The sequence below is a fragment of the Filimonas lacunae genome, from assembly GCF_002355595.1.
In the GTDB taxonomy this organism is placed as follows: domain Bacteria; phylum Bacteroidota; class Bacteroidia; order Chitinophagales; family Chitinophagaceae; genus Filimonas; species Filimonas lacunae.
This window is the reverse complement of record NZ_AP017422.1, coordinates 6,343,863-6,805,235: the sequence shown is the minus strand read 5'-3', so window position 1 is coordinate 6,805,235 and position 461,373 is coordinate 6,343,863. Positions and strand designations below refer to the sequence as shown.

General features: G+C 43.8%; 381 protein-coding genes, 1 tRNA gene, 1 pseudogene and 2 riboswitches (2 of these 385 running past the window's edge). Of the genes and pseudogenes, 219 read left to right on the top strand and 164 right to left on the bottom strand.

Going from position 1 to position 461,373, the window contains the following annotated elements:
• Nucleotides 1-25, top strand: partial view of a CvfB family protein gene (locus tag FLA_RS26810; RefSeq protein ID WP_076376135.1) — the end only. The gene continues 806 nt to the left of window position 1, outside the view; the window shows 25 of its 831 coding nt (coding positions 807-831); its start codon lies off the left edge, out of view; it ends in the stop codon at nucleotides 23-25.
• 37 nt (nucleotides 26-62) lie between these two features.
• A complete protein-coding gene (locus FLA_RS26805; protein ID WP_076376133.1) occupies nucleotides 63-1,079 on the top strand; it encodes an isoaspartyl peptidase/L-asparaginase family protein in 1,017 nt (338 codons plus the stop codon).
• Between the two features lie 90 nt (nucleotides 1,080-1,169).
• On the opposite strand, the gene FLA_RS26800 is transcribed toward FLA_RS26805, so the two are convergent.
• Nucleotides 1,170-2,504, bottom strand: coding sequence for a TldD/PmbA family protein (locus FLA_RS26800; RefSeq protein ID WP_076376131.1), 1,335 nt, complete (start codon nucleotides 2,502-2,504; stop codon nucleotides 1,170-1,172).
• Nucleotides 2,505-2,506: 2 nt separating this feature from the next.
• The gene (locus FLA_RS26795; protein WP_076376129.1) at nucleotides 2,507-4,141 is read right to left on the bottom strand and encodes a TldD/PmbA family protein; all 1,635 of its coding nucleotides are present in this window, start codon (nucleotides 4,139-4,141) and stop codon (nucleotides 2,507-2,509) included.
• A 323-nt stretch (nucleotides 4,142-4,464) separates the two neighbouring features.
• Here FLA_RS26795 and FLA_RS26790 point away from each other — a divergent pair, with 323 nt between their 5' ends.
• A complete protein-coding gene (locus FLA_RS26790) occupies nucleotides 4,465-5,307 on the top strand; it encodes an alpha/beta fold hydrolase (RefSeq protein WP_076376127.1) in 843 nt (280 codons plus the stop codon).
• A gap of 89 nt (nucleotides 5,308-5,396) precedes the next feature.
• On the opposite strand, the gene FLA_RS26785 is transcribed toward FLA_RS26790, so the two are convergent.
• The 7 genes from FLA_RS26785 to FLA_RS26755 form a co-directional block, all read right to left on the bottom strand.
• Nucleotides 5,397-6,731: a TldD/PmbA family protein gene (locus FLA_RS26785; protein WP_076377356.1), complete on the bottom strand. Its 1,335-nt coding sequence runs from the start codon at nucleotides 6,729-6,731 to the stop codon at nucleotides 5,397-5,399.
• A gap of 10 nt (nucleotides 6,732-6,741) precedes the next feature.
• Nucleotides 6,742-8,379, bottom strand: a complete 1,638-nt coding sequence (locus tag FLA_RS26780; RefSeq protein ID WP_076376125.1) for a TldD/PmbA family protein — start codon at nucleotides 8,377-8,379, stop codon at nucleotides 6,742-6,744.
• A gap of 81 nt (nucleotides 8,380-8,460) precedes the next feature.
• On the bottom strand, nucleotides 8,461-10,254 hold the full coding sequence (locus FLA_RS26775) for a hypothetical protein (RefSeq protein ID WP_076376123.1): 1,794 nt from the start codon (nucleotides 10,252-10,254) through the stop codon (nucleotides 8,461-8,463).
• Nucleotides 10,251-12,428, bottom strand: a complete 2,178-nt coding sequence (locus tag FLA_RS26770; protein WP_076376120.1) for a DUF4175 family protein — start codon at nucleotides 12,426-12,428, stop codon at nucleotides 10,251-10,253. The genes FLA_RS26775 and FLA_RS26770 overlap by 4 nt, the downstream gene beginning before the upstream one ends.
• On the bottom strand, nucleotides 12,418-13,899 hold the full coding sequence (locus FLA_RS26765) for a BatA domain-containing protein (protein ID WP_076376118.1): 1,482 nt from the start codon (nucleotides 13,897-13,899) through the stop codon (nucleotides 12,418-12,420). Before FLA_RS26765 ends, FLA_RS26770 begins: the two co-directional genes overlap by 11 nt.
• A 3-nt stretch (nucleotides 13,900-13,902) precedes the next feature.
• Complete coding sequence (locus FLA_RS26760) at nucleotides 13,903-14,790, bottom strand: DUF58 domain-containing protein (protein WP_076376116.1); 888 nt, start codon at nucleotides 14,788-14,790, stop codon at nucleotides 13,903-13,905.
• Between the two features lie 23 nt (nucleotides 14,791-14,813).
• Nucleotides 14,814-15,812, bottom strand: coding sequence for an AAA family ATPase (locus FLA_RS26755; RefSeq protein ID WP_076376113.1), 999 nt, complete (start codon nucleotides 15,810-15,812; stop codon nucleotides 14,814-14,816).
• Between the two features lie 155 nt (nucleotides 15,813-15,967).
• On the opposite strand from FLA_RS26755, the gene FLA_RS26750 reads away from it, so the two are divergent.
• A complete protein-coding gene (locus tag FLA_RS26750) occupies nucleotides 15,968-16,588 on the top strand; it encodes a DUF4159 domain-containing protein (protein WP_076376111.1) in 621 nt (206 codons plus the stop codon).
• A 59-nt stretch (nucleotides 16,589-16,647) separates the two neighbouring features.
• Here the strand turns inward: FLA_RS26750 and FLA_RS26745 are convergent, their stop codons facing one another.
• Nucleotides 16,648-16,941: a hypothetical protein gene (locus FLA_RS26745; protein ID WP_144263967.1), complete on the bottom strand. Its 294-nt coding sequence runs from the start codon at nucleotides 16,939-16,941 to the stop codon at nucleotides 16,648-16,650.
• A gap of 81 nt (nucleotides 16,942-17,022) precedes the next feature.
• On the opposite strand from FLA_RS26745, the gene rpoN reads away from it, so the two are divergent.
• A complete protein-coding gene (rpoN, locus tag FLA_RS26740) occupies nucleotides 17,023-18,507 on the top strand; it encodes an RNA polymerase factor sigma-54 (protein WP_076376107.1) in 1,485 nt (494 codons plus the stop codon).
• Nucleotides 18,508-18,513: 6 nt separating this feature from the next.
• A complete protein-coding gene (locus tag FLA_RS26735; RefSeq protein ID WP_144263966.1) occupies nucleotides 18,514-19,197 on the top strand; it encodes a hypothetical protein in 684 nt (227 codons plus the stop codon).
• A 351-nt stretch (nucleotides 19,198-19,548) separates the two neighbouring features.
• Here FLA_RS26735 and FLA_RS26730 read toward each other — a convergent pair whose 3' ends face one another.
• Complete coding sequence (locus FLA_RS26730; RefSeq protein ID WP_076376103.1) at nucleotides 19,549-20,373, bottom strand: murein L,D-transpeptidase catalytic domain family protein; 825 nt, start codon at nucleotides 20,371-20,373, stop codon at nucleotides 19,549-19,551.
• Between the two features lie 193 nt (nucleotides 20,374-20,566).
• A riboswitch (cobalamin riboswitch) is annotated at nucleotides 20,567-20,783 on the top strand.
• A 187-nt stretch (nucleotides 20,784-20,970) separates the two neighbouring features.
• Between FLA_RS26730 and FLA_RS26725 the strand changes: the two genes are divergently transcribed.
• Genes FLA_RS26725 through FLA_RS26710 form a run of 4 tightly spaced genes read left to right on the top strand, consistent with a single transcriptional unit; the run spans nucleotide 20,971 to nucleotide 26,117 of the window.
• A complete protein-coding gene (locus FLA_RS26725) occupies nucleotides 20,971-22,977 on the top strand; it encodes a TonB-dependent receptor (RefSeq protein WP_076376101.1) in 2,007 nt (668 codons plus the stop codon).
• Nucleotides 22,978-22,998: 21 nt separating this feature from the next.
• Complete coding sequence (locus FLA_RS26720; protein ID WP_096511329.1) at nucleotides 22,999-24,129, top strand: YncE family protein; 1,131 nt, start codon at nucleotides 22,999-23,001, stop codon at nucleotides 24,127-24,129.
• A 20-nt stretch (nucleotides 24,130-24,149) separates the two neighbouring features.
• Nucleotides 24,150-25,214 carry a YncE family protein gene (locus FLA_RS26715; protein WP_096511327.1) on the top strand — a complete coding sequence of 355 codons (1,065 nt, stop codon included), beginning with the start codon at nucleotides 24,150-24,152 and terminating at the stop codon, nucleotides 25,212-25,214.
• 18 nt (nucleotides 25,215-25,232) lie between these two features.
• The gene (locus FLA_RS26710) at nucleotides 25,233-26,117 is read left to right on the top strand and encodes a hypothetical protein (RefSeq protein ID WP_076376095.1); all 885 of its coding nucleotides are present in this window, start codon (nucleotides 25,233-25,235) and stop codon (nucleotides 26,115-26,117) included.
• A gap of 67 nt (nucleotides 26,118-26,184) precedes the next feature.
• Here FLA_RS26710 and FLA_RS26705 read toward each other — a convergent pair whose 3' ends face one another.
• Nucleotides 26,185-26,430, bottom strand: coding sequence for a DUF3820 family protein (locus tag FLA_RS26705; RefSeq protein ID WP_231940336.1), 246 nt, complete (start codon nucleotides 26,428-26,430; stop codon nucleotides 26,185-26,187).
• Between the two features lie 504 nt (nucleotides 26,431-26,934).
• Entirely contained in the window at nucleotides 26,935-27,819 is an 885-nt protein-coding gene (locus FLA_RS26700; protein WP_076376093.1) for an AraC family transcriptional regulator, read from the bottom strand.
• Nucleotides 27,820-28,052: 233 nt separating this feature from the next.
• Between FLA_RS26700 and FLA_RS26695 the strand changes: the two genes are divergently transcribed.
• The 14 genes from FLA_RS26695 to FLA_RS26630 all read left to right on the top strand — a co-directional run bounded on the left by FLA_RS26695 (nucleotide 28,053) and on the right by FLA_RS26630 (nucleotide 52,278).
• Entirely contained in the window at nucleotides 28,053-31,253 is a 3,201-nt protein-coding gene (locus FLA_RS26695) for a SusC/RagA family TonB-linked outer membrane protein (protein WP_076376092.1), read from the top strand.
• Between the two features lie 18 nt (nucleotides 31,254-31,271).
• Nucleotides 31,272-32,858 carry a RagB/SusD family nutrient uptake outer membrane protein gene (locus tag FLA_RS26690; RefSeq protein ID WP_076376090.1) on the top strand — a complete coding sequence of 529 codons (1,587 nt, stop codon included), beginning with the start codon at nucleotides 31,272-31,274 and terminating at the stop codon, nucleotides 32,856-32,858.
• 18 nt (nucleotides 32,859-32,876) lie between these two features.
• Entirely contained in the window at nucleotides 32,877-33,950 is a 1,074-nt protein-coding gene (locus FLA_RS26685; protein WP_076376088.1) for an IPT/TIG domain-containing protein, read from the top strand.
• 21 nt (nucleotides 33,951-33,971) lie between these two features.
• On the top strand, nucleotides 33,972-36,323 hold the full coding sequence (locus FLA_RS31760; protein WP_076376086.1) for a glycosyl hydrolase: 2,352 nt from the start codon (nucleotides 33,972-33,974) through the stop codon (nucleotides 36,321-36,323).
• 33 nt (nucleotides 36,324-36,356) lie between these two features.
• A complete protein-coding gene (locus FLA_RS26675; RefSeq protein ID WP_076376084.1) occupies nucleotides 36,357-38,186 on the top strand; it encodes a sodium:solute symporter family protein in 1,830 nt (609 codons plus the stop codon).
• 36 nt (nucleotides 38,187-38,222) lie between these two features.
• Complete coding sequence (locus tag FLA_RS26670; RefSeq protein ID WP_076376082.1) at nucleotides 38,223-39,419, top strand: glycoside hydrolase family 130 protein; 1,197 nt, start codon at nucleotides 38,223-38,225, stop codon at nucleotides 39,417-39,419.
• On the top strand, nucleotides 39,416-40,636 hold the full coding sequence (locus FLA_RS26665; protein ID WP_076376080.1) for an AGE family epimerase/isomerase: 1,221 nt from the start codon (nucleotides 39,416-39,418) through the stop codon (nucleotides 40,634-40,636). The genes FLA_RS26670 and FLA_RS26665 overlap by 4 nt, the downstream gene beginning before the upstream one ends.
• A 16-nt stretch (nucleotides 40,637-40,652) precedes the next feature.
• Nucleotides 40,653-42,899 carry a beta-glucosidase BglX gene (gene bglX / locus FLA_RS26660; RefSeq protein WP_076376078.1) on the top strand — a complete coding sequence of 749 codons (2,247 nt, stop codon included), beginning with the start codon at nucleotides 40,653-40,655 and terminating at the stop codon, nucleotides 42,897-42,899.
• A 19-nt stretch (nucleotides 42,900-42,918) separates the two neighbouring features.
• Nucleotides 42,919-44,148, top strand: a complete 1,230-nt coding sequence (locus FLA_RS26655; protein WP_076376076.1) for a glycoside hydrolase family 27 protein — start codon at nucleotides 42,919-42,921, stop codon at nucleotides 44,146-44,148.
• 137 nt (nucleotides 44,149-44,285) lie between these two features.
• Entirely contained in the window at nucleotides 44,286-45,188 is a 903-nt protein-coding gene (locus FLA_RS26650) for a magnesium transporter CorA family protein (protein WP_076376074.1), read from the top strand.
• Between the two features lie 121 nt (nucleotides 45,189-45,309).
• Nucleotides 45,310-46,719, top strand: a complete 1,410-nt coding sequence (locus tag FLA_RS26645) for a DUF3375 domain-containing protein (protein ID WP_231940335.1) — start codon at nucleotides 45,310-45,312, stop codon at nucleotides 46,717-46,719.
• 6 nt (nucleotides 46,720-46,725) lie between these two features.
• Nucleotides 46,726-47,328, top strand: a complete 603-nt coding sequence (locus FLA_RS26640) for a DUF4194 domain-containing protein (RefSeq protein ID WP_076376070.1) — start codon at nucleotides 46,726-46,728, stop codon at nucleotides 47,326-47,328.
• A complete protein-coding gene (locus FLA_RS26635) occupies nucleotides 47,294-50,686 on the top strand; it encodes an ATP-binding protein (protein ID WP_076376068.1) in 3,393 nt (1,130 codons plus the stop codon). Before FLA_RS26640 ends, FLA_RS26635 begins: the two co-directional genes overlap by 35 nt.
• Before the next feature lie 362 nt (nucleotides 50,687-51,048).
• Nucleotides 51,049-52,278, top strand: coding sequence for a hypothetical protein (locus FLA_RS26630; RefSeq protein WP_076376066.1), 1,230 nt, complete (start codon nucleotides 51,049-51,051; stop codon nucleotides 52,276-52,278).
• A gap of 71 nt (nucleotides 52,279-52,349) precedes the next feature.
• Here FLA_RS26630 and FLA_RS26625 read toward each other — a convergent pair whose 3' ends face one another.
• A complete protein-coding gene (locus tag FLA_RS26625; RefSeq protein ID WP_076376064.1) occupies nucleotides 52,350-52,976 on the bottom strand; it encodes a hypothetical protein in 627 nt (208 codons plus the stop codon).
• A 905-nt stretch (nucleotides 52,977-53,881) separates the two neighbouring features.
• On the opposite strand from FLA_RS26625, the gene FLA_RS26620 reads away from it, so the two are divergent.
• Together FLA_RS26620 and FLA_RS26615 are read left to right on the top strand one after the other, a co-directional pair.
• Nucleotides 53,882-54,349: a TspO/MBR family protein gene (locus FLA_RS26620; RefSeq protein ID WP_076376062.1), complete on the top strand. Its 468-nt coding sequence runs from the start codon at nucleotides 53,882-53,884 to the stop codon at nucleotides 54,347-54,349.
• Between the two features lie 79 nt (nucleotides 54,350-54,428).
• The gene (locus tag FLA_RS26615; protein WP_076376060.1) at nucleotides 54,429-56,477 is read left to right on the top strand and encodes a DUF3857 domain-containing transglutaminase family protein; all 2,049 of its coding nucleotides are present in this window, start codon (nucleotides 54,429-54,431) and stop codon (nucleotides 56,475-56,477) included.
• 7 nt (nucleotides 56,478-56,484) lie between these two features.
• Here FLA_RS26615 and FLA_RS26610 read toward each other — a convergent pair whose 3' ends face one another.
• Nucleotides 56,485-57,219, bottom strand: a complete 735-nt coding sequence (locus FLA_RS26610) for a YqjF family protein (RefSeq protein WP_076376058.1) — start codon at nucleotides 57,217-57,219, stop codon at nucleotides 56,485-56,487.
• 212 nt (nucleotides 57,220-57,431) lie between these two features.
• Here FLA_RS26610 and FLA_RS26605 point away from each other — a divergent pair, with 212 nt between their 5' ends.
• A complete protein-coding gene (locus FLA_RS26605; protein WP_084206035.1) occupies nucleotides 57,432-61,562 on the top strand; it encodes a hybrid sensor histidine kinase/response regulator transcription factor in 4,131 nt (1,376 codons plus the stop codon).
• 7 nt (nucleotides 61,563-61,569) lie between these two features.
• Here the strand turns inward: FLA_RS26605 and FLA_RS26600 are convergent, their stop codons facing one another.
• Nucleotides 61,570-61,965: a helix-turn-helix domain-containing protein gene (locus FLA_RS26600; protein WP_076376056.1), complete on the bottom strand. Its 396-nt coding sequence runs from the start codon at nucleotides 61,963-61,965 to the stop codon at nucleotides 61,570-61,572.
• Between the two features lie 195 nt (nucleotides 61,966-62,160).
• Here FLA_RS26600 and FLA_RS26595 point away from each other — a divergent pair, with 195 nt between their 5' ends.
• From FLA_RS26595 to FLA_RS26555, 9 genes are all read left to right on the top strand, one after another.
• A complete protein-coding gene (locus FLA_RS26595; RefSeq protein ID WP_076376054.1) occupies nucleotides 62,161-62,994 on the top strand; it encodes an XRE family transcriptional regulator in 834 nt (277 codons plus the stop codon).
• Between the two features lie 105 nt (nucleotides 62,995-63,099).
• Complete coding sequence (locus FLA_RS26590; protein WP_076376052.1) at nucleotides 63,100-66,306, top strand: SusC/RagA family TonB-linked outer membrane protein; 3,207 nt, start codon at nucleotides 63,100-63,102, stop codon at nucleotides 66,304-66,306.
• 37 nt (nucleotides 66,307-66,343) lie between these two features.
• Nucleotides 66,344-68,251 (top strand): RagB/SusD family nutrient uptake outer membrane protein, encoded by a 1,908-nt coding sequence (locus FLA_RS26585; protein WP_076376050.1) that lies wholly within the window; start codon nucleotides 66,344-66,346, stop codon nucleotides 68,249-68,251.
• Between the two features lie 26 nt (nucleotides 68,252-68,277).
• Nucleotides 68,278-69,498 carry a DUF5000 domain-containing lipoprotein gene (locus FLA_RS26580; protein ID WP_076376048.1) on the top strand — a complete coding sequence of 407 codons (1,221 nt, stop codon included), beginning with the start codon at nucleotides 68,278-68,280 and terminating at the stop codon, nucleotides 69,496-69,498.
• A gap of 34 nt (nucleotides 69,499-69,532) precedes the next feature.
• Nucleotides 69,533-70,750, top strand: coding sequence for a DUF4998 domain-containing protein (locus FLA_RS26575; protein ID WP_076376046.1), 1,218 nt, complete (start codon nucleotides 69,533-69,535; stop codon nucleotides 70,748-70,750).
• 107 nt (nucleotides 70,751-70,857) lie between these two features.
• Entirely contained in the window at nucleotides 70,858-72,438 is a 1,581-nt protein-coding gene (locus FLA_RS26570) for a right-handed parallel beta-helix repeat-containing protein (RefSeq protein WP_076376044.1), read from the top strand.
• Between the two features lie 9 nt (nucleotides 72,439-72,447).
• Nucleotides 72,448-73,647, top strand: coding sequence for a glycoside hydrolase family 88 protein (locus FLA_RS26565; RefSeq protein WP_076376042.1), 1,200 nt, complete (start codon nucleotides 72,448-72,450; stop codon nucleotides 73,645-73,647).
• Nucleotides 73,644-74,960: a BNR repeat-containing protein gene (locus FLA_RS26560; RefSeq protein WP_076376040.1), complete on the top strand. Its 1,317-nt coding sequence runs from the start codon at nucleotides 73,644-73,646 to the stop codon at nucleotides 74,958-74,960. Before FLA_RS26565 ends, FLA_RS26560 begins: the two co-directional genes overlap by 4 nt.
• 39 nt (nucleotides 74,961-74,999) lie before the next feature.
• Nucleotides 75,000-76,511, top strand: coding sequence for a family 43 glycosylhydrolase (locus FLA_RS26555; RefSeq protein ID WP_076376038.1), 1,512 nt, complete (start codon nucleotides 75,000-75,002; stop codon nucleotides 76,509-76,511).
• On the opposite strand, the gene FLA_RS26550 is transcribed toward FLA_RS26555, so the two are convergent.
• The 4 genes from FLA_RS26550 to FLA_RS26535 form a co-directional block, all read right to left on the bottom strand.
• Complete coding sequence (locus FLA_RS26550) at nucleotides 76,508-77,623, bottom strand: PAS domain-containing protein (RefSeq protein WP_076376037.1); 1,116 nt, start codon at nucleotides 77,621-77,623, stop codon at nucleotides 76,508-76,510. The two genes, FLA_RS26555 and FLA_RS26550, sit on opposite strands and share 4 nt — an antisense overlap.
• 123 nt (nucleotides 77,624-77,746) lie before the next feature.
• Complete coding sequence (locus FLA_RS26545) at nucleotides 77,747-77,947, bottom strand: hypothetical protein (RefSeq protein WP_076376035.1); 201 nt, start codon at nucleotides 77,945-77,947, stop codon at nucleotides 77,747-77,749.
• Between the two features lie 47 nt (nucleotides 77,948-77,994).
• Nucleotides 77,995-78,762, bottom strand: a complete 768-nt coding sequence (locus tag FLA_RS26540) for a TIGR03915 family putative DNA repair protein (protein ID WP_076376033.1) — start codon at nucleotides 78,760-78,762, stop codon at nucleotides 77,995-77,997.
• A 3-nt stretch (nucleotides 78,763-78,765) separates the two neighbouring features.
• Nucleotides 78,766-80,025, bottom strand: a complete 1,260-nt coding sequence (locus tag FLA_RS26535; protein ID WP_076376031.1) for a putative DNA modification/repair radical SAM protein — start codon at nucleotides 80,023-80,025, stop codon at nucleotides 78,766-78,768.
• A 59-nt stretch (nucleotides 80,026-80,084) separates the two neighbouring features.
• On the opposite strand from FLA_RS26535, the gene FLA_RS26530 reads away from it, so the two are divergent.
• Together FLA_RS26530 and FLA_RS26525 are read left to right on the top strand one after the other, a co-directional pair.
• Nucleotides 80,085-80,699 (top strand): hypothetical protein, encoded by a 615-nt coding sequence (locus FLA_RS26530; protein WP_144263965.1) that lies wholly within the window; start codon nucleotides 80,085-80,087, stop codon nucleotides 80,697-80,699.
• 65 nt (nucleotides 80,700-80,764) lie between these two features.
• Nucleotides 80,765-81,151, top strand: coding sequence for an acyl-CoA thioesterase (locus FLA_RS26525; RefSeq protein ID WP_076376027.1), 387 nt, complete (start codon nucleotides 80,765-80,767; stop codon nucleotides 81,149-81,151).
• Nucleotides 81,152-81,170: 19 nt separating this feature from the next.
• Here FLA_RS26525 and FLA_RS26520 read toward each other — a convergent pair whose 3' ends face one another.
• A complete protein-coding gene (locus tag FLA_RS26520; protein WP_197705833.1) occupies nucleotides 81,171-81,833 on the bottom strand; it encodes an HD domain-containing protein in 663 nt (220 codons plus the stop codon).
• A gap of 101 nt (nucleotides 81,834-81,934) precedes the next feature.
• Between FLA_RS26520 and FLA_RS26515 the strand changes: the two genes are divergently transcribed.
• Nucleotides 81,935-82,411 (top strand): DUF695 domain-containing protein, encoded by a 477-nt coding sequence (locus tag FLA_RS26515; RefSeq protein WP_076376025.1) that lies wholly within the window; start codon nucleotides 81,935-81,937, stop codon nucleotides 82,409-82,411.
• An 86-nt stretch (nucleotides 82,412-82,497) separates the two neighbouring features.
• Here the strand turns inward: FLA_RS26515 and FLA_RS26510 are convergent, their stop codons facing one another.
• Nucleotides 82,498-84,372, bottom strand: a complete 1,875-nt coding sequence (locus FLA_RS26510; protein ID WP_076376023.1) for a M1 family metallopeptidase — start codon at nucleotides 84,370-84,372, stop codon at nucleotides 82,498-82,500.
• 113 nt (nucleotides 84,373-84,485) lie between these two features.
• Between FLA_RS26510 and FLA_RS26505 the strand changes: the two genes are divergently transcribed.
• The 15 genes from FLA_RS26505 (at nucleotide 84,486) to FLA_RS26435 (ending at nucleotide 99,062) form a co-directional block, all read left to right on the top strand.
• The gene (locus tag FLA_RS26505; protein ID WP_076376021.1) at nucleotides 84,486-84,686 is read left to right on the top strand and encodes a hypothetical protein; all 201 of its coding nucleotides are present in this window, start codon (nucleotides 84,486-84,488) and stop codon (nucleotides 84,684-84,686) included.
• Between the two features lie 181 nt (nucleotides 84,687-84,867).
• Nucleotides 84,868-85,593: an acyl-CoA desaturase gene (locus FLA_RS26500; RefSeq protein ID WP_076376019.1), complete on the top strand. Its 726-nt coding sequence runs from the start codon at nucleotides 84,868-84,870 to the stop codon at nucleotides 85,591-85,593.
• Between the two features lie 3 nt (nucleotides 85,594-85,596).
• Complete coding sequence (locus FLA_RS26495) at nucleotides 85,597-85,929, top strand: DUF1475 family protein (RefSeq protein ID WP_076376017.1); 333 nt, start codon at nucleotides 85,597-85,599, stop codon at nucleotides 85,927-85,929.
• A gap of 3 nt (nucleotides 85,930-85,932) precedes the next feature.
• Nucleotides 85,933-86,721, top strand: coding sequence for a DUF1295 domain-containing protein (locus FLA_RS26490; RefSeq protein ID WP_076376015.1), 789 nt, complete (start codon nucleotides 85,933-85,935; stop codon nucleotides 86,719-86,721).
• Between the two features lie 42 nt (nucleotides 86,722-86,763).
• A complete protein-coding gene (locus tag FLA_RS26485; protein ID WP_076376013.1) occupies nucleotides 86,764-87,792 on the top strand; it encodes an SAM-dependent methyltransferase in 1,029 nt (342 codons plus the stop codon).
• A gap of 3 nt (nucleotides 87,793-87,795) precedes the next feature.
• A complete protein-coding gene (locus FLA_RS26480) occupies nucleotides 87,796-88,926 on the top strand; it encodes an alpha/beta hydrolase (protein ID WP_076376011.1) in 1,131 nt (376 codons plus the stop codon).
• A gap of 10 nt (nucleotides 88,927-88,936) precedes the next feature.
• Entirely contained in the window at nucleotides 88,937-90,190 is a 1,254-nt protein-coding gene (locus tag FLA_RS26475) for an NAD(P)/FAD-dependent oxidoreductase (RefSeq protein WP_076376009.1), read from the top strand.
• Nucleotides 90,183-90,980 (top strand): DUF1365 domain-containing protein, encoded by a 798-nt coding sequence (locus FLA_RS26470; protein WP_076376007.1) that lies wholly within the window; start codon nucleotides 90,183-90,185, stop codon nucleotides 90,978-90,980. Before FLA_RS26475 ends, FLA_RS26470 begins: the two co-directional genes overlap by 8 nt.
• A 106-nt stretch (nucleotides 90,981-91,086) precedes the next feature.
• Nucleotides 91,087-92,253: an SAM-dependent methyltransferase gene (locus tag FLA_RS26465; protein ID WP_197705832.1), complete on the top strand. Its 1,167-nt coding sequence runs from the start codon at nucleotides 91,087-91,089 to the stop codon at nucleotides 92,251-92,253.
• 298 nt (nucleotides 92,254-92,551) lie between these two features.
• A complete protein-coding gene (locus tag FLA_RS26460) occupies nucleotides 92,552-92,794 on the top strand; it encodes a hypothetical protein (protein ID WP_076376003.1) in 243 nt (80 codons plus the stop codon).
• A 94-nt stretch (nucleotides 92,795-92,888) separates the two neighbouring features.
• Nucleotides 92,889-94,037 carry an HlyD family secretion protein gene (locus FLA_RS26455; RefSeq protein ID WP_159445061.1) on the top strand — a complete coding sequence of 383 codons (1,149 nt, stop codon included), beginning with the start codon at nucleotides 92,889-92,891 and terminating at the stop codon, nucleotides 94,035-94,037.
• Nucleotides 94,034-96,250 (top strand): peptidase domain-containing ABC transporter, encoded by a 2,217-nt coding sequence (locus FLA_RS26450; protein WP_076375999.1) that lies wholly within the window; start codon nucleotides 94,034-94,036, stop codon nucleotides 96,248-96,250. The genes FLA_RS26455 and FLA_RS26450 overlap by 4 nt, the downstream gene beginning before the upstream one ends.
• A gap of 11 nt (nucleotides 96,251-96,261) precedes the next feature.
• Entirely contained in the window at nucleotides 96,262-96,636 is a 375-nt protein-coding gene (locus FLA_RS26445; RefSeq protein WP_076375997.1) for an SRPBCC domain-containing protein, read from the top strand.
• 125 nt (nucleotides 96,637-96,761) lie between these two features.
• Nucleotides 96,762-97,820 carry a fatty acid desaturase gene (locus tag FLA_RS26440; protein ID WP_076375995.1) on the top strand — a complete coding sequence of 353 codons (1,059 nt, stop codon included), beginning with the start codon at nucleotides 96,762-96,764 and terminating at the stop codon, nucleotides 97,818-97,820.
• Between the two features lie 273 nt (nucleotides 97,821-98,093).
• Nucleotides 98,094-99,062 carry a FecR family protein gene (locus FLA_RS26435; protein ID WP_144263964.1) on the top strand — a complete coding sequence of 323 codons (969 nt, stop codon included), beginning with the start codon at nucleotides 98,094-98,096 and terminating at the stop codon, nucleotides 99,060-99,062.
• 11 nt (nucleotides 99,063-99,073) lie between these two features.
• Here FLA_RS26435 and FLA_RS26430 read toward each other — a convergent pair whose 3' ends face one another.
• Entirely contained in the window at nucleotides 99,074-99,430 is a 357-nt protein-coding gene (locus FLA_RS26430) for a DUF779 domain-containing protein (RefSeq protein WP_076375991.1), read from the bottom strand.
• Between the two features lie 98 nt (nucleotides 99,431-99,528).
• On the bottom strand, nucleotides 99,529-101,061 hold the full coding sequence (locus FLA_RS26425; RefSeq protein ID WP_076375989.1) for an aldehyde dehydrogenase family protein: 1,533 nt from the start codon (nucleotides 101,059-101,061) through the stop codon (nucleotides 99,529-99,531).
• A 158-nt stretch (nucleotides 101,062-101,219) separates the two neighbouring features.
• Here FLA_RS26425 and FLA_RS26420 point away from each other — a divergent pair, with 158 nt between their 5' ends.
• From FLA_RS26420 to FLA_RS26410, 3 genes are all read left to right on the top strand, one after another.
• Nucleotides 101,220-102,143 (top strand): AraC family transcriptional regulator, encoded by a 924-nt coding sequence (locus FLA_RS26420; RefSeq protein WP_076377348.1) that lies wholly within the window; start codon nucleotides 101,220-101,222, stop codon nucleotides 102,141-102,143.
• Nucleotides 102,144-102,265: 122 nt separating this feature from the next.
• Entirely contained in the window at nucleotides 102,266-102,481 is a 216-nt protein-coding gene (locus tag FLA_RS26415; RefSeq protein ID WP_076375987.1) for a hypothetical protein, read from the top strand.
• Between the two features lie 221 nt (nucleotides 102,482-102,702).
• Entirely contained in the window at nucleotides 102,703-103,317 is a 615-nt protein-coding gene (locus FLA_RS26410) for a TlpA family protein disulfide reductase (protein ID WP_084206032.1), read from the top strand.
• A 98-nt stretch (nucleotides 103,318-103,415) separates the two neighbouring features.
• On the opposite strand, the gene FLA_RS26405 is transcribed toward FLA_RS26410, so the two are convergent.
• The 5 genes from FLA_RS26405 to FLA_RS26385 all read right to left on the bottom strand — a co-directional run bounded on the left by FLA_RS26405 (nucleotide 103,416) and on the right by FLA_RS26385 (nucleotide 108,206).
• Entirely contained in the window at nucleotides 103,416-104,543 is a 1,128-nt protein-coding gene (locus tag FLA_RS26405; protein WP_076375985.1) for a hypothetical protein, read from the bottom strand.
• Nucleotides 104,544-104,663: 120 nt separating this feature from the next.
• Entirely contained in the window at nucleotides 104,664-104,981 is a 318-nt protein-coding gene (locus FLA_RS26400) for a hypothetical protein (protein ID WP_076375983.1), read from the bottom strand.
• Nucleotides 104,982-105,083: 102 nt separating this feature from the next.
• Nucleotides 105,084-105,461, bottom strand: coding sequence for a hypothetical protein (locus FLA_RS26395; RefSeq protein ID WP_076375981.1), 378 nt, complete (start codon nucleotides 105,459-105,461; stop codon nucleotides 105,084-105,086).
• Nucleotides 105,462-105,509: 48 nt separating this feature from the next.
• The gene (locus tag FLA_RS26390) at nucleotides 105,510-106,367 is read right to left on the bottom strand and encodes a DMT family transporter (RefSeq protein ID WP_076375979.1); all 858 of its coding nucleotides are present in this window, start codon (nucleotides 106,365-106,367) and stop codon (nucleotides 105,510-105,512) included.
• 489 nt (nucleotides 106,368-106,856) lie between these two features.
• Nucleotides 106,857-108,206, bottom strand: coding sequence for a deoxyguanosinetriphosphate triphosphohydrolase (locus tag FLA_RS26385; RefSeq protein WP_076375977.1), 1,350 nt, complete (start codon nucleotides 108,204-108,206; stop codon nucleotides 106,857-106,859).
• Between the two features lie 129 nt (nucleotides 108,207-108,335).
• On the opposite strand from FLA_RS26385, the gene FLA_RS26380 reads away from it, so the two are divergent.
• Together FLA_RS26380 and FLA_RS26375 are read left to right on the top strand one after the other, a co-directional pair.
• A complete protein-coding gene (locus tag FLA_RS26380; RefSeq protein ID WP_076375975.1) occupies nucleotides 108,336-108,599 on the top strand; it encodes an RNA polymerase sigma factor in 264 nt (87 codons plus the stop codon).
• A gap of 32 nt (nucleotides 108,600-108,631) precedes the next feature.
• Nucleotides 108,632-110,977, top strand: coding sequence for a glycoside hydrolase family 127 protein (locus FLA_RS26375; RefSeq protein ID WP_076375973.1), 2,346 nt, complete (start codon nucleotides 108,632-108,634; stop codon nucleotides 110,975-110,977).
• Between the two features lie 80 nt (nucleotides 110,978-111,057).
• On the opposite strand, the gene FLA_RS26370 is transcribed toward FLA_RS26375, so the two are convergent.
• Nucleotides 111,058-111,969 (bottom strand): NAD(P)/FAD-dependent oxidoreductase, encoded by a 912-nt coding sequence (locus tag FLA_RS26370; protein WP_076375971.1) that lies wholly within the window; start codon nucleotides 111,967-111,969, stop codon nucleotides 111,058-111,060.
• A gap of 131 nt (nucleotides 111,970-112,100) precedes the next feature.
• On the opposite strand from FLA_RS26370, the gene FLA_RS26365 reads away from it, so the two are divergent.
• From FLA_RS26365 to FLA_RS26330, 8 genes are all read left to right on the top strand, one after another.
• Nucleotides 112,101-112,457, top strand: a complete 357-nt coding sequence (locus FLA_RS26365) for a winged helix-turn-helix transcriptional regulator (RefSeq protein ID WP_076375969.1) — start codon at nucleotides 112,101-112,103, stop codon at nucleotides 112,455-112,457.
• A gap of 112 nt (nucleotides 112,458-112,569) precedes the next feature.
• Nucleotides 112,570-112,643: transfer RNA gene (locus FLA_RS26360), tRNA-Ile, on the top strand.
• A 117-nt stretch (nucleotides 112,644-112,760) separates the two neighbouring features.
• A complete protein-coding gene (locus FLA_RS26355) occupies nucleotides 112,761-113,351 on the top strand; it encodes an RNA polymerase sigma factor (RefSeq protein WP_197705831.1) in 591 nt (196 codons plus the stop codon).
• Between the two features lie 67 nt (nucleotides 113,352-113,418).
• Nucleotides 113,419-114,603, top strand: coding sequence for a FecR family protein (locus FLA_RS26350; protein ID WP_076375965.1), 1,185 nt, complete (start codon nucleotides 113,419-113,421; stop codon nucleotides 114,601-114,603).
• A gap of 238 nt (nucleotides 114,604-114,841) precedes the next feature.
• Nucleotides 114,842-118,084, top strand: a complete 3,243-nt coding sequence (locus FLA_RS26345; protein ID WP_197705830.1) for a TonB-dependent receptor — start codon at nucleotides 114,842-114,844, stop codon at nucleotides 118,082-118,084.
• Between the two features lie 30 nt (nucleotides 118,085-118,114).
• The gene (locus tag FLA_RS26340; protein ID WP_076375961.1) at nucleotides 118,115-119,566 is read left to right on the top strand and encodes a RagB/SusD family nutrient uptake outer membrane protein; all 1,452 of its coding nucleotides are present in this window, start codon (nucleotides 118,115-118,117) and stop codon (nucleotides 119,564-119,566) included.
• Nucleotides 119,566-121,563 carry an FAD-dependent oxidoreductase gene (locus FLA_RS26335; protein WP_076375959.1) on the top strand — a complete coding sequence of 666 codons (1,998 nt, stop codon included), beginning with the start codon at nucleotides 119,566-119,568 and terminating at the stop codon, nucleotides 121,561-121,563. Before FLA_RS26340 ends, FLA_RS26335 begins: the two co-directional genes overlap by 1 nt.
• Before the next feature lie 216 nt (nucleotides 121,564-121,779).
• Complete coding sequence (locus tag FLA_RS26330; protein ID WP_076375957.1) at nucleotides 121,780-122,490, top strand: RibD family protein; 711 nt, start codon at nucleotides 121,780-121,782, stop codon at nucleotides 122,488-122,490.
• Between the two features lie 69 nt (nucleotides 122,491-122,559).
• On the opposite strand, the gene FLA_RS26325 is transcribed toward FLA_RS26330, so the two are convergent.
• The 22 genes from FLA_RS26325 to FLA_RS26220 all read right to left on the bottom strand — a co-directional run bounded on the left by FLA_RS26325 (nucleotide 122,560) and on the right by FLA_RS26220 (nucleotide 140,764).
• Nucleotides 122,560-123,855 (bottom strand): leucine-rich repeat domain-containing protein, encoded by a 1,296-nt coding sequence (locus tag FLA_RS26325; protein WP_076375955.1) that lies wholly within the window; start codon nucleotides 123,853-123,855, stop codon nucleotides 122,560-122,562.
• Between the two features lie 3 nt (nucleotides 123,856-123,858).
• Nucleotides 123,859-125,094, bottom strand: a complete 1,236-nt coding sequence (locus FLA_RS26320; protein WP_076375953.1) for a leucine-rich repeat domain-containing protein — start codon at nucleotides 125,092-125,094, stop codon at nucleotides 123,859-123,861.
• A gap of 45 nt (nucleotides 125,095-125,139) precedes the next feature.
• The gene (locus FLA_RS26315; RefSeq protein ID WP_076375951.1) at nucleotides 125,140-126,486 is read right to left on the bottom strand and encodes a leucine-rich repeat domain-containing protein; all 1,347 of its coding nucleotides are present in this window, start codon (nucleotides 126,484-126,486) and stop codon (nucleotides 125,140-125,142) included.
• 37 nt (nucleotides 126,487-126,523) lie between these two features.
• Complete coding sequence (locus FLA_RS26310) at nucleotides 126,524-128,314, bottom strand: hypothetical protein (protein ID WP_076375949.1); 1,791 nt, start codon at nucleotides 128,312-128,314, stop codon at nucleotides 126,524-126,526.
• 72 nt (nucleotides 128,315-128,386) lie between these two features.
• Nucleotides 128,387-129,547, bottom strand: a complete 1,161-nt coding sequence (locus FLA_RS26305) for a hypothetical protein (RefSeq protein ID WP_076375947.1) — start codon at nucleotides 129,545-129,547, stop codon at nucleotides 128,387-128,389.
• 2 nt (nucleotides 129,548-129,549) lie between these two features.
• On the bottom strand, nucleotides 129,550-130,626 hold the full coding sequence (locus FLA_RS26300) for a phage baseplate protein (RefSeq protein ID WP_076375945.1): 1,077 nt from the start codon (nucleotides 130,624-130,626) through the stop codon (nucleotides 129,550-129,552).
• Nucleotides 130,627-130,630: 4 nt separating this feature from the next.
• Nucleotides 130,631-131,137 (bottom strand): hypothetical protein, encoded by a 507-nt coding sequence (locus FLA_RS26295; RefSeq protein ID WP_096511325.1) that lies wholly within the window; start codon nucleotides 131,135-131,137, stop codon nucleotides 130,631-130,633.
• Entirely contained in the window at nucleotides 131,106-131,975 is an 870-nt protein-coding gene (locus tag FLA_RS26290; RefSeq protein ID WP_076375941.1) for a hypothetical protein, read from the bottom strand. The genes FLA_RS26295 and FLA_RS26290 overlap by 32 nt, the downstream gene beginning before the upstream one ends.
• A gap of 2 nt (nucleotides 131,976-131,977) precedes the next feature.
• Nucleotides 131,978-132,268 (bottom strand): hypothetical protein, encoded by a 291-nt coding sequence (locus FLA_RS26285; RefSeq protein WP_076375939.1) that lies wholly within the window; start codon nucleotides 132,266-132,268, stop codon nucleotides 131,978-131,980.
• Nucleotides 132,265-132,555 (bottom strand): hypothetical protein, encoded by a 291-nt coding sequence (locus FLA_RS26280; protein ID WP_076375937.1) that lies wholly within the window; start codon nucleotides 132,553-132,555, stop codon nucleotides 132,265-132,267. Before FLA_RS26280 ends, FLA_RS26285 begins: the two co-directional genes overlap by 4 nt.
• A complete protein-coding gene (locus tag FLA_RS26275; protein WP_076375935.1) occupies nucleotides 132,555-132,785 on the bottom strand; it encodes a hypothetical protein in 231 nt (76 codons plus the stop codon). Before FLA_RS26275 ends, FLA_RS26280 begins: the two co-directional genes overlap by 1 nt.
• Nucleotides 132,785-133,264 carry a hypothetical protein gene (locus tag FLA_RS26270; RefSeq protein WP_144263963.1) on the bottom strand — a complete coding sequence of 160 codons (480 nt, stop codon included), beginning with the start codon at nucleotides 133,262-133,264 and terminating at the stop codon, nucleotides 132,785-132,787. The genes FLA_RS26275 and FLA_RS26270 overlap by 1 nt, the downstream gene beginning before the upstream one ends.
• Nucleotides 133,265-133,266: 2 nt before the next feature.
• Entirely contained in the window at nucleotides 133,267-134,256 is a 990-nt protein-coding gene (locus FLA_RS26265; protein ID WP_076375931.1) for a hypothetical protein, read from the bottom strand.
• A gap of 1 nt (nucleotide 134,257) precedes the next feature.
• Nucleotides 134,258-134,872, bottom strand: coding sequence for a DUF6046 domain-containing protein (locus FLA_RS26260; RefSeq protein WP_076375929.1), 615 nt, complete (start codon nucleotides 134,870-134,872; stop codon nucleotides 134,258-134,260).
• A 1-nt stretch (nucleotide 134,873) separates the two neighbouring features.
• Complete coding sequence (locus tag FLA_RS26255) at nucleotides 134,874-136,682, bottom strand: hypothetical protein (RefSeq protein ID WP_144263962.1); 1,809 nt, start codon at nucleotides 136,680-136,682, stop codon at nucleotides 134,874-134,876.
• A gap of 220 nt (nucleotides 136,683-136,902) precedes the next feature.
• Complete coding sequence (locus FLA_RS26250) at nucleotides 136,903-137,322, bottom strand: hypothetical protein (protein ID WP_076375925.1); 420 nt, start codon at nucleotides 137,320-137,322, stop codon at nucleotides 136,903-136,905.
• Between the two features lie 36 nt (nucleotides 137,323-137,358).
• A complete protein-coding gene (locus FLA_RS26245; RefSeq protein ID WP_076375923.1) occupies nucleotides 137,359-137,790 on the bottom strand; it encodes a hypothetical protein in 432 nt (143 codons plus the stop codon).
• Nucleotides 137,791-137,825: 35 nt separating this feature from the next.
• The gene (locus FLA_RS26240; RefSeq protein WP_076375921.1) at nucleotides 137,826-138,965 is read right to left on the bottom strand and encodes a DUF2586 family protein; all 1,140 of its coding nucleotides are present in this window, start codon (nucleotides 138,963-138,965) and stop codon (nucleotides 137,826-137,828) included.
• A gap of 30 nt (nucleotides 138,966-138,995) precedes the next feature.
• A complete protein-coding gene (locus FLA_RS26235; RefSeq protein WP_144263961.1) occupies nucleotides 138,996-139,550 on the bottom strand; it encodes a hypothetical protein in 555 nt (184 codons plus the stop codon).
• Nucleotides 139,448-139,876, bottom strand: coding sequence for a hypothetical protein (locus FLA_RS26230; RefSeq protein ID WP_084206029.1), 429 nt, complete (start codon nucleotides 139,874-139,876; stop codon nucleotides 139,448-139,450). The genes FLA_RS26235 and FLA_RS26230 overlap by 103 nt, the downstream gene beginning before the upstream one ends.
• Nucleotides 139,863-140,453 (bottom strand): hypothetical protein, encoded by a 591-nt coding sequence (locus FLA_RS26225; protein WP_076375919.1) that lies wholly within the window; start codon nucleotides 140,451-140,453, stop codon nucleotides 139,863-139,865. Before FLA_RS26225 ends, FLA_RS26230 begins: the two co-directional genes overlap by 14 nt.
• The gene (locus FLA_RS26220; RefSeq protein WP_076375917.1) at nucleotides 140,450-140,764 is read right to left on the bottom strand and encodes a hypothetical protein; all 315 of its coding nucleotides are present in this window, start codon (nucleotides 140,762-140,764) and stop codon (nucleotides 140,450-140,452) included. The genes FLA_RS26225 and FLA_RS26220 overlap by 4 nt, the downstream gene beginning before the upstream one ends.
• A 223-nt stretch (nucleotides 140,765-140,987) precedes the next feature.
• Between FLA_RS26220 and FLA_RS26215 the strand changes: the two genes are divergently transcribed.
• Nucleotides 140,988-141,485 (top strand): hypothetical protein, encoded by a 498-nt coding sequence (locus tag FLA_RS26215; protein ID WP_076375915.1) that lies wholly within the window; start codon nucleotides 140,988-140,990, stop codon nucleotides 141,483-141,485.
• On the opposite strand, the gene FLA_RS26210 is transcribed toward FLA_RS26215, so the two are convergent.
• The 3 genes from FLA_RS26210 to FLA_RS26200 all read right to left on the bottom strand — a co-directional run bounded on the left by FLA_RS26210 (nucleotide 141,486) and on the right by FLA_RS26200 (nucleotide 142,618).
• Nucleotides 141,486-141,818, bottom strand: a complete 333-nt coding sequence (locus FLA_RS26210) for a hypothetical protein (RefSeq protein WP_076375913.1) — start codon at nucleotides 141,816-141,818, stop codon at nucleotides 141,486-141,488.
• 97 nt (nucleotides 141,819-141,915) lie between these two features.
• The gene (locus tag FLA_RS26205; RefSeq protein ID WP_144263960.1) at nucleotides 141,916-142,233 is read right to left on the bottom strand and encodes a hypothetical protein; all 318 of its coding nucleotides are present in this window, start codon (nucleotides 142,231-142,233) and stop codon (nucleotides 141,916-141,918) included.
• Complete coding sequence (locus FLA_RS26200; protein ID WP_084206028.1) at nucleotides 142,226-142,618, bottom strand: helix-turn-helix domain-containing protein; 393 nt, start codon at nucleotides 142,616-142,618, stop codon at nucleotides 142,226-142,228. The genes FLA_RS26205 and FLA_RS26200 overlap by 8 nt, the downstream gene beginning before the upstream one ends.
• A gap of 236 nt (nucleotides 142,619-142,854) precedes the next feature.
• Here FLA_RS26200 and FLA_RS32100 point away from each other — a divergent pair.
• The 3 genes and pseudogenes from FLA_RS32100 to FLA_RS26190 all read left to right on the top strand — a co-directional run.
• Nucleotides 142,855-142,992 (top strand): annotated as a pseudogene (locus tag FLA_RS32100) (helix-turn-helix domain-containing protein); the annotation flags it as partial.
• A 21-nt stretch (nucleotides 142,993-143,013) separates the two neighbouring features.
• Entirely contained in the window at nucleotides 143,014-143,691 is a 678-nt protein-coding gene (locus FLA_RS26195) for a S24 family peptidase (RefSeq protein WP_231940334.1), read from the top strand.
• 14 nt (nucleotides 143,692-143,705) lie between these two features.
• A complete protein-coding gene (locus tag FLA_RS26190) occupies nucleotides 143,706-144,326 on the top strand; it encodes an HAD family hydrolase (RefSeq protein ID WP_076375905.1) in 621 nt (206 codons plus the stop codon).
• Between the two features lie 3 nt (nucleotides 144,327-144,329).
• On the opposite strand, the gene FLA_RS26185 is transcribed toward FLA_RS26190, so the two are convergent.
• The gene (locus tag FLA_RS26185) at nucleotides 144,330-144,581 is read right to left on the bottom strand and encodes a DUF4834 family protein (protein WP_159445059.1); all 252 of its coding nucleotides are present in this window, start codon (nucleotides 144,579-144,581) and stop codon (nucleotides 144,330-144,332) included.
• A gap of 203 nt (nucleotides 144,582-144,784) precedes the next feature.
• Here FLA_RS26185 and rimP point away from each other — a divergent pair, with 203 nt between their 5' ends.
• The 10 genes from rimP (at nucleotide 144,785) to FLA_RS26135 (ending at nucleotide 156,655) form a co-directional block, all read left to right on the top strand.
• Nucleotides 144,785-145,255, top strand: a complete 471-nt coding sequence (gene rimP / locus FLA_RS26180) for a ribosome assembly cofactor RimP (protein ID WP_076375901.1) — start codon at nucleotides 144,785-144,787, stop codon at nucleotides 145,253-145,255.
• Nucleotides 145,256-145,304: 49 nt separating this feature from the next.
• Nucleotides 145,305-146,552, top strand: a complete 1,248-nt coding sequence (gene nusA, locus FLA_RS26175; RefSeq protein WP_076375899.1) for a transcription termination factor NusA — start codon at nucleotides 145,305-145,307, stop codon at nucleotides 146,550-146,552.
• Nucleotides 146,553-146,613: 61 nt separating this feature from the next.
• Complete coding sequence (gene infB, locus FLA_RS26170; RefSeq protein ID WP_076375897.1) at nucleotides 146,614-149,976, top strand: translation initiation factor IF-2; 3,363 nt, start codon at nucleotides 146,614-146,616, stop codon at nucleotides 149,974-149,976.
• Nucleotides 149,977-150,121: 145 nt separating this feature from the next.
• Nucleotides 150,122-151,501 (top strand): peptidylprolyl isomerase, encoded by a 1,380-nt coding sequence (locus FLA_RS26165; RefSeq protein WP_076375895.1) that lies wholly within the window; start codon nucleotides 150,122-150,124, stop codon nucleotides 151,499-151,501.
• Between the two features lie 168 nt (nucleotides 151,502-151,669).
• Entirely contained in the window at nucleotides 151,670-152,074 is a 405-nt protein-coding gene (locus FLA_RS26160) for a MarR family winged helix-turn-helix transcriptional regulator (protein ID WP_084206027.1), read from the top strand.
• Between the two features lie 235 nt (nucleotides 152,075-152,309).
• Nucleotides 152,310-152,837, top strand: coding sequence for a YceI family protein (locus tag FLA_RS26155; protein WP_076375891.1), 528 nt, complete (start codon nucleotides 152,310-152,312; stop codon nucleotides 152,835-152,837).
• A 49-nt stretch (nucleotides 152,838-152,886) separates the two neighbouring features.
• Nucleotides 152,887-153,555 (top strand): YceI family protein, encoded by a 669-nt coding sequence (locus FLA_RS26150; RefSeq protein WP_076375889.1) that lies wholly within the window; start codon nucleotides 152,887-152,889, stop codon nucleotides 153,553-153,555.
• A gap of 109 nt (nucleotides 153,556-153,664) precedes the next feature.
• On the top strand, nucleotides 153,665-154,228 hold the full coding sequence (locus FLA_RS26145; RefSeq protein ID WP_076375887.1) for an NADPH-dependent FMN reductase: 564 nt from the start codon (nucleotides 153,665-153,667) through the stop codon (nucleotides 154,226-154,228).
• Between the two features lie 177 nt (nucleotides 154,229-154,405).
• Nucleotides 154,406-156,133, top strand: a complete 1,728-nt coding sequence (locus FLA_RS26140) for an amidophosphoribosyltransferase (protein ID WP_231940333.1) — start codon at nucleotides 154,406-154,408, stop codon at nucleotides 156,131-156,133.
• A 27-nt stretch (nucleotides 156,134-156,160) separates the two neighbouring features.
• Entirely contained in the window at nucleotides 156,161-156,655 is a 495-nt protein-coding gene (locus tag FLA_RS26135) for a SixA phosphatase family protein (protein ID WP_076375883.1), read from the top strand.
• Here the strand turns inward: FLA_RS26135 and FLA_RS26130 are convergent.
• Nucleotides 156,639-157,730 (bottom strand): glycosyltransferase, encoded by a 1,092-nt coding sequence (locus FLA_RS26130; RefSeq protein WP_076375881.1) that lies wholly within the window; start codon nucleotides 157,728-157,730, stop codon nucleotides 156,639-156,641. The two genes, FLA_RS26135 and FLA_RS26130, sit on opposite strands and share 17 nt — an antisense overlap.
• A 232-nt stretch (nucleotides 157,731-157,962) precedes the next feature.
• Between FLA_RS26130 and FLA_RS26125 the strand changes: the two genes are divergently transcribed.
• The gene (locus FLA_RS26125) at nucleotides 157,963-158,214 is read left to right on the top strand and encodes a hypothetical protein (RefSeq protein ID WP_076375879.1); all 252 of its coding nucleotides are present in this window, start codon (nucleotides 157,963-157,965) and stop codon (nucleotides 158,212-158,214) included.
• 16 nt (nucleotides 158,215-158,230) lie between these two features.
• On the opposite strand, the gene FLA_RS26120 is transcribed toward FLA_RS26125, so the two are convergent.
• Entirely contained in the window at nucleotides 158,231-159,490 is a 1,260-nt protein-coding gene (locus FLA_RS26120) for a pyridoxal phosphate-dependent aminotransferase (RefSeq protein WP_076375877.1), read from the bottom strand.
• A gap of 377 nt (nucleotides 159,491-159,867) precedes the next feature.
• Here FLA_RS26120 and FLA_RS26115 point away from each other — a divergent pair, with 377 nt between their 5' ends.
• Nucleotides 159,868-160,596: a sensor histidine kinase gene (locus FLA_RS26115; RefSeq protein WP_076375875.1), complete on the top strand. Its 729-nt coding sequence runs from the start codon at nucleotides 159,868-159,870 to the stop codon at nucleotides 160,594-160,596.
• Between the two features lie 15 nt (nucleotides 160,597-160,611).
• Nucleotides 160,612-161,250, top strand: coding sequence for a response regulator transcription factor (locus FLA_RS26110; RefSeq protein ID WP_076375873.1), 639 nt, complete (start codon nucleotides 160,612-160,614; stop codon nucleotides 161,248-161,250).
• A 1-nt stretch (nucleotide 161,251) separates the two neighbouring features.
• Here the strand turns inward: FLA_RS26110 and FLA_RS26105 are convergent, their stop codons facing one another.
• Complete coding sequence (locus FLA_RS26105) at nucleotides 161,252-161,641, bottom strand: response regulator (RefSeq protein WP_076375871.1); 390 nt, start codon at nucleotides 161,639-161,641, stop codon at nucleotides 161,252-161,254.
• Nucleotides 161,642-161,849: 208 nt separating this feature from the next.
• Here FLA_RS26105 and FLA_RS26100 point away from each other — a divergent pair, with 208 nt between their 5' ends.
• From FLA_RS26100 to FLA_RS26045, 12 genes are all read left to right on the top strand, one after another.
• Entirely contained in the window at nucleotides 161,850-162,590 is a 741-nt protein-coding gene (locus tag FLA_RS26100) for an outer membrane beta-barrel protein (RefSeq protein ID WP_076375869.1), read from the top strand.
• A gap of 126 nt (nucleotides 162,591-162,716) precedes the next feature.
• Complete coding sequence (gene hflX, locus FLA_RS26095; protein WP_076375867.1) at nucleotides 162,717-163,907, top strand: GTPase HflX; 1,191 nt, start codon at nucleotides 162,717-162,719, stop codon at nucleotides 163,905-163,907.
• Nucleotides 163,908-163,916: 9 nt separating this feature from the next.
• Nucleotides 163,917-164,273: a Rieske (2Fe-2S) protein gene (locus tag FLA_RS26090; protein ID WP_076375865.1), complete on the top strand. Its 357-nt coding sequence runs from the start codon at nucleotides 163,917-163,919 to the stop codon at nucleotides 164,271-164,273.
• 82 nt (nucleotides 164,274-164,355) lie between these two features.
• Nucleotides 164,356-165,018, top strand: a complete 663-nt coding sequence (locus tag FLA_RS26085; RefSeq protein WP_144263959.1) for a porin family protein — start codon at nucleotides 164,356-164,358, stop codon at nucleotides 165,016-165,018.
• Nucleotides 165,019-165,192: 174 nt separating this feature from the next.
• On the top strand, nucleotides 165,193-166,143 hold the full coding sequence (paaA, locus tag FLA_RS26080; protein WP_076375861.1) for a 1,2-phenylacetyl-CoA epoxidase subunit PaaA: 951 nt from the start codon (nucleotides 165,193-165,195) through the stop codon (nucleotides 166,141-166,143).
• A 16-nt stretch (nucleotides 166,144-166,159) separates the two neighbouring features.
• On the top strand, nucleotides 166,160-166,465 hold the full coding sequence (gene paaB / locus FLA_RS26075; RefSeq protein WP_449528469.1) for a 1,2-phenylacetyl-CoA epoxidase subunit PaaB: 306 nt from the start codon (nucleotides 166,160-166,162) through the stop codon (nucleotides 166,463-166,465).
• A gap of 39 nt (nucleotides 166,466-166,504) precedes the next feature.
• Nucleotides 166,505-167,305 carry a 1,2-phenylacetyl-CoA epoxidase subunit PaaC gene (paaC, locus tag FLA_RS26070; RefSeq protein ID WP_076375859.1) on the top strand — a complete coding sequence of 267 codons (801 nt, stop codon included), beginning with the start codon at nucleotides 166,505-166,507 and terminating at the stop codon, nucleotides 167,303-167,305.
• On the top strand, nucleotides 167,299-167,829 hold the full coding sequence (gene paaD, locus FLA_RS26065; RefSeq protein WP_231940332.1) for a 1,2-phenylacetyl-CoA epoxidase subunit PaaD: 531 nt from the start codon (nucleotides 167,299-167,301) through the stop codon (nucleotides 167,827-167,829). Before paaC ends, paaD begins: the two co-directional genes overlap by 7 nt.
• A 45-nt stretch (nucleotides 167,830-167,874) precedes the next feature.
• Complete coding sequence (locus FLA_RS26060; protein WP_076375857.1) at nucleotides 167,875-168,654, top strand: enoyl-CoA hydratase-related protein; 780 nt, start codon at nucleotides 167,875-167,877, stop codon at nucleotides 168,652-168,654.
• A gap of 16 nt (nucleotides 168,655-168,670) precedes the next feature.
• Complete coding sequence (locus FLA_RS26055; RefSeq protein WP_076375855.1) at nucleotides 168,671-169,273, top strand: acyltransferase; 603 nt, start codon at nucleotides 168,671-168,673, stop codon at nucleotides 169,271-169,273.
• An 18-nt stretch (nucleotides 169,274-169,291) separates the two neighbouring features.
• Nucleotides 169,292-170,284, top strand: a complete 993-nt coding sequence (obgE, locus tag FLA_RS26050; protein ID WP_076375853.1) for a GTPase ObgE — start codon at nucleotides 169,292-169,294, stop codon at nucleotides 170,282-170,284.
• Nucleotides 170,285-170,566: 282 nt separating this feature from the next.
• A complete protein-coding gene (locus FLA_RS26045; RefSeq protein WP_096511313.1) occupies nucleotides 170,567-171,007 on the top strand; it encodes a hypothetical protein in 441 nt (146 codons plus the stop codon).
• Between the two features lie 64 nt (nucleotides 171,008-171,071).
• On the opposite strand, the gene FLA_RS26040 is transcribed toward FLA_RS26045, so the two are convergent.
• Nucleotides 171,072-171,665, bottom strand: coding sequence for a DNA-3-methyladenine glycosylase family protein (locus FLA_RS26040; protein WP_076375849.1), 594 nt, complete (start codon nucleotides 171,663-171,665; stop codon nucleotides 171,072-171,074).
• Between the two features lie 32 nt (nucleotides 171,666-171,697).
• On the opposite strand from FLA_RS26040, the gene mnmD reads away from it, so the two are divergent.
• A complete protein-coding gene (mnmD, locus tag FLA_RS26035; protein ID WP_076375847.1) occupies nucleotides 171,698-172,375 on the top strand; it encodes a tRNA (5-methylaminomethyl-2-thiouridine)(34)-methyltransferase MnmD in 678 nt (225 codons plus the stop codon).
• Here the strand turns inward: mnmD and FLA_RS26030 are convergent.
• The 4 genes from FLA_RS26030 to FLA_RS26015 all read right to left on the bottom strand — a co-directional run bounded on the left by FLA_RS26030 (nucleotide 172,370) and on the right by FLA_RS26015 (nucleotide 175,682).
• The gene (locus FLA_RS26030; RefSeq protein WP_076375845.1) at nucleotides 172,370-173,713 is read right to left on the bottom strand and encodes an MATE family efflux transporter; all 1,344 of its coding nucleotides are present in this window, start codon (nucleotides 173,711-173,713) and stop codon (nucleotides 172,370-172,372) included. The two genes, mnmD and FLA_RS26030, sit on opposite strands and share 6 nt — an antisense overlap.
• Before the next feature lie 72 nt (nucleotides 173,714-173,785).
• A complete protein-coding gene (locus FLA_RS26025; protein WP_076377338.1) occupies nucleotides 173,786-174,271 on the bottom strand; it encodes a hypothetical protein in 486 nt (161 codons plus the stop codon).
• Between the two features lie 105 nt (nucleotides 174,272-174,376).
• Nucleotides 174,377-175,018: a hypothetical protein gene (locus tag FLA_RS26020; protein WP_076375843.1), complete on the bottom strand. Its 642-nt coding sequence runs from the start codon at nucleotides 175,016-175,018 to the stop codon at nucleotides 174,377-174,379.
• 49 nt (nucleotides 175,019-175,067) lie between these two features.
• Nucleotides 175,068-175,682: a phosphatase PAP2 family protein gene (locus tag FLA_RS26015; protein ID WP_076375841.1), complete on the bottom strand. Its 615-nt coding sequence runs from the start codon at nucleotides 175,680-175,682 to the stop codon at nucleotides 175,068-175,070.
• A 318-nt stretch (nucleotides 175,683-176,000) separates the two neighbouring features.
• On the opposite strand from FLA_RS26015, the gene FLA_RS26010 reads away from it, so the two are divergent.
• Nucleotides 176,001-176,873, top strand: a complete 873-nt coding sequence (locus FLA_RS26010; RefSeq protein ID WP_076375839.1) for a phosphatase PAP2 family protein — start codon at nucleotides 176,001-176,003, stop codon at nucleotides 176,871-176,873.
• Nucleotides 176,874-177,048: 175 nt separating this feature from the next.
• On the opposite strand, the gene FLA_RS26005 is transcribed toward FLA_RS26010, so the two are convergent.
• Nucleotides 177,049-177,801: a DUF4261 domain-containing protein gene (locus FLA_RS26005; RefSeq protein ID WP_076375837.1), complete on the bottom strand. Its 753-nt coding sequence runs from the start codon at nucleotides 177,799-177,801 to the stop codon at nucleotides 177,049-177,051.
• Nucleotide 177,802: 1 nt separating this feature from the next.
• A complete protein-coding gene (locus tag FLA_RS26000; protein WP_076375835.1) occupies nucleotides 177,803-178,288 on the bottom strand; it encodes a DUF4240 domain-containing protein in 486 nt (161 codons plus the stop codon).
• Nucleotides 178,289-178,445: 157 nt separating this feature from the next.
• On the opposite strand from FLA_RS26000, the gene FLA_RS25995 reads away from it, so the two are divergent.
• From FLA_RS25995 to FLA_RS25965, 7 genes are all read left to right on the top strand, one after another.
• Nucleotides 178,446-179,129 (top strand): class I SAM-dependent methyltransferase, encoded by a 684-nt coding sequence (locus tag FLA_RS25995; protein ID WP_076375833.1) that lies wholly within the window; start codon nucleotides 178,446-178,448, stop codon nucleotides 179,127-179,129.
• A 101-nt stretch (nucleotides 179,130-179,230) separates the two neighbouring features.
• Complete coding sequence (locus FLA_RS25990; protein WP_076375831.1) at nucleotides 179,231-181,447, top strand: alpha-N-acetylglucosaminidase; 2,217 nt, start codon at nucleotides 179,231-179,233, stop codon at nucleotides 181,445-181,447.
• 10 nt (nucleotides 181,448-181,457) lie between these two features.
• Complete coding sequence (locus FLA_RS25985) at nucleotides 181,458-182,609, top strand: acyltransferase family protein (protein WP_076375829.1); 1,152 nt, start codon at nucleotides 181,458-181,460, stop codon at nucleotides 182,607-182,609.
• Nucleotides 182,610-183,708: 1,099 nt separating this feature from the next.
• Entirely contained in the window at nucleotides 183,709-184,812 is a 1,104-nt protein-coding gene (locus FLA_RS25980) for a slipin family protein (protein WP_076375827.1), read from the top strand.
• A 153-nt stretch (nucleotides 184,813-184,965) separates the two neighbouring features.
• A complete protein-coding gene (locus tag FLA_RS25975; protein ID WP_076375825.1) occupies nucleotides 184,966-186,045 on the top strand; it encodes an AAA family ATPase in 1,080 nt (359 codons plus the stop codon).
• 116 nt (nucleotides 186,046-186,161) lie between these two features.
• A complete protein-coding gene (locus tag FLA_RS25970) occupies nucleotides 186,162-186,827 on the top strand; it encodes a hypothetical protein (protein ID WP_076375823.1) in 666 nt (221 codons plus the stop codon).
• Between the two features lie 73 nt (nucleotides 186,828-186,900).
• Complete coding sequence (locus FLA_RS25965) at nucleotides 186,901-188,352, top strand: RtcB family protein (RefSeq protein ID WP_076375821.1); 1,452 nt, start codon at nucleotides 186,901-186,903, stop codon at nucleotides 188,350-188,352.
• 83 nt (nucleotides 188,353-188,435) lie between these two features.
• On the opposite strand, the gene FLA_RS25960 is transcribed toward FLA_RS25965, so the two are convergent.
• Nucleotides 188,436-189,215, bottom strand: coding sequence for a glycoside hydrolase family 25 protein (locus tag FLA_RS25960; protein WP_076375819.1), 780 nt, complete (start codon nucleotides 189,213-189,215; stop codon nucleotides 188,436-188,438).
• A 17-nt stretch (nucleotides 189,216-189,232) separates the two neighbouring features.
• Here FLA_RS25960 and FLA_RS25955 point away from each other — a divergent pair, with 17 nt between their 5' ends.
• From FLA_RS25955 to purH, 6 genes are all read left to right on the top strand, one after another.
• A complete protein-coding gene (locus tag FLA_RS25955) occupies nucleotides 189,233-190,264 on the top strand; it encodes a radical SAM/SPASM domain-containing protein (protein ID WP_076375817.1) in 1,032 nt (343 codons plus the stop codon).
• Between the two features lie 50 nt (nucleotides 190,265-190,314).
• Nucleotides 190,315-190,776 carry a MarR family winged helix-turn-helix transcriptional regulator gene (locus FLA_RS25950; protein WP_076375815.1) on the top strand — a complete coding sequence of 154 codons (462 nt, stop codon included), beginning with the start codon at nucleotides 190,315-190,317 and terminating at the stop codon, nucleotides 190,774-190,776.
• Between the two features lie 26 nt (nucleotides 190,777-190,802).
• Nucleotides 190,803-192,362: a glycoside hydrolase family 10 protein gene (locus FLA_RS25945; RefSeq protein WP_076375813.1), complete on the top strand. Its 1,560-nt coding sequence runs from the start codon at nucleotides 190,803-190,805 to the stop codon at nucleotides 192,360-192,362.
• A 48-nt stretch (nucleotides 192,363-192,410) separates the two neighbouring features.
• A complete protein-coding gene (locus tag FLA_RS25940) occupies nucleotides 192,411-193,628 on the top strand; it encodes a DegT/DnrJ/EryC1/StrS family aminotransferase (RefSeq protein WP_076375811.1) in 1,218 nt (405 codons plus the stop codon).
• 183 nt (nucleotides 193,629-193,811) lie between these two features.
• On the top strand, nucleotides 193,812-195,896 hold the full coding sequence (locus FLA_RS25935; protein ID WP_076375809.1) for a ComEC/Rec2 family competence protein: 2,085 nt from the start codon (nucleotides 193,812-193,814) through the stop codon (nucleotides 195,894-195,896).
• 12 nt (nucleotides 195,897-195,908) lie between these two features.
• The gene (gene purH / locus FLA_RS25930; RefSeq protein ID WP_076375807.1) at nucleotides 195,909-197,432 is read left to right on the top strand and encodes a bifunctional phosphoribosylaminoimidazolecarboxamide formyltransferase/IMP cyclohydrolase; all 1,524 of its coding nucleotides are present in this window, start codon (nucleotides 195,909-195,911) and stop codon (nucleotides 197,430-197,432) included.
• Between the two features lie 189 nt (nucleotides 197,433-197,621).
• On the opposite strand, the gene FLA_RS31280 is transcribed toward purH, so the two are convergent.
• The 10 genes from FLA_RS31280 to mutY form a co-directional block, all read right to left on the bottom strand.
• Nucleotides 197,622-197,813, bottom strand: coding sequence for a hypothetical protein (locus FLA_RS31280; protein WP_076375805.1), 192 nt, complete (start codon nucleotides 197,811-197,813; stop codon nucleotides 197,622-197,624).
• 78 nt (nucleotides 197,814-197,891) lie between these two features.
• Nucleotides 197,892-198,377 carry a DUF6934 family protein gene (locus tag FLA_RS25925; protein ID WP_076375803.1) on the bottom strand — a complete coding sequence of 162 codons (486 nt, stop codon included), beginning with the start codon at nucleotides 198,375-198,377 and terminating at the stop codon, nucleotides 197,892-197,894.
• 338 nt (nucleotides 198,378-198,715) lie between these two features.
• Nucleotides 198,716-198,964, bottom strand: coding sequence for a helix-turn-helix transcriptional regulator (locus FLA_RS25920; protein ID WP_076375801.1), 249 nt, complete (start codon nucleotides 198,962-198,964; stop codon nucleotides 198,716-198,718).
• 34 nt (nucleotides 198,965-198,998) lie between these two features.
• A complete protein-coding gene (locus FLA_RS25915) occupies nucleotides 198,999-199,310 on the bottom strand; it encodes a hypothetical protein (protein ID WP_096511306.1) in 312 nt (103 codons plus the stop codon).
• Nucleotides 199,311-200,261: 951 nt separating this feature from the next.
• Nucleotides 200,262-201,638, bottom strand: coding sequence for a LutB/LldF family L-lactate oxidation iron-sulfur protein (locus FLA_RS25905; RefSeq protein WP_076375795.1), 1,377 nt, complete (start codon nucleotides 201,636-201,638; stop codon nucleotides 200,262-200,264).
• Between the two features lie 46 nt (nucleotides 201,639-201,684).
• A complete protein-coding gene (locus FLA_RS25900) occupies nucleotides 201,685-202,275 on the bottom strand; it encodes a DUF3109 family protein (RefSeq protein WP_076375793.1) in 591 nt (196 codons plus the stop codon).
• Nucleotides 202,276-202,289: 14 nt separating this feature from the next.
• Nucleotides 202,290-202,871 carry a gliding motility lipoprotein GldD gene (gene gldD / locus FLA_RS25895; protein ID WP_076375791.1) on the bottom strand — a complete coding sequence of 194 codons (582 nt, stop codon included), beginning with the start codon at nucleotides 202,869-202,871 and terminating at the stop codon, nucleotides 202,290-202,292.
• 64 nt (nucleotides 202,872-202,935) lie between these two features.
• Nucleotides 202,936-204,279 (bottom strand): gliding motility-associated protein GldE, encoded by a 1,344-nt coding sequence (gene gldE / locus FLA_RS25890; protein WP_084206025.1) that lies wholly within the window; start codon nucleotides 204,277-204,279, stop codon nucleotides 202,936-202,938.
• A gap of 28 nt (nucleotides 204,280-204,307) precedes the next feature.
• On the bottom strand, nucleotides 204,308-204,754 hold the full coding sequence (locus FLA_RS25885) for a single-stranded DNA-binding protein (protein WP_076375789.1): 447 nt from the start codon (nucleotides 204,752-204,754) through the stop codon (nucleotides 204,308-204,310).
• A 107-nt stretch (nucleotides 204,755-204,861) separates the two neighbouring features.
• Complete coding sequence (mutY, locus tag FLA_RS25880; RefSeq protein ID WP_231940331.1) at nucleotides 204,862-205,941, bottom strand: A/G-specific adenine glycosylase; 1,080 nt, start codon at nucleotides 205,939-205,941, stop codon at nucleotides 204,862-204,864.
• A 120-nt stretch (nucleotides 205,942-206,061) separates the two neighbouring features.
• Here mutY and FLA_RS25875 point away from each other — a divergent pair, with 120 nt between their 5' ends.
• From FLA_RS25875 to FLA_RS25860, 3 genes are all read left to right on the top strand, one after another.
• A complete protein-coding gene (locus tag FLA_RS25875; protein ID WP_076375787.1) occupies nucleotides 206,062-206,352 on the top strand; it encodes an HU family DNA-binding protein in 291 nt (96 codons plus the stop codon).
• Nucleotides 206,353-206,362: 10 nt separating this feature from the next.
• Complete coding sequence (locus FLA_RS25870; RefSeq protein ID WP_076375785.1) at nucleotides 206,363-207,217, top strand: tetratricopeptide repeat protein; 855 nt, start codon at nucleotides 206,363-206,365, stop codon at nucleotides 207,215-207,217.
• 350 nt (nucleotides 207,218-207,567) lie between these two features.
• Nucleotides 207,568-209,118 (top strand): Rne/Rng family ribonuclease, encoded by a 1,551-nt coding sequence (locus FLA_RS25860; RefSeq protein WP_076375783.1) that lies wholly within the window; start codon nucleotides 207,568-207,570, stop codon nucleotides 209,116-209,118.
• A gap of 68 nt (nucleotides 209,119-209,186) precedes the next feature.
• Here FLA_RS25860 and paaE read toward each other — a convergent pair whose 3' ends face one another.
• From paaE to FLA_RS25840, 4 genes are all read right to left on the bottom strand, one after another.
• Nucleotides 209,187-210,263, bottom strand: coding sequence for a 1,2-phenylacetyl-CoA epoxidase subunit PaaE (paaE, locus tag FLA_RS25855; protein WP_076375781.1), 1,077 nt, complete (start codon nucleotides 210,261-210,263; stop codon nucleotides 209,187-209,189).
• Between the two features lie 61 nt (nucleotides 210,264-210,324).
• Nucleotides 210,325-210,915 carry a TetR/AcrR family transcriptional regulator gene (locus tag FLA_RS25850; RefSeq protein ID WP_076375779.1) on the bottom strand — a complete coding sequence of 197 codons (591 nt, stop codon included), beginning with the start codon at nucleotides 210,913-210,915 and terminating at the stop codon, nucleotides 210,325-210,327.
• Nucleotides 210,916-210,971: 56 nt separating this feature from the next.
• Nucleotides 210,972-211,592, bottom strand: coding sequence for a response regulator (locus tag FLA_RS25845; RefSeq protein ID WP_076375777.1), 621 nt, complete (start codon nucleotides 211,590-211,592; stop codon nucleotides 210,972-210,974).
• Nucleotides 211,592-213,622 (bottom strand): tetratricopeptide repeat-containing sensor histidine kinase, encoded by a 2,031-nt coding sequence (locus FLA_RS25840; RefSeq protein WP_076375775.1) that lies wholly within the window; start codon nucleotides 213,620-213,622, stop codon nucleotides 211,592-211,594. The genes FLA_RS25845 and FLA_RS25840 overlap by 1 nt, the downstream gene beginning before the upstream one ends.
• A gap of 224 nt (nucleotides 213,623-213,846) precedes the next feature.
• Here FLA_RS25840 and FLA_RS25835 point away from each other — a divergent pair, with 224 nt between their 5' ends.
• The 9 genes from FLA_RS25835 (at nucleotide 213,847) to FLA_RS25795 (ending at nucleotide 235,381) form a co-directional block, all read left to right on the top strand.
• Entirely contained in the window at nucleotides 213,847-222,831 is an 8,985-nt protein-coding gene (locus tag FLA_RS25835) for a T9SS type B sorting domain-containing protein (RefSeq protein ID WP_076375773.1), read from the top strand.
• 23 nt (nucleotides 222,832-222,854) lie between these two features.
• The gene (locus tag FLA_RS25830; protein ID WP_076375771.1) at nucleotides 222,855-226,460 is read left to right on the top strand and encodes a gliding motility-associated C-terminal domain-containing protein; all 3,606 of its coding nucleotides are present in this window, start codon (nucleotides 222,855-222,857) and stop codon (nucleotides 226,458-226,460) included.
• A gap of 45 nt (nucleotides 226,461-226,505) precedes the next feature.
• The gene (locus FLA_RS25825) at nucleotides 226,506-227,507 is read left to right on the top strand and encodes a PorP/SprF family type IX secretion system membrane protein (protein WP_076375769.1); all 1,002 of its coding nucleotides are present in this window, start codon (nucleotides 226,506-226,508) and stop codon (nucleotides 227,505-227,507) included.
• 39 nt (nucleotides 227,508-227,546) lie between these two features.
• Nucleotides 227,547-229,373, top strand: coding sequence for an OmpA family protein (locus FLA_RS25820; protein ID WP_084206023.1), 1,827 nt, complete (start codon nucleotides 227,547-227,549; stop codon nucleotides 229,371-229,373).
• Between the two features lie 44 nt (nucleotides 229,374-229,417).
• Complete coding sequence (locus FLA_RS25815; protein ID WP_076377330.1) at nucleotides 229,418-230,437, top strand: PorP/SprF family type IX secretion system membrane protein; 1,020 nt, start codon at nucleotides 229,418-229,420, stop codon at nucleotides 230,435-230,437.
• Nucleotides 230,438-230,621: 184 nt separating this feature from the next.
• Nucleotides 230,622-231,548, top strand: a complete 927-nt coding sequence (locus FLA_RS25810) for a PfkB family carbohydrate kinase (protein WP_076375767.1) — start codon at nucleotides 230,622-230,624, stop codon at nucleotides 231,546-231,548.
• A 103-nt stretch (nucleotides 231,549-231,651) separates the two neighbouring features.
• On the top strand, nucleotides 231,652-233,688 hold the full coding sequence (locus tag FLA_RS25805; RefSeq protein ID WP_096511300.1) for a M13 family metallopeptidase: 2,037 nt from the start codon (nucleotides 231,652-231,654) through the stop codon (nucleotides 233,686-233,688).
• A 268-nt stretch (nucleotides 233,689-233,956) separates the two neighbouring features.
• Entirely contained in the window at nucleotides 233,957-234,946 is a 990-nt protein-coding gene (locus tag FLA_RS25800) for an aspartate-semialdehyde dehydrogenase (RefSeq protein ID WP_076375765.1), read from the top strand.
• 90 nt (nucleotides 234,947-235,036) lie between these two features.
• On the top strand, nucleotides 235,037-235,381 hold the full coding sequence (locus tag FLA_RS25795) for an MmcQ/YjbR family DNA-binding protein (RefSeq protein ID WP_076375763.1): 345 nt from the start codon (nucleotides 235,037-235,039) through the stop codon (nucleotides 235,379-235,381).
• An 8-nt stretch (nucleotides 235,382-235,389) separates the two neighbouring features.
• On the opposite strand, the gene FLA_RS25790 is transcribed toward FLA_RS25795, so the two are convergent.
• The 4 genes from FLA_RS25790 to FLA_RS25775 are packed head-to-tail and all read right to left on the bottom strand — an operon-like array spanning nucleotide 235,390 to nucleotide 238,764.
• Entirely contained in the window at nucleotides 235,390-236,058 is a 669-nt protein-coding gene (locus FLA_RS25790) for a DUF2461 domain-containing protein (protein ID WP_076375761.1), read from the bottom strand.
• Between the two features lie 25 nt (nucleotides 236,059-236,083).
• Nucleotides 236,084-236,989 carry a gliding motility-associated ABC transporter ATP-binding subunit GldA gene (gldA, locus tag FLA_RS25785; protein ID WP_076375759.1) on the bottom strand — a complete coding sequence of 302 codons (906 nt, stop codon included), beginning with the start codon at nucleotides 236,987-236,989 and terminating at the stop codon, nucleotides 236,084-236,086.
• Nucleotides 236,990-237,006: 17 nt separating this feature from the next.
• Nucleotides 237,007-237,222 carry a DUF6814 family protein gene (locus FLA_RS25780; RefSeq protein ID WP_076375758.1) on the bottom strand — a complete coding sequence of 72 codons (216 nt, stop codon included), beginning with the start codon at nucleotides 237,220-237,222 and terminating at the stop codon, nucleotides 237,007-237,009.
• Nucleotides 237,223-237,243: 21 nt separating this feature from the next.
• Complete coding sequence (locus tag FLA_RS25775; protein WP_076375756.1) at nucleotides 237,244-238,764, bottom strand: MFS transporter; 1,521 nt, start codon at nucleotides 238,762-238,764, stop codon at nucleotides 237,244-237,246.
• 127 nt (nucleotides 238,765-238,891) lie between these two features.
• On the opposite strand from FLA_RS25775, the gene acs reads away from it, so the two are divergent.
• Nucleotides 238,892-240,856: an acetate--CoA ligase gene (gene acs, locus FLA_RS25770; protein ID WP_076375754.1), complete on the top strand. Its 1,965-nt coding sequence runs from the start codon at nucleotides 238,892-238,894 to the stop codon at nucleotides 240,854-240,856.
• A gap of 153 nt (nucleotides 240,857-241,009) precedes the next feature.
• Here the strand turns inward: acs and FLA_RS25765 are convergent, their stop codons facing one another.
• Both FLA_RS25765 and FLA_RS25755 read right to left on the bottom strand, forming a co-directional pair.
• Nucleotides 241,010-241,360, bottom strand: a complete 351-nt coding sequence (locus FLA_RS25765; protein WP_076375752.1) for a hypothetical protein — start codon at nucleotides 241,358-241,360, stop codon at nucleotides 241,010-241,012.
• Nucleotides 241,361-242,878: 1,518 nt separating this feature from the next.
• Nucleotides 242,879-244,171, bottom strand: coding sequence for a hypothetical protein (locus FLA_RS25755; RefSeq protein ID WP_076375749.1), 1,293 nt, complete (start codon nucleotides 244,169-244,171; stop codon nucleotides 242,879-242,881).
• Between the two features lie 209 nt (nucleotides 244,172-244,380).
• Between FLA_RS25755 and FLA_RS25750 the strand changes: the two genes are divergently transcribed.
• A complete protein-coding gene (locus FLA_RS25750; protein WP_076375747.1) occupies nucleotides 244,381-244,920 on the top strand; it encodes a DUF6886 family protein in 540 nt (179 codons plus the stop codon).
• Nucleotides 244,921-245,247: 327 nt separating this feature from the next.
• Entirely contained in the window at nucleotides 245,248-246,213 is a 966-nt protein-coding gene (locus FLA_RS25745; RefSeq protein ID WP_197705829.1) for an SPFH domain-containing protein, read from the top strand.
• Nucleotides 246,214-246,292: 79 nt separating this feature from the next.
• Here FLA_RS25745 and FLA_RS25740 read toward each other — a convergent pair whose 3' ends face one another.
• The 7 genes from FLA_RS25740 to FLA_RS25710 all read right to left on the bottom strand — a co-directional run bounded on the left by FLA_RS25740 (nucleotide 246,293) and on the right by FLA_RS25710 (nucleotide 256,924).
• Complete coding sequence (locus FLA_RS25740; protein WP_076375745.1) at nucleotides 246,293-247,681, bottom strand: TlpA family protein disulfide reductase; 1,389 nt, start codon at nucleotides 247,679-247,681, stop codon at nucleotides 246,293-246,295.
• 32 nt (nucleotides 247,682-247,713) lie between these two features.
• On the bottom strand, nucleotides 247,714-249,231 hold the full coding sequence (locus FLA_RS25735; RefSeq protein ID WP_076375743.1) for a PKD-like family lipoprotein: 1,518 nt from the start codon (nucleotides 249,229-249,231) through the stop codon (nucleotides 247,714-247,716).
• A 23-nt stretch (nucleotides 249,232-249,254) separates the two neighbouring features.
• A complete protein-coding gene (locus FLA_RS25730) occupies nucleotides 249,255-249,989 on the bottom strand; it encodes a DUF4843 domain-containing protein (protein ID WP_076375741.1) in 735 nt (244 codons plus the stop codon).
• A gap of 17 nt (nucleotides 249,990-250,006) precedes the next feature.
• On the bottom strand, nucleotides 250,007-251,440 hold the full coding sequence (locus FLA_RS25725; protein ID WP_084206022.1) for a RagB/SusD family nutrient uptake outer membrane protein: 1,434 nt from the start codon (nucleotides 251,438-251,440) through the stop codon (nucleotides 250,007-250,009).
• A gap of 19 nt (nucleotides 251,441-251,459) precedes the next feature.
• Nucleotides 251,460-254,798, bottom strand: coding sequence for a SusC/RagA family TonB-linked outer membrane protein (locus tag FLA_RS25720; RefSeq protein ID WP_076375737.1), 3,339 nt, complete (start codon nucleotides 254,796-254,798; stop codon nucleotides 251,460-251,462).
• Nucleotides 254,799-255,046: 248 nt separating this feature from the next.
• Nucleotides 255,047-256,240, bottom strand: a complete 1,194-nt coding sequence (locus FLA_RS25715; RefSeq protein ID WP_076375735.1) for a FecR family protein — start codon at nucleotides 256,238-256,240, stop codon at nucleotides 255,047-255,049.
• 84 nt (nucleotides 256,241-256,324) lie between these two features.
• On the bottom strand, nucleotides 256,325-256,924 hold the full coding sequence (locus FLA_RS25710) for an RNA polymerase sigma factor (protein ID WP_076375733.1): 600 nt from the start codon (nucleotides 256,922-256,924) through the stop codon (nucleotides 256,325-256,327).
• 116 nt (nucleotides 256,925-257,040) lie between these two features.
• Between FLA_RS25710 and FLA_RS25705 the strand changes: the two genes are divergently transcribed.
• The 8 genes from FLA_RS25705 (at nucleotide 257,041) to FLA_RS25670 (ending at nucleotide 268,486) form a co-directional block, all read left to right on the top strand.
• Nucleotides 257,041-257,613, top strand: a complete 573-nt coding sequence (locus FLA_RS25705; protein WP_076375731.1) for a TetR/AcrR family transcriptional regulator — start codon at nucleotides 257,041-257,043, stop codon at nucleotides 257,611-257,613.
• 38 nt (nucleotides 257,614-257,651) lie between these two features.
• Nucleotides 257,652-258,293, top strand: a complete 642-nt coding sequence (locus tag FLA_RS25700) for a TetR/AcrR family transcriptional regulator (protein WP_076375729.1) — start codon at nucleotides 257,652-257,654, stop codon at nucleotides 258,291-258,293.
• A complete protein-coding gene (locus FLA_RS25695) occupies nucleotides 258,286-259,632 on the top strand; it encodes a TolC family protein (protein WP_084206019.1) in 1,347 nt (448 codons plus the stop codon). The genes FLA_RS25700 and FLA_RS25695 overlap by 8 nt, the downstream gene beginning before the upstream one ends.
• 28 nt (nucleotides 259,633-259,660) lie before the next feature.
• Nucleotides 259,661-260,764 carry an HlyD family secretion protein gene (locus FLA_RS25690; RefSeq protein WP_076375728.1) on the top strand — a complete coding sequence of 368 codons (1,104 nt, stop codon included), beginning with the start codon at nucleotides 259,661-259,663 and terminating at the stop codon, nucleotides 260,762-260,764.
• Between the two features lie 21 nt (nucleotides 260,765-260,785).
• Nucleotides 260,786-262,369 (top strand): DHA2 family efflux MFS transporter permease subunit, encoded by a 1,584-nt coding sequence (locus FLA_RS25685; RefSeq protein ID WP_076375726.1) that lies wholly within the window; start codon nucleotides 260,786-260,788, stop codon nucleotides 262,367-262,369.
• A 12-nt stretch (nucleotides 262,370-262,381) separates the two neighbouring features.
• Nucleotides 262,382-263,200 carry a universal stress protein gene (locus FLA_RS25680; RefSeq protein ID WP_159445058.1) on the top strand — a complete coding sequence of 273 codons (819 nt, stop codon included), beginning with the start codon at nucleotides 262,382-262,384 and terminating at the stop codon, nucleotides 263,198-263,200.
• A gap of 494 nt (nucleotides 263,201-263,694) precedes the next feature.
• The gene (locus FLA_RS25675; protein WP_231940329.1) at nucleotides 263,695-266,922 is read left to right on the top strand and encodes a SusC/RagA family TonB-linked outer membrane protein; all 3,228 of its coding nucleotides are present in this window, start codon (nucleotides 263,695-263,697) and stop codon (nucleotides 266,920-266,922) included.
• 22 nt (nucleotides 266,923-266,944) lie between these two features.
• Entirely contained in the window at nucleotides 266,945-268,486 is a 1,542-nt protein-coding gene (locus FLA_RS25670) for a RagB/SusD family nutrient uptake outer membrane protein (RefSeq protein WP_076375722.1), read from the top strand.
• 62 nt (nucleotides 268,487-268,548) lie between these two features.
• Here the strand turns inward: FLA_RS25670 and FLA_RS25665 are convergent, their stop codons facing one another.
• From FLA_RS25665 to FLA_RS25650, 4 genes are all read right to left on the bottom strand, one after another.
• A complete protein-coding gene (locus FLA_RS25665; RefSeq protein ID WP_076375720.1) occupies nucleotides 268,549-270,078 on the bottom strand; it encodes a peptide MFS transporter in 1,530 nt (509 codons plus the stop codon).
• 9 nt (nucleotides 270,079-270,087) lie between these two features.
• On the bottom strand, nucleotides 270,088-270,981 hold the full coding sequence (locus FLA_RS25660; protein WP_076375718.1) for a glycoside hydrolase: 894 nt from the start codon (nucleotides 270,979-270,981) through the stop codon (nucleotides 270,088-270,090).
• A gap of 146 nt (nucleotides 270,982-271,127) precedes the next feature.
• The gene (locus FLA_RS25655; RefSeq protein ID WP_231940328.1) at nucleotides 271,128-273,140 is read right to left on the bottom strand and encodes an OPT family oligopeptide transporter; all 2,013 of its coding nucleotides are present in this window, start codon (nucleotides 273,138-273,140) and stop codon (nucleotides 271,128-271,130) included.
• 132 nt (nucleotides 273,141-273,272) lie between these two features.
• Nucleotides 273,273-274,961, bottom strand: coding sequence for a peptide MFS transporter (locus FLA_RS25650; protein WP_076375714.1), 1,689 nt, complete (start codon nucleotides 274,959-274,961; stop codon nucleotides 273,273-273,275).
• Nucleotides 274,962-275,045: 84 nt separating this feature from the next.
• Here FLA_RS25650 and FLA_RS31275 point away from each other — a divergent pair, with 84 nt between their 5' ends.
• The 9 genes from FLA_RS31275 (at nucleotide 275,046) to FLA_RS25610 (ending at nucleotide 284,687) form a co-directional block, all read left to right on the top strand.
• Entirely contained in the window at nucleotides 275,046-275,225 is a 180-nt protein-coding gene (locus FLA_RS31275) for a hypothetical protein (RefSeq protein WP_144263958.1), read from the top strand.
• Nucleotides 275,226-275,255: 30 nt separating this feature from the next.
• Complete coding sequence (purD, locus tag FLA_RS25645) at nucleotides 275,256-276,536, top strand: phosphoribosylamine--glycine ligase (RefSeq protein ID WP_076375712.1); 1,281 nt, start codon at nucleotides 275,256-275,258, stop codon at nucleotides 276,534-276,536.
• Nucleotides 276,537-276,627: 91 nt separating this feature from the next.
• Complete coding sequence (locus FLA_RS25640) at nucleotides 276,628-277,902, top strand: hypothetical protein (protein ID WP_144263957.1); 1,275 nt, start codon at nucleotides 276,628-276,630, stop codon at nucleotides 277,900-277,902.
• A 68-nt stretch (nucleotides 277,903-277,970) separates the two neighbouring features.
• Nucleotides 277,971-278,996, top strand: coding sequence for a rod shape-determining protein (locus FLA_RS25635; RefSeq protein ID WP_076375708.1), 1,026 nt, complete (start codon nucleotides 277,971-277,973; stop codon nucleotides 278,994-278,996).
• 13 nt (nucleotides 278,997-279,009) lie between these two features.
• Nucleotides 279,010-279,855 (top strand): rod shape-determining protein MreC, encoded by an 846-nt coding sequence (gene mreC / locus FLA_RS25630; RefSeq protein WP_076375706.1) that lies wholly within the window; start codon nucleotides 279,010-279,012, stop codon nucleotides 279,853-279,855.
• A 5-nt stretch (nucleotides 279,856-279,860) separates the two neighbouring features.
• On the top strand, nucleotides 279,861-280,394 hold the full coding sequence (locus FLA_RS25625; protein WP_076375704.1) for a rod shape-determining protein MreD: 534 nt from the start codon (nucleotides 279,861-279,863) through the stop codon (nucleotides 280,392-280,394).
• A 72-nt stretch (nucleotides 280,395-280,466) separates the two neighbouring features.
• Entirely contained in the window at nucleotides 280,467-282,536 is a 2,070-nt protein-coding gene (gene mrdA / locus FLA_RS25620) for a penicillin-binding protein 2 (protein WP_076375702.1), read from the top strand.
• Nucleotides 282,537-283,883, top strand: coding sequence for a rod shape-determining protein RodA (gene rodA / locus FLA_RS25615; protein ID WP_076375700.1), 1,347 nt, complete (start codon nucleotides 282,537-282,539; stop codon nucleotides 283,881-283,883).
• A gap of 48 nt (nucleotides 283,884-283,931) precedes the next feature.
• A complete protein-coding gene (locus tag FLA_RS25610) occupies nucleotides 283,932-284,687 on the top strand; it encodes an MBL fold metallo-hydrolase (RefSeq protein ID WP_076375698.1) in 756 nt (251 codons plus the stop codon).
• A 57-nt stretch (nucleotides 284,688-284,744) separates the two neighbouring features.
• Here the strand turns inward: FLA_RS25610 and FLA_RS25605 are convergent, their stop codons facing one another.
• From FLA_RS25605 to FLA_RS25575, 7 genes are all read right to left on the bottom strand, one after another.
• Nucleotides 284,745-285,149, bottom strand: coding sequence for a hypothetical protein (locus tag FLA_RS25605; protein ID WP_076375696.1), 405 nt, complete (start codon nucleotides 285,147-285,149; stop codon nucleotides 284,745-284,747).
• A 13-nt stretch (nucleotides 285,150-285,162) separates the two neighbouring features.
• Nucleotides 285,163-285,906 (bottom strand): hypothetical protein, encoded by a 744-nt coding sequence (locus tag FLA_RS25600; protein ID WP_076375694.1) that lies wholly within the window; start codon nucleotides 285,904-285,906, stop codon nucleotides 285,163-285,165.
• A gap of 33 nt (nucleotides 285,907-285,939) precedes the next feature.
• Nucleotides 285,940-286,485, bottom strand: a complete 546-nt coding sequence (locus tag FLA_RS25595; RefSeq protein ID WP_076375692.1) for an RNA polymerase sigma factor — start codon at nucleotides 286,483-286,485, stop codon at nucleotides 285,940-285,942.
• 92 nt (nucleotides 286,486-286,577) lie between these two features.
• Nucleotides 286,578-287,537, bottom strand: coding sequence for a transketolase family protein (locus FLA_RS25590; RefSeq protein WP_076375690.1), 960 nt, complete (start codon nucleotides 287,535-287,537; stop codon nucleotides 286,578-286,580).
• Between the two features lie 41 nt (nucleotides 287,538-287,578).
• Nucleotides 287,579-288,634, bottom strand: coding sequence for a UDP-glucose 4-epimerase GalE (gene galE, locus FLA_RS25585; RefSeq protein WP_076375688.1), 1,056 nt, complete (start codon nucleotides 288,632-288,634; stop codon nucleotides 287,579-287,581).
• A gap of 41 nt (nucleotides 288,635-288,675) precedes the next feature.
• Nucleotides 288,676-289,689, bottom strand: coding sequence for an inorganic phosphate transporter (locus FLA_RS25580; protein WP_076375686.1), 1,014 nt, complete (start codon nucleotides 289,687-289,689; stop codon nucleotides 288,676-288,678).
• A gap of 24 nt (nucleotides 289,690-289,713) precedes the next feature.
• Entirely contained in the window at nucleotides 289,714-290,361 is a 648-nt protein-coding gene (locus tag FLA_RS25575; RefSeq protein WP_076375684.1) for a DUF47 domain-containing protein, read from the bottom strand.
• A gap of 348 nt (nucleotides 290,362-290,709) precedes the next feature.
• Between FLA_RS25575 and FLA_RS25570 the strand changes: the two genes are divergently transcribed.
• The 3 genes from FLA_RS25570 to FLA_RS25560 all read left to right on the top strand — a co-directional run bounded on the left by FLA_RS25570 (nucleotide 290,710) and on the right by FLA_RS25560 (nucleotide 298,409).
• Nucleotides 290,710-293,499: a TonB-dependent receptor gene (locus FLA_RS25570; protein ID WP_076375682.1), complete on the top strand. Its 2,790-nt coding sequence runs from the start codon at nucleotides 290,710-290,712 to the stop codon at nucleotides 293,497-293,499.
• A gap of 91 nt (nucleotides 293,500-293,590) precedes the next feature.
• Nucleotides 293,591-294,976 carry a hypothetical protein gene (locus FLA_RS25565; RefSeq protein WP_076375680.1) on the top strand — a complete coding sequence of 462 codons (1,386 nt, stop codon included), beginning with the start codon at nucleotides 293,591-293,593 and terminating at the stop codon, nucleotides 294,974-294,976.
• 181 nt (nucleotides 294,977-295,157) lie between these two features.
• Nucleotides 295,158-298,409 carry a TonB-dependent receptor gene (locus FLA_RS25560; protein WP_076375678.1) on the top strand — a complete coding sequence of 1,084 codons (3,252 nt, stop codon included), beginning with the start codon at nucleotides 295,158-295,160 and terminating at the stop codon, nucleotides 298,407-298,409.
• A 285-nt stretch (nucleotides 298,410-298,694) separates the two neighbouring features.
• Here the strand turns inward: FLA_RS25560 and FLA_RS25555 are convergent, their stop codons facing one another.
• From FLA_RS25555 to FLA_RS25545, 3 genes are all read right to left on the bottom strand, one after another.
• Nucleotides 298,695-299,555, bottom strand: coding sequence for a hypothetical protein (locus tag FLA_RS25555; RefSeq protein WP_076375676.1), 861 nt, complete (start codon nucleotides 299,553-299,555; stop codon nucleotides 298,695-298,697).
• 57 nt (nucleotides 299,556-299,612) lie between these two features.
• Nucleotides 299,613-300,662, bottom strand: coding sequence for a sensor histidine kinase (locus FLA_RS25550; protein WP_076375674.1), 1,050 nt, complete (start codon nucleotides 300,660-300,662; stop codon nucleotides 299,613-299,615).
• A gap of 77 nt (nucleotides 300,663-300,739) precedes the next feature.
• Nucleotides 300,740-301,417, bottom strand: a complete 678-nt coding sequence (locus tag FLA_RS25545) for a response regulator transcription factor (protein WP_076377320.1) — start codon at nucleotides 301,415-301,417, stop codon at nucleotides 300,740-300,742.
• A gap of 154 nt (nucleotides 301,418-301,571) precedes the next feature.
• Between FLA_RS25545 and FLA_RS25540 the strand changes: the two genes are divergently transcribed.
• The gene (locus tag FLA_RS25540; RefSeq protein WP_076375672.1) at nucleotides 301,572-303,755 is read left to right on the top strand and encodes a hypothetical protein; all 2,184 of its coding nucleotides are present in this window, start codon (nucleotides 301,572-301,574) and stop codon (nucleotides 303,753-303,755) included.
• A 67-nt stretch (nucleotides 303,756-303,822) separates the two neighbouring features.
• On the opposite strand, the gene FLA_RS25535 is transcribed toward FLA_RS25540, so the two are convergent.
• Nucleotides 303,823-304,461, bottom strand: a complete 639-nt coding sequence (locus tag FLA_RS25535) for an MBL fold metallo-hydrolase (RefSeq protein ID WP_076375670.1) — start codon at nucleotides 304,459-304,461, stop codon at nucleotides 303,823-303,825.
• Between the two features lie 63 nt (nucleotides 304,462-304,524).
• Between FLA_RS25535 and FLA_RS25530 the strand changes: the two genes are divergently transcribed.
• From FLA_RS25530 to FLA_RS25515, 4 genes are all read left to right on the top strand, one after another.
• On the top strand, nucleotides 304,525-307,968 hold the full coding sequence (locus FLA_RS25530) for a TolB-like translocation protein (RefSeq protein WP_076375668.1): 3,444 nt from the start codon (nucleotides 304,525-304,527) through the stop codon (nucleotides 307,966-307,968).
• A 92-nt stretch (nucleotides 307,969-308,060) separates the two neighbouring features.
• On the top strand, nucleotides 308,061-310,394 hold the full coding sequence (locus FLA_RS25525; protein WP_076375666.1) for an efflux RND transporter permease subunit: 2,334 nt from the start codon (nucleotides 308,061-308,063) through the stop codon (nucleotides 310,392-310,394).
• 623 nt (nucleotides 310,395-311,017) lie between these two features.
• Complete coding sequence (locus FLA_RS25520; RefSeq protein WP_076375664.1) at nucleotides 311,018-314,176, top strand: SusC/RagA family TonB-linked outer membrane protein; 3,159 nt, start codon at nucleotides 311,018-311,020, stop codon at nucleotides 314,174-314,176.
• Nucleotides 314,177-314,200: 24 nt separating this feature from the next.
• Nucleotides 314,201-315,784, top strand: coding sequence for a RagB/SusD family nutrient uptake outer membrane protein (locus tag FLA_RS25515; RefSeq protein ID WP_076375662.1), 1,584 nt, complete (start codon nucleotides 314,201-314,203; stop codon nucleotides 315,782-315,784).
• 91 nt (nucleotides 315,785-315,875) lie between these two features.
• Here FLA_RS25515 and FLA_RS25510 read toward each other — a convergent pair whose 3' ends face one another.
• From FLA_RS25510 to alaS, 4 genes are all read right to left on the bottom strand, one after another.
• Entirely contained in the window at nucleotides 315,876-317,021 is a 1,146-nt protein-coding gene (locus tag FLA_RS25510) for a peroxiredoxin family protein (RefSeq protein WP_084206017.1), read from the bottom strand.
• A gap of 19 nt (nucleotides 317,022-317,040) precedes the next feature.
• Complete coding sequence (gatB, locus tag FLA_RS25505) at nucleotides 317,041-318,489, bottom strand: Asp-tRNA(Asn)/Glu-tRNA(Gln) amidotransferase subunit GatB (protein WP_076375658.1); 1,449 nt, start codon at nucleotides 318,487-318,489, stop codon at nucleotides 317,041-317,043.
• 115 nt (nucleotides 318,490-318,604) lie between these two features.
• The gene (locus tag FLA_RS31755) at nucleotides 318,605-319,702 is read right to left on the bottom strand and encodes a PDZ domain-containing protein (protein WP_076375656.1); all 1,098 of its coding nucleotides are present in this window, start codon (nucleotides 319,700-319,702) and stop codon (nucleotides 318,605-318,607) included.
• Between the two features lie 276 nt (nucleotides 319,703-319,978).
• Nucleotides 319,979-322,603, bottom strand: a complete 2,625-nt coding sequence (gene alaS, locus FLA_RS25495; RefSeq protein WP_076375654.1) for an alanine--tRNA ligase — start codon at nucleotides 322,601-322,603, stop codon at nucleotides 319,979-319,981.
• Nucleotides 322,604-322,709: 106 nt separating this feature from the next.
• Between alaS and FLA_RS25490 the strand changes: the two genes are divergently transcribed.
• From FLA_RS25490 to FLA_RS25475, 4 genes are all read left to right on the top strand, one after another.
• Entirely contained in the window at nucleotides 322,710-323,681 is a 972-nt protein-coding gene (locus FLA_RS25490; protein ID WP_076375652.1) for a peptidoglycan DD-metalloendopeptidase family protein, read from the top strand.
• A gap of 44 nt (nucleotides 323,682-323,725) precedes the next feature.
• On the top strand, nucleotides 323,726-324,436 hold the full coding sequence (locus FLA_RS25485) for a Crp/Fnr family transcriptional regulator (protein ID WP_076375650.1): 711 nt from the start codon (nucleotides 323,726-323,728) through the stop codon (nucleotides 324,434-324,436).
• Nucleotides 324,437-324,522: 86 nt separating this feature from the next.
• Nucleotides 324,523-325,056 (top strand): hemerythrin domain-containing protein, encoded by a 534-nt coding sequence (locus tag FLA_RS25480; RefSeq protein ID WP_076375648.1) that lies wholly within the window; start codon nucleotides 324,523-324,525, stop codon nucleotides 325,054-325,056.
• A 2-nt stretch (nucleotides 325,057-325,058) separates the two neighbouring features.
• On the top strand, nucleotides 325,059-327,473 hold the full coding sequence (locus FLA_RS25475; protein WP_076375646.1) for a heavy metal translocating P-type ATPase: 2,415 nt from the start codon (nucleotides 325,059-325,061) through the stop codon (nucleotides 327,471-327,473).
• Between the two features lie 112 nt (nucleotides 327,474-327,585).
• On the opposite strand, the gene FLA_RS25470 is transcribed toward FLA_RS25475, so the two are convergent.
• Nucleotides 327,586-328,605: an outer membrane beta-barrel protein gene (locus tag FLA_RS25470; protein WP_076375644.1), complete on the bottom strand. Its 1,020-nt coding sequence runs from the start codon at nucleotides 328,603-328,605 to the stop codon at nucleotides 327,586-327,588.
• 157 nt (nucleotides 328,606-328,762) lie between these two features.
• Between FLA_RS25470 and ccoS the strand changes: the two genes are divergently transcribed.
• The 8 genes from ccoS (at nucleotide 328,763) to FLA_RS25430 (ending at nucleotide 335,877) form a co-directional block, all read left to right on the top strand.
• Nucleotides 328,763-328,927: a cbb3-type cytochrome oxidase assembly protein CcoS gene (ccoS, locus tag FLA_RS25465; RefSeq protein ID WP_076375642.1), complete on the top strand. Its 165-nt coding sequence runs from the start codon at nucleotides 328,763-328,765 to the stop codon at nucleotides 328,925-328,927.
• A 12-nt stretch (nucleotides 328,928-328,939) separates the two neighbouring features.
• Complete coding sequence (gene ccoN, locus FLA_RS25460) at nucleotides 328,940-331,072, top strand: cytochrome-c oxidase, cbb3-type subunit I (RefSeq protein WP_076375640.1); 2,133 nt, start codon at nucleotides 328,940-328,942, stop codon at nucleotides 331,070-331,072.
• 18 nt (nucleotides 331,073-331,090) lie between these two features.
• A complete protein-coding gene (locus FLA_RS25455) occupies nucleotides 331,091-331,249 on the top strand; it encodes a cytochrome C oxidase Cbb3 (RefSeq protein WP_076375638.1) in 159 nt (52 codons plus the stop codon).
• 12 nt (nucleotides 331,250-331,261) lie between these two features.
• Entirely contained in the window at nucleotides 331,262-332,437 is a 1,176-nt protein-coding gene (locus FLA_RS25450; RefSeq protein WP_159445057.1) for a cbb3-type cytochrome c oxidase N-terminal domain-containing protein, read from the top strand.
• Between the two features lie 17 nt (nucleotides 332,438-332,454).
• Nucleotides 332,455-333,861 (top strand): cytochrome c oxidase accessory protein CcoG, encoded by a 1,407-nt coding sequence (gene ccoG, locus FLA_RS25445; RefSeq protein ID WP_076375636.1) that lies wholly within the window; start codon nucleotides 332,455-332,457, stop codon nucleotides 333,859-333,861.
• Between the two features lie 21 nt (nucleotides 333,862-333,882).
• On the top strand, nucleotides 333,883-334,317 hold the full coding sequence (locus tag FLA_RS25440) for a FixH family protein (RefSeq protein ID WP_076375634.1): 435 nt from the start codon (nucleotides 333,883-333,885) through the stop codon (nucleotides 334,315-334,317).
• Nucleotides 334,317-335,027, top strand: a complete 711-nt coding sequence (locus FLA_RS25435) for a sulfite exporter TauE/SafE family protein (protein WP_076375632.1) — start codon at nucleotides 334,317-334,319, stop codon at nucleotides 335,025-335,027. Before FLA_RS25440 ends, FLA_RS25435 begins: the two co-directional genes overlap by 1 nt.
• Before the next feature lie 88 nt (nucleotides 335,028-335,115).
• Nucleotides 335,116-335,877, top strand: a complete 762-nt coding sequence (locus FLA_RS25430) for a tyrosine-protein phosphatase (protein WP_076375630.1) — start codon at nucleotides 335,116-335,118, stop codon at nucleotides 335,875-335,877.
• 248 nt (nucleotides 335,878-336,125) lie between these two features.
• Here FLA_RS25430 and FLA_RS25425 read toward each other — a convergent pair whose 3' ends face one another.
• From FLA_RS25425 to FLA_RS25405, 5 genes are read right to left on the bottom strand one after another with little or no spacing between them, the layout of a single operon-like run.
• Nucleotides 336,126-336,524 carry a VanZ family protein gene (locus tag FLA_RS25425; RefSeq protein ID WP_076375628.1) on the bottom strand — a complete coding sequence of 133 codons (399 nt, stop codon included), beginning with the start codon at nucleotides 336,522-336,524 and terminating at the stop codon, nucleotides 336,126-336,128.
• A gap of 54 nt (nucleotides 336,525-336,578) precedes the next feature.
• Nucleotides 336,579-337,406, bottom strand: a complete 828-nt coding sequence (locus FLA_RS25420; RefSeq protein ID WP_076375627.1) for an anti-sigma factor — start codon at nucleotides 337,404-337,406, stop codon at nucleotides 336,579-336,581.
• Complete coding sequence (locus tag FLA_RS25415) at nucleotides 337,406-337,951, bottom strand: RNA polymerase sigma factor (protein ID WP_076375625.1); 546 nt, start codon at nucleotides 337,949-337,951, stop codon at nucleotides 337,406-337,408. Before FLA_RS25415 ends, FLA_RS25420 begins: the two co-directional genes overlap by 1 nt.
• Before the next feature lie 32 nt (nucleotides 337,952-337,983).
• Nucleotides 337,984-338,364: a glycine cleavage system protein GcvH gene (gene gcvH, locus FLA_RS25410; protein WP_076375623.1), complete on the bottom strand. Its 381-nt coding sequence runs from the start codon at nucleotides 338,362-338,364 to the stop codon at nucleotides 337,984-337,986.
• A gap of 59 nt (nucleotides 338,365-338,423) precedes the next feature.
• A complete protein-coding gene (locus FLA_RS25405; RefSeq protein WP_076375621.1) occupies nucleotides 338,424-338,771 on the bottom strand; it encodes a hypothetical protein in 348 nt (115 codons plus the stop codon).
• 51 nt (nucleotides 338,772-338,822) lie between these two features.
• Here FLA_RS25405 and serS point away from each other — a divergent pair, with 51 nt between their 5' ends.
• Nucleotides 338,823-340,094, top strand: coding sequence for a serine--tRNA ligase (serS, locus tag FLA_RS25400; protein WP_076375619.1), 1,272 nt, complete (start codon nucleotides 338,823-338,825; stop codon nucleotides 340,092-340,094).
• 68 nt (nucleotides 340,095-340,162) lie between these two features.
• Here serS and FLA_RS25395 read toward each other — a convergent pair whose 3' ends face one another.
• From FLA_RS25395 to FLA_RS25375, 5 genes are all read right to left on the bottom strand, one after another.
• Nucleotides 340,163-340,687 (bottom strand): L,D-transpeptidase family protein, encoded by a 525-nt coding sequence (locus FLA_RS25395; protein WP_076375617.1) that lies wholly within the window; start codon nucleotides 340,685-340,687, stop codon nucleotides 340,163-340,165.
• 140 nt (nucleotides 340,688-340,827) lie between these two features.
• The gene (locus FLA_RS25390; RefSeq protein ID WP_084206013.1) at nucleotides 340,828-341,745 is read right to left on the bottom strand and encodes an outer membrane beta-barrel protein; all 918 of its coding nucleotides are present in this window, start codon (nucleotides 341,743-341,745) and stop codon (nucleotides 340,828-340,830) included.
• Between the two features lie 22 nt (nucleotides 341,746-341,767).
• Nucleotides 341,768-342,841 carry an anti-sigma factor family protein gene (locus tag FLA_RS25385; protein ID WP_076375613.1) on the bottom strand — a complete coding sequence of 358 codons (1,074 nt, stop codon included), beginning with the start codon at nucleotides 342,839-342,841 and terminating at the stop codon, nucleotides 341,768-341,770.
• A gap of 1 nt (nucleotide 342,842) precedes the next feature.
• Complete coding sequence (locus FLA_RS25380; protein WP_076375611.1) at nucleotides 342,843-343,328, bottom strand: RNA polymerase sigma factor; 486 nt, start codon at nucleotides 343,326-343,328, stop codon at nucleotides 342,843-342,845.
• 117 nt (nucleotides 343,329-343,445) lie between these two features.
• Entirely contained in the window at nucleotides 343,446-343,670 is a 225-nt protein-coding gene (locus FLA_RS25375; protein WP_144263954.1) for a hypothetical protein, read from the bottom strand.
• Nucleotides 343,671-343,829: 159 nt separating this feature from the next.
• Here FLA_RS25375 and kbl point away from each other — a divergent pair, with 159 nt between their 5' ends.
• From kbl to FLA_RS25355, 4 genes are all read left to right on the top strand, one after another.
• Complete coding sequence (gene kbl / locus FLA_RS25370; protein WP_076375607.1) at nucleotides 343,830-345,017, top strand: glycine C-acetyltransferase; 1,188 nt, start codon at nucleotides 343,830-343,832, stop codon at nucleotides 345,015-345,017.
• 166 nt (nucleotides 345,018-345,183) lie between these two features.
• A complete protein-coding gene (locus FLA_RS25365) occupies nucleotides 345,184-346,032 on the top strand; it encodes a penicillin-binding transpeptidase domain-containing protein (RefSeq protein WP_076377316.1) in 849 nt (282 codons plus the stop codon).
• Nucleotides 346,033-346,116: 84 nt separating this feature from the next.
• On the top strand, nucleotides 346,117-347,040 hold the full coding sequence (locus FLA_RS25360; protein ID WP_159445056.1) for a VWA domain-containing protein: 924 nt from the start codon (nucleotides 346,117-346,119) through the stop codon (nucleotides 347,038-347,040).
• 3 nt (nucleotides 347,041-347,043) lie between these two features.
• Nucleotides 347,044-347,694: a tetratricopeptide repeat protein gene (locus tag FLA_RS25355; protein ID WP_076375603.1), complete on the top strand. Its 651-nt coding sequence runs from the start codon at nucleotides 347,044-347,046 to the stop codon at nucleotides 347,692-347,694.
• Here the strand turns inward: FLA_RS25355 and FLA_RS25350 are convergent, their stop codons facing one another.
• Nucleotides 347,695-347,979 carry a hypothetical protein gene (locus tag FLA_RS25350; RefSeq protein WP_076375601.1) on the bottom strand — a complete coding sequence of 95 codons (285 nt, stop codon included), beginning with the start codon at nucleotides 347,977-347,979 and terminating at the stop codon, nucleotides 347,695-347,697. It lies immediately after the preceding gene.
• Nucleotides 347,980-348,240: 261 nt separating this feature from the next.
• Between FLA_RS25350 and ispG the strand changes: the two genes are divergently transcribed.
• Nucleotides 348,241-350,286, top strand: a complete 2,046-nt coding sequence (ispG, locus tag FLA_RS25345; protein ID WP_076375599.1) for a (E)-4-hydroxy-3-methylbut-2-enyl-diphosphate synthase — start codon at nucleotides 348,241-348,243, stop codon at nucleotides 350,284-350,286.
• Between the two features lie 51 nt (nucleotides 350,287-350,337).
• Nucleotides 350,338-351,951, top strand: coding sequence for an L-aspartate oxidase (gene nadB / locus FLA_RS25340; RefSeq protein WP_076375597.1), 1,614 nt, complete (start codon nucleotides 350,338-350,340; stop codon nucleotides 351,949-351,951).
• A gap of 75 nt (nucleotides 351,952-352,026) precedes the next feature.
• Here nadB and FLA_RS25335 read toward each other — a convergent pair whose 3' ends face one another.
• From FLA_RS25335 to FLA_RS25320, 4 genes are all read right to left on the bottom strand, one after another.
• A complete protein-coding gene (locus FLA_RS25335; protein WP_076375595.1) occupies nucleotides 352,027-353,439 on the bottom strand; it encodes an MBL fold metallo-hydrolase in 1,413 nt (470 codons plus the stop codon).
• Between the two features lie 131 nt (nucleotides 353,440-353,570).
• A complete protein-coding gene (locus FLA_RS25330) occupies nucleotides 353,571-353,900 on the bottom strand; it encodes an ArsR/SmtB family transcription factor (protein WP_076375593.1) in 330 nt (109 codons plus the stop codon).
• 98 nt (nucleotides 353,901-353,998) lie between these two features.
• Nucleotides 353,999-354,691, bottom strand: a complete 693-nt coding sequence (gene tsaB, locus FLA_RS25325) for a tRNA (adenosine(37)-N6)-threonylcarbamoyltransferase complex dimerization subunit type 1 TsaB (protein WP_076375591.1) — start codon at nucleotides 354,689-354,691, stop codon at nucleotides 353,999-354,001.
• A gap of 122 nt (nucleotides 354,692-354,813) precedes the next feature.
• Complete coding sequence (locus FLA_RS25320; RefSeq protein ID WP_096511297.1) at nucleotides 354,814-355,425, bottom strand: 3-hydroxyacyl-CoA dehydrogenase family protein; 612 nt, start codon at nucleotides 355,423-355,425, stop codon at nucleotides 354,814-354,816.
• Between the two features lie 101 nt (nucleotides 355,426-355,526).
• Between FLA_RS25320 and FLA_RS25315 the strand changes: the two genes are divergently transcribed.
• Nucleotides 355,527-355,913, top strand: a complete 387-nt coding sequence (locus FLA_RS25315) for a RidA family protein (protein ID WP_076375587.1) — start codon at nucleotides 355,527-355,529, stop codon at nucleotides 355,911-355,913.
• Nucleotides 355,914-356,015: 102 nt separating this feature from the next.
• Here the strand turns inward: FLA_RS25315 and galK are convergent, their stop codons facing one another.
• Entirely contained in the window at nucleotides 356,016-357,170 is a 1,155-nt protein-coding gene (galK, locus tag FLA_RS25310) for a galactokinase (protein WP_076375585.1), read from the bottom strand.
• Between the two features lie 3 nt (nucleotides 357,171-357,173).
• Nucleotides 357,174-358,121, bottom strand: coding sequence for an aldose 1-epimerase (locus FLA_RS25305; protein ID WP_076377314.1), 948 nt, complete (start codon nucleotides 358,119-358,121; stop codon nucleotides 357,174-357,176).
• 120 nt (nucleotides 358,122-358,241) lie between these two features.
• Between FLA_RS25305 and FLA_RS25300 the strand changes: the two genes are divergently transcribed.
• Nucleotides 358,242-361,649, top strand: a complete 3,408-nt coding sequence (locus tag FLA_RS25300; protein ID WP_076375583.1) for a methylmalonyl-CoA mutase family protein — start codon at nucleotides 358,242-358,244, stop codon at nucleotides 361,647-361,649.
• 56 nt (nucleotides 361,650-361,705) lie between these two features.
• Here FLA_RS25300 and FLA_RS25295 read toward each other — a convergent pair whose 3' ends face one another.
• From FLA_RS25295 to FLA_RS25280, 4 genes are all read right to left on the bottom strand, one after another.
• Nucleotides 361,706-362,260: a type 1 glutamine amidotransferase domain-containing protein gene (locus FLA_RS25295; RefSeq protein WP_076375581.1), complete on the bottom strand. Its 555-nt coding sequence runs from the start codon at nucleotides 362,258-362,260 to the stop codon at nucleotides 361,706-361,708.
• Between the two features lie 126 nt (nucleotides 362,261-362,386).
• Nucleotides 362,387-363,115, bottom strand: a complete 729-nt coding sequence (locus FLA_RS25290) for an endonuclease (protein WP_076375579.1) — start codon at nucleotides 363,113-363,115, stop codon at nucleotides 362,387-362,389.
• A gap of 41 nt (nucleotides 363,116-363,156) precedes the next feature.
• The gene (locus FLA_RS25285; protein WP_076375577.1) at nucleotides 363,157-365,814 is read right to left on the bottom strand and encodes an MGH1-like glycoside hydrolase domain-containing protein; all 2,658 of its coding nucleotides are present in this window, start codon (nucleotides 365,812-365,814) and stop codon (nucleotides 363,157-363,159) included.
• A 61-nt stretch (nucleotides 365,815-365,875) separates the two neighbouring features.
• Nucleotides 365,876-366,724 carry a hypothetical protein gene (locus FLA_RS25280; protein WP_096511295.1) on the bottom strand — a complete coding sequence of 283 codons (849 nt, stop codon included), beginning with the start codon at nucleotides 366,722-366,724 and terminating at the stop codon, nucleotides 365,876-365,878.
• 320 nt (nucleotides 366,725-367,044) lie between these two features.
• On the opposite strand from FLA_RS25280, the gene FLA_RS25275 reads away from it, so the two are divergent.
• Together FLA_RS25275 and FLA_RS25270 are read left to right on the top strand one after the other, a co-directional pair.
• Nucleotides 367,045-369,507 carry an outer membrane beta-barrel protein gene (locus FLA_RS25275; RefSeq protein ID WP_076375573.1) on the top strand — a complete coding sequence of 821 codons (2,463 nt, stop codon included), beginning with the start codon at nucleotides 367,045-367,047 and terminating at the stop codon, nucleotides 369,505-369,507.
• 89 nt (nucleotides 369,508-369,596) lie between these two features.
• Entirely contained in the window at nucleotides 369,597-369,911 is a 315-nt protein-coding gene (locus tag FLA_RS25270; protein WP_076375571.1) for a hypothetical protein, read from the top strand.
• Nucleotides 369,912-370,019: 108 nt separating this feature from the next.
• Here FLA_RS25270 and FLA_RS25265 read toward each other — a convergent pair whose 3' ends face one another.
• Genes FLA_RS25265 through FLA_RS25255 form a run of 3 tightly spaced genes read right to left on the bottom strand, consistent with a single transcriptional unit; the run spans nucleotide 370,020 to nucleotide 372,334 of the window.
• Nucleotides 370,020-370,712, bottom strand: coding sequence for an SIP domain-containing protein (locus FLA_RS25265; protein WP_076375569.1), 693 nt, complete (start codon nucleotides 370,710-370,712; stop codon nucleotides 370,020-370,022).
• 60 nt (nucleotides 370,713-370,772) lie between these two features.
• A complete protein-coding gene (locus FLA_RS25260) occupies nucleotides 370,773-371,618 on the bottom strand; it encodes an AraC family transcriptional regulator (protein ID WP_076375567.1) in 846 nt (281 codons plus the stop codon).
• Nucleotides 371,618-372,334: a hypothetical protein gene (locus FLA_RS25255; protein ID WP_076375565.1), complete on the bottom strand. Its 717-nt coding sequence runs from the start codon at nucleotides 372,332-372,334 to the stop codon at nucleotides 371,618-371,620. Before FLA_RS25255 ends, FLA_RS25260 begins: the two co-directional genes overlap by 1 nt.
• A gap of 57 nt (nucleotides 372,335-372,391) precedes the next feature.
• Between FLA_RS25255 and FLA_RS25250 the strand changes: the two genes are divergently transcribed.
• Entirely contained in the window at nucleotides 372,392-372,595 is a 204-nt protein-coding gene (locus tag FLA_RS25250; protein ID WP_076375563.1) for a hypothetical protein, read from the top strand.
• A 64-nt stretch (nucleotides 372,596-372,659) separates the two neighbouring features.
• On the opposite strand, the gene trxA is transcribed toward FLA_RS25250, so the two are convergent.
• The 3 genes from trxA to FLA_RS25235 all read right to left on the bottom strand — a co-directional run bounded on the left by trxA (nucleotide 372,660) and on the right by FLA_RS25235 (nucleotide 376,254).
• On the bottom strand, nucleotides 372,660-372,977 hold the full coding sequence (gene trxA / locus FLA_RS25245) for a thioredoxin (RefSeq protein ID WP_076375561.1): 318 nt from the start codon (nucleotides 372,975-372,977) through the stop codon (nucleotides 372,660-372,662).
• 91 nt (nucleotides 372,978-373,068) lie between these two features.
• Nucleotides 373,069-373,608 carry a GNAT family N-acetyltransferase gene (locus FLA_RS25240; protein WP_076375559.1) on the bottom strand — a complete coding sequence of 180 codons (540 nt, stop codon included), beginning with the start codon at nucleotides 373,606-373,608 and terminating at the stop codon, nucleotides 373,069-373,071.
• Nucleotides 373,609-373,638: 30 nt separating this feature from the next.
• Nucleotides 373,639-376,254 (bottom strand): PKD domain-containing protein, encoded by a 2,616-nt coding sequence (locus FLA_RS25235; protein ID WP_076375557.1) that lies wholly within the window; start codon nucleotides 376,252-376,254, stop codon nucleotides 373,639-373,641.
• Nucleotides 376,255-376,454: 200 nt separating this feature from the next.
• Between FLA_RS25235 and FLA_RS31750 the strand changes: the two genes are divergently transcribed.
• Nucleotides 376,455-377,297: a hypothetical protein gene (locus tag FLA_RS31750; RefSeq protein WP_076375555.1), complete on the top strand. Its 843-nt coding sequence runs from the start codon at nucleotides 376,455-376,457 to the stop codon at nucleotides 377,295-377,297.
• On the opposite strand, the gene FLA_RS25225 is transcribed toward FLA_RS31750, so the two are convergent.
• From FLA_RS25225 to thiS, 7 genes are read right to left on the bottom strand one after another with little or no spacing between them, the layout of a single operon-like run.
• A complete protein-coding gene (locus FLA_RS25225; RefSeq protein ID WP_076375553.1) occupies nucleotides 377,294-378,022 on the bottom strand; it encodes a HesA/MoeB/ThiF family protein in 729 nt (242 codons plus the stop codon). The two genes, FLA_RS31750 and FLA_RS25225, sit on opposite strands and share 4 nt — an antisense overlap.
• Before the next feature lie 9 nt (nucleotides 378,023-378,031).
• Complete coding sequence (thiH, locus tag FLA_RS25220; RefSeq protein WP_076375551.1) at nucleotides 378,032-379,144, bottom strand: 2-iminoacetate synthase ThiH; 1,113 nt, start codon at nucleotides 379,142-379,144, stop codon at nucleotides 378,032-378,034.
• Nucleotides 379,137-379,904 carry a thiazole synthase gene (locus tag FLA_RS25215; protein ID WP_076375549.1) on the bottom strand — a complete coding sequence of 256 codons (768 nt, stop codon included), beginning with the start codon at nucleotides 379,902-379,904 and terminating at the stop codon, nucleotides 379,137-379,139. Before FLA_RS25215 ends, thiH begins: the two co-directional genes overlap by 8 nt.
• 6 nt (nucleotides 379,905-379,910) lie before the next feature.
• Nucleotides 379,911-380,570: a thiamine phosphate synthase gene (locus FLA_RS25210; RefSeq protein ID WP_076375547.1), complete on the bottom strand. Its 660-nt coding sequence runs from the start codon at nucleotides 380,568-380,570 to the stop codon at nucleotides 379,911-379,913.
• A complete protein-coding gene (locus tag FLA_RS25205; protein WP_076375545.1) occupies nucleotides 380,567-381,172 on the bottom strand; it encodes a thiamine phosphate synthase in 606 nt (201 codons plus the stop codon). Before FLA_RS25205 ends, FLA_RS25210 begins: the two co-directional genes overlap by 4 nt.
• Complete coding sequence (gene thiC, locus FLA_RS25200) at nucleotides 381,172-383,016, bottom strand: phosphomethylpyrimidine synthase ThiC (protein WP_076375543.1); 1,845 nt, start codon at nucleotides 383,014-383,016, stop codon at nucleotides 381,172-381,174. The genes FLA_RS25205 and thiC overlap by 1 nt, the downstream gene beginning before the upstream one ends.
• Nucleotides 383,017-383,035: 19 nt before the next feature.
• Nucleotides 383,036-383,245 carry a sulfur carrier protein ThiS gene (thiS, locus tag FLA_RS25195; protein WP_076375541.1) on the bottom strand — a complete coding sequence of 70 codons (210 nt, stop codon included), beginning with the start codon at nucleotides 383,243-383,245 and terminating at the stop codon, nucleotides 383,036-383,038.
• Between the two features lie 43 nt (nucleotides 383,246-383,288).
• Nucleotides 383,289-383,378, bottom strand: a riboswitch (TPP riboswitch).
• Nucleotides 383,379-383,479: 101 nt separating this feature from the next.
• Between thiS and FLA_RS25190 the strand changes: the two genes are divergently transcribed.
• From FLA_RS25190 to FLA_RS25140, 10 genes are all read left to right on the top strand, one after another.
• On the top strand, nucleotides 383,480-384,085 hold the full coding sequence (locus FLA_RS25190) for a 2'-5' RNA ligase family protein (protein WP_076375539.1): 606 nt from the start codon (nucleotides 383,480-383,482) through the stop codon (nucleotides 384,083-384,085).
• 17 nt (nucleotides 384,086-384,102) lie between these two features.
• Complete coding sequence (locus tag FLA_RS25185; RefSeq protein ID WP_231940327.1) at nucleotides 384,103-385,218, top strand: PA0069 family radical SAM protein; 1,116 nt, start codon at nucleotides 384,103-384,105, stop codon at nucleotides 385,216-385,218.
• 49 nt (nucleotides 385,219-385,267) lie between these two features.
• On the top strand, nucleotides 385,268-387,703 hold the full coding sequence (pheT, locus tag FLA_RS25180) for a phenylalanine--tRNA ligase subunit beta (protein ID WP_076375537.1): 2,436 nt from the start codon (nucleotides 385,268-385,270) through the stop codon (nucleotides 387,701-387,703).
• A 10-nt stretch (nucleotides 387,704-387,713) separates the two neighbouring features.
• Nucleotides 387,714-388,001, top strand: a complete 288-nt coding sequence (locus FLA_RS25175) for a hypothetical protein (protein ID WP_076375535.1) — start codon at nucleotides 387,714-387,716, stop codon at nucleotides 387,999-388,001.
• A 12-nt stretch (nucleotides 388,002-388,013) separates the two neighbouring features.
• On the top strand, nucleotides 388,014-388,316 hold the full coding sequence (locus tag FLA_RS25170) for a cell division protein ZapA (RefSeq protein ID WP_076375533.1): 303 nt from the start codon (nucleotides 388,014-388,016) through the stop codon (nucleotides 388,314-388,316).
• A gap of 1,112 nt (nucleotides 388,317-389,428) precedes the next feature.
• A complete protein-coding gene (gene rny, locus FLA_RS25160; RefSeq protein ID WP_076375529.1) occupies nucleotides 389,429-390,988 on the top strand; it encodes a ribonuclease Y in 1,560 nt (519 codons plus the stop codon).
• Nucleotides 390,989-391,103: 115 nt separating this feature from the next.
• Nucleotides 391,104-391,454 carry a 50S ribosomal protein L19 gene (gene rplS / locus FLA_RS25155; RefSeq protein ID WP_076375527.1) on the top strand — a complete coding sequence of 117 codons (351 nt, stop codon included), beginning with the start codon at nucleotides 391,104-391,106 and terminating at the stop codon, nucleotides 391,452-391,454.
• A gap of 118 nt (nucleotides 391,455-391,572) precedes the next feature.
• Nucleotides 391,573-391,782, top strand: a complete 210-nt coding sequence (locus FLA_RS25150; protein ID WP_076375525.1) for a Sec-independent protein translocase subunit TatA/TatB — start codon at nucleotides 391,573-391,575, stop codon at nucleotides 391,780-391,782.
• Between the two features lie 31 nt (nucleotides 391,783-391,813).
• A complete protein-coding gene (gene gatA, locus FLA_RS25145) occupies nucleotides 391,814-393,256 on the top strand; it encodes an Asp-tRNA(Asn)/Glu-tRNA(Gln) amidotransferase subunit GatA (RefSeq protein ID WP_076375523.1) in 1,443 nt (480 codons plus the stop codon).
• A 177-nt stretch (nucleotides 393,257-393,433) separates the two neighbouring features.
• A complete protein-coding gene (locus FLA_RS25140; RefSeq protein ID WP_076375521.1) occupies nucleotides 393,434-394,453 on the top strand; it encodes a lytic transglycosylase domain-containing protein in 1,020 nt (339 codons plus the stop codon).
• Here FLA_RS25140 and FLA_RS25135 read toward each other — a convergent pair whose 3' ends face one another.
• From FLA_RS25135 to FLA_RS25120, 4 genes are all read right to left on the bottom strand, one after another.
• Nucleotides 394,454-395,686 (bottom strand): anthranilate synthase component I family protein, encoded by a 1,233-nt coding sequence (locus tag FLA_RS25135; RefSeq protein ID WP_076375519.1) that lies wholly within the window; start codon nucleotides 395,684-395,686, stop codon nucleotides 394,454-394,456. It abuts the gene before it with no gap.
• Between the two features lie 58 nt (nucleotides 395,687-395,744).
• Nucleotides 395,745-396,218: a hypothetical protein gene (locus tag FLA_RS31570; RefSeq protein ID WP_076375517.1), complete on the bottom strand. Its 474-nt coding sequence runs from the start codon at nucleotides 396,216-396,218 to the stop codon at nucleotides 395,745-395,747.
• A gap of 86 nt (nucleotides 396,219-396,304) precedes the next feature.
• Nucleotides 396,305-397,567 carry an adenylosuccinate synthase gene (locus FLA_RS25125; RefSeq protein ID WP_076375515.1) on the bottom strand — a complete coding sequence of 421 codons (1,263 nt, stop codon included), beginning with the start codon at nucleotides 397,565-397,567 and terminating at the stop codon, nucleotides 396,305-396,307.
• Between the two features lie 46 nt (nucleotides 397,568-397,613).
• Complete coding sequence (locus tag FLA_RS25120; RefSeq protein WP_076375513.1) at nucleotides 397,614-399,875, bottom strand: RelA/SpoT family protein; 2,262 nt, start codon at nucleotides 399,873-399,875, stop codon at nucleotides 397,614-397,616.
• Between the two features lie 36 nt (nucleotides 399,876-399,911).
• Here FLA_RS25120 and FLA_RS25115 point away from each other — a divergent pair, with 36 nt between their 5' ends.
• The 10 genes from FLA_RS25115 to FLA_RS25070 all read left to right on the top strand — a co-directional run bounded on the left by FLA_RS25115 (nucleotide 399,912) and on the right by FLA_RS25070 (nucleotide 410,202).
• A complete protein-coding gene (locus tag FLA_RS25115) occupies nucleotides 399,912-401,726 on the top strand; it encodes an ABC transporter ATP-binding protein (protein WP_076375511.1) in 1,815 nt (604 codons plus the stop codon).
• A 112-nt stretch (nucleotides 401,727-401,838) separates the two neighbouring features.
• Nucleotides 401,839-402,963, top strand: coding sequence for a F0F1 ATP synthase subunit A (gene atpB, locus FLA_RS25110; RefSeq protein WP_170022693.1), 1,125 nt, complete (start codon nucleotides 401,839-401,841; stop codon nucleotides 402,961-402,963).
• 41 nt (nucleotides 402,964-403,004) lie between these two features.
• On the top strand, nucleotides 403,005-403,250 hold the full coding sequence (gene atpE, locus FLA_RS25105; RefSeq protein ID WP_076375507.1) for an ATP synthase F0 subunit C: 246 nt from the start codon (nucleotides 403,005-403,007) through the stop codon (nucleotides 403,248-403,250).
• A gap of 113 nt (nucleotides 403,251-403,363) precedes the next feature.
• Nucleotides 403,364-403,858: a F0F1 ATP synthase subunit B gene (gene atpF / locus FLA_RS25100; protein WP_076375505.1), complete on the top strand. Its 495-nt coding sequence runs from the start codon at nucleotides 403,364-403,366 to the stop codon at nucleotides 403,856-403,858.
• Between the two features lie 15 nt (nucleotides 403,859-403,873).
• The gene (atpH, locus tag FLA_RS25095) at nucleotides 403,874-404,437 is read left to right on the top strand and encodes an ATP synthase F1 subunit delta (protein ID WP_076375503.1); all 564 of its coding nucleotides are present in this window, start codon (nucleotides 403,874-403,876) and stop codon (nucleotides 404,435-404,437) included.
• Nucleotides 404,438-404,463: 26 nt separating this feature from the next.
• Entirely contained in the window at nucleotides 404,464-406,041 is a 1,578-nt protein-coding gene (gene atpA / locus FLA_RS25090; protein ID WP_076375501.1) for a F0F1 ATP synthase subunit alpha, read from the top strand.
• Nucleotides 406,042-406,218: 177 nt separating this feature from the next.
• On the top strand, nucleotides 406,219-408,444 hold the full coding sequence (locus FLA_RS25085; RefSeq protein WP_076375499.1) for a TonB-dependent receptor: 2,226 nt from the start codon (nucleotides 406,219-406,221) through the stop codon (nucleotides 408,442-408,444).
• Between the two features lie 33 nt (nucleotides 408,445-408,477).
• Complete coding sequence (locus tag FLA_RS25080; protein ID WP_076375497.1) at nucleotides 408,478-409,104, top strand: tetratricopeptide repeat protein; 627 nt, start codon at nucleotides 408,478-408,480, stop codon at nucleotides 409,102-409,104.
• A 116-nt stretch (nucleotides 409,105-409,220) separates the two neighbouring features.
• On the top strand, nucleotides 409,221-409,904 hold the full coding sequence (locus tag FLA_RS25075) for a hypothetical protein (RefSeq protein WP_076375495.1): 684 nt from the start codon (nucleotides 409,221-409,223) through the stop codon (nucleotides 409,902-409,904).
• The gene (locus FLA_RS25070; RefSeq protein ID WP_076375493.1) at nucleotides 409,897-410,202 is read left to right on the top strand and encodes a winged helix-turn-helix domain-containing protein; all 306 of its coding nucleotides are present in this window, start codon (nucleotides 409,897-409,899) and stop codon (nucleotides 410,200-410,202) included. Before FLA_RS25075 ends, FLA_RS25070 begins: the two co-directional genes overlap by 8 nt.
• Here FLA_RS25070 and FLA_RS25065 read toward each other — a convergent pair.
• Together FLA_RS25065 and pdxA are read right to left on the bottom strand one after the other, a co-directional pair.
• Nucleotides 410,189-411,058 carry an aldose 1-epimerase family protein gene (locus FLA_RS25065; RefSeq protein ID WP_076375491.1) on the bottom strand — a complete coding sequence of 290 codons (870 nt, stop codon included), beginning with the start codon at nucleotides 411,056-411,058 and terminating at the stop codon, nucleotides 410,189-410,191. The two genes, FLA_RS25070 and FLA_RS25065, sit on opposite strands and share 14 nt — an antisense overlap.
• Nucleotides 411,059-411,064: 6 nt before the next feature.
• Complete coding sequence (gene pdxA, locus FLA_RS25060) at nucleotides 411,065-412,162, bottom strand: 4-hydroxythreonine-4-phosphate dehydrogenase PdxA (protein WP_076375489.1); 1,098 nt, start codon at nucleotides 412,160-412,162, stop codon at nucleotides 411,065-411,067.
• An 80-nt stretch (nucleotides 412,163-412,242) separates the two neighbouring features.
• Between pdxA and rsmA the strand changes: the two genes are divergently transcribed.
• The 4 genes from rsmA to FLA_RS25040 all read left to right on the top strand — a co-directional run bounded on the left by rsmA (nucleotide 412,243) and on the right by FLA_RS25040 (nucleotide 415,061).
• Nucleotides 412,243-412,998 (top strand): 16S rRNA (adenine(1518)-N(6)/adenine(1519)-N(6))-dimethyltransferase RsmA, encoded by a 756-nt coding sequence (rsmA, locus tag FLA_RS25055; protein WP_076375487.1) that lies wholly within the window; start codon nucleotides 412,243-412,245, stop codon nucleotides 412,996-412,998.
• Nucleotides 412,999-413,022: 24 nt separating this feature from the next.
• Nucleotides 413,023-413,952, top strand: a complete 930-nt coding sequence (locus FLA_RS25050; protein WP_076375485.1) for an NAD(P)-dependent oxidoreductase — start codon at nucleotides 413,023-413,025, stop codon at nucleotides 413,950-413,952.
• Between the two features lie 119 nt (nucleotides 413,953-414,071).
• The gene (gene greA, locus FLA_RS25045) at nucleotides 414,072-414,545 is read left to right on the top strand and encodes a transcription elongation factor GreA (RefSeq protein WP_076375483.1); all 474 of its coding nucleotides are present in this window, start codon (nucleotides 414,072-414,074) and stop codon (nucleotides 414,543-414,545) included.
• Between the two features lie 126 nt (nucleotides 414,546-414,671).
• A complete protein-coding gene (locus FLA_RS25040; RefSeq protein WP_076375481.1) occupies nucleotides 414,672-415,061 on the top strand; it encodes an HIT family protein in 390 nt (129 codons plus the stop codon).
• Here the strand turns inward: FLA_RS25040 and ruvC are convergent.
• Nucleotides 415,048-415,617, bottom strand: coding sequence for a crossover junction endodeoxyribonuclease RuvC (gene ruvC, locus FLA_RS25035; RefSeq protein ID WP_076375479.1), 570 nt, complete (start codon nucleotides 415,615-415,617; stop codon nucleotides 415,048-415,050). The two genes, FLA_RS25040 and ruvC, sit on opposite strands and share 14 nt — an antisense overlap.
• Nucleotides 415,618-415,762: 145 nt before the next feature.
• Here ruvC and FLA_RS25030 point away from each other — a divergent pair, with 145 nt between their 5' ends.
• A complete protein-coding gene (locus FLA_RS25030; RefSeq protein WP_096511293.1) occupies nucleotides 415,763-416,677 on the top strand; it encodes a lysylphosphatidylglycerol synthase domain-containing protein in 915 nt (304 codons plus the stop codon).
• A 32-nt stretch (nucleotides 416,678-416,709) separates the two neighbouring features.
• A complete protein-coding gene (locus FLA_RS25025) occupies nucleotides 416,710-417,468 on the top strand; it encodes a DUF3108 domain-containing protein (protein ID WP_076375477.1) in 759 nt (252 codons plus the stop codon).
• On the opposite strand, the gene FLA_RS25020 is transcribed toward FLA_RS25025, so the two are convergent.
• The 6 genes from FLA_RS25020 to FLA_RS24995 all read right to left on the bottom strand — a co-directional run bounded on the left by FLA_RS25020 (nucleotide 417,469) and on the right by FLA_RS24995 (nucleotide 423,006).
• The gene (locus tag FLA_RS25020; protein ID WP_076375475.1) at nucleotides 417,469-418,329 is read right to left on the bottom strand and encodes an MBL fold metallo-hydrolase; all 861 of its coding nucleotides are present in this window, start codon (nucleotides 418,327-418,329) and stop codon (nucleotides 417,469-417,471) included.
• A gap of 3 nt (nucleotides 418,330-418,332) precedes the next feature.
• Complete coding sequence (locus FLA_RS25015; RefSeq protein ID WP_076375473.1) at nucleotides 418,333-419,697, bottom strand: MFS transporter; 1,365 nt, start codon at nucleotides 419,695-419,697, stop codon at nucleotides 418,333-418,335.
• Between the two features lie 62 nt (nucleotides 419,698-419,759).
• The gene (locus tag FLA_RS25010) at nucleotides 419,760-420,554 is read right to left on the bottom strand and encodes an undecaprenyl-diphosphate phosphatase (protein WP_076375471.1); all 795 of its coding nucleotides are present in this window, start codon (nucleotides 420,552-420,554) and stop codon (nucleotides 419,760-419,762) included.
• A 92-nt stretch (nucleotides 420,555-420,646) separates the two neighbouring features.
• Nucleotides 420,647-420,898 (bottom strand): DUF3098 domain-containing protein, encoded by a 252-nt coding sequence (locus tag FLA_RS25005; protein ID WP_076375469.1) that lies wholly within the window; start codon nucleotides 420,896-420,898, stop codon nucleotides 420,647-420,649.
• A 44-nt stretch (nucleotides 420,899-420,942) separates the two neighbouring features.
• A complete protein-coding gene (locus tag FLA_RS25000) occupies nucleotides 420,943-421,977 on the bottom strand; it encodes a hypothetical protein (RefSeq protein ID WP_076375467.1) in 1,035 nt (344 codons plus the stop codon).
• A 153-nt stretch (nucleotides 421,978-422,130) separates the two neighbouring features.
• Nucleotides 422,131-423,006 carry a cell division protein FtsX gene (locus FLA_RS24995; protein WP_076375465.1) on the bottom strand — a complete coding sequence of 292 codons (876 nt, stop codon included), beginning with the start codon at nucleotides 423,004-423,006 and terminating at the stop codon, nucleotides 422,131-422,133.
• A 154-nt stretch (nucleotides 423,007-423,160) separates the two neighbouring features.
• Between FLA_RS24995 and leuS the strand changes: the two genes are divergently transcribed.
• On the top strand, nucleotides 423,161-425,941 hold the full coding sequence (gene leuS, locus FLA_RS24990; protein WP_076375463.1) for a leucine--tRNA ligase: 2,781 nt from the start codon (nucleotides 423,161-423,163) through the stop codon (nucleotides 425,939-425,941).
• Between the two features lie 63 nt (nucleotides 425,942-426,004).
• Here leuS and FLA_RS24985 read toward each other — a convergent pair whose 3' ends face one another.
• On the bottom strand, nucleotides 426,005-426,565 hold the full coding sequence (locus FLA_RS24985) for an acyltransferase (protein WP_084206007.1): 561 nt from the start codon (nucleotides 426,563-426,565) through the stop codon (nucleotides 426,005-426,007).
• Nucleotides 426,566-426,898: 333 nt separating this feature from the next.
• Nucleotides 426,899-430,120, bottom strand: coding sequence for a S41 family peptidase (locus FLA_RS24980; RefSeq protein WP_231940326.1), 3,222 nt, complete (start codon nucleotides 430,118-430,120; stop codon nucleotides 426,899-426,901).
• Between the two features lie 132 nt (nucleotides 430,121-430,252).
• Between FLA_RS24980 and FLA_RS24975 the strand changes: the two genes are divergently transcribed.
• On the top strand, nucleotides 430,253-430,948 hold the full coding sequence (locus tag FLA_RS24975; protein ID WP_076375461.1) for a peptidoglycan DD-metalloendopeptidase family protein: 696 nt from the start codon (nucleotides 430,253-430,255) through the stop codon (nucleotides 430,946-430,948).
• Here FLA_RS24975 and FLA_RS24970 read toward each other — a convergent pair.
• Nucleotides 430,943-431,839, bottom strand: a complete 897-nt coding sequence (locus tag FLA_RS24970; protein WP_144263953.1) for a helix-turn-helix domain-containing protein — start codon at nucleotides 431,837-431,839, stop codon at nucleotides 430,943-430,945. The genes FLA_RS24975 and FLA_RS24970 overlap by 6 nt on opposite strands.
• A 663-nt stretch (nucleotides 431,840-432,502) precedes the next feature.
• On the opposite strand from FLA_RS24970, the gene FLA_RS24965 reads away from it, so the two are divergent.
• The 15 genes from FLA_RS24965 to FLA_RS24895 form a co-directional block, all read left to right on the top strand.
• Nucleotides 432,503-433,315 carry a polysaccharide biosynthesis/export family protein gene (locus tag FLA_RS24965; protein WP_076375457.1) on the top strand — a complete coding sequence of 271 codons (813 nt, stop codon included), beginning with the start codon at nucleotides 432,503-432,505 and terminating at the stop codon, nucleotides 433,313-433,315.
• Nucleotides 433,316-433,326: 11 nt separating this feature from the next.
• A complete protein-coding gene (locus FLA_RS24960; protein ID WP_076375455.1) occupies nucleotides 433,327-435,720 on the top strand; it encodes a GumC family protein in 2,394 nt (797 codons plus the stop codon).
• Nucleotides 435,721-435,726: 6 nt separating this feature from the next.
• Nucleotides 435,727-437,049 carry a lipopolysaccharide biosynthesis protein gene (locus FLA_RS24955; RefSeq protein ID WP_076375453.1) on the top strand — a complete coding sequence of 441 codons (1,323 nt, stop codon included), beginning with the start codon at nucleotides 435,727-435,729 and terminating at the stop codon, nucleotides 437,047-437,049.
• A complete protein-coding gene (locus FLA_RS24950) occupies nucleotides 437,046-438,254 on the top strand; it encodes a VpsF family polysaccharide biosynthesis protein (protein ID WP_076375451.1) in 1,209 nt (402 codons plus the stop codon). The genes FLA_RS24955 and FLA_RS24950 overlap by 4 nt, the downstream gene beginning before the upstream one ends.
• 31 nt (nucleotides 438,255-438,285) lie before the next feature.
• Entirely contained in the window at nucleotides 438,286-439,356 is a 1,071-nt protein-coding gene (locus FLA_RS24945) for a glycosyltransferase (protein ID WP_159445055.1), read from the top strand.
• A gap of 21 nt (nucleotides 439,357-439,377) precedes the next feature.
• Entirely contained in the window at nucleotides 439,378-440,484 is a 1,107-nt protein-coding gene (locus FLA_RS24940) for a glycosyltransferase family 4 protein (protein WP_076375447.1), read from the top strand.
• A gap of 28 nt (nucleotides 440,485-440,512) precedes the next feature.
• A complete protein-coding gene (locus FLA_RS24935; protein WP_076375445.1) occupies nucleotides 440,513-440,959 on the top strand; it encodes a glycosyltransferase family protein in 447 nt (148 codons plus the stop codon).
• A complete protein-coding gene (locus tag FLA_RS24930; protein ID WP_076375443.1) occupies nucleotides 440,956-441,438 on the top strand; it encodes a glycosyltransferase in 483 nt (160 codons plus the stop codon). The genes FLA_RS24935 and FLA_RS24930 overlap by 4 nt, the downstream gene beginning before the upstream one ends.
• 28 nt (nucleotides 441,439-441,466) lie before the next feature.
• Nucleotides 441,467-442,879, top strand: coding sequence for an exopolysaccharide biosynthesis polyprenyl glycosylphosphotransferase (locus FLA_RS24925; RefSeq protein ID WP_076375441.1), 1,413 nt, complete (start codon nucleotides 441,467-441,469; stop codon nucleotides 442,877-442,879).
• Nucleotides 442,863-444,353 (top strand): capsule assembly Wzi family protein, encoded by a 1,491-nt coding sequence (locus FLA_RS24920; RefSeq protein ID WP_076375439.1) that lies wholly within the window; start codon nucleotides 442,863-442,865, stop codon nucleotides 444,351-444,353. Before FLA_RS24925 ends, FLA_RS24920 begins: the two co-directional genes overlap by 17 nt.
• Before the next feature lie 37 nt (nucleotides 444,354-444,390).
• Complete coding sequence (locus tag FLA_RS24915) at nucleotides 444,391-445,122, top strand: hypothetical protein (RefSeq protein ID WP_084206004.1); 732 nt, start codon at nucleotides 444,391-444,393, stop codon at nucleotides 445,120-445,122.
• A 30-nt stretch (nucleotides 445,123-445,152) separates the two neighbouring features.
• Complete coding sequence (locus FLA_RS24910; protein ID WP_076375437.1) at nucleotides 445,153-446,829, top strand: hypothetical protein; 1,677 nt, start codon at nucleotides 445,153-445,155, stop codon at nucleotides 446,827-446,829.
• Nucleotides 446,830-447,124: 295 nt separating this feature from the next.
• The gene (locus tag FLA_RS24905; protein WP_076375435.1) at nucleotides 447,125-454,588 is read left to right on the top strand and encodes a T9SS type B sorting domain-containing protein; all 7,464 of its coding nucleotides are present in this window, start codon (nucleotides 447,125-447,127) and stop codon (nucleotides 454,586-454,588) included.
• A gap of 66 nt (nucleotides 454,589-454,654) precedes the next feature.
• On the top strand, nucleotides 454,655-458,737 hold the full coding sequence (locus FLA_RS24900) for a PKD domain-containing protein (RefSeq protein ID WP_159445054.1): 4,083 nt from the start codon (nucleotides 454,655-454,657) through the stop codon (nucleotides 458,735-458,737).
• Between the two features lie 25 nt (nucleotides 458,738-458,762).
• On the top strand, nucleotides 458,763-461,373 hold the 5' portion of the coding sequence (locus FLA_RS24895; protein ID WP_076375431.1) for a T9SS type B sorting domain-containing protein. 200 nt of this gene lie beyond the right edge of the window; only the first 2,611 of its 2,811 coding nucleotides appear in the window; its start codon is at nucleotides 458,763-458,765; its stop codon lies off the right edge, out of view.

Sequence of the window (461,373 nt, the reverse complement as noted above, 5' to 3'; positions counted from 1 at the left end):
AACCGGCATTAAGTTAGAAGAATAGTTCCATATCCATACTCATATAAATTCCAAAACTACACATGTTACATCGAAGGCATTTTTTGAAGATGGGAACACTGGGTGTTTCTTCTCTTCCTTTTTTATCGATGGCATCCCGTAAACAACCTGCGGGAAATAAGCCTATTGTTATATCCACCTGGAATGAGGGCATTGCAGCCAATAAGGCGGCGTGGGAAATTTTAGGAAAAGGTGGCCGTGCTTTGGATGCGGTAGAAGCCGGCGTAAGAGTAACAGAAGATTCCATCAACTGCTGCGTAGGCTTGGGGGCTAATCCCGACCGTGATGGCCATGTAACACTGGATGCTTCTATTATGGATGAACACGGCAACTGTGGCAGTGTGGCTTTCCTGGAAAGAATAAAACATCCTATTTCTGTAGCCAGAAGGGTGATGGAAAAAACGCCGCACGTAATGCTGGTAGGAGAAGGCGCACAGCGCTTTGCTGTTGCGGAAGGTTTTCCGTTGGAAGCCGATAAGCTTTCTGCCGATGCAGAAGCTTCTTACAAAGAATGGTTGAAAAAATCAGAATACAAGCCTGTTGTCAATATTGAAAATACTGGCCACGGTCCTTTTGCTCCTGCACGTTTAAGCAATGGCGATTTAAACCACGATACCATTGGCATGGTGGCTTTGGATGCTGCAGGCAATTTTGGGGGTAGCTGTACCACCAGTGGTATGGGCTTTAAAATGCGTGGTCGCCTGGGCGATTCGCCTATTATTGGTGCTGGCTTGTTTGTAGATAATGAAGTAGGGGCTGCTACCTCTTCCGGTTTGGGCGAAGAAGTGATTAAGGTGTGTGGCACACACCTGGTGGTAGAACTGATGCGCCAGGGCTATAGTCCCGAAAAAGCCTGTAAGCTAGCTGTAGAGCGTATTGTAAAAAGAAATAAAGGCAATGTAAAGGATATACAGGTAGGCTTTCTTGCTATTAATAAAGCAGGCGAATATGGTGCATTTGCTATTCAAAAAGGCTTTACCTATGCGGTATGCACTGGTGAGAATAAAAACGAAATGGTGGCATCCAAATACTTTATATAACCGGGATAAGATGTAATAGTAAAACAGGGTGTATCACTGATCTGATACACCCTGTTTTGTATAAGGAACTTTGTTGTAAAAGCATTCTGCCTATACGGCGTCTGATAAAGAGGTGAATGTAAAATCTCTCACTTTCATCGGTGGTATTAATGCCTGTATGCCCGATTCGCCGCTAACCGTACGCTCAGGCTTGCCTAGTTCTTCCAGGTTGTTGAGCATAATGATAGGGCTTTCGTTGAAGCGGAAGTTTTTAATCGGGTATTTGATCTGGCCGTTTTCTATGTAAAAAGTCCCGTCACGTGTAAGGCCGGTGTAGAGTAATGTTTGTGGATCTACCTCGCGTATGTACCACAAACGGGTAACCAGTATGCCTTTCTCGGTGCCTTTAATCAGGTCTTCCAGAGAAGCGCTGCCGCCTTCTACAATAATGCTGTCCGGAAACGGTACTGATTTGGCATTTTTTTCCTTGGCCCAGTAACGGCTGTAATACAGGTTTTTGATAGCCCCGTTCTCTATCCATTTTATTTTTTCCTGTGGGCGTCCATCACCACTCCATGTGCTGGTAGGCATATCGGGGTTTAATGGATCGGAGTAAATGTTTACGCGTTCATCAACCAGCTTTTCTCCCAATTTGGTTTTGCCGCCTGCTTTGCTTAAAAAGCTGCGGCCTTCATCGGCGCTGCGCGCGTCCATGTTAAAGAATATATTTTCCAGTAACACAATGGCGGCGGCTGGTTCCAGTATCACGGTATACTTGCCGGGTTCCAGTGCTTTGGCGCTGGACGAGTTGGCTGCTTTTTGTGCGGCTATGCGGGTGGCGGCTGCTACATCCAGCTTATTGATATCGTTATATCCTTTAGAGGCATAACCCGAACCTTTACCATCCTGTGTGCGCAGGGTTACGTTAAAGCTAACATCGGTGCCGGTGTTGTAGGCAAACAGGCCGTTGCTGTTCATCATAGCCGAAAAGCGGGTGGCGTTTTCCCAGAAGCCGGCTGCTACCAGGTTGTTTTGTGTGGCCACCTCCAGGCTTTTGGCTACGGCATCTGCACGTAGTTTGGGGTTAATGGCGGCTGTTGCTGGCACATACATTTTCGATTCCTGGTATTGCTGCGGCCCCAGGTTGGGCATGAATTCGGGATTTTCAGGCGCCAGGTGGGCCAGTTCTTCTGAACGGCGAACGGCTTTTTCCAGCGATGCGTCATCAAATTCATTAATAGTGGCAGTACCCACTTTTTTGCCATAGGACGATTGTACCACCAGGCCGGTAGTGCTGATGCCACCGCTGGTAGATACGGCGTTACGTGCGTAGCGTATGTTGCCGCCATCCGACCCATACAGGTTCACTTCTATGGCATCTGCTTTGGAAAAGGCAATCACTTTTTTCAGTAATGCCTGTGCTTCTTCTTTGCTAAGTATAGGCATAATTATATTTTTCTGGCTGTGTTAATTACGTTTACTCCATTAAAGCGTGCTGTGGACGATCCGTGCGATACAGCACTAGATTGGCTGGGCTGACCTTTACCATCAAAGAAAGAACCGCCAAGGCGGTAATCTTCTTTCCCTGCTATAGCGCTGCACGAATTCCAGAACTCCTGTGTATTGCTTTGGTAGGCCACATCTTTTAGCATGCCCGCAATTTTGCCGTTCTTAATTTCAAAATACAGTTGGCCGCTGAACTGGAAATTATAACGCTGCTGATCGATAGAGTAAGAGCTGTCTCCTATAATATAAATACCTTTTTCTACATTTTTAATAAGGTCGGCAGGCGACTGGCTGGTGGCGCCTGGCTGTAGCGATACGTTGGGCATACGTTGAAACTGTACACTACTCCAGTTATCGGCATAGCAACAACCTTGTGAAGCCGGCAGGCCCAGTATATGCGCCTGGTCGCGTATGGCCTGGTAACTGGTGAGTATGCCATCTTTTATTAAAGGCCATTCTTTGGTTGCAACACCTTCATCATCATAGCCTACAGCGCCTAACGAGCCGGGCTGTTTTTTGTCGGCCATGATGTTTACCAGTTTGCTGCCAAAGTTGAAGTTTTTGCTTTGCCATTTATCCAGCGTTAAAAAGCTGGTGCCGGCAAAGTTGGCTTCGTAGCCCAGCACACGATCCAGCTCGGTAGGGTGGCCTACCGATTCATGTATGGTAAGCCACAGGTGCGATGGGTCTAATATTAAATCATACTTACCCGCTTCAACCGATTTGGCTTTCATTTTTTGTATCACTTCCGATGCGCCGTTACGTGCATCTTCCAGCATATCGTAGCGTTGCTTATATAAAGTGGTAACGCCTTTTATTTTGTCCGACTCCCGTGGCAACAGGTATTCATAGCCCATGCCCATAGGTGCGCTTAACGCGTTACGGGTTTCAAACTTGCCGGTAGTATCGTCTATTTTGGTAATGGTAAACGTAGGCCATATGCGATGAATGTCCTGGTCGATGTAAGAGCCGTCTGTTGAAGCAAAGTACTTTTGTTCGTTCACCAGGAAGAGGATAGAGTTTACATAATTAGCTCCTCCTTTCATAGCGGCATCGTTCACAGATAACAGCAAATCTACCTTGTCTTTAATAGGCACCTCAAAGGCGTTCTTTTCAATAGGGGCTTTCCAGCTTACTTCGCCATAGCCTTTTTGCGGGGCCAGTATTACCGGTTCTTTTAACAGTCGCGAATTTTCTTTGGCAATCTCCACAGCCAGTTGCGCTGCCTTGGCAATGCTGTCTGTATCCAGTTTATCGGTAGCGGCAAAACCCCAGCTGCCATTGGCAATAACACGTATACCAATGCCGTACGATTCGGTATTGGTAATGTTCTGTACTTTGTTTTCCCGTGTTACTACAAACTGGTTTAAATAGCGGCCAATGCGCACATCGGCATAGGTGGCGCCCTTGCTTCTGGCCTGGTTGAGTACCACATCGGCCATTTGTTTTTTAATGGCTACATCAACAGTGGTCCACGGGCTATCCAGCGGAACATCTTTGCCAAAAGAAGGAATACCCGGCAATAACGTTGCGCCCAGTCCCATACCTGTCATGTACAAAAAGTCTCTTCTTTTCACGATAGTTCTGGTGTTTGAGGTGATGAATAGAGGAAGAAATAACGATAGGGAATTTACCTTTTTCTACTTACCGGGTGTGTGCATTTAGGATGAACGGTTAAACAAAAGGAAGAAGATTGGGAAGTGTGCTGTCAGGTCAGTTAACAGTGCAGGCTGCTGACATCCATTAATACTTACATAAGAATAATAGATATATACATGAACTACATGCATGCGCGATGGTGTGGTCACAGGCGCTTTTGCTAGTTTTAGATACCTGTTCAAAACAGGGAGCACTGCTGCTTTCTGATTCAGGATTGTATTTGTAACTAATTGATAAGTATATGGAAATCTCCGCCTTAACAGCTGAAACTCAATTTGCCCCCATCAATGGTAACCAGATCGCTTATCGTGTTTTGGGGCAGGGGCCTTACCTGCTTATGTATAACCGTTTCAGAGGGGTGCTGGACACCTGGGACCCCTTGTTTATTGATACACTGGCCGGGAGCAATACGGTTGTTCTTTTTGATTATCCGGGCATTGGCGACTCTGCCGGTATGCTTCCTGAGGATATGACGGTGGTAGCCAACACCGGGGTGTCACTAATGAGCCATCTGGGTGTAAACACATTCAGTGTGGCGGGTTGGTCGTATGGAGGTTTGGCGGCACAGGCTGCGTTGTTTTTGCACCCGCAGCAAATAATCAAAGCAGTGCTGATTGGCACCAACCCTGTGGGCCAGAATGAAATTCCGCTGGACACTACTTTCCTGGAATATGCTTTTAAACCGGTGAACACGCTGGAAGATGAGTATGTATTATTCTTTGAACCTGCGCAGGGAAAAAGCCTGGCCGCAGCAAACGCTTCCCATGAAAGAATAGCGCAAAGGTTGGTTCGTGGTAAAATACCTGTAGGCATGGAAACATATCAATACTATTCAAAAGGTGCTGCCATGATGCGGGAAGATAAAGCAGGCTTTCGCGCGCAGTATGCTTCGCTGCAGGCCCCTGTGCTGGTTATTTCCGGCGATCATGATATCAGTTTTCCGGTTGAAAACTGGTTCTCGTTGTTACGCACTGCACCTTCTATACAGCATATTATTGTACACGGGTCAGGTCACGGACCACAGCACCAGGAACCGGAATTGATAGCAGGCTATATGAATCTGTTCCTGAACAGACCTGCATAAGTATACGGCTTTAGATTGGGAGGGGATATCTGGCAAGGGGTATAAAAACGGGGGAAGCATCTCTTTGATGGAGATGCTTCCCTGTTTATTTAAATAGCGTCTGATAAGGAGGTAAAGGTGAAGTCCCTGATTTTCATGGGTGGTATCAGATAGCTGCGATACGATTCTATGCTGATAGTTCTTTCCGGTTTGCCCAATGCTTCTACGTTGTTCAGCATGATAACCGGGCTTTCGTTAAAGCGCATGTTTTTAATGGGAAACTGAATTTTACCATTTTCAATATAGAACGTTCCGTCACGTGTAAGGCCGGTAAGTAATAACGATTGCGGGTCCACCATACGTATATACCACAGGCGCGATACCAGTATGCCTTTTTCTGTATTCTTAATCAGTTCATCCAGCGAAGCGGTGCCGCCGGTCATAATCATATTAGAAGGAAAAGGCACAGGCTGCACTTTTTTCTGTTGTGCCCAGTAACGGTTGTAAGCCAGGTTTTTTACCACGCCGTTCTCTATCCAGTTTATACGTTGCAATGGCTGGCCATCGCGACTCCAGGTTGCGGAAGGCAACTCGGGGTTAAACGGATCGGAGTAGAGGTTTACCTTTTCATCCATCAGTTGTTCACCCAGGCGGTTGCCGCCACCGGGCTTGCTCATAAAGCTGCGGCCTTCATCGGCGTTGCGTGCATCCAATCCACGAAACATGTTTTCCAGCATATAAGCGGCGGCTACGGGCTCCAGTATAACGGTGTATTTGCCGGGCTCAATGGCTTTGGCGTTTACCGAGCCGTTGGCTTTGGAAGCGGATATTTTAGTAGCACTATAAGTATCTAGCTTGCTGATGTCGTTAAAGCCACGGGCTGCATAGCCCGAGCCGGTACCTGCTTCGTTGCGGGTGGTGATGGTGAATACTACATCTGTGTCTTTATTGTAAGCAAACAAGCCTTTTGAGTTCATCAGTGCGTAGCAGCTGGTGGTATTTTCTATATAACCGGCGGCCTGCAGGTTGGCTTCTTTTGACACCTGTATGCTTTTGGCTACTGCTTCGGCGCGTGTGTCGGGAGTGATGGCGGCGGTAGCCGGAATGTAGTTAATGCTTTCCTGGTAAGTTTGCGGGCCCAGCAGTGGCACGTATTCCGGGTTTTCGGGAGCCAGCTGTGCCAGTTCTTCGGCACGCTTTACAACGCGTTGTAAAGCGGTATCTGAAAATTCGTTAATAGTGGCGGTGCCTGTTTTTTTACCAAAAGTGGCGCTTACCGATAAGGTAAGATTGCTGATGTCGCCGGCGGTAGAAACGGCGTTGCGGGCATAGCGGATGTTGCCGCCTTCCGAGCCGTTCAGGCTTGCTTCGCATTCGTCTGCTTTAGAATAGCTCAGCACTTTTTTTAACAGCGCCTGTGCTTGTTCTTTAGTAAGTATTGCCATGATAATGTTGTCAGATTTTTCTTGCGGTGTTAATAACATTTACTCCATTAAAACGTGTGGTGGCGCTGCCATGCGAAACGGCATTCGATTGCGAAGGTTGTCCCTTGCCATCGTTGAAAGCGCCGCCCAGGCGGTAGTCGCTGGCATCGGCAATTGCACTGCACGAGTTCCAGAACTCCTGTGTGTTGGCCTGGTAGGCCACGTCGTTTAACATGCCTACTATCTGCCCGTTTTTAATTTCGTAAAAGGTTTGTCCGCCAAACTGGAAATTATAACGTTGCTGGTCAATAGAAAAAGAACCGTCACCAATAATGTAAATGCCTTTTTCTACATTTTTAATCATATCGCTTACACTTAACGGCGTTTGGCCGGGGCGAAGCGATACGTTAGGCATACGTTGAAACTGCACATCGGCCCAGGTTTGTGCATAGCAGCAACCCTGTGATTCTTTTAAGCCAATAATGTGTGCCTGGTCGCGTATGGCCTGGTAGTTTACCAGCGTGCCGTTTTTAATTAAATCCCATTCTTTGCATTTCACCCCTTCATCATCATAGCCTACAGCACCTAGCGAGCCGGGTTGCAATTTGTCGGCAACAATATTTACCAGGTTGCTGCCAAACTTGAAATTGCCCGAGCGCCATTTGTCCAATGTGAGAAAGCTGGTGCCGGCATAGTTGGCTTCGTACCCTAACACGCGGTCCAGCTCTGTAGGGTGTGCTACCGATTCGTGAATGGTTAACCATAAATGCGAGGGGTCCAGTACCAGATCGTATTTGCCCGGTTCTACAGTTTTGGATTTTAGCTTCTGGTCCACATCGGCTGTGGCATTTTTTATATCATCCAGTATATCATACCGGCCTTTATAGCGGGTAACAATACCGGGTATATGTGTGTCGGCTAAAGGCGTCAGATATTCGTAGCCCATGCCGGTGGGGGCACTTAACGATTTGCGCGTTTGAAACTTATTAGAAGCGCGGTCTATTTTAGTAACGGTAAAGGTGGGGAAGATGCGATGTACATCCTGGTCTATGTAAGATCCATCCGTAGAAGCAAAATACTTTTGTTCGTTTACAGCCAGTATAGCGGAGTTTACAAAGTTGGCGCCGCCCTGCATGGCAATGCTGTTTACTTTCAACAGCAAGTCTACCTTGTCTTTTACAGGCACCTCAAAAGCATTTTTCTCAATAGGCGTTTTCCAGTTTACTTCGCCATAGCCTTTTTGCGGGGCCAGTTGCACCGGCTCAGTAATGATTTTAGCGTTGGCTTTGGCAACAGCCACTGCTTTTTCTGCTGTTCGGGCTATGTCTTCTTTGCTGAAGCTGTTGGTGGCTGCAAAGCCCCAGCTGCCATTGGCAATAACACGAATGCCTACGCCCATCGATTCGGTGTTGGCAATGCCCTGCACTTTGTTTTCCCGTGTGGTAACAAACTGATTCAGGTAACGGCCAATGCGAATATCGGCATACGTAGCGCCTTTGGATGTAGCAGCTTGTAAGGCTACATCGGCCAGCAGCTTTTTTGTGCTTACATCAAGGCCTTCATACAAAGCTTCTTCTGCACTGATGGGGTTGCCGAGTAACATAGATTTGGGCAGTAGCAATGCCCCCAAACCCATAGCGGAAAGTTGGAGAAAGTCTTTTCGTTTCAAGGTTCTACCTCCTTGTTAGTTTTTGGTGAATAATATCACACCGCTCTCATGTGTGTTGTGTAGTTAGCAATCTACGCAATTTTATAACTGGCTTTTGCTGCGGTCACCGTTTTTTTCGGCTTGTATACCGTGTTTACTTTCCCACCATAAAAAGCCCAGGCATAGTATTAATACCAACCAGGCATATAATGGTGAAACGGTGATAATACTTGCCTGTATAATGCCGGTATTGTTGGCCTGGGCCAGCGTTTTAGCAAACTGCTGTGTGTCATGTATACGCCGGGTTGCCTGTATTCCCTGCCATTGCAGGGCATCGTAGGCATACCACCACCAGGTATTGCCGGTAGTGGTTACGCCTGCCTGCCAACCGGCGTGGGTGGGCCAATAACGCCCCTGCCATTGAAAAGGCAGTAAAGCATCTTGTTTCATCGATACAAAACTTTCATTGATCTGTCCTTTGGGCAGGGAGGTGTCGGTGGTAATAAGTTGTATGTCAATTGGTTCGTTTACAATAGGGATGTCGGTTTGGGTTTGCCACTGTTCGCCCGCCAATGAGGGGCATACTGCCTGTTGCAGCAACGTAGTCCATAAAGCAGCATAAGCCTCTTTGTTACCAGCCAGTTGCAGGCTGTAGCTGTTGGTGAAGGTATGTGCTACCAGGTGCCCCATGCCATATAATGCTGTTGCTGCCAGCAGGTGCTGTTGTGCATCGCGGATAACAGGCTGTATGGTGGTATGTGGCTGAATATATAATAATGGCGCAGGCGGAAAAGTGGTTACATGACTGTTGCCGGGAATATTTACGGATGTAGCCTGTAATGCGGTAGAAGGCATGGTGGCGCGTAGGCCGCTGTTGTTGTAAAGGCCGGGCAACCGCATGCTGTCGGCCGTTAACACAATGCCCATGCCTTTGGTGGCCACCTGTTCACGAATGGCGGCCTGTTCGCTGCTGCTCAGCGTGTTAAGTGTGGTGGCATCGCATAGCAATACGGCAAACTGCGCTAACAGGGAAGCGTTTAACTGATCCAGGTTGCTCTTTTGCCGGTTGGCATAGAAATACTGGAATTTATTTTTGCTGATAGTGGTGCGGGCTGCTACTGCATAGCCGTTATTGGATAACCAATCTATCAAAAACCTGTTTTCAAAGCCCGGTGAAGATGCCAGCACCAGCACACCAAAACTGGCAGGCACTGTGGTTTCTACAGGTACTGCATTGCGGCTGAGGGTGTCATCGCCTGCTACTTCATATAAAGTATAAACGGCCCTGCCGCTGTGTAGGGGGATAGTTGTTAAAGTAAAGGAATGCTGACTGTTGGCAGCAAGTGTGCAGCTATCCAGTAAAGTATGCTCGCCGTACAATTGCAGTTGAACAGGCTGCTTGTTGTTATTAATATAGTTACCCTGTACCTGTAAAGGTTGCCCTTGCATTAACGGCGATGGCCAGTGAACTGCGGTGATGCCTGAGGGGGCGGTAGTGTGCAATTGCAACTGTGCGGGAGCGGGTAGTTGCTGCCATTGTGCGCTACTAAGCCCGTAACCTGCCACATGCACTAATGGTGGTTGTGTAAAGGATTGTGCGCTATAACTTTCCAGGGTATATACAGGAAGCGGTGCAGCAGCTTGCCGTTGTAATGCCTGAACGCTATCCTTGTTATAACCGGCAGTTAACAATATCACTTCGTGATGGGGCTGATAGTGTTTACTGGTAAATGAAAGGGGAATAGCTAATAAGGCTATTGCTATAACACTCAGCAGGGTAGCCAGCAACCGTGCTGCTAACCACATTCTGGCAGGTCGCCGGTATTCTTTCCACAACAGCCACACAGCCAGCAGCAGGGATATGCTTATCACTATACTATTCCAGTTTGCTGTCATGGACGTTGTTGGGTTTTCAGCTGTTGAAAATATTGTTGCGACAGGCCAGGTATACCATTGGTAGCCGGGGCAGAAGGCATGGCGCCGGGCGCAGGCAATAGTTTGCGTATTGCTTTTTCGGTAGTAGCAATATCAGCCGATGATACTTTCTGTTGCTGGCGAAGCGCTTTTACTATACGCTGTGTTGCTTCGTATGCTGTTAAATAAGCGGAAGGTTGTGCAGATGCGGCGGCTCCTAAGTGTTGCGTGGCTTGTTGTATTATTTCTATGCCACTGCCCGAAAGTGTGCCCTGTGCTTTCAGTTGCTCCAATGTGCCAATAGCGCTGCGTAGCAAATTATTTTTATCAGCCGGTTCACTGGCTTGTTTTTGGGTAGAGGGGGAACCAATCTTATCCAGCTCGCCGGTAAGCCGTTTCTCCGGTTTCAGTGGTGGAATTTTAGCGCTGGTTTTACCTACATAAGAGCGTGATTTCTGTTGCAGGTCTTTTAGTAAACGCAGGGCTTTGTATTCAAATGGAAGCGCTTCCTGTGGCAAATGCGTGCGCAGTTTTAATTCTGCATTCCACATTTCTGCCAGCACTGCTTTCAGTTGCTTTTTGGTTTCAGGATCAAAGAAGGTAGCGTCTTCGGCTATATCATGTTTGTGCGAAAAGGCATCTATTATTTTGTCGGCGTTATTAAAGTCTTTGGCATCGTTACCGGCTTCGTGGTGGTGGTCGTTGTCGTGATGTTCGTCGCCATCTTCTATCCGGTCGTCACCAATATGTGTTTCCGATTCTTCGCCTAAAAACTTACCATAACGCAGGCGTAACAATTTTTGATCCACGCCAAGGTCTTCACTTTTTTTAGTAAAGTCCTGTTGTGAAATGGCTTGCTGCGAGCGTAACAATAATTCTGTTTCAATAATAATTTGCCGCTGGCTTCTAAAGTATTCCGGTTTTACGGCTACACTGCTTACCATTCCGTCAAGATTCATTAGTTGGGCGGTATCAGGCAGGGTGATGATATACATGTCTGAGCGGCTTTCCTGCTGATGGGTGTCGGTGGCCTTGATATAAAAATACAATTCATCTCCGGGTACCATTTGCATCGCATGCAGGTCGATGGTTTGTTGCAGCTGATAGCCGGTGTCTTTGGTGGTAAAGTCGTTGTGAAAGCTCAGCTGGTGTTCTTTAAACTTCACTGCTTCGCCGTTGCCACTGGCAATGGTGGCTACAATGGTACTGTTTTGAATGCCGTAGTCGTCTGATACATGAACCTGCACGGGTACCTGTTGTGGCATACCAAAGTCGATAACCGTATGCAGGGCGGGTGATTGCATGGTGATCACCGGTGCTTTATCCTTGATCGTTTCTATTTTATAGTATTCCGATAAATGCTCATCCAGCTGCACCTGGTAAAAGCCGGCTTTGCGAATGGTGGTGCTGGCCTGCCATTGTTGCCTGCTGCTGTCGATAGGGTCCAGTGATAAAGTGGTGGAATCGTTAAATAACAACTGTAGCCGTTTTACCGGCAGGCTGGTATGCACATGCCAGGTAAGGTAGGCGCCCTCTTCTACCTGCACGTTTAACTGTGCCTGTGAGCGGATGATCTTTTGTGTGTATTCGGGTGGTTCAATTTGTATAATGGCTTTATCTATACCTGGTAATAGCTTTTCTGTTGGTGGGGCAGGGGTGGGGTGTACGGTGATAGCTGGTTTTGGCAGGGGCTGCGGATGTTTTCCCGCCCATACCAGCACTGCCAGGCTGAGTATGGCCAGGCCGGTAAGATAGGCTACTGCCTTTTTCAGCAGTAATGCTAATGGAGAAACCGGCTTTTGTTGCAACAGTACCTGTTGTATGCGTTGCCATTGCAATTGTTCCAGTGTGTGTAATGTGCCGGTTGGTTTTACTAGCAGGTGCGCACTTTCTTCCAGTGCAGGCAGGTGCCGGTTGAGGTATTGAATTACATCGGACTGTTGTAAACGCCATTGCGGATATACCAGCAGCGACAATAACAGGCAGGCTATAAATAAAGGAATGAACCACCACCAGCTTGCCTGGAAAAGCACATGCAGCAAAGTGCCTGTTAATAAGGCGCCGCCTGTTGCCAGCATACAGTTATGCAACCACGCCTGTTGTTTCCACCGGCGTTGCCATTTTTGTATACGTATAGCAGGAGTATCAGGCTGCATGTGGTTGTCCTCCTTTTTTAATGGCATGTGTAAAAAAACGTTCCAATGCAAACACCGCTACTGCCAGTAACCAGCAGGCAGGCGTTAATGGCGTGTTTTCCTGCGCGCTGCCTGCAAGGGTGGATGTACCGGTTTGCAGGGATGGTTGCAATTGGATAGTATCCATGCTTCTGTTATCCCTCTGCAAATGAATGTCCACAGTTGCCGGATGTAACACCTGCAATAGCATTTGTGGAAAACTGCTGCTCCAGGTAAGATTGTTCCAGGCCGGGTTAAAGCGGCTGGCAAAACGATATACCTGTGGGGCATTGCTGGCACTATATAATAAGGGCTCACCAAATCCATCGCGCCACAGGGTTCGCAAACCGGGTGAGGTGGCTACCTGGGTGCGTTGTTGTAAAAATAGAGGTTCTGTAATGTGGCCGGTGAGAATAGCGCTATGGGTAGCTACTGTTTTGCCGGTGTCGTATTGCAGCACATAATCAGCCTGGTATGTGGCAGGCACCTGTTGTGCAGATAGCCATATCAGCCATTGAAGTTTGACAGGTGCGGGTGCATTGTTTTGTAAGGTAACCACCTGCATGTTCAGGTGCGTATAGTTGCGAATGGCTGTTAAGGCTGCCTGCATATAAGGAGCATCCTCACTGGCCAGCACACCTATGAGCATAACGCTGGTGTCTACGTTTACAGGTGGCTGTGGTGGTAAGGCTACCTGCCATTGTCCGTTGTGCTGCCCTAAAGAAATGCTGTCGTGCTGTGTAGAATCGGGGGCTATTTCCCGGTAAGTATAAGTAGTGCCATTACTGTGTGTGTGCGCCAACTGGAGGTATATTTTTTTATCGGCAGTAAGCCAGGCTTTATCAATAAAAGAATTTACGTTGTCTGTTGGTGTATAGGTTTGCCAGTGTATGGGGCGGTGCGTAACGGCACGGTTGCCATAAAAATGACGAAGGCGGTTATTGGTAAATAAATATAAATCAATGTTGGCCGGGGCTTGCTGCTGCAATGCCGGTAGTAAACTCCAGTAGGATACAGGTGTGTTGTGGGTGCTGGTATCGTTACGCAAGCGGCTGGTATCTGTTTTTTCAAAACCGGGTTGCAGGTAATGCAGCTGGTAACCTGCCCGCAGTAAAGAATCAATAGCGGGCTGGCAATAGGTGTACGTGTTGAGGCCATCTGCTTTGTCTACCAATATCCATCCGGGGGTGCGGCTGGTAGCAGATGCTTTAGGTTGCCACACGGGTTGTGCCAGCAATAATGCCAGTAACAACAGTAGCAGGCAACGTAGCAATAATAGCAGCAACTGTGTCAGTTTCAGGTTAATGGCGGGTTGCGGCGCTTGCTGTTGCAGAAACAACAGGCTACCTACCGGTAATATTTTGCCTTGCCGGGTATTCCACAAATGCAGTACGATGGGTATTATTATCGCAGTGCCTGCCAGTAGCCATATGGGATGTAACAGTTGCAGCAAGGTTTATAGAATGCTTTTTTTGCGTTGTTGTAAAAAGTCGTTTAATGCTTTGTCTATCGGTTCGTTCATGGTCATCATCCGGTACGAGATATTTTTCTCCAGCAATTGCTTGCGTTGTGTCTGTAGCCAGGCTTGTAGCTTTTGCTGGTATTCCTGCCGGTACTGCGGGCTGCTGATGGGTATGGTTTGCTGTGTTTCCAGGTCCTGCAGTGTGGTGTAGCCTGCATAATCCATGTCCAGCTCATTGCGCGCCATCAAATGCAATACAATCACCTCGTGGCGGAAAGCGGCCAGCGCTTCCAGTAAAGGGGATATTTCGTTCTTTGGCTGGTACAAGTCAGATATAAAAATCAACAGCTCTTTTTGCTGGCTGTTGGTGAATATGTTATTGTAAGCTATGGGTGTGGTAAAGTGTCCTTCGGGCTGCAATTGTTCCAGCTGATAAAAAAAGCGGTTCATATGCTGCGGGTCTTTACGTGAGGGCAGCATATATAATTGCTGGTTTTGAAAAGCATATAAACCAATGGCATCGCCCTGTAAAGCAGCCAGCCATCCCAGCGATGCAGCCAGGTAGCGGGCATAATCCATTTTGCTGAAAGCGCCGTCTTTATGGGCCATAGATCCGCTGGCGTCTATTAAAAAGCGAACAGATATGCTGGTTTCGGTTTCCGATTCGCGAATGTAGTAACGGTCGCTGCGGGCATACATTTTCCAGTCCAGCCATCGCAGATCATCGCCGGGCTGGTAGCTGCGGTATTGGCTAAACTCCAGGCCGGGACCTTTTACATTGCTTTTGTTCAGCCCCGACATAAAACCATCAATGGTGGTTTTAGCGGCCAGGGGTAAATCTTTAATAGCCATTAATACGGCTGGATCTAACAGGCGCGACATATACTACTATTTAACTCCGTGAATTAAATAACACCTTTGGTGCGGGTAATTGTTTGCAGCAGTTCGCGGGTAACATCATCCGTGCTAATGCGCTCGGCTTCTGCTTTAAAATTCAGCAACACGCGGTGGCGCAGTACGGGGTAGGCCATCGCCTGTATATCTTCCATAGTAACGGCATACCGGCCTTTGTACAGCGCACGTGCTTTGGCGGTTAAAATCAATGCCTGCCCGGCGCGCGGGCCTGCCCCCCACCGAACCCATTCTTTTACATAGGCTACCGTGGTGGTGTCGGGGCGTGTGGCGCGTATCAGTTCCGATACCAATAAAATCAATTCATCGTTAATGGCCACATCTCTTACCAGTGATTGCAGCTGCCGGATATCTTCTCCGTTCACTACCGGATTTACCACTGCTTTTTTACTGCCGGTGGTACTGCGTAATATGTTGGCTTCTTCTTCGGCGGTGGGGTATCCTATTTTAATATATAATAGAAAACGGTCCAGCTGTGCTTCCGGTAAAGGGTAGGTGCCAGCCTGCTCAATAGGGTTTTGTGTAGCCAGTATAAAAAAGGGTCTGTCTAACGGATAGGTTTGCCCGCCATAGGTAATTTCAAATTCCTGCATGGCTTCCAGCAGGGCCGATTGCGTTTTGGGCGGAGTACGGTTTATTTCATCGGCCAGCACAATGTTCGAAAACAGGGGACCTTTGTTAAACTTGAAAAAGCGTTTGCCGGTGGCGTGGTCTTCTTCCAGTATTTCTGTTCCAATAATATCCGTGGGCATCAGGTCGGGCGTAAATTGTATACGCCGGAAAGGAAGGTGCAGCGCCTGCGACAGCGTGCGTACCATCAGGGTTTTGGCCAGCCCCGGCACTCCTTCCAGCAGACAGTGACCGCCAGCCAGTAAGGCTACCAGTATTTCATCGAGTATGATGTCCTGGCCTACAATTACTTTTTGAATTTCTTTTTTCAGCCCAGATAGCTTCTCCTGCAATTGCGTTACGGTAGTTGCTGTTATTTCCAATGCCTGTAGTTTTAGTTTCTCTATGAATATGCGGGAAAGCAATCGAAGTTGACCGGTAAAATTTCTTTTCCGGAAGAGGAAATTATACCTTTAAAATTATCAATGTTAGAAAATTACACCAGCGGCATTAGAAAATCGGTAATCTGCAATATATCATGAGAGCGGCTAAATTTACTTTCACCCGGTTACGGTACAGGTCTGGCGATTGGGATACCGATCAGCGTATGCCCGCCAACCTGCTCAATTCGCTGATAGAGTACACCACTATTCCCGTTGAGTTACAGGAGAAGGTGATAGACCTTTCTTCCAACGATTTGTTCGATGCACCTTTTTGTTACCTGAGCGGTCATAAGCTGGTGCAGTTTGATGCACAGGAAAGCGCTAATTTTAAAAAGTATGTGCAAAACGGCGGCTTTGTGTTTGTAGATGACTGCAATCATGATATTGACGGCCTGTTTGCCAAATCGTTTGAAGCGCAGATGACTGCTTTGTTTGGCAGCAGCGCTTTAAAAAAGATCCCCAACACGCACGAGCTGTACCATTCTTTTTTCTCTTTTGAAAAAGGCCCGCCCAATACTTTGTTTGAGCTCAATGGCTGGGGCGACGACCTGGTACACGATTACCTGAAAGCCATTATGGTAAATGGCCGCATAGGGGTGCTGTACAGCAATAAGGATTATGGTTGCGAGTGGGATTACGATTTTCGCAACAAACGTTTCCTGGCAGAAGACAATACCAAATTCGGGGTCAATATTATAGTATACGCTATGTCTTAACGCATGCAGGCATGGGCCACCCGCCGTTCTTTAAGCGAAGGGGTAACCCTTCCGGCACCTTAATGTTTTCCTTCCAGTTTGTTTACATAATCCACCGATCCCAGGCGAAAACGGAAGGGGATGCCAGACAGCTTTTCCATCTTTAATTCCTTATCGCAGAAAAAAGGAAGATGGGTGCTGTAAAAATTGGCCGGAAGATTGTAATTGGTAAACGGAGAAAATGGACGAAAGGATACTGCGGGCGATAAAATAACCCTGCCAGGCACTTTTGAGGTGGAATCGGAGGGTGTTTGCGCTGTAACTGTCTTGTTACCCACCAGGGCTATCATCAGTAATATGAGAGTTTTCGTCATCCGATTGGCTTATAGTATGTAAATTTACCGCGAAACAATAACTTTTGTACGGACGATTTCCTAGAGGAATATTGAAAACGAATGTCACTTAGTCAATCTTTACAACAGAAATTACTTCAGAAGCTATCTCCACAGCAAATTCAGTTAATGAAGCTGCTGCAGGTACCTACTGCCAACCTCGAAGAACGCATTAAAGAAGAGCTGGAAGAGAACCCTGCCCTGGAGGTAACCGAAGAAAGTCATGACGACAACTTCGAAGAACAACAGGACGAGTTTGAAAGCGGTGAGGATGAATATGAGATGGATGGCAGCGAGGACGAGTACGAGAATATAGATATCAGCGAATATGTATCGGATGGCGATGACGACGTGGCTGATTACAAGCTGCGCGACGACAACTATCCGGATTCTGATGAGAAAAAAACACTGCCTTTTAAAATAGAGAGCAGTTTTCACGATGTGCTGCTGGATCAGCTGGGCATGTTATCGCTGGACGAAAAGAGTTTTAAAATAGCCGAGCAGGTGGTAGGTAGTCTGGATGACGATGGCTACCTGCGCCGCGAAATCTCTTCTATTGTAGACGATCTGGCTTTTCGCCAGAATGTGGACGCCTCAGATGAGGAAATTGAGGAAATAATTCACCAGATTCAACAATTTGACCCTCCGGGTGTTTGTGCCAGGGATTTAAGGGAATGTTTATTGTTGCAACTGCGCAGACAATTGGTGGCCGGTAAAGATGTGAACCTGGCTATTCAGGTACTGGACAAGTACTTTGAAGAATTTACTAAAAAGCACTACGAAAAAATACAGCGCGGCCTGAACCTCAACGACGATCAGTTGCGCGAAGTTATCAACGCCATTATTAAATTAAACCCCAAGCCAGGTGGCAACGTGGGTGAAATTAATAAGGCCGAAAGCTATGTTGTTCCCGACTTTTTTATACTCAATTCAGGTGGAAAGCTGGAATTGACCCTCAACGCCAAAAACGCGCCTGACCTGCGCATCAGCGAAGGTTATCGGGATATGTTGAAGGAATACGATAAAGGAGCTAAAAAAGACAAGCGCCAGAAAGAAGCGGTAATGTTCATTAAGCAGAAAATAGATTCTGCCAAATGGTTCATTGATATGATTAAGCAAAGGCAACACACCCTGCTTAGCACAATGGACGCCATTATGAACTACCAGCGCGAGTTTTTCCTTACAGGTGATGAAACTTCGCTGCGTCCCATGATTCTGAAAGACATTGCCGAGGTAACCGGTTTGGATATTTCTACCGTTAGCCGGGTGGCCAACAGCAAGTTTGTGCAAACCGAGTTTGGTACCTACCGTCTTAAATTCTTCTTTAGCGAATCGTTAAGTACCGAAAGCGGTGAAGAAGTAAGCACCCGTGAGGTAAAGAAAATTCTGAGCGACTTAATTGAAGGCGAAGAAAAGCGTAAGCCGTTGAGCGACGAACGCCTGACCGAATTACTACAGGAAAAAGGATACAATATTGCCCGCCGCACAGTTGCCAAATACCGGGAGCAGCTGAACATACCCGTGGCCAGGCTACGTAAAGAGCTTTAATATTATATGGAACCATTGACGATGAGTGTTGAGAATGAATCGGAAGCGCCTTATGTAGCCCCGAAACCCGTGAAATGGGTAGCTACTTTATTAAGTTATGTAGCGCATCCCCTTTTTTTGCCAACTTTCTTTTATTACTGGCTGATACAGCGTTTTCCGGTTGAATTTCCGGGACTGGAAGGTAAAATGTTGCAACTGAGGTTGATAGGGGTATTTGTAACCACTGCTTTTTTACCAGGTATAGCGGTGTTTCTAATGTGGAGATTGAAATTCATTTCCGGCATCAGGCTTAAAACCCAGAAAGACCGCATTGTTCCCTATATCATTATCATGATCTTTTACTGGTGGATGTGGTACCTGAGTAAAAACTTTAAAGATCAGCCTGCTGTTTTAAAGTTCTTCTTCCTGGGTATCTTTTTAACTACCGTAGGTGGACTTTCCTTTAACAACTTTGAAAAAATAAGCATGCATGCTATGGGAGTAGCTGGTGTGCTTACCGGTGTGTTACTCACCTGTTTCTACTACAAAACCCACCTGGGCGCAGATGTGTCGATTGTGATGATTGTGGCTGGTGCTGTTTGTTCTGCACGTTTAATACTTAATGATCATTCTACCCGCGAAGTGTATTTAGGCTTTTTTGTTGGCGCAGCCTGCCAACTGATAGGCTATTTTGTTTCGTTTTTGTGGTAGGTGCTGATAAGCAATAAATTAAAAAGCCGGTTGTTTTTAGCAGCCGGCTTTTTAATTTATTAACACATCCATTTAGAGAGGCAGGATATGGCAGTTAAATCATATGTTTTAATGCTGTAATAAGTAGGGTGAAAATGTGTTTTTTGCTATGGCGGTTAGTAAAGTATTCTATTTTACGGGTATAGGGTGAGATAAGGGTGAGTTCAGTGCGGGTATAGGCAAACTACACTTGTTGTTTTTTGCTTATGTAAAACGAACTGGTTTTGGTTTTTGCTAAAAAATGCAGGATTTCTATGGCAAAAAATAAGGCCAACCCTAAGGTTGGCCTGTGAATTATGAAACTGGTTATAATTAGCTTTTTGCTGCTACTGTGGTTACGGGAGCTGCTGGTGCGTTTTCAGCCAGGGCAGGCTGTAAAGCTGGCCAGCTGAAATCGGCGTTCAATACCTGAGAACTGTGATGATACCAGCTGTCTGTGTGATAAATATAGAAACAGCTGCCATCTTTAATAGCATTGATAATATCCTTGTGTTCTGCATAAGGAACCGCCGGGCAACCGTAGCTTCTGCCCATTGCCTGACCTTCATCTGCCCTGTTGGAGTTTACATACCAACTGCCGTGCATTACTACATCACGCATACGCACATTGTTGTTAATGCCTTTTTCAATACCATCCAGACGCATGCTAAAACCTGCTTTACCACTGTAAGTTTCGCCGGTTACCATAAAGCCCAACGAGCTTTTGTGCGAGCTGTTCAGGTTAGAAAAGGTGGTGGCAAACTCGCTACCTGAATTTTTACCATGCGAAACATAAGTATTAAACAGCACTTCTCCTGTTTTCAGGTTTAATACATACAATCTTTTGTGGGTGCTGCTCTGGCTTAAATCACAAATGGTTAATAATTCTGGTTTCTTCAGCATGTTTTTGTTTAACATGAACTGATAGCCTTTGTAAGCTTCAAAAAATGCGTCGTGTGAAAGACCCAGTGAATCCAGGTGTAAACCGCTGTAAATAGAGTCTGCCATTCTCTGGCCTTGCGCGCTGGCGGTTTTATCGCCCAGCAGGGAAGCAAATTTCTTTTTGTCGTCTGTAAACCTCTCTTTACTGGTGTAGCTAAACGCAATAGATGTAAAAGCACTAAAACATACCGCTGCAATAATCATTACTCTTTTCATCAAAGCTCACTTTTTTGATTGGGGGTTATTAATTGGTGATACCGTGACTATAATGTCGATTCTGGTAAATTTATTGCCTAATTGCGACTTATTTAAGCTTTTGAAGGTTATTTTATAGTTTTTTTTAAAGGTAAACACTGCCCAAACGTTAACATTTAGTTGATTTTCACCTGTATTCGCTTTGTTAAAATATTACCTTTGCTCCGCATCAGGTTACATTTCTTCCTGTTCGGAAGGTATGTATTAAAAGGGAATCCGGTGTAAATCCGGAACTGTCCCGCAGCTGTAAGTTTCCAGGCAACTCATTATTGCCGCTGTTTATTCCACAATACCACTGTAGCCACTAAGGCTATGGGAAGGTGATACAACAGCAAACAAGTCAGAAGACCTGCCCGTTGCAGATAGATATTCATCGCTTTCGGGGATTGAAGCTGGATAGAAAGGTCAAAAAGCAATTTTTTATTTTTTATTCCTGTTAGCTGTTGCTGCTGCAACGGTAAACCGTATTCCGTTTTTCCGAAAGGAACGATACAAGCATGAACTATCATTTACCTATACGGCCTGATATTTTGCTGTCGTGCCTGTAGTAAAATAATTATGAAAAGAATAGTACCTGTTAAGTGGCTTTTACTCAGCGCGGGCATGCTTCCATTCCGAAGCCTGTTGGCGCAGCAGGTAATGCATGCAAAAGATACACTGGCCGAGGTGCGGGTAAATGCTATTCGCAAACTGCCCACTACTTCACTCACGCCTGCACAAACCCTGTCGGGCGAAACCCTGCAACGGCTCAATAGTTTATCTGTGGCAGACGCTGTTCGCTTTTTCTCGGGTATACAGTTAAAAGACTATGGCGGTGTGGGGGGGCTTAAAACCATCAACGTGCGCAGCATGGGTAGTAACCATACGGGTGTTTTTTACGATGGGGTTCAGTTAGGCAATGCTCAGAACGGCCAGATAGACCTTGGACGTTTTTCGCTGGATAATATAGAAGAGATTTCGCTGTATAGCGGACAAAAAGATGCGGTGTTTCAGCCAGCTAAGGCATTTGCATCGGGCAATGCTATTTACCTGCAATCGCGTAAACCGGTATTTGCCGCCAACGAAACCATACATCTGAGCGCGAAATATAAAACCGGTTCGTTTGGCCTGGTAAATCCTTCGGTGTTATGGCAACAAAAGCTTTCTCATCGCACCAGTGCTTCTTTTAGTGGTGAGTGGACCAATGCCAATGGGCGCTATCCGTTCCGGTATGCGATGGAAGGGGGATATGATACCACCGCCACCCGCTACAATGCCGATGTAAACTCCTGGCGTTTGGAAGCGGGGTTGGATGGCACGGGTAAAGACAGCAGCGAATGGAAAGTAAAAGCCTATTATTATACCTCGGCACGCGGCCTTCCCGGGGCAGTAGTAGCCAATAAGTTTGAACACGGGCAGCGCCTGTGGGATAAAAGCTTTTTTGCACAAGGTTCGTGGAAAAAGAATATCACCGGCAAATACAGCCTGATGCTGAATGCCAAATATGCTTATGACTACACCCATTACAACGACCAGGAAATTGTAACCACCAGCGGTTACCTGAATAATTACTACCGGCAAAATGAATTCTATTTTTCTGCTGCCAATCACTATCAATTAACCTCCTTCTGGGATGTGGCTTTATCCGGCGACTTTCAGCGGAATAGCATGAATGCTAACCTGTATAATTTCGCTTATCCTACACGTTATACCACATTGGCTTCCTTAGCCAGCCAATTGCATTTTGCACGAATAGACATACAAGGCAGCGCACTGGCTACGTTTGTAAATGAAAATGTGCGTACGGGCGTACCTGCGGGCAACAGGCAGGAGTTAACGCCGGCTGTCTCTGCTTCGTGGCAGCCATTTGCTTCTCCTGCGTTTCATGTGCGGGCGTTTTATAAAAACATCTTTCGCATGCCCACTTTTAACGATCTCTATTATACCGAAGTGGGTAACACCAGCTTAAAGCCGGAGTTTGCCAAACAATACAACCTGGGCATTACCTACGCAAAATACCTGGCCGCTAACAAACTATTATTGACTACACAGGTGGATGCTTATTACAACCGGGTGAAAGATAAAATTATTGCCAGCCCCAGCGGAAGGCTGTTTCGCTGGACTATCATGAACCTGGATAAGGTACAGATTAAGGGGCTGGATGTAAGTATGCAGGGCGTATATAAACCTGCGCAGCATTGGGAGCTCACTACCCGTGCCAGCTATACCTGGCAACAGGCTCAGGATGTAAGCGACCCTGCCGATCCTTACTATAAAAATCAGATCATCTATACACCTGAGAACAGTGGTTCTGCCATAGCTGGCATTACTTATAAAACCTGGATGCTCAACTATAGCTTTTTATACACAGGTGGGCGGTATTTCCAAAAAGAGAATACTGCTGCCAACTACCTGCAACCCTGGTATACACATGATGTATCAGCAGGCAAAAGCTTCCGGTATAAAAAGTATACAGGTAGGCTGATGCTGGAAGTAAACAATGTATGTAACCAGTATTATGATGTAGTTAGAAACTTCCCTATGCCGGGACGTTTTTATCGCATCTCTTTGAGTGTGCATTATTAATGATAACAACACATGAAGCGAATGAAACAGATAGCCCCGAAACTGATGGCAGCCATTGTGCTGCTGGCAACGGCTTGTCGTAAAGACACGCCCGTGGCTACACAGGAAGAGATAAGTGTGCAATCGCCGGATGTAGCAACAGGCAATGGCTTTTACCTGTTGAATGAAGGTGACATGGGTTTGAACAAAGCATCGCTGGACAGGTTTAATTATAACACCGGCGTTTACTATCGCAATATTTACCCGCAAATAAACCCCACTGCCACCAAAGAGCTGGGGGATGTGGGAAATGATATACAGGTATATGGCGGCAAACTATACGCCGTTATTAACCTCAGCGATAAGGTGGAAGTGATGGATGTAACCACGGCCAAACGTGTGGGAGTAATTGCCATACAAAACTGTCGGTATATCACCTTTTACAATGGCAAGGCGTATGTAAGCTCTTATGCCAGCACGGCAGGCAATGCTAATGCAGGTGCAGGTTTTGTGGCTGAAATTGACACCGCTACTTTGCAAATAACCCGCCAAGTGAATGTGGGCCGCCAGCCAGAAGAAATGGCGGTGGTGAACGGTAAATTATATGTAGCCAATTCCGGTGGCTACACGCCTGCTAATTACGATCGTACCGTGTCGGTAGTAGACCTCGCCAGCTTTACCGAAACCAAACGCATTGATGTGGCTATTAACCTGCATCGTTTAAAAGCGGATAGGCATGGCGATATCTATGTTACCTCACGTGGCAGTTATTACGGTGTATCGTCCAGGCTGTTTGTAGTGAACACACAAACCGATGCCGTAAAAGATTCTTTTGCCCTGGGCGCCAGTAATCTTTGTATACAAGGCGATTCGGCTTATGTGTTAAGTACAGAATGGAATGCCAACACAAATTCCAACACCATCAGCTATGCGTTGGTGAATGTGCAAACAGAAACCATTATAAGCAAAAGCTTTATTACGGATGGAACGGCAGCGTCTATTAAAGTGCCTTATGGCATTGCGGTAAACCCTGTTAACCGCGACATATTTGTAACAGATGCCAAAGATTATGTAAGCTCGGGCACTTTGTATTGTTTTGATAAAACGGGTAAAAAGAAATGGTCGGTAACGGCCGGAGACATACCCGCACATATAGCCTTTATAACCAAATAGAAAAAGTAAAAAAAGCAAAAATGAAAAAGCTACTTTTCGCAGTACCCATGTTAGCTGCTGTGTTCTTCTCTTGTTCTAAAAAAGATGATGCTGCACCAGCCGTTAGTGGTGTATATGTGTTAACAGAAGGGAACTTTTCTGAAACAGATAGCAGTGCTATCGCCTTTTATAATGCAAGCACGCAAACCGTTGACTGGAACTATTATAAAACAGTAAACGGCACCAAACTGGGTAACGGCGCTAATGATTTAAAACAGTATGGCGGTAAAATGTATTGCACCGTAAGCGGTAAAGACACTGCTACTTTAAGCGATTCTTATGTGCTGGTAATAGATGTGGCAACCTGCAAACTGTTATCTAAAATATCTTTCGCTTCTGGTACCAGGGCTTATCAGCCCCGTTTTGTAGCATTCAATGGCAACAAAGCTTATGTTTCCTGCTATAATGGTATGGTTTGCCGTATAGATACTTCTTCTTTACAAATAGATGCTACTGTGCAAACAGATGGTGTACTGGAAGGTATTGCTGCATCCGGCAACAAGCTGTATGTTGCTAATTCAGATAACTATACACTGCCTTCTACCAATAATTCTTCTGTTTCGGTAATTGACATTGCCACCTTTAAAAAAACAGGTCAAATCAGTGTAGGTTTTAGTCCTATTAAAGTTGCAGCAGGCAGCGGATTTGTGTTTGTGGCTTCAGCCGGTAATTATGATGATATCGCAGCTTCTGTATCTGTTATCAGTAGCGCTACTGATGTGGTGGCAAAAACTATAGATGCCAATATCAGCTGGTTTACAGCAGGTGCGGATGCTGTATATGCAACAGGCTATGATGGCACTGGTTCGTTCATAAAAAGCTACAATGTAACAACTGGCGAAGGCACCAGCTTTATTACTGATGGCACTACCCCTAGCAACATTTATGCTGCTACTGTAAATCCATCCAATGGAGATGTATATGTTGCCAATGCTGGTTACGCTGCCGGTAAAGATCTGGTATATGTATTCTCCTCTGCAGGTAAACTGAAGTTTCAGTTTGCTACCAGCAAAGCACCACAAAACTGTGTGTTTTTAAATTTATAAGCATATAAATAAAGCATCATGAATTGGGGCTTACCAAAAAAGATATACCTGCTGGCTGTGTGCGCAGGCGTTGTAGCGGTTTCTTGTAAAAAAGATAAGGATGAAACAGTGGGGCGCAGTCGTTATATCAGTAAAGTATATGCTTACGTGCCTGCACCGGGGCAGCTTATCAACGACAGCACCTGGGGCATTGATAAAGCTCCTGCTACTTTAATTGGTGGTATCAGCGGTACAGTGTCATTAGGCGCTTATGGCGGGTATATTGTATTTGGCTTTGATCATGCGGTGCAAAATAGTGATGGTGCTGACATTGCCATTTATGGCAATCCATTGCCGCCACCTGCTACAGAATGGTCCGAGCCGGGTATTGTAATGGTAAGTCGCGATGTAAATAGTAACGGTTTGCCCGACGACGAGTGGTACGAACTGGCAGGCAGTGAATATACCAGTGATGCTACTATTAAACATTATACCATCACCTATTACAACCCGAAAAAGCGGGCAAACGTATTGTGGCGCGATAGCCGGGGCAAAACTGATTCGGTACTGGTGAATATCTATCATTCACAGGCCAACTATTATCCGCTGTTTATAACAGGTCAGGATTCGGTGAGCTTTACGGGCACGTTGTTAAGAAATACACTTGTCAACACTTCCGGGTCGTATACGAACCTTTCCTTTACCAGGGGCTATGCAGATAGCTGGAGTTCGGGTGATAACTATACCACTAATAAGTACAATAGCTTTGATATTTCGCAGGCAGTGAACGGCAATGGTGCCAGTGTAAGCCTTACGCAAATTGATTTTGTAAAGGTGTATACCGGGCAAAACGGTGCAGGTAATGCTGTTGTAGGCGAAGTATCCACTGAAATTTTGGGCGCTGCTGACTTACATATCCAGTAGAACGCGGTTCTACACGAGAAAACACCCTTTTTACAAAAATGGCCTGCAACTGCAGGCCGTTTTTATTTTAATATCTTCTTTTCAGCGGCTTTAGTAAGTCTTCCAGCCCGTTGGTTTTTATCTCAAACAGGGTAGCCAGTTGCATGCCTAGCTTTCCTTTGGGAAAGCCGCCGTTGCGTTTCATCCATTCCAGGTATGAGACAGGAATATTGCAAAGCACGGTGTCTTTATACTTGCCAAATGGCATTTTAGCTTCTACCAGGTCCTGTAATATTTGTGGGTTAAGGCCTGGCAACTCTTCTTCCTGCATCATAAATTTCTCTTTTTACCTGTGCTAAGCTGCCAAAATTAGCAGTATTTCTTTATTTGCCAGAAGGATGCCTGGTATATACCTCGCCTGCAGCTAATAAAATGATAGGAAAAGAAATCTTTTGATGATTAAAAAAGGCAAATGGGAAAGGTAAATAGCTTAGTCAGGAAGGTATTAACAGTGTAAACATAAGTTCCTATAAAAAAAATAGGCCTGAGCCTTAGACAAGGCAGGCCGTTGCTAACCTATGAAAAACACCATCTTAAATACGATATATAGAATGATCTATGTTATTTCTAATGTTGATGATGTAAAGTTAACACGACTTTACATTCAACACAATTAAAATGGGCTTTAAAATCAAAAAAAGTGAGAAAAAAAAGTCCCAGGTGTGTAAATCTTTGAATTTTAACAATTATACGTATAATTTTATTTATTACTAAGTTATTGGCTTACAATCAAAAACCTACACGTAAGGCTTCCTATTCATAATTTAAAAGTGCAACATTAAATAAAAGTGCGTGTGCCGGAAGAAGCATAAGCCTGCCGGAATTCTTTAGGTGTACAATCTTTCTTCTTTTTAAATATCCGGTTAAAGTTGCTGATGTTGTTAAAGCCACATTTGTAAGCCACTTCATTCACGCTTTGTGTGGTATCAATCAACATACGCGATGCATGGCCCAGCCTTACCTCGTTTAAGGTATCTACAAAGGTTTTGCCGGTGCGGGCTTTAAAAAAACGGCTAAAGGCCACTTCCGTCATAGCCGAAATTTTGGCAGCTTCACCCAGGGTAACGTTTTTGTCAAAATTGTTATTGAGGTAGTGCATTACCTTCTCTACCCGCCGGCTATTGTAGGTATAGCTTTCCATATTGCGAAAAGTAACATCACTGAGGGTGCGTATATTCCGGGAAGCAGATAAGTCGTGCAGAATAGACATCAGCTCCAGCACAGAATCAAACCCATGTTTTTGTGGAAGTTCTTTCAGGCGTGGCATAATGGCCTGGATGGTATCGCGCGAAAACAACACCCCTTTTACCGAACGTTCCAGCATGGTGCGTATAAAGCTCATCTGGTTGCGGTGCAAAAACTTTTCATCAAACAAATCGCGGTGAAACTGAATGGTAATTTCCTTAATGCAGGGCGAGGTGCATTTATGTGTAAACCAACCGTGTTGCAGGTTAGGGCCCACCAGCACCAGCTCCAGGTCGCTAATCTCTTCCATATGATCGCCAATAACACGTTTGGCGTCTTTCGCATTTTCAATAAAATTGAGTTCAAACTCCTCATGATAGTGGAGCGGGAAGTCAAATTCCGTTTTCTCACGCGAAAAAACCGTGAAACAATCGTTAGGCGTAAGTGGGGTAATTTCTCTTAACAGCTTGTTTTTCATGCCTGCTTATTATAAAATGGCTTGCAATAGTGTTATAAAGTTATAACAAGCGGTAAATAAAGTATCAATATTTTTTACAAAGTGAATGGTGGTGGTGGTGGTTTTCTGCGCTTAAAAAGGGTGTTTTAGAGCAAACTGTGATAAGAGGGAACTAAAAAATATAAAAAACGGATAAAAAAGTATTATCAATGAGATGGTAATGTGTCTACTTTTGGTGAAACGAAATTGCCAATATGAGAAAAGAAATCAGGTGCAAACTGCTTACGCTTTTTTTGTGCGTAACCTGTGTCGTTCAAGCCTCCTATGCACAGGAAAAAATCATTACCGGAACTGTTAAGGATGAAAAAGGCACGCCGTTACCTACGGCTACCATCAACGTACCCGGCCGCAAATCAGTGATTTCGGATGAGAATGGTATTTTCCGCATTGCGGTTCCCGATACATCCAAAGTACTGATAGTTACTTATGTAGGGTTAAAACCTGTAGAGGTGCAGATAAAGGGGCAGTCTGTGTTGTCCATTGTGCTCACCGGGGCCGAAGTAAAACTGGAAGATGTGGTAGTAATCGGGTATGGTACGGCTAAACGAACCAACGTTACTTCTTCTATCTCTTCTGTATCAGAAAAAGATATTAAAAACCTGCCGGTAGCGGGTGTTGATCAGGCCATACAGGGTAAAGTGGCAGGTGTAACGGTGTCATCCAACTCCGGGCAGCCGGGTGGTGGTGTATCGGTGCGCGTGCGTGGTATTACCAGTGTAAATGGTAACGATCCGTTGTATGTAATTGATGGGGTGAATTTTATTGGAGGAACCAGTAGCAGCACGGCCCAGGATGTGTTGGGCGGAAGTGCCGGCCAAACGGGACAAAGTGTGCTGGCTACTTTAAACCCTGCCGATATTGAGAAGATAGACATTTTGAAAGATGCTTCGGCACAGGCTATTTATGGCTCGCTGGGCGCGAATGGGGTAGTGCAGATTACTACCAAGAAAGGAAAGGCAGGTGAAAGTAAAGTGGCTTTTAATAGTTACTATGGTACAGCCGATTTGCCTAAAAAATTGCCCGTGATGAATTTGCGTCAGTACGCCATGTATCAAAACTCCCTGGTGCCTGAATTAAGGGCTGCCGGTGAAACGCTGGCCGATACTGCCGCTGAGTTTAAAAATGTGAATGTATTGGGTAATGGTACTGACTGGCAGGATGCTATTTTTCAAAGAGGTATTACACAAAACCACCAGCTGGCCATTTCAGGTGGTCAGAATAAAACCACGTACTATTTCTCCGGCAACTATTTTGAGCAAACGGGCATCTTAATAGGTACTGATTTTAAAAGATATGCGTTGCGCATGAGTGTAGACCAGCAGGTGAAAAGCTGGTTAAAAGCGGGTATCAGCGCTAACCTTTCGCGCAGTAACCAGCGGGTAGGCTTATCAGATGCTTTTGATGCAGTTACCAGCGTGGTATTATACAATAGCCCTGCATCGGTTATTTTATCTCCCGATGGGCAATGGGCGGGCCAGGTAAGGGTTGCCGGCAATCCTATCGGTACTGATAACAACCCGGTAGCTATGGCGCTGCTGCGTAATGTAAGGCAGATAGAAACCAAAGCTTTTGGTGCGCTGTATGCAGATATGAATATTATGAAGGGGCTTACTTTCCGTACGGAGGTGGACTATAATTTCTCCTTAGCGGAAGGCAAAGCATTTCAGCCTTTGCTATATAATATACAAAAGCAAAACGATGGAAGTTATGACAGCACCCGGATTATTGGACCTTCCAAATTAAGTGAGAACAGGAATAACAGTCTTTACTGGACCCTGAAAACTTACTTCAATTATAACAATGGATTTGGCAAGCATTGGATCTCTGCTACATTAGGGCACGAAGCACAAAGCTCGCACTACAATTATATAGGTGCTTACCGTCAAAACCTGCAGCAGAATCTGCCCTCCCTGGCAGTGGGTGCCCAGGGTAACAACTCCGGTGAAAGCATTAGTGCCGGTGAAGGCGACTGGCGCATGGAAAGTTATTTTGCCAGGGCAAGTTATACGTATGATAACAGGTACTCTGTCAGTGCTACTATCAGGCGCGATGGTTCTTCGGCATTTGGTCCGGAAAACCGTATTGGTTATTTCCCATCTGTATCTGCTGCGTGGACGGTAACCAATGAATCTTTTGCCAATGATATTAAAGGATTGAATTCTTTAAAAATACGTGCCGGGTATGGTGTGGTAGGTAATCAAAACGTAGCTGCCAATCAGTACCAAACCAATATTGATCTAAGCCGTACCAGTCCTTTTGGTGCAGCAGGCTTCCCGCGTAACATAGGCAACCCTAAGCTGGGCTGGGAATCTGTAAAAACCTATAACGCAGGTGTGGATGCCTCCCTGTTTAATAAAAAGCTGGATGTAACAGTAGATGTATATAAAAAGATCACTACTAAAATGTTACTGGCTACGCAACTGGCCGATTTCTCCGGCCTGGGCGAGCAAACTAATTCTGATAACTGGGATGATATATGGACGCCATTGGCCAACAGCGGCAAAATGACCAACACAGGTATTGATGTGGCCTTCACCACTTATAACATCACCAATAAAGATTTTAACTGGAAAACCACCTTAACCTTCAGCCATTATAAAAACATCCTGAACGAACTCAATACAAAAGATGCGAAGCTGAGTGGTCTGTTGCGTGTGGATTATTCCGGTAAAGACCCTGTTATTACCGTGAGCCAGCAAAACCGCCCGGTAGGGGAGTTTTATGGTTATGTAACAGATGGCCTGTTTAAGTCGGATGCTGAGTTGAACAATGGCATGAACTGGGGTCTGGCGATTGGACCACAGCAGTTATGGCTGGGCGATCAGCGTTATAAAGATCTGGATGGCGATAAGGCTATTACCGATAAAGATGTACAACCTATTGGCAACCCTAACCCTAAGTTTACCGGTGGGCTTAACAACACATTCCAGTACAAGCAATTCGATTTGTCTGTTTTCCTGTATGGCAGCTACGGTGCAAAAATCTATAATGCCACCCGCATGGTTACCGAAAGGTTGAGTAATGAGTGGAATAACCAGTTAACTACTGTGTTTGACAGGTATACGCCTGCCAACACCAGCAGCAACATGCCACGCTTCAACAAATGGAACAACTACAATGTAAGGGTATCTGACAGGTATATAGAAAATGGCAGCTACTTACGTATTCAAACTGTTGCGTTTGGTTATAACCTGCCAGCCGATCTGCTGAAAAAAGCAAAAATTTCTTCTGCAAGGCTGTATGTAAGTGCACAAAACCTGTACACGTTTACCGGTTACTCTGGTTACAATCCCGATATGGGTTCGTTTAACGGCAATGTGCTGTTAACCAACATTGATCAGGGCCGCTATCCTGTTCCGCGTACAGTAACCATAGGAGCCAACATTGAGTTTTAACGATTAAATGCCAAAACAATGAAGAAGTTAACATATATATACAGTTGCCTGGTGTTGGTGGTGATAGCCGGTGCTTCCTGCAAAAAAAGTTTTTTAGACACCACCACTACTACCAGTGTAACGGTAGATAACTATTATAATAATGCATCAGAAGTAAACGGCGCCACCGGTGTTTTGTATAATGCGGTATGGGGGCGTTGGTTTGATAAAGCGTTTATATCGGTAGGGGATATTATGGCCGGCACGGCACTTACCCGTGGCGATGATAACTATAAAACGTTTTACAACTTTAATATATTAAGTACCGATGGCCCGGTAGGCGCCACCTGGAGAAGTTGCTACAAGGCAGCTGGTAGTGCCGCCGTGTTAATCAATGTGTTTGAGCAAAAAATAGCGAAGGTGGGCAGTCAGCCCTACCTGGTGCAAGGCATTGCAGAAGCACGTTTTATCAGGGGCTTTGCTTATTTCTATATCGCACGTGCTTTTGGTGATGCACCTATTGTAAGTGATCCCGTAGCGTTAACCGAGCCTGGTAAATACCTGGTGCCCCGTTACTTTCAAAAGGATGTATTGAGGTTTGCCCTGGAAGATTTAAAGTATGCCGAAGCTAATTTGCCGGAAGTGGCGGATAAAGGTCGCGTAACAAGTATTTCTGCTAAAGGCATGATGGCTAAGGTGTATTTGTATAGTAAAGACTATACCAATGCCAAGGCAAAAGCCAAAGAGGTGATTGACTATTCCACGGCGCATTCCGATAAAGTAGGGCTGTATGACGATTACGGTAAAATGTTCACCTCTGCATCTGCCAACAACAATAAAGAATCTTTATTCTCTTTACAGTGGCTGGCTTCTATGGGTTATAACGGTGGCAACCTGTACCAGGAGTATGTAGCGCCACAGGCGTTGTTAAAGCCAGGCCCCACCAATGCGGATGGTTATTCTGCAGTAAGGCCTTCCCTCGATTTATTAAACCCTGCTACCGGCTATGCCACCAACGATAAACGTCGTGGCTGGAGCGTTATGCAACAAGGCTTTCACCGGGACGACTGGAAGAACGAGAAATTCCCTAACGGCTTTACCTACGATACCACCGGTAAAGTGGATGATCTTACCCATGTGTTTAACGATACCCGTTCTAATATTCTGAAATATGTAATTGGTCCCGCAGGTGGCTCTGAGCCGGTAACCGGCCTGTTCACCAGCATGGGCACTTATATCCTGCGTTATGCCGATGTGCTGTTGATTTATGCAGAAGCTTCTTTGCAAAGCGGAAGCATAGATGTAATGGCACTGAACGCTTTTAATGCAGTACATACACGTGCAGGCATGGCGGCAGTTAGCACCTTTACCAACGACGATATTTTACACGAACGCAAGGTAGAGTTTGCGTTTGAGGGTGATTATTATTTTGATATTCAGCGCCAGGGCTTTGATAAAGCCAAGCAGATCATTGCTGCGCAGGAAAGAGGTAACCTCAATTACGATGGATCGGTGAATTCATTGAAAGTGGTGCTTTCTTCTGCTTCGCAATTGTTTTTGCCGGTGCCCCAGGCCGAAACCATCGAAAACCCGGCCTTGCTGGGTGAGGTTGTATCTTATTATTAATCCTTTCAAACTTATTATATGAAATCGCTTATCACTATACGTAACATCGCCGGCGGGGCATTAATGGCCTGCCTGGTGCTGGGTTCCTGTAAAAAAGACAAGGATTACAGGTTAACCAGTGCGTCTGCAAATCCTGCTCCCGGCACTATCGATCCCGGTGAAGCGCCTGCCAATGCCATGATCACCTTAACCGGTAGTGGCCTGGGCGATATCCGTACTATTGTGTTCGACAGCGGACAGGTAAATGCAGAGTTAAACCCTGCATTCAATACAGATAATGCTGTTCTTTTCCGCGTACCGCTCGATGCTTACCCGGCATCGCAAAACATTGTGTTCACCAACGGCCTGGGCAAACAGTTTAGTGTGCCCTTTAAAGTGCTGGGTTTTGCGGTAATATCTGATGTAAGCAATTACAACTTTGTGGCCGGAGATGTCATTACTCTAACCGGTAAAAACCTGGCAGATGTAACGGAGGTAACATTGGTAGAAGATGCCACTGCAACAGTTACCATTGTATCTAAAACAGCTACCACGTTAACTATTAAAATGCCCGCTACTACTAAAACCCGTTCTGCTTTATATATCACTAACGGTGCGGGTACTATTACTACTACGCAGGAGTTTGTGAATATGGCATATGTCTTTGTCATTTTTGCAGAAGGGTATGGTGATGATGTTCAAAACGGTAGCTGGGGGCCGGCTGGTATTTCTACTACTGTTGCCAAATCGGGTACCATGAGTTTTCAGGCAGGTTATAACAAAGGCAACTGGAGTGCAGATGGTTTTGCCAGCTGGACAAAGGGCATTGCCTACAATGCAGATTATAAATATTTATCTTTTTGGGTAAAAGGCGGGTCAGAAGATCTTACCTTTTATATCACCGGCGATAAGCGTGCAGGTGGTTATGGTAACGCTGATGTATCGGCCCCCATACTGGTACCTGCCAAGGTGTGGACATATTTTAAAATATCTCTCACCTCGCTGGATCTCTGGAATAAAGGCACACCGTTTAACCAGCTGGGCTGGTGGGTAAAGGGGCCGGATAGCCAGGATGAAACCCTGTACTTTGACGATGTTATTTTGGTAAAATAAAGCACCTGAGCAGTATACCCCATGAGAAAATTGATTGTAATAATGTTAGCTGTTTGTTTATCAAAAGGCGTGGCGGCTGCGCCACTGCCTTTTGTAAAGCAGCAGGGCGGTAAGTTTACACTCCATGGTAAGCCTTATTATTATATAGGTGCTAACTATTGGTACGGTGGTTACCTGGGTTTGCTGAAAGATAAAAAGCATGGTATCGAACGCTTGCGTAAAGAACTGGACTTTTTACAGCAAAAAGGGGTAACCAATCTTCGTTTGCTGGCTGGTGCCGAAGGGGAGGGCCAGGTAAATGGTGTACAACGTGTATCGCCGCCACTGCAACCACAACAAGGGGTTTTTAGCGAAGAAGCCATGCGGGGGCTGGACATAGTGCTGGCCGAAATGGGCAAAAGAAATATGAAGGCGGTGCTTTTTCTCAGTAACAACTGGGAGTGGAGCGGCGGCTTTTTGCAATACCTGCAATGGAACCGTATTATTGACGATGCCACTTTTAGAAAGAAGATGAGCTGGGATGAACTGCGTGACGAAACAGCCCGTTTTTATTCCTGCGATGCCTGCAAAGCGGCTTACCTGAAGCAGGTAGGTTACGTACTTGCCCGTGTAAACTCCGTTACTAAACGTGCTTATACCAACGATGCGGCTATTATGGCCTGGGAGCTGGCCAACGAGCCGCGCCCTATGCGCCCGGCGGCGGCCAGCGCTTACCAGCAATGGATCAGCGCTACAGCAGCTTTTATCCGGTCAAAAGATCAAAACCATCTTATCACATTAGGGCATGAAGGAGAAATGGGTACAGAAGATATGAACCTGTACAAAGCTATTCATACGGATAAGAATGTGGATTATCTCACCATCCATATCTGGCCTAAAAACTGGGGCTGGTTGCACGAAGCCACGTTAGAAGCAGATATGCCCGCGGTAGAAACCAGGGCAATTGCTTATATACAGAAGCACCTGGAAGTTGCCCGTCAGTTACAAAAGCCGTTGGTGGTAGAAGAGTTTGGTATTCCACGCAATGGTCATTCCTTTAGCCTGCAGGCTTCTACTTCTTTACGCGATCATTACTTCTACAATATATTCTCACTCTGGCAACAGCAGGCACAAACACAAGGCTATTTAGCAGGTGTTAATTTCTGGGCATTCAGCGGAACAGCCCGTCCCATACCGGGGCAGGTGTACTGGAAAAACGGAGATGACTTTTCCGGCGATCCACCCATGGAAGAGCAGGGGCTGAACGGTGTGTTTGATGGCGATAGCAGCACCTGGAAAGTGATCACTGCCTTTACGCTGGGTAAGGGAACAAAGCAATTGCCGGTAGATGTGCAGGCTACTTCTAAAACCGTGAACTTATACAACAACCTGCACCGTCTGCTGGCTAAAGGCACCATGATCGGCCACCAGGACGATCTGGCCTATGGCGTAGGCTGGAAATATGTAGCGGGTAAAAGCGATGTAAAAGAACTCACCGGCGATTACCCTGCGTTGTATGGCTGGGAGCTGGGTAATATAGAACACGATCTGCCTGCTAATATCGACGGCGTGCCTTTTGATAAAATGCGTGCATATATACAGCAGGGGTACCAGCGTGGCGGTGTTATTACCATCAGCTGGCATGCCGATAACCCGGTGAACGGCGCATCGGCTTGGGATACCACAGCAGGCTCGGTGGCACAGATCTTACCCGGTGGCGCTAAGCATGCATTGTTCAATACCTGGTTAGATAAAGTGGCGGCTTTTCTGGGTTCTTTAAAAGGCGCTAATGGCGAGCCTGTTCCTGTGTTGTTTCGTCCTTTTCACGAGCTGGAAGGCAACTGGTTCTGGTGGGGTAAGCCTTATTGCACCGCGGATGAGTTAAAAGCCATCTGGCGTTATACCGTACAATATATGCGGGATGTAAAAGGCCTGCACAACTTATTGTATGTATTTAACAGCAACGACTTTACCAGCGAAGCGGGCTTTTTAGAAAGATATCCCGGCGACGCCTATGCCGATGTGTTAAGCTTTGACAGCTACCAGTATGCCGATCCGCGTACAGATAGCAGCTTTTTTAAACAACAACAATTGCGTTTTGGCATTATAGATAAACTGTCTAAAGAAAGAGGTAAAATACCCGCTTTTGCCGAAACAGGTTATGAAGCTATTCCTTACGACAAATGGTTTACCGAAACGGTGTGGAAGGCCAGGGAAGGCTATGCACTGAGCTATATTATGTTCTGGCGCAATCATGGCCAGCAACCCAACGGCAAATGGCATTATTATGTACCCCGTAAGCAGGATGCTTCGGCCGCAGATTTTATTAAAATGTATGGCTATAGCAATTCCCTGTTTGAGAAGGATGTGGCCAAAGAAAAGTTATACCAGTAAATAAACCCGGCTTCAACAGAAATACAACAGAACATGAAATTGCACTTATTGGACATAGCTATCATACTGGGTTATTTAATAACCATGATAGTGATTGGCTGGGCATTGAGAAAAAGAGCAAGGGAAAGTAACGAAAGTTACCTGCTGGGCGGTAAGTCGTTGCCCTGGTATATGCTGGGGTTGAGCGATGCCAGTGATATGTTTGATATCAGCGGCACCATGTGGATGGTGGCTTTGTGCTTTGTATATGGTATGAAAAGTATCTGGATTCCCTGGCTGTGGCCGGTGTTTAACCAGGTGTTTATGATGATGTTTTTAAGCAAATGGCTGCGTCGCTCTAATGCCAACACCGGTGCCGAATGGCTGGCCACCCGCTTTGGCCGGGTGGGTAAAGGCATTAAAAGCTCGCATGCGATTGTAGTGGCTTTTGCCTTGTTAAGCTGCTTCGGCTTCCTGGCCTATGGCTTTGTGGGCCTGGGTAAGTTTATTGAAATATTTGTTCCGTGGAGTGAGGTACAGCCTTATGTGCCTTTTACCATCCCGCCCGAATACGTACCGCATTTCTATGGCATTGTGTTTACCTTATTTGCCATGTTCTATTCCATATTAGGGGGCATGCACAGCATTGTGTTAGGCGATGTAATCAAGTATGTGATTATGACAGTGGCTTGTATTTCCATAGCCATTATTGCCATGCTGCACCTGCACAAGGCTAATGCACCGCTGGCGGTGCCAGAGGGCTGGAACAGTCCTTTCTTTAACTGGCACCTGAATCTCGACTGGAGTAAGATTGTGCCCGATGCCAGTAAGAAAATTGAAGAAGATGGTTTTGGCGTGTTTGGTTTCTTTTTTATGATGATGTTGTTTAAAGGTGTTTTCGCCAGCCTGGCAGGGCCTGCACCTAACTACGATATGCAAAAGGTGTTAAGCACCCGGTCGCCCAGGGAAGCCAGTAAAATGACGGGCTTTGTGTCTATCATCCTGCTGCCTATCCGCTACGCTATGGTAATAGGCTTAACCGTGCTGGCTTTGTTATACTATAACCAGCTGGATGTAAAAACAGCCACCGGCACCGACTTTGAACGCATATTACCGGCTGCTATCAACAGCTTTTTACCGGTAGGTATTATGGGGTTGGTGTTAACCGGTTTGCTGGGTGCTTTTATGGGCACCTTCTCCGGCACTTTAAATGCAGCGCAGGCCTACATTGTCAATGATATTTATCTCAAGTATGTAAACCCGAATGCATCCACTAAAAAAGTGATCAGGCTCAACTACCTGGTAGGTATTGTGGTAGTGGCTATTGGTGTGGTGCTGGGCTTTTTTGCCAAAGATGTAAACAGTGTGTTACAGTGGATAGTAGGCGCTTTATATGGCGGCTACATTGCGGCCAACGTATTAAAATGGTACTGGTGGCGCTTTAACGCCAGTGGCTTTTTCTGGGGCATGATGTGTGGCATTGCCGCCGCGCTGGTGTTTCCTTTTGTGTTTACCGGGTTGGCTTTGTATTACTGGCCACTGCTGTTTGTAATATCACTGGCCGGCGCAATCGTAGGCACTTATATGGCTCCCCCTGCAGAAGAAGCTACTTTAAAATCATTCTATAAAACTGTAAAACCCTGGGGTTTCTGGAAACCCGTGCATGCGCTGGTAGTAGCCGAAAACCCCGGCTTCCAGCCTAACAGGCGCTTTAAACTGGACATGTTTAATGTAGTGCTGGGTATTATAGCACAATGTTGTTTAACCATACTGCCAATGTATGTGGTGTTGTGGTTGCAACTGCCGTTGCTGATAACCGTAGTTATTCTTGTAATCATCATTCTTATTTTAAAACGAACCTGGTGGAATAAACTGGAAGATTAACCACTACATACATTAATATAACAAAGCAGATAGTATATGAATTTTGAAAAAAGATTAGCGGCGCTTCAGCAGGCTTATACCGAGCTGGTAAACAAACCCAACAGTCGGGAAGCGATAGGTAATGGCATATACGACAGATATGAACATCCCGTGTTAACAGCGCAGCATGCGCCTGTTTTCTGGAAATATGATTTAAATCCCCAAACCAACCCTTACCTGTTAGAAAGGTTTGGTATTAATGGCGCTTTTAACGCAGGAGCCATTAAGCTGAATAACAAATACCTGATGGTGGCCAGGGTAGAAGGCGTGGATCGTAAATCGTTTTTTGCAGTAGCAGAAAGCGATAATGGTATAGATGGTTTCCGTTTCTGGGATCGCCCGATTGTGATGCCCGAAACCTCCGATCCCGATACCAATGTGTATGATATGCGTGTGGTGCAGCACGAAGATGGCTGGATATATGGAGTGTTCTGTACCGAGCGTCGCGATAAAACTGCGCCGGCTACTGATTTATCTGCCGCTACTGCACAGTGCGGTATTGCCCGCACCAGGGATTTGAAAACCTGGGAGCGCCTGCCCGATTTAAAAACACCTTCGCCACAACAACGCAACGTGGTGTTGCATCCGGAATTTGTAAATGGTAAGTATGCCTTTTATACCCGTCCGCAGGATGGATTTATCAACACCGGCAGCGGTGGTGGCATAGGCTTTGGCCTGGCCGATGATATTACCAACGCGGTAGTAAAGGAAGAAATAGTGATAGATGGCAGGGCTTATCACACAGTGTATGAAGCCAAAAACGGCTTAGGGCCTGCACCTATTAAAACCGATAAAGGTTGGTTGCACCTGGCACATGGCGTGCGCAACTGCGCTGCAGGGTTACGTTATGTATTGTACCTGTTTATGACCAGCCTGGACGATATCACCAAAGTTACTCATAAGCCTGCAGGCCATTTTATGGCACCGGAAGGGATAGAAAGAGTGGGGGATGTTTCCAACGTATTGTTCAGCAATGGCTGGATAGCCGATGAAGATGGCAAAGTATTTATCTACTACGCTTCTTCCGATACCCGCATGCACGTAGCTACTTCCACCATTGATAAACTGGTAGATTATGTGATCCATACCAAGGAAGATGGTTTACGTTCGGCCACATCCGTGCAAACGTTGAATAACTTAATACATCAGAACGCTCCCTACATCCACCAGTTAAAAGAAGCCAGCGCAGTATGAGGCAATTGTTAACAGCCTACCGGCAACAAATGCAGCATGAGCTGACGAATATACTTTCTTATTGGATCAACCATACACAGGACATTGTGTATGGTGGGTTCTACGGAAAAATTGATAATGCCAATTATCAGCATATACACGCCCCTAAAGGGGTAGTATTAAATGCCCGTATCCTCTGGACCTTTTCCGAAGCGTATCATACCACTGGTTACGAGTCGTACCTGGAAATGGCCGACCGTGCTTATCAATACCTGTTGCATCATTTTTTTGATAAAGAATATGGTGGTGTATACTGGAGTGTTGATTATAAGGGCGCGCCGCTGGATACTAAAAAGCAGGTATATGCCCAGGCCTTTGTGGTGTATGGAATAAGCGCCTATTACCAATGCCGGCCCGATAAAGCCGTGCAGGAACAAGCCATTGCTTTGTATAAAGCTATTGTACAATTTAGTTACGATACGGTATATGGAGGATATATTGAAGCGCTTACCCGTGAATGGAATCCGATAGCTGATTTACGCCTGAGCGAAAAAGATGCAAACGAGCGTAAATCCATGAATACCAATCTGCATGTGCTGGAAGCGTTCACCACGCTGTACCGAATTTGGCAGAATGATGTATTAAAGCAGCGTATTGCCGAATTAATCCGTATTTTTTTGCAGTATATTACTGCGGAAGACTACCATTTATTGTTGTTTTTTAACGACGAATGGCAACCCAAATCAGAAATTGTTTCCTATGGTCATGATATAGAAGCGGCCTGGTTAATACTGGAAGCGGCGGAAGTCATTGGCGATAACGCGTTGCTGGAAGAAGTGAAAGCCTGGTCGGTAAGCATTACCGATGCTGCTGCGGAAGGACTGGATGAAGATGGTGGATTGTGGTATGAATATGATAAAGCTACTAACCACTGGATGCACGAAAAACACTGGTGGCCGCAGGCCGAAGCCATGGTAGGCTTTTTCAATGCCTGGCAGCTTACCGGCAATGCTAAATACCTGGAGCAATCTGTACAAACCTGGGAGTTTACCCGTAATCATATCTTAGATAAAGAAGGGGGCGAGTGGTTTTGGGGGGTGAAAGAAGATTACAGTATCATGAATGGGGAAGATAAAGCAGGTTTCTGGAAATGTCCTTATCACAATGGCCGGGCCTGTATAGAGCTGATCCGGCGTATCAACGAAAGCTTATCGCATAATAGTACATTGGAGAACTAACTATAAAAACGGCTATATGAAAAAAACAGCATTATTTATCCTGGCTACTGCTATGGCAGGGCTGGGTATGGCACAAACCAAAGAGCCGCTTCCGGCCTATAAAAATAAAAACCTTCCTGTAGCTACCCGTGTAGCAGATTTGCTCAAACGCATGACCGTTACCGAAAAAGCAGGTCAGCTGAACCAGTTGAATGGCGGCGCATTTACAGGCCCTGCTTTAAACGATGCTGGTCAGCAGGCCAAAATGCAGATGGTGCGTGAAGGCAAAGTGGGGTCTATGTTAAACGTAATAGGTTCTGCCGAAACCAAAGCTGTGCAAACCATTGCTGTAGAACAAAGCAGGCTGGGTATTCCCCTGTTGTTTGGTTATGATGTGATACATGGCTATAAAACAATTTTCCCGATACCATTGGCCGAAGCCTGTAGCTGGAACCTGAACCAGATAACCGCCAACGCAGGCGTGGCCGCTAAAGAAGCTTCTTCCGCAGGTATTACCTGGACGTTTGCACCTATGTGCGATATCAGCAACGATCCACGCTGGGGCCGTGTAATGGAAGGCATAGGGGAAGATCCCTGGTATGGGAGCTTAGTATCTGCCGCCCGGGTAAAAGGGTTACAGGCAGGTTTGGATAACGAGCATATATTGGCCTGTGTTAAGCACTTTGCCGGTTATGGCGTGGTAGAATCGGGCCGTGAGTATAACTACACCGATGTAAGCCGTGTGGCTTTATGGAACAAATACCTTCCACCTTATAAAGCCGCAGTAGATGCGGGGGCCGCCAGTGTAATGAACGGCTTTAATATTTTTGAAAACGTGCCGGTAAGCGCCAGCAAATACCTGGTAACCGATGTGCTGAAAAAACAATGGGGTTTTAAAGGTTTCCTGGTAAGTGACTGGGCATCGTTTGGCGAAATGATCACCTGGGGATATGCTGAGAATGAAGAAGACGCTGCCTTAAAAGCATTTAAAGCAGGTAGCATGATTGACATGGAATCGAAAGTCACCTTTGCCCATATCCCCGAACTGGTAAAGCAAGGCAAGATTACCGAAAGGGAACTGGACGAAACCGTTGCCCGCATTTTAAGTATCAAGTTTACCCTGGGCCTGTTCGATACGCCGTATAAATACAATATAGATGGCCGTGAACAATCTACTTTATTCACCACAGCACACAGACAGGAAGCGCTACGTGCAGCCGAAGGCAGCATTGTATTGCTTAAGAACAATAACCAGGCGCTGCCGCTGCAAACCAGCAGCAAAATAGCCCTGGTAGGTTTATACGCCAGCAGCAAAGAGGATATGTTTGACTTCTGGATTGCACAAGGTGATTACAAACAGGCAGTATCCTTACGCGAAGGTTTGGAAAAAGCATGGGGTGCGGATAAAGTAAGCTATGCCGCAGGCTACCAGGCCGATGGTAGTGCCAATGAAGCACTGGTGAATGAAGCAGTAACCAATGCACAGGCTGCTGATGTAGTAGTGGTAAACATTGGCCTGAGTGGTAAAATGGCCGGTGAAGACCGTTCCCTGGCCGCGCCTGAAATCCCCGCCAATCAAATTGCTTTATTGAAAGCCTTAAAAGCCACCGGTAAAAAAGTAGTTGCAGTTGTATCCTCCGGCCGGCCACTGGTATTAACCGCCACAGAAGGTTTGGTAGATGCCATTGTGTATAGCTGGATATTAGGCACAGAAAGCGGTAATGCCATTGCACATGTGTTATCAGGTGCTTATAACCCCACCGCCAAAACGGTGATGAGCTTTCCTTATGCCATAGGCCAGATACCGGTATATTACAATCATTACAACACCGGCCGTCCTAAAGAAACAGACGGCATGGGCAACTGGTATAGCCGTTACCGCGATATCCCCCGCGAGCCATTATATCCTTTCGGATATGGTTTAAGCTACACCAGCTATACTTATTCCAACCTGCAGCTAAGCAAAACTACCAAGCAAAAAGGCGCTTCTATACAGGCTACTATTACCGTAGCCAACACCGGCAACTACGATGGCGAAGAAGTGGTGCAATTATACCTGCGCGATCATGCCGCTTCGCTTATCCGCCCGGTACAGGAGCTAAAAGGCTTCCAGAAAATAGCCTTGAAAAAAGGCGAAAGCAAACAGATAACGTTCACTATTACAGATGACCTGCTCCACTTTTACGATGCCACTGGCGCACCAGTGCTGGAAAAAGGCAAGTTCTCTGTAATGGTAGGTGGCAACTCCAAAGACGTGCAGGAAGCCACATTTGAATTACAATAACGCTATAGTACCAACAATAATGAAAAAACTGATTTCTTCACTGGCGGCCATCACGCTGGCAGTGACTGTTTTTGCACAGGGCAACAACTATGTACAAAATTATACCAAGTATCCTGGCCTGGCCGCTACCCCGCCTATGGGCTGGAACAGTTGGAACAAATTTGCCTGTAACGTAAGCGAAGCGCTGATTAAACAAATGGCCGATGCCATGGTTACCACAGGTATGCGCGACGCTGGCTACACTTACATCAATATCGACGACTGCTGGCATGGCGATAGGGATAGCCTGGGTTTTATTCATCCCGATACCAAACGTTTTCCTTCCGGCATGAAAGCCTTAGCCGATTACATCCATTCCAAAGGTCTGAAGCTGGGCATCTACTCCGATGCCGGTTCCCAAACCTGCGGTGGCCGGCCGGGTAGCCGTGGTTACGAGTTCCAGGATGCATTGACGTATGCTTCGTGGGGCGTAGATTATTTAAAATACGACTGGTGCAATACCGAAGGCTTAAAAGCAGAAGGCGCTTATAAAACCATCACTGCGGCCCTGCGCAAAGCAGGCCGCCCGATTGTTTTAAGCATCTGCGAATGGGGCAACGATACTCCGTGGGCCTGGGGCCAGAACGTAGGCCACCTGTGGCGCACCACCGGTGATATTTACAATTGCTTTGATTGCATAGAAGACCACGGCACCTGGAAATCGTTTGGCGTAATGGCCATTCTCGACAAACAGGAAGGCTTACGCAAGTACGCCGGCCCGGGCCATTGGAACGATCCCGATATGCTGGAAGTAGGCAATGGTATGCCCGCAAACGAAGACCGCGCACATTTCTCCATGTGGTGTATGCTGGCCGCCCCGCTGATTTCCGGCAACGATTTAAAAAACATGACCCCACAAACACTGGCTATCCTTACCAACAAACAGGCACTGGCTATCAACCAGGACACACTAGGCATACAAGGTTTTAAACACACCGCTAAAGACAGCGTGGATACCTGGTACAAACCATTGGCAGATGGTGCTTGGGCGGTTTGTTTTTTGAACAGAAGCAGCAAGCCGGTTGCGTTGAATCACAACTGGACCATTGTTACCGATACTTTATCACACAGGGACTTCAACCCCACCCAAGAGAAATATTCCGTACAAAACGTATGGGAAAACAAGAAGGCCACTACCACCAACACGCCATTACAGGCCGTAGTGCCAGCGCATGATGTGCTGATGCTGCGGTTGGTGAAAATGAAGTAGTGTTACTATAACTGTTTACAGCCCTTCGGCACTACAGCAACCCTGCTGATAGGTCCGGGGGCTTTTTATTTCCGGAAGGTGTATGCTACCAATTGGCACAGCAGTTGAATTACCTACCGGGTACAGCAACAACTTCTATGATACAAAAACTGGCCGAAAAAAACGGTTTGCCCTTTGAATGGATTAATATTAACGGGGCGGATGAGTCTGAAATTATGCGTGTGGCCAAAGAATACGGTCTGCATGAAGCTTCGATAAAGGATTCTCTGGAAAATGACCACCTGCCTAAATACGAGCGTTTGCAGGAATACACATTTGTAATATTACGGGTATACGATCCGCAAGACAGTAAAGTAGCCGATACGGTAAAAGAACTGACCAATAAAATAGCCATTTTTATGGCTGATTCCCATATTATTACCATTCACAAAAATCCGTGGAAAGAAATTGAAAACATCAGTAATGGTGTGGTAAAAGAAGGGGTTTGTAAAAAAACGGAACATGTGCTGATAGAACTGATAAAAGCAGGCCTGAAGTCGTTTAACCAGCCGGCCGGGGAGCTGACCGATGAAATTGAGTTTTACGAAAAACAGGTGTTTCTGAAAAACCGCAAAGCTCCTATTTTAAAAGGGCTGTATTACCTGAAACGGAAGGCGGATGTTTTTCGCCGCCTGATGACCATGAGTTTTGATATGGTAGATAAAATAGATCCACCCAACCATTCCAATGTATACACCCGCGATTTACGCGATCTGCATATTAAGCAGCAGGCTATTTTCGATTCCCTCACCGAAAACACCAACCACCTGCTGAACATTTATTTCAATATTTCCTCCCAAAAAACGAACGAAACTATCCGTATTCTCACCATTTTCTCGGTGTTTTTCATGCCGCTCACCTTTATTGTGGGTATTTATGGCATGAATTTCAAGCATATGCCCGAATTGGATTGGGCCTGGGGCTATCCTGGTTCGCTGGTGCTGATGGGGGTTATTACGCTGTGTATTTATATCTGGTTCCGGCGTAGAAAGTGGTTATAATTGCAGTGGAAAAGGCAAATACATTACCTTCATTCCCCTTTTTCCGTAGCTTGTAATACTTATGCCAGGTTCAGATATCGCATTTATTATCGAAAATTCTCCTGCAGTGCAAATGCTGCGCATGCGAAATGCGCATTGGGTACTGCCTTTTTTGTACGAGGTGTTTAAAGAAGCCAATATCTTCTCTATCCAGGAGCCGCAACTGGTGAGTCTGCTGGTGGATACGCTGGCTACGCATGCCGATGGTACGGAGGTGATGGAGGAAGCGCGGATTGAATTTGGCGAAGATGAAGAAAGCCGCGCCCGTAAATATCTGCTCAACTGGGTGCAAAAGAGACTGTTACAGGATCTGCCCGGGCCCGAAGGCGAAGTCATTTACCAACTGAGCGCCCATACCGAAAAGCTGTTCCAATGGCTGCAAAGTTTACAAAAGCGCCAGTTTGTGGGCACCGAAAGCCGGTTTAAAATGCTGTTTTCTTCCCTGCGCGATATGGTGGAAAAAACAGAAGACGACCGCGTAGTGCGTTTGGAAGAACTGAAAAACAGACGGGCCGAAATTGACAAAGAGATCAAAGCCCTGGAAATGGGGGCGCCGGTAGAGGTATACAGCAACGCCCAGGTACAGGAAAGATTGGAGCTGTTCACCCGTTTGTGCTATGAACTCATCAGTGATTTCCGTGAGGTGGAAGACAACTTCAAACAAATACACCGCAACATCGTAGAGCAGCACACCCGTGCAGAATTGAATAAGGGCGCTATTATCGGCTATGCTTTTGAATCGTACGATTCACTGCGTAACAGTGACCAGGGCAAAAGCTTCTATGCGTTTTACGACTTCCTGATATCCCGTGCCGGTCAGGACGACTGGCGTAGTCTTACCGACGAGCTGATGCAGTTGCTGAGCGAGCGGGAGATAAACGCCGATCACGATTTTCTGCAAAACATTAAATCGCTGTTATTACAACAGGGCCGTGCGGTATATGATGCCAACGACCGGATGGCGGAGAAACTAAGCCGTATCATCACCGAAAAAGAAATTGCTTACCACCGCCGCCTGCGTCAGCAGATCAGTAACATTAAAGAACTGGTGTTTGAGCTAATGGATGACGAAGAGCCGGTGCAGGCAGGTATTATGCTGGATCAGCCGGTGGAAATAAAACTGGCTATGGATCGCAAGCTCACCACCGAACAAAAGAAAGTGGCAGGTACCTTGAAGCAGCCTTTGGCCAGCGAGGAAAAAATTGGCGACATGGAGCGTTTCAACCGCTTACTCAATACCAGCTTTATTGATAAGAAAAAGCTGTGGGGCCATGTGGAAACCATTTTGAAAAAGCGGGACACTGCCACCTTGAAAGAGATTATCGAAACCACAGGGCTGGAAAACGGGGTAGCGGAAATTGTAGCCTATTACAGCTTCTTACGCGATAAAGGCAGCCGCGTACAGATTATGAAAAATATTACCGAACATATACCAGTAAATGAACAGCAAACCAAGTTTATAGAGGTGCCTTACCTGTTGTTCAGCAAATAATAACGAATGAATATTCCTGATAAAATATTACCCTACACACCGGTATTCATTAAGCTATTAAAGGGGCCGGTGGAGTATGTGGAAAAATCGGCCTGGGAAAGACTGTTACAATACAAAACAGAACTTACCCGCTTTGTGCAGCAGCTGGGTTTAACCCTGGTGCTGGATGAAGATGATGGCTATGCCTACCTGCGTCATACCAGCTCGGAGGAAGATGAGGCTACGGTGAGCTGGATGCAGCGCCGTCCGCTTACTTACGATGAAAGCGTGCTGCTGGTATTGCTGCGCGATATGATGGCTGAGTTTGAAGTAGGAGAAGTAACCAACCGCGAGCTGATTAAAAAGCGCCGGGAGATAAAAGAATATGGGGAGTTGTTCTTTAAAGAAAACGCCAGCCGTGTAAAGTTTGTGAAAGAACTGGACAGGTTGATTGATCGTGCCGAGGAAAACGGATTCCTGGACAGGATAGAGAACAACGATATTGCGGATGAACAGAAATTCCGCATTAAAAAGATTATCAAAGCCAGGGTGGATGGCGAAATATTAGATCAGTTTAAGCAACAATTGAGCGAACATGCAGCTAAACGTATTCAGCACCGACAGTCATAAATCCGGTTTCCGCCTTCAGTACATGGAAGTGTTTAACTGGGGCACTTTCGATGGGGTGATACATAGCATCCGTCCGGGTGGCGAAACTTCTTTGCTTACAGGATCCAACGGTAGCGGTAAAACCACGTTTGTGGATGCGCTGCTTACCCTCATTGTTCCGGAAAAAAAATACCGTTTTTATAACCAGTCGTCCGGTAGTGAAAAAAAAGGCGACCGTACCGAAGAAACCTATGTATTAGGTGGCTATGGTACCATCAACAGCGAAAGTACCAACACTACCAAAACCTTATACCTGCGCGAAAGCAAGGAAGAAGCGTATAGCATACTACTGGCACATTTTGCCAACGAAGCGCAGCAACTGGTAACCCTGTTCCAGGTGCGTTATTTCAGCAACGGCGATATGAAGCGCATGTTTGGTGTGGCGCATAAAGCGTTAAGCATTGAAGGCGATTTCAAACCTTTTGATCTGGCAGGCGATTGGAAACGCCGTATAGATAAACAATACAACAAAGGCACACGCCGCCAGGTGGAATGGTTTTCCGCAGCCAGCGGTTATGCACAGCGTTTAACAGAAGTGCTGGGTATGCAAAGTTTGCAGGCCCTGAGCCTGTTTAACCAAACCGTGGGTATTAAAGTATTGGGCAACCTGGATGAGTTTATCCGGATGCACATGCTGGAACCGCGTAATATGGAAGAGCAGTTTCTCGATCTGAAAAAGCACCTGGGCACCTTGCTGGAAGCGCAACGCAATATTGAAAAAGTAGAAGAGCAGATAAAACTGTTGCAACCGCTGGGACAGCTATACACCAGCCACCAGCAAAACCAGCAGCAGCTACAGCATTTAAAGCAACAGGCCGAAACCGCTACTATCTGGAACCGCTATACCAAACATCATTTGTTGCAGGAAGTGGTGCTGCAATCACAAACCACTTTGTCCGAGCTACAGCAACGACTGGAAGGCGCTAAAAAAGAAGTGGATGATCTGATTGAAGAAGAGCGCGTAACCCGCAACCAGATTGATCAGAACAAAGCCGGTCAGCGTTTACAACAGCTGGAGAAAGACCTGGAGGATACGCGGGATAAATTAAAACATGCCGAAACATCTTTAACACAGTTCAGCGATTGGTGCGATACGCTGCATATTGCAGAAACCAATATTGCAGATGAAGCCAGTTACAAACGCGTAAAAACAGAAGCACATAAAGCCAGCCTGCGTATTGAACGCGAAACCCGTTTAAACGAAGATGACGAGTTTGACAGCCGTAGTGCTTCTACCAAGGGCACACAGGAAAAAGAACAGATAGAGTCTGAACTGAACGTGTTGCTGCATAGCAGGAACAACATACCGGGTAACCTGATACAGACCCGTAGGGATTTGTGCGATGCCCTGAAAATAGATACTACCGAACTGCCTTTTGCGGGTGAGCTGATGCAGGTAAAATCGGATGAACTGGCCTGGCAGCCTGCACTGGAAAAGCTGTTACACGGCTTTGCCCTGCGTATGCTGGTGCCTGCCAAACACTATAAAAAAGTAAACAAGTATGTGAACAATACCAACCTGCGGGGCAGGCTGGTGTACTATCACGTAAATGATACCGCCTTACAGCAGCATGCCGATAGCGGAACGGTGTATTACAAACTGGACTTCCACCCCGATCATCCTTTATCTCCCTGGGTAGAACAACAGGTGGTGCAACAGTTCGCTTACAGCTGCCTGGATGATGAAAAAACGCTGGACCGTTACGACAGGGCCATTACGTTATACGGCCTGATTAAAAACCGCGACCGTCACGAAAAAGACGATCGTGCGCATCGCAACGATGCCGGTGGTTATGTAATGGGTTGGAACAACGAACGCAAAAAAGAAACGCTGATTAAAAAGCGTAACCAGCTGGCCGATACTATTGCGCTGGCAGAAGAAACCCTGCAACGTTGTAAACGCAAAAAGGATAAGCTGAACAAAGAGGCGCTGGCCTTAAGCCGTATTCAGCAACACAGCGGTTTTTCTGAAATAGATGTGGCTGCTTTGCAACGCAACATCCGCACGATAGAAGAGCAGATGAAATCACTGAGCCAGAGCAATAACCAGTTAAAGGAATTAACCAAACAACTGGACGAGTTGCAGCAGAAACGTGCGGGACTGGAAATGCAGCGCGAAGAATTGCTGGGCGAACGGGCAACGGTGCAAAACAGCATCACCCGCATGCAGGAAGAGCAGGAGGGCCTGCGCATGATATTGCAGTTTATTAATGAAGAAGATAAAGACAAACTGCTACAGTTTCAGCAGCACTATGCCGAGCAGATAGGTGTGCCTACGCTCACTACTATTGAGCAGGTATCTACTGCCCTGCGCCAGCAGATAGAGGGGGGTGTGGAAAGGTTGCAGGATGCTGTGTACCGCGAAGAAACGCTGCTGAACAAAAGCATTAACCGTATTAAAAACCCTTCCACCGAGCTACAACAACGTTTCCCGGATTGGAATGGCGATGTGCAACGTTTGCCCGACGATGCGGCTTATACCAACGAATATGTAGAGTGGTTGGATAAGCTGGAATCGGAAAACCTGCCGCGCTTCAAAAAAGATTTCGAGCGCTACCTGCACGAAACCATGGTATATAAAATGGGCGAGCTAAGCGAAGAGCTGGAAAACTGGGAGCGCAGTATTAACAACAGCGTCATTAAACTCAATCAAAGCCTGGGGGGCATCAACTTTAACCGCCTGCCCGATACCTATATACAGTTAGGCAAACGCTCTGTTACCGACACGGCCGTAAAAGAATTCCGTAACAAGTTGCTGGAAGCCTTGCCACAATCGGCCAATTGGCAGCAGAACAGTTTTGAAGATAAGGCCTGGCATTTCCGCAGCAAAGTGCAGCCGTTAATAGCCAGCCTGGACGAAAGCGAAACCTATCGCGCCCGTGTATTGGATGTGCGCAACTGGTTTGAATTCTGGGCCGATGAAAAGTATCGCAACACGGATGAACTCAAGAAAACCTATCGCCAGATGGGCCAGTTATCCGGTGGTGAAAAAGCGCAGTTAACCTACACCATTTTGTGTAGTGCTATTGCTTACCAGTTTGGTATTACCCGCGAAGGCAGCAACAGCAAAAGCCTGCGGTTTATCGCAGTAGATGAAAGCTTCAGTAACCAGGATGAAGAAAAAGCCACTTACCTGATGGAGCTGTGTAAGCAGCTGCACCTGCAGTTGCTGGTAGTAACACCAAGTGATAAGATACAGATAGTACAGGAGTTCATTGCCCACGTACACCTTGCCCAGCGCATTAACAACCGTCATAGCGAGATGTATAATATGACGTTGAAAGAGCTGAAGGAAAAGATGGAAGAGGTAGCTGAATAATATACCTATACATTGTAAGCACAAAGGGCCGCTGACAGCGGCCCTTTGTGCTTGGTGCAAACTGTTGCATAAATATAGTAACAGCTTGACTGCTTATTCTTTTATGAGCAGTCAAATAAACGAATGTATGAGCTGCTGTAGAAGCTTGTCTAAGTTTGATTATTAATACTTCTTTTTTGTTATTTTATTGCTATGTGCACCTTCTGTAAAAAACATCACTGCAACACCCGATGAAATCTCTGAATGTAAATGCCATGGCTAATCTGTGCAGCTTTGATTGTTAGAGACGATAAAGACAATGTCTGAATTACTTAACAGGATATAAAAAGTTCTTAAACCATAATTTCTATAATAACTATACAATGAAAACTAAAACGCTTTACTTTTTGCTCATAGCCGTGCTTTTGGTTACTACTTCTTATGCCCAAATTCAAAAAAAGCAAGGTCTGGTGGTGCTGAACAATGGCGATACCCTGTATGGGTGGATCAACTACAAAGCCTGGCGGAAAAATCCGAAATCATTCACTTTTTATAGCGATTCTGCTACAGGAAAGTCAGTGACATATACTGTCAACGATGTGCATTACCTGGAGATTACCGGTTTTGATATTTACAAAAAGGCGATTGTCACCAAAGACTTACGTCCTGTGGATATGAATAGCTTATTGCCGATAGAGCAGGAAGCGATACAAAAAGACACGGTATTGCTAAGAGCCTTACTGTTGGGTAAGAAGCTGAATTTGTATGAATTGAATGAGGATAAATTACATCTTTATACCGAAGCCGATCCGGATGTGTTTACACTGCTGGAATATAAAATGGGATTGAACAGTAATGGACAGGTGGTTACATTGCCCATTTATAAAGATCAGTTAAATGGATTGGCTACCCGCTTTGCATCGGAAGGGGCAAAAGAGATGATTGAATCAACGGAGTATGCGGAACGTGATATTAAAAAAGTGATAGCCACTATTAACAATGATCAGTTGCAGTATGCTTATAAACGTCCCCGGGGAAGGCTGTTTAGCTTTTTCATAGGTGGGGGATTGGCGAGTGGTAAAATAAATATGGCGGGCAAGATGAGTAATGTGCAGTTAAGTCGCAATACCACAGGAACGGTAGAAGCGGGTGTGAATATCTATGCGGTGAGAAGCTTGCAGGATCTGGTGTTCAGGTTTGATGTGTCGTATTTGCCTTACAATTATACCAGCACCATGAGTGATGCAGCTGATTACTTTAAATACGACTACTATCTAAAGGGAAGCGATACCCGTTTGTCGTTATCGCTGTTGTACAACGTTTTCCGTAGAGAAAAATGTAAAATATATGCAGGAATAGGAGGCGCTTATAATTTGATCTCTTTAAAAAAGAATGAAATGCATCAAAGAGCTACCGGTTTAGAAACAACAGTGATCAACGACTATTTTAAGGTAGGTAGTAACTGGACTTCCTGTCATTTTAGGGTAGGCGTATTGCTGATGAAGCGGTTTGAACTATACGTGAACTCTGTTTTTACAGGTGTGTATGCAGAGGGGAACGAGTATAGCATGTCGCCCCGGTATAGCAGTGCTAATTTCTGTATCCATTTATAAAGCTTGTTGTTTTTTTATGCCGAAAAAGGGCCCGCCTTTTCAGGCAGGCCCATCGTTTCAGGTGAATATGCTTAGCTTCCAACAACTGTGTATACGCCAACGCTATCCTGTCCTATTTCTACTCCATTATCCCAGAAGCGTGCTTTGTATTCGCGCACTTCTGTGCTTTGGCCGGGCTGAACAGGTGAGTAATCGTTGTAAGGAGATTTGGTTGCACCGCCAATTAACTTTTTCCAATCTTCGCTGCCTTTTACCCGGGAGTAAATAGATATGCCTGGCTGATTTTGTTTTACAAAAGCAACTTCTATATAATCAGGGTAACGCGTTAGCTTTATAGTAGGTGTTAATGTCCTTTTTTCAGTGCTGGTGCTGCTGCCCACAATGCCCAGTTCCTGGCCCAGGTTTTCTGTATAGCCGGGGGCTCTTTTTATATTTGCGGCTATAGAGGTAATTACCTTCAATTGATTTTTCTTAGCCAGGTCTTTAGCTGAAATAGCTTCTTTTTGCTCCTGCTTTTTAGTCTTTACTTTTTGTAAAGAGCTGGATAACTCGCTGGAAGCCGTTTCCAGTTCTGTGATCTGGGTAGCCGACAAACCTACTATGGAGCCTAACACCACAATTTTTTCGTGAAAGGTGTTGGTCCACTGCTGTAATTCGGCATCGTTCGAGGGTAAGTAATGTTTATAGTTACTATTCATGTTTATTTTATTTAGCTGTTAAAAAAATAGTTGGGTCAGGGAGAAAAAAATGCGGCTGAATATTTTTTACCTGCGCCTGCTGAAAGCATTTATGTCTCTGAATATTTTTTACTTGCGCCGCAAAAAATAAAACTTGCGGCTGAGTAAAATTTATTGGTGGCGAAGTGAATAAAAATCTGCGCGCTACACTTCTTCTCCGTGTCTCAAGGAAAAAAAATGAGCACTGATTTTTTCTTATATCGGCACCAATAAATTTTATCTGTGCCTGAATTCTTTTCCAGAAGAAGAAGTGACGCAAAAGGGAGCTCCTATTTTGCTTCACTTCGCCGCATATAAAAAATATTCAGAGACATAAATTTTTCCACCAGAGACAAGTGGAAAAAATTCAGCCGCAATTTTTAAAAATTCAGAGAAGAAATATTTTCCAACAGTCCGCTATTTTCCTTGCGCAATAACCAGTAGAAAAGGAAGCGTGCTGTGTGGGCGAACGGCCGTTCTGTATTTTCTCTCGTCTGAATGCAAAGCTGCAACATGCGTCGTTCATTTTTTCACCATAACTTATGCATAACCAGGCTCAAATGCAGTTTGGACGCGGAAAAAAACTTTTAAAAAAGGTGCTTAAACAAATGTGTGAAACATTGATGTGTTGTAGTGTGCTGACTATTATAGAATTATATATGCGTGACTCCGTTATTTATGATACTCGCATAGGATATGTAAAATGAGCATTCATAAACGATTGAAAATGAAATAGCAGTAACGGATGTTGTGAGAATGTATTGAAAAATTATATTTGTATTGTGTTCCCTTGCGCAACTATTCTGCTCCTCACGCGTTAAAAAATACGCAGTGCGGCAAAAGAAATTACAACAACTGCAGTTGCAGTTTAAAAAATAAACAGCCTTATGAAAGCAAACAGGAAATTAGTATTGTCTATTCTGTTGCCTATACTGGTAGGTTCTTTAGCCAGCATTCCTACCAGTAGAAATGTGCGCAACTGGTATGTAACCATTAACAAACCCGGCTTTAACCCGCCCAACTGGCTGTTTGCGCCGGTATGGACAACCTTATATGTGATCATGGGCATAAGCCTGTATTGTATCTGGAAGCTACCTGCCAGTGTTACCCGCAACAATGCGTTGAAGTTGTTTATGGCGCAACTGGCCCTCAACTTTTTATGGTCGTTCCTCTTTTTCGAGTTTCATCTGATAGCCTGGGCATTGGTGGATATTATTTTGCTGCTGCTATTCATCATTTTGTGCATAGCGGGTTTTAGCCGTATCAGCAGGGTGTCGGCCTGGTTGCTGGTGCCTTACCTGGCATGGGTAAGTTTTGCTACTGCTTTAAACTATACTATTTACAAACTGAATTAACCCCGCTGGCCACCTATATTTCCCGGCAGGTGGCGCATAAATATGTAATTTTAAAGTCTCATTCAACCACTGGATCTTTATGAACTACTTTAGGCACGCCCTGCTCACGGCTGCAATGATAGTTGGGCTTTTTCATGCTACTACGCTTACGGCACAAAACAAAAAACCGGTTATTGCCAAAACGCCTGGCTGGGTAACGGTGCATGCTATTGATGATGCCAACACTTCTATGGACGAGGAAGCGGAAGATGGTTATATGGATGAAGCGTATGAAAAGCAGGTGTCCATTGCCGAAAAATGTACCTATTATAAAATCCGTTTAAAAATATTGAACGCCGCAGGCGTACAAAGTGCTTCGCAGGTAAAGGTGGAGTACGATCCGGCTTACGAAACGGTGCAGTTTCATTCCATTGACGTGATCAGGAAAGGGCAGGTGATGAACCAGCTGCAGGCCGATAAAATAAAGGTGATTCATGAAGAAACAGAGTTGAAGTCCTTTGTTTACAACGGCACTTTGCAGGCGGTTCGTATATTGGAAAATACGCAACCGGGAGATGTGATTGAATACAGTTACTCTGTTAAAGGCTGGAACCCGGTATTTGAGGGTAAGTACAGCGATTTTTTTGAAATCACGCCGGGTTACCCCCTGTATCATTTTTATGCCAGGCTATTGGTGCCTGCCGGCAAAGAGGTGTCCATCGCCAACCACAACAGTACGCTGCAACCGGTAATCACCAAACAGGCGCAGCAAACCATATATGAATGGAAGCAGGAACTGGTACCAGGGGTGAAGTGGGAAAGCTATTTACCCACCTGGTATAATCCCCTGTCGGGCATTAACGTAACAGAGTGTAAAAGCTGGAAGGAGGTAAGTCAATGGGCTATCACCCTGTTCCCGCAAAACGTACCGCTTTCTACCGGCTTGCAACAGAAAATAAAAGAAATTACCCAGGCCAACACCACGCCCGAAAAACAGGTATTGGCGGCGTTGCAATTTGTGCAGGACGATATACGGTATATGGGCATTGAAATGGGCGAGTGCTCGTTTCGTCCGGCAACGCCCGGTAAAGTGTTTGAGCAGCGTTTTGGCGATTGTAAAGAGAAGTCGTACCTGCTGTGCCAGATGCTAAAGGCCATGGGCGTGGAAGCGCATATTGTATTGATTAACACCAGCGCCAAGGCCAGATTACGTGACAAGCTACCTTCGGCACAGGCTTTTGATCATGCCACGGTAAGGGTTACCCTCAATAACAAACATTATTATTTCGATCCAACTATCTCTTATCAACGGGGCAGTATTGACAATATCGACTATCCCGATTATCAGTGTGGCCTGGTGTTAACAGACACCACTACGGGGCTTACCACTATTACCTATCACCCTACGGGCATGGTTAAAATACGGGATATCATTAGAATAACCCGGCATTTGGCGGAGGTGTCTATGGAGGTGGTTACGGTGTATTCCGGAGGCTATGCCGATGATGTGCGTAGCAAGTTTATGAGTAAAAGCATGCGTGAAATGAAGGATGATTATAAAGACTTCTATCATCGCTTCTACGATAAAATTGAAATAGATAGCCTTAAGCACACCGATAACCCGGTAACGGGCGAAATATCGGTATGGGAATATTACCGCATCAATGATTTCTGGGAAGGGAAAGGCGCCGAAACCAAGGGTATTGAACCGTTTGTGCTCAGTGGTGTGGTGAGGCGGTCGGATGAACAGAATAGAAAAATGCCGATGCGGCTTGTTTTCCCGGCAAAATTTGAAGAAACCATTGAAGTGTTTATGCCGGGTGGGTTTAAATCGTATGATACCTACAAAGAAGTAAAATCAGATGCGTTTTTGTTTACCAAAAAGGAGTTCAATTACGCAGGGCTCAACGCCGCTACTACCTATACATACCAAAACTTTAGCGACTATATTGCTCCTGAAAAGGCTACAGAATATATGGCTAACATAGAAAAAGTGGAAGATGCGTTGGGCATTGTGGTGTGGGACGATCATGTGTCCAGCATTCAATCCGCTAATAAAAGTGCTTCTACCAACATCATTTCCATTATAGGTTCTATTGTGCTGGTAGTGCTGATTTTTGCCGGTATGGCCTGGTGGATGAAAAAGTAAGGGCGTATTACGCCAGCTCTTTATTCCAGGCTACCACTTTTACGCCGGGTGAATAATGAATCAATGCAGGCGGGGTATCAGGCGTAACAGACAGGTGTCCGGCCTTATATTGCAGGGATAAATCTTTCAGCGTAATGTGGTGCAATGGCCAGGGTGCATGATGCACATGGTATCGGTATAGTAGGCCATCCAGGGTAATGTATACACAATACCGTTCGGTTAAAAACAAATCCAGTGCGGTTTTGGCAGTGTTTGCCTTCTCAACGGAAAACGCCACGTTCAGGCGAAATTGCTTGTTAGCATTGTTAGCATAGTACTGATGCTCATTCCCGCCCACAGCCCGCACAATATGTGCCTTTTCGTAAGGCATGCCCGACAGCTTGCGCGATAAAAAGGCCGAAACTGCTTTCTGTGCTTCTATGCTAAAGAAAAACACACCCGGCTGCCCATCTTTAGTTACATAAGTGCGCACGTTTATTTCATGAAAATCGGAAACGGGTTTAAAAGAAGGCAGAAACTTAGGTCGTATCTTCTGCATGGTAAACGGCACTATCGACAGCCATGCTTTTCCTTCAAACGTATCCAATGTGGTGCCGGCCGGAATAAAAGGTTCCAGTGCGGCGGCATCTGCTTCCCAATGTAAAAACAATAAACTGTTCCATTCCTGGTAATACCGCCATTGCTTTTCGGGTAAAGGCCAGGGGCGGTGTGCCGTGTCTTTTAATAAATTATGTATGGGCATAACAGGGGATAGGTAGAATACAAAATTAGCGATTGGCAGGAAAACTGCTTATATATGTTAAAATAATGCTAATGAAATTCGTTATATAGATTAAATTTGATAAGAACGATTTAAACAGATTGCTGTTTTGCATTGCCATATGTATTGTTTTGTTTGGACAATAAGGGCTACTGTATGCCCATCAGAAACAGCTGCTTAAACTATTGTGAGAAATGACGCCAAATGCTACTATTTGCCGGCTGCATATGCGTGCAGCTGCGCTATGCCTATGTTGCGTGTTGCTAACGCTGCTACCCTCCATTGCCCAGCAGGTGAAAGTGGAATACCTGGGCATTGAGCAGGGGCTAAGCAACAATGCCGTTACCTGCATTCAGCAGGATAGTAAAGGCTTTATGTGGTTTGGCACCTACGACGGGTTAAACCGTTACGATGGCTATCATTTTAAAACCTTTCGCAACAAACTCAACGATACTGCTACCTTAATAGACAATCGCATTGTGGCTATCGGGGAAGATGCACACAATAACATATGGGTAGGCACTAAAAAAGGGTTAAGCATTTACTGCAATATCCGTGAAGCCTTTTTTCCGGCCTATGTGTGGCACGAGGGCAAAAAACAAAAGATAACCCAGCCGGTAAACGATATTAAAAAAGCGACCAACCACAACATGTTTGTGGCGGCGGCAGGCATTGGACTGCTGCAATACAAAGCCGGCGATACTGCACCGGCACACACCATTCCTTTACACATTGCTTCGCAACGCATACTTAACTATCATGCACAGGCTATCAGCTTTGATGCCAGGGGCCAGCTATGGGTGTTTGTGCAGGGATATGGTTTGTGTAAGTATGCCCGGGAAGCCGATGAAATACAACTGGTAAACAGCCGGATATATACCGGCAACTGCCTGCTGGCGGGTAATGAAGACACGGTATGGCTGGGTTCGGAAATTGGGTTGGTGATGTATAATGTACGGCTGAATACGGTGCAGGTGTTTGACGAGGGTAAAAAGGGACTTAGCGCCCGCAAGGTGGTGGGCCTGTGCCTGGATAAACAACAACAGCTATGGATTGCTACAGACGGCGGCGGTGTAAACATACTGCACATTCCCACAGGCACCTTTAGCTGGATGCTGCCGGGGCAGGATAAAAACACCATAACCAGTGCCGCTATTTATGCTATATATGAGGATAAGGAAAGCCGTAAGTGGATTGGCACCTTACGCGGCGGGATCAATGTGATTGACAAACAAAAGAACCGCTTTGTTACCATCAGTCGCGACCCGCTACAAACCAACAGCCTGGTAAATGATTTTATATTATCGTTTTGCGAGGATGAAAAAAACAATATCTGGATAGGTACCGATGGTGGAGGGGTGAGTTGCTGGAACCGGCATACCCAGCAATATACTTCCTTTAAACATGAGGCAGATAATACCACCTCGTTAAGTAATAATTACGCCACCAGCATTGTAAAGGATTATCGCAACGATATCTGGATTGCTACCTATGGAGCAGGCATTAATAAATACGATGCTGCCACAAAGTCGTTTAAACGGTATGCCTGCTATAACGCACAGTATCATTATGAAGATTGGTATGTGTGGAAGCTGTATGAAGACAAGCGGCATCAACTATGGGCGGGCACCTGTGCATCGGGGAGGTTATATCGCTATAACCGTGAAGCCGACAGGTTTGAGGTGTTTGACGATCAGTTGGCAGATGTGATTACACTGGCAGAAGATAACCTGGGTAATTTATGGGCGGGTACTTTTAACAAGCTGATACGCATAGATGCCCATAAAAAACAACATCGTGTGTATGAGATCAATTTCCCGGTTCGTTTTTTTCACCAGGATAAGGCCGGACGCTATTGGGTGGGTACAGAAGGGGGCGGTGTGTTGCAACTAAACCCTGCCACCGGGCAATGGACGGTGTTGTCGGAAACAGAGGGGCTGGCCAGCAACTCGGCTTTAAACATGCTGGAGGATAGTAAAGGGAATTTGTGGATCAGTACTTTCAATGGGCTTTCGTGCCTGCAGCCGGCTACAGGCAGGTTTACTAACTTCTACGGTTCGGATGGTTTACAAACCAACCAGTTTAACTATAATGCGGCACTGGCTTTGCAAAGCGGCGCGTTTTTGTTTGGGGGTATTAAAGGGTTTAACCTGTTTTATCCGGATAGTGTGCAAAGTACCTGCGCTATGCCCGACCTGCTGTTAACCGGTATGCACATTAACAACCAGCCTGCAGCCAATAACAAAACTTACTTTACCGGTAGCACTTCTATTTATGATGTCACCAACATACGCCTGCCGTATGATAAAGCGGTGTTGTCGGTTGATTTTGCGGCACTGGAATATTCGGCACCGGATAAAATTACCTACGCCTATTACCTGGAAGGATGGGATAAAGACTGGAGTTATGGTAAGCTGAAAACAGCCAACTATTCCCGCCTGCACGAGGGCAAGTATACCCTGCATATTAAATGCACCAATGCCGAGGGGGTATGGAGCAGCAAAGAGCGCTTAATTGCCATTACCGTGTTGCCCCCCTGGTACCGCAGCTGGTGGGCATGGGTGCTGTATGGCGCAGTGGCTTTTGCAGCGATACGCATGTACCTGTTATACCAGAAAAAGCAGGCCAGGCTTACCTATGAGGTAGAGCTGGCACACCTGGAGGTGGAAAAAGAAAAAGAACTGAACGAAAAAAAGCTTTCTTTCTTTACCAATATCTCGCACGAATTCCGTTCACCATTAACCTTGATCATTAACCCGGTAAAAGAGCTGTTGTGCAATACCAGCAAAGAGGCAGATGCCGAAAACCTGCGGGTGGTGCATAGAAACGCCAGGCGGTTGCTAAGCCTGGTAGACCAGTTATTGCTTTTTAGAAAAGCAGATAGTCAGGCCGATCAGTTGCATGTGGCGCCGCTTAACTTTTACGAGTTGTGTTACGAGGTGTACCTGTGTTTTATTCAACAGGCTAAAAACAGGCAGATTGAATATGAGTTTTCGTGTGATAATGCTTTGCTGGAAATATATGCGGACAGGGAAAAAATGGAAATAGCCTTGTTTAACCTGGTGGCCAATGCGTTGAAGTTTACACCCGATGGAGGTAAGGTGTTGTTGCATGTAACAGAAGCAGCACAGCAGGTACAGGTGCTGGTAACGGATACGGGATGTGGTATTTCGGCCGAAGCAGGCCGCCATGTATTTGATAAATTTTACCAGGATAAACGTAGTGGTAAAGCAGCTTTGTCGGGTTTTGGCATTGGCTTATACCTGGTAAAGCATTTTGTAGAACATCATGCAGGCAACATCAGCTATCGTAATAACACAGAGGGCGGCGCCACCTTTTGTGTGCAGTTGCTAAAAGGGAAGGCGCATTTTAAAGCCGAAGATATTATTGCACAAGATGTGGCCCCGGCGGCAGGGCTACAGGAATGGATGCAGGAAGAAGAAATGGTGGTAGCAGAAGAGACAGCACTGAACGAGCCGGCAGAAGCCCTGGTGTCAGATGCCCCGTTAATGCTGGTGATAGATGATAACCAGGAGGTGCGGCAGTATATAGGTAAGCTGTTTAAAAAACGCTTTCATTTGCACGAAGCGGAGAATGCCGAGCAAGGTTTGCAACTGGTAAAACAGTTAATGCCGGATATTATTATCAGTGATGTGGTAATGCCAGGAATCAGTGGCATTGAGCTATGCAACCAGTTAAAAGCCGATAAGGCGTTCAGCCATATTCCATTGGTGTTGCTCACGGCCAGCACATCGGCATCGGTGAAGTTGAAAGGCGTGGCCTGCGGCGCAGATGATTATATCACTAAGCCTTTTGAAAAGGAATTATTGGAAGCCAGGGTAGAAGCATTGTTGAAAAGCAGGAACAACCTGCAACAGTATTTCTTTAACGAAATAACCTTACAGCCTCACAACTTAAAAATATCAGGAGAGTACAAAGACTTTTTAGACAGGTGTATTGCTATTGTAGAACAGCACATCGATAATGAAGAGTTTAGTATTAAAACCCTGTCTACTGCCATTGGCATGAGCCATAGCAACCTGTATAAAAAAGTGAAAGCTATTTCGGGGCAAACCGTTAACGGATTTATACGGTACATCCGGCTCAGAAGGGCTGCCGAGCTGTTTATTAACAGCTCGTGCAACGTAAATGAAGCTGCTATCATGGTGGGAATTAACGATAGCAAATATTTCAGGGAGCAATTTTATAAACTGTTTGGAAGCAACCCTTCTGATTATATCCGGAAGTACCGTAAATCGTTTCAAAAAACATATAGGTTAGATGGGCATGTGGTGCGCATGCCCGCAACGGCCATAAAAAACTAAAAACTGGTTAGCAAACAGCAGCATATCTTTTGTTAGCGTGTGCTTCCATGCTGTTGTTGAGTATTTGAAAATAGTGATATACTCTTTTTACTTTTTCTATTGTGATGTCATCAGCGGTATCCAGGTAGTCGCTTATTTTTTTAGCGCCACGGATAGCGGTAGCATGATCTGTGTTGATAAACTCACCAATGGTTGTCCATTTTTCTTCTGTTAAATGGCTGGCGAAATAGCAGAACACTTGTCGTATCGAAACTATCCATCTTACACTTTTTCCTTCTGTAATTATGTCCTCCGAAACGTGAAAGGCTTTACAGGTTTGTTGTAAGATTTCATGTAAGGTGTAAACGCCTTTGTGTTCATAAAACCAGTCGTGAATACCAGGAATTGGGTTTACTCTTTTCATATATATTGGATCTTTCTTTTGCCTTGCTAATCTTAATTGTCCAAGGTTGTGACACAAAATTGGTCAAAATGTCATTTTGTTGGACTTTTGGCTGCATCTTTGTGTTCCTTTTCCGATTGCTTAGCAAAGATATGACTAAATAATTGGCTTTGCTAATTTAATTAGTCCAAATTTTAAATTTTTTTATTTTTGTGTATGAACCATTTTGCATCCAACATTCAGTTTCTCAGAAAATTCAAAGGCCTGAAACAGGCCGAAATGCTGGATGCGCTTGGCATTAAGCGCACCACCTGGAACAATTATGAGATGGGGGTGTCGCAACCCAATATTGATCAAATAGTTAGCATTGCCAGCTTTTTTGGCGTTTCGCTCAATATGTTGCTGGTGCATAACCTGGCCGATGATGTACATCTTTTAAAAGAACAAGCCACAACGCCCGCCATTGGCAACCCCGCCAATACCCTGTTGCGTATGCCGCAGGTAGTAACGGTGGATAATTCGGGGAATGAAAACATGGTAATGGTGCCGGGAAGGGCCCGGGCGGGTTACCTGAATGGGTATGACGATCCTTCTTATGTTGCCTCCCTGCCCAATTACCGTTTACCGGGTTTTGCCACCGGCACTTACCGCATGTTTGAGGTATCAGGTTTAAGCATGCATCCCACCTTTGATGATAACGACGTACTGATCACCCAGTTTGTAGAAAACCTCAACGATATACGCGACGACAGGGTGTATGTGATAGTAACCCGCCAGGATGGGGTGGTGGTAAAAAGAGTATTGAACCGGATTACCCGTGATAATAAACTGATTTTAAAATCGGATAACTACCGCCATCGCGAAGAGTTTCCACCTATTGTAGTACATCCCGAAGATGTGCTGGAGGTGTGGTACGGTATTGCTTTTATGAGCCGGCAGATGCGTGCCCCGGCCGAAATTTTTACCCGCGTGGCAGATACGGAAGCGCGTATTTACATGCTGGAAGAGACCTTGAAGAAGATGTTGCAACGCATACCCGACGCCCGGTAAACAAACCGGATTTACCCCTGTTGAAAGCTGAATTTAGCCCCGTGGGCAGTGAGCATTTATTTTTTGCTTTATGCAGATTATTTGTTCATATAAAACGGGTTAACTATGACCAGCAACTGCTTTTGGGAAAAACGGATACGTTTTATCCTGTTGTTTTGTTTGATAGTGGGTTATGGAGCGTTACCTGCCGGCGCCCAGGATAACCGGCTATTGATTACAGGAACCGTAAGTTCCGATTCTGCACTGTTAGAAGGAGCCATTGTAAGGGCCAAATCTGCTCCTAAAATCATTGCCCGCACCAACGAAAAAGGTTTTTACTCCATCAGGGCAGCTGCCGGCGATACGCTGGTGTTTTCATTTGTAGGGTATAAGCCATACGAAGTGGCCATACAAAGCCGCACACTGATAGAGGTAAAGCTAACCCTGGAAGACAATGGTTTAAATGATGTAGCAGTAGTGGGCTATGGCACTCAGCGTAAAATAAGCATGGTAAGCTCGGTTACCACCATCAACCCCAAAGAGCTGAAAGGGCCAACAGGCAACCTTACTACCATGCTGGCCGGTAGAATAGCGGGTTTGATTGCTTACCAGCAAAGTGGAGAGCCGGGGGCCGACAATGCTTCGTTTTTTATCAGGGGCCTGGGCTCGTTTGGTTCGGGCAAGGTAGATCCGCTGATTCTGATAGATGGCGTAGAATCGAGCAGTACCGACCTGGCGCGTTTGCAGCCGGATGATATTGCTTCTTTTTCGGTGTTGAAAGATGCTACCGCTGCCGCCGTGTATGGGGCAAGGGGCGCGAATGGAGTGGTGCTGGTGATTACCAAAAGAGGTGAATCGGGTAAAACCAAATTCGGTTTCCGGGCCGAAAATTCTATTTCTACCAACACCCGCAACTTCGGTTTCTCCGATAACATCACTTACATGAAGCTGGCCAATGAGGCGGTGCTTACCAGAACACCGGAGCAACTATTGCCTTATTCGCAGAATAAAATAGACCATACCGAAGCGGGCGATAATCCGCTGTTATATCCCAGTAACAACTGGATTCAACAACTGATAAAAGACTATACCGCCAACCAGCGGTTTAATCTCAACGTTTCGGGTGGTGCGCCTAATGCGCAATATTATCTTTCCGGCACCTATAATGTGGATAACGGACTTTTAAAAGGCAATGAGCTGAACAGCTTCAGCAATAACATTAAGCTGCGTAACTATGCCATCAGAAGCAACGTTAACTTTAAGTTTACCAAAACTACCGAAGCTATCATCCGGCTTTATGGCCAGTTTGATGATTACAGCGGCCCGGTAGGTGGTTATGATGATAATGGCAATCGTATCAATGGTGGCCAGGTGGCTTTTCGCAGGGCTATATGGTCGAACCCGGTAATGTTCCCGGCGGTATATCCTGCTTCGTATATGCCTTTGGCCAAACACCCTTTGTTTGGCAATGCCTTAATACCGGGTACCAAAAGTTTGTATATCAACCCCTATGCTTCCACTATTTCGGGCTACCAGCAGTATAAAAGCAGTACCATGCTGGCGCAGGTAGAGTTAAAGCAGGATTTAAGCGTTATTGCCCAGGGGTTGAACATACGTGGTATGGCGTATACCAACCGCTATTCTTACTTCGATCTGGCGCGGCAATACAATCCGTTTTTCTATTCACCCAGTACCATTGATGGTAAGGGCATAGAAAAGCTGATTCCGTTAAACGATGGTTCCAGCACTTCTATAGGCGCTGTAGGCACCGAATACCTGAGCTATAACGAAGGCAATAAAGTATTGAACACTACCTTTTATGCCGAGGGGGCCATTAACTATAGCCGCCTGTTTAACAGCGTACATGCTGTGTCGGGTATGGTAATAGGCATTATGCGCAGTTATCAGACTGCGAATGCCGGCGACTTGCAGGCTTCCCTGCCGGGTCGTAACATGGGAGTATCGGGCCGTTTTACCTATGGATATGATAATCGTTATATGATGGAATTTAATTTCGGTTATAATGGGTCGGAACGTTTTTCGGCCAATAACCGTTTTGGACTGTTCCCCTCTGTAGGAGTGGGTTACAATATTTCCAGCGAACGCTTTTTTGAGCCACTTACCCCTGTAGTGTCGAGGTTAAAACTAAGGGCTACTTACGGCCTGGTGGGGAACGACCAGATTGGCGCAAGCTCGGACAGGTTCTTTTACATGAGCAATGTAAACATGAACAACAGCGGGTATGGCGCTCAGTTTGGGCAGGATTACCTGTATGGCCGTCCTGGTGTGAGCATTTCCCGTTATGCCAATGACCAGATTACCTGGGAGCTGAGCAAGCAAATAAACCTTGGTGCCGATATTACCCTGTTGCGTTCGCTGAACATTGTGATAGATGCTTACCGTCAAAACCGCAGCAATATTCTGATGCCACGTTCCTATGTACCTACCACTATGGGGCTGGAGGCGGGAGTGTCGGCGAATATTGGAAAGGTGGAAAGCAAGGGGGTAGATATTTCGGCCGACTTCAATAAAGAGCTGGGTAATAAATGGTGGATACAAACCCGGGCCAACTTTACCTATGCCTCTAATAAAATGACGGTGTACGACGAGCCGGTATGGGGCGATAACCTGTCGTATTTATACCGTGCCGGGCATAGTATCAAACAAACCTTTGGCTACCTGGCCGAGCGTTTATTTAACGATGATGCCGAAGCGGCCAACTCGCCTTTGCAAAGCTTTAGCAGTGTGCAAAAGGTGATGGGGGGCGATTTGAAGTATCATGATATGGATAAAGATGGCCGCATTACCAGCAATGATGTAATACCGCTGGGTTATCCTACTACGCCTGAAATAGTATATGGCTTTGGGTTTTCGGTAGGGCATGGGGCTTTGGATATCAGCGCTTTTTTCCAGGGATCGGCCCGTTCTTCTTTCTTTATCAATCCTGAAAACATTTCTCCTTTTGTAATTAATGGCGGCGCGCAAAATGGCTTGCTGGATGTGCTGGCTAAAAACCACTGGAGTGAAGACAATCGCAATAGCTATGCGTTGTGGCCAAGGCTCAGTAATTTTTTTGTAGCTAATAACAATCAAACTTCCAGCTGGTGGCTGCGTAATGGTAAGTTTTTACGCCTGAAAACAGTGGAAGTTGGTTTTAATGTGCCGCAGCACGTGTTGCGTAAATGGGGCATTGGCGCTACCCGCATTTATGCCAATGGCAGCAACCTGTATACGTTTTCTTCCTTTAAATTATGGGATGTGGAAATGGGGGGTAATGGCCTGGGGTATCCTTTGCAGCGTGTGTTTAACATTGGTGTAAACATGGCATTATAGCACCACTTCCCCTTGTTTATCTATAAATAGAATTGTTATGAAACATAAAATAATTGCTATAACCACTTTGCTGTTGCTGGTGCAGGTATTTTTTTCCTCCTGTAAAAAATACCTGAATGTGGTGCCTGATAATGTAGCCACTATTGATAACGCTTTTGCTTTGCGCATTGAAGCAGAAAAGTATTTGTTTACCTGTTATTCGTACCTGCCACAAGATGGCACGGCCACGGGTAATATTGGTTTTACCGGCGGTGATGAAATATGGTTGCCCAAAACACAGCTGGGTACTATCAGTGGCGCTACTTCGTGGTATATAGCGTTGGGTAACCAGAACGTAAACAACCCCTGGCAAAATCAATGGGATAATATTCCCAAGGCTATTCGTGTATGTAATACATTCCTGGAGAATGTTACAGACCTGAGTAAGGTACCTGATCTTACCCTGGATGAAAGAATGCGCTGGATAGGGGAGGTGCAATTTTTAAAGGCTTATTATCATTACGTGTTATTGCGCATGTATGGCCCTATACCTGTTACCGATAAAAATATCCCGGTATATGCTTCGCCTGATGAAGTAAAGGTAAGCCGTGTGCCTTTTGATTCGTGTGTAACCTATATCAGTAATCTGCTGGACAGTGCCGCCGTAAAGCTACCGGATATGATTACCGAAACCGCTAATGAATTAGGCCGTGTTACCAAACCTATTGCTTTATCTGTGAAAGCTAAACTGCTGGTAATGGCTGCCAGCCCTTTGTTTAATGGTAATGCCGATTATGCCGGATTTAAAAATAAAGATGGAGCCAGCATGTTTTCTGCCACCTACAGTGCTGCTAAATGGCAGCTGGCAGCCAGTGCCTGTAAGGCAGCAGTAGATGCTTGTGAAGGTGTAGGGATGAAGTTGTATGAGTTTCCGGGGGCAGCTATGACATTATCGGATACCACTAAGCGGCAAATGAGCATACGTAATGCTATTACCGAAAGATGGAACAGCGAAAGGGTATGGGGCTTAAGCAATAGCCTGGCCTGGGAATTACAGGCTATTTGCATGGGTGTGCTAGTGTCGGGCGGCAATTCCAAGTTGTCGTACGGGCAGTTTGCGGCTCCTTTAAAAATGGCGCAGCTGTTTTATACTAAAAACGGAGTGCCTATTAATGAGGATAAAACGCTGGACTTTAGCAATCTGTCACAGTTGCGCATAGGCACACACGACGAGCGGTTTTATATAGGAGAAAATTATACTACTGCCCGTCTGAACTTTGACAGGGAGCCACGTTTTTATGCCGACCTGGGTTTTGATGGTGGTGTATGGTATATGTATAATAGTCCTACCGGCACCGATGAAGGCACTTATGTAATGCAGGCCAAGTTTACGCAGTTTGGTAATAATGGTACCGAAGGTTTTTATAACGAAACGGGTTACTTTATTAAGAAGCTGGTAGACTGGAATTTTTCTGCTACCAATTCAGCCTCTTCTGTCCGGTTTTATGAATGGCCCGAGGTGCGGCTGGCCGATCTGTACCTGCTGTATGCAGAAGCATTGAACGAAGCCAACGGCGCGCCGGTAGCCGAAGAGTTCACTTACCTGAATAAGATACGTGCCCGTGCGGGTATTCCTGCTATTGAAGAAGCATGGACCAACTTCTCTAACAACCCCACCAAATTCACCACTAAAGAGGGCATGCGGGCTATTATTAAACAAGAGCGTGGTATAGAGCTGGCTTTTGAAGGCAGCCGCTTCTGGGATTTACGTCGCTGGAAAGATGCGGTGCAACTGTTAAACCAGCCTATTACCGGGTGGAGTATTTATCAAAGCACTGCGCTTTCGTATTACCAGCCGCGTGCTGTTTACCAGCAACAGTTTGTGGCGCCACGCGATTATCTGTGGCCCATCAAACAGTACAACTTTACCGTAAATCCCAACCTGGTGCAAAACCCGGGCTGGTAATGTGCATTCATTTAAAACGAGGTTACATGAAAAAGGTATTATTCTTATCCACTTATATATACATACTACTGGCTTGCGCAGTAACGGCCTGTAAGGAAGATGTACAAAAGCCGCTCAACAGCAGCAGCGGTACGCCGGGCAAAGTGAGCAACATTGGTATTGTAAACGAGAATGGGCAGGCTACGCTTACCTATACTTTGCCTGGCAATCCCGACCTGGCTTATGTGAAAGCCGTATATGATTTGCGCTCGGGGGTAAAAAGGGAAGTAAAAGCTTCGCAGTATACCAACACCCTGGTGGTGGATGGCTTTGGCGATACGTTGCCACACGTGATTACATTGTATGCAGTGAATAAATCTGAGGTAGCATCAGAGCCGGTAGCCATTACGGTGAAGCCGTTGGAAAACCCGATATGGGCGGTGTACCGCAATTTAAAAGTGCTGGCCGATTTTGCCGGCGTGCGGATTATTTCTAAAAACCCGGTGCGCGCCAATGTGTCTATTATAGCTATGGTAGATACTACGTATGAGTATGTGTTACTGAGAGGTATTTATACTTCTACCGATTCTATTAACCAGCCTATCCGGGGTTTAAGTATTAAAGCCACCAAGCTGGCGGTGTTTGTGCGCGACCGTTTTTTAAACAGCACTGATACGTTGTTTACTACACTCACGCCCTTGTATGAAGCGGCTTTGCCTAAAAGCAATTATAAAACCATGACACCGGTAATATGGCCGGGCGATGCACCCATGACCAATTCGTCGTCAGGTACTGCCGGGGTAGGCATTCCTAAAATATGGGATGGAGATATCATTAACTGGCCCAGTTGTTTGGCTGGTACGCCTACCAACCTGGCCCCGCAAAGTTTTACGTTCGACCTGGGGCAGCTGGCGCAACTCAGCCGCATTGTGATATGGGATTACCCCGAATATCTGAACAACGGCCGTATTTATTACTACCGGGGGTGTATGAAGCGTTTTGAGGTATGGGGCTCGGCCAATCCTGCTACGGATGGCAGCTGGGATAGCTGGACTTTGCTGGGCGAGTTTACCGAGGTAAAACCTTCGGGCAGCGCCTATGGCATACAAACCACAGAAGATTACGATATGGCTTATGCAGGCTTTAGCTGGGACTTTCGCATTGATGTGCCTAAAATGCGCTACCTGCGTGTGCGGTGTAAAGAAAACTGGGTAGGCACCACGTTTCCCATGATATCGGAAGTGCAGGTGTATGGCGATGCCCGTTAATAACTGCCTATTTGTTGATGCTAAAAACAGTAAGATGAAAAAGAATTATTCTACCGGGATATACCTGCTGCTGCTGGCCTTTGTGTGCCTGCAGTTAGCAGCCTGTTCTAAAATGGATGAATACCGCAAGTATGCCGAAGGCGGGGAAATAGCCTATGCGGGAAAATTAGATTCCTTAAAAATATACTCCGGCCGTAACCGGGTGCTGGTAAAGGGCTTGTTTATAGCCGATCCGAATATTGTGTCGTGTAAAATATACTGGGATAGCCGTAAAGATTCGGTGCTGGTGCCGGTGGCCAGAACCCATGGGGTAGATACCTTATCGCAGTTGATTGAAAACCTGGAAGAAGGCGTGCATAGTTTTGAAGTAGTTACCTACGATACCTTTCAGCGTAAATCGGTAATAGTGAATGGTACGGGTACGGCGTATGGCGAGCGTTACCAGGCGTTTTTAATTAACCGGCCTGTTAACAACAGCGAGCTGGATGGGAGTGCCAAAACTTCTGTCTCATGGGGCGGTATGGATTTAACCAGCGGGGTGTTTGCCAGCGATGTCACCTTCACCGATACTTTTGGCGTGCTGCAAACCGTTCGGGTGCCTATTGCTATTGTTGATACGGTGTTAAAGCCTTATAAGTATGGCACCACCTTTACCTACCGCACACTGTTTTTACCCGATAGCTTAAGCATTGATACTTTTTACACCGGCTATCAAACGGTGAATGTGTTAATGAATGTAACCAAACAATACCTGGCCAATACGGGCGGCCCGTTCAACTATTCTTCGTGGGATGCCAAGCGCTGGGGCATACTGGCCAACTGGACCACCAACAGCCCGGTGAAAAATGCATCGGGGTATGGAGGTTACGAGCTGCGGTCGAATGTGGGCGTGTTGTCGTTTGAAGCAGGCTGGGGCTTGCCCAATGTAACGGAAGGAAAAATATACCAGACGGTAACCCTGCCCCCAGGTAAATATGTATTTGAGGCGGTAGTGGATGCCTGTAGCAGTTCGGGCGCCATGTATGTGGTTGCGGCCCTGGGCACTGCCTTACCTGATATCACTACTTTCACCGCCAGCCCGCCACTGGGCAATATTGCCTTTGTTACACCCGGTACCAAGCAGGTGTCTTTCACCCTGCCGGATGAGCAGGTGGTGACATTGGGCCTGGCGGCCACACTCGCCGGCAATAGCTCTACCGGGCAGTACTGTAAGGTGACTGCTGTGCGGTTGAAGTTTTTGAAACTGGAATAATAAGCCCCTCTTTTTTGTTGATTTGCCCCCTTTACACGCGGTGAAATAGCAGTTGCTTTACGCCACTGGTAAAGGGGGCTCTATTGTATTACCTAAACGATGAGCAGATGAACCAGGCGACTAATAGCATAGTGGCTGCCTTTGTATGTGCCTGTGCCTGCTTTGGGCATATAGGGCATGCAACAGCCCAAACGGGAATAACGTATTATGTAGATGCGGCAGCTGGCAACGATGCCTGTAAGGGCACGGATAAAAAGCAGGCCTGGAAAACCCTGAACAGGGTAAATGCCCACCGGTTTGCAGCAGGAGATAGCCTGTTGTTGAAAGCTGGTGAGGTGTTTGAAGGCTGTTTGCAGCCGAAGCGGAGCGATAAAGTGGCCAACGGGTTGCCGGGAGTAATTACCATAGCCAGTTATGGTCCGGGAGCAAAGCCAGAGATAAGGGCAGCTGGTAAAAGTGTAGCGGCCATTCATTTGTATAACACACAGGGTTGGCAGGTGATGAATCTGGCGGTTTCCAATACCGGAACAGAACGGGCGCCAGGCCGTTGTGGTGTGTGGGTAGAATTAAATAACTATGGTGTAGCCCGCCATATACGCCTGCAACAACTGGAGGTGAAAGAGGTAAACGGCAGCCTGGTAAAAAACAAAGGTGGCGGGGCAGGGATTATAGTGAGTAATACAGGTAAGCAAACGCCTTCGTGGTATGAAGATGTATGGATTGAGCATTGCGTTATCAGCAACTGTGCCCGCAACGGCATACTGATCAATGGTAACTGGGAGCGGCATGCGTGGCTGCCCAATAAGCAGGTGGTGATACGGGGTAATGTGATAGAGGGGGTACCAGGCGATGGCATTGTACCCACCGGATGCGATAGTGCCCTGGTGGAATATAACCGCATGAAAAACTGCCCGCGTTTGCTGCCCGATGGCGAAGCAGCGGCGGGTATATGGCCCTGGAGTTGCGATAACACGGTGATACAGTATAACGAAGTAAGCGACCATAAAGCGCCCTGGGACGGGCAGGGATTTGATGCAGACTGGAATTGTAACAACACGGTGATACAATACAACTATAGCCATGATAATGAAGGGGGCTTTTTGCTGATATGTGATGATGGCGGGGTAAAGCACCCGGTGAGTGCAGGCAATACCGGAACAGTGGTGCGTTATAACATCAGCATTAATGATGGGTTCAGAAGCACGGGCAGGCATGCCGGTTTTTCGCCGCTGATACATGTGCCGGGGCCGGTAAAAAATGCGCGCATTTACAATAACCTGGTGGTGCGTAAACAGCGGGCTGGCAGTAAACTGGATAGCAACTTTATTGCTTTTGATAACTGGGGTGGTTTTGCGGCCGATGTGTTGCTGGCAAATAATATGTTTTGTTTACAGGAAGGCACGGGGGTGAAATATGGCAATAGTTCTTTAATTCGATTTTGTAATAATATGTATTACGGTTTATTTCCTATTTTGCCGGAAGATAGTTTTGCCATTATCCAGCCGCCTGCTTTTGTTACGGAAGATGTTTTTGCAGGTAACCAACCTGCTGCTTTCCGGCTAAAAGATACTGCATCCTGCGCAGGACATGGCATACCTATCGGGAACAAACCATTGAAAGATTATTTTGGAAATTGGATTGGCATTGGCGAAAAGCCTTCAGTGGGTATACAGCAATGCAATCGTTAAACCAATACTATGCGAAAGATCAGTTTGCTTGCAGCAGGGTTACTAAGTATGATGAGCTGGGGAAGTAATGCCGGCATGGCTCAGAAAGTAAAGAAAGACAAAGCGTTGTTACAGCAGATAGACAAAAACCTGTCTAATGGAGTAGCACAATACCGGGTGCTAAAGCAAAACACTCCGGCAGGCCGCTTTCCTAAAACCTGGCATAGCAATAAACAAAGTGCCGAAACCTCTACCAGTGAATGGTGGTGCAGTGGTTTTTATCCCGGCACTTTATTGTACCTGTATAAAGCTACCGGCGACACCGCTTCTTACAATGAAGCATTGCTTCGTTTACAGTCACTGGAAAAAGAACAGTACAACACTACTACGCACGACCTGGGTTTTATGATGTTTTGCAGTTTTGGTAATGCCAACTATGTACAGCCCCGGGAAAAATATAAACAGATACTCATCAACAGCGCCAAATCGCTGGCCAGCCGTTTTAACCCGGTTACGGGTTGTATTAAATCGTGGGACTCAAAGCCGGGCGACTTCCTGGTGATCATTGATAACATGATGAACCTGGAATTGCTGTTTTGGGCCACGCATGTAACAGGCGATTCTTCTTTTTACCAGATAGCGGTAACGCATGCCAACACTACTATGAAAAACCATTTTCGCCACGATTACAGCTCGTACCATGTAGTTAACTACAATGCAGAAACCGGTGCGGTAAAGGAAAAGAAAACAGCACAGGGGAATGCGGATTCTTCGGCCTGGGCCCGCGGACAGGCCTGGGGTTTATATGGCTATACGGTAATGTATCGCGAAACACACGATCGTAAATACCTGGACCAGGCCAATCATATTGCTTCTTTTATACTGAACCATCCGAATATGCCCGCCGATAAAATTCCTTACTGGGATTTTAATGCACCTGGCATTCCCTATGCCTTGCGTGATGCTTCTGCCGCCAGCGTGATGGCTTCGGCATTTTTAGAATTAAGCAAGTACGTGCCGGCCAAAACAGGCAGCGGATATGTACATACAGCGGAAACCATGTTGCGCGGCTTGTCTTCTTCGCATTACCAGGCTACCGGTGGCGCTAATGGTGGATATATGATTCAGCATTGTGTAGGGCATATGCCTAACAAAACCGAGATAGATGTGCCACTTACTTATGCCGATTATTATTTTGTAGAAGCCATGTTACGTTATAAAGCATTATGAGAAAGCGAGGAATAGGCTTGCTGTGTGCAGCCACGCTGTGTTATGGCATAGGTGCTATAGCCCAGCAAAAAGCGCAATTGATACCAGTGGCCGATGGATGGGCTGCCAACTCGGTGAATGCGGTGATTTTTAGAAAGAATGCCTTAACTACTTATAAGGATACGCAGTTTATTGCTTTTTATAATGTGAATAAACAGGTGGTGCTGGGTAAAAGAAAGCTGGGGAAAAGCCAATGGATATTACATACCACCGCTTTTACCGGTAATGCCAGTGATGCACATAATGCCATTAGCATTATGACCGATGGTAAGGGGTATTTGCACCTGTCGTGGGATCATCATAACAATGTGTTACACTATACGCGTAGTGTTGCGCCTGGTGCTTTGCAAATGGAAGCGCCTATGGTTATGACAGGTAAGCACGAACAAAAAGTAGCGTACCCTGAGTTTTATAAGTTACCCGGCGGCAACCTGCTTTTTTTATACCGCGATGGCGCATCAGGCAATGGTAACCTGGTAGTGAATACATATGATATAGCTACCCGCCAGTGGGTGCAGTTACAGGATAACCTGATAGATGGGGAAGGCAAAAGAAATGCCTACTGCCAAACAACGGTAGATGCAAAGGGCGCTATACATATTTCGTGGGTATGGCGAGAATCGCCGGATGTGGCCACTAATCACGATATGTGTTATGCCCGCAGCACAGATGGGGGTATCACCTGGGAAAAAACAACGGGTGAAAAATATACACTGCCCATTACTGCTGCTACCGCAGAATATGCCTGCCGCATTCCGCAGCAAAGCGAGCTGATTAATCAAACTGCCATGTATGCCGATGAAAAGGGCAACCCTTATATTGCCACTTACTGGAAGCCAGCAGGCACGCAGGTGCCACAGTTTCAGCTGGTGTATTATCACCAGGGTCAATGGCACAGCAGTATCATTACCCGCCGCATTACCTCTTTTAGTTTAAGTGGCACGGGCACCAAAAAAATACCGGTGTCGCGTCCGCAGGTAGTGGTCAATAATAAAGGCAAACAGGTAAGCGCCTGTGTGATATTCCGTGATGCGGAAAGGGGAAGTAAAATTTCGGTAGCTACCTGTAAAAACATAGCCCGTTCGCAGTGGGAGATAAAAGATATTTACGAAGCATCGGTAGACCAATGGGAGCCTTTGTATGATACAGATGTGTGGCACACCAAAGGGTTACTGCATTTGTTTGTGCAACAGGTGGCGCAGGGAGATGGAGAGAAAACCGAAAATGTGCCGCCCAGACCGGTAAGCGTGCTGGAGTGGAAACCTGTTTTTTAGTGTTTATTATTACATTTACCTTCCATTTAATACTGAACAATGAACCCCTTATCCCGTGTTGTAACCGCTGCATTGCTGGCTGGTGTAAGTATGATACCTGCCGGGGCGCAACAACGAACCTCCGCAACAAAAGCCTATAACCCGCTGGTGCCAGATAATATTGCCGACCCTTCGCTGGTAATGTTTAAAGATACTTTTTACCTGTATGCCACTACCGATGTGGATGCCGGCCTGGCTAAAGGCGGCACGCCGGTAGTGTGGAAGTCAACCGATTTTATTCACTGGCATTTTGATGGCCCTTTAACCCTGCCAGGGTTGGATTGGGATAAGCCTTATGCTTTCACCGATGCCAAAGGAAAGGAAAAAACAGGCTATTTCCGTTATTGGGCGCCTGGGAAAGCCGTGTATAAAAACGGGAAGTATTACCTGTTTCCTACCATTGTTACACCCGATGATAAGGTGGGTACTTATACAGTGGTGGCAGATAATCCTGCTGGTCCGTTTGCTTTTACCAATGGCACAGGTATTTATTTTAACCAGCCCGATAAAGCTGCTGAGCAAACGAAGCCGGTAGCAGATGATATAGATGGTGAGCCTTTTGTAGAGGAGGATGGCAAAGCCTATCTCTATTGGCGCAGGCGTTTTGCATCGGCCTTGCAGGATGATTTGCTTACCAGGCAGGGGGATGTGGTAAGTATCCCAACTAAGCTGCAAGGCTACTCCGAGGGGCCGGGCCTGTTTAAAAGAAAAGGCATTTACTATTACTTCTACACTTTATCGGGCCACGCCAGTTATTGCAATGGGTATATGATCAGTCGTAAAAGTCCGTTAAGCGCTTTTGAAGTGCCGGCAGGTAAAAACATCTTTATCCGCTCTGATACTGCCACCGGCATCTGGGGGCCGGGGCATGGCAACGTGTTTCAGTTTCCGGGCACGGATGAGTTTATTTTCCTGTACCTGGAATATGGCGAAGGGGGTACTACCCGCCAGGTGTTTGCCAACCGCATGCAGTTTAATGCAGATGGTACTATAAAGCCTATGCAGGTAGATGGCAAGGGAGTGTGGTGGAGCAGATATAAGGTGAGACCGCGGTTGAATAAAGCGGCCAAAGCGGTGATCACCGCATCGGGCTATAGAAAAGAAAAAGTAGTGACCACTAAAATAGAAGCTGATCCGGAAGGAGGCGAAGGTGCTTTTAAAGGTGTAAAGGAAATCAGCCGAACTTTTACCTATACACCTGCTAATGCGGCGGATGGCAGTAACGGAACACGCTGGTGGGCAGATACTGCCGATAAAGCGCCCTGGATTCAGTTTGATTTAGGTAAAACGCAAACGGTTAATTCCTGCGAAATGTATTTTGTATTTCCTACCTATGGCAATAGCTGGATAATGGAGAAATCGGTGGATGGCATTCACTGGACCGTGTGTGGTACACAGCCAGAGCAGAAAGTGTGCAGCCCGCATGTGGTGAATGCTATTGGCAAGGCGCGTTATATACGTATTAAAATAACCGGTGGCGCTGCTGGCTTATGGGAGTGTAATATCTATTAAGCATTGCTTTTCCTGTTAAGGGTTACAATGCGGCGGATGTTTTCATCCATTTGAATAGCGGCTTTTTCCAACAGTAATAAATATTCGGTACTGGCCTGGTAGTTATCTTCTTTGATCAGGCTAAGAATGCCCAGTATAGACGTAAGCGGGCCACGAACCTGATGCGACTGTATCTGGGCAATTTCTTTCAGCTTTTCGTTTTGCACCAGTAGCTTTTGTTCGTTCTGTTTGCGGCTGGTAATGTCTGTGGCGTTAAAAGCCACGCCTACAATATCTCCTTTGCTGCTGCGTACAGGAGAGTACACCACATCCCACCAGGTTTCTACTCCGCCATCGTAATTCAATTGCCTTTCGCCATATACTCTTTCGCCACTGAGTGCTCTGTTAAAGCTGTTGATAAGGCTGCTGATAGAAGAGGGAGGGGAGTAGTGAATAATGTTTTCGCCTTGTTGCAAACCTTTGCCTATGGCAAATTTTACAAATTCGTTGGCGGCTGCATTGAACGCCAGTATTTCCATCTGCGTATTTACCAGTATCTGAAAGGTGGGCGAGTTGTCCAGTACAGAGCGAAGGGAAAAAGCAGCTTCGGCCATTTCTTCTTTACATCCTATGATATATTGTAAGTGAATAGCATTGTTCATAATCTCCATTGCCTGACGGGCAATGGCTTGCAGGCTTACTACTTCTTGTGGTGTTAATTGCCGCGTGGTGGTATCCATAATGCAAAGACTGCCTATAATATAGCCTTCTGCGGTGGTAAGCGGTATGCCGGCATAAAAAGGTAAGGGGGCATAGGTTTGTGTAAAGGGGTGATGGGGTGGCAATCCTTTATTACTGATAAGTATTGTTTGCTGTTGTATTATTTGCACACAAGGCGAAAGCTCTTTGGCAATAGTTGTGAGGATGCAACCTTGTGAAGCAATCAGGTATTGTTGCGCATCATCGATGATGGAAAGGAATACCACAGGGGCACCTGTGATAGAAGCAGCTAACACCACCATTTCCTGTAACTCGTTTTGCCAGTTGTGTTTTCCGTGGCGATATATTTTTACCGCCTGAAGGCGTAATTGTTCCTCTCTTTCGGCTGTGTTTGCTGAAAGCTTTTCTGCCATGTGCCTGTAGAATTAAAGCCGCAAAATAACTACTTCAAGCGGAAGGGGTGATTCTCTTAAACTTATTTTAAGGATTCTGCCTTTATTATAATCCATCTTAAATTATGGCCTAACTACTGTTTGCTAATTCATAGGAGCGCGTTTACGTGCAATAGTGTCTGTCATAACCTTGTTTCTGTTGATGGTATCTCCCTGGCCTATAGTGTCTTGCTGTATGGTATGATCGCCTGGAGGAAGAGAATCGGATGGTACCTGGTTGCTATTATTATTGCCACAGCTGGTAGTAAATGCTACAACCAGCAACAGGACTGCTATCTGTTTCATAATGGTAAGTTTTATTCTATACCAGGTTCAATTATCCTGCCAGTTCGTTACCGGGCAGGTTGTTTTTCGGGCAGGTATTTCCAGTAACGCAGGGGCATGTGCCTGATATGCAGGGCGGTATTTTTTCGGGCAGCAATATTTACATGCGCAAAGTATTGTTGCCATAAATGCTGGTACTGTTCTTCTTTTTCATCGTAAGCGGCAGCAATATTCCTGCCTTGTTGCAGGGAGGTGTTAAAATCCATTTCAATGGCGGTTACAGTGGTTAAATCGTAGTAGATGCCATATTTTCTGCGGGCATCGTAGATCATCCATTGCTGATCGGCATATCTTTTTTCAAAATGCTCGCTTATCAGGGGAAGTACATTAAAGTCGGGTTCTACTACGGCGTAGTATAGCTGGTCTTTAGTAAGGTGAAAGCGCACAAAAGCTTCCATACGGTGCTTTTCGCGGTGCACCTTTTGTGCAGTCTGATGCACGGCCAGCACAGCCGGATGACTAAAGTTTTTTTCTACTGCGGCCTGTTGGGCAAAAGCATATTGCATATACGTAAGCAGGATTTGAGGCATGGTATCCTGTTCTGATAAAAACGCTTTATACAGTTGCTGCCGGGCTTCGGGGGAGATATAGCGCAATAAGCCGTTCCATACGCGTTGTGCCTGGGCGGTGTGGGTAATCACTTCCTGCCGGTTCCCAAACAGGGGCAAGGGCTGTTGTGGGGTAACTAGTTGTACCTGTTGCAGTTTGTATTCAAACACGGTAAATACTGCTGATAACAATCCCTGAAAGCTGCCGTCAAATACGAGTGTGTGCATAGTTTAAAAGAGGGTAAGCTGTGGTGAAAAATTGGGTTGGTACTTGCTATGCTGCATGGCCAGTATCTGCTGTTTTATTTGCAGGGGGGTGTAGTCTTTTACCAGGGTGCCGGGACCTTTACAGGTGATAAAGTATTTAGCCCTGTTATAAGCAATGCCTATTTTTTGCAAATGATCGTGGGTAAGCAGGTTAAAACGCCGGGCTGCAACTATTTTGTGCGCCGAGCCTACGCCAATGCCAGGCACACGCATGATCAGTTCTACATCAGCTTTATTAACGTCTAAAGGAAATACATGCAGGTTGCGTAATGCCCAGCTTAGTTTGGGGTCTATATCCATATCCAGGTGCGGATGATCGGGGGCTACCAGTTCGCCGGCTGCAAAGCCGTAAAACCGCATTAGCCAATCTGCCTGGTACAGGCGGTTTTCGCGTATCATAGGCACGGGTGTGCCAATAGCCGGCAGGCGGTTATCGTTGCTGATAGGCACATAGCCGGAGTAGTATACCCGCTTTAACTGCATCTTTTTATAGAAATAGTTGGCCATCAGCAGCACCTGCATATCGTTTTCGGGCGTGGCCCCAATTACCATCTGGGTGCTTTGGCCGGCAGGGGCAAACAGGGGCAGGTGCCGGCTGGTTTTCTTTTCTTCCTGGTGTTGCAGAATCTGGGTTTTCAGATAGTGCATAGGTTGCAACATGTCCTGCCTGTTTTTTTCAGGGGCCAGCAATTGCAGGCTTTGTTCCGTAGGCATTTCTACGTTCACGCTTAGCCTGTCCGCATACAGCCCGGCCTGCCTCATCAGTTCATTGCTGGCGCCCGGAATGGCTTTCAGGTGAATGTAGCCGTGAAAGTTGTGTTCGGTGCGTAGTTTTTTAGCAATCAGTACCAGTCTTTCCATGGTATAGTCGGCATTTTTAAAGATGCCGGAGCTTAAAAACAGCCCTTCGATATAGTTGCGCCGGTAAAAATTAATGGTAAGCTCTACCACTTCGTCTACGGTAAAAGCGGCTCTTTTTACGTCGTTGCTACTGCGGCTTACGCAGTAGGCGCAATTAAAAATACAGTAATTGGTCAATAGTATTTTTAACAGCGAAACGCAGCGCCCGTCTTCGGTGTAGGCATGGCAAATGCCCATGCCGCCGGCCGCATTGCCCAGCCCTTTGTTCACATTTTCGCGTTTGCTTCCGCTGGAAGAACAGCTCACATCATACTTGGCAGCATCGGCCAATATGCTCAATTTTTCACTGATCCGGTCGTTCATATGCTAAAAATACTAAAAAGTGTAGCATTTGGATTGCTTATCTTTGCTACATGTTAGAAATGCCTGTTACCATTCGGGTGCCATTGCCGGAAGAAATGGCACATCGTGTTGATATAGAGGAGCTGTTAGCCAGGCGCAAACTGGCCCCTATAGAAGAAGGTTTTGTGTACACTGCCAATGAAACGCAGCAATTGCCCTTTACATTTTATGCTGCTATTAATGTCAATAATTCCCGTTTATGGGAAGTGTTTACTGCCTTATCGCAATTGTTTCCGGATGAGGAGTTGAGTTGTGTATATGGATTGTATGAAGAAGAACCGGTTACTACAGATTATTTTCCCAAACAGCAGGTAATGGCACAGCTGCAGAAATATGCTACAGAGCTGGCAAAAGATGCGATGCTGGAGTTTGGCCTGTTGCTGCATACCAAAGCGCAGTTGGTAGAATTGTTTGTTACAGAGAGTAAGTATATCAAGTTTTGGGGAAGTGATAAGGCGGCTTTTGTGCAGCTGATGCTGGACTTAGGTATTCCACAAAAAACAAAGCTGGCCTTTATTGATGAGTATCCTAAAATAACAGAGCCTTTGCGCAGGTTTGTGCCCAATGCGCAGCTGCCACAAACAGTGGTGTATGGGTTAGACAGGGCTTTTGGTGTAGACAGAAGTGCTTTATAACTATATCAGCAGTTGCTTGTAACTTTTGCTATACATTTATAGCCTGAAAATCCAAATCCGGCATAATGACATTAGACGAAAGATTGCAGCATTCTGAGACGCGTATATTTAAAGCAGTATTCCCTGGCACTACCAATCACTACGATACTTTATTTGGTGGTACGGCTATGATGTTGATGGACGAAGTGGCTTTTATTACTGCTACGCGTTTTAGCCGCAAAAGAATGGTGACTATCTCCAGCGACCGTATCAACTTTACCAAACCTATTCCGGCAGGTACTATTATAGAGCTGGTAGGAAAGGTTACAGATGTTGGCAACACCAGCATGAAAGTATCCGTGGAAATTTACATTGAAGAGATGTATTCTTTTGAAAGAGAGAAAGCCATTACCGGTACGTTTACGTTTGTAGCTATTGATGAGCATAAGCATCCCGTTAAAGTATTAGAATAAACAGCGTGCAGGGGCTTGTTTATACCCCTGTTGTTTCCTGTACTAACTGTTGCATAAACTGTGTAAGCACTGCTGCCAGTTGTGTGGCCAGTTGTTTGCCGGTAGCCGTATTCATTTTGCCGGGCAATTGTAGCAACTTTACCTGGAAATGGTCCAGCGCATAGGTGGTATCATTTAAAGGCCTGTGCTGTGCCAGTGGATCGGTGGGGTGAAACATTTGTGTGTGCAGCATCCCTGCGGTGTAAAAAGTGCGTGCAATGCCTATGGCACCCAGTGCTTCCATACGGTCGGCATCCTGCAAAATGGCTGCTTCGTAGGTTTCGGTGGCAATAGCTGCGGAGAAACTATGTGCATGTATGGCATGTTTCACACCAGCTATTTTATCGGCAGGATAATGGGCAAAGTGGTGTGTTAACAACTGTTCGGTTTTTTCGGCGCTTAGCAAAGAAGCTTTGTTACGATCAGGGCTGTTTTTAGGTACAGAAACCAGGTCGTGAAAATAACTCGCTGTTAATAATATCAGGGCATCTGCCTTATGGCCTTCTGCTTCATTAATAGTGCAGCAAGTGTTCCACACGCGTGTAAAGTGGCTGATGTTGTGAGACGCATCGTTGGTGGGGGCGTGCTGTGTAAGATATTGTATAAACAAAGCTTCCCATTGTTGAAGTGATATAGAAGACATAGTGCTATATAAATTAATCGTTACAAAAGTGATTAGTTTTTTTATTTCGCAAAGAAGTATTTACCTTGAATCAGCGAATAGAAATCAACCCTCCTTTCGATATGTCATTTTTTAAGAAATTGTTTGATGCACAAGAGCCTCCTGCTCCTATTGAACCTATTTTTCCTGGTGAAGACTTTGTGGAACTGGAATGTGAAACAGTTGACGGTCCTGCTGCTGCGTTTATTAACAAGGCTTACAATGGATATCCTAACAAGAGGTTATATGGTTACCAGGTGTTAGTAGAACTGGAAGCTATTTATACCGATGACGAAGGATATGCTACCGAAAATGACACGGTAAGATTAAATCGTGTAGAGCAGGATGTGATAGACTTTTTAAAGAGCAAACAGGTGGTGCACCTGGTGGGCCGTGTAAACAGGAAAAACTTTCGCGATTTACTCATTTATATTGATGAGCCCAGGCTGGAACAGGAAGAGGTGAACCAGTTTTGTGATGAAGTGATGAAGGAGAGAGGGATTAACTTTGCTATTGAAGAAGATGAGGAGTGGAATGCGGTAGGTGGTTTTTTAAATTAACAACTAACAACTTTTTTATACAACAAGGCCGGCCTTATGTAATAGGGCTGGCCTTTTTATGGGGGGTATAAGGTATAGTAACTCCCTTATTTAACCGGGTAGTTGTTGTTTTGTGGTGTAGCATCCATAAACAGCTTGCCATCCAGCTGAACCTGTTTTATTTTATCAGTAGCGGGAATGGTAATTTGTATTTGTGGCTGGTTGCTTTTCCAAACAGCTGGTGTTTGATGCAGACGCAGGGGCTGTGCATTTTTATAGGTAACCACTACATCAAAAGGAATGGGAAATCCACCTTTGTTTTGAATAGTAAGTACCGCTGAATCGCCCTTTTTTTCCACGTTTTGCAATACGAGGTCGATATAATTATTGCTGAAGAACCAGCTGTTCCAAAACCAATCCAGGTTTTGCCCACAGGCATCATTGATGGAGTAAAAGAAATCCCACGGAATAGGGTGTTTGCCATTCCAGCGGCTCATATAGCTGTGCAGGGCCTTTTTAAACGCGGCATCGCCCAGCATATCTTTTAAAGCCAGGTAGGCCAGGGAAGGCTTGCCGTAGGCATTGTTGCCATAGCCCACGCCACTGAGTTGTGACGACATGGATATGATAGGTTGATCTTCTTCGGTAGAAGGATCGTTGATATACCGTACCACACGAAACTGCTTATAAAACTCGTCTGCTTTTTCCTGGCCTTTTTCGGCAATGCCAATCAGGTATTCAAAGGTGGTAGCCCAGCCTTCATCCATAAAAGCATAGCGTGTTTCGTTAATGCCCATATAGAAAGGAAAATACGTGTGTGCAATTTCATGGTCCTGCACCAGTTGCGAAAAACCCACATCATCCGTAGTAGCATCATTCACCATCATAGGATATTCCATATCGGCGTAGCCCTGAAAAGCGGTCATTTTAGAAAAAGGATACGGAACGCCCGGCCATTGATGCGAAAACCAGTTAAGGGCGTAGCGGCCATTGGCTACCGAATAACGGAAGTCTTTGGCAGTATCGTTATAAGCGGCCTGTACGCTGGATCGGCGTTTAGTGCTACTGTCTACTACTACGCTGGAGGCATCCCATACATAATGATCGCTTACGCCATAGGTAACATCTGCAATATGGCTGGCTTTCATTTTCCAGGTATTCCAGTCGTTTTGTTGCGTAACACGATGCTGTTGCATATCCTGGAAGGTGGCCATATGGGTTATTTCATCTGACAGATACGAAGCGGCCAGTTTTTTAGCTACTTCGGGTTGCAGCACTTCTCCGGGGTTTACCAGGTCGCCGGTGCCCCATACCACAAAATTCTTAGGGGCTTTGATAGAGACTTCGTAGTCGTTGAAGTCGCTGTAAAACTCTACGCGATCGGTATGCTCAATTCTGTCCCAGCCATTATAATCGTCGTAAACGGAAATACGGGGATAAAAATACGCAAGATAGAAGGTTGTGCTGTCAATCATCCCCTCCCGGCCACTTTCTACCGACATATCATAATGCCAGGCAATGTGCAGGCGGGCTGTTTCTTTAGGATATAATGCTTTGGCCAGCGATACATTGGCCACGGTGCCTACATCGTTGTTAAAATTGATGGCCCTGTTGCCTACGTAAAAGGTGTCGATGATAACGCCTTTGCTTAGAAAATCATGGCTGATATAGCCTGAACGTGGCGACTGCGGCTTGTGCAGGTTGCAAATTAGCCGGATGGCCAGTGAGTACAGTGTGTCGGGACTATTGTTGATGTAGTCGATGTTTTCACTGCCGTATATCGTTTTATTGGGTGGGTTAACGGTAAGGGATATATCGTACTTCCCTTTGTTTTGCCAGTATTTTTTGCCGGGTGCGCCGTTAGCTGCACGCGTGCCGGCATTATATGCATTTTGAATATTGCGGGGCTTATATAGTTCCTGTGCCTGAACTGTTGCCGTAAGTAAGCCGGCTGCCAGGCAGCCACTGAGTAATTTCAACATAACTAAAGCAGTAATTTAAAATGTGCCTTTAAAAATAAGTAAACCGCGTAAAACGGTTTTTCTTTTTGGCATAACTCTTGAATTTACATAGGTATAACCAAAAATATTTTTTTATGAAAAACATTTTAATTGCCGCAGGAATAGCGGGCGCTGCCGCCGCTGGTGTATTGTTGTATATGAGGAACCGCAATAAAACTTCTCAAACATTACATGATGTAGCTGATGCAGCCGGAGATGCCCATGAAGGCGTAAGAAGGTTCTTCAGAAAATCCAATAAAGAGGCTAAAAGAGAGGTTAACCACGCAATGGCTTAAGCTACTTTTTTCAAGCGTTTACAATTTAGTGAATGGGTGGTTTCTTCAGGAACCGCCCTTTTTCGCATTATATATATGTTAAAAAAATAGATGCCAGTATAGCGGCTGGCAAAGATTATCTTCGCGGGCCCTCTTTGCTGTGGCGTGGAGTATTTATGTAATTAAAAAGATTTGTGATTTTATGGCTATTCTCATTTTTTTTCTGGCACATTGGTTCTTATCCCTTTTCTGTCAAACCTTCTTCCTTCATCGATATGCATCGCACAAGATGTTCTCCATGAACAAGTTCTGGGAGCGTTTTTTCTATGGCTTTACCATTTTTACCCAAGGGGCTTCTTTCTTAAACCCAAGAGCCTATGCCATTATGCACAGGATGCACCATGCGTATAGCGACACCGAAAAAGACCCGCATTCTCCCCATTTTTTTAAAGATGTGTGGGAAATGACCATGAAAACCAAAGACATTTATCTGAATTACGCTAAACACAAAGTAGAACCGGATAAAGCTTTTCGTGGCAATTACCCCGAGTGGCCTTTGCTGGATAAAATAACCAACTACTGGAGCGTGCGTATTATGTTTGGCCTGGGCTATGTAGCCTTTTATTGCTTTTTTGCTACCCAGTGGTGGATGTTTTTATTATTACCAATCCACTTTTTCATGGGCCCCGTACATGGAGCTATTGTAAACTGGTGCGGTCATAAGTATGGTTATTCCAGTTTCGACAACCAGGATCATAGTAAAAACACGATACCGGTAGATATCTTTCTGATGGGTGAACTGATGCAGAATAACCACCATAAAAGCCCCAACAGTTTAAATTTTGCCAAAAAATGGTTTGAGTTTGATCCTACCTATCCGGTAATTGTGTTATTAGACCGGATGCGGATTATCCAGATAAAAAGATAAAGTATGATAACTTCTCTCAAATTGCTTTTCAGTGCCGTTTTGTTATTTATGTGTTACCAGGTTATTGACACTTCGCTGAAAAGTAATTTGTTTGAGGAATGGAACTACCTGGCAGGCATTCCCTGGATGCGCGCCACCCTTTGGGATTTTTACGCAAACGTGCTGGTGCTAAGTACCTGGGTTTGTTATAAAGAAACCTCCCTGTTACAAAAGATTTTCTGGATTGTATTATTTGCGGTTTTAGGCAGTATTGGAACCTGTGCCTACGTGTTGGTGCAACTGTTTAAATTAAAAGCAGGTGAGCCTGTTAAAAATATCTTCGCCGCTAATAACTAACCTATGCATTCCTTTTACTTTCCTGCTCTTATTTCCCTGGCAACTGTTTGCTGTGTAATGTTATGTGTATGGATATGGGCAACCCGTATATCCAATGCCGGTATAGTGGATGTGTTCTGGGCTTTTAACTTTACCATTATAGGTGTATTAATCTGGTGGCTGGCCCCTGGCGATGGGGTGCGTAAACTATGGGTGAGTGGCCTGGCCTGTTTATGGAGCCTGCGTTTAACCTGGCATTTAGGCAAGCGGGTTTTATGGCACCTGGGCGAAGAAGAGGGACGTTATAAACAGTTACGCTACGAATGGCGGAACCAGTTACTGCTGAAATTCTTCCTGTTTTTTCAGGCGCAGGCAGTAAGTAATATCTGGTTGGCAATTCCCTGGTTTATTATGGCAGCGAATGTGAAAGCCGGCATGTTTTTTACCGAATATGCAGGAGCGGCTATCTGGCTGCTGGCAATTGTGGGCGAAACGGTGGCTGATGCACAGCTGGCAGCTTTTAAAAAGAACCCGGCCAATAAAGGTAAAGTATGTAACAAAGGACTTTGGAATTACTCCCGTCATCCTAATTACTTTTTTCAGTTATTGATATGGATAGGAGTGTTTGTAATGGCTATAGGCAGCCCTTATGGATGGTTGGCTTTTATCAGTCCTGTATCTATCGGTTATCTCTTGTTTAAAGTAACCGGTATTCCTCTTACCGAAGAACAAAACCTCCGAAGCAAAGGCGATGCTTATCGTCAATATCAGCAAACTACCAGCGTATTTATTCCCTGGCGCAAGAAAAACTAACCTTCTCCTGTTCACGTATATGCTATACCTGAACCAGGAATTATGTGGTATAACTCATTACTTGAAAAAGATTATTTCCCTGACTCCCTTATCCGCACTGGCATACGCCGATTATTGAAACAGCGTTTACAGAATGAAAACAAAGGATGCACTGAGGTACAGCAACAGCATTTGCTACAGTTGATACAGGAGTTGAAAGACTCGCCTATTGCAGTGAATACAACAGATGCCAATGAGCAGCATTATGAAGTGCCTACGCGTTTTTATCAATATTGCCTGGGGCCACATTTAAAGTACAGCAGCGGGTATTGGAAAGAAGGTGTAACAGATATTCATACTTCAGAAAAAGACATGTTGCTGTTAACCTGCGATCGTGCGCAACTGCAGAACGGACAAGAGGTGCTGGAGCTGGGCTGTGGCTGGGGATCGTTGTCGTTGTTTATGGCTGTACGTTATCCGCAAAGCAGCTTTACGGTAGTGTCTAATTCGCGTACTCAGAAAATGCATATAGATGAGCAGGCGCGTTTACAAGGTATTACCAACCTTACAGTAGTTACGGCAGACATGAACCTGTTTACTACCGAACAGCGGTTTGATCGGGTGGTATCGGTGGAAATGTTTGAACACATGCGTAACTATGAAATGCTGATGCAGAAGGTGGCTTCATTTCTAAAGCCGGAAGGCAAGTTGTTTGTGCACATTTTTACGCATAAAAGTTATGCCTACAAGTTTGAGGTAATGGATGAGAGCGACTGGATGAGCAAGTATTTTTTTACCGGTGGCATTATGCCCAGTGATCACCTGCTTTTATATTTCAATCAACATGTATCTATCCAGGACCACTGGCATGTAAGCGGTTTGCATTATAGTAAAACGGCAGAAGCCTGGTTGCAAAATATGGACAGGCATAAAGCGGACATCATGCCGCTTTTTAAAGAAACCTACGGTAAAAAGAATGCGGTAAAGTGGTGGGTGTATTGGCGCATTTTTTTTATGAGCTGCTCGGAATTATGGAAATACAACAACGGGCAGGAGTGGATGGTGAGTCATTACCTGTTTCAAAAAAAATAAACTATGCTGCGAATGCTGATTGCAGTAGTGCTATTGTTGTTGTCGCTGCTGGTAGTAGTGAAGGCGCCCACTCACTTTTTATGGCAGCTATCGGTGGTGGTTACCTGTTATCCCTATGTTTTTATGTTGTTGAGCGCTGTTGTAGCTACCTGGGCATTTACCGGAGGAAAATGCCACCTGGTGGCTTTATGCATGAATGGTATGGCTTTTTGCCTGTATGCTTTGCCCATAGCAAACGCCTGTTATGCAGGAAAGGGGATTGCTGATGCGCTAACTGCTGTTTTTCCGGATAAGCAGCTGAATGCAACAAAAGCACAGCCTTTTAGTGGCATCCGTATGTTTACGGGGTTAAGCATTACCCCGGTATCTGCCAGTACCATTGTTTATGCCAATGCCGGTGATAAGGTGCTTACGTTTGATTATTATCCTTCTTATACAAAAGAGCCTTCTCCCGTAGTGATTGTGATTCATGGTGGTTCGTGGGAAAGCGGTGATAGCAAACAGTTGCCCGCGCTAAACAGCTTCCTGGCAAACAGGGGCTATAATGTAGCAGCTATCAATTACCGGCTGGCACCGCAATACCAGTTTCCGGCACCTGTAGAAGATACCAGGAAGGTAATAGCCTATATAAAAAAGCAGGCAGCAGTTTTACATGCCGATACCAATAATATAGTGCTGCTGGGACGTTCGGCCGGCGGGCAGGTGGCGCTGGTGGCTGCTTACAGTTTGCCTGACAACAGCATTAAGGGGGTGGTAGATTTATATGCACCAGCTGATATGGTTTGGGGTGGGCGGGTGAAAGTGAGTGATTGGGTATTAAATACTAATAGCATTTACAAAGGATATTTTGGCGGGGTGTATACACAGGTGCCGGAGGTGTTTAAAAAAGCATCGGCCTGTGAATATGTGAACAGGAAGTCGCCCCCTACTTTATTAATACATGGTGATATAGATCCGCTGGTGTCTTCTGTGCATAGTGTGCATTTATCCAACAGGCTTACCGCTTGTGGTGTACGTAATTATTTCTTACGAATGCCTTATGCCACGCATGGGTGCGATTATAATATCAACAGTCCGGCAGGGCAATTAACTGCTTATGCGGTAGAACATTTTATTCACTCAGTAACCCAATAACCCCATTGGAATGGAAAAGTTAGCTATTATAGGAACAGGTATTGCAGGCATGGGATGTGCACATCACCTGCAACACAAATACGATATTACCCTGTTTGAGCAGAATGATTATGTGGGTGGGCACACAAATACTATTTCGGTAGAAGAGAATGGCAGGCCTGTTTATATAGACACGGGTTTTATGGTATTTAATTATGCCACCTATCCGCACCTTTGTGGTTTGTTTGAAGATATTCAGGCGCCTGTAAAAAAAACAGACATGTCTTTCAGTGTACAACATGTGCCTACCAGACTGGAATATTGTGGTTCGGGACTGAATGGTTTGTTTGCCCAACGCAGGAACCTGGTAAATGGTTCTTTTATAAAAATGCTCTGGCAAATAACCCGGTTTAATAAAGAGGCGATAGGCATACTGGATAACCCTGCCTATGAACAGTATTCACTGAAGGATTTTATAGAAGAACGCGGGTATGGAAAAGACATGTTGTGGAAGTACCTGGTACCTATGAGTTCGGCTGTGTGGAGTACGCCTATGGAGCTGATGCTGGATTTTCCGGCGCACACGCTGATTCGGTTTTTTAAAAACCACGGATTCTTAGGTTTACATACACAACACCAGTGGTATACTTTACACAATGGAAGCCAGGCTTACCGGAAACTGTTAATAGAGCCATTCCGGCATCGTATTCAACTGAACAATGCGGTGATAAATGTAAAACGGATGCAGGGCAAGGCCCTGGTGCAAACGGCCAATGGCCTCACCAGCACCTTTGATAAGGTTATATTTGCCTGTCATGCCGATCAGGCCCTTCGCCTGCTGGATAATCCTACCCCGCGCGAGCAATATCTGCTTAGCCGCTTTCAATACCAGTATAATAAGGCTACTGTGCATACTGATGAAAGCATTATGCCTTTGAACAGGCGTGTGTGGAGCAGTTGGAATTACCGGGTAGAAGAGCGGGATGGCAAACAGGTGCCTACCACTATTTACTGGATGAATCGTTTGCAGCAGGTGTCGGATACCCGTAATTATTTTGTATCCATTAATGCTTTGCCAGGTAGTATTGATGCCGGCAAAATTATCCGGGAAATAGATTATGAACATCCGTTGTTTGATGTGCCTGCTGTGATGGCGCAAAAGGAATTGCCGGGACTTAATGCAGATGGACCTTTATATTATTGTGGCAGTTATTTCCGCTATGGGTTTCATGAAGATGCTTATGCCAGTGCAGTATCACTCAGCAAACTGTTGAAGCATGAATAGCTGTTTGTATACTGCTTCGGTAATGCATCACCGGTTGCAACCTCAAAAGCACTGGTTCAGTTATAACGTGTATATGTTTTATATCGATCTGGATGAGTTGCCTGAGCTGTGCCGTAAATATTGGATGATAAGCCACAACCGGTTTAATTTTTTCAGTTTTCGCGAAAAAGAACATTTGCAATTGCCGGCCGATAAACCCGATACTACCCGTACTACCCGCGAACATATTACTGCATGGCTGCATGAAAACGGAATGGAACTGGGGGAGGGAAAGATTATGTTGCTTACCAACCTGAATGTATTGGGTTACAATTTTAATCCTGTTTCTTTTTACTACTGTTTTGACAGTAGTGGTATGCCTTTATGTTGTGTGGCGGAGGTGAGCAATACATTCCGGGAAATGAAACCTTATTTGCTGGGTCCAGATCAATTGGATAAAGGGGTGTTTACTTTGCGCACTGCCAAATATTTCTACGTATCGCCTTTTATAGATCATGATGTTGATTTTCATTTTCAACTGCGTATACCCGGCCGTAAGCTGGAGATTTCCATAGATGACTATAAAAACGGGCAGCGTTTTTTTATCACTCAACTTATGGGGGATAAAGTGCCGCTGGGCAACCGTGTGTTGTTATGGTATACCATCCGTTTTCCTTTTATTACGGGGAAAGTGATGCTGCTGATACTTTGGAATGCTTTATTGCTATGGCGTAAAAAAATACCCTGGCATTCCAAGGCCGCAAACCAGCATTTACAGAAAAACGTATATAAAAAACATATACCCCGATAAACAATTTCATCATCAGCATCTTATCAGTATGTCGTCTACAGCGTTGGCCAGTATCCTGACCCAGAGAAGTTTTTACGAAAAAATATTGCTTTCCTTATTAGCAAAAATGAATAAAGGCCGGTTGTATATCACCATGCCTTCCGGCGAAACTATTACACTGGGTAATGGAGAAGGAGGGGTAACTGCCAGTATTTCCATTGTGCATAAGAATTTTTTTAAGCGTTGCGTATTGTATGGTGATATTGGTTTTGGTGAAGCATACGAAGTGGGGGAGTGGAATACCGATAATATCACCCATGTATTGCAATGGTTTTTACTGAACATTGATCATGCACCTTCTGTATCGGGTAGTCATGTAAAGTCGGTGTTATTGAATGGGTTGAAAATATGGAACCGCCTGTTGCATAGCAGGCGGGGCAATAGCATTATTGGATCAAAAAAGAATATTGCAGCACATTACGATTTAAATAATGATTTTTTTGCTTTGTTCCTGGATAAAACGATGACTTATTCTTCTGCTTACTTTTATAAGGAGGGAATGAGCCTGGAAGAAGGGCAATATGCCAAATACGATCGTTTGTGCAGGCAATTACATTTGCAACCTGCCGATCATGTATTGGAAATAGGCAGCGGCTGGGGTGGTAATGCTATTTATATCGCAAAACATTACGGGTGCCGTGTAACTACTGTTACTATTTCGGAAGAGCAGCATCGTTATGCGGTGGAAAAGATAAAAGAAGCAGGCCTGGAAGATAGGATAGAGGTACTGTTGCAGGATTACAGATATATAAAAGGCAGTTTTGATAAGATAGTGTCTATTGAAATGATAGAAGCTGTAGGAGCAGAATACCTGGAAGAATATTGCAAAACCTGTTATGCCTTATTAAAACGTAATGGCATACTGGCTATTCAGGCTATTACCTGTCCTGATTCGCGTTTTGATCAGTTGCGCAATGGGGTAGACTGGATACAGAAGCATATTTTCCCCGGATCTTTATTGCCTTCTATAGGAGCTATTAATAAGGCTATGAACAATACAGGTGATTTAACATTAGTAGATGTGAAAGATATGGGATTGGATTATGCTGCAACATTGGCCATATGGTGCGATCGTTTTAATAAGCAGTTGCAGCAGGTAAGGCTATTAGGATTTAGTGATTCATTCGTAAGAAAATGGAATTATTATTTTTCATATTGCGAAGCAGCTTTCGCTATGCGTAATATAAATGTTATGCAATTAGTATATGTGCGCCCTAATACACTGACACGTTAAAAAAATATTTTATATCAGTGACAAACTGACTCATATGGCGTGCATTTATGATGCATGCCATTTTTTTAATGTTTTTGTTGCTTTACGTAAACGAAATGCTTTTGGATTGGTTTTTAAAATAAAAACCATTAGGCTTTGATTTGGTAAAATGTTTGTCGAACTTGGCCGTGTAATTACAAAAAGCATTAATGCATTTAAGATCCAGCTTGTCCTTTATTGAAGAACCAGGAGGTGTATGCCGAAAAGCCTTACAAATAAAAGAGTAGGCGCTATTCTATTTCTTTAATACCTGGTAATTATGAAAATGCAAGAACTGACTTTTGATGAAATGGTAAACACAAATGGTGGCGCTGGTTTAAGCGGCCTGTTGAACCTGAACATTAAACTTACTACTACCTCAAACGGCAACACACAGTCAACCGAAATCAATGCTGGTTTAGGTACTGTTGTGGATGCGTTAAGCGATCTTGGCTTAGGTAGCCTGAACTTAGGCAACCTGTTAAGCGGCCTGAACCTGGGCGGTTTGCTGGGTGGCCTGTAAGCCATAGGCATTGGCATAAAAAGGATGATCTTGAAGGTCATCCTTTTTTGTTCATTTCTTCTCTCCCTTATTCGCTTACTTCTACACGATGCCTGTGCAAACGAAAATATTTCCCGCAGGGGTTATCGAAAACAGTGTTGAAAAACACTTTCACGATTATCACCCCCAAACCAAAGCTATTTACCTGGTTGTATTAGCTGCTATACTCATCGCATTTGTTTCTTTATTCTTTATTAAAGTAGATATCTCTGTAAGAAGCGCCGGTGCTTTTCGTTCGGTAACGGAGCGAACAGAGATCCGTGCTTCGGTCAGTGGTGTGGTAGAATCGGTATCCGTGGCCGAAAATGCACCGGTTAGTGCCGGGCAGCCCTTGTTTAAAGTAGATGCCCGGCAGGTGAATGAAAAAAGTGCCCTGGAAAATAATCATTATGCCGAATTGCAGGCCCAGTTACACGACTTGGAGATTATTACCGGCAGTTCGGAAGCGCCTTTGCAAACACGCGTATACCGTCAGCAATACAGCCTTTATCAGCAGCGTATTACAGATGCTCGTGTAAAACTCAATACTGCCAGCAGAACCTATAACCGCTATTCCTCTTTATACAAAGGTAATGTGGTAAGCTCGGCAGAGTTTGAAAAATATGAATATGAAAAAAATGCAGCCGAAGGCGAGCTGTCGCTTATAAAGCAACAACAGTTTAGTCAATGGCATGGCGATATGATGCAGTTGCGCCTGCAACTGCAGGAGTTGCAGGCGAGCCGGCAGGTAACTGCGCAGGAGAAGGGGCTATACACAGTGAATGCGCCCGTGAGTGGCTATGTGCAGCAATTGAAGGGCATACAAAAAGGAAGCTTTGTGTCGGCCGGAGAGTTGTTGGGTGAGATAACGCCTGATAACGGATTGATTGCCGAAGCGTATGTAAGCACCACCGATATTGGGTTGTTGAAAAAGGGTACGCCGGTGCGTATGCAGGTAGATGCTTTTGATTACAATAGCTGGGGCATGCTTACCGGTACGGTGCAGTCCGTTTCGGAAGATGTGTTTACGGCCGAAGGGCAGCCACCTTATTTTAAAGTGCGTTGCGTTATAGGCAATAGTGCCCTGCAGTTGCGCAATGGCTACAAGGCGCAGATAAAAAAGGGCATGACTATGCATGCCCGATTTTTAATTACCAGCCGTACGCTGTATCAGCTGTTGTACGATAAAATTGATGATTGGTTAAACCCTAATAATGCCGCATGAAACGTGCCCTCAAAAAAACAATAGTAAAGCAACGGGATATTACAGATTGTGGTGCTGCTTGCCTGGCATCTGTCGCTACCTGGTATGGACTGAAGATGCCTGTGGCCAGAATAAGGCAGTATGCTTCTACCGATCAGAAAGGAACCAATGTGCTAGGATTGATGGAAGCCGCTTCCCGTTTAGGTTTTTCGGCCAAGGCGGTGAAGGCTGATATGGAAAACCTGCAGCAATTGCCGTTGCCTGTGATAGCACATGTGGTAGTGCACGAGCGCATTAGCCATTATGTGGTAGTATATGCCGTTTCCCCAAAAGGCGTTACCGTAATGGACCCTTTTGAGGGCAGGCTGGAGGTGTGGGAGACAGACGCTTTTCAAAAAAAATGGACCGGCGTGCTGGTGTTGCTGGCACCAGGGGCGGCGTTTGAAAAAGGTGACAATAAAGTGTCGGTATTCAGTCGCTTTTTATATCTGATGCAGCCGCACCGTGCGGTGATGATGCAGGTGTTGCTGGGGGCGGTAGTGTATACCTTGCTGGGTTTATCTACCGCTATCTTTTTGCAGAAGATTGTAGATAATGTAATGCCTGATGGCAATAGAAAATTGCTGAACCTGATGGGAATGGTGATGGTGGTGATTTTGTTACTGCAATTTTTTATCAATCATGTAAAAACCATTTTAACGGTAAAAACGGGGCAGCAAATAGATGCCCGTTTAATACTGGGATATTATAAACATCTGTTACGCTTGCCCCAACAGTTTTTTGATACCATGCGGGTGGGTGAAATTATTTCCCGCATGAATGATGCTGTTAAAATTCGTGTGTTTATCAACGATGTGCTCATTAGCATAGCGGTGAATATTTTCATCCTTTTCTTTTCGTTTGGTTTGATGTTCACCTCTTACTGGAAGCTGGCGATGTTAATGCTGGGCATAGTGCCTTTATATGCCTTAGTGTATTACTATGCCAATAAAGCCAATAAGCATACACAGCGAAAGCTGATGGAGAACAGCGCTGAGTTGGAAGCGCAATTGGTGGAGTCGGTGAACGCAGCAGGCACCATTAAACGTTTTGGGCTGGAAGAGTATGCCAATATGAAAACGGAAGACCGTTTTATTAAAATGCTGCGTACTGTGTTTAAAAGTGCCACTAATGGTTTGTGGACGGGTAACGTAAGCCAGTTTATCAACTCGTTGTTTACCGTGTTATTGTTGTGGGTAGGCACTTCCTTTGTATTGAGCAATAGCATTACACCGGGGGAACTACTATCGTTTTATGCCATCATCGGTTATTTTACTTCGCCGGTGGTGTCGTTAATAGGCATGAATAAAACCATGCAGGATGCTTTTATTGCGGCAGACCGCTTGTTTGAGATTATGGACCTGGAAAAGGAGTCGGAAGGGCAAACCATTACGTTAACCAGGGAAATGGTGGGGGATATTGTGTTTAAGGATGTACACTTCCGGTATGGATCGCGCGTAAACGTTTTTGATGGTCTGCAACTTACTATACCTAAAGGGAAGGTAACGGCAGTAATAGGGGAGAGTGGATCGGGTAAAACCACGTTGCTTTCTTTGCTGCAACATATGTATCCGTTGCAGTCGGGACATATTTACATAGGCGACACGGATATCCGTTACATTAGCCCGGGTAGCCTGCGAAGCATTGTGTCGGTAGTGCCACAGAAAATAGATTTGTTTGCCGGTAATGTGATTGAAAACATTGCGGTGGGTGAATATGAGCCAGACCTGCCCCGGTTGTTAACCGTGTGTAAGGCGGTAGGTATATTGGAAATGATTGAGCGGTTACCGAATGGGCTGGGTACTTACCTTGGCGAAAACGGGGCCAGCTTATCGGGCGGGCAGCGGCAAAGGCTGGCTATTGCCCGGGCGCTGTATCGTAACCCGGAAATATTAATACTGGACGAAGCTACTTCTGCACTGGATTCGCAATCGGAGCTGCATATTCAACAGTGTATACGGCAATTGGGCACTGCGGGCAAAACGGTGATACTGATAGCGCACCGGTTAAGCTCGGTGGTGCAGGCAGATAATATACTGGTAATGCATGAGGGCAAAATAATAGAGCAGGGCAGCCATGGAACACTACTACATCCAGGCACTGTTTACTATACCATGTGGGAACAGCAGTTTCCTATGATAGCGCAAATAAGGCAGCAACGTCTCTCTAAAATAGATTTATCTTCGCCGCAATAGCCTTTATTCGTATGAAAGATTTTAAAAAATACTATATCCTGCCGGCAGAACCGGAAGAAGTTTATGTGGCTTTAACCAATCCTGCAACCATACAGTTATGGACGGGCGAGCCAGCGGTAATGAGCACAGAGCCTGATTCGGAGTTTGCGTTGTGGGATGAAAGTATTGTGGGCAAAAACCTGGAATTTGAAGAAGGAAAGAAGATTGTGCAGCAGTGGTATTTTGACCAGGAAGAGCCTTCCATTGTGACTATTAAATTGCATCCGCATAAGCAAGGCACTTCGGTGGAAGTGCGCCATTCTAATATTCCCGACAGCGAATATGATGATATTGTAGAAGGTTGGGACGATGCCTACTTCCGTTCCCTGGTGGAGTTTTATATCTAAACGGGTTGGGGGGATGCCGTTGGCGAAACATTAGCACTTTAGTTGTATAAAAATACCCTATCTTGTATGGGTGTAGCAGTACACTGAATTTATAACCAATATTCATCATCCCCCAACAGTTCCCCATGGCCTTCTTAGATCATGTGCTGGAAAGTCCTTCCTATGGCTGGAAGGATGCCTCCGGTGCGCTCATTACTCCCACTAACAAGCAATTGCTGTCAGAATTTTTTTCAAGATTGAATATCTTTAAAAATAAAAAAAACTGGCTTTCGTTTTTTAGCTGGATGAAAGTGGCGGCGCTGCTGCCCTTTTTTGTATTATTTATCTGTTACCATTTCTCATGGCCTTTCTTTATCGCAGGCTTCCTGTACAGTATGGTATTAATGGGCACACACGGTACTATCTGGCATCACCGGTATTGTACCCACCAGGCCTACACTTTTAGAAATAATTTCTGGCGTTTTATTACACGCAATCTTTCTCTTAAAATTATCCCGGAAGAGATTTATGTGATATCGCATCATGTGCATCATGCCAAGTCAGATCAGCCAGGCGATCCCTATAATGCTACGGGCGGTTTTTTGTATTGTTTCCTGGCAGACGTTAATCATCAGCCTATATCCAGAGCGTTAGATGAAACCGACTACGATCGTGTGGTGCGATTGATGGAACATACAGGTGTAAAAAGCAATAGCTATAAAAGATATGTGAAATGGGGTTCCATTGCCTGTCCTTTGCAAAGTATTATGCACTGGCTATTGAATTGGGGCTTCTGGTATACTACTTTTTATTTCATAGGTGGACACGGGCTTGCCTGTGCTTTGTTTGGCGGCGCCTTTTTTTGGGCAGTAGGTGTAAGAACCTTTAACTATGAAGGCCATGCTAAAGGAGATAAAGAAAAACAAAAAGACGGAACTGATTTTAACCGCGAAGACAATTCCATCAACCAGCTTTGGCCGGGCTATGTTGCCGGCGAGTGGCATAATAATCACCATTTGTTTCCTTCCAGTGCGCGCTCCGGTTTCCTGCCCTACCAGCTGGATCTGGCCTGGTGCTATATCCGTACCTTAAAAAGCATAGGAGCGGTTACCAGTTATAAAGACTCTAAAAAGCAATTTCTGGAAAGGCATCATGAGCCGTTTATGGCTCAGAAAAATAAAATTGATGAGAATAGTCTGGTATAAAATATTTGAACAATAAGCAAACAGGCCTGTACCATGTACAGGCCTGTTTTATTTTTATGCAGACTGCATTAGTCCATATAGGCCAGCTCCCACGGCTTCGGCTGCGGAAATGTTCAGTGCGCCTATTAATAGAAGCTATTTTACATATTATAGTATTATTAAATTAGAACTGTTCTTTTTGTTTTGCCAGCGATTAAATGTGGCTATTCATCTATATGTTACCTGGCCAGCTTTTCTGTGTAGTTTAAATGTGTTATTTTTAGAATATCAGCATTGACCTATACTTATTCACATATCAACCATCTTGTTCTTACGCGGATTGGAGAAGGAGACGAAACTGCTTTAAAGGTTTTGTATTACCAGTATTGTTACCAATTGTATCATATTTCCTATAGCATAGTTCGGAGTGAAAGCAGGTCGCGTCAAGCCTTACAGGCTATCTTCCTGGATATCTGGCGCGACAGGGATGCGCTGGAAGGAGTTTTTAATGTGCCGGCTTACCTGCATGTGTTGCTGTGTAAACATCTGTTGGATGGAGGTACTACAGGGGAAGAGGTGGCTTTGCTGGAAGCAAGAATTGTGGAGAATGAGGAAGAGCTGCCGGCAGAGAAAAGTATGTTAACGCTAAGCCCGCAGGAGGCTGATGTGTTGTATGCAAAAATTACGTCGCGTTTACACGGGCAACAGCGGTCGTTGCAATGGAAGTATATGCTGGTGGCTGTAGTGGTTACGGGTATAATAGGCGCTGGGGCGTTCTGGTTTAATGGTTATTATAATGCGTTTCATACCTATGCCACCAAAGCGGGTGAGCACAGAACATTTATTTTGCCAGATGGTTCCAAAGTGCGTTTATATGGAAAAAGCATGCTAAGGCTTGCGGGTGGTTATGGCGATAAAAGGCGGGAAATGGAGTTAAAAGGGGCAGGCGTTTTTGAGGTGAAGCACGATAGCGCACGGTCGTTTATTGTGCATACAGTGGCCATGGAAATAAATGACGCGGATTCTACTTTTCAGATACGAAGCTATCCGGAAGAGTTGGCAGATATTACTGCTAACATATCGGGTAAAGCCAGGGTTACTTTAAAAAGAAGGAATAAGAGTAGAGCTATTTACCACCTCGAAGCCATGCAAAAGCTGGTAGTAATGAAACAACCCGCCGAAGAGGATAGCGAAACTGTAGACCCCCGGGTTGAATTGCTGGATAGTTGCCACGACACTACGGTATATGACAACCTGCATTAGCGCACTATTATTTATATAGCCAGTTGTTGAATCTCTTCTTCGGTAAACACACGCGAACGAATATGAAAACGCACACCTAACGGTATTTCCAAAGAAAAACTGCTACCACGGCCATTGATAACATCCAATGTAAGTTGGGTATGTTTCCAGTATTCAAATTGATCGCGGCTCATGTAAAACGGGCAACCGGCAATAGTGCCAAGGCATATATCGCTGGCGCCTGTTTTAAATTCTCCTTCCGGAAAGCACATCGGTTGCGATCCATCGCAGCAGCCGCCGCTTTGATGAAACATCAGCGGTCCATGTTGTTTTCTTAGCTTTTCAATCAAGTCAATGGCGGCGTCGGTGGCTGTAATTCTTTCTACCATATTAACGGTGTTGGTGTGTATAAATTGCAAACACCGGAGGCTTTACAGCCCCACGGTGTTGCCCTCTTCACTCTTGCTTACTCACTTCGTGTATCCCCCTAAAAGAATCCCAATTTGTCTTTGCTGTAACTAATGAGCATGTTTTTGGTCTGGCGGTAATGGTTCAGCATCATTTTGTGTGTTTCGCGGCCGAATCCTGATTTTTTATAGCCGCCAAATGGTGCGTGTGCGGGGTAAGCATGGTAACAGTTTACCCACACACGTCCGGCCTGAATGGCGCGTGGCACCTGGTATAACTCATGTGCATCACGTGTCCACACGCCCGCTCCCAGGCCATATAAAGTATCGTTGGCAATTTGAATGGCTTCTTCGGTAGAAGAGAAAGTGGTAACGCATACTACCGGGCCGAATATCTCTTCCTGGAAGATGCGCATTTTATTGCTGCCTTTAAAAATGGTAGGCTGGATATAGTAGCCGTGCTCCAGTCCGCTGTTTTGATGAAAAGCTTCGCCGCCACACAGCACCTGTGCCCCTTCCTGTTTGCCAATATCGAGGTAGCTGAGTATTTTCTGGTATTGATCTTCACTGGCCTGCGCGCCCATCATTACAGTGGCATCCAACGGATTGCCCATTTTAATAGCCTTGGTGCGTTGTATCACGCGGCTCATAAACTTATCATATATTTTTTCGTGCACCAGTATGCGGCTGGGGCAGGTACACACTTCGCCCTGGTTCAAGGCAAAAAGCACTGCGCCCTCTACTGCTTTATCAAAGAAGGCATCATCTGCATCGCCCACGCTTTCAAAAAAGATGTTGGGACTTTTGCCACCTAATTCCATGGTTAACGGAATGAGGTTTTCAGATGCGTATTGCATAATCAAGCGGCCGGTAGTGGTTTCGCCGGTAAAGGCCACTTTTTGAATGCGGGGCGAGCTGGCCAATGGTTTGCCTGCTTCTACGCCAAAGCCGGTAACAATATTCAAAACCCCCTTAGGTAAAATGTCGCCGATCAGCTCCATCAGGCACATAATGCTGGTAGGTGTTTGTTCTGCGGGTTTCACTACCACGCAACAGCCGGCAGCCAGTGCCGGGGCTATCTTCCAGGCAGCCATTAAAAGGGGAAAGTTCCAGGGAATGATTTGGCCTACTACGCCAATGGGCTCGTGCAGGTTAATGCTTACGGTGCTTTCGTCGTGTTCGCTGATGGTGCCTTCTTCGCTACGCAATACGCCGGCAAAATACCGGAAATGATCTACAGCCAATGGCAGATCGGCTGCGCGGGTTTCGCGGATGGCTTTGCCATTATCGATGGTTTCTACCGTAGCCAGGTATTCCAGGTTGTCTTCTATTACCTGGGCTATTTTTAATAACAGGTTGCTGCGATAGGCAGCGCCTGATTTGCCCCAGGTGGCAAAAGCTTCGTGTGCGGCAGTAATGGCTTTGTCAATATCCTGGGCATTGCCACGGGCAGCCCTGGTAAACACTTTGCCATCAATAGGGGAGATATTGTCGAAATATTCACCGCTGGCAGGGGCAACCCATTCTCCGCCAATGAAATGATCATATTTGTCTTTAAAACGGGGGCGTGATGCTACGTTTGCCTGAGGGGCAGTAGCGGTGGAAGTACTCATGATGGAAGCAATTTTTAATCGTTAAACAATACCGCTAAGGTTGGGTATTCTAGGGGCAAAGGCAGGGACTTTAGTACTTATTTATAGCACAATCGTACCATTTTTATTGGGCCCGGCTTAAAAATGAGGTAAATTGTAAGACTTAAATGATTGCGGCCATGCAGGTAAAAAATTATTTGCAGCGAATTCAATTAACGCCAGGTTCCCAGTTGCAGACATTGGTGGAAAACCGGCGTGTATTTAACCTGAACACCTGTGAACTGAATGTGTTTGAGAGCTATCAGCAAGCCTATCATATCCCGCTTACATTCAATGATTTTGTGATCACCAGCATGGTAAGGGGTAAAAAGATTATGCATTTAATGGATAAGCCCGCTTTTGATTACCTGCCCGGTGAAACAGTGATTGTGCCCGCCGGGGAAACCATGGTGATTGATTTTCCGGAAGCGGCTTCGGAAAATCCTACCCAATGTATAGCACTGGCTATAGATGCCACCTATATTAACAGTACGCTTGATTATCTGAATGAATATTACGGGGCAGGCAACGAGCAGCATCAATGGCAGCTGCATTGTAACCAATATCATTTTGAAAACGACACAGATGTTACTTCTCTCATTAATAAACTGATAGGGGTGTGCAGCAGCAGTAATGCCAGCAGGGATATTTATGCCGACCTGCATTTGAAAGAATTGTTGATACGATTAATTCAGAGCCAGCATTTGCAACAGGTAGATACAGCCAAAAGTGTGCACCAGAATAAAAGCCGGTTGCACTATGTGTTGCATTACATACACGAGCATTTGACTGAAAAAATAGCCATTGATGCTTTGAGCCGCAAGGCGTATGTAAGCCGGAATATTTTTTATAAATGGTTTAAAGAGCAGTTTGGCATTACGCCACTGGATTATATTAACCGCGAAAGGGTAAAGCTGGCTAAGCAACTACTGGTGCAGCAGCAGAATAGTGTGCAGGCGGTGAGTAATATGTGTGGGTTTAGCGATGTGAATTATTTTATCAGGGTATTTAAGAAAACAGAAGGCACCACCCCCAAGGCTTACCAAAGCTGCTATCTCTTTTAATACCTTTTTTTGGGGTGTACAGGCAGGCAGGGCTTAAAAATGCAGGTTATCAACGGAAACATTTGTGTTCTCTGTGAAAGGTGTTTAAATTGCAGCAGATTTCATTATAACTGATTCCAGATATGACCATTGAGCAATTTAAAACGTTGACCCTCGAACAAAAATTAGTGGAAATTAAGTATCATGGCGAATTGCTGGGCAGTTGGGAACGTCCAAGCGAGGAAGCAGGCAAAAAGCAACCAGGCGATATTTTTCAACTGGGTGAGTTTTGGGTTTTTCTGAGTGATGATGAAAAAACAGTTATCCCAACCAGGAGAAACGTACTGGCAGGTTCTTAATTGGCCGGTATCCCCCTTCTGTGATACACACCACCTGATTGACGCAGCACCTGTAACAGGTGCTTTACTGCTTGCGGGATATCCTTCCCCAGGTGAAACCCGGCCATACAGTATAACAAGCCGGTGAAGTATAGACAATTGCTAACCCTCTCCTTTCCCCGCATGAATTAGCAATCATTTATATTGGCTATTCTGTAATTTAGTCAGACAGTAAAAATTATATGGCACAACCAACAGTGAGCCCCAAGGGCAAAAAAAGTGTTTTATCTACTATTCTTTCCTGGACAATTCCGGCGCTGGCGCTGGTTATTGCTTTTAATACAGAAGCCAAGGCCTGGGCTATCCGTGGCTTAATGGAAGTGGGCTTTTTTCAGTTGCACATGTCGGCCGATACAGCGGTGGCTGCTTTGCCGGAAGCTACAGCTGCAGAGGATGTGGTGTTTAGAGATGGATCGGGAAATAGTGTTTCCTTGTCTTCTTTAAAGGGTAAGGTAGTGTTTATTAATTTCTGGGCTACCTGGTGTCCTCCCTGCCGTGCAGAAATGCCTTCTATCAACACTTTGTACAATAAGTTTAAAGATAGCAGCAACATGGTGTTTATTATGGTGGATGTAGACGGAAAGTATGAACAAAGCAACCGTTTTGTAAAACAGAACAACTACAACTTTCCGCTGTATGTGCCTGCGAGTGCTATTCCTTCATCCTTTTTAGGCAATGCCATTCCTACAACGGTGGTGCTGAATAAAAAAGGCAAAATTGCTATGCGCCATGAAGGTGGGGCAGATTATGGCAGCGCTAAATCGGAGAAATTTATACAGTCATTATTGAACGATTAAAGGGTAAGCCAATGATGGCGGCTTTGCAACAGTTTTTCGGTAATGCAAGGATATTAAAAAGCCCCGCAGTTTTGCTGCGGGGCTTTTAGTTTATAGTGCTAGTCTTTTTCGTATAAACGGTAAGTTTTATCCAGTGTTGCGCCAATGTCAATAATGGCTTTGTTCATCATAACGTTGTCTTCCAGTATCCAGGAAGCTTCTACTTCACCAATATGCGGGTGTTTGATAAAGTATTCAATAAAGGCCATGTAAAAGAATATTTCAATGCCCAGTTTGCGATAACCTTCTACCACACCCAATAATGGAATACGCAGGCTTTTTACCTTTTTTATCCCGGTAAGCAGTTTTACAATGCCAAACGGAAACAGACGGCCACGATTTATTCTAATGAGAATTTCGTTGATATTGGGAATGGCAGCGCCAAAACCTACCATTTTACCTTCGTGTTCTGCTACCAGGCACAACTCGGGGTTCATGATCATTTTCAGGTCTTTGGCCATATAATCAAACTCTTTATCGCTCATGGGAGCAAAACCAAGGTTTTTGTCCCAGGCCGAGTTGTATACTTCTCTGATGTTAGGAACTTCGTCTTTGAAATTTTTCATTACCACCGGGCGAATGGTGATACCCTTCTTTTTCAGCTTTTCGGCCATATATACCTGTAAACGGCGCAAACGGGTGTCGTCGAAGTTTTCGCGGGTATATAAATAAGCCAGTACATCTATTTGCTTGCGGAAGCCATAGGCTTGCAGCAGCTTATCGTAGTAGGGCGCGTTATACGTCATTAACACTTTGGGCGCGCTATGAAAACCATCTACCAGCACACCACAGGTTTCGTTGGTAGATGGGTTAACCGGTCCTTTTATTTTACCGGTAACACCTTTGTTGCGTAACCATTGTTCTGCACTGCTGAACAGGCTTTTGGCTGTTTCCACATCATCAATACAATCAAAGAAGCCAAAGAAGCCTTCGTTTACGTTGTTGTAATGATTGTGGTTTTTATTTAAAATGGCAGCAATGCGCCCGGTTACCTGGTTGTTGTCGTATGCCAGGAACAGCTGAATTTCGGCATGTTCATAAAAAGGATGTTTCTTAGGGCTCAATAAATCGCGCTGTGCAATAAACAGCTCCGGTACGTATTTGGGATCATTACGATACAGATCGTGCGGAAAATCGATAAATGTGCCTAGCTGCCTGGGCGTTTGCACCAGTTCAATCCTTTTCATGTCTATAGTTTAGTTTTTGGAAGGGGTATGAAAAATTTCGTTCGCTAAATTATGCAAAGCGGAATACATTCACACATCTAATATGATAACAAATCAGCGAATTACTGTTCTTACCCGTTGTTAGCGGGGCTGCAGGATAAACTGGTAAGGTTCTCTGAGCCCTCCACCTGTCATGATAATATCTGCTTTTTTAATGCCTTCCAGGGAGATTTCGGTGGTGATGCCGGCCAGTATTTCAGGCGTTAATTCCTGTCCTTCAGTAATGCCTTTTATCACCCCCATGCAAAGCGTGCTTACTACATTGGTGGGATATAGAAAGGTATGCGAATAAGCAGGACTGGAAAGCACTTTCCAGGCTATGTGCGTGTTTTTAGGAAAGAGTACTACTGTATAGGTGGCGTCGTAAGATTGATTCTTCAGGGTAATTTCAATGCCCATGTGTAATTGTCGTTATAAAAGGTCAGGCATAAGCCTGCCTGGATGTAAAAAATAGCGCTTGCCATATGGAAAGTGCTGTGTGCTGCTGAATGGGAGAGTAAATTAGGCGAGTGCAGCAGCCGGAGGCGCGCGAAGCGATTGGGTGAGTAAAGATGTTAAGGTTACATGGATAACAGGAATTGTTACCGTAGTAGTACGAATATAAACGGGTAAAGGTGTAGAGATGCTGTAAGAAACGGCAAGGGTGTTTTCGGGATGAAACTTTTTGTTCACCAGCACATTCAGCTTTTCGTGATCGGGCGATTGACCGGCTTTTACATGCGAAATTCCGTGTGGCTTATGTAAAGCGTGTGTGCGGTCAGGTCTTATAAAACACGATTGTATAGCGCTGGTGTTACAATATACCTGCACCATAAAGAACGCCAGGTAGCCTGCAATAAGCAGGCTGCGGGACAGGTTTATGTGTGCTTTCTTGTACATCGTATCGGTTAAAATCTGGACAAATGTAATATAAATGAAATAAGTAGCTTAGCCGATAGCCAGCAAGGCAATACCACCAAGTATTACCAGTGAGCCCAGCAGGCGTTTGGTGCTGTCTTTTTCTTTCAAAACATTCATGCCAAAGAACACCCCAAAAACAATGCTCAACTCGCGGGCGGGAGCAACATAAGTTACAGGAGTGGTTTTGAGGGCAAGCAGCACCAACCAGTAGGCCAGTGGTTGAAATACGGCTACCGCAATGGCCTGCTTCCAGTTATTTTTAGCGGTTGCTATTACTGCCTGGTGTTGTTTAATGGGAATGTGTATAAGCAAAAGCATGGGCAACACCACAGAAGCAAACGTGATAAACACACCGGAAACATGGTAGTCTACTACGGCAGTTTTATCCCATAAAGTATAAGAGGCAATGAATACACCTGTGAGTGTGCCGTATAACAGCCCTTTGGAAACGGCAGTGCCCCGTTTAAACGAAATGCCCGTCATAATAATTACCCCGGCAATAATCAGTGCCACACCGGCCAGTGCCAGTACGCCCGGATGTTCATGAAAAATTAATATGGCACCGCTTACAGAAAACAGCGGACCAGCGCCACGTGCTATAGGGTATACGATAGACAAATCGGCATTGCGGTAACCTGCCTGTAGCACCACAAAGTACAGTAAGTGTAACAGGCCGCTGACCACGGCAAACAGTATAATGCTATAAGTATAAGCTACAGGTTCTTTGGTGAGCTGGTAACTTACAAAAGGCAGATAAATGACAGCAGAAAAGAAACAAACCAGCCAGAAAAAAGGCAACCGGCCATTTACCTGTTTGGTGATTAAATTCCAGATAGCATGAAATAAAGCGGCGGCAATAATTAAGCATAAAGACCAAAGTGTCATTGCGTAGTGGTATTGGAGGTGGAGTGGTGAAAGGGTTTGTGCAGTAAATATAAATCAAAACAGCCCCGGAAAAACGAGGCTGTTTTAACTACTTTAGACAAAGTAGTACTGCTAACCTATGAAAAACATATCTTAATTAAAGTGATGGACCCCGTTTTATTGTATAGTATATGCCTGATCATAGGTGACGACACTGCATGTACTCCTTTTTTATGTACGACGAAAAAGGAGAGATGGATTTGATTGGCAAGGGTTTAGAGGTGGGCGCGCTGAAAAAAATATTTTTTAATTGTCTTAAAATTATTTTGTTTCAAATAATGTGTTATTTTAGTGTCATCAAATAAGGAAATAGTTATTTGATACGCTTCTGAAAAGAAGCCACAAATTCGAAGGTGTATCACCAAAAAATGGTGTTTTTCATAGGTTAGCAACGGCCTGCCTTGTCTAAGGCTCAGGCCTATTTTTTTGCCCCTACTTCAACAATACTGTTTAGCTTAACGCCGGGAAAGAAATTCCTTTTATTTTACTGTACATTTCTACTGCATACAAATCGGTCATGCCCGATACAAAATCCAGCACGGATTGTATTTTGGAATAGAGATCGTCGTTGTCCGTTAAAAACTGGGAAGGAATAAGGTGTACCAGTTTTTTATAATAGTGTGTGTTGTTATTAATCAAGGCGGGAACAAATTCTTCCAGCAAGCCAGCCATTACTTTATAGCCAGCCACTTCTTTTTGAATAACAGAGGAATAGTTATAGATCTTTTCTCTGGATACTTTCTCAATGGCCTTCCAGGCATCGCTTACCGGAGCGTCCAGTGCATCGGTAAGGCTTTTATCAAAGCTGCCGTTTAAAATAGCTTCCTGTTCATTAATGAAAACATCTACACATTGCAGTATCAGCTTATTAATGGCTTTGGCGCGCAGCAAGCTTATTTTGGCATCTTCATCGCTGAAGTCGTCGGCCAGGCGGCCTGGCAATCTTTCATCATTGCACACGGCCAGTAGCAGGTCCCGCACCTGGTCAAAGCTGAGAATTTTCAGGCGGTGTGCATCTTCCAGGTCAATAATATTATAACAGATATCGTCGGCGGCTTCTACCAGGTACACCAGCGGATGGCGCTTGTAAATCAATGGCTCGTCCAGCACTTTTTCCATTTGCAACTCTTCTGCAATGTTTTTAAAGGTGGTTTGTTCTGACTGGAAAAACCCATATTTTTTTCGATAAATAATACCTTTCTGATGTCCTGCAGGCGAAGCGCAGGGGTATTTTACAATAGCGGCCAGGGTGGAATAGGTTAATGCAAAAGCGCCGTTGCCTTTTCCTTTAAAGGAATGTGTAAGCATACGCAGTGCGTTGGCATTGCCTTCGAAAGAGGTAAAATCTTTCCAGTGCTGATCGTTATTCAGTTGTGATTGGTATCCTTTTCCGTCACCATCTGTAAAATAGCGGGAGATGGCGGCTTCACCAGAATGGCCAAAGGCCGGATTGCCCAAATCGTGTGCCAGCGAAGCGGATGCTACAATATTGCCTACTTCACTTAATAAAGGCACCTCGTTAAACAGATCGGGATTTTGCTTTTTAATGCGGTTGAAAAATATATTGCCCATAGAACGCGCCACACTAGCCACTTCCAGGCTGTGTGTGAGCCGGTTATGTACAAATACGCTACCCGGTAATGGAAATACCTGTGTTTTGTTTTGTAGTCTTCTGAACGGAGAAGAAAAAATAAGGCGGTCGTAATCCCGCTGAAACTGCGAGCGGGCTTCGTCCTGATCCCTGGCTATATATTCCTCCTGCCCCCATCTTCTGGCTGATAGTAAGTATTTCCAATCCATAAACAACAGATAATCCGCAAATAAAAAGAGAAAAATCGGGTCAAATGTAGTTTTAATTGAGCGAAAGTAAGTTTCAAGGGATATTTTGCATTACCAAACACTGCGGACAACACAGGTTTAATTGCCATTATGCAGGACGAGCTTGACTATAAACAACTGTATACGCTGCACTACCGGAAACTGTTTAATTACGGCAAAAAGTTTACCACCAACATTGCCCTGATAGAAGACAGTATCCAGGATGTGTTTTTAGATTACTGGAAGCGTAGTGCGCAGATGGAACAGCCACAGGCATTAACTCCTTATTTTTTCTCTGCTTTCCGGGCGTTATATCCCATTCTGCAGGCAGAGATAAATAAAAATGGTAATCTTATACAGAATACAGGATATTAGCACCTGTTATCATTAAAAGGACAGACTATCATATGAAATTCGGCTTTATTCTCATAGGCTTATTAGCCTGTAAGCAAGTGGCTGCGCAGCAGCAGCCACTTGCTGCTTTTCCGTTGCAGCGTGTACGATTGCTGGACGGACCTTTTAAAAAAGCACAGGATGCAGATATGCAGTACATGCTTTCTTTAAACCCTGATCGTTTATTGGCTCCCTATCTGCGTGAAGCGGGCTTAACGCCCAAAGCAGAATCGTATGGCAACTGGGAAAACACCGGGCTGGATGGGCATATTGGCGGACATTATCTTTCTGCCTTATCTAACATGTTTGCTGCTACCGGAAAGCCTGAAATAAAACAGCGGCTGGACTATATGATTAACCAGCTGGCGCTTTGCCAGCAGGCGAATGGTGATGGTTATATAGCAGGTATACCTGGTGGTAAGGCCATGTGGCAGGATGTGGCAGCCGGTAAAATTAAAGCGGGCAGTTTTTCGCTTAATGATAAGTGGGTGCCATGGTATAATATCCATAAGCTATATGCAGGCTTGTATGATGCTTATGTGATAGCAGGTAATGAGCAGGCAAAGGGTATGCTGCTACAATTGTGCAACTGGTGTGTAAACCTTACTGCTCATTTGAGTGACGATCAGGTGCAGCAAATGCTCAGGAGTGAGCATGGCGGTATGAATGAGGTGTTTGCCAATGTAGCTGCGCTTACAGGAGATAACAAATACCTGGTAATGGCGCGACGCTTTTCGGATAAACGCATATTAGCGCCTTTGTTGCAGCAGAAAGATTCGTTAACAGGCATACATGCCAATACGCAAATTCCCAAAGTGATTGGTTACAAAGCCGTAGCTGAGGTAGCAGAAGATAGCACCTGGGCGAATGCTGCCAATTTCTTCTGGCAAACGGTTGTGCATAACAGAACGGTATCTATAGGTGGCAACAGCGTGCGGGAGCATTTTCATCCGGCCAACGATTTCAGTTCTATGATAGAATCAAGAGAAGGGCCGGAAACCTGTAACTCGTATAACATGCTAAAGCTTACGCGGCGTTTGTTTCTTTCACAGCCTGCGGTAGCGTATATGGATTATTACGAGCGTACTTTATACAATCACATTCTTGCTTCTGAAAATCCGAATGGTGGCTTTGTATATTTTACGCCTATGCGTCCCAATCACTACCGTGTGTATTCCAAACCACAGGAAGGTTTTTGGTGTTGCGTAGGATCAGGGTTAGAAAATCATGGCAAGTATGGGGAATTGATATATGCACATACTGCTAACGATTTGTATGTAAACCTGTTTATGGCTTCTACACTGGATTGGAAAGAGAAAGGCGTAACTGTGATGCAGCAAACCCGTTTTCCTCTGGAAGAAGCTACCAATTTAAAGTTGACTGTGGCTAAGCCGGCATCCTTTGCCGTGTATCTCCGTTCTCCTTCGTGGGTAACCAAGGGGCAATTGCAGGTGCTGGTGAATCAAAAGCCAGTGGAAGCAGTAGCAGATAATAATGGCTATATCGCTGTTCGTAAAACCTGGCAAACGGGCGATGTAATTACAGTACGACTGCCCATGCACACTATCACAGAGTTTTTGCCAGACAGTTCTAACTGGGTATCGTTTGTGCATGGTCCGATTGTGCTTTCAGCGGCCACCGACACCACCGGTTTGCAAGGCCTGTTTGCAGATGGAAGCCGTATGGGGCATGTAGCAGGTGGGCCATTGCGGCCACTGGATGATGCGCCTATGGTAGTTGCTGCAAAGGATCAGCTGGATATGGCGTTGGTGCCAGGGAAGCAGCCGCTTACTTATACTGCGCCTGCTATCTTTTATCAGCCTGCTGCTAAGAAGTTGGTGTTACAGCCTTTTTATACCATTCACAACAGCCGGTATGTGATCTATTTTCCTTACACACAACCTGCTTTACTGGATTCGATAAGGAAGGTGATGCAGGAAAAAGAGCAAGCGAAACTATCGTTGGATGCTATTACAGCAGACCTGGTCAACTGTGGCGAACAACAGCCGGAGAATGATCATGGTTTTGCTGGTGAAAACACCGACAATGGTTTGTTTAAAGAACAGCATTACCGCAATGCGAAAGGATGGTTTTCGTATAACTTGCGTAACGTTGGAGGTAAGGCTACTAAGCTGCGCGTGACCTACTATGGTAAGGATAAGAACCGCAGCTTTAGCATCTATGTAAATGGGCGGTTATTGTCAAATGTAAAGCCTGATGGGAATGGTGGGGATAGGTTTATAGCAGTAGATTACCCTTTGCCTGCAGAAGCGACAAACGCTGCAATGCTTACTGTGAAATTTGCAGCAGAGCCTGGTAGTGCTACAGTTAACATATTTGAAGTGCGGTTGCTGAAATAGGGGGCGCACATTTTATAAAAAGAAATCTCGGCAGGTGATAGCGATACCGCTTAGTCTTGCCGGGATTTTTTATGATGTGGTTATTGAAAAGCTTCGCTCACCAGTTCTTTATTAATAAAGGCGCCGGCGCTCATGCCCGAAGCCACTGCTACGCTTACGGAACGCATCATAGAGGTGCAGTCGCCGGCAGCGTACACGCCTGGTATCGTGGTTTTATAAAAGCCATCCACTACCAGTAAGTTGTTTGTGGAAATTTCGCAACCCAGCTGTGCAGGTATGCTGCAATGTTGTTCAAAATTGGGTTTCAGGTACAGCGCTTTTACTGCAACCTGGGTCTCGTCTTCCAGTACTATAGTGTGCAAATAGCCCTGCTGGTGCAATACTCCTTTGATATTCCTGGTTTCTATAGTGATATTCTTTTGTTGGAGTTGTTGCAATTGCTCTGCTGTAAGCTCGGGTTGCCCGTTGGTAAAAAGGGTAAGCTGGTTGGTGAGGTTATTGATTAATTGTGCAAAATGGAACGCCAACTCTCCATTGGCAATAATGCCTGTTGGCTGTTGGCGTACTTCGTAGCCGTGGCAATAGGGACAATGTATCACTGAAATGCCCCAGCTTTCAGCTATACCAGGAATAGCGGGCAGGTTATCCTTTATGCCGGAAGCAAACAATAGCTTGCGGCTGTGAAATGTTTCGCCTGCTTCGGTGGTAACCGAAAATCCGTTTTCTATAGCTCCACCGGTAATGGCTTTGCCTTGCAGCAGTTGCACGGTTGGATATTGCAAGGTTTGCTCCCGCGCCAAAGCGGCCAGCTTTGCCGGCACCGCACCATCATGCGTAAGAAAATTGTGCGAGTGAGGCGTTTGCCGGTTGCAGGGGAGAGCGCTGTCGATAATCAATGTTTTACGTAATGAGCGTCCTAACGTCATGCCTGCCTGCAGACCAGCAAAGCTTCCTCCTATGATAATTACATCGTATGTTTCTTTTGCAACCATAGTTCAGTTTTTGTGATTTCAAAGGTAAATAGGGTACCTTTACAAGGTATGCCACTTCCTTACTGGAAAGCGCTTCCCTACAAGGAAGGGCTGCGGCAGCGATAAGTGGTAACAACTAAAAACGGCAGCACATGATTTGCAAAGAAGCACAACCGGCAGAGTGTCGCGGCCGCCTGAGAGCCATCCAGGACACCATGGATATATTAAGCGGCAAATGGAAAATGACCATCATTGCCTGCCTGGGCTTTCAGAAAAAGCGGTTTATGGATCTACAGCGCGAAGTAGAAGGCATAGGCCCTAAAATGCTGGCGAAAGAACTACAGGAGCTGGAGATAAATGGCCTGGTACAACGCACTGTTAGCTGCACAAAGCCTTTAACGGTAGAATACCATATTACCGAATACGGCCAAACACTGCGCCCGGTAATACACGAAATGGCGGTATGGGGCAAGCAACATCGCCACCGGATTATGCATACAACCAGCTAATTCTCAAACGTGTGAATATTTTTTGAATAAATGTTTGTCTTTTCAAACCAGTTCTCTATTTTTGCACTCCTCTCGTCAATGGGAGGAAGCCAGCAGATTAAAATGTTGGTAAGGGCCTATAGCTCAGTTGGTTAGAGCACCTGACTCATAATCAGGGGGTCCCAGGATCATGCCCTGGTGGGCCCACCCCGAAAAGCCGCTACATTGTAGCGGCTTTTTTATTTGCCTTACATCGTGCAAATAAGGACTGATCAATGTGATTTTAACTTATGAATATTTATATTGCAATAACGATTAATAGGTTTGCCATTGCTTTCATCTGTTCCGTATAGTGAAAAAGAGTTGCTTTTACGCGTTTCCAATGGAGACGAGGCCGCCTTTCGCCAGTTATTTTATCAATTTCATCACCGGCTGGGTATTTTTATTTATCAGGTTACTGCTTCTCATGAATTGGCTGAGGAAATAGTGCAGGACGTATTTTTAAAGATTTGGACAGAGCGGAAACAACTGACCACTGTACATAACTTCAATGCCTGGTTATATATACTTTCTAAAAATCAGGCGTTAAATGCCCTTCGTAAAATTGTGAATGAGCGCCGCCACCAGCAACGTTGGAGCCAGGAGCAGCGGGAAACAGAGTGGACAGAAGATGGTAGCTTTACCGATGCTGCCATTGACCTGTTAGATAAAGCGGTTCAACAATTGCCACCACAGCAACAAAAGGTATTTATTCTCAGCCGTTATCAGCGTCTTACTTACCAGGATATTGCTCAACAGCTCAATCTTTCCCGAGAAACCGTGAAGTATTACCTGCGATTAGCCATGCAATCTATTGCTCAATACATGACCAACCATACTTACCTGCTCTGGCTGGTGTTGCTTGGAGGACTATAATTTTTTTCCTTTCATTACCCCCTTTTATCTCTATGTATGTGTCTTACTACTACATAGTATCATTGGTATGGAAAATAACCAACCTGCTTTACAGCAATTATTACAAAAATTGCGCAACAATACTGCTTCTGCCGAGGAGCTGGCTTTGCTGCAACAGTGGCTGGGCCGTGAAGCAATAGAAGATGAACTGAAACAGTTGTGGGATTTTGTTCCTCAGCAGCAGCCCTTTTTCAGCGAAGTTGCCAGTGAGCGTATGCTTGGCCACATACTGGAAAATGAGCCTGCTGCCATCATGCCTGCACGCCGCCGCTCCCGAGGATACCGTGTTATAGCTGTTGCGGCAGCTGTTGTGGTGATAGCTACAGGATGGTGGTTGGTTTCGCTTAAACAAGATAAACCTGTTTCTTCCGCGCCGGTAGCAAGCACTCCCGTAACATCTGCAGTTATACCGCCGGGTGGTAATAAAGCTACACTTACCCTGGCCGATGGCAATACCATTATATTAGACAGCAGTAACTACAAAACCTTATCGCACTACGGTGCCGTTACGGTAGTGCAGCAAGCTGGAGCACTGGCTTATCAAAATCACCAACGGGGGGCAGATAGTGTTCTTGAGGCTTACAATACCCTGTCAACTCCACGTGCAGGGCAATATAAACTGGTATTGGCCGATGGAAGTAAAGTGTGGTTGAATGCAGCTTCTACCCTTCGCTATCCTATTACTTTTACCGGTGCTGAAAGAAAGGTGATATTAACAGGAGAAGCTTATTTTGAAATAGCTCCCAATGCCAGGCAGCCTTTTGTGGTAGCTACCGAAAATACACAGGTGCGGGTGTTGGGTACGGCTTTTAATGTAATGGCTTATACTGATGAAAAAAACATACAAACCACGCTGGTAAGCGGTAAAGTGGAAGTGCAAACAGATAATAAGCCCGCCCGTATGTTAGAGCCCGGTCAACAGGCACAGGTAATAAGGGCCAGTAATACTATAGAAGTACATTCAGCAGATATGGAAGAAGCGCTGGCCTGGAAAAACGGGTTGTTTTACTTTAATAATGCCGACATCAGGTATGTATTACGGCAAGTGGCGCGCTGGTATGATATAGATGTAGAATATGCCGGAACACTACCCGACAGGCGTTTTGGCGGTAAAATAGCACGCAACAGCAGTCTTAATGATATTATCCGAATACTTGAACTGAGTCATATACATTGTAAAACAGAAAATCACAAACTGATAGTAATGCCATAATAATGGTACACGCAGGGTAACACATAAAAAACCGGAAGCGCTTGCAACACCTCCGGTACATGTTTGGGTTACCTGCAATCATTCCGATTGACTTGCCTTACCCGGCGTAGCCTGCCAGGATAGGCTTTTATTCACCCGACGGCATAAGCAAGCCCGTGGAAAGGATACTTATTGCCGTGCTAAACAGATCAAATATATGCTATTTCATGCACGTCCATTTTTGCAAACTATTCTGGCTATGAAACTAACTATTGCTTTTCTCTTTTTTGCGGCTCTCCAATCCCAGGCAAGAGGCTTTAGTCAAAACATCACCTTAACGGAGAAGAATGCGCCTTTAATAAAAGTATTTCGCGCCATTGAAAAACAAACGGGGTTGGTGTTTTTCTTTGATGAAGCACAGCTTGCCCAGGCGCACCCTGTTACCATTGCCGTTACCAATGTGTCTGTCCGGCAAGCATTGGAAGCGTGCTTGCTCAATCAGCCGTTAACCTACACGCTCGTGGGAGAAAATATTGTTATCAGTACTAAAAGTTCCTTAGTATTTGCATCAAAGCCTCCGGCACCAGATATTAAAGGAAGGGTTACCGATGAACAGGGCAATGCATTGTCGGGTGCTTCGGTGCAGGTAAAAAACAGTGGCAATGGTACACAAACGGATGCGGAAGGTCGTTTTTCTTTACAGGCTGCGGCAGGCGCTATACTGGTTGTTTCGTACGTAGGTTATACTTCACGCGAGGTAAATCTGAAAGGTTATTCCGGCCTGCTGGTGGTGGCTTTGCAGCCTTTGCGCGATACTGCCGCAGATATTGTGGTGATTGCATATGGCGCCGTTCGTAAAAAGGATCTTACCGGTGCTGTTGCACAAATTAAAAGTGAAGACCTTACCTCTTACCCCGCAACCAATATGATACAAAGCATGCAGGGGCGTGCTGCAGGTGTGCAGGTAAAGCAGAACAATGGCGCACCCGGCGCTGCTATCAGTGTACGTATCAGGGGCACTAACTCCATATTGGGCGGTAATGAGCCTTTATATGTGATAGACGGGTTTCCCTATTCAGGCAACCCTACCTTTTTACAGAATGCAGATATAGCTTCTGTTGAAATATTAAAAGACGCCTCATCCACGGCTATTTATGGCTCGCGCGGAGCCAATGGAGTAGTGATTATTACTACCAAAAGCGGGAAACGCAGCGGTAAAAACAGTGTGGAAGCAGAGGCTGGTTTTACATTGCAGCAGGTGAACAAGAAAATGAAGTTGCTTACCCCAGGCCAGTATGCACAATTATATAATGAACAAGCGGTAAACGATGGTGTAGCTCCCTACTTTACGCAACAACAGGTTGATTCATTGTATAAAACACCTGATACAGACTGGCAAAACCTGGTGATGCATCGTGCGCCTCTTTGGTTTACCAGCGTTACGGTAAATGGAGGTAACGAAAAAACACGCTTTTCCTTATCTAATGGTATTTTTCGCCAGCAGGGTATTATTCACAATAGTGATTATAACCGCTATTCCCTGCGTTTTAATATTAACCATGATATCAGTAAGGTATTCAATATCGCTTATAATGCCACCCTTACACGTATTACCAGTAATCGAAAAAATGCTGACAGGGGTAACCGGGGCAGTGATATCTATTCTGGTATGTTAGTAGCGCCTCCTACTTTGTCGCCCTACCTGGCAGATGGTACTTATCGCCGGTTAACTACTGCTTACCCCTTTATATCTAATGCACTGGCCAATCCTGTATTGCTGATGAACGAGACGTCGGACTATATTAAGGCCGATCGCGTTTTTACTAATGCAGCCTTGCTGATCAAACCTGTGAGGGATTTATCTATTCGTATATCCGGTGGTCTGGAAAACTCGAATGACCGTACCGATCAGTATAGCACTATACAGCCAATCAACAGCTCGGTGGGTAATGCCAATGTAATTACCAATCAATTGACCAGCTTCTTAAATGAGAACGTGGTTAACTATAATAAAACGCTGAAAAAGCACCGTATAGATGCTACTGCCGGGTTTACTTACCAGGATTATGTGTCCACCTCGCTCAGTGGTAGTGGCAGCGGCTTTTTAAGTGATGTGATTGGTACGGGAAATCTGGGGGCGGCTGCTACGCCGGGAATTCCTGCTTCCGGTTACAGCAAATGGGTATTGCTGTCTATGCTGGGAAGAATTAATTATAACTATAGCGATAAATACCTGTTAACAGTGAGTTTCAGAAGGGATGGCTCTTCCCGGTATGCTACCAACAACCAATGGAGCAACTTTCCTTCTGCTGCTATTGCCTGGCATTTGTCTAACGAAAACTTCTTTCCACGTAATAGTGTGCTGAACGATGTTAAATTGCGCAGCAGCTATGGTGTGTCGGGTAGCGCTGCTATCAGTCCTTATCAAACACTCAATCAGCTCTCTGCCAGCTATACCACTTTTGGTGATGCCATTTATAGCGCCCTGGCACCCGGAACTACTTTGCCCGGTAACTTAAAATGGGAAACCACCCACCAGTTAGATGCAGGTATTGATGCTACGTTGTTAAATAATCGCCTCCATGTTACCGCCGATTTCTATGTAAAGAAAACGAAAAACCTGTTGAATCGTGTACAGCTGCCAGCATCTATGGGCTATACCAATACCCTGCAAAATGTAGGCGAAATACAGAACAAAGGAATTGAACTTGGATTGGATGCTACGGTGCTACAACGTGCAGTTAACTGGACGGTATCGGCCAATATCTCTTTTAACCGCAATAAGGTGTTGAAATTGTATGAAGGGCAGGATATTTATGGCCAAAGCATTTACACCGGCTCTTTAAACGATTTTGTTAACCTGCTCCGCGAAGGGCAGCCATTGGGTGTTTTTTACGGATATGAAGAAAAGGGATATACTGCTACAGGCAATATAGAATATGTAGATCGTACAGGGGAAGGAGCTATTAGTAATGCAGACAAAACCTATATTGGCAACCCAAACCCTGATTTCATTTATGGGTTTAACTCTGTTACTACCTGGAAGGGATTGTCTTTAACAGTATTTATACAAGGTTCACAGGGCAACGATATTTTTAATCTGAATAAGGCCAGCACACTGGATATGGGTATGGGTTTAAACCAGCCGCAGGACTTGTTCTACAATCATTGGGCCAGCGATAAAACCAATGCCGCTTATCCTAAGATATCGCGCAATATCAACGGTAACATGAGCAACCGTTTTGTGGAAGATGGCAGTTACCTGCGCTTGAAGAATATTCAGCTCGCTTATAACCTGCCATTGAAAAAAACAAACAATAACGGGTTTAAAAGTGCGCAGGTGTATATCAGCGGGCAAAACCTGATAACAATTACCGGTTACAGCTGGTATGATCCTGATATTAATGCTTACGGTGGCAGCAATGCCGTTGAACAGGGGATTGATTATTATACCTATCCTACCAGCAAATCGGTTACCCTGGGTATCCGTTGCGGATTTTAACACTATTGTTGACTGAATGAATTGCCTGATATGAAGTATCCATTTTTATTGATAGCCTTTGCATCTGTACTTTCTGTTTCCTGTAATAAAATGCTGGAAGAGAAGCCCAAATCTATTGCCGTTGAGAATTTCTATAATACTGTAGCGGAAGTAGAAACGGGTGTGAACGCGGCTTATGTACCGGTGCGCAATGTGAATATGTTTGGCGCATTGTATCCTATACAGCTGGAAACCTATACTGAATACATGTATGGCCGCGGCAGCCATGCCGCCCTGAACGATTACCAGGGGCTGGATAATACCAATATTACCCGTACCGAGAACATATGGCAATACTTTTATGAAGCCATACGCAATGCCAACCTGGTTATAGGTCGCGCTCCGCATGGAAATGCTATTAGTGAGGCCTATATTAAGAAGTATGTAGGAGAGGCGCGCTTTATAAGAGCCCTCTGGTATTTTCACCTGGTACGTAACTGGGCAGGGGTGCCACTACGTACTGAAAATAATATGGATTCGATTCATGTACGCCGTAGCAGTGAAGCAGAGGTGTACCAGTTAATTGTAAATGACCTGCTATATGCAGAAACCAACCTGCCGGATGTGCCCAGGTTGTCTGGTGCGCCTTCTACCTGGAGTGCTAAAACTTTGCTGACAGATGTGTATATGAACCTGAAAGAGTATACTAAAGCGCGTGACAAAGCACTGGAAGTAATCAACTCCAATAAATATTCTCTGGTGAATGTTACAGTTGCCAACGATTTTGAAAAACTGTTTGGGGCAGATATTTCTTCCTCTACCGAAGAGATCTTTTATCTCAAGTTTGCTCGCACGCCCAGCAGCCAGATATTTCTTTACCCGCAATACATTCATTATCCTAATTCCGGTTATTACCCGCCCGGTGGCTTTTATACCATTTACAGCGATTCGGTTCAAAACCTTTTTCTGAAAAACTGGGACAAAAACGACTTGCGTTACCGGTTTAACTGGTATGCACAAACCTTTGGATTGGGAAACACTACGGTGTTGAATAAAAAGTATGTTGACAAAAATGCGGTTACAGGCGGAGGCAATGATTTTCCTATGTACCGTTATGCGGATCTATTATTGTGGTATGCAGAAGCGGAGGCCAGGGTTAACAACAGTGCTGATGCCGCTGCCCTGGAAAGCCTGAACAAAGTGCACCGCCGTGCCTATGGTAAGAACCCGGCGGTGGGGGATGCTACAACAGACTTTACCTTATTGTCCTTTGGCTCGTTAACTGATTTTATTAGCCGGATTGCGTTAGAGCGTGGCTATGAAAATGTATCGGAAGGCAAACACTGGCACGATTTAAAAAGGTTGGATTTAGTGCAAAGTACTATCCTGGCTTATAAAGGAAAGACTGTGGCCGTAAAACACCTGCTATGGCCTATTCCTAAAACAGAATACAACTATAACAAAGCCATTGACCCGGTTAAAGACCAAAATCCTGGATACTAATGAAGAAAATATTATTACGCCTGGTATTGTGGGGCACGCTGTACAGTTTACCTGTATTATTGAGAGCACAGTCTGTTACCAAAGTGGATGTTTGTGTATATGGGGGAACATCGGCTGGCATTATTGCTGCTTATACGGCAAAACAGTTACATAAAAGTGTATTGTTGATAGAGCCCGGCGCCCATCTGGGTGGACTTACTACAGGAGGCTTAGGCTATACCGATATTGGTAACAAGTATGCCATTACGGGGCTGGCGCTTGATTTTTACAGGCGTATCGGCAACCATTATGGTAAGTTTGAGCAATGGATATTTGAACCCCATGTAGCCAGCGAAGTGTTTCAACAATACCTGCGGCATGGCAAGGTGACTGTATGGAAGCGGCACCAATTAAAACAGGTACATAAAAAAGGAACGGTGATCAGTGATATTGAACTGGCTACCGCTAATGGAACGCGGCATGTAAGTGCTGCTGTATTTATCGATTGTTCTTATGAAGGTGATCTTATGGCAAGCGCCGGGGTATCGTACACGGTAGGTCGTGAAGCCAACAGTGTTTACAACGAAACCTATAATGGTGTGCAATTACGGGAACATCACCAGTTCCCGGATGGCATAGATCCTTATGTAGTGCCTGGTGAGCCGAATAGCGGTTTGCTATGGGGCATTACTAAGGATACGTTGCAGCCCCGGGGTAGTGGTGATAGCCGGGTGCAGGCTTATAACTTTCGTATCTGCCTTACCAGCAATTCAGCTAACCGTATTGCTATTACACGCCCGGCCGATTACGACTCCAATCGTTACCAGCTGCTATTACGCTTGCTGGAAAAGTACCCTGCCAAAGACCTGCGTGCGTTTCTTAAACTTGACCTCATGCCCAATCATAAAACCGACATCAACAACAACGGTGCTTTTTCTACGGACATGATTGGAATTAACTATGCCTATCCTGAGGCGTTGGACAAGGAGCGGCAGCAACTGGTGCAGGCACATGAAAACTATACCAAGGGGCTATTATATTTTATTGGGCATGATAGCCGCATGCCTGCGCATCTGCGTGCGCAAATGCTGAAATGGGGGTATCCTAAAGATGAATATGTGAACAACCACCATTGGTCGCCTCAGCTGTATATACGCGAAGCGCGCCGTATGAAAGGAGTGTATGTAATGACGCAGGCCAATTGTGAAGGACGTGAGGTGGTTACGGATGGAGTGGGCATGGCAGCCTATACTATGGATTCGCACAATGCTCAGCGACTGGTGGTAAATGGTATGGTAAAAAACGAGGGTAACGTGGAAATAGGCGGCTTTGGGCCTTATCCGGTATCGTATCGTTCCATAATACCACAGGCCGCAGAATGTTCCAACCTGCTGGTGCCCGTATGTTTGTCTGCCAGCCATATTGCCTATGGAAGCATTCGTATGGAGCCCGTGTTTATGGCATTAAGCCAGGCAGCTGCCACCGCAGCGGTGCTGGCTGTGCAGCAGCATACAACAGTGCAAGAGGTGAATGTGTCCCGGTTACAATCACTGTTAAAAACCAATCCGCTGGCAGATGGGAGTAGTCCTGAATTATTGATAGACAATGAAGATGCCGCGCATATAACATTGCATGGCGAGTGGAAAAGGGTTACTGAAGGTGCTTACGGGCCTTCCCTGCTGGTGCATGCGGGCAACAGTAGCGGTAGTGTGCAGTTCAGCGGTAGTGTTTCCAAAACCGGTAAATATCACATCTATACGTTTTTGCCAAAGTTAGAACAGGTAGCCCCCACTGTTAATGTGCAGTTGAGATATGGTGGCCAGGTAAAAAACACCAGCATATCTCCGGCAAGCATTCAGATACAGGGACAAACCTCCGGCGAATGGGTAAGCCTTGATGTTTGTTACCTACAGGCCGGCAAGCCCTTTTCTGCCACTATTTATGGTAACACAAGCCAAGGGACTACTGCCGCTGATGCTATATTGCTTGTGCCGGAAAGGCAACTTACTGAAAAGTGAAGAAAAGTATTGAAATTCTAATGCCCAATAAAAGCAGTTACATTTTGTAGCTGCTTTTTATTTGTTTAACACCACATACCGCAGATAAAAAATTTATTCATGAAGTTTATTCGTAAATAATTATTGAATTTGCAACTGTTCCTAATCGGGTAGGCTACGTAGCGCCCTGCGTATAAAGGCATTATATTATGTTAAACGAAAGTAAACGATAGAACTATGAGTAAACGTCCTTATGTCATTTGCCTGATGATGACATCTTTAGATGGTAAGATCCTTGGTGAGAAATGGGGGAAAGATGACCGCGTGCAGCTGTTGACAAAAAGCTTTGAGGAGGCGCATGATGCTATTGGTATGAAGGCCTGGATAGTAGGAAGGGCCACTATGGAAAAAGATTTTACCAAATTTGCCAGACCGGTGTACAAGGAGGGCGCATTGCAGATAAACCGAGCTGACTTTATAGCTACCCGGGAAGCGAAATCTTTTGCGATCGCCATTGATGGCAATGCTAAACTGGGCTGGGAAAGTAGCATTATGTTAGGTGATCATGTGATTTCAATTTTGACAGAAGCGGTAGAGGATAGTTACCTGGCGCATTTGCAGGAAGTAGGAGTGTCGTACATTTTTGCAGGCGCCACAACGGTAAACCTTCAGATGGCGTTGGAAAAGCTGAAAACATTATTTGGAATAGAAACGTTGATGCTCGAAGGCGGCGGACGTATTAACGGTAGCTTTTTAAATGAAGGGCTGATTGATGAATTTAATCAATTGCTATTACCACTTGCAGATGGACGTGTTGAAACATCCAGTGTTTTTGAGATAGCGGAAAAAGATAGAAAGCTGGATGCAACATTGTTTAAGTTGGAAAGTATGAAGCAGATAGAAAATGATGTCATCTGGTTAAAGTATAAAACAATTGAGCGGGTGTAAATGTAAAAAGCGTCTGAATGTTATTTCAGACGCTTTTTTGTTATAAGCTACGTTTTAACCTGGTTGGTTTTATTGGGTTCTATAGCTCCAGGTGTGTCCGTAATTTTTTTCCAGTACATACAATCTTTCCAGCGAGGAGGTGGGTGTACCATTGTTGCTCCCTTGTACAAAACCGGTGGATGCCTGGTAGGTTCCTTCCGGAATTTGAACAGAGTTAGGATTATTTACTACATCCAGTGCGCGTAAATCAAACTTCATTCCTCTGAATGGTACTGTGTTGCTGTCGGTTAAAGACACATTATTCACTACATATTCATACCAGCTTTGAATGAGCTCGTCCACTGTACCGGCCGTGCGTGTTAAAGGAAATACACCATTGTAATTGAGTGTTTTTAGTTTGGTTAGATTTCCTATATAGGAGGGCAGGGTGGTGGGAAATGCAGTACATCCATTCAGGATAAGTGTAGCCAGGTTAGGCAGATTGGATAAATCTGTTGCCCAAGCTTTAAGATTTGCGCAATAGGTAATACCCAGGCTGATAACGGTGGGAGACAGGTCATTCAATCTATCTGGCAATTTTGTCCATTGTGTGGCATTGCAGTTAAAGCTGGCTAATTTGCTGAGTGTAGTCCATTCCATGGGAAATGGACCTTCTCCAAAGCCATTGTCATCGCCACTGATCATACCAGCATTAAAGCCAAAGGTAATGAGGTTGGGCATGCTGGTGCCATTGATGGCAGTGAGATTGCTTGCTCCAAATGTTTTGCCGGTAAACCCCGGGCCACCTATGGCCAGGTTTGTTAACTGTGGGTTTAGCATTTGTGGTTGCATATATCCATAGTAACGGCTGGTGGGTTCGAAGCTAATACCTCCCAGCTGTAACGTTCTTAGTTTGGGTAAGGTAAACAATGCCTGATCAAGCTCGGAAATATGCTGGTAAATGGTGCCTGATGCTAATCCGTTAATAGCAGAAAAGCCGGCGAGATTTCTCATTAACCTGAATGGAACGCCCAATACCTGCGTTTTTGAAAACTGCTGCCCGCTAAGGCCAAGTGATGTAATGGCGTTCCAGTCAGAGCAGGTGATGGTGATGATACGGTCTGTTTTATTACCATCTGCAAAAGTTTTTCCTCCAAAACGTCCGATAGTAGCATCGATAGAAGTGTTTCCTACGGGGTATAGGTAGATAGCATTGCTAACAGAGTTATAGGTGATGGGAACCGTGCCGTCATTGTGGTAAACAGTTATTGTAAATGCTTTTGAAGCTATGAGCGAAATCGTTCCGGTCGGGAAGGCTGTTCCTGTAACAATAAAGCTGATATTACCTCCATGTTGCAGGCATCTGTTTTTATACTGTAGAATCATAAGTTAAGCTGTTCTGTATGTCCACTTATGGCCATATTGGGTTTCTAAAACATAAATCATTTCCAGGGCGGAACCAGGTGTGCCATTGTTGCTTCCCTGTACATAGCCTGTCGGAGCCTGGTAGGTGCCTGTTATGATATGCCCGGAAGCTGATACGTTATCTGATGCATTATTCCCGATAACTATGGTCATGCCCCTGAAGGGGAGGGTATTGGCTCCGGTTAGGGCTGTATTCGTTGTTACAAAGCTATAGAACGAGCTAATAAAAGCTTCTGCATTGGTGGTGTTACCAAAACTGCCTGCAAAGTGAAGGTTTTTTAATTTAGTTAAGCTGGCAAAGTAGCCTGGCACCACGGGCTGTAGCAAAGGGCAGGAGGCCAGTGATAAGGTGTTTAAATTAATAAGTGCTCCCAGATTACCCCATGTGGCCAATGGATTAATGGAGATGGTTAAACTTATAAGTGATGTGATACTATTGATGACCGCAGGCGGTGCTGTAAAGGAGTTACTGTTTAAGTTTAAGGTGGTAAGTACTTTTAAATCAGAAAAGTTTTCAGGTAAGGCTCCATCTGTTCCATTGACGTCTGTAAAATTGTTGCCATCTAAAGCGAGTGTAACCAAGGTAGAACCTAGGTTGGGCGCTATTTGATCAAGATTAGATTGAGAAAAGCTTTTTCCTCCCAGCTGGCTTGCATAGCCTAGTGTGGTATACTTTTTTCCTGTAAGCATATCTGTGGGAATACTGCCATAATAACGTGTGCCTTGTTGAAATGCGTTTCTAAGTGAGAGGAAGGTGATATTATTAAGCTTCAGGTAATTTTCATCAATACCGGTAAGCTGTAGGTTTACCAGTGCCAAAGTGCCCAGATTTGTCAACTGCGCAAACCTGACAGGTAGCGATTGCTGCATGGTAAGCATGTTGCTGTCAATGCTTATGCTGATGAGCTTCTCTGGTTCAGGAAGCTTTATTTTTATTTGTCTGATGGTAGATGCGTCTCCTTGTGTATAGGTGTATTTAGGAAAGCTGGCGGTTATGTCTGAATTTGTACCAGCATCGAGTTGTACCCTGTTAGCAGTTCCTGTAGGATATGTAATCAAAGAGCCGTCTCCATAATTTACAATAACAGAAGAGGGGCTGTTGAATATAAATCTTATCTGACCTGAAGTGGCGCCCGCAGGTCCGGGAAACTGCATTCCTTTATGCAGGAAGTTCCATGTATTGCTATAACTGAAAATCATTGTATCTTTTTTGTCGTAGTGAATGGTATTAATAACCCGGAAATATTAAGCTGGATAAGCAATAGTGTGATCGTACTGATTTTTCAAAACATAGATCATTTCAGCCGGCGAAGCCGGTGTGCCGTTGCTGATACCAGGCATAAAGCCGGCAGGCGCCTGTTCTGTTCCACTGACTAGTTGCATACTGACGATAGTACCATCGGCGTTCCTGGTGGAAATAGTCATGCTCCGGAATGGGCTGGCTGATGTGCCTGTAATCGGAGCATTAGCAACAACCAGCTGGTATAGATTGGTGTAAAAATTGTTTTGCCAATTGGTGTCAGTAGTGTTGCCATTGGCGCCTACGGATGTTAATCTTAGCCGCTTTAATTTTGTAAGTGCCGACATCCAGGAGGGCAGTGAACTGGTGAATTGTCCATTACCCGTAAAATTAATCTCAACAAGATTTACCAGGTTGCTTAAGTCTGTCCAGTCTTTTACGAAAGCAGAATATAAAAAATTAAGTGTTTGCAGGGTAACCGGTAGATAATTGAGTTTTTCCGGCATCCTGGTAAACAGCCCAAGGTTTAATGAAAAAGCTTTAAGATTGGGAAACGTATTCCATACATCAGGATAAGCTCCTTCCCCTGACTCACTATCATCATACCCCGCCAGGTAAGAATACTCTATAGTTAGTGATTGCAATTGCGGAAGGGTAATGGGGTTCACTGCCAGGAAGTTGGTAGAAGCAAAGGCTTTGTTTTTACTTGTTGCTGTATTACCTGTGCCTACACCTGTCCATGTAAGTGTTGTTAAACGGGCATTTAAAATATCATTTTGAATATTGCCATAAAACCTGCTGTCTGTAGTAAAGTACTGACCTGCTATAGAAAGGCTGGTAAAAGAAGGTAAGGATAATACGCCCGTGTCAAATTCTGTGATCTGTGCATAAATACCCGATTGCGCCATGTGCAGGTTTTTCAACCTGTACATGGCATTAAATGGGATATTCAGCTTTTGAGGCTTGGATAAAAAGAGACCCGTAATGGAAATGCCGGAAATAGCTGCCCAGTTAGAACAACTGATTCTTACAATCCGGTCTGTTTTATTGCCTGTGCTCCATACCGGGCATTGATACATGCCGGCATCGGGGTTGATGTTCACATTGCCTGTATTATACAATCTTAACGTTGTTCCTATGGAAGGATAAGTCAGCTTATCTGTTCCATCGCCCGGGTCTATGGTAATGCTAAAAGGCAGGCCGGTAGTTCCTGTAAGTTGGATAGAGCCGCCTGTTAAAGATGTTCCACTGACTATAAATATCATATCGCCTCCAAAGCGAAGTGTTTTATGGTTAAACTGTAGTATCATAGGTGGTGAAGTATTATTGCTTTGCTTTTTTAACTCATTCACTTTGACTATTATCTATCCCAGTGTTTGTTATAAGGGATTAAACGGTCTTATGAGTCAATGCAAACGTTTTTGCAACTATTTCGTTGGCAGAAGCGTTACCCGCCTGCATGGTGGTTGTTATGTTATTGGATACTGTAAAGTTTACGCCTGTTATGTCTATAGCACTTGCGTTTACTATACTTCTGGGGTTCCCACCTCCATCATCAGTTTCCACAACATAGTTATAGGAGACCCTTATTGCTGACTGCCCGCTCCTTATTATTTTCCCTTTTATCAGAACATTGCTTTTGGGCATTAAAGAATTAATGATTGAAGCAGTTGCAACTACATTGTTGCCCCAGTAAAGTTTTATCGTTTTATCGTAATATGAGTTGGAAAGTGCTGATAAAAATTCAAATTCAATGGATTGTCCATTAGCCGAAAGTGTATTTGCAGGTAATATATAACTATACGCTTGGGTTTCGTTGGTAGAGGAAGTGGCTACATCAGTGTAGGCAATATATAATGTAGAATCAGATGCCTTCCCAACTTTGAAGCAAGTGTTGTCGTCGGTAGCAAAGAAGAGATCCGAGTTGTTCTTGTACCACTGTCCCTGGAAAAGGGTTTTATTGTTGAGAGGCGTAACATTAGCTGTGTAATTGTTTGCTACATTATAAGTGGCCGCTGTAATGGCACCTGTAATATCCGTATCAGTAACAAAACCTTCTGCTATTTCTTGTGTGGCAGAAAGATCGCCTAATGCATTGGTTTGTACCAGGCGTGGGTTAGCGCCTACAAACAGGTAGTTGTCGGCACTGGACAACACGTCCACTGTTTGCGTACCCTTTTGCATACGTAACCTGTTGTTGGTGCTTTCGAGCCATATATCTCCGTTTTCCAGTGTGGCAGGTGTTGCGCTTTGAGGAGCATGACGTATAACGGCAGCTGTTACTTTGCTGCTAAAAATCTGGGCTTGTGTTTTTACCCATGTCCACCAGCTGGTGATGCGTGATGGAGTAGCAAATTTGGTATTGTCTGTACCGGTTTGCATTTCAGTGGTGGTGGGTATATTGGATTGCAGGTTCGTAACCTGGCCCTGAAGTTTTCCTGTAGCTGATAACACAGTATCTGCTGCGGTAACGGCAGTGCTGGCTGAAGTAAAGCCTGTTAAGACTGTGCCACGTATAGTGGTGGCAATATTGTTTACAAAGTTTACTATTTTTCCAAACCCGGATAATATCGAATCGCTGGCTGTTGGAGTACCTGTTGTAGCGGTGAGGCCTGTAAGAGGGGTTGCAACAGCGCGTGCCTGAGTAAAATACAGGTTGGAGCTACCTTCTATTACTGCGTCGGAACTGCCTGGGGAAGGTGAAATTTCTATATACGCGCTTCCTGACCAGCGGTAGGTTTTGTTGGAATCAAGGGCTACGTATATTTTCCCTGTTTCGCCAGGTGTGGGCATTGCTGCCAGATTGGCTTTTTCTATTACATCATCAACGTAGCTGGGTAAAATAGTGGCGGGTATTAAACCACTGCCATCAAGCCCTGCGTAGCCATTGGGCGAATTTTTATTCACTGTTTTTTCAACAGCTGACAGGTCTATATCGTCACCCACCTTTTGCCAGCTGGCCGCATTGCTTAAATCGTTTTCGTTGATGCAACGATATAAGCCGCGCTTGCTGACGTCTGTATCCCAAACAGAAACGAGGTGGCCATTATAAATAAAATTTGCGGAAGTGAATGCCAGAAGGTCTGCATAAGTAGGGCAAAAAGTGCGCGCATCCAGCGCGCCCTTTTTTGCTACTTCCAGGTTTCCACTAAATGAAAAAGATCCTTTTTCTCTTGCCATAGAGCAATAGTATTTTAGTGCGCCTTTAAGTGCGCTGTTTAATTGAATGTGTATGCCTGTATAAAAACGGGGTTAGCTTGTTAAGATGAGCTTTACTTTTAAAGAACCACGGTCAGAAGTCTGATTGGTGTATTTTTTATAGGCTATGCCATCTATGGTAACATCGGTTATTGCAAAGTCGCTTACTTTATTAGTACTGTCGTAAGCATTGGAAACGGTGTTAAAATATTGAATGCTCTGTAGTGGCCGGCTGGTGACCCAAACAGTGGGAATCCAGATGGATTGCTTATTACCAGTGCTTTCTGCAATGAGGTTAACTTCAATATTGTTTCCGGTTAGCATGGAAACCAGTGCTTGTTCTGTAGCTGTGGTTATAGCGGTAGTGGTGGCCAATATGGGATATACCCCTTCAAAGGATGTACTTACTACCGGCGATTTTGCTGCAGGAAGAGCTGTGTTGTAGTTGTTCCCATCGCTATCAAGGGGTTGCGGCCCTGCTGCATAGTTTACCTGCGCTTTAAATATATTCACCCCTTGTATAACCGCGTGTGCATTTACTGTATAGGTTTTTCCTGCTTGTGGCTGATTGGCATAGCTAGAGTTGTCGGCCTTGATGAAAGTATAATCAATAGCTGCGCCTGCACGGTTACCCTGTAAAGTACTATTCCAGCCGTTTTGGATGCTGCCCTGGTTAAAGTTAAAGGTGAGTGTTACATTAAGTGAAGCGCCAATTTTACGTAAGCTGCCAGCATCGTTCCCTAACGAGAAGGAAGGTTCGGTGATGGTAGGGTAATAGGTAGTGGTAAGCATTGACTCAATGATATCTATCAGGGATCTGCCTTTTTCAATAAGCGTGCCTGACGGAATGCCGCCTACGGTGACGTTGGTGGTGAATGCATCTGTAACAGAAACAGAAGCTGACAGGTCGGGCAGGTAAGCTGTAGGTATCTTTCCATTTTCAACAGGGGCGATGGTTGTACCTCTTGCTGCTGCTATTGCCGATAAAATATCGGCAGGGCTGGCTTTGCCCTGTACCATGCTTAAGAGTTGTTCATAAGCATTGGCAGGAGGCATGGAAGAAATAACGCTGTAAAGCTCTGCAGTTAAATCACTGACAGCTATTTTGCTGCTTACATGCCTGTAGCTTTCCATGAAATCATAAAATGCCTGTTGATTAGGCTTGTCGCCATTTTTAAACAGGGCTTTCAGTTGATCTATTGTTTTTGTTGCCATTGTTATGCTATTCTTTTTACGTAAACAACTACTGTATAAGGTTGCACGTTATTGTGTGCGGCTCCTCCACCTGCTTCTCTCATGGTGCTGGAGTTAGTGGTTTCGCCTGGCTGTGCGCCGATTACGCTGTCGCCATCCTTGCCTCCTTTGGGTAAGTACTTAAGATCGTGGTTATGCTTCGGCATTTCGGCAATGGAGAGTGTATGTGTTTTTTCACCACCCCTTGTTCCCGCTACTGTATACGCGTAATCTGTAATGTTATCTACAGATTTGCCATCGTACCATAACCCCAGTGGCACCCTGCCTTGCATGCTTTCCATTAACTGGAATCCTTTCATTTCCCATTTTCCTATTCCGGCAGCATCAAAGCGGTCAGACCTGGTTTCATACATTTCTATTTTACCCACTTTGGTAAGCGCCCGGTTCAACACATCTGTATAGCGCTGGCTGGTGTATGGGTCAAAAGTGATGTAAGTGCCGGAGATGGGCAAGGTGTTACTATAGTTGCCGTCTTCTTTAAGATATACAGGGCTGGCACCGGTATAAGCAGGTGTTTGCACCAGTTTGCCGCTGAACATACAATAACCACTGCTTACAGACAATATGGACGCATTCACACTGGCTGCGCAACCACTGAGAATAACTTCATTCTCCAGCACTAATGCCTTTTGTATCGTTTTTACATTGAATGCGAAATCTTTAAGGTTTTCGCCAAAAGGAAGTCTTACAAAATCACTAAAGGCAACGTTGCCCGAGCTGATGGTAGATAAGCGTGCTTTTTTTACTGTATATACCGGCTTTTGTTCTCCATCTTCAAATTGCTCGGTGGCTGTGGTAGTTTCAATGGTAATGTAATCAGCTTTTAAGCCTGATGCAAAGGGAATTACTTCTCCGTTGATAACTATCCAGCCTTCACTTACACTGCCATTTTGTTCAGTGCAACCACTCAGAATAAGTTTGTTGCCTAAAATGCCGGCTATGGCATCGGACACATCACTGTAAGCTTTTTGCATATAGGCAAGTGTGTCCTGGTATAGATGTAAGCCACCGGCCTGCGTAAAATCTATTGTTCTGTTCATTGTTTTAATATGTTTGTACTTTAAAAGTCCGGCATTGTACTATATAGCTATTTACAAATGCGGTTAATTCGCTTAAATCGTATTGCAACGAAGCCGGTATCTTAATAATGAAATCTGCTGTAAACTGTCCTGTTTCCGATTTGGTATAAAGGATTTTACCTGTTCCTGGCCTGGCATTCAATACCATGGGTTTGTTTTCCGGTAGCAGAAACAAAGGCTGAGGATCAAACTGTCTTGAACGAACTATTTGTATACGTCTTCCGGTATAGTCAAAGCGGTCATTTAATGCTGCTTGCAGAAAACAAACCTGGTAGTTGATTTTCAGCCGGTAGTCTATATTTTTTTTGTACGTGATAAACCGTGTGTGTAAATCGTTTATAGGAGATACCAGCGCATAAAGCAAGGCTAACAGCTTTTTCTTTCTAAGCGTAACAGGCGTTAGCCAGTTAACCAGCTTTTTCCATTCTACGTTGTAAATGTTATTGTATTGCACTTTGTGGAACGTATTCAATGATTAAATCGGTTTCGTCTGCAAATCTGAGCCATCCCGCGTCTGGCTCATATAACTGGCTGATAGTGGTGAATGGAAAATTGCCATAGCTGGCAGAGCATTCAAGTACTTCAGGTATTACAATGCCTTCAATTTTTTGTAGATAATCAACATGATACGTTAAGGCATAAATGCCACTAAACTGCATCCCATCTACAAGAAATTGTTTAATTGCAGTACGAACAACATCGCTACCCTGCCCATCCAGCCTGTTTCCGTTGCTATCCAGTATCAATGGGTTGTAATGGATGCGCCACTTCATTTTTATTTTATCAGGTGCTTCACTGGTTACCGCCAGATTATCGCCTGCAGCTTCAATACGGCTAAAGTACTCGTTGATAGCAGCTATCTGTACATCAGACAGTTGTTGTAAGTCCTGCCCATCGTATCCTGCCATCTTTAATTTGAGGATAATTCTGCCGTAAGCGTTTGTTTGTCGTACAACTGCAGCGTATTTCACAATCTGGCTTGCAGTTATTTGTTCATCGGTATAACCTGTGTTGTTAAACTCATCAGAATCACTAAACAATGGAAATCCGTATTGAAAGGAAAGAGCTTTGTTGGCATACCATTCTTTGCTGGGTGGTTTCAGGGCTTTAATATCAGCTTCTACATTAGTTCGATGGAGGTCGAAAATCGATTCCAGTGACCATGTACAAACCGCTACCACGAAAATAAAAAGTCTTTGCAGGTTTACTTTGCTCCATGTGTCGGGTGTTACACTGTAACCGACAGAAGCCATTTCTGTAACATAAACATTGGTAATGTATGCTTGTATTTCGCTTATTGTTCTTGCCATATTTAATTTACTTTAAAATCTAAACCAATAGTCCAATAGCTGATCCCCTCCAGGATATCTTCCTGAACCGCCTCAATAGCGCTTGCCGGACGAATAGATTTGTTTTCGAACACGCTGGCAATACTTGCTTTGGCACTGTCAATGTCAGGCACCTCTATAAACTGGTCTTCCTGTAAATCATCTGTAATGCTTAGATGATTGAGTAACGCTATGTCTATAATGCGGGCAACGTCTCCGTTTACCTGGATAGCTAAATCGGCTAGTGTTTGCCCCGCTAATACTTCAACTCTCATGGATAGGTTGCATTTACTTTTAATTGATTGTTCTCAATAGCCACTTCAGAAACCTTCATTCCGTCTGAGCTAAATTGAAGTCTGACTTCCCTTAATAAGGCTGTAGGGTTTTCATCTTCCAGGTAGCTGGCCACACCAACCCCACAGGTAGGATTTTCTTTAAAGCTGCCCTTGGTGCAGACTAATAATAGGCGTTGATGCTGCGTATCGCTATTGCCAATTATCCAGTCGCCGGTATTTTCATTGATAAGAAGGTCATTGGTGTCATTTAATAAAAGGTCTGTCATTATTGTATTTTTCCGGTGATTGAATTGCCCGTAACGGGATAGGGGCCTGCTATGAGACCTAACCCTGGAACATTTAATGCTGCATTGGCCTGTATGTGTGCTACGACTTCGGATGCAATTCCATTCCAGAAGTCTTTTCTGGCCTGCTCTATATCGTCAATATTTACATTATTAAACTCACTGGCCTTATTGTAAAGCTGTTGTCCTAAAAGGGTGGCATTTAGTGGCATTATTGTAAAATTTTTTTTGCTTTGCTTAATGCTTCTTGTAGCTTAGGGTAATCAGGATTTTGACCCTGTAGTACCACTATCTTCATACAGGCTTGCACTAGTAGTTCTATTACCTGTAACAAGGTATCTGAGTCGTGTTGAATAAGCAGGCCTTTTGTGCTCTGCTCCATCACACCAGCTCCTGTTTTTATCCGCCATTTGTCAGCTTCTCCTGATGCAATCAACATCCATTCGTTATCGCTTTCGATACGAACAGCCAATGCCCAGGTGCCTATTTTGGGGAAAATGGTGATGGCTTCTTTACTGTCAATTACAGGACGAAGTCTTACCTGCGTTATCTTCAGGCCATCCTCGTCTTCCAGTGTACAGGTGAAGTCGCTTTCATCAATCTCTTTTACAGTTGCCAGCATAGTTGGCTGTGGGCCAACTTTTGCTGACAATGCAAGTAGAGAGGATCTTATTTCTTCATGTATGCGCATGACTAAATTTTTATTCCTATACCAATATGTTGTCTGCCGCCTGAAGCGTCAAATGATCCTTCAATGCTTTCTATAACATAATTGCCGGCCCGCTCTATGTAACGGGGGTCGCTTATGGCAGATACAGTATTCAGATCACACGCCGGTTCCAGGAACCCGGTTATTTTACCTCCATATCCCTTTTGGTTTTCCTGCAATTGCCTGTCGTCTCTCAATTTTTGTAAAAAAGAGGAGTCTAGGTCTATGCCTTGTATGGTCAGTACTTTTTTATTACCTGTGCCGGTGTCTGTCCATTCTTTTTTTACACCATCAGGTTGGCGGGCTTTCAGGCTGATGTTTACTTGCGTGTCTGTTTTGTCGGAGTTAAATGTCAGTTGATTATCTTTTATTACGTTCCAGCCAAGCTTATGCTTAACTGTTGTGGATCGCTTCATATCAACATAACGTAATCCAACATACAGCTCATCAAAATTGAAATAAACAGTAAGAAGCATATTCGTTTTAAGCCATTCCAACACCTGTACTCCGGATTTATTAGCTAATTCAGCTTTGCTTACAGGTATGTCCGGTACAAGTGGGCTTAGTTTAATAGAAGTATCTGCTACAAGGTCCTGGAGGATTTTTTTTACAGTTGTTTTTACATAGTTGTGTTTCATTATTTTTTTATCCATCTGTAATAAAAAACTGTAACCCTCACATTCTATTTCAAGCGGAACGGAGAAATTTATTTGTTTAATAAATCCTTTAAAGCGGACTTTATCAAGTCCATTATAGCCACAGGAAATAGTTACCGGCATTCCACTTTTAAGTACCTGGTTGGTACTCATTTCCGGAATCTCGTATTGATCGCCTGTTTTTACCAGGCGGCACAATGCCGGTAATTTTATTTTGGCGCTATCGGCATAGTTGTCCATGCTTCTGCTCCAGGTGGCAGAGGTGCACTTAAAAGGTTTGAAACCTCCTATAGTGATGCTGTTTGTCATTAAAAACATATCAATTGCTTGTTTCCAACGTGAATACTGTGTCGCTTTCAAGTTCCATTGTAAAAGGCCGAACGTGATTTCTGCCTCCCTGCACTTCAGGTAGTTCAAAGCTTTCAATAACAACTCTGTCATTGTCGCCAATAAAAATATTGGTCAGGGCATTACTCATGTTTACGGCCCTGTTAAGCTCAAACAATCTTTTTAACTCGGTGAGTTCGTTATAAGGCCATACGCGTTTTTTGTCAATAACAAATCCTTTAAGGCTGATGGCGTAGTCTTCCGTACTGTATTGTTCTTTAATTGTACCTCGGCGTTCAGCAAGTGGTGTTTTAACAATTGTTTTTTTGCATTTAATTTTTACCACTGTGTATGGCAGTAATAAGGTGCCCTTATCACCCATATCTGATGGCAAGCTCCAAAATTTGGTAGGAAGCCAAATTTCAACACCTTCATATTGCAGCCTTAGTTCTGCACCTGAAGCATCCCGTGCGGGTTTTTGATTCATTTCATTTAGCCACAACTGGCTTTCATTAGTTATGTCTGGCGTCCATCTTTTTACAATTTCAGGTTTGGTGCCAAAGGTTTGCTTATACAGTTTTTCTAAGTCGTATATTAATGAACTCATACTATTGCATTTTAGCCCCACTGTTAAGAATGCGCAGATATAGTTGTGCCATACGGTCTTCCAGCTGATTCAAGCCTTCGTTTAATGCTGCCACATGTATCTCTATCTTATCAGTGAATTTTACTCCGTTAATATTAATAACCCTAGGGCCTCCACTGGTAACATCCTGTCCTATGCCTTCTTTGGTATTTTTGAAATCGACCGTTTTACCCGTAGTGGATAGTCCGCCTACTTTAGGTTGTTCGGCTGGCAGAGTTGCTGACTTTGGTTTAAATAATGCTTCCCGATTTTTAGGGAGCTTTGTTATACCCTCAGCCAGGTTATTGACGAGAAGAGTGTGTTTGCCTAAATTTTTAAGATCTTCTTCTTTTTTCTTGTTTTTTAATGTCTCAATTTCAGCAGATGCCTTTGTTTTTATTTCTGCACGTAATACCGTAGATGCCTTGTCAAACTCACCCTGTTTAATGAATTCCCAGGCCTTTTTAATATTTTCTCCCACCTGCTTAAGCCATTGAATCCAGCTTTCTACTTTTAATTTCGCCAACTGGATAGAATAGGCAACTGACTCATATAACTCTTTAAAAAATAAGATGATCAGCCCACCCACTGCCTTTATAATTTGCCAAAGCGCTTTCATCGCATCACTCCATCCCTGGTATTTGTCCATAAGTAGGCGAATAGCTATAATGGCTCCTATTATTGCAGCAATAACAAATACAATAGGATTCATTGCTGTAACCATGTTAAATGCTTGTTCTGCTATCGTTGCTGCCTGAGTTACGACAGCGTATGTTGCCCAAACCCCGACTAGACCAAGAACTATTTCTTTATGATCCATCAAAAAGTTGCCGAGTCTGGTTAGAATATCTATTATGGGCATTAGTGCTTCTCCCGCTTTAATTTGTAGCATTTCAAAGCGGTTTTGCAATGCCAATAGTTTCCCTTGTGGCGTTTCAGCTGCCTCTGAAAGTCCCAGAAAGTAATCCCCGCCTTTATTAGTGGATCTTTGCAAGGCCTGGCTTACCATATCTGAACCAATAGTTCCATCCTTCAGATGTTTCATTACATCTTCCGGTAGCATGTTTTTACTTTTGCTTATCTCTTTAATAGGATTAAATCCGGCATCTTTAAATTTCTTCATGCTCGATTCGGTAAGCCTTCCGCTTTCCTGCACTTCTGCGAATGCTTCTGAAAGTCCCTTTAATTGTTCTTTATTCCCACCGCTTATATCGCCAAATACTTTTAGTGCAGGCAGTATTTTATCTACTGATACTCCATAATCAAGCATGGCTTTTGCATTTGAGTAGACTTCGGAGCCCATCATTGGATTTTCTGACATCGTCTGTAAGCCCTGACTTAATATTCCTCCTTTGTCAGCGTCTTTTGTCATAGATAGTACTCCTTGCTTGGCGGAATCAAAATCCATTGCTTTTACAATAGATTCTTTTCCTATGTCATAAAACTTGGAAACCGTTTTAGATGTCAGGTCTTCAAGTGCTTTCGCGCCTTCTGACTTTTCCTTTTTTTCAGCCGCCGGGGGAGCTGGTATAGCTGCTATTGCCTGTGCTGCCCTTTGTGCAGATTGTTGAATCTGGTTTAGCTGGTTGCTGGTTCTTGAAAGGTTGTTTCCTCCAAACGCCCGTCTTATTCCTTCCTCAACATCGGGTAGGCGCTTTGTCAACTTCTCAACATTATCAATTACGGCTTCTATCTTTTTATTAACCTTAACTAAGTAATTTTGGATTTGGTCAAAGGACTTTTTAGCATTCTGAGCAAGTGTCGCCAGGCCGCTGCTTGCCAGGTCTCTCATTGTAACGTACAGTTGAATTACACTGCTGCTCATTTCAAAAAAGTTTCAAGTGAATTATTAAGACTGTTATCTGCTTCCATCTTTCTTATTGTTTTTATGTGTGCTACTTTCAGCACGAGGGCGTCGTCTGTTAAGCGCGATGCATCCTGCCCTGTGTAATACTCAACAAGAGTTTCTAAAAAGCCGAACAAGTCCTGTTCGGCCTTTACCGATGCATCGCTTATCTTTTTAGCAGTATCGCCTTTTTGCCTTCAATTAGTTTGTTGAGGCTGTTTGCTGCAGGTATGAAATACTCATCGTCATCCAGTATCTCTTTATCTCCATCAATCCAGCATTCGCGCATACATGCTTCCAGGAATAGGTATAAACCCTCATCACTTATTTTGGTGCTGGCAAATGATAAAATATGCCTGTCTATAGGCTTTAATACAGCTAGTTTATCTATTTTTTCTTCTTCATTCAATACAGGGAGAAAAAACAAGCCTTTGTAGGTATTACTCCACTTTTTTACAGTGTCTTCGCCATAACGTTCGTTAGCAATCTGGCTACATTGCTCTCGCAAGGAACTGTCTTTTTCTTTGCGTTCGCGTTCTTTAATATCTTTCAAAGAAGCTCCTTTATAGTTGTCTGTTCGTATCATTATTGCTTTATTGATTTTTTTAGAGATTTGGAATGGCTATTTGTAAATCATGTTCATGGAAATAAATGGAAGTGTTACTTCAGTCATTTTTGCATTCTTTTCCATGGCAAATGGCATTTCTGTAAATGCTACCTGTGGCACAGTGATTGTTTTGGCGGTATCGCTTTCTGTTTTTTTGTATACGCAGGTAATTAAAATAAGTGTATGTGGCACGTGCAAAATGCTCTCGTAGCCGGCAAACTGTGCGGCATCATTCAGCATATCTACCTCGTACTTTAACAGCTTAATATTGCCTGTGTATGACTCGTCGCCCATTTGAATGTCGATTGGCTTGCTGCCTGCACCACGTAGATATTCTTTTTCAATTGCTGCTTTAAATTCAAAGCCTGTAATGCCAACTAAGGTTCTTTTTAAAATTGTAATGCTGGTTTGAGACCAGGCACACTCACTGGTTGAAAATGCTCCCATTGTTAATGTTTAAATGTTTTCGCTTTTTGGTTTGTTTATGCAGTAGTTAAACCAAGGTCTATTTCAATGAAGCTGGTATAGCCTTTAGGTATAATGCGTAGTTTAATAAAAATTTTACTGGTGTTTACGATGTCCTGCGCAGGACTGATAACAACCTGTACCTTACTGATCTGCTCTCCCATATTTGAATTAATCTGCTGCTCAATTAATCCAGACAGGTAGGTAATATCTGCGTCAGAAACTTTCCCTTCTGTAGTTACATTTATCTCGCTTTCTATTTGCTCAACATAAGTAGCAGCGGCTACAACAGCAGCTTTATCCAAGATACGGCCATAAGCCAGTAAGCGATAATCGTCGTTGCTTGCCATACGGTCGATACCGAAATAAATACCTGCTTTTTGCGGATGCTTCATAAAGCTGATAAAGCCTTTACCGTGCAGGTTTTCCAGGTTTACCACCTCTTTAATAGGTTTAGAGCCAACATAAGCAGTAGTAATGCTTAATGGGCCATTGGCGACTTTGCCAATTTTAATATGTGCAGGATACTTCACTGCACGACCCAGTGCCAGGCCTACAGAGGCTGAACCGTTTGACTGGCTACCTCCTAATACTACACCGGCAAAACCATTGCTGGCGGTATCGGGTGTGAATACATCCGCGCTGTCTTCTTTGGCTACGCGGCCTTCTACTAACACACGCAGTGGGCTTAACTCGCTTAATCGTGCCTGTGCAAAGGTTTTGGCTTTGGTTACAGCAGCTTCTACATCCGCATCTAAGAATTTTTCACCAGCATTGTAGCCAGAGGGTGGTGTACGGAAAACGCCTAGCAGACGAATTTTGCCATCAGCAGCAGCAATTAATTTTTTAGCACCGGCTGCATTGGTGTCGTCCAGGATGCTGGCCATTGTTTGTGTAGCTGCTACGCCCATTACGTGTAATTCCTGGTTACCGCCTACTTCACCGTAAAATTCCTGTAAGTGTCTGTACATTACTGGTTCAGCTGCTTCGGTGAAGCCCTTGCTTTCGGCATCTGCCAGGTTATATACTTCTACCGGAGCACCTTGCAGTGCTACCGTATTTACGGTTCCAGCTAAACCCGCTATTCCATCTACTGCGGAAACATCACTGAGCAGATTACCATTGGAATAGGTAACCACTACTTTAGGATAAGACATGTGTTTTTTGTTTAATGATTGATTTTGTTTTTATAATACCCAACGACTGATTGAGTGTGTGGCATTGATTTGCCGGACGCGCCTGTATACACCATCGCCGTTTCTGCTGCCACCATCATTGGTATTTCCTTCTACCGAATGATAAGTGCCCATGGCTTTATTGGCCCAGCCATCGAAAAAGCCGGTATGTCCAATGCGGCCAAGGCTTTTGTAGTAAAGGCAGAATACATCGGCAGGCAGTGGTGTGGTAAGCCATTTGGATTGATAAAACACGAGCGACTCTTTTCTCTGGCAACTTGCTGCCATCCCGTTTATTGTTTTCGCATTGGTTTCACCTCCTTTTAGCAGGCTCCACTTTACAAATGCGGCGCACCAGGCATATCCTTTATCCAGCCCCACTGCCTGTAAATACCGTTCTACCTGTAGCCCATCGTTATGGCCTGTTTTTTCGCGAACACCTATCTGGCTGCTATAGATAGCGGTTATGGTGCTACGCTTGCTGCTGACAGTAGTTTGAGAAAAACCACTAAGGCTGCTGAGAATAAGAAGGCCACCCATACAGAAGCCAGTAATAATTTTTGCCATGGTTGTAAGGTTTTAAAATCTTCAAAAGAAAACAGCCGGTACTCCTTTGCGCCCTCCCACGATCCGGGTACTTTGTATCTTTTGCCCCACACATAGTGGTGTATCTTCTGCAGATTAAACCACAAACCCAGTCTGGCTACGGCAAACAAGCCTGCCATAATGCCTGCAGTGGCCAGCAGTGCCTGCATCCAGTTGATGGCATAATATTCCATAGCTACTCCATTAATAGATGCCGGGCCAAGATTCAACAGCCAGTAGCATACAAAGGCGATAGCCACACTCCACATCCAATCGTGCAGGAGTAACAGTCGTTTAATTTTCTTCATTCGTTTTGTTTTTATATAGTAGGCATTCTTTCTTTAGCCAGCGATAAAGCAGGTAAAGGCAGGCAAGCAGTAGCAGAAGTCCAATGAATGCAAATGGGTTAGTTTTACTCACTGAGATTTTGCTGCTTTCTTTACGGGTTACATGGGTGCTATCCATTAGCTTTCTGCTATTGCTGTCTGTTCCGGAAGAAGTGATCTTCCTGCTTTCCTCTTTGTATATATCAACAGTTACCTGTTCTGTCTTCTTCACTGCAGCCAGCGTGCCTTTGCCGGTTTTAGGGTTGAACTTTGCTTTTACATGTAAGGTGCCCGTTTCTATCTCGGTTTCTACATCGCTGGTGTCGGCAGGATTGAAAAGAAAGTTGGTTTTAATGCTGTCTGGCTGTGTGTATACGATGCCCTGACTTTTGGTGACCGAATGTGCCTCGCTTAATAAAGACGTTATTGATTTACTGATTTGTTCACTTTTGCTAAGGCCTGCACTATCGGTACGTATATTGTTTTTTGATACATTTCTGGAAGTGTGGCATGAGAATGCGGGCAGCACTGCCAGTGCTATCATTGCTTTTATTTTCATACTACTTTTTTTTCTATAGCTGCTCTTAATTTAATTACCTGTGTTTCCAAGGTGGTGTTTTCAGAACGTAGACGTTCTATTTCAGTGCTGAGCAGCACACAGCGTTCTGTTAGTTGTTTTATTTGCTTTTCCAGATCGGCAGAGAAAGAACGCCAAAGATTTACAGTTTTTTCTATGTTTTCCAGCCTTATTTTTTCAGTGTCAGCTTCCAGTTTTTGGGTTTCTGCTTTTAGTTTGTTTCGATATAAAACACGGGCCAGTAAGGAGGTGAGTATTGCGGTAAGAAGCGATACCCAGATGGTAATATTCATGGTGTCTTTTTGTTTTAGATTAGCTGCTGTTGTCTTTAATAACCGGCAACACTGTAAAATTGCATTATTCTGAAAGCCTTTCCAAACGTGCATTTCATGGTGGTTAAAGATGTGTTCCATGGTAATAAAGGGTGTGCTCCATGATGGTTTTTGTATTGTGGGCAAGGTGATAATAGATGGACATTTGTGAAGCAGCAACACTAAAAAACTGCATTATATTTTTATGGCAATTACTAATTTTTATGGATCATTATTAATGGCGTTACAAAGCCGTATTGAAGAGAAGCTTCCTGAGGTAAATTATATTCAACAGGAGATGGGGCAGCTGGATAATATCGCTACCAGCGGGGTGTTGTTTCCCTGTGTGTTAATTGACTTGCCTGGTGGGACATTTACGCAGGAGAGTGCATTAGCAGAGAATGGAGATATTACTATTCAGCTTAAACTGGTAGTAGATGTGAATGGTGTTGCAGATGCTAATGCTGCGCGCATGACGGAAGCAACGCTGGCTTGTTATGAACTGGAGAACAGGTTGTATACAGCCATAAAAGGCTGGCAACCAGAAGATGGAATTTGCCAGCCTTTGAACCGCGTTAGTGATGCGGGGGAAGTGAGAGGGGATGGGTTGAAAGTGCGGAAGCTTACTTTTAGTACTTCTTTTGAAGATAGTAGTGCTGCTATAGTGTACTTGAAACAATCTCCTGCACTGGAGCTGGTATAATTACCAGACCATATGCGGATACTTTTCTTTCAGGCTTTTAACTGATGGTTGTTCTTTTTTAATAAGCATCAATTCATCAGTTTTAGCCTGAATAATTTTTTGAATCATAACAGCGCTCAGGTGAAATTCTTTCACTAGTTCTGATACCGAATCGGGATACAGCTTGCGTTCTACTTTGCTTTTATAGTAGAAGCGATACAACAGGTTAGTGTTCCTTGTTTGAATGAGCGCAGGGTTACGTCCTTTTCGTTCTGATGTACCGGTTGCTGATGGTTCTGATTCTTCTGCTAAAAGAGAATGAAGTACTGAAATGCCGCGGTGACGTGTTTGCATAGTTTATTTTTTAAGCAATGGTTAATGATGGCGAAAAGAGATACCTGTTCATACAGATGACGGCATGAACAGGTATAGGTTAGCAACCTGGTAGCTGTTATGCTGGCTGCAATTGAAGTTTGTTACAGATGCCTTGCACCAGGTTACCCTGATAACTGCTTTTGTCTGTAAAGCCATTAAACTGCAAATCCAATGCAACAGCCCAGCAGGGTTTTAAGGAAAGCTGGTATTTGTTTTGTCTTCTGTAAGCTTTTAATGCGAAGTGCATATTCATTTCTTCTAACACTGCCAGTAACAATAAATCTTCTTTAGATAACAGGTTATTATTTCTTTGTTCCTGCATATATGCTGCTGTTTCATCTAATGCTTCACTTAATGCCAGCATTTCACTGACACTTAGAGTAAGTTTATACATATTGCCCATACTTATGCTCTTTTAACATGTATTGATAAACGGTGGCCACCTTGTCAACAATGCGCTCGTCTTTTACAGAGAGCTTGTTTTGAATATTCCTTTCAGCAGTGATTACACTAGAGTGCAGGCGCCCTATTTTAGTTCCTATTTCATTATAGCTGGCCTGGGTAAGGTAACGGGCAAAAAAGCAGTATATCTGCCTTGCGTCAGTGATCCACTGCGGTTTCTCTTTAGCCCGTAAATAACGCATTTCTACTTTCAATGCTGAGCTTACCAGGGCCATTACGTGGGAAGGAGCGTAGGCACCTTTGTTTTCTGTTAGCCACATGTCAAAGCCAGGTATGGCAGTTGGCATGTCGGGTGTACTTGTCCGGATGCTTGTCATAACGTACAGTTCTTTATTTCTTTTAATAGATCTGATACTATTGAATGCGATTGGTTAGCGGCAGCTCCTGAGAGGACATGCATGGAGGATATGCATGTCCAATTATTTAAGACAATTGTCTTTGATTTTTGGATTTATGAGAGTGGGAGCTTTATCTTTATCACTGGTTTCAATAGAATACGAATTTAGTACAAGAAAATGAGATTGTCCAAATAAATTGGCTTTATTTACACACAATGGAACACATGTTATATCTAAAGCAAAACCTAAAATGGTTAAGAGAGCAAAAAGGGCTTATACAGCAATCAATTGCAGATATATTAGGTATTAAGAAAAATACATATGCGAATTATGAAACTGGCTATTCCAGTCCTGATTTTTTAACTTTAAAAGGCATGTCAGACTTTTTTCAGGTATCTGCTGATGAATTATTGTACAAGCAATTAGGGGTTGTTGAATCCAAGAAAGCGGGAGTGAAACCTTTAAGGGCTTCCATAGAGGAAGAGAAAAGCTTTTACCGCATGCCGCAGGTAATTACGGTAGATAGTGCTGGTAATGAAAACGTTATGATGGTTCCTGTAAAAGCAAGGGCCGGATACCTGAATGGATACGAAGATCCTGAATATATCTCCACATTGCCTACCTACCGCTTACCAGGGCTTGCCAATGGCACTTACCGGATGTTTGAGGTAGAGGGCGTATCTATGTATCCTACGTTTGATGATAAAGACATATTGATAGCCCAGTTTGTGGATGACCTCAGTGCAATAAGAGATGATCGCATTTATGTAGTAGTTACGGTAAATGATGGCGTGGTGGTAAAAAGGGTGTTGAACCGTATTTTAAAAGACAACAGGCTCATTCTGAAATCGGACAACTACAAACACCGGGAAGAGTATCCACCTATTATCATTGATCCGCAGGATGTACTGGAAATGTGGTATGGCGTGGCTTTTATGAGTCGCCAGATGCGTGCACCGGCAGAGTTATATACCCGTGTTTCTGATACGGAGGCCAGGCTTACCTTACTGGAATCTGAATTAAAAAAGCTGGGTACGAAATTGTTGGGCTAACCTTATCTTAGCTTATGCAACAACCTGTACAGAATATTATTTTTGATTTAGGCGGTGTGTTTTTGAACATTGATTATGGAGCTACCCGCCAGGCTTTTATTGATTTAGGTATTGACAATTTTGATGATTTATATAGTCAAAGCCATTCGAATCATTTGTTTGAAAATCTGGAAACCGGAAAGGTTACGCCTGCCCGGTTTTATGATGAGTTTCGATTGCAGACGGGCAAGGCATTTACAGATGAGCAGATAAAAAATGCCTGGAATGCCATGTTACTGGATTTTCCTGCTGAGAGGCTGGAATGGCTGGAGAAAGTGAAAAATAAGTACCGGATTTACCTGTTTTCCAATACCAATCAGATACACCACGAGGCTTTTTGCGCCACTTTTAGTGCTGAACACAACGGCAAAAACTTTGATGATTATTTTATCAAAGCTTATTACTCGCATACGCTGGGCTTGCGTAAGCCTTATGCAGCTTCTTTTCTGGAGTTGTGTAAAGCGGAAAACCTGGATCCCGCTTACACACTTTTTATAGATGATACCAGCAAAAATATTCAAGGTGCACAGGAAGCGGGGTTACAAACGGTGTACCTGCAAGCTCCTGCTACTGTGTTAGATCTTGGTTTGCTGTAACCCTTATTTAACCTCTTCAAAGTCGAGATAGTCATCTTTGGAAGGCTTGCGCTGTTCTTCAACAGGGCGCTGTTGGCTGGTAGGCTGCGGCTGGGTAGTGGTTTGCTGCTGCTTAAATTGTTGTTGCTGCATTTCCTGCATCTGGCGCATCTGGTTTTTTACCTGCGAGGCGGCGCGGGAAACGGGTACAATTAAATCAAACACCAGTTTGTATAATAGATAGAGGACGAATGCTATAAAAATGTAACGTATCATAAGTGGTAAAGGTAACGCCCAACTTTTTTCGGGCTTAATAAATGCCTGTTTTTTTTGCATTTACTTAACCAAAAAAGGCCGGGAATAAGGCAGAAAAGAAGAAAAGTTTGGATTCCTGTGCTTATTTATTGTACCTTTGCCCACGGAAACAAAGAAACTACGGAAGGGAACGAAAACGTTCCCTTCTCTTTTTTATAACAGGTATGACAACGGAAGAGCAGATACAAAAGATAGAAGCACTGGTTCAGCAGATTCTGGAAAACGAACCGGAATTTTTCCTGGTGCAGGTAAAAATTAAGCCTACTAATAATATCAAAGTATTTATTGATGGTGATAATGGTGTTACCATTGAGAAATGTATACGCGTAAACAGGCAATTGTACAAATTGCTGGAAGAAGCCGCTTATTACCCGGAAGGTGATTTTTCTTTGGAAGTTTCCAGCCCTGGTGTGGATGAGCCTTTAAAGTTACAAAGACAGTATTCCCGCAATATTGACAGGTTTGTAGAAGTTGTTTTTACAGACGGTACCATTAAGGAGGGAAAGCTGTTACAGGTAGCTGATAGTGATATTATTATAGAAGAGACCACTGGCAAAGGCAAAAAAGCCGTTATACAGCAGCTGGTTATCCCTTTTACCAATATTAAAACAACAACTGTTCAAATTAAATTCTAAAAAGCTACGTGGTGTTGAAAGGCATTGCGTAACCGAAAATTGAAATTATATGGCAAGTATCAACCTGATTGAAGCATTCCAGGACTTTAAAGATGCTGAAAATATAGACCGCCCAACCATGATGAAAGTGGTGGAGGATGTATTTAAAACATTGCTTCGCAAAAAATTCGGAGATGATAATAACTTTGATGTTATTGTAAACGCCGAAAAAGGTGACCTTGAGATTATTCGCCGCAGGATGATTGTAGAAGATGGTGAGGTTATGGATCCGCTGGCTGAAATTGCCTATAGTGATGCTGTGAAATTAGAGCCTGACTTTGAAGTGGGCGAAGAATTATATGAAGAAGTGGATATGCTGGATTTTGGAAGGCGCGCTATTCTGGCCGCTAAACAAACACTGGCCAGCCGTATCAGCGATTTAAAGAAAAACGTTCTTGTTAAAAAATATAGCGATCGTATTGGTGACATTATCAGCGCAGAAGTTTACCAGGTTTGGAAAAAAGAAGTGCTGTTACTGGATGAAGAAGGAAGTGAGCTGATTCTGCCTAAAAGCGAGCAAATTCCGCAGGATTACTTCAAAAAAGGAGAGAACATCCGCGCAGTAGTTCGCAGGGTGGACATGAAAAATAATACGCCTGTAATCATTCTTAGTCGTACCAGTCCGGAATTTCTGGCTAAATTGCTGGAAATTGAGGTTCCGGAGATCTTTGATGGCTTAATTACCATTCGCAAAATTGTTCGTGAACCAGGTGAAAGAGCTAAAGTGGCTGTAGAAAGTTTTGACGACCGTATTGATCCTGTAGGCGCCTGTGTGGGTATGAAAGGTAGCCGTATTCATGGTATTGTGCGTGAATTGAAGAATGAGAACATTGATGTGATTAACTTTACCTCCAATACGCAGTTATTAATTCAACGTTCTTTAACTCCGGCTAAGATCAGCTACATGGAGTTGGACAATGATAAAAGACATGCGGAAGTGTATTTGAAAGCCGATCAAGTTTCCTTAGCCATTGGCCGTAGAGGGGTGAACATTAAATTGGCCTGTGAATTGACAGGTTATGAACTGGATGTTTATCGCGATAATGAAGGCGAGGTAGAAGAGTTTGATATTGACATGGATGAATTTACTGATGAAATTGAACCATGGATTATTGAAGCGCTGAAAAAAGTAGGTTGCGATACTGCCCGCAGTGTATTAAATTTAACTGTAGAAGAGCTGGAACGCAGAACTGATTTGGAAAAAGAAACTATTATAGATGTGAGAAGGATATTGAAGGAAGAGTTTGAGAAAGAATAAGTAATGTCAAAAAAATTCTCCAATACTGCAAGGTTGCAAAGGTTGGAGAAGTGAAATTAATATGTCAGAATTGAAATTACCAAGGTTGTTGGCTGCCGCCAAGGAATTCAACATAGGCCAGGATACGCTGGTTGAATTCCTTGTTGGCAAAGGATTTATGAGGGATGATCTGAAAGCTACTGCTAAGCTGTCAGAGCCCATGTATCATGCTTTGCAGCGCGAGTTTCAGAGTGATAAGGTAGCAAAGAACAAAGCTGACCAGATTGAAATTCCGAAGGGAATGCAGGCAGAGAAGAAGAAGAAGGAAGAAGAGGAAGCAGCTGCTGCGGCAGCGGCGGCAGCAAAAAAAGCTGTTGCACCGAAAGAAGAGCCTAAGGTAGAAAAGCCACCAGTAGTGGAGGCTGAGCCGGTAAAAGAACCGGAAAAACCAAAAGAAGAACCCAAGCCGGTAGAAGTACAACCGGTAGTGGTGGCGAAAGAAGAACCTAAGGTGGTGGCAGAAGCTCCCCCGGTTCAACCAATAGCAGAAGAAAAACCACAACCGCAAGCGCCTGCAACCGAGCAGGAAGTAACCAAAGTACCTGTAACAGGTATTGGCGGGCCTAAAATCATCAATAAAATAGATTTGTCAGCCATTGACTCTTCTACGAGGCCTAAAAAAGTGGTTCCTTCCAATAATACGAACCAGAATAAGCCTAAAACAGAAGCGCCGGTACAGCAGCAGCCTAAAGCAGCTGATCAGCCACCGGTAGCAGAGAAAAAGGAAATTCCACAACAACAGCCTAAGCAGGAAATAGCAGAACCTGTGAAGGAAGAACCGAAACCGCAGCCACAACCTGTTGTGGCAAAAGAGCCGGAGCCGGTGAAAGAAAAAGAACAAAAAACTCCTGTAGCAGAGCAGCAGCCGGCCCAAGTAGCCCCTGAAGAAAGGCAGCAGGAACCAGCAGCAACTGATAACGGAGCCCCTGTGATAGAAAATATTAAGGCCGATAAGATTGAAGGGCCTAAAATTCTGGGTAAAATTAATTTACCGGTAGATAGCGATACAAGGCCAAAATCTGGTCCTCGTGATGAAAAAAGGAAACGCAAACGTATTCCTTTAGACAAAAACACTCCAGGCGGCCAACAAGGCGGTCAAGGTGGTAACCAGGGCCAGGGTGGCGGTCAGGGCGGTCAACGTCCTCCATACCAGGGACAAGGTGGTGGTCAGGGCGGTCAGCGTCCTCCATACCAGGGTCAAGGTGGTGGTCAGGGCGGTCAGCGTCCTCCATACCAGGGTCAAGGTGGTGGTCAGGGTGGTCAACGTCCTCCATACCAGGGTCAAGGTGGTGGTCAGGGTGGTCAACGTCCTCCATATCAGGGACAGGGCGGCAATCGTCCTCCGCATCAAGGTGGTCAGGGTAATAACCGTGGCGGCCAGGGTGGACCAAACAGAGGTGGTAATAACCGTGGACCTCATAATAGTAACACTGGTACTGGTGGCGGATTCCGCAGAGAAGACAAAGAAATCGATCAAAAAGAGATACAGGAAAAGATCAGGCAAACGCAAGCGAAACTGGCTGGAGCTGGTGGCCGTGGTAAAAGCCTTAAAGCTAAATACCGTCGTGCTAAACGCGAAGAAGCTGCCGAGTCTATGGGAGATGGCGTACAAGACAACAAACTGCAGGTAACTGAGTTTGTTACTGTAAGCGAACTGGCTAGCCTGATGGATGTGAACTTTACTGAGGTAATCAGTAAGTGTATGGGCCTTGGCATCATGGTGTCGATTAACCAACGTTTGGATGCGGAAGTAATTGAACTGGTTGCCAGCGAATTTGGTTTTGAAGTAGAATTCATTGGAATTGACGATGTGGAAGAGGAAGATGAAGAAGATGTAGTAATTGATGGCGAAAATGCGGTGACCCGTGCACCAATTGTAACCATCATGGGTCACGTTGACCACGGTAAAACATCTTTGCTTGACTATATCCGTAGCGCAAATGTGGTTGCCGGTGAGGCAGGTGGTATTACCCAGCACATTGGTGCTTACCAGGTAACTACTGCAACTGGCAAGAAGATCACCTTTCTGGATACTCCAGGTCACGAAGCGTTTACTGCGATGCGTGCCCGGGGTGCCAAAGCGGCCGATGTGGCGGTTATTGTGGTGGCTGCGGATGATGCAGTGATGCCTCAGACCAAAGAAGCCATCTCGCACGCACAGGCGGCACAACTGCCAATGGTGTTTGCAATCAACAAAATTGATAAAGACGGCGCCAATCCTAAGAAGATATACGAGCAGTTATCGCAAATGAATATCCTGGTAGAAGAGTGGGGCGGTAAGTTCCAAAGCCAGGAGTTGTCTGCGAAAAAAGGTTTGAACGTAGATCTGTTATTGGAAAAACTATTATTAGAAGCAGAATTACTGGATTTGAAGGCTAATCCTGAAAAAGAAGCCAGCGGTACTGTAATTGAAGCTTCTCTGGATAAAGGACGTGGTTATGTAGCTACCATCCTGGTGCAGAACGGTACATTACGCCAGGGCGATCTGGTAGTATCTGGTCAGCATTTTGGACGTGTAAAAGCCATGTTCAACGAACGTAACCAGCGTGTGCAGGAAGTTCCGCCAAGTTCACCGGTAGTAATACTGGGCTTAAACGGAGCTCCACAGGCAGGTGAGAAGTTTAAAGTATACGCTGATGAAGCAGAAGCTAAAGAAGTGGCTACTAAACGTGCTCAGATTTTACGTGAACAAGGTTTACGTGCCCGTAAACATATCACCCTGGATGAAATTGGTCGTCGTTTGGCACTCGGAAACTTCAAAGAACTGAACATCATTATCAAAGGTGACGTGGATGGTTCTGTAGAAGCGTTAAGCGATTCATTGCAGAAATTAAGTACGCAGGAAATTGCGGTGCGCGTGGTGCATAAAGCGGTTGGTCAGATCTCGGAAAGTGATGTGTTGTTAGCAACAGCTTCTGATGCGGTGATTGTAGGCTTTAACGTTCGTCCTTCTATGCAGGCTAACAGGCTGGCAGAAACAGAAGGTGTACAGATTAAAACATATTCTATCATCTATAACGCCATTGAAGAAATCAAGAGCGCGATGGAAGGTATGTTGGAGCCGAAAATTCAGGAGAAAATTGTGGCCAACGTAGAAGTACGTGAGGTATACAAATTTGACAAAGCAACAGTAGCGGGTTGTTATGTATTGGATGGCAAAATTGCCAGGAACAATAAAATACGTATCATCCGTGACGGTATTGTGGAATTCCCGAGAGGTGAAGGTGGACATGCCGAGCTGGGCAGCCTGAAACGTTTCAAAGATGACGTGAAAGAAGTGGCTACTGGTTACGAATGTGGTTTAACCATTAAAAACTTTGCTGATTTGAAAGTGGGCGATATCGTCGAAGCTTTCGAAGAAGAAGAAGTAAAACGTACCTTGTAGTACCTGATTTAGAACTGATACAAAATCCCGGTGTGTAATACATCGGGATTTTTTTGTTAAAACCCTTTCACATCGCACTTCTGATAGGGGGAATAGCTATTTTTGAAGGCATTAACAGGTGATACCAAACCTGGCGTTTAAGTTTATGAAAAAAGTATTCCTTTGTTCTCTGCTGGTGCTGGGCGTTTTTCAGCTGGCGCAGGCTCAGCCTAAAAAATTTCTGATAGATAATATCGCTGCTCAGGTGGGTGATAAAATCATATTGAGATCTGATATTTTTAATGCTATTGCCGATTATAAAAGGCAGGGCGGTCCGGTAGTGCCTACCCAGTGTGAAATTCTGGAATCGGAACTGGTGCGTAAAGCGTTGGTGTTGCAGGCACAGCGTGATTCATTGGTGGTTACTGATGAAGAAATTGAAGCTTTACTGGATAACCAGGTGCGTGGTTTTATCAACATGTACGGTTCGCAGCAAATTCTGGAAGAAATTGCCGGTAAAACTGTTTACCAGATTAAGGATGATTTCCGTCCTATTTTCCGCGAACGTAAGCTGGCCGATCAGATGCGTGGTAAAATACTGGATGGTATCAGGGTTACTCCGGTGGAAGTAAAAGCCTACTACGATAAGATACCTAAAGACAGTCTTGCTTTTTATGAAAGTGAGCTGGAAATTAATCAGGTAATTGTTTTTCCAAAGCCTAACAGGGATGTAGAAGAATATGTGACCAACCAGCTGAACGATTGGAAGAAGCAGGTAGAGGGTGGTACCAAAAGCTTTGAGTCGCTGGCTAAATTATATTCTCAGGATCCAGGCGTAAAAGAGAATGCTGGTTTATACAACCTGAACCGTAACGATAAGGGTATGTGGGATCCTACTTTCCTTTCTACGGCTTTCCGTTTAAAAGAAGGTCAGATTTCTAACGTTTTCCGTTCTAAGTTTGGTTTGCACATTCTGCAACTGGTAAGCCGTTCGGGTGATGATGCTGTGGTAAGACATATTCTGCGTATACCTAATGTAACGGAAGACGAAATCAAAGAAGCAAAAGCCAAACTGGATAGTATTCGTGTTAAAGTAATGGGTAATCAGCTTTCTTTTGGTGAAGCGGTGAATAAATACAGTGATGATGAAAACAGTAAGTTCAACGGTGGCGCTATTATGAACAAACAGGATGGTAGCAACTATCTTACTATTGATGTGCTGGATAAAGACATGGTAGCTTTATTGAAAGGCATGAAGGTAGGAGATGTTTCTGCTGCACAATCTTTCACAGATGAAAGAGGTCGTGCTGCTGTTCGTATCATATTCCTGAAATCACGTACCGAACCACACCGTGAAAATCTGAAAGATGACTATGACCGTGTAGCTAAAAGAGTGATAGAAGAAAAGAAAGAGTTGGTGATGCGTAAGTGGTTTACAGATCATATTCCCAGCTATTACATCCGTATAGACAAAGATTTTGCAGATTGTAGCAACCTGGATCAATGGCGTCATACCATTTCCATTGAAGGTTCAGCTGCTAATTAGTGTTGATAATTAAATGGTTAAGCATAGAACAGGAAGGCAATCCACTCACGGATTGCCTTCTTTTTTGTTAAAAGAAGAAAATTATTTGCATTAATAGATGTATGTACATACATTTGTATTGTGAAAATCGAAAAGGCGATACAAACACAAGGGTTTAAAAACCAAAGAATGAAAGCAGCAATCAACATTATGTATACTGCTTATCATGTAAAGTGTTCTGTAAGCGATGCATTAAAAGCATATGGCCTTACGCCGGAGCAGTATAATGTGTTACGGATACTGAAAGGCAAATATCCCGATCAGATGTGTGTGAGAGATATTGCCGGACGCATGATTGAACGCAGTTCTAACGTACCGAGGATTATTGACCGGTTAGAATTAAAAAAACTGGTAATCAGAAGCACATCGGCAGAAGATAAAAGAGAAACAGTTATTACGCTTACACAAACAGGCATTGATATGCTGGAATCGGTAAACGAAATAATGGAAGAAACCAACAACAATGTGTGCCATTTGAATGATGATGAGTTGCTGTTGTTGAATGATTTATTAGACAGGTACCGGGAAGCTTGATTTTTTTGATCTAATACGTGTATATACACGTAATGAGAGCGAGGGGAGATGGAAGAGGGATGATTTTAATGGAACACAATTGAACAAGAGGGGCGCTTTAGGCGTATACGAAACGGATAAACTGGCAATGTAAACGAATAAAAACAGACTGATAGTTACTGGCAAATGCCTAAAGCAAACCCCAAAAAAGAGCGCATAAAACAATTAAAATAATAACCAATTAAAAAATTCAACAATGGCAACTTACAAAATTGACGCAGCACACTCAGACATTACTTTTAAAGTAAAACACCTGATGATTAGCACCGTAACTGGTAGCTTTGGAAAATTTGATGCTACTTTGGTGGCTGATAATGATGATTTTACTGATGCTAAAATTTCATTTGAAGCTGACGTGGACAGCATTAACACCAATAACGAACAGCGTGACGGGCATTTGAAAAGTGAAGATTTTTTCGCTGCTGGCCAATATCCAAAAATCACTTTCGTTTCTACCAATGTAGTTAAAAAAGGCGACGGTGATTACGCTGTAACCGGTGATTTTACTGTACGTGGTGTAACGAAGTCTATTACCCTGGATGTAGAACATGCTGGCACAGTAGTTGACCCTTATGGTCAAACCAAAGCAGGTTTTGAAGCTACTGGTAAAATTAACAGGAAAGACTTTGGTTTAAACTGGAGCGCTGTTACAGAAGCAGGTGGTATTGTAGTAAGTGATGAAGTGAAACTGCACCTGAACGTTCAATTGATTAAACAAGCTTAGTTCTGATTTAACATAAACACACAAAACAATCACCAAAAAACAAGATTTTATGCTTAAACAAGCACTTTCTCTGGCTGTTATTGGAGCTGTATTTCTGGCTTCCTGTAATGATGCTCCTAAAACCGATGCAGCAGCTACCGGCGAAAAGCAAGAAGCCGCAGCTACTACTGGTAACTCTTTCAACATCGATCCTACTGCTACCACTCTGGAATGGCATACTGCGCACAAAGGTGGAGTAGATCCTCATACTGGTTCTTTGGCTATCACCAGCGGAACACTGGCAGTAGACAATGGTGCCCTTACTGGCGGTTCTTTTGTAGTAAGTACTGCTTCTATCCAGGATAAAGACCTTACCGATACCGCTAAGCGCGCTATGCTGGAAGGTCACCTGAAAAGCCCTGACTTTTTCGATGTAGCTAAATATCCAACTGCTAAATTCGAAATCACCAAAGTAGAAGCTTATGACAGCACTAAAGGTGCCAGCTTATTACCAGGCGCTACTCATTTCATCAGTGGTAACCTTACTCTGAAAGACAGTACTAAAAATGTTACTTTCCCTGCGAAAGTTACCATCACTGCTGAAACTGTAGAAGCTCAGGCAAATTTTAACATTGACCGTACTTTATGGGGTATGAACTATAAAGGACCTAACAATCCTCAGGATTGGATGATTCAAAAAGAAGTAAACCTGAAGTTAGACCTGAAGGCAAAAAAATAAGGGGTTATTATATTGATAATCACAAAGTAATAGAAGAAACGCACCCCTCATTGGTGCGTTTCTTCCATTTTCGACAACAGGTAAGCATAAATCTGTATTAAGTTGCAGTATGAATATTGAAATAATTGCAGGCAGTCCCAGACAGGGAAGTGTTACTTACCGGGTAGCCCTGTTTTTACAACACCTGTTACAACATACTACCAACTATAACGTACAGATTATAGATGTAAGGGAATGGGAATTTCCATTGATGCAGCAGGAAGTATTTTCTGCATCCGATCAGGGACCAGCAGCATTACAACCATTGATTAAAAGAGTGTTTGCTGCCAATGCATTCATTATTATTACACCTGAATACAATGGCAGTTATACACCTGCAGTAAAAGTGCTTTTTGATCATTTTCCCAAGCAGCATCACAAGGCATTTGGTATTGTGACGGCTTCCACCGGAACGTTGGGAGGTATCAGGGCCAGTCAGCAGTTACAGCTATTAATCAATGCTTTATTTGGAATTGGTTCTCCTTATATGTTGGTGACACCTTTTGTCGATAAAAAATTTGATGAAACAGGCACTTTAACCGATGCCGCTTTTCAAAAAAGTGTAGATGTGTTTGTGAAAGAGTTTCTTTGGCTGGCAGAAAGCTTAACACCTTTGTTGCAAATCAAAGAATAATTCGTGTTACTTAAACAATAACAATCGTACCTTTGCGGCTTCTTTTCAAGATCTACCATGAGCGACGAAATAAAACATGAATGTGGCCTTGCTTACATTCGCCTCAGAAAACCGTTCTCCTATTATTTAGAGAAGTATGGAACAGTAATGTACGGACTAAACAAACTGTACCTGCTCATGGAAAAACAGCACAACCGCGGTCAGGATGGCGCCGGTATCGCTGCTGTTAAACTCAACGTGGAAAACGGTTCTCCCTTTTTGCATCGTATGCGTAGCAACGCTCAGCAACCTATTGCTGACCTGTTTTTTAAAGTAGGACAAGAAGTAGCAGAGCTGGAAAAATATCAGCCTGATATTAAGAAGCATCCTGCTTTAATGAAAGGTCATTTGCCTTTTATGGGTGAGTTGCTATTAGGTCATTTACGTTATGGCACACAGGGTAAAAACAACGTAGAATTTTGTCATCCTTTTATCAAGCGCAATGTTACCCCGGCTCAAAACCTGGCGCTGGCGGGCAACTTTAACCTGGTAAATACAGAGGAATTATTTGATCTTATTAATATAGACCCGGGAGAGTTTCAGAAACAGAGCGATCTGGCGGCTATGATGGAAGTGGTGCATCATTTTCTGGCTAAAGAAGATGAGAAATCACCCAACAACCCCGATGTGTCTGCTGTGCTTAAAAAAGCCACTCCATTATTTGATGGTGGTTATACCGTGGGTGGTTTACTGGGTAATGGACATAGTTTTGTACTGCGCGATGCGCATGGCATTCGTCCGGCTTATTATTATGCCAACGATGAGGTGGTGGTGGCTGCCAGCGAAAGAGCGGCTATCAGAACAGCCTTTAACGTAGGAGAAAATGAAGTGCTGGAATTAATGCCTGGTAATGCTGTTATTGTTGATAACGATGGCAATTATCGTATAGAGCAAGTGCAGGAGGCTAAAGAAAGAAGGGCTTGTAGTTTTGAACGTATTTACTTTAGCCGTGGTAGCGATGAAAAAATTTACCGGGAGCGTATTGCTTTAGGTTATCACCTGAGCCACCGTGTACTGGAAAACATCGACCACGATTTAAAACATACTATCTTCTCTTATATTCCCAATACAGCAGAGGTTGCATTTTATGGCCTGGTAAAAGGTATGGAAGATTACCTGAACCAGATTAAAATACAACGTATTATGAGCTGGGGTGAAGACTTCTCGGAAGAGAAATTACAGGAGATGATTACCCGTAAAATTCGCCAGGAGAAAATTGCCATTAAAGACGTGAAGCTGCGCACCTTTATTACAGAAGATGCCAGCCGTAACGAGATGGTACAGCACGTATATGATATTACTTATGGTACTGTTCAAAAAGGTTTGGACACGCTGGTAGTAATTGATGATTCTATTGTACGTGGTACTACTTTAAAGGAAAGTATCATTCGCATGTTATCCCGCTTGCAGCCTAAGAAGATCATTGTAGTCTCTTCTGCGCCACAGATCCGTTATCCGGATTGTTACGGTATTGACATGAGTAAGATTGGTGATTTTATCGCGTTCCGTGCTGCTATTGAATTGTTGAAGGAAAGAGGTCAGGAAAGTGTGTTAAATGACATTTACGAAGAATGTAAAGAGTTACAGCGTACCAATCAGCTGCATACAGAGAATCTGGTGAAGAAGGTGTATAACTCTTTTACTCCGGATGAAATATCTGCAAAAATTGCACAGTTGATTACGCCAAGTGATCTTTCATTACCTGTAGAAGTTATCTACCAAACTATTGAAGATTTGCATGATAGCTGTCCTACCAACACTGGTGACTGGTATTTTACCGGTAATTATCCAACACCAGGAGGTAACAGGGTAGTGAATAAAGCATTTATCAACTACATGGATGGGAAGAACGTAAGGGGATACTAAAAAATCTCTTAGTATATTTATTCTCATATGAAAACGCTGATCCTCGTAAGACATGCAAAAAGCAGCTGGCACAATCTGGAGCAAACTGATTTTGACCGGCCTTTAAATGATCGCGGACGGAAAAATGCCCCGGTAATGGCTCAAAGGCTATTAAACAGGGTGCCCTATATAGATGCGTTTGTATCAAGTTCTGCACGCAGGGCTATTACTACCGCAGGTTATTTTGCAGAAGCGTATGGTATAAAAGAAGCCGATATTTATCAGGTTCAGGCCTTATACCATGCGCCTGCTGCAACCTTTTATAAAACCATAGCTGAATTACAAGACAGCTGGAACTCGGTTATTATCTTCTCTCACAATCCGGGTATCACAGACTTTATTAACACACTTACCCAGGTACATTTAGACAATATGCCTACTTGTGGCGTATTTGCTATTTCGGTAGCTATTACCAGCTGGAGTGAATTTGCAGATGCTGACAAGCATTTCCTGTTTTTTGATTATCCTAAGCTGGATGTTTAATGTTGGAAATGGCTTCTTCCAATTGATGATTGGGTATTACCGGTAATTGGTAGGTAAAAGAGAGGGCCTGGTTGAAATGATACAACAGGTCGTCTTGCTGGTTACAGCAATAGCTCCAATGTTGTTGTTGTAAGCGGGTGGCCAGATATTCCTGTTCCGTTTGTCCGGGTGTAGGTATCAGCACTGCTTTCTTTTGCAGTGACAACAGCTCCATAACAGTAGTATATCCCGAACGGCTTACAATGTATTCGCTTTCAGCTATTACCTGTTGCATTTGCGTGGAAGCGAGATGATTTACCACGGTACAATTGGCGGGTGCAGTTGGCAAATCTGTAGTACCCGGTTTTGCTCTTAGTAGTAAGACGGGGGCTTTTAACTGATCGACTAAGGATAGCAGTTTAGTTTCCAGTAAACTGCGTTGTGGTTCTGGTCCTGAAAGAATGAACAGCCATTTGTATTTATAAGGAAGAGAAGTAGTTACGGGAGTAAATCGTGATAGGGGGCCGATATACCGGGTAGGTATGGCAGGTAATTGGCGTGGGTGTGATAAGCTGCCTGCAATATTGGCCTGTTGGTGGGCCATATCGGGTATCCAGCAGGCATTATAACGTTGAATATGACGGTAATTGATCCATCGTAGTAAGTGGCGCACCCATGCAAAAGGGGCCTGGATACTTAGCTGATGGGTGATAAAAATGCTGGTAACGCGTTTATGCCAGAAACCAAAACGGTTATCTGAAATAACCAGTTGAATGTCATATTCCTTCACCTGTTTTTGCAGCCATATATGCTCGTAACGAATGGTGCGGATAATTTTAGGGAGCTGTTGTAAAATTTTTAGCGCCAACCAACGTTTATGTTGTGTATACTGGATGCGGTAGCCACGTAAAGGGAGAATGGTAATACCAGGAAATTCCTGTTGCAGCAAATGTACCTGTGCGCCTTCGGCAGCTACAAAAACTTGGTAACCACACTGTTGTAATTGATGTATAACAGGTATGCAGCGGGTAGTGTGGCCAAGGCCCCAATCGAGGGGAGCAACCAGGGCTACGGATATATTAGAAATTTTTGTCAAAATGAGTTTACTACCTGTTTTGTACTTAATTTACCGTAATTTAGAAACACACATAATTATATGGGGCGTAAGATAAACCAAACTATTTTTTTATTGTTATTAATAAGTGTGCTGATGGCATCGTGCGGGATTTTTGGCAACTCCTATAAGAGCAAGTGTGGTTGTCCTCCTCGCAGAGGCATTGTTGGTTAATTTAAAATGTCCAATATAGTGTAAAACCAGGGTGTGAGATATGTTTAGTCAGAATAGAGATTTACTGGTACTTACAAGGAGAGATGAATCCGATCCTGAGGCGCTTGAACAAGAGGTAGAATCGCTGAATGAATTGCTGTATCATGTAGAAAACATGAATGTCTTTTGTGCCGTTAACGAAGTAATCGACATTAACAGGCACAAAGTCATCGTAAAACCTGCCGCAATTTGTAAGGTGCTTCAGGCAAGAAAGGATGTGAAACCCTTTGTATTTATCAATAATAAAAATTAATCCGTAACTACCACTTCTATTGAAGTGCTGCCAGCGCAGCTTCCAAACCTGCCAGCATGGCTGTAATTTCTTCCTTCTTACAGGTGCCAACACTCAAACGGTACCAGGGTGATTGTTTATCAGCTCCAAAAGCATAGAAAGGCACCACTGCCAGTTTTGCTTTGCCTAATATATAGCTGGTAACGGCATTCTGATCTTCCAATACGGTACCATCTTCTGTTTTCTTACCAGCCAGGTTTAATTGAATAGTAAGATAGATTGCTGCTTGTGGGGCAACAGCGTCTACCGCATAACCTTTCTGTTTCAATGCAATAAAGCCATTATAAATGCCGGTAAGTCTTTCTTCCAGTTCCTGCTTATAATGCGCCAGGTATTTTTCGATGGCTGGCTTTTGCTGTAAGTATAACGCTGCTGCTTTTTGTTCTGCCATAGGGCTCCAGGCTCCCAGATGACTTAGCAGGGCTTTCATTTTATTAATTACATGCACGGGACCTAATGCCCAACCTACACGTACGCCTGTTGCTGCAAAAGCTTTAGACATACCATCCACAAAAATGGTATAAGGCTTCATTGCAGGGTTTACTGAAATAGGATTGGCGTGTTGCGTGTTACCGTAGGTGAGTGTCCAGTACATTTGATCGTACATCACATACAGTTTCTTTTCATCTTCACCACGACTGGCGTTTTCGGCTAATACCAGGTCACATATTTTTTTCAGTTCCGCTTCTGGCAAGGTGGTGCCAGTAGGGTTTTGTGGGGTACACAAACAAATAAGTGCTGCGCCTTTAATGTGTGGGGCAATGTCAGCTGCCAGTGGCATGAAATTATTTTCGGGGGTTGCTTCTATTACGCAATGCTGCGCATTGGTTAAGTGCGTATAGTGGTTATTGTTCCAGGAAGGAACTGCATAAATCACTTTATCGCCAGCGTCTACTATCGTTTTGAAAATGGTATAGATCAATGGACGGCCGCCGGCTGCAATTAATACTTCGTTAGGAGCATATTCTATGCCCTCCCAATCTTTTATAAAAGAAGCAACGGCAGAACGCAGTTCGCCTAACCCATCACCCGGAGGATAATTGGTGTAGCCTTTCTGGTAGCTTTCAATAATAAGTTGTTCCAGTTCTTTAGGAATAGGAAAAATAGCGGGGTCGAAGTCGCCAATGGTATAATTGTAAATCTTTTCACCCTGTCTGATGCGGTCGTTAATTTCATTTCCCAAACGCACTATTTCAGAACCTATTAAAGTCTCGGCAAGCGTACTAAGTTTACTCATACGGTAAAGTTAGGGATAGAGGGGGAAGCTATAGCCATTTTTTTCAAAACGGGTGCGTGAAAAATCACAGTAACAGCTGGGGGAAACTGCTCGCATGCTTACGCATACTACTGTTTCTTTGTCCGGAATTCTGATTGAGAAAACTATAAGCAGGAAAACCCAAATGAATACTATTGCATCATGAAATTGTTGTTTTACAGCGATACGTATATGCCGTTGCTAACCGCAATAGTACACCTATGCTTACAGAAGAAGGTCGGTAAAGAAGAGCGGCTGCTCTTTTTTTATATACAATACCCAACGCTTTAAGCTATATACCCGTTATAGCTTAAAGCTGTATCAATAATCTGTATCATTTTATTATAGCCGCCGCTACAATGCTTCTATTCTTTACCATATTCTTTTACCTGCTTATTGTGCAACTGCTTAAGCGAAGAGCCATGCACCAGGCCGACCTGCATCATATGCAAAGTCAGTATGAGCATATATTATTACAATCCCAACTGGAAATACAGGAGCAAACCTTTCGTAACATCAGCCAGGAAATACACGATAATATAGGGCAGGTGTTAAGCCTGGTCAAGCTTAACCTTAATACCATTCATGAGGGCAACCTGCAGGAGAAATTAAGTATGACAGACGAGCTGGTGGGAAAAGCCATTTCCGATCTGCGGGATTTAAGCAAAAGTTTGAATGGCGAGAAAATCGCTGACATTGGATTAAAGGCGGCGATTGCTCATGAGTTGTATATGATTGAAAAAGCGGCGTCGATACATACCACTCTCACGGGTGGGGATATTGATTGCCTGTTACATGAAGAACAGGTAATTATTGTATTCAGAATGGTGCAGGAATTATTCAATAATATCTTAAAACATGCTCAGGCTGGCCTGATAACAGTACATTTGCACACGGCAGAAAATGCGGTCGTGCTGTCTGTGAAAGATGATGGGGTGGGATTTGATAAGGACAACATGGATGATTCCAAAACAGGAATCGGCCTTAAAAATCTGCAACAACGTGCCAGGCTGGTGAATGCACAAATGACTATTGATACAGCACCGGGCCAGGGCACAGAAGTAGCCATTACTTTACAACCCTTATAAGAATACACACACGGTATGATTAAAATAGCTTTGGTAGACGACCATGCTTTATTGAGAAGCGGTTTGTCGGCTGTTATAACCAGTTTTGGCCATTACCAGGTAATTTTTGAAGCTGATAACGGAAAACACTTTATTCAGCAACTCCAAACCAACACCGATCCGGACGTGGTGCTATTAGATATTAATATGCCCGAAATGGATGGTTTTGAAACGGCCAAATGGATCAAAGAAAACCGCCCCGAGATTAAGATACTGGTACTTTCCATGTTAGATAATGATGCTTCTATCATACGCATGTTGCGTAACGGAGCCCGTGGTTATATGCTGAAAGACAGCAAACCCGAGGTGTTGCGCTCCTCGTTACACAGCATTGTGCACAAAGGTTATTGTACCAACGAGCTGGTATCGGGCAAAATGGTGCACTTTATTAATAAAGGCGTAGATGCAAGGGAAGTACACGATCTGAACGAAAAGGAAGTACAGTTTCTCCGGCTTTGTTGCTCGGAGAAGTCGTATAAAGAAATGGCCAGTGACATGAACATTGCGCCCCGTACCGTAGAAAGTTTGCGTAGCAGCTTATTTGATAAGCTGGACACCACCTCACGTGTTGGGCTGGTGTTGTATGCTATCAGAAACGGGTTGTTTAAAATTTAGTTCAGGAAGCGGTTTTATTGTTTTTACGCGGACTTATTAATAATAGTCGCTTTACCCGCAGTAACAATTCGGGGGCGTTGAATGGTTTGGATATAAAATCATCGGCGCCCAGGCGAAAAGCTTCCATTACAGTGGCTTCTTCATCTATGCCGGAAAGCACGATAATAGGAATTTCCATACGACCAGAAGAACGGGTAATACCTATTAGTTCCAGCCCTGAAGTGTAGGGCATCATGATGTCAGTTAATATTAAATCAGGCGGGCTTTTCTGCAATGATATCAATGCATCACGACCGTCACGTGCAGTGATTACCTCATAACCGCCCGATTTCAAGCATTCTTCCAGCGTTTGTAAAATAAACGGCTCATCTTCTACAATTAATATTTTCATAGCTTAGATTCAAAAAAAGCTTTGGTTTTGGGGATATTAGGGCAAATCCTCTTTAATGGTTTTGAAATTAGGATACTTTTTTTAAACCGGGAAATCAGAATCTAAGGGATAGCGGTTTATTTTTTTACCCTGATTATTCAATTTGGCTAATTTTTAACCTGATATGTGAATCCATTTCTGTTATTTTTGCCCGGTTAACAAAAACTGCATGATGAAAAGAGTATTTGCAGCTTGTATTGCACTGGCTGCTATAGGTTCGCTAAAGGCACAGGATTCTAGTAAGACTGTGAAAAAGTCTGGAATGTTTGACTTAAGTAATCGTGCAAACGATCATTTGATGATTCAGTATGGGGTGTCAGGATGGTCTGCCGTGCCTGATAGTGCCAAACCGGGAGGTTTTTCAAGGCACTTTAACATCTATTTCATGCTGGACAAGCCTTTTAAAAGTAACCCTAACTATAGTTTAGGGATAGGTGCGGGTATTGGAAGTGACAACATCTTCTTTAAAGACAAGTATGTGAACCTGAAAGCAACAAGTTCTACTTTGCCTTTTACAGATGTGTCTTCTGCTTCTACCAACCACTATAAGAAGTTTAAGCTTACCTCTATCTATTTTGATGTGCCTGTAGAGATCAGGTATTCTCAAAATCCTGAAACCGGTAAAGGCTTCAAATTTGCAGCAGGCTTAAAGCTGGGCTTATTATTAAAAGCTTATACCAAGGGTAAAAATGCGATTAACAGCGCTGGAAGTAGCATTTACAGCGGTTCTTATATCATGAAGGAAAGTGATAAGCATTTTATTAACAGTACACGTTTGGCGGCAACTGGTCGTATTGGTTTAGGCCATATTTCCTTGTCAGGAGCTTATTCCATTACCTCTTTCCTGAAATCAGGTGCAGGTCCGGAAATTCGTCCTTACCAGATTGGTCTTACATTTAGCGGTTTATAGTTAAAACACATTACTTTATATAAATGGTTGACAAATTGAACTGGAAATATCTTCCTTTTCAGCTTGTCAACCATTTTTTATTGGCATAGAACTCCTTCAACTAAATTTGCATAAAATAGTAGTCATTTGATAGAGAAGCAACAGACAATTAAAAGTGAAGAAAAGGCGGTGCTGGTAGGTCTTGTTCAAAAAGACCAAACCAACGAGCAGGTGGAAGAATACCTTGACGAACTGGCATTTCTGGCAGAAACAGCAGGCGCTACTGCTGTTAAAAAATTCACTCAAAAATTACCTCACCCGGATAGCCGCACCTTTATTGGAAAGGGCAAACTGGAACAGATAAAGCAATATATACAGGGCAAGGAAATTGACCTGATTATTTTCGACGATGAGTTAACCGGTTCGCAAATCATCAACATTGAGAAAGAACTGGGTACCAAAACCATTGACCGAAGCGATTTGATACTGGACATTTTTGCCCGCCGAGCCCGCACAGCACCTGCGAAAGTGCAGGTAGAGTTAGCGCAATATCAATACCTGTTACCACGCCTGAAAGGGATGTGGAAACACCTGGAACGCCAGGGTGGTGGTATTGGTACCAGGGGCCCCGGTGAAACAGAAATTGAAACGGACCGTCGTATTGTAAAAGATAAAATTTCTTTACTGCGCAAGCGTTTGAGTGAATTTGACAAGCAGGCGTTTACACAGCGTAAAGAGCGGGGCGAGTTTATACGTGTTTCCCTGGTGGGGTATACCAATGTGGGCAAAAGCACGATTATGAACCTGCTGAGTAAAAGTGAGGTGTTTGCAGAGAATAAACTGTTTGCCACGTTAGATACTACTACCCGCAAAGTGGTGTTTGAAAACACGCCTTTCCTGCTGAGTGATACCGTAGGGTTTATCAGAAAATTACCACACCACCTGGTAGAGAGTTTTAAAAGCACACTGGATGAAGTGCGTGAAGCCGATATACTACTACATGTGGTGGATATATCACACGCGCAGCATGAGGAGCATATTGGTGTGGTAAATAAAACGCTACAGGAATTAAAAGCCTTCGAAAAACCTATTCTTACCATTTTTAACAAAATGGATTTATATGAAGAGAAGAACTTTGATTCGTGGCTGGAAGCAGATGTAAAGCAGGAGATATTGAGAGAGCTGCGTGAGAAATGGGAGCATATCACCGACAACAACTGCATTTTTGTATCGGCATTGGAAAGAATCAACATTGACAACCTGCGTGATTTTATATTAACACGGGTACGTGATATGTATAAAATCAGATACCCATACAAAACAGCTCACTTCTATTAATCGGCTGCTATGGCAAAAAAAATTACCTGGCATAAACTGGCTGATGCAGCAACAGAGCTGCCCTGGCAGTCTAACAACATGCTGATAACAGAAGCCGGAGGTAAGAAAATTACATTAGGCCGCACAGCAGATAACATATTTGCCTTTGCACATAAATGTCCGCATGCCAGTGGCATTATGGCCGATGGCTTTATGGATGCTGTAGGAAATGTGGTGTGTCCATTGCATCGTTATAAGTTTAATATGCAAAACGGGCGTAATGTAACCGGAGAAGGGTATTATTTAAAAACATATGTTGTAGAGCAACGGCAGGATGGCATTTTTGTAGGGATAGAAGAGAGCGGTTTATTTAGTTGGTTATCCTAAAGAGCAACTGCTTATGTTTGCAGACATAAAAACAGGGCTTGTCTATAATAACAATATCCTGCTTTAGCTATCAATTATCATTGTGTATATTCATCAACCTTTAAAATATCGTTTCATGAAAAGGGCGTTTTTATTGCTTGTTATAATGGCTTTCGCTGCTGCGGGTGTACAAGCCCAGCAAAAGCAGAAAGAAAAAATCAAGCGTGTTTACTACGGTTTAAAAGCGGGTATGAACTTTTCTAATATTTCAGGAGAGGGTATTAAAAGTTCTTTACAACAAGGGGTTGATTTCGGTGCTTTTGCAGAAGTAAAACTGAGTAAAAGGTTCGATTTTGTTCCGGAATTATATTATTCTCTTCATAATTTAAAGCGCACAGACGATTTTCAAACTCGTTACTTCGAGGATGGAGTTGCTTTGTCCAGCTCAGATGAGAAAATAAAGCTGCATTATTTAAGTGTGCCTTTGTTGTTCAGATTCCATGCAACCAGCGTTATTGCGGTAGATGCTGGTCCACAATACAACCTGTTGGTTTATGAAGACGATAACCTGTTAAAAGATAGCAAGCCTTCATTTAAAAAATCTGAATTTGCGGTTGCGGGTGGTATAACCTTAACACTAGACAAGTTTAGAATTTTTGGTCGTTACACTTATGGAGTATCTAATGTTTTAGATATCCCCACTACTAAAGGCTACAAATGGAATTCTAACCAGGCGCAAATTGGTATTGCACTGGTTATTAACTAGATCATAAGAATTTATTCATAGAAAAAGGGAATGCGCGTGAGCGCATTCCCTTTTTCTATGCCTGATAATCAGATACATATGTTATGGAATAGGAAACACAGGTTTAGGGATATTTTAAACTAACATTAGTTAGCTGCCGCCAAAAAAACTTATATTTACACAAAATGATTGCGGATGGCTGACGTACAAAATGAAAACATTTTCCAGGACAAGATTGATCAGGAAATAAAAATCGAACCGAAGGACTGGATGCCTGATGCTTACCGGCAAACTTTAATACGCCAGATAAGCCAGCATGCACATAGTGAAATAATAGGTATGTTGCCTGAGGGTAACTGGATAACACGTGCGCCTTCATTAAAACGTAAAGCTATTCTACTGGCCAAAGTACAGGATGAAGCCGGCCACGGTTTATACCTGTATTCTGCGGCCGAAACGTTGGGCATTAGCCGCGATCAGATGTACCAGCAACTTCATAGTGGAAAGGCTAAATACTCTTCTATATTCAATTACCCCACACTTACTTGGGCCGATATAGGCGCTGTAGGCTGGCTGGTAGATGGCGCCGCCATCATGAACCAGGTGCCGCTGTGCCGTAATAGTTATGGCCCTTATGCACGTGCTATGGTAAGGGTATGTAAGGAAGAAAGCTTTCATCAACGCCAAGGTTTTGAACTATTGCTGATACTTTCCCAGGGCACACCTGAACAACGCCGTATGGCGCAGGAATCAATTAATCGCTGGTGGTGGCCAAGTGTGATGATGTTTGGTCCTAACGATGATGCTTCGCCACATACTGCTCAAAGCATGAAATGGAAGATCAAACGTTTTACTAACGACGAACTGCGTCAGAAGTTTGTAGATGTTTGTGCCGAGCAGGTAAAAATATTAGGTTTTACGTTGCCCGATCCGGATTTGAAATGGAATGAAGAGCGACAGCACTATGATTTTGGTGCTATTGACTGGACAGAGTTCAACAATGTTATCCGTGGCAATGGCCCTTGTAATAAACAAAGATTAGATGCCCGTAAAAATGCATGGGACAATGGAGCCTGGGTACGCGAAGCGGCCACTGCTTATGCCGAAAAACGTAAAAAACGCCAGGCAGCAGTAGAAGCTGCTTAACATAAAGAATACATATATGATGATTGCGAATAGTGACAATGAAAAAAGCTGGCCTTTGTGGGAGGTGTTTATCCGGAGTAAACAGGGGCTGGATCATAAGCATGCAGGAAGCTTACATGCAGCTGATGCACAAATGGCCATTGAAAACGCCCGCGATGTATATACCCGCCGTATGGAAGGGGTAAGTATTTGGGTGGTGGAAAGCAGGCATATACATGCCAGTAATCCGGATGAAGCGGGTAGCTTTTATGATCCTGCTAATGATAAAGCATACAGGCATCCCACCTTTTACAATTTGCCGGACGAACTTACCCATATGTAAACTACTATAGACATTGCTTGCTTAAACACAAACAGGGGAATGATTGCTCAATTAAATAACCAATACTTTACTACACTTTCACAACCGTTAGTGCAATACCTGCTACACCTTGCTGATACTACATTGATACTGGGGCATCGTAATAGCGAATGGTGCGGCCATGGGCCTATACTGGAACAGGATATTGCTATTTCCAATATAGCGCTTGACCTGATAGGACAGGCGCGTATGTTTTATCAGTATGCTGCTGAGAAAGCGCAACAGCCTGGCGCTACAGATATTACGGAAGACTCGTTGGCTTATTTGCGCGACGGTATTGATTTTAAAAACCTGCTACTGGCCGAGCAACAGAATGGCGATTGGGCCATTACTATACTGCGCCAGTTTTTGTATAGCAGCTGGCAATACCTGGTGTATGAACAAATGCAACAGGGTACTGATGTGCAAATGGCTGCTATTGCCGAAAAAGCTATTAAAGAAACTACCTATCATATTAAGTGGAGTGGTGAGTGGGTGATAAGGTTGGGAGATGGCACGGAAGAAAGCCACAAACGCATGCTACATGCCATTGAAGTATTATGGCCTTTTACAGGTGAAATGTTTACGCCGGTTGATTTTGAAAAAGAAGGTATACAGCAAGGCTGGGCGGTAGATGTGGCGTCTTTACAACAGCCCTGGTTACAGCGCATACAACAGGCTTTTGACGAAGCAGGTTTATCTGTTCCGCAAAGCCAATGGCAGCAAACAGGCGGTAAAAAAGGAGTACATACCGAGTTGCTGGGCTTTCTGCTGGCCGAAATGCAACACTTACAACGTGCTTATCCGGGAAGCGAATGGTAAACAACGTAACAGGCATGACAACCATCAGCACCATAGAAGAACAAAAGGTATGGAAGCTACTGGAGTCCGTTTACGATCCGGAAGTACCTGTTTTAACCGTGCTGGATCTGGGTATTATCCGTAAGCTGGCAGTGGTGGAGGGGCGTGTGTTTATTACTATTACCCCTACTTACAGCGGTTGCCCGGCTATGGATGTCATCAGCATGCAGATACGTATGGCATTGTGGCAAAATGGTTTTCAGGAAGTAGAAATTCATACCGAATTATCACCTGCATGGACTACCGACTGGATGACAGAAGCGGGGAGAAAAAAGCTACAGGCTTATGGTATAGCGCCACCACAGTACCGCAAAAATAAATTCCATACACCCTCTTTTTTTGAAGAAGAAGATACGCCAGTTTGTTGCCCCAGGTGCCAAAGTACTAACACTCAGCTGGTCAGCCAGTTTGGCTCAACCGCCTGCAAAGCATTATATCAATGTTTGGACTGCCATGAACCATTTGACTATTTCAAGTGTCATTAAAAAGGAAATCTCACGAATATCTATCACCTTTATAACGAGTGTATTTTGACTGCAAAACCTATTCTTTTCCACGTGACTAATAGCGTGGCTATCATCACACTAAACCGGCCGGATAAGCTCAATGCCTTCAACCGCGAAATGGCCTTACTGTTACAAACCTACCTGGATGACTGTGCTGATAAAGCCATCCGCTGTGTGTACATCACCGGAGCGGGAAAAGGTTTTTCGGCAGGGCAGGACCTGGTGGAAGTAACAGAACCTGATGGGCCGGGGATGGCTCGAATATTGAGCGAACATTACAATCCCATCATTACCCGCATTCGCAACCTGCCTAAGCCGGTTATTGCGGCGGTAAATGGAGTGGCAGCAGGGGCGGGGGCCAATATTGCATTAGCTTGTGATATAGTGGTAGCAACTGCTTCGGCGTCTTTTATACAGGCCTTTTCTAAAATTGGTCTGATCCCTGATAGCGGTGGCACCTATTTTTTACCACGTTTAATTGGGCATCAGAAAGCCAGTGCATTAATGATGCTGGGTGATAAAGTATCAGCCACGGAAGCAGAACGTTTAGGGATGATTTATAAGGTGATACCAGACGAATCTTTTGAAGCTGAAACATTGCAAATGGCTCACAAGCTGGCACAAATGGCCACACTGGGGCTGGCTTATACGAAACTTGCCCTAATAGCTTCTGCTGAAAATTCATTAGAAGCACAACTGGAAAAAGAAGACGAACTGCAACAAAAAGCGGCAGCTTCCAACGATTTTGCAGAAGGCGTACAGGCATTTTTAGAAAAAAGAGCCGCTATATTCCAAGGCCACTAAAAACAAAAAGTACAGCATGATCTATTCATTCAAAGGCTTTATACCCGTAGTGGATAAAACTGCTTTTATACATCCACAGGCAGCCGTAACCGGTAATGTAACCATCGGCAAAAATGTATATATAGGTCCCGGAGCCGCACTGCGTGGCGATTGGGGAGCCATTATTATTGAAGACGGCTGCAATGTGCAGGAGAACTGTACCATACACATGTTTCCCGGCACTACTGTTTTGCTGAAAGAAGCGGCCCATATAGGGCATGGTGCGGTGATTCACGGAGCTACCATTGGCAGAAATTGCCTGGTAGGCATGAACAGTGTTATTATGGATGAAGTGCTGCTGGGCGATGAATGTATTGTGGGTGCTTTAAGCTTTATAAAAGCTGCGGAGCAATACCCGGAAAGATGCCTGATAGCTGGCAATCCGGCTAAAAAAATTAAAGAAGTGAGCGACGAAATGATAGCCTGGAAAACCCGTGGCACACAGCTGTACCAATCGTTACCGGGCGATATGTTGCAATACTGGCAACCTTGCGAACCGCTGCGTCAACCTGATAGCAACAGGCCTGCGCAGGAGGTTTTATACGAAACATGGCACCAGTTAAGTGAGCAAGTCCGCTGATTAACCGATATTTGCGCGATGGAGAGGACGAATTTCATTGATTATATTAGAATTTTCGCTCGCAGTGGGCATGGTGGTGCTGGTAGCAGGCACTTTATGCGCAACAAATTAACCGCACTGGGTGGCCCGGATGGTGGCGATGGCGGTCGTGGCGGGCACATTATTTTGCGTGGTAACGCCCAGTTGTGGACGCTGTTGCACCTACGTTACTATAAAAACGTACTGGCCGAAAACGGCGAAGGTGGCAGTAAAAACAACTGTACCGGTCGCGATGGTGAAGATATTATCATTGAAGTTCCTCTGGGAACCATCACGCGTGATGAAGAAACCGGTGAGGTGGAAGCTGAAATACTGGAGGATGGGCAGGAAGTTGTATGGATGCCCGGCGGCCGTGGTGGCTTAGGTAACTCCAATTTTGCCACCCCTACTAACCAGGCACCTGATCACGCTCAACCCGGCGAAGAAGGGGTTGAAGGCTGGAAAACACTGGAATTGAAGGTGTTAGCCGATGTAGGGCTAGTTGGTTTCCCTAATGCAGGAAAATCTACTTTATTATCTTCTATCACTGCAGCACGCCCTAAGGTGGCTGATTACGCTTTTACCACACTTACTCCTCAGTTGGGAATGGTAGAATACCGCGATGGTAAATCGTTTTGTATAGCCGATTTGCCGGGTATCATTGAAGGCGCAGCAGAAGGCAAAGGGTTAGGACACAGGTTTTTACGTCATATTGAACGTAACTCGGCCTTATTATTCCTGATACCAGCAGATAGTGCTGATCACAAGAAGGAATTTGACATTCTGCTTAGTGAGCTGGAACAATACAACCCGGAATTACTGCAAAAAGACTTCCTCATAGCTATCAGTAAAAGCGATATGCTGGATGATGAGTTGAAGGAAGCCATAGCAGCAGAACTTCCTGCAGATGTGCCGCATTTATTTATTTCTTCTGTTACCAACCAGGGATTAGTTATCCTGAAAGATGAACTCTGGAAAATATTAAATAAATAACAATGTTTCTGATTTGTGACATGTTACACTAAAAAACGAATAGCGAACGATCGTTTGTTTATTAAATTAGTGTAATGTGTCATAAGTCGGAGAATATTTTTTACTTTTGTCCTATCAAATAAGTCAACTGGTATAATTACTAATTACCGGTAAAAAGAAATCTCTTTGCTAACTTATTCCTCATTGCTTGTTACGGATTGCAGTAACGCTTGATTTGCCCCGATATAGTTTTCGATGATTGTGTTTGCCGTTATATTCTATAAACCGACAAATTTTTTCGTGATGAAGAAACAATCTATGAACGGGGGATTTAAAATAATAGTAACAGTGGTGATAGCGGCAATAGCAATGTTCTTTGCCACCCCTGCAACAACAAAAGCCAATACTGTTACCGATTCTTTAGCAATAGCTTCAGATAATAAACCTTCACAAGTGCAATACCTGGGCACTACTGCCGATGGTTTGTGGTTTGATATAAAATATGCCAATCCAAAAGGAGAGAAGTTTACGCTTATGATTAAAAATGCGGATGGCGAATTGCTGTTTCATGGTAGTTTTTCCGGCGCTAACTTTTCTAAAAAGATTAAGATCGTAAATGAAGGACCTAACTCATTAACTCCTACATTTATCATCAAGACTGCCGATAACAAAAAGATCGCGCAATCTATCCAGGTAAACAGTACCTCCCGTAGTGTGGAAGATGTGATAGTAACCAGGTCGTAATAAGTCTGATATTATTCTGCTATAGAACAGGTCCCGTAGCCATAGTGTTGCGGGACTTTTTATTTTATTCCTCTTTCCATTGCCATAGGTGTTTACAGGCATAGGTGCGATAGGGGCTCCATTTCTCTGCTAAGGCAATCATCTTCTTTTTGAATGCTTTTTTATCTGTAGTGTCCAGCTTATATATTTTAATCATGGCCTGCTGAATGCCAAAGTCGTCTACCGAAAAAACATCTTCGCGGCCAAGGGTAAACATCAGCAACATTTCTACTGTCCAGCGGCCAACACCTTTAATCCGGGTAAGCAGTTCAATAATGCTTTCGTCATCCATCTTGGCCAGCATCTTATCTGTAATCTTATGTTCAGTACAAAAGGCGGCTACATTGTGTACATATTGGGCTTTGGCATTGCTAAGCCCTACACTGCGTAAAGCTTCAAAAGGGGTGTCGGTTACCTGCTGGGCGGTAGGTTCTTTGCCACCATACAAATCCAAAAAACGGAGAAATATCACCCGGGCTACTTTGGTGTTTAATTGCTGGCTCATAATACTGGCCATCAGGCGTAAAGGAATATTCTTATGTGTGCTTAATGGCTCCAGTGGCTCCACCAGTATGCGCGACAGCTTTTTGTCTTTTTGCAGGTGTAACAGATACTCCATATGCTAAATATAATCTTTTTAACTTTGTGTGAATGGGAAAGGAATTACTTCTTACAGCAGATGGTTCGTACACGATAGAAATACCTGAACTAAAGGTAACTTATCACAGCAGGCATGGAGCAATACAAGAAAGTATGCATGTTTTTATACGGGCAGGGTTAATGGCTGTACCGCCTGTTAGCACTATAAGGATACTGGAAATGGGGTTTGGCACCGGGTTAAATGCGTTGCTGGCTTTGCAGTATGCTATACAGCAACAACAACCCATTTATTATCAAACGTTAGAACTGCACCCTCTTACCGAAGCAGAAGCGGCTCACCTGAATTATGTGCAACAGTTGTCTGCGACAGAAGCGGATTATGCGCCATTGTTTACCAGCTTACATAGTTGTGCATGGGATACAGATGTGGTTATACATCCACTGTTTACATTACATAAAACCAAGGTTTCTTTACATGAGCTGCCTGCTACTGTGCAAAATTTTCATGTGCTTTTTTATGATGCTTTTGCTCCGGCAGCACAACCTGAGTTGTGGACGGCAGACACGTTTAAAAAGGTGTATCATACACTGCAGCCAGGTGGAAAAATGGTAACCTATTGCAGTAAAAGTATTGTAAGGCGTGCCATGCAGGAAGCGGGCTTTACAATAGAGAAAATTCAGGGCCCCTGGGGCAAGCGCGAAATGCTACGGGCAACAAGGCCATTATAAATGGCCTGTGCTGTTGCGTTTGATAATGCTGAAAAAGCGTTTGTTTAATAATAAAGAGGAAAAGGTAAGGCCGCTGACAAAGCCAATCCACATACCGGCAGCTCCCAGTTTAAAGGTAAAAGCCATCAGGCAGCCGATGGGGATGCCCAATACCCAGTAAGCCAGTGCTACGTATAAAGTGGGCGTGCGCACATCTTTAATGCCACGGCAAAGGCCTACGCCTATGGCCTGTGTAGCGTCTGATATCTGGAACACTGCAGCATACAACATTAAAGTGCTGGTGAGTGCCACAACGGTTGTGTCGGTGTTAAAAGCCAGTGGTAACAGATTGCGCATACAAACAAAAAACACCGCGCAAAGAATACCATAACAAACACCACTTAACAAAGTACTCTTACCTATTAAGGTGATCTCTTTCCAGTTACTACGTCCCCAGGCGTTGCTGATGCGAATGCTGCCACCTTGTGCCAGTCCCATGGATACCATAAATGTAAATGCAGCACAGCTCAAGGCAATATGATGCGCGGCCTGTTGTACTGCTCCTAATGTGCCTATAATAATACCGGAAATGGCAAACGCGCCGGATTCCATACCTGCCTGCAGGCTGCTGGGAATGCCTATGTGCAGTAGTTCGTTCACCGTGTTACGGTTTAGCTTCCACTGGTTTTTACGAACGGCAATATATCTTTTAAACAAAGGATGTAGCAGCACAATCACTACCAATGCAATCAATATTACAATACGGGTGATTAAGGTGCCAAAGCCGGCTCCTATCAATTCCATACGTGGAAAGCCCCAGTTACCATATACCAGCAGCCAGTTAATAAAAATGTTCAATGGTAAAGCCAGTAACGAAAGTACCATAGCGGTACGTGTAAGTTCCAGGCCATCTGTAAACTGCTTTACGGCCATAAACATGAGCATAGGCACGGTACTCCAGCCCATTACTTGAAGGTAAGGTACTGCCAGCGTAGCCACAGCTGCATCCTGCCCAAGGTGAAACAGTATGTTTTTACCCAGCTGCAAGCCTATTGCTATTACAATAGCAGCAATGGTGCAAATCCAGAAACCGTTAAACAGATAGTGAGAAACCTTTTGCGCATCCCGGCGGCCGTGCGCCATAGATACTGTTTGTGATACCGACATGGTAAGTCCGATGCCTAACACAAAAGGAATGTTCATCACACTAATTACCAGCGATGAGGCGGCAAGGTGGTTATAGCTGATAGCGCCCACCATGGCATTGTCAATAAGTCCCAGTGCAATCTGCGTAAGTTCTCCAAAAATGATTGGTCCCGATAATCTCCACGTCTTGTATGCTTCACTTCGTATGGCCATATGGTGGCAAAAATAAAAAAAACGCTCCCGCTTTCGTGGGAACGTTCTTTTTAACTTTTTGCGAACGGTTGCTTACAGTTTAAAGCCATAGGCTAACCTGAGAGCTACTTGTTTGGTATAATCATATTTTGTAAATTCTTCATACTTCACACTAATGTCCCAGCCACTGCCAAAAGCAAAACCTAAAGCAGGTGACCATACAAAAGAAGTGCCTAAGCCTTTGGTAGTACCAAAGCCGGCACCAGCTTCTGCATTAAAGTAGAAGTTTTTGGTTGGAAACACTTTAAAACCCGCTTTCACAGGAACAAAGCCCAGGCTTGATACACCATCTTTTTTGAAGAAGTGTGTGTAGCCAGTGGTAAAAATGGCAGATACACTATTGCCTAATCCTTTTTGAAAACGTAAATCGCCACCCAGTACAAATGGGTTGGGATCTTTAGTGCCCATACCGCCGGCAACACCAATACCCAGGCGCCACGGGTACTTTTGAGCACTGGCCGAAATGGCTAAAAAGCAAATAATAACTAACGCATACAGAGGTTTCATCGATCTTTTCATGGCTTGTTGTTTATGATTGCTCATGCTTTATCATAAATAATGCCAATAGAAGTAACTATGCTGATAACCAGCATTTTGTCAATAGTGTGTCAAAGGGGGATATCGTTATTGCAGGAAACCGAAGTCCACTACGCGTCTCAGGTATTTATTATCCTGTATCACCCAGGTTACTTCGTAGCTGCCACCTGCTTCGCGTTTCAACAGGTATATATACAGCTTCTTTTTGTCGGCTGATTGATATACGCCACCAGATGCACTTACAACACCACTATGAGAGTAGGTAAATTCAGGATTGTAAATGTCGGCATAAGCTGCTGGAGGAATGACAATGGTATCTTTACCAACAGTTACAGTTACTGTTGCAATGGTGTTTTTAGGAACATTGCCATAATTGCCATAATAACCCTTGTTGTCAATTTTTACCAGGTATTTCTCTACAAAATTGAGCTTATGTTTAGAGGGATCAAATTTGCCGGTAGTGATGTTAACGTTAATGCTGTTGCCCGCAAAGCTGATGTGTGACGCATCGTAGCTGGCTACAGGAATGCTCGGTAAGGGATCTTTGCCTACACCTAGGTCAACGCCGGCCATAGTAAAAGTAGAAAGGTCGGACTGTATTTCTTTCTCCTGCATTTTTTCTACCGCTTCACGTTTGCTTCTGAAATCGGGATAATCCTGTGCCTGCGCATTCAAAGCAAAACATTGTGTTGCCAGCAAAACAGACAGAGAAAAAACAGTACGTAACATGCCTTAAGGTTTAATGATTGTAATAGAAAACTAAAGATAGCTTTTACCCTTAAAACGCTGGTGCGGGCTTCAAGGTTTGTTTAGCGGGGAATAGTTTTTTATTCAGCCAATGTGTGGCAAACGCAGTGCCTGTGCCTACAATGGCGCCGCAAAGTACATCGGAAGGGTAGTGCGCACCTAAGTACATGCGTGAATATCCTACGCTACCCGCCCACACAAAGGCAGGAACGGTGATATACCATTTCTTAAATTCCAGTGATACACTGGTGGCTGTAGAAAACGCCAGGGAAGTGTGGCCGGATGGAAAGCTTTTTACATCATTTCCGGGAGCGTAGGCTTTTACCAGCTCGGGATAAGTATAGGAAGGCCTGTTTCGCCTGGCTGCCCTTTTCAGTAATTCCGTTACAACAGAAGACATCACCACGGTTTCTGCAATTCTTAAACCTTTATTACGTAATTCCAGGTCGCCCGAAAATTGTCCTGCCATAGTGAGGCCAATAGGAATGCCTACTCCAAAAGCATAGGCGGAAGAACTGATTTTAGTGACAACAGGACTGTAATTGCCGCTTGCATTGATCCTTTTTAAAATGTCAATGTCCATGTTTTGAGCATGTGCCTGCCCGGCCGTCCATAGTAAAATAGATAGTGGTATGTATTTCAGCATTGGGGATATATTACAGATAGATAAAACGTACGATTTGGTCTATTCTTTTGCAAGAGTACTTATAAAACGATTAAAACGTGGTTATAGCATTGTTAACGGATTTGGATGAGGGGTGATGAATAATTCTTGTCTAATTTATGCTTTTATTGCCTTATTTGGCTACAAAACCCCGGTTTAAGGGGGCTGAAAGGGGCTTTTGCCCGTGACTGGTTTAAAACGTAGCCTTTTTGCAGTAAGTTTGTGCGCTTATAATCATTACATTATGTGTCACCAGGTGTCTGGCATTATATACCCTTTAAAATCATGTTAACAATGCTTATGAAGAAGTTCTCAGCACTTATTTTACTGCTAAGTGCAGTTACCTATACTGCATCGGCACAGGTTGATACTCTGAAACAATCAACTGGTAAGTCTCCTTCTGCTACAAGAGAGCAGATCTATAACATAAATCCCTGGTGGGAATTGCCGTCTGCCGGTGCAGCTGTGCTTTTATCCAGTAAAGGGTTTAGGAAGTTGGAGAAAGTGTCCAGCATGACAGAAGCGGAAATTCTGAAGCTGAACCCAATGGATGTAAATGGTTTTGACAGACCGGTAATCTATCACGATCCTGCTAAATATGTCAGTGCGCAATCTAAGTCTGATCTGTTTTTAAACATATCCATTTTTACGCCAGCATTGTTGGCGCTGGATAAAACGGTTCGAAAAGATTGGGTAGAGCTTCTCTCTATGTATCTGGCTTCTCACGCGGTAGATAACGCATTGTATTTCGCAGGTGCCTTCTCGGTAAGAAGGCCGCGCCCGTTCTTATACAATCCTGATGTGCCTATGGCTGAAAAAATAGGTGATAACAAAAGCAACTCTTTCTTTAGCGGTCACACAGGTTTCGCCACTACCTCTACTTTCTTCCTGGTAAAAGTGTTTACCGATTATCATCATATCAAAGGCTGGAAGAGAATAGGCTTATACGGCCTGGCTTCTATTCCTCCGGGATTGGTGGCCTTTTACAGAATGCAATCCGGCCGTCATTTCAGAACCGATGTGTTACTGGGCTATATTGCGGGTGCTACTTCCGGTATATTGGTGCCAGAACTGCATAGGATCAATAAAAAAGGAAAAGGGGTAGCATTCTCACCTTACTTCGCTCCCGGGCCAGGAAATGCAACGGGTTTGACTATGACTATGAAATTATAAAGAATAAGCACCTCTTTACAGAAGTGTAGTTGTTCCGATAAATATGCAAAAGGCCGTATCATAAAAATGTGATACGGCCTTTTGTTTTACAGTGTTCTTGAGTAAAGAGCTACCTGTATATTTCATTAATAGTGGCTACTGTTAGTGCCAGCCTTTGGTATATTGTGCTGTAAGGCTAAAGTGTGTCGTCTTCTTCTGGTGCCAGTACCAGGTGAAACATGCCATAAGGATTATAAAACAAATCATCCTCCGGGTAAAAGGTGCAAGGCTCTTCCTGTATCTGGTAAACGGGCATGTCAGGTGCGGTGCTGAATGTTTGTCCGCTTTTAATTTCGGGCTTTTCAATTACCTGGTACACGCTAAAAATGTCTACCAGCTCAGCGGTTTCCATAAAATCTTCGCCACCGTCGGCAATGGCATCCCGTAAGCCGAGGTTGTGCATGCCACAGGAGTAAATGCTGTTGTTGGCTCCTTTCACCAGTAATACAAAGGCTTCGTAAAAGCGGTGGTCATGATCCATGTTTACCAGCTCTTCCCATTGTGCATGCGTAAAGGCTTTGCCTGAGCTTTCTACTTTAATGCCCAGCCCGCCGGCTTTTAAAATGGCCAGCCCTGCTCTCATTATGCTATTGGCAAATGCATTGTTTCCGCCTGGGCCGCTTACATACACCACGGTTTTGTGGGTTTTAATGGCTTCCATTTCTTCCGCTTCAAAGCGTTGCATGCCGGCAGTAACAAAGGCATGGTGCATATGGTGGTCGTGTTCGCGCGCTTCCATCATAAAGCTTTCATCCTGCTTGGGGCAAAACAATACGCCGCCGGCAAACAGGTATTCGCCGTTATTAGCATCAATAACGCTGCTTAGCACTTCCTCCCGGCTGCTCCAGGTGCCGGGTATACATAATACAATGGTGTTTTCTTGTTCCATACTACCAGCCTCCGTTGGGGTTAGACCCGGTTTCTATGTTGTGCAACAGGTTCCGTGTACACTCTTCTTCAAATTTTTCCTCGTAAATGTCATATGCAGCAAAACCGAATATCTCAGCTTCTGCATCCATCGTTGCTTTAGACGGGTCTTTATCTACCATATTATAATACTGCTGCCCCATACCTACGATAAAGCAACGGGCATATAAAAAGCCATCGTCCGATCCATCTGTATACTCATGAATTTCTTTACGGTCAATATGGTGCAGTTTTTCTTCCAGTATCTGAACATACTTTTGAAAAGGCTCTTTCTCCAGTGTATACAGGATAGTACAATAGTTGTCGGTAATAATGTCGTTCAGGGCCAGGTTCAGCTCTTCAATTTGTGAAGGATGGTTGTTCACCAGTGTTTCTAAACGTAAAGAGTTTAATTCAGGTGATGCAGCCCATGCAGTCTCTATAATTTCCCAAAATTTTTGTTCGTTCATTGTCTATAGGTTTGTCAGTTCTAAAATTACCAGGGTTGAAAGTTAACCCCTAATAACAAAAAACAGGTGGTATAAGTGCTTTTAAATTTTGTATAATTCAGGAATGCTGCTACTATTCTCACTGCTATGCCCCGGCCATAATAACTACATTTGTTGTATGACAGATATATTAGGACAGGCATTACAGGATTATTACCATCGGCAACAAATTGGGAAGCTGTGGATTCGTAATAAATATGGTCCTAAAGAAGAAATGCCGGTAGAGGTATATTTCAGGGGTGAAGACAGTATGCCCGAGTTAGAACTGGCTGCGCTGGAGCTTTGCCGTGGCAAGGTGCTGGACATAGGCGCTGGAGCGGGCAGTCACGCGTTGTACCTGCAAAAGAAAGGGCTGGATGTGGTGGCATTGGATATTTCTGCCGGAGCTGCTGAGGTAATGCGTGCGCGGGGTGTGCAACAGGTGTTGCAACAGGATGTGTTTACGCTGGAATCGGCTAACTATGATACTTTGTTATTGCTGATGAATGGCATTGGCCTGGCGGGTACCATAGATGGCTTACGCCGTTTTTTACAACATGCTAAAAAGCTTATAGCACCAGGTGGTCAATTATTGTTCGATTCTTCCGATATTGCTTATCTGTATGAAGGGGATATACCTGCTTCGCCATATTATGGAGAAATAGCATATCAATACGAATACCTGAAAGAAAAAACTGACTGGTTTACCTGGTTGTATATAGATAGGGATTTGCTGGAGAAAACAGGAACAGAAGAAGGCTGGAAAGTAGAATTGTTGTTTGAAGACGATTACGACCAGTATATTGCCCGGTTAACATTGTAGCCACAGGCTTAGTTATACTATTTATCAAAAGCGCTTTTTCACCAAATCCTTGGTGGCAATGCGCTTTTTTCGATATTACACAATAGAAACACGATCGCTAAATGAACAAGAAAAGAATCCTTACGGCCTTATCCCTTGTGTGGGTATTAGGCTTGCCCCTAAGGCTTTCCGCACAACATGCCAATGAAGTAACTGGTTTAATCAAACGAATTTTACCCAAACAGGCTGCTTCTTTTATTGTAGAGCCACTACCTGACGTTGCCGAGAAAGATGCTTTTGAAATAGAGAGCAGGCAGGGCAAAATTGTATTACGTGGTAACAATGGAGTATCGCAAGCTTCTGCCTTGTATTATTATCTTACAGAATATTGCCATTGCCAGATTACCTGGAACGGCACGCAGCTAAAGCTACCCACCACTTTACCTGCTATACAGGGTGTGGTGCATCGTACCACGCCTTACGAATACCGGTATTACCTCAACTATTGCACTTTTAATTATAGTATGAGCTGGTGGGACTGGAGCCGTTGGGAAAAAGAAATTGACTGGATGGCATTACACGGCATTAATACACCGCTGGCTATTACCGGTGAAGAATATGTATGGTATGAAGTGTATAAAGAAATGGGTTTTACTGATGAAGACTTGTCGGCCTTCTTCTGCGGCCCTGCTTATTTTGCCTGGTTTTGGATGGGCAACCTGGATGGCTGGGGTGGGCCGTTACCATTATCATGGATGACCAGTCATCGCGATTTACAAAAGAAAATACTACAACGTGAAAGGGCATTAGGAATGAAACCGGTGCTGGCTTCTTTTACCGGTCACGTGCCTGCTTCTTTTCAAAAATATTTCCCCAAGGCAAAGCTGAAAAAAACAAACTGGACAAATGGCTTCGCTGATACCTGGATATTGGATAGTGAAGATCCCATGTTTGCCAAAATAGGTAAAAAGTTTCTGGAAGCACAAACGCGTTTATATGGAACCGATCACTTGTATTCCTCCGATACTTTCAACGAAAACGAACCGCCCACAGACGATACGGCTTACCTGGCTACTTTGTCGGCCCGCATATACGAATCTATGCGTCAGGCTGATACTGCTGCTACCTGGGTGATGCAAGGATGGCTGTTCTATAGCGATCGTAAATTCTGGAAAGCGCCGCAGATAAAAGCGCTGCTGGATGCGGTGCCGGATAATCATATGCTGTTACTGGATCTGGCAACAGAAATAGAGCCGGTTTGGAAACGTACAGAATCGTTCTATGGCAAGCCCTGGATATGGAACATGCTGCACAATTTTGGAGGTAACGTGAGTCTCTTTGGCCGTATTGAAACGGTGGCCCAGCAACCTGCCCTGGCGTTGCAGGATGGTAAGCATGGCAAGTTGCAAGGCATTGGTCTTACCATGGAAGCCATTGAACAAACGCCTGTATTGTATGAGTTGATGACGCAACATATCTGGCAGGACTCGGTGATAGATGTAAACAATTGGCTCAATAAATACATTCGAAACCGTTATGGCAGTTTAAATGCGAATGCGGTAGCTGCATGGCAGGTGATGAAAACCACGGTATACAATGGCCAAAACATTCGCGATGGTGCAGAATCTATTATCACAGGCCGCCCTACATTCGACTCTGCTACTAAATGGACAAAAACGCGTCTCAACTATAAAGGAGAAGACCTGCTTCCTGCATGGGATAGTATGATAGCAGCTATATCGCAATGTGCCGGCAGTGACGGCTTTCAGTACGACCTGGTTGATCTTACCCGCCAGGTGCTGGCTAACTATGCACAGCCATTGCAGCACCAGTGGGTTACTGCGTGGAAGGCAAAAGATAAGGCGGCATTTAAAAAATACAGCACCGCTTTTCTGCAATTGATCAGTGATATAGACACGCTGCTGGCTACCCGCAAAGATTTTTTGTTAGGCAAATGGATAGCGGATGCCCGGGCTTGCGGAACTACTGCACAGGAAAAAGCTTTATACGAGCATAATGCCCGCGATTTAATTACGTTGTGGGGAGATGCCAATAGTCCTTTACATGAATATTCCTGTCGTCAGTGGAGTGGGTTACTTAACGATTTTTACAAGCCGCGCTGGCAGCAATACTTTGCATTGCTGGATAGCGCCTTGCAAAAGGGCGACACGGTAAACCAGGAAGCTTTTGAGCAGCGGATACAACAGTGGGAGTGGAAATGGGTGAACACACAGAAAAGCTTTCCTGTAACCACTAAAGGGCAGAGTGTTGCACAGGCCCAAAGGTTATACAATAAATACCGTAAGGTGTTAAAAGAGGTATACATGTCATCACTTTAACTGCTTACACATGTCAAATACAAATACCCCCCATCAGCCCGCCCGGCTTCTTTCACTGGATGCCTTGCGGGGCTTTGATATGTTCTGGATCATCAGCGGTGAGCATATTGTTCATGCGCTTGCAAAAACAACTAAGCATCCATTCTGGCTGTGGCTATCCAGTCAGTTGCATCATGTGGTTTGGAACGGCTTTACGTTTTATGATATGATCTTTCCTTTATTCCTGTTTATTGCAGGAGTATCTATGCCTTATTCCATGCAGTCTAAAATGGCCAAGGCCGGAGTTGCTTCCGCTGCTGAACTGCCTTTTGCTGTTAAAAAGAAGCTGGTGCTGTCTATGTTGCGGCGTACCTGTATACTGGTGGTGCTGGGTATGGTAGTGAACGGGCTGCTAAAGTTTGATGGTTACGAAAACACGCGCTTTGCCAGTGTGCTGGGGCGTATAGGTATCGCGTGGTTCTTTGCGGCCCTTATCTATCTTAATACCAGCTTTCGGGCACAGATAATTTGGTTTGCAGGCTTGTTGCTGGGTTACTGGGCTGCTATGATGTGGATACCGGTTCCGGGCTTTGGGGCAGGCGTGTTAACCATGGAAGGTTCTTTTGAATCGTATGTGGATAGGTTGTTGTTGCCGGGCAAACTGCACGATGGCATACACGATCCGGAAGGTGTGTTGTCTACCATTCCTGCTATAGGCACTGCGTTGTTAGGTATGTTCACTGGCCGGCTGCTACAGCTGCAAAAGATACCTGCCATGCAAAAAGTGTTTTACCTGTTAGGGGCAGCCCTGGTGTTGTTGCTGGCAGGCTGGTGTTGGGGGCTGGTGTTTCCTATTAACAAAAGGTTATGGACAAGCTCTTTTGTATTGTACACCGGTGGCTGGAGTGTGTTGTTCTTATCTGTTTTTTACCTGGTAATAGATGTATGGGGTTTTACTAAATGGGCTTTCCCTTTTGTGTTGATAGGAACTAACTCTATTATTATATATCTCTGTGCCGAAGGGTTGGTAAATTTTCATACCACGGCCGACTTCCTTTTTGAAGGCCTTATTAATTATACACCCGATGCATGGCAGCCGGTTTATACTGCCCTATCGGTAACTGTTGTGCAGTTATTGCTATTGTATTTCTTATACCGCAATAAAATATTTTTAAAAGTGTAAATGATAATTAGCTGAGATAAATCGCAACAATGAATTAAAAATATTTTTAACAAATTGTTTTGGCATTTGAAAAAATAGTCACAGCTTTGCATCAACAAAAAAGAATAAAAGTGTTACGCATAAAACTACATATCATCAAAACAAATAGCTTCCGTCCTGTGGGATCGGCTGTTTGCGGGGCATGTAGCGCGTTTAATTAGGTTAATAAAAACTGATTATACAAGAAGCCCCGCAAACAATGCGGGGTTTTTTATTGCTATCATTTGTTGCAGATACAAAACATATTATCCGCTAAAGCTCAAAGCAAACACAGTGTTGAATGGCAATTCAACAGCGCTGTGTTACAGGCGATGTATTGCTTTGGAACATCCATACTACCGCGGTGTAAACCGTTTTATCATTAGTGATTATTGATAAAAATGTTGCACCCGGTTAGTCAAAAGCTTACCGGGTTTTTTATTGTTAAGCAATGCTATTATATCATTACTCAGCAAACGTGCTGCTGAGTAAAAAAGCTTTCTCATGCAGAAAGAAAAACAGGCATTCCTGTTACTGGTAAAACTATGCCCGGGTTTCAACTATAGCCCGGCAGTGCATGGGTAGTAACCACATGTATGCTGTTACAGTAATGGATTGCCTGACACTCAACGCTGGTGTGCGTTTTAGAGGTTCGATTCCTCTCATGAACTGGCTGTTCGTGGAGCTCATATTGGAAAGAGCAAGTGTGTATCGTTAAGATTGAAAACCTTAACAACCCCATCACTGAAAACGATGGCTCATTCTAATTCAGTTGTAAAATGCTGAACAATGCGCAGTGGCATCACTGCGAAAAAAAGATGCAAATAAAGCCAGGGTTGTTATACCCACAGCCGGCAATCTTTGGGGGAAGGGCGTTGGTCTGAGGTGGAATAACACTTTGCATGTATTGTAACAGGTAAGACGATCGCTGGATAGTGCAATGTATAGGATGCTGTCTTGCAAAAGACTGCTATCATGCAGGAATTATACAGTATAACCTTGCAAATACAATACATCCGTATTGTTCAACCGGGTAAACGGCTCTGGCTTTTATTAAATGAATCTTTAAAAAACAACTTATATGAAAAGGGTAAAAATCGAAGCCCTGGAAGTAGCACTGGTATTCAGGAATGGAGTTTACCAGAAAATGTTAACCGAGGGCACTTATTGGATTACATGGTCACAGACCATAAAAATGTATGATATCACAAAGCCGTTTTATCCGTCATGCGAATTAAACGTGCTTCTGCAGGATAATATATTAAAAGAAGCATTGCAGGTAGTAGAAGTGAAAAGTACTGAATTGGTACTGCGCTACGAGAACGGATTACTAAAAGAAGTGCTTACCGCAGGCCGTTACACTTATTGGAAAAACAGCCCGATAGTGTACGACTTTGTTAAAGCAGATATCAGTAAGCCGGAAATCACCGAGCCTATTGGCGAGGATGCTTTTACCAGCGCTTTACTGGCTCCTTTCATCAAAAACGTGCTAGTAGAAAGCTACGAAAAGGCGCTTTTGTTTGTAAACGAGCAGTATATACAACAGCTGGCAAGTGGTGTGTATTACTGGTGGAAAGGGTTTAAGCCTATTCAGGTAAAAAAGGTGGATACCAGGCAGCAACAACTGGAAATAAACGGCCAGGAAATTTTAACCCGTGATAAAGCAGCGCTGCGTGTCAATGCCCATGCCACCTACCTGGTAAATAACGTAGAAACTGCGTTGCTGCATAACAAAGATTATGAGCGCCAGTTATACCTGGCCTTTCAATTGGCATTGCGTGAATACATCGGAACCCTTTCTCTGGACGAGTTACTGGAAAGAAAGGATATGATGAGTGCTACTGTTATAAAGGCCGTTGCTGCAACTACCGATACGCTGGGTGTAACTGTAACCAGTTTTGGTATGCGGGATGTGATATTGCCGGGCGATGTAAGGGATATTATGAACCAGGTGCTGGTTGCTGAGAAAAAGGCACAAGCCAACACTATTATGCGGCGCGAAGAAACTGCCAGCACCCGTAGCTTACTGAATACTGCAAAGCTGATGGAAGAAAACGGGATGCTGTTTAAGTTAAAAGAAATGGAGTACGTAGAAAAGATTGCAGATAAAATTAACACTATCAGCCTTAGCGGCAACGGTGTGTTAATTGATCAGCTGCGCCAGATTTTTGTGACCCAAAAATAGACCCTTAAAACAAACAGGCTATTTCTATAGCCTGTTTCAAAACAACTTGTTTTAAAAATAAAAACTACCACTATGCGTGCTTTGGTAATGAAATAGCGAAGGATAGACATACAATAGAAAATCTATCCATTATTCTGTTTCAATAAATATTATATGAACAATTTATACGAAGGCGAAAATATTAATATAGACAAGCTTTTTGATAACTACTTCCTGGAGGTAAACACACTGTACTGGTTTTGCTTTAAGCAATTACCCAGTGTAGACTGTATTAACAGTGTAAATGGAGAAAAGCTATACGATGCCTTTTGCGAAAAATTTAAAGACCTCATAAGATCTACACATAAATACAGATGGTACAAGCCTAAACGTAAAGCGTTTGAATTTGATAAAACGGTGGTAATACTCGCCAACAATTGTATCATAGAATTTGAAGAAAGCTATTGTGAAATTTTACACAATGGCACTCAAAGTGAATTTGTGATGCAGGTGGCAGCTTTATCTCATCAGTTTAAAGAACGCGAAAAACGCGAGCCGCTGGAAATTAACCTCATTGTAACAGGCAATTCCGGTTTAAGCTTACAGTCGATGGAGATAAAGCGTACAAAACTGAATATTGATCTTTTCTATGAAGACGATTTTAAACAGGTAGATGAGTTAATCCGTACCCGTTTAAACAAAAAGAACGATAAAGGAATTGTACTGCTGCATGGTTTGCCGGGTACCGGTAAAACCACCTATCTCCGTTATCTCATCTGTAAATTAAAGAAGCGTGTACTGTTTCTGTCGCCCAATGTGGCAGGTAATTTAATGAACCCCGAATTTATCGATCTGCTCATTAAAAATCCTAATACGGTAGTGGTGATTGAAGATGCCGAAAACATCATCATGGACAGAAGAAGTAACAGCAGTTCGGCCGTTTCTAACCTATTAAACATTTCCGATGGGCTACTGGCCGATTTTCTGAACGTGCAATTGATATGCACATTCAATAGCGCCTTAACCCTGGTAGATAGTGCCTTGCTCAGAAAAGGAAGGCTGATTGCGCGATACGAATTTGGCAAACTAAGTACAGCTAAAGCCCAGCAGTTAAGTAATCATCTGGGTTTTAACAAGGTAATAGACCAGCCTATGACCCTCGCCGAAATCAGCAACCAGAACGAGGTAGAATTCGACAACAAGCAGGTGCAGGTAATTGGTTTTAGAAACCATACTTCCCAACAATCTGCTTAATACATTTTTCACCATTCTAAAACATTGCAAAATGAAAGTCTATAACATATTCCTCCTAATGGCACAAAACACACTACGGGATAGTGTATTGATGAAACGGTATCAAAAGGTGAAACATGCACAACGAATTTTTGCAGGCTATAGATCTGCAATGTTTTAGAATGCGTACTGAACGTCAAAAGAATCGCATTAAGCGAAAAGATTTTGAAAAGAAACTATTGGCGTTGAGGAGGGCAGAAGATGCTTTGTATGAACAGCAAAATAACCTGGGATGGATGGAACTACGTCCACCGGTAATGCGTGGGTACAAAAGGTCTTTTGTATTAAGGGAAGATGTGGCAAGAAGTAAAGATGCTGCGTTTTATGAACGTATACTTCAAATGGTGAATACTACTGTATATCACCATGACAAAAGCTTCTTTCAAAAAAAGAAAAAGAAAGGACGCTATAAATGGGGGCCGGTAGAACAGCATGTTCATTCGCTTTCAGAACATGATATTAAAAGATGGAAGCTTACTCCAAAAGAGAGGAACCAGTTTTACCAGGCACAGGTAGTAGACAGGAATGGCACTTTTCAATATTATAAGTATGTACTGAAAGAAAAGTGGCGTTTTGTTTTACGTATACGTCCTCATATGATTACCCGAACGCGCATCAGGGACGAAGTGATAGAGCAGCGGTTGCAGGAGATTGATGAAATATTTACGCAAAGAAACTGGGATAAGAAGCTCATGAAAATTCAATATGGTTGCAACACAAGACGTTGCATCTATGATTTTTAACAGATTACGTATAAAAAAATACCTCTTCTCCAAATGCTGGAACAACTGAAAGAAGAGGAATACTAGTGGTACAATGGCAAGGTTAAATTTAAAAGCAAAGGAGATACGGGCATTAGGCTACGAAGAAGGCCCGGTGGTAAGTATCGCCATGCAGGTAATGGAAAAGCATTACAAACATTATACTAAAGAAGCGGCACTGGATATATTAAAAAACATTCTTTCAGCTCCCAACACATTTGCTAATAATGATGTGTTGTGTAAAATAGCAAATGAGCTGATGGAAGAGGTGCCGGAAGAAAAATCACAAATAGAGCTGCCTGAAAATGGGCTGCACTATAATGTGTTTGGCGCTGATTTTATAGAAGAAGCTGCTATCCGGCAAATGAATGGCGCGGCCCGGCTGCCTGTAACGGTAGCGGGGGCTTTAATGCCCGATGCACATGCGGGGTATGGCTTACCTATTGGCGGAGTGCTGGCAACAGACAATGCGGTTATTCCCTATGCGGTAGGCGTGGATATTGGCTGCCGCATGTGTTTAAGCATTTACGATATTGATGTGAGAGACTTAACCAGGAAAGAACCCTTTCTGGTGCAGGCCTTGCGAAAAAGCACTTTGTTTGGTACCGGTCGTGAATTTGAACAGGGTACTGAGCATGAAGTGCTGGATAGTCCTTTGTTTAACGATCTGCATATATTAACGCAATTGCAGGCGAAAGCAGCCAGGCAGTTAGGTAGCTCTGGTTCTGGTAATCACTTTGTTGAATTTGGCGAAGTGGTGATTGAAGAAGCCGATGCCGTACTACAGGTGCCGGCAGGTAAATACCTGGGCATACTATCTCACTCAGGTTCCCGTGGTTTGGGAGCAACCGTTGCTAACCATTATACACAAGTAGCCAGGCAAAAACGGCTACTGCCTTCCGCAGCACAAAATCTTTCGTGGTTATCGTTGGATGAACAGGAAGGGATAGAATACTGGCTGGCTATGAACCTGGCGGGTGATTATGCCAAGGCCTGCCACGATGTTATACACCAAAAACTATCAAAACAACTTGGACGAAAGCCGTTGCGTATTGTTGAAAACCACCACAATTTTGCCTGGAAAGAGATACATGAAGGGCGGGAAGTAATAGTGCACCGTAAAGGGGCTACACCAGCTGGTAAAGATGTGCTGGGTATTATTCCCGGTTCTATGACTGCACCAGGCTACATTGTAAAAGGCAAGGGTGAACCTGCTTCTATAGCATCTGCATCGCATGGTGCGGGACGCAAATTCAGCCGCTCGCATGCTGCCACTTCCACCACACATAGCGCCTTGCAGGCCGAGTTGCGAAAGCATCATGTAACCCTGCTGAGCGGCGGATTGGATGAAGCGCCTTTTGCTTATAAGGATATTGACGCAGTGATGGCTGCACAAAAACAGTTAGTAAATACCATTGGCAAGTTCTATCCACGCATTGTAAAAATGGACGGAGCGGGAGCTGCTAATTGGAAGCCTACCCGGAAAACACCAGAAGAAGGGGAGTAACTACCTCATCAGTAACAAGAGCAATTAGCCACATCGGGCTGGTTGCTCTTTTACATTCAGGGCATAGAAGCGTGCCTGTATGCTTAATCTACCAGTAGCTTTCTAAAATCAGTAGAATCTCCATTAAACACATTGAAGTCTACACGGGTGCGAATGCCGTTCACCAGCCCTGTTTCGTTGTGTTGCCAGAAAAGCCAGTCGCGGGCAATACGTGGGCGTTGAGGTTGCATATAATGGGCTACCCATAATGGGTAATCGTCAAATTCCTTCCCCATATAATTCTGGTAAAAATTCACATAGGTATATATAATAGGGGTTACGCCATAAGCGTCTTCCACCATTTTCAGCCATATTTTCGCTTCGCGCCGCATCACTTCTGCCTTTACGCCATATAGCTGCTCAATATCCAGTACAGGAGGTAAGTCGCCAGGCAGCAGTTTTACCGTGCTGATAAAATGTTCGGCCTGGCCTTTCCCGCTTTTGGTGGGCAGAAAAAAGTGATAAGCGCCCCGGGGCATACGCGCTTCACGTGCGTTTTGCCAGTTGCGGTTAAACTGGCGGTCGGTGTTCCACAAACCTTCTGTGGCTTTAATAAAGGCAAATCCCACGCGAACATCCCGCACGCGCATCTGCTTCACATCGTGCCATTTAATATTGCCCTGGTATTTACTTACGTCAATACCATGCATATCATACCCTTTAGGAATGTCAATCCCAAAATTGGCATAATGTTCGAATCCTTGTTCGCTGGTCCATAAATCAATTAACCACCAGGCAATGCAGGATAGGGTTGCGGCAGCCAAAAAAGCAGTTATAAAGCGTCCTCCTTTGCGTGATTTTTCCGGGGTCTTGTTTTTTGCCATATTTTTACAAACATATCATGCCTTACTTTAATTTCAACGATAGCGTTAACCTTCTAACTAAACTTACGCCCAGGCGCCTATGGAATGCCGCAAAGGTGTTTAGCAGTTACCAAGTAAGTAAACTAACTGGTAAGCCGGTTCAGTGGGGCTATCCCGTATCCATTTCTTTCGAGCCAACTACTTCCTGCAACCTGCGTTGCCCGGAGTGTCCCAGCGGACTGCGTGAATTTACGCGTCCTACCGGCATGTTAAAAAAAGACTTTTTCAGGGAAACTATTGACGATGTGTATAAAGAATTGCTATACCTGATCTTCTACTTTCAGGGCGAGCCGTTCTTAAACCCCGATTTCCTGGAAATGGTAAAATATGCCCATGATAAAGGGATTTATACCGCCACTTCCACGAATGCACACTATCTTAACGACGAAAAAGCGCGGAAAACGGTAGAAAGCGGGCTGGACAGGTTAATTATTTCCATCGACGGAACTACGCAGGATGTGTATCAGTCGTACCGGGTAGGTGGCAAGCTGGAAAAAGTACTGGAAGGTGCCCGTAATATTGTGAAGTGGAAAAAAGAACTCAACAGCAAAACGCCTTTTGTGTTTTTCCAGTTCCTGGTGGTAAAGCCTAACGAGCATCAGGTAGAAGATGTGAAAAAGCTGGCCAGGGAAATAGGAGTAGACCAGGTACGTTTTAAAACGGCACAGGTGTACGACTACGAAAACGACCCCAATCAGTTAATACCCTCACTAGATAAATACAGCCGGTATAAGAAAGATAAAGACGGCAACATGACTATCAAAAGCGGCCTTAGCAACCATTGTTGGAAGCTTTGGCATGCCAACGTGATTACATGGGATGGTTTGGTTGTTCCCTGTTGTTTTGATAAAGATGCCATGCATCAGCTGGGCAATATCAAAATGCAGTCTTTTAAGCAAGTGTGGAACAACGATAACTATCGCCAGTTCAGGAAAGAGTTGATGACCAGCAGAAAAAATATAGATATCTGCGCCAACTGCAGCGAAGGGCTTAAAGTGTGGGAGGAATAAAGCAACTAACTTTATTATATTGTTCGTTTAAAACCGAAACAGTACCTTTTATGAACATAAACAGTGCCATTCAGCAACCCCGCTTTCGAAATGAGTACCAAAGAGTAATGGTAAACATTCTCTACTCTTCGGGATGGATAACGGATAACCAGAAAAAATTTCTGGAGCCGGAAGATATTACCCCGCAGCAATATAACATTCTGCGGATATTACGTGGTAGTCCCAAGCCGTTAAGCACGCTGCAGATAAGAGAGCGCATGCTGGACAAAATGAGTGATACCAGCCGTATTGTAGACAGGTTACTGGCCAAGGGGCTGGTAAGTAAAAGTAAGTGTACTACCGACAAGCGTCTGGTAGATATTCTTATCAATGAAAAAGGCTTGGAGTTACTGGAGCGACTCGATTCCAGGAATCACGAGCTGGATCATATGGTAGCATCCTCGCTTTCCGAAGAAGAGGCCATGGAACTTAACACCTTATTAGATAAAATGCGTTCCGGAGTTAGCGTTTAGCCCCTCATTCCGGCTATCTTCGCCGTATGAAGTGTAAGTGTCTTTTCGCATGTTTGTTGCTAGCCATTTGCCAGGTTTCCGGTGTAGCACAATATTCTCCCAAATACGAGTTCAGAGGTGTATGGATTGCCACTGTTGAAAATATTGATTGGCCCAGTAGAAAAGGCCTGTCGGTAGAACAACAAAAGGCAGAGTTTATACGCATTTTAGATTTGCATCAGCGTAATGGAATGAACGCGATTGTTATGCAGGTTCGTCCCGCCGCTGATGCATTTTATCCTTCCGATTACGAGCCCTGGAGCGAATACCTTAGCGGCCATCAGGGGCAGGCGCCTTCGCCTTTTTACGATCCACTGGCTTTTATGATTGAAGAAACCCACCAGCGTGGCATGGAGTTTCATGCCTGGTTAAACCCCTACAGGGCGGTGTTTCATTTGGGTAAATCATCGGTAGCCCCCGATCATATCACCCGCCAGCATCCCGACTGGTTTATCAACTACGGTACTGTAAAATACTTCGACCCCGGACGCCCGGAAGTAATTGATCACGTAGAAAAAATTGTACGTGACCTGGTGGAGCGTTACGAGGTAGATGGCGTGCATATGGATGATTATTTTTATCCTTATCCTATCGATGGCAAAGAGTTTCCCGATAATGCTTCTTATAAAAAAAATAACCCTGCCGGCTTAAATAAAGCAGATTGGCGCAGAAGCAATTGTGATAGCATTATTGTGCGTTTGCACCGGACTATCCAGGAGGTGAACCCCGAAATAAAATTCGGCATCAGTCCCTTTGGTGTATGGCGGAATAAAAGCAAAGACCCCGAAGGCAGCGATACCCGCGCGGGCCTGAGTAACTACGACGAGCTGTATGCAGATATATTATTATGGCTGAAAAAAGGCTGGATCGATTATGTTACCCCGCAGCTTTACTGGGAAATTGATCATAAATTATGCGATTACGAAACCCTGCTCGATTGGTGGAGCCAGCATACCTATGGCCGTCACCTGTATATCGGGCATGGTATTTACCGGGCCGGCACCAATGCCGCATGGCGTGATAAACACCAGATTCCCGACCAGATAGACCTGCTGCGTCAATATGATAATGTACAGGGCAGTATCTTCTTTAGCAGCAAAACTTTTGAAAGTAATGCCAATGGGTGGAACGACAGTTTACGCACCCGGTATTACCGTTTCCCGGCTATTATTCCTCCTATGAAATGGTTAGACAGCATTCCGCCGGGCAGAGTGGATATTGTCAACTACCGGGAAAGTGAGCCTAAGTTTGCCAATAACCCCTTTATCCAGATTGATGCACAACTGTCTGATACTTCGGAATCTATCAAAAGCCTTGTGGTGTATTTCAGTAATACGCCCGAGGTATTGGGTAAGCAACCCCGTATGATGGTGAATAACATCAAATTTGACAAAACCAGTTTTAACATTTTTGCAAACGACATCCCTTACGACTGGAAAAACTGCTACATCGCTATATCCTGCATCGACTGGAACAATAACGAAAGCGCTTTAAGCAACATGGTACAGGTGATAAAAACCAACAAGGGGTGGGTAATTCCTAAATAATAATACCTTTGTTTCCCTGAAATTTTAAAATTTTTCAACTTATATACTATGCCTGGATACGAATTATTTGGCGCAGAAGAAAGAAAAGAAGTAAATGATGTACTGGAAACCGGTATCATCATGCGTTACGGCTTCGATGGTCCCCGCAAAGGCCATTGGAAAGCAAAAGAGCTGGAAGCCGCTATCTGCGAAACTTTTGGTAGTAAATATGCGCAGCTTACCTCCAGCGGCACCACTGCATTAAGCACTGCAATGGCTACCCTGGGCATTGGCTATGGCGATGAAATTATCATGCCTTCTTTCACTTTTGTGGCCAGTTTTGAGGCGGTATTAAGTGTAGGTGCGGTACCTGTGCTGGTAGACATTGACGAATCACTTACCCTTAATCCGGAAGCAGTTCGCAAAGCCATTACCCCAAAAACCAAGTGCGTAATGCCCGTGCATATGTGCGGCAGCATGGCCTGGATAGACGAATTAAAACAAATATGCGACGAGCATAAACTGATATTGCTGGAAGATGCCTGCCAAAGCATTGGCGCTACCTACAAAGGTAAATCGGTAGGTACCATTGGCCACGCCGGTACCTTCTCATTCGATTTTGTAAAAACCATTACCTGCGGTGAAGGTGGTGTTATTATGACCAACAGTGAAGATCTGTACACCAAGTGTGACGGCTACACCGATCATGGTCACGATCACCTGGGTGTAGATCGTGGTGCTGACCTGCATCCTTTTATCGGTTATAACTATCGCATCAGCGAACTACATGCTGCGGTAGGTTTGGCCCAGATAAGGAAAGTAGGCAGCTTTCTGGAAACGCAGAAAAAGAACTACAAGCTGTTAAGAAGCTATCTGGAAACTGTGCCTGAAATCACTTACCGTGTTATTCCTGATCCTGCTGGCGACAGTTGTGGACAACTCAGCTGGTTTCTGCCTACAGAAGATATTGCAAGGGCAGTAGTAGCTGAAATGAAAGCGCAGGGCATTTTACCTGGCAACTTCTATTGGTTTGATAACAACTGGCATTATGTGCGCAAATGGGATCACCTGAAACAAGTGAAATCATTACAATCATTGAGCCCGCTGCAAACAGCCGCTTTGCAGAAACTGCAAACACAGGATTTTTCTGCCAGCGATGCTATTATCAGCCGTTGCATTTCTACCAGCATCAGCCTGGTATGGACAGAAGAGCAGATTAAAGAAAAAGGTGAGAAGATGGTAGCTGCTATTCAAAAAGTATTGAAAGCGCAACAGGTTTCTGCCTAATATTATATTTCAACAGAAGAAAGGGCTGTATCATCAATTTGATACGGCCCTTTTTTATTTACCTGACCTGTCGCTTGTTCCAGTATAGATATATGTTTTTCGCTTTTGCATAAAAAAATGATCTCCCTGTAAACACTTCCGTACATCTGCTGTTGCTTATAGCAACCAATTGCAAGCTGCTGTATGAATGATGTTCTGGTGGAATTACGTAAAATTCCTTTTGGCCGTATTCTCCTGGCCTTTATGGCTGGTATTGTTTTTCAATTTTATATCAAGGCTTCTTTGTTGGTGCTATTGCCGGTGGCGGCAGTGGTTGCGATATGCCTGGTGGTTTGTTTGCTACTGCCTGCGCAATATCGTTATGCTATAAGGTGGCTGCAGGGAGGAGGAATATTGCTGGCTATTGCTATCGCTGGGTGTGTGGTAGTATGGGGCCAAAACATACAGCAACAGCGCAACTGGTTTGGGGTGCGGTATCAGCCCGGGGCTTTGTTGCTGGCTATGGTGAACGAACCGCCTGTAAGCAAACCTAATTCCCTCAAAGCGGTTGCGGTGGTGAATAGCATTGCTAGTGATAGCGTTTGGCAACCGGCTACGGGCAAAATAATACTATATTTTAAAAAGGATAGCACTGCTACGGTACCGGCCTATGGCACTATCATACTGATACATAAAACCCTGCAACCTATTATGGGCATGGGCAATCCCGGAGGCTTCAATTATGCACGTTATTGTAGCATGCAGCAGTTGTATCACCAGGTGTACCTGCAGCCTGAGGATTATACTGTCATTAGCAACATGGGTGGAAGCAGGTGGTGGAAGTGGTTGTATACATTGCGAACATCAGCTTTGGCCATTATCCATCGTTATATTCCAGATACCCAGGTGGCGGGCATTGCCGCAGCTTTATTGATGGGTTATCGCGATGAACTGGATAAGGGCCTGATGCAGGCTTACGCCGACACGGGCGTGGTGCATATTATTGCTATCAGTGGCATGCACCTGGCTATGATTTATGGCATGTTGGTAATGGTGCTGGCAAAAGCTGGTAATAATGGTTATCTGCGTTGGGCAAAGCCGTTGCTGGCATTAAGTGTACTCTGGTTGTTCACCTTGCTTTCAGGAGCGGCTCCTTCTATTGTGCGCAGTGCAATTATGTTCACCTGTATTATCCTGGGCGAAGCCATTGGCAAAAAGCACCGAAATATCAACAACCTGGCGGCGTCGGCTTTTTGCTTGCTGGTATATGATCCATTGTATTTATGGGATGCAGGCTTCCAGTTGTCTTATGCTGCGGTAGCGGGTATTATGTTGTTTTACAGGCCGCTGTATCATTACATCCAAACACAAAACCGGTTACTGGATTATATCTGGCAGCTTACAGCCGTTACCTTATCGGCCCAGGTATTCACTTTGCCGGTTATCCTGTACTACTTCCATCAGTTTCCGGTATACTTTGTTATTACTAATATGATAGTCGTTCCATTATCGGGCATCATCTTATATGCCGAAATCTTTTTAATTATTACAGCGTGGTGTACACCGCTGGCAACACTTTGTGGCGCATTTATTACTACCTGTATGATTGCAATGAATGCTTTTATACAACACATGCAACAGTTGCCTTGTGCATTGATCAGTAGCATTGCTTTTACAGGATGGCAGGCGGCCTTGCTGGTGGGCATTATCGTATGTGCAAGTTTCGGCTGCTGGCAAAGAAGTGCCAGGGCGTGGCTGGCGGCGGCAGTATTGTCTTCCATCATGGCTTTGATATACGCAATAGATATTATACATACCAGGCAGCAGCAAAAACTGGTGGTGTACAATATTCCGCATATGAGTGCTGTAGAGCTGGTTTGTGGTAACACAGGCTACTGGGCGGGCGATAGCACTTTGCATACAAACTCTGCTGTGTGCAATCAGTATATAAAACCAACGCATATGTTGTGGCATGTTCAGCAAAACTGCCAGGTGGCCGCGTTACAGCCGGTTGCCTTGTTCACTTATGCCGGTAAAAAAATAGCCCTGGCCAACCATAAGATTACCGCACCTGCCGGTAACAGCCCGGTGAATGTGGATATTTTGATAATTGGCGGAACGGCGGGATACGATGTAAAGCAACTGGCAGCTATTTTTCGTGCGAAACAGGTGGTATTTGACAGTAGTAACCCCGTGTGGAAAATAGAAAAATGGAAAAAAGATTGCGACAGCCTACATTTGCGCTTTCATTCCGTGCCCCGCGACGGGGCCTTTGTAATGGAACTTTAAACACATCGTATCATGCAAAAGAAGATCCAGTCTGCTTTAATCTCTGTTTTTTATAAGGATGGCCTTGAGCCGGTAGTAAAAGAGTTACACCGTTTGGGCATTACCATTTACACCACTGGCGGAACTCAGAAATTTATTGAAGACCTCGGAATTCCCTGTGTGGCTGTTGAAAGCCTTACCACGTATCCCTCTATCCTGGGCGGAAGGGTAAAAACCCTGCACCCGGCTGTGTTTGGTGGTATCCTGGGCCGTAGGTATGAAGAGCAGGATCTGGCTGAAATGAAGCAGTATAACATTCCTGAAATTGACCTGGTAATTGTTGACCTGTATCCTTTCGAAGAAACCCTGCGCAATACCAGCGAAGAGAAACTGATCATTGAAAAAATTGATATAGGCGGTCCGTCTATGATTCGCGCTGCTGCCAAAAACTTTAAAGACCTGGTGGTAATTGCGGCTAAAGACGACTACGCTTCCCTGGAAGAGAAGCTGAGAACACAGGAAGGCACTACTACCATCGAACAGCGTAAGGCATTTGCGGCCAAAGCGTTTGAAGTAGTAATGAACTACGATATTGCTATCAGCAACTACTTTAACCCAGGCGCTACGGTTCACTCTAACAGCGCTAATAATGGCAAGCAAGTACTGCGTTATGGCGAAAACCCACACCAGCAGGCTACTTTCTATGGCGATCTTTCTCAACTGTTTGCTCAACTGAACGGTAAAGAATTATCCTATAACAACCTGGTAGATGTAGATGCTGCCGTGCAGCTGATTGGTGAATTTCCGGGTTCAGAAACCGTGTTTGCTATTATCAAGCACACCAACGTTTGTGGTGTTTCGTCACGCAAAACAGTAAAAGAAGCCTGGGATGCTGCCCATGCTGGTGATACTGAAAGCGCTTTCGGCGGTGTACTGGTTACTAACGGTACTGTTGACAAAGCTACAGCTGACGCTATCAACGAAATTTTCTTTGAAGTATTAATCGCTCCTGCTTTTACAGAAGACGCACTGGCTGTGTTAAAAAGCAAGAAGAACAGAATTTTGCTGGAGCTGAAACAAAACGATAAGGCAAAAGCCAAAACCCAGCACAAAACGTTATTAAACGGCGTGCTGGCCCAGGATAACGACGAAGGCAACTACACCGAGTGGAAAGAAGTAGGTGGCCGTAGCACTAGCGAAGCTGAAAAGCAAGATCTGGAATTTGCCAACCTGATTTGTAAGCACCTGAAAAGCAATGCCATTGCCCTGGTGAAAAACAAGCAACTGGTTGGTAAAGGTTGTGGTCAAACCAGCCGTATCGACTCCCTGCGTCAGGCTATTGAAAAATCTAAACAGTTTCAGTTCGATTTAAATGGCGCTGTATTAGCATCAGACGCATTCTTTCCATTCAACGATTGCGTACAAATAGCACACGAAGCAGGCATTGCAGCCTTCATTCAACCAGGCGGTTCTATCCGTGATAAGGATAGCATTGAGTATACTGTAACCAATAACCTGGCTATGGTAATCACTGGTATGAGACACTTTAAGCACTAATCAGTTTTTATAAGATTCTTGTAGAATAAACGACGAACAAACCGGCGTACTCATGATAAATGGGACGCCGGTTTTGTTAGTAGGTAAATCATTTTCAATGTAATGGGCTTCTACAGTTTCTTTGTTAAGCTCAATAAAAAAGGCGCTCCAATCATTGAAGCGCCTTCTGGTATTATCGATATAAGTTTATTAAGATTTACTTTTGCTAATTGCTTTCACTTCTGACATGAAAGTGTCTGCATCCTTTTTAGAGCGAATTGATATAGATAACGCATCATTTGTAGAGATGGTTACATTAGAAGTGACTGCCGCGCTAAAAGCTTTTGATTGGGCGGATTGTCTCTTAATTTCGTCTATCTTTTTCTGAATTTTGGAATTCATACCTAAATGTACTTATTTTTTAGGTTCTAGCATATAGTATCTGTATAGATCATGCCTTGATCGTTGATAATCAAATAATTATGGTCTTTGCTTAAAATAGGGAGTACCATCTGAATTGCGTTCAATGTCCTCTTCGTTTCGCAATAGTTTCACATACCAGTCCACTCCAATTGTGGTAAAGAACTCATCCATTGTTTTCCGATTAGTTGTAAACATACTATGGTAAAGAGTTGCCCTAAGGTCATCTGAGCCATCCAGGCCGATAAGCATTTCAGGGTATTCTGTTAAGAATGTTAAAGCAAACAAGATGGCTGTAGAGAATACGTAGTCTGGGTTTCTGTGTTTCAACCTTATCATATCATCCACTTGAATCTCACCAATTGGTGGCCCCATTGCCAGATTGTAGACTTTAGGTAATAAAGGTTCAGGATGCGGTGTGATGGCTATACGTATTAATGTTTCATGACCGTTTTTTTGAGGTGAATAGAATTCTCCAATGCTGCTATTAGTATGAAGTCTAACATTTGTCAGCTTATAGGTTTTGTCAAAGTCAATTGCAATCATTGTCTAAGGTTTCAAGTGTTAAACGATCGACTTTAGAATGGCTTGCAATGAATGCTTTGTTTTGAAAACGTTGTCAAAGATGCTCATAATCTTATTTTTTGATTTAAAGAATTATGGCTTCTCATAGAGTAGGATTTTGCAGGTATGTTCTGCGAGATGCGAAGAACGGGAAAAATTATTAATAAGGTTGATATACAGTAATACTATATGCAATTGCATATAGTATTACTGTAGTCATTAGTTTTATATACGAAAGCATATAATTTGTGATAATATAGTGACTCTATTAAAGTGTGTTGTACGAGGGAAGGAAGGCTGACTTTAGCCCATTTCACTTATTAACAAGCCATTTTTAACTTAGCGGGCTCAGCAAATTGTAATGCTTCATCTTCGCTGTAAAAATGGAAGAGGTTTACATTCAGCAATAATGACAAATGCATTAAGTCATCAACCGGTAGTTTCTTCTTGTCATAAATCTTATAAACATACGACTCACATTTTCCAATGGCAGCGGAGACCTGCTCCACACTCAACTTTTTTTCTTTCACATATCCCTTTACAGTTTTACCCATGTGTACAATCATCATTAATGTTTTAAACGATAATAAGTAAATGTATTTCTTAGCAGGCCCGTAATACAGGCATTGTAACCTGTGCAGATTCTGGCTTTTTATGGAGTATATATAAACCTTCTAACACCGCTTTCATATGCTTAGAGAAGAAATATACCTGAGCAGGTTTTTCTTCTACTACTTTGTCCCGCTCACATGCCATTAAGCTGCGTCCATACAGGTTTTCCAGCATCAAAATGGCTTCGTCTATGTCATAAAGAGAAAACAATGCTTCAAATACATCCGCAGGAGTTTGAAAGCCTAACTCCTCCATGATTACTGGTTTGAAACTTCCTTCATTTGATGTGATTTTTTCTTCCATAAGGTATGATTTAGAAAAATAATGTTAGACGTATAAAGTAAAGAAAGAAGGAAGATATTGTCGTCCTACCTGTAGGACATTAGAGAAATTCTTTTTCAACTGTAGGAATGATTCCTATAGTTGAAAAGTACTTCGTCATAGAAGCGGGGGCGGTGCTGTTCAGTAAACTGTACTTTGGCTTTATTCCATGTTAAGATGGTGTTGCTAGGTTTGAAGATGGTGTTTATTTACGCTCGGACTATAAAGGCTAATCGTAGGCTGTTACAGGTTTACCCTCAAACGCCGATAGTGAGTTCCTTGAGGGGATACCTTTTGCCTAATGTTGCATAAGTCTGCCTTCTGCTGCTATAGGTTTATACCTGGAAGGTGCCGGTGAGTGTTTCGCTGGCGTCCTTTCTCTTCCAGTCGTTACCGGCGAATACTTAGCTTGTATAAGTTTGGTCCAAGGCAGTATCGGCGCGTCTTTGGCTGGTACAGGTTTATGCCAGGGTGGCACCAGCGAAGTACTGGCTGGTACCAGATTGCTTTGGAGGGGGATCAGCGCGTCTTCGGCTGGTGCAGGTTTACTCCTGAGGGGTACCAGCGAATTGCAGGCTGATACCAGATTTCTTTGTAGGGGCAGCAGGATGTCCTGGGCTGATGGAGGTTTACTCCTCAGTGGTACCAGAAAAGTTCAGGCTGATACCAGATTTCTTTGGAGGGGTAGCAGGATATTCTGGACTGATGGAGGGTTACTCCTGAATGGTACCAGAAAAGTTTGGGCTGGTACCAGATTTCTTTAGAGGGGTGGCAGGATATGTTGGACTTATGGAGGTTTTCTCCTGGGCAGCATCAGAAAAGTTTCAAATAACAGCAGGTTTTGCTCAGGTAGTACCATAACATCTTCCGCTGATGATATAAACTTGTAAGCCCTGCTATGTTTGGGGATATTAACTTGTTACAGGGAGCCCGCTACTTTCCCTGCTTCTCCTTCCACATTTCGTTAAATGTTTTGGGGCTAAAATCAAGATTGCTGCGGTGTTGTGTCCAGCCTTTGAATATTTTGTTAACCACCTTGTTTTTGATGTTACCGTTGGCCATATTCATCATGCTACGGTGCAGGCTGGCGTGGCGCCACATTTTCCAGGCTACGCGTTCGGCCAGGGTGGTTTGGCCTTGCTCTACTGCTTCGTGGCGGTTTTCCAGTAGCAGTTCGTGCAGGTTAATGCGAACGGGGCATACTTCGGTGCAGTTGCCACAAAGGCTGCTGGCGTAGCTCAGGTGTTTATAATCATCCATACCACGCAGGTGTGGCGTAATTACCTTACCTATAGGGCCGCTGTAAGTGGTTTCGTAACTGTGGCCGCCAATGTTTTTATATACCGGGCAGGCATTTAAACAAGCGCCACAACGAATGCAGTATAAGGCTTCGCGGGTGGCGGGATTTTGTAACAGGTTGGTACGGCCGTTGTCCAGCAGTATCACATACATTTCCTCCGGGCCGTCTGATTCACCGGGCTGGCGGGGGCCGCTTACAATAGTGTTGTAGGCGGTTACCTTTTGGCCGGTGCCGTAAGTGGAAAGGAGGGGCCAGAACAGGGCTAAGTCCTGCAAAGAAGGAATTACCTTTTCAATGCCCACTATCACAATATGTGTTTTGGGCCAGGAGCAGCTTAAACGGGCGTTGCCTTCATTTTCTGTAATGGCAATAGCGCCAGTGTCGGCTATAATAAAATTAGCGCCTGTAACGCCTACTTCTGCTTCAATGTATTTCTCCCGCAATTTCTGGCGGGCAATCAGTGTCAATTGTTCGGGGCTAAGTCCGGGTGGAGTGCCTAGTTTTTCGGCAAACAGCTTGGCTACATCTTCCTTGCTTTTGTGCATGGCGGGTGTAACAATATGGTAAGGCGGTTCGCCATCCAGTTGCTGAATATATTCCCCCAGGTCAGTTTCAATGCTTTCAATGCCTTGCTGCTCCAGAAAATGGTTCAGATGAATTTCTTCTGTAACCATGCTTTTGCTTTTCACCACGGTGCGGCATTGTTTGGCGGTGCAAATACGGCCTATTTCATATAAGGCTTCGGCTGCATCTTCGGCCCATAGCACTTTAGCGCCGCGTGCAGTGATGTTACGTTCAAAAGATTCCAGCTGTTGGTCCAGTGTTTCAATAGCGCGCCATTTCAGGTTTTTAGCATGCTCGCGGGCCATCATCATATCGGCAAATTGCGTTTTGCCCTGCGGCACCGCAGCGTTATACCGGCCAATATTGAAATTGATTTTACGTCGATGCTCAATGTCGGCGGCACGTATAGTGCTTTTGGCTATAAAACTGGCAGCTGTTTCTTTCATCTCTTTACGTTGTAACATCACCTTAACCACTCAAAATGAGGGCCGGTTATCCTTTCTGCTCTTTTAAATGTTGTGCAGTGGCATCCAGTGTTGCATAAAACTCTTCTCCGTAGTGGCGGATAATAGCGTCTTTCAAAAACACGTAGGCGGGTACTTTTAATTTTTTACCCAGTTTGCAGGCGGCGCTACATAAGTCTTCCCGTGGCTCGTAGTTCAGGTATTCCATAGAAGGATCTACCTCGCTCTGGCTCATTTTGATAGGAAACATATGACAGCTGATGGGCTTTTTCCAGGGCAGTTTGCCATCCAGATAGGCCTGTTCAATGCCGCATTTAATTACATTTTGCGCGTCGCGAAAAGCGTAGGTACAAATCTGGCCTTCAATGGTAGGAGTTACCCAGCCAAAATGACGATCGTATACATATCTGCCTTGTTTTTCATTCTCCCGGATACCTTGCGGGGTCATGTAAGGCTTAATTACTTCGTAATAGTTGTTCAGATGATCCAGTTCCTGCTTTAACAGGGGAGCGCCCGCGTCGCCGTCCTCGCAGCAGCCACCTTTACATTTGGTAAGGTCGCACACAAATTGCTCTTCCACTACCTCATCGCTGATGAGAACATTATCTATCGCTATCATGCTGCAAAGGTAATTTATTTCCAGCGGAAGGTGTTGATCATGTGGCGCATGTCCTCTACCAGAAAATTATTCACCGGCAGCAGGGAGTCCTGGTTAGGCGTAGCGTCGAAATACAGCGCTCCGCGCAGGAAGTTTTTAGTAGAATCGGTTAAGAAAAACTGTGATGCCGTGGCCACGTCGCCCCCCACTTTAAAAAACACGCCATGCACATTGTTGGGAGTGATCATCAATGAGTCGTCCATCGAAACGGCTTTTACGGTGTGTTTGCCTGTCATGTTAAAGGCATCGGCAATCAGTTTGTCCAGTTTATAGTTGCCAATGATCTTATAGCTTACATACAGTTTGCCGTGAAACTGGGGGAAATCGATATTCACCCACCATGGGTTTTCCGGGTCGGCACCAAAAAAAGAGGTGTCTTTGGAAATGGTGGCGTATACGGGGTACTCGAATGAGTAAGGATAACCAGGTTCGTCAAAAGTTTTATAGGCTTTGGCCGGGAAAGGAATTTTAAAATAGCCTTTGGGCTTGGGGGTGAAGGTAGAATTACAGCTAACCAGCGCAAAAACGATTACAAAAAAGGCTAAAAGTGGTTTCATGCTGTAAAACTAAGGGTAGCGCAAGAAACCACAAGCGCGGATTTAAGAAATGAAATGCAGGGGATTATGCCTTTGTCTGGTACGACACTTTAATTTTCTGCAACCTGTTTTTCTCCAGTTCAATTACCGTAAAATCAAAGTCGCCCACATGCACTACCTGGTCTTTTTTAGGTATTTCTCCTGCCAGTTCCAGCACCAGGCCAGCCAGTGAATCACTATCGCCTTTTACCTGGTCAAAGGTAGAGGAGCTTATATTCATAGCCTTACACACATCGTAAATGATGGTTTTGCCGTCGAAGATAAAAGTGTGGTCGTCAATCTTAGTGTAGGTTGCCTCTTCTTCTTCATCAAACTCATCTCTGATATCGCCAATTACCTCTTCCAGTATGTCTTCCAGTGTAACAATACCACTGGTGCCACCAAATTCATCCACTACCACTGCTATGTGAATGCGCTTGGATTGAAATTCTTTCAGCAGATCTTCAATCAGCTTTTGTTCATGCACAAACAAAGGTGGACGCATCAGGAAGTGCCAGTCGAAATCGGCTTCACTGTTCAGGTAAGGAAGCAGGTCTTTGGTGTTGATGATGCCGGTAACTTCATCCAGGTTTTCTTTATACACGGGTAAGCGGCTGTAGTGCAGGTCTTCTACGGTGGTAACCAGCTGGGCAAAAGAAGTGTTTTGCTCAATGCCGTTTACATCTACCCGGGTTTTCATAATCTGTTTAACGGTAATACTGCCAAACTTGGCTATGCCTTTTAAAATGCTTTTTTCTTTTTCTGAGGTTTCGGCAGTAGCGCTTTTATCAATGGCTTCGTCTATCTCTTCCAGTGACAGTTCATTTTTACCACCTCCCAGCTTACCGTCTGTAATATCCAGGTAGCGGATAGCTATTTTGGATAACCAGTTTATTACATAGCCGGTGCTTTCTACCAGAAAACCTACGTCTTTGGCAAAGCGGATATTGTTTTGCGTGGCCATTACCTTAGGCATCACCTCGCAAAAAAGTAGCAGTAAAATGGTGAGGGAGATAATTTTAATCAACCAGCGTACCCAGGTAAGGGAAGGATCCAGTACCACCAGGTCGTCTAGCACAATATTGGCAATAATGATGATAGCTATATTGGCAATACAGTTGGCGATAATTAAGGATGCCAGTAACAGTCTGGGATTTTCCAGCAGGTCTACTATTCTTTTATAAGCGGGCTGCTGCTTGGTTTTAAGCAGGTTAATGTCTTTGCTGGTAAGCGAAAAAAAAGCCACTTCAGCGCCTGAAATGGCAAACGAAAACCCTAATAGCAACACAAGCAGTATTACCAAAACGGTAGTCGCCTGTGTGTCTATGTGGGCAGCAGCAATCCATGCGGTACGAAAAAATAAAGGAATAGTCAGCGGAAAAGCCACCATGTGTATGTTTTAGAACGTACAAAGATATTTAAAATGGCAATCCCTCCGCAGGGTCAGTTCCTAATGCAGAAGGTGGAATGTCTTCATTGCTAAAGCCTTCTATATGATCTGCAGGTCCTGTAGATGGATAGGAGCCATGATCGCTGCGTTTGTCCAGCATAATCAGGTTATCACCCACTATTTCGGTAGCGAATTTTTTATTGTTCTCTTTGTCTTCCCAGCTTCTGGTGCGTAAACGACCCTCAACATATATCAGGCTGCCTTTGTGCAGGTATTTCTGCGCCAGCTCGGCTAAACCACGCCATAATACTACTGTATGCCATTCCGTTTGTGAAATAAGTTTGCCTGCCCTGTCTTTATAGGTTTCAGTAGTGGCCAGCGGAAACTTTGCAACGGCTATATTTCCTTCCAGGTATTGTACATCCGGATCTTTACCCAGGTTCCCTATCAGCATTACTCTGTTAACTCCTCTCATACAATTGAGTTTATTAATCGCCTGTTATTGTAATATGTTGGTGTTCTAAAAATTAATTCTTTTTGAAAAATAAGAAAAAACTATGAAAAATTCCATGCCAGATTCATTTAAAACAAAAGACTATCCCTTTTTTTAGGGTCTAGCCATAAATTGATTAAACGGGGAAACGCAAGTTGATCTATTTCTTTGGTACTTAACCAGTCATATTCTGTTAAGCTGGGGGGAATATGGGGCAGTTGCACTTCAATAAACTGTGCTTTTATGGTTTGATGCGTAAGCTGTTGCGATAAAACGCCACTGATAGAAATTACTTCTGCTTTTTTTACATCTAACTGGTTCCAGCACCACTGTGTTACCAGGTCGCGCGTCCAGGTAGTTTTTTCGGTAGCTTCTACCAGGTAAAACTCATGCAGGTTTTCCCAAATGTCGCGGCTGCTTCTTTTATGTACAAGCGTTTTGCCTTCGGCCTGCAGTTTAAACCAGGTAAGCCAGCGTGTTTTCTTTTGCAATACTTTATTCTTTACAGGCAGCATGCTTACACGTCCGTGCTGCCGCGCTTCACAAAGCTTTTGTAAAGGGCATACGGCGCAGGCGGGGGCCATAGGTTTGCATATAGTAGCGCCAAAATCCATAATAGCCTGGTTAAAAGCACCGGGCTGTTTTTTATCCAGCACTTCATTTGCCAGATCGGTAAATAATTGCTTGCCTTCTGTGCTATCTGTAGGAGTGTCTATATTAAACACGCGCGATAACACCCTGAACACATTGCCATCTACCACCGCATAAGGCTCATTGTACGCAAAAGAAGCAATGGCGGCGGCAGTATAAGGGCCAACTCCTTTGAGGGCTACAATGTCCGCGTATGTGTCCGGAAACCTCCCTTTTAGCTCGTTAGTAACAAACCGGGCAGTAAATAATAAATTTTTACAGCGGTTGTAATAACCCAGCCCTTCCCATAATTTAAACACATTTTCGTCTTTATCGGCGGCGAGGTGTTGTATAGTGGGATATTTGTGTGTGAAGTTTTCGTAATATGTACGCCCCTGTTCTACGCGTGTTTGTTGCAAAATGACCTCGCTTAGCCATATCTTATAAGGATCTTTTTCCCCTTTCCATGGCATCTCCCTGTTATTCTGCGTGTTATGCCACTCCATCAAAGCAGCAGTGATTTTTTTCTTAAGCATCATAAATAATCCAAATATTTGCCATTCAACCTTCAACATCTTTTAAAAAATCTGCATTTTTCTTTCCATATCTGCGTTTTTGGTCTTATTTTAGATTCAACTAAACAGAATAAAAAAACCAAAATGAGAAAGTCCGACCTGATCAACAATATCTCAGAAAAAACGGGCATCCCTAAGGTAGATGTTTTAGTAACCTTGGAAACCATGCTCAAAGAAATTAAAGAAAACCTTTCCAAAGGTGAAAACATTTACATCAGAGGCTTTGGCAGCTTCATCACTAAAAAAAGAGCGGCTAAAATAGGCCGTAATATTAAAAAGAATGTAGCTGTTGAAATTCCCGAGCATTTTATCCCTGCATTTAAGCCTTCTAAAGAATTCGTTAACGAAGTAAAGCAAATGCGCAAGGAAGAGTAACTTCGTGCGGATGAAAAAGCAGCATTTATTTATTGCAGGTGGAGCGCTTGTCCTTTTTGTTCTCGTATTTTTTTTCGCGGGAACCACAGAACCTAAAAAATCCGTTACCAATACTAACAGCGAAGCCGGGGAAAGCCCGGCTAGTGGTGTTTTAACCACCGAAGCCTTGCTTGATCAGGCTAAGAAAGCATTGAATTCTACACAGTTACAATATGTTACCCAGCTGGAAAACAGCGTGGTAAGGGGGGATGTAAAAATCCAGCAACAGACAGCCTACAGGCAGCTGGCCCATTTCTGGGGCGACAGCGTTCATGTACATGCCTTAGGTCTTTATTATCATGCCGAAGCAGCTAAATTGGAGAATTCCGAAAAAAGCATCACCTTTGCAGCCCATTTGTTGTTGGATGAGTTAATGGCAGAAGACGAGAACCCGCGTATTCAGCAATGGTTGGGATTACAGGCTAAAGAGTTGTTTGAAAAAGCGCTGGTAATGAATCCGGCTAACGATTCTTCTACAGTAGGCTTAGGCGCATGCTACATGTTTGGAAATGTTTCAGATAACCCGATGGAGGGAATTCTGAAAGTGAGGAAAGTAGCAGAAGACCATCCCGACAACCTGTACGCTCAAATGATATTAGGATTAGGCGGCGCTAAAAGCGGCCAGTTTGACAAAGCCATTGAGCGTTTTTCGATTATAGTAAAAAAGCAGCCTGATAACCTGGAAGCTATGTTTCACCTGGCTGAAGCATACGAAAGGAAAGGAGACAAGGTAAATGCGGTGAAATGGTATACAACCATTCAGGAGCAGATACCGGTTCCGGAGGCTAAAAAAGAAATAGCAGAGCGTATTAAATCGCTCCAATAATTGTTCATTTGAATTTTGTATAACTAAAAACTTATTTGAGTATGCCTTGTGGTAAAAAGAGAAAACGTCATAAGATAGCGACACACAAACGCAAGAAAAGACTGAGAAAAAACCGTCATAAGAAGAAGAAATAGTTTTTTTCTTACTGTCATACGATTAATGCCGGGCAGCGCAAGCGCTCCGGCATTAATACCTTGTACCAGACAGCTACTCCTTGACTTCCGCCTCGCAACTTTACCTTTCCTTATCAGACCAAAAGTGGCTGGATTTTGTGGATTTTTGTTGGCTGATTATTTTGCTGCATACCGGCGAACGGTAGTGCATTGGAAACAATTTAAAGTTGCTATGTTGTGAATAAAGAACTTATTATTAATGTAGGCTCAACAGGGGTCGAAATTGCCCTGCTTGAAGATAAAAAGCTGGTTGAGCTACATAACGAAAAAGCCGATGCTAGTTTTGCGGTGGGCGACCTTTACCTGGGTAAAGTAAAAAAACTGATCCCAGGGTTAAACGCAGCCTTTGTAGATGTAGGATTTGAAAAAGATGCATTTCTGCACTACACCGATCTTAGCCCGTACGCGCGCTCCATCCTCAAATTCACCCAAGCCGCCATGGCCGTGAAAGATGCAGAGTCGCTTGACTTCTCCCGGTTTCAGATAGAACCTGAAATCATTAAAACAGGTAAAATAAACGAGGTACTTAGCGGCAAGCCCAATATTCTGGTTCAGATATTGAAAGAACCTATTGCTGCCAAAGGTCCACGCTTAAGTTGCGAACTTTCGCTGCCTGGTCGATTCGTGGTGGTTACTCCTTTTAATGACATTGTTGCCGTATCAAAAAAAATTCATTCTTCCGACGAGCGTAAGCGCCTGCATAAGATTGTAGAAGCCATAAAGCCTAAAAACTTTGGCGTTATTGTGCGTACAGCTGCGGAAGGAAAAAACACAGCGGAGTTACACGAAGATTTATTAGACCTGGTTGAAAGCTGGAAAACCATTCAAAATAACCTGATAGGCGCTACTGCACCTGCCAAGATTATGAGTGAGCAGGATAAAACCACCAGCATTCTGCGCGACTTATTAAATGCTGATTTTAACCGTGTGGTAATTAATGATAAAAACATCTATAACGATACCCGTAGTTACATTCAAAAAGTAGCTGCTGATAAAACGGATATAGTAGTTTATCATAACAACGGATCGCCCATTTTCGATACCTATGGTATTACGAAGCAGGTGAAATCGTCGTTTGGTAAAACGGTTAACTTACCTAGTGGTGCTTATCTCATTATTGAGCATACCGAGGCGCTGCATGTAATTGACGTAAACAGCGGTTACAAAAGTGTAAGTAACAACCAGGAAGAGAACGCGCTGGAAACCAACATGGAAGCTGCGGAAGAAATTGCCCGCCAGTTACGCCTGCGTGATATTGGTGGCATTATCGTGGTAGACTTCATTGACATGAAGTTGCCTGATAACAAGAAAAAACTCCAGGAAGCGATGGAAGGTTTTATGAAAGCCGACCGCGCTAAACATGCCGTACTTCCTATTTCCAAGTTTGGCCTGATGCAAATTACGCGTCAGCGCATGCGCCCAGAGGTTAGCATCAACACCACCGAAACCTGCCCTTGCTGTAACGGCACCGGCAAAGTATCTCCTACCTTATTACTGGAGGATGATATTGAAAAAAGATTACATTACCTGGTTACACACCAGCACAAGAACCTTACATTGGTGGTGCATCCTATCCTATACTCTCACCTTACCAAAGGATTATTTACCTCTATCCGCAGAAAGTGGCGTAAAAAATACAAAACACCGATCACTATTAAGCCTTCAACAGATTACTACCTCACCGAGTATCATTTCTTTGATGCCAACGAAGAGGAAATCAAATTATAAAAAGAAAGGGCCTTTAGTTATAACTAAAGGCCCTTTCTTTTGTCCCTGTTTAGGGCTATGAGAAGTAATTAATTCACATCAAAATCCACCACTACACGCTCGCTCTTCGGATGCGACTGGCAGGTTAGGATATAGCCTTGCGCTACTTCCTCTGCTTCCAGTGCATAGTTCACTTCCATGTCTACTTCACCCTCTACCAGTTTGGCGCGGCAGGTGCAGCAAACGCCGCCTTTGCAGCTGTAGGGCAGGTCGGCGCCGTGATGCAGGGCTGCGTCTAATATGTTGTCACTGTTATAGGAAAGATCGAAGTCGAAGCTGCGGCCATCCAGTTTTACGGTAACGCGGCTGGCGGGTTCGTTGTTGTCGGCAGATGCTTTGGCCTGGGCATTGCGTTTTTGGGCATTGCCGGCGGTAAACAGTTCCAGGTGAATGTGATGGCTGTCAACGTCTTTCTGTAGCAGGAATTCTTTTACGCACAAGGTCATTTCTTCGGGGCCGCAAATGAAGTATTCATCGGCCTGTGTGCTCACCATGCGGGTAAACAGTTCGTCGCATTTAATGGCATCTATGCGGCCGGTGTTGATGGTGGCATCGGTTATTTCGCGACTGAGAATGTGAATGAGACGAAAACGGCTGATATACTTATTCTTCAGTGCTTCCAGTTCTTCCCTGAATACAATGGAGTGCCGGTTGCGGTTGCCATATACTAAGGTGCATTCGCTATCGGGCTCGCTATGTAAAATGGTTTTAAGAATGGAAATAACCGGGGTAATGCCACTGCCAGCGGCTACCAACACATATCGCTTTTTGTGGGTGGCATTTACTTCGGTGTAAAACCGGCCCATAGGCGGCATTACATCCAGTACATCGCCCGGCTTTAATTGGTCGTTGGCATAGGCCGAAAACAGGCCGCCCGGGGTTTTCTTTACAGCAATGCGCCATTCCTTTTCGTAAGGGGCACTGCACAGGCTATAGCTGCGCCTTAATTCTTCATTATGCAAATAACTGCGAAGGGTAATGTATTGTCCTTGTTTGTATTGAAATGCTGAATGTAGTGGTTCAGGCACATCAAAGGCAATGGATACGCAATCGGAAGTTTCTTTGCGAATATCTTTTATGCGAAGTTTCTCAAAGTGTACAGACATGTGGCAAGGTAAATTCAAAAGTTAGAAGTCATTAGCAAGCAATAGCAAGAGGCCGGCAAACTTATTTTTTCAGCCCTTCTATCAGCAACGTAACCATATTCTCTTCCAGGGCTTCTGCGCTTATTTTTTCGCGCGAGCGATGCCACGAGTCTATACCGCTCACCGCGTGCAGCATAATTAATACGGCAGTAGGAGCGTCTATTTGTTTAAACTCGTTTTGATCAATGCCCTTTTCAATAATGGCTGCAAAACGCTTGCGGTAATTGCGGCGCTGGTTTTTATAATTAGAAAGATAAGGCTCTGCCAGGTGACGCCATTCGCGGTCACTTACATATACCTCTTCATAATTGTCAACCATCTGGTGAATGTGAAAACGAAGCAATCTTTCTACCTTTTCATGGGCAGTAGCAGTTGAAGTTTCTACCTGGCCCATATGCTCCCAATATAAATTGGCAATGTTAAAGCATACATCGTGCAGCAACTCGGTTTTGGAGCGAATGTGGTTATATAAGCTTGCAGCTTCTACACCCACTTTTACGGCCAGGTCGCGCATGCTGGCTGCCTTATAGCCTTTCTCCCTAAACAGGCTGGCTGCGGCTTTGGTAATCACTTCCCTGCGCGTTACATCTTTGTCAGTCTTGATACGTGCCATCGAACAAAATAAGCTTGATAGTAAAAACGGAATATACAACTTATTGGTGGTTTTAATTACACCAAACCTTGTTCTATAGCCGCTTTTACTAAGCCTGCCGTGTTTTTTACACCCAGCTTTTGTAACAGGTGATTGCGATGATTTTCTACAGTGTGAGGGCTAATATGCAGCTTTGCTGCTATTTCGGGATTGGTATACTCTTCGGTAATCAATTGTAAAATTTCCTTTTCCCGGCGGGTGATGAGCTTTTCGCTGGCCGAAAATGTCATTTTGTTGATCAATTGCTTCTTAAGCTCTTCATAAATGAACTGCTCGCCGGAGTTTACTGTATATATCGCTTTTAATAATATGTCTGGTTCTACGTCTTTCAACAGGTAGCCCATGCATCCCTGTTTCAACATTTTCTTTACCTGCACCAGCACATCTACATTGGTAAGCGCAATGATTTTTATGGCCGGATATTTTTTAGAAATGATCCCGGCCAGCTCAATTCCGTTCTTACCAGGCATCTGAATATCCAATAGCAGCACATCAGGTTGCTCCAGTTTTAAAGCGTCTATCAGTAGATCGCCATTCTTATAACTACCTGTTAATGTGATGTCGTTAGTGGAAGCCAGAATTTTCTGAACGCCGTTTAAAACAATGAAATGGTCGTCGGCAATTGCTACTTTAATCATTACGAAGCCTGGTTTTGCTGCTCCAAACTTACTTCAATATAAATACTTGTACCACTATCGGGTAAGTTTTGTATTTCCAGCCTTCCGTTTAAAGCTTTTATGCGGTCGGCAATACTTTTTAAACCCATGCCTTTGGCGGTTTCCATAATATCAGATGGCATGCCTATACCGTTATCTTCTACGGTTACATCAAAAATGGTATCGCTAAAGCCCATTTGTACTAAAGCTTCTGTGGCTTTGGAGTGTTTTAGAATATTGTGTACCAGCTCTTGTATGGTTCTGTAAATAGTAAGCTCAAACTGTGGGTTAAAGGAGCGCACTGTGCCCGAGGTTTGAAAAAAGATGCGGGTAGGGCTGTTACTGGCCACCTTACTGCAAAAGTATTCCACAGCTACTACCAGGCCTTCCTGCAACAGAATTTCCGGCATCATGTTGTGGGCCGTTTTGCGCAACTCGCTGGAAGCTTCTTCCAGCAAATGCAGGCCATCCTGGTAATCCTTTTCGTTTTCGAGGTGATGTGTTTTCTTAATCATCTCAAAGTTCATACGCGCACCCGCCATCAGGCCACCAATGCCATCGTGCAGCTCACGGGCAATGCGCGAGCGTTCGCGCTCTTCGCCTTCAATGGTAGCATTTAGTTGTGCAATTTCTATTTGCTGCTGAAAGCTGTTTATTTTTTCCTGTTGCAGGTGTTGCTTCTGGCGGTTGTTTCTTTGCCATAACACAAACAGGGCGGCAATGGCCAGGGTAAGCACAGAAATGCCCGCAATCCATATATTACGCTGGCGCACACTGTTTTCGGCTTGTGTAGTGGCCAGCTTTTGCTGGGCCAGTGCTTTATCTTTTTCGCTGATGCGGTATTTAATTTGCAGCCTGTTTACCATATCCACCTTATCGCTTTTCATCAGGCTGTCTTTCAGGCGTATATAAGTGTTTTTGTATTCCAGTGCTTTTGCCAGGTTGCCCATGCCTGCATAGGCATCGGCAGCGGTGCCACAGGCTTCAATCATTTCACGGCCCTGGAAATCGGCAGGGTCGTACATGGTCCATACATTCTCAAAAGTAGCTACGCTGCGGCCAAAGTCTTTTTGCATAAAGTAAGCTTTGGACAATGCTAAGTAACCCAGGGCCAGGTAACGTACATTACTGGCCAGTGCTTCTTTCAGCGCCAGTTCTTTATGAATGTATTCCAGTGCTTTGGCTGGCTGGTTCAGGTACATGTAGCATTCGGCAATGTTCAGGTACGTGGCAGCATCCCAGGTGGCGTTGTTTAATTTATGTTTTACACGCAGCCGCATGTATTCCTGCTGGCAATACAAGGAAGAATCGTAATTGCCTATGCTGTAATAATAAGCCCCTTGCAGGGCGTAGGTAACAAAATTGAGATCGGAAATACTGTCGCGGGTACCTTCATCGGCTATCCGCGCTTTATTAATAAAATACTGGGTTGGTTCAATATACCCACCGTTAATGTCCCAGTTGGTGTTCAACCAGAAGAAGGCCAGCTGGGTGTATAAGGATAAAGCGAAGTACGATTTGGCCGGAATTTTACCATCCTCTATTACATCGTTCATCAGGTAGAAATAGCGGGCCGATGAATCTATTAAGCCTTTGGTTTCGTACGCCTTGGCCAGTATGTTGTAAAGCCGGTACAGTACATTATTAAAGTTGGGCGAGTTTCGGGCATAGTATTCTACCATAGCCATATTGCCGTACTTAATAGACAGGTCGGTGCTGCTGCCAAAGTGAAAAGCAGCCAGCTCGGTAAGCGAACCGATAATGCCTTTGCTGTAATTGGCAGTATAGCTTTTTATCATAGCCTGGTTCAGATAGTAATAACTACTGTCCGGATGGGTATCCAAAAAGTCTTTCGATTTTTTGAGATAGCTTTTAATCAGGTTGGTATCGGTTCGTTCTGTAGGGTTAACAATAAAATCCTGTGCATATACTACAGAACCCGATAGCAGCAAAAGCATGCCTATCCAGCTTTTGGCTGCCCATAGCCAAGGTTTTGTACAAATCCACTTCATATGCCACATTTTTATATATCCGTTTTCTCAGCGGCATTTTTCATAATTGGGGAGGTAGCAGGCACTAAAATAGGGGTTTACATTCATTTTTTTATTTGAATGTTTCCAATTACAACTTCGTCAGATACACTGGATAATTTTACCACTGGTGTAAAATCTGTTGCAACCCATGAAATAGCCACCAACACTTCTTTTGGCAATTACCAACACTAACTGGGAATATTATGCAGAATTGTAAGAACGTTATTTATGTTACTTTTTTAACATTTTTACTGTTACTCTCTATCAAACCTGTTCAGGCACAGGTGGATACTAAAATAGGAACGGGCACAACTTCTAACTCCGACTGGGAGTATCCCACCCCTTTTGCAGACGCCTCGCATTCTACCAGAACACAATTCCTGTACCGTGCATCGGAAATGACGGCAGCAGGTATGACTGCAGGAACCATTAATGCAATTAAGTTTACCGTGCTGGATCTGGGTATGTATTACGATGCTGCGCTTTCTGCGGAAGAGAATATGACCATTAAAATTGGCGCCACCACGGCCAGCTCATTAAGCACTACCGGTTGGGCAACAGCCAGTAATGTTATTTACACTTCTGCCAGTTATATGCCTGTATTAGGTGTAAACTCCTTTACATTAAGCTCTCCGTTTTTCTGGAACGGGGCCGACAATATTATCATCGAAGTCTGTAACGATCAGTCTGAGTCTATGTTAACCAGCGCCAACAGGCTGGTAGAATGGACAACGGGTTTAACCTTTAACGGTTCAAGAACCTATGGTGAAGACTTTAATGGCCCTCAATGTGGCATTCCTGCTACGGATGAAAGAGGCACACAAACCAGCAGGCCCAATGTTATTTTTAACTGGTCAGCCGCGCCGCCTTGTTCCAGCGCCAGCCTGGTTGCCGGAACAGCAGCTACCGATATTGCCAGCCTGTGCTCTGGCGAAACCTTCCATGTAAATTTACCTGGCGCTTCTACCGCTACGGGTTTAACCTATCAGTGGCAATCATCACCCAACAATACCAGCTTTAGCGATATCAGCGGGGCTACCTCTGCCACACAAACATTAACTCAAACAGCCAGCAACTGGTATCGTGCGGTGGTTACCTGTGCCAATGGAGGCACTGCCACATCTGCACCCGTGCAGGTGATTGTACCCGGTGCGTTCTCCGGCACTTATACCATCAATAATAAAATTCCTGCCAGCACTACCAACTTCCGTTCTTTTACCGATGCATATAACGCTATTCGTTGCGGAATTGGCGGGCCAGTGGTGTTTAATGTAGATGCAGGCAGCAATCCTTATAACGAACAATTGATTTTTAAAAATATCACCGGTATGTCAGCAACCAACACGGTTACCTTTAACGGTAATGGTGTAGCGCTTACCTATGCCGCCAGCCAAAATGCTGATCGTGCGGTGATTAAACTGGACGGTGCAGATTATTTTACGTTCAATAATATTAACATCGTTGCTACCGGAAGCAGTTACAGCTACGGTGTGCTGTTAACCAACGATGCCGATTTTAACGTGATTAATGGTTGTAATATTACGGTGAATACTACTTCCGGCAGCAATAGCCATATTGGTATCTCTGTAAGTTCATCCGCTACCAACCCCACTGCTTCAGGTGATGCGTTTTGTGATAATAATACTTTTTCTAACAATACTATTACCGGTGGTTACTACGGTATTGCCCTGTCTGGCAGTTATGATAATGCCAATGGCAACAACTCTATTAAGGGTAATATCATTAAAGACTTTTATACAGCTGCTATTTATGTATCCTATTCTTTCAACTCTTTAATAGAAGGTAATACCATCACCCGTGATGCAAGGCTTACCAGTAGCTACTGGTCGGGCATCAGTGGTATTTATATTACCAATCTGAACACCAAAATGGTGATCAGCAAAAACAAGATCAGCCATTTCTTTGACGGAGGTAGTCCGGATGTTACTTTTTATGGTATCAACTTAACTACGGCTAACGCCATAGGTTCATTAGAAAACATCATAAGCAATAACCTTATTTACAATGTAAATGGTGGTGGTAGCCTGTATGGTATTTACAACCTGAATTCGCAAAGCGTATTTTTTTACCACAATACTATTTCTTTAGATGGCGATGGCTCGGCTGTTGCCAGCACCAACCCCATCATTGGTTATTACCAGGAAGGGGCCAGCGGTGTTAAATTCAATAACAATATTATTTCTATTACCCGCACAGGGATTATGCCTAAAACGGCTATCTCTTTTGTGGATGGTTCTGCCAACAGCGGCGACCACAACGTATATTATGTTACCCGCAGCGAAACCAACCAGGTAGGTATGGTGAACGGGCAACGTAAATTATTTGTATCTGATTTTGCAGCAGCTGCCGGGCAGGATGCGCATTCGCTTTCGGCAGATCCTTTGTTTGTAAATGCAGCGGCTGGCAATTTAACGCCTGCCAATTCTTCTATCGATAACATAGGTACCAATGTGGCTATTACCACAGATATTAATAATGTAAACCGTAATGCAGCAACCCCCGATGCAGGTGCGCTGGAATTTACTACAGCGGGCTGTGCCGCTGCTACAGCAGGCACAGCAACACCTTCTACTAACGGCATTTGTCAGGATACCAAACTGTATATTGATTTAACCGGCAACTCTTCCGGCTATGGTCAAACCTACCAGTGGCAATACAGTGCTACCGAAACCGGCACTTACACCAACCTGGGTAGTGCGTTGCCTACTCCTACACTTGATCTTACTACAACAGGAGTGTTGCAGTATTACCGTGTAGTGGTAACCTGCGGTGCGGCAACTTCTGTTTCCAATGCCGTGCCTATCAGCGTTTCTCCTTTCCTGCCAGCAGGTACCTATACTATTAATAAAGCGCTTCCTACGGGCAGTGGCAACTACCACAGTTTCAATGATGCCTATACTGCTTTAAGCTGTGGTATCGCAGGCCCTATTGTGTTTGAAGTTGCGCCTAACAGCGGCGATTACCAGGAGCAATTGCTAATGAGTGGTCCTGTAAAAGGCGCTACTGCTATTAATACCGTTACTTTTAAAGGAAATGGCAATACCATTAAATATAGCAGTTCGGTTTCGGAAGAACGTGCAGTTATTAAACTGCGTAATATCAAGCATATCATTTTTGATAGCCTGGTAGTAAATGCCATCGGCTCCGGAACTTATGGCTATGGCGTACAGCTGATTAATAATGCCGATAGCAATATTATTCGTAGGAGTACCATCATTACAGATACTACCAAAACATCCACCTCTTATGTGGGTATTGTGTTAAGTGCAATGGATGATGATCCGTTGGCTGAGTATGATGTAGATGGTCATAGCGCCCGTAGCCACGACAACCTGTTTGAAAAGAACACTATTATGGGTGGCTATTATGGTATAACTGTAGTAGGGGCACCTTATTACGATCCGGTGTATCGCAACCGTATATTAAATAACAAGATCCTTAACTTCTATAGCACAGGTATATACTGTGATGCGGTAATTTCTTTTACCATCGAGGGTAATACTATTTCACGCCCTACCCGTAACACGGTAACCAGCTTTACTGGTATCAGAATGGCAAATACGGTAGGTGATGTCCATATCAACGCTAATACCATTACAAATCCATTTGGGGGTAATCCTGCATCCACCAGCACTTTTTACGGTTTCTACCTCGATTATGTGAGCGAGCAGGATGATACCTACACTAACTGGATCACCAATAACATTATTTACAATGTGAATGGTGAAGGGCCGCAGTACGGTTTGTATTATAACTGGGGCAGGTTTGTGAGAATTTATCACAACACCTTCTCTTTAGATAACCGTGCTTCTAACAGCAGTTCTGTTACCTGTGGCATATACACCGTTAACACCGGTGAAGTGTATTTCCGCAACAACATTGTGAACATTGTAAGGGGCGGCGCAGGTAGCAAGTATGCTGAATACATTGCATCCTCAGAAGAAGCGCCTTTACGTGCCGACAAAAACAACTTATATGTCAGCAGTGATGGCGGCAATAACTATATCGGGTATTTTTCTGGCGCAAGGGCTACGTTGGCTGAATGGAGGGATATTGCTAAAAACGATTACGCTTCTACCACGTTAAATCCTGTTTTCACCAATGCAGCAGCGGGTGATTTAACGCCTACCATTGCTCCCTTAGATAACACGGGCACTCCATTAAGTGTTGTCAACGATATCTTAGGCACCACCCGTAGTACTACTACGCCGGATGTGGGCGCTTATGAATTTACAGTGCCTGGTTGTGCGGATGTGATTACTGCGGGAACAGCAGATGCCACTCCACGCACCGGTATTTGTATGGGTACTAAAATTAAATTTACCCTTACTGGTAACACCGTAAACGGTAACCAGCGATATGTATGGCAGGAAGCTACTACCGAAACCGGCACCTATACCAATATGGGTGATACCAGCTTTGTGCCTGAGCTTACTATACCTGTGTATAAAAGCAACTATTACCGTTGTGTAATTATATGTGGTAGCAAAACGGCTACTTCTACTTCGGTTAAAATTGATTTGAACGCTGCATTCCCGGCTGGCGTGTATTCTATTGCCAATACGGGCACAGCAGATTTCTCTTCTTTTGCCAGTGCAGTTTCTGCTATGAGCTGTGGCATTACGGGTGCAGTTACATTTAATGTGGCACCTGGCACCTACAACGAAAAAGTTACGTTTAAAGCTATTCCGGGTGCTTCAGATGTTAGCCGTGTTACTTTCCAGGCTGCTAATGGCGATGCTACTTCGGTAAAAGTTTCTGCACCGGGCACTTCCGATAGCAACTATGTGGTATTATTTGATACTGCCAGCTTTATTACCTTCAAAACCATGTCGGTAATAAACACCGGTACCAGCTTTATAAAAGTAATAGAGCTGAAAGGTGCGGCATCATCTGACAGTATTGCCAATTGCATTGTTACCGGGGTGGCTACTACCAACACTGCCGAAGCAGGATCGGTAATATACAGCAATAGCTTCACGGGTAAAAAACTGACGCTGGCAGGTAATACTATTATTAATGGTGCACGTGGCATTCATATAGCGGGCACTACATCCAAACGTGGAGTAAATGTTACTATCGCAGGCAATACCGTACAAAGCTTTTACCAATATGGTATTTATACCAATTATAGCGATACCATTAGCGTATCAGATAACATAGTGCCACTTGCTATTCCATTCTCACCGGCAGCGAATACTGCTTTCTATGGCATCTATACTTCCAACAGTGCGGCTTACCAGTTAAGTAAAAACCGGGTTACCATCACTTCTACTGCAACAACAAGCAGTGTGGCATATGGTATTTACACTACTGTTTGTACTGCCAATACCGCAGAGCCGGGTAAAATAGAAGGTAACCTGGTAAATGCAGTGGGTGGTAATACCGCTTCTTTATACGGTATTTACAATGCCACTACTACTTACCTGCAGTTTAAAAACAACGTTATCAGCATTAAAACAGCGGCTGCCAACTCCTATGGCTGGTATATTACCACCAGTGCCGCTGCCAGGGCTTATAACAACTCTATACAAAGCACGGCCACATCGGCTACCAACAACTTTGCTGCGTATATTAACAATACTACCAGCAGCTACCAGGCTTACCTGCGTAATAATATATTCACGCATGCAGGCGGTGGCAGGGCGCTGCGTATTGGCAATGCCGGTTACACCAACAGCGATTATAACATGCTGTATAGCTCAGGTACTGTGCTGGCGCAGGTAGGTTCTACCACTTATAACAGCCTCAGTGCATGGCAAACAGCTACTGATATTGACAGAAATTCTATTGTATATGCACCTGCCTTTACCAGCGATGCTACATTAAGCCCTAACATTAGTGCGCCGGGCGTATGGGCTATGCATGGTCGTGGGGTGCAGATAGAGAATAACAATTATGACTTTAATGGCAATGTGCGCCCGGTAACATTAAAAGAGGGTGTGCCTGACCTGGGTGCGTATGAATTTTTACCTACTTCATTGCCACCGGCAGCCGTGGCTACACCAGCCGTGCCTGCTGCTAACACCCAACAGGTGTTTACATTTGGTACCGATGTAGTATCCATTATTAACTGGGGTGCTACTGTACCGGCGGGTGCTGTAACGTTAAGACGTTATTCCGGCATTCAGCCTACAGGCTTACCAATCGGTACCGACTTCATGTATTTTTATGTAGATGCAGATGTGCCTGCTGCGGGAGCGTATAGCTATTCTATTAAGCAACCTTATTTTGCTTCGTGGAGAGGTTATATTGATAACGAATCAAGAATCCGGTTTGGTAAAACAGATGCAGCCAATGTATGGAGTGTGGAAGCCAACAGCAGCGTGGATATTGACGCGAATGTTATTTCGGCAGATAATCTTTCCTTCCTGGATAAATATTCTGGTTTAACCAATGCTTCTATTAAGAGCCCTTATGCAGATGTAGACAGTGTAAGAACAGATAGCTCTAACATGGGTACGCGTTTTTGGGTACCTTATGCACTGGGTGCTGAAATAGACTCCTTAAACGTGTATGTAGGTGGTGCCGATACAGACGCTGACATTGTAGTTAAAATCAATGGCACTACCTGGATACGTAATTACCATGTACCTGCCCATACGTTTGTGCTTACCGATGCCATTCCCAACTCCGGCAACAGCAGCGCGCTGCTTACAGGCGAAGGCTGGTCTGACAGGGGCATCAGTATTGAAAGTAATGTAGCGGTTGCAGCTTATGCTTATGCCAGAGGTCAGGGCATGGGGGCCAGCATGTTGATGCCGGCGGGTATTTACGGATACGAATATTATCCTACTATTTATAAGCAAAATATTATTGGCGGAGATCATACCTGGATATCGGTAATTGCCGATTACGATAACACCACAGTGGAAATTACCCCATCGGTGCCTACTTATGCAGGCCGTAAAGCGGGTGTGCCATTTGCGGTTACTTTGCAAAGAGGAGAAATATATACCTTATGGGGTGCAGCCAAGTCAGCCTTTGAAGGATTTGATTTATCCGGTACTAAAATCAGGGCTATTACTAATACGGATGGCAGCTGTGCGCCGGTAGCGGTATTCTCCGGTGCGTACGATGGGTTTGTGAATGTGTGTAATCCGGATAGCTACTTTACACCACCGTTCAGCGATTATATGTGGGTGCAAAATACGCCGGTACAGGCCTGGGGAACCAGCTACCTTACTGCGCCATTGCCCAGCAGGGATGATATTGCGGTAGGGCTGCCTACGGTGTACCGTATTGCGGTAAAAGATGCAACTACTATTGTGAAGGTGAATGGTGTGGTACAAAGCACGCTGGAAAATGGTTACTATACCCATGTAAGCAGTACCGCTGATTATATAGAAGCCAGCCAGCCAGTGATGGTTACACAAATGATGGCTTCTGATAACTATGAGTGTAATATTCAGTCAACCATGCCGGATATGACCGTGCTGGTACCACTGAATCAAGGCATTCGCAAGGCGGAGTTTGTAAGAATGAAAGGCAACAATAATATTGCTGACAACTACTTAAACGTAATTGTGCCTACGGAAGGTGTAAGCAGCCTGTTTATTGATGGCAGCAACACGTTCGATCTCACTTATCCGCATCCTAACAAGCCCGGATATACGGTAGTTGTAAAAAGATGGGTGGGAGCTGATGCTGTAGATAGTATCAGAAGCACTTATCCTGTACAGGCCATGTTATTGGGCAGATCTATTTACGGTGGCGCTTATTCTTATACGGTGGGTGCAGTCATCAACAATCTGCAAACCATGCCAGGCATTACCAACGTGTACGATTCCAGTGGTAATTACAGTGCCTATACTTGTGTAGGAACGCCGTTCCACATAAGCATACGCTTGGCCGTGAAGCCTGATGTACTTACCTGGAAATTAAGTGAGATCACTAATATTACACCGGCAGCAGATGTGGTGCAATACGGCCCGGTAGAAGACTCTACCACCGTAATAGATGGTAAAACCTACTATGCATACTCTTTACCTGGTGAATATGTATTCTCTCAAACCGGCGTATACAAAATACCGGTATCGTTTGAACACAGCAGCATTGGCAGCTGTAACCACACGGCGCAAACCAAATTGCCTGTTACTGTAAAAGGTAAGCCACAGGTAAGTTTCACGGTGAATTACACCGGTTGTCAAAGCGATATTGCTTACTTCCATCCAACGGCATCTAACGAAAGTAATTCTCCGGTGAAATACTGGAAATGGAATATCAACGATACGGTGCTGACAGAGCAGGAGCCTGCTTACCAGTTAATAAACAACACTATTACAGCAGATACTACCTACGCAGTGAAACTGCTGGCTATTTCGGAAGATGGTTGTGTGGCAGATGCTGCTAACAATGTAACCGTAAAACCAGAAGTGCAGTTAGCGGTGGATAATGATTCTGTGGCAACCTGTAGCAACAGCACTGTTTCATTTGCTGTAACAGCGCCGGCTACCGGAGTTACCTACAATTGGTATGCTGCCGAAACGGGTGGTGCGCCTGTACATACCGGTGCTACCTACAGCTTTGCAGCTCCGGCCACTAACACCTATATCTATCTCGAAGCGGTGAATACCAATGGTTGTACAACTGCTCCAAGATTACGTTTGGTGGTGACCAGCTTTGCAACGCTTGCTATACCAGTAGTAATAGTGGATTCGGCTGGTGTGAATGTAGTAAGGTTTGCATGGGCGTCTGTTACCGATGCTATAGGATATGAAGTGTCTATAGATGGTGGAGCTACCTGGACTACGCCTTCATCCGGAAGCACTGGTTTAACGCATACAGTGGCTGGCTTACTGCCAGGAAAAGAAGTGACCATACTGGTAAGAGCCATAGCGGCATTACCATGCCGTAACGCCACTTCAACAGCTGTAACGGGCGCCACTATCATGGATCAGATATTCGCCGCAACCGGCTTTACACCGAATGGCGACGGATTAAACGATGTATTTATTATTCGTGGTGGTGTTATCAGCTCTATGCACCTGGCCATATTTAACCAGTGGGGCGAAAAGATTTTTGAAACCAACAATAAAGAAGAAGGATGGAAAGGCGACTATAAAGGACAAATTCAGCCATCGGGTGTTTATATGTACGTTGCCAACATAGTATTAGTGGATGGCAGCAGTATCACTAAAAAAGGCTCGGTGAACCTGGTAAGGTAGCACCGGCAAACAGTAAGTGAATTATGAAGAGAAAGCTGTGTATAGTATTGTTGTTTGTACTAAGTTTTGGAAGTAGCCTGTCGCAGAACTTTACTAATAAGGGTAGAGATTTCTGGACAGGCTACGGCCTTCACTACTTTATGGAGTTGGGCCAGGATAACAGCCAGGAAATGGTGTTGTATTTTAGTGCAGAGGAAAATGCCAACGTAATAGTAACCACAAAAGGGCGTGACGGCATTTCTGTATCCAAATCTTACTATGTAGCTGCTAACACAGTAATTGCTTCTGATCCCATGCCTAAAACCGGGAATGGGGAATGCAGGCTGTACGATTTACCGGTTTCTTATGGCGGGCAGGGTACAGATGGCCTGTTCAATAAATCTATTCATATTACCAGCGATGTCCCTATTGTGGCCTATGCCCATATCAGCGGGGCGGCATCATCAGGTGCTACCATGTTAATGCCTGTTGAATCGTGGGGATATACTTATTTATCGGTAAACAGTCAGCAGATATTACAGGGCATTGCCAGTGGAACCGGTTGTTTCTCCTGGTTGTTTATTGTTGCCGATCATGACAAAACAGTAGTAGAAATAACTCCTTCCGTTCCGTTAAGAGGTGGAAAAGCAGCAGGCGCTTCTTTTACCGCCGTATTAAATAAAGGGCAGATTTACCAGGTGGTAGGTGCTGCTAAAAACAGCACCAGCGGTTACGACTTAACCGGAACCAAGGTGAGATCTATTGCCAATAACGATAATGAATGTTTTCCTATAGGCGTTTTTGCCGGAAGCAGTTTAACTTCTATTAGTTGTAACGGTACGGCGGGTACCGGCGATAACCTTATTCAGCAAATTTTTCCCATCCAGGCCTGGGGTAAGCGTTATCTCACTGCTCCTTTTTCAGCAAGCGGCAATGCGGCAACACTCAATCCGTCTATTTTCCGGGTAGCGGTAAAAGACCCCACCACGGTGGTAAAGAAGAATGGTGTTGTTTTAACCGGGTTAATCAATAACTTTTATTACGAATTCAATAGTTCATCAGCAGATTATATTGAATCAGACAAACCTGTGCTGGTAACACAATACATGCCTTCGGCCGGTTCTACGGTTGGCAATGTAGGATGTGGTTATACAGGGTTGGGCGATCCGGAAATGGTGTATATCAGCCCGATAGAACAGGCTATTAACCACGTTGGTTTTTACCGTAACACAGAAGCGGTGGTAACGGTGAATTACTTAACATTGGTGATTCCTACTGCCGGGGTTTCTTCCCTTACTATTGATGGCAGTAAAAGCTTCTCCTATACTTATCCGCATCCTAATCTGGCAGGCTATACGGTGGTGGTGCAGCGCTGGGATGCGGCAAAAGCCCAGTGTATTGTACAAAGCGATTCTAACTTCACAGCTGTTACTTACGGGTTAGGTAGCTATGATAGCTATGCTTATAATGCCGGCACTAAAATTAATAACCTCAGTGGTATATTAGGAATACACAATACCGAAGCGGATGCCGATGTGGTAAATACATTTACCTGTAAGGGCACACCTATGAAACTATCTGTGTTAATGGCTTACCAACCCACTAAAATGGTTTGGCACCTGAGCGAGATAGCAGATATGACGCCTAATACGGATGTTACGGATAATGCCCCGGTGCCTGCTGCTACCCAGGTGGTGAATGGTTTAACCTATTACCGCTATGAGTTACCAGGCAATTATGCTATTAACGCGGTAGGTACATTCCGTTTTACCATTAGTGCCACGCATCCGAGTATTGATAACTGTAATAATACCGAGCATTTGCTGATGGATATAGTGGTAAAAGATGCTTTTTCTACTAAGTTTACGTACACCCATAGTGGATGTGTGGCAGACCCTGTAACGTTTAACTGGACAACAGGAACAACAGGGGCCTATGAAATTAAAAAGTGGGACTGGACATTTGCAGATAACAGCACAGCTACCGGGCAAAGCACTACTAAAACATTTACACAAACAGGAACAGAGAATGTGAAGCTGCGTATAGTGTCTAAAGAAGGATGTGTAAGTGATACGGTACAGCAGGTGGTTATTAAAAATGGCCCTGCTATTGGCCTGGATGTGCTGCCTTCTATGGTTTGTGATGGCACTAAAGTTACCTTAACGGCCACCACACCACCGGGATCGTCTTACACTATTAAAGAATGGTATTGGGATTTGGGGAATGGTACACGGCAAACCACCAGTACCGGCTCTATCAATAATGTTATTTATGCGGCATCAGCCACGCCTTACGAAGCCAAAGTGGTGGCTAAAGTATCTGCCGCTTGTGTAAGCGATACAGCACGCCAAAGCATTACGGTGTATCCGGGTGCTAAAGCAGCTTTTACCGTAACGCCGGATGTGTGTTTGGGTAGTGATGTTACTATCAGGGATGCCAGTGTGCCTGATGGTGCCGCTATTACCAGCTGGCAATGGAATTTCAAAGATGGCACTACGGCTACCTATGCCAATGGCAATGCGTTTGCTAAAAACTATACAGCAGCCAACACGTATAATATTGAGTTGGTTGTTACGGATGCCCGTGGTTGCACCAGCGATACTACAGTGGCTACTAACATACACAGCATACCGCAGGCTACTTTTACTTTACCTGCGCGTGTTTGTATGCCAGGTGCTGCGCTTATTACCAACACTACTGTTTCGGCTAATACATTAACGTATCAGTGGAATATGGGCGACGGCAGTGCGTTGCTTACCACCCGCGACGCTTCGCATGCTTATGCAGTAGCGGGCGACTATACTATTCAATTGCAGGTGCAGGATAATTTTGGCTGTGGCAGCTCGGTTAGTAAAGTGCTTGCTTCCAATCTGTTTGGCAGCAAACCTGTTGCAGCCTTTACGGTGGCTCCGGAAGCGGTGTGCCAGGGTAAAGACCAAACCTTTACCGATAACAGCACGGCCACCAATGGTACCAGCATTAATAAATGGCAATGGAGCTTTGGCGATAACACTACTGCCACCCAGCGCAACCCGGTGAAAAAGTATGCCGCCGCCAATACCTACAGCGTGCAGCTAACGGTAACGGATGCGGCAGGATGTGCATCGGATACTTATTCGCAGCCGGTTACCGTATACGTGCAACCGGTTATTACCACAGAAGGCAGGGTAGCGGTACAAAAGAACAAACCCGTGCAGTTAAAGGCTACAGCCAATACTTCAACAGGGATAAGTTTTGCGTGGACGCCGGCCGCAGAGTTGAACAATGCCAACACGCTTACGCCTACCTATTCAGCAGCGCACGACCAGGTGTTTCTGATAACGGCTACTGGTAACACCGGCAATTGCCAGGCTTCTGCATCGCTGGAGGTGAAAGTGCTGGTAATTATAGCCCCGCCTAATGTGTTTACACCTAATGGCGATGGCATCAATGATAAATGGATAATAGAAGGTTTATCGGATTATATTACCAGCAAAGTGCAGGTGACCAACCGCTATGGACAAACGGTGTATACTTCAACAGGGTATAGCAGGCCGTGGGATGGCACCATGAATGGACAGCCATTACCGGCCGGAACCTACTATTATATTATTACTGATAAAACGAGTGAATGGCAACGGATAACCGGATCGGTTACCCTTATCAGATAGCCTGCGGAGCTATCTGTTATTATCAAAACTTAAAGCTTATAAGAAATGAAAACAGGTATCAGGATTTTATTAATCATTGTTACATCCGGAATGATGGTGGTGAAAGCCGCTGCGCAGGTTGATCCGCATTTTACCCAATACTATGTGCATCCTGCATGGCTTAACCCTGCGCTTACAGGCATGTTTGAGGGTGAGTATCGTGCTTCGGCTATTTACCGCAACCAGTGGAGTAATTTATCCAACCCGTTTTCAACGATAGGGGCTTCTGTAGAAGTGCCCACCAATAAAAACCTGAATGTGGGCGTAAGCTTAATTAATCAGCGTGCCGGCGATGGCGGGTATACTTATACCACAGGCTATGGTAATGTGTCGTATACCGGTTTACGCTTTGGCAAAGGCAACTTTCAGCGTATTGCTATAGGATTACAGGCAGGGTTTATTCAGCGCAAGTTTAACCCTTCCAAAATGATATTCGACGATCAGTGGAACCCCGCTACCGGCGGTTTAAAACCTACACAGGAAGCAATATCCAACCCATCGGCTACCGCGTTTGATGCTGGTGCAGGCGTATTGTATTTTGATGCAACACCTGGCAAAAGGGCGAATGTTTTTGCCGGCTTTTCGGCATCGCATATTAACCAGCCTGAAAACAGGTTTGGAGGGGTAAGCAACGAGAAAATGAAAATCCGCTACACAGTACATGGTGGCGTTAAACTGGTGGCATCTGAAGTGCTTACTATTACTCCGCATATTTTATACCTGCGCCAGAACAATGCAGAGGAGAAAATGGCAGGTGCTTATGCACAGCTGAAAGCTACCACAACAACCGATTTACTGCTGGGCGTTAACTACCGGGTAAAAGATGCATTTGGTTTTCAGGCAGGCTTTAACTACAATAACATGGTGTTTAGTGCCAGCTATGATGTGAATGTATCTGACCTGGGTAAAATGGCACGCGGCGCTAATAGTTTTGAAATAGGGCTTACGTTCACTGGTATTAAGAAAACGAAAACCCCGGAAGTGGAATTTGTGTGTCCCCGTTTATAACCCCTTCATTTGTTATTTGCTAAAATCAGAACCTCGATCATGAAACTAACTGTATATAAAAAAAGATTAATTACGCTGGCGCTGGCTGGTGGGTTAATGCTGGTGGTGTGTGCTGTTCAGGCGCAATTAAGCTATGATTACCTGAAAGCAGCAGATAGTTATTTTAAGAAAGCAGATTATTCCTCTGCTTTTGCCTATTACGAAAAGTTTTTACAGGCAAAAGGCGGTGCAGGCGATGAGCATGACCCTTATGCTATTACCAGCGCCAAAAAGAAGGCAGCCGTTAGCAGTAAGCAGCAGGCGGTGTACCAGCTGGCAGAGAGCTACCGTTTGTTAACCGTGTACGACAAAGCAGCGCCGCTGTATCAGCAAATAACAGCAGAGCATGCCGCAGAATTTCCGCTGGCTTATTATCACTATGCTACCTGCCTGCGTGCCCTGGCGCGTTACAGTGAAGCAGAAAAGGCTATCAACAGCTTTATAGGTTCTTATAAAGAGAACGACAGCTATAGTGCTAATGCACAACGCGAATTGCTGAACCTGCGTTTTATTCAGCAACAATTGCAAAAGGGGGATAGCGCACAATACGCTATCAGCAAAATAAGCAAAGGCAAGGAAGGGGCCAGCTATGCACCCGTGTGGGCAGGTGATAATACTTTATTATTCACCGCTACCTGGACAGAAGGCGGTAAAGGTCACACCAATCATTTATTCAAAGCCACTTACAATAACGGAGAGTTAAGCAATGTTAGCCGGGCGGGATTGCCTGCTTCAGACCTGCACGAAGGGGCGGCCGTGTTGAGTGCCGACGGCAATACCATGTACCTTACCCGATGGCAGGTAAAGGGAGGAAAGAAGAGTGCCGCTATATATGTGAGCAGGAAAACGAACAATGGAACCCATACAGAATGGCAGGCTCCGGTGGCATTGAGCGAGGTGGTAAATACTACCGGCTATAACTCACAGCAGCCATTTTTAATGCCGGGTGGCAAACAGCTGCTGTATGTAAGTGATAAGCCAGGTGGACAGGGAGGACTGGATATTTGGGTGGCAGAGTTAAATTCTGATGGAAACCCAGTGAAAACCACTAATCCGGGTATGGGTATAAATACTCAATTTAATGAGCAGGCTCCCTATTATCATGCAGCTTCCCGTACATTAGTGTTTGCATCGGAAGGACGTGTGGGAATGGGTGGATATGATCTTTTTTATAGTAAAGGAACAGTGGGCAACTGGGATGCGCCGGAGAACTTTGGTTACCCGGTAAACTCGGTAAAAGATGATATTTATTTTGCCAGCCGTGGCAGTAGTGATAATATATTAGAGCAGGTAGTATTAAGTAGCGATAGAAGCGCTGTATGTTGCCTGGAACTATTACAACTGCAAAAACAACAACCGGTAGTAGCAAAAGTTACGCCGCCGGTGCCTGATAGCGCAGTTGTTACCAAAACTGAACCGGAGAAACCTGTTGTAAAAGAACCGCTTACAAAAGAACCTGTTGAAACAGTCACTGTTTTAGGAAATGTATTTTTTGAATTAAACAAAGCAACTGTTACCCGTCAATCGTATCCGCAATTAGATAGCCTGGCCATTCAGTTACAGGCCCGTGCTAACACAATAGTGGAAATTAGCGGTCACACAGATGATACAGGTTCCGACGAGCTTAACCAGCAGTTGAGTGAAGAAAGGGCAGCCAATGTGGTGGCCTACCTGGTAAGCAAGGGCGTAAGCAAAAGTCGTTTAACTGCAAAAGGTTATGGAGCCACCAAGCCGGTAGCGCCTAACAAAAATGCCGATGGAACAGATAATCCGGCGGGAAGGGAAAAGAACAGGAGAACAGAAATGCGTATAATTACGATACAGTAAAAAAATTGTCTATGTGATAATACCTGTTTAAATTGTGTATGCTTATGAGGAAGAAAATTGCATTTTGTGTGGGCACAATTGTGATGTGCCTGTGTGTGAAGGCGCAACAAAAGCCTCACTACACCCAGTATATACTTAACCAGTATATATTGAACCCCGCTTTAACAGGTATTGAAAACTACACAGACATTAAACTGAGCCATCGTCGTCAGTGGGCGGGCCTGAAAGATGCGCCTGTTACTACCTATTTTACTATCCAGGGGCCTTTAAATAAAAAGGATTACCGCACCACTGCCACTTCGTTCCAGGTAGACGGTACCAACCCGCGTGGTAACGATTACTGGCAGGATTATGAAGCCGCAGCACCGCACCACGGATTGGGCATGCAGGTGATCAATGACCAGACTGGTCCTTTACGCAATTTTTCTGCTTATGCTACTTACGCCTATCACATGGGCATTGGGGCGCGTACCAGCCTGGCAATGGGCGTTGGCGCGGGCTTTTTTAACATCGGTTTAAATGCCGATAAACTCAATTTTGGCAATACGCAGGTAGATCCTGCGGTATACAATAGCGGTACCATCAATGTAATCAAGCCCGATTTTATGGCAGGTATATACCTGTATGGTGCGGATTATTTTGTTGGTGCTTCGGTACAGCAGTTAATGGGGCAAAGTGTTTATTTCTCCAATAACAAAATAGGCGAAGGCAGTAAGCTAACGCCACACATTTTTGGTACAGCAGGTTACCGCTTCCTGGTGGGCGAAGATTTTAACCTGATTCCTTCGGTAATGGTAAAGTTTGTAGATCCATTACCGGTTCAGTTCGATTTGAATGCGAAGCTGCAATACCACGATTTTTTGTGGGTAGGTGCAGGCTATCGTAAAAATGATGGCTGGAACGCTATGGCAGGGGTGAACATCAGCAATGCATTTAATATCAGCTATTCTTACGACTATACCACTTCAGCATTGAATACAGTAAGCAGTGGATCGCACGAAATTGTACTGGGTGTGATACTGGGCAATAAGTATGGCGACTGGTGCCCTAAAAACATTTGGTAAAGAGTTCTATTCAACCTGGAGCCTTTAGAATTTAGCAGCTCAAAATTTTAGTTTTTTCTCATGTGTATTCTGGCCTGTTTCTACAGGCCGGATATGACACAGAGGAGGCCTATAGCAAAAGATTTGCTTTTATTCTGGCTGAAATATAATAGGTTTGCCCCCGGTAATAAAACCGGAGAAAAATATGTCTTTAATTGTAGTGGGAACTATGGCGTTCGATGATATAGAAACGCCCTTTGGAAAATCAGATAAAATTATTGGAGGATCAGCTACTTACGTTGCTTACGCAGCCAGCAACTTTGTACAGCCTATATACCAGGTTTCTATTGTAGGAAACGATTTTCCGCAAGCAGAAATGGATTCGCTTAAAAAGCGTGGTGTGGCACTGGAAGGTGTAGAAGTGGTGCCTGATAAAAAGTCTTTTTTCTGGAGCGGCCGTTACCATATGGATATGAACACCCGCGACTCACTGGTTACAGACCTGAACGTTCTGGCCGACTTTAATCCTATTATTCCTGAGAGCTACCAGAATGCTGAGTTTCTGATGCTGGGCAACCTGATGCCTAAGCTGCAGAAGTCGGTGATACAGCAGATGAAAAAACGTCCCAAGCTGATAGTACTGGATACTATGAACTTTTGGATGGACACTGCTATGGATGATTTGAAAGAGGTGTTAGGCATGGTGGATGTGTTGTTGATCAATGATAGCGAAGCACGCCAGTTATCTAATGAATTTTCATTAGTGAAAGCGGCGGCTAAAATACAGGCAATGGGCCCTCGTTACCTGATTATTAAAAAGGGGGAACATGGGGCGTTGCTATTCCACGAAAACAGCGTGTTTGTTGCACCTGCTTTACCACTGGAAGAAGTGTTTGACCCAACCGGAGCTGGTGATACGTTTGCCGGTGGTTTCATTGGCCATATTGCCAAAACCAAAGATGTATCGTTTGAAAACATGAAAACAGCTATTATAGTAGGTAGCGCCATGGCCAGCTTCTGTGTTGAAAAGTTTGGCACCCAGCGTTTAACCGAAATCAGCAAAGAAGATATTGATGCGCGCCTGGATGCTTTTGTGCAACTGGTGAATTTTGATATTGACCTGGTTGGATAATATCTGTATAGGTATTTATAACTAATAATTTTAATGATTAAATAAAAAAGACTTCCTGCATAGGAAGTTTTTTTATTTTTCCAAATAGTCTTAAAAATTGATAATGATGAAAAAATACATTTATGCATTATCTGCGGCGGGCCTGCTGGCAGCAGGATTAACCGCCTGTAGTAATGATAAAGGCAAAACGGAGCAACATTTTTTAGAAGTAGCTAATATAGATTCATCTGTACGCCCTGCTGATAACTTCTTTTTATATGTAAACGGCAGCTGGATAAAGAAGGCTGAAATACCGGCCACGGAAACGGGCGTAGGTTCTTTTACCGACCTGGATAAAAGCACCCGTGAGCATGTGAAGTCTATACTGGAAGAAGCCGCAAAAGGCACTTATGCCAAAGGTAGTGTAGAGCAACTGGTGGGCGACTTTTATGCCGCCGGTATGGATTCGGCCACTATTGAAAAAAGAGGATACGAGCCCGTGAAGCCCTTGTTACAACAAGTGGACAAATTAACAGATGCCGCTTCTATCATGGCTTTTGAAGCCAGTATGGAAAAAGATGGCTTCGGTTCTTTTTTACCTGCTTATGTAGGTCCTGATGAAAAGAATAGTAGTGTAAATACCATTGCCTTTTTTCAGGGTGGTTTAGGTTTGCCAGACAGGGATTATTATTTCAAACAAGATCCTGCTACCTTGAAAGTAGTAGCTGCTTATAAAAAACTGATCACCGATCTGTTTCAATTAACAGGAGTAGATTCTGTAACCGCTGCTAAAAACACAGAAACGGTATATGGTATTGAAAAGCAACTGGCAGCAGTGCATCGCACCAATGTGGAGTTAAGAGATCCACAAAGCAATTACCACCGTTTTGCTGTTGCACAATTGCAGGAGCAACAACCGGTTATTGGCTGGAAAAACTACTTAGGCCAACTGGGCATTAAAGCCGATTCGGTGAACGTGGGTCAGCCTGCTTATTATACCCTGGTGAACAGCCTGTTAAAAACAGTACCTGTTGAGCAATGGAAAGTATATCTTACTGCACACCTGTTACAATCTACTGCCGGTGCATTAAGCACTCCTTTTGTAAATGCTTCTTTTGCTTATACACAGGCATTAACCGGTGCTAAAAAAATAAAGCCACGTTGGGAAAGAATGTACCGCTCGGTAGATGGTAGCCTGGGCGAAGCTTTAGGCCAGTTATATGTAAAGAAATACTTTACAGAAGACGCTAAAAAGCGTATGCTGGAACTGGTGAACAACCTGGAAAAATCGTTCGACAACCGCATTGCACACCTGGACTGGATGAGCGACAGCACCAAGCAGGTAGCCAAAGACAAGCTGCATGGGTTTTTAAAGAAAATTGGTTTTCCTGATAAATGGAAAGACTATAGCAAAGTGGATGTAAGCAAAGACAAATACTTTGAAAACCTGGTGGCAGCAGCACGCAACGAGCATAACTTCCAGGTGGGTCAGGTGGGTAAGCCGGTAGATAAAACTTTATGGCAAATGACACCTCCTACTATCAATGCTTACTATAACCCTACTATCAACGAAATCGTATTTCCTGCCGGTATTCTGCAGTTTCCTTTCTTCGATCCTAATGCCGATGATGCTATCAACTATGGTGGCATAGGCATGGTAATAGGTCATGAAATGACACATGGCTTTGACGATCAGGGTTCGCAGTATGATAAAGATGGCAATATGAAAGACTGGTGGAATACCCAGGACAAACAAAAGTTCCAGGAAAAAGTGAAGCAGGTGATCAACCAGTATAACGGCTTTACGGTGCTGGACAGCGTGCATGTAAACGGTGCATTAACCACTGGCGAAAACATGGCTGACATTGGCGGTATTGCTATTGCATGGGATGCATTTAAAATGACGAAGCAAGGCCAGGATACTACTAAGATCGATGGCTTTACGCCTGCTCAACGCTTCTTTATGTCGTTTGCCCAAATCTGGCGCAGCAAGTATAAAGATGAAACAGTGTTACAGCGTATTAACACCGATCCGCATTCACCTGCTATGTGGCGTGTGCTGGGGCCGTTAATGAACTTTACGCCTTTCTATGAAACTTATAACGTAAAAGAGGGCGACAAAATGTACAAGCCGGAAAGTGAAAGAATTAAAATCTGGTAGCGCGTTTTTTGACTTTTTTTGAAAAAAAACTTGTGATTTTTGAATTTTCACTACTTTCGCTTCGTAATGATGCAAACAACGAAACAGATTAAACGTAACAAGAAACATTTTTCCAGCGGGGAAGGTGCCTAAACGTTTTGTGTGTATCGACAACATAACTGACAGCCTTCTCCGCACGGGGAAGGCTGTTTTTTTTACATCATATCATATTGAATAACCATTATTAACAACAAAAAGCCTCCTTGAAAGGAGGTTTCAGGAGGGTAACATGAAAGTAGCTGTAGTAGGCGCCACCGGTTTAGTAGGCACCAAAATGTTGCAGGTTTTAGCAGAACGTAATTTCCCGGTAACCGAACTGGTTCCAGTAGCCTCAGAAAGATCTGTAGGTAAAGAAGTTGAGTTTAAAGGAGTTAAGTACAAAATCGTAAGCATGGCCGACGGCATCGCCGCTAAGCCTGATGTAGCTATCTTTTCAGCAGGTGGCAGCACTTCCCTGGAGTGGGCTCCTAAATTTGCCGAAGCGGGTGTTACCGTTATCGATAACTCTTCTGCCTGGCGTATGGACCCTACCAAAAAACTGGTAGTGCCTGAAGTAAATGCCGATGCATTAACTGCCGAAGATAAAATCATTGCTAACCCTAACTGCAGCACTATTCAAATGGTGGTGGCCCTGAATCCGCTGCACAAAAAATATAACATCAAACGAGTGGTGGTAAGCACTTACCAGAGTGTAACCGGTACCGGTAAAAAAGCGGTAGACCAGCTGTTTAACGAAAGAAAAGGCGCCGAAACTGAAATGGCGTATAAATATCAGATTGACCTGAACGTAATTCCTCAGATTGATGTGTTCCTGGATAACGGTTACACCAAAGAGGAAATGAAAATGGTAAAAGAAACCAACAAAATTTTACGTGACGATTCTATCCGTGTAACGGCTACTACCGTTCGTATTCCTGTAGTAGGTGGCCATAGCGAAAGCGTAAACGTAGAGTTTAGCAACGACTTTGACCTGGAAGAAGTAAAAGAGATTTTACGCAATGCACCAGGTGTAGTATTGCAGGATGATACTACCAACCAGGTATACCCAATGCCACTGTGGGCGCACGAAAAAGATGAAGTGTTTGTAGGTCGTTTACGTCGTGATGAGTCGCAGCCTAACACCTTAAACATGTGGATTGTGAGCGATAACCTGCGTAAAGGTGCCGCTACCAATGCCGTGCAAATTGCAGAATACCTGCAGGGTAAAGGATTACTCTAGTTTTTATATAACAAAGCCATTAAGCAACAGCATTGCTTAATGGCTTTTGTCTTCGTTTGCTTCCCTTCCTGAACTATAAACAGCCATGTTATGAACATTGAACACCTGCGTAATTATGCGTTATCATTGCCGGATGTATCGGAAGAGTTTCCTTTTGGCAATGAAACACTGGTGTATAAAGTGAAGGGAAAAATATTTATGCTTTGCGGAATGGATAGTGAGCCTTTACAGTTTAATGTAAAGTGCGATCCTGATAAGGCATTGGAGCTGCGGGAGCAATACCCGGCCATCATACCGGGCTATCATATGAATAAGAAACACTGGAACACCGTTATTATAGATGGCAGCCTTTCCTTTGCGCTGGTAAAAGAAATGATCAGCGATTCGTACCAGCTGGTGTGGAAAAGCCTGCCTAAAAAACTGCGGGAAGGGTAGGTGTAAGGCTACTCCACCGAGCGGTTGATAAAATCCAGTAACGGCTGTATGGTTTCAAAAGCTTCTAATACTTTCTTTGGAAAGCCTTTGGATAAAAGGTCTTCGTCGTTTACAGGACAGCTGGCAATAAAGCTTTTAAATTTCAGGTATTCTATAGCCGGGTTATCTAATTCATAACCTTTGGGCGGACGGCTTAACTTTAAATCGTCTGCGTTTTCCAGTCCGTTATATACTTTAATAAACTTCTTGCTTTTTACTATGCCTTCAAACTCTTCCAGGCAATAGTCAATTTCCTGTCTTACCTTTTTTAAAGCATCCGGTTCGGGCATCCATAAGCCACCACCAATAAAACTGTTTCCTCCGGGTTCTACATGAATGTAATAACCAGCGTATACACTCTTTTTGCCGTCGCGTTTAAAGCTGGCACCAAAGTTTGATTTATAGGGCGCTTTGTCTTTACTAAAACGTACATCGCGGTTAATGCGAAAAACGCATTGCTTCGCTTCCAGCTCGGCTATGGTAGCATCTTTTTTACCGTGCTGTTCAATAATCTCTTTTACCAGTGCGGCAAAATCTCCTTTGGCTGCGTCATACTCTTTCCTATGTCCGTCAAACCACTCTTTCGCATTGTTCTTTTTCAGTCCTTTCAAAAACTGAAGCGTACTTGCCTGTAACATATAAACGGATTAAACGTGTTGCTAACTATTTGTCGCCTGTTAAGCTGCGAAACAACTCTTCCAGGTTGCCGCCTTCATTTTGTAACTGGGTAATATTCAGGTTTTCTTTCAGGGCCAGCTCCATCAGTTGCTTGCGGGCGGCATTGTTGTCGCTGGTTTGTAACTGCCAGGTGTGCGTGTTAATTTTATTCACGTTGTTCACAGCTGGTAATCTGCGCAGCCATTCATCTTCCAGGGCTTCTTCAAAAGAAACCTTTATAGCGTTGTTGTCGCCTTTTTGCAGGTCGGCCAGCGGGCTGTCGGCTACCAGTTGTCCTTTGTTAATAATGATAACACGACTACAAATAGCCTGCACCTCCTGTAAAATATGGGAAGAAAAGAGTACGGTTTTATGAATACCCTGCTCTTTGATTACGTTGCGTATTTCTACTATCTGGTTGGGATCTAAACCGCTGGTGGGTTCGTCCAGTATCAGCACCTCGGGGTCGTGTACCAGGGCAGCGGCCAGGCCTACACGTTGCTTGTAACCCTTAGACAGCTGCACTATTCTTTTTTTGCTTTCGAGGGTAAGCCCGGTAAGCGCAATCACTTCTTCTACCCGTTTTTTAGCATCGGGTACCTGGTGCACACCTGCCACAAAAGCCAGGTATTCGCGAATGTACATATCTGTATACAGTGCATTGGATTCGGGCAGGTAACCTATTTTACGCTTAATATTAATAGGGTTGTCCTTTACCACAATACCATTAACGGTTACATTGCCGCCATCGGGCTGCAGGTAGCCGGTAATCATTTTCATGGTAGTGCTTTTGCCTGCGCCATTGGGGCCTAAAAAGCCTACTATTTCACCTTTGCCCAGGGTAAACGAAATGTTGTTTACCGCTTTCTGTTCACCATATAATTTGGTCAGTTGTGTAACCGCTATTGACATGGTTCAAAGATAAGGCATCAGCTATCATATTCGCCTTTCAATGCATAGTACCCGAATATCATTAGCCCAACGGCTATAGGAGTAAAAATGGTGATGATAATGATCCAGGGCAGGTATACGTCCTGCACGGGGTTGGCGGCAATTTTGCGCCAGGCTTCCCATATGAGTAAAAAAATAGCCAGGGGACCGGCCAGCAGCCAGAAAATTCCTAAAATGCGTTTAACAAGATTCATATAGCAATGTTGTAGTGGTGGTTAATGCTTTTGGTGTTTAGTGCTTACATATAATGCGCCTATGATAAAACAGGCGGCGGCTATGCCAATAGGATACCATAAGCCGGCCAGCACATCGCCGGAAGGATTGGCGGGTGTTTTAGAATATTCATACATCAACGTGCCTATAAAAGGAACCAGTCCGCCAAACACTCCATTACCTATATGATAAGGCAGGCTCATGCTGGTATAACGTATATGTGTAGGAAACAGCTCTACCAGAAAGGCTGCTATTGGGCCATACACCATGGTAACAAACAGCACCAGCACAAAAATAAAACCTACCACGCGCGAGCCGTACATATGCCCCAGTAACATTGATTTTTTCACCTGTGGAATGGCCTTGTCACGCGAAGTGCCGGCGGCAAAAGTTTTCTTCTGCGTTTCGGTAAGCACACTGCCGTCGGTATAGGTATGCATGGTGCTTACTATTACAGCGCTATCGCCGGTGGACGCATCTATATGGGCAGTGGTTTGCGAAAGACGTTTACCGGCGATTTCTGTTTTATGGCTGGCATCGGCATAGCTATACAGGCTGGCAAAAATGGGGCGATAGCAGATCAACGCTATCAGCATACCTGCCAGCATAATCGTTTTGCGTCCTATTTTATCGCTCAATGCACCAAATACTACAAAAAATGGGGTGGCCAGCAACAGGGCTATGCCCATCCAGGTATTTACTTGGGTGGCATCGAGGTTACAGGTTTTGAGTAAAAAGGTTTGTGCATAAAACTGGCCGGTATACCATACTACACCCTGTCCCATAGTGGCGCCAAACAATGCCAGCAACACCATTTTCAGGTTGGCTTTATGGCCAAAGCTTTCTTTGAGGGGATTAGCAGATACTTTACCCTCGGCTTTCAGCTTTTCAAATAACGGCGATTCCTGCATTTTCAGACGTATAATAATAGACACGCCTACCAATGCTATGCTCAGTAAAAATGGAATACGCCAGCCCCAGTTATAAAAATCGTCTTTGCTTAATAATGTCTGACAGCCAAGTATTACCAGTAGCGATACAAACAGGCCAAGGGTTGCAGTGGTTTGTATCCAGCTGGTAAAATAGCCGCGCCTGTTTTCTGGTGCATGTTCTGCCACATAGGTAGCAGCGCCGCCATACTCGCCGCCCAGTGCCAGGCCTTGCAGTAAGCGTAGTAATAATATCACTACGGGTGCGGCCTTAAAGGTGGCGTACCCGGGAATAAGGCCTATGCAAAAAGTGCTGCCTCCCATAATTACCAAAGTAACCAGGAAGGTGTATTTACGCCCAACCAGGTCGCCCAGACGGCCAAACACCAATGCACCAAATGGCCGCACAATAAAACCGGCGGCAAAGGTGGCCAGGGTGCTTAAAAAGGCGGCAGTAGGATTACCAGAGGGAAAAAACTTTTCAGAAATAATAGTAGCCAGGCTACCAAAAATGTAGAAGTCGTACCATTCAATAAGAGTACCCAGCGAGGATGCCCCAATCACGCTGTAAAGGTTCTGGTTGCTTTTTTTCATAATCAATTGGCAAGAGTTAGGAAAGGAAGATAAAGAAAATATTCATAAAATGCTCCTCATTTAAGGGGAATAGGCGGTGCGAATGAGAGTATGCAGTAAATTTAAACCCTACAAAAGATAGATAGCTATGTCATACCCGTATCAGATTCGGTCAATGGAGGAATACGAGGATACCTACCAACAGAGTGTTAAGAACCCTGAAAACTTTTGGGCCAATATAGCCAGTAACTTCCACTGGCGTCGTCGTTGGGATAAAGTGCTGGAATGGAACTTTACCGAGCCTAGTGTAAAGTGGTTTAGCGGTGGCAAACTCAATATCACCGAAAACTGTATAGACAGGCACCTGGAAAAGCTGGGCAACCGCCCTGCTATTATCTGGGAGCCCAATGATCCTGATGAGTATCACCGTATTATCACCTATAAAGATCTATACCTAAAGGTGTGTCAGGTGGCCAATGTACTTAAGAACAATGGTGTTAAAAAAGGTGATCGTGTTTGTATCTATATGGGCATGATACCCGAGCTGGCCATCTCTGTGCTGGCCTGCGCGCGTATTGGCGCTGTTCACTCCGTAATATTTGGTGGCTTCTCTGCACAAAGCATTGCCGACCGTTTACAGGATGCCAAGGCGGAATATATTATTACCAGCGATGGCGCTTTTCGTGGTCAGAAAGATATTCCGCTGAAAAGTGTAATTGATGATGCACTGGTAGCCTGTCCGTTTGTGAAAAAAGTGATCGTATGCACCCGCACCCGCACAGCTATATCTATGATCAAAGGCCGTGACGTGTGGTGGGAAGATGAGATCAAGAAAATTGAAACCCTGGGTATGACGGATTGCCCTGCAGAAGAAATGGATGCAGAAGATCCGTTGTTTATATTATATACTTCCGGCAGCACCGGTAAGCCTAAAGGGGTTGTACATAGCTGTGCAGGTTATATGATCTATACCAACTACAGTTTTATCAACGTGTTTCAATATAAGCCGGGTGACATTTTCTTCTGTACGGCAGATATTGGCTGGATCACCGGCCATAGCTATATCGTATACGGTCCTTTAAGTGCAGGTGGCACCACGCTGATGTTTGAAGGCGTGCCTACCTGGCCCGATGCCGGCAGGTTATGGGATGTGGTAGACAAATACCGCGTAAACATCCTATATACTGCGCCTACCGCTATCAGAAGCCTGATGGGGTACGGCTTAGGCCCTTTACAAAACAAAAACCTTTCTTCCTTAAAAGTACTGGGTTCGGTTGGCGAGCCTATTAACGAAGAAGCCTGGCATTGGCTGGATGAACATGTAGGCAAAAACAAATGTCCTATTGTAGATACCTGGTGGCAAACAGAAACAGGTGGTATTCTTATTTCCAACCTGGCAGGTATTACCCCACATAAACCGGCACACGCTACCTTGCCTTTACCGGGTGTACAGGTGTTGCTGGTAGATGAGCAGGGTAAAACAGTACCTAACAGCGATAGTGCCGCAGACGGCGTTTACAATGCTGCACCACAGGGGGATGGTTTACAAAGCAGTGGCAACCTGTGTATCAAGTTTCCATGGCCTTCTATCATACGTACCACCTACGGGGATCATGAGCGTTGCCGCACTACTTATTTTGCCAGTTACAAAAACCTGTATTTTACAGGGGATGGCGCACTGCGTGATGCCAACGGTAATTACCGCATCACCGGCAGGGTTGATGATGTATTAAATGTAAGTGGTCACCGCATTGGTACTGCTGAGGTGGAGAATGCTATAAACATGCACACCGATGTGGTAGAAAGTGCTGTGGTTGGTTTTCCGCACGATATTAAAGGACAGGGCATTTACGCTTATGTGGTATATAGTGGACGTAACCCCGACCAGGTGTTAACCCGTAAGGATATTATTGCCACCGTTAGCCGTATTATTGGTCCTATTGCCAAGCCCGATAAAATACAGTTTGTGAGCAGCTTACCTAAAACACGAAGTGGTAAAATTATGCGTCGTATTCTGCGGAAGATTGCGGAAGGCGAAATGGATAACCTGGGCGATACCAGCACATTACTGGATCCGGGCGTAGTGGATGAGATAAAGCACGGCAAATTATAATGTCGCTATCATAAAAAAGGGCTGATCGGTTTTACTGATCAGCCCTTTTTCTTTTCCTGTTGTTCAGGATAGCTATAAAACAACAAGGTCCACCATAGTGGACCTTGTTGTTAATTTTCAATGTATATACCCCGGATTTGTGGAATGTAATGGTTAGGCAACGGCACGAAAATCGGTGTTTTTGTTTCCACGAATAGCAGGCATGTATTCAGTTTTTGTATCCAGCTTGTCGGCTTTTAACAGGAAGGCGTCTATAGTATTTAATACAGAGCGTTTCACTGATTTAAAGCTTACGGGTGTGCTTTCAGACTCTTGATAATCTTTTTGCAGGTGATAAAAAGTAACCTGTATATGGTGTCTTAACACGGGATTAGATACCTGTTGGTAGTGGCGTGATAAGATGGTCATCATCTCCAGCAGATGCAGTCGTAAGGTTAATACATCTGTTGTGTTGCGGAAATGCATCGCTTTTATCCTGGCTGTTACTTCAAGTATATTTTCCATGTTCTTTTAATTAGTTTGTTTTTAAATAAAGGCCGGATCGGTATTTCTTTTTTTTATCACGATCCGGCCTCGTGTGTGTTTTTGTTCGGTTACAGTGTTTTTCACAGGTTCTGGTGCTTCGTTCATCTTGTCGTTAAAGGCTCATCTTTTGTTCATCTCCTTTTCATAGGTTTTTCGTTTTCATAGGACACGTTTCATAGGTTCTTGTGTTCTTCATAGTTCCTGGTGTTTTTCATAAGGCTTACAGTTTTCATAGGTTGTGTTTTCATAGTAAAACGGTGTTCTTCATAGGTCTTTGTTTTTCATAGCAACGGGTTTTTCATAGTGTTTTCAGCTTTTTCTTAGGTTAACCATCTGCCAGAGTAATATTCTATAACCTTGCCATTTTTTGGAAGTGAAAAAGTAAAAAGTGCTGAAACGCTTTGCTGCATTGCGTTTCAGTGTTTTTAAATTTTTTCTGGCAAAAAGCCAATCGTTAAAAAAGTGTTGCAATAATTCCGCAACAACATTCATTTTTTTCTTGGACGTCATCAAAAAAACGAGTCGAACTAATTGATATACAGTTAGTTCTCACTTTTTAATTCTGCCTTGCCATGATAATTTTAAGAATAAGTTGACTTTTACAACGCTAAAAGGCGCTGTATATTTGTATTGTAATTGAAAGCAACGCTACTGAAACGGTAGAAATCAATTACCACAAATTAGATTTTAGTAAGAATTTTCATATGGCAAGCAATCGTTAGAGGTCATCTGTTTCTACAGAAGACCCTTTTTTTTATATGCCTGTTTGGGTTTCTCAGCCTCGTCTCTCTTCGCTTGATTGTTTAAAAACAGTACATTATTTTTTCGCGCAGCAACTTATAATTCTCGTCAGAAGACTTATAAATTCCGTCCGGAAGTCTTAAAAAATGGCCAGAAGGTTGCCTGAGCACTTTTTAAGATCTTAAATTATAACCAGAAGGTTGTTTGCTCCCGTGCCAGAGTCCAAAATTTCCGTCAGAAGGTTGCCTGACCAAAATTTAAGATCTCAAATTTTCGCCCGAAGGTTGCTAATTCTCATGCGGGAGTCTTAAAATTACGCCAGAAGGTTGTCTGAGCACTTTTTGAGATCTCAAATTATGGCCAGAAGACTTGTAATTTTCGTCAGTAAGTTGGTAAATGCCGTCATAAAGCTTAATGATGAAGTCTGTTAGCGTGGCCGGCAACATTTAAAACTTCATAGAGTGCGTTCTAAACTTTCGTCAGAGAACAAAGTGCACTATAGAAAGTACGGGGAGCTCTCCATGCGAATTTACAAATTTCAGGAACAGCGGCCGGTACTTGTGTAGAGCGTCCTATAAAACATTCCTTCCATCCGAAAGAGCATTAGTACACTTAAAAAGAAATACGTTTTTTTACTAAAAACGTTTCAAAAGGACATCTGAGTAAAAGCAGACTATGCGCTAACAAAATAATAAATGATAAAAACAGACTCTGAAGCCTGTTTTTATCATTACTACTTATTAACCCCTGATATATTTATCTGAATTCTGTTCGCCCAAAGTTCCATTGTCTTTGACTGGTTGGCGTGCCATCCGAATAAGAGTATTCTGCAACAGCCAAACACGACCAGGTCAGATTCACATTTGTTTTATTCGACGATATTGAGTACGAATTACCTGGATTCTGAATAGCCGCAATTCTTATGCATTCCCTGCTGTAATAATCTACATAAGAGACAGATGCCGGCGTGGCAGCTACAGGATACATCGTTACACTTTGTATTTGTGAATTGGACGCATCTCTGGTTATTTTTGCATAGCAGCTATAATGAATTCGCTCATACCCATTTACAGCTACAGAAAAATCTCTTTGATCATACATAACTTCGTCATATTCATACATTACATCTTCCGTAACCAATGTTTGTACAGGAGGTTCAGGAGGAGCAATACATCTATTATTAACTACGAAATTCACAAAGTACAGTTCTGCTATCTGACACCATAACCCATTACCCAGGGTCAATTTAAAATTGTCCATAAGGGTTGTGCTTATCCCATTAAGCTGATTGGTATTAAGGCCTATTAAAGAGGTTACAGGTCCGGTAATAATCATCCCGGCACCTAATTGCATGTACACTGTTATAGAGGTTCCAGAGTTATTGGTTAACGTTAATCGCATCTGCTCAGTCCAGTAATTATTAAATCCATCTGCAACAACTGCTACGTCATACGAACATTGACCAGGAACTAATTTTATGTAATAGGTGTAATCAACTGCTACTGTACAAGTTTCATCCCGGCTGGCTGATTTCTGCTGTGTTTTATTGGCAACGATTTGAGGAACAGGTAATGGTTGCAGTATCCGTGCAGCTGACAAATCTGTATGATTAAACTGTTTGGAGATGCTGAAATAAGACTTTGATTTACTGGTATCATTTCTAACAAAAGCTGCATTTGTAAAGCTCTGATCCGGATTACGCGAAGCTACCAGCAAAACAGAAGAAGTATCTGACCCTATACGTACCTGAAATACGTAAGTAGTAACAGAGTCGGAAAGCGTTTTACCTACCAGAAATTGATCCCAGTTAATAAGCACACCAGCTGGTACACTATCCGAAAAATGACTGACACTGTTCAATGCTTCTAAATCATTCACCATTTTTTCAACGGAAGCATTGTTACCATTGTAAGAGGTTAACTGATTAACCCTGTTAGCAATATTGTTCTCCTGCTTTTTACAGGCAGTAGTAAGAATTGCGAAAAAGAAGGCAGTTAAGATAAAAGGCAGTAGCTGGGGGGGGCTGGTCATTTTGTTTTTGTTTATCATTTTGCTTAAGGTTTGAACAACTTATCAGGAAAAAGTATGGTGGGTGGTAGTTTATCAGGTTGTCTCATACAGTTACCTGATTAAAGACGAACAAAGAGATGAAACAGGGGGGCGGATAGTAATTTTGTAGCTGGAAATAAGCCTGAATTTCCTCTTTACCTTTATAACAGCCATGATTCTGTTTATAAAAACCTGCTAAATAATACAGTATGTTATTTTTCCATCACGATGCACTTTTTCACATCAGCCAGGAGCCCGCCATTCAACAATTTATTCCCAGGCCTTCGCCTTCTCACTTTGAAGGCTTACAGACTGATGTGGTATTTGCTATTACACAGCAGTTATTACATAATTACCTGTTGCCACGCGATTGTCCGCGTGTAACCTGGTATGCAGTTGACAGCACTACGGCAGCCGATAAGGCCCGTTTTTTAACTGGTAATACAGCATACGTAGTAGCAATAGAACAGGGCTGGCTGCCATTGATTAAAGCAACTACTTTGTATTGTTACCAGCTACCTGCGCAATCTTTCAGGGTGCTGGATGCAGGTGCAGGTTATTATGTTAGTGAAGAGCCAGTGATTCCTGTAAGTGTAACGGTTATGGACGATGTGCTGGGTGCATTGCAGAACAGGAACATTGAATTGCGCATTTTGCCGGAGCTATGGGAGCTGGCAGATGCGGTGGCGGCTTCTACCATGCAATATTCGATAATACGGATGCGTAATGCTACACCACGAAAACAATAAACCGATGCGGTTACCATTCAACAAACGTTGTAACCACTCATCGTAACAAGCTATACCGCTTATCTGTCCTTATGTATCTTTACATCCTCAATCAAACAGGAGACTATCTCCACGAAAAATGAACTTCTCTATTACGCGTTTAGCGTTACATGCCAATTGAAGGCATATTCCCGTAAGCAGTAACTGCTTTCTTATCAAAACCTTGATACAGTTCAGGCGTTAGTGTATTAGCACTATCAGTTGCACAGGTATGGTTCCTGTCATCTGTGTGCCTTTACGTGTAACCGTTTCGCTTTCTCTTATCATCAAACTATAATTAATTGTAACATGAAAAAAGCATTACTCTTTGTATTGGTATTTGCTATTGTAAATATTGCACTGCTGTATATCCATTTATGGTTATTCAGAACAAGACTGCCGGCATTATGCCTTATCAGCATTGTTGCGCACCTGCTATTACTTATTCTTTTCCCTTATCATAAACTTAAAAAACAACAAAAAATGAACACAACAACCAACCTGTTGCTGGCGGGGCTGCTGGTAACTTTTTACAGCTGTAACCCTGTAAAACCTAACTACGAAGGCGTTTTAATGAAAAACTATGGCCGTAATGGCGAAGAAGACTTTTCGGCAGTAGTGGGTGCACAGGGAATTTTAGGGCCTGGTACCGAATTATACCAGGTGCCTATGTTTGAACAGAAGGCTGATCCTCCGGAAGTAGTGATCACCGCAAAGGATGCCGGTGTGTTTACAGTAGATCCCTCCCTTACTTACCAGGCCATCCGTGGCAAAGGAGTAGATATCATCTTCAACTTTAAACACGTAGGTATTAAAAATGAAGATCAGATCATGGACAATATTGAAGGTGCTGTGTTAAACAACCTGGTCACCAATGCTTATCGAGAGGAGGCCCGCGGCTTTACCACCGATAGCCTGATGAACAATTTGAACAACTTTGAAACGGCAGTAGAAAACCGTTTGAAAGCGGAGTTTGAAAAGAAAGGGTTTACGCTGTTATCTCTTACCAGCGGCTTAAAACCACCAGCGTCGATGGCAGAAGCTATTGAGCGTCGTAACAACACCCGCCAGGAAGCGGAGCGTGCCAGAAATGAACTGCAGATAGCGCAGATTGCACTGGAAAAAGCAAAACTGGAAGCAGAAGCCAACCGGGTGCGTGCTGCCGGATTAGACAGTAAAATTTTGCAGCAGCAATGGATTGAAGCTATTAGAAACACTACCAATAAAGTAATTATTACAGATGGCAGAACGCCTGTGATATTGGGGCAGCAATAATCCGAAAACGTTTGGTTAATAAAAAGCCCTCTAAAGCAAAATACTTTAGAGGGCTTTTATGGTTAAATGAAAATGGGGGTTAGCTTCCTTGAAGCGTTTGTTCAATTAACTTTTTCAATTCCGGTTCTGAAGGGCGGGGCCCATCGATGGTAACAATTTTGCCTTGCTGGTCAAATACCATAAAGCGTGGAATAGTATTGATGCTATAAAATTTACTGATATCGCTCCAGCCTTTGGCAAACAACTGAACTCCGCCTAAAGCATGCTCTTTTACAAACTGCTGCCATTTGCCAAAATCTTTTTCTTCATCCACAGATACACCCAGGAACACTACATTGGCGTTGCCGGCATATTCTTCTTCCAGCTTTTGTAAATGTGGCAGCTCTTTTTTGCAGGGCCCACACCAGGTAGCCCAAACATCTACCACTACCACCTTGCCTTTTAAATCTTTAAACGACACTTGCTTACCCGTAATATCAGGGTAAGTGAAGTTAAATCCTTCAGCGCCTTTACGCATGGTGTTCAGGCTTTTCATGGCAGTAAAGTAACGCTGATTGGCTAAAGGGGTAAGCAGGTATTGCTGGTAAGGGTGTATGGTTTCTGTTAACTCTTCGTACGACTTAAACATCTTTAAAGTGTTGGCCAGGTATACACCTTTTAAAGTGTCGTTATCAATTTCGCGAAGATTACGTGTTACTATCTGGGCCGGCGTCATTCTTTTAGCTGCTGTGTCGCGTGGCAGCACATGTATAAAATAGAAAGAACAGTAAAGGGATAGCCAGTCTGCTGCTTCCCCTATCTGTAATATAGAGGAGCTGTTAAACTTGTTGGGCGCTGCTATGGTGTTGTAAAAAGAAGGCCATTGTGCGCGGGTTGGATGCACGCTGTGAGGAAGTGACACAAAAATAGCTGCCCAGCGTTGCATATCCATAGCAATGGTTTGCTTCATCAGCTGATTAAATTTGCTGTTAGGTGTAATCAGCTTTTTAGCAAAAGCATCAGACTGCCCTGCTAGTGTGGTTAAAGCAGGAAAGAAGGAATAGTAGGTAGTGCTATCGCCCAGGCGCGCGGCGCGTTCTACTGTATTGCTCATAGCAGCCCATTGCTGTATAAGCTTGTTCTCGGCCGAGCCATTCACCACCTTGTAGCTACCATCTTCTTCCAGGATTACCGATAGCTGGTCATTCGCTTTTAAATAAAGGCGGGTATAGTTTCTTTTCAACGTATCGCCCAGGTAGTAAAAGCCTTCTTTACAATTGGTAACCACAAAGCCAAAGCCGCCGGTACTGTCAAGGTTGGTAGTAGCGTAATGGAATTTCTCCCCTTCCTGTACATACATTAAAGTTACGGGGCGCTTTTTCTCTTTGTTTACAATGCCTTTTATGAGTGTTGTATTGTTTTGTTGCGCACAAACCAGGCCCCACCCGGATATGGTGAGGCAGGCTGTTAGTAAGAAATGCTTTTTCAAAATATATGGTTTATAAAGATGTGCTAATGATGTTAACGTTCGCGATAGCCTACACTTACAATTTTTCCCAGGCCGGTATAAGATTCATACAGCTGTAAAGCCCCATTTACCTGTGGTACGGCATATAACTCCATTGTGCCGTTACTGCCTTCAGGTTTGGTTTTACTATAACTGCCAACAATAAGCTTGTTGGCTAAAAGAGGGGCGGTGGTTCCTAAGCTGTATTTGGAGGATACAAAACGATGAAATTTCAGCAGTGAAACCTGGTCACCTCCTTTATCCAGCATTAAAATGCTTTGTTGAAGCCCCATATCATATTCATATACTTTGCCGCCAACGCTATAAAACAAGTAACCCAAATTGGGGCTTACTGCAAACTGTTCGGCTTTATCAAAGTCGGTGCCGGTTACCTCAGCATAATAAGTTTGCTGTAACGATTTGTCGGTAAACGTAAAGCGTGCCAGGTACGATTTGCCGGTCTGGTCATCTTTCAGCACAGAAAACACTTCACCGCCACCGTAGGGAGTAAAGGTCATGTAACGCATGCTTTTACGGGGGGTGAAGCTAAACAGCGAGCTGTCGGCAGTAATAGGAATGCAACTGGTGCTACTGACTACATGCTTTACAAAGCGCTGATGATCCTGATCGTACAGGATAGCGCCATTGATATTCTGGCCAGGGGCAATAAAAGGAGCCGGGGTAAACGTTCCATTTTCTCCGGATATCTGGTTAATAGGCAGGCCAAAGTAAATATTAAAAGAATAGTAGTAGTAATAGAAGTTTTTATTGGCCAGCATATACTGGGTTTGACTGGTGCTGCCCAGGCTGATAAAGTCGGCCGTAAAATTGTCAGGCACTGTACTCAGCATTTCATACTTGATATTCAGGTTGCTGCTCCATTTAAAATAGTTCTGATCTACACGGTTAGTGCCTGTTTGTGTGCAAATGTAAATACCGGTAGTAGTGGGCGAATAAGGGCTATAAGTGACACTATAAGGCTTGCCCTGTGGCGGTAGTCCCGAACCTACGGTATCCAGTACGTTTACAATAGTTCGGTACTTGCCATCTTTATAAGAAAGCATGTCCAGCCGGCTGCTGTCGTTCACATTACATAGTATCAGCCAGCCTTCGTATACGGTGGTAGATACAACGAGATAAAAGGTTTGCTGCCACTGAATGCCGGTTGATTTTTCTGTAATGCGGTAGTATACCGTGTACCTGGTAGGTGCAAGCGTAATTTTAGTGTTTAAGTCGCGCGTGGTAGCTAGTAATGTTTTTTGACTGGCTTTAAGGGCGCCGGGGTTAATGGCAATCCACTCATAACTGTATTTAGTGCTGTCGTAAGTGTTGTTTACGCTGTCTTTCGAAAGCAGCAGGGTAGGAGTCAGGGTAAACGGCTGCCCATAGTCAACCGTGTAAGACGAGTCTATGCCCGAAATGGTAACTGTATTAACAGGCACATAGTTATAATTGCCCTTATCCTTGTAGCAGCCTGTAACAAATGTTAACAAGCCGGTAGCTATTAAAAAGTAAAGAATGTATATACGCATTTGTATAAATTTAAAATGATTGCCTATTGCACTGCTGTGCCCATTATCATTACCGAACCATCATCTTCATATACCGGTGCTCCTGCCGCCTTTTTGTCGTTTAGATACAGCTGGGTGTACTTGCCCCAGTAGTTGAGATTGGCAATGCTGGTGTTACTGTTAATAGTCATTATATCCAGGTCAAGTATCTCAGCCATCAGGTATATTTTTTTCCGGGTAAAGGTGCCAAGGTATACGTCCAGCCAGTTTTTAGGGCGGGCAAGAATGTCGTTGATCGTCATTTTTATCACGTTATACCTATAGGTAGCAGAATACTGCATATAGGTGCTGAAATAGTCGTTAGGCACCAGCTGCAGAAACAGGGTATAATTGGTCTGTTGCATATCGGGCGTGCGGTGTGCTACTATGCGCAGGGTGTCTGCTACCTTGCCGGCAAGTATGGCAAAGGTGTCGGGCAATGCATCGTAATGCAGGCCCGCGATAGCAGTGGTGCTATCGGCCAGCACATTCACTTTATACCCGCGATTAACAGCGGCAGTATTGCCCAGTACCTTTACTATCAGTTTAACAGTACTATCCAGGTAAGAGGGTTGATTATACCCAAAGCTGATATTCAGCGTGTCGGCCTTGGTGGTGATGTTATTGGAAAAATAAACGTTGTCTTTACCTGAATAAATGGGGGTGTCGTTCTTTTTACAGGAAGTGTCGGCAGCCAGCAGTGCTGTTAACAGGCTTAAAAAAATAAATGACTTTCTCATAACAATAACGTTGGCTATTAATGAAAATTAGTTTCAGAGCTTGGTTTTACTGCCGTATATTTAGCATTGGTCATAGTAATGCTGGCGGTAGAAGTGCCATTAGGGATAGTAGACCTGTTAATGCGTTTATAGTAGAAAAACAACTGCCCTTCGCCAATAAACTCTTTCTGATATTCCTTCGTAAGCTCTGTGCGCAATGTAACGGTATTGGCCAGGTTAACCAGGTTGCGGTTATACCTTACTGTGTTTAAATAGTTAATAGCAGTGGTGGCATCTGTAGCACATTCCGCGGCTATATAGTACATCTCGCTTATGCGTATCATAGGCATCATATACCTGAAACGCATCGTGTCTTTTACTACATCGGCATATTTATAAAAGGTGCGGTAGCTTTTGCTGCCCACAGAAGGGTAAAACCACAGATAAGTATAACGAAAGTCGTTGCTGTTATCTTCAAATGTAGTTTTCAGGCGGGCATCTGTAGGGGCCAGTATATTGGCGTCTGTTAACGAAGGGGCATAGTAAGTATTGTAGTTGCTATACATGTTTACCGATTGCAAAGCAAAAAGCAGTTCGGAAGAGAATATTCTGTCCGGGTTGTCTTTGTCGTTGGTAAGTGCGGTAGTGGTTATCCATGGAAACTTAGCCTGTGCATTGGTAATTACCTCATTAGCGGCATCATAGGCTCCGGTTTTATTACCTCTGTACATATACGTTCTTGCCTGCAATGCTTTTACTGCATAGTAATTCATACGGTAGTTGCGGTTTTGAAAAAACGGATCGCTGTTGGCAGCGGGGTTGCCACCTTTGCCCCATACTATAACCGGATCGTTTTTTAACAACCTGGCAGCTTCGGCAAGATCAGCTTCAATGCTGTCCATTACTTTGTTGGCAGGGAGATAAGGGTTGAAGTTGGTGCTTATGTTGCGATAGTAGGGAATAGATAAAGCAGTAGAATCGGCCGATGCATATACAGGGCCAAAAAGGCGAAGCATATCCAGGTGCAGGTAGGCCCTTAAGCCATAAGCTTCGCCACGCAAAACAGAATCCTGTTCGGCAGTAAGTACGTGATTGACGGTAATGCCGTTCAGGAAATTGTTAACGCCGGCAATAGCGGCAAAAGCCTTTGTCCAGATAGCTTCCGTAAATATTACCGACTTCTCATCTACATAGGTATAAGTGGTAATAGGCCCTAATGTATGACTGGAAGCAATGATGTTATATTGCTGCGCCAGTATTTCCGGAAAAACCATGGTCATGTAAGCACCATACAACTTATTGTCTCCCATTTGCAGGTATATAGCGTTTAACGCCTGTTGAGTGCCGGTGGTGGAGGTAAAAATCTGATCTTGTGTAAACTGGTCTTCCGGCTGAACAGACAACCATTTTTTGCAGGAAGAAAACATGCCTGTAATAAAAAGCAGGACTATGAATAGGAATAATCGTTTCATGACTTGTTATTAGCAGTGATTAAAATGTTGCGCTTATTTTGAACGATACAGAACGCGCAAATGGATAGTCGGTGCCACGCTCTCGTTTTACAGTGGAAATGCGGAAAAAGTCATTACTGTAAGCCCCTATGCGGAAGCTTTCCATACCCATTGACTTCAGTAGCTTTTTATTGTAAAAGTTATAGCTGATGTTTACCGATTCGCCCGATAAATAGTTTTCACGTTCTACAAAGCGTGAGGAAACAGGCGTAGTGCTTTCGTTCTGGGCACTGATAAGGTGAATGGCCTTAAAGCGGCTTACCTCTCCTGCTTTCTTCCACCTGTCGTAAAGCGCGCGTTTGTCCTGGTTGTTGGCAATGGATTTATAAGTAATGTTCTCCACCTTGTTGTAAAGGGCATCGTTATAAATATCAGCACCCCAGCTATAGCGGATAGCAATGCTGGCCGAAAAGCCGCCTATGTTCAGTTGTGAGCTGATAACGCCCTGCATGGTAGGTTGTGTGTTGCCTACACGTACAATATCGTTGGTGGAATAATCATAAGTGTACTGCCCGTTCTTTTTTAAAAACACTTCTTTCCCGCTGCCTGGGTCAATGCCCAGCGAACGTACCGCCCATAGGTCGGTAGGGCTATAACCATCTGTATAGCGTAGCATAGAACTGTCTAACTGGTTTTGTTTATTTAACTGATCCAGCTTACCGTTAAAATGTTCGTATTTGCTGGTTACCAGGCCTGCTGTAATACCAATGTTCCAGGTGGTTACCTTGTTCAGGTTATTGAGAATGGTATAGCGCATGCCCAGGTCAAAACCTTTGCTGTTAATGCTGCCGGCATTCATTGGGTAGTTGGTTAAGCCGGTAGAAGAGGGGAGGTCTATCACTACCACCAGTGGATTGGTAATTTTGCGGTACAGGTTACCTGTAACCGATAAACGGTTTTTAAACAATACCAGGTCGGTTCCCAGGTTGGTAGTGGTGGTTAACTGCCATTTGATATTAGGATTGCCTAAAGTGGTAAGGTCTGTACCCTGGCCAAACAGGTTGATATTGTTGTTGTAGGCATAGGTTGAGGTAGACGACAGGGACGAGAAGTTTTGATTGCCGGAAGTACCGCGGTTTAAGCGAACACGGAATGTTTGCAGCCACCTGCTGCCTCTGAACCATTTTTCGTTATGCAGGTTCCATCCTATACCTGTGCTCCAGAAAGGAGAATATTTGCGGTTAGAGCCAAAGGTGGTTGAGCCATCTTCCCGAAAGGTAGCGTCGAGCATGTAGCGCCTGTTGTAAATGTAGTTAAGACTGGCAACTACGTTATTTCTCCTGTATTTTGAATTGTAGGAGGTGGGTTTGCCGGAAGTAGGATAGCCATAAGAGAAGGAAGGATTACCTACGCTACCAGAAGGAAAGCCTACGGCAGTAAAGCCCAGCACTCCGTTTTTAGTTTCCTCCAGTTCGGCACGTACGTTGGCGGTTACCTGGTGCAGGTTGGCAAATATTTTACCATAGCTAAGGCTTACAAAGCTTTGATAGTTGAAATAGTTTGCTCTGCTGTTAATGTAACTGCCTTTTTTATTATAGGCACTATCATCGTACAAAGCATTGTCAGGCGAGGTAAACTTTATGGCAGTGGTGGTGCTTTGGTTTATAGACATGCTACCCTGTACCTGTAAGGCAGGTGTGATATTATATGTGAGCTGGAAGTTGTTGGTAAAGCCCAGCGCTTTGGTATTGTTAATGCCTGGGAGGGATGCAGCATATAACGGGTTGGTAATATAAATGGCCCGATCGTAATAGTTAATGCTTTCTTCTAAGTATTTGCCCACCTGGCCGTTGCTATCCAGCTTAGGAAAATAGGTAGGGGCATTTACAAAGTTGGAAAAGCTGCCGTAATTAGATTCGTTAGCGGTATAACCATTCAGGTAAAACTTATTGGCCAGGCTATATTTGTTGGTCCGGTACGAGAAATCCAGGTTGCCGCTATACGTTTTACGGTCCGAGCCTTTCATCACCCCATTTACTTCTTTATAGTTGCCACCCAATCCAAAGCGGATAGCATCGTCGCCGCCTTCTGCATATACAGAATGGCCCTGTGTAAAACCTGTTTGTACAGGTTCGTTGAGCCAGTAGGTGTTCACACCGCTGGTTACTGCCTGTAAGTGCTTACTATAAAGCTGGTCAAGTTTGTATTGGGAGGTATAGGAAGAGCTGTCGTAGTAGGTATAGCGACCGGCCAGTTTTTCAAATTGCAACTCTTCTGTCGAGTTCATCATATTGTAGCCGCTTAAATCCGGCGCCTGTATGTTAAAGTCACCGCTGTAGCTTACACGCATTCTGCCTGCACGGGGTTTGCGCGTTTCAATAACCACCACACCGTTAGACGCTTTGGCACCATAAAGGGCGGTGGATGCTGCGTCTTTTAACAGGGTAACAGAAGCTACCCGGTTAATATCCAGGTTGTTTACAATGGTTAGGGTGGTGATAAAGCCATCCAGTATAAATAACGGTTCATTAGGGTCCGATCCAAACTGATCGGTAGTGCTGCCGGTTACAATACCGCTCTGCCCTCTTATTTGTATGCTGGGCAAAGAGTTTGGGTTTGATCCCGACAGGTTGTTATCCATCATTATAAACGATGGGTCGAGGGTTTTAAGGCTGGTAAGAATGTTCTGGTTGCTTACCGATTGCAGCTGGTTATTATTAAAAGTAGATACAGCTCCCGTAAAGCTTTCTTTTTTGCGGGTAAAAACACCCGTAGAAACCGTTACAAAACTGTCCAGCATACCTGGATTGATATGCAGCTGTATAGAGAGTGCTGCTTGCGAAGGATCTTTAACAGTGACGCCGTAGCTGTTAAAGCCAACATAGCTGAAAGTAATGGTTGCCGGAAGCGATGCTACTGTTAGTTTAAATCTGCCCTCCTTGTCAGTAAAAGTGCCGGAACCCTTTTTATCCAGGTACATAACAGTTACACCTGCAATGGGTTTGCCTTTTTCGTCGGTTACTACACCGGTGATGTCAACAGGTGGCGGAGGGGCAGCCTGTAAAACGGGAGGCTTTTCGGCTGCTGTCTTTTGTGTGATAAAAATGGTTTTGCCTTTCATCTGAAACTGTAACGGTTGGTTTTTCAGACTTTCGGTAAGGGCTTCCCGGAGGGGGGTGTTTTTAAAGTCAACACTCACCTGTGTATTCAGTTTCACATCGTTATCGTTGTAAAAGAATACATAGCCGGTTTGTTGTTTCAGCACAGAAAACACCTTTTCCAGCGAAACCTTACGTGCAGAATAATTGACTGTCTGGCCAATGCCTCTTGCGTTTACCTGAACAAGAGCTGCCAGCAACAGCAGCGTGGTTAATCTCATGAAATGCCAAGTTTGGGAACGGGTAAGCACAGCAGGAAGCCTTCGCCTACCACAAATAGTTAATTGCATACTTTTGTATGAATTTGGGTTAAACGATAAAAAACGTAGAGCGTTAGAAAATTGAATAACTCACATGCTTTGGCCGGTGGTGTTGCGAGCACTGCCGGCTTTTTGTTTTGTAGAGTGTACGTGCAGTATTGTTTTGGATTACATACGGTTGTTTTTAGTAGTTGAGATAATCAGGTTTATTATGGTATAATAAGAAGCTTGTTGCCTGCTTCCATTTTATAGTGAATATGTGTGCTGGCTAATCCGTTCAGCACTTCCTGCAAAGGCAGGTTCTTTTCTATTTCGCCGGTGAACAACTGGTTGTCGAAATTTCCCTGTATTTCTATGTCTACATTATACCAGCGTGCCAGCTGACGCATAATAGCAGGAATGCTGGCATGGGAAAAACTGAAATAACCATTTTTCCAGGCAATGGCATTGTCGGGCGCGGCTACTTCTTTTATGCTGATGTTGCTGGCTTTTACCTGGCTTTGCTGACCAGAGGTAAGCACCACGCCAGGTGTGCCGTTGGGCAATACTTTTACGCTGCCTTCGAGCAGGGTGGTGCTGGTGGCGTTTTCATCTTCATACGCATTTACATTAAACCGGGTGCCCAGTACCTGCACCTTCTGGTTGTGTGTAGTTACAATAAAAGGCTGTGCCTTGTGGCTGGCAATTTCAAAATAAGCTTCGCCGGTTACTTCTACGTTACGGATGCTATCGTTGAACACAGTAGGGTAGCGTAGAGAGGATGCGGCATTCAGCCATACACGGCTGCCATCGGGCAAAGTAACCTGAAACTGGCCGCCCCGGGGTGTGCGCAGGGTGTTAAAGGCTACAGCTGTATTGTTGTTGGCGCTTGCTTTGTTGTAAGTGAGCACTCCGTCGCTTTGCTTGGTAATGTTAGCGCCATTCTGTTGGGCCAGTGCGCCGGCGCGGGCGCTGTCTAAATCAATTGTGCTGCCGTCGGCTAGTGTAAGGGTGGCTTTGTTGCCACCGGGCATTACCTGGAATGTTTGAGCAGTAGTATTTTCGGGAGTGGGTTTATGGGTGGTGGGATATAGCAGGAAAATAGTAACGGATATGCCAGCGATAATGGCCGCTGCTGCAGCATACCTGGTTAGCTGTATCATCCATGCGCGTTTGCGGGAAGCAGGAGGCGCGGTGGCAGCTATATCGATTTCGGACAAAAGTGCCTGTAAAACTGCCTGTTCCGCTTCAGTACTCATATGGTATCTGCTACTGGATTGCTGTAGCCTGTTGGCGATTTGTTGCTTTATAAAATCGTCGGCACTATCATCAGACAGTAGTTGCATCAACCGGATGGTTTCTGCAGCAGTGAGCTGTCCGTTCGTATGTTTCTCCAATAATATAATCAGGTCCTTATTTTCCATAATCTGTTAGTTTGAATAGGGGAAGGGTGTCTGTAGTAAAGACAGTTACGGAAAAGGGCAGACCTATTGCGGGAGGAAATTTTTTTAATGAGGTATCAAAACCGTCAGGGAAAGGGGAGTAAGGTAGAGGGGCATGTACTGTTGCATATACAAACGTATAGTTTGCAAAGCCTGGTACATTTGATTTTTTACAGTATGACGGGATATGCCGAGTTGTTGGGCTATTTGTTCGTAGCTCAACTCTTCATTTTTGGCCAGCAGGTAAATTTTTTTACGTTCTGCCGGCAGGGTGTTGATAGCAGCTTCCAGCAATTGCTGGTATTGTTTTTCCCTTACCCGGTAATCGGTGTCGTTAGAAAATGTGTTGGATTGTTGATAGTGCTGGTGTAAAACGGTAACAGTAAGCGCGTTGTGTTTCAGTTGGTTGAAAATGTAATTGCGGGCTACAATAAACAGGTAGTCCTGCAGTTTTTCCACCTCAGCCAGTTGTTCCCGCTTCTGCCATATTTTTAAAAATACCTCCTGAACTGCTTCCTGCGCCTGGTTTTCATTTTGCAAATAGGCCATTGCAGCATCATACACTCCTGCACTATAATGTGTAAAAATAAGCGTAAATGCCTCGGAACTGCCATTAGCCAGTGCCTGTAGTAAGGCCGGTTCGTTATGTAATTTCTCTGTGCGCAATGATAGTTTGGGGTAACCCGGGGGCAAAAGTAGTGCAATTGAATGGTAGGTTAATTTTTCGACCGGCACCTAAATTTCTTTTGTTTGTTGAATATATATTCATTTAACTTTGCTTCGTGAAACCAAAAGACGATAGCAAGATTGAAGAAATATTCGAAGCCACCCTTCAGTTAGTGAAGGAGCATGGCCTTTCGGGTATTACGGTGAACATGATAGCTAAAAAGGCTGGTTTTGCTACAGGAACGGTATACACCTACTTTGAAAACAAAGAGCAGTTGATTCTCAAATTGTTCGACAGGTGTTTTTCCAATTATGCACGGGATTATTTTGCCGGGTTCGACCCCACTGCACCTTTTAAAGTAGCCTTTCATACCATCTGGGTAAACATGATCAGGCACAGTATGGACAGGTTTAGCGAGTTGGTGTTCATTGAACAGTGCTTTCACTCTCCTTATATTTCGGAAGAATCGAGAGCTACTTATAAAGAGGTGTTTTTGCCCTGGAAAGAGATGATTGAAAAGGGAAAAAGGGAGGGGCTGGTAAAGCAATTAGACGTGATGTGGCTGATGTTGTATGTGCGCGGTACTATCCGGGAAATTGTGAAGTATGTGCAGTATAACCAGTTACAAATTACACCGGAATTTATAGAACAGATGTTCAATATGTGCTGGGATGGAATTAAGGACTAACTATTTTTTTGCCTTTTGAGTGAATAATTATTCATTTTATGGAGACTGACAGTAAGGTTTTTAGTAAAAAACAGCTGGCTATTTTGCAAGTGGCCGAATCTCTTTTTATTGAAAAAGGATACAACCAGGTTTCTATTAAAGAGATAGCTACTGGTGCCGGAATTAACAGTGCCCAGGTGTTTTACTACTTTATTACGAAGGAAAATCTGCTGGAGCAGATGCTGGAATGGCGCATTCACCAACTGCTGGAAAAAATTGATGCGGTGGTAAGTGATAAGGCGCTGCCTATTCAAACAAGGCTGGTTTTGCTGATAGAGCAGTATGTGGAGTTGGGCTTTGCGAATCCATTGGTGCTGGCACAGTTGTTTTACGAGAATGCCATAAGTGAACATGCCGGTACCCGGGAATTACTGAGCAACTTTAAAGAACGCAACAGCATTATTATAGCAGGCGTAATACAGGCGGGGCAGGAGCAGGGAGTGGTGAAAAAAACGGCAAGCGTTGAACTCATTACCGGGCTTATTGTAGGCACCATTACGTATATGGTAATAAACAGGGACGACTACAGGGAGATTATGCAGCAACGGCAGCTGGACGAAGAAGCAGGCCGGGAAGAATTAAAGCGAATACTTGCCGGTTATTTAAAAGGGATACTACAATCAATATTGATATATGAGTAAAAGCAGAACGTATGGTATGGCAGCGCTATGGATAAGCCTGGCCTTGTTGTGCGGTATAAGCACACAAGCGCAGACTTCTACTCCACTGGCGTTGAACCAGGCTATAGAATTAAGCTTGCAAAACAGTAAGCAGCTTAAAATTAGTAAGGCAAAAATTGAACAGGCAACAGCCCAGTTGAAACAGGCGCTGGACAACCGTTTACCGGATGCAAAGGTGAGTGGCTCTTATTTGCTGCTAACGCACCCTACTATTGATTTAAAAACGGGTAGTAGTGACAGTGCCGGAAGCAGCAGCTCCTTTCCCAAACCTTCCCAGGCCATGTATGGTATGGCCACTGTAAGCATGCCTTTGTATGCAGGCTTAAAAGTGCGCTATGGCATTGAATCGGCCAGGTATTTACAAAAAGCAGCCGAGTCAGATGCGGAATATGACAAGGAAGCTATTGTGGTAAATGCTATCAGCGCTTACAGCAACCTGTACAAATCGCAAAAGGCGGTTGAGCTGGTAAAAGAAAACCTGAATCAGTCGCAACAGCGCGATAATGATTTTTCCAACCTGGAAAAAAATGGTTTACTGGCACGTAACGATATGTTGAAGGCGCAGTTGCAAACTTCACAAATTGAAATGACGCTGGTAGATGCTGAGAACAACCTGAAACTGGCTATGGTAAGCTTAAACCTGATGATGGGCCAGCCGGAGCAGAATACGATTGTGGCTGACAGCAGCTACTTCGATACCAACTATACGCTGGGTTCTATAGAAGAGTACGAGCAACAGGCAGCGGCTAACAGAAGAGATATCACTGCTTTAGACCTGCGCAGGAAAGCTTCTGAAAGTGCTGTAAAAGCAGCCAAAGGAGATTATTATCCTACTATTGGTTTAACCGGTGGTTATGTGGCGGCTTATATACCTAACCTGCTTACCGCTACTAACATTGTAAACGTAGGCGTGGGTGTATCGTATAACATTGGGTCGTTGTGGAAAAACAAAGGCAAAGTAGCTGAAGCAGAAGCGCAATCCAAAGAAATAGTAGCCCGTCAGGATCAACTGACCGATAATATTCATCTGGATATTAACCGTGCTTATCAAAACTATCTTTCTAATAAAAAGAAAATAGAGGTAGAAGAAAAGTCAGTGATCAATGCTACTGAAAACTACCGCATCACTAAAAACAAGCACGATAACAACCTGGTTACAACTACCGAACTGCTGGATGCTAACGTGGCTTTACTGCAAAGCAAAATAAACCTGCAGGAAGCCAAAGCTGAATTAGTAGTATCGTACAACACCCTGCTGGAAAAAGTAGGTGTACTGGCAAATAGTCAACAGAAAAAATAATTATAACCCCACGGAAAAAAACATAATTATGTCAACCGGAGCAGAAAATAATGCGGCAGGCACGCAAAAAAAGAATAAAACCTTCCTCATCATCCTGATAGTGGCAGTGATTGCCGGTGGCTGGTTTGGTATAAGCAAATACATACACGGTCAGCATCACGAAGAAACAGATGATGCACAGGTAGAAGCCAATATCAGTCCTGTTATCCCGCGTGTATCGGGCTATGTGGTTTCAATAAGAGTAAAAGATAACCAGCGTGTAAAGAAGGGTGATACCTTGTTTATACTGGACGATCGCGATTTTAAATTACGTGTGGAAGCGGCAGAAGCAGCATTAGCTACCGCTGAAAGCAACGTGGCTGCAGCGCAGGCCAATGCAGGTGCAGCACATGCTAACATTGCGCCTTCTGAGGCGAATGTATCAACTGCTGATGCGCAGATTGAAACTGCTAAAATTAACCTATGGCGTGCAAATGAAGACTTTAAGCGTTACGAAAACCTGATTAAAGATCATTCTATCACACAGCAACAATACGAGCAGGCTTTAGCGGCTAAGCAAACTGCCGAAAAGCAATTACAGGTATTACAACAACAAAAAGCACAGGCTTCTACACAGGTTAGCGCTATTGGTCGCCAGAGCAATGCTACTGCTTCACAGATTGGTGTAGCAGCTGCTACGGTGAAGCAAAGAAAGGTAGATGTGGATGATGCGAAGCTGAACCTGAGCTATACGGTTGTGATTGCTCCTGAAGATGGAATGGTATCTAAAGTAAATGTGCAGAACGGACAGTTTGTGCAGGCGGGTGCGGCTTTATTCAGTATTGTATTAAACAATGAAACCTGGATAGTAGCCAACTTTAAAGAAACACAATACGGCAGGATAAGAGAAGGACAGAAAGTAATGTTGGAAATAGATGCTTTCCCGGGCCATGAGTTTGAAGGTGTGGTAAGTTCTGCATCACCTGCTACCGGCGCACGTTTCGCTTTATTACCTCCGGATAATGCCAGCGGTAACTTCGTAAAAGTAGTACAGCGTTTGCCTGTGAAAATTGAATTCACCAATGCACAGGATACACTGGTGAAAAGGCTGAAGGCAGGTATGAATGCCGATGTGGATGTGCACCTGGATTAGGATACCTAATTACAAAAAATTATGTTAGAACAAAATTCGCTGGTAGAGTATGGAGCCAGGCGCGTGATTATTACTATCACGGCTGTGTTTTGTGCGCTGCTGGAAATAATAGATACCACCATTGTTAACGTGGCCCTCAACGATATGAAGGGAAGCCTGGGGGCTACCCTTAACGAAGTGAGTTGGGTGGTTACTGCCTATGCCATTGCCAACGTAATTATTGTACCTATGACCAGCTGGTTATCGCAACAGTTTGGCCGTACCAATTACTTTGCTGCATCAGTGATACTGTTTACCGTGAGTTCGTTTTTGTGCGGTAATTCCAGTACTATGTCAGAGCTGATCATCTTCCGCTTTTTACAGGGCTTAGGTGGTGGTGCGTTGCTGGTAACTTCTCAAACTATTATAACAGAGATATACCCGGTAGAAAAGCGTCCGATGGCGCAGGCCATTTATACGTTGGGTATTATCGTGGGGCCTACATTAGGCCCGCCATTAGGTGGTTATATTATTGACCACTATTCGTGGCCGCTTATATTTTATATCAACATACCGGTAGGTATTATTGCTACCCTGTTAACGCTGATGTATGTAAAAAGTCCTAAGTATGCCGAGAAGCGCAAAGCAAGTGAGGTAGATTGGTTGGGAATAGGGTTGCTGATGGCTACGGTAGGTTCGTTACAGTACGTATTGGAAAAGGGACAGGAAGAAGATTGGTTTAGCAACACGGGTATAGTAGTGTTAACAGTTACAGCCATTTTAGGCGGGTTTTTCTTTATCTGGCGCGAGCTGGTATTTAAATATCCTGTAGTAGAATTACGGGTATTAAAGAATACCAATCTGCGGATAGGGGTAATACTCTCCTTTATCATGGGCTTTGGTTTGTATGGCTCTACATTCGTAGTTCCTTTGTACACACAGTCGATACTGGGGTGGACGGCGTTTCAGTCCGGTATGCTAATGGTGCCCAGTACGTTAGTAGTCGCCTTTATGATGCCTATCGTAGGGCAGATGATTCAGAAAGGGGTATCGCAAAAGGGATTGATTGCATTGGGCTTGTTCATCTTTTTCCTGTATTGTTTCTTCACCCATGGTATTATGACGCCGGCCACCGGTGGTGATAATTTCTTTTGGGTGCTGATGCTAAGAGGATTGGGTCTGGGTTTTTTGGCGGTACCTGTATCTGTAATGTCACTTTCTACATTAAAAGGGCAGCAGATAGGACAGGGTGCTGCTTTCTCCGGCATGATGCGTCAGTTAGGCGGATCGTTTGGTGTGGCTATGATATCTACCTATATCTCCCGGCAGAACATGAAGCACCGGAGCGACCTGGTAAGTAAGTTAAATATTTACGATCCCAATGTACAAAACAGGTTACAGGCATTAAAGGCTGGTATGATAGCTAAAGGCAAAGCACCTAACATCGCTGAAAAAACGGCGCTGCAAATGATAGATGGTTCTATTAGTGTACAAAGTACCATCCTGTCTTACATGGATGTGTTCATTGGAATTGGTATTATGTTCCTGATAACAGTTCCGTTAGTCATCATATTTGTAAAGAGATCTAAAAACAAAGTGAGCCTGGCAGATGCCGGCGGACATTAAAAGTAAATGGCTATGTCAACCATTATAGTGGTAACTAACTTTTCAGCCTCTTCGCAAAACGCCCTGGACTACGTATGTGCCTATAAGCACAAACAACCCGCCCGTATTATCCTGTTGCGCGTGCTGTCGTTCTCTGCCGGTTTTGCCGGTGATGGCGTAAGCATGGCTGCTATCAGCGATGTAACAGTTATGGATGAAGGGCTGCTGGAAGCAGAGAAACAACGCATACTGTCTATTTATCCGGATGCGCACCTGGAAACACGCCTGGTAACAGGGCAGTTTATAGAAGCATTGCAGGATGAAGTGGATGAAGAAGGCGCCAACCTGGTAGCCATGGGCACAGAAGGCGATTATAATGATGTAATGTCGTGGGACAATCATATCCTGGATGCGTTCATTGACTTATCGGTACCTGTGTTGATGGTTCCGGCTACATTACGTTTCTCGGCTATCAAACAAATAGCATTTGCCTGCAACTACAAGCGGGAAGATTTATACGGTCCTGTGCAAACGCTGCGTCGCTTACTTACCTATACCCAGGCCCGTTTGCATTTTGTGCATGTAGGCGCCACTTTAACCGAAGAGGAGTTAATGTGGAAAGGTAAATGGCAGAAAGAACTGGCTGGTATGAATGTGGTGTTTGAAGAGCTGGAAGCCAAACATGTAGTAGCCGAACTGGATAGCTTTAGTAACAACAATGCTATTGATTTGCTGGCCATACGTCCGCATCGTGCGGGCATTTGGGATAGCATTTTCAGTAAAAGCAATACAAGAGACATTTCGCATTTAAACAGTATAGCTGTGCTGGCCCTTAGAGGTGGTGGAATATAACAGACAGGCAATAAGAATCACTGGAAAGTAGCACACGCCAGGGCAGCTGTAAAGGCTGCCCTGGTTTTTTATTTAATATGTATGTGCGTGTACTGCTACTTTTTAAGTAACATTTAATCGTGCCCGGCTGCTATACGGACCACAAAAGAAACACACCCAGCTGCCAGGCATATCATCCATACAATGCTTAGCCCACCTACACTTGGAAGTATTTCATTTCCCGGAGAAGCTACCGTAAAAAGTATGATAATAACGGTGTATAAGGCGCTTCCTCTCATATTTTCTGTTTTAAATACTGCTTAAAAAACTGTTCCCTTGATCCTATGTATAAGGGAGAGCCGTTAGTTTTATAGCGTAAAAGCGTCAGTTAATCAATGTGTTTGACTTGTTTGGTCGGTTTTGACAAGGAGATAACAATCTCGTACAGGACAGTTCAGGACACTCGCGAATTCTTTGACGTATATCTTAGCTTTTTCTAAACAATTATTTGCTATATGAACCAACTGCATGGTTTAAAAGGCTGCATCCTTGCAGGGATGTTCCTTTGTCTGATCCAATTCCTGCCTGGAGGCTTTACACAAGCCCAGGATTCCACCTCTCAAAAGAAAGTGATAACGGTTACCGGAAAGGTAAATGACGAAACTGGTAAACCTTTGCCTGGTATATCTATCCAGGTGAAAGACGGTTCGTCTGTTGGGGTAACAAAAGAGGATGGTAGCTTTCGCGTATCTGTTGCGGCTGATGCAACGCTGGTGTTTTCCTATGTTGGTTACAACAACCTGGAGCAGCCGGTAGAAGGAAAAACCAATTTGACTGTAACGCTTCAAACTGCTGTAAAAGCATTGAATGATGTGATTGTGGTGGGGTACGGTTCACAAAAGAAAAAGGATTTAACCGGTGCGGTAGCCACATTTGATACCAAAACCCTGGAAGAAAAGCCTATTGCCCGTATTGATCAGGCTATGATTGGCCAGATGGCGGGCGTACAGGTGAAACAGCAAACGGGTATGCCTGGTGCAGGTTTAAGCATCCAGGTGCGTGGTGCAGGTTCGGTAAGTGCGGGCAACGAGCCTTTATATGTAATTGACGGTTTTCCGTTGGATGTGGCCAGTCAGAACTCTGCTGGTGGCTTTACCGGTAACCCGTTAAACAACCTTAACCCCAGCGATATCGAAAGCATTCAGGTATTGAAAGATGCGGCTGCGGGTGCTATTTATGGTTCAAGGGCTGCCAATGGTGTGGTTATTATCACTACCAAAAAAGGTAAAATAGGTAAAAGCAGGTTATCTGTAAATGCTTATACCGGTATGAGCCAGGTGGCCAAGAAACTGGATGTGTTAAGTGCACAGGAGTGGATTGATCAGGATACTGAACTTACTAACTACAAATGGGTAAGATCTGGTACGGGACGTACTGCCGATCAAACCAATGCAGAGAGAAGAGCAATATTAGGGTTAGCGGCTAACGCTTATAACCCGCTATATATGACAGATGACAGGTGGACACAGCCCGGGCATCCTGGTCTTACTTATGTAGACTGGCAGAAAGAAGCTTTTCGTAAAGCATTATTTCAGAATTACGAAGTTTCAGGAAGCGGTGGTAACGAATATGCACGCTATTTTGTTTCTGGTAACTTCTTAAACCAGGATGGTACTTTAATAAATTCTGGCTACAAAAACTATTCAACCAGGGCTAACGTAGAAATTACTGCCAGCAAAAAGCTTAAACTGGGGATTAACCTGGCTCCTTCTTATTCTGAAACAAAAAGTCCTGGTGCAGAAGGTAAAGATAACCAACTGATGAAGCTGTATAACATGACGCCAATTGTTGAAGATACAGCCGGATTGTTAACAGGTGCAGGTAAAAATAACGTGTATACGTTTGCTACCTCCAGCGTAAGCCCGGTAGCTTATTTACAAAACACTACCAATCTTACCAAAACCACCCGTATCTTATTCAGCATCTATGGTGAGTATCAGATTATGAATGGTCTGGCATTCAAAACCACTTTCAACTACGATGATAACAACATGAACAGGAAAACATACACTCCTGATTATGTTGCCGGTAACATCACTAACTATTTAACATCCCCTGGCAAATCTTCTTCTGCGGGATATAATGGCTTTAAAAAGCAAAATATTGTTAGTGAAAACACACTTACCTATAATACTTCTTTTGCCGATAAGCATAATTTGAATGTTATCGGAGGTATGTCTTATGGATATGTGCACTACGAATCATTTACTTTAAGTTCTTCCGGCGGTTTAAATAATAATATTGTCCAAACCCTCAATAACGCCGCTACTGTTACAGGTAATACTTCTGAGTCAAACAGTGCAATGGTGTCTTATTATTCAAGGGTACAATATAACTACGATGGTAAATATCTGGTTTCAGCTACTGTTCGTAAAGATGCCTCTTCCCGTTTTGGTAGTGACAGCCGTTGGGGTACTTTCCCTTCTGCCTCTATCGGTTGGCGTATTTCGCAGGAATCATTTATGAAAAATGTGAATTTTGTAAACGATTTAAAACTGCGGGCAAGCTGGGGTAAATCTGGTAACAATAACATTGGCGACTACTCAGCAGTTCCTACTTTAAGCAGTACATATTATAGCTTTGGTGGCACAGTGGCTCCTGGTCAGGCTCCTGCAAGTATTCCTAACCCTGCCCTGGCATGGGAAACTTCTAATACCTACGACTTAGGTGTGGATGCGGCTTTATTGAACAACCGCATTAACATTACTGTTGATGCTTACCTGAAAAAGAATACTAATTTATTGTTGAACGTTCCGGTTCCTGGTGCAAGTGGTTTTACTTCTTTGTTACGTAATATCGGTGCGGTAGAAAATAAAGGTCTGGAGATTGGTATTAACACGAATAATCTGAAAAATACATCTGTTGTTCAGTGGACTACTCAAGCCAACATAGCATTTAACACCAACCATATTACAGCTTTAGGTCCTGATGGTGCAGCTATCAACGTCTCTTCCGGTTATAGCGGTAACCCTCCTTTCCTGTTGAAAAAAGGAGTGCCTATGTTTAGCTATTACCTGATTCAAACCGATGGCATTTTAACTGCCAAGGACATTGCAGATCCTAACGTAGCCAAACTGGCAGGACAGGAAGTAGGTGATACCAAATATGTGGATGCCAAGAAAGATGGTGTAATTGATGCCAATGACCGCGTTGTTGCCGGCAGACCTACTCCTAAATATACCTGGGGACTTACCAATACCCTGAAATACAAAAACTGGGATTTAAGTATACAGGCGTATGGTCAGCAAGGCGGTTCTGTTATGTCATGGTTAGGACGTGCTATTGATAACCCGGCCAATGGCAGAAACACTACATTAGGTGTATGGCGCGACAGATGGACTGAGAAGAATCAAAACTATAGTGCACCAAGAGGTAAAATAGGAACTAACTATACTATTCCTTATTTTACTACAGACTGGTTATATAAAACAGACTTTATAAGAATTCAAAACATTACATTGGGTTACAACTTAAAGAATGCTTTGAAAACAAGCGTGTTCTCTGCTGCCCGCGTATATGCTTCTGCTCAGAACTTTTTTGGACATGATAAATATAAGGGAGGTGTAAACCCCGAAGCGCAAAACACTAACACCAGTGGTAACGGTAGCTACCCGCTTCCGGGCGACTATGGTGCAATGCCTTTAAGCAAAACCATTACGCTGGGTGTAAACCTTACTTTTTAATTGAACCTGAAGTACACAAGTCATGAAAAAGATTATCAACATATCATTATGCGCAGCTTTGCTTGCTTTTGGCGCATGTAATAAAAAACTGGACCAGTCACCTGTTTCCAGTGTAACTACCGGAAACTATTACGCTAATGCCAATGATTTCCTTAGTGGTGTAAACAGTGTATATTCTAACTTAAACGCCTATCCTGATTACCAGTTATGGATGGGAGAGATGCGCTCGGATAATATAAGTGCTACTTCTGATGGTAACAGGGATTGGCAGGGTATCAATAATTTTTCACCTAACCTTACTACTACTGCGTTTATTGTAGGAGCATATAATAATGATTTTAACGGTATTTATAATGCTAACACGGTATTGAATGCTATTGCGGCTAAAGGTGCTAACATTGGTGATACCTCTTTACGTAATAGGTTTACAGCTGAGTGCCGGTTTTTAAGAGCTCTGTATTATTTTGATCTGCTTCGCTTTTACGGAAAACTACCTATTGTAGATTCTGCTACTACTTATACGGAAGCATTGAACATAGGAAGAAGCCCTGTAGCTGATGTATATAACTTAATCATTGGCGACCTGAACTATGCCGTAAGCAAGCTGCCTGCAACTTACACAGGAACCAATGTGGGCCGCGCTACTGTAGGTGCAGCTAAAACATTATTAGGCCTGGTATACTTAACCCGTTCGGGCCCAACCTACTCGGGTGTAGAAGGTCCAACCCTGGCCAGCGGTGAATATGACAAGGCTTTAGCTTTATTCAACGAGGTAATAGGTAGTGGTACTTATTCTTTCCTGCCGAGCTATCCTAATATCTTCTCTTATACCAATGAAAATAACAAGGAGGTGATTTTTGATGTACAATATGTAAGTGGCTACTCTACCAGCAGCACTACTTATGGTGGCGATTTTCCCAGCATGCTGGTGCCTCCTGCTTATTTCACTGGTTTAGGGTTAAGCGGTTATGGTAACGGTTATGGTACTTGTACTTTTAACATCCCTTACGATCTTACAGCTTCTTATAAAGCTTCCGGTGTTACCGATACAAGGGATACATTTAATATTCAGCGTCAATTTAAAGCGGCTACTACCGATGTAGTGTTCGATACTACCCGTCCGTTCATTAAAAAGTATATCAACATTTCTAAAATAGGAGCACGTTATACGGATTGGCCGATCAACTTTGTTGTAATGCGCTATACCGATGTGCTGATGATGAAGGCTGAGTGTATTTTACATGGCGCGGCCGGCACACAGGCTACGGTTGATTCTATTGTAAATGCGGTAAGGGCAAGAGCTGGCATCACAACACCTCTTTCCAATGTAACACTGGCGCAACTGATGGAAGAAAGAAGAAGAGAGTTTTTAGGAGAAGGACTCCGCTGGAATGACTTGGTAAGAGAAGGTATGGCAGTAACTACCATGAATGCATGGAGAACCAGCCAGGGACTTACGGGTAGTATTAATGAAGTAGTGCCTAACTATGTTATCTATCCTATTCCTCAAGCAGAGATATTGGTGAAATCTGGCTTGTATACACAAAATCCGGGTTACAATTAGTAGCACACACACAATCAAGTCAATATTAAAAAAGGCTTCCGGTTTTGTACCGGAAGCCTTTTTTATTGTTCACGCAGGTATTTGCGGATAAAGAAAGAGAGCAGTAATAAGGCTGTTCCGGCAATTAAACCGGTAAAAAACAGGAAACGGAATAATGCGGAATAAGCAAGAAGTGAACCGTGGATATCTGTTGCAATACCGCCAGTAGTATTTACACTGGCTATGTTAGCCAGTATGGAGGCAATGAATTCAGAGCCCGCTGTGGCCAAAAACCATGTACCCAACATAAAACCCACTATTTTAGGAACAGCCAGGCGTGTAACAGCAGAAAGGCCTACAGGAGAAATACATAACTCGCCACAGGTATGCAAAAAATAAGCGGCTACCAACCATAGCGGGCCAACCTGCCCCGCATGGCTTGCATAATGAATACCTAGTACCAGCGCGCCAAAACCTGTTCCTGCGAATATAATACCCATCCCAAACTTTATTGCGGCATTGGGTTCCCGCTTCTTTTTAATCAGCCACATCCATATTACTGCAAACAAGGGCGCCAGTAATACAATGAAAAAGCCGCTGAGGGATAAAAATTGCGATGCCTTTATCTCACCCCAGGCTGTATGCCTATTCACTACCCTGTCGGTGAACAGGTTCATAGAACTATAGCTTTGTTCAAATAATGCCCAAAATATAACGGAGAATAATATTAGCACCAGCAAAGAAGCCATCTGGCCTTTTTCCTGTGCATTGCATTGACGAATGATAAACCATAAAAGAAAAAGAACCACCACTAAAGCAGTTGTTGCCAGTAAACCACCCACTACCGCATGATACTGTACCAGTTGCCAGCAAACAAAAACACCTGTTGCTGAGCATAAGTATACCATCCATTCTTTACTGATGCCTGCAAAGGTTTTTTCACGTAGCAAAGCCGGGTTGGCGGGTTCTGCTTTGTTTTCTAAATGCTTTTTGCCCCATATAAACGTAATTAGCCCCAATAACATGCCTATGCCTGCTACTCCAAATCCATAGCGCCAGCCATATGTTTCACCTAGCCAGCCACATACCAATGTAGAGGAGAATGAACCAAGGTTAATGCCCATATAAAAAATGGTAAAGCCGGCATCACGGCGGGCATCGCCTTTTTCATACAGGCGGCCGGTAATAGCCGAAATATTGGGTTTTAAAAAGCCTACGCCCATAATGATTAACCCCATGGAAAAGTAAAAGGCTTGTATGGCCTGCTTGTCCTGCACCAGTTGCCCCGCTGCATTGTAATAAGCTTGTGTGCCTTCCATGGCCATACCTAAATGGCCCAGCACCAGTAATATAGCGCCAAAGGTTACTGCCTTGCGGTACCCCAGGTATTTATCTGCTATCAATCCGCCCAATATGGGTAAGGCATATACCAGTGTGGCATAGTTGCCTACAATTTGATTACCTGCTGTGTCGGAAAAGAAATGATACTTGGTTAAATAAAATATCAGCAATGCCTTCATACCGTAGAATGAAAAGCGCTCCCACATTTCAGTAAAAAAAAGAATAAATAATCCGCGGGGATGGCCCAGCAGCTGGTTAGTTTTGGTTTGCATAGTATTGAGTTATTTGCGTCTGGCCGGGTAAGGGATATTTTTACCATAATACACATCGCCTGGTACATGATGTCCTGCATATACACTTTCCAGTATGGCATACAAAGCGGGGTCGTAGCTTTTTAAATCGTCGGGTGTTTGTATGCGGGTGGTGTTATCGTAAAATTCATAATTGCTCCAGAACCACCATTGCGAACCTTCGGCCCAATATTCGGCAATGGTATTAATAGCATATTGGCCTTTGTATAATCCTTTTGCTAAAGCAGCTGCATAAGCAGCTTCAATGGCCCTGTTAAAAGCAGTGTCAAATGTTTGCAAAGCACCCATAATGTTATGACTGAACTCATGCACAGTAATATTCTCTCCATAATACCGGGTGCCAGGTATACCCAACAGGTTTTCTTCGGCACAGGAAGTTTGAATGCCGCCCATGCCACGTGCACGCTGGTTCCAGTATTGCTTGTCGGTCATGGAAGCAATGCCGCCGGGTTTATTGTAGTTATCACGTTCGCCAGGTGTTAAGCGTACATCGTCAATAGTTGGTTTTTTCCAATCCCTGCATTCTGGTAAATCTGTCTGCATTTCCGATTTGCCAATGATGCTCAGGCGCGCGTTTCCGGCAATCAGCACTTTTCTTACATCGGGCCTTTTCAATAACATATAATTGATAATGTCCCGGCCTACCAGCAAGGCTGCATCGGATACATTGCGTGATGATACTACCGGGATGCCATAAGCATCGGTGTACCTGGCGTAAAAAGTATCCAGGTGAAGACTGTCTGGCGGAACAGTGATAATGTATTGCTCAAATGTGCTGATAAGAGGTGGGTTGCCCGGGGGCTTTTGTGCATGGACAGAAATAATGCCTGCGCACAGGCAGCATGCTGATAATATTTTTTTCATACTCGAATACCTTAATAGCTATAAATGTATCTATTGCCGGGGTGAGGGAATGCGCCGCGATTAGCTTATCCTTATCGGAAATTAACTAAAGAGGGCGTATCCGCTTTATGGAATACGCCCTCTTTAGTTAATTATGATCGTTTTAATTATACTATATGTTCATCCTTTTTCATGGCTATCCGGTATAAAACAAAGGCCATTACCAGGAATAATAAAAAGCCAAGGACTGCATAGCCCTGCACACCCAACATATTGGTAAAGAAATGTTCGGTGCTAAGATGGGACAGGAATTCGCTGGCTTTTTCATTAGCGGTAAGAAATGCAATCAGTACCCCGGCAATAGCGCCACCTGCTACCAGGCCGGTAGCAAACAGGTTGCCTTTGCCAAGGTCTTCTTCACCTGCTTCTGTAGCCACAACCTCGCCCTTTTTCTTTTTGCGCCAGTCTACAATACCGCGTACTGCACCACCTACAAAAATAGGAAGGGTGGTACTTAGCGGAAGGTATACACCCACTGCAAAGCTCAGTGCCTGTATGCCGCACAATTCCATTACTATGGCAATAGCTGCGCCGGCCAATACAAACTGCCAATCAAGGTTAAACGACAAAATGCCTTTTACCAGTGTGGCCATCAGGGTGCCTTGCGGTGCGGGGAAGGCATCTGAACCAATGGCATGGTGTATGCCTTTGGCCAGCATGGCTTGTGAAGGCGTATCCAGTATTTTAATAGTAAAACCAATAGCAATAGAAGAAACAATAGCACCCGCAAACAGGGCTATCTGCTGGTATTTGGGCGTTGCGCCTACTATATAACCGGTTTTTAAATCCTGTGAAGTGGCTCCGGCATTGGCTGCGGCTATACAAATCATACCACCTACTACCAGGGCAAGCGGCTCAAATACTTTACCGGTCCAGCCTACTGCAATAAACACCAGGCAGGTGCCCATAATAGTGGCAATGGTCATACCACTGATAGGGTTATTGCTGCTGCCGATAAGGCCAACTATGCGGGAAGATACGGTAACGAAGAAAGCGCCAAACACCACTACCAGTATGCCAATGACCAGCTTACTAATGAGGGTATCGCCAGGTATTTGAGGTAATACGGCCATTAATGCAATCAATACCAGGCTGCCAATACCTACAATACGAATATCCAAGTCGCGTTCTGTTCTGATAGTGGTAGCTGCGTTGCCTTTATCCTGTTTAATAGAACCAATGCTGCCTTTAAAAGAAGAAACAATGGTGGGCAATGTTTTAAACAGGGTAATAAAACCACCTGCTGCTACTGCACCGGCACCTATCTGGCGTACATAAGCACGGTAGATAGCGTCTGACCAATCGCCAAAAGAATGGGTAAGCGGGTTCCAGTCGCCTGGTCCGCCAGCTGTTTGCAGGTTGGATAAATAACCCAGCTTCACCAATTGTGCAGCAACGGTATCACCCGGCACCACGGTTGCCAGTAAAGGAATAAATACAAACCAGCTTAATACGCTACCTGCCACCAGGATACCGGATATGCGTAAGCCAATGATATAGCCTACACCCAGGTATTCGGGAGTTATTTCGCTGCTTAACCGGGCAGAAGGTAAAAACTTATTGGTTTGTGCAGTAATGAAAGAAGGCACGTCGGCAATTACACGCAATACCTTTTGAAAAAAAGCATAGATAAAAGCAAAGCCCAGGCCCATAAAGGCGGTTTGCGCCACATTGCCCCCTTTTTCACCGGCCTTTAATACGCTGGCGCAGGCAGTTCCTTCGGGATAAGGCAGGTTGCCATGCTCTTTTACTATAAGTGACCTGCGTAAGGGTATCATCATTAAAGTACCCAGTATGCCGCCGAATATGGCCAGCGTTAAAATAGTCATGTAGTTAAAAAAAGAGGCACTGGCCGGGTCGGTTAAAAACAAAAAGCCGGGCAGGGTAAACACTACACCCGATGCAATGCTTTCGCCTGCCGAGCCGCCTGTTTGTATAATGTTGTTTTCGAGAATAGTCGTTTTCAATAACCGGCGGCCCAGGGTGATGGCTATTACGGCAATGGGGATAGATGCCGAAACGGTAAGCCCGGCTTTTAACGCCAGGTATACGTTGGCTGCCCCGAATATGATACCGAAAAGGCAACCCATTACGATTGCCTTTACAGTAAGCTCTTTCATATTTGTTTCGGGTGAAACAAATGGCTGGAAGGTCTTTGGTTTATCCTGCATAATGTGTTTTGATATTTCTAAAAGTAGTAAAATAAAACAGGCGATGCAACTGCATCGCCTGTTTACTATGTCGTGAGACGCTTATTTAACGCCGTGCATCATTTTGCTTAGTTTGCCTGAAATAGCGAATAATAATACAGAAGCAACACCTGCCAGTATTACAAACACCATAAAGAACTCATACAGGTTATGGATAGTAAAACCTGCAAAGCTGGGATAAGTGGTAGCTATCTTTTCTTTGGTAAGTATAGCCAATTGCTGGGCTGTAGCGGTAATCTTACCGTCTAATACACCCTGCAGGTCAATGCCTTGTTTAGAAGCTGCTTCAAACTTATCTCCTGTAGGAGGCAGGATAGCACCCAGGGTACCAGCCAGTGCATAACCGGCAGCGTTACCAATAAACCATACACCCATTAATAAAGAAGAGAAACGTTTAGGTGCCAGTTTAGCTACCAGGGATAAACCGATAGGTGATAAACAAAGCTCGCCCAGGGTATGGAACAGGTACATAATAATTAACCAGATTACACCCACCTTGCCAGAGTTGCCGATGCTTTTTACCTGGAAGGCAATGATCAGGTAACCTATAGCCAACAGCATTAAACCGTAAGATTGTTTGGTGGTAGAACCGGGTTCCCTGTTTTTCTTTTGCAGGCTTAACCACAATGCACTGAAAGGAAGTGCAAAGGCTATTACGAAAATAGAGTTGGCATTTTGTACAAAAGAAGGAGGCATATTCCAGCCCAGTAAGTTCAGGTCAGTTTGTTTATCGGCAATGAAAGTAAGAGAAGAACCAGCCTGTTCAAAAGCACTCCAGAAGAAGATAACGAAGAATGCTACGGTATAAATAACCAGGATACGGTCTCTTTCTACTTTGGTGATAGATTTATCGGTCAGAATCAACACCGCAAGGCTAATACCTGCAGCGTAAATAAATGGATATACCCACGATTTAATCGGGTTAGGATCGATAGACAGAAAGTGAATGCCAAAGAACAGGGCAATCATTAAAAATACCACGCCCAGAATAGCTTTCTGGCTAAAGTGTGCTTTTTCTGCTTCGTCAGATTCTTCTACTGCTTTAACGGTGGTAAAATCTGGCTTGATGCCCACTGGGGTACCATCAGGTTTTACTACATATTTATTTTTCAGCATAAAGAACAGAATGGTGCCTAGCAGCATTGCTGCACCGGCAGCCAGGAATCCCCATTTGAATGCTTCTACCACACGTACTTCACCCACTTTTACGTCGCCCAGTACCGGACAAATGGTCATACCCAGCATAGCGCCTACGTTAATGCCCATGTAAAAAATAGTGAAAGCGGAATCCAGACGTGTATCTCCCTTTGGATACAACTGCCCCACCATAGAAGAAATGTTAGGCTTAAAGAAGCCGTTACCAATGATGATAACGAACAAGGCAGCCCACATTAAGCTGGTGGCTGTTCCCACACTACTGGAATACATACTGCCGCTGGCAAATAATAACAGCTGGCCCAGGGCCATAATAGTACCACCCAGTACAATACAGTTTCTGTTACCTAAAAAACGGTCGCTGATAAAACCACCGAGCATAGGAGTGAGGTAAGAAAGACCCAGAAAACCACCATAAATAATAGCAGCATCTTTGTCACTAAATGCAAGGGCGTTCACTAAAAAAAGGCTAAGTAAGGCGCGCATGCCGTAGAAGTTGAAGCGTTCCCACATTTCGGTGGTGAACAGAACGGCTAAACCTTTAGGATGCCCTTTTGAGGGCGCAGTTTGGTTCATAAAAGCATAATTTTTAATACAAATGGGAGTACTCTGCCCGTTAGGCGGCCGAAAATAATGTATAAAATTTAAAATCAGGTCAAAATGCTGCCGGGCGTTAGTAATGATCTGGGATACACGCCGATTTTAACAAAAAATGGAGCAGAAAAGGAAAAAATCGCCTGTTTGGCGGCATATATCCCGAAAAATGATAAAAAAGGGAGAGAAAAACGAGAAAAAGCAACTACAACTTATAATTCCTGCTTTCGACCGGCATTTAAATGATACTTTCGCCGCAGTTTCAATTTTACGTATATGAATATCCTGATTATAGGCTCCGGGGGCAGGGAACATGCGTTTGCCTGGAAATTGCAGCAAAGCACACTATGTGGTCAATTATTTATTGCACCGGGTAACGCCGGCACATCAGAACACGGCACCAATGTAAATATTGGCGTGAACGATTTTGAAGCGCAAAAGCAATTTTGCCTGGATAATAATATAGCGCTGGTGGTAGTTGGTCCTGAAGAGCCGTTGGTAAAAGGCATATACGATTTCTTTAAAAAAGACCCGGCTTTACAACATATTAAAGTATTTGGCCCATCGGCCGAAGGCGCGCAGCTGGAAGGCAGCAAAGCTTTTTCCAAAAAGTTTATGCAACGCCACAACGTTCCTACAGCGGCGTATGCTGAATTTACTGCTGATAACCTGGAAGAAGGTAAAGCATATCTGAAACAACACTCTTTACCTGTGGTATTAAAGGCAGATGGCCTGGCTGCCGGTAAAGGCGTGGTAATTGCCACCACACACGAAGAAGCGCTGGCTACTTTTGACGAAATGATTGTGCACAAGCAGTTTGGCGAAGCGTCGGCCAAAGTGGTAGTGGAAGAGTTTTTACAGGGGATAGAAGTAAGTGTGTTTGTGGTAACAGACGGTGCTGACTATAAAATAATAGGCCACGCCAAAGATTACAAGCGTATTGGCGAAGGCGATACTGGTTTAAACACCGGTGGTATGGGCTGTGTAAGTCCGGTGCCGTTTATGGATGCTGCTTTTATGCAAAAAGTAGAAGAGCGCATTATTAAACCCACTGTGCAGGGCCTGCATAAAGAAAACATTGACTACACCGGCTTTATTTTCTTTGGTTTAATGAATACGAATGGTGAGCCTTTTGTGATAGAGTACAACAGCCGTATGGGCGATCCGGAAACAGAAGTGGTGCTGCCCCGTTTAAAAAACGACCTGGTAGAACTGTTGCTGGCGGCGCATAACCATACTTTGCATAATATTAACATTGAGGCGGATGCCCGCAGTTGCAGTACTGTAGTGGCTGTTAGCGGCGGCTACCCCGGCGATTACGAAAAAGGCAAGCTTATTGTAATAGCCAACGATAAATTACCAGCCAATACCATTATCTTCCATGCAGGCACCAAACAAACTGCTGAAGGAGTGGTTACCAATGGCGGCCGCGTACTGGCAGTAAGTTCTTATAGCGATAGCATTGTACAGGCTGCTAACCAGTCGCGCAAAGCACTGGAGCAGGTACAATTTGAAGGAATGTTCTTTCGCAGGGATATTGGTTACGAATTTGAATAATGAAAAAGGCAGGAATAAGAAAAAAAGCATGCCCCTTAACAAAGGGTTGAAGCTCACTTTGTAACCTGCCAGGTATTTATATTTGTGTAATATGATGAAAACAGCTTACCTGGTTATTGCTTGTCTTTTTGGATTCTCTGTTTTTGCACAGGAAGGCGATTTTAAGCGCGACCTGGATAAAGCCAAGGAAGAGATGAAAAGAAACGGCGACGATGAACTGCCCGATTACAACAGGGCGGGACGTTTGCTGGAATCAGCTATATCTAAAAATGCCAACAGCGCAGAAGCCTGGTATTTTTACGGGTACGCTATTGACAAACTGAACTCGCAGGAAGGGGAAGGCATGATTAAAGTGCAGGTAGGGCTAACCACCAAGGCCAGCGAAGCTTTCGAAAAAGCTGTTACACTTAGCAATGACGTTTATACAGGTGAACTGATGCTGTTAGATCCGCATACCAAAATTTTAACGGTATGGGGTTCACAGGCCATCCGGTACGCTTATGATAATAAAAATGATTCAGCCGTTTGGAGCCTGGAACAGGCTGCCACGCGGGGCGGAATTGACCGCACGGTACTTACCTATTTCAGACAGGTGCTGGAAGAATGTGGCAAAGGCGCTTACTTATTTACCAATGGCGATTTGTACCTGTATTACCTGTACTACCTGCAAACGGTAGAAAAATACCGTACCGATGTTATTTGTGTGGATATAAACCTGCTAAACACACGCTGGTATCCCCGTTGGCTAGTGAAAAGAAGGCTGATTCCAACATCCTATTCGCCTGCCGATCTGGAAAAGCTGGACATTATGCGCTGGGATGTAAAACAGGTAAACATTCGCAACAACAACAGTAATATTGCGGATACGGGCATCAGCTGGAAATTGTGGCCTAGCTACGGTAAGAAGTATTTATTGCGTTCTGATAGAATTCTGCTGGACGTGCTACAGCAAAATGCCTTTACTAAAGAAGTGAATTTTCCGGGTGATGTGCCTAACACCATGTCTCTGTTTCTGGAAAAATATCTGAGGGTACAGGGGCTTACGAATAAACTATCAACAGATACAACAGAAATAAATATTTCTGTACTAATTTCAAGACTTAAGAAACTAAGGTACTTGTCTGCTACTTCAAGGGGGTATTTGAACAACAGGGATAATATCCAGGTATTGAATAACTACAGGTTTACTTATACAACAGCCGTCAGCATTGCATCACAGCAAAATAAAAACGCAGTGGCAGCAGAGCTGATGGAGTCAGTAGAACACAAATATCCCGAAACAGCATTGCCGTTTTTCGACCCTGGAACCAAAGAGTGGTTTGAAAGGTTTAGAAAAAAGGTAGAAGGAAATGCTAAAATGGAATAATATTTTCTGTGTTCGTTTATTTCAATCAATTTTGCAGGCATTAATCACACACGGAACACTTTTGAGCAATGGGAATGTTTAACTTTTTTACGCAAGAGATTGCTATGGATTTGGGGACTGCTAATACCCTGATCATACATAATGAAGAGATTGTGGTAAATGAGCCTTCTATTGTAGCGCTTAACCGGAATAATCCGAAAGAAGTGCTGGCAGTAGGGAAGAAGGCTTTGATGATGCACGAAAAGACCCATGAGAGTATCCGTACGGTTCGCCCTTTAAAAGACGGTGTAATTGCCGACTTTAACGCGGCCGAGCTGATGATACGGGAGATGATCAAAATGATCTATCCTAAAAAACCCTTATTTCCGCCCAGCTGGCGCATGATGATATGTATTCCTTCCAGCATTACCGAAGTAGAAAAGCGTGCAGTGCGTGATAGCGCAGAGCAGGCCGGAGCTAAAGAAGTATATCTGATACACGAGCCTATGGCAGCTGCCCTGGGTATTGGTATAGATGTGGAAGAACCCGTAGGTAACATGATTATTGATATTGGTGGTGGTACTACCGGTATTACGGTTATTGCGCTTGCAGGTATCGTGTGTGACCAGAGCATTCGTATTGCGGGGGATGAATTTACTTCAGACATTATGGAAGCGCTGCGTCGTTACCATAGCTTACTGATCGGTGAAAGAACAGCCGAACAAATCAAAATTCAGATTGGTGCGGCAATGAAAGACCTGGAGAATGCTCCGGACGATTTACCCGTAAACGGTCGTGACCTGGTAACCGGTATTCCTAAACAAATTATGGTAAGCTACCAGGAAGTAGCAGAAGCACTGGATAAAAGCATCTTTAAAATAGAAGAAGCTATTCTGAAGGCGCTGGAAACAACGCCGCCCGAACTGGCTGCCGATATTTACCGTCGTGGTTTATACTTAACAGGTGGTGGTGCTTTATTAAGAGGATTAGACAAACGTTTAAGCCAGAAAATTAAGTTACCGGTACATATTGCTGACGATCCATTAAAAAGCGTGGTACGTGGTACCGGAATTGCTTTGAAAAACTATCAGCGTTTTCCGTTTATCATGAGATAACCCCGTTTGCCGCATGCGCAACATCATACTGTTTATCAGGCGCTTTTTTATATTGGTAGTATTTTTTGTACTCCAGGGCATTTGCATAGCTATACTGGTGAAGTACAATAAAACCTACGAGGCTGTTTTTGCTAACTCTGCGCTGGAAGTAACCGGCAGGGTAGATAACCAGTACAATAAAGTGGAGTACTTCTTTCATTTAAAGGAAACCAACAAACAGCTGGCAGAAGAAAATGCCCGGCTGCGTAATATGCTGGCCAGTAATTATATTGGCCCCGAAACCAGCGTACTACACCAGTTGGACACTACTTTCAGAGATACGGTAGGCCGGGTACGCATGTTTACCTGGTTACCGGCCAAAGTAGTAAACAACTCTTTTGCAGAGGAAAACAACTATTTAACACTACAACGTGGCAGCAACCAGGGTGTAGTAAAGGATATGGCTGTAACCGGCCCGGATGGAATTGTGGGTAAAGTGGTAATGGTAAGTGGTAACTACTGCCGGGTAATGAGTTTATTGAACCGTAACAGTAAAGTAAGTGCTATGCTGAAAAAAGAACTGTACACGGGTGCGGTAGACTGGGACGGTGCAGATCCACGCTTTATCACTTTGCGCAATATTCCTAAAAGTGCCAAGGTGTTAAAAGGAGATACAGTTTTAACCAGTAATTTATCGGGTAACTATCCTCCCGGACTGGTAATTGGTACTATTGACCAGGTACAGGCAGAGCAGGCCAGTAACTTTTACACACTAAGAATAAAAACCGCTACAAACTTCTTCAATCTGCAATACGCATACCTGATACAAAACGAACAATGGCAGGAACAAAGGGCACTGGAGGCTCAAACTACTAAATAAGAGCGATGAGTACACTTGTAAAAAATATTATCCGCTTTATCCTGTTCTTGCTGGTTCAGTCACTTGTGTTAGACAAGGTGCCACCTTTGCATCAGTTTGTAAAACCTTATTTGTATTTCCTGTATATATTATGGCTGCCCTTTAATACACCCAGGGTGGGGTTAATGTTGCTGTCGTTTCTGTTCGGTTTGTGTATGGATTACTTATCCGGCACACCCGGTTTGCATGCGGCTCCCTGTGTGCTAATTGCTTACCTGCGTCCGTTTTTGCTGAACGTATTAATGCCACAGGAGAAAACAGAATTGTCTTATGGCGAACCTGGAATAGCCAGCATAGGCTTTGCTCCTTATAGCGTATATGTAGTACTCCTCACCTTTATACACCATGCTTACCTTATTCTGATAGAATGGCTTCAGTTTGGAAATTTCCTGTTTTTTGTAGGTAAAGTAGCGGCCACCACTGCTATCAGCCTGCTGATGATTTTTGTAACAGAGGTACTTTTTTATCGCAAATCGCGTTATCGCACAAATGCTGCATAATACTTTTTGTACTGCATGGTAAATGAATATTTTTGTGTATTCTCTCAAATCCCTTAATTATTCTATTATCCAATGTCGGTATATAACCAGTCCCGTAACCGGGTCGTTCAGGTAATATTTATCGTAGTATTTCTTGTTATTATAGGTCAGCTTTTGCACCTGCAGCTTATTTCTGATGAATATGAGCAGGATGCCATTAACAATGCCCGCTATCGTAAAGTAGTGTATCCCGATCGTGGCATTATTTACGACCGCAAGCGAAAACCCATCCTGGAAAACACCATCATGTACGACCTGATGGTTACGCCCGGTGAAATAAAGGGAACAGACACCGCTGCTTTTTGCCGCATTCTGGGCATTGATACTTCCGAATTTAAAAAGCGCATCCTGGCTGCTATTATTAAAAACACCTCTTACAAACCCAGCATATTTGAACCGGTGCTTACTCCCGAGCTATTTGCGCGGTTAAATGAAGATATGTACCGCTTCAACGGCTTTGTGTTGCAGGAACGGCCCGTGCGCAGTTACCCTCATAGTGTGGCAGCAAACCTGCTGGGCTATATTGGAGAAGTGGATACCAGCTTTTTAAAAAGGCATACAGGCGAAGGGTACGAAATGGGCGACTTTGCCGGTTTATCAGGTTTGGAAAGAGTGTATGAAAAAGTGCTGATGGGCCAGCGGGGTATTAAATATTTTATCCGCGACAACAAAAGCCGTATCCAGGGAGCTTTTGAAAACGGCCGTTTTGATAGTTCTGCTATTGCAGGACGTAGTCTGTACACCTCACTGGATGTGGAAATGCAGGAACTTGCCGAGAAGCTGCTGAAAAATAAAATAGGCAGTGTGGTTGCCATCAACGTAAAAACCGGGGGCATTTTAACTATGGCTTCCGGTCCTTCTTTCGATCCCAACCTGCTTACCGGGGCTTTGCGCCGTAAAAACTTTGGCCGTCTTTTGCTGGATACTGCACGGCCTTTATTAAACAGGGCTATTAAGGGACAATATCCGCCCGGCTCCACTTTTAAACCTCTGGGAGCATTGGTGGCACTGGACGAACATTTGATTACTCCTGATTATGGTTATAACTGTGGTGGCGCTTATATATCCTGTGGCAAACCTGTAAAATGTGAACACTCGGGTGGCGGGCATGCGGATAACCTGCGCAGAGCGCTGGCCGCTTCCTGTAATAGTTATTTTTCACAGGTGTTTCGCCTGGCTATTGACAACCCCGGCATGCATAACGCACAAGAAGGCTACCTGAAATGGAAAGAGTATATGAACAGCTTTGGGTTAGGTGTGAAGCTTGGGGTTGATTTACCGAGTGAAGACGGTGGAAATATTCCTGACACTTCCCGCTATAACCGCGACTTTTTAACGTCGCGCTGGAACAGCTGTAATATTCTTACCTTGGGAATAGGGCAGGACAGAATGCTGGCTACGCCACTGCAATTGGCTAACATGAGTTGTATCATTGCGAACAAAGGCTATTACTTTACACCTCATCTGGTTGACAGTATTGAAAATGAAACAGAGAAGGATGAACAATTAATTAAAAAGTACCGGGTTAAGCACAAGGTTACCAATATCAGTGATGAAGTGTATGAAGCGGTGCATCTGGGGATGGAAGACGTGACTGTATATGGAACAGCTGCCGCTATTAAAGTACCTGGTGTAAATTATTGTGCAAAAACCGGTACCGCTCAAAACCCGCATGGTGCTAACCATTCTATTTTTGTATGCTTTGCACCTAAAGAAAATCCGCGTATTGCGGTGGCTGTGGTGGTAGAAAATGCTGGCTATGGTAGCACCTGGGCTGGTCCGATAGCAGGTTTTATGATGGAGAAATACCTGAATGATACCATTGCTAAAGACCGTTTATCAGAAGTGGAACGAATTTCGAATGCAGATCTGGTGCCGGGAGCTATTAAAAACTGGTACAAGGCAAAAGAAGCTGCGAGCATTGCCAAAGCGGCTGAAGTAGAAGAAACTACGGCTGCTGCTTTTGAAGGCAGTGGAGAGGACAAAAAGCCTGCTGTGGAAACCGAGACGGGAAAGAAAGAGAAGGAAAAGGATGCAGCTAAAAAAAGCGAGCCTGCTGTGGCAACTGAGGACAAAAAAAGTAAAAAGAATAACCGTAAATAAATGAGCAACAATAACGGTATTAATATATCGAAGGGTATTGACTGGTGGATAGTGCTATTGTATGCTGTGCTGGTAAGTATTGGCATACTTTGCATTTTTATGGTGGAGTACAGAAGTGGGGTAAGCTGGTTATCTTCTTTGTTTACCGGTAAAACCAATTATAGCAAACAAATATGGTTTGCGGGGTTGTGTGTAGTGGTGGCTACGTTTATACTATTAAGTGATAGCAAACTCTATACGGCCTTTGCCAACCTGCTATATGTGTTTGGTATATTTCTGATGCTGCTCACCTTTGTGCTGGGTAAAAATATTAACGGTAGTAAAAGCTGGATTCCGTTAGGTGGTGGTTTTAACCTGCAACCGGCAGAGCTATGTAAAATTTTTGCTGCGCTTGCCCTGGCCAAGTACATATCGCGGCAGGATACTGATTTTTCCAGGCCTACTTCGCAGTTAATAGCAGCTGCTATTGCACTGGCACCTGCCATGCTTTCCATCCTGCAAAACGAAACAGGGTTGGCACTGGTATATTCCTCTTTTTTTATAGTAATGTTCAGGGAGGGCTTACCTTCCTGGATTTTGATAGTAGGCTTTTCGTTTGGAACCCTGGTAGTGGCAACGTTAATTATGGAGCCGAACCTGCTGGCTATTATATTAACAGGTATTGCGGCATTGACTATTTACATTCTGCGCAGACAAATTAAGCGCAACAAAGGCATGCTGGTGTTTGTAATTGCCATCTGGGCTTTTTGTGTAGGCATACAGCGCTTTGCGGTACCTTATATCTTTAATAACGTATTTCACTGTTACCAGTCGCAACGTATTTACAGCATGGTGGGTAAAGATTACGATTGTGGGTTAAACAGGAGCGCACGTAATGGAGCTGCCAATGACAAACCAGTAAAGAAGCCGGATGACTACAACGTGCGCCAGAGTAAAATAGCAATAGGTTCAGGTGGCATTTTAGGCCGGGGCTTTTTAAAAGGCACCCAAACGCGCGGCAAGTATGTGCCGGAGCAGCATACCGACTTTATTTTTACTTCCCTGGGCGAGGCCTTTGGCTTTACCGGATGCCTTGTTTTTCTGGGTATTTATTTATTCCTGCTGTTACGGATTGTGCGACTGGCTGAGCGACAGCGAAGTACATTTAGCCGGGTATATGCTTATAGTGTGGCAAGTATATTGTTTTTACATATTGCCATTAATGTGTGTATGACCATTGGTTTGTTTCCCATTATTGGTATTCCCTTGCCGTTAATCAGTTACGGCGGCTCAAGCCTGTTAACGTTTACCATTCTTATTTTTATTATGATAAGGCTGGATGCTGATAAGCACATGGTATTGCGTTAAAAGCCGGGAGTTGGTATTTACTACTTTTGCACTTTGAATATTAGAGCTATGAAGATTATTCCGTTATCAGAAGGGGAGTTTACGATAGATAAAACCAAAGTGTTTATACCGTTCAACTCAGAGGTCGACGATTTGCAAAGCAGACCGATAGGCAGCTTGCTGGTAGAAGTTCAGCCTTTTGTGGTGGTTACTTCTAAAGATGTGTTGTTACTGGATGCCGGGCTGGGCTTTAGCCGCGATGGCGAATTACAGCTGGTAAGCAATCTGAAAAAGAATGGCATTGAGCCGGAGCAGGTGACCAAAGTGCTGATGTCGCACCTGCATAAAGACCATGCTGGTGGTGTTAGTTATAAAGATAAACTGGGGCACTACCATTTAACCTTTCCCAATGCGGTGTATTACGTACAGGAAAAAGAACTGGAGTTTGCTTTTGAAACCGGCTTCCCTTCTTTTATGCCGGAAGAGCTGGAAGAGTTACAAAACAACAGCCGGGTAACCTTGCTGAATGGAGATGGGGATATTGATGGTTATATCCGTTATCATGTAACCGGCGGTCATAGCCCTTTTCACCAGGTATATTGGATTGAGGAGGAAGGAGAAACCATATTCTTTGGTGCAGATGATGCCCCACAGCTGTCGCAGATGAAAAGCCGTTTTGTAGCCAAATACGATTATGACGGTAAGAAATGTATGGAACTGCGCAAACAATGGTGGGAAGAAGGGCATGAAAATAATTGGACATTCCTGTTTTATCATGATGTAAAAGCGCCGGTATATAAAGCACAAAAGGGGGCTGCATTATAAAAACAGATCGGCCCTGGAAAGAGCTGACTGTATTACTACTAACCTATGAAAATTTGCTTATTGATAGCGGTTGGCCTGCTGACGGGCTTTTTTGCGGTTTTCCAGTTCTTTCCGTAGCATTTCCCGAAAGCTTCTTTCAACAGTAAAAGTTCTGTTTACCCGGCCGTCATCTGCCAGAATTTTTTTAAACTCTACCCTGTATTTCTTTCTAACCTGTAATATGGTTTCTTCAAAAAGGATTTCATCATCTACCTCGTCATGCGATTTACGCACTTGTTTCAGTTCATCTATATAGACATTGTATACCGGCCAGAATTTTTGAGATTCCTGTGGGGTAAGGTTTAACTGGCGTGTAATAAAAGCAATGCGAATCGCTTCGGTTTTATTAACCTTGCCAGGTTGTGCGGTGCCGAAAAAAACTGAGAGAAGGAAGAGTGATATAAAAAGGAGTTTTTTTGTCATCTTTTATCAAAGTTTATATCCCCTTTCCTGCACTTTCGCCGGGTTCGCTGTTTTCCTGTAGATACCGGCTTATTTCTTCTTCACTAATTCCCTTTATAACACGCTGGATATCTGGAGAAACGCCCCCTGCGTTAGGAATAACATCGCTATTGGAAGGATGAGCACTAAGATAATTAACTATTTCATCTTCAGTAAGAACGGATACTGCTTTCTTTACATCAACAGACTTATTCTCTTTTTCCAGGCCGTTTTTCCCGGAAAAGCTGCTGAAGTTATCGCTGAACATAAAAGCAGTAATGGCCATAATTGCAATAAGGGCGGCAGCTGTTGCATACGACAACAGTTTATGCACCCTGGTTGATACGGGTATTACTTTCGCTTTTTGGTTTGTTACAGCGCTTGTGGTGGCAACAGGTGTGGTTATTTGTGAAAAATACCCTTCAGGTATAGAATAGGGATTATGTTTAGGAATGCCGGATAGTAGTGGGGAAATTTCCCGCAACTCCTGCAACACCTCGTTCTCTGCCGCTACAGCAGGCATGGTGTCTGCTTGTTGGTGTATAGCGGCCACAATAGTAGTGGAAAGCGTATCAAAATAACCAGTAGGTGCCTGGTAGGGATTACGGCGTATTTGCTCATTGGCAAGGTATAAGTGCGCTAAAATATGTTCCGGTAAGGTGTTAAAATACCCTTCCGGAATACTGTATGCATGCTTGCCCTTCGCCTCGTTCAATATGTCACTATTATGCTCAGTCATGTCCCTATTTAGACTTTCCTACGCCAAACTGGTTTAATTATTCTTGATAAACTCCTCTATTTTTTTAACTGCATGGTGGTAGCTGGCTTTTAAAGCACCTTCACTGGTGCCCAGCACCCTGCTCATTTCTTCATAGGGCATTTCATCGTAGTAACGCAGGTTAAATACAATTCTTTGCTTTTCAGGAAGTTGTTGCATGGCCACCTGTAGTTTCCATTCCAGTTTATTGCTATCGAAGTATCTGTCTGCCTTTATCTTATTGCTGAGGTTGCTCTCTACATCACTTAAACTTACTGCAGTACGCTTTTTCTGGGCTTCCAGGAACGTGAGGGATTCGTTGGTGGCAATACGGTATAACCACGTATAAAGCTGGCTTTCTTCCCGGAAATTATCCAGGGCGTTCCACACCTTAATAAACATATTCTGCAGCACATCATTGGCATCATCATGGTCTACCACCATACGGCGTATATACCAGTACAGTTTCTCCTGATACTTTTTGATGATAGCCGTAAATGCTTTCTCCCTGGAGTCAGGTTGCCTGAACAAATGAATAAGTTCCTTATCGTCGGGGTGCATGCAGGAAACTTGTTTATGAATTATTACATACCAAAAATAAGTCCCGCCTATATTGCGGGACTTATTCTTAAAACGTTTTAACGTTTTGTTGGTTATTTGCGGCTGATGGCCCTTTCTGCTGCGGCAACAATATCCGGAGTATCTAAGCCGTATTTTGCCAGCAGATCGGTTGGTTTACCGCTTTCGCCAAATGTATCTTTTGTACCAACGTATTCAATAGGAATAGGCAGGTGTTTAGCTGCTACATGTGCAATGCTATCGCCCAAACCGCCTAAAATATTATGCTCTTCACAGGTAACAGCACAACGGGTTTTGGTAATAGATTTCAGAATCGCTTCTTCATCCAATGGTTTAATAGTATGAATATTGATCAGTTCAACGCTATAACCTTTTTCTTCGAGGATACGGCCAGCTTCAATGGCTTTCCATACCAGGTGGCCACAGGCAAAAATGCTGATGTCAGCACCTTCGTTCAACACCTGGGCTTTACCAATTACAAAGTCGCTGCCATCTTCTTTAGTGAAGTTGGGCCATTTGGGACGGCCAAAACGCAGATAAACCGGTCCTTCGTAAGAAGCAATGGCTTTAGTAGCCGCTTTGGTTTGGTTAAAATCGCAAGGCACAATAACGGTCATGCCTGGCAGCATTTTCATCATACCAATATCTTCCAGTATCTGGTGGGTAGCACCATCTTCACCCAGGGTTAAACCTGCGTGGCTGGCACATATTTTTACGTTCTTGCCACTGTAGGCAACACTCTGGCGAATCTGGTCGTATACACGGCCGGTGCTGAAGTTGGCAAAAGTGGTTGTGTAAGGTATTTTACCTCCAATAGTTAAACCGGCGGCAATACCAATCATATTGGCTTCTGCAATACCGCACTGCACATATCTTTCAGGAAATTCTTTAATAAAGGGTCCAATTTTCATAGATCCGGCCAGGTCGGCTGTCAGTACTACTACATTGGAATTAGCTTTGCCTATTTCATAAATGCCTTCGCCAAAGCCACCTCTGGTTTCCTTTTCGTTTTGTACCTGAATATCCTTAACCATTATCGTTGTATTATTTGTTGAACAAATGTAAATGCTAGAATTTAATTGAGGGCAGGATTTTGCTTTTTCATTAAAGCTTCATCTTGTTTCACTTTCAGTTCCCATTTCCAGGCGGTATCCATCATTTCGTCCAGCCCGTATTTAATTTCCCATTTCAGGGTATCTACCGCATGGGCGTTGTTGGCATAAATAGCCACCACATCACCTGCACGCCGTGGGCCTACTTTGTAGTTCAGTTTCTGGCCGCTTACTTTTTCAAATGAGTTGATAGCTTCCAGTACGGTTACACCATTGCCGGTTCCCAGGTTAAACACCTCGCATTTGCTGGCGTTCTTTTTATCCAGTAAATATTGTACTGCCAGGGTGTGCGCATGGGCGATATCGCAAACATGAATAAAGTCACGCATACAGCTACCATCGCGGGTGTCATAATCGCTGCCAAACACCGTCATCTGTGGCAGTTTGCCAATAGCGGTTTGCGTAATTACAGGCACCAGGTTTTGGGGTTTGCCTAAAGGCAGTTCTCCAATAAACGTAGTAGGGTGGGCGCCTACGGGGTTAAAATAACGCAGTAAAATAGAATTGTAACCATAAGCACGGGAGTATTCTTCTATAATCTGCTCACCCATTTGTTTAGTGGCACCATAGGGCGATTCTGCTTTTTTGGTAGGCGACTTTTCTGTAACCGGTATTACATCGGGGTTGCCATATACCGTGCAGGAAGAAGAGAATACGAAATTGTCAATCTTGAATTCTTTGGTGCATTTAAGCAGGTTAATTAAACCAAAGAGGTTGTTTTCGAAGTAATCTAATGGTACTTCCACCGATTCGCCTACGGCTTTATATGCTGCAAAATGAATAACGCCGGCGATATCAGGGTTTTCCTGAAATACTGCCAGCGTTTCATCAAAATTCTTTAAGTCTACTTTGTAATTCTTCAGCTTTTTACCGGTGATTTTCTCAATACCGTCTAACAGGTAAGTGGTAGAACGCGAGTTGTCATCGATGGATACTACATCAAAGCCGTTTTCAATTAAGTCAACTACGGTGTGCGAACCAATAAATCCACATCCGCCGGTTACAAGGATTTTAGACATGTGTTTGCGTGCTTGTTATAGTACGCAAAATACACATAAACTTATTTAAACAGCACAAGAATATAGTAAGCGATAGCTGCAAATATGGCACTAACAGGAATGGTTAGTACCCATGCCCATACCAGGTTAATGGTTACCCCCCAACGTACAGCGCTTAACCTTTTGGTTGCACCTACGCCGATAATGGAACCGGTAATGGTATGTGTAGTTGACACTGGTATTTTAAAGTGCTCAGTTAAAAACAGGGTAATAGCGCCTGCTGTTTCGGCAGCTACTCCTTCTAACGGAGTTACTTTGGTAATACGTGTACCCATGGTTTTGACAATTTTCCAGCCACCGCTCATAGTACCCAGGCCTATGGCCACAAAGCACATGATAGGTACCCAATCGGGAATATGCCCCAGATCGGGAATGTAGTGACTGGCCACCATAGCTGCGCCAATAATACCCATTACCTTTTGTGCATCGTTACTGCCATGCCCCAGGCTAAACAGGCCGGATGAAACCAGCTGCAGCCTTTTAAACCATTTTTCGGTTTTGTAGGGATTACCTCTTTTACAGAGGTGCACTATTATAATAGTAATGATAAAGGCTATGATCATACCTATTAAGGGAGCTGCAAAAATGAACAGGATGATAGGAATAACCTTGGCAGCTACTACTACGCCCAATGTTTTGTAACGGGCTACTGCTGCACCTATCAGGCCACCTATCAGCGCATGTGACGAGCTGGAAGGAATACCAAACCACCAGGTGATCAGGTTCCAGGCTATTGCAGAAATAAGGCCGGCCAGGATTACATACAATGCATAAGGGTCGCCCTTATCCAGGGTTACACTTTTGGCAATGGTATCGGCAATACCAAAATGGCCTACTACGTATTTAGAAATGAAAAAAGCTCCGAAATTGAAAAATGCTGCCCACAATACCGCCTGGAAAGGAGTTAATACCTTGGTTGAAACGATAGTGGCAATAGAGTTAGCGGCATCATGAAACCCGTTAATGTAGTCGAATACAAATGATAAGACTACAATTACTATTAATAATGTAACCATAAATAGCGTTCTGTTGCCGTTTTACTAGGCGTATTTAACGATGATGGATTCTATCACATTGGCTGCGTCTTCGCACTTATCGGTAACGGTTTCCATAGCCTGGTATATTTCCCTTTTCTTGATCAGCTCTTTTACGTCGTTTTCTTGTTCAAAAAGCTTTTCAATGCTCATGTCAAATACATCATCTGCCTGGTTTTCAATGCTGTTTACGCGAACCATGGCTTCAGTCATCTGGCGCAGGTTTTTCATATCACGCAGGCCGTAGATGGCTTTTTTAATTTCGGCGCAACCTAATTCAATCAATTCCGCCATTTTCTGGATGCCGCTGTCGTTAGGATTAACGCGGTAGAAATTGATTTTTTTGGCAGAAGAGAATATATAGTCACAGATATCATCCAGGGCAGTAGCGAGATAGTGAATATCCTCGCGGTCGAACGGGGTAATGAAATTGCGCCCGAGTTCAGTAAAGATTTTATGGGTAAAATCATCGTTTTTGTGCTCAAGATCTTCAATAAGGCCAATCAGGGAAGCTCTTTTGTCCAGGTCGGGCTCGTATACTACTTGTTTAATTACCTGTCCCATGTGCTCTACGTTCATGCCTACATCTTCAAACAACTCGTAAAAGATCCGGTTTTTAGGCATAAACAACTTGCCGATGTTATTAATTCCCATTACATCAAATTTTGGGGCAAAAATAGAATTAAGCAACGCGCCTTACGGCAGTTACTCAAAATTAACGATAAGATAATATGGCAGTAACAACAACGCAATGCCGCAAAATTTGTTCGTATGGTTCGTATTCCTTTTCCTTTTTAATATTCACCCCTGGAATTATTATAAGACTGTTAGAATAGTTATATATCTGAATATTAATGTGTAGGAAGCCACTCAGGATAGTATTTGACTATATAGATTGATGAATTATCGATTAGATATGCTAAAATGATGTTACATGAAGTTAACGTTGTCGTAACGTTGACGTAACATGCCCCGGATAGTTTTGCTGCAAATCTCCAGGACGTGACTAAAAACTATTCAATAGTTGTTATTTTCTTTTTATCTCTTTTAGCTATTGCTTATGGGCAAACCCCTGTAAAATTTTCAGGTAAAATTGTAGATGCCGAAAACAGCGTTCCACTGGCTGGTGCTTTAATTGTTGTGCAGGAAAGTGGTGCAAAAACGGTAACGGATGTAGAAGGCCGCTTTTTTATCCAATTACAGAAAGGCAAAAAATATACGTTCAAAATAACCAGCCTGGGCTATGCACCTAAGGTAGTAAATGATATTTCAGCAGAAACTGGTAATACACTGGATATAGTATTGGATAAGGATAACGGCAACCAGCTGGAAATGGTGGTGATTAAATCTACCAGTGCCCGCAAAGAATCAGCTGCATCTATATACCTCGCGCAGAAAAACAGCTCTTCCATTTCTGATGGTATTTCTGCAGAAGTGATTAAAAGATCTCCTGATAAAAGCACGGGTGAAGTATTGAAAAGAGTAAGTGGTGCTTCTGTACAAGATAATAAGTTTGTAGTAATCAGGGGTTTGAATGAGCGTTATAATACCGCTTTATTAAATAATTCTGTGTTACCAAGTACAGAGCCTGATAAAAAAGCCTTTTCATTCGATATTATTCCTTCTTCCCTGGTAGACAACCTGGTTATTTACAAGTCGCCTTTGCCTGATTTACCAGGTGATTTTGCTGGAGGCGCTATTAAAATATCTACCAAAGATTATCCTGCAAGCAAAATCAGTGAGTTGTCTTTTTCGGCCAGCTACAACTCTATGACCACCTTTAAAGAGTTTTATAAGGGCATGCCGGATGGTTCACTGGACTTTTTAGGCTTTTTTGATAAAAAATCTCAAATCCCTAACCCTTATTACAAACGCAGAGGTGGTGCTTTTGGCGATTTGGATGCTGCTGATAAAAAGGCTATCACTAAATTATTTCCCAATACTTACGGATATAACAAGGCGGCTAACAGTATTCCTAATTTCAGCCTTAGCTACACCGGCGGTAATACTGCCTTATTAAAAAAAGGCCGTAAACTGGGATACATTTATTCACTCGGATATAGCACAGGGCATCGTGTTTCTGACAGAAACAGGCTGGATGCTCCTGGTAATGCAAAACAGCTGGATTACGATTATTATACGACTAATTACGATCAGCGAAATAACCTTTCGGCTTTATTAAACCTGACTTATTCTTATGGGAAAAGTAAAATTGCCTTGAAGAATATCTTCAATAACGATTTTACCAAAACTGTTGCCCTCAGAAACGGGCTGAACTATGCCGGAGTTACTCCCATTGGGGTTAAATCGGTAAACAGCGAAGCTACCGGCAATGGAATTTTAAACAGTGTGCTGGAAGGAACGCACAAAGCAGGCAGTAACTGGGATATTGACTGGAGTGGATCTTTTGGCTTAACCTATCGCTGGCAGCCTGATCAGCGTATATTGGCCTTCCGTGGTTCGGAAGCTGCTCCTTACGATTACTTCATTAAGCTCTCTAATGAAAACTCTCCTGCTATCAGAGATGCCGGCCGTGTATACTCTTACCTGAAAGAATACATCTATGGCGCTAATGTGAATGTGAGCAGAAAATTCAGCCTGTTTAACAACGAGCAGCGGTTTAAAGTAGGGATTTCCAATTACTATCGTACCCGTAACATGGAAGTAATTGCACTGGGATACAGTACTATTAATCCTAGTTTCGGTGCTGAAATTAAAGAGTCAAAAACTACTGATTTTGCTACTATGTTTTCGCCGGAAAATATAGACCAGTATAACTTAACTCTGGCTAATATTCCTACCAATTCCGCTGAATACAAGGGCACCGGGCTTTTAAATGCCGGATACCTGATGTTTGACAATAAGTTTAATGGTGGATTTAAGCTTACCTGGGGAGCAAGACTGGAGAATTATACACAGAAACTGACAGGGGATAATGAAAAGAATACCAAAAACAGTAACCTGGACATCCTGCCATCTTTCTTGCTTACCTATAAGCTTACAGAAAATACCAACCTGCGTTTGGCTGGTTCCAGATCTGTAAACAGACCTGAGTTCAGAGAAATGGCTTCCTATAGTTTTTATGATTATGAAAATAACATTGTAGTAAAAGGAGCGCCTAACTTAAAAAGAGCTACTGCATCTAATGCTGATTTAAGATACGAGTGGTTTCCGGCAGCAGGTGAAATTATGTCGGCCAGCTTATTTTATAAAAACTTCTCTAATCCCATTGAACAAACCAACCTGAATAACGACGTGTATTCCTATGCTAATGCTGATAAAGCGAATGTGTATGGAGCAGAGCTGGAAATACGTAAAAAACTAGGCTTTTTCAATACTGCCTTTTTCGATCACCTGACATTTTATGCGAACGCAGCTTATATGAAAGGATCGGTGCAGTTAGGTGGTGTTAACTCTAACAGGCCTTTACAGGGGCAGTCCTCATACCTGGTGAATAGTGGACTTACTTACGCTACCATAGCTGACGACCTGATCTTTAATGTGCTGTATAACAAAATTGGACCAAGGCTCAGAGCAAGAGCAGGCAACCAGTCACTGGATGTATATGAGCGTCCAAGGGATGTGATTGACTTTCAGGTGACCAAAAAACTGGTAAGTAATAAACTGGAATTAAAAGTTACTATCAGTGATATCCTGGCACAGGCTAATCAATGGTATTACAAATACGACGCTAATCCTTCTAAAATGGGGTACGATGCTAACACAGATAAAATTATCAACTCTGTGAAGTATGGTACTACAGCTACCCTGGCAGTGCGATATAACTTCTGATCATTATAAAATCTTTTATCACCTATGTATTAACACTGAGTTAGTACATGAAGGAACAAGTTCTTAATTCTCTGAAAAATCGATCGTTATTATGAAAAAGTTTGCTTCTTATCTGGCTTTAAGCTCAATAGTATTGGGCACAGCATGTAGCAAGAGTGACAACCAGGCAGATCCAGGCACAGGCGGTGGTGGCACTACCACTCCTACAACCGTAGACATTCGTGGTGTAATTTCTGGTGACAAAAAGTTTTCTAAAGACACCATTTATCGTCTTCGTGGTTATGTGTATGTAACTAACAATGCTAAACTGACTATCGATGCCGGCACCAAAATAGTATCTAATAAAGATTCTGCGGGTGTACTGGTTATTTACAAAGGATCTCAGATACTGGCAAACGGTACTGCTGACGCGCCTATCGTTTTCACTTCTAATGAAAAAACACCTACTCCAGGTGATCTGGGTGGTGTAGTATTAGTGGGTAAGGCTACAGGTAATGGAAACCACAAAGTGTTAGAAGGCGGTGTTTCTGCTGACTATAATGCTTTTGGCGGTACAGATGATGCTGACAATTCAGGTGTTCTGAAATATGTTAGAATTGAATATGCTGGTAAAGCAGTTAACCCAGGTGACGAGGTGAATGGTTTGTCATTATATGCGGTAGGTTCTGGTACTACTATTGACTACGTTCAGGTAGTAAGAGGGTTAGATGATGCCTTTGAAATTTTTGGTGGAGCTGTAAATGCAAAACACCTGATCGCTTACAATTGTGCTGATGATGATTTTGATTTTGATGATGGTTACCATGGTAAAATTCAGTTTGCTGTGTCTGTAAAAGATCCTGCATTCACTGATGCTAAAGGTACTACTGGTGATATCTCTAACAACTTTGAGGTGGATAACGTAAACCCAAGCAACCTGCCTTTTGCTTCAACTCCTAACACATTCCCTACCTTATCTAACTTCACAGCTGTTGGTCCTAACAATGCAACTGGTACCAGCTCTGATTATGGTTATGGTATGCGTTGGAGAAGAGGTGCCAAGTTTATCCTGGCTAACTCTATCGTAATCGGTGGACAAAAAGCAGGTCTGGATCTGGATGATGATTCTACTGTTTCTTACTATAAGCAAGGTATCAGCAAGTTTTACAACAGCTTCCTGCATGCTTATGGCAAACCATTCCAGGTTGACAAGCAAGTGTTAAATCCTGTTACTTTAGATTCTGCTGGTTTGGCAAGCCTTACCACTGGTGCTAATCTGAGTGTTTATTACTCAAACTATGCTGAAATTAAACTGACTGATCCGTTTGCTAATGCAGCCCCAAAACTGCAACCAGCTTCTGGTTCACCAGCTTTAACTAAGGCTGCTAAGTTTGATGCAGGTTTATTGAGCGACGCTCATTTTGAAAAAGTTACTTACATCGGTGCATTTGACGGTACTAATGACTGGACTGCTAAATGGGCTGTTTGGGGTAGATAATTCAAGTAATCTGAATTAAAATATACAGTATAAACCTTATTTATATAAGGTTTATACTGTTCTCAAAAAGGTCAAAATTTGCATTTATAATAGCTTTCCAATACTTAGTTAATGTGTTGGTAACATTGGCGTAACAATTTGTTAACAGTGCGATGTTTCCTTTGCAGAAACATTAACAGTTATGCTACGAATTGCCAGAGTATTGGCTTTGTTTTTATTAATTGCCCTGGTGACCCCTGTGTTACTGGTGGCACAAATTACCAGTTCGCAGGTAACCGGTAGAATTACCGGAGCCAAAAACCAGGTGCTCGAAGGCGCCACTATCAAGCTATTTAGCCCGGCTACCGGAAGCAGCTATAATACTCAGACTAACAAAGACGGCCGTTACATTCTTACCAACCTTAATCCAGGTGGGCCGTATCTTCTCACTATTACTTACGTAGGTTTAAAAACTGAAGAAAAGAATGATATCAGTCTTTCTTTAGGTACTAATACCATCAACTTCCGTTTACAGGATGAAGCTGCATCTACATTGGAAACAGTAGTAGTAAAGGGTTCTGCTGGACGCAGTGGTATTAAAAATGGCTCTGGCATTCAAATCAGCCAGAATCAGTTAAGAAACCTGCCACAGATAAGCCGCAGCTTACAGGATGTTACCCGTGTTACTCCTCAAAGCAGCAACAACTCATTTATGGGTACCAACTTTCGTTACAATAACGTAACGCTGGATGGTGCTATCAACAATGACGCTATTGGCTTCAGCCCTTCATTAGGTGGTCAAACCAACGCATCTGGTCAGCCCGGAAGCAGCACCCGTACCAACCCGGTATCTATGGATGCTATCCAGGATATTCAGGTGTATCTGGCTCCATACGATGTAAAAATCGGTAACTTCTTAGGTGGTTCTATCAATGCGGTAACCCGCAGTGGTACCAATGAGGTACATGGTTCTATTTATGGCTTTGGCCGTAACGCTACCTTAATTGGTAAAAATAATGCTGGCGACAAATCTAAATTGCCGTCTGATTTTTACGAGTATCAAACGGGATTCCGTGTAGGTTTCCCTATTATCAAGAATAAATTATGGTTCTTTACCAACCAGGAAATTACCCGCAGACAAGATCCTGTTATCCTGGCTGCCGGTTCTCCTGATATGGGAATTATCACACAAGCAGAAGCGGTACAGATTTCTGATTACATGAAATCTAATTATGGCATAGATGCAGGTTCTTACAGCAACTATAAAATTTATTCAAGGTCTAATAAGTACTTTAACCGTTTAGACTGGAAAATAAATGATAAGAACACATTAAGCATTCGTAATAATACTATTACTTCTGAGGCTACTAACCTGGAGCGTGATCAGCAGAATTTCCGTTTTGGCAGCATAGACTTTAAGCAGGTGAATAACCAGACTTCTACTGTGGCGGAATTAAAAACACGCTTTTCAAACAGTTTGTCTAACAACCTGGTATTAGGTTATTCCAGCATTCATGATTATCGTGATCCATTGTCTAACCCTGCGCTGCCACAAATTCAAATCAGCAACAGAGGTGGTGTTATTTACTTGGGTTCTGACCGTGAGGCCAGCATCTTCAACATGAAGCAAAAAACATTTGAATTCACAGACAACGTAACTTACCTGAAAGGTAATCACACTTTCACTTTTGGTACACACAACGAGTTTTACAACATCAATTATGGTTTTGTGAACTCATGGAATGGTCGTGTAGAATACAGCAGCCTTGCTAATTTCCTGGCCAACGCTCCTTCACGTGTACGTACCAATTACAATTACACCAATAATACCAGGGATTACATCATTGCTAACCCGCCTGCAGAGTTTAAAGTAAACCTGTACAGCGTATATGCCCAGGATGAAATTCAAGTAGGTTCAAAACTGAAAATTACACCAGGTGTTCGTTTTGATGTAGCTGACATGCCTAACAAACAACCTTTAAGTACTAAAACTACCGGTGCTCCTGTAGATGCTAATTATGGCAATACCTATAGTTATACTTTGCCTAAGAATATTAAAAATGATTTCCTTGGACAAGTACAGGTGTCGCCACGTGTAGGTTTTAACTATGATGTTTTGGGTAATCAAAGCCTGATTGTTAGAGGTGGTACTGGTTTATTCACTGGTCGTATTCCTTTCGCATGGTTAGGTTATGCCTACTATAACAACGGTGTTACTTATGGTTCTTACGATCAGCAGGCTTCTAAAAAGGCATTTGTTGCGGGTACAGATCCTATCAGGGATGGTACCAGCAAAAGTAATGCTATGGCCAACTTTGCTGAGTTGAACGGACAGAACACAACAGATGCTACAGGTCCTACGCAAGTAGACTTGATTGATAATAACTTTAAAATGCCACAAGCGTGGAGAAGCAGTTTGGCTGTAGAATATACTACACCTAACCAGTGGAAATTCAGCGTAGAAGGTATCTATACCAAGGTTATTTACGATCTGAAGTTTCAACAGATCAACTATGTAGATAATCCTATTTACATGCCTTATGATACTAAGAAGCAACAGCCTATTTATTCCAATAACAAAATCAATTCGCTGTACACCAACGCCTATTTGTTAAGCAACACCAAGCAGGGGTATCGTTACAGCATTACCGGCCAGGTGAACAAAACCTTCCCATTCGGCTTAAACGTAATGGCAGCTTATACCTATGGTACGTCTAAAGATATTACCAATGGTATCCGCAACTCAATGGAAAGTAACTGGCAGTTAAACCAGGCATTAAGTCCTAACAGCCCAAGCCTGGCATATTCTAACTTTGACATCCGTCACCGCATAGTATCTGTTGTAAATTATAAATTGAACTGGAATGGCGATAACAAGTTTGTTTCTAATTTCTCCTTCTTCTTCAATACACAATCTGGTACACCATTCTCTTATGGTTTATTAAGCGCTATCAACGGTACCGGCCAGCAGGTAAGTCTGGTGTATATCCCTACTGCTGATCAGGCTGTTAACTTCTTCAATGATATTGCCGGAGGTAAAACTGCAACACAACAGGCTGCTGATTTCAACGCCTACATTGACGGTAACAAATACCTGAGTTCAAGAAGAGGGGATTTCACACAACGTAACGGCGGCCGTACTCCATGGAATACGCAACTGGATTTCCGTTTCGCACAGGACTTTAACCTGAAAGCCCGTAAGCGTACGCATACATTTACGCTTACTTATGATATCATTAACCTGACCAACCTGCTGAATGGTGCATGGGGTCGTCAGTATTTCTCACCAAATACTTACAACTCTACTACCGACATAGGTTTGAAGCTGAGTACTGCTGGTACGGCTAGTACTTATCCTAAGTATACCTTTACCACACCTACCAGCAAGCCTTATTCAACAGACTTTTTTGCATCACGCTACCAGATGCAGCTGGGTTTAAGGTATAGTTTCTAATATAACGTTGAATGAAATAATAAGCGGCATAAAAAGCCGATTAACTCAAACAAAAGGCCGTGCCAGATTACTGGTACGGCCTTTTGCTATTACAGCCCTATTTTAATTGAAGTCAATGTACCTGTTGGTAAATTGCTGGAATTGACGTTAACAACGCTTGAGTTAATACAAAGTTGGTATTGCGTTCATAATTACTTTACAAATCAAACGCAATTTTGCTCTGCAGTTTGGTTCATAGCACACAAGTAACTAAGCAGATTTTCTCATGCCTGACAGCCTTTGTTTTCACAAGGGCTTTTTTCTTTTTGCAAATAGCCGGTAATTAACTCCTGCATGAAATGCCACCACCCTGGTGCCAAAAGTTTGTTGTACATAGGCAGTCCATAAATTACCAAAGGTGAGTTGAATGATACCACTTATATATGTATAGCGACTTTTAAGGTTATTATAGTAAATGTCACCTTTGCCAAAGTTATTATCCCTATAATCTTTGCCCACCAGGCAGCCGAATTCTCCTCCCAATCCCAGTTTTCTGCCGCGACGATCTAAACTGAACACCAGTTCGCTGGTAAAGGCAAAAGAGCCTAACACATTATTAGTTACCAGGCCACTAAGAGAATCGGGATTAAGAGCTTTTCGGAAAGACAGGTAATTGCCAAACTCCTGGTGTAGTGATGATTTCACCCCAAAGCGGAACTCGCCGGAGTTGCTAATCCGGCCAAAAGGAATGCAGAGGTTAATGCCACCATGAATATTTCCGCTACCATAAAACTTATTGCCTGCGGTAGAGTTTACCTGGGTAACACCTAGCCCGGCTGCGAGACGGGGAACTGAATCTAATTTTGCTACCTGGTAGTTGCCCAGGGTAAGTCCTGCTCCATAATAGGCCTGTATTAGGCCCAATTGATGCGTACGGTAAATATTACCCTGCCAGTGAAAAGTGTTATCCTTCAATCCACTGTTAGCACCTCCTGCCTGGATGCTGCTGTTCGCATACACAGCAGAGCGTATGTTTTCTGATTGAAGAGGGAGTGTGTGATAGGGTGTTACACTCCCATGTAAGGGAGATACGTAATAGGCCTTTTGTACACAGGAAACTGAAAAGCAGCTTAGTGTACCCAGGGCTAACAGGTATAGCTTTCTCATTGGCTATAGTTTTAGCCCTGTTACGTAAGTACTAAAAATACTTATTCTAAATAAATGTTAATCTCTGCGGGTATCTAAGGTAAAACCCAGGGTAGTGCCAATGTCTACTTTACTGCGAACATGCATTACATGGTTGTGTGCTTCTACAATGTGCTTACAAATGGCAAGGCCAAGCCCGGTGCCGCCCACATCGCGGCTACGGCCACGATCGGTACGATAGAAGCGTTCAAAAATGCGGGGTAAATGTTCTTCGGCTATGCCAATGCCATCGTCACTTATTTCAATAAGGGCATGTTGTTCGTCTGTTTTGTAAATGCTGGCCACAATATGGCCATCTTGCTTACCATATTTAATGGCATTGGCTACCAGGTTAATAATCACCTGCCGGATTTTCTCCTTATCGGCAAATACAATTACCGGAGTTTCGCACCCCTTTTTTATAGTACACTTAATATTACGCTTGCTGCTTTTGATGGAAAGCGATTCGTACACCTCCTTAATCATGTCCTGGATTACAAAGTTCTCTTTATATAAAGGTTGCTCGCCGCTTTCCAGGCGGGAAATTTCATCCAGATCGCTTACCAGGTTTACCATGCGCACTACATTTTTAGAAGCATTCTCTAAAAAGCGGGTGGCAATTTCGGGGCTTTCCAGTGCTCCGCCCAGCAAAGTGTCTACATAGCCCTGGATGGCGAAAATGGGAGTTTTGAATTCGTGGGCCAGGTTTTGCAAAAACTCTTTACGATAAGCTTCATTATTTTTCAGTGCTTCAATTTCGGCCTTGCTTTGCGCAGCCCATTTTTCTACATCTTCCCGCACTTCATCAATACTTTTCTGAGGAAGGATGTATTTATAATACATTTCCTCTTTTTTAGAAGCTTTAGTCTGGTAAATGAACTTGTAAATGAGCTTTATTTTACGATAAATAAAGCGTTCCAATACATAACGTATGAGCAGGTAACCACCAATAAAAACGGCCAGGAAGGCTATTAATGCCTCCAGGCCGCTAAAGCTTATCAGGTAAAATCCCAAACCAACCGGTACAGCTAATACTAAGGCAGTAAGCGCAGACAGTTGATTGGGAGAAAGATTTTTTGTATTGAACATTGGTTTAGTGCTATATCGGTTGATGCGCCGTATACGTGCAATATAACCAAAAGTTAATCGGTTACTATAACTGCAAACTAAATATCAAATTTATACCCTACACCTTTAACGGTAGTGATACAATCGATACCCAGTTTTTGTCTTATTTTACGGATATGCACGTCAATGGTACGGTCGCCTACTATTACATCCGCTCCCCACACCTGGCTCAGTATTTCATTGCGTAAAAACACACGGCCCGGGCGTGAAGCCAGCAGGTATAACAATTCAAATTCTTTTTTAGCCAGGATCACTTCTGCACCATCTACCGTTACCAGGAATTTTACCGGATCAATAGAAATGTTGTTGATGATAAGTGTTTTGTCATCGCTTTTATTCACGCGTCTGAAAAGTGCATTTACCCGGCTGGTAAGTACTTTAGGGCTGATAGGCTTGTTGACGTAATCATCGGCTCCCATTTCAAAACCTTTAATATGAGATGCCTCGTCGCTTAATGCGGTTAAGAAGATGATGAGTGTATCCTGAAAAGCAGGCTGGCTGCGCAATATTTCACATACCTGTACGCCCGTTTTCTTGGGCATCATTATATCCAGAATTACTAAGTCAGGGTCTAGTTGTTTCGCTTTCACCAACGCATCCTCACCATCTTTTGCTGTATGAATATCGTAACCTTCTTTACGGAGGTTATAACCAATTATCTCTAAGATATCTGGCTCGTCATCAGCAATTAAAACTTTCTTGCCCTTGGGTTCCATCTTAACAATATGTTTACACAAAAATAATTTTACCTGGCCTAACGCCATGTATTACAGCATTATGTTATTGTTAAGGGTGTACGGGTTGCCTTTGGTCTTACTTTTGCATGAGTAAGATACGCTTTAGAATTGAATGGAATCTAATTAATTACGGATGAACATGACTAAATTATACCTGCTGATTGTTTTGCTGGCCCTTGCTCATGTGGCTGACGCCCAGGGAGATACCCCAATTTCGCCCCAGATTCCGTTGATGCGGCAAAAATTTCATGAGGATATAGATAAACAGCAGAAAGAGATTCTGAAACTGGATGGGAAAGATGATGGCCAGTTTACGCCTGCTGCTAACAATAATGAGCTGAATATGCAGGCTACTTATGCCGTTATTAATAAAACGGATGCCCTGCAAAATATGATTGAGCAGGATTCTTTGCTGGATGGCAATAATAAAATCAAATACCTGCGTGGATTGAATGATGTACTTTATGGCTTCTTAAACGATGTACGCTATAAAAAAATAAAGCCTATTGCTTTTACAGATGTGTTGAGCGCTTATGAAGATGCGATGCAGCTGGAACGGGAAGAGAAGTCTATTATCCCTGTTGTTGCGGCCAATAGCCTGGAAACCGGCGAAATTTTACTGCGCAGCTATGCTTTCCAGCAAAATGCAGGCATGGCTGATGCCAAAGAACTGTTGATATTAAAAGATTGTCAGAAAAACCCATCTAAAATATTACCCATTTTAAATAACCACCCCAATTCTCCCTATGCAGATAGCTTAATTATTTTGGCTTCCCGCAGAAGCCAGGAAGAGCTGTATAATTTTGCTGCTTCTACCGGCAAGCTGGGGGTAAGAATCCAAAAATCGGAAGATCCGTTGGTAAAAATCATTGCCCGGATGGCACGTATAAAAACCGGCCGTCAGTATTTTCCTTTTTTAGACGATTTATACAAAGGCAAAAGAACATTTGAGGAAATTGATGCTGTGATGAACGACAGTGTAAAGTACTATAAGCTGCTGGTTCAAACGGAAATTGCCTATGCCGACAGGCTTATTAAACGTGACACGCCGTTGGTGATGAATACTTTAACTGCCAGGCTGCAGCAAAAAGCACGGGATGTATTTATTAATGAAATAAACGGCTTGCACGAATTGCCCGATGCGGTAAGGTTTAAAAAGATAGAAGTACTTACTCCAGAAGAGTTATATTATCTGGCGGTGCTGGGTGAAGAGGAAATTTACACCTCCAGCTACACGCATGGCGTATACCCCTTTATATTTAAAAAAATGCGGGTACCACGTGGCGACTCTTTGCTGCTGAGTGTACGTTTCGACCACTTTAAAAAGTGGATTAAGATGGCGGCTAATTACAACACACTCGATCATTTTCTGAAAACGATGGAGAAAGAGAACGCCGAAATGTTAATGAAGGCGTTTGTAAAGGGCCTGGACAGGACCAATAGCCTGGAAGACGCTGTGGATGTAGCTAATTCTTATGCCAGCATTACCGATAAAAACATACAAAACCTGATATTAGACCAGATACAGTATAACCTGGCGGAATCCAAAAGAATAAAAAATGTAAGGGGAGAGCGGGTGTATAGCATTTTAAACACCTTATTCCTTTCTATGGATTCTGTCAATCATATTGATGTGTCTACTACTTTAGGAATACCGCCGGTGTACTTTATGCCTAACAGCTTATTGCGCGATACAGCTGGGAGAATTATAGTGCAGCAGTTCTTTTATGGGGATAAAGATGGTCAAACTGTATTTAATGCCTTTGTTCGCGGTTTTAGCAACGGCAACTGGAAAATAACCAGTACCAATCAATGGGTGGCTGTTTCTTCGGTAAAAGGGGTGCCGGTAACTATTTATGCCAATAAGCCACTGGATGAAGAAAAAGGACTGGATGCAGAGGCACAGGCTGCTTTAAGCAAGTTTCTGGATGAAAAAGACCTGCACCCTTCGGTGGTAATACATCGTGGACACAGCTACTACCTCAATTCCACCATTGCACAACTGGCGCCAAGCGCTAAAATTATACTACTGGGAAGTTGTGGTGGTTATCAAAGTCTTAGCAGAGTGTTAGGCATTTGTCCCTATGCACAAATCATTTCGTCTAAACAAACCGGTAGCGGTTTAATTAATGCACCTATGATCACTGCATTGATGGAAACTGCACGCCAGGGCAAAGATTTAAACTGGCCAGGCTTGTGGGGTAACTTGTCTAAGATGTTTGCGAACAATGAAATGTTTGCCGACTATGTGCCACCTTACAAGAACCTGGGTGCAGTTTTTATTATGGCATATACTAAAATGGAAGAAAACGATTAATATCTATACCGAAAATAAAAAAGTGCGGTAGCTGGTTACACCCGGCTACCGCACTTTTTTTCCCTGATTAAGATAAAAACGGGTTATTTTTTTTCTCGTAGCCAATAGTGGTAGGGCCACCATGACCAGGGTATACAATGGTATTATCTGGTAAAGGGAACAGTTTAGTGCGAATAGAGGACAATAACTGCTCGTGGCTGCCGCCAGGTAAGTCTGTACGCCCCACACTATCTTTAAATAATACATCGCCACCGATAACAAAGCCCTCTTGAGCATCATAAAAGCAAATACTGCCAGGTGAATGACCTGGGGTAAACAACACGCTCAGAGTGTCTTCTCCTAAAGTAACGGTATCGCCCTCCTGGATAAAACGAAATGGTCCTGTATAATTATCAAACGTTAACCCGTACCGGGCACCTACTTCTGACGCAGTGGTCATTATTATTTCTTCTTCTTTGTGCAGGCCGGGCACCAGTTGATAATGTTGAGCTACCCATTTGGAGCCAAACACGTGATCGAGATGGCAGTGGGTAAAAAGCAATTGGGTTACACGTAAATTATTCGCTTCCAAAGCATTTTTTAATTCATCCCATTCAGCGGAAAAGTAACAACCGGGATCTATAATAATGGCTTCACCCGTTTCGTTGGATAATACGTAAGTGTTTTCCTGAAAAGGGTTAAAAGTAAATACATCCACCTTAATCATAACGCTATTTTTGAGGCTCTGTTACAAGTAATTATGCTAATTTTAAAATTCTAAAGACCGGATATGCAATTTAAACGCTTCAGGGTTGGCATTCTCTATTTATTTTTTGCAACCATATTATTGCCCTTACTATCAAATGGGCAGGTTAACACCGTTGAATTTGGCAAAAACCGCATACAGCATAAGAAGTTTATCTGGAAATTTTACCAGAGCGCAAACTTCAACACATACTTTAACCAGGGCGGTTTAGAGTTGGGCAAATTTGCAGCCCAGGTGGCAGAAGATGAGTTAAGCTCTATTGAAGACGTAGTAGAATACTCATTACAACGGAGGGCTAACCTGGTTATCTATAACACCTTTGACGATTACAAATCCAGCAATATTGGGTTAGGGCTTGACTGGCAAAATGCAGGTGGCATGACCAAGCTGGTGAATAATAAAATTGTGTTGTACTACGATGGTAACCACAACACGCTGCGTCGTCAGATAAGAGAAGGTATTGCACGTATACTGGTTGATAACATCCTGTTTGGAGATGATATAGGAGAAATTGCCAGTAACCAGGCTTTACTGGACATTCCTAAATGGCTTACCGATGGCTATGTAGAATATGTAGCACAACCCTGGAGTCCTGAAAAAGATGAAGATCTGCGCAACGTGATGTTAAGCGGCAGCTATACCAAATTTTACCAGTTTGCTTTTGACAAGCCTTTGCTGGCAGGACACGCTTTCTGGTACTATATAGCCGAGAAGTACAAAAAAGAAAATGTTACTTATTTTCTGTACCTGGCGCGTTTATATAAAAACCTGAACACTGCTTCACAACGCATATGTAAGAAGAAGTTTAAAGAAGTGCTTGCCGATTTTATGACGTATGAGGAAGAGAAGTATGTGAAAGATCTGAAGCAGCGTAAAAATGCACCACGTGGCCGTTTGTCGGTGGTGGAAGAAACAAAGAAGGCCGATTTTTTCCGTTTTCAGGCTAATCCCAACCCACGCAACAACTCATATGCAGTGGTGCAGTTTAAAAAAGGCGTGTATTCTGTAAAGTATGTAGATAACAACCTGGAAGAAAAAACATTACTGAGCTATGGGATAAGAACCATCAATGGCGATATCAATCCTAATTATCCATTGTTGTCATGGGATGGCAAAGGCTCCCGTTTATTGGTGGTATACTGGAAAGCGGGTAAAATAAACATGTTTGTGTACGACGTGGTGGCTAATATTAAACGCTTTAAGCAAGAAATTACTGGTTTTGACCAGATATTGAGCGTAGGCTTTATGCTGGATGCCAACACTATATTATTAAGTGCTAGCAAAAACGGTCATTCCGACATCTTTACTTACCGCATTGATAATGAGAAGGTGCAGCAGATTACCAACGATGTGTATGACGATCTGGACCCCACCTTTGTTTCTTTTCCTAACAGGTCGGGTATTATTTTCGCTTCTAACCGTCCTACGGGAGATGCTATCAATGCCGATACGGTGCTGCCCAGCAAAAACAGGTTTAATATTTTCATGGTAGACATCAATAACAAAAGCGATTTCAAACAAATTGCCCAGTTAACCCGGATGAAATTTGCCGATGCACGCTACCCGATGCAGTATAATGTAAACCACTTCACTTTTGTAAGTGAGGAAAATGGTATTGCCAACAGGTGGGCAGGCTTCTTTTCTACCGCCCGCGACGGTTTGGATACCTTATATTATATAGGTGATGAAATAATTCGCAACGCAACAGATAAAGAAATTGACTCTACCTTAAACGCCTGGCAAAAAAGTGAGCCGGATAGCATCAGCTACTTCCAGGTATTTAAAGATTCTACCTATACTTTCCCTATGACCAACTACCAGAGCAGTCTGCTGGAAACCAGGATTGCAGGTGATAAGGGGCAAGTGAGTGAGGTAAGGAGAGAAGGTGACTATAAGTTCTTGTATAAGTTAAGGGTAGACTCTGTAACGCTGCGTAAGAGAAATGTGAATGCACGTCCTACAGATTATATGAAAAAACTGATGCAGGAAGCACGGTTAGCCAATGGTAAATCGGTAGTGACTACACCGGCGGAACAACAAAAGCAGGAAGAAAAGAAACCTGCCAACAATGTGTTCCAGAACGAATTTGATGACGAAAAGCCCGCTACAACCAAAGCTACTGTAATGGTAAATGGTGAGCCACAACCAGGAACTGATCCGGCAACGCCACAGCAGAATGTATTGGCGAAATCAGGCCTTTTCAACTATAAGCTGAAATTTAATGCGGATTATGTGCTGGCGGGTGTATCTAATAACATTTTGATTAACCGTTATCAGCCATATTCCGGAGCATTGCCAGTGCAGTTAAATAATGGAAGTGACTTCAACTGGTCGTTCCGTGTAGGGGTGAGTGATGTAATGGAAGACATTAAAATGGTAGGCGGTTTCCGTTTTGGCACTAATTTGTCTGACAAAGATGTGTTTTTCACCTTTTCTAATCTGCGTAAAAGGTTAGATTGGGGCTTTACTTATTATAGAAGCACTACTGAAAATTATCCTACTTATATCGTTTCTGGTCCTGGTGTAGGTAAAGACAATAAGCTGATCACCAATTTATACCAGGTGAATGTGGCTTACCCGATAGACGAAACCAAAAGAATTGGTGCCAATATCGGTTTGAGAACTGACCGTGGCGTTATCAGGCCTTTTAATTATTTGTCAGGACAGCCTGATCCTACGGGATTACATATACCAGATACTGTTTCTAAAACAGGCATTGCACATCTGGAGTATGTGTATGATAACACTATTAATCCTACACAGAATATCTGGAATGGCCTGCGCTGGAAAATCTACTATGATTATTACAAAGCGGTGGGCAAAGGCGCATCTACAAGAGGTATCAATGTGCAAAATCTTGGTGTTGATGCGAGGTACTATGTAAAAATTTACCGCAATTTCATTTGGGCGGGTCGTGCAGCAGGAGACTTCTCGTTTGGTGATCAGAAGATACTATACTACCTGGGTGGTGTAGATGGTTGGATCGGTCCTAAGGCCAATACAGCGAACACGCCTACCCAGCAGGATTATGTTTACCAGTCATTGACCTTAAATATGCGTGGTTTTAAACAAAACGTAGCCAATGGTAATAATGCTACAGTAATCAACAGTGAATTCAGGTTGCCTGTATTCAGTACTTTCTTCAACAAGCCTATTAACAGCGCCTTTATCAGAAATTTCCAGCTGGTTCAATTTATTGATTTAGGCACTGCCTGGAGCGGCAGTATTAAAAATATCACCCGTCCTACTACAGCTTATATGGAGTTACAGGAGGATGGTACGCCTAACCCTAATTATGCCATTGTGCGCACCAGGGCAGGAGGTATAGGGCCTTTTGCCGGTGGTTATGGTTTTGGTGTACGCACCACGGTGCTAGGTTATTTCCTGAAACTGGACACAGCGTGGGAAATGAATGGAATATTTAAGGGCAAGCCCATGTGGTATTTTGCCCTCGGACTTGACTTTTAACCGATTTTTCGTATAAAGCGACCGCCCCGCATTTTTGCGGGGCGGTTTTTGTTTGTTTTCTTTGCACATTATTTATCTATAGAAGTATTACTATGTGGTATCGTTTAGGACAATTTATTCTCAAGTTCAGACTGGCTTTGCTCTCCTTATTGCTCATCTGTACAATTATCATGGGCTATTTCGCTTCCAAAGTGGAAATGAGCTACGAGTTTACCCGGGCGATACCTACCGATAATATTAAATACCAGGAATACCAGGCTTTTTTAAAAAAGTTTGGCAGTGATGGTAACATGGTAATGCTGGGTGTAACCACCCCCCAGTTTTTTACCCTGCCTGTGTTCAATGCGGCAGAACAAATGCACAGCCGGTTAAAAGAGATTAAAGGTGTAACCGGACTTATGGATGTGCCAGAAGCTATTCAATTAAAAAAAGACACCGCCGATAAGCTGGTTCCTGCACGCATTTTTACTTTCCCGCTTACCCAGACAATATTGGACAGTGGAAAAGCTGTGTTTGAGAATATGCCCTTTTATGAGGGCATTTTGCATAACTCGGCCGAAAAAAGCTATCTGTTTGTAGTGTCGCTGAACAAAGACACGGCTAACAGTAAATCACGCACCCGTTTAATTAATGACATTATGAACGAGGTGCATGCTTTTGAAAAGCAAACCAGTTTGCAGGTGCATGTAAGTGGCTTACCTTATATCAGAACTACTGTAGCCAACAAAATTCAGAAAGAGCTACAGTGGTTTTTAATTGGTTCGTTGTTGTTGTCTGCTATTACTTTATTGCTTTTCTTCAGAAGTATCAGCGCCATGTTTATGAGTTTAATAGTGGTGTGTATTGGTGTAATATGGAGTGTTGGCTCTATGGTGCTGTTTGGTTATAAAATAACCCTGTTAACTACTTTAATTCCACCATTGATTGTGGTAATTGGAGTGCCTAACTGTATTTACTTCCTGAATAAATACCATACTACTTATAAAGAAACCAATGACAAGCAAAATGCCCTGGTTACTATGGTGGGCCGTATGGGCATTGTAACCCTGTTTTGTAACATTGCTGCCGCTATTGGTTTAGGAGTGTTCTCTTTAACTAAAAGCGACCTGTTAAAAGAGTTTGGCGTAGTGGCCGGTGTAAATATCATGATCCTGTTTGTGATATCGCTGGTGTTTATCCCGTCTGTATTAAGCTATATCGCTGCGCCTAAGCCAAGGCACATGCGTTACCTGGAGAATAAAACATTGGAAAATCTGCTGGTAAAAATTGAGAAATGGACATTTGAGCATAGCAAATGGGTATACATTGTAACAGCTGCGGTAGTACTGTTTTCGATCGGTGGGATTACACGCTTAAAAAGCGAAGGCTTTATTGTAGATGATTTGCCTAAGAAAGATATTGTTTATAAAGATTTGCGTTGGTTTGAAAGCACTTTTAATGGAGTAATGCCATTGGAAATTGTAGTGGATACCAAAAAGAAAAAAGGACTTACCCGTTCGTTAAAGCCGATGGAGAAAATTGATTCATTCTCCCGTTACATTGCCGCACGTCCGGAAACGGCACGTCCGTTATCATTAGTAGAAGGTATTAAATTTTTAAGGCAGGCAGTATACGATGGCGACAGCACGTATTATGCTATTCCTTCCGACTTTGATGCTATTACGGTATTAAGCTATATAAAAGGCAGTGGCAAAGCGCAGGATAGCACCAGTGGTGCCACAGCAGACAAGAACTCTACTTTCACTAAACTGCTCAATAGCTTTAAAGATTCGGCAGACCAGATGGCCAGAATTAGTGTGAACATGAAAGATATTGGTAGCCGCAAGCTTCCTGGTTTGCTGGCTGACTTTAAAAAGGAAGCCGATAGAACGTTTGATACGGCTAATTATAAAGTAACCTTTACCGGAAGTAGTGTTACCTTCTTAGAAGGATCAGCCTTTATCATTAATGGTTTACGTGACAGTATCCTTTGGGCTTTTGCATTAATTGCGCTTTGTATGTTGTACCTGTTCCGTTCATTCAGAATACTGCTGTGTTCTTTAATTCCTAATATCATTCCATTGATGGTAACAGCAGGTGTGATGGGATGGGTGGGTATATCCTTAAAGCCATCCACCGTGTTGGTGTTTAGTGTGGCCCTGGGTATTGCCATAGATGTAACCATACGATTCCTCATTAATTACAAGCAGGAACTGCCACATTATAATAATAGTGTGAAGCCTACCCTGGTACAAACCATACATCATACTGGAGTTAGTATCATATATACTTCATTGGTACTCATAGCTGGTTTTATCATTTTTTGCATCAGCGAGTTTGGTGGAACCAAGGCCTTGGGCTGGCTTACTTCACTTACGCTGATTACCGGTACATTGACCAACCTTATATTATTGCCAGTTTTAATATGGTTACTTCGGAAGAAGTAACCATACCTTAAAATTTACTTTAACTTTCTTTTTTTGTTTTTTTAACAGAATGTTATTTTATATCTTGCTTCAAGTTTCAAATAAGCACGCATGAGAAAAAGTACAAATTCTATCACTCGCTGCCTGGCAGCTAACAACAGTGATTCTTAGCATTGATTTCCTGGGTAACTTATCAGCTTTATTTATAGGTAATGTGTAAATGGTTATAGTTATCTGTTGTTTATCCGCTGGACACTAGCATTGTTTATCAGATCCTATTTTTGCTAACTGCTATTATAGAACAATAAGGTAATTTATTGGCAAGCATTCTATTTGCCTGAAGTTACTGAAAGGGTATATATTGTATTTATTAAACTACAGCATATGAGAGAAAACTTTTCTAAAAAGGCTTTAGAAGCCTTGGGTGATGAATTATTTTTAATCACCACTACCCCAAACCTTAAGAGTATAATATAAATATTAAATCATTGATGCTTTTAGTATAGTGATCAAGGCGATGTAATTGCCTGTTTTGCTGTGCTATACACATAAGTTTATATAAAGCTGTTTATCGATGTACAACATCGATATGTCACTTTATTGCACGTTGAGTATATACATTTTAAACTAAAACCTGTTTCTACATGAGAAAACTACTAATGTTCGTGGTTATGAGTCTCATTCTGGTGCAAGCATGGGCACAGAACCGGACTGTTACCGGTAAAATAACAGATGAGAAAGGTGCTCCTTTAGGAGGAGTTACTATTACTGCTTTAGGAGCTGATAAAAAAGTAATTGTAACTGCAGTAAGCGCAGCGAATGGTTCTTTTAGTATTAGCGTACCCGAAAATGCCCGTCTTTTCCAAATTTCTTATGTGGGTTATGAAGAACAACTTGTGGCTGTGGGCAATAAGCCTACCCTTGAAGTGAAACTGAATGCGGGTGGAGCAAGTTTAGCTGAAGTAGTAGTAGTAGGTTATGGTGTACAACAAAAGAAAAACTTTACCGGTTCTGCTTCTAAAATAGAACCCACTGAATTCTCAAACCTGTTGTCTCCATCAGTTGATAAGCAACTGGCTGGTAGAGCTGCTGGTGTGCAGGTAACTACAGTAGGAGGTTCGGTGAATACTCCTGCAAGGATCAGAATCAGAGGTGTACAATCCCTTAGTAATAGCAACGATCCTTTAATAGTAGTGGATGGTGTACCTATTATATCCGGTAATCTTTCTGCTGCAACCAATTCAAATACTTTGGGTGATATTAATCCTTCTGATATTGAAAGTATGGACATCCTGAAAGACGGATCTGCTACTGCTATCTATGGCTCACGTGCAGCAGGTGGTGTAATATTAATTACCACTAAAAAAGGTGTAAGAGGTCGTGCTAAAGTGAACTATGATGGATTTGTTGGTTTTAGTAGTGCCCTAAAGAAATTTAGTCTGCTGAATGCCAAGCAATTTGAAACAATAGCTAACGAAAAGCTTTCCAATGCTGGCTTAGCTGCAAGAGCTGGTGTAAATGCCAGTGCCGATACTGTAGATACAGACTGGCAAGGTACTGTGATGATCAAGAATGCGCTTTCTCAAAGCCATACATTAAGCTTACAGGGCGGTGGCGATAAAACTACATATTATTTCTCTGCCAACTATTCGAATAACAAGGGGATTATCATAAGTAACTATAACAGGGCTTACAGGATAAGAATGAATGTGGATCATGAGATTAATAAGTATGTAAAAATTGGTAATGGTATCAACATCAGCCGTCAGGAAGATGGTGATCAGAATAACGGTTCCAGTTCGTTAGGAGGTGCTATAGCAGCTGCTTTAAGATTGCTGCCAAACACCTCTCCTTACAGTGCAACAGGAATGGATGGTTACAATATCAATTATCCTACTTCCGGCTCGATGACGCCCGGTGCAAACAGCCAGACTGTCGATGACAACTTTAACAACGTAGCTTATACCTTACGCAAGAATAAATACTATTCCGATAAATACAGGATCATGGACAACATGTACCTGGAAGTGAGCCCTGCCAAAGGATTGAAAGTACGTTCTCAGGTAGGTATAGACATGTTAAATGATTACAGCTATCAGGGGCTGAACATTTATCATGGTGATGGTTATGGTACTGGCGAAACATATAATGCTGCTCAAAACTGGCTGAGATTATTATGGACTAACTACTTCAATTATAATCTTTCTATAAAAGATCATAATTTTTACCTGACAGGTGGTTATGAAGTACAGAAGCAAACTTACAAATGGTTTTCTGCTGACGGTACAGTGCTTTCTGACGCATTCTATATCAATGAAAACGTAATCAGCAACGCTGCCAGCACGCAAAAAATACTTGGTAACTACGACAAAACAGGGTTCCTTTCTACTTTCGGAAGACTTAATTATGATTTCAAAAACAGGTACTTTATTCAGGCTACCTTCAGAAGAGATGGTCAAAGTGCATTGGCAAAAGGCAATCAATATGGAACTTTCCCTGGTTATTCTGTGGGATGGCGTCCTTCCAGAGAGGCTTTCTGGTTAAATTCTCCTTTCCTGTCAAAATGGTTTAATGAAGTAAAATTGAAAGGTTCGTATGCCAAAGTGGGTAATACTTTAACCGGGTATCCTTACTTAAGCCAGTTTGGTAACAGGCCATATGGTAATGTAAGCGGTATTGCCCCTACTTCTATCGGTAACCCGAACCTGAAATGGGAAACCAATGGTAAATACGATGTGGGTATTGATTTATCTATCCTGAAAAACAGGTTCACTATTACTGCTGATTGGTTTCTGAACGATGTGAATAATCTCGTATTGGATGTACCTACTCCGCTCAGTGCAGGTGTACCAGGTTCAACCGGAACAAGCGGAGGTTCTATTTCTACTAACGTTGGTAAATTACAAAACAAAGGCATTGAAATTTCAATCAGCGGAAACATCCTCAACACAAAGAGTGGCTTTACATGGGATGCGAGCTTCAACTATTCTCAGGTTAAAAATAAAATCCAGTCTCTGTATCCTGTGGGTGGCAAACCTGTTCAAAGTATTGAAAACGGCAACTACAATATCATTCGCGTAGGTGATCCAATGAACATCATTTATGGCTACAGATATGCAGGTGTAAACAGCGCCAATGGTAACCCAATGTGGTTTAAGGCAGACGGTAGCATGGTACAGTTAAGCCTCACTCCAGGTTCTACTGCCGGTGGTTTTTATGTAGCTAACAGCAAAGCCGATGGCACTTTAGGCGCAGCATCTTCATTGGCTGCTGCTGACAAGACAAACCTGGGACAGGGTATTCCGGTTTGGTTTGGCGGTTTCTCTAATACTTTCAGCTATAAGGGTATTACCCTTGACATCATGTTGCGTTACTCTGGTGGTAACAAAATCATGAACGTTACCAGACAAGATGCGTTGAATAACATGAGCTTCCAGAACAACGGTACTGAAGTATTAGACAGATGGACTACAGCAGGACAAGTTACAGATGTTCCTAAATTATACTATGGCCAGGCGGCTAATATGAACAGTTCTAACGCTGCTTCTTCAAGATTTGTGGAGAGCGGTAACTACTTAAGACTTCAGAACGTGGTATTATCTTATTCATTACCAGCTAAAGTACTGGAGCATGGTACAGGTGGATATATTAAAAGCTTAAAGATTTTTGCACAGGGACAGAATCTGCATGTATGGACAAAGTATAAAGGCGCAGATCCGGACAACATTAGTGCAACAGGTGTTGATGCTGCAGTAGCACCACAGGTTCGCACTATTTCATTTGGTCTGTCTGCAGGATTTTAATATTGAAACACTAAAAAACGAATCATGAAGAAAATAGTAATAAGCTTCCTTTTTGTTCCTTTTATGTTCGGGTGCAACAAGGTATTAGAAACTTCTCCATATAACGCAGTAACTGATGCTAGTGCCTTTTCTACAGCAGCAAGATGTGCGTTGGCTTTAAACGGAGTTTACGATGGTGCACAAAGCTCTTATTATACCAGTGGGACTACAGAAGTAAGAGGATATCCTTTCGGTGCTGCCAATATTGAACAAGGAGACGCCAGAGGTGAGGATGTAGTGAATATTCAGGCATTTTTCCAAATTACCTATCAGGCTACCTACAACTCTACTTCTGCCAACTGTGTGGCTATGTGGAAAGGTTTATATGAGTTGATTAATAAAGCCAATATTGGTATCAATGGTTTCCGCTCAGCCGCCTCTTCAGGAATTCTGACTTCTGCAGTAGCTTCACAATATGAAGCGGAGTGCCGCTTTCTGAGGGCATTGGCACATCATGAGGCATTGATTCAATATGCAAGGCCTTACCTGGATGGCAATGGAACTCAGGTGGGTGTTCCTTACAGGGAAACCCCTATCACCTCTAGTACTGCTGTAAGTACGCTGTTAAACACTCCACGTATGCGTGTAGATAGTGTTTATATCAAAATACTTGCAGACCTTGACTATGCGGAAGCGAATTTACCGGAAACAATAGCCAGCTACCGTGCAACAAAAGCAGCGGCTATCGCTTTAAAAATGAGAGTGAAGTTACACATGGGCGACTGGGCAGGTGTAATTACAGAAGGTGCTAAACTGGTTCCTGCAACTGTAGACCCTACTACGCCTACTTCTGTAAAAAGTCCTATTGGTAACTGGGCATTAACAGCTAGTCCTGATGGCCCCTTTGCTAATAACAACTCCACTGAAAGCATTTTCTCTGTAAAGAACGACGCATTGGATGCGCCTAGCACAAACGGTGCATTATCCAGAATGTTTGGTGCTGCCAGCTTAACAGGAAGAGGGCTTGTATCAGTTTCTCCTATTATTTATAACAATGCAGGATGGTTATGTAGTGATAAAAGAAGATCTGCTCTGCTGGTATCAGGAACCAACAGTGCTGGTACGCAAAGCTGGTTTACTACCAAATACAGAGATTATGTCAGCTACAGCGACTATGCTCCGCAAATTCGTTATGCAGAAGTGCTGTTAACTTTGGCAGAGGCAGAAGCAAGAAATTCTACTACATTCTCTACCAGAGCCTTAAACCTGTTAAACGTAGTAAGAAACCGTTCTTTGGCGATACCCGCCACTGAAGCATATACCAGCCTTACGCTTACCTCCAAGAATGCGCTTATTGCTGCTATTCTTCTGGAAAGAAGGATTGAGTTTCTTTGCGAAGGCAAGCGTTGGAGTGATATTCACCGTTTAGCTAAAGATGCTGATTTTAGCCCGGGTGGTATACCTGCTAAGGCTACAAACGGTACAGCTGGTTTGGCCAACTTTGTATGTGGCGGAGGTTATACTCCTGGTCAGGCAGCTATTGCCTATAGTGACTACAGGTTTGTTTGGCCAATCCCGGCAACTGAAATTACTCAGAACCCTGTGATAGCTCAGAATCCACTTTATTAATAGTGATTAAGCTTTATAAAAGAGAAAGCCTTCCTGCAAATGCAGGAAGGCTTTCTCTTTTATAACCATGTTGTATTTATAACAAGTTGTATTATTTCAATACTTCTGCCAACTTTGCCTCCAGCTCTGGACCGGTTAATCTTGCAGCAATGATTTTGCCTGTTGGATCAATCAGCACATTAAAAGGAATAGCGTCAAACTGATAAGTGTTTACTGCGGCGCTTTCCCATTGCTTTAAGTCGCTCATCTGTGTCCAGGTAAGTTTATCTTTTGCAACAGCATCCTGCCAGGCTTTTTTATCATTATCTAATGATACACCCAGTATGGTAAAGTTTTTATCCTTGAACTTTGAATAAGCTGCTACTACATTGGGGTTCTCTGCACGGCAGGGGCCACACCAGCTGGCCCAGAAATCTACCAGCACATATTTACCTTTAAAGCTACTGATGCTTACAGGTTTGCCATTGGCATCGTTCATGGTTAATTCAGGTGCTTGCTGGTTCAACAGTGCATAAGGCTGATCCTGCTGCGCAGCGGCCTGTTTGGAAGAGGCAGCTACCATGTTTTTCAACTGGGTAAGTCCTTTATGGTCTTTAAATTTTTCGGAAGTTTGGTTTACCAAAGTCACCAGTTCTTCCGATTTCATAGAGTTGCTGGCCAGGCCAATAACATAGAATGCAGAAGCAGGGCTGGGAGTTTGTTTAATAAAATCACTTACTGTTTCATTTAACTGCTTCAGCTGATTATTGCCTTTGCTTTCCAGCACTGATATCAGGCTATCGCTGCCCGGCTTTTTGCGGATAGAATCTATTTCGGCATAGGTGCCGGCTATAGAAGAATCGCGCGTGCGGTATCTTTCAAAGAAATCGTATAAAGCAGAAGTGGCATCAGAACCCTGAATATTGGGCTTTCTAAAACTGTTTACGTCAAACTTCACTTTAATGTGGCCGCCATCGTTAATAAACAACAGGGCAGGACCCTTTTCCAGACTCAGCTGGTAAATACCTTCTTCTTTAGCCATGGCCCTCAGCTCAAAATTGCCGTTGCCTTTTAGGCTGCCGGAATCCAGTATAACAGGTTGTGGGCTGCCATAGGTGAGTTCCTGTAAATAAATTTTGCCATTGGCTACGGGGGCATGTTCAATTTGCCCGCTTATTACAAAGGCGCCATGCTGTTTTTCTTTACAGGCAGTTCCTGCAAGCATTACGGTAGCTACTACCCAAAGCTGCTTCATCATCACTTACTCGTTTTGTATGTTATTTTAATTTCTCCTGTATCAACGTAGTTACCAGTTTGGGATCTGCTTTTCCTTTGCTGATCTTTTTCACTTCGCCTACAAACAGGCCTATTAATCCTTTCTTACCTTTTTTATATTCTGCTACCTTATCGGGCATACTTTCCAGCGCTTGTATTACCCAGGCTTCCAGCTCTCCGGAATCACTCACCTGTAGTACGTTTAATTCAGTGGCTATCTCCAGCGCTTCTTTGCCGGGAGCATTGACCATAGCAGGAAATACACGGGAAGATGCCACGGAAAAGTTTACCTGGCCTTCTTCTACCAACTGCAATAAACCCGCCAGCAACACAGGGGTGATGGTTAATTGTTCAATGCCCAATTTGTTTTCGTTCAGGTATTGCTTCACCGGACCATTGATAAAGTTGGCGGCGGCCTTGTACAGGCTGGTATGTTTTACTACTGCGTTAAAGTAATCCGTAGTTTCTTTTTCGGCACAGAGCTGTGCTGCATCATATTCCGATAAGCCCAGTTCCTGCTGATATACATGCAGCAGTTCGGCTGGGAGTGCGGGCAGTTGTTCGCGTATAGATTGAATAAATGACTGCTTGAGATGGAATGGAGCCAGGTCGGGTTCGGCAAAATACCGGTAATCGTTGGCTTCCTCTTTGTCTCTGATAGCGAAGGTGGTGTCGTTACTGGCGTCAAAACTGCGGGTTTGCTGTCTCACGGTGCCGCCTGATTCCACCAGTTGTATCATGCGTTCTATTTCAAACTCAATGGCTTTTTTTACGTTGCGGATGCTGTTGAGGTTTTTCACCTCTACCTTGGTACCCAGTTTGGTTTCACCTTTCAGGCGTATAGACACGTTAGCATCGCAGCGCATGCTGCCTTCTTCCATGTTACCATCACATACTGCAAGCCATCTAACCAGGCGTCGTACTTCGGTCACATACTGGTAAGCTTCTTCGGCATTGTGCAGGTCGGGCTCAGTAACAATTTCTATTAAGGCAACACCGGCGCGGTTATAATCCACACAGGTGTAATTATCATCAATATCATGAATGCTTTTGCCTGCATCTTCTTCCAGGTGAATGCGGTTTAACTGTACATTCCTGCTGGTTTCCCCCACTTTAATAGCAACATGCCCACCCTTACAAATAGGTGTGGTGTGTTGCGATACCTGGTACCCTTTGGGAAGGTCGGGGTAGAAATAGTTTTTACGGGCAAAGTAGTTGTACTCCTCAATTTCGCAGTTACAGGCAAGGCCCATGCGTATAGCATATTCTACTGCCTTTTTGTTGGTTTTGGGCAGGGTTCCGGGATGCCCCAGGGTTATGGGACTCACCTGCGTATTGGGCGCTGCGCCAAAGGAGGTAGCGTCGCCACTGAACAATTTGCTGGCAGTTGCCAGCTGCGCGTGAATTTCCAGCCCGATCACGGCTTCGTATTTGTCTGAAATATGGCTCATTGTACTGCGAATGTACCTATAAACGGGCAACAAAAAACCGTTGCTGGATAACAACGGTTCATTGCATTGCTGAAACTGTATATCGAAGAATGAAGAAACTAGAGATCGGATGTTTTCAGTTTTTTAGGAAATTTATCTGGGCAGTACGCACCTCTTTACCATGCAGATAACCGATATTAACGGTATCTCCTTCCTTCACATTCTTCAACTGCTCTTTCAGGTCGTCTACTGATTGTATGTCTTTCCCGTTTACTGAAGTAACTACATCTTCTTTCTGAATACCTGCTTTAGCAGCGGGCGATTCTTCGGCAGCATGTAACACTTTTACACCTTTACCTTCTTCTGTGTCCTGCACCTGTAATCCCAGGTGTGGCTTGTGCATGCCCTCTTTGAATCCAAAGCTTCTGCCGCCGCGGAAGGGCTGCATATCTCCGCCACCAAAAAACTCCTGTAACTCAGGCATGTCGGGCATGTCAAATGCAAAATCATCATTATCATTGCTCCAGTTAAAATGCTGTACTCTATTCTCTCTTTTGGCCAACACGGCAGTAGCGGTAGCTTTTTTGCCGTTGCGGATATAGGTTACTTTCACTTTGTCTTCCGGCTTATGCTTGCCTACAAAAGCAGTAAGATCATCACTGTTGCTGATTGTTGTATCATTAATGCTGATGATAATATCATCTTTTTGTAATCCTGCTTTCACAGCAGGGCTTTCAGGAGATACGATCGTGATTTTTGCACCTTTCTCATCTTTTTCAGTCACTACACCTAACAGGGCTTTATTACCCGGCGAAAAAGTGCGCAACTCTTTGCTGAATCCTCTTTTAGGACCACGGAAATGGTTAAAAGCCTCAGGTGCATCAGGGGCTGCGGGAGCTTCTGGTGCATCAGGGGCATCCAAGCGACCAGGGGCTTCAGGACGTGGGGGCGCACCTGGACCAAATCGTTTGGAAAGGCCACGGCTACCACGAAAGTTAGCCCCCTCTTTAAAGCGATGAATTTCTAAACTGGAATCTTTATATTGATCAAGCGGTTTGCCATTAACAGTAATGTTATCTCCATCAATTACAATGGTCATTTTTTCATCTGCACCGCCTTTTTTCCGGATAATAATATTATCCTCTTTTTTAACATCCGGGGCCTGAGCATGTACTGTGCTGCTGAGTGCTGCCATACATGCAATGCCTGTAATGTGTTTAAGTATAGTTTTCATTCTGTATGATTTATGTTCTACGAATAATTTAGTAGATCAAATATAGGGAAGAAAATGAAATACGAAAGAGTTCGCAAATGTTAAAATGCAGCTAATTGACAAGCGGCAAAAAGTGACAGCAAAAGATGCGCCGTTGGCAGACGATGTAATGGAGATGGACGATTTATGGAAAAAACGAATAAAATATTAAAGAAAGAATAGGAGAATCTGGTCTGCATAAAAAAAGCCGCTGCATGGTTAGATGCAGCGGCTGAAGAATATATACACGCTATTACATTACAGCAGTGTTTTTACTTTTTCAATGGTTTGTGCCAGGTTGCTGGCATCCTGCCCGCCCGCTGTAGCAAGCGTTTTTTGTCCGCCGCCACCGCCTTTGATTAAAGGAGCAATATGCTCTTTAATAATTTTAGGCGCTTCCAGGCTTTTGTTGGTGCTAACACTGTCAGATAATAATACGGCCACCTGAGCTTTTCCTTCTATAGAAGCAGCTAACACTACTACATAGTCGCCGGTAAGGTCGTTCTTAATATCAAAGCACAGCTTTTTCAAACCATCTGCGCTGCTGGCATCAATTACGGCACCAATGAACTGGGTATTGTTTACCTGGGTAACCTGTTGTAACAACTCTTGTTTTACAACAGCCAGTTGCTTGGCTTCCAGGCTTTCGATGCGTTTTTTCAGCTCGGCGTTCTCTGTGCTAATATTTTCGATAGCCTTCAACAGGTCTTTCGGATTTTTCAACGCTTCTTTCACCTCTTTTATCTGGTTCAGTTGCTCTACTATATAAGTTTCAGCGGTTGCGCCACTTACTGCTTCTATACGGCGTACGCCGGCAGCAACTGCACTTTCATGCTTAATTTTAAAGAAGCCCAGTTTACCAGTAGCGCCTACGTGTGTGCCGCCACATAACTCAATGGAATAATTCGGGTCCATTACTACCACGCGTACCACATCTCCGTATTTTTCGCCAAACAATGCCATAGCACCCATTTGCACGGCTTCGTCTTTCGACATTTCTTTAATTACCACCGGAACGTTCTGGCGTATTTTTTCGTTTACTATCTGCTCAATCTTTGCCAGTTCTTCGTCGGTTACTTTAGCAAAATGGGAGAAGTCGAAACGTAGCTGATCGCTGTTTACCAGGCTACCTTTCTGTGCTACGTGGGCCCCCAGCACCTCACGTAAAGCGGCATGCAGCAGGTGGGTAGCACTATGATGTACACTAATGGCGCTTCTGCGGTTAGCATCTACTACGGCCAGCACTTCTGCATGAATGTTCTGCGGTAACGTATCGGTAAGCTGTATATACAGGTTGTTTTCTTTTTTGGTATCGATCACCTCAATGGCTTCCTCGTCAAATTGCAGAATACCGGTATCGCCAACCTGACCACCACTTTCGGCATAGAAAGGAGTGGCTTCCAGCACCAGCTGATACGCCTCTTTACCTTTGGCCTTTACCTTACGGTACTTAGTAACACGGGTTTTGGTTGACAAATGATCGTATCCAATAAAAGCAGTTTTGGTTTCCTCCTGTAACACTACCCAGTCTTCTGTGTCAATGGCGGTTGCGGCACGGCTGCGCTGCTTTTGCTGTTCCATTTCTACGGTAAAGCCGGCTTCATCTACTGCAAAGCCAGATTCAGAAGCTACCAGCCTGGTTAAATCCAGCGGGAAACCGTAGGTGTCATTTAATTCAAAAGCATCTTTACCAGTGATGGTTTTAGTGGCAGCAGAAGAGGTAATAATATCATCTATACGCTTCAACCCTTTATCCAGTGTGCGTAAGAATGCATCTTCTTCCTCACGGATCACTTTGCTTACAAAGTCAACCTGCTGTTGCAGTTCGGGGAATACATTGGCAAACTGTTCAGCAAGCACTGGCAACAGTTGATATAATAATGGCTGCTTACAATCCAGGTAGGAGTAGTAATATCTTACTGCTCTTCTTAAAATACGCCTGATTACATAGCCTGCGCCTGTGTTAGAAGGCAGCTGGCCATCGGCGGTAGTAAAAGAAATTGCCCTGATGTGATCGGCAATAACGCGGAAAGCAACGGCTTCTTTGCTGTCGCTGTAGTCATATTTTTTACCGGTGATTTTTTCCGTAGCACTGATGGTGCCAGTGAATACATCGGTATCGTAGTTAGATGTTTTGCCCTGTATAACACGAACCAGGCGTTCAAAGCCCATTCCAGTATCTACATGTTTAGCAGGCAATGGTTCCAGGCTACCGTCTTTTAAACGGTTAAACTGCATGAATACGTTATTCCATATTTCTATTACCTGCGGATGATCAGCGTTTACCAGTGTTTTACCCTCTACCAGTTTTCTCTCACTATCCGGACGGCAGTCAACGTGGATTTCTGAACAAGGACCACAAGGGCCGGTATCGCCCATTTCCCAGAAATTATCTTTTTTATTGCCCAGCAAAATCCTGTCTTCCGCAATCCATTGCTTCCATTCGTTGAAAGCTTCTTCGTCTTTAGGAAGGTTTTCTTTGCTGTCGCCTTCAAAAATGGTTACATATAAGCGGTCTTTATCCAGTTTGTATACTTCGGTAAGCAGTTCCCAGCTCCAGGCTATGGCTTCTTTCTTGAAATAGTCACCAAAGCTCCAGTTGCCCAGCATTTCAAACATGGTGTGGTGATAGGTATCGACACCTACTTCTTCCAGGTCGTTATGCTTTCCGCTTACCCGCAAACATTTTTGCGTATCGGCCACACGGGTGCTGTCAGGCTTTTTATTACCCAGAAAGTAGTCTTTAAACTGGTTCATGCCTGCATTGGTGAACAGTAAAGTAGGGTCGTTTTTAACTACAATGGGTGCAGAAGGTACAATAACGTGCCCTTTTGACTTAAAAAAATCTAAGAACTGCTGCCTGATAGCTGCGCTGGTTAACATAAAAAATCATTCGTTTTTATAAATAGTATATTTAAAGATGTAAGCCGTTATCTTTGTTGGCTTACAAAGTGGCCAAAGGTAAAGTAAGAAATTTAAGGGCGGTGGGATGAAAAAAATTAAATACTTCTATAATACACATACTCTCCGGTACGAAAAGCTAATTACTCCATTGAGAATTAAGTTGTTACGTATCCTCGGCTTTGTTGCTGCCGCCATTGTTACGGCTTCTATAATTGTGGCTATAGCTTTCCAATATGTTGATTCACCTAAAGAAAAAGTACTGAAACAACAGAATGAAGATCTGAAACAGAGCTACAGTGTTTTTCAGGAAAAGCTTCGTCAGCTGCAACAGCAAATGACCGAATTGCAAAACAGGGACAATAATGTGTATCGTGCCATATTTGAAGCCGCCCCCATTCCGGACAGCGCCCGCTTAAAGGAAATGGAAAAGAATAAAGAGGTGCAATTGGTGCAGGGGATGGGCGAAACGCAACTGGTGCAGGAAATGACCACCCAGTTAAACCTGCTTAGTAAAAGAGCCGCCTTCCAGGAAAAATCATATAAAGAAATTGATGGCATGTTAAAGGATAAGGAAAAGCTATTAGCTGCCATTCCTGCCATTCAACCTGTAAGCAACAAAGATTTAAATCGCATTGCATCCGGTTTCGGATACCGGGTAGATCCGGTATATAAAGTAACGAAGTTTCACGCTGGGCTTGATTTTACCGCACCGCAGGGCACGCCTATTTATGCCACTGCAGATGGTGTAATAAAAGAAGCCAACTTTAATGCGGGTGGATATGGTAACCACGTGGTGATTAACCACGGCTATGGATATGAAACCCTGTATGGTCACATGTATAAGATTAAAGCCAAACCAGGCGATCATGTAAGGCGCGGCGAGGTAATAGGGTATGTGGGCAGCACAGGTAAAAGCACCGGCCCACACTGCCATTACGAAGTACACCGCAGCGGTGAACGCGTAGATCCGGTGTACTATTTTTCCAACGATTTATCGCCTGACCAGTTTGACCGTTTGTTGAAACTGGCAGCAGCCAGCAACCAGAGCTTCGATTAATAGGGCGAAAATTGAATATCTTTGCGGCAACTTCAATATTCAGCATGAAGCATACCACCGATTCCACCGGTTGCCAATATTGTGACCACCGACTTACTTCTGTGTTGTGTAAAGCACGCAGCGAGTATATTGATGCCTTTAACGATCAAAAGATTAGTAACCAGTACAAGAAGGGTCAGTTGATTTTTAGTGAGGGTACTTATCCCTTTGGCGTGTATTGCATCAACTCCGGTAAAATAAAGCTGTCACATCTGGGAGATGATGGTAAAGAGCAGATCACCCGTCTGCTACGGGGTGGCGATGTGCTGGGTTATAGGGCTTTATTAAGTGGCGACCGCTACAGCGCTTCGGCAGTAGCCCTGGAAGATACACAGGTATGTTTTATTCCTAAAGACCTGTTTGTAAAGGCCCTGAAAAATGATCCGGCGCTTTCTTTTGAAATGATGAAGCTGTTAAGCCAGGAGCTGCACAAGGCTGAGCTGAAAATTACGCACCTGGCACAAAAGCCGGTACGGGAAAGACTGGCCGAAACCCTGCTTTTTATTAAAGAAACCTATGGTTTTGAGGAAGATGGTATTACACTAAGTGTAAAACTTTCCCGCGAAGAAATAGCCAACCTGGTAGGCACTGCTACTGAATCTACCATACGCCTGCTCTCAGAATTTAAAAAAGATGGCATTATTGACCTGGACGGCAAGAAAATCAAACTCATGAAGCCCGCCGCCCTGCTTACCATTGCCAACCTGCAGGATTAATCCATGATAAAAGTCATATAGCCCGCTGATGGAACTCATTTTTGAGCCATCTGCATCGTTATACCTTGCCCTTAAATTGGCAATGTATGCAATTGTACCAGTTCAATCATCTGCAGGAAAGCGAATTCACTCCGGCCGCATTGTGCGAACTGGTTGAACGGGATTATCATTTGCTCATTACCGGGTTGTGCAATACTATTCATGATTACCTGCTGCAGCATCCCCAGATAGAAGACCTGCCCGATTCTGTGGCAGAGCTGGTGCACCTGCTTTTTACCAAGCTGGAAGATGAGTTAAAGCACCTGTTTTTAAAAGAAGCAGGTATTGTGTTTCCCTGTATTCGGAAATGGCAGCAAGAGCAGCATTGTCAGGTAGGTAATACCACTGGTATGATAGATTCGGTGGTGCATACACAATCTGTAATAGCGGCCCTGATGCAACGTATACGGCAATTACTGGGCAATTTTGGTAGTATGCCGCATTTTCAAATGGGCTGGAAAGTGTGTTTGAACAACTTGTTTAAACTGGAAACACTCGTATTTCAATGGATTCACATTGGGCAAAATTTGCTGTACCCTGCTGTAAAGGAGTTAACTGGCAATGGCTCGAAAAATAAATAACTATGGCTTCAATAGAGATAAAAACTGCATGTTTTCATTGTGGGGAAGATTGTAGCGATAAGCCGGTAATGAGTTTTGGTAAGCAGTTTTGCTGCGATGGGTGTAGTATGGTATACAACATTTTGCAGCGTAACGGCATGTGTGATTATTACGATATCTCCAATAATCCGGGTGTTAACCAGCGGCAGCCGGTGCGGCAGAATAAATTCCAGTTCCTGGACGATGAAAAAGTAAGCCGTTCTATTATCAGTTTTGAAAATGACGATCGCACTTTCGTTACTTTTTATTTACCGCAAATACATTGCAGCAGCTGTTTGTGGTTGCTGGAAAATTTGCATCGCCTGCAACCGGCCATCATTTCTTCTAAAGTCAACTTCCCCAGTAAGGAAGTTGAAATCTTTTTCGATCATCATAAACTCACGCTGCGGCAGGTGGCTGAGCTGCTCACCAGTGTAGGGTACGAACCATATATCAGCTTAAAGCAGTTTGCGGCGGATAAGCCCAAATCAGATAATTCTAAAATATACAAGCTTGGGGTGGCAGGCTTTTGCTTTGCCAACATTATGTTGCTGAGCTTTCCGGAATACCTGGGTATAGATGTGCATGAGCAATACCTGGTAAATGTGTTCCGGGGCATTAATTTGTTGTTGAGCTTGCCCGTGTTTTTTTACAGCGCTCTGGAGTTTTATAAAAGTGCCTGGAAAGGTTTAAAGCATGGTTTCCTGAATATAGATACGCCCATAGTACTGGCTATACTGGTAACTTTTGGCCGAAGCGTGTATGAAGTGCTTTCCGGTACCGGGGGCGGTTATTTCGATTCTATGTCAGGTATTGTGTTGTTTATGCTGATAGGGCGTGTGTTGCAGGATAAAACATACGACAGGCTCAACTTTGAACGTGACTATACTTCTTACTTTCCGATAGCGGTAACGCGTATGCTGGATGGGGCAGAAGAAACGGTGATGTTACCCGATATTCATCTGGATGATACTTTGTTAATTCATAACGAAGAGCTGATACCCGCCGATGGCATTATCACACGTGGCAAAGCGTATATCGATTACAGCTTTGTAACTGGTGAAAGTGTTCCTGTAGTAAAAGAGGTAGGTGAAATTGTTTACGCAGGCGGCAAGCAGGTGGGAGGCAACATTGAGTTGATGGTAATTAAAGAGGTGGCGCAAAGCTATTTAACCCGTTTATGGAACAGGGAAGAATGGCAAAAGAAAAAGGCAGATGAGGAGCGTTCCTTTGTGCACCTGTTAAGTCGTTATTTCACCTGGATTTTGTTTACGATAGCATTTGGTGCTGCTGTGTATTGGTATATGCACGATGCTGCTAAAATATGGAGTGCGGTTACTGCGGTATTAATTGTAGCCTGCCCCTGTGCTTTATTATTGAGTAACACCTTTACCAATGGCAACATCCTGCGTTTGCTGGGAAGGCAACAGTTGTATTTGCGTAATGCGCAGGTGATAGAAGAAATAGCCAATGCAGATCATATCGTATTTGACAAAACCGGTACGCTTACCGAAGCACACAACAGCGAAATTGAATATAAAGGCCGGGAGCTTACATTGGACCTGAAAGTGAAAATAGCGTCCCTGGCTGCGCAAAGCAATCACCCTATGAGTAAGGCGCTGGTACGCTGGGCCAATACGCGTCGCAAAAAACAGGTGTTGGGCTTTAAAGAAATACCCGGTGCCGGTATTGAAGGCATTGTAGATAACGACCTGATAGCAATAGGCTCTCGCAAGTTTGTATGTAACGATCTGGCTGGTGTAGAAAAAACGGCAACTATGTATGTGTCCATAGAAGATAAAGTATGGGGTTGCTTTATGGTCAGAAACCGTTACAGAACAGAAGTGCCTGAACTGCTGGAGCATTTGCAAAAAATATACCCGGTAACCATTTTAAGTGGCGACAATGATGCGGAGCAAAGATATCTATCGGGCTTATTGGTGCGTGGCTCTTATGTATTGTTTAATCAGGGGCCGGAAGATAAACTAAAGGTAATTGAACGTTTGCAGGAAGAAGGTAAACGGGTAATGATGATTGGTGATGGCCTGAATGATGCAGGGGCATTAAAGCAGGCAGATGTGGGGATTGCTGTAACAGAAGATTCTAATTGTTTTACACCTGCCTGTGATGCTATACTGGAAGCGAAGCAGTTAACTACCCTGGGAAGAATTATACGTCTGTGCCGGGTAAATAAGAAAGTGGTAATGGCGGCTTTTGTGGTGTCTATAGTATATAATATAGTAGGATTGTCTTTTGCCGTACAGGCAAAATTGTCGCCTATGATTGCAGCTATCTTAATGCCCAGTAGTAGCCTTACCATTATGCTGTTGACTTTTGGAGTGAGTAATATAGCAGCTTACCTGCTAAGGTTAAAGGGGAAGCCGGCGGGTATTAAATAGATGTGTATAAAAAGTAACAGACCATAGTGTGGGAGATGATCCTCGTTTACAACCTGACTAATTGCTTAGTAAATATGTCTGGCACCTATGGTCTGTTATTATATAAAAGGTATTAAATCCTGAATTTGATACCCAGGTTCAAGCCTAAGCCACCTATGTTGATATAAGATTTTAAATCATTGGCGGGCTTATTATTATCCTTGTATTGGGTTTGCGTGGGATGGGCCGGGTCTGTTACACCTGTTGGGGTGTTAGAACTGGTATTCACGGTGGTTTGATAATCAGTATATCTTTCCGCAGTAGACAAATCGTTTAAACCTCTGCTGGTGGGGCCGCTTACAGTAGCTCCATTGGTAACGTTGATTACCTTTAAGGTTTCTGCATACTCCTTCACTTCCTTGCTTTTGCTTTGTACCGGCACGTTCCTGTATTCTGTTTCCAGGAACAGGGAAAGATTATTGCCTAATTTATAAGTGACACCTAAAGCGCCCTGGAACCCTACAGTCATATTAGGCTTAACTGCTTCTTTACGTTGAACACTTACCTGCGATAGTAAGGTAGGTGCTCCGGTAACACTGCTGGCTTTATATCCAGCTGTTTCAATATACAATCTACCCCATACCGGCACTACTACCCCAATACGAACATAGGGATTGAGCTTTCCTTTGGATGCAGGGTTTAATACAATAGAAGGTGCTACGTCAATGGCGTTTACGTGACCATGCGATTCTACAGAACCTAGTACAGTGCTACTACCTTCGGCAGTGGTAACCTGGTGTGTCATCAGGTTGGTTTTGCTATGGTAGTAATTGGCAGATAATTCCACAGCTACATAATTGTTGATGTCAAATCCTGCGGTAAGTCCACCCCTTACGCCGGCGCCGTAAGAGCCAGTAAGTACTTTGTCGGATGTTACACTGGTAGCTCCCGTGCTGGTATTATACGTTTGGTAGGTTTCCCGCGGGTCGTAGGCGCCTACTTTAGGAAACTGACCCGGAGATACACTGAAAAAATACCCTCCCGCTGCTTTCAGGTAAAATCTTTTTGCTGGTGCTGGTTTGTCTTGTGCCTGTAAAGAGAAGGATGTACACAGGCTGATGGCAATCAGGCTAATGGTGATGCTTTTCGTCATATGGGCAATGTTTAATACTAAATGTACTCAAATAGTATGCTCAAAGTAATACGACCGGCGTTAAAACATGACAAAAATCAGCGAAACGGTTGAGTTATGTCATAGGGGGGCGGAATAGGCCTATCTACTTTTGGGGGGTTATTTCATTACATTATTCATGACTGTAATTATCCTTTTACTGGTTGTAAGTATTTCAGTAGCTGCGCTTTTTCTGGCTGCTTTTATCTGGAACGTCAAGAGCGGACAGTACCGGGATGAAGAAGGTCCGCCCGTGAGAATACTGTTTGACGATAATCATACCTCTACAATTGATGAACCTTAATTCAAATCTTCTATGCAGGTGGAAAAGTTCTATTATGATAACCGGATTGTAAAGATGTTTGCCTATGCCACCATATTGTGGGGTGTGGTGGGCATGCTGGCTGGTTTGCTGGCCGCAGTTCAGTTATATTTACCTGGTGCCAACTTTAACCTGGCCCCTACGACCTTTGGTCGCGTTCGTCCCGTTCATACCAACGCGGTGATTTTTGCGTTTGTGGGCAACGGTATTTTCATGGGTGTTTACTACTCGCTGCAAAGGCTGTGTAAAGCCCGTATGTTTAGCGATGTGCTAAGCAAAATTCATTTCTGGGGCTGGCAACTGATCATTGTATCTGCTGCTATTACCTTACTGGCAGGGTATACTTCCGGTAAAGAATATGCCGAGCTGGAATGGCCTATTGATATCGCTATTACCCTCATTTGGGTAGTGTTTGGTATTAATATGTTCGGTACTATTTTAAAAAGACGCGAAAGTCATTTGTATGTAGCCATCTGGTTTTACATCGCTACCTGGGTAACCGTAGCCATGCTGCATATTGTAAACTCTTTTGAGATCCCTGTTTCTTTTATGAAAAGCTACAGTTGGTATGCGGGTGTGCAGGATGCGTTGGTGCAATGGTGGTATGGTCATAACGCGGTGGCGTTTTTCCTTACTACTCCTTACCTGGGCCTGATGTATTACTTCCTGCCCAAAGCAGCTAACAGGCCGGTTTACAGCTACCGCTTATCTATTATTCACTTCTGGGCGTTGATATTCATCTATATATGGGCTGGCCCGCACCACCTGTTATATACTGCGTTGCCTGATTGGGCACAAAGCCTGGGTGTAGTGTTTAGCATCATGCTTATTGCACCAAGCTGGGGTGGTATGTTGAATGGATTGTTTACGTTAAGAGGTGCATGGGATAAAGTACGGGAAGAGCCGGTATTGAAATTCCTGGTAGTTGCTATTACCTGTTATGGTATGGCCACTTTTGAAGGTCCGATGCTGAGCCTGAAAAACGTAAACGCTATTTCACACTTTACCGACTGGACTATTGCGCACGTGCACATTGGCGCATTAGGTTGGAATGGTTTCTTAACCTTTGGTGTACTGTATTGGATCATCCCTAAAATTTTCAATACGCCATTATATTCAAAAAAACTGGCCAATAGTCATTTCTGGATAGGTACTATAGGTATTATATTATATGCTGTTCCATTGTACTGGGCTGCTTTTACCCAAAGCATGATGTGGAAGTCTTTCACTGAAGAAGGACAACTGAAATTCCAGTTCCTGGAAACAGTAACCCATATATTGCCTATGTATGTTACACGTAGCCTGGGTGGTTTGCTGTACCTGAGCGGTGTGCTGGTGATGTGTTACAACCTGTGCAAAACAGTGAAAGCGGGCAAACTGGTGGCTAACGAAGCAGCAGAAGCAGCGCCATTACCTAAAGTGATAGAAACACATGGTAAAGAACACTGGCATCGCTGGATTGAAAGAAGGCCTATACAGTTACTGGTGTTCAGTCTGGTGGCAGTAGCTATTGGTGGCGCACTGGAAATGGTACCTACTTTCTTGGTAAAGAGCAATATTCCTACCATCGCTTCTGTGAAGCCTTATACTCCGTTAGAATTGCAGGGACGGGATATTTATATCAGAGAAGGTTGTTACACCTGCCACTCACAGATGATACGCCCTTTCCGTGATGAAGTAGCACGTTATGGAGAGTATAGTAAGGCTGGTGAGTTTGTGTACGATCATCCATTCCAGTGGGGCAGCAAAAGAACTGGTCCGGACCTGGCAAGGATAGGTGGTAAGTATCCTGACAGCTGGCACTATAACCACATGATGGACCCACGTATTATGTCGCCCGGATCTATTATGCCTAACTATCCCTGGTTGCTGGATAATAAAATAGATACCGCTTCTACCGCAGCTAAAATAAGGGCTATGCAAACGTTAGGTGTGCCTTATGCAGCGGGATATGATAAAGTGGCGAATGCCGATCTGGTACAGCAGGCAACAGCTATCAAACAAAGGTTAAAGAACGACAAAATTGAAACCAGCAGCCAGGCAGAAATAGTGGCGCTGATAGCCTATTTGCAAAGAGTGGGAACAGATATCAGGCCTTCTGTAACAGCACAGGCTAATAATCAATAATCCTTAAACATTACTACAATGAAATTTATTCATTACCTGGAAAAGATTACTGGTGTTGATGTGTTTGCGCTAGGTTCCTTTTTTATCTTTTTTAGTTTTTTTCTTATCGTGACTTTATGGGCATTCAAAGCCGATAAAAAGCTGATTGATCACATTAACCGTATTCCATTAGATTAATACATGTGCAAAATGAGTTGCTTATTAAAATATAAACAGCGGTTTTTTATACTGATGGGCCTGTTACTGCCCATGTCAGTGTTTGCTGGTGGCCCTCCCGTAAAAAGCGAAATGGACAACCCTTTAGCCATTACATTGGTGTGCGTGAGCATTGGTTTGTTGTTGGCCATTGGTGGCCTGGCTTATGTAGTGCTGAGTGCAGCCCAGTTATTTGTATTGAAATACAAAGAAGAGCAAAAAGCAACGGGCGCAGGTACGGCAGGTAAAGTGTTAAGTGTGCTGGTGTTGTGTTTGGCAACTGGTCTGTTGCATGCACAGGATGCAGCAGCAGATGCTGCCACTACAGCTCCGGTATCTACACAAATTGCCGGCATGTCGCAGGTGTCATTTTATACGCTGGTATCAGTAATCGCGCTGGAACTGGTGGTGATACTGGCATTGTTGTTTAACCTGAAAGTGTTACTGGGCAGGCAAAAAGCAGCGGTAGCGGTAAGTGAAGTGCAGGAAGAAAAAGTGCCCGCATGGAAAACATGGTGGAGTAAAATGAACTCCTTCCGTTCCATGAAAGAAGAAGCAGCGCTTGAATTGAATCACGACTATGATGGTATCAGAGAGCTGGATAATAAGCTTCCACCATGGTGGTTATATGGTTTTTACCTGACCATTTTTGTAGCTATAGTGTACATCTGGCGTTTCCACGTGTCTAACAGCGCGCCTTTAAGTCAGGAAGAGTATGCTATTGAAATGGAGAAGGCAGAAGCGGCCAAGGCTATTTACCTGGCAAAAGCAGCTAACAACGTAGATGAGAGTACGGTAAAACTGCTTACGGATGACGCTTCGTTGGAAGGGGGTAAAAAAATATTTACTACCGTATGTGCTGCCTGTCATAGTGCAGATGGTGGTGGTGGCGTGGGGCCTAACCTTACCGATGATTACTGGCTGCATGGAGGTAATGTAAAAGATGTGTTTAAAACCATTAAATATGGCTGGCCTGAAAAAGGAATGAAAAGCTGGAAGGAAGATTATTCACCTGTGCAAATTGCCCAGTTAGCCAGTTATGTAAAAAGCCTGCATGGAACCAAACCGGCCACGCCGAAAGAACCGCAGGGTGAGTTGTTTTCAGAATCGAATGAGTCGGGTGCCGCTGCACCAGCCGCTAAAGACAGTGCAGCAGTTTCTTTAAGATAGTTTAAAAAGTGTGTGACATGGGTGCAGTTAAAGGTAATGATGGGGTGGATTTCAGAGATCGTATAGCCACTGTTGACGGTAAAGGCAAAAGGCAATGGATTTTTGCGGTAAAACCTCAGGGTACTTATTATAATTACCGTACTGCACTTAGTTACGTTTATTTCCTGCTTTTTTTCAGCCTGCCTTTTATTTCTATAGAGGGCAGGCCTTTGTTTTTATTTAACATACCGGAAGCAAAGTTTATCCTGTTTAGCAAAGTGTTCTGGCCCCAGGATTTCTTCCTGTTCGGGGTGGTGATGATTGGTTTTATTTTCTTTATCATTCTTTTTACAGCTGCCTTTGGCAGGTTGTTTTGCGGGTGGATGTGTCCACAAACCATTTTTATGGAAATGCTTTTCCGTAAGCTGGAATATTGGATTGTAGGTAGTGCCAATGAACAAAAATTATTAAAAGAAGCGCCTTTCAGTGGTAAAAAAGCGGGTAAGCTTTTGCTGAAACATGCTAGTTTCTTTCTCCTGTCTTTTTTAATAGCCAACTGCTTCCTGGCCTATATTATAGGCGTGAAAGCGTTGGAGAAAATAGTAACAGAACCGCTATCCCAACATGTGGCAGGTTTTTTCTCTATCCTCATTTTTACCGGAGTGTTTTATGGCGTGTACGCATTTTTCAGAGAGCAGGTGTGTACGGCTGTTTGTCCCTATGGCAGATTGCAGGGTGTGTTGATTGATAAAAATACCATGTCGGTAGCTTACGACTATGGCAGGGGGGAGCCACGTGGCCGCGGTAAAAAAAGTGCTGAGGAAGAGCGCGGTGATTGTGTGGATTGTTTTCAATGCGTGCGTGTGTGCCCTACGGGAATTGATATTCGTAATGGTAACCAGATGGAGTGTGTGGGATGTACAGCTTGTATAGATGCTTGTAACGATGTAATGGCTAAGATGAAAAAGCCATTAGGTTTAATCCGGTACACTTCTGAGAATGCTATCAGCGACCGCACTTCATTTAAGTACACCGGCCGCATGAAATTATATACGGCTTTATGTGTAGCGGTACTGGCTTTACTGGGTGTGTTGTTGAATACCCGTAAAGACATTGATGCTACAGTGATAAGAACACCGGGTATATTATTCCAGGAAAGAGGTGCGGATAGTATCTCCAACCTGTATTCTCTTAAAATGATCAATAAAACTATCACTGCTATACCTGTAACGGTGCGGTTAGAGAATGTGAAAGGGGCTATTCAAATGATTGGTCATAACGAAGTTATAGCAGCCAGCGAAGGGCAGGGTAGCGGAACTTTCTTTGTAATTCTGCCACGTACAGTAATTCAACAGCGTAAAACGTCTATCACGTTAGGCTTTTACCAGGGCAATAAAAAAATAGCATCGGCAGTAAGCACTTTTGCGGGGCCGGTGAGCGAATAAGTAACAATAAAACATTTTAATATGAGTTGGGGAAACAGATTGATACTGGTATTTGTAGCCTTTGCTGCGTTAATAGGTACATTAGTATATAAAGCAGTGCACACCCGCTTCGACCTGGTGAGTGCAGATTATTATAAACAGGAACTGAGTTATCAGCAACGCATCAATGGTATTAAAAACGCTGGAGTTTTAGGCGTGCTGGCGGTGGAGCAAAACAACACCTCTGTAACTATTGTAATGCCCGATGCTTTAAAAGGGGCGATGGTAGAAGGGGAAGCCTGGTTTTACAGGAAAAGTAATGCTGATGCCGACTGTAAAGTTCCCTTACAGATAAACGAAGCTGGTGAGCAGGTTGTTAATAAACGATTATTGAAGCCAGGGCCTTACCTGCTAAAGATGGATATGAAAGCCAACGGTACTAATTATTATGTGGAAAAAGAACTACAGGTTAACTAATGTGGTGGGCAATTGTAATACCGGGGTTTTTACTGGGGTGCGTAAGCAGTTTGCACTGTGTAGGCATGTGTGGCCCACTGGTGCTTGCATTACCGCTAAATAACACTCATTCACCTAAATGGATAGGGCTGCTGTTATACCATGCCGGGCGTACCACTTCTTATGCATTATTAGGGGCAATAGCGGGTATTGCAGGACGAAGGGTGTTTGTGCCTGCCTGGCAGCACTGGTTGGCTGTTTTGGCAGGCAGTCTTATTATATTGACAGTTCTGGCAGGGGGCTTACAACGGGTTAGAAAACCCAATTTTTTATTCAGAAAGATGAATAAAGCCATCCTTGCCCTTACGCAATATTGTATGAGACAAAAAAGGATAGGTGCTTTTTATTTGTTGGGCATGGGTAATGGTTTTTTGCCTTGTGGTTTAGTGTTTATAGCTGTTACTACAGCCTTTGTATCTAACTCTTTTACAGGGGGGATATTATTTATGATAATGTATGGCCTGGGAACAAGCCCTTTGTTACTGTCTTTATCGCTGCTGGGATTTGCTGTGGGAATGCCTTTAAGAAATGCTTTTAAAAAAATTACTCCTGTTTTAACCATAATGGCGGGTGTTTTGCTTTTATTAAAGGGATTTAACGTTTCCATACCAATTATAAGTTATTGGTTACCTGAGCATAAGGAAGCTGTGGGATGCCAACCCTTAAACTAGTGGGTTTGTGCTGACACAGTTTGCGTTTAATTTGCTTTAGGTTTGGAGCAATTTCGAACCTCCCCGAAGACTAATTAACCGACAGGCCATGTTGTTCAACATTTTCAAAAATAAAAACGCCGATCACGCTTTGGACATCGTCCGGGAGCAGGCCTTCTCGTTCCTTGGCACTGACATACATTCTCATTTAATACCAGGTATAGATGATGGCTCAAAATCAATGGAAGATTCTATCCATTATATTGAGCAATTACAAAAACTGGGTTTCAGAAATATAGTTACCACTCCTCATATCAAATGGGGATATTATCAGAATACAAGGGAAACTATTTCCTGGGGATTAAGTCAGTTAAACAAGGCGCTGGAGAAAAAAGGAATAGATATAAGTGTGCGTGCAGCCGCTGAATACTTTATTGATGATTTTTTTCTCCAATTAATGCAAACAGAACCATTATTGGTGATTCGCGACAACGAAGTACTGGTAGAGCTTTCTTTTTATGCCGAGCCTTTTAGAGTACAGGATATCTTCTTCCGTATACAAACAGCAGGGTATAAGCCTGTATTGGCACATCCTGAACGTTACGGCTACTATCACGACAGAAAGGAGATGTACCGCACCTTAAAAAGAATGGGAGTGCTGTTGCAATTGAACCTTTTAGCATTAACAGGCCACTACGGCAAACAAGCCCAGGCAGTGAGTAACTGGTTGTTACAAGAGCATTTATATGACTATTGTGGAACCGATCTGCATCACGAAAATCACCTAGCGCAATTGCAGTCGTTAGCAGGATCTAAACAAATTAAGTTGTTACAACAATATGATTTTCTGAATGCTGGAGTAATGGCATAAACAGTTAACATTATCTTGTTTCTACTTAACATTTTATTATTAAACCTTACTTGAACTTTGTATTCTAAATAAAAGAAACGCAATAGCGGTAAAGCCTTAAAAAAAGTTCTTTTTATTTTCTTTAACAATCAAGATAAAAAAACTGGCATCGCATTTGTTTCTATAGAAATATAAAATCGCAAGTAGTCAATTTTCTCATAAGCAGTTAGTTTTGGTTGCGGCCCTTGTTTCAACAGGGGCCAATTTTTTTATATACTTTCCTGTTTCGCCCTGCTTCTTTTTATCTGCCAGTGTATAAGCAGTGCCCCTATTACACAACCTACTCCATCGGCAATAATATCAGTTAAGTCAAATGAACGGTTGGCTACATAATACTTCTGCACATATTCCATGGCAATACCATACACCAACCCGGTTGCTGCCAGTAACGGTAACAGCCTTTTGTTAGTAATGATCTGTTGCTTAAATGCAAGGGAAAATAAGTATACGAGAATGGAAAACATACCTATGTGCACCCACTTATCAAACAAAGGTATTTTATCAAAAAAGCTTACTTCCGGAAGCTCTTTACCCGGGATAGTTAAAAGATAATAGCTGAGGAAAAAGAACAGAATAGCGGGCAACAAGGCCAGGGATATTTTCTTCACGTTTTCGGATTTGCAACAAATATAAAAGGGCTGCGATTAACAGCCCTTTTATATTTATGATACTTTTCCTAATACATACATTTCCGTAAGTGTGGGGGAAGAACTGCCGCCTTCTTTTTCCAGCGTAATGGCAAAGGCTTCTGCTGTGGGAATGTTTTTCATTTTACATAATCCCTCGTTACAGTTCATTACACCTGCATCTACAGGCTTGCCATTCACAATAGCCCATAGCTGGTATTGTTTGCCAGAGGGGGCTTGTGGTAATTGATTGGCTATTATATATACATCTTTAGTTTGTGTATTCCAGTACAGTGTGGCCAGGCTATTTTCTTTGCCTGCTACACCAGGCATTTTAATAGTAGCCGTAGCCGGACTTTCTATCAGCTGCATGTTGGCCTTATATACATTAATAGAGGCTTCCAGTGTGTTTCTATCATTCAGCAATGCTTCATACTTTTCATTGCTTTGCTTGTAGTTGTTATAGTAATGATAATTAAAAGCCACACTAATAGCCAGTAGTATAATACAGGCTGCTGTTATTCTTTTCCAGGGATAGATGTTAACAACACTTGCTGTATTTGTAGTCTCTGTTGAAGATGCTGTGGTAGCATATAAGCTGGTTTTGTAACCGGCAGCATTACCTTCTTCAGGTATAAAATCGTTTTGTAAAGTAGCCAGTAGTTGTTCCCTGATAGCAGCATCCGGAACAGATGCATTGGCCATTGCATTTTTTTCAAATGCAATTTCTGTTTCATCCAAAGCCTGCTGAATGGCCGGATGAAGACGGGATAGCTCTAATAACTCGGCTGCTTCTTCGGCAGAAGCAAGGCCCAGTACATAGCTTTCTATTACACCGCTTTGTATGTATGCCTGTGTATCCACTATACTTTTACTGATTTTTTTAACTGTATTAATGCTGCTCGAAGTCGCGTTTTAACCGTGCCTAAAGGAATCTCAAGCATTTTTGCTATCTCCTCCTGGGTAAACCCTTGAAAGTAAGATAGCTCTACGAGTACTTTATGGTCGTCTTTTAACTGGTGAACCAGTTTGCGAAGACCAATTCTTTCGATGGGGGTAGTTGCGCTGTGTTCGCTTGACATATATACGTCTTCTGTCAATTCGCGGTTTTTCTGACTTTTGCGAAATTCCTTACTACGTACCATATCAATAGCAGCATTGCGCGCAATGTTGGTCATCCACGTAAATAAGCGGCCTTTGTTTTCATCATAGCTTTCTATCTGCTTCCATATTTTTACAAATACTTCCTGAAGCACATCATTAGCTGAATCCCTGTCGATAACTACTGCAGTTACAACAGTGTGCAAAGCACCGGCATAGTTTTCATACAAATAAACAAAAGCCGATTGATGTCTCTTTTTTAACTGATCCACCAGATCGGCTTCTGCAAGCTTTTTTAATTCCGGCATAGTGTTTTTATACTTGGGTACGACCTATTTCTTTAGCCCACCAACTGACTATAAGCGTCTGCCGTCATTAATCCGTCGAGGTCTGCTGGATTGGCTACTGTGATTTTAACCATCCAACCCTCATTGTAAGGATCGCTATTAACCAGTTCAGGCTGCTTTTCAAGTATTGGATTTACTTCCAAAATAGTACCGGCTACTGGCAAAAACAGGTCGCTGACAGTTTTAACTGCTTCTACTGTACCGAATACTTCGTTTGCTTCAACATTCTTGCCAATAGTTGTAATGTCAACATATACAATATCACCTAATTCGCCCTGGGCAAAATCGGTAATACCTATTATTGCAGTGTTGCCATCTACCAATTTAATCCATTCGTGGTCTTTGGTATACTTTAATTCAGCTGGAAAGTTCATGGTGTCAACTATTTATTTGCTGCAAATATTGAATAAATATTGGTAAAAATAAACAGTAATCAAAAATCCTGTTGCTCAAAATAGAACAGAATATGGTCTTTTAAAAAATTTTCCTGCTCTATCAGGTTCATTTCCGGCAAGGCTTTCAGCTGTCTAAAATGCGGCCACCCATCTTCATCCTGTCCTTCATTCGCGTAATAACCACCAGGTGTAAGAATGGTACATACGGCCACATGCATCAGGTCCTGCTTCTGCTCTTTGGTAATTTCATGGCTCACAAAGCCAGCTTCCTGAATGCCAATTAAGAAAAGAATTGCATCCATATCAGGCTTTTTACCAAAGCGTTCCACCAGTTTCGCTTCCAACGTCCACCACCTTTGCTGTAAATCGTCTGTTACCATGTTCATAATGCGAATTTAATCAGTCTGCCATTATCTTTGTCCAAACCTATCTAAGTTATGTTACAAGTAGCCCATTTGAGGGAAAACAGAGAGGAAGTAAAGGGAAAACTGGCTGTAAAATATTTTAAGCAGCCTGAGTTGGTAGACACAGTTATAGAACTAGACGATTCGCGCAAGAAATTGCAGGCCGAATTTGATTCGATAAAAGCGAAGGTGAACAGCGCATCCAAGGATATTGGTAAATTAATGGGGCAGGGTAAAAAAGAAGAAGCAGAAGCCTTAAAGGCAGAAGTGGCCTTGTTAAACCCACAGTTAAAGCCCCTGGAAGAGCAAATGGCGACAGTGGAAAAGCAACTGCACGACACGCTGATTCAATTGCCTAACCTGCCGGCAGCCATTGTGCCTAAGGGCAAAACGCCCGAAGAAAATGAGGTGGTAAGGCAGAGTGGCACTATTCCTGCCCTGTTTAGCGGTGCTGTTCCTCACTGGGATATTACTAAGAAGTATAATTTGATTGATTTTGAACTGGGCAATAAAATTACCGGAAGCGGTTTTCCGGTATATATTGGAAAAGGCGCCCGTTTGCAACGCGCTTTAATCCAGTTTTTCCTCGATTACAATACCGAAGCAGGGTATACTGAGCATATTCCTCCTTTTGTGGTAAATGAAGCTTCCGCCTATGGAACGGGACAACTGCCTGATAAAGAAGGACAGATGTATTATGTAAATGAAGATAATCTTTACCTGATACCTACTTCGGAAGTGCCGTTAACCAACCTGTACCGCGATGTGATTTTGAAAGAAGATGAATTGCCGGTGAAAATGACCGCTTATTCTCCTTGTTTCAGAAGAGAAGCAGGTAGCTATGGTAAAGATGTAAGAGGTTTAAATCGCTTACACCAGTTTGAAAAAGTGGAGGTTGTTCAGGTGGTAGCTAAAGAAAAGAGCTATGAAATTCTGGACGAAATGGTGCTGCACGTGGAAAAGCTGCTGCAATTACTGGAACTGCCTTATCGTATCCTTCGTTTATGCGGGGGAGATATGAGCTTTACCAGTGCTTTAACCTACGATTTTGAGGTGTATAGCGCTGCTCAGGAGCGTTGGTTGGAGGTAAGCAGTGTAAGTAACTTTGAAACTTACCAGGCCAACCGTTTAAAATGCAGGTATAAAGATGCTACAGGTAAAATTCAGTTGGCGCATACCTTAAATGGCAGCTCCCTGGCATTACCCCGCATACTCGCTTCTTTACTGGAAAATAACCAGACAGAGCAGGGCATTAACATTCCAAAAGCGCTACAGCCTTATTTCAGAGCAGAAAGCATTAGCTAATCAACTGATGTTGGTAATAAAAAATCCCGCAGGTATAGCTGCGGGATTTTTGTATATCAGGGATATTGTTATTTTCTGATGGTAACGTGGGTGCCTGGTGGAATCATCTTGTACAGTTCTTCCACGTCTGCGTTTTTCATGCTGATGCATCCTTGCGTCCAGTTCAGATAGCGGTCTATTGCATAATCTTCATGCGGCCAGGTGCCATGGATGCCAATGCCGCCGCCGAGGGTAGCGCCATTGGGAATAAGTCCCCTGCTTTTACGCAGGTTAAAATTGGCTACATCCTGTGCGGTTGGGTAGTCCAGCAACATCATACGGTCCCACTTTTCATGAACACGTTTGCTGGCTATGGTAAAGTTTCCCTCCGGGGTGCGCCTGTCGCCCTGGTATAATTTATCACCCTGATCTTTACTCCCAAATACTACGGGGTAGCTTACCAGCCAACCATCTTTATCATACACCTGTAATTCATAATCGCTTTTGTCAATAACGATGTAATAACCTCCCACACCAGAAGCGGCGCGGTGACGGAAGGAGGTATTGCTAAAAAAAAGTAAGCTTAGCGTAAGTAAGCATAAGCAGTTCTTCATAAACGTTGCGGATTGCTTTTGCGTCCTAAACGCAAAAATGATTCCTTTCATTATAAAAACGGCAGGTTTTTGATAAAAAAATAACACCCCGGAGAGCCGGGGTGACATTATGCACATGAGAAACAATATAAATGTTCAGGTTAAAAACAGCTGATACGTACACCCATAGCGTAAGGGTATTGTTTCAGGCCTGTTCTGTTTTCCTGCATTAAAGTATTTAAACTGTAAGAACCGTATAAGCGTACAAAGCCTAGGCCTAATTCGCCTATCGCTGCCAGGCGCCACGATTTCATATTAAGGCTGCCATTGATTTTTTGCTTACCGCGCTCACTGCTGATTTGTTTGTTGCGGCTACCTATCAGGTATCCGGCACTTACCCCTGCACTAAAGCTCAGATTTTTGTGTTTGATGGGTGAGGGGGTAACGTTGATCATAAAAGGCACGGTAAGATAGCCGGCGTATAACTTGTTTTTAGAAAAGTTGATAGAGTCGTTATACACGTAGGGCGAAGGTGAGTTTCTGAAACTGACATTGGTTTCAAAACGGTAGTTATACATTTCCAGGCCCAGGCCATATTTTAAACTCAGCACATCTTTCACCAGCTTTCGCTTTTGCATAAACAGCCAGATGTTTACGTTAGATGATTTACCGTTATTCAGGTTAAAGCTGTTTTCATTCACCGGGTTGCTGGCCTGGCTGCTGTTGGGAATATTTCTGATAAACCCGCTGTTGGCGGTTTGGCCGGTAAAGGCCGGACCATTATAATTGGTATTATCCCGCCAGTTGGCAAAGCCCAGGTCAAATACAAACCAGTTGGTAGATACATTTTTGTTCTTACTCCGGTTTCTGTACCTGTTGCCGATGGTGATATTGAATGATCTGTCTTGTTTTGCTTCCTGGGTATTGTCGCTTTGATTCTGGCTTTTATTCTTCTTAACGATAATAAAATTGCCCACTCTTATAGTGTCGGGTGTATTCTGCCGGGTACTATCAGTTTGTGCATAGCCTGATGTAACAGCCAGGGTAGCGACTGTTAACATCCCAAGTAACCTGTTCATGATCTTCTGATTTGAATGAGTATTAAAGATTATCGTCGTCCGTAACAGCTTTTGCTTTAGCGCCGAGTATACGGCCCGCTTTTTTGAAAAAGCCTCTTACTTTATTCCGGTTCAGCTCAAGTGCGCCTACATACAATTTCTGGTCGTCTTCCACACTGGTATCCAGTTCTTTGTAGGCAATGTCCTTATGCGTTTCCGTTTGGTTGTCTGCTATAGCGGTTTGTGAGGCCGGATGGGCAGTAATTACCTTATCTGGCAGCAGGGCTGCTATAATAGTTTCCTGATTGCTGGTCGAGGGCTCGCCGGTAACTGTAGTGGCCACTATCATAGGATTTACTTCCCGTTTTGCCAACGGTGTTGTTGTTGCCTGTTGCGATGGAGTAGCCGCCGGGCGGTTTACTGCAATCACAGAATGGTTCTTTGCCGGTGGGGGGGCTGTTGTGCTAGCAGCAGGTACAGTGGTCCTTGTGCCGGTTACTACAGGAGTATTGTTTGTGGCGCTGATTCCATTAGTTTCCTGTTCTGCCGGGGTTGCTTTAGCGGTGTAAGTTGTACTGCCGGTAGCTTCCTGTACACTGTTACTGCTGCTATTGTGATAAAACCACCAGCCCGAAGTGGCTGTAACGCCCAACAAAGCTGCTGCAACGGCAAGGCGTGTCCAGTAAATAGGAATTACCCTGCGCTCCCGTTCTTTCCGGTATAATATCTCCTTATGTGCAAAAGCAACAGGCTCTACCTGTAAAATGGTTTGCTGTAACAGCTCTAATTCTGATTGTGCAGATGCATTTTGTTGCACAAAGGTTTCAACCCTGGCTCTGGCTGTTGCATCCAGTTCATTATCTATATACAACAGCAGTTGCTCTTCATACAACTCCGGGTGAATATCACCCTCCGCGTGTTTGTATAAATCCTGCTTGTTGTTAAATACAATATTGTCTTCCGGCAATAACACAGATTCCTGCAAGACCTGCAGTTCTGCTGCCAGATCGGGATTTTGCTCCATGAAAAGTTCCAGCTCCATCCGCTGGTGCAGGTTGAGTTCGTTATCCACGTACATCAACAGAAACTCTTCATAATTATGACGGTTAATCATCATGCTACATCACATTTTCAGGGCTTACCAAATAATTTTTCAATGCCACCCGTGCACGATGCAGGTAAACTTTTACCTGGCTTTCGTTCAGCCCTGTTATTTTACCTATCTCTTCATAGCTATATCCTTCATAGTCTTTCAGCATCACCAGGCTGCGTTGTGTTTCGTTCAATCTGTTCAATGCCTCCTGTAAAGTTTTTTTCATCTGGTGTGGCGGTTGTTCCAGAACACGAACATCGGAAGAAAAATCCTCTTTCAAAGAAACACGCTGACTTTTTCGGATATGATCAATCATCTGGTTATAAGCAATGGTAAATAAATACGATTTGCTTTTGTCTGTTTCAACAGAACCGCGGTTGCGCCACATTTTTTCAAATGCAGTTTGTACAATGTCCCTGGCGTCATCTTCGTGCCGGATGTTTTTAATAATAAAACGGAACACGTTGTCGGCGTACAGGTTTACACAATCATTATACTCTTTTTCTGTCATAAACAGTGGATGTTGTTCTCTCTTTAGTGCCTTTTCTGTATGTGTTACGGGTGAGTAAAATAAATGTTACAACAAATGGCAAAAAAAATCCCCCGTGCCGGCGGAGGAAACAAATTTTTAATTTTTAGCGGAAACAATCAACCGCGTAACCGACTCCCAGAAAATGTGTCCTACTTTTTCGGACTGTTCTTCTGCGGCTGATTTAGTGGTATTGTTTTGAGCGCTGGCACCTGTGGTCAGATATTTTTTGTGAAGCTCCTTGCTGTAATGGTATGATCCGCCTATGGCAATGGCACATATGGCTAAGATGAACAATGAGGAGAGTAGATGTTTCGATTGCATACCTTTAAAGTGTTTTCGGGTAATACGAAGGTAAACGCGAAAAAGTTACCAGAACGTAATTATTTTCCATTTTATCGGCTTTTTACAAAGCCTTAACTAGAAAATCCGACAAAATAGCCCTTTCCCCTACCTTTGCCACGCTTAAAAATAAAAAACGCTATGAACGGAAATTTTATTAACCGGTTGCAACAGGAGCTGACAGAAATTGAAGCCGCAGGTCTGATGAAAAAAGAGCGCATCATTACCAGCGAACAGGGTGCTGAAATAGTAGTAAACGGTAAAACTGTATTGAACTTTTGCGCCAATAACTACCTCGGACTATCCTCTCATCCTAAAGTAATTGAAGCTGCGCACAAAGCCATTGACTCGCACGGCTACGGTATGAGCAGCGTAAGGTTTATTTGTGGAACACAGGATATCCACAAGCAACTGGAGCAAAAAATAGCACAGTTTTTAGGCACAGAAGACACTATTTTATATGCCGCTGCATTTGATGCCAACGGTGGTGTATTCGAACCCCTGTTTAACGAGCAGGATGCTATCATCAGCGATGAACTGAACCACGCTTCCATTATTGACGGTGTTCGTTTGTGTAAAGCACAACGTTACCGTTACAAGCATAACAATATGGAAGACCTGGAAGAAAAGCTGAAAGAAACAGCCCAGTTACGCAGCCGTATTATTGTTACTGATGGCTCGTTCAGCATGGACGGCACTATTGCCCAGCTGGACAAAATCTGCGATCTGGCAGATAAATACGATGCTATTGTAATGATTGATGAGTGTCATTCTTCCGGCTTTTTAGGCAAAACAGGGCGTGGCACCCACGAGCATCGTGGTGTTATGGGCCGTATAGATATTATTACCGGCACCCTGGGCAAAGCCTTAGGTGGCGCTTCCGGCGGTTTTACCAGCGGTAAAAAAGAAGTAATTGAAATGCTGCGTCAGCGTTCCAGGCCTTACCTGTTTTCTAACACAGTAGCTCCAAGTATTGTAGGCGCTTCTATTGCTGTGCTGGATATGCTTACCGAAACTACCGAACTGCGCGATAAACTGGAATTCAACACAAAGTATTTCCGTGAGAAAATGACTGAAGCTGGTTTTGATATTAAACCAGGGGAGCATCCGATTGTGCCTATTATGTTGTACGATGCAGTTGTGGCGCAAAACTTTGCCGCCAAATTGCTCGAAGAAGGCATTTATGTGATCGGTTTCTTCTTCCCCGTTGTAGCTAAAGGTCAGGCGCGTATCCGCGTACAGCTGAGTGCCGGCCACGAGCAGCATCACCTGGATAAGGCCATTGCTGCCTTTACCAAAGTGGGTAAGGAGCTGGATGTGTTGAAATAGTACATAGAATCAGTGTTACTTACATAATTACATGGCCCGTATTGCGGGCCATGTTGCATTTATATTGCCTTTGTGCCGTTTTATATTGCTTTTATGTTGCTTTTGCAACATGAAATATTACATTCTGTTGCTTTTGCAGGTTATTTTTGCGGCCATAATTGAATGTATGAAGCAATTTCTGGGTCTGGCAGTATTAAGTGTAATGGTAGGAATGTATTCCTGTACACCTAATAATGTAACAATAGAGAATAGTTGGGAAAAGTATTTCGACAGCAGCAAGGTAACCGGCACCTTTGGTTTGTACGACAACGGCCAGGGTAAGTTCTTTGTATATAACCTGTCTCGCTTTAAAGATTCTACCTATTTGCCAGGTTCTACTTTTAAAATCCTCAACAGCCTTATTGGCCTGGAAAAAGGCACTATTTCCAATAAAAAAATGGCACTCCCCTGGGATAAGGTGGTTCGTAAATATCCCAATGGCGACACCGCTACCGGATGGAATAAAGACCTTACCATGGAAGAAGCTTTTAAGGCTTCCGCTGTTCCCTATTTTCAGGAAATTGCACGCCGTATTGGCCGCGATACTATGCAGCGCTGGCTGGATAGCCTGGGCTATGGAAGCAGGTATAAAAAATCGGCTATCACTGCTGCAAACCTCGATACCTTTTGGCTGGATAATTCTGTGAAAGTCACTGCTGACGAGCAATTGGGGCTGGTGAAGAAATTGTATTTCGGCCAGTTACCTTTCCATAAAAAGACCACCCAGGAAGTGGTAAAAGACTTGTTGATCCAGGAAAATAATGCGAATTATACGCTGGCTTATAAAACCGGATGGGCGTTTAACGAAAGCGGTAAAGCTATTGGCTGGTTAGTGGGTTGGGTAGAAGAAAACAGGCATCCTTACTTTTTTGCTATGAACGTAGAAGGGCCTGCCAATACCAACATGACACAGGTAAGAGAATACCTGCTAAAAAGTATACTGAAACAAATGGGCTTTTTGGAAGGGAAAAAGTAACTTCGTCGCAATATGATTTCATTTGAACGCATAGAGTTCCTTTTGGGGCTCACAATCCTAATTCCCCTGGTAATCATATTCGTAATGGTGCTTCGCTGGAAAAAGAAGGTGAAGGCCAAGTTGGGTGATGCTAAACTGATTAGTTTACTGACCCGCGAATATGCTCCACGCCAGTATGTTGTGAAGTTTGTTTTGCTGCTGGTTGCCTTAACAATGGGCATTCTGGCACTGGTAAACTTCCGTACTCCCTTTTTCTCCAGTGATGAAAAGAAAGTGGGTATTGACGTAATGGTGGCCCTGGACGTAAGTAAAAGCATGTTATGTGAAGATGCGAAACCATCCCGCCTGGAAAAAGCCAGGTTATTTACCCAAACATTGCTGGATCAGCTTACCAACAACCGTGTAGGCCTTATTTTATTTGCCGGGCAGGCCTATTTACAAATGCCCCTGACAGATGACATAACGGCAGCTAAACTATTTGTTTCCAATGCCACACCTAATGCGGTGCCGGTTCAGGGAACAGTAATTGGCGATGCCTTACAGTTGTGTGATAAGTCGATGGATAACGGTTTAAAGAAATATAAAGCCGTAGTGCTTATTTCTGATGGGGAAGATCACGATCCCAAAGCTTCCGAAATGGTGCGCCAGTTAAGAGAAAATGGGGTAGTGGTGTTTACAGTAGGTGTTGGATCTGTAGAAGGATCTCCTATTAAAGAACCAGGCGCTACCGAATATAAATTGGATGCACAAGGCAAAATGGTGCTTACCCGATTGAACGAGAAGGAGTTAAAAGATATTGCCCAGCAAAGTGGCGGGGAGTATTTTCACCTCGACCATGCAGAAGCCAATGCGGCTGAAATTGCCAAGGTACTGTCTACTATGGATAAAAGATCCCTTTCAGATAAAGGAGGGGCCAGACAATATGCTTCGCTTTTTCCGTTCTTTATAATATTCCTGGTATTGTTATTAATAGCAGAGATATTTATTCCTGAAGTAAAAAAACGATAACCATTGAAACTGTTTATATCTATAGTGGTGGCGGGTACCTTTCTGGCGCAATCGGCTAATGCACAGTCTGTTGACGCAATTATTAAGAAGGGAAATGATATGTACAAGGTGGGCAAGTTTAAAGAAGCCGAACTATTATATCGCAAAGCCCTGGCAAAAGAGCCCGGAAACTACAAGGCTAAGTTCAATTTGGGGAATACTTTGGACAAACAGAAAAAATCTGCCGATGCAGCTGTTTTGTATGACGAAGTGGCAAAAGCCAAAATTCCCACGAATGACACTGCCAATACTACCAATTTTCAGGCAAGCATATATTATAATAAAGGAGTAGCCATGGCAAAAGACCATAAACTGGCCGAAGCTATCACTGCTTTTAAACAATCGTTACGCCTGATTCCGGAAGATCAGAAAACCCGTGAAAACCTGCAAAAGGCTTTAAATGAGCAGAAAGAGCAGGAGCAAAACGAGCATAACAATAACCAGCAGCAGAAGAACGACCCTCCGCCATCTCCCCGTTCGCAGGAACAGCAGAACAATAAGATGAACGAAAAGCAGGCAGAAGAAATGCTGGGTAAATTAAGGGACAGCGAAAACCAACTGCAAAAACAACTGCAGAAAAAGCCATCTAACAAACAGAACCAGAAAGACTGGTAATCAATTTTTTATAGTAACCTCCGGGTTGGTAATTACTTCTACCACCTTGTTGGTTTCAACGGAAGCTGCAGACTGGTCTACCACGGCCAAAGTTTGCAGCTTTCCTTTTTCATCTGCATCTACACCCGCATATAATATATAAAAGAGGTATTCTGAGGAATCCTTTTGTTTAACCTCCAGGTTAGAAGAAAGGATAGAGATATCCTTATTTTCTCCCAGCCAATGATTTACAGATTGCTGTAATTGCTGATAAGTGCCTTCGGCAAATATTTTTACCTTTTTCATAGTGTAGCGGTTCTGTTTATATAAGGCATAAAATCAGGCCAGATATGGTTGTAATAAGCATAAAAAAGCCCGGGTAGAAACCCAGGCAATATTTTCAACCCTAAACCCTTAAAAAACATAAATATAAAATCAATAACAGTGCCAAACAGGATTGTTATGTGAAAATTAATTTGTAAAAGCGCCTGTCTGCTATAGTAACCGGTACGGTTATTTGAGAGATATACTTCTTTTAATACCTATTTTTGTTGTAGAAATATATTTATGCAGTTGTATTGTAATTCGTTAGCTACTTATAGCCGGTTAAAGACGCGAGAAGTAAAGGTGGGAGATCTGTTGCTGGGGAATCTTCACCCCATTCGCACGCAAACGATGACCACAACTGACACAATGGACACCATTGGCACTGTAGAGCAAACTATACGTTGTATTGAAGCAGGGGCCGAACTGGTAAGAATAACTGCTCCCAGCAAAAAAGAAGCGGAGAACCTGCTGAATATAAAGAACGAGTTAAATAAGCGCGGCTATTTTACACCTATAGTAGCAGACATTCACTTTACGCCCAATGCGGCGGAAGTGGCGGCACGTATTATAGAAAAGGTGCGCATTAACCCAGGCAATTACGTTGACAAGAAAAAATTTGAACTGATTGATTATACCGATGCGGAATACGATGAAGAGATTGAACGCATCCGCGAGCGCTTTACCCCCTTATTGAAAATATGTAAGGAATATGGTACTGCTATGCGCATTGGCACTAACCACGGTAGTTTAAGCGACCGTATTATGAGCCGTTATGGCGATACGCCGATGGGTATGGTAGAAAGCGCTATGGAATTTTTGCGTATAGCCCGCGATGAGCAATATCATAACATTGTGCTGAGTATGAAAAGCAGTAACCCGCAGGTAATGGTGCAGGCTTACCGTTTGCTGGTACAACAGATGCAGAACGAGTTTAGTGAATTATATCCACTGCACCTGGGGGTTACAGAAGCAGGTGATGGGGAAGATGGCCGTATTAAATCGGCTATAGGTATAGGCACTTTGCTGGAAGATGGCATTGGCGATACTATTCGTGTAAGTTTAACAGAAGATCCGGAGTTTGAAATCCCGGTGTGTAAAGACCTGGTGAAGCGATACCACGCCAGGGAGAAAAAGCCTTTACTGGCAAGCACTATAAAGCATGCTGCTGATACCGAAAAGGTGCATGAAGCAGAAGTAGACCAGGTGATCAGCAACTTACCTTACTCGCCATTTGAATACCGCCGCAGGGTAACTACGGAAGTGTCTAATATCGGTGGTAAACAAGTGCCGGTGGTGGTGGCCGACTTTATGCAAAAGCAGGCTATTGCACCAGACGATTTACAAGCCATAGGATACACCTATGATGTGCCCAGTGATAAATGGAATATCAGCGATGGCGCAGCCGATTATATTTATACAGCAGGCAAGGTGCTTGACTTTGCATTGCCAGGCACCTTAAAAGTGATTTGCGATTGCAGCACCTGGCAAAAGGGAGTGGATACAGAAAAGTACTTCCCGCTGTTTCAGGGAGTAGAATACCTGGATGTAGCAAATCAATCGCCGGTATTGAACTTTATAGGTGTTGACACACATGCTATTGATAAGAAGATTGAAAAGCAGATTTTTGAAAAAGCGGCCAACGATCCTACCGCAGTATTTTGCTTTTTCTCTACACATAAGCATACCATGCCTAATGTAAGATGTGCTATTACTGAACTGATGAAGCAAGGTGTAAAAACGCCTATCATTCTATGTTCGGAAAGCCATGGCGCTACTGCTGATGAACAATTAATACAATTTTCTACAGATACCGGTGCCTTATTGCTGGAGGGTATGGGGGATGGTATATGGCTGATGAACGATCCTGCCAAACTGGTGAATGCCAAAGTAAGCGGACGTAACTATATTGCTGTTGATAACAATCATCGCTTTTTAAACTCCACCTCTTTCTCTATACTACAGGCAACCCGTACACGTATCTCTAAAACAGAATACATATCCTGCCCATCCTGTGGCCGTACCTTGTTTGACTTACAGGAAACCACGGCTAAAATACGTGCAGTAACCAACCACCTGAAAGGCGTTAAAATAGCTATCATGGGTTGTATTGTAAATGGTCCGGGCGAAATGGCCGATGCCGATTTTGGTTATGTAGGCAGTGGTCCCGGAAAAATTACTTTATACAAAGGTAAAGAGGTGGTGAAGCGTAATGTAGACAGCGAGGTGGCAGTGGATGAGTTGATTAACCTGCTGAAAGAAAATGATGCCTGGGTAGAAGTGTTATAACCTGCCTGCGCACAACAATAAACCCTTACTTTATAACAAGTAACTTGCAATATGCAAACAGATTTCCTGGTAATTGGCTCGGGCATAGCGGGTCTTACTTATGCATTGAAAATAGCACGGCGCTATCCCGATAAGAAGATTATAGTGATTACGAAAACCCAGGCAGACGAAACGAACACGAAGTATGCACAAGGGGGAGTAGCAGGTGTGTGGGATGAAGATAAAGATAGCTTTGAAAAGCATATTGAAGATACGCTGATAGCTGGTGACGGTTTATGCAACCCACGGGCAGTGGAGATTGTAGTGAAAGAAGGCCCAGAGCGTATCAGGGAAATTATTGAATACGGAACCCGCTTTGATAAAGATGCGGCGGGCGATTATGAGTTAGGGCGTGAAGGTGGACATAGTGAACACCGTATTCTGCATCATAAAGATGTTACCGGAAAAGAAATTGAAAGGGCGTTGCTGGAAACAGCTACAAACACTGCTAATATCGAAGTGATTAATCACTGCTTTGTGGTAGACCTGATTACACAACACCATTTAGGTTACCTGGTTACTAAATCTACTCCCGATATTACCTGCTATGGTGTGTATGTATTAAACCTTCGCACCAACAAGATAGAAAAAATTGTATCCCGCACTACTTTACTGGCCACTGGTGGCTGTGGGCAGGCATACCGTACTACTACCAATCCACGCATTGCTACAGGCGATGGTGTGGCAATGGTATACCGTGCTAAGGGGCGTATTGAAAACATGGAGTTTATCCAGTTTCATCCTACTGCTTTATATGAGCCGGGGGTGTCGCCTTCTTTCCTGATAACAGAAGCGGTAAGAGGTGATGGTGGCATATTAAGAAACAAGGATGGCGAAGCGTTTATGGAGCGGTATGATGAGCGTAGAGACCTGGCGCCTCGTGATATTGTTGCAAGAGCTATAGATAGTGAAATGAAGAGAACTGGTACTGAATATGTATTCCTCGATTGCAGGCATATGGATAAGGACAAGTTTCTGCATCATTTCCCCAACATATACGAAAAATGCTTATCAATAGGCATAGATGTAATGCAGCAAATGATTCCTGTGGCGCCTGCAGCTCACTACAGCTGCGGTGGTATTAAAACAGATGATTGGGCACGTACTTCTATCCAACACCTGTATGCCTGCGGCGAATGTGCCAGCACGGGTTTGCATGGCGCTAACCGCTTAGCCAGCAACAGCCTGCTGGAAGCTATGGTATATGGCCATCGTGCTTACCTGGATATAGTTAAACGTTTGGAAGAAACAGGTGACCTGCCGGGGTTGGAAAGCGAAGCAGCTATTCCTGACTGGAATACCAAAGGCACAACTGATCCTAAAGAAATGATCTTAATTACCCAAAGCCAGAAGGAATTGCAGCAGGTAATGAGTGACTATGTAGGGATTGTAAGAAATGATGTGCGTTTGGAAAGAGCCATGAAAAGACTGGATCTATTGCACGTGGAAACAGAACAGCTGTATCAGACAACCAAAGTGTCTCCTCAGCTGTGTGAGTTGCGTAACCTGATATCGGTAGGGTACCTGATTGTGAAAGGAGCCCAGTTTAGAAAAGAAAGCAGAGGGCTGCATTATAATACAGATCATCTTACCAAAAGCGCTATTTTACAGAATACGATATTGTAAAACGGAAACCAACCGGTTAAACAAAATGGGCACATCTGTTAAAGACGTGCCCATTTTGCATGTATAATAACAGCATTAGTTTAATGCCGCTGCGCTTTTTTCTGTAGGGATCTTTTCTTCTTCTTTAATTGCTTTCCAGCCACCCAGCACATTACGCAGGTTGTGAATGCCTTGCTTTTTCATAATAGAAGCTGCAATAACACTTCTGTAGCCGCTGGCGCAATGAAGGTATAGATTGTCGTCGTCCTGTATGGCACTCATGCTGGCAGGATCAGTAAGGTTTGCCAACGGAATATTCACGGCATCTTTTACATGCCCATCGGCAAATTCTACTTCCTTGCGAACGTCTACAACTATCAGCCTGTCATCAAATGGTAAATCCATTGCCAGTTCGTCCGGCTCAATGTTAATGATCATATCGGTAGGCTCGCCCGCTTTTATCCAGCTATCAAAGCCACCTTCCAGGTAGCCTTCAAATAAAGAGAAGCCAACCCTTGTTAACCGTATAACGGTTTCCTTTTCCTGGCCTTCGGGGCTTACCAGTAATATAGGCTTGTCAAATGATAACAGGTTGCCTGCCCATTCTGCAAAACGGCCTTCCAGGCCAATAAATATGGAGTCGGGTATAAAAGCTTCCGAAAAGGTTGCACCCGGGCGGGTGTCTAAAATAGTGGCATCTTTATCGGCTGCTATTGCTTTAAACTCAGCAACAGACAATGGCTTTAATGCTTTGGCCAGAATTTCGTCCAGGTGCTGATAGCCTTCTTTGTTAATGCGTGCATTAATGGCAAAGTATTCAGGCGGAGTGTTTAAGCCTTCTGTTACAGCGGCAATAAACTCATCCCTGGTTTTGGCCAGCAGCGCGTAGTTGCTTTGCTTTTCTTCACCAATGGTGCTTTGTGTGGCAGCCCCAAGTTTTTTGCCACAGTTACTACCAGCGCCATGTGCGGGATAAACGATCACGTCATCTGCCAGGGGGATAATTCTTTTTTGCAAACTGTCGTACAGCATGCCTGCTAACGAATGAGTGGTTAAGTCTTCACCGTTCTGCGCCAGGTCGGGGCGGCCTACATCACCTACAAACAAAGTGTCGCCGGTAAATACAGCATAGTCTTTACCGTTTTCATCTTTCAGTAAAAAGCAAGCGCTTTCCAGTGTGTGACCAGGGGTATGTAATACTTCTATCTGTAGTTTCCCTAATGTAAATTTTTGGCCATCGGCTGCCACCACTGCATCAAAGCGGGCTTTAGCATCAGGGCCATAGATAATAGGTGCACCCGTACTTTGTGAGAGGTCTATATGACCGCTCACAAAATCGGCATGAAAGTGTGTTTCAAAAATAAATTTAATGGTTGCATTCCTTCTTGTTGCCAGTTCCACATAAGGTGCTATATCTCTCAAAGGATCAATAATAGCTGCCTCACCTTCACTCTCTATATAGTAAGCTGCCTCGCTTAAGCAGCCGGTATATAATTGCTCAATGTACATAACTAATCTTTTAGCAAAGATACCATTTGTGGTGTACTTTGCTATGAGTGTTAAGATACTTTGGCCGTAAGGTGTAAAGGGTGTGGGGAGGGGAAGCAAGCAAAAAAAAGAAGGATATCGGATTTTAAAGCTTAACCGACAAGCTGCTCAACAAACTCACTTACTTCTTTGAGTCTTTGATAATTCACTCCGTAGTAAATGAATTTGCCATCTCGTTGAGTGGCTACAATTCCGGCTCTTCTTAAAATAGCCAGATGCTGAGAAGCTACAGATTGTTCCAGGCGGAGCTTAACATAAATCTCCGTTACTGTCATTTTCTTGTGCTCATCCAGCAACTTCACCATCTGCTGGCGTAGTTTGTGATTCAGCGCTCTTAATATCAGAGCCGCCTTTTTAAGGTGGATGTAATCAACTTTTACTCCCCCCTTTGGTTCGCTAACACTGTGTTGCAGGGTATTCATTGGGTATGCGAATGGGTTTGATGAAAAAAAAGTTCTCTTTGTAAAGATATTATAATAAAATTGTTATGTAAGTGTTTTTGTTTCGTTAAATACCACTTTTAAACACCTTTTAAGGTTGGTTTACCAGGGGTAAAAAACTCTTTGATATACAGCGGTTCGCTATAGGCCAGATCGCTAAAACGTTTTTCCTCAAAGGCTTTCCACGATAAGATAGCAAGATGTCTGGCTTTGTGCTGAACAGTAGAGAATACCGCATGTGTGCTTGTTACCAATGGTTGCCACTTAGGGCTGCCATTACCACAAAAAACTATCTTATGGTTAGCCAGCTCCTTTTCAAAATTGTTGGCATCCAGTATCATTGCGGCGGGAGCTGTTACTTCCTGTAACTCAGTATTATACAATGCTGTAAACACTTCCATCCGGCGTGCATCAATCATGGGGCATATGAATGTATCAGCTGCTTCTGCATGTGCAGATAAGTAAGCAGTGGCCATCACTTCCAGTGTATTCAATAACAGCAAAGGTTTGTTTAAAGCAAAGCAAAGCCCCTTAGCGGAAGATAGCCCTACGCGTAAACCTGTATAGCTGCCCGGGCCTGCGGTAACCGCAATAGCATCCAGGTCTGATAATTGAAAACCAGCATCTTCCATCAATGTTTTGATAGCAGGCTGTAAAAAAGAAGCATGGCTTTTCTGGTCTTTATTTTCCAACTGGGCGAGGGAAACACCAGCTTTAGCAAGACATACCCCGGCATTTTCGGTAGCGGTATCAATATTTAAAATCAGTCCCATAGTCGTCAATTCTCCAATTGCAGGTTGCAAATATAAAGCTATGTGCATGCGGGCAGCATCTTATTCCTGTTCATTTCATTCATTTTGTTTTTTTTGTGCATAACAAACATGAATAGAATTTTTTACATCTCCTTTAGTAACAAAGGGGCGGGCTGGTAGCGCAAATCGGTTGTTTGCAGGGCTTGTAGCAATTCTACTACCTGTTGAGCGCCAATTTTCCGGCACCATTCAAATGGACCATAAGGATAATTGGTGCCCAGTTTCATGGCGGTATCTATTTCTTCCCGGCTGCTCACCTCTTCGGCCAGCGCAAAAAAGGCTTCGTTAATAATCATGGAAACTACCGATGCGGTAACCATGCCGGGTATGTCAGGCGCAAATAAATAGTCCCACGCTAAGGCTTCCATTACGGCTATGGCCTGGTGTTGTGTGGTGTTTGAACCGGCTGCCAGCTCTGTAACCGGGCGCTGTAAAAAGCCGGGCCAGGCATTGATGCGAACAAAATTGGCGGGCAATAAGGCAGTGGTAACGGTTACAGCAGATACCAGCACTATAGCTGGCAGGGTATAACCTGTATAGTTGGTAGCAGTGGTATAAGTTAAATCAATGAACGCATCTGCTTCGTTTACCAGGTGCGTATTCGTATCATCTATATAGTGTACAGTAGCGGTGCCTGTGCCTTTTTGCAGCCATCCGGCCTTTTGCCATTCCTGTAATCGTACAGCAATAATCATATCAGCAAACAATTTCAACAAAAATAGGGGTTATTGATACTGTTTTATTGTTTGGATGATTACGCTAAATGAAGCAATTTGCCTGAACAAAATACAACAGAATGCCCAAACAGATTATCTATACCGATAAGGCGCCTGCACCTATAGGGCCTTATAGTCAGGCAGTTAAAGCAGGTGATATCTTATTTGTAAGTGGCCAGGTAGCCATTGATCCGGCTACTAACGAAGTAATTACAGGTACCATCACAGAGGAAGCGCACCAGGTAATGAAAAACCTGGAAGCCGTTTTATCAGAGGCGAAGGTCACCTTCGAGCATGTGGTAAAAACGGATATCTTTTTAAGCGACATGAGTTATTTCGCAGAAGTGAATCAGGTGTATGGCAGCTATTTTAAAGGCGATTACCCGGCCCGTGCTACTGTGGCAGTAAAAACCCTGCCTAAGCATGTAAACGTGGAAATTGGAGTTACTGCAACCGTTACATTATAGTTGTCAACAGTAACTATACTATTACAATCATCATTACTATAAAAGAAGAAGCTGTATTATCTGAATAATACAGCTTCTTTTGTATAAAGAGTAATATACTGCTTACTTCACTTCGTAAGTGCCATTACCGGTTTGCATAATATATACTTCCGGGGTAATGTTAAAGTGCTTTTTATAAGCTTCGCTTATTTTTTCGCCAATTTCTTTAGCTTCCGATTCTGCTACAATGTTAATGGTGCATCCGCCAAAGCCACCGCCCATTAAGCGTGAACCCAAAATAGCTTTGTATTCTTTAGCCTGTTCTACTAAAAAATCCAGCTCGGGGCAGCTTACATCATACAGTTTGCTTAAACCTTCGTGCGTGGCAAACATCAGTTGGCCAAACTCGGGCAGCTTGTTTTCCTGTAACAAAGCTGCGGCTTTTTGTGTGCGTTGTATTTCCTGTGTTACAAACAGGCAACGGCGAAATACATCTTTATCCAGTTTGTCTTCCGCTTGCTGCACTTGTTCAGGCGTGATGTCGCGGAAGGTTTTAGTACCGGGATATAATTGTTGTAAAATGGCTAAGCCGGTTTCACATTGCTGGCGACGAACATTGTATTCGCCACTGGCCAGTGAATGGTGCACTTTTGAGTTAATAAGCATAATTACATGCCCCTGTAACTGCAAAGGCAGAGCCTTGTATTCCATTGTGTCGCAATCCAGCAGCAACACATGATCTTTCTCACCCATCATATTGGCAAACTGATCCATAATACCGCATTTAACACCGGGGAAGGTATGTTCTGCTTTCTGCGATAATAAGGCAATTTCAACACGGTTTAAGCCTATGTTGAATATCGTGTTTAAGCCCGATGCCAGGCCGCATTCTACTGCTGCTGACGATGATAAACCAGCGCCTGCGGGTAAGTTACCGCCAAAAGCCACATCAAAGCCTTTGATAGCGGCACCACGTTTTTGAAACTGATCCACCACACCTAATATGTAGTTTGCCCATCCTTCTTTCGGAGCTACCTGGTCCAATGCTACTTCCAGGTCTTCTTTCATGTCAATGCTATATACACGAATGTTGCTGGTATTATTGGGGGCAATGGCAAATACCACGCCTTTGTCAATGGCAGCAGGCATTACAAAGCCATTGTTATAATCTACGTGCTCACCAATAAGGTTAATACGTCCGGGTGAAAAAAATAATACCGGAGTGGTTCCAAACTTCTGCTCAAAAACCTCTTTCGCTTGTTGTACCTGGTTGTTCATGAATTAAATGGTTTCAATAATATAAGTGGTAGAAAATTGATATGGAGTATTTTTTTCAGCCAGTAACAACGACATTTTATTGTTAAAGGCGTCTGGTGGTGCACTCAGGTTTTCAATAGCAATGCTTTCGCGGTGTGGCGGTGTATATATCTGCAGGTAAGGGTAGCTGGCAGCGGGGGCTATGGTAAGCTTTAACTGCTCGCTGCTATACGTGCACACGGGGCGGGCATTGCCTGCAGTGATAGCAAAGCAATTGTCCAGAAACACACCTTGCAACGAAGCAGGTGCTGCTTCAAAACGGTTGTCGGCTACCAGTTTTCCGGTGGGAATTAAGGTATCGTCAAACTCAACCTGTGTGTTGCTATCAAATTGTAAAGAGCATTGATCCACAGGAACGTCCAGTTTAAAATAAGGATGCCAGCCATCTGCCATAGGGATAGCAAAGTCGTTGTTATGGCTTACCGTAGTAGTAACGGTAAGGTGGCTGTTTTTTTCCAGCTGCCATAATACGGTTACATCGTAAGCAAATGGATAACCCGCATCGGCACCAGTATACTGGTATTCCAGCTTTACATAAGCTGCCTGTTCGTTAGCGCCCGAGTCGGTAATGTTGTATACAGCGTCGTAAATGATACCGTGTATAGCGTGTGGCGGGATATAATGCTTTTGAATAGTATACACCTGTTCCTGAAAGGAATATTGCCCCTTATTTAAACGGCAGGTAAAAGGGCTGAGTTTAGCACTTTTAAAACCATCTGTAATTTTTTCTGCTACAGTGGCCGGGCTGTCAAAGCCATCTACCACATTAAAGGGTGTGCCATGTAAAGGCAGGGCAAACTGGTTTAACAGTGCCCCTGTGCTGTAAATTTCTGCATAAGTGCCTGTGCTTGTGTCCTGTAAAACAATAGCCTGTTCCTTGCCAATGCCGGTCACGTGTATTTCAAAAGCCATGTCTGTGATTTTGGCGCTAAAGATACACGGCATGTTGTAAATAATCAGCTACTTTATAGCGAAGGCGGGTGGCAAAAACATATATTTGCCTAACGATTGTTAGTAAAATTAAACTTGCCTATGCTTTCCGGTACAGAATCGAAAATCCGCATTATTACTGCTGCCAGCCTGTTCGACGGGCATGATGCTGCTATTAACATTATGAGACGCATCATGCAAATGAAAGGGGCTGAAATTATTCACCTTGGGCATAACCGCAGCGTACATGAAATTGTAGAAGCGGCTATTGAAGAAGATGCCCACGGCATTGCCATTACCAGTTACCAGGGCGGGCACGTAGAGTTTTTTAAGTACATCAAAGAGTTATTACAGCAAAATGGTTGCGACCACATTAAAATTTTTGGTGGCGGTGGTGGCACTATTCTGCCAGAAGAGATACAAGAGCTGCACAACTTTGGAATTACCCGCATTTATAGCCCTGATGACGGCCGTACCATGGGGCTGGAGGGGATGATTGAAGATGTGATCAACAGATGTGCTGTTACGTCTGGAAACAATACAGACGAAGGGGATTATTGGCAGGCAGAGGGTAGGTGGAATGGCAAACTGCCACTGGATGAAGTAAGGGATATTCGCCGTATTGCCCGTGCTATTACCCGGGCCGAGCATAAGGAACCGGTTAACTGGGACGCCATTACTATACCGGCAGGTGCAGTGGTGAATGCTACCAGCGCAGTACTGGGTATTACCGGAACAGGTGGCGCCGGTAAATCGTCGGTGACCGATGAAATAGTAAGGCGTTTTTTACGCACTTATTCCGATAAAACCATAGCGGTTATATCAGTAGATCCTTCCAAAAAGAAATCAGGGGGCGCCTTGCTGGGCGACCGTATACGCATGAATAGCATCAGCTCACCCCGTTGTTATATGCGTTCATTGGCCACACGTGATGCAGATACGGCACTAAGTGCTTATGTGAAAGAAGCTATTGCCATTTGCAAAAAAGCAGGGTATCATCTTATTGTCCTGGAAAGTGCAGGTGTGGGGCAAAGCGATGCTTCTATACTGGACTACTGCGATGTTAGCTTGTATGTGATGACGCCGGAATATGGCGCGCCTTCGCAGCTGGAGAAAATAAACATGCTGGATTATGCTGATGTTATCGCTATCAACAAGTTTGATAAGGCAGGGGCATTGGATGCCTTGTCGGATGTGCGCAGGCAGTATAAACGCAACCACCAGCTATGGATGGCAAAGGACGAAGAGTTACCAGTGGCTGGTACTATTGCCAATAAATTTAACGATGAAGGCGTAAATCATTTGTTTGCGTTGCTTTTGCAAAAGATACAGGAAAAAACTGCCATTGATTTTGGCGCTTATACAATGGAAGATGCTGGTAAGAAAGTGTTTTCAGAAGCCATCATACCTCCTAAACGAACACGTTATTTAAGTGAAATTTCGGATACATGCCGCAACTACGATCAATGGACAAAAGAACAATGTGCTATTGCCACCCGGCTGTATCAGCTAAAGGGCACTGCGGTTGCTTTGGCGGCTGCGGATAAGGAAGCTGCCAATGTGGATGCACTTATACAGGAAACAGAAAGAAAACTGGATAGCACCTGCCGCGAATTGATAGAAGGCTGGCCTGCATTGGTAAAGAAATATGCCGCAGATTATTTTGAATACCAGGTGCGGGATAAAGTGATTAAACAGCCTTTAACAACCACCTCTTTAAGTGGCACACGCATACCCAAACTGGTGCTGCCCAGGTATAACGACTGGGGAGATATCCTGCGCTGGCAACTGCTGGAAAATGTGCCCGGACTGTTTCCTTATACCTCTGGTGTATTTGAATTGCGAAGAACAGGGGAGGACCCTACCCGTATGTTTGCCGGGGAAGGAACGCCTGAAAAAACCAATAAACGTTTTCATTATGTATCACATGGTCAGCCTGCTAAAAGGTTGTCTACCGCTTTTGATAGTGTTACGTTGTATGGTGAAGATCCTGCCGTGCGTCCGGATATCTATGGTAAAATAGGCAATAGCGGAGTAAGTATTGCAACGGTTGATGATGCGAAGAAATTATACAGCGGCTTTGATTTGTGCGATGCAGCTACATCGGTAAGCATGACCATTAACGGGCCAGCGCCTATTGTTCTTGCCTTTTTTATGAATGCGGCCATTGATCAGGCCTGCGAAAAATATATTACCGAACACCAGTTGTGGGATGCTGTTGCTATTGTGCGTAGCAATAAATATGCAACAGTTGCAGTGCCGGCATATGCAGGGTATACAAATGATGAACAAAGCGGTTTGCCGGAAGGGAACAGCGGTTTGGGGCTAAGGCTATTGGGCATGTCGGGAGACGAAGTGTTACCCGCAGATGTCTATGCAAGTATTAAAACAAATGCTTTGCAACAGGTAAGGGGTACCGTACAGGCTGATATATTAAAAGAAGACCAGGCGCAAAATACCTGCATATTCAGTACTGAGTTTGCTTTAAAGCTGATGGGGGATGTGCAACAATATTTTATAGCGCAAAAGGTGCGTAATTTTTATAGCGTCTCTATCAGTGGTTACCATATTGCAGAAGCAGGCGCTAATCCTATTACACAGCTGGCGTTTACATTATCCAATGGCTTTACTTATGTAGAGTATTATCTGAACAGAGGGATGAATATCGATGATTTTGCACCCAACCTGAGTTTCTTTTTCAGTAATGGAATGGATGCGGAGTATAGTGTTATTGGCAGGGTGGCCAGGCGCATATGGGCCAAAGCCATGAAGTACAGGTATAATGGTAACGAGCGTTCACAGAAATTAAAATATCATATTCAAACCAGCGGCCGCAGCCTGCATGCACAGGAGATTGATTTTAATGATATTCGCACTACACTACAGGCGCTATATGCTATTTATGACAACTGCAATAGCTTACATACCAATGCTTATGATGAGGCTATTACCACGCCTACCGAAGAAAGCGTGCGCCGTGCTATGGCCATTCAGTTGATTATTAACCGTGAGTTAGGCACGGTAAAAACAGAAAATGTGATGCAGGGTTCTTTCTTAATAGAGGAATTAACCGACCTGGTAGAAGAAGCTGTATTAACAGAGTTTGACCGCATTACAGAAAGGGGAGGTGTGCTGGGGGCTATGGAAAGAATGTATCAGCGAAACAAGATACAGGAAGAAAGCCTTTATTACGAAAGCCTGAAACACAGTGGCGAGTTGCCTATTGTAGGAGTGAACACTTTCCTGAACAAAAAGGGGAGCCCTACTACCGTTCCTAATGAAGTGATCAGAAGCAGTAAAGAAGAAAAAGACCAGCAGATTGATAACCTGCACGACTTTCATCAACGTAACACTGATAAGGCAACAGAAAAACTGGAACGATTAAAAGAGGTAGCGATAGAAAATGGTAATCTCTTTGATGAATTAATGGAAACGGTAAAATATTGCAGCCTGGGGCAGATAACACATGCCTTGTATGAAGTTGGTGGGCAGTATCGTAGAAATATGTAATGATAAAGGAAGCCGGTTATTACTGGCTTCCTTTATAAAAGTGTTGTAGAAACGTATTAAGCATGCGTATGCACCCCTTCTTTTATTTCCTCAATCACTTTGTTGTTGAATGCCGGTAAATCTTTAGGGCTTCTGCTGGTAACCAAACCATTATCGGCAACCACTTCCTTATCTGCCCATTTTGCCCCGGCATTAATAAGATCTGTTTTAACAGAAGGATAGGAAGTCATGTTCCGGCCTTCCAGCAAACCTGTTTCAATGAGTAACTGAGGTCCATGGCAAATAGCTGCTAATGGTTTGCCTTCTGTGAGAAAATGTTTGGCAAACTCCACATATTCCTGGTGGGCCCGCATCTGATCGGGGTTTAATACGCCGCCTGGCACCAGCAGTGCATCAAAGTCTTCTGGTCTGGCTTCATTCAGTACTACATCAACCGGTATTTCTATCGACCAGTGATCGTGGTTCCATGCCCTTACTTTGCCTTTTTGCAACGATACGATTTTTACTTCCGCACCTGCATCTTCCAGCGCTTTTTTAGGACTGGTTAACTCTACTTCTTCAAAGCCATTTTCGGTAATGATGGCTACTTTTTTACCTGTTAGTGTTGCCATAGTGTAAGCTTTTAAATAAAAAAATCAGGCTAACAACGACTTTGTAAAAAACTTATGCCTTATCATAAAAAACTATCGTGGCTGTGGCATATTGGGAAGAAAATTCCCTGATATCATGATGTTGCTTTAATAAAGCAGCTGGCAGTTTGTACAAAAAAAGCTTCTTCTTTTAGCTTTACCCGTATACTTTTTGATAAAGGGGATATGGCATCGTGGACATGTTTTTTTTGTATGCGCCAGCCAGTGCTTTTTTAACACGTCTTCTTTTTTCCATTGCAAAAATTCAAAGCTATAGGTCACAGCTTCTTTTAGCAGTGCTTTTATTTTGGCTGGTGGAATGTTGCCCGTTATGCTTTCGGGGTGTACTCTTATTCTAAACAATACTTCATTTTTAATGATGTTGCCAACGCCTGCAAAAATCTGCTGGTCCAGCAATACGTCGCCAATTTCACGGTTGGCCGCTTCCCGCAGTTTTTTGCGGGCTGCTTTTTCGTTCCATTGCTCATTCATTACATCTGCACTCCAATCATAGATGTCATCTAAAGGTTGTTCAATCAATTGGATAGAAGAGGTATAGAAGTTTACAAACCCATTAGAAAAGCTGATGTGAAGGCGTGGAGTAATAGCGCGTGTATCGTTAATAAGATAGCTGCCAAACAATAAAAAGTGAATGCGTATGGTTTGGTGTGGAAAACAGATGAGTAGGTGTTTGCCCCATGTTGTAATATCAACCACCTTTTTATGAATAAACAAGTGGGCATCAATATTCGCTGTAGTAGTGCAGCGAATTACTTTTTTACCTTTAAATGGTTGTAAAGCTTCTTTTGAAATAACAAGCGATGGTCCTTCAGGCATAGCATTTTACCGTATCAACGGCAAAATGCACGCCATGAAAATTATTTAGGCCTGGCCGGATTATCAATAACAGTAGGCACCTCTTTGTGCTGTTCGGCTGTTTCGTTCAAAAGTTCTGCTACTAATGCGGTCCAGCCTGTCTGGTGGCTGGCTCCTAAGCCACTGCCGGTATCGCCATGAAAATATTCATAAAAAAGAATAAGATGCTCATTGCCTGCCTGTTGATAAAACCAGTTATACTCACCGTGTAATTTCCGCTTGCCTTCTACATCTTTTTCAAATAAGCTAATTACCCGCTGCGTCAACTCATCGGCTATCTCTTTTAGCGTCATCATTTTGCCTGAACCGGTAGGATATTCCATCGTTAAACCCTCTTCATAAAAGTCGCCAAACTTTTTAATGGCTTCAATAATCAGGTAATTAATAGGCATCCACACAGGGCCGCGCCAGTTACTGTTGCCACCAAAGAAGTTAGAAGTAGAGTCGCCCGGATCGTATTGAATAGAATACTCTGTTTCGTCAATAGTAACAGTATAAGGATGTTTTTCGTGGTACTTGGATAAAGCCCTGATGCCGCCTGTGGATAAAAATTCTGTTTCATTCAACAAGCGTTGTAATAAGGCTACCAGTTTTTCTTTAGGAATTAAGGATAGCAATATTTTCTCGCCACCGGTTCGCTCTTCATTGGGCCAGAACTTATTGTTCCTTAACCGGTAGTTTTCAAACCAGGTAATGCGTTTGGTAAAATCATCCAGCCGGCGCAGTACGTTTCTTTCAATTACCGATACGGCAAACAAAGGGGTAAGCCCTACAATAGATTGTATTTTTAAACGCAGTGGCTGCGCACCAGGCGTAACCAGCATGTCGTAGAAAAACTTATCCTCATTATCCCACATGCCCAGCTCGTTAAGGGCTTCGGCTATTAACACAAAGTGCTCGAAAAATTTGGTGGCGGTGTCTTCAAACGAAATGTCGTGCATGGCTATTTCAATAGCCATATCCATCAGGTTCAGGGCATACATACCCATCCAGCTGGTGCCGTCAGCCTGCTCCAACGCCATCTTTCCGTGAAGCTGTATGCTGCGGTTAAACACGCCTATATTATCCAGCCCCAGGAATCCTCCTTCGAAGATGTTATTGCCATTAGGGTCTTTACGGTTAATCCACCACGTAAAATTGATGAGCAGCTTCTGGAAAATACGTTTCAGGAAAGGGATATCTCCTTTGCCGGTTTGTTTCTTTTCAATATGATACACCTGTAAAGCGGCCCAGGCATGCACGGGCGGGTTTACATCGCTAAAGTTCCATTCGTAAGCGGGAAGCTGACCATCTGGTTTCATGTACCATTCCCGCATAATCAATACCAACTGGTGCTTGGCAAATACAGGATCAACCATGGCCATTGGAATGCAATGGAAAGCCAGATCCCAGGCGGCGTACCAGGGATACTCCCATTTGTCGGGCATGGCAATAATATCCTGGTTTTTTAAATGCTGCCAGTCGTGGTTGCGACCCGTTTGGCGTTCCTGGTTGGGACTAATGCCATCCGGCTGTGATAACCAGCGTTCTATATCAAAATGGTAGTACTGCTTACTCCATAGCAAACCGGCCAGTGCCTGGCGCTGTACGGTGCGCAATTCAGCTGAAATGTTTTTAGGCAGTATAGCTTTGTAAAACTCATCTGCTTCTGCCTTGCGCTGTTCAAAAATATGTTCCTGGTGATGACCGAACGGATCGTCAGTCAATGATTCTGATAAGCGCAGGTAATAAGTTTTGCTGCCGCCTGGTTTTATCTTATCTGAATACACGGGCGCAAATTTGGTGCCCTTATCCAGTTTTTTCAGGCTGTCTACATTCTTCTTATGTATAATCGCGTCATGAAAAGCGTCTTTTACATAAGGCGTAACGTTGGGCTTTTTAAATAGCTTTTCGTTATTGGTTTCGTTTTCGGTGAACAGCTGCACCTCTGGCTTTTGAAAATACAGGTAATAGTTGCCCAGCCTTTCGTGCTTAGCCTTTACCGTATAATCATTTACCCGCGATATCTGTGGCTTCTTATCTACTCCGCCATATTGCCAGCGGTTGTAAAACCACAAGGTGGGTATTACGGTAATGGGGGCTTCTGTTTTGCCCCGGTTCACCACTTCTATCTTAATGGCTATATCACGTTTGTTATGCTTGGCATAGGTGATATACACATCAAAGTATTTATTGTCTTTGAAAGCGCCGGTGTCCAGCAGTTCGTATTCTGTTTCCAGCTTGGTACGGCTCCGGTTTTTCTCCAGTAATTCGTCGTAAGGGAATGCCTGCTGTGGATACTTATACAGCATTTGCATATAGTAGTGCGAAGGCAGGTTGTCGAGGTAGTAGTAAAGCTCTTTTACATCTTCACCATGGTTGCCTTCATAGTTGCCCAACCCAAAAAGACGCTCTTTTAAAATGGGATCTTTACCATTCCAAAGGGCAACACTGAAACAGAGGTTCTGGAAAAAATCAGAGATACCGCCAATGCCGTCTTCGCCCCATCTGTAGGCCCGGCTGTGAGAATGGCTGAAAGGAAAGTAGTTCCATGCATCGCCGTTTTCACTGTAATCTTCCCGCACGGTTCCCCATTGCCTGTCGGATAAATAAGGTCCCCATTGCTCCAGCGCTATTTTCTTGCCTGCATTAGCCTTAAGTCGTTGTTGTTCTGCACTCATACGTCTACAAAGTTGGATACCACACAAATAGTTGGCCAGCAATCAAGGTGTACACGTGAAATTAAGAAGAACCAGGTGATTTTTCGCCTGATTTAAGGATTTCGGGAAGGGTTTTATCCATGGGGATGCCAATCATTTCCTTCTTCTTTTTACGTTTGAAAACATTTAAAAAGGCAAGAGGATTGAATTTTCGTTTTTTCTTGTATTTGCTCAGGTCAATTTTACGCTTATTAGCCACCAGTTGATCCAGCATATCCGTGCCATCGTCCTGCTGCTTCCATCTTTTACAATGTTCGGTGGTGTCTATGCCAATTAACTCAGCACGGGTAGTGGCACAATGCTGCGATGGGTGCGTGGAGTCGGGCACGCAACACCAACCTATTTTAACATTGATAGGGAGATTGATGACAATATACTTATTGGAATGATGAATAGGCGCCTGCGTCATATACCCTATAATATGCTCATTGGTATAGCGCATTTTAATGGTGATGATCTTTTCTTCCTCCTCCTCTTTCACAATTTTCTGAAACTCTATCCGCAACGAATCCAGCTCTTTATAGGTCATGTTCTTGATCTGGTACGCCATGGTAAACGGAATTTCGCAGTCTTCCAGTTTGCCTATGCCCTCTTCCTGAGGCTCTTCCGATACAGGGGCAGGCGGTGCATTACCCATAGCAGCATCGTTGGCAGTGCTATCGGCATTTGTGTTCGCGTTGAGGGAGTCTGTTGTATTGGCCGGTGGTTTTATCACCGGAATGTTTTGTGTAGAGTCTGTTATAGGCTTTGTGGTGTCTGCTATAGGAGCTTTTACGGTATCAGTCTGCTTTTTAACGGTATCTACCGGCAGCTTGCTGGTGTCGGGCCGGTTTTGAGAAGAGTCTGCTGGTGTTTGAGCATAAGATAGCATTACACAGCACAAGCATATTAATAACATAGATATGCGCATGACTGTATTTATTTTAAGGGCCCGCCATAGCACAATAGCATGGGCTGGTAGCATGGTTTCTAAGATCAGTTTAGGTTAATGACTCATGGCGGCAACCGGCTTTCTACAATTCCCTGTGCCTCATAATCAAGCGCGCGAAAGATACTACAAAGCACGCAAACAGCCAAACAGAGCGCTTTACCATTCATGTTTTGAATAGCACCGTTGGTGTAACATCGGCGCTGCACCTTGTAATGAAATAACAATTTTGCATACCAATACCACGTATTAAAAGAACGATCATGAGAAAAATTGTACACCTGGTTATCGCTACTTTACTAACCAGCTACTTGCAGGCCCAGGATGTGAAGGGGCTGGTAAAAGATGCCGATGGAAAAATAATTGCTAACGCAACTGTTTCATTATTAAAGGCAAAAGACTCGTCTATTATAAAATTAGGAACCACCGATAAAGCAGGGGCTTTTGTGTTTCCGGCAGTAACCAAAGGCAAATACCTGGTAAGCGCTTCTTATGTAGGCTATCAGCCACAGTATTCCGCCGCATTTGATGTAGAAAAGGCTACCGTTAACCTGCCTGCTTTGTCTATTGCTAAACTTTCTGCCGAAGCTTTACAAGGGGTTACTGTTACGGCAGCCCGCAAGCCTGTGATAGAAGTAAAGGCCGATAAAATGGTGGTGAACGTAGAAAACAGCATTAACGCGGTAGGCAACGATGCATTGGAACTGCTGCGTAAGTCGCCCGGTGTTTCGGTTGATAAGGATGATAACCTGAGCCTGAGCGGCAAAAACGGGGTGCAGGTGTTTATTGATGGCCGTCCTTCTCCCTTATCCGGAAAGGATTTGAGCGATTACCTCAAAAGCATCCAGAGCACACAGATAGAATCTATTGAGTTAATTACCAACCCTTCTGCTAAGTATGAAGCAGCAGGTAACGCCGGTATTATCAATATCCGTTTAAAAAAGAATAAAGCCTACGGTACCAATGGTTCGGTTACCGCCGGCTATAACATTGGCATTTATTCTAAATACAACGCAGCATTAGCGTTAAACCATCGTGCGGGTAAGGTAAACCTGTATGGCAATTACAACTTTAATAAAAAGCTGGAAGAAAGCTTTATGTCGCTGGAACGCACACAGCTGGATACTTTTTTTAACCAGCATACTATCAATACCAACAATGTAGAAAGCCACACCTTTAAAACAGGAATGGATTACTATGCCAGCAAAAAAAGTACAGTGGGGGTAATGGTGAGTGGCACATTCAGCGATGGTAACACACGCATGAACAGCCATACGGATATTTCATATATCCCTACCAGCACTCCGCAAAAGCTGCTGCGTGCAGATAACACTATTGCTTCTACCCGCAATAACATTAACTCTAACGTCAACTACCGTTATGCCGATACTTCGGGACATGAACTGAACCTGGATGCAGATTATGGCTATTACCGCATTAAGTCCGACCAGTACCAGCCTAACATTTATTATACACCTGATGGAAACACAGAGTTAAGCAGGGTTATTTACAATATGGTAGCGCCTACGGATATCAACACGTATTCATTAAAAGGCGATTACGAACAAAACTTTAAAAAAGGCAAATTGTCGTTTGGTGGCAAAGTGGGATATGTAGAGAGTAGTAACAACTTCGACCGCTTTAATGTATTCACCAGCACTAAAATCAAAGACACCCTGCGCAGCAATAATTTTAAATACACCGAGAATATTAATGCCGGTTATGTAAACTATAACCGCCAGATAAAAGGTGCTTTTATACAGGTGGGCCTGCGTGTAGAAAATACCAATGCCAAAGGAAAGTCAGAAGGACAGAAATGGGTAGCAGATCATTACGAAGGATATGACTCTACCTTTAACCGTCATTATACTGATTTATTCCCCAGTGCAGCCATCACTTTTAACAAAAAGCCGATGAGTCAGTGGACGGTTAATTATAGCAGACGTATAGACCGGCCAGCTTACCAGGACTTAAACCCATTTGAGTTTAAGCTGGATGAATACACGTATCAGAAAGGTAATACGCAACTGATGCCACAATATACCAACAGCATAGGGGTAACGCATATGTACAAATACTTTCTGACCACTTCTTTAAACTATAGTCACATCAGCAATGTGTTTACCCAGCTGATAGATACCATTGATAAATCGAAAAGCTTTATCACCAAGAAAAACCTGGCCAACCAGGATGCGGTGAGTTTAAGCATCAGCATGCCTTTGCAGATAAAGAAATACAATGGCTTTTTCAGTTTAACCAATAACTATTCGCATTACAAAGCCGATTTCGGCACCGGTCGTACTATTGACCTGGATGTGTTTAATGTATTGTTCTACGGGCAAAACACTTATAAGATCAGTAAAACTGTTACGGCAGAAGTGAGTGGCTGGTTCTCTTCTCCTTCTATATGGCAGGGTACGTTTAAAACCCAAAGCATGTGGAGTGTAGATGCGGGCGCGCAGAAAACTGTGATGGCCGGAAAGGGAACGTTTAAGCTAACGGTAAGCGATGTGTTCCAGACCATGCGTTGGAAAGCTACCAGCGATTTTGCCGGACAGCACGTGGCTACCCGCGGCGGATGGGAAAGCAGGTTGTTGAAACTGAGCTTTACGTACCGCTTTGGTAATAACCAAGTAAAAGCTGCACGCCAGCGCAAAACAGAAGCAGAGGAAGAAAGTAAAAGGGTGAATGGCGCAGGCGGAGGAATTGGCGGCGGAAAGCAATAAAACAACGGTAAACAGGGCTTATATATCTTTTAACAAATGTTCGTGTACTGTGGCATAAGATTAGAAATAGTATAGGCAAAACAACGAACATGAAAAAAGTCATTTTAAGTGCTGTTATCCTTGCGGCGTTTGCCATGGCTGAAAAAGCGGAAGCCCAGGTAAGAGTAAACGTAAATATTGGTGTAGGCGCTCCGGTGTACTGCCCTCCTCCACCACCACCTCCGCGTAGAGTGGTAGTTTATGAAGAACCTTGTGCCCCCGCAGTAGTAGTGGCTCCTCCACCTCCTGTAGTGTATTACCGCCCTGCCCCACGCCGTGTGGTGGTGGTAAGGAATGATTGCTACAGAGATGATAGAAGAGGAGGTGGATATTACAGAGGCGGTCGTGGACATGGACGCTGGTAATAGAACACAGCACTATTTCAATATAAAAGAGAAGGCCGTTTACTGTATGGGTAAGCGGCCTTCTCTTTTTATGGCCTTGTTCGCTGATACTTATTATACCGGAATGGTTTAATCCCAGAACCCCTGCACTTTTACCCGGCCTTCTATATTGCGGTTTTGTTTAGCCTGTGAACGCAGGGTTACAGAGGTAGGGATATGGCCTGCTATGTATATAGCAGCATTGCTGTAGCGTTGTTGTTGCAGCCAATGGGTTAAGGTGGTGCTACCGCCTTTTTCGCTGGCGTTTACAATGGTTACCGGCAACGATAAATATTCGGCAAACTGCCGGTGATGTTGCGGGGGCAAGGCAATGGCGCCACTGATCTCAATGCCGGGTGTGGCTAACTGTTGTAAAGCCAGAAAGTGACCAATACTGCTGTTATCTCCTATAAACACCCATTGGTTTTCGGGCAATGGTTTGTGGCTGGTGCCTGATATACCTAAGTATTCAATAGTATCTCCTTTTTGCAAAGAACCAGCCCATTTACTTCCGGCTCCCTGGTGCGATGTATTGATAAATAAGGTACAGGTATGTGTGCCTGCATCCCAGCAGGCAGGGGTGTAATCGCGGTAAGTGGCCGGGGCCACTTTACATTTCATATGCTGCACAGAAGCGTTCCATTGGCGCATATCAGTTTCGGGCAAATGCACATCTATCTCAACAAAGGTAGCTGGCTCCCAAAAGCGCACATCCAGTACTGTACCTGCTTTCAGTACCGTTTTTTCCAGTATTGCTATTGCTTTTTGTTTAATGCTGTTCATACAGCAAAGCAATGTTATAAACACAGGGAAGGCAATAGTTGATCCGCGGTAAAAATTGGATTATTCGCGGTATTGCTTGCGAAATTGCAGGGCAGAGATACCCGTAGCTTTAGTAAACAGCCGGGAAAAATAAGCGTGATCGTTATAGCCGAGGGTAAAGGCAATTTGTTTTATGTTCATTTCGGTGTAGTACAAAAGCCTTTTGGCTTCCAGCATTACTTCATGTTGTATCCAATAGGTAACGCTAAACCCGGTAACCGATTTCACGCATTCATTTAAATAGGATAAAGACAGGTGCATGGCTTTGGCATAGGCAGCCGGGCTTTTTTGGGTAGCATACTGTTTTAGTAAGGAAGCTTTGAACTGCCGGGTAATTAATATGGGGCGAGTGTGCGAACGTTCGTTGGCCGCCTCCTGCTCCAGGAAGCCGGCTGCTATAATGCCCACCACGGAATGTAACAGCGAATGAATTATCTGTTTACGAAAAGGGGTATGCTCTGGTTGTTGATACTGTTTATATAACAACTGCAGGCAGGATATAATTTCCTGCTGTAGTGCAGGGGTTAAAAATAAGTGCTGGGTAAGCAAACAGGTTTCAAACACGTTGCGATATTCTTCTGTAAGCAGGTGGGTGTCTACGGCAATGAACCAGCCTGCTACATCCTGAACCAGAAAGCCATGATGTACCTGCCCGGGAAGGATATACATCATGGCGCTGCCTTGTACGTGCAAAGGGGTAAAGTCTACCGTTACATAGCTGGCTCCCTTTTCCTGGATAGCAAAAATGTAATGATCATCCCGGTGTATGCCGGGTACTTCTTTTTTGGCATCAAACTCCTGTACCCGGTGAATAATCAAGCCCAGGGTGGTTTGTTCGTGTAACCTATGTATAGGTATGTTGTCCATTAAAACACCACCTTTACAATATCGGGCTGGTTGGCTGCGTTGGCTTCATCCAGCGATTGGGTAATCGTTATCGATTTGCGGTCTTCGCTTAAAGTGGCATTAGCGCCAATAATGCTTTTAGCAGGTTTGGGCAGGTGATAAATAGCTTTCAAATCCATTAGGGCATCTATACCCATCAAACCTTTCAGCATGTTCAGGCCCTGCATCATTTCTTCAGAAGAGGCGGCTGGCGTGCTGCCTGCATCTTTGCTGTTATCCAGTTGTATCACCAGTGTGTCTTTACCGTGCCATTCCAGTTTTTGCTTTTTCATACCACCCAGCGGAACCTGGTTGTTGGCTTCGGCAGGTAAGGCAAAGCTATTACTGGTTAACTGGTTATATGCCTGTAGCGATGCCAGGTGAAATTTCATGGTGCCGGTATGGTTGCTGCTGTCCCAGGCAGAAGCGATAAGGGCAGCGCCGGGAATAGTTTGTGTATTTTTTTTAACAGTATCGGAAAGGGCTTGCCATACATAACCCAGCGAATCCATGTTCACTTTTTCCTGCATGCCTAATGTAGAAGCCATAGACAATAATTTTTGGCTGGCATCCTTATCCAGGTGCAGCTGCATATCGCGGTCAACGCTGTTATCTTTATTAATATGTACCTCTTCCTTTACATTACAGGAAGTCATCAACGCCACCAGGGAGCCTATTATCCAGTTTTTTGTATTCATGTGCTAAAAATAATTCAATCGGCGCATTTGATTATTTTTATATAAAAACAAGGGGCTATGCAAATAGGAGAATTGAACCTGGTAGAAGCGCTTATTGAGCTGGAGGTAAGAGTGCGAACAATGGAAAGAAGCCTGGGATTTATTTCTGAAAATAATCCCGGTATAAAAACGCCCACCCGTGAGCAGCTGAAACAAATAAGTACCATTGCCCGGGAAGAAGTGGCTCAGCGATACCCAAGCCTGGGTTTAACATGGGAATAAGCAATAAAAAACCTCTCTGATAGCAGAGAGGTTTTTTTCGCACTATACCCGAAACAGTCAGGCATTACAGGTGTGCCTGTATTTTCTTTTCCAAAACACTTTTTGGAACAGCACCTAACTGTTTATCCACTACTTGACCATTTTTTAAGAACAGGATGGCCGGAATAGAAGTGATGCCATACTGCACACTTACTTCCGGGTTATTATCTACATCCAGCTTACCAATGTTTACTTTACCCTGGTAAGCGGTGGCTAATTCTTCAATTACCGGACCTATGGCGCGACAAGGACCACACCATTCTGCCCAGAAGTCTACTACAGTTAATTGGTCGTTTTCCAATACTTCCTGTTTAAAGTTGCTATCTGTAAATGCTTTTGCCATGTTTATTGATTTTGTACCAGTAAAATTACACCAGGCCTGTTCTGGTGTCAATGCACAATTGTCTCTGTCTATTGCACTTTTTCCCCCGGGTTTATGAAAGCATCTGCTGATAAACGGTTTGATAAATTTCAGCTATTATATTGCCTGCATGTGCCTGGGAAACAAGGGGATACGAAAGCAGTTGCATGGGCAAAGGCGCCAGGTGGGGGTGATAAGGTGGCTGGTAATAAACGATATCTATAGGTAAAAAGCCATAAAGCTGGTAAAAAGCGAGCCTTCTTTGGGTAGTGCTGTCCGTTACCGGTTCAATTTCCAGCAGGCAAAGCGGATGCACTGCCAGCAATGCCTGCATAAAAGCACTGCCATAACCTTTACTTCTGTGTTGTTCGGCGGTGGCAATGTGTTCTATAAATAAACAACCCGTTAATTGCCAGGTAATAGCAAAGCCTACAGGTATGTTTTCTTCATTCAATGCCACCTGTACCTGCATAAGTGGGTGTGCAAGCAGTTGCTTTACTGTAGCAAAATCTCTTCTTTCCTCCCAGGGAAAGGCCTGGGTGTATAGCTGTTCTATAAAGGGTAAAAAAGAACTGCTGGCTTCTGTAACCTGTATTATACTTAACTGGCTCATGCCTGTAAAGGTAACCATCTTCCTGGCGCATTACCGGATAAGCACTACGGTACCCTTTCTGTTTACGGTTACATTTTCATAATCTATTGCCTGTGCCGAATACACATAGGTGCCTGGCGCTTGTGGCTCGCCTTTAAAGGTACCATCCCATCCTTCTCCTTCCTGCCGGGTGCTGTACAGCAGCTGACCCAGGCGGTTGTACACATTAAAATATACCAGCTTTCGCATGCCTGCCAGGATAGGTTTAAATACATCATTTAAACCATCTGCATTAGGTGTAAAGCCGGAAGGCACAAATATTTCGGGGCGGGTTTTATATATTTTAACGGTGATGTTATCTGTAGCATAACAACCTTCGGCAGTAGATACTTTTACGGTATAAGTAATAGAGTCGATGGTGCTGTATAAAGTGGCTATAGGATCGGCTATGCTGGCAGAGGATAAACCGGTGGTGGGCGACCAGGTATAGTATTCGCCGCCACTGGCCTGCAATTGCAGGGGCTGGCCGCTTACAACAGCGGTGTCGTTACCTGCATGGGCTATTACCCTGGGTATCACGTTCACTATCACGGAGTCAACGGTAGATTTAGGACAGCCCAATGTATCTGAAACAGTAATATAATAAGTGGTAGTGCTTTGTGGGCCTGCTGTTGGGTGTAGCGTGTTGGCGTTTAATAAAGAATTGGCCGGACTCCATTGGTATTTGCTGGCTGTGGTAGCTGCTGATAATGGTGTTACAGCAGCAAAGCAAATGGTAGTGTCGCCGGTGGCTATTACCTGTGGATAAGGCACCACCTTCACATGAATAGAAGCTTTATCCTGGCATTTGCCCAGGTTGGCAGTTACCTGGTAGGTAATGTCTTCAGCAGGGCTGGCTGCCGGATTTTTAACGGTACTGCTGCTAAGGCCGGTGGCCGGCGACCAGGCATATTGCAGGGCATAACTTACCGGGTTTAATACAATGCTGTCTGTTTTACAGATGGTAGTATCTGGTGGTAGAGTAACGGTTATATAGTCCAGCACATTCACTGTAATGGTATCTGTGCTGTGGCAGCCATAATTGTTTAAGGTTACAACATACACGGTAGTGTCTTTAGGAAAAACCAGCGGGTTGCTGCTGGCAGAGTTTAGCATATAAGTGGTAGGCGTCCACGAAAAACTACCGGTGCCGGTTGCGCTTAGTTGTAATGTATCAATGCTACAGATCAACGTGTCTTTAAACGGAACACTCAGTAAAGGTTTGTCAATAACAATAAGCCTTTTGGCTATGGTATCAATGCATCCTTTGCTGTTGCTTACAATCAGTTCCACAGTAGTAGTAGTGGTATCAGGATACAGATAGGTAGGGTTTTGCAGGTGCGAGGTATCGGCAGTGGTGGTAATATCTCCAAAGTTCCAGCTCCAGCTGTTTACATAACCGTACCGCGTATAAGTGGCATCTGTAAATTGATAGGGATTTTGAACGCAGCTGCCATTAACGGTAAAATCGGGTGTAAAGCCCGGATAAACTTTTAAGATGGCGGTAGCAGAGTCAATACAATCGTCGCCGGCTACCACTATCAGTTTAATGGTATAGGTACCGGTGTCGCTATAGGTATAGCTGGGCGATGCTTCGCTGGAAGTATCAGTGGTAATGCCGGGAATGCCAAAGTCCCACTGGTAACTGACGATATTGGAGTTGGTGCTTTCGTTGAGAAATGTGTTGGTAAAACTATTACAGGAAAAATATTCTGCTTCCAGTGCTGCTGCCGATACGCTACAGTTGGTTACGGTAATATGAATTTCTTTTCGCGTGCTTCCTATCAGTACGCCGTTCCGGTATTCATTGGCTACTACTGCTACCACATAATCGCCGGTTTGTGAGGGCGCTCTTCCGGAAATGATACCTGTGCTGGCATCTATGGTAACGTTGTTGCCCATAGGCAGGCTGCCTGAGTAGCTGCCACTGTAAGGAATAGAAGTATAAGGCGGATTGCTGGGCGGGTTAGGTTTAATCTGCGATTGTTCCTGACCGCCGCCGGTAATACCATCTGTAAAAGAATATACCAGCGAATCGCCATCTATATCGGTGGCGCTGAAATCGAATGTGAAAGGTGAGTTATAGCAGATAACTGCTGTGTCTTTCTGCGCAAAAATGGGACTGTTATTGTTATAATAATCCTGTTGATTCAATACACCGGGAATATGATTGGTATAGGTAATGCCCACTGTTGCCGAGTTGGTTACGTTAATAATGCCAGCAATGCGGCAGCAACGTTGCACTGCTATGATATAGCCATTGGTATTATTATTTAGCGTAACGGTGGTCTGGTATTTGTCAATTCTGTAACATACGGTAGGTATAGGGTCTACGCAGCTACTAAAAGAAACTTTGTTTTCAATATCGGTAGAAACCAGGTTTAGCTGTATCCTGTTGGTTATAATATTATTGTCGGCATTAAAAATACCCATGTATATAACTGAGTCTATCTGGCCGGGCGTGGATGAACACAACAGGTATTGGTTTACGTGTATGCGGTATTGTGAGGTGTTGGCTGTTGCGCCCACACCCAGGTATTCATAAGATATCCAGCCACCTTTTAAGTGATCTGCCAACAGGTGGGTTGTAATACCTGTAAATAAAAGAAGTAGCAAAAGTTTCTTCATTCAGGATAGGGGATAATCTGTTCCTGCAACGAAGATAGGCACAGCAGTATTTTTGCTGCCCGGAATAGAGGAAACAGGTATACTTATTATTTATTTAACAAATAATTGCCCGGCAGGGTGTACGAAGGATGTGTTAATTTTGACAATAGCAGGCAGCAGCTCTATTCCCTGCCGCCTCTGATACTTAAAACAGGACATAAATGAAAAAACTGCTGGTAATTGTAGCAGGCTTTCCACTCATGTGGGGGTGCCGTTCAACACGCGCCGATCAGCAAACTGCGCAGCAAACGACCCAATGGACAGATAATGCTATTGTTGTAGATGGTAATAATAGTGACTGGACTAAGCCGTTGGTGTATTATGCTAAAAGTGAAAAGCTGAATTATAGCATTTTAAATGACACTGCTTCTTTATACATTTTACTGAGTACCCAGGAAGAGCAAACGCAACAGAAGATACTGCATGGCGGACTTACCGTGTGGATTAATACCACAGCTGAGAAATCGGAAGAAAATGCCGTAGGGGTTTCTTTTCCAACAGGAAGTGTTAGCCCCAGAAGAAGGAACGATCCTGTTGGTGGCAGCCAGTCTAATTTAAGAGAGCTGAGAGATTATTACCTGCTGGGCTTTGACAAAGGACAGGGTATGCAGGCCTATAAATATGGCGAAACCAATGACAGAGGAATAGAGGTGAGCCTGAATTTTGATGCAGCAGGCGCTATGATTTATGAAGCTAAAATTCCGTTGCAGGCTATATATGCCCGCAACAACGCACATAACTATGCGGGACGCAACTTGTCTGTAGGCTTTTTTATTGAAGCCTTACCGCCAGGTTATGGTGGTGCTTCTTCCGGTGGCGGCAGAGGTGGCGGCGGTGGTGGAATTTCCATTGGCGGTGGCTTTGGTATGGGCGGTTTTGGAGGTAGTGGCCTGGGCATTGGCATAGGAAGTGGTGCGCTGGGCGGCGGCCGTGGTGGTGCCGCCAAGGCAGGTAAGGGTAGTAAAATATGGCAGGATATCACCCTGGCAAAGCCAGGGCGCTAAGCATATATCCATTGCCGGCTGAATTGAAACAGCCGGATTGTGTTGTCCAGAATATTAATGACCAGTAACCGGCCTGATAACACGGTTCCTGTATGGCAGATGACTTTAATAGCTTCATTGGCCATATAGGAACCGATAATGCCGGGTAAAACACCTACTACACCTGTGATACCACAAGCGGCCATTTCCGAAGGTTCGGGAAAAAGGCAGCGATAGGTAGGCCCTCCCTGGTAGTTATACACCGAAAGTTGTCCCTCAAATTGAAAGATCGATCCTGATATCAATGGCTTGTTCAGTTGCACGCAGGTATCGTTTACCAGGTAACGGGTTTCAAAATTATCCGAACAGTCTGCTATCACATCGTACTCGCTGATCAATGCGGTGGCATTGTCTGCGGTTAGCCGGGTGGCAAAAGCCTGCACTTCAATAAGCGGATTCAGCAGTAACAGTTTTTCGGCGGCGGTGGCCGCTTTATTTTTTCCTACATCATTGGTGTTAAATAATATCTGGCGGTGCAGGTTGCTAATGGCAACAGCGTCATCATCTATAATGCCTATGTGGCCTGCGCCGGCTGCTGCCAGGTATTGTAAAAAGGGGCAACCCAATCCCCCGGCACCTACTACCAGCACCCGGGCTTGTTTTAATTGCAGTTGTCCGTTCACCCCTATTTCGGGTAAAAGCATCTGCCGGGTATAACGTTGTAAATCGTGTTGTGTAAGCTGCATATAGCATAATTAAAATAAAGAACGGTCCCAGTTTTTCCATACAGGTTCATAGCCCTGTTGCATAATCATGCCGGCAATTTCTGCGGGGGATCTTTCGTCTGAAATTTCAAATTGTTCCAGCGATTCAGGGGCAACGGCATAGCCACCGGGATTGGTTTTAGAGCCGGCACTGATGCTGGTAATACCCAGGCCTATGGCATGATTGCGAAAGGAAGGCCGTTCGCGGGTAGAAAGCGATAGCTCCATATCGGGGAAACAAATGCGGTAAGCACATATCAGTTGCAATAATTCCTTATCACTCATTTCTACTTTAGGTTCCAGGCCACCGGAAAAAGGACGCAGGCGCGGAAAAGAGATGCTATACCTTGTTTTCCAATATCGCTTTTGCAGATAGCTAACATGCAAGGCCGTGAAAAACGAATCGGTGCGCCAGTCTTCCAGTCCTATTAACACGCCCAGTCCTATTTTGTGAATGCCTGCGCTGCCCAGCCGGTCAGGCGTGTTTAAGCGGTAATCGAAATTAGATTTCTTCCCTTTGGGGTGGTGCTTTTTATAGTCTTCTTTATGGTAAGTTTCCTGGTATACCAGCACAGCATGCAGGCCGGCTTGTATCAGGGGCGTATAATCTTCTTCATCCAGCGGCTGCACTTCCATGGATAACTGGGAAAAGTAAGGGCGTAATAATTCCAGCGCCTGCAAAAAGTAAGGCACATGCACGGTATGGTTGGCTTCGCCGGTAACCAGTAGCACATGGTCGTAGCCCATGCCTTTTACCGCCATGGCTTCCTGTATTATTTCGGTTGGTTGCAGGGTGCGCCGTTTTACTTTGTTATCCATACTAAAGCCACAGTAAGTGCAAATGTTGTGGCACTCGTTGCTTAAATACAGTGGGGCATAGAGCTGTATGGTTTTACCAAAATGCTGTTGGGTAAGCTGCCGGCTACGTTGCGCCATTGTTTCCAGCAATGGTGCGGCAGCCGGGGATATCAGCGCTTTAAAATCGTTGAGTGTAGGGCGCGGGGTTTGCAGTGCCCGTACCACATCGGCTGTTGTTTTGTGATAGATGCCTGCTTTTTCTGCATCCCATTGATAGGTATTGAAAAGGTGGCTAAAGTTATTCATCTAAAAATGCGGTTAAGGGACTACTGGCAACTGCCTGTAGTTGTGGGGTGGCTAATGTGGCTTCAAAGGCAATGCGTCCGGCTTCTACGGCCAGCTTAAAGGCTTGTGCCATTGCCACAGGATTACCCGATACGGCAATGGCGGTGTTTACCAACACAGCATCTGCGCCTGCTTCCATGGCTTCTGCTGCATGTGACGGGGCACCAATGCCGGCATCTACAATCACCGGTACATTACTTTGTTCAATAATGATTTTTAAAAAGTCAATTGTTTTCAGCCCTTTATTACTGCCTATGGGCGAGCCTAATGGCATTACGGCAGCTGCTCCAACATCTTCCAGTCGTTTGCATAATACGGGATCGGCATGGATATAAGGCAGCACCACAAAACCTTCTTTGGCCAGTGCTTCTGTGGCCAGTAAGGTTTCTACAGCATCGGGCATCAGGTAGCGCTGATCGGGATGAATTTCCAGTTTTATCCAGTTGGTTTGTAAGGCTTCCCGGGCTAATTGTGCTGCAAACACCGCTTCGCGGGCAGTGCGTACACCGGAGGTATTAGGCAGTAGCTGTATGTGGGAATGCGCTGTCAGGTGTGCCAGCATATCATCCTGTGGCTGGTGCAGGTTCACGCGCTTTAACGCAACGGTTACCAGCTCTGTACCTGATGCTACCAGGGCATCTTCCATCAGTTGTGCCGAGCTGAATTTACCGGTGCCGGTAAAAAGGCGGGAGTGAAATGTTTGGTGGGCAATAGTTAACATGAAAGATTATTGACTGTTTAATAAAGTATGTAAATAGGTTACTACCTGTGTGCGATCGGCTGCATGGGTAATAGCGCCCGACAAGGCTATGCCCTTAACACCGGTTTGCATAAGGCCAGGCACATCTTCGGGCGTAATGCCGCCAATAGCTATCACAGGCGGCAACGCCAGTTGCTGTTGGTGTGCCTGCAGCACGATTGCGGCATAGCCTTGCAAACCAAGAACAGGACTGAGCTTTTGTTTGGTAGTAGTGAACCGGAAGGGGCCAAGGCCAATGTAATCACAGCCTTCCTGTGTGCGTTGCTGAATGTGTGCAAAGGTGTTGGCGGTGCCACCAATGATGCAGTGAGGGCCGGCTATTATTCTGGCTTCTGCAACGGGCATATCGGTAAGGCCCAGGTGCACGCCATGTGCGCCGGTTTCCCTGGCTATGGCAGGATAGTCGTTGAGAATAAACACCGCCTGGTATTGCTTGCACAGCTTTTGTGTTTGCGTGGCCAGTGTTGTTATTTCCTGTATGGTTTTTTCTTTTACCCGCAGTTGTATCCAGCGGCAGCCTGCATCCAACGCCTGGTGTATGGCGGTAGTGTGTGATAGGCCTGCCTGCTCCTGCGATATATAATGCAGCGGATGAATAACGGGTGTAGTTGCTGTGTGTATGCTCATAACGAATGAATGGTGGGTAACAGTGAAGCAATGATATCGGCTGCCTGTTGCGGTTGTTGCCATAAACAACCCAATAAGGCCACGCCATCAAAATTCATTTGTTGCACAGTGGTGATGTTATGGGGGGTAATACCGCCTAATGCTATTAACGGAATGCTTTTTTGTGTGGCATGCAGGTAAAAATGGCTGTTTGCTATGCCGGGATAGTTTTGTTTGGAAATGCTGTTAAACACCGGGCCATAAAATGCATAGCTGAAATATCCTTTCAATGCGGGCAACTGGTGCAGCTGATGTATGGAGGTGCTGAGTTGATAGCCCTTTTCCTGCCACTGTTGCCACTGGTGCGGTTGGCTGTTGGCACGCGCCTGCTCAGTAAAATGCAGCCGGGTAATAGGGTAACCAGCCGCTAAGTGATGATGTGCATGCAGGCTTATTTGCGGGTAGTAACAGGTATGTATCTGTTGCAGCAGGTGGCTTATCTGTTGCATGGTGGCGCCGGGTTTGCGTATATGCAAACAAGGAAGCCCCGCTGCAAACATAGCGTTGATGGCAGCGGGTTCCTCTGCAAAAAAGCAATCACTGGTAATAGCTATCAGTAGCATTACAGGTAAATTTCATTGCCTTGTTCGGTAAACTCTTTTGCTTTCTGCTGCATGCCGGCGGCAAGCGCTTCTGTTTCGCTAATGCCACTGTCTGTGGCATATTGCCGTACTTCCTGCGTTATTTTCATAGAGCAGAAATTAGGGCCGCACATAGAACAGAAGTGCGCTGTTTTAGCGCCTTCGGCAGGCAGGGTAGCATCGTGGTAGGCGCGTGCAGTGTCGGGGTCCAGCGATAAGTTAAACTGGTCTTCCCATCTGAATTCAAAGCGCGCCTTGCTTAAAGCATTATCCCTGTGTTGCGCACCGGGGTGGCCTTTGGCCAGGTCGGCGGCATGGGCAGCTATCTTATAAGCAATAATGCCATCTTTTACATCTTTTTTATTGGGCAGGCCCAGGTGTTCTTTAGGGGTAACATAGCACAGCATGGCAGTGCCAAACCAGCCTATCATGGCAGCACCAATGGCCGAGGTAATATGATCATAACCGGGAGCTATATCAGTAGTGAGTGGTCCTAACGTATAAAAAGGCGCTTCATTACACAGGGCCAGTTGTTTGTTCATGTTTTCTTTAATCATATGCATAGGCACATGTCCGGGGCCTTCAATCATTACCTGCACATCGTGCTTCCAGGCTATTTGTGTAAGCTCGCCCAGGGTTTCCAGTTCGGCAAACTGTGCTGCATCGTTGGCATCGGCAATGCTGCCGGGGCGTAAACCATCGCCCAGCGAAAAGCTGACATCATAGGCTTTCATAATTTCGCATATCTCTTCAAAATGCGTGTACAGGAAATTTTCTTTGTGATGGGCCAGGCACCATTTAGCCAGAATGCTTCCCCCGCGCGATACAATACCTGTAACCCGTTTGGCTGTTAAGGGAATATAGCGCAACAGCACGCCGGCATGAATAGTAAAGTAATCCACACCCTGCTCTGCCTGTTCAATCAGTGTATCGCGGAATATTTCCCAGGTAAGGTTTTCTGCTTTACCGTTTACTTTTTCCAGCGCCTGGTAAATGGGCACAGTACCTACGGGCACAGGACTGTTGCGTATAATCCACTCCCTTGTTTCATGAATGTTTTTACCGGTAGATAAATCCATTAAGGTATCGCCACCCCAGCGAAAACTCCACACTGCTTTTTCTACTTCTTCGGCAATATTGGAAGTCACTGCCGAGTTGCCAATGTTGGTGTTGATTTTTACCAGGAAGTTGCGGCCAATGATCATGGGCTCACTTTCGGGGTGGTTGATATTGGCGGGTATAATGGCACGGCCACGTGCTACCTCTTCTCTTACAAATTCGGGGGTAATAGGCTGCACGGGAATATTAGCACCAAAGTTTTGCCCCCGGTGTTGTTGCCATAAAGGATCTGTTGCCTGCTGTAATGCCTGCCTTTGCTGGTTTTCGCGAATGGCTATGTATTCCATTTCAGGAGTGATAATGCCTTTGCGTGCATAATGCAGTTGGGTTACGTTATAACCGGGGCGGGCTTTGCGGGGCTGGTGCAGCAGGTGCTTAAACCGGATATTATCTAGTGCAGCATCATGTAGCCGGGTGCGGCCATATTCCGATGACAGGGTTTCCAGCAATTGTGTGTCGTTCCGGTCGTGTATCCATTTTTCCCTGTTGCGTGCCAGCCCTTTTTCTATATCAATGTGCGCGTTACTATCGGTATAAGAGCCGCTGGTATCGTACACCAGCACGGGCAGGTTGTTATCACTTAATGTTATTTCGCGCATGGGCACCTGTATATCGGGCGTGCTGCCGGCAATATATACTTTGTGCGAACCACTGATGCTACCGGTGGTAACATCACTTTCCTGTACGGGAAGCTTTTCCTGTTTCATAATCGTTTGTTGTTAGGTGTTAACCGCCTTGTGTGGCGCTGATAAGTGTAATGGCATCACCGGGCATCAACTGGTGACTGCCCCAGTGGGGGCGTGGTATTACCTGGTTGTTTACGGCAAGGGCAATACCCGTATGGCTGGTAATACCTGCCTGGTCCAGTAACTGGATAATGGATGCACCGGAGTCATCCGGTAAATGAAATAACTGATGATTGATGTGTACCTGCATAACTGAGTTGTTTGCAGGGCATGGCAACAGGAGTAGCAGAAGAAAATCTTCTTTTACTTTTCCCTTCGCAGGCATTATCCTGATCAGGTTTTGAGGGTATTGTCTCAGCCTGTTGGCACCCCTAAAGCACTTCAAAGGTATAGCCGTAAAAACGGAATGGAAAAATTTATTTGCGCAAGACTAATGTATTTAGCAATTTTATGCTAAGTTTATTATCTGTAAAAATTAAATTTTATGGAACCCGGAGTTCAGCTGGCAGGTTATGCAGCAAGCGAATACATATTGGTAATACAGCCCGACGAAGATGTGCATGAGAAGGTAATGCTGGAGAAGAACAATTTTGCCGAAAGGTATAATGCCGCGGCCAGCGCCTTTGGTAAGCCCAACATTGTTTTGCTGCGGTTTACCCAGGCGCAGATGGCAGAAGAGCGTATTATCCGGCAGTTGCGTGGTATTGCAGGACGTTGTGCTCCTGTTAAAATAGAACTGCGCGATTTTGGCAGTGAGCCTACACATTCCATCTTTATAAAAGTGGCCAGCAAAGTGGCCGTGCAGCATATTGTGCGGCAACTGCGCCAAGTGCAGCGGTTGATGAAATACGAAAACACTACACCGCATTTTATTACCGAGCCTCGTATGATGATTGCCCGTAAGCTGAATGCCCAACAATACGAGCAAGCCTGGAAAGACTACCAGCAACAATCTTTCAGCGGGCGTTTTATGGCGGGCGAGCTGGTGTTGTTGAAACGTCCGGCAGGGCTGCGTTCGTTCCAGTTTGTAGAGCGGTTTGCTTTAATGAACAAGCCGGTAGCAGCAGCCCAGGGCGCCTTGTTTTTTTAATGTGATAAAGAGGATGTATGCAAAACATGTCGGGAAATCCCAACTCCCGTCCCAAACCCGCGAGGGCCAACGACGATGGAGCAGCGGAATATAAGAAGGGGAGGGGGGCTCAGTACAATACCAGGAATAGGTTTCTGGCACACGAGCAGGTGCGTGAACATGTAGAGGGCATTGATGACTGGACGGATAATAATGAAGCTACCGTGTTTATGGAAGACAATGCCAAAAGTCTCGTGAACAAGGTAGACAGCCCTGATGTAGGCATGTATTACAGCATGAACCCTTACCAGGGTTGCGAGCATGGCTGCATTTATTGTTATGCACGCAACTCTTTTGAATATTATGGCTATAGCGCCGGGCTGGATTTTGAAAGCAAAATCATGGTGAAAAAGAATGCACCAGCCCTGTTGCGCAAATTTCTGATGCATCCCAAATGGGAATGTGTACCGCTTTCTTTAAGTGGTAACACCGATTGTTACCAACCTGCCGAACGTACATTCCGGTTAACCCGTCAGCTACTGGAAGTATGCCACGAGTTTAACCAGCCGGTAGGCATCGTTACTAAAAATGCCGGCATTTTACGTGATAAAGACCTGTTGCAAAAAATGGCTGCCAAAAACCTGGTAAGTGTGCTGATGTCGGTAACAACCCTTAACGAAGATTTGCGCCGGGTAATGGAACCGCGTACCGCTACGGGGGAACAGCGGTTGAGGGTTATAAAGGAACTTAATGAGGTAGGCGTGCGAACAGGTGTAATGATGGGGCCTATGATCCCAGGCCTGAACGAGCATGAAATGCAACGGATTATGAAACAGGCCAGTGAAAATGGGGCTACTTTTAGTGGTTACACTTTTGTTCGCCTGAATGGTGCTGTTAAATTATTGTTTCACGACTGGTTATATAAAAATTTCCCGGACCGGGCCGATAAAGTGTGGCATTTGATAGAAGCAGGGCATGGCGGGCAGGTAAATGACAGCCGTTTTGGCACCAGAATGCGGGGAGAAGGGGCCATTGCCGACCTTATCAGGCTACAACACAAGAAATACAAGCAGTTATATCACCTGGATGACGAGCATTGGGCCCTTGATTGCACAAAGTTTTGTCGTCCGGGCAGTCAGGGTACTTTGTTTTAGTATTCGTATGCTTAGAACTATATTTGCAAACTGTTCAAAGCAACAATACATGACGATATCTTATAATTGGTTAAGTACTTACCTCCCTGGAGGCGATATGGCCCAGGACCCGGAGAAGCTTTCTAAAATTCTTACAAGCATTGGTTTGGAAGTAGAAAGTCTTGAAAAGTATGAAAGCATTAAGGGCGGATTGGCTGGCCTGGTGATAGGCGAGGTGCTGGAGTGTGAAAAGCACCCGGATGCTGATAAATTAAAAGTTACCAAAGTAAATATCGGAAGCGGTGAGCCTTTACAAATAGTATGTGGCGCACCTAATGTTGCTGCCGGACAAAAAGTGGTGGTAGCTACCATTGGTGCTACTATTTACCCTGTGTTGGGCGAACCGCTGACTATGAAACGTGCAAAAATCCGTGGCGTGGAAAGCCAGGGTATGATTTGCGCCGAAGACGAAATTGGTATGGGGGGCAGTCATGCAGGTATTATGATATTGCCTGCTGAAACAGTAGCTGGCACACCAGCAGCTGAATATTTTAAACCTTACCAGGATTGGATATACGAAATTGGGTTAACACCTAACCGTATGGATGCCATGAGCCATTTCGGTGTTGCCCGGGATGTATGTGCTTATCTTACCCACCATTTCAATAAAGAAGTTCGTTTTGTAAGTCCGTTTAACAATAGCTTCAAAACGGATCGCACCGACACTGCCGTTCAGGTAGTGATTGAAAATGAAGAAGCCTGTCAGCGTTATGCAGGCGTAAGCATTAGCGGTGTAACGGTGAAAGAATCTCCTCAGTGGTTAAAAGACAGGTTGCTGTCTATTGGCCTGCGTCCTATCAACAATATTGTAGATATCACCAACTTTATATTGCACGAAACCGGCCAGCCTTTACATGCTTTTGATGCTACTGCTATCAAGGGTAATAAAGTGGTGGTGAAAAACGTGCCGGCAGGAACTGCTTTTGTTACCCTCGATGAAAAAGAGCGTAAACTGCAGGCAGAAGACCTGATGATTTGCAATGCCGAAGAACCCATGTGTATAGCAGGGGTGTTTGGTGGCTTACATAGTGGTGTTACAGAAACTACTACCGAAGTGTTCCTGGAAAGCGCCTGGTTTAACCCGATGACCATCCGTAAAACTTCTTTCCGTCATGGCCTGCGTACCGATGCAGCTACCCGTTTCGAGAAAGGCGTGGATATTTCCGGTTGTGTAAACGTGTTAAAACGCGCGGCGGTGTTGATCAGGGAAATTGCCGGTGGCGAAATTGTATCTGATGTAACGGATGTTTATCCAGAGCCTAAGTATAAAACGCAGATTGCGTTGAAATATCATTACCTGAAAAAGCTGAGTGGTAAAAACTACCACCCGGATGCCGTAAAACGTATTTTAACCAGCCTGGGCTTTGAAATTGTGAAAGAGGGGATGGACGAGTTATGGGTTGCTGTGCCTTACAGCAAACCTGATATTACTTTGCCGGCCGACGTGGTAGAAGAAGTGGTGCGCATAGATGGTTTGGATAACATTGATATTCCTACTTCTATCACCATTGCGCCTTCTGTGGAAGCACTGGGTAGTAAAGAAGCCCTGAAAGAAAAGCTGGCTTCCTTCCTGGTGGGTAAAGGGTTTAATGAAATCATGACCAACTCTATTACCAACAGCAAATATTTTACAGAAGAAGTGTTGGCTACTGCGGTAAAAATGATCAACAACCTGAGCGCCGAGCTGGATGTAATGCGTCCTTCTATGCTGGAAACCGGCCTGGAAGCATTCTCGTACAATATCAACCGCAGAAATCAGAACCTGCAGTTTTTTGAATTTGGTAAAACCTATTCTTCCACTGAACCTGGTAAATACCAGGAGGCAGAACATCTTTGCTTATATGTTACTGGCGCCCTGCACGAACAAAGCTGGCAGGAAAAAAGCAAAGGAGCTGACTTCTACTATGTAAAAGGCTTAGCCGAAGCTATCTGCGAACTGGCAGGTTTGCCGGCTATCAGCTTTAGCAGCCTTGAGCAGGCAGGCCATCCGCTGGTGCTGGAAGTAGGCAGCGGCAAAACGGTAATTGGTACTTTAACGGTAGTGAACAAAGAGTTGCTGGGCAGGTTTGATATTAAACAGGCTGTATATTTTGTGGATATTGATGTAGTGCAGTTTGTGCAGCTGGCTACCGCCCGCAAAATCACTTATAGCGAAATTGCTAAGTATCCTGCGGTACAGCGCGATCTGGCTTTGGTGGTGGCACGCAACACTACCTATGATGCTATTGAAACTACTATCAAAAAAATAAAGCTACCCCGTTTACAACAGGTGCGTTTATTTGACGTTTTTGAAAGTGATAAGCTGGGGGCGGATAAAAAATCTATGGCCATCAACTTTACTTTCCTTGACGAGGAAAAAACATTAACCGATAAGGAAACGGATGGTATGATGAACAAGATTATCCAGGCGTTTGAACAGGAATTATCAGCTGAGATAAGAAAATAAACCCACTACAATGGCCGACCTGGAAGTACAATTGATGGCGCTGCACGAAAAAGTGCAGCGTTTGCTAAAGCAATACCAGGCTTTACAAAAAGAAAACCAGCAGCTGAAACGCGAGCTGGCTTTGCATCATGCTGCACTGGAAAATAAAAACTTTATTGTGAATCAGCTGGAACAGCAAATTGATGTGTTGCAGATGAATGCAAAAACGCAGACTGATGAAGAGAAAAAAGCATTGGAAAAGCGGGTTGATCAGTATTTGAAAGAGATAGACAAGTGTTTGTCGTTGTTGAACGCTTAATTTAGAATTGCCATGTTAGATAGTTTGATTCCTGTAAATATTCTGATAGGTGACCGTACTTACCGTTTGAAAATAGAACCATCTGATGAAGAACTGGTTAGGAATGTTATTAAGATGGTAAATGATAAGATTGTGGAGTTTAAAACCATGTTTGCCGGTAAAGACATGCAGGATTATATTGCGATGGTGCTGATATGGTTGGCGACAGAACAACGTAAAGAAGGAAACGACCTCATACGGAATAAGAATGCTTCTGATAAACTGGCTTCCCTGGAAAGTATGATTGATCGTATACTGGAAGATCATTCCAAATAAGCACAAATACTTCTGTAACTGAATATTCAACTCCCGGGCAGCGTTACGCTGAACCCGGGAGTTGTACTTTATGTCTTTTCACATCTTTCCCATAATGGGACTTTACGGGACATGCTGTTGAATTTCTCCTGCCAGTGGCCATATGGTGCTTAAAAACGGACTTTATTTTTTCGCCAGAGAGTTGGTGGAAATGCCCGGAGAGTTGTGGCATTTGCCCAGAGAGTTCCCTGAAATGGCCAGAAGGTTGTGGCATCCTTTCAGGCAACTCCCTGATTTGCCCAGAAGGTTGCCTGAGCATTCCAGGCAACTCTTTGAAATGGCCAGAAGGTTGTGGCATCCTTCCAGAGAGCTCCCTGAAATGCCCATAAGGTTGCCTGAGCATTCCAGGCAACTCCCTGAAATGGCCAGAAGGTTGGAGAATTTGCCGCAAGAGTTCATGGATTTGCCCAGTAAGTTGGTAAATGTGTCCGGCAATCTCTGTGATGAGTCCAGAAAACGGGTCCGGCAAATGCCGGAACATTCCGGAAGGTCTGGTGAGTACTGGCATTTTATTCAAGTACTCTCCCCAATGATGCCAGTACTTTTGGAAAGCTTCTGAAAGTTCTTCCGGTAAGTGCCAGAACTTCTGCAACAGTTGCACGTACTGGCTGGAAGTATGGTACAACCCAACATATAAGAGTTGAACGGGCTCATTTCTAAGTTGAGAAGCCCAATTCCTGAGCTTTCAGGATAGGCTAAAGTATGGGAAGGAAAAAAATAAAGAGGGTAAAGACTCCTGAATGGTAGGGGTAGGTACAAAACAAAAGGGCTGGTTCAGCTTCCAGCCCTTTTTACAGTTCACAGTTTTCTTTCGGATTAAAAACGGACATTATTAATAAGCCAACTTTGGTGCCAAAACGCAAGCGTTTACAATTGACTGGCAGTCAATTAACAACTTAGTATTTTTTATTTTACTGTCTTTTATTGGGAAATTTTAGTACCAATTTTGGAATTTTCTCCTTTATGCGGAAATTAATTTGCTTTAATTATCTTCGCAACTTCCACCTACCCGTTTCAGACATATTTGACTGAGCCGGGACATATGATTTTCAATTAATTAAATCGCGATTAGCATGGATCAAACAGCTATTGTTCTAGGGATTGTTGCGTTAGCTGCGGGCATTATAGCGGGTAAATTTCTTTTCGCTAAAAACACCAAAAAACAGGTTGATGACGCCAGTTTACAGGCTCAATCTATAATAAAGGAAGCGGAAATTAGAGCAGAAACTATCAAGAAAGAGAAACAGCTGGAAGCCAAAGAAAAATTTGTGCAACTGAAAGCTGAGCATGACAAGGATGTTTTAGAAAGGAATAAAAAGATTAGCGAAGCCGAAAACCGCACTAAGCAGAAAGAAATTGCAGCCAACCAAAAAGAAGTTGCTTTAGACAAGCAAGTAAAAGAAAACGAGGCGATTAAAGAAAATTTAAATCGCCAGATTGAACTGGTAAACCACAAGCGTTCTGAACTGGAAAAACACCAGGAAGAGCACATTCGCCGTCTGGAAAAAATATCCGGACTTACTGCGGAGGAAGCTAAGGCACAGTTAGTGGAAAGCCTGAAACACGAGGCGCAAACACAAGCTCTGGCCATTCAGCAGGAAATTGTGGAAGATGCCAAGCAGAAGGCAAACAAAGAAGCCCGCAAAATTATCATCCAAAGTATTCAGCGCACTGCTGCTGAGCAAACCATCGAAAACACAGTTACTGTGTTTAACCTGGAAAGTGATGAAATCAAAGGCCAGATCATTGGTCGTGAGGGTAGAAACATTCGCGCTATTGAAGCCGCCACCGGTGTGGATTTGATAGTAGATGATACCCCGGAAGCGATTGTATTGTCTTCTTTCGACCCATTACGCCGCGAAATTGCCCGTTTATCTTTACAGCGCCTGGTGGCCGACGGACGTATTCACCCTGCCCGTATTGAGGAAGTGGTGGAGAAAACCCGGAAGCAACTGGAAGAGCAGGTATTGGAAATTGGCGAACGTACCGTTATGGAATTAGGCATTCACGGTTTGCATAAAGAGCTGGTGAGAATTGTAGGTAAAATGCGTTTCCGCTCTTCTTACGGTCAAAACCTGCTGATGCACAGCCGTGAAGTAGCCAACCTGTGTGGTATTATGGCAGCTGAGCTGGGCCTGAACCCTAAGCTGGCTAAGCGTGCAGGTTTATTGCACGACATTGGTAAAGTGCCTGATGAAGAAACTGAACTGAGCCACGCCTTACTGGGTGCTAAACTGGCCGAGAAATACGGCGAAAATCCTGCCGTGGTAAACGCTATTGGCGCACACCACGATGAAATGGAAATGCAATATGTGATTTCTCCGATTGTACAGGCCTGTGACGCCATTAGCGGCGCAAGACCGGGTGCAAGACGCGAAATTATGCAGCAGTACCTGCAACGCATTAAAGACCTGGAAAACCTTGCTACAGGCTACCAGGGCGTTGAAAAGGCGTATGCTATCCAGGCAGGCCGTGAATTACGCGTTATTGTAGAAGCTGATAAGGTAACTGACAGCGACAGCGATAAACTGAGCTTTGAAATAGCTCAGAAAATACAAACCGAAATGACTTATCCGGGCCAGATTAAAGTGACTGTTATCCGGGAGAAAAGAGCGGTGAACGTGGCGAGATAAGTACCGGTGTTAACAGAGCTGAAAGGGACGATAAAAAGTTTGGACCCGTTTTTTATTATTTCCTTTTGTGTTTTGAATTTATTTATTACCTTTGCGGTCCTTAAATTTTTGAGTCATGAACGCAGCAGTTCAATTTGTGCACGAGCAACTGAGCTCGAAAAAAGAGTTTCCTAATTTTAAAGCGGGTGATAACATTACCGTTAACTATAAAATTGTAGAAGGTGGTAAAGAGCGTATCCAGAGCTTCCGCGGCGACGTGTTGAAAACTCAGGGTACAGGTGCTACTGCTACTTTTACTGTACGTAAAATATCTGACGGAATAGGTGTAGAAAGAATTTTCCCTTTCTATTCTCCTAACATTGACTCCGTTCAGTTAAATAAAGTAGGTAAAGTACGTCGTGCCAAACTGTTTTACCTGCGTGAGCGTAGTGGTAAAAGCGCCAGAATTAAAGAAAAGCGTTTCTAAGTATATTATACTGCAGATGAACTTTATAAATGGCGAGAGTTTGGGTATAACTAAACTTTCGCTTTTTTATTCAGGTGCATGTAAATAACTTTGTTTTTCATCTTTCAATTATACTTATATGGGTAATTTAGGTTTCCAGGAAATACTGCTGATAGCCGTAGTGGTACTGGTACTGTTTGGTGGTCGCAAGATCCCTGAGTTCATGAGAGGTCTGGGTAAAGGTATTCGTGAGTTTAACGATGCTAAAGACAATGTGAAGAAAGAACTGGAGGAAGGAATTAAAGAGAAAGACCATAAGGCTTCTGCTACAACCACGACACAACAGTAATCTTACCCCTCATCAAAATCTTTTTTAGCCTTTGTACCACTTTTCCAGTATCAAAGACTATCAAAATGCTTTAATGAACGGCACTACTACCTGTGTAGAAGCCGTTCATTATTATTTACAGCAAATTGAAGTTAGCAGCCACCTGAATGCTTTTGTAGAAATTTTTGCCGAAGAAGCGTTAACTAATGCCCGTTATCTCGACGAGCAACGTAGCAAAAATGGGTTACATGGCAAGCTGCATGGGGTGGTAATAGGTATTAAAGATGTGATCAGCTTTAAAGGGCACAAGCTTACTGCTTCGTCCCATATCCTGGATGGTTTTACCTCTGTTTATAATGCTACCGCAGTTCAGTGTTTGCTGGACGAAGGTGCTATTATTATTGGCCGGCAAAACTGCGACGAGTTTGCTATGGGTAGCAGCAATGAAAATTCAGCCTATGGTCATGTGCTGAACGCGGCAGATACTACCCGCGTACCCGGAGGTTCTTCGGGTGGTTCGGCAGTGGCTGTTCAGGCCGGATTGTGTATGCTAAGCCTGGGTAGCGATACCGGTGGCTCGGTGAGGCAGCCGGCAGACTTTTGCGGTATCATTGGTTTAAAACCTTCTTACGGGCGCATTTCGCGCTATGGCTTAATTGCCTATGCTTCTTCTTTTGACCAGATAGGAATTTTCGGCACCTCCATTGACGACGTGGCTTTAGCCCTGGAGGTAATGAGTGGTGCGGATGCTTACGACAGCACTGTGAACGACGCGCCGCCACCGGCTGCATCGGCTGTTGCAGGGGTAGATAACGCTACCTATAAACTGGCTTATTTTAAAGAATCACTGGAACATCCGGGCTTAGACCCCGAAATCAAGGCCGCTTTTGAGCTGTTTGTGAAAAGATTAACAGACGCGGGCCATACAGTGCAAGCCATTGATTTTGAGTTACTTGATTACGTTGTTCCCACTTACTATATTTTAACAACTGCCGAAGCCAGCAGCAATTTATCCCGCTACGACGGGGTGAAATTTGGCTATCGCTCTGCTGAAAAAAGTGATGATTTGTCAGTCTTTTATAAGCAGAACAGAAGCGAAGGTTTTGGCAAGGAAGTGAAGCGCCGGATTATGCTGGGCACCTTTGTGCTGAGCGCCGGTTATTATGATGCCTATTATACTAAGGCTCAACAAATTAGACAGATTCTCTCCCAGAAAACACAGGCTATATTTGGCCAGTACGATGCTATCCTTTCTCCTACTGTTCCATCCCCCGCATTTAAGATTGGGGAGAAGAGTAACGACCCCATTGAAATGTTCCTGGCTGACATTTATACAGTGTTCGCCAACCTGGTAGGAATACCCGGAATTTCCCTCCCATTGTTCCAACACTCAAATGGCATGCCTTTTGGTATGCAGGTTATGACTTCTCAAATGAATGAAGTAACTTTGCTGCGCCTTTCAAAAAGGTTGATGCAATTAAACGGAGCGGAGTAATGTGACGAGGTAAAGAAACTGATGTGGCAGATCCGTTAGAGCTGACTTATTTTTTCATTTAAATGCTTAAACAGAATGCAGGGCAAACAGTTTTTTCTCTTCGGTATCTCTTTCCGAAAACTGATGGGTAGATCTTTAGCCGGCGCAATGTTGTTGTTGCTAACCAGTTTATCAGTTATGTCTTTTGGCTATGATAATAGCCTGCACACTTACACAGACGGTGACGACAAAAAATCAAAAGATAGCGCGGCCAATAACTCAAAAGGTTTCAAAAGCCTTTTTGGTGATAAGCAGGATTATGATGCAGCCAATCCAGGCTTCTTCAGATTAAATCCGCAGGCTGTTTCTTTTGTTGAAAACTACATTCGCCTGGAATCGGAAGAGTACGGTAAAATGAAGGAGTGGGGTAAAACCTACATAGATTTGTATGACAGAATTTTAACGGAGAATGGTATTCCGGTTGAATTAAAATACCTGTCTATTATTGAAAGTCATCTGCGCAGGGGCCTGGTGTCCGGTGCAGGAGCGGTAGGCCCATGGCAACTGATGCCGGATGAGGCCAAACGGTATCATCTGAAAACTGGCCGTGGCTTAAAGGATGAGCGTACTGATTTTACCAAAAGCACTTATGCTGCGTGTAAGCTCATCAATGAGCTGCACAATGAGTTTGGTGACTGGTTACTGGTAATTGCGGCTTACAACGGCGGCGTTGGCAGGGTAAAACAGGCTATTAAAAAGGCAGGTAGCCGCGATTTCTGGGCATTGCAGGCTTATTTGCCAGAGCAAACCCGGAATCACGTAAAAAAATACATCGCTACCCATTATATTTTTGAAGGCGGTGGTGGCTGGACTACTTTAACCGCAGCAGAAACTGCTATTCAAAGGGAGAATGTGGCGGTATTGTTGGGACAAAAGCAACTGGCAGATACAGTGCTGGAAAAAACAGGGGTAATCTCTATATCGGGCAAGTATAATGCTGGCGTGATAGCCAAAGTGTTGCTGATGGACCTGGTAGAATTTAAAAAATTAAACCCGGGATTTGATAAGAAGCTTTCACAAGGTCAGGCGTATGATTTGCGTTTGCCCAATGAAAAGCTGACCGAATTTCAGGAAAAGCGTCAGGAGATTTTACAACAAAGCATACAAGTGCTGCTGGCTCCTCCTGCTACTACCAGCACTCCGGTAGTAAAAGCGTAATTATTCCAATGCTTTTTTAATGGCTGCAGCTTTAAGCAGGCATTCTTCATATTCTTTGTCGGCATTACTGTAAAAGGTAATGCCGCCACCTACCTGGTAGCTCAGATATTGTTTATCTGCATTATACAGTATACTTCTGATCACTACGTTCCAGTCAAAATCTCCTTCCGGGGTTATATAGCCAATACAGCCTGAATACAATCCTCTTTGGGTGCGTTCGTACCGGTTGGTAAGTGCTATCACACGCTCTTTAGGCGCCCCTGTCATTGACCCCATTGGAAAGGTGGCTGCCAGCGCTTTTGCAAGGCCTGTTCCGGGCGGCAACTCTCCTTTGATAGTGGATATCATCTGATGCACCTGCGGGAAGCTATAAATGCCAAAAAGCTCTTCTACTATTACAGAACCGGGCAGGCAAATGCGGCTGAAATCGTTTCTCACCAGGTCAACCACCATTACATTTTCACTTCTTTCTTTAGCACTGTTGTACAAAGCTTCACGCGCGGCTTCATCTTGTTGCGGATGATGGGTTACCCGTTTGGCTGTTCCCTTAATGGGCTGCGAAATAAGAGTGTTGCCCTGCTTTCTTAAATAACGTTCGGGGCTTGCACATAGTGCATATTGCTGGTTTACTTTATAAAAGGCAGCGTAGGGAGTAGGAGATAATTGGGTTAGTTTCTGATACAAAGGCACCGGAGCTATGGCTGTTTGCGGAGCAAAAAACTCCTGGCAAAAGTTAATTTCATAACAGTCGCCCCGCTTTATGTGGGCCAGCAACTGCTCTATGGTGTGCAGGTATTCCGCTTTACTAAAACGTGACTGTATTTGTACGTTGCCATTGGTGGCTGCTTCGGTAGTAATACTGGTTTGTTGAATCGCTTTCCATACCGCTTCCGGGTTGCTATGCAGGCAGCTTATCCGCACCAGGTTGTTTTTTATTTCAATCACTGTTTCGGGCTGGAATAGAAAGGCAGCGGGAAAGCCACTTTCATTCAGCAAATGGGCTGCATCAACGGCATAGTCAGGTAATGTGCTATGATAACTGAAATGGCCAAAAAGCCAGTCGTTTTGTTGTTGCAGGAAATGTGCAAGAGGAGGAAGTAAGGGGCCGTCTTCAGCTGTAAAAACGGTTACCGGATCAACTGCCAGCAAGCACTCGTAGGAGTGGTAGGATTGCTGGTATCCGTTATTATCTAAAAAGCAGCAAACGCTAAACCGGTTAGCCCAGTTTAGCATTTGCTGCTTGCATACGTTTAGATTATTGACTGAAAATTCAGCAACAGACCTCACAACTTTAGAAGTCGTCGTCTTCGTCGTCGTTGAAGCCGCTTCCGCTGTCGTTAAATAAATCGAATTCTTTGAAGTCATCATCTAATTTAAAATCATCTTCCTCTTCTCCTTTTTTACCAGGACTGCCGGTGCCGGATGATTTTTTATTTTTTGACTTAGGAATGTCAAACTCTTCAAAATCAGGGTCCCAGCTATCTTCATCCTCGTCCGACTTGTTCCAATCGTCATCTTCCTCTTCTGAATCATCTCCATCATCATCATCGTCGTTGTCATCATCGTCGTCCTTAGACTTCTTAGGAGCAGCTTTGGCACCTTTTTTAGCAGGAGCTTTGGTTTCTTCATCATCCTCTTCAAAGTCATCGTCATCCTCGTCTTCCTCTAATTGTTTCTTAGATTTTGAAGATGGTTTTTCTTCACTGTTGTTTGCCGCTGCGGAGGGGCCTGTAGTTTTTTTCTCTTTACCTGGTTTTGTTGCCATAATCCTGAAATTACTCCGTAAAATTTCAACGAGTTTTTTTAATCAGCAAAAAAATTTCGACACATCAAATTCAGTGCCTGACTATATTATAATCGGATAATTTGCTCACGTCCCGGACCATTGGATACATAACGTGTTGGTGCTCCAATGTATTCGTTGATAAACTTAATGTAAGTATGCATATCAGCAGTCATTGCAGATGCTTCTTTTATTTTGGTAGAGTCACTGTTCCAGCCTTTAAATGATTTATAAATAGGCTCAATGTTTACTCTTGTCATTTGAAAAGGCACCTCTGCTTTTTCAGTACCATTGATATTGTAAGAAGTACACACTTTCAGTTCTTCAAACGTATCCAGTACATCTGCTTTGGTCATTACCACCTGTGTAACGCCATTGATCATGCAGGCAAATTTCAAGGCTACCAGGTCAATCCAGCCACAACGACGTGGACGACCGGTAGTAGCGCCAAATTCACTGCCTATTTTCCTTAATTCTTCACCTGTTGCGTCGTGTAATTCAGTAGGGAAAGGTCCACCACCTACACGTGTACAATAAGCCTTTGTTACGCCTAATACCTCTTTAATTTTTTGCGGTGCAACGCCTAAGCCATTACATACGCCGGCAGAGATAGTGTTGGAAGAAGTAACAAACGGGAAGGTACCGAAATCAATATCCAGCATGCTGCCCTGTGCACCTTCTGCCAGTACTTTTTTACCATTAGCCATGTGATTGTTGATGAAATATTCACCATTCACAATGTTTAATGTACGTAAAAACTCCAGTGCTTCGAAGAACTCTTCTTCCCACTGAGAAATATCTTCATTAAAGTGGAAGTTGTCCAGCAACTTCTGGTGCTTTAAACGGATTTTGATGTATTGGCTGGTGAAATTTTTGTCCAGCAGGTCGCCCACACGAATAGCGTTACGGCCTGTTTTGTCCATATAGGCAGGTCCAATACCTTTTAAAGTAGAGCCTATTTTGCCATCGCCCTTAGATAGTTCAGATGCCTTATCCAATGCACGGTGGGTAGGTAAAATAAGATTGGTTCTTTCAGAAATAAACAGGTTCTTTTTAACATCTATACCAAAAGATGCAACTGTATCGCACTCTTTTTTAAGTGTAACAGGATCTAACACTACACCATTACCGATAAGGTTGATAGTGTTTTGGTGAAAAATGCCGGAAGGTATCTGGTGTAATACTACTTTTTTATCACCAACATACAATGTATGGCCTGCGTTAGGGCCGCCCTGAAAACGGGCGATTATATCGTAGTTGGGAGCAAAGTAATCTACAATTTTACCTTTGCCTTCATCACCCCACTGCAGCCCCAGAATTACATCAATCATTATTGAGTGTGTTTAATTGAGTGGCAAAAATAGTTTTTAGTATGTTCTATCCCAACTCTTCTGTATCAAAACGGTCAACTGTTTGAATTCCGTTGAGTTGTTTTAGCCTGTTTACAAGTTCATCCAGCTCTTCTTTATCGTGTACAAACACTCTTACAGTGCCCTGGAATAAGCCTTCTTTTGATTCAATAGTAAGCGCAGAGATGTTGATACGCAGCTCTCCACTGATGATATTGGTAATTTTATTAATAACCCCCACATCGTCCAAACCGATGATCTTAATACCGGTAAGAAAGGAGATCTCTTTATTTTTCGCCCATTTGGTTTTTACAATACGGTGGCTGTAATTGGCCATCATTTGTGTGGCATTGGGACAGCTGGTACGATGTATAATCAAACCTTTGCCTGTGCTTACAAAGCCAAATACGTCATCTCCCGGAATGGGATTACAGCATTTGGCCAGGCTGTACATGATTTTGTCACTGCTTTCGCCAAAAATGATCAGCTCCGAATCTTTTTTGCTGATGGTTTGTTTCTGATCGGTTTCTGTTTTGGCCTCTACTATTGGCTTAGCCGGTTTAGGAGCTTCCAGTTTATCGCCCAGCACATGAAACTCTTTCAGCTCTTTCAGGTCAATTTGCTTAATGGCAATATTGTAGTATAAGTCCAACTGGGAAGGTACTTTGTAAAAAGTGACCAGTTCGTCAATATTATACTGGTTAAAAGCTGCTCCTAAACCATCCAGTTTGCGTTGAAGGATATACTTTCCTTCATCAGCAATTTTTCTTTTATCCTCTTTAAGAGAGTCTTTGATCTTACTTTTAGCCTTAGCGGTAACTACAATATTCAGCCAGTCTTCCGAAGGCTTTTGCTTGTTGCTGGTAATAATTTCCACTTGGTCGCCACTACGCATTTTATGGCTGATGGGCACCAGTTTGTGGTTTACTTTAGCGCCGATACATTTAGACCCAATGGCGGAGTGAATGGCAAAGGCAAAGTCCAGAGCGGTGCTGCCCACCGGAAGCATTTTTACATCTCCCTTTGGGGTGTATACATAAATTTCTTCTGCCAGGAAACTGGTTTTAAAGTCCTGCAGAAAATCAATGCTATCGGTATCCTGGCTGGTGATGACTTCCCGTATCTGGCTAAACCATTTATCAAAACGGTCTTCATCATTGCTGCCTTCCTTGTATTTATAGTGTGCCGCTAAACCCTTTTCGGCAATTTCATTCATGCGCTTGGTTCGGATCTGCACTTCCACCCATTTACCCTGTGGGCCCATTACGGTGGTATGCAATGCTTCGTAACCGTTGCTTTTGGGGTTGCTTAACCAGTCGCGCAGCCTTTCGGGCGAAGGAGTGTATTCATCCGTGATCATGGAATATACTTTCCAGCAATCTTCTTTCTCCCTTTCAGTAGGAGAATCCAGTATCACACGAATGGCAAAGAGGTCGTATACTTCTTCAAAAGCTACTCCTTTCTTGCGTATTTTATTCCAGATAGAGTGGATGCTTTTAGGACGGCCGTATACCTCAAAATTAAACCCACCCCTTACCAGCTTTTCTTTAATGGGCTTTACGAATTCGTTGATATAGCGGGTTCTTTCTCTTTTGGTTTCGGCCAGTTTGCGTGCTATCTCTTTGTACTGCTGGGGCTCCATGTATTTCATGGCCAGGTCTTCCATCTCGGTTTTGATAGCATACAAGCCCATGCGGTGGGCCAGCGGGGCGTAAACCCATATGGTTTCACTGGCTATTTTCAGCTGCTTTTCGCGCTTCATATAATCCAGTGTACGCATATTGTGCAGGCGGTCGGCCAGCTTTATCAGTATTACCCTAGGGTCGTCAGTAAGGGTCAGCAGAATTTTTTTGAAATTTTCGGCCTGCTGGCTGCTGTTGGTGTCAATAACGTTGGATATTTTGGTAAGCCCGTCTACAATACGTGCTATTTCACTACCAAACTCGCGTTCTACATCCTCCAGGGTAATATCGGTATCTTCTACGGTGTCGTGCAGCAAGGCACAAATAGTAGAACGCACCCCCAGGCCAATTTCTTCCACGCAAATAGCGGCTACTGCCAGGGGATGGAGTATATAAGGTTCGCCGCTTTTACGGCGCATCGTTTTGTGGGCGTCTGCCGCCATTTCAAAAGCCTGCCTTACCAGTTCTTTATCGCCTCTTTTCAATTTTGCACGTAAACCTTTGAGCAATGCACGATAATGCCGGAGAATTTCTTTTTTTTCCTGTTCTTCGGTAAGCGTATACTTTGGGAAGGTAGGTTCCGAAGTGGTTACTTGTGTTTGATCCATACAGACTACGAATTTACTTACCTTTGGCCTATAATCATGAGCGAGGGCATTAAAAAGAGGATTTTCGATTTCTCATTATTAGAACGAGTATTTGCATTTGTAAAACCTTACCGGGGTCGTTTTTATGTGAGTTTGGTTTTTGCCGTGCTGCTGGCGCTGTTTGCACCTGTACGTCCTTACCTGATACAACTTACTATTGACAAGGCAACCGGCAAGCATGTGGCAGTTCCTAAAATGCTGGAATGGCTGCTGGGAAGTAGCAACATCAGCGACGCCTACCGGTTTATTATTGTAGTTACCATTTTTCAGGTAGTGTTTTTGTTTATTGAAACCGCTGTAAGGTTTGGATTCAGCTTTTTAACCTCCTGGCTGGGGCAAAGCGTGGTAAAGGATATGCGCACCACTGTATTTGGAAAAGTACTGGGGCTTAACCTGAAACAGTTTGATACCACCCCTATTGGAACATTAACTACCCGCACTATTAATGATATAGAAAGCATCAATGATATTTTCTCGGACGGGTTGGTGCCTATAGTGGCCGACCTGTTAACCATTGTGATTACATTGGTTACCATGTTCTGGATAGACTGGAAGCTGACTTTAATAAGCCTGATTCCTTTTCCTATTATGATTGTGGCTACCTATTATTTTAAGGAAAGCGTAAACAAAAGCTTTATACAGGTGCGTAATGCGGTGGCTGCGTTGAATGCTTTTGTGCAGGAGCATATTACTGGTATGGCTATAGTGCAGGCGTTTTCGGCAGAAGAAAGGGAGTTCTCTAAGTTTAATAAAATCAACAAAGACCATAGAAACGCTAACATCAAGGCCATTTTTGCCTACTCGGTGTTTTTTCCGATAGTAGAGGTGGTGCTGGCGGTAAGTACGGGCATACTGGTATGGTGGGTGGCCGGCAAACACCTGGATGCCGGGCTGCTGGTGTCGTTCATTCTGTTTTTGAACCAGATTTTCAGGCCGTTACGGGTGGTGGCAGATAAGTTTAACGTTATCCAGATGGGCATGGTGGCAGCTGAGCGCATATTTAAGGTGCTGGATAACAACGATTATATTCAAAAAGAAGGCAATTATGCCCCTGAAAAGATAGCAGGGCGCATCGATTTTAATCATGTTTCCTTTGGATATAACCCGGAAGTGCCGGTATTAAAGAATATCAACTTTTCGGTAGAACCGGGCGAAACCATTGCTTTGGTAGGGCATACCGGCAGCGGCAAAACATCTATTATCAGTTTGCTTAACCGGTTATACCATATACAACAGGGCGAAATTCAACTGGACGGGGTAAATATTGAGGAGTACAAGCTGGACGTGCTACGTAGCAACATAGGGGTGGTGTTACAGGACGTTTTCCTGTTTTCCGGTTCCGTATTGGATAATATAACCCTGCGCAATCCGGCTATTTCCAAAGAACAGGTGATCAGTGCCGCTAAAATGATTGGTGTGCACGATTTTATTATGCGGTTGCCCGGCGGTTACAGTTATAATGTAATGGAGCGGGGCACTACTTTAAGCCTGGGACAGCGGCAGCTGATTTCCTTTATCCGGGCATTATTATACAATCCGGCCGTTTTAATACTGGACGAGGCCACTTCTTCTATAGATACAGAAAGCGAAATGTTGATTCAAAAGGCAATTGACACGCTTATTGCCGACCGGACTTCTATTGTAATAGCCCACCGCCTGTCAACCATTCGCAAAGCCAATAAAATTATTGTGCTGGACAAAGGTGTGATTATGGAGATGGGTACACATGATGAATTATTGCAATTAGGCGGATTCTATGCACAGTTGCACAGCATGCAATTTGAAAAACAGCATGCTACTATGCCTTCTTAGTGTGGAATCTACACACTAAGTTTTTTGCGATTTTGACCTTCCGGTTACATTTTTTCATGCGCCAATACATATCTTTGCCGCCAAATTTGAGGATATTATGACCATCCGACGCATGAAATACATATTGGCAGTGGCTTTCAGCACTTTTATGATGTTTTTTTCTAATGTTTCTTCTGCTCAGGAAAAACATGAAAATGGAGAAGGACAGCATGCAGTAGCTGCAGAAAAACATGGTGAATCGCATGAAGAAGAAAAAACTGGTGATGTTATCATCCACCACGTATTGGATTCTCATGAATTCCATTTCTTCTCTTATGGCGATATTCATGCAACTTTACCGCTACCTATTATTATCTATTCTCCTGAAAGAGGACTTTCTGTTTTCTCTTCTGCACGTTTTGAAGAAGGTAAAGAAGATTATAACGGTTACCGCATTGTAAAGGAGAAAATTGTTCCGGTAGATGCTGCAGGTAATGTAGATGCTTCTGTAAGAGCATTCGATCTGTCCATGACCAAGAACGTGGTTCAAATGTTTATTGGCATTATTCTGCTGCTGGTGATTATGCTGTCAGTAGCTAAAAAATACAAAGCACAAGGTGCTCAAAGCGTACCTACTGGTTTCCAGAATGCCATTGAGCCGGTGATCACTTTTGTAAGGGACGACGTGGCTAAGCCAAACCTGCGCGAGCGTTATCAAAAATACCTGCCTTACCTGCTTACGGTGTTTTTCTTCATCCTTATCAATAACATTTTAGGTTTAATTCCAGGTAGCGCCAACGTTACAGGTAACATTGCTTTTACCCTGGTATTATCTGTTATTTCCCTGATCGTTATTTTAATCAGCACTGATGGGCACTTCTGGGCGCACATTTTCTGGCCTCCGAACGTACCTTTCCTAGTGAAATTAATTCTGATCCCTGTAGAATTACTGGGTATATTTATTAAGCCAGCTGCGTTGATGATCAGGTTGTTTGCCAACATGACCGCAGGGCACATTGTGATCCTGAGCTTTGTATCCTTAATCTTCATTTTTGGGAAAATGAATACAGGTGCAGGCTATGGTTTTTCTCCGGTGTCTCTGGCATTTACCATTTTCATTTATGTAGTGGAAATTCTGGTAGCATTTATCCAGGCCTTCATTTTCACTAACCTGACTGCGGTGTTCATTGGTCAAACATTTGAATCAGGTCACGGTCATGACGATAAGAACGGTCATCACGAAGAGGTATTTGTATAATCAAATTCATAACCATTTTTTTAATATCAAAATCACATAGTATGTCTTTAATGAACATTTTACTGGAAGGTGGTATCGCTCAACTGGGTGGTGCACTGGGTGCCGGTATCGCTGCAATTGGCGCTGGTATTGGCATTGGCCAGATTGGTAAAGGTGCAGTTGAATCTATTGCACGTCAACCAGAAGCTGCCGGTGATATCCGTGCAAGCATGATCCTGACTGCTGCGTTCATCGAGGGTGTTGCCCTGTTCGCAGTAATCGCTGGTCTGCTGGCTGTATTATCATAGTCGCTTTCCACGTTTAAGAATTTACTGCATCCAACGCAAAGGGCAGCGGATGCAGTTTATTTAACTATCCGCCCTACAAGGCGCTCAAGAAAAAACAATTAAGCAGATACTATATGGAACTTTTATTACCTGGTTTTGGTATCATTTTCTGGACACTGATCGCATTTGTGGTGGTGTTGCTGATTCTGAAAAAATTTGCATGGAAACCTATCCTGAAAACATTAAAGGACAGGGAAGATAATATTGCCAATGCTATTGCTTCTGCAGAGAAAGTAAAGCAGGAAATGGCGCAGCTGAAAAACGAAAACGAAACTTTACTGGCTAAAGCACGTGAAGAAAGAGCTACTTTACTGAAAGAAGCGAAAGAAACTGCTGATAAAATGGTCGCTGATGCGCAAAACAAAGCGAAAGCGGAGTATGAACGCATTCTGACTGATGCCCAGGCAGCTATTGTACAACAAAAGAACAGTGCGCTGGCTGATGTTAAAAATCAGGTAGGTAACCTGGTGATAGAAGTGGCTGAGAAAGTATTACGTAAAGAACTTTCTAACAAAGGCGAACAGGAAACTTTTATCAAGCAGCTTGCCGAAGGCGTTAAACTTAATTAAACACAACACAACAACATGCCTAATCCACGTTTAGCTGGCAGATATGCGAAAAGCCTGGTTGACCTTGCTACAGAAAAAGGTCAGCTTGAGGTGGTGTATAAAGACATGCAGTACCTGCAGGCTGTTTGTAAAAGCAGCAGGGAATTTGTTAACCTGTTACGCAGCCCTATTATTAAGGCTGACAAAAAAACTGCTATTATTGAAGCAGTTACCAAAGGCAACGTTAGCGAATTAACGAATGCGTTTTTTAAATTACTGGTAAACAAAGGCCGTGAATACGACCTGCCGGAAATAGCTGATACTTTTATTGATCAGTATTACGCTTTAAACAATATCAGTAAGGTAAAACTGACCACTGCCGTTGCTATCAGCGACGAGGTGAAGAATGCAATCGCTGCTAAAGTGAAAGCAGATCAGGGCTTGCAGAATGTTGACCTGGAAACAGTTGTTGACGAAAGCCTGATTGGTGGTTTTACACTTGAATTTAATAACCGTTTGCTGGATGCTTCTGTACTGCGTGATTTAAACGATATCAAAAAGCAATTCAGCGTGAACCTGTTTGAAAGCAGGCTCAAATAAATTTTAAAAACTACAAACTTCAAAATATGGTTGAAATTAAACCCGATGAAATATCAGCGATATTGAGGCAGCAACTGAGCAACTTCAATGCCTCTGCTGATTTAGAAGAAGTGGGTACCGTGCTCCAGGTGGGTGATGGTATTGCCCGTGTTTATGGCTTAAACAACGTTCGTTCCGGTGAACTGGTTGAGTTTCCTAACGGCGTAAAAGCTATTGCACTGAACCTGGAAGAAGATAATGTGGGTGTGGTATTGATGGGTGAAAGCAAAGGAATTAAAGAAGGTGATAAAGTACGTCGTACCGGTAACATTGCCTCTGTTAAAGTAGGTGACGGTCTGGTAGGTCGTGTTGTAAATACATTAGGCGAGCCTATTGATGGCAAAGGCCCTATCTCCGGCGAATTATATGAAATGCCCCTGGAGCGTAAAGCCCCTGGTGTAATTTATCGCGAGCCGGTGAAAGAACCGTTACAAACTGGTATCAAAGCTATTGACGCTATGATTCCTATTGGCCGCGGACAGCGTGAGTTGGTTATCGGTGACCGCCAAACTGGTAAAACTGCTATCTGTATTGATACAATCATCAACCAGAAAGAGTTTTTCGACGCTGGCAAACCTGTTTATTGTATCTATGTAGCTATTGGTCAAAAGGCTTCTACTGTTGCCGGTGTAATGAAAACATTACAAGACAATGGCGCTATGGCTTATACTACCATTGTTGCGGCATCTGCAAGTGATCCTGCTCCACAGCAGTTCTATGCTCCTTTTGCCGGCGCAGCAATTGGTGAATTCTTCCGTGATACCGGTCGTCCTGCCCTGATCATCTATGATGATTTGAGTAAGCAGGCGGTAGCTTACCGTGAAGTGTCTCTGTTATTGAAAAGACCTCCCGGACGTGAAGCATATCCTGGTGATGTATTCTATTTGCACTCCCGTTTATTAGAGCGCGCAGCGAAAGTAATCAACAACGATGCTATTGCTAAGCAAATGAACGACTTACCAGAAAGCATCAAGCACCTGGTAAAAGGTGGTGGTAGCCTTACTGCGTTACCTATCATTGAAACACAAGCGGGTGACGTATCTGCTTATATCCCTACCAACGTAATCTCTATTACCGACGGTCAGATATTCCTGGAATCAAACCTGTTTAACTCAGGTATCCGTCCGGCTATCAACGTAGGTATCTCTGTAAGTCGCGTAGGTGGTAGCGCACAGATTAAATCGATGAAGAAAGTATCCGGTACCCTGAAGCTTGACCAGGCTTTATACCGTGAAATGGAAGCTTTCTCTAAATTCGGTGGCGATCTGGATGCTGCAACCAAACTGGTACTGGACAAAGGTGCCCGTAACGTGGAAATTCTGAAACAACCTCAGTTTAGCCCATACTCTGTTGAAAAGCAGGTGGCTATCATTTACTTAGGTACTCAGGGCTTATTACGTGAAGTAGCGGTGAAAAAAGTAAAAGCGTTTGAAGAGCATTTCTTACTGGAAATGACCAACAAGCATGCTGATGTATTGGCTGAGTTTAAAAAAGGTAACCTGTCTGACGCTGGTATTGAAAAAACCGTTGCGTTGGCAAAAAGCCTGATTCCTCAATACAAATAGGTGATTTCTTCAAGAAGTTTGAGTATAAGAACGGCTCCGCAATCAGCGGGGCCGTTTCTGTTTTGTGAAATACAATTGATTGTGAAGGTGTTGTGATTTGGTTACAGAAAAGTTTAAGATTTAGTTTGGTTTATATTGTAAACTAGTCTACTTTGGTATTACAAAACAATACTGTCGATGAAACGCGCCTTTTTAATTGTATTATCCCTATTTCCCACTTTACTGATGGCCCAGGTTGAAATTAAGGGCATTGTAAAGGATAACAAAGGCAGGCCTGTTCCGGGCGCTGCTATTACCCTTGTAAATACCTATGACGGAGCTGTGGCCGATTCTACCGGCCGTTTTTCTTTTACCAGCGCAGAAAAAGGTAATCAACAAATACAGGTAACCGGTACAGGTTATAAAGAATATACACTGGCAGTAGTGCTGGATGGTAAAACACCCGTGACTGTATCAGCTGTATTAAAAGAACAGATTGATGAACTGAAAGCGGTAGTGGTTACTGCCGGTTCATTTGCAGCTGGTGATTCTAAAAGAGGGGCGGTATTAAGCTCATTGGATATTGCCACTACCGGTGGCGCTAATGCCGACATTTCTACGGCGTTAAAAACTTTGCCGGGTACGCAACAGGTAGCTAACCAGGAAGGTTTGTTTGTGCGTGGTGGTACTGGCTATGAAACCAAACAGTTTATAGATGGAACCCTGGTAAACAATCCTTATTACAGCAGCACTCCCGATATTGCTTCCCGTGGCCGTTTTCAGCCTTTTCTTTTTAAAGGCATGGTGTTTAGCACGGGTGGTTATTCTGCCTTATATGGTCAGGCTTTATCGGCCGCTCTGGTAATGGAGTCCATTGATTTGCCGGAGAAAACAGCAGCTTCTGCGGGCATTTCCCCACTTTTTGCCAACCTGGGCATTCAGGTTTTATCTAAGGATAAAAAATCTTCCTGGGGCACCAGCTATAGCTATACCAATGTGAAAGCTTATTTCAGTTTGGTAAAGCAAACACCGGATTATTTCAGAACGCCGGTGTTTCATAATGGTGATGCTAATTTTCGCATCAAAACCAAGGGAGGTATTATTAAATACTACACCACCTTTAGCCATAGTGACCTTGGATTGCGTAGAGTGGATATTGACAGTGCCTATTTAAAAGATGCGTTTGGGCTTACCAACGCTAACTGGTACAACAATCTTAGCTGGCGCGAAAATCTGGGCGGTGGCTGGAAAATGCAGTTGGGCGCAGGCTATAGCTATAATAAAGACGACATCTCTCAGCAGGTGCAGGATGCTGCCAATGCTCCAAAGGCATATGATAACAGCGTGTACTGGATGAACAATAAAAACTTTGTGTATCGTAACAAGCAAGAGGTGGCGCAGGCACGTGCGGTATTTGAAAAACGTTTGCCTGGTATCAACAGCATTCGCTTTGGCTCGGAATACTGGTATTCGCATAACCCGGGTAACTATAAAGACACGGTGTTTACCAGCACTGATCATTACAATGCCTTGTTTGCCGAAACCAATATATACCTCACCAACGATCTGGCTGCTACTATTGGTGGTCGTTTAGAACGCTCTTCGGTAATTGATAAAATGGCGGTGGCACCGCGTGCGGCATTGGCTTACAAAACCGGTAAAGGAGCACAAATGTCTTTTGCCTATGGTATCTTTTTTCAGAAGCCGGAAGATTCTCAATTACGTTATCATGCCAACCTGGGCTTTACCAAAGCCACGCACTATATTCTTAACTATACAAAAAGCACGGCTTTGCGTTTGTTAAGGCTGGAAGCGTATTATAAAAAGTACGATCATCTGGTGAAAACCTATCCCACCTTAACCAATAAAGGAAACGGCTATGCACAAGGAGTGGAGCTGTTCTGGCGTGACAGGCAAACCATTAAAAATCTGGATTACTGGATCAGCTATTCTTACCTGGATACCAAAAGAGATTACCTGAACTATCCGGGGGAGTTGCAGCCCAACTTTGCGGCCAATCATACAGCGTCTATTGTAACCAAGCGTTTTGTTACCAGCATTAAAACCGGCTTTAACCTTACTTATAGTTTTGCTACCGGGCGGCCTTATTATAACATTATGCTGGATAACACAGGGTCTAAATACCAGCTTGCCGATCAGGGCAAAACCAAGCCTTATCAAAGCCTGGGCTTTAGTGCCAACTATGTACCACAGGCAGGAAAAGTTAACAGCAAAACATTCCTGGTTATTATGGCCAGTGTAACCAATGTATTGGGCAACGAGCAGGTATCGGGCTATAATTATTCTTTCAACGGCTCGGTAAAACAGGCTATTCTGCCACCAGCAAAAAGATTCTTTTTAATTGGCCTGTTTTTAAGCTGGGGTGTTGACAAAAGTGATGACATCATTAATAATAATTTATAATAATCAACAGTGTTCATTTTCAAACTCAACGTTATGAAAGCATTTTTTGTAGTAGCTGCCATTTGCAGCGTAATGGGTGTGCAGGCACAAAGTGATAAATATACCCAGGCAATGGAACGTACTTTAACCTTACTGGATTCTGCCAAAACCACCGAACAGCTGCAAACGGCATCTGCTGCTTTTGAAAGAATTGGTGATGCAGAAAAAACACAATGGACTCCTTATTATTATGCAGCATTGGCGCAGGTGCGTATTGGCTTTTCCGATCAGAAAGCTGATAAGGATGCGATAGCAACTAAAGCAGGTACTATACTTTCCAAAGGGGAAGCTATTGAAAACACTGCCGATTTATGTACTATACGCAACATGGCTGCTACTGTTCAAATGCTGGTAGACCCTATGAGCCGCTGGCAAACCTACGGCGCACAGGCTGCCACTGCTTTGCAGAACGCTATTAAACTCGATCCTAATAACCCACGCATTTACTACCTGCAAGGCATGAGCATATTTGGAACACCTGTGCAGTTTGGTGGTGGTAAAGACAAGGCTAAGCCTTTATTTGAGAAGGCGCTGTCTTTATCTAAAACAGAGCAGGTGAAACCGCTGCATCCACATTGGGGAGGTAAAGAGTCGGAAGATATGCTGGCAAAATGTCAATAATCATTACTATATAACACCTTTGCATAATTGCCGGTTATATTTGTGGTATAATTGGCAATTGTGCATTGATAGCATAGCCAGTTGATAGAAGGCTTATAAATTGCAGCAGTTACTTTATGGCAGAAGAGAAACAACTCACCCAACAGGAAAGTCTTGAACTGATTACCAAAATGCTTCAAACCGCAAAGGGGCATTTTCATTCCAAAGGCACCAGTGCTATTTTATGGGGCAGTGTAATTGGTGTATGTGGTATTGTAAGTTTCCTGCAACGTGTGTTGCATATTTCAACCGGCTACAATATATGGCAGCTGGTTTTTATTGCTATTATACCTCAGATCATTATCAGTATACGGGAAGCAAAGAACAGGAAAGTGATTACGGTTCAGGAAACATTTTTAAATGTGATCTGGTCGGTGTATGGTATTAGCCTGGCTGCTTTGATCTTTTACCTGGCTGTTGTTCCCGGAGTAACTACACACCTGATGGCAGAAGAAGGTAAAGCCCTGTTTATCCGTAATAGCGCTACAGCACCTGTTGAGCCGTTAGAGCCATTTATCTATAGCCAGTCTTCTCTATATCTTATCCTGTATTCTATTCCCACACTGGCTACGGGTTGGGCCTTAAAGTTCAGGCCAATGGTGATAGGAGGGATTCTTTGCTATGTGTTTTTTATCATATCCTGTTACACATCTTCTACCTACGATTTTTTACTGAATGGGTTGTCGGGCATATTCTGCTGGTTAATACCTGGTCTTATTTTGCGTAAACGTTATAATTGTCAGAGGGGAGCGAATGTTTAAAGATCTCGATCCGATATTACATTCACAGTTGCGGCTGGCGGTGGTAAGTCTTCTTATTGGGGTAAAGGAAGCTGATTTTACCTTTATTAAAGAGAAAACCAATTCTACAGCAGGTAATTTAAGCGTTCAGATACAGAAGCTGAAAGAGACAGGGTATGTAGAGGTGTTAAAGCAGTTTAAAGATAACTATCCGCAAACTACCTGTAAAATAACGGATAAAGGCATTGCTGCTTTTGAAGACTATGTAAAAGCCTTGCAGCAATACCTGAATGTAAACAACAACGCTAAAACAGAGTAACGCTCCAGGTGCGTGTAAAAGTAGTTTTAGGCGACAGGTTGTTAATGCCTTCTTTCTCTAATAAATTCCCCGAAGCATATACGCCATCTGCAATGCCACACCAGGGCTCAATGCAAACAAAGTTGGCGTCTTTGGCAGCCCATATACCTAAGAAGGGAAAGCCTTCCAAGGTAAAATGCAAACCATGTGCATGGGTTTTACTTAACAGGCTTACTTTTTTAGATTGTAGTTGTTTAAATACCAATGCATCGCCATAGAACAGCGATTTGGTAAGCGGCAGTATATTGGTGTTTTGTAAAACAGGTATAGGCGCGCTTTCTATTAAGCCTTCGGCCGACAAAGGCCAGCGACCTGCATTCTCTGTTTCACTAAACTCCAGGTAATAGTCTTCGTAGCTGCTGCCTTCTACCTGGGGAACTGCAAATGCAGGATGTCCGCCTACTGAAAACAACAGATTTTCTTTACCGTCATTCTGTACCTGGTAGGTTACGGACACTGTGTCGTTTTCCAGTTGGTAGCGGATGGAAAAAGTGAAGTGAAAAGGGTATACTTTATAAGTATCTTCATCATTTTTCAGTGAAAACGTAGCGCTGTGTGCTGATTGCTCTGTAACTGTAAACTCCATATCCCGCGCAAAGCCATGCCTGCTAAGCGGGTAGGTGTTGAGGTTGTAGATGTATTCATTCTTTTTCAGGCCACCTACTATGGGAAACAATACCGGGCTTTTTTTACCCCAGTATTGTGCATCTCCACTCCACATATATTCAATGCCATTGTCTTTACGTACAATGCTTTGCAGTTCGGCGCCTTTGGTAGCAATGGCTACTTTCAGCAGTTCGTTTTCAAGGACTAGCATATAATATTAACCTTCGTTTTCTTCAATTTTTTCGTCTTCTGCGTTGGCCAGTACACGGGCGCTTATTTTCTTCAGCGGGTTACTGTGGCTTTCGGCATAAGTGGCGCGGTTACGGATAACGTCAATAGCCATAAATATCGCAGCCAGGAAAGAAGAGGCATCTGCTTTGCCCTTTCCGGCAATATCAAACGCGGTACCATGGTCAGGGCTGGTTCTTACCACAGGTAAGCCGGCAGTATAGTTTACGCCTTCGCCTATAGCCAGTGACTTGAAAGGAATTAAACCCTGATCGTGATACATGGCCAGTACGGCATCAAACTGCTCATATTGTCCACGTGCAAAGAAGGCATCTGCGCTAAACGGACCAAAGGCCAGTATGTTGCGGTGGCGCGCTTCTTTTAAAGCAGGTTTTATAATAGTTTCTTCTTCATTGCCAATCAGGCCTTCGTCACCGGCATGGGGGTTAAGTCCCAGTACGGCAATCTTAGGTTTGTCAATACCAAAGTCTTTTTGCAGGCTGGTGTTTAAAATACTCAGCTTTTTCAAAATGTTCTCTTTGGTAATGTAAGTGGCTATTTCTTTTACCGGAATATGCTCGGTTAGTACGGCAACGCGCATGTTTTCGGCTGTCATCAACATTACTACGTCATCCACTTTAAACTCATCTTTGAGGTAAGGTGTATGGCCGCTATAATTAAATTCAGACGATTGTATGTTCTTTTTATGAATAGGAGCTGTAACCAGGCCGTGTATATGGCCGGCTTTCAAAGCGGCTACACTTTGCTGTAATGATTGAAGCGCGTATTTGCCACCTATGTCGGTTAATTGTCCTGGTGTTATCTGCACTTCTTCTTCCCAGCAGTTCACTATATTCAGCTGTTTGTGGTTCAGGCGTGTAAGGTCTTTTGCTGCCTGATAGGGTAAGTTGATATCGGGTAAAGCTTTTTTGTAAAAATTGATGCTTTTGTTGTTGGCAAAAACAACAGGTACGCACATGTCCATGATGCGGGAATCGCTCAGGGTTTTAATAATCAGCTCTGTTCCTATTCCATTCAAATCACCACAACTGAAACCTATAACGGGTTTTTGCAATTCATTGCTCATTCATTACAATTTGATGCGTAAAAATACACCTTTTAGCAGGTTTAATAGTAAATATTGGTGAATGCCGGTAATTTTGCCCAATGCAATACACGCTTAAAAAAGCACTTGGGCAGCACTTTTTACGGGATGAGAATATTTGCCGGAAAATTGTAGACGCTGTGCAGCAGCAACCGTTTACACAATTGGTGGAAGTGGGGCCTGGCGGAGGGGCGCTTACCAAGTATTTATTAGAACTGCCGGACATTGATTTTAAGGCAGTAGAACTGGATGAGGAAAAGGTAGTGTACCTGGAACATACTTATCCGCAGATAAAAGGAAAAATTATACATCAAAGCTTTTTGGATGCCGATGTGCCATTCAGCGGCTCCTTTATGGTGGTGGGTAATTTTCCCTATAATATTTCTTCACAGATATTATTTAAGGTACTGGACTGGAAAGAACAGGTGCCGCATGTAATAGGCATGTTTCAAAAGGAAGTAGCCCAGCGGGTAGCTTCCAAACCAGGCAATAAGGTATATGGCATTTTAAGTGTGCTGATACAGGCTTTTTACGATGTGGAATATTTGTTTGATGTGCCGCAGGGATGCTTTAACCCGCCGCCTAAAGTAATGAGCGGGGTAATAAGGCTTACCCGTAAAACGGAAGTAGCAGCCATGCAGAGTCATAAATATTTTGTTACCCTGGTAAAGGCGGCATTTAACCAGCGACGTAAAATGTTGCGCAACGCCACCCGTAGCTTGTTTACCGAGGAGGTGCTGCAAGATCCTATTTTTGATAAAAGGGCCGAGCAATTATCCATAGCAGATTTCGCTGCCCTTACTTTCCGGATGAAATAGCGTTTACTGAATAAAACTGAAGAGATGAAAAGCAAGGTGATAGTAACGGCCAAAGTGCATGAGTACCTGGTAGATACACTGGAGAAGAACAACTATGAGGTGCAATATGTTCCGGCAGTTACTTATGATGAACTGGCAGGCCTGATGCAAGATGTGACAGGATTAATAGTAACTACCAGGCTGAAAATAGATAAGGCTATACTGGACGCTGCCCCTATGTTAAAATGGATAGGGCGTTTAGGTAGTGGCATGGAATTGATTGATGTGTCGTATGCCGAAGCAAAGGGTATAACCTGTGTAAGCAGCCCGGAAGGCAACCGGAACGCGGTGGCCGAGCATATGCTGGGCACTTTGCTGGGCCTGATGAATAAGCTGCATACTTCTTTTGATGAAGTAAAAGCGGGTAAATGGTTGCGCGACGAAAACAGGGGTACAGAGCTAACCGGTAAAACGGTGGGTATCATTGGGTTTGGTAATACGGGGCAGGCTTATGCCCGTTTGTTAAAGCCCTTTGATGTAAGCATTCTGGCCTACGATAAATATAAAAATGGCTTTGCCAAAGATGATATTCACGAAGCAGGGCCAGAGCATATTGCTAAATATGCCGATGTTATCAGCCTGCACCTGCCTTTAACAGAAGAAACATTTCATTATGCCAATGATGCTTTCTTCAGCAAGCTGGAGCGTAAACCCTACTTTTTAACGGCCTGCCGCGGGAAAGTAACGGATACAGCTGCATTGATACGTGCACTGGACAAAAACCTGATTACAGCTGCCGGAGTAGATGTGTTGGAAAATGAAAAACTGGGAACCTATACGGCGCAGGAAAAGGAACAGTTAGAGAATTTATGTAGCCGTAAAAATGTGCTGGTAACCCCGCACATAGCAGGTTACAGCCACGAAGCCTATTTTAAAATGGCGAAGGTGGTGCTGGATAAACTGGGCATTTTTTAACATTTGTCATTTTAAATACCCGCCTAAAAAGAGTATATTTGTGACTTTACATATTTGCAACGCTACAGTTTTGCTGTGGCGTTGTATTTTTTTTATCCCTCATAAAACAAAGATTTACTATGAGTGACGTGATGTATGTAACCAAAGAGACACTCGAAAAAATGAAAGAAGAGCTTCAACGGATGAAAACCGTTGACCGTCCGGGTGCTGCCAGAGCTATTGCTGAAGCACGCGAGAAGGGAGATCTTCGTGAAAATGCGGAATATGACGCTGCCAAAGAGGCTCAAGGTATACTGGAAGCTAAAATGGCGCTACTGGAAAGCCAGATAGCGAGTGTTCGTGTGGTAAGCACTGACGAGATTGATACGAGCAAAGCTTCTATATTAACGAAAGTGACTATTACCAATGTAGCCACTAAAAAAACGGTTACCTATCAGCTGGTAGGAGAAAAAGAAGCAGATCTGAAGCTTGGAAAAATATCTATCAGTTCGCCTATTGGTAAGGGGCTTTTAGGTAAAGTAATAGGAGATATTGCAGAAGTGCACGCTCCCAATGGAACGATGAAATTTAAAGTAGAAAATATTTCTATTTAGCCTTTACCGGCAGGTTGTTATGCCTGAACATTATACAAAGGGCTGTTCTTAACCGGACAGCCTTTTTTGTGCTTGGGATGCGGCACGATTTTAATTAATTTTCCTGTTTTAAACAGATACAGATCTATGACACTTTTTTCAAAAATCATTGCCGGCGAAATACCTTCCTATAAGATTGCAGAGAACGATCGCTTTTTTGCTTTCCTGGATATTTTTCCTGCCACAGCAGGGCATGTGCTGGTAGTGCCTAAAATAGAAACAGACCGGATATTTGATTTGCCTGTAGAGTACCTGGAAGGCATACTTCCTTTTGCGCAACCTATTGCCAAAGCCATTCAACAGGCTTTTCCCTGCGACCGGGTAAATATTTTAACCCTGGGTTTTGAAGTGCCGCATGTGCATGTGCACCTGATACCTATGAACGGCATGGGAGATGCAGATATACTGGCGGGTAAAAAGAAGGCAGAACCGGAAGAGCTGGCTGCTGCCCAGGCAAAAATTATCACTTATTTATAGAAATCCGTCCCGGATTTTTGGCAATAAAATCTTCCCAGCCTTTCAGGCCTTTGGTGGCTTTGCCTAAAGGAGAAGTAAGCTGGTAATGATGACACAACGCTACAGCAAGGGCATCGGTAGCATCGAAATAAGCGGGCTTTTCGTCCAGCTTTAAAATCTGCTGTAACATTTTCCAAACCTGTTCCTTGTCGGCGTTGCCGTTACCTGTAATGGATTGTTTTACCTTTTTGGGTGGATACTCTGTTACAGGTATGCTGCCTTGCATAGCAGCGGCTATAGCCACGCCCTGGGCGCGTCCCAGTTTTAACATACTTTGTACGTTCTTTCCAAAAAAAGGCGCTTCAATAGCAAAGTGGCTGGGTTTATGCAGGGCTATTAACTCACACACTTTTGTGTGAATTTTTTCTAATCGCTGGTAAATATCTTTATGCATCCCCAGTTTAAGCACATCCATCACTATCATTTCGGTAGTGCTGCCGCGAACAGCAATAATAGCATAGCCCATAATAAGCGTGCCCGGGTCTATGCCCATTACTATGTAATCAGGTTTCTTCATCCGCTGTGAAAATAAACCATCCCCTGTTATAAATAATTGTTTTACCGTAGGTTTGAATAAAAATAGAACGAAGCTGAAGCGTAAGTATAAGATATTGCTAAACTATATTGTTGGTCCTGTACTGTTTATCATTTTAACGTACGCTATGTATAAGCGTATACAAAATCAGGCAAATTTTCATTCTTCCTGGGATGTTATTAAGCAGTCCTTTCTGGGGCCAAAGCAATGGATGTTTTGGGTGGTAATGGCGTTAAGCCTTGTAAACTGGGGCATTGAAGCGCGTAAGTGGCAGGTGCTGGTGGCGCCTGTGCAGCATATTACTTTATGGAAGGCTTTTAAGGCGGTGCTGTCGGGGCTGGCGCTAAGCCTGTTTGTGCCTAACCGGGTAGGGGAATATGTAGGCCGCATCCTGTATATGGATGAGGGTAATCGTTTGCGCTCTATTGCTCTTACCTTAATAGGAAGTGTAAGCCAGTTGATAGTAACCCTGGTGGCGGGTATTGGTGGGTTAATATACCTGCGTTCCTATGTGCTTACGGAAGGACGGCAATTACAGGGGCTTTCTGCTTTCTGGTTCGATGGCATGCTGTATGCTATTATTGTAGGCACTGTTTTACTATTGCTGGTATATTACAAATTATCCCGTATCACATCCATTATAGAGCGCATTCCTTTTGTTTCTAAATACAGCTTTTTTATACAAAAGGTAGAAACCTTTCATTGGAAAGAGTTAACCAATGTGCTGATGTTGTCTGTAGTGCGTTTTGTGGTATTTACTGCTCAATATTTATTATTGATGCAGGTTTTTGAAGTGCATATTGGTATTATAGATGGTTGGTGGATTATTTGCGTAATGTTTTTGGTGCTGGCCATTGTACCTACTATTCCTATTGCCGAATTGGGTGTAAGAGGACAGGCGAGTTTACAATTATTTGGTTTGCTAAGCACAAATACTATTGGTATTATTGCTACAGCTGCTGGTATATGGGGGATTAACTTAATATTACCATCATTGGCCGGAAGTTTGTTTATATTGAGTATTAAACTATTCAGAAAATAACCGTGAAAAAATTTACAATTCTGACACTGTGTATGGTTTGCTGGCTCAAGCTGTCTGCGGAGAATGATTTATGTGGATTACGTAATACAGCTTTTCAGCCTGGTGAATCTATTACTTACAACATCTTTTATGCTGTTGCAGGCATTTATGTAAATGCAGGAACTGCTTCCTTTTCCAGTACGCTGGAAAGGCTCAACAATACGCCGGTGTATCACATACTGGCGCAAGGCACTTCTAATTCCAGCTACGACTGGATATTTAAGGTGCGCGATAAGTATGAAACATATTTTGATACGGGTAGTTTGCAACCGCTCAAGTTTGTGCGCAATATTGATGAAGGCGGTTATAAGAAATATGAAAACGTCACTTTTAACCACCAAACCAACACTGCCATTACTACGGAAGGGGTGTATAAAGTGCCTGGCTGTATCCAGGATGTAATAAGCGCTGTATATTATATGCGCAATATCGACTTCAATAAATACAATGTTGGCGATAAAATACCTTTCAAAATGTTCCTGGATAATGAAGTGTATGATTTATACATCCGTTACCAGGGGAAGGAAACGGTAAAAACCAAATATGGTAAGTTTCGCGCCATCAAGTTTAAACCACTTTTGCTGAAAGGCACGCTGTTCCAGGGCGGGGAAAAAATGAACTGTTGGGTAACAGACGACCCTAACCATATTCCTTTACGTATTGAAACTCCTATAGTGGTAGGTAGCATTAAAGTAGATATGATGCAATACCGCAACCTGCGGCACCCTATGTCGTCTTTAATTTCCTGGTAATTATATTTCGTTCAGGGCAAACGTAGTACCTAAGCGAATGCCCTTCTCCGTCATTTGCAGTGTGCAGCATTCATGTATAGGATCGTGCTCCAGGAAAAGGATATAATTATTATCCACCGCTTCCTGTAAAAAAGCTGTTTTTTCATTCAACGTTTCCAATGGGCGCATATCGTAAGCCATTACATAAGGCAATGGTATATGACCAGTAGAAGGTAACAGATCGGCCATGTATAAAATGGTTTTGCCTTTATAGGTGATCTGTGGCAACATCATGCTGCTGGTGTGCCCATTTACATACCGTATGGTGATGTTGTCGAGGAAAGGCGTTTGAGAAGTATATATAGGCGTTTCCAACGGACCATTGATAAACTGTAGCTGGCCACTTTGCTGTATAGGTAATATATTCTCTTTCAGAAAAGATGCTTTCTCCCGTTGATTAGGATTAGTGGCGCTTTCCCAATGCGTTTGGTTACTCCAGTAAGTAGCGTTTTTAAACGCAGTGCTTAGCTGGCCGTTGGTATTGAGTATAGCACCCCCTACATGGTCAAAATGCAGGTGGGTAAGTATTACATCTGTAATGTCATCCCGGTGAAAGCCATGTTTGGCCAAGGAGGAGTCTAAAGTAGCATTACCATGTAAATAGTAATGGCTAAAGAATTTGGTGTCTTGTTTATTGCCAATACCTGTGTCAATTAATATCAGGCGTTTGCCGTCTTCAATTAACAGCAGGCGCATAGCCCATGTACACATATTGTTTTCATCAGCCGGGTTTAGTTTATTCCATATGCTTTTGGGCACTACACCAAACATAGCGCCACCATCCAGTTTAAACAGTTCCGTATCAATTGTGTACAGTTTCATATGCTATTGTATTGCCGCTTTTTTTTCCTGTTTCAGTTTGCCAATGGCAAATAACATCAGAATGAAAGCTATGATAAAATAAAGGCCCAGCGCTAATACCGAGTTGCGCATGTTGTTGCCGGTGATTTGCTCAATAAAACCAAAGCTGGTCATACCTATTACTATCGCCAGCTTTTCCGTTACATCATAAAAGCTAAAGAAAGATGCGGTGTCTTTGGTTTCGGGCATTAGCTTGGCGTAGGTGCTACGGCTAAGACTTTGTATACCGCCCATTACCAGGCCAACGCTACCACCCAGTATAAAAAACTGCATGTTGTTTTCGGCTTCTGTATAATAAGCGCCAATGCAAATGCCTACCCAAATGAGTATCACTACCGCCAGCACGCTCAGGTTGCCAAAGCGGCCGGAAAGTTTACTCATTAACCAGGCACCGGCTATAGCCACTATCTGGATGATAAGCGTGGTAAGTATTAAAATATCGGTAGGTAAATGCAGGGTTTTGCTACCAAAGATGGCAGCTGCCAGCATTACAGTTTGTACTCCCATGCTGTAAAAGAAGAAAGAACGCAAAAAGCGTTTTAATACAGGTAAGCCCTGTAGCTGCTTCCATACTTTTTGCAGTTCCTGAAAGCCATGTTTGATAACAGAGCCATTGCGTGCAACCGTGGAAGGGGCAGAAAGCGGCAACCGTTTAAAGGGAATTTGTGCAAAGCCCAGCCACCATAACCCTACCAGTACAAAAGAGATACGGGCGGGAAAGTATTTGTATTGCGGATCGGCTGGAATAAAAAACAACTGTGGCTTCATTACTATTATAAAGCAAACAATCTGCAGCAGCACGCTGCCTATATAGCCGTAGGCAAAACCTTTGGCGCTTACCCTGTCCTGGTCTGGTTCTGCGGCTATTTCGGGCAGGTAGGCGTTGTAGAATACCTGGCTGCCACAATAACCTACAGCTGCCAGCATAAAAAACAACATGCCTGCTTCCAGCACAAAAGGACTGAAACCGGTGGGCTCAAAAGCGGCATTCATAGAAGGTGTTAACATAAACAGTGCACAACAGCTGAGCGCACCCACATAACAGAAAAACTGCATGAACTTTTTCTTGTTGCCCGAATAGTCTGCTATAGAACTTAATACAGGGCTTATGAGTGCTATGATAAGATAAGCGGCTGCCAGTGTATAATCCAGCAAAACCGAGTTTTCTATCGTATGCCCAAAGAAGCTCACCTTGCTGCCTTCTTTGGTAAGAGTGATGGCAGTATAATAAGCCGGGAATATAGTGGAGGTAATAACCAGGTTATACACACTGTTTGCCCAGTCGTACATGGCCCAGCCATTAATTACCTTTTTAGATGCGGTTTGCATTGGGTTGTTTGTTATTCGTGTAATGCTAGTTTTTTGTTACGATGCTGCCTGCAGCTGGATGTTTATAAAACTCCCTTATAAATAAGCACCAGCAAAACAGCTCCTATAATAATGCGATACCAGCCAAATAGTTTGAAGCCGTATTTCTGAATATAGCCAATGAAAAATTTAATGGCCAGCATGGCTACTACAAACGCTATTACATTACCCAGTGCCAGTAACATCAGGTTGTGGCTGTCTTTTAAAATTTCAGGATGGGTTTTGAAGGTTTTCAGCAGTTTGTAGCCTGTTGCTGCCGCCATGGTAGGGATAGCCAGGAAAAAGGAAAATTCTGCAGCCAGGTTACGTGTCATTTTTTGCTGCATACCACCAATAATGCTGGCAGCACTACGACTTACACCTGGAATCATGGCTAAACACTGCCATATACCTGTAATAAAAGCTTTAGGATAGCTGATACCCTGTTCTTCTTCAATAGCAGGAGTGGTAAATAAGCGGTCAATAAATAACAACACTATACCACCCAGCAATAAAGCAACGGCCACAGTAGTGGGGCTTTCCAGCAATTCATCAATTTTGTCTGAAAACAGAAAGCCGAGTAAAAGGGCTGGTATTACGGCTACTATCAGTTTAATATAGAATGCCCAGCGGTTGAGTGGAAAAAAGCGTTTCCAATACAGTATCACCACCGAAACAATGGCGCCTAACTGAATGGCTACTTCAAATAACTTGGTAAAATCATCTTCCGCAATGCCTAATAAAGAGCTGGCAATGATCATATGTCCGGTAGAGGATACAGGTAAAAACTCTGTAATGCCTTCAATAATGGCAATTACAATAGATTGAAAAGTTGTCATAAGAATAAAGAGACTAATTGGTGCCGGGTGTAAAAATAAAAAGCGATGGTACGTTGTCGTTTCCACCGCTTTTTGAGTTTGTTTATTTCAGATTACGCGTCAGCGTTCTTCTTTGGCTTTTTGAAGATGGCATATATTTCTATCAGCAATCCTAACACAATTACGATGGGCGCTAATGTAATGCGTCTGAAGCTGTATACCACTTTATAGTCGAACTGGTTGGGTTCGTTTTTACCGCCAGACATGAGCAATAAACCTAAAGCCACTACTGCTGCTCCAATAAGCATCCACATGTAGTTCTCTTTTGTAAATAATACCGGAATTGACGGTTTTTTGTCAGACATATGTTACCTGGTTTTGTGGCTGCAAAATAGTGGATTTCTGAAAATTAATTAGTCTGTGGCGCAAAATGTCTTGATCTTTTAGCATTTCTTAGAAAAAGATCGTTCAAGGCAGTAGCCAATTTTTTCAGGGTTTCACCATCCCGCTCATCATAACCGTTTGCCGCCAGGGCTTCTGCTTCCGGGATGGCCTTTTCCGGCATATCCAGGTACATGTATATCACGGCTTTATTATAGTAGCTGCTGTAGCGCATTTTACGGTCAGCTTTATCTGTGCCCGGGTATTTGGTTTTTACCGATTCAAAATAGTCCAGGATAGGAGCCATAGCAGCGCTAAAGCTGTCGAGTGACTCATTAGCTGTCATGTGCGCAAAAGCGATCTTGATTTTTTCAATGGCTTCCTGCTGTGCCTGGTGTTCGGGGTGTTTTTTCGCGTTCAGTATCCACAGGTAGTCGTAACCACCACGCTGGGGAAAGCCAAAATCGTTGCTCAGGCCACGGCTCAGGTTGGCGGTGGCATTATTAATAATATTGGCAGTAAGCGACTTTTTTACTTCAATCCTGTTATTGTTCCAGTACTCAGAAGCTTCGCGCCGGTTGTTGTAGGAAGAAGAGGTATAGGTGCTGGAAGTGCCCAACGCCGCATTGTAAATAACCACGCCCTGGTTGTCTACCGCTTTACCGGTGCAGGTAAGGCTGTATTTGGCGGTGGCAAAATAGGTGTATACACGGCCGGTTTCTTTACCATCTTTATCCTTTTTAATTTCTACGTTCTCTTTTATCTCAATATCGCTGAAACTTAAATCGCTGGCAGTAAGGGTAACACTGATGGCTGGGTTTTGGGCGTCCCATTTTAAACCATCGATCACAATATTCCCTTCAATGGTTTCTAACGGAATAGAATTGCTGATGTTGCCGGGCACTACTGCACGGGCATAATAACTCAATGCATTGGGACTAATGGGCCTGTGTGGCAGATCGCGATACTGATATTGGATCGTGTACCGGTCTAAATCAACTTTTTGCGCCTGTGCGCCGGAAATAAATAGTGCTGTTGTCAGTAGTAACACTGAATACTTCATGGTAGTTGGGTTTGAGGTTATTTTTAATCAAGGGGATACTGCCAAAGGGCAGTAAATGTGCCGAAAAATAAGCGTTTTTTTAACATTTTCAGTCGGGAAATAAAAAAGACCCCGTTTTATGCGGGGCCTTTTTCCACTTTTAAAGTCTATCGTTTAATACAGATCGTCCAGTTTCATTTTCAGGTATTTCATTACACTACGGTGGGTACTGAATAAAGAAATACCTACGCCTATGGCAATCATGCCGCCAAATAAAATGAGTGTTAACTGTGTGTTATGGATGGCTTTCAGTTGTGGAAACTGATTTTCGGCCCATTGTATCACACTGAAAAGGATAGCGATGGCTATTACCGAGCTGATAAGCCCGTTTAACACAGCGCGCAAGTCCATCGGTTTCACAATAAAACCACGGGTGGCGCCTACCATTTGCATGGTTTTAATTAAAAAGCGGTTGCTGAACATGGCCAGGCGAATGGTGGTATCTATGCTTACTACTATAATAACGCACAACACTATGGCTATTACCAGGAAAATAGCGCCCAGTTTGCTGGTGCGCTCGTTCAGGCTGCTTACCAGGCTTTGCGGGTATTGTAAATCGGTGATCTGGTTGCCGTAGGCCGACATTAATACGGTAGAGATCTTTTTCAGGCTGTCGTTATTTACATACTGCGCCTTGGTGTAAAAGTCAATGCTTTCCGGCAGGGGGTTATAGTCCAGGAATTTACTCCAGTCTTCATTATTTTCCTTGTTCCAGATTTCCTTCGCGGTTTCTTTATTAATATACTTTACCTCCCGGGCAAAAGGCTGGCCTGCTATAAACTGCTGAATCTGACTGATAGAATCTTTATTCAGGGTACGCAGGTAGGCGCTGATGCGGATATCTTCTTTAAAGGCGTTGCTGGCCTGACTGAAATTGAGGAACAACCATCCCATTATTCCCATGATTAACAGTACAATGGCTACACCAATGATACTGTATACATAACTGGGCTTGCTTCTGCCTGCTGATAATTTGCCAAATTGCGCCATGCTTATAAATTAGTTTAGAAAGGTTAGTACCCGGGCAAATTTAGGGTATTTGCCCCCTTAAAAACTTACCTTTGCGGCCTAAATAGCTAAAAAATACCAATAACTATTCCGGCTTTTTTAGTTTTTTGCATCAGACTCATTACTTATACACTGTATGGAATACGATTTCAGAAAAATTGAACAGCATTGGCAGGACTACTGGAAGCAAACCAATGCGTACAAGGTGGCTAACAATTCAGAGAAACCCAAGTATTATGTGCTGGATATGTTCCCTTATCCCAGTGGGGCAGGGTTGCATGTGGGCCATCCGCTAGGCTATATTTCCAGCGACATCTATGCACGTTTTAAACGTTTAAAAGGGTTTAACGTGCTACATCCAATGGGGTATGATGCTTTTGGGTTACCGGCCGAGCAGTATGCTATTGAGCATGGCGTGCATCCGGCTGTGAGTACAGATAAAAATATCGCCACTTTCCGCAAGCAGCTGGATAATATCGGTTTTTGCTTTGATTGGGACAGGGAAGTGCGTACTTCAGATGTCTCTTATTATAAATGGACGCAGTGGATTTTTCTGCAACTGTTCAATAGTTTCTACAATCGTGTAAGTAATAAAGCGGAAAATATTTCGGTGCTGGCAGCTTCTTTTGAAAAAGAAGGTAACAGCGTACACCCTTTCCCCAGCGCCCAGTATAAACTGGCCAATGGTAAAGCTACTTTTACGGCTGCTGACTGGAAGGCTTTTGATGAAGCTACCCAGCAAGGTATTTTAATGGAATACCGTTTAAGCTTTTGTGGTTATGGTGAGGTAAACTGGTGCGAAGGTTTAGGCACCGTGCTGGCAAACGACGAAGTGATCAATGGGGTAAGTGAACGCGGTGGTTTTCCGGTGGTGAAAAAGAAACTGCGTCAGTGGTACCTGCGTATTACCGAGTATGCCGACAGGTTGCTGGAAGGGCTGGAGCGTGTTGATTACAGTGATGCCATGAAAGAAATGCAAACCAACTGGATTGGTAAAAGCTATGGCGCTGAAATTGACTTTGCAGTAAGCAGCGAAGCAGTAACTGCCGATTTAACACTGACCGTGTATACCACCCGCCCCGATACCATTTTTGGGGTAGACTTTATGGTAGTAGCGCCAGAACATGAACTGATTGAACAAATAACCACTGCCGGCCAAAAGCAGGCAGTAGAGGAATATATCGCTTATGTAAAAAGCCGTAGCGACCGTGAGCGTATGGCGGAAAAGAAAATTTCCGGCTGCTTTACGGGGGCTTATGTCATTAATCCTTTCAGCGGTAAAAAAGTGCCGGTGTGGATTTCTGAATATGTATTGGCGGGCTATGGTACCGGTGCTATTATGGCGGTGCCTTGTGGTGATGAACGTGATTTTAAATTTGCACAGCATTTTAATATCCCGGTTACCAACATTATTGGTGATGCCTTCGATGGCAATGAAGCCAATGCTACCAAAGATGCCCTGTTACAAAATAGCGATTTCCTGAACGGCGTGGGCATGCGTGAAGCGATGGCCATTGTTATTGATAAGTTGGTGGAAATGGGTATAGGTAAAAGGAAAGTGAACTTTAAAATGCGCGATGCTGCTTTCAGCCGCCAGCGTTATTGGGGTGAGCCATTCCCTGTTAAATGGATCAATGGCGTAGCTTATCCTTTAAGCGAAAATGAACTGCCACTTGAATTGCCTTTTATTGAGAAATATGGCCCTGGTCCGGAAGGGGAAGGCCCGCTGGCCAATGTACCTGCCTGGACAGAGCGTCACCTGGAAACCAACACCATGCCCGGCTATGCAGGCAGCAGCTGGTATTTCCTGCGCTATATGGACCCACATAATAACGAGACTTTCTGCGACAGAAAAGTAAGTGATTACTGGGGACAGGTAGATGTGTACATAGGTGGTACAGAGCACGCGGTTGGACATTTGCTGTATAGCCGTATGTGGACTAAAATATTATTCGACCTGGGACATATCGGACACGACGAACCGTACAAGCGGTTAGTAAACCAGGGCATGATACAGGGCAGCAGCCGTTTTGTGTACAGGGTAAGAGGGACTAATCAATATGTATCTGGCGGTTTAGCTGATCAATATGAAACGGACAGGTTACATGTAGATGTAAACATTGTAGACGGAGTGGAGTTGGATACTGCAGCGTTTAAACAATGGAAGCCTGAATTTGCTGATGCTACATTTATCCTGGAAGATGGGAAATATATCTGTTCCAGTGAGGTGGAGAAGATGTCTAAGAGCAAATTCAATACGGTTAACCCGGATGTGCTGGTAGAAAAATACGGGGCAGACACTTTCCGTATGTATGAAATGTTCTTAGGCCCTGTGGAGCAAAGCAAACCCTGGGATACTAAAGGTATTGAAGGCGTACACCGTTTCCTGCGTAAGCTGTGGCGTTTGTTCTTTGACGAAGTAAAGGGCAAAGTATGGACTGATGAAAAAGCTACTGATGCAGAATTGAAAGTGTTGCATAAGGCTATTCAGAAAATTGAAAAAGATACCGAAGCTTTTTCTTTCAATACAGCTGTGAGTGCCTTTATGGTGTGTGTGAATGAGCTGAGTGATTTGAAATGCAATAAGAAAGAAATACTGCAACATGTGCTGGTATTGCTTACGCCTTATGCACCACACATTGCAGAGCAGTTATGGAGCGAATTAGGCAATGCTGGTTCTGTGTTGGATGCAGCTTATCCTGTGTTTGAAGAAAAATATGTAACAGAATCTACTAAAGAATATCCTGTTAGTATTAATGGTAAACTGCGTACCACTATTCATATCGATTTAAATGCATCGCAGGCGGAAGTAGAAGCGATTGTATTTGCAAACGAAGTAGTACAAAAATGGGTAGATGGCCAGCCTGTTAAAAAGTTCGTTTTCGTGAAAGGTAAAATGGTGAACGTTGTAATATAAACGTTATTGTATAGTGGAGAGCGGGATGCATGAAAATGTGTCCCGCTCTTTTTTACAGGTGCTTTAGTATACAAAGCCTACGCCTTCCTTATCAATAATGCGTTTCATTTCGTTCATTTTCTCCAGGCTTATATTACCGCTAAGTGTATATTCTTTTTCAAATAGGTTTACACCTGCCTTCATTAACTGCTTTTGCTGATCGAAGTATTCATGGATGTAACAAATGAATTTTGCCGGGTTGCCTGCATATAAAGCGTTTGCTTCTAATTTTTTGGTAACGATAGAGCCCGCTCCAACTATCACGTTATCTTCTATAGTTACACCAGGCATAATAATGCAGCCAGCTCCTACGAAAACATTATTACCAATTATAACATTTTTTACCTTACTATAATTCAGGTAAAGCTTGGTACTGGCATCGTGAGCAAGTATATGTACCCGTGGTGCAAATGTGACATTATCACCTATGGTAATATGCCAGAAGTGTGATGGGTCTATAATACAACCTTGCATCATTGAAAAATTTTTACCTATACTCATTCCTCTTTTCTTCAACGCTGCTATTTTACTTTCTGAAGTTAGTCCCAGCATGTTTTTTAAAAAAAAGATCAGTTTCCGTTTCATACTTTTTAATAATAGGTATTAATAAGAAGTTACTTTTATCAATAATGTAAACATGTTAGCTGATTTTTTTTATCATAAATAACTCATATACTACTTTATATAATTTAGTTCTGAAAAGAAATAAATAAAAAAGCCCCTATGTAGAAACAAGGGGGCGTTGCTAACCTATGAAAAACACCTATTTAAATAAAATAATAATCTAATTGTTATTTATTGGAGCAAGTTAACATTTTCGTTTTATTGAATATAAAACTTGCGACGAAATATTTGCTTCCTGCGGCGAATTCAAAGTAATTTCCAGTAAATAACAGGCATTTTGCCGATTAATACTGGTTATTTCACTTCCTTCAGCATTTCCTTTACAGCAGCTTCCAGTTGGTCGTCTTTGCCATTCAGGAAGTCTTCATAAGGCAGTGTAACCTTGATATCTGGTTCAACCTGAAGGTTTTCTGTAGGTCTGTTTTCTTTCCCGATAGTAGCTACCATTGGAATACCAAACACAATGGTAGGGTCTATTTGTTGCTCCCACCAAACAGCGGTACCGGTGCCGGCTACCGGCATACCCACTAGTTTGCCAATGGCATTTTGTTTATAGATATAAGGGAAAATGAATGCGTCGCTATAGTTGCCTTCACTCATTAACACGCAGCTGGGCTTTTGCCAGCGACTCACAGGTTCACCGCCCGTGGCAATGTTTCCTTGAGGAGCAAAGCGCAGATAGGTTTTGCCACTGAGGAAGGTGTTTAAGTCGTCATGCAACCAGCCACCGCCATTGAAACGGGTGTCTACAATCAACGCTTTCTTTTCCAGGTTACGGCCCATCACCTTGTCAAACACTTCACGAAAACTGCCGTCGTTCATACCCTGTACATGTACATAACCAATCTGGCCATTGCTCAGCTTATCTACCATTTTGGTCATCTTATCCACCCAACGTGTATACAGTAAAGCATTTTCTTCGCCAATGGTAATCGGTTTTACGGTTTCGTCCCAACTACCCTGGCCGTCTTTCACACTTAATAAAGTGTTTTTATCTGCCTTTTGGTTCAGCAGTTTAGCCCAGTCGATATTATCTGTAATGGCTTCGCCGTCAATCTTTTCAATAATAGTTCCGGCTTTAATTTTACTGCCGGCTTTGTCCAGCGGACCGCCTGAAATTACCTCTGTCACTTTTAAACCATTGCCGGTGTAGCTTTCATCATACAACAGGCCCAGGCTGGCGGTAACATCTGCATTGGCCATGCGCGGGCTGTAACGGCCACCGGTGTGCGAGCCATTCAATTCGCCCAGCAGCTCACTTAACAGTTCCTGGAAATCGTAGTTATTGCTGATGTGTGGTAAAAAGCGGGCGTAGGTGTCGTGATAACCTTTCCAGTTAATACCATGAATAGCAGGATCATAAAATTTCTTCTGTACCTGTCTCCAGGTGTGCTCATAAATATAGCTGCGTTCAGCGGCGGCATCCAACACCATATCTCCGCTAATGCCAATAGGGGTTACTTTACCGCTTTCCGCATCAATTTTCACCAGGCCACCCCTGTTGCTGGCAAACAGGCTTTTGCCGTCTTTGCTCACTTCCAAACCGCTGGGGCTGCCACCGAGTTTAGCTAGGATACGGGTATCATGCGTGCGGGGCTCCGTTACCCACAGGTCAAAGCCTTTTTCAAAAGAAGACAAATAATACAGCTTGCTGCCGTCTTTGCTTAAAATATAGTCACTGATAGAAGAGCTGTTGATGGTAAGCTTTACCCGGCGATTGTCTAAATCGTCCAGGTTTAACACCAACGGAGTTTTGCTGTCTTCTTTCGTTTTTTTATCGTCTTTCTTAGTCGTGTCTTTCTTTTCTTCTTTTTCTTTCAGCAGTGCGAGTTCTTCTTTGCTCAGTTTAAAACGGTCGTACTGCTCTTTATCAAAGAATACCCCAAACACATCTACTTCGCGGCTGCCTTGTACTGCCAGTGAGCGGCGTCCGTCGCGGTCGCTGGTCCAGGTAAGCATTTTACCATCCAGGGCCCATTTGGCACTGCCTTCACCAAACCCGCTGTTTACCGGGTAGGATATAGCCTGTGAACCATCTGCTTTAATTAAGCCTGTGTTGCTGGTAAAAAAATAATTGCGCTGATCGTCGGTGATAATCCATTTGCTGTCGGGGCTCCACTGGAACGACCAGTCGCCGTCGCTATAGCTGTGGTTATGACCTGCCGGCAACAGGGTGCGCGTTTTTTTGCTGGCCAGGTTGTATACTTTTAAAATATTACGCTCTTCTACATAAGCTACTTCCTTACCATCCGGTGAAAATTTCGGCTGAAATTCTTCTGCATCGGTAGCAATTAAAGGCTCTTCTTTAATAAGAGTTGCGGCGTAAAAATAAGGTTCGTCTTTACGCACAATCGTAGCCTGGTAAATGTCCCAGCTATTGTTTCTTTCTGCTGAGTATAACAGGGTTTTACCATCAGGCGACCATTCAATCATACGCTCCTGTGAAGGGGTGTTGGTAATGCGTTTGGTTTGTCCGCCTTCTACACTGGTTACAAACACCTCACCACGGTTTACAAAGGCAATTTCTTTACCATTAGGACTTACTGTAAACTCGGTAACATTACCGTTGATGGGAATGTTTTTTTCTACATTGCCCCGTCCGTCATTAGCAATCAAGATACTTACCTTTTTAGGGGTGCCATCATTTTGCAGGGTGTATATTTCACCATTCCAGCTAAAACACAAAGTGTTATTGCTGCTGCGGCTGAGGTGGCGCACCGGGTTGTCTTTGAATTTAGTAAGTTGTTGTTCGCTTGCGCCAGCTGTCAGGGATGCTTTATACAGGTTTTGTGTGCCATCTTTTTCATTGAGATAGTAAAAAGATTGATCATCACTGCTGAAAACAGGTTCCCTGTCTTCCCCTTCAAAACTGGTAAGTTTACGGTAACTGTTAGCGCCTATGTCCATTACCCATATGTCGCGGGTTACAGCAGAGGTATGGTGTTTGCGCCAGGCATCTTCATAGCCTTTGCGGTCCTGGAAAATCAGCTGGGTGCCTTTGCTGTTGTAGTGGGCATTTTCCATACCAGCAGCACTGATCAATACCGGGCGGCCACCGGTTACAGCAACGCTGTATAAGTTCTGAAACAGGCGTGGACTGTTAAAGCGTACACTGGTAGCAGGTGCGGTGCGCCCACTGCCAAAGATCACTTTTTTGTCGTCGGTAGTGAAGTCATACGGATAATCGTTAGCGCTGTTATTGGTAACGCGGGTAGGAGCGCCACCTGTAGCAGGCATTACAAACACGTCAAAGTTGCCATACCTGTCGCTGGCAAAAGCAATGGTTTTTCCGTCGTGGCTCCATACAGGCATCATGTCCTGGGCCTCATGAATAGTTAATGGAACGGCTGTTCCTCCCTGGGCATCTACCCGGTAAATATCCCCTTTGTAGCCAAACAGAATTGTTTTTCCATCTGGTGAAATACTGGGGTATCTTAGCCATAAGGGATTGTTTTGAGCGGCGGCGGTAAGGCCAATGCAGGATAAGCCAATCGCCAGTAGTTTACGCATCTTCATTTACTGCTGTTTAGTTTCTCGAATAATGGCTAAAGATAAGAAGGATGGAAAAGGATTTTTACTATGATTGGGAAGTGGGTCGGTAAATTGATGGATGAGCGGTAATTGCTATAAAAGTGAATAGAGTTGTATATGATACAGGTAGATAAAGCCAGTTTGCACCAGGTAGTCCCATTTTCACCTGGAGCAGATAAGTTGTTATTGATGGATTTTACCGCTGCTAATGCCGCATTAACAGAAAACCTGGTGAGCAACCCGGTATTGCTGAACAGCTCCATAGAAGTATGGTTAAGGCAGGCAAATGCACGCTATGGAATAGGCGGGTATGCCGAAGACAGGGCCTTATACCGAACCAGAGCTTTGTTTGGCAATGCAGATAACAATACTGCTGGCGAATCGCGTAGCATACATCTGGGTATTGACATCTGGGGCCCGGAAGGCACGCCTGTTTACGCTCCACTGGCAGGCGTGGTGCATAGCTTTGCTTTTAATAACCAGCCGGGCGATTATGGGGCAACTATTATTGTACAGCATACAGTAAATGGCAATACTTTTCATACACTGTATGGACACCTGTCGTTTGATAGTATACGGGAGTTGGCAAAAGGGCAGGAGATTGCGGCAGGGGCATTACTGGCCAGGTTTGGCAACCTTGCCGAAAATGGTAACTGGCCGCCGCACCTGCATTTTCAGGTGGTGATAGATATGCAGGGGAAAGAAGGAGATTATCCGGGTGTATGCAAGCCTTCTGAAAAGGATGAATATCTGGCTAATTGTCCGGATGCAGACAAGCTATTGCAGATGATGCGGTATGCAACAGCCTTATGAGAGTATTTCCTTTCTAAAATGTGTAAAGCTTACACCGGAGTTATTTTTAAAAAACTTGCTGAAATGTGCAATGTCTGTAAAGCCAAGCATATAGGCAATCTCCTTCATACTATTATTGGAATGAATAGCTTGCTTTTTAGCTTCCATAACAATTAACCGTTGAATTTGTGCGCTTGCGGTGGAGCCTGTTATTTTTTTTACGGCCCGGTTCAGGTAGTTAGGCGACACGCATAATTCACTGGCAAAATCAGATACCTGTTTCATACTGGTGAAGTTAGATTTTAGCAGGTACATGAACCGCTGCACCAGTTCACCATCTTTGGATGTGGGCATGGTTTCCTTTCTGCCTGTAAGCTTGCGCGAGAAGTAGGCGCTGAGTATATACAGTAAACCCGATAAAATTTCAGACCGCAGCAGGTTATAACTATTATACTCATTTTTCATAATAGTAGTGATAAATGCTATTTCCGATTGTATGGCTGCATCTGCTACGATGATAGAAGTGCTCATAATGGCTGAATAAGGGTGTAAAGCACCTGTTCCTCTTTTATAAATGCCTGCCCGGTATAAAAACTCTTCCGAAAAGGAGATGTAATACCCTTTAGCATTCCCATTGGTCTGTATCCTGCGTATCTGGCCGGGAACCAGGCAGTATATGAAATTATCACTGATAATATGGGTATCCACATCTATGGCTATTAACCCCGCAGCGGTAGTAAAACAGATGATTTCGTAGCGGGTAAGCCGTTTGCGCTCGCCTTTTAATAAATGAACGCAGGCTGGCTCATCCAGTAGTTGGATGTCAAAAGCATTTTCCTGTTCCGGACTATAAGAAGGTTTGCCTGCAGTGTATAATAACTGGTTGTTCATAGCGGTTTCTATTTTCAGCACAATGCGTCAGTTACAACTAAAATGCCATACCTTAAATTGTTGATTATTAGATAGTTGAGATGTATGGTATCTCCTTAAATCATGATATATCATAAATTTATCGTAGTTAATAGGGATATATCGCAAATGAAGGCAGTAACTGTTGATGTCCCCTCAGATTAAAAATACATTAGCAAAAAATGCGAAGAGAGACGGCCGGATTAAGATTAGGAAGTTATTATGAAAGAGTGGAAAAGCTTTTTGTACCTTTACTCAGCTACAAATCCGGTATCCGTTAAGAGTTTTAGATTTTTCTTAAAACATAACCTATTGTTTTATAATCAGATACTTATCTGAATTCTACTCATTTATTTGACGGGCGGCAAATAATCTATTATAGAAAAATAAAATATTGTTCAGTATTGTATTATCAATGAATACAATATGATGTTGTTCTGAAAAATGAACAAAACTGAATATCCCTTTCCCTGTGTGGGATTTGCTCATATATAATTTAATCTGAATTTAATTTATCGTTTAAAAAACAAACATTGCGGCCTTAATTGAATGGTAATCACTTTTCAATTAAGGCTAAAAGGCAGTTATTAAAAATTAGGATAATCCGTGTGATTAACTGTAGCGGTAGCTATTTTTTAGAAGTTAGTTCCCGATATACGATTTGTTATGAAATTAAGTCTTGTTCCTTCTATTGCCATGTGTGTAATGGCAATGGCCTGTTCTACAACAAAATATAGCACAGTGCCTTATTTTACAGATTTGCCGGAAAAATCTACAGTTGATATTAAGAGAGTCGCTTTTCAGGCCCCGGTTATACAAACAGATGATCTGTTAAATATTGTTATTCAAACTGCAGATGGTACTACTGCAACAGTTTTAGCAGCTACGCCAGCTGTTCTTTCGGTATCTAACCCAGCATTGCAATCTGCTGCCAGTGCCCAAATCAATAATTCAATGCAACCTAGCGTAACCAGTTACCTGGTTAATCAGTATGGAGATATAGAACTACCTATGTTGGGAAAAATACATGTTGCCGGATTAACAACTGTTGCTGCTAAAGATAGTATACGTGGCAGGGCTTCCGTGCATTTGAATGACCCTACGGTAACTGTTCGTTTTGCTAATTTTAAAATTAATATAATGGGAGAGGTCAGCAGGCCTGGAACATATGTTGTGCCTAATGAAAAAATATCAGTATTAGATGCATTAGCTCTTGCTGGGGATATTACCGTTTTTGGAAAAAAAGAGAATGTGAAAATTATAAGGAATCTCGGGGATAGCAGCAGGGTGTTTATACTTAATCTGAACGAAACTTCTTCTCTTCAATCTGCAAGCTTTTATTTGAAGCAGAATGATGTAATATATGTAGAACCTGGTAAGACCAAATTAGCTAATCTGGATGGTACTAAAACAAGAAACTTTGCTATTGCAGCTTCTGTATTGTCCGTCATCATTGTATTAGCTACCAGAATAAATTAACGATATAACCTATGGATTCGGAAAATGTAACAGAGCAGCATCAGAAGGATGGACAAACCTTTTCAACAATTTTCAGTTTTGTATTGGATCATTGGAAGATTTTTTTATTGTGTATTCTTTTTAGTCTGGTAGGGGGATGGTTTTATCTTAAAATCGCCACTCCGGTATACAAGGTAACCGCTAAGATATTGGTAGATGATGATCAAAAGGCTGGTAGCTTATTTGGAGCTTCCTCCAATGTAATGCAGGATTTTAATAGTTTGCTGGGAGGAAAAAGTAATGTGGACAATGAATCACAAGTGTTGCAAACACAGGACTTGATGGAAAGAGTAGTGAAAGACATGCAGTTGAACGTTAAGTACTTTGAACAGAAAGACTTAGTATATCGGGAAATGTATCCAGAAACAGCTGTTACCATAACAGCTGTCAATTCAATAGGTGCTGGGAGTGCAGTTTTTACATTGTCTGAACAAGAAGATGGTGCCATAAAAGTAGAGGAGCAGGTTGGGAAAACTGACACCAGTGCTTCGATTAAAGAAACGCATGTTGCCAAATTTGGTTATCCAATTAATATGCATTCTGGCATTTATCAATTTAATAAATCACAAGGCTATATTAAGGGCAGAAAGTATAAAGTAACTATTTCCACTCTTGATAAAAGTATTGAAGAATTACAGCATATGCTTTCTGTAAAGGTGCCTAATAAACAGGTAACTACTATTAATCTGGAGCTTGCTTATCCCGTTCCGGCAAAAGGGAGAAGCATTTTAGCTACCCTTGTAAAGCAGTATATAAATGGCAATCTGGATCAAAAAAATGCTTTTGCTGATAGTACGATGACTTTTATAGATCGTAGACTTGCTATTGTGAACGCAGACCTTAGTCAGGTTGAACGCCAGGTGCAGGATTTTAAGCAGAGGCATAATATTGCCGATATGGATGAGCAGGCAAAAGTGCTTATTCATCAATGGGAGCAGCAAGGTGTAAATGTAAATAGTATCAATACTGAACTTTCATTAGTTGATACTTTAACCAGGATGTTTACTAACCAGAACTTTAAAAATAAGATGGTGCCTGGTTTACTCACTAAAGATCCTGTGTTTTTAGAGTTATTAGCTATTTATAATGAAAATCAACTTTTAAGAGAAAAGCTGCTAAGTAATTTTACTCCTAACAACCCACAGATTAAAAATATTGATGTTCAGCTTGAAGGATTGCGCGCTAAGATGCTGGATCATTTAACAGTTGTAAGAAAAGGATTGATGGTATCTTTTAATCAACTTGATTCAATAGGTGGAAGCAATACGGTAAACATCAGAAAGGTACCTGAAATTCAACGCAACTATCTTGATTTAGTACGACAGCAAGAAATTAAGCAGGCTTTATTTGTTTTCCTGCTGCAAAAAAGAGAAGAGATTGCTGTTACTAAAGCTTCTAATATTGCTAACTCTCGTTTAATAGATAGTCCACGAGCTGAATATAGGCCAGTGTGGCCTAAAAAGCCATTGGTAATGTTAATGGCGCTTTTACTCGGAATTGTTATTCCTTATTTTGGATTATCTGCTATTAATATGTTGAACAATAGGGTGAAAAGTTCTGATGAAGTAATAGCGCTAAGTCAGATAGGCCTGGTGGGAGAAATAAGCCATAGTGAAATTTCATCTCCGCTTATTTATAAGGAAAAGCCAGATTCTATTATTGCAGAACAATTCAGAGCCATTCGTACAAACTTACAGTTCGTAAACGGAACGGTGAAGTGTCCGGTTATATTATTCACGTCCAGTTTAGGGGGCGAGGGTAAGTCGTTTGCTGCACTTAATCTTGCTCAGGCATTCGCTTCAACAGGAAAAAAAACAGTGTTGATGGAGCTTGATCTTAGAAAACCAAAGGTTGCCAGCTATTTGAACATAGATGCAGAAAATGGCTTTTCTAACTATATGGTAAGCAACCTGCCGCTTTATAAAATAATAGTACCATCAGGAATAGAAAAGCTTGACTTATTGCCATCTGGCCCATTGCCGCCTAATCCTGCTGAATTATTGTTGCATGAAAAAATGAATGACTTAATTGCTGAATTAAGAGACAGCTACGATGTAATTATCATGGATACGCCACCTGTAGGACTCGTAACTGATGCACAAATTCTGGCATCTTACGCAACTACCTGCTTGTATATGGTTAGAATAGATTATACCTATAAAAATCGTTTAACTATTCCACTGGAATTAAAAACATCAGGTAAAATGAAGAATATTTACCTGGTTATTAATGACGTTAAACGAAAAGCTTCCCATAGATATGGATATGGAGGCTATAAGTATGATGAGGAGTATGGTTATGGTAGTAAGCAAAAGAATACGAAGCCGCGTGTGAGAGTTCTTTTAAAAGAGAAAAAGCAGGGATAGAATTTTATGAATATTAAAAATATTATAATTAGCTCTCCTGCTTATATCGTTCCTGCGCTTATAAACTTTGCAGCTTTAATTGTTTTTACTAGAAGCTTGTCATTAGAAGCTTATGGAATGTTGTCTCTTACATTAGTGACCATTGAGTTTTTGCAGGTATTATTATATCAATGGATAAAACAGGCGATGCTCCGTTTTTATGATGATGAAAAATATTCTGTTTCAATAGCACTTCGTCTTTGCGGTTATATTACTATGGCTTTACTGGTACTGACACTTGTTGCTGTATTGGGAAATAAATTTCTTCATTGGGGAACTTTCAGCTGGTTTTTGGTTGTTATGGTAGGGTGCTTTTCAAGAGGGATGGCTAATGTGGTGCTCGATTATGTAAGAATATCCAGGCCAGGGTTAAGAGCTTATACTACATTATCAGTGCTGGTTAATTTTTGTTATTATGTTCCCGCAATTGTATGGGTACTCTTTAAAAAAAATACGGAGGTTGATAGTGTTTTATATATACAGGTTTTCTCTTTACTTGTATTATTAGCGATCATATCTGTAGTATTCAATAAAACAATCGTAATACTGGTAAATACAAAACCTGATCAGTTGTTTTTTAAAAAGTTTTTGTTATTCGCGTTTCCCTTAATACCGGTAATTGTTGCTTCTAATTTATTTGTACGGGTAGACCGATATATTATTGAGGTAAATGCAGGATTAACGCAGTTGGGGGCATATTCGGCTGCTTATTCTTTGTCAAGTATGGTAATAGCATCTTTCTTTAATATCCTTACACTGCCAACCTATCCTAATATTATCAGACATCTGAATCAGGAAAATATAACTCTGGCAAGAAAAATATTTAAGAAGAATGGTGATTATATTATGCTTGTTGCTATCCCACTTCTTGTACTTGTTTTTTTGTATAATAATTTTATTTGTACGCTTCTTTTTAAAGACAAGGCGCTTGTGGTTGCTAAGGTTTTTCCCGTGGTAGTGATCGCCACTTTTTTGCATAACTGCAAAATTCATTATTTTGATCAGGTATTTCAGTTTTTGAAAAAGACAAAGCAATACATGGTGCAGTGTGTTGTGATAGGGGTAGTTCATTTATTGGTTGCATTTGAGTGGTCAAAATATAAGGGGTGTGCGGGTGTAGCTTATTCTACTATGATACTTAACGTATGTGCGATGTTCTACGTTTACTTTTTTAGTTTCCATTCATTCAAGATAGAGTTGAGTCGCAAGGCTTTTTTTATTGCTACTTTTTGCTGCATGGCTATTGTGGCTGTTTATTGTTTTACCTATACCTATTATGGCTATAAATGATATTGACAATTGAGGCGAAGCAACGTATAGTTGTAAGAGTGACTTTGTGTCTGTGTTTTTTGGGAAAGGGGATACTAGAGCTGCTTAATTATCCGATGGGAGAGTTTGCTGTATCTTCATACACAAAGTTTCATCCACTAACTTATCTGTCGGCTTGCTTGTTAGTTGGGCAGATATTTATGAATTGGAGTGGAATAGTTGTTTTTTTTAGGCAAAGTAAAGCTGCGTTGTATTATTTGTATACGCTTACATTGCTATTTATTTATTTAATATTGGCAGACACTGGTGCCAGTCTTTCTCCTTTAATTGATACATTAGTGGTTCCACTTGTATTACTTATTTGTTTTAATAGTTACGGAAATAATGTAAAAAAAGATGCTGTTCATTTAGCCTGTGTGCTAATTATGATAAACTCATTTTTAGCTATATATGAAAGAATAATGGGAGTAAATGTGTTTCCTATTCAAAATACATATGGTTTTGTTTTCAGGTCTACAGCCTTACTCGGTCATCCTTTAAATAACGCATTATACTCCCTTGCTTTTATTTTGTATTATCTAGTAATAAATATGAGCCCTGGGAAAAAAATGATTCGAATTGGCATTCTTTTGATCGCTTTAGTTTGTTTTGGTGCCCGTGGTTGTTTATATACTGCTGCTATTTCTATTCTTATGTTATATGTGTTGCCGGTTTCTGTTTCGTATAACGATTACTTTAAGCGAATTAATAAGTTGTATGCTATTTCTCTTGTGATAGTTTGTTTTTCTGTATTTGTGTACATGGTTTTGTATACTTCTTTTGGAGAAAGATTGATGGAGGCTTCGTTCTTTGATGATAGTGCCGATGTTCGATTGCAAGCTATTAGTTTACTAGATTTTAATAGCATTTCTGAAATGCTTTGGGCAAAGTCTCAAGATGTGGTGGATATGATTTCATATGGCGCTGGGGTAGATATTATTGAAAATTTTTTCGTAGTATGGATTCTTAAGTTTGGACTAATATTTACAGTTATATTATTGTTTGCTTTGTTTTACTTTTTACGTAATAAAAACTCAATTGTAAATGTATGGATTAAGGGCCTTCTACTCATATTGTTTTTTGTTGCTTCTGCAACCAATAATTCATTAGCTACTAACACACAGGTGTTATTTGTTTTAGTAGCTCTTTTTTCCTTTGAAAAAGACAAAGGCCTTTTCGTTTATTAGTTTTCAATCCATGAATGCATATTCTAATATCATGAGTGAAACTGTTACCAAAAAAGTAATAGCGCATGTCACCTTTTCGTTTACGAATGGTGGTACTGAGAATGTAATTGTAGACCTTGTTAACTTTCAGGTAAATATATTTCCGGTAGTAATGCTGGTGATTATTAATAACGCGGTAGATGAAGATTTGCTGAAACAGGTAGATGCGCGGGTAGTGGTTATTCGTTTAAAGCGATCGCCCGGCTCAAGATCGCCTATGCATGTGATTCGCTTAAACCGTATACTACTCACCTATAATCCTGATGTTATTCATGCCCATCATGAAAAAGTAATTTCATTGATATATGGTGCATCAGGTAAAAAAATACTGACCGTGCATGCTACAGGATATGAGGTGGGTAATATGCACAAGTATTCTAAAGTAATTGGTATTTCACCAGCGGTAGAGTATGATGTCAAAGCCAGATCTACCAACCTGCTCAACGCTGCTATTATGCCTAATGGTGTGGATACAGGAAAAGTAAGGTCAAGATGGCTGGGCAATTTCAAGTCTCCGCTTAAAATGGTGCAGATTGGCCGGTTGGTTCATTCGGTAAAAGGTCAGCACATATTGTTGTCTGCCTTGCATCAATTGCTCACTGTACATAAGGTGCATGATTTTGAAATGCATTTTGTGGGTGAAGGCCCCTCTCGGGAGTTTTTAGAGCAGTTATGCCATTCACTTGGGCTGCAAAAACAGGTATCCTTTCTGGGATTAAAAGACAGGGATTGGATATACGACAATCTTTGTGAGTATGGTCTGTTAATACAGCCCTCATTGGAAGAAGGTTTCGGATTAGCTATTGCAGAAGCGATGGCTGCCAACGTACTGAGTGTGGTAGCTGATTTACCTGCTCCTATGATGCTGATAGAAAATGGTCGTTTGGGATATTATTTTGAAAAGGGGAATGCCGGCTCCTGTGCAGCAACAATAATGGAGGTGATAAACTCCAGTCAGGATCAGCGACAGAAAATGCGCGAAGCTGCCCGGGAACATGTATTGACCCATTACTCCCTGCAAACGATGAACGAAGCATATGTGTCTTTATACAACGCCAGTTAAGCTGGGCAATTAGTCATGATCATGTATAACGGAAGTAATGCTTTTATAACGGGGCCGCTTGCCAGAAAAGTACTTACTGCGGGGGTACAGTTTAAAAATAATCGAGGGGGAATTGGGGGAGTGATTGCTACTTACGAAAAATATTTTGCTCCTTTTTATTTTGTACCCACTTATAAGCCACAACGTTTTAAACCGGCTATTGTATCTTATTACCTGTATCATATGGTAAGGCTGGTAATGGCTTTGTTACTAAAGCCTTCTATTAAAATTGTTCATATACACGGTGCAGCCAAAGGCAGTTTTTACAGAAAGTATGGTGTGTTTTTTATAGCAAAATACGTGTTCCGTAAACGAGTGATCTATCATAGCCATGGTTCGGAGTTTAAAGATTTTTACGACCACGCAGGTAAGATCAGTGCAGCCTGGATCAGGCATTTTTTCAGGCGTGTAGACCTGGTTATTTGTTTGTCTGAAAGCTGGAAAACCTGGTTTCTATCAAGGTTTGAGGTGAAGAAGATCGTTGTGTTGGAAAATATTGTAGAAAAGTCAGTTACTGCCGTTCCACATAATGAAGATGCTACTACAATAATGGAATTTTTGTTCCTGGGAGCTATTGGCGATCGTAAAGGAGTGTTTGATTTACTGGCAGCGATAAAAAAATATAAAACTGCCTTTGCAGGTAAAATGCACCTGGTAGTGGGCGGTAATGGTGCGGTAGATAAATTAACCCGGTTTATTGAAGAGGAAGGGTTACAAGAACTGGTTACTTACAAAGGATGGCTCACCGGGCATGATAAAATAAAATCGATCAGCAACTCACAGGTATACATACTTCCTTCTTACAATGAGGGGTTACCGCTTTCTATATTGGAAGCTATGAGTTTTGGCAAGGCTATTATATCTACGCCTGTTGGGGGAATAGAAGAAATAGTAAAGCCAGGTTACAATGGTTACCTGGTAAAGCCTGGTGCGATAGATGAAATTGCAGATGCTATGCTGCAATGTATTCAAAAACCTTCCCTTGTTGCTGCCATGGGAGCCCATTCTAAAAAGGTGGTAGCGCCTTATTATGCAGAGGAAGTAATACCCAAGTTGGCTGCTGTGTACGAGGGGTTATTGAAACGCTAGTTTTCTTCTTAATTATAATACATACGTTATGAAATTGCTTGTAATTGCTTCTGCAGGAGGGCATTGGGTTCAATTGCAACGCCTGCTTCCTGCTTTTGAACAGTATGATATTTCTTTTATGTCTACGAATGGCAAGCTGCGGGACACCATTGGTGAGCGTCCTTTTTTTCTCATCAGAGATGCCAACAGATGGAACAAGTGGAAGTTGATAAAGTCGTTTGTGGAAGTTTTTTACATCGTTACAAAACTAAGGCCTGACGCTATTGTAACTACCGGTGCTGCTCCTGGTTTAATGGGCATTATAGCCGGTCGTTTCTGGGGATGCAAAACGGTTTGGGTAGATAGTATTGCCAATGTAGAAAAGCTTTCTATGAGTGGCAAAATAGCCAGGCGTTTTGCTGACAGGGTGTATACGCAATGGCCGCACCTGGCAGCAGAGAACCTTATTTATTACAATGGAAATGTATTAGCATGATATTCGTGACAATAGGTACACAGGAGCCTTTTGACAGGTTGATAAAGGCGGTAGATGATATGGCGGGTGTGATAAAAGAGCACGAAGTAGTGGCCCAGGTGGCACATACCAGACATGTGGTAAAGCATATGACCTGCTATCCTTTTTTAGATCCCGTAGGATTTAATCAGTATTTCAATAAAGCTTCTTTAATTATTGCGCATGCGGGCATGGGTACTATTATTTCTGCGCTGGAGAAGGGAAAGCCTATTATAGTGCTGCCCCGTCAGTTACAATACAAAGAGCATCGTAGCAATCACCAGATGGCTACTGCTAAATATATGGAGGAACTAAAGTATATACACGTTGTGTATGACGAGGCGTTGCTAGCCGAAAAAGTAGATTATGTTTTACACCAGAATTTAAAACCATTGCATACGATAGGAGCAGTTGCATCGGAACAACTGCTGTCTGAGTTAAATGCGTTTATTTCATCGTGATGTGTTTACATCTTTAAAAACGAATAATATGGGAAATCGATCAATTCAGCTGTTTAGACTAACCTTCATTATTTGTGATTTTGTCATTATTAATGTCTGTTTACTTTGCTTTCACCTGGTATTTTCCATTAGCGGAATAGAGCTTTCGTTTGTTGCAGACAATAATGATTATTTAATGTACAATGTGGCCTGGGTGGCGGCTGCCGTGTTTTGCGATTTATATGCCTACCATACCAACGCAGTGGTAAAGTTGATTTATAAAAACACCCTGAAAACCTTTTTACTTTTTTCTGCTATTGTGGCGGCGTATGTAGTGCATTCGTATGGAATGGATGAAGCTGTTCAGGTATTGTTTGCCTACTTTGTTACACTGGCAGTATTATTAACCCTTGTGCGCATATTTAATGCGTATGTATTAGACTTTGTAATAAAGAAAACAAGGCTCACCCAGCGTATCGCTATTGTAGGCCATAGTAATAATGCCGTGCAGCTGGCCGATTATTTTAAAGAGCAGAACAGGTTGTACAGCGTAGAAAAAATGTTTGACCTGGAAGAACCAGGCAAGCTTTCGGTGGGTAAAGATGGCAGGATCATTAACCCTATTGAAAACTGTATTGAGTTTGCCCGGAAAAACGATATACGTGAAATTTATTTTGCTTCGCCCTACAGACATAGCGACGAACTGACTTCTTTGCTGGAAACCGCCGAAAAAAATTGTGTGCGGGTAAAGTTTGTAGACAAGCATGCATTGAAAGGGGTAAGGCCAGGTCGTAAGGAGAATGTGCGCCTGCATTATATGGATCATTTTCAGGTAGAAAGTCTGAGGGCAGAACCTTTAGACAGATACCGTAACCGGATAGTAAAAAGAATGTTTGATGTGGTGTTTAGTCTGCTGGTAATAGTGCTGGTGCTGTCGTGGTTGTTGCCACTGGTGGCGTTGCTTATTAAACTGGAATCGAAAGGTCCGGTGTTTTTTACACAGCTACGTTCGGGGCGTAATAATCGTCCCTTTATGTGCTTTAAGTTTCGCAGCATGTTTTTGAATAAATACAGCGACGACATGCAGGCTACCCGGGGAGATGCCAGGGTAACACGTGTGGGTAGCTTTTTAAGAAGAACAAGTTTAGATGAGTTTCCCCAGTTTTTTAATGTGTTAAAAGGAGATATGAGCATTGTAGGCCCCAGGCCGCATATGCTTAAGCATACGGAAAAATACAGCGCTATTATCAGCGAGTATATGGTAAGGCAGTTTTTAAAACCAGGCATCACGGGTTGGGCACAGGTGCGTGGCTATAGAGGAGAAACAAAAGATACTTTGTTGATGGAGAAAAGAGTGACGCACGATATCTGGTATATGGAGAACTGGAAGTTGTTGCTTGATTTTAAAATAGTGTTGTACACGGTTGTTAATATATTAAAAGGTGATGATTCAGTTTTTTAAATCATTCCTGTTGATGGTGTTGTGCCTGCTATGTACGGCACAGGCTACTGCTCAGCTGGATTCATTGCAAGGCTATGTGAGCACCCGTGCGTTTGGTGCTTACAAAAAGCAGGTGCCATTCTGGATGCGTTCAGCTGTATATGGTAATAAGCCAAGCCCTGATGGAGTGGTGGATATGACTGTGGGAGTATATAAACCCTATCAGTTAGATAAAGAGTTTAATTGGTCGGCAGGGATGGAAGTGCAGGGAAGTGTAAAAGCAGTTACAGTTATTGAAGCGTTTGCTAAACTAAAATGGCGTAACTGGGAGATAGCAGCTGGCCGTATGAAAGATATGGTGGGTTTAGCTGATTCTTCTTTGTCATCCGGATCGTTCAGTGTTTCCGGTAATGCACTTGGAATTCCACAGGTGAAAATTGGATTGTCTGATTATACTCCTCTTCCTGTGTTGAATCAATGGATTGCGGTAAAAGCAAGCTTGTCGTACGGATGGATAGGGCGAGTGCCTGTCCAGAATATTGACCGCCAGCCCAATGTGAATGATGCGCAAACGTATTTTCATGCAGGTTCGTTTTATGCACGGATAGGAAAGCCGGATGCCCGCTTGCAGTTTTATATCGGTGCTAACCATGAAGTGATGTGGGGGGATGAAAAGCGCATATATGGTTCGATATTTCCTTTATCCCCTGCCAAAACATTTCTGTATGCAGTACTAGGGAAAACGTATGGAAGTGTGCAGGATACTTCCTTTGCCAAATCCAAAGTAGGTAACCAGTTGGGGTCTGTGGATGTTGGCATGGAGTATAAAGGCGATCGGTATGCGGTATTTCTATATCGGCAAAACATATACGATGTAGGCGCTTTGGCCAGGCTGGCTAATATAATGGATGGGCTCAATGGTATTCGTATTATCAATCTGCAGGAAGCACGCCGTGCACTTCATATACATAAAATGGTGTTCGAATTGCTGTACACGAAAAACCAGGCAGGAGGGCTCAAGGCCCGGTATGTGAAATCGGGAGATGAAAACTATTATAACAACTATGTCTACACACAGGGCTGGTCTTATAAAGGAGCAGCGATAGGTAATCCCTTTATCACATTGAGAAGCGATGGGCGTGCATCACTTTCAGCAGGAGACGAAAGAGATTATTTTGTTAACAACCGGGTGTTGGCTTTGTATGCAGGTATCCAGGGTAATTACAAGGATATAGGCTTTACTGGAAAAATAGCGCTCTCTAAAAACTGGGGCACATATGGTTCCAGTCCCGAAGGGCATTCAACAGGGCCCTATCGGTATCCACCACCGCCTTCATTATATTTTCATGAGAAAAACCAGGTGTCTTTATATGGCAGTTTTGATAAAGCCATCGGGAAAGGTTTTATGCTCGATCTGGCAGGGGCACTGGATACAGGCAGTCTGTTGTATTACAATGTAGCAGTGGCACTTACGCTGCGAAAGGTTTTTAAATAACGTATATCCAACCACTTCATATATCAACTAAAAAACTATGATCAAAAAATGTATGTTCCTGATAGCATGCCTGTTATCGGCTAATGCTATGATTTTTGCACAGGTGAATGCAGTTACCAGTGATTCAGTAGCTGTAGCTGTGCCCGACACCTTACATCGTGCTGCTATTCGTGGAGCCAATAAGGTAGCAGTTATTATCGGCACCCAGGGATTAGGACTGGATGTTTCCCGCAAAGTCAATTCTTTTCTGGCTATCAGGCTGGGCGGCAGTTATCTTCCTTTTTCTACTACTGTTAAAGGAACAGCACTGGGCGATATTAACACGAACGTGAAAGTAAAATCAAAAGACTTTGTGAATGCACACCTGGTGGCCGATTTTTATCCTTTTAAAAAGGCTGGTTTTCGGTTAAGTCCGGGTATTGGTTACTTCTTTCATGCAAAGGGAGAAGCTAAAATCACGCCTGATGCCAACTACAAGTGGAATGATGTAACCTTAACGCCGGAGCAGATAGGCTCTTCCACAGGAACACTGGATTGGAATGGTGTTGCTGCTTTTGCCAGTGCAGGCTACGATTTCAAAGCTACCCGTAAGTTTCCGGTAAGCATTTCTTTGGAATTAGGTAGCTATTATTTACCAGCTCCTGAAGCGCACATGACAGGCGAAAAACTGTTGTCAGAAAACAGTTCAAATGAAGCGCAGTTTCGCAGAAACACTAAAAATTACCGCTGGTTACCTGTGTTGCAGTTAAGCCTGGGCTATGCTTTCTAAACCAATTTTTCATCTACCTAATCGCATTATATGAAAACAAAATTACTCCTTGCTCTTTCTTTGATTTTAGCTGTAGGATTATTCCTGCGTTGTAAAAAGCCTACGGATGGCTTTACCTATTATTTTAACTCTACGGTATTTGAATATACCGCTTCGTATAAATTTTCCGATCCGGCCAATGGCAATAGTGTGCCTGCTGGTTTAACAGTAACTGCTGTAGGTAATAATGCCGGAGAGATATATGACTTGTCTGGCTTTAAGAAAATAAATGTGATCAATGGTATGATAACAGTAGGTTTACATCCGGAAGCCAGTCCTGCATCAGGATCTACTTTTACGGTAAATCTGCTGGTACAGGCGCCAGGTTTCAGAGATGAAAACATTACGGTAAACTTTGTTTATGGCGATTACAATAAGCCATTGAAAACCTACCCTATGTTAAACCTTACCAAGCCGGCTGCAGGTGTTGCTGTAACTACACAAACTATTGCACTAAGCAATGGAGTGAGTACCGCTCCGGTAGAAGTAGGCACTTCACTTTCTGCAACAGCTGAACAAACCGCTACTTTAAAAATAGACGCAGGCACACAGATACAGGATGCCAATGGTAATCCTATCAATGCTGCCAGTGTAAGTGCTTCTGTGGCTAACTTTGATGTAGAAAAGCCGGAAGCCTTACAGTTTATTCCGGGAGGAAGTCTTGTGCAGGATGGGGTTATGATTAACGGTGTACCTACCAGAATTTTATTTTCACCTGCAGCCATGGCTTCTATTGAAATGACTGCCGGAGGTACAGATGTAAAGAAATTCAGCAAACCGGTAAATATCGAGTTTGGGCTAAATGAAAATACACAAAACCCGGTAACTGGTCAGGCATTGAAATTAGGTGATGTATTTAAAGTATACAGTTATGAAGTAAGCACTAACACCTGGACGTATGAAAGCTCAGGAACAGTGGGCGGTACTGCTAATAGCCTTACTGCCAATTTTGGTATATCGCATTTGACCACCTTTTTAATTGACATGGCTGCCAGCGATAACCTGTTATGTCCTGCTACTTCTTTCACAGTTAATTTACAGTCTTCTAATATGCCGGGTGTAAGCACCGATCCTTATTCCTTTAAGGTGTATTCTGCGCTGTTGCAAAAAACAGTTACCAGCACAGTTTCGGTATTTGATAGTTCACATACACAGCTGGTATTAACAGGATTACCTAAAGGAAATATTACTATTACAGCCTATAACAGCCTGGGGGCGCAAATTGGTAGTGTAACGCTGGATCTTTGTTCGGCACTTACAGGTGTTTTAGGTCTGGATATTCCGGTGGTAACACCTACACAACCTCAGCTCACCATTAGCATTGCTGGTAAATGCGCCAATGGTAATTCTCCGGCTGTAGGAACCAAAGCGCCGGGTGGCACTATTATTATGTATCGCGAAGCAGGGGTAGGTGATTATAAACCATTAGGAGTGGTAAATGCAGATGGAAACCTGGTAACTACCAGTTTGGTGAACAATAAGCAATACGACTTCAATAGTTCGTTTTCGTCGCCTACAGATGGTAAGCAGGTAACTATTAGCAGAATAGGCCAGTCTTTAACTTCTGCTGAAAACAATGCAGATTATTCTTTAAGCTATTCTGACGGAAACACGAAGGCTGTGATGATGTTTACCTATGCAGTAAAAAATAACAAATATTGTAAATAAAGCAGGCGGTTGCATAAAGCGGCCAATGTAATAATGATGTAGTATTTACGGCAACCTTATGGTTGCTGCTTCTGATAACTTGGAATATGGGGAAGGGCCCGGCGTTTGCCGGGCCTTTTTTATTGCGCTCACCTGTGCTGGCATACGGCTACATTCAGGGAGGTGAAATTGAGTAGTTCTACTCAATTGTTTTTGTGTTTTATGCTTACAGATAGCAAAAAGGCGAAAACTACCTTTACCCGAAGCAAACCCGGGCTGTCAGGCTCCGGGTTTTACCACCCAAATACTAACTATAATGAGGAAAAAATCCACTCTGATTTTTTTTAAAACTGCATTCCTGCTTTTGGTAGTGCTATCCGGAAGTTTTTCAACTGCCTGGTCGCAGGTTGATTATTCCATTGGCAATACCACTAATGGTAGCAACTATGCCCAGCCCAACTTTATAGGGTTTGCTTTACAATCGCCCTGTCCTTTGCAAGACTATAGAGAGTCGTCCAGGGCACAATACCTGTACCTGGCATCCGAATTACAGGCTGCTGGCATGCTACCTGGTGAAATACAAGCCATTAAGTTCACTGTATCTGCTACCAATGGAGCAGATGTTATTGAAAACCTGGTATTTAAAATCGGTGGTACCAGTGTCACTGCCCTCAGCAATACTTCCTGGGAAACCATCAGCAATGCGGTGAGCACCAGTGCGCAGGATTACTTTGCTACTGATGGTGTAAATACGTTCACGCTGCCTGTTCCTTTTATCTGGAATGGTACAGATAACATTATTATAGAAATGTGTAATGGTTCCGCTGATGCGGCCACTTCCGTTACCAACTCTGTTAACAACTCCGTAACCTGGAGTATGATGTCATTCAACTGTTCGCATAACTATGCTGCCAACGACCTGGCGGCAGGTTCGGCCTGTGGCACCAACGCCACTACCGAATCGGGGTATAGCCAAATGTTGCGTCCTAATATTATTTTTAACTGGTATCCTACTGCTGTGTGTGATGGCAGCTTTGGCGAAGGCACTGTAGTGTCTTCTGCTACTTCTGTTTGCGGAACCGGAACAGTAAACCTGTCGTGGAGTGGAACACTGGCTAAAGGAATGACCTACCAGTGGCAGAAATCGCCTGATAATAATACCGCCAACTTCACTGATATCAGTGGGGCTACTTCGTTTACCTATACTACGGGGCAAAACGCTTCTACTTATTACCGGTTAAAAATTACCTGTGGCAATGGCGGCGCAGTAAAATACACCCCTGGCATACAAATTACCAGTCCGGCCCAAGTAAACGGCACGTTCACTATTAATAACAGTGTTACGGCTTCCGATCCGGTGGCGGGTGTGTTCAAGTCGTTTAACGATGCGTATAATTATATTAAATGCGGCATCAATGGGCCCATTGTATTCAATGTAGTAAACACCGGCACAACCTATACCGAACAACTGAAGTTGTACGAGGTGGTAGGCGCCAGCGCCACCAACACTATTACCTTTAATGGTAATGGAGCCACCATTGCTTATACCTCTACCAACACCAACGAGCGTGCGGTAATTAAGTTAAACGGTGCAGATTATTTTATATTCGATAATCTGAAGGTAACAGCAACGGGCACTACCTCCAGCCAATATGGCTTCGGCTTTCACCTGTTGAATGACGCAGATTACAACGTGGTTAAAAATTGTACCATTTCTATGAGTACTACTACCACTTCTGAAAACTATGCAGGTATCGTGGTTAACTCAGCAGATGACGCGGTTAACTCTTACGACCCCAGCTATTGCGATTATAATACGTTCGATCATAACACCATTATTGGTGGTACTTATGGGGTGGGGCTATTCAGTGCAGAGTCTTCCGCCATACAGCATAACACTATCTCCAACAATACCTTTAAAAACTTTTATCAATATGGTATCTATTTCTCTTACAATTATTTCCTTACTATAGAAGGGAACGATTTCAGCAGGCCCGACCGAACGGCTAGTACCACACAAACGTATGGTATCTATGGTTTCTATATCAGCTCGTTTGTAAAGGTGAATAAAAACCGTTTCCATACTTTCTTTGCCGCACAACCTGATAACACAGGCGACTTTATTGGTATTCGCTTTCACAGTGTAGATGGCGAGGTGGGAAATGAAAACATTGTTTCCAACAACCTTATCTACGATATTGTAAGCCGTGGCAAGCTGTTTGGTATTTACAGCTCGTATTCTGATGCAGCATTCTATTTCTATAACACTATTTCGTTTGATGATGTTGCCAGCACTGCTACTTTGCCTACCTATGGTTTTTACCAGGAAGGGCAGTCGGGCGATCTCGTTTACAAAAACAATATTGTAAGCATTACCAGAACGGGTGCGGGTAAAAAATACGCGATGTATTTTGCTACCCCCGAAACCATTGTATTTACTACCGATTATAACAACCTGCATGTGGCTTCACATCCCACTTGTTTCACAGGCTATATCAATAATGCAGAGGTGAAAACACTGGCCGACTGGAAAATTGCTTCGGCACAGGATGCACATTCTACAGACGGCGAACCCGGATTTACAGATATAGCTGGCGGTAATTTTCAGCCAACCAGTGTATTGCTGATGGATAAAGGCACGCCTGTATCTATTACTACAGATGTGTTGGGTGCCACCAGAAGCACTACCAAGCCAGATATCGGTTCTTATGAATATAACCTGCCTGGTTGTACCACCGGTTTTTCGGCAGGTACTGCCTACGCCACTTCGGGTAATACTTCCTGCTCTAACAAACAGGTTACTTTAAACCTGAAAAATTATGATTTAGGTGCAGGGTTAACCTTTACCTGGGAAAGCTCACCCAATGGCACCAACCAGTGGACTGCCGTTAGTGGCGACCTGGAATACCCGGCTTATACTTTTGTAACCGGCACACAAACTTTATATTACCGTTGTGCGGTAAGTTGTAACGGCGGTACGCCGGTGCGTTCAACAGTAGCGCAAATTACTATTGGCGCTTCTTTCCCTGCCGGTACGTACACTATCGATAAAACACAGCCTACCGATCCGGCTGGCAGCAAAAACTTTGCTTCGTTTAAAGAAGCGGTGGCTGCTATCAGTTGTGGCATTGCAGGTCCGATTGTGTTTGATGTAAAAGCAGGCACCTATGCCGAGCAGATACGCATAGCCGAAATACCAGGCGCTTCTGCTACCAACACGGTTACTTTTAAATCAGTAGATAACAATCCGGCTACAGCTACCCTGCAATATACTTCTACCAAAGTAGCAGAAAACTATGTAGTAAGGCTGGACAGCGCACGCTTTATCAACTTTAAAGCGTTAACAGTTGCCAGCACGGATTATACTTACGGCGTAGTGTTTGATATTGTAAATACAGCAGGCAACGACAGCATTCTCAACTGCGTAATTAATGCACCGGTTGCTTTAACTAAAGCAGAAACCTGTTCCGGCATTTATGCTGCTACCGGTTTTGTGGGGGGTAACCTGGTTATCAAAGGCAACACCATTAAAAACGGTGCTAAAGGTGTGTTTGTCAATGGCGCTACTACTACTGATAATTCCACGTATGCCACCGTTACTTACAGCAGCAATAATATTATTGAAAGCAACACTTTTACCGGCACATACGATCAGGCGGTGTATGTGGCCAATACATCCAGGTTACGCGTGTTCAATAACACTATCACTATTAACTCTGCCAACGTAAATACCAACTATGGCTCTGGTACCGCAGGTATATTTGTTACTAACAGCGATACTGCGTTGGTGGTTACCGGCAACAACATCACTATCAGCAATAACAAAGGATATGTATATGGTATTGCGCTCACCTATAACAACAATACCGCTGCCGAAAGAGGTAAGGTATTGAACAATAAAGTGGTGGCGGTAGAAGGGCAAACCATGCGCATTTATGGTTTAACCAGCGACCATAACAGCAATATGGATGTTATGAACAACACTGTATCTGTTGCATCTACTGTTTCTGGTTCGTCTAACGGAAGCAATACTGTTGCGTTACAAACATTAAGCTCACTCAATATTAATTATTACAACAACACGTTTATTAACTCCTCTACCAAAACCGGAGTGTATAATGTGGCCTGTTATGTCGATCATCAGTATGGTTCGGAAGGGGGTAATGTAAACATGAAGAACAACGTGTTTGCGAACATTGGCGGTGGCCCAGCCCTGCACTACCTGTACAATCCTTACCAGATTAAGAGCGATTACAACCTGATATATAGTACAGGTGCGGTACTGATTAAGCAAAGCCCTTCTTCTACCGATAAAAACTATGCAAACCTGGCAGCGTGGATTGCCGATTATGCAGTAGATATGCATTCTATTGTATACGAGCCAGGTATTGTAAGCAATAAAGATGTTCAGCCCGATGTAACCAACGAAAAATCGTGGGCTATGCAGGGGCGTGGTGTACAAATTGCCGGCAACAATGTGGATATTAACGGTAATGCCCGTTCTACAACCTTGCTGGATGGTGTGCCCGATTTAGGTGCGTATGAGTTTTTACCAACCGTAGCGCCACCTGCATTAACGGCTACCCCGGCTACACCTGCTGCCGGCACCACCCAAGTCTTTAACATGGGGTCCGATACGGTAATGAAAATTACCTGGGGTGCCTCTGTGCCTACTGCGGTTACTATGAAACGTTACTCCGGTGTGTTGCCTGATGGCTTGGCGGCTACTGAAAAGTCTATGTATTATTATGTAGATGCAGATGTTACCGGTGCGGGTACTTACCAGTATAATGTACAGCAATATTATATAGATCCCTGGTTGCGTAATGTAACACCCGAAAGCGTGGCGAAAGTGGGTAAAACGGATGCTACCGGTAAATGGGTAGTGAACGCTAACAGTAAAATAGATTCCTTACTGAATATTTTGTCGGATGTAAACCAGGATTTCCTGGATAAATTTACCGGCTTAACGGATGGCAAAGCTCCGGAAAAACCTGTAGTGATTACTACGCCAGACAGCACTACTGCGGGTACCCGTTTCTGGATACCTTATCCCAACACCCAAAGTTTCTGGTATGGCAACGGTCAGGTGCTGAAGCTGTACCTGGGCGCACAAAAGGCTACTACAGCTACCGTTACCATCAACGGTACCTCTTATAGTAAAACCTATACTATCCCTGCCGGTGGTGTAACGCTTACCAGCGAAATACCGAAGTCGGGCGAGTGGGATGCCAGGATATTAACCGAAGGTTTATCCAACAGGGCTATATTGGTAGAAAGTGCTGATCCTATTACCGTGAATGTAGATATACCTGCACAGGTAAGTTCTAATATTTTACCAACGGGTACCTACAGCAAAGAATACACTGCTTTAGGATATAACCAGATTTCCAGTTACAATTCAGGCATTGCTACCTCTTTTGTGGAAGTAGTGGCCGATAATGATAATACCGTGGTGCAGATTACGCCATCTGCTGCTACTGCTGGCGGACGTGTAGCGGGTGTACCATTCCAGGTTACCTTAAACAGAGGTGAAATTTACCAGGTGCAGGGGGCGTTTAAAACCTATCATGCCGATCAGTACAGTTATGAATGTTACGATTTAACTGGTACCAGGGTGGTGTCGGTACCTAACAGCAAAGGCGATTGTTTCCCTATAGCGGTGTTCTCGGGCAGCTCCAGTTCCAGTGTGCGTTGTGCAGATTACGAAACCGGTAGTGAATTGCCGCTGTATCAGCAGAATATGCCGGCAACTGCCTGGGGCAAACATTTCCTGTATGCACCAATGAACACATCGTTGGTGATAGGCGAAACCATGTATCATATTTACCGCATACAGGTAAAAGATCCTGCTACGGTGGTAAAAAGAAATGGTACGGTGTTGACTGGTTTGCAGAACAACAATTATTACCAGTTTCTTAGCAATGAAGCGGAAGCTATTGATGCCGATAAGCCGGTAATGGTGGCGCAGATACAAACCTGGTTGCTGGATTGTATGAATGATATTTCTATGGAGTCAGGCTCAAGAGAATCCTTGTTATACCTCACTCCATTAGGCAATGGTGTAAACAAGTCTACCTTGTTCCGCAAGTATGGCACAGGCCGTTATGGCTGGACGGGCCCACTGCCTGCTTATAACTACATTACGGTAGTATTGCCTAACGAAGGATTAACCTCGCTAAAAATTGATGGCAGCAACACGTTTGACAATGTAATTACGCATCCGGCTAATGCAGCTTATTCTGTTGTAACCAAAAGATGGGCTTCAAAAGATACCATCAGTCAAATTACCTGCGATACGTTGTTTACCGGAACGGCCTATATGCCAGGTTCTCCTACCAGCGCTTATAGTTATAATGTAGGCTACCAGGTGCCGAGGGTGAAATTGAAGAACGATGCTATTGTTAATCAATATAACACCTCCGACACAGCTAATGCATATGCCTGCGTAGGCACAGGCTTTAAACCGGTTATTGCATTGCCGGTAGCGGCCAGCGCTCTTGTGTGGAAGTTAAGCAGCGTAAGTGGGGTTACACCAGCTACGGATATTACAGTGAAAAATCCGGTAGCGATAGATACAGTAGAGATGGACTTTAAAGATTACTATGTATACCAGCTGAATCAGAATGTAGAGTTTAGCAGTGTAGGTACATATAGCATTCCTGTTACTGCTGCTTATGTAGAAGCTACAGGCTCATGTGAGCGCACAGTAGATGGGGCAGTACATGTGAAGGTAGTGGCTTCTCCGGTAGCCGACTTTGCTATCACTTACTCTGGTTGTGTGAATACCAATGCACAGTACAACGGTTCGGTAACCTCAGCAGAAAATGCTACGGCCTACAGCTGGACATGGAAGCTGGGCGATACTACTACCGCTTATACACAACAGGTAACTAAAATGTATACCAAGGGTGGCACTTACAATGTAGTGTTGCAGGTAGTTACCGCCGATGGTTGTGCTGCCGATACTACCAAAAAGATAATGGTGAACGCGGCGCCAATGGCTGATGTCATCAGTGATAGCGTGGGCACCTGTCCTGGAAGTAATGCCACTTTCCAAATTAAAGACCCGGTAACCAATGTAACGTATAACTGGTATAACACCAATGCCGGTGGCGCTGCTATCAGCACGGGAACCGATTATACAGCTACCAATGTTACGGTTAAACAATACTACTATATAGGCACTACGCTTAATGGCTGTAACTCCGATACCATGAAGCGTGTGGTAGCTTACATCATCCCTGCAGTTGCCGCCACAGTGGTGGAAGCTGATTCGGTTGGGGTGTATACAGTACGCTTTGCATGGCAGGCTGTAACGAATGCTACAGGATATGAGGTGTCTACTGATAATGGTCTCAGCTGGATTACCCCTTCGTCCGGAGCAACAGGTTTAACACATACTATTTCAGGGTTGAAACCATTGCAAACAGTAACACTGATAGTGCGTGCGCTGGGTGGCTGCGAAATAAAAGAATCCAACACGGCTACTGCTACCACACTGTCCGATAAAGTGTTTATCCCTAACAGCTTTACACCTAACGGAGATGGTAAAAACGATGTGCTGAAAGTGTATTCACAAAACATCAAAACCCTCAGGTTTATGGTATTTAACCAGTGGGGTGAAAAGGTGTTTGAAACCAGCGATGTGAGTATAGGATGGAATGGCGCTTACAATGGTAAGCCACAACCATCCGGTGTGTATATGTATGTAAGCCGGATGGAATTAACTACCGGTGAAGTGGTAGAGAAAAAAGGAACTATTAACCTGGTTAGATAAGGAGCGTGATTTATGATGGTGAGATGGATAAAACATATTATTACGGTTTGCACCCTACTTGGTACGATGAACGCAGCCGCCCAAAGCATTTCCAATAAAGGAAAGGAGTTTTGGGCCGGCTTCGGCCATCATGTGGATATGGAACCTGCTATTCCATTAACGGTGCCGGAAATGATATTGTATTTTAGTGCAGAGGAAAACGCTACCGTAACAGTAACTGTAGAGGGTACAGCTTACAAAAAAGTATATTCCATACCTGCGGGGGGCGTTATTGCCAGTGATTTAATGCCCCGTGGGTTAACAGGTAATCCTTCTTCCGATGTAGATACCCGTTTGTATTCTAAAGATGTTACCTATGGTGGCACTAATTCACAAGGTATTTTTACTAAAAAAGGCATACACATTACCAGTGATGTGCCCATTGTTGCCTATGCACATATTTATGAAGGTAGTTCTTCGGCAGCTACCATGTTGCTACCGGTAGAAGCCTGGGGCTATTCCTACACGGCGCTTACGGCCACACAAACGGCCTGGAAATTTACGAACGACCGTTTTTCGTGGATGTACATTGTGGCTTCTCAAAACGATACCAAAGTAAGGATCACCCCTTCTGTTAAACTGCGCAACGGCTCACCGGCCAATGTGCCCATAGATGTTACTTTACAAAAAGGAGATATATACCAGTTAATGGGCGGCTTTGCCGATTCGCTGCACATATTCGATCTCAACGGTACTACTGTATTATCCCTTGCTAACAGTTCGGGCACGTGTGTGCCTGCCGGTGTTTTTCTGGGCAGCAGTGGTTGCCATTTACAATGTGGTTCTTTTCCGGGCAACTGGCCTACCGAAGAAAACCTGATGCAGCAGGCATTTCCCGAGCATGCCTGGGGTAAAAGATATTTAACCGTGCCTACCAGCATTGACACGGCTCCCAAACAACATAACCCTAACCTGTTCCGGATAATGGTAAAAGACAGGAACACGGTGGTAAAAAGAAATGGTGTAACCCTTACGGGTATCACCACCCAGGGGTATTACGATTTCTGGAGCAGCACGGCCGATTATGTAGAAGCCAACCAGCCGGTGCAGGTGTTGCAGATGATGCCCTCGCAAGGATGTTGCGGTTACCAGGGTTCCGGCGATCCGGAAATGACTTATATCAGCCCCATTGAACAAGGTATTACCCGTGCAGGTTTTTACCGTAATGACAAAGTGTATATCGATTGGAACTTTCTGGCCCTTACCATTCCCACCAAGGGGCTGGAAACCTTAACTATAGATGGGACCCGGAATTTTACGCATACTTACCCGCATCCCAACCTGGCGGGTTATTCGGTAGTGGTGCACCGATGGCGTACTACTGCGCCGCCCCGCGCTCCTTCGCAATCTGTTGTAAAAAGCGATTCGGCTTTTACAGCGGTTACCTATGGCATAGGACAGGCCGAAAGCTATGCGTATAATGCAGGTACCTATGTCAACAACCTGAATGGTATTGCCTTTATTAAAAACGAATATAACACAGGCGACACTGCCAGTGTATTTACCTGTGCCAACACGCCGGTGCACTTATCGGTGCTGATGCGTTACAAGCCTGATAAGCTTACCTGGAAAATGAGCCAGCTGGCAGGCAAGGTAACGCCTGCTACCGACGTGGTAATAACAGCGCCCGTGGTAAAAGAAGAGGTGGTGGTAAAAGGGGTAACCTATTACCGGTACGAGTTGCCGGGGGCTTATACGTTTACGGTTGCCGGCACTTATATTGTTCCTTTATACAGCACACAGGCTACCGTGCCTAATTGTGATAACACAGAAAAGATACAGTACGAAATAGTGGTGAAGCCTGCTGTACAGGCCGCCTTTAGCATCGTGTATGATAACTGTAAGGCGTCAGAACTGATCACGTTTACTGGTGATACGCTTTTCAATAACGGGGGCAGGGTACAAAACTGGATCTGGAAGTTTACCGGTAATGCCGTAAATATCAATGCTACCGGCCAGCAGGTGCAGCAGTTGTTTAACGCAGGCGATTACCAGGCCCGTATGATAGGGGTGGATAGTAATGGCTGTAGTGTAGATACGGTAAAAGGCTTTCGCTTATCTACCAGGCCGCCTACACCTGCCTTCTCGGCGGTAGACGGCACCAACTGCGAAGGTGCTCTGGTGCGCTTTACGGAAAATGTGCAGGATGCCGGCGCTAAAAGCTGGTACTGGCAAATAGATGGCAAAGACACCTTGCTTACTGCCAATGGTTATAGGGTAGATAAAGTAACCGGTGGGTACGATACAATTACGGTAAAACACGTAGTAAAATACAGTGCTACCTGTGAAAGCGATACTGCTACAGGCCAGGTGATTATATATGCCAAACCTGCGGTAACGTTTACCACGCCATCGGGTTGTGTGCCCGGTGATGGCATGGTATATTTCACGGCAGCTTCTACGGTTGCCGATGGGCAGGGCGCTTCTGCTTATTACTGGAGTTTTGACGATACGCTGGCTACAGCGGCCAACCCCAATACGTCTTTATTACAAAGCCCTTCGCATAAATATGCATCGGGTGGTTCGTATAATGTAGAGCTGAAAGTAACCAGCCAGCAGGGATGTGTGAGCGATACAGTGGTGGCCTTGCAATTGTACCTGTACCCGGTAGTGGCCTACGATGCTTCTTCGGTAAATGTTTGCCAGGGGCCTACCCCGGTTTCTATTGCCACAGGCACGGTTACCAATAATGTTGCCGGAACAGGCTACTATAAAGGTATTGATATCAGTGCTCCCGGTATGCTTACGCCACTCACACAAGGCACTATCCGTGCATGGTTTATCTATACTACCACAGCAGGTTGTACAGATTCAGCTTATTCCGATATAGTGGTAAAGCCTTCCCCCCAGGCAATATTTGATGTTACCCCCCAGATATGTAAGGGAGATCAGGCATCTATTACAGATGCTTCCACCGTTTCGGCCGGCAGAATCAGAACCTGGAAATGGAGTTTTGGAGAAGGTTCTACTGCGCAATACACTACTAATGATCCGTTCGATTGGACTTATAATATCCCTGGCAGCTATACTATAAAGCTGGTAGTGGTAGCAGCCAGTGGTTGCACCGATTCGGTAACACATATCGTTGAAGTAGGGGCTAAGCCAACGCCCGGATTTACATTGCCAGCTGCTGTGTGTTTGCCAGGGGGCGAAGCGGTGTTTGCCAATACCACCAGCGTAGCAGCAGGCGCTGCTGTAAACTACGCCTGGTATTTTGGCGATGGTGCTACCGCCACAGATGTTACCGGCAGGCACGTGTATGCTGCTGCGGGTAGCTATACGGTAAAGCTGGTTGCTACTTCGGCAGGTATTTGTAAAGACAGTATCCAAAAAACAGTGGCCTCTTTTTATAATAAACCGGTAGCCAGTTTTACCATCAATCCTGTAAATATTTGCCAGAGCGAAACCGTACAATGGACCAATGCTACTACAGTTGCTGGCAGCACTATTCAAGCGTATGCCTGGGACTTTGGCGATGGGGGTAAAGACTCTGTTCGTATACCGGCTAAAAAATACACAAAAACAGGATTGTTTACTATTACGCTCAATGCCACCAGTAAAGAAGGCTGTGTAAGCGACCCGTTGCAAAAACAGGTACAGGTGTTTCTGCAACCGGTTATTGATGCCGGGCCCGATATAGCGGCACAGGAACAAACCACGGTGCAGCTGCAGGCTACTGCTAATTCCAATGGGCTACAATTTGCCTGGACGCCGGCAGCTATGGTAAGCAATGCTACTATACTAAGGCCATCGGTATACCTGACAGATGATGTGGTGCTTACCTTAACTGCTACAGGTGATAATAACTGTACGGCCAGCGACCAGGTGAAAATACTGGTACAACGTCCGCTGGTAATACCCAATATATTCACCCCTAACGGGGACGGCATCAACGATACCTGGATCGTGAAAAATCTCGATCTGTATCCACATGCTTCTTTACAAATATTCAGCAGGTACGGACAAAAAGTGTTTGAAGCCAGCGGTTTAATAAAGCCGTGGGATGGCTTCAGCAATGGAGCGCCGGTACAAGCAGGTGTGTATTATTATGTTATTCGTTTACATAATGGCGACGGTCCGTTAAGCGGCTCGGTAACCATTATCCGGTAAAGTATAAAAGGGGTGTAAAAGAAAAGTGATAAAAGTTGCTGTAACAGCAATATGGTTAACCTGGGCTGCCGGTGTGTTTACGGCAGCTGCACAAGACCTTTCCAATAAGGGAAAAGAGTTTTGGGTAGGGTATGGTCATCATCAGCAGATGGAAACGGGGGGTAACAATTCACAGAACATGGAATTGTATTTCAGTGCCGATGAAAAGCCGGCGCACGTAACGGTTACGGTGTATGGCACTACGTATAAAGAAGAATATGATGTGCCTGCACATAGTGTGGTAACCAGTAAAATAATACCTAAAGGATTACCGGAATATATGTTTGACTGCCGTTTATATAGCAGGCCCGTAAGTTATGGGGGAACAGGTTCGGAAGGCGTGTTCACCAGCAAGGGCATACATATTGAAAGTACCGAGCCTGTGGTGGCCTATGCCAGCATATACAGTAGCTCGGGTACTGCCACGGCCATGTTGCTGCCGGTAGCCACGTGGGGGTATAGCTATGTAACATCGGGTGCCAGGCAGGTGTATAGCTCCGGCTCGGGAAACGATTGTTATTCATGGGTATACGTAATAGCCAAAGAAGATAAAACCCGCATACGCATAGTGCCTGCGGCTGCCACACGCAATGGCAAAGAACAGGGCATGAGCTATGATGTGGATTTGCAAAAGGGAGAAGTTTTTCAGTTATTGGGTGCGGCTACCACAGTCAAAGAAGGTAATGATTTAACGGGCACCGTTGTTACTTCGGTTGCTAATAAGGAAGGCCATTGTTTTCCGGTGGCTGTGTTTTCGGGTAGCAGTAACACCGAAATCGCCTGCCTGAGTGCTGGTTCGGCTTCGGGTGATAATATGATACAGCAGGTGTTTCCGCATTATGCCTGGGGCACAAGATACCTCACGGCTCCTACCAGTGTGGATGATAATGCTGCTGTAAAAAATGCCAATGTGTTCAGGATCATTGTAAAAGACCCGGCCACCATTGTAAAGAAAAATGGTATGCGGCTATATGGCTTAAACGGTTCTTATTATGAGTATCAAAGTAGCGAAGCGGATTATATAGAAGCAGATGCACCGGTGATGGTGGCGCAATATATTCCTTCACAAGGCACCTGCGATTATGTGGGAAAAGGTGATCCGGAAATGATCTATCTCAGTCCTATAGATCAGGCGGTGAAGAACATCAGTTTCCTGAGCAGCAATAAGGGTAGTGTAGAAACAGATTATCTCACGCTGATTATCCCGGACAGTGGCCTGGCATCGTTAAAAATTAACGGAGCATTGCGTGCTTACACCACCACTTATGCACATCCACGTTTGGCGGGCTATACCGTGGTGGTAAGAAAATGGCGGGCAGTTAACGGGCAATATACAGTAGAAAGTGATGCTGCTTTTACGGCTATCACTTATGGATTGGGTAATTACGATTCGTATGGATTCAATGCCGGCACCAACATCCGCAATGTAAGCGGCATGCCTGTTATTAAAAACAGCAGCAGTGTGCAAGCGGCAGATGCCTATACCTGCGTGCAAACGCCGGTGCAATTAGGCGTGTACCTGCGTTATCAGCCACAGAAAATACAATGGCTGCTGAGGCAGCTGGCGGGGATGGTAACGCCGGCACAGGATGTTACAGATAACGCGCCGGTAGCTTCCGGTACTATGGTGTTGAATGGTGTTACCTACTACAAATACGTGTTGCCGCAAACCTATACATTCACTACAGCAGGCATGCTATCCATTCCCGTTTTGGCTACGCATCCGAGTGTAGAAACCTGTAATAATACCGAGCAGATCGCTTATGCCGTAGAAGTAAGAAACGCGTTGAAGGCCGGTTTTACCATTGCTTATGTCAACTGTGAGCAGTTACAGGAGGTGTCTTTTACAGCAGACTCTTTGTTTACAGATAGCACCGTAGTCGCCCGCTGGAACTGGAACATAGCGGGGCAGGAAAATATACAGGCAACAGGCCGCCAGCTACAACAGCAATTGCAGTCGGGCACTTACCAGGTACAACTCACTGCGGTGTCAGATGCGGGATGCCGTGCAGATACCCTACAGGAAATAGTGTTAACAGGAAAGCCGGCGAAGCCGGTATTTGCCATACAGGCAGCTACTCCCTGTCCGGAAACAGAGGTAGATTTTACCATTACTTCCGTGCAACAGGATATAGTGCAATGGGACTGGACTTTCTCAGATGGCGCTACTGAGCAGGTGCCAGCCCCGGTAAAGCAATTTACTTACGCTGGTAAATACACTATTCAGTTAACGGTTACCAATGCGCAGGCTTGTAGTGCGGTTTCAGATATGCAGGAGCTTATGGTGTATCCCTTTCCTGTAATGGATGCAGGTACCTCACAAATAGTACCGGAAGGCGCCTGGATTCGGATGAATGCTACCGCGGCCGATTCTGCCGCTATGCAATTCAGGTGGACGCCGGCAGCCGGGCTGTCTGATGCACGTTTATTAACACCTTTCCTGCAGGTAAAGGGCGATCAGTTGTATACGCTTACTGTTACCGATGCGCATGGTTGTGCGGCTTCCGATTCGGTACGTATTACTATGTTAAAAGCCGTTAATGTGCCCGGGGCTTTTTCGCCTAATGGCGATGGCATTAACGATGTGTGGGATATTC

Excerpts from the sequence above, each read along its gene's own strand:
- FLA_RS25775 (WP_076375756.1), bottom strand. The coding sequence starts at position 238,764 with ATGAAAAAAAGCAACCAGAACCTTTACAGCGTGATTGGGGCATCCTCG.
- FLA_RS25520 (WP_076375664.1), top strand. The coding sequence starts at position 311,018 with ATGAGAAAACTACTAATGTTCGTGGTTATGAGTCTCATTCTGGTGCAA.
- FLA_RS26610 (WP_076376058.1), bottom strand. The coding sequence starts at position 57,219 with ATGCCCATACATAATTTATTAAAAGACACGGCACACCGCCCCTGGCCT.
- FLA_RS26450 (WP_076375999.1), top strand. The coding sequence starts at position 94,034 with ATGAAACGTGCCCTCAAAAAAACAATAGTAAAGCAACGGGATATTACA.
- FLA_RS25475 (WP_076375646.1), top strand. The coding sequence starts at position 325,059 with ATGGCTTCAATAGAGATAAAAACTGCATGTTTTCATTGTGGGGAAGAT.
- FLA_RS26530 (WP_144263965.1), top strand. The coding sequence starts at position 80,085 with ATGCCTGTTACCATTCGGGTGCCATTGCCGGAAGAAATGGCACATCGT.
- FLA_RS26785 (WP_076377356.1), bottom strand. The coding sequence starts at position 6,731 with ATGGCAATACTTACTAAAGAACAAGCACAGGCGCTGTTAAAAAAAGTG.
- kbl (WP_076375607.1), top strand. The coding sequence starts at position 343,830 with ATGAACGGAAATTTTATTAACCGGTTGCAACAGGAGCTGACAGAAATT.
- FLA_RS25295 (WP_076375581.1), bottom strand. The coding sequence starts at position 362,260 with ATGGCAACACTAACAGGTAAAAAAGTAGCCATCATTACCGAAAATGGC.
- FLA_RS25450 (WP_159445057.1), top strand. The coding sequence starts at position 331,262 with ATGAGTTGCTTATTAAAATATAAACAGCGGTTTTTTATACTGATGGGC.
- FLA_RS25655 (WP_231940328.1), bottom strand. The coding sequence starts at position 273,140 with ATGAAAGAGCTTACTGTAAAGGCAATCGTAATGGGTTGCCTTTTCGGT.
- FLA_RS25065 (WP_076375491.1), bottom strand. The coding sequence starts at position 411,058 with ATGCTAGTCCTTGAAAACGAACTGCTGAAAGTAGCCATTGCTACCAAA.
- FLA_RS25210 (WP_076375547.1), bottom strand. The coding sequence starts at position 380,570 with ATGAGCATACACACAGCAACTACACCCGTTATTCATCCGCTGCATTAT.
- FLA_RS25955 (WP_076375817.1), top strand. The coding sequence starts at position 189,233 with ATGCCTTACTTTAATTTCAACGATAGCGTTAACCTTCTAACTAAACTT.
- FLA_RS25455 (WP_076375638.1), top strand. The coding sequence starts at position 331,091 with ATGAAATTTATTCATTACCTGGAAAAGATTACTGGTGTTGATGTGTTT.
- FLA_RS24935 (WP_076375445.1), top strand. The coding sequence starts at position 440,513 with ATGAAATTGCTTGTAATTGCTTCTGCAGGAGGGCATTGGGTTCAATTG.
- FLA_RS25635 (WP_076375708.1), top strand. The coding sequence starts at position 277,971 with ATGGGAATGTTTAACTTTTTTACGCAAGAGATTGCTATGGATTTGGGG.
- FLA_RS26395 (WP_076375981.1), bottom strand. The coding sequence starts at position 105,461 with ATGTACAAGAAAGCACACATAAACCTGTCCCGCAGCCTGCTTATTGCA.
- purH (WP_076375807.1), top strand. The coding sequence starts at position 195,909 with ATGCAAAAGAAGATCCAGTCTGCTTTAATCTCTGTTTTTTATAAGGAT.
- FLA_RS26365 (WP_076375969.1), top strand. The coding sequence starts at position 112,101 with ATGATTTGCAAAGAAGCACAACCGGCAGAGTGTCGCGGCCGCCTGAGA.
- FLA_RS25350 (WP_076375601.1), bottom strand. The coding sequence starts at position 347,979 with ATGAAAAAGGTAAAAATATTTGCCGAAGGCACTTATCAGCAATTACAG.
- FLA_RS25805 (WP_096511300.1), top strand. The coding sequence starts at position 231,652 with ATGATGAAAAAATACATTTATGCATTATCTGCGGCGGGCCTGCTGGCA.
- FLA_RS31755 (WP_076375656.1), bottom strand. The coding sequence starts at position 319,702 with ATGAAAACTATACTTAAACACATTACAGGCATTGCATGTATGGCAGCA.
- mnmD (WP_076375847.1), top strand. The coding sequence starts at position 171,698 with ATGGGAAAGGAATTACTTCTTACAGCAGATGGTTCGTACACGATAGAA.
- FLA_RS25680 (WP_159445058.1), top strand. The coding sequence starts at position 262,382 with ATGTCAACCATTATAGTGGTAACTAACTTTTCAGCCTCTTCGCAAAAC.
- FLA_RS26265 (WP_076375931.1), bottom strand. The coding sequence starts at position 134,256 with ATGTTTTTAATGACAAACAGCATCACTATAGGAGGTTTCAAACCTTTT.
- ccoN (WP_076375640.1), top strand. The coding sequence starts at position 328,940 with ATGCAGGTGGAAAAGTTCTATTATGATAACCGGATTGTAAAGATGTTT.
- atpE (WP_076375507.1), top strand. The coding sequence starts at position 403,005 with ATGTCTTTAATGAACATTTTACTGGAAGGTGGTATCGCTCAACTGGGT.
- FLA_RS25820 (WP_084206023.1), top strand. The coding sequence starts at position 227,547 with ATGAAACTAACTGTATATAAAAAAAGATTAATTACGCTGGCGCTGGCT.
- FLA_RS26595 (WP_076376054.1), top strand. The coding sequence starts at position 62,161 with ATGAACCATTTTGCATCCAACATTCAGTTTCTCAGAAAATTCAAAGGC.
- FLA_RS26470 (WP_076376007.1), top strand. The coding sequence starts at position 90,183 with ATGAATAGCTGTTTGTATACTGCTTCGGTAATGCATCACCGGTTGCAA.
- FLA_RS25205 (WP_076375545.1), bottom strand. The coding sequence starts at position 381,172 with ATGCTACTGATAGCTATTACCAGTGATTGCTTTTTTGCAGAGGAACCC.
- FLA_RS26425 (WP_076375989.1), bottom strand. The coding sequence starts at position 101,061 with ATGAGTACTTCCACCGCTACTGCCCCTCAGGCAAACGTAGCATCACGC.
- ccoG (WP_076375636.1), top strand. The coding sequence starts at position 332,455 with ATGGGTGCAGTTAAAGGTAATGATGGGGTGGATTTCAGAGATCGTATA.
- FLA_RS26770 (WP_076376120.1), bottom strand. The coding sequence starts at position 12,428 with ATGCAGCCTGATACTCCTGCTATACGTATACAAAAATGGCAACGCCGG.
- FLA_RS26100 (WP_076375869.1), top strand. The coding sequence starts at position 161,850 with ATGATGAAAAGAGTATTTGCAGCTTGTATTGCACTGGCTGCTATAGGT.
- FLA_RS26350 (WP_076375965.1), top strand. The coding sequence starts at position 113,419 with ATGGAAAATAACCAACCTGCTTTACAGCAATTATTACAAAAATTGCGC.
- FLA_RS26120 (WP_076375877.1), bottom strand. The coding sequence starts at position 159,490 with ATGAGTAAACTTAGTACGCTTGCCGAGACTTTAATAGGTTCTGAAATA.
- FLA_RS26000 (WP_076375835.1), bottom strand. The coding sequence starts at position 178,288 with ATGAACGAACAAAAATTTTGGGAAATTATAGAGACTGCATGGGCTGCA.
- FLA_RS26105 (WP_076375871.1), bottom strand. The coding sequence starts at position 161,641 with ATGAAAATATTAATTGTAGAAGATGAGCCGTTTATTTTACAAACGCTG.
- paaB (WP_449528469.1), top strand. The coding sequence starts at position 166,160 with ATGATGATTGCGAATAGTGACAATGAAAAAAGCTGGCCTTTGTGGGAG.
- FLA_RS25005 (WP_076375469.1), bottom strand. The coding sequence starts at position 420,898 with ATGTCTGACAAAAAACCGTCAATTCCGGTATTATTTACAAAAGAGAAC.
- ispG (WP_076375599.1), top strand. The coding sequence starts at position 348,241 with ATGCAGTTGTATTGTAATTCGTTAGCTACTTATAGCCGGTTAAAGACG.
- rplS (WP_076375527.1), top strand. The coding sequence starts at position 391,104 with ATGAACGCAGCAGTTCAATTTGTGCACGAGCAACTGAGCTCGAAAAAA.
- FLA_RS25640 (WP_144263957.1), top strand. The coding sequence starts at position 276,628 with ATGATGAAAACAGCTTACCTGGTTATTGCTTGTCTTTTTGGATTCTCT.
- FLA_RS25440 (WP_076375634.1), top strand. The coding sequence starts at position 333,883 with ATGAGTTGGGGAAACAGATTGATACTGGTATTTGTAGCCTTTGCTGCG.
- gcvH (WP_076375623.1), bottom strand. The coding sequence starts at position 338,364 with ATGAACTTTCCAGCTGAATTAAAGTATACCAAAGACCACGAATGGATT.
- FLA_RS26775 (WP_076376123.1), bottom strand. The coding sequence starts at position 10,254 with ATGACAGCAAACTGGAATAGTATAGTGATAAGCATATCCCTGCTGCTG.
- FLA_RS25435 (WP_076375632.1), top strand. The coding sequence starts at position 334,317 with ATGTGGTGGGCAATTGTAATACCGGGGTTTTTACTGGGGTGCGTAAGC.
- FLA_RS25750 (WP_076375747.1), top strand. The coding sequence starts at position 244,381 with ATGTTATTTTTCCATCACGATGCACTTTTTCACATCAGCCAGGAGCCC.
- thiH (WP_076375551.1), bottom strand. The coding sequence starts at position 379,144 with ATGAATAACTTTAGCCACCTTTTCAATACCTATCAATGGGATGCAGAA.
- FLA_RS25255 (WP_076375565.1), bottom strand. The coding sequence starts at position 372,334 with ATGAATACAAAAAACTGGATAATAGGCTCCCTGGTGGCGTTGATGACT.
- FLA_RS25430 (WP_076375630.1), top strand. The coding sequence starts at position 335,116 with ATGTTGTTCAACATTTTCAAAAATAAAAACGCCGATCACGCTTTGGAC.
- FLA_RS25980 (WP_076375827.1), top strand. The coding sequence starts at position 183,709 with ATGAAAAGGGTAAAAATCGAAGCCCTGGAAGTAGCACTGGTATTCAGG.
- FLA_RS26730 (WP_076376103.1), bottom strand. The coding sequence starts at position 20,373 with ATGAAAAGAGTAATGATTATTGCAGCGGTATGTTTTAGTGCTTTTACA.
- FLA_RS26525 (WP_076376027.1), top strand. The coding sequence starts at position 80,765 with ATGACATTAGACGAAAGATTGCAGCATTCTGAGACGCGTATATTTAAA.
- FLA_RS25235 (WP_076375557.1), bottom strand. The coding sequence starts at position 376,254 with ATGAAGAAACTTTTGCTACTTCTTTTATTTACAGGTATTACAACCCAC.
- rimP (WP_076375901.1), top strand. The coding sequence starts at position 144,785 with ATGACAACGGAAGAGCAGATACAAAAGATAGAAGCACTGGTTCAGCAG.
- paaE (WP_076375781.1), bottom strand. The coding sequence starts at position 210,263 with ATGTCTGTACACTTTGAGAAACTTCGCATAAAAGATATTCGCAAAGAA.
- FLA_RS26390 (WP_076375979.1), bottom strand. The coding sequence starts at position 106,367 with ATGACACTTTGGTCTTTATGCTTAATTATTGCCGCCGCTTTATTTCAT.
- FLA_RS25025 (WP_076375477.1), top strand. The coding sequence starts at position 416,710 with ATGGTTTGCTGGCTCAAGCTGTCTGCGGAGAATGATTTATGTGGATTA.
- FLA_RS26025 (WP_076377338.1), bottom strand. The coding sequence starts at position 174,271 with ATGAAAAGATCGATGAAACCTCTGTATGCGTTAGTTATTATTTGCTTT.
- FLA_RS25030 (WP_096511293.1), top strand. The coding sequence starts at position 415,763 with ATGTATAAGCGTATACAAAATCAGGCAAATTTTCATTCTTCCTGGGAT.
- FLA_RS25660 (WP_076375718.1), bottom strand. The coding sequence starts at position 270,981 with ATGAAAAAAATATTATCAGCATGCTGCCTGTGCGCAGGCATTATTTCT.
- FLA_RS26475 (WP_076376009.1), top strand. The coding sequence starts at position 88,937 with ATGGAAAAGTTAGCTATTATAGGAACAGGTATTGCAGGCATGGGATGT.
- FLA_RS26155 (WP_076375891.1), top strand. The coding sequence starts at position 152,310 with ATGGCAACTTACAAAATTGACGCAGCACACTCAGACATTACTTTTAAA.
- FLA_RS26280 (WP_076375937.1), bottom strand. The coding sequence starts at position 132,555 with ATGACAGACCTTTTATTAAATGACACCAATGACCTTCTTATCAATGAA.
- FLA_RS26045 (WP_096511313.1), top strand. The coding sequence starts at position 170,567 with ATGAAGAAACAATCTATGAACGGGGGATTTAAAATAATAGTAACAGTG.
- FLA_RS26760 (WP_076376116.1), bottom strand. The coding sequence starts at position 14,790 with ATGTCGCGCCTGTTAGATCCAGCCGTATTAATGGCTATTAAAGATTTA.
- FLA_RS25990 (WP_076375831.1), top strand. The coding sequence starts at position 179,231 with ATGAACAAGAAAAGAATCCTTACGGCCTTATCCCTTGTGTGGGTATTA.
- FLA_RS24940 (WP_076375447.1), top strand. The coding sequence starts at position 439,378 with ATGTATAACGGAAGTAATGCTTTTATAACGGGGCCGCTTGCCAGAAAA.
- FLA_RS26125 (WP_076375879.1), top strand. The coding sequence starts at position 157,963 with ATGTTTAGTCAGAATAGAGATTTACTGGTACTTACAAGGAGAGATGAA.
- FLA_RS26150 (WP_076375889.1), top strand. The coding sequence starts at position 152,887 with ATGCTTAAACAAGCACTTTCTCTGGCTGTTATTGGAGCTGTATTTCTG.
- FLA_RS25135 (WP_076375519.1), bottom strand. The coding sequence starts at position 395,686 with ATGCTAAACTGGGCTAACCGGTTTAGCGTTTGCTGCTTTTTAGATAAT.
- FLA_RS25510 (WP_084206017.1), bottom strand. The coding sequence starts at position 317,021 with ATGATGAAGCAGCTTTGGGTAGTAGCTACCGTAATGCTTGCAGGAACT.
- FLA_RS25870 (WP_076375785.1), top strand. The coding sequence starts at position 206,363 with ATGAAAAAGCAGCATTTATTTATTGCAGGTGGAGCGCTTGTCCTTTTT.
- FLA_RS26005 (WP_076375837.1), bottom strand. The coding sequence starts at position 177,801 with ATGGAACAAGAAAACACCATTGTATTATGTATACCCGGCACCTGGAGC.
- FLA_RS26055 (WP_076375855.1), top strand. The coding sequence starts at position 168,671 with ATGATCTATTCATTCAAAGGCTTTATACCCGTAGTGGATAAAACTGCT.
- FLA_RS26480 (WP_076376011.1), top strand. The coding sequence starts at position 87,796 with ATGCTGCGAATGCTGATTGCAGTAGTGCTATTGTTGTTGTCGCTGCTG.
- FLA_RS25575 (WP_076375684.1), bottom strand. The coding sequence starts at position 290,361 with ATGGGAATTAATAACATCGGCAAGTTGTTTATGCCTAAAAACCGGATC.
- FLA_RS26375 (WP_076375973.1), top strand. The coding sequence starts at position 108,632 with ATGAAATTCGGCTTTATTCTCATAGGCTTATTAGCCTGTAAGCAAGTG.
- FLA_RS26215 (WP_076375915.1), top strand. The coding sequence starts at position 140,988 with ATGGCAATTACTAATTTTTATGGATCATTATTAATGGCGTTACAAAGC.
- FLA_RS26225 (WP_076375919.1), bottom strand. The coding sequence starts at position 140,453 with ATGAAAATAAAAGCAATGATAGCACTGGCAGTGCTGCCCGCATTCTCA.
- FLA_RS25730 (WP_076375741.1), bottom strand. The coding sequence starts at position 249,989 with ATGAGAAAGTCATTTATTTTTTTAAGCCTGTTAACAGCACTGCTGGCT.
- FLA_RS26300 (WP_076375945.1), bottom strand. The coding sequence starts at position 130,626 with ATGAACAGAACAATAGATTTTACGCAGGCCGGTGGCTTACATCTATAC.
- FLA_RS26160 (WP_084206027.1), top strand. The coding sequence starts at position 151,670 with ATGAAAGCAGCAATCAACATTATGTATACTGCTTATCATGTAAAGTGT.
- FLA_RS25290 (WP_076375579.1), bottom strand. The coding sequence starts at position 363,115 with ATGCCTGAAGGACCATCGCTTGTTATTTCAAAAGAAGCTTTACAACCA.
- FLA_RS26270 (WP_144263963.1), bottom strand. The coding sequence starts at position 133,264 with ATGCGCATACATGAAGAAATAAGATCCTCTCTACTTGCATTGTCAGCA.
- FLA_RS25600 (WP_076375694.1), bottom strand. The coding sequence starts at position 285,906 with ATGACTGAGCATAATAGTGACATATTGAACGAGGCGAAGGGCAAGCAT.
- FLA_RS25075 (WP_076375495.1), top strand. The coding sequence starts at position 409,221 with ATGGCAGAAGAGAAACAACTCACCCAACAGGAAAGTCTTGAACTGATT.
- FLA_RS26020 (WP_076375843.1), bottom strand. The coding sequence starts at position 175,018 with ATGTTACGTACTGTTTTTTCTCTGTCTGTTTTGCTGGCAACACAATGT.
- FLA_RS25125 (WP_076375515.1), bottom strand. The coding sequence starts at position 397,567 with ATGATTGATGTAATTCTGGGGCTGCAGTGGGGTGATGAAGGCAAAGGT.
- mrdA (WP_076375702.1), top strand. The coding sequence starts at position 280,467 with ATGTCGGTATATAACCAGTCCCGTAACCGGGTCGTTCAGGTAATATTT.
- atpF (WP_076375505.1), top strand. The coding sequence starts at position 403,364 with ATGGAACTTTTATTACCTGGTTTTGGTATCATTTTCTGGACACTGATC.
- FLA_RS26185 (WP_159445059.1), bottom strand. The coding sequence starts at position 144,581 with ATGATACGTTACATTTTTATAGCATTCGTCCTCTATCTATTATACAAA.
- FLA_RS31750 (WP_076375555.1), top strand. The coding sequence starts at position 376,455 with ATGAAAAAACTGCTGGTAATTGTAGCAGGCTTTCCACTCATGTGGGGG.
- serS (WP_076375619.1), top strand. The coding sequence starts at position 338,823 with ATGTTACAAGTAGCCCATTTGAGGGAAAACAGAGAGGAAGTAAAGGGA.
- FLA_RS25960 (WP_076375819.1), bottom strand. The coding sequence starts at position 189,215 with ATGGCAAAAAACAAGACCCCGGAAAAATCACGCAAAGGAGGACGCTTT.
- FLA_RS26805 (WP_076376133.1), top strand. The coding sequence starts at position 63 with ATGTTACATCGAAGGCATTTTTTGAAGATGGGAACACTGGGTGTTTCT.
- ruvC (WP_076375479.1), bottom strand. The coding sequence starts at position 415,617 with ATGAAGAAACCTGATTACATAGTAATGGGCATAGACCCGGGCACGCTT.
- FLA_RS25275 (WP_076375573.1), top strand. The coding sequence starts at position 367,045 with ATGAGAAAAATTGTACACCTGGTTATCGCTACTTTACTAACCAGCTAC.
- FLA_RS25385 (WP_076375613.1), bottom strand. The coding sequence starts at position 342,841 with ATGATGATTAACCGTCATAATTATGAAGAGTTTCTGTTGATGTACGTG.
- FLA_RS26515 (WP_076376025.1), top strand. The coding sequence starts at position 81,935 with ATGTCATTTTTTAAGAAATTGTTTGATGCACAAGAGCCTCCTGCTCCT.
- FLA_RS25755 (WP_076375749.1), bottom strand. The coding sequence starts at position 244,171 with ATGATAAACAAAAACAAAATGACCAGCCCCCCCCAGCTACTGCCTTTT.
- FLA_RS26545 (WP_076376035.1), bottom strand. The coding sequence starts at position 77,947 with ATGAAACAGATAGCAGTCCTGTTGCTGGTTGTAGCATTTACTACCAGC.
- FLA_RS26275 (WP_076375935.1), bottom strand. The coding sequence starts at position 132,785 with ATGCCACTAAATGCCACCCTTTTAGGACAACAGCTTTACAATAAGGCC.
- FLA_RS26790 (WP_076376127.1), top strand. The coding sequence starts at position 4,465 with ATGGAAATCTCCGCCTTAACAGCTGAAACTCAATTTGCCCCCATCAAT.
- FLA_RS26615 (WP_076376060.1), top strand. The coding sequence starts at position 54,429 with ATGAACTACTTTAGGCACGCCCTGCTCACGGCTGCAATGATAGTTGGG.
- FLA_RS26580 (WP_076376048.1), top strand. The coding sequence starts at position 68,278 with ATGAAAAAGGTATTATTCTTATCCACTTATATATACATACTACTGGCT.
- FLA_RS26370 (WP_076375971.1), bottom strand. The coding sequence starts at position 111,969 with ATGGTTGCAAAAGAAACATACGATGTAATTATCATAGGAGGAAGCTTT.
- FLA_RS26665 (WP_076376080.1), top strand. The coding sequence starts at position 39,416 with ATGAGGCAATTGTTAACAGCCTACCGGCAACAAATGCAGCATGAGCTG.
- FLA_RS26465 (WP_197705832.1), top strand. The coding sequence starts at position 91,087 with ATGAATAAAGGCCGGTTGTATATCACCATGCCTTCCGGCGAAACTATT.
- gldA (WP_076375759.1), bottom strand. The coding sequence starts at position 236,989 with ATGTCAATAGCGGTTACACAACTGACCAAATTATATGGTGAACAGAAA.
- FLA_RS26330 (WP_076375957.1), top strand. The coding sequence starts at position 121,780 with ATGAGTAAACGTCCTTATGTCATTTGCCTGATGATGACATCTTTAGAT.
- FLA_RS26325 (WP_076375955.1), bottom strand. The coding sequence starts at position 123,855 with ATGATTCTACAGTATAAAAACAGATGCCTGCAACATGGAGGTAATATC.
- FLA_RS26110 (WP_076375873.1), top strand. The coding sequence starts at position 160,612 with ATGATTAAAATAGCTTTGGTAGACGACCATGCTTTATTGAGAAGCGGT.
- FLA_RS25535 (WP_076375670.1), bottom strand. The coding sequence starts at position 304,461 with ATGATTAAGGTGGATGTATTTACTTTTAACCCTTTTCAGGAAAACACT.
- purD (WP_076375712.1), top strand. The coding sequence starts at position 275,256 with ATGAATATCCTGATTATAGGCTCCGGGGGCAGGGAACATGCGTTTGCC.
- FLA_RS25555 (WP_076375676.1), bottom strand. The coding sequence starts at position 299,555 with ATGAGAAAGCTATACCTGTTAGCCCTGGGTACACTAAGCTGCTTTTCA.
- FLA_RS25745 (WP_197705829.1), top strand. The coding sequence starts at position 245,248 with ATGAAAAAAGCATTACTCTTTGTATTGGTATTTGCTATTGTAAATATT.
- FLA_RS25305 (WP_076377314.1), bottom strand. The coding sequence starts at position 358,121 with ATGGCTTTTGAAATACACGTGACCGGCATTGGCAAGGAACAGGCTATT.
- FLA_RS25365 (WP_076377316.1), top strand. The coding sequence starts at position 345,184 with ATGAAGCAATTTCTGGGTCTGGCAGTATTAAGTGTAATGGTAGGAATG.
- ccoS (WP_076375642.1), top strand. The coding sequence starts at position 328,763 with ATGACTGTAATTATCCTTTTACTGGTTGTAAGTATTTCAGTAGCTGCG.
- FLA_RS25530 (WP_076375668.1), top strand. The coding sequence starts at position 304,525 with ATGCAATTTAAACGCTTCAGGGTTGGCATTCTCTATTTATTTTTTGCA.
- FLA_RS25670 (WP_076375722.1), top strand. The coding sequence starts at position 266,945 with ATGAAAAAGATTATCAACATATCATTATGCGCAGCTTTGCTTGCTTTT.
- FLA_RS24995 (WP_076375465.1), bottom strand. The coding sequence starts at position 423,006 with ATGGCGCAATTTGGCAAATTATCAGCAGGCAGAAGCAAGCCCAGTTAT.
- FLA_RS25490 (WP_076375652.1), top strand. The coding sequence starts at position 322,710 with ATGAAAAAAATTAAATACTTCTATAATACACATACTCTCCGGTACGAA.
- FLA_RS26200 (WP_084206028.1), bottom strand. The coding sequence starts at position 142,618 with ATGACAAGCATCCGGACAAGTACACCCGACATGCCAACTGCCATACCT.
- FLA_RS25300 (WP_076375583.1), top strand. The coding sequence starts at position 358,242 with ATGCTTTCCGGTACAGAATCGAAAATCCGCATTATTACTGCTGCCAGC.
- FLA_RS25725 (WP_084206022.1), bottom strand. The coding sequence starts at position 251,440 with ATGAAACGATTATTCCTATTCATAGTCCTGCTTTTTATTACAGGCATG.
- FLA_RS26735 (WP_144263966.1), top strand. The coding sequence starts at position 18,514 with ATGGAACCATTGACGATGAGTGTTGAGAATGAATCGGAAGCGCCTTAT.
- FLA_RS25380 (WP_076375611.1), bottom strand. The coding sequence starts at position 343,328 with ATGACAGAAAAAGAGTATAATGATTGTGTAAACCTGTACGCCGACAAC.
- FLA_RS26535 (WP_076376031.1), bottom strand. The coding sequence starts at position 80,025 with ATGAACGACCGGATCAGTGAAAAATTGAGCATATTGGCCGATGCTGCC.
- thiC (WP_076375543.1), bottom strand. The coding sequence starts at position 383,016 with ATGAAACAGGAAAAGCTTCCCGTACAGGAAAGTGATGTTACCACCGGT.
- FLA_RS25175 (WP_076375535.1), top strand. The coding sequence starts at position 387,714 with ATGGCCGACCTGGAAGTACAATTGATGGCGCTGCACGAAAAAGTGCAG.
- FLA_RS31275 (WP_144263958.1), top strand. The coding sequence starts at position 275,046 with ATGCTGCCGGGCGTTAGTAATGATCTGGGATACACGCCGATTTTAACA.
- FLA_RS24930 (WP_076375443.1), top strand. The coding sequence starts at position 440,956 with ATGATATTCGTGACAATAGGTACACAGGAGCCTTTTGACAGGTTGATA.
- pdxA (WP_076375489.1), bottom strand. The coding sequence starts at position 412,162 with ATGAGCAATGAATTGCAAAAACCCGTTATAGGTTTCAGTTGTGGTGAT.
- FLA_RS26235 (WP_144263961.1), bottom strand. The coding sequence starts at position 139,550 with ATGGCAAAAATTATTACTGGCTTCTGTATGGGTGGCCTTCTTATTCTC.
- FLA_RS26575 (WP_076376046.1), top strand. The coding sequence starts at position 69,533 with ATGAAAAAGAATTATTCTACCGGGATATACCTGCTGCTGCTGGCCTTT.
- FLA_RS26285 (WP_076375939.1), bottom strand. The coding sequence starts at position 132,268 with ATGAGAGTTGAAGTATTAGCGGGGCAAACACTAGCCGATTTAGCTATC.
- FLA_RS26620 (WP_076376062.1), top strand. The coding sequence starts at position 53,882 with ATGAAAGCAAACAGGAAATTAGTATTGTCTATTCTGTTGCCTATACTG.
- gldE (WP_084206025.1), bottom strand. The coding sequence starts at position 204,279 with ATGGTGGCTTTTCCGCTGACTATTCCTTTATTTTTTCGTACCGCATGG.
- FLA_RS25780 (WP_076375758.1), bottom strand. The coding sequence starts at position 237,222 with ATGAATCTTGTTAAACGCATTTTAGGAATTTTCTGGCTGCTGGCCGGT.
- FLA_RS25605 (WP_076375696.1), bottom strand. The coding sequence starts at position 285,149 with ATGACAAAAAAACTCCTTTTTATATCACTCTTCCTTCTCTCAGTTTTT.
- FLA_RS24950 (WP_076375451.1), top strand. The coding sequence starts at position 437,046 with ATGATATTGACAATTGAGGCGAAGCAACGTATAGTTGTAAGAGTGACT.
- atpB (WP_170022693.1), top strand. The coding sequence starts at position 401,839 with ATGAAATACATATTGGCAGTGGCTTTCAGCACTTTTATGATGTTTTTT.
- FLA_RS24955 (WP_076375453.1), top strand. The coding sequence starts at position 435,727 with ATGAATATTAAAAATATTATAATTAGCTCTCCTGCTTATATCGTTCCT.
- FLA_RS25700 (WP_076375729.1), top strand. The coding sequence starts at position 257,652 with ATGGAGACTGACAGTAAGGTTTTTAGTAAAAAACAGCTGGCTATTTTG.
- FLA_RS25185 (WP_231940327.1), top strand. The coding sequence starts at position 384,103 with ATGCAAAACATGTCGGGAAATCCCAACTCCCGTCCCAAACCCGCGAGG.
- FLA_RS26690 (WP_076376090.1), top strand. The coding sequence starts at position 31,272 with ATGAAGAAGTTAACATATATATACAGTTGCCTGGTGTTGGTGGTGATA.
- FLA_RS24975 (WP_076375461.1), top strand. The coding sequence starts at position 430,253 with ATGATACAGGTAGATAAAGCCAGTTTGCACCAGGTAGTCCCATTTTCA.
- FLA_RS26340 (WP_076375961.1), top strand. The coding sequence starts at position 118,115 with ATGAAGTATCCATTTTTATTGATAGCCTTTGCATCTGTACTTTCTGTT.
- FLA_RS25545 (WP_076377320.1), bottom strand. The coding sequence starts at position 301,417 with ATGGAACCCAAGGGCAAGAAAGTTTTAATTGCTGATGACGAGCCAGAT.
- FLA_RS25975 (WP_076375825.1), top strand. The coding sequence starts at position 184,966 with ATGAACAATTTATACGAAGGCGAAAATATTAATATAGACAAGCTTTTT.
- FLA_RS25270 (WP_076375571.1), top strand. The coding sequence starts at position 369,597 with ATGAAAAAAGTCATTTTAAGTGCTGTTATCCTTGCGGCGTTTGCCATG.
- FLA_RS25885 (WP_076375789.1), bottom strand. The coding sequence starts at position 204,754 with ATGAGAGGAGTTAACAGAGTAATGCTGATAGGGAACCTGGGTAAAGAT.
- FLA_RS24985 (WP_084206007.1), bottom strand. The coding sequence starts at position 426,565 with ATGAAACGGAAACTGATCTTTTTTTTAAAAAACATGCTGGGACTAACT.
- trxA (WP_076375561.1), bottom strand. The coding sequence starts at position 372,977 with ATGGCAAAAGCATTTACAGATAGCAACTTTAAACAGGAAGTATTGGAA.
- FLA_RS25120 (WP_076375513.1), bottom strand. The coding sequence starts at position 399,875 with ATGGATCAAACACAAGTAACCACTTCGGAACCTACCTTCCCAAAGTAT.
- FLA_RS25675 (WP_231940329.1), top strand. The coding sequence starts at position 263,695 with ATGAACCAACTGCATGGTTTAAAAGGCTGCATCCTTGCAGGGATGTTC.
- FLA_RS25695 (WP_084206019.1), top strand. The coding sequence starts at position 258,286 with ATGAGTAAAAGCAGAACGTATGGTATGGCAGCGCTATGGATAAGCCTG.
- gldD (WP_076375791.1), bottom strand. The coding sequence starts at position 202,871 with ATGAAACCACTTTTAGCCTTTTTTGTAATCGTTTTTGCGCTGGTTAGC.
- FLA_RS31280 (WP_076375805.1), bottom strand. The coding sequence starts at position 197,813 with ATGAATTCCAAAATTCAGAAAAAGATAGACGAAATTAAGAGACAATCC.
- FLA_RS26635 (WP_076376068.1), top strand. The coding sequence starts at position 47,294 with ATGCAGCTAAACGTATTCAGCACCGACAGTCATAAATCCGGTTTCCGC.
- FLA_RS25845 (WP_076375777.1), bottom strand. The coding sequence starts at position 211,592 with ATGATTAAAGTAGCAATTGCCGACGACCATTTCATTGTTTTAAACGGC.
- FLA_RS26345 (WP_197705830.1), top strand. The coding sequence starts at position 114,842 with ATGAAACTAACTATTGCTTTTCTCTTTTTTGCGGCTCTCCAATCCCAG.
- FLA_RS25360 (WP_159445056.1), top strand. The coding sequence starts at position 346,117 with ATGGTGCTTCGCTGGAAAAAGAAGGTGAAGGCCAAGTTGGGTGATGCT.
- FLA_RS26415 (WP_076375987.1), top strand. The coding sequence starts at position 102,266 with ATGACCATTGAGCAATTTAAAACGTTGACCCTCGAACAAAAATTAGTG.
- FLA_RS26410 (WP_084206032.1), top strand. The coding sequence starts at position 102,703 with ATGGCACAACCAACAGTGAGCCCCAAGGGCAAAAAAAGTGTTTTATCT.
- FLA_RS25525 (WP_076375666.1), top strand. The coding sequence starts at position 308,061 with ATGTGGTATCGTTTAGGACAATTTATTCTCAAGTTCAGACTGGCTTTG.
- acs (WP_076375754.1), top strand. The coding sequence starts at position 238,892 with ATGTCATACCCGTATCAGATTCGGTCAATGGAGGAATACGAGGATACC.
- FLA_RS25800 (WP_076375765.1), top strand. The coding sequence starts at position 233,957 with ATGAAAGTAGCTGTAGTAGGCGCCACCGGTTTAGTAGGCACCAAAATG.
- FLA_RS26750 (WP_076376111.1), top strand. The coding sequence starts at position 15,968 with ATGAGAGCGGCTAAATTTACTTTCACCCGGTTACGGTACAGGTCTGGC.
- FLA_RS25935 (WP_076375809.1), top strand. The coding sequence starts at position 193,812 with ATGAATGATGTTCTGGTGGAATTACGTAAAATTCCTTTTGGCCGTATT.
- FLA_RS25565 (WP_076375680.1), top strand. The coding sequence starts at position 293,591 with ATGAAAAAGTTTGCTTCTTATCTGGCTTTAAGCTCAATAGTATTGGGC.
- FLA_RS26520 (WP_197705833.1), bottom strand. The coding sequence starts at position 81,833 with ATGTCTTCTATATCACTTCAACAATGGGAAGCTTTGTTTATACAATAT.
- FLA_RS26230 (WP_084206029.1), bottom strand. The coding sequence starts at position 139,876 with ATGAAGAAAATTAAACGACTGTTACTCCTGCACGATTGGATGTGGAGT.
- FLA_RS24900 (WP_159445054.1), top strand. The coding sequence starts at position 454,655 with ATGAACGCAGCCGCCCAAAGCATTTCCAATAAAGGAAAGGAGTTTTGG.
- FLA_RS26485 (WP_076376013.1), top strand. The coding sequence starts at position 86,764 with ATGTGGTATAACTCATTACTTGAAAAAGATTATTTCCCTGACTCCCTT.
- FLA_RS26570 (WP_076376044.1), top strand. The coding sequence starts at position 70,858 with ATGAACCAGGCGACTAATAGCATAGTGGCTGCCTTTGTATGTGCCTGT.
- FLA_RS26010 (WP_076375839.1), top strand. The coding sequence starts at position 176,001 with ATGAAGAAGTTCTCAGCACTTATTTTACTGCTAAGTGCAGTTACCTAT.
- FLA_RS25580 (WP_076375686.1), bottom strand. The coding sequence starts at position 289,689 with ATGGTTACATTATTAATAGTAATTGTAGTCTTATCATTTGTATTCGAC.
- FLA_RS25560 (WP_076375678.1), top strand. The coding sequence starts at position 295,158 with ATGCTACGAATTGCCAGAGTATTGGCTTTGTTTTTATTAATTGCCCTG.
- FLA_RS25650 (WP_076375714.1), bottom strand. The coding sequence starts at position 274,961 with ATGAACCAAACTGCGCCCTCAAAAGGGCATCCTAAAGGTTTAGCCGTT.
- nadB (WP_076375597.1), top strand. The coding sequence starts at position 350,338 with ATGCAAACAGATTTCCTGGTAATTGGCTCGGGCATAGCGGGTCTTACT.
- FLA_RS25250 (WP_076375563.1), top strand. The coding sequence starts at position 372,392 with ATGCAAATAGGAGAATTGAACCTGGTAGAAGCGCTTATTGAGCTGGAG.
- pheT (WP_076375537.1), top strand. The coding sequence starts at position 385,268 with ATGACGATATCTTATAATTGGTTAAGTACTTACCTCCCTGGAGGCGAT.
- FLA_RS24925 (WP_076375441.1), top strand. The coding sequence starts at position 441,467 with ATGGGAAATCGATCAATTCAGCTGTTTAGACTAACCTTCATTATTTGT.
- FLA_RS26630 (WP_076376066.1), top strand. The coding sequence starts at position 51,049 with ATGAAAACTAAAACGCTTTACTTTTTGCTCATAGCCGTGCTTTTGGTT.
- FLA_RS26260 (WP_076375929.1), bottom strand. The coding sequence starts at position 134,872 with ATGAGTTCATTAATATACGACTTAGAAAAACTGTATAAGCAAACCTTT.
- FLA_RS25900 (WP_076375793.1), bottom strand. The coding sequence starts at position 202,275 with ATGATAGCGATAGATAATGTTCTCATCAGCGATGAGGTAGTGGAAGAG.
- FLA_RS25920 (WP_076375801.1), bottom strand. The coding sequence starts at position 198,964 with ATGATGATTGTACACATGGGTAAAACTGTAAAGGGATATGTGAAAGAA.
- FLA_RS25970 (WP_076375823.1), top strand. The coding sequence starts at position 186,162 with ATGCACAACGAATTTTTGCAGGCTATAGATCTGCAATGTTTTAGAATG.
- FLA_RS26205 (WP_144263960.1), bottom strand. The coding sequence starts at position 142,233 with ATGTATAAACTTACTCTAAGTGTCAGTGAAATGCTGGCATTAAGTGAA.
- FLA_RS26710 (WP_076376095.1), top strand. The coding sequence starts at position 25,233 with ATGAATTGGGGCTTACCAAAAAAGATATACCTGCTGGCTGTGTGCGCA.
- FLA_RS25690 (WP_076375728.1), top strand. The coding sequence starts at position 259,661 with ATGTCAACCGGAGCAGAAAATAATGCGGCAGGCACGCAAAAAAAGAAT.
- FLA_RS25550 (WP_076375674.1), bottom strand. The coding sequence starts at position 300,662 with ATGTTCAATACAAAAAATCTTTCTCCCAATCAACTGTCTGCGCTTACT.
- FLA_RS25765 (WP_076375752.1), bottom strand. The coding sequence starts at position 241,360 with ATGGAAAATATACTTGAAGTAACAGCCAGGATAAAAGCGATGCATTTC.
- FLA_RS26600 (WP_076376056.1), bottom strand. The coding sequence starts at position 61,965 with ATGAAAAGAGTAAACCCAATTCCTGGTATTCACGACTGGTTTTATGAA.
- FLA_RS24905 (WP_076375435.1), top strand. The coding sequence starts at position 447,125 with ATGAGGAAAAAATCCACTCTGATTTTTTTTAAAACTGCATTCCTGCTT.
- FLA_RS26250 (WP_076375925.1), bottom strand. The coding sequence starts at position 137,322 with ATGATACGAACAGACAACTATAAAGGAGCTTCTTTGAAAGATATTAAA.
- alaS (WP_076375654.1), bottom strand. The coding sequence starts at position 322,603 with ATGTTAACCAGCGCAGCTATCAGGCAGCAGTTCTTAGATTTTTTTAAG.
- FLA_RS25835 (WP_076375773.1), top strand. The coding sequence starts at position 213,847 with ATGCAGAATTGTAAGAACGTTATTTATGTTACTTTTTTAACATTTTTA.
- atpH (WP_076375503.1), top strand. The coding sequence starts at position 403,874 with ATGCCTAATCCACGTTTAGCTGGCAGATATGCGAAAAGCCTGGTTGAC.
- FLA_RS25215 (WP_076375549.1), bottom strand. The coding sequence starts at position 379,904 with ATGTTAACTATTGCCCACCAAACATTTCACTCCCGCCTTTTTACCGGC.
- FLA_RS26220 (WP_076375917.1), bottom strand. The coding sequence starts at position 140,764 with ATGAATATTACCATCTGGGTATCGCTTCTTACCGCAATACTCACCTCC.
- FLA_RS26800 (WP_076376131.1), bottom strand. The coding sequence starts at position 2,504 with ATGCCTATACTTAGCAAAGAAGAAGCACAGGCATTACTGAAAAAAGTG.
- FLA_RS25280 (WP_096511295.1), bottom strand. The coding sequence starts at position 366,724 with ATGCTATCTTATGCTCAAACACCAGCAGACTCTTCTCAAAACCGGCCC.
- FLA_RS26140 (WP_231940333.1), top strand. The coding sequence starts at position 154,406 with ATGGAAAAACAGCACAACCGCGGTCAGGATGGCGCCGGTATCGCTGCT.
- FLA_RS26385 (WP_076375977.1), bottom strand. The coding sequence starts at position 108,206 with ATGGATTGGAAATACTTACTATCAGCCAGAAGATGGGGGCAGGAGGAA.
- paaA (WP_076375861.1), top strand. The coding sequence starts at position 165,193 with ATGGCTGACGTACAAAATGAAAACATTTTCCAGGACAAGATTGATCAG.
- FLA_RS26490 (WP_076376015.1), top strand. The coding sequence starts at position 85,933 with ATGCATTCCTTTTACTTTCCTGCTCTTATTTCCCTGGCAACTGTTTGC.
- FLA_RS25335 (WP_076375595.1), bottom strand. The coding sequence starts at position 353,439 with ATGTACATTGAGCAATTATATACCGGCTGCTTAAGCGAGGCAGCTTAC.
- FLA_RS25375 (WP_144263954.1), bottom strand. The coding sequence starts at position 343,670 with ATGCAATCGAAACATCTACTCTCCTCATTGTTCATCTTAGCCATATGT.
- FLA_RS26210 (WP_076375913.1), bottom strand. The coding sequence starts at position 141,818 with ATGCAAACACGTCACCGCGGCATTTCAGTACTTCATTCTCTTTTAGCA.
- bglX (WP_076376078.1), top strand. The coding sequence starts at position 40,653 with ATGAAAAAAACAGCATTATTTATCCTGGCTACTGCTATGGCAGGGCTG.
- thiS (WP_076375541.1), bottom strand. The coding sequence starts at position 383,245 with ATGCAGGTACACATCAATCATCAGTTATTTCATTTACCGGATGACTCC.
- FLA_RS25720 (WP_076375737.1), bottom strand. The coding sequence starts at position 254,798 with ATGAGATTAACCACGCTGCTGTTGCTGGCAGCTCTTGTTCAGGTAAAC.
- FLA_RS26240 (WP_076375921.1), bottom strand. The coding sequence starts at position 138,965 with ATGTCTTATCCTAAAGTAGTGGTTACCTATTCCAATGGTAATCTGCTC.
- FLA_RS25330 (WP_076375593.1), bottom strand. The coding sequence starts at position 353,900 with ATGAATACCCTGCAACACAGTGTTAGCGAACCAAAGGGGGGAGTAAAA.
- FLA_RS26255 (WP_144263962.1), bottom strand. The coding sequence starts at position 136,682 with ATGAGAGACCTGGCAAGCAGCGGCCTGGCGACACTTGCTCAGAATGCT.
- FLA_RS26670 (WP_076376082.1), top strand. The coding sequence starts at position 38,223 with ATGAATTTTGAAAAAAGATTAGCGGCGCTTCAGCAGGCTTATACCGAG.
- FLA_RS25995 (WP_076375833.1), top strand. The coding sequence starts at position 178,446 with ATGACAGATATATTAGGACAGGCATTACAGGATTATTACCATCGGCAA.
- FLA_RS26655 (WP_076376076.1), top strand. The coding sequence starts at position 42,919 with ATGAAAAAACTGATTTCTTCACTGGCGGCCATCACGCTGGCAGTGACT.
- FLA_RS26445 (WP_076375997.1), top strand. The coding sequence starts at position 96,262 with ATGAAAGATTTTAAAAAATACTATATCCTGCCGGCAGAACCGGAAGAA.
- FLA_RS25715 (WP_076375735.1), bottom strand. The coding sequence starts at position 256,240 with ATGGAAAATAAGGACCTGATTATATTATTGGAGAAACATACGAACGGA.
- FLA_RS26745 (WP_144263967.1), bottom strand. The coding sequence starts at position 16,941 with ATGACGAAAACTCTCATATTACTGATGATAGCCCTGGTGGGTAACAAG.
- FLA_RS26135 (WP_076375883.1), top strand. The coding sequence starts at position 156,161 with ATGAAAACGCTGATCCTCGTAAGACATGCAAAAAGCAGCTGGCACAAT.
- FLA_RS26190 (WP_076375905.1), top strand. The coding sequence starts at position 143,706 with ATGCAACAACCTGTACAGAATATTATTTTTGATTTAGGCGGTGTGTTT.
- mreC (WP_076375706.1), top strand. The coding sequence starts at position 279,010 with ATGCGCAACATCATACTGTTTATCAGGCGCTTTTTTATATTGGTAGTA.
- FLA_RS26550 (WP_076376037.1), bottom strand. The coding sequence starts at position 77,623 with ATGGCAGAAAAGCTTTCAGCAAACACAGCCGAAAGAGAGGAACAATTA.
- paaD (WP_231940332.1), top strand. The coding sequence starts at position 167,299 with ATGGTAAACAACGTAACAGGCATGACAACCATCAGCACCATAGAAGAA.
- FLA_RS26650 (WP_076376074.1), top strand. The coding sequence starts at position 44,286 with ATGATACAAAAACTGGCCGAAAAAAACGGTTTGCCCTTTGAATGGATT.
- FLA_RS26720 (WP_096511329.1), top strand. The coding sequence starts at position 22,999 with ATGAAACAGATAGCCCCGAAACTGATGGCAGCCATTGTGCTGCTGGCA.
- FLA_RS26290 (WP_076375941.1), bottom strand. The coding sequence starts at position 131,975 with ATGGCAAGAACAATAAGCGAAATACAAGCATACATTACCAATGTTTAT.
- rpoN (WP_076376107.1), top strand. The coding sequence starts at position 17,023 with ATGTCACTTAGTCAATCTTTACAACAGAAATTACTTCAGAAGCTATCT.
- FLA_RS25875 (WP_076375787.1), top strand. The coding sequence starts at position 206,062 with ATGAGAAAGTCCGACCTGATCAACAATATCTCAGAAAAAACGGGCATC.
- infB (WP_076375897.1), top strand. The coding sequence starts at position 146,614 with ATGTCAGAATTGAAATTACCAAGGTTGTTGGCTGCCGCCAAGGAATTC.
- FLA_RS26420 (WP_076377348.1), top strand. The coding sequence starts at position 101,220 with ATGCAGGTAAAAAATTATTTGCAGCGAATTCAATTAACGCCAGGTTCC.
- greA (WP_076375483.1), top strand. The coding sequence starts at position 414,072 with ATGAGTGACGTGATGTATGTAACCAAAGAGACACTCGAAAAAATGAAA.
- FLA_RS26320 (WP_076375953.1), bottom strand. The coding sequence starts at position 125,094 with ATGATTTTCAGTTATAGCAATACATGGAACTTCCTGCATAAAGGAATG.
- FLA_RS25015 (WP_076375473.1), bottom strand. The coding sequence starts at position 419,697 with ATGCAAACCGCATCTAAAAAGGTAATTAATGGCTGGGCCATGTACGAC.
- FLA_RS24980 (WP_231940326.1), bottom strand. The coding sequence starts at position 430,120 with ATGAAGATGCGTAAACTACTGGCGATTGGCTTATCCTGCATTGGCCTT.
- FLA_RS25285 (WP_076375577.1), bottom strand. The coding sequence starts at position 365,814 with ATGAGTGCAGAACAACAACGACTTAAGGCTAATGCAGGCAAGAAAATA.
- FLA_RS25390 (WP_084206013.1), bottom strand. The coding sequence starts at position 341,745 with ATGAACAGGTTACTTGGGATGTTAACAGTCGCTACCCTGGCTGTTACA.
- FLA_RS26090 (WP_076375865.1), top strand. The coding sequence starts at position 163,917 with ATGGCAAAAAAAATTACCTGGCATAAACTGGCTGATGCAGCAACAGAG.
- FLA_RS26590 (WP_076376052.1), top strand. The coding sequence starts at position 63,100 with ATGACCAGCAACTGCTTTTGGGAAAAACGGATACGTTTTATCCTGTTG.
- FLA_RS26310 (WP_076375949.1), bottom strand. The coding sequence starts at position 128,314 with ATGGCAAGAGAAAAAGGATCTTTTTCATTTAGTGGAAACCTGGAAGTA.
- FLA_RS25080 (WP_076375497.1), top strand. The coding sequence starts at position 408,478 with ATGAAAGCATTTTTTGTAGTAGCTGCCATTTGCAGCGTAATGGGTGTG.
- FLA_RS26400 (WP_076375983.1), bottom strand. The coding sequence starts at position 104,981 with ATGGGCATTGAAATTACCCTGAAGAATCAATCTTACGACGCCACCTAT.
- FLA_RS26115 (WP_076375875.1), top strand. The coding sequence starts at position 159,868 with ATGCTTCTATTCTTTACCATATTCTTTTACCTGCTTATTGTGCAACTG.
- FLA_RS26725 (WP_076376101.1), top strand. The coding sequence starts at position 20,971 with ATGAAAAGAATAGTACCTGTTAAGTGGCTTTTACTCAGCGCGGGCATG.
- FLA_RS26510 (WP_076376023.1), bottom strand. The coding sequence starts at position 84,372 with ATGTTGAAATTACTCAGTGGCTGCCTGGCAGCCGGCTTACTTACGGCA.
- FLA_RS26645 (WP_231940335.1), top strand. The coding sequence starts at position 45,310 with ATGCGAAATGCGCATTGGGTACTGCCTTTTTTGTACGAGGTGTTTAAA.
- galE (WP_076375688.1), bottom strand. The coding sequence starts at position 288,634 with ATGTCTAAAATCCTTGTAACCGGCGGATGTGGATTTATTGGTTCGCAC.
- FLA_RS26605 (WP_084206035.1), top strand. The coding sequence starts at position 57,432 with ATGACGCCAAATGCTACTATTTGCCGGCTGCATATGCGTGCAGCTGCG.
- nusA (WP_076375899.1), top strand. The coding sequence starts at position 145,305 with ATGGCAAGTATCAACCTGATTGAAGCATTCCAGGACTTTAAAGATGCT.
- tsaB (WP_076375591.1), bottom strand. The coding sequence starts at position 354,691 with ATGGGACTGATTTTAAATATTGATACCGCTACCGAAAATGCCGGGGTA.
- FLA_RS26695 (WP_076376092.1), top strand. The coding sequence starts at position 28,053 with ATGAGAAAAGAAATCAGGTGCAAACTGCTTACGCTTTTTTTGTGCGTA.
- gatB (WP_076375658.1), bottom strand. The coding sequence starts at position 318,489 with ATGAGCCATATTTCAGACAAATACGAAGCCGTGATCGGGCTGGAAATT.
- FLA_RS25950 (WP_076375815.1), top strand. The coding sequence starts at position 190,315 with ATGAACATAAACAGTGCCATTCAGCAACCCCGCTTTCGAAATGAGTAC.
- FLA_RS25480 (WP_076375648.1), top strand. The coding sequence starts at position 324,523 with ATGCAATTGTACCAGTTCAATCATCTGCAGGAAAGCGAATTCACTCCG.
- FLA_RS25485 (WP_076375650.1), top strand. The coding sequence starts at position 323,726 with ATGAAGCATACCACCGATTCCACCGGTTGCCAATATTGTGACCACCGA.
- galK (WP_076375585.1), bottom strand. The coding sequence starts at position 357,170 with ATGAACAACCAGGTACAACAAGCGAAAGAGGTTTTTGAGCAGAAGTTT.
- FLA_RS26305 (WP_076375947.1), bottom strand. The coding sequence starts at position 129,547 with ATGGCAACAAAAACAATAGATCAACTGAAAGCCCTGTTTAAAAATGGC.
- FLA_RS26430 (WP_076375991.1), bottom strand. The coding sequence starts at position 99,430 with ATGGTAGAAAGAATTACAGCCACCGACGCCGCCATTGACTTGATTGAA.
- FLA_RS25170 (WP_076375533.1), top strand. The coding sequence starts at position 388,014 with ATGTTAGATAGTTTGATTCCTGTAAATATTCTGATAGGTGACCGTACT.
- FLA_RS24965 (WP_076375457.1), top strand. The coding sequence starts at position 432,503 with ATGAAATTAAGTCTTGTTCCTTCTATTGCCATGTGTGTAATGGCAATG.
- FLA_RS26195 (WP_231940334.1), top strand. The coding sequence starts at position 143,014 with ATGTCAGACTTTTTTCAGGTATCTGCTGATGAATTATTGTACAAGCAA.
- FLA_RS25240 (WP_076375559.1), bottom strand. The coding sequence starts at position 373,608 with ATGAGCCAGTTAAGTATAATACAGGTTACAGAAGCCAGCAGTTCTTTT.
- FLA_RS25085 (WP_076375499.1), top strand. The coding sequence starts at position 406,219 with ATGAAACGCGCCTTTTTAATTGTATTATCCCTATTTCCCACTTTACTG.
- FLA_RS26380 (WP_076375975.1), top strand. The coding sequence starts at position 108,336 with ATGCAGGACGAGCTTGACTATAAACAACTGTATACGCTGCACTACCGG.
- FLA_RS25840 (WP_076375775.1), bottom strand. The coding sequence starts at position 213,622 with ATGAAGTGGATTTGTACAAAACCTTGGCTATGGGCAGCCAAAAGCTGG.
- FLA_RS26015 (WP_076375841.1), bottom strand. The coding sequence starts at position 175,682 with ATGCTGAAATACATACCACTATCTATTTTACTATGGACGGCCGGGCAG.
- FLA_RS26685 (WP_076376088.1), top strand. The coding sequence starts at position 32,877 with ATGAAATCGCTTATCACTATACGTAACATCGCCGGCGGGGCATTAATG.
- FLA_RS26440 (WP_076375995.1), top strand. The coding sequence starts at position 96,762 with ATGGCCTTCTTAGATCATGTGCTGGAAAGTCCTTCCTATGGCTGGAAG.
- FLA_RS25260 (WP_076375567.1), bottom strand. The coding sequence starts at position 371,618 with ATGGACAACATACCTATACATAGGTTACACGAACAAACCACCCTGGGC.
- FLA_RS25850 (WP_076375779.1), bottom strand. The coding sequence starts at position 210,915 with ATGGCACGTATCAAGACTGACAAAGATGTAACGCGCAGGGAAGTGATT.
- FLA_RS25915 (WP_096511306.1), bottom strand. The coding sequence starts at position 199,310 with ATGGAAGAAAAAATCACATCAAATGAAGGAAGTTTCAAACCAGTAATC.
- FLA_RS26715 (WP_096511327.1), top strand. The coding sequence starts at position 24,150 with ATGAAAAAGCTACTTTTCGCAGTACCCATGTTAGCTGCTGTGTTCTTC.
- FLA_RS24945 (WP_159445055.1), top strand. The coding sequence starts at position 438,286 with ATGAGTGAAACTGTTACCAAAAAAGTAATAGCGCATGTCACCTTTTCG.
- FLA_RS26405 (WP_076375985.1), bottom strand. The coding sequence starts at position 104,543 with ATGAAAAGGATTGAACTGGTGCAAACGCCCAGGCAGCTAGGCACATTT.
- FLA_RS26500 (WP_076376019.1), top strand. The coding sequence starts at position 84,868 with ATGGCTATTCTCATTTTTTTTCTGGCACATTGGTTCTTATCCCTTTTC.
- FLA_RS26540 (WP_076376033.1), bottom strand. The coding sequence starts at position 78,762 with ATGCACACACTCGTATTTGACGGCAGCTTTCAGGGATTGTTATCAGCA.
- FLA_RS25940 (WP_076375811.1), top strand. The coding sequence starts at position 192,411 with ATGCCTGGATACGAATTATTTGGCGCAGAAGAAAGAAAAGAAGTAAAT.
- FLA_RS25810 (WP_076375767.1), top strand. The coding sequence starts at position 230,622 with ATGTCTTTAATTGTAGTGGGAACTATGGCGTTCGATGATATAGAAACG.
- FLA_RS24915 (WP_084206004.1), top strand. The coding sequence starts at position 444,391 with ATGATCAAAAAATGTATGTTCCTGATAGCATGCCTGTTATCGGCTAAT.
- rodA (WP_076375700.1), top strand. The coding sequence starts at position 282,537 with ATGAGCAACAATAACGGTATTAATATATCGAAGGGTATTGACTGGTGG.
- FLA_RS25320 (WP_096511297.1), bottom strand. The coding sequence starts at position 355,425 with ATGATTATTGCTGTACGATTACAGGAATGGCAAAAGGCCGGATGGCTG.
- FLA_RS25265 (WP_076375569.1), bottom strand. The coding sequence starts at position 370,712 with ATGAACAGCATTAAACAAAAAGCAATAGCAATACTGGAAAAAACGGTA.
- FLA_RS26165 (WP_076375895.1), top strand. The coding sequence starts at position 150,122 with ATGAAAAAAGTATTCCTTTGTTCTCTGCTGGTGCTGGGCGTTTTTCAG.
- FLA_RS25020 (WP_076375475.1), bottom strand. The coding sequence starts at position 418,329 with ATGAAACTGTACACAATTGATACGGAACTGTTTAAACTGGATGGTGGC.
- FLA_RS26030 (WP_076375845.1), bottom strand. The coding sequence starts at position 173,713 with ATGGCCATACGAAGTGAAGCATACAAGACGTGGAGATTATCGGGACCA.
- FLA_RS26505 (WP_076376021.1), top strand. The coding sequence starts at position 84,486 with ATGAAAAACATTTTAATTGCCGCAGGAATAGCGGGCGCTGCCGCCGCT.
- FLA_RS25815 (WP_076377330.1), top strand. The coding sequence starts at position 229,418 with ATGAGGAAGAAAATTGCATTTTGTGTGGGCACAATTGTGATGTGCCTG.
- mutY (WP_231940331.1), bottom strand. The coding sequence starts at position 205,941 with ATGATGCTTAAGAAAAAAATCACTGCTGCTTTGATGGAGTGGCATAAC.
- FLA_RS25685 (WP_076375726.1), top strand. The coding sequence starts at position 260,786 with ATGTTAGAACAAAATTCGCTGGTAGAGTATGGAGCCAGGCGCGTGATT.
- FLA_RS25590 (WP_076375690.1), bottom strand. The coding sequence starts at position 287,537 with ATGGTTAAGGATATTCAGGTACAAAACGAAAAGGAAACCAGAGGTGGC.
- FLA_RS26705 (WP_231940336.1), bottom strand. The coding sequence starts at position 26,430 with ATGATGCAGGAAGAAGAGTTGCCAGGCCTTAACCCACAAATATTACAG.
- FLA_RS26560 (WP_076376040.1), top strand. The coding sequence starts at position 73,644 with ATGAGAAAGCGAGGAATAGGCTTGCTGTGTGCAGCCACGCTGTGTTAT.
- FLA_RS26585 (WP_076376050.1), top strand. The coding sequence starts at position 66,344 with ATGAAACATAAAATAATTGCTATAACCACTTTGCTGTTGCTGGTGCAG.
- leuS (WP_076375463.1), top strand. The coding sequence starts at position 423,161 with ATGGAATACGATTTCAGAAAAATTGAACAGCATTGGCAGGACTACTGG.
- FLA_RS25190 (WP_076375539.1), top strand. The coding sequence starts at position 383,480 with ATGGAACCCGGAGTTCAGCTGGCAGGTTATGCAGCAAGCGAATACATA.
- FLA_RS24920 (WP_076375439.1), top strand. The coding sequence starts at position 442,863 with ATGATTCAGTTTTTTAAATCATTCCTGTTGATGGTGTTGTGCCTGCTA.
- FLA_RS24910 (WP_076375437.1), top strand. The coding sequence starts at position 445,153 with ATGAAAACAAAATTACTCCTTGCTCTTTCTTTGATTTTAGCTGTAGGA.
- FLA_RS25825 (WP_076375769.1), top strand. The coding sequence starts at position 226,506 with ATGAAAACAGGTATCAGGATTTTATTAATCATTGTTACATCCGGAATG.
- FLA_RS26245 (WP_076375923.1), bottom strand. The coding sequence starts at position 137,790 with ATGGGAGCATTTTCAACCAGTGAGTGTGCCTGGTCTCAAACCAGCATT.
- FLA_RS26495 (WP_076376017.1), top strand. The coding sequence starts at position 85,597 with ATGATAACTTCTCTCAAATTGCTTTTCAGTGCCGTTTTGTTATTTATG.
- FLA_RS25000 (WP_076375467.1), bottom strand. The coding sequence starts at position 421,977 with ATGAAGTATTCAGTGTTACTACTGACAACAGCACTATTTATTTCCGGC.
- FLA_RS26460 (WP_076376003.1), top strand. The coding sequence starts at position 92,552 with ATGAAAATGCAAGAACTGACTTTTGATGAAATGGTAAACACAAATGGT.
- FLA_RS25050 (WP_076375485.1), top strand. The coding sequence starts at position 413,023 with ATGAAAAGCAAGGTGATAGTAACGGCCAAAGTGCATGAGTACCTGGTA.
- paaC (WP_076375859.1), top strand. The coding sequence starts at position 166,505 with ATGATTGCTCAATTAAATAACCAATACTTTACTACACTTTCACAACCG.
- atpA (WP_076375501.1), top strand. The coding sequence starts at position 404,464 with ATGGTTGAAATTAAACCCGATGAAATATCAGCGATATTGAGGCAGCAA.
- FLA_RS25945 (WP_076375813.1), top strand. The coding sequence starts at position 190,803 with ATGAAGTGTAAGTGTCTTTTCGCATGTTTGTTGCTAGCCATTTGCCAG.
- FLA_RS25515 (WP_076375662.1), top strand. The coding sequence starts at position 314,201 with ATGAAGAAAATAGTAATAAGCTTCCTTTTTGTTCCTTTTATGTTCGGG.
- FLA_RS25415 (WP_076375625.1), bottom strand. The coding sequence starts at position 337,951 with ATGCCGGAATTAAAAAAGCTTGCAGAAGCCGATCTGGTGGATCAGTTA.
- FLA_RS25225 (WP_076375553.1), bottom strand. The coding sequence starts at position 378,022 with ATGCAGCTTACACAACACGATTTACAACGTTATACCCGGCAGATGCTT.
- FLA_RS26565 (WP_076376042.1), top strand. The coding sequence starts at position 72,448 with ATGCGAAAGATCAGTTTGCTTGCAGCAGGGTTACTAAGTATGATGAGC.
- FLA_RS25395 (WP_076375617.1), bottom strand. The coding sequence starts at position 340,687 with ATGAAGAACTGCTTATGCTTACTTACGCTAAGCTTACTTTTTTTTAGC.
- FLA_RS25315 (WP_076375587.1), top strand. The coding sequence starts at position 355,527 with ATGCCCAAACAGATTATCTATACCGATAAGGCGCCTGCACCTATAGGG.
- FLA_RS31570 (WP_076375517.1), bottom strand. The coding sequence starts at position 396,218 with ATGGCAACAAAACCAGGTAAAGAGAAAAAAACTACAGGCCCCTCCGCA.
- FLA_RS25985 (WP_076375829.1), top strand. The coding sequence starts at position 181,458 with ATGTCAAATACAAATACCCCCCATCAGCCCGCCCGGCTTCTTTCACTG.
- FLA_RS25610 (WP_076375698.1), top strand. The coding sequence starts at position 283,932 with ATGAAGATTATTCCGTTATCAGAAGGGGAGTTTACGATAGATAAAACC.
- FLA_RS25965 (WP_076375821.1), top strand. The coding sequence starts at position 186,901 with ATGGCAAGGTTAAATTTAAAAGCAAAGGAGATACGGGCATTAGGCTAC.
- FLA_RS25595 (WP_076375692.1), bottom strand. The coding sequence starts at position 286,485 with ATGCACCCCGACGATAAGGAACTTATTCATTTGTTCAGGCAACCTGAC.
- FLA_RS26675 (WP_076376084.1), top strand. The coding sequence starts at position 36,357 with ATGAAATTGCACTTATTGGACATAGCTATCATACTGGGTTATTTAATA.
- FLA_RS25010 (WP_076375471.1), bottom strand. The coding sequence starts at position 420,554 with ATGACAACTTTTCAATCTATTGTAATTGCCATTATTGAAGGCATTACA.
- FLA_RS26555 (WP_076376038.1), top strand. The coding sequence starts at position 75,000 with ATGAACCCCTTATCCCGTGTTGTAACCGCTGCATTGCTGGCTGGTGTA.
- FLA_RS26145 (WP_076375887.1), top strand. The coding sequence starts at position 153,665 with ATGAATATTGAAATAATTGCAGGCAGTCCCAGACAGGGAAGTGTTACT.
- FLA_RS25070 (WP_076375493.1), top strand. The coding sequence starts at position 409,897 with ATGTTTAAAGATCTCGATCCGATATTACATTCACAGTTGCGGCTGGCG.
- FLA_RS25115 (WP_076375511.1), top strand. The coding sequence starts at position 399,912 with ATGAGCGAGGGCATTAAAAAGAGGATTTTCGATTTCTCATTATTAGAA.
- FLA_RS25405 (WP_076375621.1), bottom strand. The coding sequence starts at position 338,771 with ATGAACATGGTAACAGACGATTTACAGCAAAGGTGGTGGACGTTGGAA.
- FLA_RS26625 (WP_076376064.1), bottom strand. The coding sequence starts at position 52,976 with ATGAATAGTAACTATAAACATTACTTACCCTCGAACGATGCCGAATTA.
- FLA_RS25625 (WP_076375704.1), top strand. The coding sequence starts at position 279,861 with ATGAGTACACTTGTAAAAAATATTATCCGCTTTATCCTGTTCTTGCTG.
- rsmA (WP_076375487.1), top strand. The coding sequence starts at position 412,243 with ATGCAATACACGCTTAAAAAAGCACTTGGGCAGCACTTTTTACGGGAT.
- FLA_RS25140 (WP_076375521.1), top strand. The coding sequence starts at position 393,434 with ATGTCTTTTGGCTATGATAATAGCCTGCACACTTACACAGACGGTGAC.
- FLA_RS25040 (WP_076375481.1), top strand. The coding sequence starts at position 414,672 with ATGACACTTTTTTCAAAAATCATTGCCGGCGAAATACCTTCCTATAAG.
- FLA_RS25790 (WP_076375761.1), bottom strand. The coding sequence starts at position 236,058 with ATGTTACAGGCAAGTACGCTTCAGTTTTTGAAAGGACTGAAAAAGAAC.
- FLA_RS25830 (WP_076375771.1), top strand. The coding sequence starts at position 222,855 with ATGAAGAGAAAGCTGTGTATAGTATTGTTGTTTGTACTAAGTTTTGGA.
- FLA_RS26040 (WP_076375849.1), bottom strand. The coding sequence starts at position 171,665 with ATGGAGTATCTGTTACACCTGCAAAAAGACAAAAAGCTGTCGCGCATA.
- FLA_RS31760 (WP_076376086.1), top strand. The coding sequence starts at position 33,972 with ATGAGAAAATTGATTGTAATAATGTTAGCTGTTTGTTTATCAAAAGGC.
- FLA_RS25665 (WP_076375720.1), bottom strand. The coding sequence starts at position 270,078 with ATGCAAACCAAAACTAACCAGCTGCTGGGCCATCCCCGCGGATTATTT.
- FLA_RS26640 (WP_076376070.1), top strand. The coding sequence starts at position 46,726 with ATGAATATTCCTGATAAAATATTACCCTACACACCGGTATTCATTAAG.
- FLA_RS25795 (WP_076375763.1), top strand. The coding sequence starts at position 235,037 with ATGAACATTGAACACCTGCGTAATTATGCGTTATCATTGCCGGATGTA.
- FLA_RS25470 (WP_076375644.1), bottom strand. The coding sequence starts at position 328,605 with ATGACGAAAAGCATCACCATTAGCCTGATTGCCATCAGCCTGTGTACA.
- obgE (WP_076375853.1), top strand. The coding sequence starts at position 169,292 with ATGGAGAGGACGAATTTCATTGATTATATTAGAATTTTCGCTCGCAGT.
- FLA_RS26700 (WP_076376093.1), bottom strand. The coding sequence starts at position 27,819 with ATGAAAAACAAGCTGTTAAGAGAAATTACCCCACTTACGCCTAACGAT.
- FLA_RS25905 (WP_076375795.1), bottom strand. The coding sequence starts at position 201,638 with ATGAAAGAAACAGCTGCCAGTTTTATAGCCAAAAGCACTATACGTGCC.
- FLA_RS24960 (WP_076375455.1), top strand. The coding sequence starts at position 433,327 with ATGGATTCGGAAAATGTAACAGAGCAGCATCAGAAGGATGGACAAACC.
- FLA_RS25540 (WP_076375672.1), top strand. The coding sequence starts at position 301,572 with ATGAACATGACTAAATTATACCTGCTGATTGTTTTGCTGGCCCTTGCT.
- rny (WP_076375529.1), top strand. The coding sequence starts at position 389,429 with ATGGATCAAACAGCTATTGTTCTAGGGATTGTTGCGTTAGCTGCGGGC.
- FLA_RS25925 (WP_076375803.1), bottom strand. The coding sequence starts at position 198,377 with ATGATTGCAATTGACTTTGACAAAACCTATAAGCTGACAAATGTTAGA.
- FLA_RS26335 (WP_076375959.1), top strand. The coding sequence starts at position 119,566 with ATGAAGAAAATATTATTACGCCTGGTATTGTGGGGCACGCTGTACAGT.
- FLA_RS25735 (WP_076375743.1), bottom strand. The coding sequence starts at position 249,231 with ATGCGTATATACATTCTTTACTTTTTAATAGCTACCGGCTTGTTAACA.
- FLA_RS25150 (WP_076375525.1), top strand. The coding sequence starts at position 391,573 with ATGGGTAATTTAGGTTTCCAGGAAATACTGCTGATAGCCGTAGTGGTA.